Below are 452,036 nucleotides of genomic sequence, written 5' to 3' on the forward strand. Positions count from 1 at the left end.
GCAGATCGTGCGCCAGGGGTAGCCGCCGGTCGGGTTGGCGTCAGGGGGCGCCGGTGCCGCCACTGCCGGGGTGGTTGTGGTGCGTCTGCTGTCCGAGCGCGCCGGCCTCGGTGTCCGTCGAACCGTTGCTGCCGAGGTTCGTCGCTCCTCGCCGGTTGAGCACGATGACGAGCAGCGCGATGACGATGATGATGCCGACGATGAGGTACTTCACGACTGCCTCCCCTGCCGCCGGCCCCTCCGGCGTGGGGCCAACGTAACTCCTGGGCGCCTCATGCGGGAGGAGGCGCGGGATCTCACCGGGCTATGGCCGACGCGTAGGGGTCGGGTGCTGTCGCGTCCACGAGCCACTGGGTGACCGAGCGCTGGAAGGGCTCGTCGACGACCTCGAACGGCACATCGGCGATGAGCCGTCGCCAAGACTCGGCGCGGTGCAGGCACGATATGCGGTCGGCCGCGGGCAGGAGCGCCCGCAGTGACTCGACGTCGCGCACGTCGGACCACGGCTCGAGGAAGGCGTCCTCGACCGCTCGCAGGTCCGGGTGGTCGGGCTCGAGGTCGCCGCGGCTGCGCAGGATCCACAGCGGGATGCGGGCGACCGTGAGCGGGTGCGCCCAGAGTGCGTCACCGAGGTCGATGATCGCGGCGCCGTCGCTGAGGGGGAAGGCGTTGCCGAGGTGCAGGTCGTTGTGCTGGAGCGAGTGGGGAACGCCGCTGCCCTCGAGCGTGGCGGCGGCCTCCTCGACCCGACCCCGTCCGTCGCGGACCTGCTCGGCCTCCTCAGCCGTAGGGCGTCGAGGGTCGTCGGCAGGCAGGGTGAGCAGGCTCGACAGCAGCGCCTCACACCACGCGACAACCCGGTCCGGGCTGCTCGGGAACCGGCTCAGGCCCGTCGCGAGGAGCCGGTCCTCGTGGTCAGCGAGGTCGCGCTGCGCCCTGGCGTACTGCCCGGCCGTCGCCACCCAGCTCTCCAGCGGCGGCATCGTCTCGCCGTGCCACATGGGCTGACCGAGGTCGGCAGTGGCGAGCCATCCACGGTCGGGCTCGACGGCGACGATCGGCGCGACGGTGCCCGGCACGACCTCCTCGACGACCCGGACCAGCGCCGCCTCGAACGCCTGCGACGGCGCGTTCTCCTTGACCCAGACCTTGCCGCGGTCGGTCTCGACCGTGAGCACCGTCGACCAGAACCGGACACGTTCCTGGACGAGCGGTCCCGTTACCTGCCGGCCGGTCGCCTCGATCGCGGGTAGGAGCCAGCGAGCCAGCTCGGCACGCCACTCCTTGCTGCGCCACCGGGCCGGGAGGTCGGTCACCGCTGCGCCGCCACCCACACGATGGCCTCCACGTAGCCCGACACACCGTGCCCGATGACGTGGTGGTCGGTGACGTCGGTGAGGTAGGAGACGTGCCGGAACTCCTCCCGCTTCGCGATGTCGCTGATGTGCACCTCGACCTTCGGGACCGTCACCGCCGAGAGTGCGTCGCGCAGGGCGACCGAGGTGTGCGTGTAGCCGGCCGCGTTGACGACCATGCCCGCGATGCCGCGCCGCCCCTCCTGGACCCAGTCGATGAGGGTGCCCTCGGAGTTGGTCTGGCGGAAGTCGAGCGTCAGACCGGCTGCGTCGCACGCCCCTTGGCACAGCTCCTCGACGTCGTCGAGCGTGTCGCTGCCGTAGATCTCCGGCTCGCGCTCGCCGAGCAGGTTGAGGTTGGGCCCGTTGAGAACGAGCACCGTCGTCGAGCCGAGGGCGTGGGAGGACATGCGCCGAGTATGCCTTCCCACGCGCAGTGTGCCCCGCGCCCACCACCGCGCGCCGCTGTCACTCATCACTCGCTCCCCCACCTGGCGACTGATTGCGCAGGAGCGACGAAATCCGGTGCCGTGAGCACCAGAAACCGTCGCTCCTGCGCAATACGTCGGGGTCGGCCGGGGTCAGTCGAAGACTTCGGAGCGGGTGCCGGTGGGGACGAAGCCCTCTCCGAAGGTGGCGCAGAATGACGGGTCGACCGTGAGGTCGCGACCCTTGGCTGCGTCGAAGGCGCGGTCGCGACCGAGGTTCCACTCGAGGAGGTCGTCGCTGCGGTCGTCGCTCTTCTCCATGTGCCACGTGACGACGCACGCGGCCTGCTTGTCATCGAGCCCCTCGAGGATCGCCGGCGTCGCGTCGACACCGAGCCCGGCGAGGTAGTAGGTGTCGAGCTCGCCCGTCGCGGCGAACCGCTCGATGTTGCGGGTCGCGACCCAGGCGTCGGGGTTCAGAAGCCCGAAGCCGAGGAAGAAGAGCGCCCCCGAGAGCAGCGCGGCCCGCGGCACCCACGTGCCCTTGAGCCGCACGATCGCGACCATCATGAAGGCGACGATCAGCCCGAGCCAGAGCTCGAAGCCGTCGACGAAGACGCGGAGCACTGTGTAGCCGTAGGCCTCCTGGTAGAGCGACATCCGGTAGAGCGCGGAACCCACGACGGCGAGGGTGAGGGTGCACAGCGCGAGCAGCGAGACCCGCAGCGCCAGCCGGTCCGAGGCCGTCTCCTGCGCGGCCTTGCGGGTCGCGATGCCGACGACGACGAGGGTGAGGAACGTCGCGGTGGTGAGCTGGCCGAAGCCCTGGTGGACGTACTCGGCATACGAGAGACCTGTCGTGCGGCGCAGGTAGCCGTGCCCGCCCCACATCGCGGCCGCCTGCGCGACGAGGAAGAGCGCGAAGAGGGCGATGACGACACCGAGCGGCACGAGCCATTCCCACCGGTGCCGCACCGGCGCGCCGCGCGGCACGTCGAGGTCGGCGATGCGCGGCGGGTTGAGCGAGAGGTAGGCGCCGGCCAGCGCGATCCCGGCGACGAAGACGAAGACGAAGACGAAGATGCGGGCGATGATCGAGTCCCACCGCAGGTCGGGGATGAGCGACTGCGCCCACGACCCGAAGATCGCGTCACCGGAGGCGAAGAGCCCACCGAAGAGGACGAGCCCGACCGCCGCGATCGCGACGGTCCGCAGCACCGGCCACAGCAGCGGCGTCCGGCTCGTCGCGGTGAAGGTGCGACCGAGCAGCGGCAGGCCGCGCAGCCCGGCGAGCACCCACGAGATCGCGGACAGCGGGATGCTCACGAACGAGCGGGCCCGCGTCACCGTCGCCGCGAGCAGCAGGGCCGCGAGCAGCACCGACAGGACGGCGATCCACTCGGTCGCCCGGATGAACGTCATCGAGGTGAGACCGACCCCGACCGCGACGCACGCGATGCTCCACGGAGTGCGCCTGCTCTGCGACGGCCAGAGGATGAGCGCTGCCGCCGCGAACGTCACGAGACCGGCAGCCAGTCCGATCCGCCTGTCCGGCAGCAGGATCGACGCGAGCAGACCGATGAGCAGAGCGCCGATGAGCAGCGCCGGCTGAGGGCCGAGACCCGACTCGGGCCAGAACCTGCCGAAGAGCTGGTCAGTGAACGGCGGCGGCCCGGGCTTGGCCACCGTCGTGCCGCCGGCACCAGGGGCACCGGGGGCACCAACGGCGCCGGCCCCGGACGCAGTGGGTGGTGTGGGTCGCGCCGGTTGCGCCGGCGGCTGGGCGGGAGTCGTCGTCATGGTGACCTCCGAGGTCGGTCGGGCGGTCGGCAGGCTCGCCTCGCGCATCCGGGATCGGGTATGCCGGGGCAGCACCGCGCGCAGTCGCGCTCCCCTGCCGCCCGGCGGGGTGGGAAGGACGGAGACCGAGCCCCCGTGCAGCTCGCACACCCAGGCGGCGATGGCGAGGCCGAGGCCCGTGCCGCCGCCGGAGTCGTCGCCGGTGCCGTAGCGGCTAAAGACGCTCGCGGCCTTGTCGGCAGGGATGCCGGGGCCGTCGTCGACGACCTCGAGTGACCACGAGTCGTCGTCGAGCGCCGCTGCGGTGAGCCGGATCTCGCCGTACGGCGGGCTGTGCCGGGCGGCGTTGTCGAGGAGGTTCGCGACGAGCTGCGCGAGGCGGGCGGGGTCGGCGGTGACGGTGAGGTCTTCGGGGACGACACGGCATACGTGCTTCACGGAGCGGGAGCCGAGCTCCGCCTCGGCGACGGCGCCACGCAGCAACTCCCCCAGACCGACCTCCTCGAGCCGCAGCGGTGCGACGCCCGCGTCGATGCGCGAGAGGTCGAGGAGGTCGCCGACGAGGTCGCTCAGGCGTTCGGACTGGGTCAGCGCACCCCTGAGCGCTGCATCGTCCGGCTGAACGACCCCGTCGACGAGGTTCTCGAGGAGCGCGCGCTGCGCCGTGAGCGGCGTGCGGAGCTCGTGCGACACGGTCGCGATGAGCTGGCGGCGCTGGGAGTCGGCGGAGGCGAGGTCCGACGACATGGCGTTGAAGGCGCGGGCCAGCTGGCCGACCTCGTCGGTCGACGCGGTCGAGACTCGTTGCGCGTAGTCCCCCGCCGCCATCCGGCTCGCCGCCGAGGTCATCTCGCGCAGCGGCGCTGTCATGCCGCGGGCGAGCCACTGCACCACCGCCAAGGCGGCCGCGACCGTCACAGGAAGGGTGAGCCACAACGGAATTCCCGCGCGGTCGCCGATCGTCGCGAAGAGCGCGGCGAAGACGCAGCTGGCACCGACGAGAACGCCGAGCTTGACCTTGATCGAGCCGACACCCTGCAGCGGCTCGTCGGGGTTCACGTCGTCTCCAGGGCGTAACCGACGCCGTGGACGGTGCGGACGCGGGTGGCGCCGATCTTGGCGCGCAGCGACTTCACGTGGCTGTCGAGGGTGCGGGTGCCGGAAGCGTCGGACCAGCCCCAGACCTCGCTCATCAGCTGCTCGCGCGAGCGCACCGCGCCCGGGTTGGCGGCGAGCGCGGCGAGCAGGTCGAACTCGAGCGGCGTGAGGTGGACCTCGGCGCCGTCGACGGTGACCCGGCGCGCGGGCCCGTCGATGCTCACGGCGCCGAGAACGGTCGTCGGCGCGGGAACGGACGCGAGCTCGGCGGCGCGCTCGACCCGGCGCAGCAGGGCGTGGGTGCGGGCGACGACCTCGCGCATGCGGAACGGCTTGGTGACGTAGTCGTCGGCGCCGACGCCCAGCCCGACGAGGATGTCGGTCTCGTCGTCGCGGGCCGTGAGCATGAGGACGGGGACCGGGCGGATCGCCTGGATGCGGCGGCACACCTCGAGGCCGTCGAACCCGGGCAGCATGACGTCGAGGACGACGACGTCGGGGGCGTGCTCGCCGAACGCCTCGACGGCACCCGGGCCGTCGTGGGCCTGGTGCACGGCGTAGCCCTCGGCGCGCAGACGGTCGGTGACGGCCTGGTTGATCGTCGGCTCGTCCTCGACGACGAGCACCGTCGCCTTCGCCGCGCCGACGGTCCCCTCACCTGTTCCTGTCATGGCACCGACAGTAGGAGTCTTCCTGCATCGCGCGTGGGCACGACCTGTGGAGATCTCGTGAAGATGGGCGAACGGCATACGGGCTCGGACGACAGGCCTCGTATGCCGTGTATCTACGAGGGCGCGTCGCCCTCCTTCCCGTCAGCGACCGCCATGCCGCTCGTCGGGGGACGGGCAGCGGTCGCCCGACACAGGAGGGGAAACATCATGAGCTCACCAGCTCAGGCGCGCCGACGCGCCTGTCTCACGGGCGGCGCCGCACTCGCGGTCGCCGCTCTCGTCGTGCCCACGGCCGTGGCGGGGTCGTCGTCGGGGAGCCTCCCCAACGGCGCCGCGCTCGCCGTGGGAGTCACGTCGCCGGTCGACGGCGACTCGTTCCTCGTGCCGGAGGGCGCGGGCACCGTCGACGTGCCCCTGTCGGGTACCGCCAGCATCGCGACCGGCGCACCGAGCACGAGCTGGATCTATGTCGTGGACCTGTCGTTCAGCACGAGCCAGGCGTGTGACGCGAGCAGGTCGATCCTCACCTGCGAGAAGGTCGCGGTGAAGGGCCTCAACGACCTCGTTGTCACCGATGGCTCCGCGCTCGAGAGCGGCGTCGCCGCGTTCGGCGAGAACGGCGTCACCGCCGACATGCAGGCCGCGGCGGGCGACCAGCGCTTCACCTCGCCCTCCTCCGCCGAGGTGAACACCGTCGTGGACTCCCTCGTCGACGGAGGGGTCGGCCAGTTCACCGCGAAGGCCGTGGGCAACGACGGGACGAACTTCGCCGCCGGGCTCCAGGCCGCCAACACTCTCGTGCAGGCGGCTTCGGGCACGCAGGTCAACGTCGTCTTCCTCTCCGACGGCGTCTCGAACCTCGGCACGCTGGCGGCGTTCAACACCGCCCTCACGGCGGTCTCGAGTGACGCGACGATCTATCCGTTCGCCGTCGGCGGCGGCAGCTCGTGCAGCGGTGGCACCGCCGGCACGCTCGCGCAGATGGCGACTGCGAGCGGCACGACCTGCTTCGCCGTCCCCGACCCGGCCAAGCTGCCGGACGTCATCAAGAACGTCACGGCGACGACCCTCACCGGTCTCACCGTCACGCTCGACGGCAGCCCGGTGACCGCGACGACGAGCACCGCCCTGCCGACCGCCGGACCTGCGGGCATCACGTGGACGGCACCCGGCAACGACCTCGCTCCGGGCCTGCACGGGGTGTGTGCGACCGCGACCGGCACCGGCCCGGCGAGCGACCCGACGGCCACCGGTTCGGTGACGCGCTGCGAGAGCTTCTCGGTCTTCGGCTTCGCGCTCACCCCGCCGACGGCGACGAACGAGCTCGGCAATGACGACACGCACACCGTGACCGCGACGGTCACCGGACCGGCCTCCGACCTCGGCGGCCACCCGGTGGACTTCTCGGTCTCGGCCGGACCCAACGCCGGTGACGCGGGGACCTGTGCCCCCGCCTCCTGCGAGACCGACGCGTCCGGGGTCGTGACGTTCACCTACACCGTGCCGAAGGAGCCGGCCTCGCTCGGCACCGACACCATCTCGGCGACTGCCTCCATCAACGGAGGCGAGACGAGCCGCTCGGTCTCGAAGCTGTGGCGCGACACCACGCCTCCCGTCGCGCGCTGCGTCGAGTCGACCAACCCCGGCGGCCACGTGCCGGGCGCCCCGGGCAACGGCGGGCAGGGCCAGAACCAGGACGGCTACTACCGCCTCGTCGCCACCGACGACGTGTGGCCGGACGCCGACCTCGACCTCTTCGTCAAGGACTCGGGGAGCTCGACGACGTGGGGTCCGTTCGGTGTCGACACCGACATCAAGTACGTCGAGGCCAACGGCGCGACGCCGACCCAGAAGCCGGGCAGCGGCGCCGTCGAGTGGAACCTCAAGGGTCGTGGCGACGCCGAGGTCTGGGCCGTCGACGGGTCGGGCAACCGCTCCACCTCGGTGATGTGCCTCGTGCCGAACGCGCCGAAGTGACGCACTGACCCCTTGCGTCCGCAGCTGTGGTGGCCCTGGGCCCCACAGTTGCGGACGCAAGCAGGTGTGCGGGTGGTGCGTCCGGCAAGGTGACGGCCTGGCCCACCAGCGTTGCGGACGCAAGCAGGCGGTTCAGGCCGGCGAGCGGTGCCGCGTCCGGAAGACGGTCGGCGTGAGCCCGGTGCACTGCGAGAAGTGGTGGCGCAGCAGCGCGGCCGACCCGAACCCGACGTCACCCGCGATCTGCTCGATGGACAGGTCGGTCTCCTCGAGCAGCTCGCGCGCTCGCAGCACCCGCTGGTCGGTGACCCACTGGTGCGGCGTCGTGCCCGTCTCGGCGACGAAGCGCCGGGCGAACGTCCGCGACGACATCGCCGCCCGCCGGGCCAACGCAGACACGGTGTGCGCCTCGTCGAGGTGCTCGAGCATCCACTGCAGCACCGGCCCCAGGCTGTCGGCCTCGGTGACCGGCACCGGCCGGTCGATGAACTGACGCTGCCCGCCGTCGCGGTGCGGGGAGACCACCATGCGGCGGGCGATGCGGTTGGCGACCGCTCCCCCGTGCTCGCTGCGCACGAGGTGCAGGCACGCGTCGATGCCTGCGGCGGTGCCCGCACTCGTGATGACACTGCCGTCGTGGGCATAGAGGACGTCGGGGTTGACCCGCGCCAGCGGGTAGTCCGCGGCCAGCCGGTCGGTGTGCATCCAGTGCGTCGTGCACTCGCGCCCGTCGAGCACCCCCGCCGCAGCAAGCGTGAACGCACCCGAGCAGACCGAGAGGACGTGCGCGCCCCGGTCGACCGCGTCGCGCACCACCTGCTTCACCGCCTCCGACGGCGTGTATGCCGTCGGGCTGGCCGGGATCGCGACGAGGTCGACGTCCGCGGTCGCCTCCAAACCGTGGCTCGCGGTGACGGAGACACCCGCGTCGGTCGTCAACGGCGTCCCGGGGTCCTCGGCGCAGACCCGGAAGTCGAACGGCGGCACGCCGTCGTCGGTGCGGTCCATGCCGAACACCTCGGACAGCACCCCGAACTCGAAGAGCGCGACGGGATCCTGGAGCACGACGGCGACGGAACGCAGGGCCATTGCTGCAGGATGACAGGTTGGCAGCATTTTGTGCAAGGGGGGCAGTCCTGCCACTCGTGGCAGGATGTGGTCGGGCATCAAACTTGTGCCATGAGCACATTCCTTGCAGACATCGCCCCCGTCCTCCCCGCGCTCATCCTCGCCGCCCTCTTCGTCTGGGCGCTCGAGCGGAGCAACCGTCGCCAGCAGACCGCCCCCTGGTCCGACGACTTCCGCCACCACGTCGACTCCGACGCCGACGTCCGCCGCATCGTCCACGACCTCGACGCCTACGACCGCGCGGCCTGAGCTCGCCGGCAACCCGCCGGCGACCTCGCCCGCAACCTCGCCGGCAACCAGCCGCGACCATCAGCACGGCACAACCTCAGGCCAGCGAGCGGCGGGGCCCGTCCTCTCAGGGGTGGATCGGGCCCTGCCGCTCGCTCAACCGGTCGCCGGCGCCACCCCAGCGCAGCGCGACGATCTCGGCCGCGATCGACACCGCCGTCTCCTGCGGGGTCCGGCCGCCGAGGTCGAGCCCGATCGGCGACGACAGCCGCGACAGCTCGACCTCGGTGAGCCCCGCCTCGCGTAGGTGGCGCATTCGGTCCTCGTGCGTTCGCCGTGAGCCCATCGCGCCGACATAGGCCACCGCGGGCAGGCGCAGCGCCACCTCGAGCAGCGGCACGTCGAACTTCGGGTCGTGGGTGAGCACGCACAGCACCGTGCGCCCGTCGACCCGACCCGCCGCCGCCTCGTCGCGCAGGTAGGTGTGCGGCCACGACACGACGACCTCGTCCGCCGCCGGCAGCCGCGCTGGCGTCGCGAAGAGCGGGCGCGCGTCGCACACCGTGACGGCATACCCGAGGAAGGCGCCCATCTCGGCGACCGCCGCCGCGAAGTCGATGGCACCGAAGACGATCATCCGCGGCTTCGGTGCGTACGAGGCGACGAAGACTCGCAGCCCCTCGCCACGCCGCTCCCCCTGCGGCCCGTAGGTGAGCGTCTCGGTCGTGCCGTGGTCGAGCAGGCCGCGGGCGTCGTCGGTGACGGCGGCGTCGGCCCGGTCGAGACCGAGGCTGCCCGAGACCGAGTTCGGGCGCACGACGAGCCGCCGGCCGACCCACTCCCGGTCCGGGTGTGCGACGACGGTCGCGACCGCCACCGGCCGCCCGGCCGCGATGTCGTCGGCGACCTCGCCGAGCTCGGGGAACGACTCCCGGGTCACCCTCTCGACGAAGACGTCGAGCTCACCCCCGCACGTGAGCCCCACCGCGTATGCCGTGTCGTCCGAGACGCCGTAGTGCGCGAGCTGCGGTGTGGCAGAGGCCAGAACGTCCTGTCCGACGTCGTGGACGGCACCCTCGACGCAGCCACCGGAGACCGAGCCGACGACCGTGCCGTCGGGTCCGACGAGCATCGACGCCCCCGGTGGCCGCGGCGACGACGAGAAGGTGTCGACGACCGTCGCCATGGCGACCGGCTGACCCGCCTCCCACCAGGCTCGCAGCTCGCGCAGGACCTCACGCATCGGCCACCACGTCCAGCAGGTCGGCGAACGCGGCCATCGAGTGGCCCGCGACGAAGGAGTCGACGTGCGGCAGGGCGGCGACGATGCCCTGCTGCACCGGCTCGTAGGCGTCGAGGCCGCGGTGGGGGTTCGCCCAGACGACGTGGTGCGCGAGCGCGTGCAGCCGTCGCATCTGCTCGGCGAGGCCCTCGGGGGCGCCCCGCTCCCAGCCGTCGCTCACGAGGACGACGACGGCGCCGCGCGCCATCCCTCGCCGACCCCAGAGGTCGAGGAACGCCTTGAGCCCGTCGGCCAGACGCGTGCCGCCGGACCAGTCGGGGATGGTGCGCCCGGCCGCGACGAGGGCACGGTCGGGGTCGCGCTGGTGCAGGGCCGCGGTGACGTGGGTGAGGCGGGTGCCGAGGGTGAAGACCTCGACCGGTCCGGCCGAGCGGCACCAGGCGTGGGCGAGGCGGAGCAGGGAGTCGGCGTAGGCGCTCATCGACCCCGACACGTCGATCAGGACGACGACCCGGCGTGGGCGCTCGGCCCGCGTGCGCCACCGCACCGGGCCGGGCTCACCGTGGCGGCGGACCATCCCGCGCATCGTCGCGCGGGCGTCGAGGCGGCCACGCGGCGCAGCGACCCGGCGGTGCGTGCGCCGCTGCGGCGGGCGCGGCCTCAGGCCGGCGAACATCCGGGCGAGTGCGGCGCGTTCGCGGGCCGACATCGTGGCAATGTCCCTGTGCCGCAGCACTTCCGACGCGCTCGCTCGGGCACGCACGTCATCGGCTTCAGGCTCTTCCGGCTCGATGCCAGAGCCGTCGTCGTCGCGCCCATCCCGGCCGTCGCGCAGGTCGGCCATCGAGGCCGGCGGCCGCGTGGACGGCGCGCGACGCGCAGCAGCGGGGCGCTCGGCACCGAACCACACGGCATACACGAGGTCGTAGCGCTCGAGGTCGGCAGGCGAGCCGCAGAGCGTGGCCCGCCCGACGGCATACACGGCGGCGCGGTCCTCGAGGCCCACGGTGGCGACGGCGAGGAGCCAGGTGCGCTCCCGGTCGGCGGTGACGGGGACGCCGGCGGCACGCAGGGCACGTGCGAAGCCGAGGAGCACCTCCTCCGGGGCACGGGTGGCGGTCATGGCGTCACCGGGCGAGGATCCGGTCGAGCGAGGCGCGGACGCGGTCGGCGTCCTCGCGGTACTTCACGGCGACGCCGAGGGAGGCCGCGGCCGAGGCGGTGTCGAGGTCGCGCACCCCGAGCTCGTGCAGCGCCCGCGCCCAGTCGAGGGTCTCGGCGACGCCGGGCGGCTTGACGAGCTCGCTGTCGTCGCGGACCCCGTGGACTGCGCGCACGACCTGCTCCGCCAGCGCCTCGGCGACCTCGGGTGCGCGCGAGCGCACGATCGCGAGCTCCCGCTCGAGAGAGGGGTGCTCGAGCCAGTGGTAGAGACAGCGGCGCTTGAGCGCGTCGTGGACCTCGCGGGTGCGGTTGGAGGTGAGGACGACGAGCGGCGGGACTGTCGCGCGCACCGTGCCGAGCTCGGGGATGCTCACCTGCCAGGTCGAGAGGACCTCGAGGAGGAAGGCCTCGAACTCGTCGTCGGCGCGGTCGATCTCGTCGACGAGGAGCACGGCGGGGGCCTCGCGCAGGGCCCGGAGGATGGGGCGCGCGACGAGGAAGCGCTCCTCGAAGAGCCCGGCCTCGACCTCGTCGAGCGAGCCGGCGCCGTCGACGGCCTCGACGGCGCGCAGGTGGAGGATCTGGCGCGGGAAGTCCCAGTCGTAGAGCGCCTGGCTCGCGTCGATGCCCTCGTGGCACTGGAGCCTGATGAGGGGCAAGCGGGCAGCGGCGGCGAGCGCCTCGGCGAGCGCGGTCTTCCCGGTGCCGGGCTCGCCCTCGAGGAGCAGCGGGCGCGAGAGCCGGGTGGCGAGCCAGGCGATCGTCGCGAGATCGTCGTCGACGAGGTAGCCGGTGGCCTCGAGCTCGGCGCGCAGGTCGGCTGCGGTGGTGGTGCTCCCGGGGGCGAGGTCCATACCGTGCATCGTCACATGGACGGCCTCAGACGTCAGCGGGCCGGTCGATGTCGCGTCCGGTGGCGAGGTCGGCGCACTCGACGAGGCGCGGCTGCTGCGAGGCGAGGTAGTCGCGGGCGCCGTGGTCGCCGACCGCGCTCTCGCTCACCGCCTTCCAGTGCTCGCGCCCGAGGATGACCGGGTGACCCGGGACCCCCTTGTATGCCGCCCGCACGAGGACGTCGGCCAGGTCATCGCCCGCGGCCGCGAGCATCCGGGCGTGCACGTCGGCTCCCACGTCGGGTAGGTCCACGAGCATGAGCAGCACCGCATCGGCGTCCGTGGCATCGACGGCCTCGAGCCCGCGGCGCAGCGAGGCGCCCATGCCCTCGTCCCAGTCCGCGGCCTCGACGACGAGGCCGCCCGCGTGCTCCGCATGCACGGTCACGCTCGCGGCGGCCGACCCGACGACGACGTGCACGTCGACGACGCCGGCGTCGTGCAGTCGGTCGATTGCCATCTCGACAAGCGACGAGCCGGACGGCGACAGCTGCAGCAGGGCCTTGGGCCCGCCCATGCGCCGCCCCGCCCCCGCTGCCAGCACCAGGCCCGCTACCCCGCCGTCCGTCATCCGCACACTGTGCCATCGGTCCCCGGCCCGGCGCTCCCCAGCCTTCGGGCCGGACCCGCGTGAACAATGGGCACCATCCGACCGACCCCGATGGACCAGACGGAAGGCACCGATGACCACCACGACGACGGCCGCGGTGCTGCGCCGGTCGACCGACGAGCTGCCCTTCGCGGAGTCTGCGCCGCTCTCGGTCGAGGAGGTCGTGCTCGACGGACCTGGACCCGGCGAGGTCCTCATGCGGATCGCCGCTGCGGGCCTGTGCCACTCCGACCTGTCGGTGGTCAACGGCGACCGGCCGCGACCGCTGCCGATGGTGCTCGGCCACGAGGCCGCGGGCGTCGTCGAGGAGGTCGGCGCCGGGGTCACCGACGTGGCGCCGGGTGACCGGGTCGTCTGCTCCTACGTGCCGTCGTGCGGCACCTGCGCCGAGTGCGCCGCCGGCCACCCCGTCCGGTGCGCCGACGCCCAGGCCGCCAACCGCGAGGCCCGGCTCGTCACCAGGCGCCGACCGTTCCGCGACGCGTCCGGCGCCGAGCTGCACCACCACCTCGGCGTCTCGGCCTTCTCCGAGCTCACCATCGTCTCGCCGCGCTCGCTCGTGCCCGTGCCCGACGAGATGCCGCTCGAGCTCGCCGCGGTCTTCGGGTGCGCCGTCCTCACCGGGGCGGGCGCAGTGCTCAACACCGCCGCGGTGCGCCCGGGTGACTCCGTCGCCGTCGTCGGGCTCGGCGGGGTCGGCATCTCGGCCGTCATGGCCGCGGCCCTCGCTGGCGCCCACCCCGTCATCGCCGTCGACACGGTCGAGTCCAAGCTCACGTCGGCTCTCGCCGTCGGGGCCACCCACGGCGTCCTCGCGGGCGAGTCCGCCGTCGAGGAGGTCCGCGAGCTCACCGCGGGCGGGGTCACCGTGGCTGTCGAGGCGGCCGGGCACCCCGCCGCCCTGGCCACGGCCTATGCCGCCGCCGGGGTCGGCGGACGCGTCGTCGTCGCCGGGCTCCCCCACCCGCGCCACACCGTCGACGTGCCGATCGCGAGCCTCGTCGGCGAGGAGAAGTCGATCCTCGGCTCCTACATGGGCTCAGCCGTGCCGCGCCGCGACCTGCCACGCCTCTTCGACCTGTATGCCGCGGGGCTGCTGCCCGCGGACGCCCTCGTCACCTCGCGCTCGGTGCCGCTCGACGACGTCAACGCCGCGCTCGACCGGCTGCACTCGGGCACCGAGGTCCGCCAGCTCCTCGTGCCCTGACCCCCGGTCCGCCGCGGCCGACTCAGCCGTGGCCGACTCAGCCCGTGGCCGGCTCGGCTCGTGGCCGACTCAGCCGTGGCTGATGACGAAGGCGGAGAGGAAGCCCACGGTCGCGGCGAGCCCGGCATACAGGTGGGTCTTCTCGAACGCCTCGGGGATCATCGTGTCGGCGACCATCGCGAGGATCGCCCCGGCCGCGAGCGCCGTGATCGCCGCGACGGTCTCGGGTGAGGCGCCCTCGAACACGACCACGCCGAGCAGGCCCGCGAGGCCGCTGGCGAGCGCGATACCGCCCCAGACACCGAAGACGTAGCCGGCGCTGCGGTGCGACGCCTTCATCCCGGCCGCGCTCGACAGGCCCTCGGGCAGGTTGGAGAGGAAGATCGCGACGAGCACCGCGACGCCCACGCCCTCGCCGGTGAGCAGCGTCAGCCCGAGGACGATCGATTCCGGGATGCCGTCGAGCAGGGCGCCCACGGCGATGGCGGCGCCGCTGCCGGGCGTCTCGTCCTCGGACCCCTGGATCTCGTGCGAGCGCTTGCGATGCCGGGCGCCGCGCTTGGCGAGGAGGACGTTGGCGCCGACATAGACGAGCGCGCCCGCGAGGAAGCCGGCGGCGGTCGGCACGAGCCCGCCGGTGCGCTCGGCCTCGTCGACGAGGTCGAAGGACAGCGCCGAGATGAGGACGCCGGCACCGAACGCCATGATCGTCGCGACGACGCGCTGCGGCACCCGGACGAACCACGCCACCGCGGCGCCGATGACGAGCGCGCCTCCCGCGAGCAGGCCCCACAGGCCCGCCTGCGCCCACACCGGCATGCGTACCTCCGTCGTCGCGTCGCCTCACATCACCGTCAGGTCATGCATACCGGATCGGTCACGGGCACGGTCCACAAGGCGCACGACGAAGGCCCCCGACCGGCATACCGGTCAGGGGCCTTCCTCAGCACTGGTGGCGGGTGAAGGATTCGAACCTTCGTAGCTTTCGCGATGGATTTACAGTCCACTCCCATTGGCCGCTCGGGCAACCCGCCGTGCGCGTGGAAGGATAGCAAGCCAACCGTGCAACAACGAAACCGTGCCCCCGCACACCCTCGGGGCACCCGAACGAGGAGGATCCGTGGCCGACAGCTCCATGGACATCGTGAGCAACTACGACAAGCAGGAGATCGCCAACGCGGTCAACGCTGCGGCCAAGGAGGTCGCCAACCGCTACGACTTCAAGAACGTCGGCGCCAAGGTCGAGCTGTCCGGTGACTCCATCTCGATGCAGGCCAACTCCGAGGAGCGCTGCCTCGCCGTCCTCGACGTCGTCCAGACCTGGCTCGTCAAGCGCAAGGTCTCGCTCAAGCACCTCGACGTCCCCGAGGCCGGCCCGCGTCTATCGGGCAAGGAGTACAAGCTCGACGTGCCGCTCAAGCAGGGCATCTCGACCGAGAACGCCAAGAAGATCAACAAGCTCATCCGCGACGAGGGCCCCAAGGGTGTGAAGTCGCAGATCCAAGGCGACGAGCTCCGCGTCTCGAGCAAGTCGCGCGACGACCTCCAGGCGGTCCAGCGGATGCTCAACGGCGCCGACCTCGACGTCGCGCTGCAGTACACCAACTACCGCTGAGCGCCCAGGGGCGACAGCTTTTGCTCCCCCTGCGGGAACCTTGAGGGTCCGGACGGAACATTTTCGTCCGGACCCTCACCCTTTCCTCCGGACCGCACGGGTATGCCGTCCACACACGCCGGTATGCCGTCCGCCCCCGCCGGTATGCCGTCCGCCCCCGTGATATGCGCAACCTCCCGGCCTGCATGGCCGCACTTTTGTGGTTACCTGAAGGTAGCCAGAGATGTGCCCGCCGAACAACGGAGTTCAGGATGCGCCGCCCCACTGTCGCCCTCGCTGCCCTCGCCAGCGCCACCACCCTCGCCCTTGGCATCGCCGCGCCCGCGCTCGCGGCGCCCGGCGCCGTGTCCGCCACTGCGCCGCGGGTCGCCGACGGCCCCTACGTCGCGCTCGGCGACAGCTTCTCCGCCGGCGCCGGGATCCTGCCACTCAGCGCGACCGCCAACCCGCAGTGCAGCCAGGCCGCGGTCAACTACCCGCACCTCCTCGCGCAACGCACCGGCCGCGCCCTCACCGACGTGACGTGCAGCGGTGCCGACACGACCGACTTCACCCAGTCGCAGCACCCGGGCGTCGCCCCGCAGCTCGACGCCGTGACCGCGGACGCCCGCCTCGTCACCATCGGCATCGGCGGCAACGACTCGAGCGTCTTCACGAGCATCATCCAGCAGTGCGCGACGGCCGGCCTGACGACGCTCGGCCAGGGCAGCCCGTGCAAGGACACCTACGGCTCGTCCTACGCCGACACCGTCCGGACCAAGACCTACCCCGCCGTCCGCGCGGCCATCGCCGCCGCCAAGGCCCGAGCGCCCAAGGCGCGGATCGTCGTGCCGGGCTACCCGCAGATCCTGCCGCCGACGGTCGGTTGCTACGCGACGATGCCGATCGCCGCCGGCGACGTGCCCTACGTCAACGGCATCGAGCAGGTCCTCAACGCCGCTCTCAAGCAGGCCGCGGCCGACAACGGCGCGACCTTCGTCGACATGTGGACCCCGTCGGCCGGGCGCGACGCCTGCCAGCTGCCGTGGGTCCGCTGGATCGAGCCGCTGGGCGCGTCGCTCAACTACGTGCCGGTGCACCCCAACGCCGCCGGTGAGCGCGCCTACGCCGACCAGATCCAGGCCCGCGTCGGCCTCTGACCACGCCCCTTGACCGCATCGGTTCGAGCCGGAGTGACGCCTCGCGGGAGTCATCCGCCTCGCGGCTGCGCCCTCGCCATGGTGCTCTCCCGGGTCGAGAACCTATAGGTGTTCATACGCACCTATCGGTTATCGACCCGGGACGAACCCATGACCGTCGAAGGAGAGTCGCGCGGCGATAGGTGCATGCGGCGACTCGTCCCCTCGTGTGCCTGGGCTGCGCCGATGGCTCTCACTCAGAGCACGAGGCGAGGGTTCAGCTCCAGCGGGAGCGTGAGGCCAGCGCCTCCTCGAGCTTGCTCAGCTCGTCGGCCATCGACCTGCGCACGCCCCAGGGCACGTCCTCGCGCCCGAGCGCGCCCCGGACAAGCGACACGGTCTCGGGCTCGACGACGCGCGACGGGAAGGCCAGCGTCGCCACGCGGTCGAGCGCGTCGGCGCCGACCCACTCGGCGAGGCGAGGGATGTCGGTGACGTAGCGGCCGGCATACGGTCGCAGGTCGTCGACGGAGCCGCTCGACCACAGACCGGTCGCGAGGGCGTTGAGCTCGTAGTTGGAGCGCTCGCGGTTCGTCGTGATCTCCGACCACGCCCACGCCTTCTCGTCGGCGCCGGGCCGGGCAGCGCGGGCCGAGAGGCCGGCGAGGCGGCCGGAGAGCGTCGTGTCGGCGGCCTCGGCGTCGGCGAGGAGCGCGTCGTCGGCGAGCCCGAGGCGGGCCATCGTCTGCACGACGGCCCAACGGAAGTCGGTGTCGCCCTCGAGCCCCTCGGGCAGCGACCGGCCGGAGACCCACGCACCGAGCCGGTCCTCGTCGGTCGTCGTCGCCGCGAGGACGCGGGCGGCGACGAGTGCGCGGTCCGAACCCGGGTCCGCCGCGTCGAAGGCCGTGAGCGCGGCGTCGGCGATGCGGCTGCGCGCCTCGTCGGCAACGGCCTCCGGCAGGAACTGGGGCACGATCCGGTCGGTGAAGGCCATCGCGACGCGGGCCATGAGCGCGTCGTGCGGCTCGCGCGGCCACACCGACGTGAACACGTCGAGCGCCACGCGGGGGTCGACGGTCGCGCGGTAGACACCGGTGAGCACGCCGCCCCACAGCACCGTCCGAGGGGTCGCGTCCTCGACGAGCGGAAGCTCGCGCGGCAGTGCGGCCAGCGTTGACTCGTCGAGGTCGACCTGGGCCCAGGTGAGGTCGCCGGCGTTGGGAAGGAGGAGGGCGGCACCGGTGTCGACGCCGTCGACCTCGGCCTCGTCGCGGTCGAGGGTGAACGTCGTGCGGAAGACCTCGCTGCCCTCGCTGAAGCCGGCCACGTCAAGGGCGTGGGGCCGATCGGCGGGGTGCTCGTCCGGAGTCGTGCGTCGCAGCGTGCCCTCGCGGTCGAGCGCGAGGACGTCGACACCCGCGGTCTCGAGCCACGCCTTGCTCCAGGCGTCGAGCTCGACGCCCGCGGCCTGCTCCATCGCCGCGAGGAACTCGGACAGCTCGCCGTTGCCGTGGGCGTGCGAGCGGAGGTATGCCGTCACGCCGGCGTTGAAGGCCTCCTCACCGATGTGCGCCACGAGCTGGCGGAGCACCGAGGCGCCCTTGGCATAGGAGATGCCGTCGAAGTTCGCGAGGGCGCTCTGGGCGTCCGGCGCGGGTGAGCCGGCGACCGGGTGCGTCGAGGGGGCGCGCTCGGCGGCGTAGCCCCACTGCTTGCGGACGATCCCGAACTCGACCCAGCTGTCGGTGAACTCGGTCGCGCGCGACGTCGCGGTGTAGGCCATGAACTCGGCGAACGACTCGTTGAGCCAGAGGTCGTCCCACCACCGCATCGTCACGAGGTCGCCGAACCACATGTGGGCCATCTCGTGGGCGATGGTGTTGCTGCGCTGGAGCACCTGCTCGCGGGTCGCCGCGCCGCGGAAGAGCATCGGGTCGCGGAACGTCACGCAGCCGGGGTTCTCCATCGCACCCGCGTTGAACTCGGGGACGAAGACCTGGTCGTAGTCGCCGAAGGGATAGCGGACGTCGAAGGTGCGGTGGTAGTGGTCGAAGCTCTGCTTGGTCACCTCGAACATCTGCGGGGCGTGGCGCTCGAGCTCGCCCTGCAGCGACCGTCGGGCGTGGATGCCGAGCGGGATGCCGTCGTGCTCGTCGTGCACCGAGACGTAGGGACCGGCGCAGACGGTGACGAAGTAGGTCGCGAGCGGCAGGGTCTCGCTCAGCTCCCACTCCCCCGCGCCGGTCTGCGCCGCGCGACCGTTGCCGAGGACGACCCACTCCTCCGGCGCCCGAACGGTCACGGCATACGGCGCCTTGAGGTTCGGCTGGTCGAAGCAGGCGAAGACCGTGGGGGCCGCGTCGAGGAAGAGGTGGCCGTAGACGTAGTCCTCGCCGTCGGCGGGGTCGGTGCTGCGGTGCAGTCCCTGGCCGTCGCGCGAGAACGCCATCGTCGCCGTGACCTCGACGGTGTTGTCGGCGGCGAGGCCCTCGAGCGGCAGACGTCCGTCGACCACGGCGCCGGGCTCGATGCGCGTCCCGTTGAGCTCGATCGCCTCGACGCTCACGGCCCGCAGGTCGAGGAAGGTCTGCGCACCAGGAGTGCTGCAGGAGAACCGGATCCGCGTGGTCGAGCTGAAGTGCTCGGCGCCCCGGTCGAGGTCGAGGTCGACCTCCATGCGGGTCACGGTGATGAGCTGCGCCCGCTGCCGGGCTTCGTCGCGAGTCAGAGATGGCACGCCGCGATGGTGTCACACACCACACGGCCGCCGCAGGGCCGCCGTGGGTGGCTGTCGGTCGCCGCGCGGTGTCGCCCCAGGCGCCGCTCAGTCGCGCGGGAGGACGGTGAGGACGCGCTCGACGTGGTCGCGGAACTCGGTCATGAAGGTGCGCAGGAACTCCCTGCTCTCCTCGTCGGTGACCTCGCCGCTCGGGAGGTAGACCTCCGGGTCGAAGTGGATGTAGGCCTCGGGCGCCGTCATCTGCCGGGCGTTGCAGTAGCTGAGGATCGAGCGCAGCGGCTGCTGCCCGACGGCCGTGCCGATGGCGCCGACCGAGGCGCCGATGACAGCTGCCGGGATGTGGTCGAAGGAGTTCTGGCCCCATGGGCGCGAAGCCCAGTCGATGGCGTTCTTGAGGGCGCCGGGGATCGAGCGGTTGTACTCCGGGGTGATGAAGAGCAGCGCGTCGGAGTCCGCGATCGCCTGCTTGAGCGCCGTCGCCTCCGCCGGGTAGTCGTCGTCGAGGTCGCGGTTGTAGAGCGGCAGGTCCTTGATCGGGATCTCATGGAACTCGAGGTCGTCGGGCGCGACGGCGATGAGGCACTGGCTCAGCACCCGGTTGATCGACTCCTTGGACAGGCTCCCGATGAGATATCCGACCTTGTGCGCCATGACGACCTCCTGACGTGCGACGGCCCGGGTCCGGACCACGTCTTCAACCGTGTCACGGACCCGGGCCGTCGGCCGGGCTGGAGCCCGGTCAGTTCGGGCGGTAGCCGGTCGCCATGCCCTGAAGGCGGGCGATGCGGTCGGCCATCGGCGGGTGGGTCGCCATGAGCCGTGAGATGTCCTGCGCGCGGAACGGGTTGGCGATCATCATGTGGCTCGCGTTGACGAGGTCCTTGGTCGGTGCGAGAGGGGCGCGCGAGACACCGGCCTCGAGCTTGGCAAGCGCCGACGCCAGCGCGAGCGGGTCGCCGGTGAGCGTGGCACCGTCCTCGTCGGCGTCGTACTCACGGGTGCGCGAGATCGCGAGCTGGATGAACATCGCGGCGATCGGGGCAAGGAAGGCCATGGCGAGCCCGGCGATGGCGCCACCGGGGTTGTCGTTGTCGCGGTTGCCGCCGCCGAACATCGCGCTGAACGAGAGCATCTGGCCGACGGTGCTGATGACACCGGCGATGGCCGCGGCGACCGACCCGGTGAGGATGTCCCGGTTGTAGACGTGCATGAGCTCGTGCCCGAGGACGCCACGCAGCTCGCGCTCGTCGAGGAGCTGGAGGATGCCCTGCGTGCAGCAGACCGCGGCGTTCTGCGGGTTGCGACCGGTGGCGAACGCGTTGGGCGCCTCGGTCGGCGAGACGTAGAGCCGCGGCATCGGCTGCCCGGCCTTCGTCGACAGCTCGCGCACGATCCGGTACATCCCCGGCGCCTCGGCCTCGCTCACAGGGAACGCATGCATCGCCTTGATGGCGAGCTTGTCGCTGTTCCAGTAGGAGTAGAACGTCATGGCGACGCCGATGAGGGCAAAGATGAGGATGAACGCGCTGTTGTTGAAGTAGATGCTCGCGGCCCAGCCGAGGGCGAGCAGCAGTCCGAAGATCGCTCCGAAGAGCCCGGCGGTCTTCAGGCCGTTGAAGTGGTTGTGCATGTCTCCTCCAACGTTCGAGCCGTGCGGAAACGTTCCGCGACAACCGTCATGACACGAGCCCGACGAGCAGCTGCGGGAGCACGCTCGTCACGACGAGGACGGCGGCACCGGCCACGGCGACCGCGATGCTCGCCCGCCGCCGCACCGGCCGGGCCGGAGCCGCTCCGTCGGGGTCGCCGAAGAGCACCGCGAACCACCGCACGTAGACCGCGATGCCGAGCACCGCCGCCACGACGGCGACGACCGCGACCGGCCACAGCCCGGCCGAGACAGCCGGGCGCAGCGCGACGACCTTGGCAACGAGGCCGATGACGCCGGGCGGGAGTCCGGCGAGGACGAGCAGGGCGAGCGCGAGCGTCCCGCCCGCGACCGGGTCCCGACGCAGCAACCCTTGGTATGCCGTGAGCTCCCGGCCGTCCTCGACTCGCCACCCGTGGACCGCGCGGACCGCGGCGAACGCGACGAGGCTGGCGACGGCATACACGACCGCGTAGGCCGCGGCAGCCTGACGGCCGGCGACGGTGAGGGCGGTGAGCGGCAGGAGGATCCAGCCCGCCTGCGCGACGGTCGACCAGGCGAGGAGGCGCACGACCTCGGTCTGGCGCAGCGCCATGACCGTGCCGACGAGCATCGACGCGACGGTGAGCACGACGAGGGCAGCCACGACGACGTGCGGGCCGCGGGAGCGACCGACGACCGCCTCGTAGGGCGCAAGGACGACGACGAGGGCACCGACGGCGGCGAGCTTCGAGGCCGACGCGAGCAGGGCCGACACGGGCAGCGGGCCCGAGGTGAGGGTCGTCGGCGTCCACGCGTGGAAGGGCACGGCCGACAGCTTGAAGGCAAGACCGGCGATCAGGACGACGGTGGCGAGACCAGCGAGGGTGCGCTGCTCCGGCACCTCCCACGCCGCGGCAAGCGAGGAGCCGGTGAGCGTGGGGTCGCCGGTCGCGGTGACCCAGAGAGCCGTGCCCAGGACGAGCAGCCCGAAGGAGACGAGCGCGGCCGTGAGGAGGGTGAGGGCGCCGTGGGCGGCGGCCCGGCGTTCGCGCCACGCGACGAGGGCGATGACGGGCAGGGTCGCGAGCTCGAGGGTGACGAGCCACGTGCCGAGGTCCCGCGCCGCCACGACGGCCGCAGCGCCGCTCGCCGACGCGAGCAGCAGGACGACCTCGACGACACTTACTCGGCGCACGGACACGAGGGCGAGGACAGCGAGGGTCGCCAGCAGCGCGGCGACCTGGAGGGTGCTCCCGAGCGGGCTGCCGTCCCACATGCACCGTCCGTCGGGGGCGGCGGTGCAGAGGGTGAGGCGGGGCTCGGAGGTGACGAGCCCGGGCACGGCCGCGACCGCTCCGCCGAGGAGCCCGAGCGCACCGATGACGGGAGCGGCGAGACGGGTGCGAGGCGCGAGCGCGTCGACGAGGAGGACGAGCACCATCGCGGCGACGGGCAGGAGCGCGGGCAGGAGGAGTGCCCACTGGGTGTCGAGGATCACCGGCCACCTCCGACGAGGGTGGTCACGGCGTCGGCCGTCACCGAGAAGACGACCCACGGCGCGACGCCGATGACGACGACGGCGGCGCCGAGCACGGCCATGACGCCGAGCTCTACTGAGCGGGCGTCGGGCGTCTGCGCAACGGCGAACTCGAGCTCGTCGTCGGCGACCCGCTCCCCCACCCAGACGATGCGGGCGACGCGCAGCGAGTAGGCCGCGGCGAGCGCCGCCCCGACGGCCGCGATGACGACGCAGGTGCGCAGGATGCCTGTGTGCTGGGCCGGGTTCCACGCGGCGAGGAGGGCGACGAGCTCGCCCCAGAAGCCGGCGAGACCGGGCAGCCCGAGGCCGGCGGCGAGGCCGAGGATGAGGGCGAACCCGAGCCGTGGTGACGCCTCGCGCAGGGCGGGCCTGACGACGGCCAGGTCGACCGAGCCCCAGCGGTGCTTGAGACCGCCGACGATGACGAAGAGGAGCGCGGAGATGACGCCGTGGGCGATGTTGCCGATGAGCGCGGCCTGCACGCCGGTCTCCGTGCCCGAGGCGAGGCCGAGGACGACGAAGCCCATGTGCGCCACCGATGAATAGGCGATGAGCCGCTTGAGGTCGCGTTCGACGAGGCAGATGAGCCCACCCCAGAGGATGCCGACGACGCCGGCGATCGCGAGCACCGGTGCGATGCGGGCGAACCCGTCGGGGACGTTGGCCAGCGGCAGCCGGACGAGACCGTAGGTGCCGAGCTTGAGGAGGACCGCGGCGAGGAGCACCGACCCGGCGGTCGGTGCGGTCGTGTGCGCGGCCGGCAGCCAGGTGTGCAGCGGGAAGACCGGCACCTTGACGGCGAGCCCGATCGTGAGCAGCAGTGCCACGAGGGTCTGCTCGCCCGTCCCGAGAGCCGCGGCCGCGGCAGGCAGCTCGCCGAGGTCGGCGGTGCCCGCGCGGGTGACGAGCAAGAGGATGCCGACGAGCATGAGGGTCGAGCCGACGGCGGTGTAGAGGATGAACCGGGCCGAGGCGTCGGCGCGGGCCCTCGCGCTGTGCGGGTCGCCGTAGCGCGCGATGAGCACCCACATCGGCACGAGGACGACCTCGAAGGCGAGGAAGAAGAGGACCGCGTCTCGCGCGGCGAACGCGGCGAAGGCGCCGGCGACGACGAGGAGCAGGCAGCCGAGGTAGGTCGCGGCGCTGCCACGGACGCTGCCCCTCCCGTCGCTCCCGCCACCACCGGATGCGTCCAGCCACGGCCGCTCCACCCAGGCGTGCGCGACGACGAGCACGCCGATGACGGCGGTGAGGACGACGAGCGGCGCGCTCACGCCGTCGACCTCGAAGTGCCACCGCACGCCGAGGTCGGGGATCCACGCGCGGTCGACGACCGGACGCATGACGGTGGCCGTGACGGCCGCGAGACCACCGACGACAGCAGCGACGAGGGCCACGGTCCGCGCCGTCGCCGACGGCAGGGCGCGCCCGCCGGTGACGAGCCAGAGCCCGACGGCGCCCGGCACGAGGAGCATGAGGATCAGCGCCACGCGAGCACCGCCGTCCCGGCCGCGACGAGGAGCCCGAGGGCGACGAGCGCGACGCCACCGGAGGCCGCCTCGCGCCGGTGCCCGCGCTCCGAGAGCCAGCCGGCGATGCCCGCCGAGGCCGCCGCACCCCGCACGTAGCCGTCGACGACCTCGCGGTCGAGGAAGGCGACGACCCGGGCCAGTCCCAGCACCGGCTCGGCGACACCCCGCCGGTATGCCGTGTCGAACCCGAGCCCGCGGTCGGCCAGCGCGCGCTGGCGCGGGGTGCGGACGAAGGAGTCGCGCGGGTCGTCCTGGCCCCGGGCCAGCCACGTGATGCCACCGCCGATGAGGATGAGCAGCGCGGTGAGCACCATCCACCAGACCGACGTGCCGTGGATGTCGAAGAGACCCGTGAGCAGCACGAGCCCGCCGACGACCGACAGCACGGTGAGGAGGGCGAGGACCGCGAGGACGGGGGCGGACGGCATACGGGCGTCGTCGTCGAGCGACTCGCCGTCCGGCAGGGCGGCAGTGACGACGAGGTGGGCGCGGGTCGCGTAGGCCGCGGTGAGGACGACGGTGACGAGGAGCGCGGCGAGGACGATGACGCCCGGACCGCCGGCGCCGATCGCGCCCTCGTAGGCCGTCGCGATGACGTGCTCCTTGGAGAGCCCGCCGACGACGAAGGGGGCGCCGGCGAGCGCGAGCAGGCCGAAGAGCCACGCGACGCGCGCGAGCTGGTGCACCGCCGCGCTGCCGCGCAGGGCACGCGCGAGAGTCGAGCCGGCGACGACCGAGAGCCAGCCGATCGTGAGGAAGAGCAGCGACTTGAAGATCGCGTGCGACCAGAGGTGGAAGAGGGCAGGGTCGGGCCCGATGAGCGCATTCGTCGTCGCGAGCGCCGAGAGCATGATCGCCACCTGGCTCACCGTCGACCACGCGAGCAGGCGCTTGAGGTCGGACTGGCCGAGGGCGAGGACGGCGGCACCGACCATCGTCACGGCGCTCGAGAGCCCGAGCAGCCAGCGCGCCCCGTCGGCGAGGACGAGGACCTCGAAGAGCTGGGCGAGAACGACCGTGCCGGCCGCGACCATCGTTGCCGCGTGGATGAGGGCGGATGCGGGCGTCGGGCCCTCCATCGCGTCGGGCAGCCAGTCCTGGAAGGGGAACTGCGCCGACTTGCCGAGGACGCCGATGACGAGGAGCGAGAGCAGGAGCGAGCGGAGCCACGGCTCTGGCGGGGCGACGCAGGCGGCGGCGGCCTGGGTCACGGTGTCGACACAGCCGCCGCCGGTGTGCGACCAGAAGGCGACGACCGTGTCGAGACCCGTCGAGCCGGCGCCGGCGCTGAGCCCGACGACGCCGAGGACGAAACCGATGTCGGCGACGCGCGTGACGAGGAATGCCTTGTATGCCGCGCGGCGGGCGGACTCCTTGCGCGACCAGTGGCCGATGAGGAGGTAGGAGCACCAGCCCATGACCTCCCACCCGACGAGGGTGAGGACGAGGTCGCGAGCGTGGACGACGAGCATCATCGCGGCGGTGAAGAGCGAGACGGTGGCGGCGAACGCGGCGAGGCGGTCGTCCTCGGCGAGGTACCAGCGGGTGAAGACGAGGACAGCGGCGGCGACGAGGGCGACGACGGCCGCGACGGCCGCGGTCGCAGGCCCGGTTCCCAGCTGCAGCGGCATCTCGATCGAGCCGACCCGAGGCGGCGGTCGGAGGCCCAAGAAGATCGTGCCGCGCGACGGCGCGACGGTCATGCCCACGACCGCGACCACGACGCACACGAGCGCCGCGCCCGTGGCGACGAGGGTGGCGAGCGCCGGCGTGCGGCGCAGCGCGAGCGTCGCGACGGCGGCGACGGCCGGGATCCACACGAGCAGGTGGGCGACCCAGAGCGCGCTCACACCCGCTCACCCCCTGCCCTCTCCCGCGACTCATCCAGCGGCCCGTCCTGCGGCGCACCCAGGGGTTCGTCGAGGTCGATCGAGCCGCGCAGCCGGAAGGCGGTGAGGATGACGGCGAGGGCGACAACGACCTCGGCCGCGGCGATGGTGATGACGAAGAGCGGCAGGACGCTCGAGGCCTCCCACCGCGACCCCGACGTGGCACCCGACGCGACGAGGAGGACGAGCGATCCCGAGAGGATGAGCTCGACGCCGATGAGGAGCAGGACGGCGTTGCGGCGCACGAGCACCCCCATGACGCCGAGGCCGACGAGGAGTGCGGCGACGACGTAGGGACCGGCGAGGTGGATCACGCGGCCCCCTCACCGGACGAGCCGTCACGGCCGCTGCGCGAGACCGCGAGGGCGGCGACGAGGGCGGCGAGCAGCAGAACCGAGAGCGCCTCGAACGGCCACACCCACGTACCGAAGAGCTCGGTCGCGACGGCCGCGTTGGTGACCTCCCGGCGCTCGACCGCGTCCCCGGCGAGCGGCAGGAGCGCGGTGAGGAGCAGGGCCGTCGTCGCGGCGCCGGCGAGCCCCGCGAGCACCTGGCGCCACCACGGCACCGCGTGCGCCCGGTCCGGACCGATCGGGGCTCGGGTGAGCATGAGCGCGAAGAGGACGAGCACGACGATCGCGCCGACGTAGACGAGCACGAGCACGAGGGCGACGAGCTCGTGGCCGAGCACGAGCAGGCACCCCGCGACGCCGAGCAGCGCGACGACGAGCCACAGGGCGGCGTGCACCACCTGCCGCGTCGTCACCGCGAGCAGGCCGGCGACGACGGCCAGGGCTCCGCACGCGGCGAACGCGAGGTCGAGTGACGTCATGCGCCCGCGCCACCCGGACCACCCGCACCGGCCCCGCCCCGCGGTGGGCGCTGCACCCGGGCGGGCTTGTTGGCGGCGGCGACCTCGGCAGGCTCGGCGGCGCGCTCGTCGGGCGCGGGCGGCGGCGGCACCGTCTCCATCCACCCGCCGAGCCGCTCCTTGTCGTGGAGGAGGTCGCGGATGTCGGTCTCGGCGTACTCGAACTGCGGGCTCCAGAAGAGCGCGTCGAAGGGGCACACCTCGATGCAGATGCCGCAGTACATGCAGAGCGAGAAGTCGATCGAGAAGTTGTCGAGGACGTTGCGCTGGCGGTCGCGTCCGCCCTCGGTCGTCGCCGGGATCGTCTCCTTGTGCGAGTCGATGTAGATGCACCAGTCGGGGCACTCGCGCGCGCAGAGCATGCAGCTCGTGCAGTTCTCCTCGAGGAGCGCGATGACGCCGCGGCTGCGCGGTGGCAGGTCGGGCGCGACGTCGGGGTACTCGTGCGTGTGTGTCCTGCGCGTGGCGGTCTTCGCGGTCGTCGCAAGACCCTTGAGTATGCCGGGCAGCATGCCCTTGCTCGCCGCCCTGCCGCCCGTGCGGCTCGGGTCGTCGGGTCCGGTCATGAGGTCACCACCACTCCGATTCCGGTGAGCGCCAGCTGGACCAGCGCCATGGGCAGGAGGATGAGCCAGGCGAGCCGCTGCAGCTGGTCCTCGCGCATCCGGGGCCACGCGACCCGGAACCAGATGACGAGGACCGCCACGACGAAACCCTTGAGCAGCGTCCAGAGCCAGCCGAGCTGCTCGTCGAACGGTCCGCGCCACCCACCGAGCCAGAGCACGGCGAAGAGGAGCGAGAAGACGACGATGCCGGCGTACTCGGCGAGGAGGAAGAAGGCGAACCGCAGCCCGGTGTACTCGGTCCACGGACCCATGACGAGCTCGGCATCGGCGATGGGCATGTCGAAAGGTGGGCGCTGGAGCTCGGCGAGCGCGGCGACGAGGAACACGATCGCGCCGGGCAGCTGCCACAGCAGCCACCACGGGCTCCACGCCTCGACGATGCCGGTGAGGCTGAGGGTCCCCGCGGCGAGGCAGGCGGAGGCGACGGCAAGCACGAGCGGCAGCTCGTAGGACACGAGCTGGGCGGCGGAGCGCAGCGCGCCGAGGAGGGCGTACTTGTTGGCGCTCGCCCAGCCGGCCATGAGCGTGCCGAGGGCGCCGACGCTCGTCGCGGCGAGGATGAGGACCGCACTCGCCGGGACCTCGACCCCGGCGACCCCCGACTGCAGCGGGAGCGCAGCCATCGCGAGCAGGTACGGCACGAGCGCGACGAACGGCGCGACGCGAAAGATCGTCCGGTCGGCGGCACGCGGGGTGATGTCCTCCTTCTGGGCGAACTTGACCCCGTCGGCGACGAGCTGGGCCCACCCGTGGAAGCCACCGGCATACATCGGCCCCAGGCGACCCTGCATGTGCGCCATGAGCTTGTGCTCGGTCTGGCCGACGAGGAGCGGGAGCACGAGGAAGGCGGCCAGCACGGCCACCGACCTCACCACGACCTCCAGCGCGCTCATCGTGGGCAGCCTAGTTGGGACCGGCTCGCCGTGGTGGGTGCCGCCGGTCCGCGGCATTTCGCCGATCGGCAGACAGCCGGAACCGGCGGCGGGACCATGTATCCGAGGTCAAGCCGGGGCCTCCTCCTCATCGCAGGGGCACCGCTCCTGCGGTTCCGTGGCGCGGTCGGTGCGCAGCTCCGGCCGGGCCCTGTCAGAGAGGCACCACCATGCGGACTGTCTACCGTGTGCTCGCGGCCCTGGTCGCCGTCGAGGTCATGCTCCAGGCGTCGTTCATCGTCTACGGGGACGCCGGGATGGGAAAGTACATCGAGGACGGCGGCGTCATCGACAAGGCCGGGATGGAGGCGGCGTTCGAGAGCGGCGAGGCCCCGTTCTCGGAGTTCATGGGCCTCGTGCTCCACGGCATGAACGGGATGATGGTCATCCCCGCGCTCGCCCTGCTCCTCCTCATCTCCTCCTTCTTCGCCAAGGTGCCGGGAGGGTCGAAGTGGGCGGGCATCGTCCTCGGCCTCGTCGTGCTCCAGGTGACCCTCGGCCTGCTCGGCCACAGCTTCCCGATCATCGGGGCGCTGCACGGCATCAACGCGCTGCTGCTCTTCTCGTCGGCGGCGTGGACGTTCTACCGCTCGCGCCGGGTCGTCTCCGACACCCCGGCGTCATCGGACGTCCCGAGGGAACGTGTCGTCGCCTGAGACCACCACAGGTCGCGGCAGGGGGCGGCTGGTCCTGCTGGCCGCCCTCGTCGCGACCCTCGCCATCGTCCTTCCACTCGGTTGGATGTGGCAGGGCAGCCGCATGCCCGACACCTACTCGGTCATGGACATGGGGTTCCACGAACCGGGCATCGCGGCTGCCGCAGGTGCTCACGGGTCAGGACACCCGCTGCCCGGCAGCGACGCCGCTCCCGTGTCCGTCAAGGACCTCACCGAGCGTGCGACCGGTCCCGCGGACGTGAGCGTCCGCCTCGTCGCGGCAGCCGGCCGGGTGACGATCGGCACGGGGATCACCGTGCCCGGCATCACCCTCAACGGATCCTCCCCCGGCCCGGTCATCCGCGCGACGCAGGACGACGTCGTCGAGGTGACCCTCGTCAACGAGTCCGTGCCCGGCGGCACGACGCTGCACTGGCACGGGCTCGACGTGCCCAACGCGGAGGACGGCGTCGCCGGGGTGACGCAGGACGCCGTGCACGCGGGCGAGTCGCACACCTACCGGTTCGTCGCGCGGCAGGCCGGCACCTACTGGTACCACTCCCATCAGGTCTCGCACGAGCAGGTGCGCAAGGGGCTGCTCGGCGCCATCGTCGTCGCGCCCAAGGCGGCACCGGCCGCCGCTTCCGCCACCGTTGCCGGGGCAGCGACCTCGGACGTCCTCGCGCTCTCACACACCTATTCCGGCCGGCGGACGATCAACGGCCGGGTCGGCGAGCAGCACGTCGATGCCCGTCCCGGGGACCGCGTGCGGGTCCGGGTCGTCAACACCGACGCGGGCGTCGCGCCCGTCTGGGTGAGCGGGACGGCATACGTCCTCGCGGCGGTCGACGGCACCGACGTCAACGCCCCGACGCCGGTGAGCGGCCGGGCCGTCGTCGTGCCGGCGGGCGGGCGGGCCGACCTCGTCGTCGAGGTCCCGGCGTCGGGCGGGGCCCGGGTCCAGATGAGCGGGGTGTCGATGGTCCTCGGACCGCCCGGCTCCACCGCACCGGCGGCGAGCCGCCCGAAGAAGGACGTCGACCTGCTCACCTACGGCTCTCCCGCGGCGCTGTCGTTCGACCCGGGAAAGCCGGACCGGACCTTCGCCTACTCGATCGGGCGCAAGCCCGGATTCGTCAAGGGCCGTCCGGGCGTGCACTGGTCGATCAACGGCAAGCTGTGGCCCAACATCCCGATGTTCACCGTCGCCGAGGGTGATGTCGTGCGCATGGAGATCCTCAACCGCAGCAACGAGACCCACCCGATGCACCTCCACGGCCACCACGTCCTCGTCCTGTCGCGTGACGGGAAGGCCGCGACGGGCAGCCCGTGGTGGACCGACTCGCTCGAGGTGCCGGTCGGCGCCCGCTTCGAGGTGGCGTTCGTCGCCGACAACCCGGGCATCTGGATGGACCACTGCCACAACCTCCCCCACGCCCGCGAGGGTCTCGTCGCCCACCTCGCCTACGAGGGCCTGACGACCCCCTACCGCGTCGGCGGGACGACGCCCAACGAGCCCGAGTGACCGTCGTGGGCGACCAGCGGCCCGTCGCACCAAGGGTGCTGTCCACGTCGAGTACCTATAGGTGTTCATACGCACCTATGGGTACTCGACCGCGAACGGACCCATCGAAGGTCGCGGTTCAGCGGGGTCCCCAGGTTGTGTCGGGGACGCCGGGCGCCTGGACCCGCCGGCGCGACGGCGACTTGGCCGAGTCGTGGCCCTCGCCGGGCTCCTTGCCCCCGGGCCACTGCTTCGACGCGCGGGCCGCGAGGACGAAGGACTTGCGCAACGGTGTCCCCTCGAAACCCTCGGGCAGCAGCAGCGGGCGCAGCCCCTCACCCGACCCGTCGTCGAACCCGTCGAACCCGATCCCGAACATCTCGTGCGTCTCACGCTCGTGCCACGCCGCGCCGGCGTAGACGTCGGTCACCGACGCGAGCGCGCCACCCTCCGGAACCCGCGTCGTGATGCGTATGCCGTGCAGCCCCGCGAGCTGGTCACCCGTCACCGAGTCGCGGCGCTGGAGGGCAAGGGCTCGGAGCACGACGTCGTAGCCGGGCGCGGCCGTGTCGTAGGTGCGGTCGACGGCGCTGAGCCAGTCGAAGAAGGTGAACCCGGTGGCCTGTGCGGCGGAGACGGCCTCGTGCCACTCCTCCAGCGCGACGACGTGCAGCTCATCGGTGCTCACGTCGTCACCCTAGACCGATCTGAGTTGCGACTGATTGCCCGTTCGGGCGGTCCCTGATCCGGCGCTGCATCGCGCTCGGGGGCCGAACGGGCAATCGGTCGGGGTGGTGCGGTCAGCGTGCCTGGCGCTCGGACCAGACGCGGTCGGCCTTGTCGATGCTCGCCCGTGAGGACAGGTCCACACCGGCCCTGGCCGCAGCAGCCTTGACCTCGGCGGTCGAGAGGTCGGGTGCGCGGAACTCCTTCGGCGTGATCGAGGCGTCGCGGACGGCATACGTGCGCTGCTGTGCAGCGAGCCGGTCGGCACTCAGAGCCGCCTTCTGCGAGGTGGCCGCGGTGAGGCTGAACGCCGAGCCGGTGAGCGGGGTGCTCACGGTCGGGGCGTAGCCGCTCGCGTGACCCGGGCGGTTCGGGTGGTAGCTCTCGCTGACCGGGTCGGACAGGCCGTTGAGCCACTCGACGTCGTCGCAGACCGCGTGCCCGATGAAGCGTGAGGTCGGGTTGGCGAAGCTGAAGCCCTTGGCGGCAGCGGCCGACGACGTCTTGCTGTTGAGCAGGTCGGCCATCGCGTTGAGACGGGTCTCCTCCGCCGGCGAGAACCACGTGAAGGCGTTGCAGTCCTCGCCCATGAAGATGCGCGGGTAGCCGACGATGACGACCTTCGCGTTGGGCGCCTTGCTCCGGACGGAGGTGTAGAGCGTCGAGAGCCGCCCCGGGAGGACGTTGTTGACGAAGCTCTGCGCCGCGTCGATCGCGCCGTTGCAGTTGCTCGCCCAGCCGGGCATCGCACACTCCGTGAGGACGTCGGCGAACCCGGCGTCGTTGCCGCCGACCGAGAGCGTGACGTGCGTCGTCGACGACGAGAGCGCGCTCAGCTGGGTGTTGGTGACGTCGGCGACGGTCGCGCCGGAGCAGGCCCGGAAGTTGAGGGTGAGCCCCTTGGACGCCGCGAGGAGGGACGGGTAGGCGTAGGTCGAGCGCTGGCACGCCGTGCCGTCCGCGATGTAGCTGCGCGTCCCCGTCCCCGACGAGTAGGAGTCGCCGAGGGCGACGTAGGACGTGGCGGCCTGGGCCGGTGCTGCACTGACTCCGATGCTCACCGCGGCGGCACCCGCCGCGACGAGGCCCAGCGCTCGAACTGTCGTCATTGACATCTCCCATGGGTGGCGGAACTGGTGTTCGCAACCTAGGGCCGTCCAGTGAGCCACGTCACAGGACTTTGCCAAGTTCTTACTCGGGGGTAGGCAAACCTTTGCGGAGGCGGCGGATCCGGATCGGCCCCATGGCCGTGGACGGGTCGACGACCCTGCCCTGCTGGAGGACCTCGACCTCGCCGGCGTCGACGAGCCGCCGCGCGGCCCGTCGGGCATGCTCCATGAGGTCGCGCCAGGGCTCGTCACCCTCCGGCTCGTGGTCGTCGTGGCCGCCCGCCGCGGCCAGCGCCCGCGTGGCGCTCATCGCCGTCGCGGTCGGTGGCTGCGGTGCGACCGCCGGGTGGCGGCCGAGCCGTCCTGCCCAACGTCAGCGCCGGGTCCCGGCTTCGGGCCCAGGTCGGCGTCGTCGAGGACGAGCTGCGCCGCGACGAGGACGAGCCCGGCGCCGAGGAGGACGAGCCCGAACCGGTCGCGCCCCAGCCCGAGCAGGCCGGCGCCGACGACAGCGACACCACCCCCGGAGACAAGGGCACGGGCCAGCCTCGGCAGCCGGCGACGCGCCTTGGGTGCGATGAAGAGCCCCCAGAGCGACGCGACGAGGACGACGGCGAGGACACCCACGGCGGCGCCGCCGAGGCCACCGCCGATGAGGCCGGACGCCAGCAGGTAGACGCCGACCATGAAGGCGAACTCGATGACGAACGCGAGCAGCGCGAGGACGACGAGCATCAGCGGGCAGGCTCGGGGCGCTCGACCCTCCCGCGCGTCACCTCGCCGGCTGAGGCGGTGCGGTGGGCGGTGTAGCGCGGCTGCGACCGGTCGGCGCCGAGGCGGTCGGCGATGGCGCGCCCGGAGAGACGCTCACCGGCGATCTGCTCCTGGAGGCGGATGATCCCGTGGAGCAGCGCCTCCGGTCGGGGCGGACAGCCGGGGACGTAGACGTCGACGGGGATGAGCTGGTCGACGCCCTTGGTCACGGAGTAGGAGTCCCAGTAGGGGCCGCCGGAGTTGGAGCAGGCGCCGAAGGAGATGACGTACTTCGGCTCGGGCATCTGGTCGTAGAGACGGCGGATCGCGGGCGCCATCTTGTCGGTCACTGTTCCCGAGACGACCATGAGGTCCGCCTGGCGGGGCCCGGGTGCGAAGGGGATGACGCCGAGGCGGATGAAGTCGTGCCGGCCCATCGACGCGGCGATGAACTCGATGGCACAGCACGCGAGCCCGAAGTTGAAGACCCACAGCGAGTAGCGACGGCCCCAGTTGAGGACGACGCGGATCGGCTTCGGGGCGTGCTCGGCGACCGGGCCGACGCGAGGCATCGGCAGGGCGACCGGCTGGGCTGCGGTTCGGGTGGCGGGCTGCTCGGTCGTCATCGCGTCACGTCCAGCGCAGCAGTCCGCGACGGGCGGCGTGGAGCAGTCCGATGACGATGATGCCGATGAAGACCGCGATCTCGACGAGCGAGGCGAGCCCGAGGTCGGCGTCCCGCAGGACGTAGGCCCAGGGGAAGAGATAGACGGCGTCGACCGCGAACACGACGTAGAGGAAGGCGTAGGCGAGGTAGCGGACCTGGCTCTGCGCCCACCCCTCGCCGACGGGGTCGACGCCGGACTCGTAGGTCGTGAGCTTGGCGGCGGTGGCGGCCCTGGGGGCGAGCAGCGACCTCGCGCCCATCGCGGCGATGACGAGCAGCATGCCGGTGGCGAGCACCGCGGCCGCTGCGACATATCCCGTCATGGAACCAGACTAGCCACGGCGCCGGTGGTGGCCGCCTGCGCGGCCACCACCAGCCCCCGTGTCGCCGGTAAGCGACGGTCAGCGACGGTCAGCGACGGTCGCAGCGCAGGACGTCGAGGTCGACTGCCTCACCCATCGCCTTGTTGCCGGCGTCGTTCGGGTGCAGGCCGTCGCCGAAGAACTCCGCCCGCAGGCGCGAGGGGTTGGCTGGGTCGGCCGTGGCCCGGGCGAAGTCGACGACCCCGTCGAAGACACCCGACGTCCGGATGAACTCGTTGACCTCGACGCGCACCTTCTCACCCTCGGGGTCGACGTAGACCGAGCCACCGAAGGGCAGGATCGTGCCCCCGACCACGCAGCGACCGGCTGCGTGGGCACGGGAGACGAGCATCCGGTAGCCGTCGACGATCTCGGCGGCCGACGACCCGGCGCCGATGTCGTTGACACCCTCCAGCAGCAGGACGGTGTCGACGCCCGGCTTGGTAAGGACGTCACGCTCGAGGCGCGACAGGGCCGCGTCGCCGGCGCTGCCGGGCTTCGAGACACCGCTGAGCACCCTGTTGCCCGAGATGCCCTCGTTGACGACACCCATCTGACGGGTCTCCGGCAGCTCGGCGAGGCGGTCGGCCAGCACGTCCGGCCAGCGGCGGTTGGCGTCGATCGTCGTGCCGACCCCGGCGGTGATCGAGTCGCCGAGGGTCGCCACCGACTGCGTCTGGACAGGCGCGTCGAGCAGGATGCCGTCGAGCCACCACCACGTCGCCGACTGGTCGTCCAGCACGGCGCCCGACTCGTCGGCGGCGAAGTCGCCCCGGGTCGTCCCCGACCACGTCTGCTGCATCGTCCGGTTGTGGGCGGTGAGCGGGCCGCTCGTGCCGGACACGTGGATGCTCACCGCGAGCGTCTGCTGTGGCGCGACCTCTCCCCGGAGCGGGTCGCTGAGGACGACCGCGCCCGGCGGGATCGTCGCGGTCGTCGAGCCGTTGAACGTGAGGCGCGTGTTGGTGCCGGCGACGACGGCCGGACCGCCGGCGCTGGTCCCGACCCAGACGCTGTCGAGCACCAGCGGCCGGTCGCCCTTGGCGTTGGAGAGACGGACCCGCAGGTTGGTGCCGCCGATCGAGGTGTGGACGACGTTGCGAACGGTGGTGTCGGTGAGCTGGCCGCCCGCCATGTCGTCGGAGGCGCCCCACGTCGTCACCGTCCGCGTCGGCGGACCCTGGGCCGCGGCCGCCTCGCCGGAGGCGGACGCGGAGGTCATCGCCCCGGCCGCGAGCGCGACGCAGGTCGTGAGGCCGAGGGCCGCGAGCGCCGACCCCCTCACCTGCTGTCGGAGGAGCGGGGAGCGACGGGACGGGTGCTGGGTGCTGCGTGACATCGGACTGCCCTTCGGTGGAGGTGGCGGACGACGACGACCGGCACCCCCGCACCCGGCTGGAGTGCCCGCCGGCAGAGGCCCGCGGTCGCCGTCGACCTCGGTGCCGTCGATGACAGCCGCCTTCTACGTCACGGCATCAGCCGCTGCACAGGACACGGCGACGAGCGTCACGGAACGTGCCGTGGACGGCACATCAATGACCGCTCAGCACGACGAACGGCCGAACGGTCACCCGTCCCGATCGCGGATGGACACGTTCATAGCCTTGCCTTAGTCCGGTCGTAGGATGGAAGAACCACGTCGGGACACGACGCACGCGCCCCGACCGACGTCTCTCGAGTCAGGTGTTCATGTCCAGCAAGACCGTCCAGAAGCTCGATCGCGTCGTCATCCGATTCGCCGGTGACTCCGGCGACGGGATGCAGCTCACGGGGGACAGGTTCACCTCCGAGACGGCGGCGATGGGCAACGACCTGTCGACGCTGCCCAACTTCCCCGCCGAGATCCGCGCGCCCCAGGGGACGCTGCCCGGTGTCTCGAGCTTCCAGCTCCACTTCGCCGACCACGACGTGCTCACGCCGGGCGACGCCCCGGACGTCCTCGTGGCGATGAACCCGGCCGCGCTCAAGGCCAACCTCCGCGACGTGCCGCGCGGGGCGACGATCATCGTCAACACCGACGAGTTCTCCAAGCGCAACCTCGCCAAGGTCGGCTACGCCGAGAGCCCGGTCGACGACGGGACGCTCGACTCCTTCCACGTCCACGCGGTGCCGCTCACGAGCATCACCGTGGACGCGCTCGCCGCGTTCAGCGGCCTCAGCCGCAAGGAGAAGGAGCGCGCCAAGAACATGTTCGCGCTCGGCCTCCTGTCGTGGATGTACACCCGCCCCACGACCGGCACCGAAGCGTTCCTTACGAAGAAGTTCGGTGCGCACCCGGAGATCCTCGAGGCCAACCTCACGGCGCTGCGGGCGGGCTGGAACTACGGCGAGACCACCGAGGACTTCGCGTCGAGCTACGAGATCGCCCCCGCGGTCATGCCGCCCGGCACCTACCGCAACATCACCGGCAACACCGCGCTCGCGCACGGGCTCGTCGCCGCGGCCCACCGGGCCAAGCTGCCGCTCGTGCTCGGCTCCTACCCGATCACGCCGGCGTCCGACATCCTCCACGCACTCTCCTCGCTCAAGCGCCACGACGTCATGACGATCCAGGCCGAGGACGAGATCGCCGGCATCGGCATCGCGCTCGGCGCGAGCTTCGGCGGCGCCATCGGCGTGACGACGACCTCGGGCCCGGGCGTCGCCCTCAAGTCCGAGACGATCGGCCTCGCCGTGAGCCTCGAGCTGCCGCTCGTCATCGTCGACGTCCAGCGCGGTGGCCCCTCGACCGGGCTGCCGACCAAGACCGAGCAGGCCGACCTGCTCCAGGCGATGTACGGCCGCAACGGCGAGTCGCCGGTCCCGATCATCGCGCCGTCGACCCCGGCCGACTGCTTCGACGCGGCCTTCGAGGCGGTCCGGATCGCGACGGCCTACCGGACGCCGGTCTTCCTCCTCAGCGATGGCTACCTCGCCAACGGCTCCGAGCCGTGGGCCGTGCCCGAGGTGGGCGACCTGCCCGACCTGCAGGTCGAGTTCGCGAAGGCGCCCAACGGCGTCGACGACAAGGGCGAGCCGGTCTTCCACCCGTTCCTGCGCGACGAGGCGACGCTCGCGCGTCCGTGGGCGGTCCCCGGCACCCCCGGCCTCGAGCACCGCATCGGCGGCATCGAGAAGGCCGACGTCACCGGCAACATCTCCTACGACCCCGACAACCACGACAAGATGACGCGGCTGCGCGCCGCCAAGGTCGCGGGCATCGCGGGCATCCCCGACGTCGTCGTCGAGGACCCGTCCGGCTCCGCGTCGCTGCTCGTCCTCGGCTGGGGCTCGACGCAGGGCCCGATCGCCGCCGCCGTCCGCGCCGTGCGCAACGCGGGCCACGCCGTCGCGAGCGCGCACCTGCGCCACCTCAACCCGTTCCCCGCCAACCTCGGCGAGGTCCTGCGGTCCTACGACCGGGTCGTCGTCCCCGAGATGAACCTCGGCCAGCTGTCGATGCTGCTGCGCGCCGAGTTCCTCGTCGACGTCCGCCCCCACACCTCCGTGCGTGGTCTGCCGTTCTCCACGGTCGACCTCGCCGACGTCATCCTCACCCACCTCGAGGAGCTGAAGTGACCACCGTCGAGAACCCGACGACCACCACCACCCCTGCCAACGGCGCTGCAACGAGCGGCTCCTCGGCGAACGGCTCGACCACGGGAGGTGCGGTCTCGCGCCCGAGCGGGCTGGCCGGCATACCGCTGCTCGCGCCGGACGCCCCCGCGCAGACGAAGAAGGAGTTCACCTCCGACCAGGAGGTGCGCTGGTGCCCCGGCTGCGGCGACTACGCGATCCTCGCGGCCGTCCAGTCCTTCCTGCCCGAGCTCGGGCTGCGCCGTGAGAACATCACGTTCGTCTCCGGCATCGGCTGCTCGTCGCGCTTCCCCTACTACCTCGACACCTACGGCATGCACTCGATCCACGGGCGCGCGCCGGCGATCGCGACCGGGCTCGCGACCTCGCGGCCGGACCAGAACGTCTGGGTCGTCACCGGTGACGGCGACGCGCTGTCGATCGGTGGCAACCACCTCATCCACGCACTGCGCCGCAACGTCAACATGACGATCCTGCTCTTCAACAACGAGATCTACGGCCTCACCAAGGGCCAGTACTCCCCCACGTCGCGCGTCGGCCAGGTGACGAAGTCCTCGCCACTCGGGTCGGTCGACCAGCCGTTCAACCCGGTCTCGCTCGCCCTCGGGGCCGAGGCGACGTTCGTCGCGCGGACGATGGACAGCGACCGCAAGCACCTCACCTCGATCCTGCGCGCGGCGGCCGAGCACCGGGGCACCTCGCTCGTCGAGATCTACCAGAACTGCCCGATCTTCAACGACGGCGCCTTCGACCTCATCAAGGACCGCACCCAGCAGGAGGCGCGGCTCGTGCACCTCCTCGACGGCGAGCCGGTGCAGGTCGGTCCCGAGGACGACCGCAAGACCCTCGTCCGTATGCCGGGTGGTCGCCTCGAGTTCGTCGACGCCGCTGCCGCCTCGGCCGAGGACGCCGACGTCGTCGTGCACGACGCGGGCGCCGACGACCCGAGCCAGGCGTTCGCGCTGTCGCGGCTCGACTCCCCCGAGATGACGCACGTGCCGATGGGCATCTTCCGCTCGGTGTCGCGCCCGACCTACGACGACGGCGTGCGCTCCCAGATGGAGGCGGCCGTCGACACCGCCGGCGGGCCCGCGAGCGACGACGACCTCGCGGCGCTGCTCCGTGGCCGCGACACGTGGACCGTCGGGTGACCCCTGCGCTGGCACTGCTTGCGTCCGGCGAGATGGCGACCTGGACACCAGAGGTGCGGACGCAAGGGTGTGACCGGGCTGTCGGTGAGATGGCCGGCGCGTGAGCGCGCCCCTCGCGGGTGACGACGCAGAGCTGAGGCGGGGCACGGCATACGCCTTCCTCGCCTACGGGATCTGGGGGCTCTTCCCGCTCTACTTCCACGCGCTCAAGCCGTCGGGCGCGTTCGAGATCCTCGCGCACCGGATCCTGTGGACGCTCGCGTTCTGCGCTCTCGTGCTCCTTCTCCGGCGTGACTTCGGGTGGCTGCGGACGGTCGCGTCGCGACCGCGCCTGCTCGGCGGTTTGACGATCGCGGCACTGCTCATCGCGGCGAACTGGGTCATCTACGTCCTGGCGGTCATCACCGGCCGGACGTATGCCGCTGCGCTCGGCTACTTCCTCAACCCGATCGTCACCGTGGGGCTGGGGGTGCTCGTGCTGCGCGAGCGGCTGCGGCCGCTGCAGTGGGCGGCGGTGACGGTCGGTGCGGTTGCTGCCGTCTATCTCACCGTGGCCGGTGGCGAGTTCCCGTGGATCGCGGTGTCGCTGGCGCTCTCGTTCGCGTTCTACGGCCTCGTCAAGAAGAAGGTCGGCGCGACCCTCGACGCGATGCACTCGCTGACGGTCGAGACCGCGGTGCTCGCGCCGGTCGCCGTCGGGGTGCTCGTGTGGCTGTCGCTGCAGGGCTCGACGACCTTCGGGGCGGAGGGTGCGTGGCACACGGGGCTGCTCGTCGCGGCCGGTGTCGTCACGGCGATCCCGCTGCTCCTCTTCGCGGCGGCGGCCCGGCGCATCCCCCTCGTGACGATCGGGCTCATCCAGTTCCTCACGCCGATGCTCCAGCTCCTCATCGGCGTCGTGCTCCTCGACGAGGAGGTCTCCGGCGCGCTGTGGGTCGGGTTCGGGATCGTCTGGGTGGCGCTCGTGCTGCTCTCGGTCGACTCGCTGCGCCAGGTCCACAGCAACCGCCGCGCACGGGTCGCCGCCCTCGAGCCCGACCCCTGCCCCTGACCCCACTGGCCCCGACAGTCCCGACATGCCCACGCAGAGCGTGGGACCCGCCGCCTGAAGTGGGTTCCTCGCACTTCAGGTGGGAACCGTTCCGCTCCGACGTGCGACCTTCCGGGGTGAAGTCGACGCATGGGCCGTCCGGTCCGACCCATTGACAGCCCCACCCGTCCACCCCGAGAGTGCGAACCATGGACGACGCCGACAAGGTGTGGAACCGCGCCACCGAGGTCGACCTCGACGAGGACGCCCGTGAAGGAGACCGAGCGCTCCACGGCGCCCTGCTCTTCCACGGTGAGGCGATGAGCGGCGGTGTGCTCAACGGCTTCGAGGCCCTCGAGGAGGACGAGCTCGAGGCCGCGCGCGCCGGGTTCGAGTGGCTCGGGATGTCCGAGGTCGCCTCGCTGCTCGGGCGCATGGCCGACGTCATCGATGCCACCGACCTCGACGACGACGAGGCGGCCGACGCCCTCGAGTCGCGGCTCGACCGCGACTACGACGCCCTTGTCCCCGCCGACCGGACCCTCGAGGACGCGCTCCGCCGCCGTCTCACGGAGGACCCGGACGCCTTCGGCCCGGTCTGACGCGGCCCTTCCGGCGGTCCGCGGTCGTCCGCCCTCAGTCGCCGAGGATGTGGGCGAGGTGGGCGTTGGCGAAGAGCCGCTCGGGGTCGACCCGGTCGCGCACCCGCTGCACGTCGCCGAACCTCGGGTAGAGCCGCGACAGGTCCTCCGCCCCGAGGGTGTGCAGCTTGCCCCAGTGCGGTCGCCCATCGTGCTCGCGCACCATCGCCTCGAACGCCGCGAAGACTCCCCCGTCGTCCATCCGGTGGTACTGGTGCACCGCCACATAGGCGTTCTCCCGCTGGTATGCCGTCGACAGCCACACGTCGTCGGCTCCCGTCGAGCGCACCTCGACCGGGATGGGCAGGGCGACGTCGTGGCTGTCGATCCAGGCCCGCAGCTCACCGAGGACGGCGGGCAGGGAGGTGCGCGGGACGGCATACTCCGACTCGCGGAAGCGCACGTCCCGCGCGGTGCAGAAGACCCGCCACGACGTGTCTGTGTACTCCTTCGCGCCGAGGACGCGGGAGGAGACCTGGTTGAGCCGCGGGACGATCGTCGGGCGTGAGGCGGCGGCGCGGTTGAGCACCTCGTAGAGCTTGTTGCTCAGCAGGTCGTCGTCGAGGCGCTCGCGCCACCTCGGCTGCGGCCTGCCCGGGTCGTCGTCGGTGACGCGTGAGTTGCGTTTCAGGAGAACGCGATCGGTGTGTGGGAACCAGTGCACGTCGACGTGGTCGTGCTCGGCGACCATCGCCTCGTAGCGCTCCACCACCTCGCCGAGACGGCCCGGGGTCTCGAGCGCGCGGAGCCGGAAGGCGGGCACGCACTGGAGCTCGACCTCGACGACGACGCCGAACGCTCCGAGCCCGACGGTCGCGGCGCGGAAGAGCTCCGGGTCGCGCGCGTCGTCGACGGCCACGACGGACCCGTCGGCGAGGACGAGGGTGAGCCCGATGACCGCGGCGCCGATCCCCTGGTGGCGCACTCCGGTGCCGTGGGTCCCGGTCGCGACGGCACCGGCGATGCCCTGCCGGTCGATGTCGCCGAGGTTGGGCAGGGCGAGGCCGAGGGCGTCCAGCAGCGGGTTGAGGACGTGCAGCGGCGTCCCGGCGGCCACCCGCACCCTCCGTCGCTCGCGGTCGACCTCGACCACTCCGGTGAGGTGGGTGAGCCGCAGGAGCGTCCCCTCGGTCGCCACGAGCGGTGTGAACGAGTGGCCGGCGCCGACGACCCGGACGTGCTCCCCGCGGTCGGCGGCCTGCTTGACCGCGTCCACCACCTCCTCGACCGACCGGGGCTCGACGATGCGCGCCGGGGTCGCCGTGACGTTGCCGGCCCAGTTGCTCCACGTCGCGCTCATCCGAAGTTCAGTCTCTCTCCGCGATAGCTGGGCACTGTCTCGACGAGGAGTCCCCCGTCGACCAGGTGCACGTAGTCGAAGCGTTCGAGCAGCTCGCCGGCCTTGGCGCCGCGCATCCACACCCGGTCGCCGATGGCGAGTCCGTCGGCGGCCCTGCCGCGCAGCGGCGTCTGCACCTCGCCCGCCGCCTCGGTCCGGATGAGCTTGAGGGCGCGGCCCACCGGACTCGGCACCCGTGACCAGCCCGGCTCCCCGCTCGCGACATACCCTCCGCTGTATGCCGTGACGACACCCGGACCGGGCCGGCGCACCACGGGGAGGGCGTACGTCATCGCCGGTCGCGGCGCGAAGTCGTCGTAGGCGTCGAAGAGCGTGGGGCCATAGAGCCCAGAGCCGGCCGCGAGCTCGGTGAGCGTCTCGGCGGCGGCGAGGTGGTGCAGGCTCCCGGTGCCGCCGCCGTTGACGAACTCGACGTCGGTGAGCGCCCGCACTGCCTCGACGAGTGGTGCCCGACGGTCGGCGAGGTCGGCGAGCGACCGCTTCTTGAGCGTCCGCAGGTGGGGTCCGCGGTCGGGCAGCCCGGCGACCTGGGCGTCGTAGAACATGAGCCCGACGACTCGCAGGCCGGCGTCGAGCGCGGCGCGGGTGACCCCGAGGGCGTCGGCAGGTGTCCGCAGCGGGGACCGGCGCACGCCGAGGTGCAGGCGTCCGACCCGCAGCGAGCAGTCGACGTCGAGGGCGACCCGCAGCCCACTGCCGGGGCCGACGAGGTCGGCGAGGTAGCGGACCTGCTCGACGCTGTCGACCGCAAGCGTGACCTCGGCACGCAGCTGCTCGTCCTCGACGACCGTCCGGATCCACTCGACGTCGACGCTCGGGTAGGCCACGAAGACGTCGGTGAAGCCCTGCCGCACGAGCCAGACCGCCTCGGGCACGGCATACGCCATGACGCCGGCGAAGCCGGGTCGGTCGAGCACGCGTCGCAGCAGGGCGCGGCAGCGGACGGACTTGCTCGCGACCCGGATCGGCCGCCCCGCGGCGCGGCGGACGAGGTCGTCGGCGTTGGCGTCGAAGGCGGCGAGATCGACGGTGACGAGGGGCGAGGGCAGGCCGGCCGTCGCTGACTCGAGGGCGTCGAGATCGACGCGGGGCCACCCGCCGCTGTCACGACCGCTCATGCGCTCCTGCTCTCGCTCGTGCCGCGGAACGTGCGGCGGTAGGCCCGGGGTGAGACCCCCAGCGTCGCAGCAGCGTGCTTGCGCAGCGAGGCGCCGGTGCCGAAGCCGGCGCGTGTCGCGATGACGTCGACGGTGAGGTCGGTGGTCTCGAGCAGGTGCTGGGCCTGCCGCATCCGCTGCTGGGCGACCCAGGTCGCGGGCGTGAGGCCGGTCTCCTCGCGGAACCGGCGGGCGAACGTCCGCTCGCTCATCCGTGCCCGACGCGCGAGGACCGGCACCGAGAGGTCGTCGGCGAGGTGCTCGAGCGCCCACGACCGCACCGTCGAGGTCGAGGCGTCGTCGACGACGGGCACGGGCCGGTCGATGTACTGCGCCTGGCCGCCGTCGCGCCACGGCGGCACGACGCAGTAGCGCGCGACGTCGTTCGCGACCGCTGACCCGTGGTCGCGGCGGACGATGTGCAGGCAGAGGTCGACGCCGGCGGACAGTCCGGCGGAGGTGAGCACGTCGCCGTCGTCGACGAAGAGGACGTCCTCGTCGAGGTCGACCTGCGGGTGCAGCTCGCGGAAGTGGGCCGTGTGCTGCCAGTGGGTGGTCGCCCGGCGGCCGTCGAGCAGGCCGGCGGCCGCGAGGACGTAGGCGCCGGTGCAGATCGAGACCATGCGGGTGCCGGGGCGGATGTGCGCCATGGTCGCGCGCAGCTCCTCGTCGAGGCGGCCCTCGTGGCGCGGCGCGGCAACCTGCGTGCCAGGCACGATGACGGTGTCCGCGTCCGCGAGGCGAGAGGCGTCGCCCTGCGGCACCACGGCATACCCGCTGTTCGTGAGGACGGGACCGCCGTCGGGACTCACCATGACGACGTCGTAGAGCGGTATGCCGTCCGCCCCCTTCGCGCTGCCGAGTACCGCGCCCGGGATGGTCGCGTCGTAGCCGATGAGCGGCTCGAGGAGAAGGACCGCGACGAGGTGCGGCCGGGTTCGGCGGGTCGAGCTCATGGCTGGATCCTTGCACAATGTGGCGTTCCTGCCACTGGCTCGGAGAGAGGCCGGATGTGAGGATCGCTCCATGACCGACGACGTCGCCGTGGGCACCTCGGGTGCCGCCTCCGAACCGTTCGCCGGCGACCCGCCGCGCCGTCCGATCCACCGGGCGTGGATCGTCGCCGGCGTCACGCTCGCGGGTCTCGTCGCTGCTGCGGCCTTCCGCTCGTCGACGGGTGTGCTGCTCGAGCCGGTGGAGCAGGAGTTCGGCTGGTCGCGCACGACGACCTCGGGTGCGGTGAGCCTCAACCTCGTGGTCTACGGGCTCACCGCACCGTTCGCGGCGGCGCTCATGGAGCGCTTCGGGGTCCGGCGGATGGTGACCATCTCGCTCGTGGCCGTGGGGTTGGCGAGCGCGGCGACGACGCTCATGTCCTCGCCGTGGCAGCTCTGGGTGCTGTGGGGCTTCGTCATCGGCATCGGCACGGGGTCCATGGCGCTCGTCTTCGGCGCGATCGTCGCGAACCGCTGGTTCGTCTCGCACCGCGGGCTCGTCACAGGGATCTTCTCCGCGGCGAACGCCACCGGCCAGCTCGTCTTCCTGCCCGCGATCGCGTGGGCCGCGACCCAGCACGGGTGGCGCGCGGCGGCGTTCGTCGTCGCCGGGCTCGCGCTCGCCGTGGCGTTGCTCATGGGACTGCTCATGGCCGACCGCCCGGCAGACCGCGGGCTGGCGCCCTTCGGCGCGACGGTCGAGTCCGAGCGGGAGGCTGCCGAGGCGGCGCGGGTCGTCGCGGCCCGACCCGTCGTGCCGCCGGCGCGCAACGCTGTCGCCGTGCTCGTGCGGGTCAGCCGGTCGTGGACGTTCTGGGCGCTCGTGCTGACCTTCTGGGTCTGCGGCTGGTCGACGAACGGGCTCATCCAGACGCACTTCATCCCGGCCGCGCACGACCACGGCATGGGCACGCAGACCGCGGCCGGGCTGCTCGCGCTCGTCGGCATCTTCGACATCGCCGGGACCATCGCGTCCGGCTGGCTCACCGACCGTGTCGACTCGCGGGTGCTGCTCGCGATCTACTACGGCGGGCGCGGGCTCTCGCTGCTCGCCATCGACGCCGTGCTCGCACCCGGGGTCGAGCCCGGGCTGTGGATCTTCGTCGTCTTCTACGGCCTCGACTGGGTGGCCACCGTACCGCCGACGGTGGCGCTGTGCCGTCAGCACTTCGGGCTCGCCGACTCGGGGATCGTCTTCGGGTGGGTCTTCGCCTCGCACATGGTCGGCGCCGGGGTCGGTGCGTCGATCGCGGGCTGGGTGCGGGAGTCGTCGGGCAGCTACAGCTCGGCCTGGCTCTTCGCCGCCGGGCTCTGCTTCGCCAGCGTCCTCATCGCCCTGTCCATCCCCCGCCGCCGCCTGAACCTCACGATTCCCGCCTGAAGTGGGTTCCGTGCACTGGGTGTGGGAACTGTCCCCGCGCACAGTGCACGTTTGCCACCGCAGGACGTGCCTGACGGGCTCGTGACTCGCTCACGCTGCTGCCGCCGCCGCCAGGGCACGGCGTACCTTCGCGGCCACCTGCCCCGGCACCTGCAGGTCCGCCCACGTGATGCGGACAACGACGTAGCCGAGCGCACGCAGCTCGTCCTCGCGCCGCTTCTCGGCCCACAGCACCGCCGGGTCGCCCGCGGCGAACTTCACCCTGCCGTCGAACTCGACGATGACCGACGTGCCCTCGACGAGGAAGTCCACCCGCCCGACGAGCCGCCCGAAGGCGTCCCGGACCTCCACCTGCGGCAGGACCGGTATGCCGGCCAGCGCCAGTGCCAGAGCGCACCTCGACTCCCCCCGTCGCTCGGTGGATCGGACGGCGGATCCACCGGACGAGCGAGGTCATAGCCCCAGACGTCGATCCCGTGGGCCAGCACCGCCGTCACCCCGGCGAACACCGCGTCGGGATAGAGGAGCAACGCACCAGAGGCCAGGCTCCGGTGCCACGCCCGCGGTGACGTGCGCTCGACGAGGCGGGTCACGGCATACAAGGAGCGACCGGGATGGAGGAGGTCACCGTGACGGACGGCCTCGATGAGCGCCCTCCGTCCCATGCCGAGGATCGATGCCTGGGCCGTCGTCAGCACGCCGTGCTGCGAGGCCGCAAGCTCGGAGACGCCGGGGGCGAGGGAGGTCATCGCCCCAGCGACCGCGGCCGAGGGCGGTCAGGCCAGCGCCAGTCCGCTCGTCTGTGGATGGCGAGCGGACGGCATACGGGCTGTGGACGGGCCGACTCCGGGTGGCAAACGTGCACTGGGCACGGCGACAGTTGCCACTCTCAGTGCACGGAACCCACTTCAGGCGGGAAAGGTGGGACCGCTGGGGTCAGGAGGCGCGGGAGGTGGCCGACGTCGCCAGGGCGAGCAGGGCCGTCTTGGCTTCGCTGTCGGGGAGGTCGGCGAGGGCGGCCTGTGCCTGCTCCCCCACCGCCCGGGTCTCGGCCCGCGCCTGCTCGAGCGCCGGGTGCGCGCGCAGCAGCCCGAGCGCCTCGGCGAGCTCGGCGTCGCCGGAGAGGTCCGAGCGCAGCAGCTCCCGGAGCCGGGCGTCCTCGGGCGAGGTCGAGGCCAGCGCGTGGAGCACGGCGAGGGTCCGCTTGCCCTCGCGCAGGTCGGTGCCCGGCGTCTTGCCGAGCTCCTCCTCGCTCGACTCGATGTCGATGAGGTCGTCGGCGAGCTGGAAGGCCATACCGAGCCGCTCGCCGTAGACCCGCATCGTCTCGACGACGTCCTCGGAGCACCCCGAGAACATCGCGCCGTAGCGCGCCGCCGTCGCGATGAGCACGCCGGTCTTGTCCTGGAGCACCCGCAGGTACCACGCCGACGCGTCGGAGCCCTCGGGCGCCTGGCGGTCGTCGCGGATCTGCCCGGTGCACAGCCGAATGAACGTCTCGGCCTGGATGCGCACCGCCTCCGGCCCGAGGTCGGCGACGAGCGCCGACGCGTGCCCGAAGAGGAGGTCACCGACGAGGATGGCGGTGGAGTTCCCGTATGCCGTGTTGGCCGTGGGGGTGCCGCGGCGCAGATCCGCCTCGTCCATGACGTCGTCGTGGTAGAGCGAGGCGAGGTGGGTCAGCTCGACCGCGGCCGCCGCGCTGATGACCGCGTCGTTGACACCGTCACCGAGCTCGGCCGCGACGATGGTGAGCATCGGCCGGAACCGCTTGCCACCGGCGCGCAGCAGGTGCACGTTGGCCTCGGCGATGAACGGGTCCTCGTGGTCGATCCGCTCCTCGATGAGCGCCTCGACGCGGCCCAGCGCGTCGGCGACGCGCTCCTGCATCCCCGAGGACACCTCGGGCAGCGCCAGCGTCACTGGATGAACTGCGACACCCGACCGGCGAGGTCGAGGATCGGGCCCGGGACGACGCCGAGGATGACGGTGCCGAGGGCGCCCACCGTGATGGCGATCGTCGACGCGATCGAGGGCGTGAGGGCCGCGACGTCGTCACCGGTCGGCTCGGTGAAGTACATGAGCACGATGAGCCGGAAGTAGACGAACGCCGTGACGGCCGAGGCGAGCACGCCGACGACGACCATGACGATGCCGGCGAGGCCGCCGTGCGCGATGGCAGGCGCGAACGCCGCGAACTTCGCCGTGAAGCCGGACGTCAGCGGGATGCCCGCGAAGGCGAGCAGGAGCAGCGCGAAGATGCCGGCGACGACGGGGTGCTTGCGACCCAGCCCGGCCCACTGCGACAGGTGCGTCGCCTCGGATCCGCCGGAGCGGACGAGAGCGACGATGGCGAAGGCGGCGATCGTGGCCAGGCCGTAGGCGACGAGGTAGAACATCACGCCCGAGACGCCGGTGACGTCGAAGGCGAGGACACCGACGAGGATGAACCCTGCGTGCGCCACCGACGAGTAGGCCAGCAGGCGCTTGATGTCGGTCTGGGTCACCGAGAGCACGGCACCGACGACCATCGTGAGGACGGCGACCGCCGCGACGCCGAGGCGCCACTCGAGACGCGAGGCCTCGAGGCCGACGTAGGCGAGGCGCAGGATCGCACCGAACGCCGCGAGCTTGGTGGCCGCGGCCATGAAGCCGGTGACCGGGCTCGGGGCGCCCTGATAGGCGTCCGGCGTCCACGAGTGGAACGGCACGGCGCCGATCTTGAAGAGCAGCCCGACGAGGGTGAGGACGACACCGGGGAGCAGCAGCCCCTCCAGGTCGCCGTTGGCCGTCGTGATGGCGGTGGCGATCTTCGACAGGTCGGACGAGCCGGCATACCCGTAGAGGAGCGCGGCGCCGAAGAGGAAGAAGGCGGAGGAGAACGCGCCGAGGAGGAAGTACTTGAGCGACGCCTCCTGCGAGAGCAGCCGGCGGCGGCGCGCGAGTCCGGTGAGGACGTAGAGCGGCAGCGAGAGCACCTCGAGGGCGACGAACATCGTGATGAGGTCGTTGGCCGCGACGAACATGAGCATGCCGAAGACGGCGAACATCGTCAGCGGGAAGGCCTCCGACGTCGCGTAACCCGCCCGGTCGGCAGCAGCCTCGGCCGGCGAGCCCGGCGTGGCCGCACCCATCGGGGTGAAGGCGTCGGCCGAACGGCCGCCGAAGCGCTCCGACATCGTGAGGATGCCGAGGACGGCAAAGATGAGGAGCGAGCCCTGCATGAAGAGGGCCGGGCCGTCGACGACGATCGAGCCACCGACGGTGACGCCCTGGTTGTCGACCGACACGAGCAGGAGGACCACGAACGCCACGACGAGCGCGGCGAGCGTGAGACCCACCTGGATGGCGTGCCGCCGGAGCCGGGGCGCGAACGCCTCGACGAGCACGCCGACGAGGGCGGTGGCCACGACGATGAGCATCGGCGCGACGGCTGCGTAGTCGACCTTGACGGCCTCGAAGGCCGCGGGAAGCGCCGTCGGGAGCACCGCCGACAGCTCCGTCGGCACAGCCATGGGCAGAAGGGCGGCGGTCACTGGGCACTCCCGGAGGCGTTGGTCGGCGCGGGGTCGGAGACGCCGACGAGTTCGAGCGTCTTGCCGACGGCGGGGTTGACGAGGTCGAGCACGGGCTTCGGGAAGAAGCCGAGCAGCAGGAAGGACGCGATGATCGGCGCCACGACGAGCTTCTCGCGCAGCCCGAGGTCACGCGGCTCGGCGACGGCGGCGAACACCGGACGCGGGCCGGTGAAGACGCGCTGGTACATGAGCAGGATGTAGAGCGCGGCGAGGACGATGCCGATCGTGCCGATGGCCGCGGCCCACGGGTAGCGCTGGAACGTCCCGGTGAGCACGAGGAACTCGGACACGTAGGACGAGAGCCCGGGCAGGGCCAGGGACGACAGGCCCGCGACGAGGAACGTCCCCGCGAGCACCGGCGTCACGCGCTGCCAGCCGCCGTAGTCGGCGATCCGCTGCGAGCCGTGGCGGGCGACGAGGAAGCCGGCGATGAGGAACAGCCCGGCCGTCGCGAACCCGTGGTTGACCATGTAGAGCGCCGAGCCGGCACCGGCCGTCGTCGTCATGGCGAAGATGCCCATGACGATGAAGCCGAAGTGGCTGATCGAGGTGAAGGCGATGAGCCGCATCATGTCGCGCGAGCCGATGGCGAGCAGCGCGCCGTAGATCACCGAGATGACCGCGAGCGTGATGACGACCGGGGTCGCCCACTTCGAGGCCTCCGGGAAGAACCCGAGGCAGAAGCGCAGCATCCCGAAGGTGCCGACCTTGTCGAGCACGCCGACGAGGAGGACGGCCGTCGCCGGCCGGGCCTCGGACGCGGCGTCGGGCAGCCAGGTGTGGACCGGCCACATCGGCGCCTTGATCGCGAAGGCGATGAAGAAGCCGAGGAACATCCAGCGCTGCGCGGCGGTGGACCCGCCGACCGCGCCCTCGAGCGACTCGTAGAGGAAGCCCTGCTCGCCGCCCGGCCCGTAGAAGTAGAGCGCGATGACGGCGACGAGCATGATGAGCCCGCCGACGAGCGAGAAGAGGATGAACTTCACCGCGGCGTACTGGCGGCGAGGGCCGCCGAACATGCCGATGAGGAAGTACACCGGGATGAGCATCGCCTCGAAGAAGACGTAGAAGAGGAAGACGTCGCGCGCCGCGAAGACACCCACCATGAAGGTGAGCAGCACGAGCATGAGCGCGAAGTACGTCTTCTCGCGCCGACCGCTGCGGTCGTGGTCCCTGTCGCCTTCAAGATCGTTCCACGCCGCGAGCAGGCAGACCGGGGTGAGGATCGCGGCCATGACGATGAGCGAGAGCGCGATGCCGTCGACACCGAGCGCGTAGCTCACACCGAACTGCGGGATCCACGAGTGGGTCTCGGTGAGCTGGTAGCGCTCGGCCGAGCCGCCGGTGTCGAACCGGGCCCAGGCGAGCAGCGCCAGCGCGAGCGTGACGAGCGAGGTCACCAGCGCGACGGGACGGGCCAGCCGTGCGGAGCCGGAGGGCAGCAGCCACACCACCGCCGCGCCGACGAGCGGCACGACCATCATGAGGGTGAGGATGGGGAAGGACATCAGTTCATCACCCACAGGGCTCCGAGGACGGCGACGACGCCGGTGAGCATCGTCAGGGCATAGGACCGGGCGTAGCCCGTCTGGACGCGGCGCAGTCGCGAGGACGCGCCACCGATCGCGGCGGCCAGCGAGCCGGCGACCCCGTCGACACCCTTGCCGTCGGTGAAGACGAGTGCCCGGGTGAGGTGGGTGCCGGGCCGCATGAAGAGGCCCTCGTTGATGGCGTCCTGGTAGAGGTCGGCACGGGCCGCGCGGGTGACCAGCGAGCCACGCGGCGCCACCTCGGCGACGTCGTCGCGCCAGTAGAGCATCCACGCGTAGGCGGCACCGCCGGCCACGAGGAGCAGCGTGAGCGCCATGATGACCGGCACCGCGAGGACCGGGTGCTCCTCACCGTGCGCGCCGACGACCGGCTCGAGCCAGTGGGTGAACATGCCGCCCCACGAGAGGACGAGGCCGAGCAGGCCGGACCCGAGCGCGAGGACGATCATCGGCACGGTCATCGTCAGCGGCGACTCGTGCGGGTGGACGCCGCGCTCGGCGTCCTCGTGCGCGTCGACCCAGCGGCGACGGCCGTGGAAGGTCATGAAGAACAGGCGCGACATGTAGAACGCCGTGATGCCGGCGCCGATCATCGCCACGCCACCGAAGACCCACGGGCGCCAGCCCTCGCCGATGAACGCGGCCTCGATGACCTTGTCCTTGGACCAGAAGCCGGAGAACGGCGGGACGCCGAGGATCGCGAGCCAGCCGAGGCCGAAGGTCACCCAGGTGATCTTCATGAACCCGGACAGGCCACCGAACCCGCGCATGTCGACGCGGTCCTTCATGCCGTGCATGACCGAGCCGGCGCCGAGGAACATCCCGGCCTTGAAGAAGCCGTGGGTGATGAGGTGGAAGATCGCGAACGCGTAGCCGACCGGGCCGAGACCGGCGGCGAGCATCATGTAGCCGATCTGGCTCATCGTCGAGGCGGCGAGCGCCTTCTTGATGTCGTCCTTCGCGCAGCCGACGATCGCGCCGTAGAGGAGCGTGATCGCACCGACGATGGCGACGGCGAGCCGGGCGTTGGGGGCGGCGTCGAAGATCGCGTGGGAGCGCACGACGAGGTAGACGCCGGCGGTGACCATCGTCGCCGCGTGGATGAGCGCCGACACCGGCGTCGGGCCGGCCATGGCGTCGCCGAGCCAGGACTGGAGCGGGAACTGTGCCGACTTCGCGCACGCGCCGACGAGCAGCAGCAGGCCGAGGATCGTCATCGCCGTCGAGCCGGCCTCCGCCGCGCCCGCGTGGACGGTGGCGAAGTCGACCGCGCCGAACGTGAAGAACATGAACATGATCGCGATCGACATGCCGACGTCACCGACGCGGTTGACGAAGAACGCCTTGTTGGCCGCGGTCGCGTAGGCCGGGTTGTGGTTCCAAAACCCGATGAGCAGGTACGACGCGAGACCCACGCCCTCCCAGCCGACGAAGAGCAGGAGGTAGGAGTCGGCGAGCACGAGCAGCAGCATCGACGCGACGAAGAGGTTGAGGTAGGCGAAGAACTTGCGCCGGTCCGGGTCGTGCTCCATGTAGCCGATGGAGTAGACGTGGATGAGCGACCCGACGAAGGTGATGAGCAGGACGAAGGCGATCGACAGCTGGTCGACGAGCAGCCCCGTCTCGAGCTGGAACTGCCCCGCCGGGATGAAGTTCCAGCCACCGACGTGGGCAGCGCGCTCCTCGGCGCCGCGGCCGGCCATCGCGAGGAAGATCGCGAAGCCGATCACGAAGCTGCCCCACGAGAGGGCGGTCGCGAGCAGGTGGCCCCAGGCGTTCGTGGCCCTGCCTCCGAGCAGGAGGATCCCGGCGCCCGCGAGCGGGAGCAGGACGAGGAGCCACGCGTATGCCGTGAGGCCGGTGGCCGCGGCCACCTCACCTTCCGCGGCGAGCAGTGCGAATGAGTTCACGAGTGCAGCCCCTTAGAGCTTCAGGAGGTTGGCGTCGTCGACCGAGGCCGACCGGCGGGCACGGAAGATCGCCATGATGATGGCGAGGCCGACCACGACCTCGGCGGCCGCGACGACCATGACGAAGAGCGCGATGACCTGGCCGTCGAGGTTGCCGTGCAGGCGGGCGAAGGTGACGAAGGCGAGGTTTGCCGCGTTGAGCATGAGCTCGACACCCATGAAGACGACGATCGCGTTGCGCCGGGTGAGGACGGTGGCGCCGCCGATGACGAAGAGCAGCGTCGCGAGGTAGATGTAGTTGATGAGGCTCATGCCCCGTCCTCCTGGGCGGCGTCGCGGGCGGCATCACGGTCGAGGGCGGACGTGCGCCTGCCGTCGGTCGGGGCGCTGCCGGTCCACGAGGAGTCGACCTCGCCGACGATCTCGCGCTCGGCCTCGACCCAAGGGGTGGCGGAGCCGACCTGGTCGCGGGCGGTGAGGACGCGGGACACCGAGAGCTCGCTCGGCGAGCCATCGGGCAGCAGGGCAGGGGTGTCGACGGCGTTGTGCCGGGCGTAGACACCGGGGGCGGGCAGGCCGGCGAGGTTCTCGCCGGAGCGGATGCGACGCTCGGCCCAGGCGCGCTGGCTCGGGCGGGACCCGAGGCGCTCGCGGTGGGCGAGGACCATCGCGGCGAGCGCGGCGGTGATGAGCAGCGCCGACGTCGCCTCGAAGACCCAGACGTAGCGGCCGAAGATGAGCTCGGCGACACCGGACACGTTGCCGGTCTCGGCGTTGAGCGAGGTCAGCCGGTCGGCCGGGGCCTCACCGATCGTGATGCGCCCGAGCGCGCCCGCGAGGAGCACGCCGAGGCCGAGCGAGAGCACGACGGTCGCGACGCGCTGGCCCTTGAGGGTCTCGACGACGCTGTCCGAGGAGTCGACGCCGACGAGCATGACGACGAAGAGGAAGAGCATCATCACGGCGCCGGTGTAGACGAAGATCTGGATGACGCCGAGGAAGTCCGCGTCCTGGGCGAGGTAGAACACGCCGAGGCAGATCATCGTCAGCGCCATGCCGAGGGCGGCGTGAACCGCCTTGCGGGCGAAGACGAGACCGAGCGCGCCCGCGACGGCGACGGGGGCGAGGACCCAGAAGAGGATCGCTTCTCCTGTGGTGGTCATGACGTGGCCTCCTCGGGGGCCTTGGCGTGGTGCTGCTCGACCCAGTCGCGCTGCGTGGGCGTGGCGCCCGAGACCTTGCCGAGGTAGTAGTCGCGCTCCTCCATGCCGTCCACCATCGGGTGCGGCGCGGGAACCATGCCGCCCTGGAGCGGGGCGAGGAGCTGCTCCTTGGTGAAGATGAGGTCGGCGCGGTTGTTGTCGGCGATCTCGTACTCGTTGGTCATCGTCAGCGCGCGCGTCGGGCAGGCCTCGATGCACAGTCCGCAGAAGATGCAGCGCAGGTAGTTGATCTGGTAGACGCGCCCGTAGCGCTCGCCGGGCGAGAACCGCTGGCCGTTGGCGTCGTCGTTGTTGGCGCCCTCGACGAGGATCGCGTCGGCCGGGCAGGCCCACGCGCAGAGCTCGCAGCCGACGCACTTCTCCAGCCCGTCGGGGTGACGGTTGAGCTGGTGGCGGCCGTGGAAGCGCTGCGCCGTCGGGCGCTTCACCTCGGGGTACTCGGTCGTGGCGACCTTGCGGAACATCGTCGCGAAGGTCACCCCGAACCCACCCACGGGAGCGAAGAGGTCGGAGAGGAACCCGCCGCCCTTCTTGTCGTCAGCCACGAGGGGCCTCCTTGTCGAGATCGGGCGTGGCGGCGTGGGACCCGGTGGACTGCCTCACCGCGTCGGCCTCGGGAAGGGCAGGGGCGCCCACCCGTGCGGTCTCCTTGAGGCGCTGGCCCGGGAGCGGCGGCACGACGAACCCACCGGCATACGGGTCGATCTCCTCGGGAGCCGCCTCGTTGGCGGCGTTGTCCCGCGCGATCGCGCGCGAGTCCCACCACCAGCCGAGGGCGAGCGCGCCGACGGCGACGAGCCCGACGATCGCGAGCGACGCGACCGGGAAGCGGCGGCCGGCGACCTCGAGGGCCGCGTCGCCGAACCAGCCGTTCTGCGCACCGCGGAAGAAGGCGACGAGGACGACCCAGGCGAGGGTGGCGGGGATGAGGAACTTCCAGCCGAACCGCATGAACTGGTCGTAGCGGGTGCGGGGCAGCGAGCCGCGCAGCCACACGAAGACGAACATGAACATCCAGAGCTTGACGGTGAACCAGAGCAGGCCCCACCAGCCCTCGTTGAACATGCCGTCGTTGATGGCGGCGATGCCGGGAGGCGCCTGCCAGCCACCGAGGAACATCGTCGTGGCCAGGGCGGCGACGGTGAACATGTTGATGTACTCGCCGAGGAAGAACATGGCGAAGCGCATCGAGCCGTACTCGGTGTGAAAGCCACCGGTGAGCTCGCCCTCGCCCTCGGCGAGGTCGAACGGCAGTCGGTTGGTCTCGCCGACCATCGTGATGACGTAGACGAAGAAGCTGAAGAACGCCGGGATGATGTACCAGACGTTGGCCTGCGAGCCGACGATCTGCGAGGTCGACATCGAGCCGCTGTAGAGGAAGACGGCGACGAGCGAGAGACCCATCGCGATCTCGTAGGAGATCATCTGCGCCGACGAGCGCAGACCACCCATGAGCGGGTAGGGCGAGCCCGAGGACCAGCCGGCGAGGACGACGCCGTAGATGCCGATGCCGGCGATCGCGAGCACGAAGAGCACGGCGATCGAGGAGTCGGCGAGCTGGAACGGCGTGCGGTGCCCGAACATGCTCACCTCACCGGCGAGCGGGATGATCGCGAAGCCGATGAAGCACATCGTGGCCGTGATGAGCGGCGCGAGGGTGAAGACGAACCGGTCCGCCTTGGCGGGGGTGTTGTCCTCCTTGAGCATCGACTTCATGCCGTCGGCGAGGGTCTGGAGCAGGCCGAAGGGACCGTTGCGGTTGGGCCCGGGGCGCTGCTGCATGCGGCCGATGACGCGGCGCTCGAACCAGATGACGAGCAGCGTCGAGACGAGCAGGTAGACGAAGATGAGAAGCGCCTTGACGAGCGAGAGCCACCATGGCGTGTCCGAGAAGTCGGCCCGCGGGTTGTCCTTGCCCTCGGTCGCCAGCGACCCCAGAGCCTGTATGCCGGTCAGAGCGCTCTCGCTATAGGTGCCGGCCACCTGCTGGAGGCTGAGAAGCGTGCTCATCGGGAGACCACCTTGTCCATCGTGGTGACGGAGACGCGGATGCCGGGGGCGTCCGCGAGCGTGCCCCGGAGGTCGCAGCCCTCCGAGTTGGTCGGGAGCCAGACGACGTGGTCGGCCATCTCGCTCACCGCGACGGGGACGGTGACGCTGAAGTCGCCACCGGAAACGGTGACGGCGTCGCCGTCGGCCACGCCGATCGAGGCGGCGGTCGTCGCCGAGACCTTGGCAGCGGCCCTCGGCGCGGTGCCCGCGAGGAACGGCTCGCCGTCCTGGAGCAGGCCCTTGTCGAGCAGGTGGCGCCACGTTGCGAGGACGAGGTGACCGTCCTCCGCGCTCGGGACCTCGCCGGCCTCGACGCTCGGCGCCGCGGCACGAGTGCCGGAGGCCGGGCCGATGCGCTCCATCTCGGAGCGGACCTCGGCGACCGTGCGGCAGCCGAGGAACTCGCCCATCTCGTCCGCGAGCATGTCGAGCGCGCGGTGGTCGCTGACGAAGCCGGTCTCGATGGCCTGCTGGAACGGGCGGACCCGGCCCTCCCAGTCCACGAAGCTGCCGGCCTTCTCGGCGTGCGCCGCGACGGGCAGGACGACGTCGGCGAGCGCGGTGACCGCGGACTCGCGGATCTCGAGCGAGACGACGAAGGTGTTCTCGAGGGCCTGGATCGCGTCGGCCCGACCGAAGTCGAGCGGGTCGACGCCACCGACGACGAGCGCGCCGAGCCGACCGGTGGCGGCCGCCTCGAGGATCGCGCCGGCGTCGCGGCCGGGCTCGTCGGGCAGACCGACGACGTCCCAGGCCGAGGCGACCTCGGCGCGGGCGGTGGCGTCACCCACGGAGCGGCCACCGGGCAGCAGCGTCGGGAAGGCGCCGGCCTCGAGGGCACCGCGCTCCCCCGCTCGACGCGGGACCCATGCGAGGCGAGCCCCGGTGGTCTCGGCGAGGCGGGCAGCGGCGCTCAGGGCACCGGGCACGGTGGCGAGACGCTCGCCGACGAGGATGATCGCGCCCTCGCCGCGCAGCGCCTCGGCGGCGTCGCGCACGGTGTCGGGGCCCTCGCCGGGCGCACCGCTGGCCGAGCCCTTGCCGAGGGCGTCGAGGACCTCGGGCTCGGTGCCGGGCGCGGTCGGGATGAGGCGACCGGAGACCTTGGCGAGGCCGCGGGTCGCGACGGGCGAGACGGCATACACGGCGGTCTTGCTCCTGCGCGACGCCTTGCGCAGGCGCAGGAAGACGATGGGGCTCTCGTCCTCGGGCTCGAAGCCCGCGAGGACGACGGTCCTCGCCGACTCGAGGTCGGCGTAGGTCACCGCACCGCCGTCAGGGCCGGTGGCGACGACGGACGACGCGAGGAAGTCCGCCTCCTCGGCCGAGTGCGGACGGGCGCGGAAGTCGACGTCGTTGGTGCCGAGGATCGTGCGTGCGAACTTGCCGTAGGCGTAGGCGTCCTCGGAGCTGACGCGACCGCCGACGAGCACACCGGCGCCGCTGGCCGCCTTGAGCCCGGCAGCGGCGACCTCGAGGGCCTCGCGCCACGAGGCGACGCGGAGCTCGCCGTCCTCACGGACCATCGGCAGCTCGAGGCGGGCCGGGGTCGAGGCGTACTGGAAGGCCCAGCGGCCCTTGTCGCAGTTCCACTCCTCGTTGACGAGCGGCTCGTTGGCGGCCATCCGCCGCAGGACCGAGCCACGGCGGTGGTCGGTGCGCATCGAGCAGCCGCTCGCGCAGTGCTCGCAGACGCTCGGGGTCGACACGAGGTCGAACGGCCGCGCGCGGAAGCGGTAGGCGGCACCCGTGAGCGCGCCGACCGGGCAGATCTGGACGGTGTTGCCGGAGAAGTAGGACTCGAACGGCTTCTCCTCGTAGATGCCGACCTGCTGCAGCGCGCCTCGCTCGACGAGGGCGATGAACGGGTCGCCGGCCACCTGGTCGGAGAAGCGGGTGCAGCGGGCGCACAGGACGCAGCGCTCGCGGTCGAGGAGGACCTGGCTCGAGATGTTGATCGGCTTCGGGTAGGTCCGCTTGACGTCCTCGAAGCGGCTCACCGGGCGGCCGTTGCTCATCGCCTGGTTCTGGAGGGGGCACTCGCCACCCTTGTCGCAGACCGGGCAGTCGAGCGGGTGGTTGATGAGGAGCAGCTCCATGACGCCCTGCTGCGCCTTGTCGGCGACGGGCGAGCTGTGCTGCGTCTTGACCTGCATGCCCGGCGAGACGGTCATCGTGCACGACGCCTGCGGCTTCGGCATCGGGCGCAGGGTGCCGTCCGGGCCCGGTGTCGAGACCTCGACGAGGCACTGGCGGCACGCGCCCACCGGCTCGAGCAGCGGGTGGTCGCAGAAGCGCGGGATCTCGATCCCGGCCTCCTCGGCCGCCCGGATGACGAGGGTGTTCTTGGGGACGGAGACGTCGATGCCGTCGATGGTCAGCTCGACCGTCTCGACGGCGGGCGCCGTCTTCTTGTCGTCGGTCACAGTCATGCGGGGTCCCCATGGCGTGGTGTGGAGGAGCGGAGCGGAGGAACAGGACGTCGTGGGGTGCTCATGCGTTCACTCGGTCCTTGTGGAAGAGCGTGGACTCACGGGCGTCGAACGGGCAGCGGCCCTCGGTGAGGTGGGCGCGGTACTCGTCGCGGAAGTACTGGATCGAGCTCGTGATCGGGCTGGTCGCACCATCGCCGAGCGCGCAGAAGCTGCGGCCGAGGATGTTGTCGCAGATGTCGAGGAGCTTGTCGAGGTCCTCCTCGCTGCCCTGCCCGTGCTCGAGGCGGCCGAGGATCTGCTTGAGCCACCACGTGCCCTCGCGGCATGGGGTGCACTTGCCGCAGGACTCGTGCTTGTAGAAGTCGGTCCAGCGGTCGACGGCACGCACGACACAGGTCGTCTCGTCGAAGATCTGGAGCGCACGCGTGCCGAGCATGGAGCCGGCTGCGGCGACCGACTCGAAGTCGAGCGGGATGTCGAGGTGCTCGGCGGTGAAGAGCGGCGTCGACGAGCCACCGGGCGTCCAGAACTTGAGCGCCTTGTCGGGGTCGCGCATGCCGCCGGCCATGTCGAGCAGCTCGCGCAGCGTGATGCCGAGCGGGGCTTCGTACTGGCCGGGGTTCTTGACGTGGCCCGAGAGGCTGAAGATGCCGAAGCCCTGGGACTTCTCGGTGCCCATGTCGCCGAACCACTCGGCGCCGTGGAGCAGGATCGGCGGGACGCTCGCGATCGACTCGACGTTGTTGACGACGGTCGGGCGGGCATAGAGACCGGCCACGGCCGGGAACGGCGGCTTGAGGCGCGGTTGGCCGCGGCGGCCCTCGAGGCTGTCGAGGAGCGCGGTCTCCTCGCCGCAGATGTAGGCGCCGGCGCCCGCGTGGACGGTGACGTCGAGGTCGAAGCCCGAGCCGTGGATGTTCTTGCCGAGGTGTCCGGCCGCGTAGGCCTCCTCGACCGCGCGCAGCAGGCGGCGGTAGACGTGGACGACCTCACCACGCAGGTAGATGAAGGCGTGGTTGCACCCGATGGCGTAGGAGGTGATGGCGACGCCCTCGATGAGGAACTGCGGCGCGGCCATCATGAGCGGGATGTCCTTGCACGTGCCCGGCTCTGACTCGTCGGCGTTGACGACGAGGTAGCGGGGACCGCCGTCCGGCGGGGGCAGGAAGCCCCACTTCATGCCGGTGGGGAAGCCGGCACCGCCACGTCCGCGCAGGCCGGAGTCCTTCGTCATCTGGACGAGGTCGGCCGGAGCCATGCCGAGCGCCTTCTTGAGCGCCTGGTAGCCCTCGTTCTTCTCGTAGGTCTCGAGCGTCCAGCTCTGGGGGTCGTCCCAGAACTTCGTGAGGATCGGGGTCAGCGTGGTGCTCATCGGTCTCCCTCGCCCTTGATCTCCGGACCCTCGGGACCGGTGCCGTCGTCGTCCGCGGTGCCCTCGCCGTAGGACGAGGTCTCGGCGCCCTCCGGACGCACGCCACGGGTCTGTGGGGTGGCGCCCTTCGACGACGCCGCGGCCGCGCTGCCGGTGAGCGGGGCGTCGCCCTTCGGCTCGGCCTCTGCGGTCGTCGCGCCGTCGTCGAAGAGGGTCGCCGGCTCGGCCTCGGCCTGCACGGTCGAGGGCTGCGCCGGGGCGTCCTTCTGCTTGCCCTTCGTGCCCTTCTTGCCGTCGGCGGGCGCGTCGGCGGAGTCCTTCGCGGAGTCCTCGACCGGCTTGTCCGCGGGCTCGTCGGCGTCCTTCTTGGCAGGCTGGCCGCCGGGCTTCTCGTCGGCCTCGTTGGTGGGGGTATCGACGGACGAGTGGCGTCCGGCGGCCTTGCCACCGAGCTGCTCACCCGCTGCGCTGGCCTGCGTGTCGGTGTCCTCGCCGTCGCCGTCCGCCGCGCCGCCACGGTCGGCGCTCGGCGCCTCCCAGCCGTTCTCGTGCGCGACCTCGAGGCCGCGCAGCGAGGCGGGCCCGGCGCCGACACCCTGGTCGGCGAGGCCGTCGCTGAACCCGGCGAGGACGCGCGACATCTGCTTGAAGGTGCAGAGGCTGTCCGGGCCGCGGGTCGGCTTCACCGGCGTGCCGGCGCGCAGGTCGTCGACGAGCTGGTTGGCCGACTCCGGCGTCTGGTTGTCGAAGAACTCCCAGTTGGCCATGACGACCGGGGCGTAGTCGCACGCCGCGTTGCACTCGATGCGCTCGAGGGTGATCTTGCCGTCCTCGGTCGTCTCGTCGTGACCGATGCCGAGGTGGTCGGAGACCGAGTCCCAGATCTCGTCGCCGCCCATGACGGCGCAGAGCGTGTTGGTGCAGACGCCGACGGTGTAGTCACCGTTGGGGTGGCGCTTGTACTGCGTGTAGAAGGTCGCCACGCCCGACACCTCGGCGCGGGTGAGGTCGAGGACCTCGGCGCAGAAGTCGATGCCGCGACCGGTGACGTAGCCGTCGACCGACTGCACGAGGTGCAGCAGCGGCAGCAGCGCCGAGCGCTTCTGGGGATAGCGGGAGACGACCTGCTCGGCATCCGCGTGCAGCTGCGCGAGCTGCTCCGCGGCATACGGCTCCTTGGACTCCGCGGGCACCGTGAGGTGACCGGCAGCAGTCTGCAATCCGTAGTGCTCCATCAGCGGTCAACGCCTCCCATGACGGGGTCGATCGAGGCAACGGCGACGATGACGTCGGCGACCTGGCCGCCCTCGGACAGCGCGGCCACGGCCTGCAGGTTGTTGAAGCTCGGGTCCCGGAAGTGCGCCCGGAAGGGACGCGTCCCACCGTCGGAGACGACGTGGGCGCCGAGCTCGCCCTTGGGCGACTCGATCGGCACGTAGGCCTGGCCGGCGGGGACTCGGAAGCCCTCGGTGACGAGCTTGAAGTGGTGGATGAGGGACTCCATCGAGGTCCCCATGATCTCGCGGATGTGGTCGAGGCTGTTGCCCTGACCGTCGCTGCCGACGGAGAGCTGGGCCGGCCACGCGATCTTCTTGTCCTCGATCATGACCGGGCCCTGCACCTTCTTGAGGCGCTCGACGCACTGCTCGACGATCTTGAGCGACTCGTACATCTCGTCGAGGCGGATCCGGATCCGGTCGTAGGCGTCGGCCCCGGTGCGGGTGATGACCTCGAAGTCGTAGGTCTCGTAGCCGCAGTAGGGCTGGCTCTTGCGCAGGTCGTGCGGAAGCCCCGTCGAGCGCAGGATCGGTCCGGTGATGCCGAGCGCCATGCAGCCGGCGAGGTCGAGGTAGCCGACGTCCTTGGTGCGGCCCTTGAGGATCGGGTTCTCGTTGAGGAGGAGCTCGAGCTCGTGCAGCCCGTCGCGCAGCTGCGGGACGGTGTCCCGGACGAGGTCGAGGCAGCCGTGCGGCAGGTCCTGGGCCACGCCGCCGGGGCGGATGTAGGCGTTGTTCATGCGCAGGCCGGTCACGGCCTCGAAGATCCGCAGGATGCGCTCGCGCTCGCGGAAGCCGACCGTCATGACCGTCGTCGCACCCAGCTCCATGCCACCGGTGCCGAGGCACACGAGGTGGGAGTTGATGCGGGTGAGCTCCATCATCATGACGCGGATGATCGACGCGCGCTCCGGGATCCGGTCCTCGATGCCGAGGAGGCGCTCGATGCCGAGGCAGTAGGTCGCCTCCTGGAACATCGGGCTGAGGTAGTCCATGCGCGTGCAGAACGTCACGCCCTGGACCCAGGAGCGGTACTCCATGTTCTTCTCGATGCCGGTGTGGAGGTAGCCGATGCCCGCGCGGGCCTCGGTCACCGTCTCGCCGTCGAGCTCGAGGATGAGGCGGAGCACGCCGTGCGTCGACGGGTGCTGCGGACCCATGTTGACGACGATGCGCTCCTCGTGGAGGGCGGCCGCCTCGTCGACGAGGTCGCCCCAGTCGCCTCCGGAGGCGTTGAAGACGTGAAGACCGTCCTCGCGGTCGGCGTCGGTCGAGGCGTAGGGGTCACTGGCGCCGAGGTCCGGGTCGAGACCCGGGCTGGTCTCGCTCGCCGGGACGTCCTCGTAGATGGTGTCGTCGTGAGTGGTCATCAGTTGTACGACCTCCGCTCGTCGGGCGGCGGGACGGTGCCGCCCTTGTACTCCACCGGGATTCCACCCAGGGGATAGTCCTTGCGCTGGGGGTGGCCCGGCCAGTCGTCGGGCATGAGGATCCGAGTGAGGGACGGGTGGCCCTCGAAGACGATGCCGAACATGTCCCAGGTCTCGCGCTCGTGCCAGTCGGCGGCGGGCCACGTCTCGACGACCGAGGGGATGCGCGGGTCGTCGTCGGGGGCGGTCACCTCGAGGCGCACGCGCCGGTTGTGGGTGATCGAGAGCAGGTGGTAGACCGCGTGCAGCTCACGTCCGGCCTCACCCGGGAAGTGCACGCCGGAGACACCGGTGCAGATCTCGAAGCGCAGCGCCGGGTCGTCGCGCAGGGCGCGGGCCACGGTCGGCAGCGCCTCGCGGCGGATGTGCAGGGTGAGCTCGCCACGGTCGACGACCACCCGCTCGACCGCGGACCCGTATGCCGTGTCACCGGTCGAGCCGAGCGCCTGCTCGAGCGTCGTGGTGAGCTCGTCGAAGTAGGAGCCGTAGGGCTTCTCGGCCGCGCCGGGGAAGAGGATCGGCGTGCGCAGGCCGCCGTAGCCGGTCGTGTCGCTGCCGCGGGTCGGGCCGAACATGCCACGGCGCTCGCCGATCCGGACGGGCGCCGCGTCGCCGGCCGCGTTGGCCTCGGTGAGGTCGAGGTCGGTGGCGTGCAGGTCCTCGGACCCGACGACCGCCTCGGGGGCGGTCGCCTTCCGGTCGTCGGCGGGGGGCTTGGTGTCGTCGCTCATGCGAGGAGGTTCCTCCCGGGCGTCGCGGTGAGGGCGGCGTGGTCGTGGGTGGGCGGCATGAGGGAGGTCGGCACGGCGCGCAGCGCGGCCTCCTCGGCGGCCCGGGCCGCGGCGACGCGGTTGACGCCGAGCTTGGAGTTCTGGATCTGGTCGTGCAGCTCGATGATCGCGTTGAGCAGCATCTCGGGCCGGGGCGGGCAGCCGGGCAGGTAGATGTCGACCGGGATGATGTGGTCGACGCCCTGGACGATCGCGTAGTTGTTGAACATGCCGCCCGAGCTGGCGCAGACACCCATCGCGATGACCCACTTGGGGTTGGGCATCTGGTCGTAGACCTGGCGGACGACCGGCGCCATCTTGTTGGACACGCGACCGGCCACGATCATGAGGTCGGCCTGGCGCGGCGTCGCCGAGAAGCGCTCCATGCCGAATCGGGCGATGTCGTAGTCGGGCGTGCCGACGGCCATCATCTCGATGGCGCAGCACGCGAGACCGAACGTCGCCGGCCAGATCGAGGCCTTGCGCATGTAGCCGACGACGTTCTCGAGCGTCGTCAGCACGAAGCCGGCGGGCAGCTTCTCCTCGAGTCCCATCAGAGACTCCTTCCGATCGGGTCAGGCAGAGCGGTGGCGCGCGGGAGCGCGGCCGGAGCACACGGCATACGTGTCATGTCAGTCCCACTCCAGTCCGCCGCGCTTCCACACGTAGGCGTAGGCGACGAAGACGGTGAGGATGAAGAGGACCATCTCGACGAGCGCGAAGAGGCCGAGCTGGTCGAAGGCGACGGCGAACGGGTAGAGGAACACCGACTCGATGTCGAAGATGATGAAGAGCATCGCGGTGAGGAAGTACTTGATCGGCACGCGCCCGCCGCCCTCGGCGCGCGGCGAGGGCTGGATCCCGCACTCGTAGGGCTCGGACTTGGCGCGGTTGTAGCGCTTGGGCCCGACGACGAGGCTGGTCCCCACCGACAGCGCGGCGAACCCGAAGCCGAGCGCCAGGAGGAAGAGGATCGGGACGTAGGGGTTGCTCATCGCTGGTCAACTCCCCTTTCGGTGCCAGGGTCTGCGGCTCGGGTCACGCGCCCCATCGTAGAGGGCGTGACGCAGGTCTCAACTGCAGCCGGGGTGGGGGTGGTCAGGGCGCCGAGGGCGAGCTTCATGAGCGGCTGCCTCGGCAGGACGTAGGTCGTCGCGAGCCGGGTGACGAGCGGGCGGTCGAAGGCGCGGGCGGCCGTGCGTGCCAGCGTCCGGTGCCGTCCGAGGGCACCGTCGAGGACGTCGTATGCCGTGAGCTCGGCCTCGCGCGCGGCTCCCGCCGGGTGCGCGAGGGCTCGCGCGACGACGACGGCGGCCAGGCGGGCGGACGTGAGCGCGGCGGCGACCCCCTCCCCCGTGACGGGGTGGGCGACGGAGGCGGAGTCGCCGACGGCGAGCAGGCCGTCGGCGGAGCGGCGCTCGCCGCGGGAGGTGGTGGCGAGGCGCGACCCGGCGACGGGGCCGGTCATCGTGTCCTCGGTGAGCTCCCAGTTCGCAGGGAGCGCGGTGAGCCAGCGCCGCAGGACACCGGCGCAGGCGTCGGTCGTCGCAGTCGTGTCGGCGAGGGCACCGACACCGACGGTGACCCGGCCGTCGCCGCGGCCGACGATCCAGCCGTGACCGGGGAGGGCGGCGCCGTCGCCGGCGGAGAGGCGCAACCACGACTCGACGTGGTCGTCGCCGTGGCGAGGGCTGTCGAAGTCGGCGGAGACGGCGACGGGCCCGTGGGTCGTGGCGTGGCTCGTGGCTGTGGTGAGGGCGCCGCCTGAGGCGTCGACGACGACGTCGGCGCGGACGGTGGAGCCGTCGGCGGTCGTCACACCCGAGACGCGGCCGTCGGAGCCGCGGGTGAGGGCGACCACCTCGGTGGCGCGGCGCAGGCGCGCACCGGAGCGGACGGCATACGCGGCGAGGGTGGCGTCGAGGACCGAGCGCGCGACGGTGAGGCCGTGGGTCGCGCGACCCTGCGCGTCGGGCCATGCGAGGGCGAGGCGCATGCCGCCACCGACGAAGCGGACGCCGGTCGTGCGGTGCCAGCCGGCGGTGTCGGACTGGGGGAGGCCGAGGACCTCGAGCTCGCGGACGGCGGCCGGCGTGAGGGCCGCGGCGCCCGGACGGGTGTCGCTCTCGGCGCTGCGCTCGAGGAGCAGGACGTCGACGCCCGCCGCGGACAGGTGTGCCGCAGCAGCGGAGCCGGCGGTACCGGCTCCGATGACGACGACGCCTGCAGCGTCAGGGGCGAGAGTCAACGGGACACCTTGCTTGTGAAAGTCTTCACGAACAACGCCCTACTCTATGCAGCCCGTTTGCGGCCCTGCACTAAGGAGGACCTAAGTTGGCTGGTGACTCGCGTCAGGCCCGCTTGACCGCTCGGTGAAGCGCGACAATTCCCCCGCTGAGGTTGCGCCACTCGACCTCGCCCCAGCCGGCGGCGGCCACCCGCGTCGCGAGCGCGCGCTGGTCGGGCCACGCCTGGATCGACTCGGCGAGGTAGACGTAGGACTCGGGGTTCGAGCTCACCTTGCGGGCGACGCGGGGCAGCGCCTCCATGAGGTACTCGCTGTAGACCTTGCGGAAGGCGCCGTTGACGGGCTGGCTGAACTCGCACACGACGAGGCGCCCGCCGGGCTTGGCGACCCGGGCGAACTCGCGCAGCGCGGCGTCGACGTCGGCGACGTTGCGCAGCCCGAAGGACATCGTCACCGCGTCGAAGGACGCGTCGGCGAAGGGGAGCTGCATCGCGTCGGCAGCGGTGAAGCCGAGGTCGTCGCGGCGCTTCTTGCCCACGCGCAGCATGCCGAGCGAGAAGTCGGCGGGGACGACGTGCACCCCGTGGTCGGCGAAGGGCTCGCTCGACGTGCCCGTGCCCGCGGCGATGTCGAGGACCCGCTCGCCGGCCTTGGCGTCGACGGCCTTGAGGACGGCGCGGCGCCACAGGCGGTCCTGGCCGAGGGACAGGACGTCGTTGGTGACGTCGTAGCGCTCGGCGACGTCGTCGAACATCGCGGCGACGTCGCGCGGCTGCTTGTCGAGGGAGGCACGGCTCATGTCGTCATCCTCTCACCGCGCCACACGGGTTCGGTGCGGGGCCGGGAGCGCCGCGGGGCTACGCTCACCGGTGATGACGTCCCTGCCCACGCCCCACCCCGGCACCGCGCCCCTCCCGCCGCTGGTCACCCGAACGGTCCCCCTCACCCCCGCCGACGGCACCGCGCTGCTGTCGCTCCTGCCGGCGACCGACGCGCGGAACACCACCTCGTGGGTTCGCCGCGGCGAGGGCCTCGTGGGCTGGGGACGCGCGGCCTCGGTCACCGCCCACGGGGACTCGCGCTTCGCGACGCTCGAGACGTGGTGGCGATCGGTCTCGGCCTCCGCCGTGGTGCGGGACGAGGTCGACCTGCCCGGCACCGGACCGGTCGCCTTCGGCGCCGTCTCGTATGCCGCGGACTCGCCCGTGGGGGCGACTCTGGTCGTGCCCTCGGTCGTTGTCGGCCGCCGCCGGGACCAGTGGTGGGTCACGACGACGACCACGACCGACGCCCTGCCGCCGAGCGTCGAGCCGGTCGTCGCGGACGACGTCGAGGCACCGGGCGAGGTCGCCTTCGCCGACGGCTCGCTGTCTCCGACCGAGTGGGCCGGCGCCGTGGCCGAGGCGGTCTCGCGGATCCAGCGGGGCGACCTCGACAAGGTCGTCCTCGCCCGTGACCTCGACGTCCGGACCGAGTCGCCGATCGACGTGCGGTGGCTGCTGTCGCGGCTCGCCGAGAGCTATGAGTCGACGTGGGTCTTCGCCGTCGACGGGCTCGTCGGCGCAACCCCCGAGATGCTCGTGCGCCGCGAGAAGGGCCTCGTCACCTCGCGCGTCCTCGCCGGCACGATCCGCCGCACCGGCGACGACGAGCACGACCTCGCCCTCGCCGCGTCGCTCGCACGCTCGTCGAAGGACCTCGAGGAGCACGAGTACGCCGTGCGCTCGGTCGCCGATGCCCTTGCGCCGCACTGCTCCTCGATGAACGTGCCCGAGGCGCCGTTCGTGCTGCACCTCTCCAACGTCATGCACCTCGCGACCGACGTCGCCGGTGTCCTCACCGACTCGACGTCCTCTCTGTCGCTCGCCGCGTCGCTGCACCCGAGCGCTGCGGTCTGCGGTACCCCGACGCCCGTGGCCGACGCGCTCATCTCCGAGCTCGAGCACATGGACCGCGGCCGTTATGCCGGTCCGGTGGGCTGGATGGACGCCAGCGGCGACGGCGAGTGGGGCATCGCCCTGCGGTCGGGTGCGATCAATCCCGACGACCCGCGGCGGATGTCGCTCTATGCCGGGTGCGGCATCGTCGCCGGGTCCGTGCCGGAGGACGAGGTGGCCGAGTCCGACGCCAAGCTCATCCCCATGCGCGACGCCCTGACCGCTCGCTCCTGACGCGTCGTCGCACGGCGTCCGGGTGAGCCCTGCCCTGCAGCTCTCGTCAAGGTGTCGGGAAAAGGGGCCTGAACCATGGTCCGATCACCCGCACCTCCGACACCCCCCAGTGCGGTCACAGCCCCTGAGGCGTGGGCGCACGACCTTCACGTCCTCCTCCCCCGACGGACACGACCGGTGCCTCACACTGCTGAGGTGAAGAGGTTCTGGGGACGCCGTTGGGTCCGGGTGATGACTGTTCCCGTCGTCCTGGGTCTCATCGGTCTGCTCGGGCCGTGGCTCTGGGTGTCGGTGGCCTCGGGCGGCCGAGTGCACTCCGTGGCGGAGGCGCCGGCAACCCCGGTGGGCCTCGTCCTCGGCGCGGGCATCGACCCCAACGGGACGCCGTCGCCGTACCTCAAGGCCCGGCTCGACGCAGGCGCGGAGCTCTTCAGGGCGGGCAAGGTGCGCGTCCTCCTCGTCTCGGGCGACAACCGCACCCACGCATACGACGAGCCGACGGCGATGCGCGACTACCTCGTCGCGGCAGGTGTGCCGACGGAGAAGGTGGTCCTCGACTTCGCGGGGCGCGACACCTATGACTCCTGCCAGCGCGCCCACCGCATCTTCGGTGTCGACGAGATGACCGTCGTGTCGCAGGAGTACCACGTCGGGCGGGCCGTGGCGCTGTGCCGTGCGGCCGGCATGACGACCGAGGGCGTCGGCGACGTGACGGTCCGCGAGCGCTTCCCCCGCGACTGGCGGATCGGATGGGCCCGCGAGAAGGTCGCCAACATCAAGGCCGTGGCCGACGTCGTCAGCCGGCGCGACCCGGTGCTCGGCGACCCCGAGCCGGGCGTCCGCGACGCCCTCGCCGCCAGCGGGTCCTGACGTACCGACCTCGTGCGGCTCGCACGAACCGACTCTTCGCACCCCTCCGGTGTCGGAGATTGGGGGCCGAACCGGGTGTGGTCGCCGGTATCCGCGACACCACGGTGCGCTCCCGCCGCAGACGGGCTCCGAGGGGCAGCAGGTCGCTGCGCACCGCCCGCAGCAGGATCGCAGCAGATCCGCAGCGACGGGATCCATCGTCTCGCGCATGAAACTCACACGAATGACCTTCACTGCAGCAACAGCCGCCGTCCTCATGCTTGGCACGTCCACCCAGGCGAACGCGGCCACCTTGGAGCTCGACACGATGACCGGCGTCTCGTCGATGGCGAGCTGCCAGGCGTTCTCCTCGCACCCGGCAGGTGACGCCTGCTATCACGCGTACGGCGACTACTTCTACCTCCGGGACCAGAGCGGTCCCGGCAAGGTGGCGGTCCACTGGAAGCTCGGGGACGACTCGCGACGCGGCCTCATCCGGTGGGCCGCGAACGACCAGTTCGTCATCGGCGTCATGAACAAGAACCTGCCCGAGGGCAAGCAGGTGGGCATCCGCTTCGGCGTCTGCATGACGTCGAGCTGCGACACCCTCGCGGAGGTCAACTTCGAGGGCAGCACCTGGCGCTGGGCCAGCACCGGCTGAGCCCTCACGTCGGACGCACCGTCCCGCACCCGCCTCGACGGGGGTGTGGGGCGGGTGCGACGGTCCCGACGGTGGAGCAGGGTCAGGTGAAGGGCGGGCGGGAGTCGAGGGCGACGGAGCGACGACCGGCCCAGCGCCAGACGCGCGCGGCGCGGTCGCGGTCCTCGTCGGTGACGAGGTTGCCCATCCAGCGCAGCGCGAGCGTCATGAGCCAGTCCGACCGCATGCCGGCCGGGCCGAGCGCGGGCAGGATGCGCGGCACGGTGACGACACCGGCCAGGCGGCGGGCGATGGAGAACGCCTCGCCGTAGTGCTCCTGCAGGGTGGCCGGCCACGTGACGGAGAGGTCGGTGTCGAGCAGGTCGACGACGAGCCGCCCACCCTCGAGGCCGTAGTCGATGCCCTCACCGTTGAGCGGGTTGACGCAGGCCGCGGCGTCGCCGATGAGCGCCCAGTTGGGTCCGGCGATGTTGCTCACGGCACCACCCATGGGCAGCAGCGCGCTGGTGGGCATCCGGGCCTCGCCGCTGAGCTGGAAGTCGGCCCGGCGCTCCTCGACGTAGTGCGCCATGAGCGGCTTGATGGCGACCTCGGCCGGTCGCTTCGTCGTGGCGAGCGTGCCTGCGCCGACGTTCACCTGGCCGCCACCGAGCGGGAAGATCCAGCCGTAGCCGGAGAGGATCTCGCCGTCCTCGCCGCGCAGCTCGAGGTGGCTGCTGATCCAGGGGTCGTCCGACACGCCGGAGTCGACGTAGCACCGTCCGGCCACGGCATAGACGGTGTCCTTGTGCCACTCGCGGCCGAGCACCTTGCCGAGCGTCGACCGCACACCGTCGGCGACGATGAGCCGCTCGCACTCGATCTCGAAGGTCTCGCCGTCGCGCCGGAACGTCACGCCCCGCACGCGCCCGCCCTCGATGCGGGCGTCGACGGCCTTGGCCCCCTCGACGCCGAGCGCGCCGGACTTGAGAGCCGTCGTGCGCAGGTGGTCGTCGAGCTCGGTGCGCGCGACCGCCGAGCCGTAGTCCGGCAGCGTGCCACCCGGCCACTCGAGCAGGAGTGTCTGGCCGAAGCCGTGCGCGCGCAACCCCTTGTTGACGGTGTGACCGCGCACCCAGTCGCGCAGGCCGAGCCGCTCGAGCTCGCCGATGGCGCGCGGCGTCAGCCCGTCGCCGCAGGTCTTGTCACGTGGGAAGACGGCCGCGTCGGCGAGGACGACGTCGCGTCCGGCGCGCGCCGCCCAGGCCGCTGCTGCCGAGCCGGCCGGACCGGCTCCGACGACGAGGACGTCCGTGCGCTGCGGGGTGGTGGTCACGTCACCATTCTCGCAAGCGGTCCGCTCAGTCCGAAATCGCCAGGGCCTCGCGCGCGACCCGGCGCAGCCGCTCGTGCGCGGCGCGGTGCGACTCGGGGTCGACCGGCACCTCGACGACGGTGATGCCGGCAGGTGCCGCGGACAGCGCCTCGGCCGCGTCCTCGCGAGTCCGCGCCAGGACATGACGTATGCCGTGTGCCCGGCACAGTGCCCCGAAGTCGGTCCCTGTTGGCGTGCCGAAGATGCGGCCGAAGTCGTCGGCGCGCTCGGGCGCTCCGTGCTCGAGGGTGCGGAAGATCCCGCCTCCCCCGTCGTTGGTGACGAGGACCGTGAGGTTCGGGCGGGGCTCGTCGGGTCCGATGACGAGCGCGTTGGTGTCGTGGAGGAAGGTGAGGTCGCCGACCCAGGCAAAGCTCGGGGCCTCCGTGGTGAGCGCGAGCCCGATGGCGGTCGAGAGGCACCCGTCGATGCCGGCGAGCCCGCGGTTGGCGAGGACGGTGAGCGGCGCGCTGCGGGGGGCCATACCGAGGTCCAGGTCGCGCACCGGGTTCGAGGACCCGACGAAGAGCCGCGCCCCCTCGGGCAGGACCTCACCGACGAGAGCACCCACCGCGAGCCCGGTCCCCCACGAGGGCGGCTCGGCCCCAATCGCCTGCACCACAGCGGATCCCGCGTCCCGCCATGACGCCAGCCAGGCATCGTCGGCCACCGCGCCGTTGGAGTCGAGGAGGGTGGCAATCGGGTGGACCGCGTGGACGACGTGCCCGGGGTCGGGCCAGTCGGCGGTCGTGGTGCACACCTCGACCCGCACGCCGGTGGTCCGAAGGAGGGCGGCCACCGCCCGGGACAGGGTGACGCGTCCGGCGACCAGCACGCGCTCCGGACGGTGGTTCGACAGCCAGTCCGGGTCGGTGAGGAGCAGCGGACCGTGCGGCACTGTCGTCGACCGGTCGTGGTCACCGAACGGTTCCGCGATCACGGGGTATCCGTGACGACCCGCCCACTCCAGGACCTGCTGGGAGGGGATCGCGGCGCCGAGGTCACCCAGGACCACGAGGGTCCGCGGCACGTGCTCGACGCCACCCCAGGACATGGCCATCGACGGCGCCGGTGGCACGACCCACTGCCGACCTTCCGCCCGCCCCGTCAACCCCTCGGACTGATTGCCGGACAACCACCGGGACCCGGCGAATTCCGCCCCGTCCTGGTGGTCCTGGGGCAAGAAGTCGGGGGTGAGGGGGTCGCGGAAGGAGACGTTGAGGTGGACGGGTCCGGCGTGTGACGCGGCGCCCCCGCTGGCTAAGACTCCGAGAGCGGCGGCGAGGGCACGGCATACGGAGGAGCGGTGGACGGCTCCGACGGACTCGACCGACTCCGGGGCGGGGAGATCCGCGGACCACCGCACGGCCGAACCGAACATCCCCGGCTGGACGGTCGTCTGGTTGGCGCCCGTCCCCCGCAGTTCGGCGGGGCGGTCCGCGGACAGCACGACGAGGGGCACACCGGTGTGGTGGGCCTCGAGCACCGCGGGATGCAGGTTCGCGACAGCAGTGCCCGAGGTCGTGATGACGGGCACCGGTGCACCGGACCCCTTGGCGAGCCCGAGCGCGAGGAAGCCGGCGGTCCGCTCGTCCACCCGCACGTGCAGTCGGAGGCGCCCGTCGCGTTCGGCCTGCTGGACGGCATACGCCAGTGGTGCGGAGCGCGACCCGGGCGCGAGGACGACGTCACGCACCCCACCGCGGACGAGCTCGTCGACGAGGACGCGAGCGAGCGCGGTGGAGGGGTTCATCAGCTGCCCGAGGCGGGCGGGCCGACGACGAGGGCGACTCCGGTGAGTCCGGCGACGGCGACGACACCGGCGACGACGGCGAGGCCGGGATTGCGGGTCAGCCAGGCGAGGACGCGCTCAGGCACCGACGACGGCGTCTCGCCGCCCGCGCCGAACCGCCACGGGCCCTCGAGCAGGCCGGCCGCCTCGACCCGGCGGTCGAACAACACGGTGGCGAACGGCGGGACGGCGCTGACGAGGGCGAGCATCCCGACGCCGAGCTGCCAGCGCTGGTTGACCCACGTCGTCAGGGCGACGAGACCGTAGGCGATGAAGACGACCCCGTGGACCATCCCGAAGATCCGCACGCCGAGGTCGGTCGTCTCGGTGACGTACTTGAGGAACATGCCGAGAAGGAGCAGGGCCCAGGTGATCGCCTCGGCGACGGCCATCCGGCGGAACAGCAGCTTGGGGGTCACGAGTCGCGATTCTGCCACCGGCGCTCGGACCGGAACTCATGCACCACCGGCTGCGCGCCCGGCGCCGTCGCGAGCACCGGCCCCAACGAGGCCCGCCACGCACGCAGCGAGACGTCGTCGGACCGGTCGACGTCGGCGGCCGTAGACCGGTAGGCCGACAGCGCATGGGCACCCGCGGTGAGGTGCGACCTCACGGCGACCGGGGCCGACGCCTCGACGGTCGTCCAGCTCCGCCGGTCCGGTGGGGGCGAGAGGTCGAGGGCGTGCACCGGGTCGGTGCGGTGCTGGAGCGAGAGCACCTGCGTCGTGGCGGGGACCGGGAAGTCGTCGATGGGCGACCCAGCGGTGATGACGTGCGTCACCCGGTGGCGCCGCGCGAAGGCGGGGTCGGACGCCAGGGCCGCGGCGACGATGCCGCCCTGGCTGTGACCGACGAGGACGACCCTGTCGCGTGAGCTCCCGCGACCGCCCTGCGCCAGCGACAGCGCCCGCTCGGTGGCGAGCTTCGACGCACTCGTCGCCCCGAGCATGAGCGACACGTTGGCCGGCCAGTCCATCGGCACCGACCCGCCCTCGACCCATCCGCCGTGCGTCCCCGGCACCTGCACGACCCAGGTCGTCGTGCCGTCCGCCGCGTCGAGCTCGACGACGCGGACGCCGCCGCTGCTGTCGTGGTCGCCGAGGGTCTCGACGCCGGCGAGGAGGGAGTCGGTCGTCGTGGGCACCGGGACACAGTCGGGCGCCGGCACGGCCGTGACCGAGACGTCCCATCCCCTGCCCTCGTCGAGCACGCCGAAGGCACGGCCCGTCGCCCGCGACACCAGCCAGGCGATCGACATGGCCTGGTCGTGCAGGCCCGCCACGACGCCACGAGCCGTCGCCTCCGCCTGCTCGTAGGCCGACGCCGCCCGGTCAGTCGAGGCCGCGAGGCCCCGCAGCCGCTCGACGCCGTGCTGGACCGCGTCGGTGGCCGCCGCGGAGGCGAGCCGCGCCCGCACGACGAGGTGGGCGAGATCGGACGAGGCCGTCAGGAGGTCCCACGGCGGCGCGCGCCATCGCTCGGGCACCACGCGCTCGATCTCGTCCGCGCTCGCCCGAAGACGCGACGCCGCATGACGCAGGTCCTCGACCGCGACCTCGACACCGCCGGCCCCACCGGTGACAACGAGGTCGCTCACGCCGCACGCTCCGCCGCGTCGGCCACGCGGTCGAGCAGGTCGGCGACGGCCTCCTCACGGTCGGCGAGGTCGTGGAGCTCGCGCAGCCGCACGTCGACCACCCGTCGGAACTCCGCGGCCGACGGTGAGCGCCAGCTCAGCTCGGCGACCCGCACGAGCACCGCGCACTCGCGCCTTGTCGTGTCGGCCGCCAGCCGCCACCGCCCCGCCCGTCGTCTCAGCTCCCCCGCATCGATCATGCGACGAGCCAATGCCCCCGCCCACACCCTCGTCGAGCCGCATCGTCCTCACCTGTGGACGACCGCCACCCAGCCCCACGCATGTGGACGGCGAAGAGGCTCGGGAGCACCCGGCATACGCTGCTGTCATGGCGAGACACCACGACCTGATCATCATCGGCACCGGGTCGGGCAACTCCCTCGTCACTCCCGAGCTCGAGGGCCTCGACATCGCCATCGTCGAGGAGGGGACGTTCGGCGGCACCTGCCTCAACGTCGGCTGCATCCCCACCAAGATGCTCGTCCTGCCCGCCGACCGCGTCATCGAGTCGCGCGAGGCGCAGCGGCTCGGCGTGACGATCAGCCGCGACGTCGACGTCGACTGGCCGGCGATCCGCGACCGGATCTTCACCGACCGGATCGACGAGATCGCCGCGGGCGGCGAGCGCTACCGGCGAAGCCAGGACTTCGTCACGGTGTATGCCGCGACGGCGCGTTTCGTCGGCGAGCGCCGCCTCACGCTGTCGACCGGCGAGGAGATCACGGCCGACCGCGTCGTCGTCGCCGCCGGCTCGCGAGCGGACCTGCTCGAGGTCGACGGCCTCGACCGCGTCGACCCGGAGCGCGGAGTCCACACGAGCGACACGGTGATGCGGATCGACGAGCTGCCGCGACGGATGGCGATCGTCGGCGGCGGCTTCGTCGCCTGCGAGTTCGCCCACGTCTTCGGCTCGCTCGGCGTCGAGGTCACCCAGGTCCAGCGGTCGGCACACCTGCTGCGCGCCGAGGACGCCGAGATCTCACGTCGCTACACCGAGCTCGCCCGCGGTCACCACGACGTGCGGCTCGAGACGACGGTGACCGGCGCCTCCCGCGCCGACGACGGCACGTGGACCCTGCGGCTCAAGGGCCTCGACGGCGACACCGACGTCGAGGCCGACGCGGTGCTCGTCGCCATCGGCCGCACCCCCAACGGCAAGCGCCTCGACGTCGAGGCCGGAGGCATCGAGCTCGACGACCGCGGTGTCGTCGTCGTCGACGAGCAGCAGCGCACCACCGCCGACGGCGTCTGGGCCCTGGGCGACGTCGCCAATGCGTGGCAGCTCAAGCACGTCGCCAACCACGAGGCGCGGGTCGTCGCCCACAACCTCGCCGTCGACACCGGCCGCGCCCGCGGCTCGGACCCGAAGCCCATGGAGGCCGACCACCGCTTCGTCCCCCACGCAGTCTTCGGCCACCCACAGGTCGCGGCGTTCGGGCCGACCAGGGCCGAGCTCGACGAGGTCGGCACGCCCTACGTGAGCTACACCCAGTCGTTCGGTGACACGGCATACGGATGGGCGCTCGAGGACACGACCGGGATCCTCACGGTCTGCGCCGACCCCGAGACCGGGCAGCTGCTCGCCGCGCACTGCATGGGCCCGCACGCCTCGACGCTCATCCAGCCGCTCATCCAGGCGGCGTCGTTCGGGCAGGACGCGCACACCGTCGCGCGAGGCCAGTACTGGATCCACCCCGCCCTCGCCGAGGTCGTCGAGAACGCCCTGCTCGGCCTCGACCTGCCCGGCGACGACTAGGGCGTGGGGTTGCGCGCGTCGTAGCGCAGGAACCCCGGGGTCACACGCGCGAGCACGACCATTGCCGCGACACAGGCGATCCCGCCCGCGAGGGCCGTCGTGCCCTCGCCGACGTTCTCGGCCACGAACCCGCCGAGCAGCTCACCGAGCCGCGGCCCTCCCGCGACGACGACGATGAAGACGCCCTGCAGCCGGCCGCGCAGGTGGTCCGGTGTCGCGGACTGCAGGATCGTCGTGCGGAAGACGGCGCTCACCGAGTCCGACGCCCCCGCGACCGCCATGCAGCCGAGGCCCACCCACAGCGCCTGACCACGGGTGAGCACCTCGCCGGCGGCGAGCATCGCGGCACCGAGGCCGGCGATCGCCGCGCCCCAGCCCACGATCGAGACGAGGATCGCGCGTCCCTGGTGGATCACCGACCCGAGCCGGCCGGAGAAGAACATCGCGCCGATGCCACCGACCGCGGCCGCGGCGGACAGCGCGCCGACGGTCGTCGCACCCCCGCCGAAGATCACCGCGCCGGCCGCCGGGAAGAGAACGCGGGGCTGCGCGAGCACCATCGCGCAGATGTCGGACACGAACGTCATGCGGACGTTGGGTCGCGTGGCGAGGAACGAGAAGCCGTCGAGCACCGACCGTATGCCGGGTGCCCGCCGCTGCCTTGCGTCCGCAGCTGTGGGGGCCAGGCCGTCACCCTGCCGGACGCTGTCGGGCTCTGGTGGGAGAGAGGGCAACCGGGCCAGCCCCCAGAGCGCGGCCGTCGTGATGACGGCGTCGACGGTGTAGGCCGCGCGGAAGCCACCCCAGTCGACGAGCAGGCCCGCGAGCAGCGGCCCCACCGTCATCGACGCGTTCATCGCGAAGACGGACAGGGCGTTGGCGGCGGGCAGCTGGTCGCGGCGCAGGATGCGCGGGTAGATGGAGGTCCGCGCGGGCGACGACACCGCGAACGCCGCGTTCCACGCCGCCACGAGCGCATAGAGGACGAGCACCGACGTGTTGCCCATCCATGCCTGCACGGCGCAGAGCACCGACACGACGAAGGCCACCGACTGGGCGACGAGCCCGACGACGCGGCGGTCGAAGTGGTCGACGAGCGTCCCGCCGTAGAGCCCCATGACGACGAGCGGCACGAGGGCGCAGAGCCCGACGACGCCGACCGACGCCGTCGACCTCGTGAGGTCGTAGACCTGGAGCCCGATCGCGACGACAGCGAGCTGGGAGCCGACGTTCGAGAGGGTGAACCCGGCATACAGGCGGCGGTAGTCGGTGTTGCTCCTCAGCGGTTCGAGGTCGAGGAGCAGGGGCACGCGAGCGAGCCTACGTCCGGAGGCGGGCGGCCGGCATACGCCACCGCGGGGCCGTCACGGTGCGGTCAGAGCAGGTCGAAGGCGACGAGCTCCTCCTCGGTCATGAGGCGCGACCGGATGAGGAAGCGCACGCCCTCGGGCGCCTCGACCGAGAACCCCGATCCGCGACCGGGCACGACGTCGACGGTGAGATGGGTGTGCTTCCAGTACTCGTACTGCGAGCGGCTCATCCAGAACTCGACCGGTGTCACGCCCTCGGGCGCCAACGTGCCGAGCAGCACGTCGGCGTCCGAGGTCAGGAACTCCCCGACCGGAAAGCACATCGGTGACGACCCGTCGCAGCATCCACCGGACTGGTGGAACATCAGCGCACCGTGGATGCGCTCCAGTCGCGCCAGGAGCTCTGCGGCAGGGTCCGTGAGCTCGACGCGGGTCGCCACCGATGGCTTGGTCATCTCAGAAGAACCCGAGCTTGTCGGGGCTGTAGCTGACGAGCAGGTTCTTCGTCTGCTGGTAGTGGTCGAGCATCATCTTGTGGTTCTCGCGGCCGATGCCGGACTGCTTGTAGCCGCCGAACGCCGCGTGCGCCGGGTAGGCGTGGTAGCAGTTCACCCACACGCGTCCCGCCTCGATGCCGCGACCGAGCCGGTATGCCGTGTTGGTGTCGCGCGTCCACAGTCCCGCTCCGAGGCCGTAGAGGGTGTCGTTGGCGATCCGGAGCGCGTCGTCCTTGTCGGTGAACGTCGTCACCGACAGGACCGGGCCGAAGATCTCCTCCTGGAAGATGCGCATCGAGTTGTCGCCCTCGAAGACGGTCGGCTCGATGTAGTAGCCGCCCTCGAGCCCCTCGACCGTGCGCTTGTCGCCACCGGTGAGGACCTTGGCGCCCTCCTGCTTGCCGATGTCGAGGTAGCTGAGGATCTTCTCGTGTTGGTCGCTGCTCGCCTGTGCGCCGACCATGACGGCCGGGTCGAGCGGGTTGCCGACGGTGATGGCGTTGACGCGCTCGATGGCGCGCTCCATGAACCGGTCGTAGATCGACTCCTGCACCAGCGCGCGCGACGGACAGGTGCAGACCTCGCCCTGGTTGAGCGCGAACATCGTGAAGCCCTCGAGCGCCTTGTCGAAGAACGCGTCGTCCTCGGACATGACGTCGGAGAAGAAGATGTTCGGGCTCTTGCCGCCGAGCTCCAGCGTCACCGGGATGATGTTCTGCGAGGCGTACTGCATGATGAGCCGCCCGGTCGTCGTCTCGCCGGTGAAGGCGATCTTGGCGATGCCGGTGTGCGACGCGAGCGGCTTGCCCGCCTCGACGCCGAAGCCGTTGACGACGTTGAGCACGCCGTCGGGCAGGAGGTCGGCGATGATCTCGACGACGCGCAGGATCGACACCGGCGTCTGCTCGGCCGGCTTGAGGATGACGCAGTTGCCGGCGGCGAGCGCGGGGGCGAGCTTCCACGTCGCCATGAGGATCGGGAAGTTCCACGGGATGATCTGGCCGACGACGCCGAGCGGCTCGTGGAAGTGGTAGGCGATCGTGTCGTGGTCGATCTCGGAGATGCCGCCCTCCTGGGCGCGCACGGCGCCGGCGAAGTAGCGGAAGTGGTCGATCGCGAGCGGCAGGTCGGCGGCGAGGGTCTCGCGCACGGGCTTGCCGTTCTCCCAGGTCTCGAGGACGGCGAGCTCCTCGAGGTGCTCCTCGAGCCGGTCGGCGATCTTGAGCAGGATGTTGCTGCGCTCGGTCGTCGACGTGCGGGCCCACGCGTCCTTGGCATCGTGCGCTGCCTGGACCGCGGCGTCGATGTCGGCCTGCTTGCTGCGGGCGACCGTCGCGAACGCCTTGCCGTCGACCGGCGAGATGTCCTCGAACGTCTCACCGTCCTGCGCCGGGACCCACTTGCCACCGATGAAGTTGTCGAAGTGCGACGGGAGCGTCACCTTCGAGCCGTCGGCGTTCGGGGGTGCGTAGACCATGACCGGACCTCCTTGTCCACGGGTGACGCGCTACTGCGTCACCACCTGGTCCGGACGCTAGGTCGAGGGAGGTTGGTCGAAGGTTGGCCGGGTCGCGAGGGTGTGACGCCGGCGGTCGGCGCGGCGTGACGCCGGCGTTCGGCGCGGCGTGACGCCGGCGCTCGGCTCGGCGTCGGCCGGCGTCAGAGCTGCGCCGCGCGCCGCTGGGCGACGAGCTCGGCCCGCGCTGGGTGCGGGCGGTCGCCGAGCACCGCGAGCGCCCGCTCGACGACCTCGACGTCCCACGGCACCGCCCGGCCGTAGCGGACGACGACGTCGGGGCGGGGGTCGGCGAGCAGCGACTCGCGCACCGCGACCGCGAGGTACTCCCCCGTCGCGATGAGCTCCGGCGACTCGGTGCCGGGCACGAGGTCGCCGCCGTAGTGCTCGACCGCCCGATGCACGTCGCGCGACCGGACCGCCTCCATGACGGTGAGGGCGTCGCACGACACCGGCAGGTCGAGCCGGTAGGGGCGCGAGGCCAGGCGTCCACCGAGCGCGTGCCGCAGGTGGGACACCTCGGCCTTGAGGGTCGAGGGCGAGACCCGCGCGTCGCCGTAGAGCGCGGCGTGCAGCGCGTCGAGCGTGAGGCCCTCGGGGTGGAGCGCCAGGAGGGCGACGATCTCGCTCTGGCGCCGCGTGAGCAGGAGCCGCGAGCCGTCGAGGTGCGCCTCGGCCGCGCCGAGAAGCCGGAGCGCGAGCCCGGACCCGAGCCTCGGCGTCGCGGCGGCTGGTCCGCCTCGGGGGATCTCGCGCTCCAGGAGTGCGGCCAGGGCGGTCGCCGTCGCGGCACCGATCGGGTGCGTCCGGTCCCATGTCGTCGACAGGTCGAGGACCCCGATCTGCTCGCCGGTCGCGGGGTCGTGCACCGGCGCGGCCCAGCACACCCAGTTGTGGACGATGGGCGCGTAGTGCTCGGCGGAGAAGACGGTCTGCGTCCGGCCGGTCCGCTGCGCCAGGCTCAGGGCGTTGGTGCCGACGCTCTCCTCGTCCCACCGCCCGCCGGCGACGAAGTTGACCCGCTCGGCCTTGCGACGCATGACGCGCCCGCCGTAGGTCCACAGGATCCGGGTGTCGCGGTCGGTGACGGCGACGACGAGGTCGCCGTCCTCGGCGGCGCGGCGGAGCTCGGTCGAGATGTTGCCGACGGCGACGTGCAACGGGGAGTCCTCGAACTCCGCCCGCGTCTGGTCCGGGTCGGCCATCGGCGCCTCGGTGACGCCCTCGGGGACGCTGCCGGCGCTGCGGTCCCAGCTCTCGACGATCGTCTCGTCGACGTCGTCGGGCCGCGCCCGCGGTCCGACCCGGTCGGCCCAGGCCGAGCGGGCGCGCTCGAGCGCGGTGCGCCGCCCTCTCAGGCCCTTGGTCGCCATCGACCCTCCGTCCGCTGGTGGGTCTCAGGGTAGGCAGCCGCCCTGTGCCGCTGCCAGCAGTTCGTCCAGGTCGCCCGTCAGGTGGTCGGGCCGAGCGCCGAGCGGGCTGCTCGGACGGGCAACCGGCGCCCCCTCACTCCTTGGGCTCTTCAGGCCCCCCTGGGCTCCTTGGGCTGCTTGGGCGGCAGGCCGCGCACATGGTCCACGCCTCGCCCGACCCAGAGCCGCAGCCGCTCGTCCTCGGCGAGCTCGGGACCGTCGACGAGCAGCCACCCGGTCATCGCTCGACCGCGCATCTCCATCGGACGCACCGTCTCGCCGTCGGTCCACGCCTCCCCGTCGGCCGGGTCGACCCGCACCATGAGCGAACCGCCGCTCCCGGCCGCCACCGCCATGTGGCCGTCGAGCATGAACCCGAGCCCGCCGAACATCGCGCGCGTCGTCAGTCCGGGCTCCGCGTCGAGCAGCTCGTGCAGCCGCTGGGCGAGCACCTCGTCGTAGGCCATGGCTCAGGGCTCCCTGTCGGTGAGGCAGTAGGTGCGACCGCCCGGGTCGTGCATGACGGTCCAGAACTCGTGCTCCGAGACGACATCGGCACCGGCGGCGACGTGGACGGCACGGCTGCCAGCGCGATCGCGGCAGGCGAGGTCGACGTGCCCACGCGCCGTGCCGCTCGGCTCACCGATCTTCTGGAGCAGGAACCGCACCGGTATGCCGTCCGGCCGGGTCAGCGAGACGAACTCGGGCAGGCTGCCCGGCCGCTTGGGCCACCCCGTGAGCGTCTCCCAGAAGTCGACCTCCCGCGCGTAGTCGTCGGACGGGATGTCGAGGCACACCTGGTCGAGCAGGTCGGGCTCGGCGTCGCGCACCTGCGTCGTCGCCGAGCCGGCGCCCACCCACGAGGTGAGGCAGAACGGAAACCCAGCCGGCGAGCGCATGACGACGTAGTCGCTCTCGCGGTGCACCTCGGTCGCACCCAGCCGGGCCGCCTCCGCGGCCGCCTCGGGCAGTGGCTGCTCGACGTCGAGGTCGACGTGGACCCCACCGCCGTCACCGACCGCCTGGAGCTTGACCCACGCGTCCCCCCGCCGCGGCAGGAGCGTCGAGAACTCGTCCCGCGGCCCGCGACGGTCGGCAAGCCGCGACCTCGTCACCTCCGCCCAGAACTCCCAGGACCTGTCGGCATCCACCTCGGCCGTGTCGAGGAACACCCAGACCCAACGGACGTCGATCATCTCGCCTCCCAAGCCGCCGTGACCCGCTCTCGCCACCATGCTGCCCGATCCGGGGACGCCACGTGCCGGTCGAGCAGCTCGGCGTCGGCGACGACCCGGCGCACCGGCAGCGACCCGTCCTCGGGCACGAGCGAGTCGGTCGTGACGTCACCGTCGAGCAGGGCCACCGTCCCGAGCCCGCAGGCATGGTCGAGCCGCGGTAGCGCGGCCGCGAGCGCGACACCGGCCGCCATGCCCACGCTGGTGTCGAGCGCCGACGAGACGACGGCGGGCAGCCCGCACTCCTCCACGATCTCGAGCGCGCGACGCACTCCCCCGAGCGGCGCGGCCTTGATGACGATGACGTCGGCCGCGTCGAGGTCGCGCACCCGCATGGGGTCCTCCGCCTTGCGGATCGACTCGTCCGCGGCGACCGGCACGTCGATCCCGTTGCGCGCCAGCACCACTCGCAGGTCACGCAGCTCCTCGACGGTGGCGCACGGCTGCTCGGCGTACTCGATTCCGTAGGCCGTGAGCCGCCCGAGGACGTCCCTCGCCGTGTCGACGTCCCAGGCCCCGTTGGCGTCGACCCGAATCCGAGCGGAAGGTCCCATCGCCTCACGGACGGCGGCCACACGGCATACGTCGTCGTCGGAGTGCTGGCCACGTTCGGCGACCTTGACCTTGGCGGTCGTGCAGCCCGGGAAGCGTTGCAGCACACCGGCGACGGCCTCGGGGGCGACGGCGGGAACGGTGGCGTTGACGGGGACGGTCTCACGCGCCGCGTCCGGCCAGCCCGTCCACGCCGCCTCGACGGCGGCGTCGAGCCACCGGCTCGCCTCGGCAGGGCCGTACTCGAGGAACGGGCCGAACTCGCCCCATCCCGCGGGCCCTTCGACGAGCGCGACCTCCCGCTCGGTGACCCCGCGGAAGCGCACGCGCATCGGGATCGAGACGACCCGCAGGGTCGCCAGCACCTCGTCGAGCGACGGCTGGGGGTGCGCCATGTGCCGAACCTACCCGCGCGTCCCTTGCCAACGGCCACGGCGTGGGCTGCGATGGGGACATGCAGCAGACGACGATCAGCCTCGACTCCGCCCTCCTCAAGCAGGCGCGCAGCTACGCCAAGCGCGCCGGCCTCACATGGAACGAGTTCGCCGAGGGCGCCCTGCGCGCCCATCTCGAGGCTGTCGACCCCGACGGCAAGGTCGACCCGGCGACGCTCACCGAGGCCGAGCGCACGCACTTCGTCGTCGTGCCGGACGAGGTCGTCGAGGCCGAGGCCGGCGCCGACTACACCTGGCAGCGCTGACTTCGCACTGACTCCGGGACGGCGCCTGCCGGCTCCCGGTTAGGCTCCGACGCGTGAGTGCGATCGATGGCGTGAGCGAGACGTTCGACCCGGCGGCGTGGGACGAGGTCGAGGGATTCGACTTCACCGACATCACCTACCACCGGGCTCGCGGGCTGGGTGCCGTGCGCATCGCCTTCGACCGGCCCGAGGTGCTCAACGCCTTCCGGCCGCACACCGTCGACGAGCTCCACCGGGCGCTCGACCACGCCCGTCGCACCGCCGATGTCGGCGTCGTCCTCCTCACCGGCAACGGCCCGGGTCCGTCGGGCACCGGGAGCGAGGGCAAGTGGGCCTTCTGCTCCGGTGGCGACCAGCGCATCCGTGGCCGCTCGGGCTACCAGTACGCCGCCGAGGGCACCGACGACGCGACCGCGTCCGGCGTCGACGAGCGGCGGGCCAAGGCCGAGGGCGGACGGCTCCACATCCTCGAGGTGCAGCGCCTCATCCGCACGATGCCCAAGGTCGTCATCTGCCTCGTGGGCGGTTGGGCTGCCGGCGGCGGCCACTCCCTGCACGTCGTCTGCGACCTCACGATGGCCTCGCGCGAGCACGCCCGGTTCAAGCAGACCGACGCGGACGTGGGCTCCTTCGACGGTGGCTACGGCTCGGCCTACCTCGCCCGCATGGTCGGGCAGAAGTTCGCCCGCGAGATCTTCTTCCTCGGCCGGACCTACACCGCCGACGACATGCACCGCATGGGCGCGGTCAACATCGTCAGCGCCCATGACGAGCTCGAGTCCGACGCCCTCCAGGTCGCCCGCGAGATCCTGTCGAAGTCGCCGCAGGCGCAGCGGATGCTCAAGTTCTCGTTCAACCTCGTCGACGACGGGCTCATGGGCCAGCAGGTCTTCGCCGGTGAGGCGACGCGATTGGCCTACATGACCGACGAGGCCGTCGAGGGCCGCGACCAGTTCCTCGAGAAGCGCGACCCCGACTGGTCGCCCTTCCCCTGGTACTTCTGAGTCGCAGCGCACCGCCGCAGGCGCCAAGCGAGCCAGAAGTTCACAGGCGAGCCAGCCACGGCTGACTCGCCCGCCAACCTCTGCATCGCTCGGCCGCCCCCTCGACGGAGGCTGGCAGCCCGACCGGTCAGCCCGACCCGCCGATGTCGACCTCGTAGGCCTCGTAGATGAGGTCCGCGCCGCGTTGTCGGTGGCGGATCACCCGACCGACGAGCGCTGTGGCCGCCTCGCGGTGTGCCGCAACGGCTTCGGGACTCTCGAGCCCCGCCTCGCGCTCGCCGAGCAACCGCTGCACGACCTCGACGAAGTCGAGGTGCTCCTCCATCTGGAGCTTGGCGAGCGACGCGAGCCGGGGCGCCCGGGCCACTGCGTCGGCATAGAGGCCGCCCGGCTCCTCGGTGATGGCACGGTGGTCGCGCAGGTCGTGCTCGAGCTCGGTGAGGGCGGCCCGCACCCGTCGCCGCCACAGCGGCCCCAGCCCGATCGGCAGGGCCAGCGCCGCGTCGAGGGCGGCCAACGACTCCCCGAGCTCGGCCCGGTGGGCGCGGACACGGTCGAGGTATGCCGCGAACTCGGGGTCCATGCGCCCATCATCCTCACGCTGCACCCGCCTGCCTAGAGTTGTCCCATGAGGATCGAGGTGCTCGCCGTCCCACCCGGCGCGGCCGCCCTCGACCTCCTCCCCCGCCTCGCGCTCGCCCTCGAGGGCGGTCACCCCGTCGCCCCGTATGCCGTCGGCTCGCCTCCACCGGACCTCCCGCCCCATGGGGACGCGGACCTCCCGGCCGACCTCGCCGTCGTCGTCGGCACGTCCGGCTCGACCGGCGTCCCGAAGCGGGCCATGCTCACGGCCGCGAACCTCCGCAGCAGCATCGACGCCACCGCCGCGCGCCTCGGCGGCCACGGCCAGTGGCTGCTCACCGTGCCCGCCCACCACATCGCGGGGCTGCAGGTGCTGCTTCGCTCGGTCGTCGCCGGCACCACGCCCGACGTTCTCGACACCTCCCACGGCTTCACGCCGGCGTCGTGGACCACCGCCGTCGACGCGATGGCGCCGACGCAGGGACCGACCGTCGTCTCGCTCGTCCCGACGCAGCTCACCCGCCTGCTCGCCGACGACGCCGCCACCGAGCGGCTCGCGCGGTTCAGCGCCGTCCTCGTCGGCGGTGCGGCCACCCACCCCGACCTGCTCGCTCGGGCCACCGTGGCGGGAGTCACCGCCGTGACGACCTACGGCATGAGCGAGACCGCCGGCGGCTGCGTCTACGACGGGCGTCCGCTCGACGGCACCTCGGTCGAGCTCGACGCCGACGGCCGCATCTCCGTCGTCGGCCCCACGGTCGCCGCCGGCTACCTCGGCGACCCGGCGCGCACCAGCGACGCCTTCCCCAGGCCGGGGACCTTCCGCACCGACGACGTCGGGCACGTCGACGACGACGGCCGCCTCCACGTCGACGGCCGGGTCGACGACCTCGTCAACACCGGCGGCCTCAAGGTCGCTCCCCGGCTCGTCGAGGAGGCCGTGGCAAGGCTCGACGGCATCCGTGAGGCCGTCGCCGTGGGAATCCCCGACCCGGAGTGGGGCGAGGTGATGGCCGTGGCCGTCGTGACGGCCCCCGGCTCCACGGCACCCACGGTGGGCGGGCTGCGCGACCAGCTCCGCGGCATACTCGCCGACGCCGCCCTGCCCCGAGCAGTCCGGGAGGTCGATGCCATCCCCGCCCGAGGGCCCGGGAAGCCCGACCGGCAGGCCATCCGAGCGCTCTTCGCGACCGTGGGAGAATGAGGCCGTGCTCCGCTTCCTGCCCTTCCTCATCGCTCTGGCGTTGTCGATCTACTGCGTCGTCGACTGCGTCCAGACCGACGAGAGCCGGGTGCGGGGCCTGCCCAAGCTCATCTGGGTGTTCGTCATCCTGCTCTTCCCGTTCGCCGGGTCGGTCGCCTGGCTGCTCGCCGGCCGACCGAAGGCGAGCCCGCCGCCGCGCCGGCAGATGCCCCGCGGCCCGGACGACGACCCCGACTTCCTCAAAGGACTCTAGGCACCGCCGCTCATGGCCACATTCGAACAGTGGGTCGCCGGCGCGCGCCCTCGCACCCTCTTCGCTGCCATCGCACCCGTCGTCATCGGGACCGCCGCGGCGGCGCAGCACTCCGATCCCGACTACGGGATCGCGCTCCTCGCGGCCGTCGTCGCCCTCGCCCTCCAGGTCGGCGTCAACTACGCCAACGACTACTCCGACGGCATCCGCGGCACCGACGACTCGCGCGTGGGCCCGGTGCGGCTCGTCGGGCAGAAGCTCGCGCGCCCCGAGAGCGTGAAGTCGGCGGCGTTCCTCACCTTCGGGTTCGCCGCGGTCACCGGTCTCGCCCTCGTCGCGCTCTCCGAGGCGTGGCTGCTGCTGCCGCTCGGCGTTCTGTCGATCGTCGCCGGCTGGAAGTACACCGGCGGTGACAACCCCTACGGCTACATGGGTCTCGGCGAGGTCTTCGTCTTCGTCTTCTTCGGCCTCGTCGCCACGCTCGGCACGCTCTATGCCCAGGTCGGCACCCTCACCTGGTTCGGCGTCGCCGCGGCCGTCGGGGTCGGCGCCATCGCGTCGGCCATCCTCGTCATCAACAACCTGCGTGACATCCCCACCGACTCCCGCACCGGCAAGCACACGCTCGCCGTGCGGCTCGGCGACGCCGGCACCCGCCGCTTCTGGCTGGCCCTCGTCGTCGTGAGCATCCTCATGGTCGGCGTCATGGCGATCTGGGAGCCGTTCGCGCTGCTCGGCCTGCTCTCGATCGTCGCCATCTGGAAGGCCGTCACGGTCGTCATGCACGGCGCCGAGGGGCGCCGGCTCGTGCCCGTCCTCGGGTCCACGGGCAAGTACGAGCTCGTGTATGCCGTGACGGTCTTCGCCGGCATCCTCGCCTCCCGCGCCCTCGGCTGACCCCCCATCGCCCCAGGGCCTGTGTCCAGTGAGGCGCGGCCCCTAGGCCACGTCCGGCAGGACATAGCGATGCACCGCCCGGGACACCTGCGCCATGAACGCATCCGGCCGCAGGCGCAGTCCGAGCACCGGCAGCCGCAGAACCGGGGTCCCCTCGAGAACGACCTCGTTGGCCCGAAGTGCGTCGTCCATCGGGTTCAAGCCGGCCAAGTGGTGTCCGCCATCGATCTCGACGACCAGACCGTCCCACTCGACATCGAGGTAGACGCGACCGCTCCGGGAGACACGCACGCTCTGCCTCACCGGTGGTGGGAGGCGGTAGGTGCGACAAAGCCTCGCGAAGTCCAGCTCGCCGAGCGAGTGTGCTCCGTCGCACACGTCGGCGATGACCGCCCCGATGAGCGGCCGGCGAGGCGACCGCCGGACCGACGCCCACGCCGACAGGACCGCCGCCGGCCGCACGAGTCGTTGCTGCACCGGCAGGCAGATGAGAAGTGCCGCCTGTCGATCCGTCCCGGCCCATTGGGCGGCGCGGATCAGCGCGTGCTCGGGCCGCACCCGGGGCAGACCGGAACCGATGACCGGGCCGATCTCTCGTCGCTCGTGCGGCGTCACACCGTCCAGCCTGTGCACGGAGGCGCCCTTCGGGAGGGCCACGTCGATCGTCGACAGGTCGAACCCGACCATGCCCTGGGCGACGAGCGCGGACGCCCCATCGAGGACCGCGCCCCAGCCGCTCTCCCACACTGCGGTCCACAGGGCTGCCCGCGCGGAGGCCTCGACGGACAGGACTCGGACGGTGTGGCGGCCCCTGCTGGCCCAGCGCCCCGCGTCGAGCTCTGCCCTCACGTCGTGCCGTGAGACTCCCAGCCGGCGCAGGTCAGCGCGGTGGACGACGCCGTCGTGGTCGGCCGCCAACGCGGCAGCTGCCCGACGTCGACGCTCTGCGTTGGTCCTGGCCGGCATGCCGTCGAGCCTCGTGGACCAGGTCGCAGGGGCACCACCGGCAGCGGCCCGGCCTGTGGACGGTTGCGCGGGTGTCCTGACACTGTGGACGACCGGGCGCCGACTTGTGTCCAGTCGGGCGCGGGCCCTATCCCGCACCTGGCAGGAAACAGGACCGAGCCCCACCTTTCAGGCTCAGCGGAAGTCGGAGTCGCTGCCCCTGTCAGGGTGGCGGAGCTCGGCGTCCTCGACGGCCTCGTCGCTGCGAGCAGCCCTCTCGCGCTTGCGCTCCACCCGCCGGTCGACGCGTTCGGCGATGTCGGCCGACGCGCGCTGGCGGAACGGCTTGAGCACGACCGCGGAGATGATGAGCGAGGCGACCGCGGCGATGACGACCGCGAGCAGCTGCTCCTCGCGGTCACGCAGGCCGAGCAGCCAGGTGAGGGCCAGGCAGCCGACGAAGATCAGCGTGCGCAGGATGAGGTAGCGGACCATCGACATGGGTTCAGAGTCCCGAGTAGGAGTGCTGGCCGACGAAGTAGACGTTGACCACGGCGTAGTTGACGATGATGCAGACGAACCCCGCGACGGCCACCCATGTGGCCGACTGGCGGCGCCAGCCCCGGGTCACCCGGGCGTGGAGGTAGGCCGCGTAGACGACCCAGATGATGAACGTCCACACCTCCTTGGGGTCCCAGTTCCAGTAGGAGCCCCACGCCTGGCGGGCCCAGATGGCGCCGGCGATGAGCGTGAAGGTCCACAGCGGGAACGCCACGATGTGCAGGCCGTAGGTGAGCCGCTCGAGCGTGCGCCCGGCCGGCAGGGCGCGCAGCACACCGCGGTCGGCGCCGAACCGGTCCTGCGCGAGGTAGAGCAGCGCGACGACGAACCCGACGGCGAAGAGCCCGACGGAGATCGTCGCGACGGTGACGTGGATGACGAGCCAGACGCTCTTGAGCGACGGCATGAGCTCGGCCGCCTCGGTGTACCAGACGGTGTTGGCGAGCCCGAGCAGGATGAGGACCGGCGCGACGACGAAGAGCCCGAGCCACTTGAGGTCGCGGCGCATCCCCCAGGCGACGAAGACGACCATCGTGAAGAGCGCCGACGCGACGCCGAACTCGAACATGTTGCCCAGCGGCCAGCGCTGCACCGAGGCGCCACGCATGGCGGCCGAGACGAGCAGCAGGATCGTGCCGAGGATCGCGAGCGTCTGGGCGACGCCGCCGGCCTTGCGGGCGCGCAGCGGCACGCCCGACGCGTCGGCACCCGACGCTGCGGCGGACGCGCCGCCCGCCGCCGGACCCGACGCACTCACGCCACCGGCCGCCACGAGCTCCCGCTCCGGCGCCTCGACGCCCTCGACGGACTCGGCCCGCGCCTCGCGCGCGGGCAGCAGCCCGGCGAGGTACGCGGCATACGCGAGCATCGAGATCGTGAGGACCGCCATGGCGGAGTAGAGGCTGAGGTTCGCGTAGGTCGCGAGGTTCTCGTAGGTCACGGTCGTTCCTTCAGTCGGATGAGGACGTCCTCGAGCTCGTCGCTCATGCCCTCGTCGTCGTCCTTGGCCAGGCCGCCGATGCTCACCACGGTACGGCCCTCGTCATCCGCCGGCGAAACCCGCACGAACACCCGTCGCCGGCGGACCGTGAGCGACAGGATGAGCCCGAGCAGGGCCACGAGCGAGGAGACGAGCGTGAGCTCCTTGCCGGGGTCGTTGCGCACCGAGATGCCCGCGAACCGCTGCACGCCGTCGAAGGTGATCGAGCCCTGCCCGCCCGGCAGCGTGTAGGTCTGCCCGGGTGTGAGCCAGATGCGCAGGAGGTCGGTGCCCTCCTTGTTCTCCAGCTGGGTCATCTCGGCGGTGTCGAGCGAGTAGACCGACTGCGGCCGCCCGCCCGGGAAGAGCGTCCCCTCGAAGGCCGACAGCGCGAGCGCCGGCTCGAGCGCGTCGGGGAAGACCGAGCGCGGCCCCCGGTCGTCGAGCACGGCGGTCGGCAGGAAGAGCCCCGCGAACCCGAGCTGCTTGCCCTCGGGACCCGCACCGGCGACCTTGACCGCGCCGACCGACGTGTAGTTGTTGTCCTGCGCGAGGAACGGCGTCGCGTCCGAGTAGGTGACGTTGCCCTGCGCGTCCTTGACGGTGATCCTCGGCGCGTAGCCGTTGCCGAGCAGGAACGCCGTCCCGCCGCCGGTCTCGAGCGGCCCGTTGACCCGGATGACCTTCTTCTCGGCCTTCGCGCCGGGAGACTTCGTGAAGTCGACGTATGCCGTGAAGTCCCGGGGCGAGCCGAACTGACCCTTGCCCTGGACGTCGGTCTCGAACTCCGCGTCGAAGCGGGTGAGCGTCATCTGGAAGGGCTCGAAGTCGGCGGGGTCGACGAGCGGGCCGGTGCTCAGCGTGTCGTAGCGGGCGGCGACGTTGGCCATCGACTCCCCCACCGGCAGGATGATGTCGGCCTTCCAGCCGAGCAGGTGGCCCCACGCCATCCCGACGATGACGCCGATGAGGGCGAGGTGGAAGGCGAGGTTGCCGGTCTCCTTGAGGTAGCCCTTCTCCGCCGAGACCGTCGTCGCGTCGTGCGAGTGGGTGCGGAAGCGCCCCGACCGGAGCGCCCCGCGCACCTGCTCCAGCACCTCGCCGGGCGCGCCGTCGACGGTCACCGATTCGTGCGCGGCGAGGCGCTCGAGCCGCCTGGGCGCCCGCGGCGGCTGCGAGCGCATCGCCTTCCAGTGGACCTTCGAGCGCGGCAGGACGCAACCGACGAGCGAGACGAAGAGGAGCAGGTAGATCGCGGCGAACCACGGCGAGGCGTAGACCTCGAAGAACCCGAGCCGGTCGAGCCACGGCCCGGCGGTCTCGTGGCGGGCGATCCAGTCGGCGGTGCGCACCGCGTCGATCGAGCGCTGCGGGAAGATCGAGCCGGGCAGCGCGGCGACCGCGAGCAGCAGCAGGAGGAAGAGCGCGGTCCGCATCGACGTGAGCTGCCGCCACGCGAACCTCAGCAGCCCGAGCGGCCCGAGGGTGGGTTGGGTGACGTCGTCGCGGTCGGTGCGCGGGTCCGTGGGCTGGGTCGACAGGCTCATCAGAGCGCCACCTCGAAGCCGTTGATGAGCTCGGTCTGGACCCAACGCATGAGGTCCTCCCAGACGCCCGTGACGAGCAGCACGCCGATGGCGATGAGGAAGCCGCCACCGACGACCTGGACGGTGCGGTGGTGCCGGCGCACGAAGCGCGAGACCCGGTCGAACCTCTCGATGCCGGCCGCCGCGAGGACGAACGGCAGTCCCAGACCGAGCGCGTATGCCGTCGCGAGCGTCACCGCGCGTCCCTGGCTCGGGTCGGTGACCGAGGCCGACATCGCGAGCACGGCGCCGAGCGTCGGGCTCGTGCACGGCGCCCAGCCGAGGGCGAAGACCGCGCCGAGCACCGGAGCGCCGAGCAGACCCGCGCGCGGCCGCCAGCTGGGGCCGAACTGGCGCTGCGAACCCATCCCGAGGAAGACCAGCCCCATGAGGATGACGAGGACCCCGCCGACCCTCATGAGCAGCTCACGGTGCTCGGTGAGGGCGCGGCCGAGGGTGGCGACGAAGAGGAACATGAGGATGAAGACGACGGCGAAGCCGAGGACGAAGAGCAGTGCGCCGAGCACCATCCGGCCCCGCGATCGCTGCTCGAGCGCGGTGTCGCTCAGCCCCGTGACGTAGCCGAGGAAGCCCGGTACGAGGGGCAGCACGCACGGCGAGGCGAAGGACACGAGACCCGCGAGCGCGGCCACGAGGACGGCGAGGGGAAGCGCGCCGGAGGCGATCTGGTCGGTCATGGTGGAGTGGTCAGGACTCGAGGACGTCGTCGATGAGGCCCCGGAGCGTGGCGGCCGACACGGCGCCGTTGGCGCGGGCGGCGACCCGGCCCTCCTTGTCGAGCACGAGGGTCGACGGCGGGCTCGTCGGAGCCTGCCTGCCGAACGCGAGGATGAGCACCCCGGACTCGTCGGTGAGGCTCGGGTAGGTCATCTTCTGCGTCTTGACGAAGGCGGCACCGCGCTGCGGGTCCTCGCGGAAGTCGATGCCCATGAACTGCACCGGCTTGCCGGCGGCCTGGACGTCGGTCCACACCTTCTCGAGGTCGGGGATCTCCTCGATGCACGGCGGGCACCACGAGCCCCAGAGGTTGACGACGACGACCTGCTTGCCGCGCTCCCGGGTGCTCGACCACTGGCGGCCGTCGAGGGTCGTCCCCTCGAGGGTGACCGGGTCGAGGCGCTTGTCGGCCGGGATCTGCTCGATGGCGCCGTTGCCCGCGATGTAGCCCTTCTGGTCACCCTTCTTGGCCTGCTCGGCGATCGAGTTCGGATCCGACGAGCAGGCGCCGAGGGCGAGGAGGGCGGCCACGGAGGTGAGCGCGAGGGCGCGGCGGCGCCACCCGGCATACGGGGTCGTTCGAGGGGTCATGCACCTGCTCCGGAGTGGGCGAGCGGCAGCAGCGCGGCCGCCGGCTCGCTGTAGGCGAGGGACTCGAGGTCGTCCCCGCGGTAGGTGAGGGTCGTCAGCGACGCGAGCGTGCACTGCCGCCTGCGGGGGTCGTGGACGAAGCGGCGGCCCTCGATCGCGAGGCGCAGCATCCATATCGGCGCCTGGTGCGACACGATGACGGCCTCATGGCCGCGTGCCTTGTCGCGGGCGTCGTCGACAGCGGCCTGCATGCGGGTGGCGAGGTCGGCGTAGGGCTCCCCCCACGACGGGCGCATCGGGTTGACCATGAGGCGCCACATCTTCGGGTCGCGGAAGATGCCCTTGCCGCCGGCGACCGCGCGGCCCTCGAACGCGTTCTCGGCCTCGAGCGCGCGCGCGTCGAGCTCGACCTCCAGCCCGTGGGACGCCGCGATCGGTGCCGCCGTCTCGCGGGCGCGCTCGAGCGGGCTCGAGACAATGTGGGTGACGTCGTGGTCGGCGAGGTGCGCGGCGACGAGGTCGGCCATCTCGCGGCCGAGCGTCGAGAGGTGGAACTCGGGCAGGCGGCCGTAGAGGACGCGGTCGGGGTTGTGGACCTCCCCGTGCCGCACGAGGTGCACGACCGTGCGGTCGTCGTTCGGGGCGGGCGCGGTCATGACGTGGATTCTCTCAAACCAACCTGAGAGGTTCCTCAGGCCCCGGAGGCGGCGGCGCGGGCCGCGGCGGGCAGGGCCTCGACGACCTGAGAGACGGCCTCGTCGTCGTGCGCACCGCTGACGAACCACGCCTCGAACGCGCTCGGGGGCAGGTGCACTCCGGACTCGAGCATGGAGTGGAAGAACCGCCCGTATACCGTCGTGTCCTGGTCGCGCGCCTCGTCGTAGTTCGTGACCGCGCCCTCGCGGAAGAAGACCGAGAACATCGACCCGGCCCACTGGACGGTGTGGGCGACGCCCTCGGCGGAGAGGGCCGCGCTGGCCGCGTCGGCGATCGTCCGGGCCGTCGCCTCGAGGCGGGGGTAGAGGTCGTCGGTGCAGCCCGTGAGCGTGGCGAGGCCCGCGGCGGTGGCGACGGGGTTCCCGCTGAGCGTGCCCGCCTGGTACACGGGTCCGGTCGGGGCGAGGTGGGCCATGACCTCGGCGCTCCCACCGAAGGCCGCGGCCGGGAAGCCGCCACCCATGACCTTGCCGAAGGTGAAGAGGTCGGGTGCGCCACCGGCATACGGGCCCTCGAGGCCGTACCAGCCCGAGGCGCTGCAGCGGAAGCCCGTCATGACCTCGTCGGAGATGAGGAGCGCCCCGTGCTCACGGGTGACGCGTCGCAGGGCCTCGGTGAAGCCCGGCGCCGGCGGCACGACGCCCATGTTGCCGGCGGCCGCCTCGGTGATGACGGCGGCGATCTCGGAGCCGCGTGCGGCGAAGGTGGCCTCGAGGGCGGCGACGTCGTTGTAGGGCAGGACGACGGTGTCGGCCGTCATCTCCGCGGGGACCCCGGCGGAGTCGGGCAGGGCGAGGGTGGCGACACCCGAGCCGGCGGCGGCGAGCAGGGCGTCGACGTGGCCGTGGTAGCAGCCGGCGAACTTGACGATGACGGCACGGCCGGTGGCCCCGCGGGCGAGGCGGACAGCGCTCATCGTCGCCTCAGTACCCGACGACACGAGGCGCACCTGCTCGAGCGGCTCGATCCGGCGGACGATCTCCTCGGCGAGGAGCACCTCGTTCTCGCTGGGGGTGCCGAACGAGAAGCCCTTGGCGGCGGCGGTGCGCACCGCCTCGAGGACGTCGGGGTGGGCATGGCCGAGGATCATCGGGCCCCACGAGCAGAGCATGTCGACGTAGCGGCGCCCGTCGGCGTCGGTGAGCCACGGGCCCTTCGCCTCGGCGATGAAGCGCGGGGTCCCGCCGACCGCCCTGAACGCCCGCACCGGCGAGTTGACGCCGCCCGGGATGACGCGGGTCGCGCGCTCGAGCAGCGCGGCGGACGCGGGGGCTTCGATGGAGGTGGAGGTGGCAGGGGTGGGGCGGGACGTCATGTCCCCATTGTCGCGTGCGCGCCGGGTGGTCCCGAACCCACCGTCACCGAGCGCCCTCCGACGGCGACCTCGGTCAGGCGATCTCGTCCTCGGGCTGCGCACCCGGCACGAGGTGCGAGCGCACCTGCGAGAAGGCGTCGCGCAGCACGCCCAGCTGGTCGGGGGTGAGCAGGTCGACGAAGTGGGCGCGCACGGAGTCCACGTGGGTGGGAGCCGCACTCTCGATGAGCCGGCGCCCGGCGGGGGTGAGGGCGAGGGCCACGCCACGGCCGTCCTCGGGGGTGGGCTCACGCCGCACCCAGCCCCGGGCCTCGAGGCGCTTGGCGGTGTGGGTCACCCGGCTCCGGCTCTGCACGACGAGGTCGGCGAGGACGGACATGCGGGCCCGGTCGCCCTCCTGCTCGGAGAGCATCGAGAGCAGCTCGTACTCGGGGAGGCTGATGTCGAAGCAGTGCAGGTCGCGGTCGAGGGCGACCTGGAGCTCGCGGTGCGCGCGGAGGTAGGCCCGCCACGCCTGCTGCTCGTCGTGGGAGAGCCAGCGAGTGCCGGTTCCCTGCTCCCCTGCCATGCGTCGCATGCTAGCGAATCGAGACCGGGCAGCAGGCGCGACCGGCCGGGCCATATGTGACCCAGATCACACACTGGTGGCGAGAAGGTTGAAATATCTACTAATACGGTGATGTTGGAAGGACCTGAAAGGCAGCACCCCCAACATCTCCGAGGAGTTCGCATGACCACCACCGCCAACCAGCTCCAGGTCCCCACCGGCACCTGGGCCGTCGACGCCTCCCACACCGAGGTCGGCTTCGTGGCCCGCCACCTCATGGTGAGCAAGGTCCGCGGCTACTTCAAGGACGTCGAGGGCACCGTCGAGGTCGCCGAGGACATCACGCAGTCCCGCGTCGACGTCACCGCGCAGATCGCCTCCGTCGAGACCGGCAGCGCCGACCGCGACGCCCACCTCAAGAGCGAGGACTTCTTCGACGCGGAGAAGTTCCCCACCATGCGCTTCGTCTCCACCTCCTTCGACGGCTCGACCCTCACCGGTGACCTCACCATCAAGGACGTCACCAAGTCCGTCGAGTTCGACGTCGACTTCGGTGGCGTGGGCCAGGACCCGTGGGGCAACACCAAGGCCGGCTTCGAGGCCACCGCGACCGTCAACCGCAAGGACTGGGGCCTGACCTGGAACGCCGCGGTCGAGGGCGGCGGCGTGCTCGTCTCCGACAAGATCCAGATCACCATCGACGTGCAGCTCGCCAAGCAGGCCTGAGCGCACCTCGCACCGACAGCGCCCGCGCCGTCGACCTCCCGGTCGGCCGCGCGGGCGCTGTCGTGTCTGCGCCCCTGCCCCCTGCGTCCGCAACTGTGGTGGCCCGCCGTCAGCTTGCCGGACTTGCGTATGCCGTCCGCCCGCCGACCCCTTGCGTCCGCAACTCTGGTGGCCCGACCGTCACCTTGCCGGACGCAACGGAAGGACTAGAGCAGCGGGGCGACGTCGAGGGCGCTGTAGGTGAGGATGACCTGCGCGCCGGCCCGGCGGATGTGCATCAGCGACTCCATGACGGCCCGGTCACCGTCGATCCAGCCGCGCTCGGCGGCCGCCTTGATCTGGGCGTACTCCCCCGAGATCTGGTAGGCCGCGACCGGCACCGGTGACACCTCGGCCGCCATGGCGATGACGTCGAGGTGCGGCTGCGCCGGCTTGACCATGACGATGTCGGCGCCCTCGGCGAGGTCGAGCTCGAGCTCGCGCAGCGACTCCATCGCGTTGGCCGGGTCCTGCTGGTAGGTCGCCCGGTCGCCGACGAGCGAGGACTGCACCGCCTCGCGGAACGGGCCGTAGAGCGCCGAGGTGTACTTCGCGGCATACGCGAGCAGGATCGTGTCGGTGAGCCCGGCCTCGTCGAGCGCCTCGCGCACGAAGCCGACCTGGCCGTCCATCATCCCGCTGAGGCCGAGCACGTGGGCACCGGCGCGGGCCTGGGCCAGCCCCATCGCGGCGTAGCGCTCGAGCGTCGCGTCGTTGTCGACCCGGCCCTCGTCGTCGAGGACGCCGCAGTGGCCATGGTCGGTGAACTCGTCCAGGCAGAGGTCGGCCATGACGACGAGGTCCTCGCCGACGGCGTCGCGCACGGCCCGAAGGGCGACGTTGAGGATCCCGTCCTCGGCGTCCGCGCCCGACCCGGTGGCGTCCTTCTCGAGGGGCACGCCGAAGAGCATGATCCCGCCGAGCCCCGCGTCGACGCAGCGCCGCGCCTCGGTGACGAGCGACTCGACCGTGTGCTGGACGACGCCCGGCATGGCCTCGATCGGCTGCGGCTCGTCGATGCCCTCACGGACGAAGACGGGCAGCACGAGGTCGGCCGGGTGGAGCCGGCGCTCGGCGACGAGCCTGCGGACCGCCGGGGACTGGCGGAGGCGGCGCGGTCGCTGCGGCAGGGCGGGGCTCACGCGCTCACACCGCTCACTTGGCGCGACGACGTGCGGTGGGCCGCTTCTGGCTCGGGCGCACCGTTTCCTCGCCGGCCTCGGCCGCCGTGAGCGCGAGCGACCGGCCGTGGTCGGCGAGCGCGTCGACGAGCTCCTCCGCGGACGGCTCCGGCGCGAGGACGTCGACCCTCAGGCCGCACTCCTCGGCCGTCTTGGCCGTGGCCGGGCCGATGCACGCGATGACCGTCGACGGGTGCGGCTTGCCGGCGATGCCGACGAGGTTGCGCACCGTCGAGCTCGACGTGAAGACGACCGCGTCGAAGCTGCCGCTCTTGATCGCGTCGCGGATCTCGGCGGCGGGCGGAGCCGCGCGAACAGTCCTGTATGCCGTGACGTCGTCCACCTCCCAGCCCATCTCCTGGAGCCCGGCGACGAGGGTCTCGGTGGCGATGTCCGCACGCGGGAGGAAGACCCGGTTGATCGGGTCGAGCAGCTCGTCGAAGGGCGGCCACTCCTCGAGCAGACCCTTGGCCGACTGCTCGCCCTCGGGCACGAGGTCGGGGTTGATGCCCCAGTCGCGCAGCGCATCGGCGGTGACGCCTCCCACGGCGGCGATCTTGAGGCCCGCGAAGGAGCGCGCGTCGAGACCGAACTCCTCGAACTTCTCGCGGATCGCCTTGACGGCGTTGACCGAGGTGAAGCCGACCCACTCGTAGCGGCCGGTGACGAGCCCCTTGACGGCGCGCTCGATCTGTTGAGGCGTGCGCGGGGGCTCGACCGAGATCGTCGGGACGCTCGTGGCCTCGGCGCCGTAGCGCTCGAGGCGGCGCATCATCGGGCCGGCCTGGTCCTTGGTGCGCGGGACGAGGACGTTCCAGCCGAAGAGCGGCTTGGTCTCGAACCACGACAGCGTCTCGCGGAGGCCGACGTTGTCGCCGACGACGGCGAGGGCCGGGAACTGCATCGACTTCGCGGCCTTGGCGACCTCGCCGAGCGTCGTGGCGACGGTGACCTGCTGGACGGTGGTGCCGCGCTCGGTGATCGCGACGGGCGTGTCCTCGTCGCGGCCGGCGTCGCGTAGCGCCTCGAGGGTGCCGACGAGCGTGTCGGGCTGGCCGAGCACCACGACGGTGACCGAGGGGTCGGTCGCGACCGCGACGTCCTTGATCTTCTGGCCGGCGGTGATGACGTGGACTCCGCGCGAGCTCGACGTCGTCAAGGGCACGCCAGCGTAGGTCGGGACGGCGGTCACCGAGCTGACGCCGGGGACCACCTCGAAGGGCACGCCGGCCTTGACGCAGGCGGCGGCCTCCTCGGCGAGCCCGTTGAACGTCGCGGGGTCGCCGTCCATGAGCCGCACGACGAGGCCGCGCGGGTGCGCCTTGGCGGCCTTGACGACGAGCTTGGCGCGCGAGGCGTGGGTGAGCGGCTGCCCGTGCTCCCCGTGACCGGCGTCGACGACCTCGACCTCGGGCCGCGCGTGGCGCTCCACGACCTGCTCGCGGGCGACCTGGTCGATGACGACCGCGTCCGCCTCGGCGAGGTACTCGAGGGCACGCACCGTCATCAGCCCGGCGTCACCCGGTCCGGCGCCGACGAAGGCGACGCGCGCGGGAGTGCGGGCGGGAGTGGTGGGTCGGTTCGAGCGGGTGGTGCTCACTGGTCACGCTCCGGGGCGTTCGGTGTGGACGGTGGGACGGGGTGAGAGCGGGGCGAGGTCGGCGGCGCCGTCCTCGAGGAGGAGCCGGGCGAGGGCGCGGCCGAGCGCGTCGGCGTCCTCCGGGGAGCCGGCGGCCGAGCGGCGCACGTCGCCCGTGCCGTCGATGCTCGCGACCACGGCGCGCAGCGAGAGCTCGTCGCCGTCGTCGCCGAGGACGACCTCGGCGAGGGCCCCGATGGGGGCGGAGCAGCCGGCCTCGAGCTCGGCGAGGACCGCGCGCTCAGCGACGACGCAGGCGCGGGTGTCGGCATCGTCGAGGGCGGCCACCGCGTCACGGGTCGCGGCGTCGTCGGCACGGACCTCGACGGCGAGCGCGCCCTGACCGGGGGCCGGCAGCATCTGGATGGGGTCGAGCACCTCGGTGACGACGCCGTCGCGACCGATCCGGCGCAGGCCGGCGTGGGCGAGTACGACCGCGTCGAGCTCACCGCTGCTGACCTTGCTGAGGCGGGTGTCGACGTTGCCTCGCAGCTCGCGCAGCTGGAGTCCGAGGCCGAGCGCCTCGAGCTGGGCGCGACGGCGGGGGGAGCCGGTGCCGACGGTGGCCCCGGAGGGGAGCTCACCGAGGGTGAGGCCGTCGCGGGCGACGAGCGCGTCGCGCGGGTCCTCCCGCGTGGGGATGGCCGCCACGACGAGGTCGTCCTCCGGAGTGGTCGGCAGGTCCTTGAGCGAGTGCACCGCGAGGTCGACGGTGCCGTCGCGCAGCGCCTCGCGCAGAGCGGAGACGAAGACGCCGGTGCCGCCCATCGTCGCGAGAGGGGTGGTGCGGTCCCGGTCGCCCTCGGTCGTGATCTCGACGAGCTCGACCTCGTGGCCGAGGTCTCGCAGGCGGTCGGCGACCCACGAGGACTGAGTCGTCGCGAGGTGGGAGCGGCGGGTGCCGAGGCGCAGGGTCATCGTCCGACCTCCTCGTCGTCGGTGGCCGGGATGACCGGCGGCGTGGAGACGACCGACACCTCGCGCGGGTCGAGGTCGAAGAGCTCGCTCAGGGCCTTGGCATAGCTGCCGCCCTGGCCGTTCTGCGCCATCTCCTTGACCCGCACGGTTGGCGCGTGGAGCAGCTTCTCGACGATGCGGTGCACGGTGCGCTGCACCTCGGCCCGGTGGGCGTCGGCGAGGTCGGGGGTACGTCGCTCGAGCCGGGCCATCTCGTCGTCGACGACGGACTGGGCGCGCGAGCGGAGCGCGGCCACGGTCGGGGCGACGGCCTCGGAGGAGCGCTCGGTGAGGAAGGCCGCGACCTCGCCGGTGACGATGTCGCGGGCCTCCCGGACCTGCGGCACGTCGCCGGCGGAGCTCAGCGCCTCACCCAGCTCGGCGAGACCGATGCGGGTGACGCCGTCGAGGTCCGAGACGGAGAGGTCGATGTCGTGCGGGAGGGCAAGGTCGACGTAGAGCTGCGGGCGGCCGTCGCGCTCGGCGAGGGCCGCGACGACGTCGTGCGAGGTGACGACGACACCCGTCGCTCCGGTGCTCGAGATGACGATGTCGGCACCGGCGAGCGCCTCGATGCGCTCGGCCCACGGCCGGGCGCTCCCGCCGACGCGCTCGGCGACCCGCTCGGCACGGGCGAGCCCGCGGTTGACGACGGTCACGGACGCGGCGCCGGCCTGGCTCACCGTCGTCGCCGCGAGAGCACCCATGCCGCCCGCGCCGATGACGAGGACGTGCGCGCCGTCGACCGGGCCGACGGCCGTGTCGGCCATGCCGAGCCCGGCGCCGACGAGTGAGCGGCTCACGTCGTCGATGCCCGTCTCGGAGTGGACTCGCTTGCCGACCCGGAGGGCCTGCTGCAGAAGGGTGTTGAGCGCGGGGCCGACGTGGCCGCGGCGCTGCGCGCGGGTGAGCGCCTCGCGGAGCTGGCCGAGGATCTGTGCCTCGCCGACGGCCATCGAGTCGAGCCCGGCGGCCACCGAGAAGGCGTGCGCGATCCCCCGGTCCTCGTAGTGGACGTAGAGGTGCGGCTGGAGGTCGGCGAGCGGCACACCCGTCGCGGCGGCGAGCGCCTCGGACACATCGGTGAGGGCACCGTGGAAGGTCAGACCCTCGGCATAGACCTCGGTGCGGTTGCACGTCGAGACGACGACGGCCTCGACGACGTGCTCCGAGCCGACGATCGAGGCCTCGAGACGACCGCGCGCGGCGGGGTCGAGGGCGGCCGCCTCGAGGAGGCCGATGGGGGCGCCGTGGTGCGACAGCCCGAGGACGAGCAGGCTCACAGGGCGACCTCCTCGACGTCGGCGGCGCGGCCGAGGTCGAGCTCACCGGTACGGCGCTGCTCGTGGAAGGCGAGGATCTGGAGCTCGGTCGACATGTCGACCTTGCGGACCATGACGTCGTCGGGCACGTCGAGGACGCACGGCGCGAAGTTGAGGATCGAGCGCACCCCGGCCCCGACCAGACGGTCGGCGACGTCCTGCGCGGACTCGGCGGGCGTCGCGATGACCCCGATCGCGAGCTGGTCGTCGCGGACGAGCGCCTCGAGGTCGTCCATCGGGCGCACCCGGCGGTCGCCCACAGGGGTGCCGACGATGGTCTCGTCGCGGTCCAGGAGCGCGATGACGTTGAAGCCCCGCGTCGTGAACCCGCTGTATGCCGCGAGCGCGCGACCGAGGTTGCCCATCCCGACGATCGCCACCGGCCAGTCCTGGGTGAGCCCGAGCGCGGTCGAGATCTCGTAGGCGAGCCGGTCGACCTCGTAGCCGACGCCCCGCACGCCGTAGGAGCCGAGGTGGGAGAGGTCCTTGCGCAGCTTGGCCGAGCTGACGCCGGCAGCAGCCGCGAGCTCCTCGGAGCTCACCGAGGAGATGCCACGCTCGGCGAGGTTCGTGAGGGCCTGGAGGTATCCCGGGAGTCGCGCCACGGATGCATCGGGGATACCCCGGCGGGCTGCGACGTCGGCGGACACGAGGCCTTCGACTCCTCTTCTTCACAGGTGGTGGTGCCCTGTCAGCGTACGCACTTGTGAAGGGATGCACAAAGTCACGAACGGACCCCGAGACGGAGCACGGACGGGGCTCTGGTACAAGCAGGCGGTGTAACCGCTCCCGCACCCTCCTTGCATCCGCAGAGGTGGTTGCCCCAACGTCACCCTGCCGGACACAGACCAACCAGCCCCGTATGCCGTGGCTGGCGTCCGCACATGTGGTTGCCCCGCCGTCACCCTGCCGGACGCAAGGGTTTCGCGTCAGCGCGGCGGCCGGGCCAGCGCAGCGCGCAGACGCTCGGCGTCGACCCGCCAGAAGTCGTGCTGACGGCCGTCGACCAGCGTCACCGGGATCTCCTCGGCGTAGCGCGCCAGGAGCTCGGGCTCGTCGAGGACCGAGCGCTCGACGAAGGACTCCCCCAGCTCGGCCGTCACCGCGGTGATGACGGCCCGGGCGTCGTCGCACAGGTGGCAGCCGGGCTTGCCGATGAGGGTGACGCGCGGCTGCGGGTCGGGGGCGGACGGCATACGGCGGCTCAGAAGAAGACGGACCGGCGCTGCATGAGCAGCGAGTAGAGGGTCTGCTGGATCGTCTCGCGCACCTGGTCGGTGAGGTCGAAGACGAGCATCGGGTCGTCGGCCGCGCCGTCGCCATGGCTCGCCGTCTCGATCGGGGCGCCGAACTCGATGATCCACTTGCTCGGCAGCGGGATGAGCCCGAGCGGCCCGAGGAGCGGGAAGGTCGGCGTGATCGGGGCGTAGGGCACACCGAGGAGGCGCGCGACGGTCTTCATGTTGCCGATGATGGGAGCGATCTCCTCGGCGCCGACGACCGACGTCGGGATGATCGGCACCCCCGCCTTGAGCGCGGCCGAGACGAACCCGCCACGACCGAACCGCTGCAGCTTGTAGCGCTCCTTGAACGGCTTGCCGACGCCCTTGAAGCCCTCGGGGAAGACACCCACGAGCTCACCCTTGGCGAAGAGCCGGTCGACGTCGTCGCCGGTCGCGAGGGTGGACCCACCGCGCCGTGCGAAGGACCCGATGACGGGCGTCTGGAAGACGAGGTCGGCGCCGAGGGCGCGCATGACCCGGCGCTTCGGGTGCTCGTCGTGGATCGCCTGCGCCACCATGAGCGAGTCGATGGCGATGGTGCCCGAGTGGTTGCTCACGATGAGGGCGCCGCCCTCGTCGGGGATGTTCTCGAGTCCACGGACCTCGACCCGGAACCAGTTGCGGTAGATCGGGCGGAGCATCGGGAAGATGACGTGCTCGGCGAAGTGCTCGTCGTAGCCGAACTCGTCGACGGAGTAGTCGCCCTCGAGCCGGCGCCTCACGAACGCGAGCGTCGACGCGATCCGTCGCTCGATCTCCTCGGGCGAGATGCCGGCACCCTGGGCGGCCATGCGCATGGCCGCGATCGACGCGCTGAGCAGCTCCTCGATGCCGGGCACGGGCAGCGACATGTCGGTCTGTGTGGCCGTCGGGTCCGGCGACGCGGGTCGCGTGGCCTTGGGCTCCGGCACGGCGGCGACGCGCAGGTGCCGTCGTGCTGCCTCGTCGGCCGCGCGCTTGGCCCGCGGACTCTGCGGTCGTATGCCGGCCTGCCTGGTCGCCTTGGCCGACGCCTTCGCACGGACCGTGGGTTGCGGACGGTGGGCCGAGCGTTGGCCGGTCGGTGCGGCCGCCGCCGGGCTGTCCGACGGTGTCGACGAAGCCGTGGCCGCGGCGACAGCCGGCTTCGAGGCCGGCTGCTGGGCGGCGGCGGCCGGCGGGGACGCGGGCCGCGCATCCGCGGTCGCGCCTGTCTCGCCGACAGGGGCGGAGAGCAGAGGAGTCGAGCGTCGGCGGGCCCGCTCACCCGAGGCACGGGCGGCACCAGCGGCGACCGAGGACGTGCGGCGGGCGGGCGCCTTCTTCACGGCTGCGGCGACCGTCGCGGGCGTCGCCTTCTTGGCCGATGCCTTCTCGGCCGATGCCTTCTCGGCCGATGCCTTGGTCGCAGTCGCCTTCTTGGGCGTCGCCTGCTTGGGCGTCGTCTTGGTGGCGGGCGCCTTCGTGGTGGTCGCCTTCTTGGCGGTTGCCTTCTTGGCGGTCGCCTTCTTGGCGGTCGCCTTCTTGGCGGTCGCCTTCTTCGCCGTCGCCTTCGTGGTGGGCGCGGTCGCCTCCTCCTGCCCGGCCTTGGCGCCGGACGTCTTCGTGGCAGCGGCCTTCGCCGCCGTCGGCTTCGTCGCCATCAGAGCCGACCTCCCGTTGCGCGACCGAGGACCTGTTGTGCCACACCGGCGAGGCCGCCGACGGCCCCCGTCATCGCGTCGAACGACGGCACGATCGGGGTGACGGTGCGGGCGAAGTCCTCGAACGCCGCACGCGTCGAGAACGTCGGGTTGAAACCGAAGGTCGTCCGCATCACCGTCGTGTCCATGCCGCGGCCGAAGGCGAGGAACGACATCTGGTCGGGGCTGAAGTCGACGAGCCCGAACCTCTTGCCCAGGCCGCCGAGCGGGCCCGCTGCCGCCATCGGGACCATCACGAACGGGCGGCGGGCGATCGCGGCGGCCTGCACCACGGTGAGGACGCCGTCGCCGGCGAGGTTGACGACACCGGTCGTCGACCCCGTGACACCGCGCACGAGCGCCGCGATGGCGTCGTCCTCGTGGAAGAACTGGAGGCGGGCGTCGTAGCCGAACGGGATCGGGATGACCGGCAGGTTGAAGTAGTCGGTGATCGAGGTGCGGATGCGCGGGCCGACGATGTTGGCGAAGCGCAGCGTGAGGATCTCGGCGTCGGGACGGCGACGGGCGAAGCCGCGGACGTAGCCCTCGACCTCGATCGAGTCCTTGCCGAAGCCGGAGGAGGGCAACCGCTTGGCCGTCATCTCCTCGGTGAACATCGCCGGGTCGCGCGGGGTCGAGCCGTAGACCGCAGCGGTGGACTTCACGACGAGTCGCTTGACCGTCGACGCCTTCTGGCAGGCAGCGAGCAGCTGCATCGTCCCGATGACGTTGATCTCCTTCTGCGGGGTGCGCCCCCCGGCGAAGGTCGGCGTCGCGATGACGTTGGCGTGCACGACGGTGTCGACGTCGCCCTGGGCGATGACCTTGCCGATCATCGGGTTGCGAATGTCCGCCCGCACGAACTCGGCGCCACCGAGATCGCGCGGCGGGGGGATGACGTCGACACCGATGACCTTCTCGACACCGGGGTCGGCCGCGAGCCGACGGGCGAGGACACCGCCGATGTAGCGGGAGACCCCCGTCACGAGTACCACTTGGCCCACGGGTCCTGCCTCCCTCGCGATGACGTCGTCGTGCCGACCCTACTTCGTCGTCACCACGCGACGGCAGTGTTGTCCGGGAGAGCCCGATCACCCGAGCGAGGGCCTCCGACCGGGGTCATCGAGGGCGGCCCCGCGCACGAGCGGTGGGCGGGGGTCCCGCGCTCCGCGCGGCCCGGCATACCCAAGCGGGGACGCAGAACGGCCCTCGCCGGGAGGGCGAGGGCCGATCGGTCGCGTCAGCGACGCGTCACTTCTTGTTGCGACGCTGGTGGCGGGTCTTGCGAAGCAGCTTGCGGTGCTTCTTCTTCGCCATGCGCTTGCGACGCTTCTTGATCACTGAACCCATGAGCAGTCCTTGCTGGTTGAGAGATGCGAACGACGTGGACCAGCAGCTGCTGGCCGGCCTGCGCGGCCGACCGGCGCGCGTGTGTCAGGGGGCAACCCTACCGGCGCGGCGCCGAGCGCCCAAACGGGGCCGGACATGGGAAGGGCCGGACCATCCCTGGTCCGGCCCTTCCCATGGAGCTCGGCTCGTCAGGCGGTGCCCATGTAGGACTCCCGGAGGTACTTCTGCACCTCGTCCTCGGGAACCCTGAAGGACCGACCGACGCGGACAGCCGGAAGCTCACCTCCGTGGACCATGCGGTAGACGGTCATCTTCGACACACGCATGATCGAGGCGACCTCGGCGACGGTGAGAAACCGCACCTCGGCAAGACGTTCCTGGGACATGGCCACCTCAACTTCTGCACACGCGCATCGCCGGCTTCCCCACCGGCGGTCATCTACGGGCGTGCAAGAAGCAACCATAGGGGCTGGTGTGACCATTGGGGAAGCAGTTGGAGGACAATGTTTGAGAAGTCCAGCCGACACGCTGCTCGGTGGGGAGATTTCCTCCACTAGTCGAACCACGGGTCGAGCCCGTGGAGCGGGAAGACGGCTTGACGCGTCGCGAGGATCGCGGCGTCGACGGGGCGGTCCGGGTTGTGCCCCATGCCCCACGAACGCACCCAGATCGGCAGGTCCTCGGAGGGCAGGTCGCCCATCGTCGCGGGGCCGTCGCGACCGATGAGCTCACGCACGTGGTCGCGCCAGTCGTCCGGGATCTCGGTCGCTGCTGGGATGGGCGCGTGAGCCGCGATGGCCGCGAGGTGGGTCCACGACCGGGGCACGACGTCGACGAGCTCGTAGCCGCCACCACCGAGGGCGACCCAGCGCCCGTCGGCGTGGTCGTGCGCGAGCCGGTGGAGGCACTCGTGAGCCCGGCGCTGCGCGTCGACCGAGACCGAGAGGTGGGCGAGCGGGTCCTGACTGTGGGTGTCACACCCGTGCTGGGTGACGAGGACGTCGGGCCGAAAGGCCTCGACGAGGTGCGGGACGACCGACTCGACCGCCCGCAGCCATTCGGAGTCGCCGGTGCCCGGGGGCAGCGCCACGTTGACGGCGCTCCCCCGCGCGTCCGGGCCCCCGATGTCGCCGGGATAGCCGGTGCCGGGGAAGAGCGCGCGGCCGGACTCGTGCACCGAGATCGTGAGGACGCGCGGGTCGTGCCAGAAGATCCGCTCGACGCCGTCACCGTGGTGGACGTCGATGTCGACGTAGGCGACGCGCTCGGCACCGCTGTCGAGCAGGTGCTGGATGCCGACGGCTGCGTCGTTGTAGATGCAGAACCCGGCCGCGTGGGTCGCCATCGCGTGGTGGAGCCCGCCGCAGTAGTTGACGCCGTGGTCGATCTCGCCGCGCCACACGGCGTCGCAGAGGTCGACCGTGCCCTGGACGATCCGCGCGCTCGCCTCGTGCATGCCCGCGAAGGCCGGGTCGTCCTCGGTGCCCAGCCCCCGACGCGGCTCGGCCTTGCTCGGGTCGGCCGACGCGGCGCGGACCGCGGCGACGTAGCCGGGGTCGTGCACGCTGCTGAGCAGCTCGTCGCTCGCGACGCCCGGAGAGACCACCTCGACCCGGTCGAGGACCCCGAGCGAACGGGCGAGCCGGGTCGTGAGGTCGAGCCGCACGGGCGCCATCGGGTGGCTCGGGCCGAAGTTGTATGCCGTGAAGCCGTCGTCCCAGACCAGGCGCGTGCGGTGAGCCATGCCGCGCACGCTACCCCCGGGGACCCCACCGGGCGTTAGCCTCGACCCCGAAGTGACCGTCACGTGGACCCGCCTTCGCCGCGGGCCGTTGCAAGGAGGAGCACCCGTGGGAGCCAAGAACAGCGATCTCGACGTCCTCGTCGTCGGGCTCGGCCGCTTCGGGGGTGCCGCGGCCCTGGAGCTGCGCCGGCTGGGCCACCGCGTGGTCGCCATCGAGAAGGACGGCTTCCTCGCCGAGAAGTTCCTCGGCCGGCTCAGCTCGGTCATCCACGGTGACGCGAGCGACGCCGAGGTCGTCCGGGACGCCAAGGCCTCCCGCTACCGCATCGCCGTCGTCGGCGTCGGCTCCTCGATCGAGGCCTCGGTCCTGTCGTCGGCCAACCTCGTCGACGCCGGCATCCCGGACATCTGGGCCAAGGCGATGTCGCCCGAGCACGCCCGCATCCTCGACCGGATCGGCGTCCAGCACATCGTCCGACCCGAGGCCGACACCGGCCGCCGCGTCGCCCACCTCGTCGGCGGCAAGCTCCAGGACTACATCGAGTTCGACGACGGCTTCGCCATCGTCAAGATGCGCCCGCCGACCGAGGCCATCGGCTTCACGCTCGAGCAGAGCGCCATCCGCAGCAAGTACGGCGTGACGATCGTCGGCGTGAAGTCTCCCGGCGCCGACTTCACGTATGCCGTCCCCTCCACGAAGGTCTCGGCGCACGACACGCTCATCGTCAGCGGCCCCACCGAGCTCCTCGAGCGCCTCGCCTCGCGCCCCTAGCCGACGCCAAGTGCCCGCGCGACCTCACCGAGGCTCACGGCATACGAAGGGCGCGGCTCAGAAGTCCCTTGCGACCGATCCGCGGTCGCCTCCGAGGGCGAGCACCATGGCGACCTCGTCCTCGTCGTCGTCGGACTTGACCCGCATGGGGCGGCGCTCAGCCGTCGGGCGGAACCCGAACCCGCTGGCGAACGCGACCGCGCGGCCGTTGTCGCTGCCGACCCAGTAGGCGAGCTGGGTCTGGCCCTGCTCGCGTGCGAGGTTGGCGCCGGCCCGCACGAGCTCGGTGGCGACGCCGCTGCCGCGGGCCTCCGGCGAGACCCAGAGACCGAAGAGCTCGGCCGTCCTCGGGTGGTCCTCGCCGGCACGGCCGACGCTGACGATGCCGATGGGCGAGCCGTCGCGCTCGGCGATGAGGCGGGCGGAGCGCTTCATGCGCAGGCGCCAGAAGTCCTCGTCGAGGGCCTCCTCCTCGTCGGCGGTCGCGGCGAAGGCCTCGGGTGACTCCCGGAGCGCGGTCAGCCGGGTGTCGCGGTACTGCTGCCAGTCCTCTTCGCCCAGCGGGCGCACGCTGATCTCGCTCATGCCCCCACTGTTGCGGACGCGACGGACGAGGAGCAACCCGGGTCCACCCTGACCGCGTACCCGATCTCGAGAATCCCGCCGTAGAGCGGGTTCTCCCATGTCGTGCCCGTTCGGACGAACCCGTGGCGCTCGTAGAGGCGTTGTGCGGGGAGGTTCTCCTCGGCCACCTCGAGGTGGACGCGGGAGTAGCCCGACTCCCCCGCGGCGTCGAGCGCGGTGGCGACGAGGAGGTCACCGACGCCGGCACCGCGGGCGGACGCGGACACCCACATCCCGATGAGGTAGACCTCCTCGTCCGGCTGGTCCTGCGAGTGCCAGAGCGACACCGTGCCCACCGGGCGATCGTCGACGAACGCGAGCCACACACGCATGGTCCGGAGGCGAGCGAGCCAGGACGCCTCCGGGTAGGCCGCGCTCACGGCATACGTGTTGGCGAAGGCGCGCGGGGTGTCGAGGAGCGCCGCGAGGCGCACGTCCCGGTAGGTGCGCCAGTTGTCCTCGGTGACGGGGACGATCTCGACGGTCCGCGAGGACCGGTCAGCCACCGGAGAGCTCCTTGGACCGCACTGCGGCCGCCTCCATCGCGCTGATGAAGGCGGCGCGCACCTTGTGGTCGTCGAGCTCCCGCAGAGCGGCGGCGGTCGTGCCGCCGGGCGAGGTGACCTGCTCGCGCAGGACGGTCGGGTGCTGGCCGGTCTCGCGCAGCATCGTGGCGGCGCCGAACAGGGTCTGGGTGACGAGCTCGGTGGCGGTCGCACGGGGCATGCCGAGGACGACGCCCGCCTCGATCATCGCCTCGACGACGTAGAAGATGTATGCCGGTCCGCTGCCGGAGATCGCCGTCACCGCGTCGAGCTGCTTCTCGGGGACCTCGGTCACCTTGCCGGTCGCGCCGAGGAGCTCGATGGCGTGCTGCAGCTGCTCGGGCCGGCAGTGCTGACCGCCGCTCACGGCCGCCATGCCCTGGTCGACGAGCGCCGGGGTGTTGGGCATGACACGCACGACCGAGCGCCCCTCTGCCAGACGGCTCTCGAGGAACTCGGTCGTGATGCCGGCGGCGAGGCTGACGACGAGGTTGCCGTCCGCGACGTGGGGGCTGATCTCGTCGAGGAGGGCGGCCATGTCCTGCGGCTTGACGACGAGGACGAGGGTGTCGGCCTCGGTGGCGGCCTCGACGTTGGTGAGGGCGCGCACGCCGTACTTGTCGGTCAGCTCGGCGGCGCGGTCGGCACGTCGCTCGGTGATGATGAGCTCGTCGGCCGGTCGGCCCGCTCGCAGCAGCCCCGAGAGCAACGTCTCGCCCATGACACCCGCGCCGAAGATCGCAACCGTTCCCATGGCGCGAGACTATGCCGGGTCCGGAGGCGCGGCGACCAGCGGGTTTCAGCCCTTGGTGCGCTGCGTCAGCCCTTGCTCACCAGACTGCGCAGGAAGAAATCGTGCGAAGCGGACCTCCGCGCTGCGTCAGCCCTTGCTCACCAGACTGCGCAGGAAGAGGTCGTGCGAAGCGGACCTCCGCGCTGCGTCAGCCCTTGCTCACCAGACTGCGCAGGAAGAACTGCAGGTTGGCGGGGCGCTCGGCCATGCGCCGCATGAGGTAGCCGTACCACTCCTCGCCGAACGGCACGTAGACGCGCATCTGGTGGCCGCGGTCGGCGATCCGGGTCTGCTCGTCGGGGCGGATGCCGTAGAGCATCTGGAACTCGTAGGAGTCGGGCTCACGTCCGTGGCGGCTTGCGAGCGCCCGGGCGATGTCGATGAGCCGCGGGTCGTGGCTCGCCACCATGGGGTAGCCCTCGCCCTCCATGAGGATCTTGAGGCAGCGGACGTAGGAGAGATCGACGTCCTCGGCGTCCTGGTAGGCCACCGACGCGGGCTCCTTGTAGGCGCCCTTGCAGAGCCGGACCCGGCTGCCCGCGGTCGCGAGGTCGCGGCAGTCCTGCTCGGTGCGGTGCAGGTAGGACTGGAGGACGGCGCCGGTGTCGGGGAAGTCCTTGCGGAGGTCGGCGAGGATCGACAGCGTCGAGTCCGTCGTCGTGTGGTCCTCCATGTCGAGGGTGACGGTGGTGTCGGCGTCGCGGGCCGCCTCGCAGATGATGCGGGCGTTGTCGAGGGCGATCTTCTCGCCGTCCTGTGGCAGCGCCTGGCCGACCGCGCTCAGCTTGACGCTCACCTCGGCCGCCCCGAACTGCGAGAGGTCCTTGGCCTTGAGCGCGCGGAGCAGCCCGACATAGGTGTCGACGGTGTGGGAGGCCTGGCCGGCGTCGAGGGTGTCCTCGCCGAGGTAGTCGATCGTCACCTGGCGGTTCGTCGCGCGCAGCTCGGCGGTCGCCTCGACGGCGTGGGCGACGTCGGTGCCGGGGACGTAGCGCTGGACGACGTTGCGGCTCACCGGCGCCTTCTCGATCGTCGTGCGCACGAGCGTCGAGTCGGAGAGGTGCAGCAGGCCGGAGCGAAGGAGGTCGGAGGCGTCCACGGTCGTCAGGCTAACCGCTCCCCCGGTCTCCCTCGAACCCAGCCGGTATGCCGTTGGCCCGCCTCCCGCTCAGGGCGTGCGGCGTCGCAGCGTGAGACTTCCGAGCGCGAGGGCGAGCAGGATCGCGCCGACGATGACGGCGATGTCCGAGCTCACGTCGCCGACGGGGTCGGGGACCGAGGCGGTCGTGCGCATCGCGTCGACGGCATACGAGAGGGGGAGCCAGTCCGAGACCGCCGAGAGGACGGACGGCAGGTTGTCGCGCGGGACGAGGAGCCCGCAGAGGAGGAACTGCGGGAGGACGAGTGCCGGCATGAACTGCACGGCCTGGAACTCGGTGGCCGCGAAGCCGCTGACGAAGAGGCCGAGTGCCGTGCCGAGGAGGGCGTCGCAGACGGCGATGACCACGAGCAGCCAGACCGGTCCAGCCACGTCGAGCCCGCAGACCCAGACGGCGAATCCCGTTGCCACGAGGGCCTGAACGACGGCCATGAGCCCGAAGGCGAGGGCGTAGCCGAGCATGAAGTCGCCCTTGCCGAGCGGCGTCGTCAGCAGGCGCTCGAGGGTGCCGGACGTGCGCTCCCGCAGCGTGGCGACGCTCGTGACGATGAACATGACGACGAACGGGAAGACCCCGAGCAGGGCAGCGCCGATGCGGTCGAAGACCGGTGTGCCGTCGAAGATCCAGGCGAGCAGACCGAGGAGCACGCAGGGGACGACGAGCATCATCGCGATGGTCCGGTGGTCGGCGCGCAGCTGGCGCAGGATGCGGGCGGCCGTGGCGAGGGTGATGCGCGGGTTCATGCCGGTCCGCCCTTCGACGTCGCGTCCGACGGTCTTGCGTCCGACGGTCTCGCGTCCGGCGGTCCCGAGTCGGCGGCCCGGTCCACGAGCCGGAGGAAGGCCTCCTCCGCATCGGTGGCACCGGTGCGGGCGAGCAGGTCGGCGAGGGTGGAGTCGCTGAGGACCTCGCCCTCACGCAGCAGGAGGAGCCGGTCGCAGCGCGTCGCCTCGTCCATGACATGGCTCGACACCAGCAGGGTGCGGCCCTCGTCGTGCGCCAGCCGCCGGAAGAGGTCCCAGAGGTCGCGTCGCAGGACGGGGTCGAGGCCGACGGTCGGCTCGTCGAGGACGAGGACCTCGGGGTCGCCGACGAGCGCCGCGGCCAGCGAGGCGCGCGAGCGCTGCCCGCCCGACAGAATCGAGACGCTCGCGTCGGCGTGGCTCTCCAGGTCGACCGCGGCGATGGCCCGGTCGACGGCGTCGGCGCGCGCGCCGAGCACCTGGGCGAAGTAGGTGAGGTTGTGGCGCACCGAGAGGTCGGCATAGATGCTCGGCGACTGCGTGACGTAGCCGATGCGGCGCCGCAGGTCCGGGTGCCCGGCGGGGAGCCCGAGGACGGTGACCTCGCCACTCTCGACCTGCTGCACGCCGACGATCGCGCGCATGAGCGTCGACTTGCCGCCACCGCTCGGCCCGAGGAGCCCGACGACCTGGCCGGCGGGGACGGTGACGCTGAGGTCGGGAAGGACATCGCGGCCACCGCGACGCACGACGAGGTGCTCGACGACGATCGCATCCGCGCTGAGGGGTTCGGCGGCGCTTTTCCTCATATGATGAATTTAGACCCGACGCCCCATCCCCCGCAAGCCTTCGCGCCCACCCGGCGACTGGTTGCGACGTCGCAGAGTGCCGAGCGCCAGCGAGGAGCTCTGCGAAGTCGCCATCAGTCGGAGAGCGGGGGCGGGACGAGGTGGTGCTGGAGGCTGGGCCCGAGGATCGCGACGAGCTCCTCGACGGAGGCGTCCGCGACGGCGGGCACCTTGACGACATAACGGAGAAGGCCCGTGCCGATGAGCTGGGCGGCGCCGAGCGCGACCCGCACCTCGAGCGACTCCCCCGCCGGCTCGGGGGCACCGGACGCGCGCACCGTCTCGACGACCCGGTGCAGCACCTCGCGGCCGACGAACTCGCGCACCATCCGGGCGTGCTCCTCGTGCGCGGCCGCCGCGGCGAACATGGCCGCGAAGCGCTCCCGCCCCTCCGGCGAGTCCCACACGGCGAGGAAGACTCGGGCGAGCGTCGGCCCGAGCTCGCTGCGCGGGGCGGCCGCGATCCGCTCGACGAGGACAGCGGGGTTGGCGGGGAAGGCCATGACCTCGACGAAGAGCTCGGACTTGCCGTCGAAGTAGTGGTGGACGAGCTTGGGGTCGACGCCCGCCTCGCGGGCGACGGCCCGCAGCGAGGTGCCGTCGTAGCCGCGCTGCGCGAACTCGGTGCGGGCCGCCGCGACGATCGCCGAGCGCGTGTCCTCGCCACCGGGGCGACGGCCGCGCGGGCTCACGCGTTCTCCTCGGCCTCGAGCGCGTCGGCGAGGTGGAGGCGGCAGAAGACGAGGGACTCGGCCAGCGCCACCTCACGCTGCTCGCCGGTGAGGCGACGCGTCGAGATCTCGACGACGACGGACCCGTCATAGCCGTTGTGCACCAACGCATCCAGCACCTGACCGCAGGGCTGGTTGCCATGGCCGGGCACGAGGTGCTCGTCCCTCATCGACCCGGCGCCGTCGGCGAGGTGCAGGTGCTTGAGCCTGGGGCCGAGCGCCTCGACCATCGCGAGCGCGTCCGAGCCGGCGGTCGCGGTGTGCGACAGGTCGAGCGTCACATGGTCGTAGGGCTGCGGCACCGGGTCCCAGTGCGGCAGGTAGGCCTCGATCTCGCGCCCGCGCACCCGCCACGGATACATGTTCTCGACGGCGAGGGTGATGCCCGACTCGTGCTCGCGCGTGGCGATGCCGTCGGCGAAGTCGCGGGCGTAGTCCTTCTGCCAGCGGAACGGCGGGTGCAGCACGACGGTGTCGGCTCCGAGGTCGTGGGCGAGCTCGAGCGAGCGGTCGATCTTGCCCCACGGCTCGACGCCGAAGATCCGCTGGCTGATGAGCAGCGTCGGGGCGTGCACCGACACGATGCGTATGCCGTGCAGCTCGGCGAGCGCTCGCAGCGCGCCGGCCTCCTGGGTCACCGGGTCGGTCCAGACCATGACCTCGACGGCGTCGTAGCCCAGCCGGGCAGCGTGCTGGAAGGCTGCCGCGCAGTTCTCGGGATAGACCGACGCGGTGGAGAGGGCCACCGGGATGTCCGGCACCCTCACGGCATCGCCGCTCGCCATCAGTGCATTCCGTCGAGCCTGCGCAGGATGATCCCCTCGCGCAGTGCCCAGGGGCAGATCTCGAGGCGGTCGACGCCGAGCAGGTCCATCGTCGCGGACGCGACGAGGCCGCCGGCGAGCAGCTGACGGGCACGCGACGTGGAGACGCCAGGCAGTGAGGAGCGTTCTGCCGCAGGCATGCTCGCGATCCGGGGCAGGATCGCGTCGAGAGCGTCGCGCTCGAGGTGGCGGACGGCATACATGCCCTCGGCGCTCGGCGCCGCCCCCGCGATCCGGGCAAGGGAGCGCATCGTCTTGGACGTGCCGACGACCCGGTCCGGCCAGCCAGCCTTGGCGAGCGGCCGCAGCTCCCGCGCGATCGCCGCGCGGACGTGCTTGCGGGCGGCGCGGACGGCGTCCTCGCCAGGCGGGTCGCCCGGGAGGTGGTCGCGGGTCACGCGACCGGCGCCGAGCGGCAGGGAGATCGCGATGTCGGGGTCCTCGTCCACGCCCTGGGCGATCTCGAGCGATCCGCCGCCGATGTCGGCGACGAGCAGCGTGCCCGCCGACCAGCCGAACCAGCGCCGCGCGGCGAGGAAGGTGAGTCGGGCCTCGTCCTCGCCCGAGAGCACCTCGAGCACGATGCCCGTGCGGTCCTTGACGTCGGCGAGGACGTCGTCGCCGTTGGGCGCCTCGCGGATCGCGCTCGTGACGAACCCCATGAGGTCCTCGACGCCCTGGTCCTCGGCGACGGTGAGGCACTCGGCGACGAACTCCGCGAGCTGGTCGCGACCCGCGTCGTCGATCGCTCCGTCGTCGGTGACGTGCTCCGAGAGGCGCAGCTCGCGCTTGTGCGAGCTCGCGGGCAGCGGCTGGGCGCCGGTGTGGGCGTCGACGACGAGGAGGTGCACGGTGTTGGAACCCACGTCGATGACCCCGAGCCGCATGGGTCCACGGTAGTCGGCGGACGCGGCATAGGGTGAACCGGTGGCCGAGACCCCGCTGGACATCCCCCGCACCTGGGTCGAGTTCACGGACCCCGCCGACACGGGTCAGCGCTTCCGGTGCGACATCACCTGGCTCACCTCGCGGTGGACCTGCATCTTCGGTTCCGGCTGCGAGGGCATCTACGCCGACCGCCCCGACGACGGGTGCTGCACCCTGGGCGCGCACTTCTCCGACGACGACGACCTCGCCCGCGTCGCCGCCGTCGTCGAGCAGCTCGGCGAGGACGAGTGGCAGCTGCGCCCCGATCGCAAGAACCCGGCCAAGGTCGCGCACTGGACCGAGCTCGAGGACGGCGCGCGCAAGACGAAGGTCGTCGACCGCGCGTGCATCTTCCTCAACCGACCGGGCTTCCCCGCCGGCGCCGGGTGCGCCCTCCACCAGCACGCCGTCCTCACCGGCGAGGCCCCGCACACCCAGAAGCCGGACGTCTGCTGGCAGCTGCCGATCCGGCGCACCTTCCGCACGGTCGAGAACCCCGACGACACGAGCTACCTCGAGGTGTCGATCGGCGAGTACGACCGCCGCGGCTGGGGTCCGGGCGGGCACGACCTCGACTGGTACTGCTCCGGCAACCCCCAGGCACACGTCGGTGCCGAACCGGTCTACCGCAGCAACCGCGCCGAGCTCGTCGAGCTCATGGGGCAGGAGGCCTACGACGAGCTCGTCGTCCGGTGCGAGGCGCACCTCGCCGCGGTCAAGGCCGTGCGCACCCCGGCGTCGCGCCGGCTGCTGCCGCTCTTCGTGCACCCGGCGACCGTCGAGGCCGACCACCCCACCCTCCGCAAGGGCCACTGATGCGTCCCACCTCGTCCGAAGGTTCCACACCTCCGGCGCGGTGGGTCACGGTCGCCTCGGCGCCGGCCGGCGGTCAGCCGGGCCGCGTGAGCCTGCACCCGTGGAACGGTGCCCACCACGTCGGGCCGGAGGCCGCCGGCATCGAGCTGCCGAACCCGACGTGGCTCACCTGGTCGCCGGACGGTCGCCGGCTCCACGTCGCGTGCGAGATCGAGGAGGGCCTCGTCACCACCCTCGGCGTCGACACCGGTGGCGTCGGGGCACCGCTGCGAGTGCTCTCCGAGGTCTCGACCGGGGGCAGCCACCCCTGCCACCTCGCTCTCGCCGGGTCGGCGCTGTTCGCCGCGAACTACGCCGACGGGACGGTCTCGGTCGTCGCCGTGGTCGACGACGTCGCCACCGAGCTCGTCGACGTCGTGCGTCTCACCGGCAGTGGCCCGCACCCGACCCGGCAGGGCGGGAGCTTCGCCCACCAGGTCGTGCCCCTGGGCGACGACCTCGTCGCCGTCGTGAACCTCGGTGCCGACGAGATCGTGACGTATGCCGTGCGCGACGACCGCCTCGAGGCTCGCGGTCGGTGCCGCCTTCCGTCCGGGACGGGTCCGCGGCACCTCGCGCGCCATCCTGCGTCGAGGCGGGCGTGGGTCGGCGGCGAGCTCGCCGGAACGCTGGTGGCCCTCCATGAGGACGGCGGCGTCTTCACCGTCGTGGGGCGGTCCACTGCGAGCGGGAGCGACGTCGAGAACCTCGTCGCCCACATCTGGGTCGACGCCGCGGGCGAGCGGCTGCTGCTGTCGAACCGGGGTCCGGACACGCTGTCCCTGTTCGACGTCGGCGCGGAGGTGCCGGAGGTGCTCGGCGAGACGGCGACCGCCGCACACCCACGTCAGTTCCACGTGGAGGGAGAGGTGGTGCTCGTCGCAGGTCGGGACGACGACGCCGTCACGACCCACGTCCTGAGGCGCGACGCCGTCAGTGAGGCGAGGTCCGAGCTCTCCGTGCCTGCACCGATGTGTGTGGCACCGCAGCCGGTCCGGGGCTGACGACCCAAACGCGTCAGGTGTTCAGGTCGAGGGCGATGTCGAGGATCGGCGAGGAGTGGGTGAGTGCGCCGACGCTGAGGTAGTCGACCCCGGTCGCGGCGTAGTCGGCCGCGACGTCGAGGGTGAGTCCGCCGGTCGCCTCGATCTCGACGTCCTCGCCGGTCGCTCTGACGGCATCGACCGTCGTGCGGAGCAGGGCGGGGGACATGTTGTCGCACAGCAGGAACCGCGCGCCGGCGGCCACCGACTCGAGGGCCTCCTCGGTCGTCGTCACCTCGACCTGGACCGGCACCTCGGGGAAGCGCTCGCGCACGGCGGCGTAGGCCGCGCCGAGACCTCCCGCTGCGAGCTTGTGGTTGTCCTTGATCATCGCGACGTCGTGCAGGCCCATGCGCTTGTTGGTGCCGCCGCCGGCGCGCACGGCGAACTTCTCGAGCGCCCGCAGCCCCGGGGTCGTCTTGCGGGTGTCGAGGACCATGGCCCCGGACCCCTCGAGGATGTCGGCCCAGCGCCGGGTGTGCGTCGCGATGCCCGACAGACGGCTCACGATGTTGAGGAGGGTCCGCTCGGCCACGAGCGTCGCCTCCGTCGAGCCGGACAGCTCGGCCACGACGTCGCCGCGCTCGACCCGGTCGCCGTCGCTTGCCACGAGCCGCACGGCGACCGGGTCGGTCCCCAGTCGTCGGGCGACCTCGTCGAGGGTGAGGGCGATGACCTCGACACCGGCGACGACGCCGGCCTCGCGGGCGACGACGGTCGCCTCGGTCCGCTGCTCCGCCGGGATCGTCGCGGTCGTCGTCACGTCGACACCGTCGGGTCCACCGAGGTCCTCGTCGAGGGCGCCGGTGACGACGCGGCGGGCGTCGGCCTCGGGGAAGGCGAGGTCGGGACGCGAGGGCGAGCTCACGGCATACTCCGTTCGGTCACGGTGAGGGATCGGTCGGGTGCGACGACGACACTCTGGCGACGCAGCCACTGGGCGTCGTCGCCGTCGGGGAAGTCGCTGCGCACGTGTCCGCCGCGGGTCTCCTCGCGTCGGTGCGCCAGCTCGGTGAGGACCTGGCCGAGGTGCAGGAGGTTCGTCGTCTCCCACGTCCTCGGGCCGGGCGCGGCCGTGGACGGCGGCATCGCGGCGAGCCGCGCGAGCTCGGCCGCGGTCTGGGTCGTCGACTCGCCCGAGCGCACCGGGCCCGAGCCGGCGGTCATCGCCCGCTGCACGGTGAGCCGTTGCGAGCTGTCGAGCAGGGCGCCCTCCCCCACGACGCCGCCGGCGTGCGTCGGCACGGACGGCACGACGACGTCGGACAGCTCTCCGGCGGCGATGCGTGCCGGGATGTCGGAGGCGATGCGGCTCGCGAAGACGAGCCCCTCGAGGAGGCTGTTGGAAGCGAGGCGGTTGGCGCCGTGGACGCCGGTGCACGAGCACTCGCCGCAGGCATAGAGACCCGGCAGGGAGGTGCGCCCGTGCAGGTCGGTCTCGACCCCACCCGAGGCGTAGTGCTGCGCCGGGGCGACCGGGAGTAGGTCGGTCGCCGGGTCGAAGCCGAGCGAGCGGCACGACGCGACGATCGACGGGAAGCGCTCCTCGAGGAAGTCCCCGCCGAGATGTCTGGCGTCGAGGAAGACGTGGTCGGTGCCCTGCTCGCGCATCGTCTCGAGGATGGCGCGCGCGACGACGTCGCGAGGGGCGAGGTCGGCCAGCTCGTGCCGGCCCTCCATGATCCGCCGCCCTGACGCGTCGACGAGGAAGGCGCCCTCGCCCCGCACCGCCTCGGAGATGAGGGGCTGCTGGCCGGTAGAGCCCTCGCCGAGGAAGAGCACGGTCGGGTGGAACTGGATGAACTCGAGGTCGGTCATCCGCGCCCCGGCCCGCAGCGCTGCCGCCATGCCGTCGCCGGTCGCGACGGGCGGGTTCGTCGTCGATGTGTAGATCTGGCCGAGGCCGCCGGTGGCGAGCACGACAGCGCGGGCGTAGGCGGCACCGACCCCGTCGAGCTGGCCCTCGCCGATGACGTGGAGGGTGACGCCGACCACGGGTGCACCGTCGCCGGAGGTCCCGGATTCGGAGCCGGAGCCACCGGCGCCGGACCCGCCCTGGAGCAGGTCGACGACGAGCGCGTGCTCGACGACCTCGATGCCGGGGTCGTCGATGACGCGGTGGAGGGCGGCGATGAGCGCGCGGGAGATCTCGCGTCCCGTCGCGTCGCCCCCGGCGTGAGCGATCCGGTCGCGGTGGTGGCCGCCCTCACGGGTCAGCTTGATCTCGCCCTCCGCGTCGAGGTCGAACTCGGCCCCGAGCGCGACGAGCTCGCGCACCCGGCGCGGCCCCTCGGTGACGAGCGCCTCGACGGCGTCACGGTCGCAGAGCCCGACACCCGCGACGAGGGTGTCGTCGAGGTGCTCCTCGGGCGAGTCCTCGGGGTGGAGCGCCGCGGCGATCCCGCCCTGCGCCCACGCCGTCGAGCCCTCGTCGAGGACGGTCTTGGTGACGAGCAGGACGCGGTCGACCCGCTCGCGCAGCCTGAGGGCGCAGGTGAGCCCGGCGATGCCCGAGCCGACGACGATGACGTCGGCCGACGTCGTCCAGCCGGGCGCGGGCGCCGCGAGCGCCCGTGGGATCCGCACCTCGGGTGCGGTCACCCGTGCGAGCGCTTGGTCACGGCCGACGTCATGAGGCCGTAGCCCTCGGGGACGTCACCACCGTCGTCGCCGACGTCGACGATCTTGTTGTTCTTGTCGACGAAGACCACGTGCGGGTCGTGGGCGCGTGCGTCCTCGTCGGACATCGACGCGTAGGCGATGATGATGACGGTGTCGCCGGGGCTGATGAGCCGGGCGGCGGCGCCGTTGATGCAGAGGATGCCGGAGCCGCGCTCGCCCTCGATCGCGTAAGTCGTGAGCCGGTTGCCGTTGTCGACGTCGACGACGTCGACCTGCTGGCCCGGCAGGAGGTCCGCCGCGTCCATGAGGTCCATGTCGATCGTCAGCGAGCCGACGTAGTGCAGGTCGGCCTGGGTGACGGTCGCACGGTGGATCTTGCTGTGCAGCATGTAGCGGTACATGGGAGGGGGCTCCTGGTGGTTGCCGGGGCTCACGGGGCCGGGCGGGCGGGGATGCTGCCGGAGTCGGGCTGCGAGAACACGTCGAGTCTGCCACCGCCCGGCCCGACGAGGATCGGCGTGTTGTCGATGAGCCGGGTCGTGCCGACTCGGGCCGCGACGGCGAGCAGTGCCTCGCCGCGGTACCACTCCGGGACGTCCTGGAGCGTGCTCGGGTGGACGAGGACGAGGTAGTCGACGAGGGCGAGCGGCTCCTCGACGAGGACCTCGCGCGCCGCCCGCCGGATCGCCGAGGGCCCGTATGCCGCTTGGTCGGCTCCCGCGGTGAGCGCGCGGCTCAGGCAGAGCGCGACCTCGCGGTCGGAGGGCGTGAGGTAGGTGTTGCGGCTGCTCAGCGCGAGGCCGTCCTCCTCCCGCACTGTCGGCACCGACACGACCTCGACGGGGAAGTCGAGGTCGCGCACCATCCGTCGGATGAGGAGCAGCTGCTGCGCGTCCTTCTGCCCGAAGAAGGCCCGCCGGGCACCGGTGAGGTGGAGCAGCTTGCCGACGACGGTGACGACGCCGTCGAAGTGGCCGGGGCGCGACTTGCCCTCGAGGACGTCGCCGAGCGGGCCGGCGGAGATGCGGACGCCGGGGTCGCCGTCGGGGTAGACGACGTCGGGAGTCGGGGCGAAGACGACGTCGACGCCCTCGGCGGTGGCGATCCGCATGTCGTCGTCGAACGTGCGCGGGTAGCGGGAGAGGTCCTCCTTGGGCCCGAACTGCAACGGGTTGAGGAAGATCGTGAGGATGACGTGCTCGGCGGCACGGCGGGCCTCGCGGATGAGCTCGGCGTGGCCCTCGTGGAGGGCACCCATCGTCATGACGACCGCGACGTCGCTGCCCGTGAGGGCGGCGCGCGCGGCCCGCATCTCGTCGCGGGTGCTCGCGACGACCGGGGTCGCCGAGGAGGTCGCGGTGGAGGTGGCGCTGTCGGTCACGGTGTCGGCTCCTGGGGCTCCTGGTCGGCGAGGGTGTCGAGCAAGGGCTCGGCGGCCGACGGCTGGAGCCGCCCGCTCTCGAGCGCGCGCACCGCGGTGGCGCGGGCCAGGGCGACGTAGGTCGTCCTGATCTCGGGCGAGATCCGGTCGAGCTCGCGCAGGTGCGTGCCCACGGTACTCACATCGCCCCGGGCGACCGGTCCGGTGAGGGCTGCGTCACCCAGCCGCAAGGCGTTGTCGAGCGCCGCCCGCGCGAGCGGTCCGAGGACGGTGCGCGGCTGCGCGACACCTGCGGCCGCGAGGACCTCCATCGCCTGTGCGACAAGGGTGACGAGGTGGTTGGACCCGTGCGCCAGCGCAGCGTGGTAGGCCGCACGCTGGTCCTCGGCGACCCACACCGGCTCGCCGCCCATCTCGACGACGAGCGCCTCGGCCATTGGCCGCAGGGCATCCGGTCCGGTGACGCCGAAGGCGCACTCCTCGAGCCGGCCGAGGTCGAGCGCGGTCCCGGTGAAGGTCATCGCGGGGTGGATCGCGACGGGGAGGATGTGCGCGGACATCGCCGGGCGCAGGACATCGGCGCCGAAGCGGCCACTCGTGTGGACGACGATCTGGCCGGCCTGCCACGTGTCCGTGGCCGCCAGTCCCGCGACCAGCTCTGGCAGCGCGTCGTCGGGCACGGCGAGGAGAACCAGGTCGGCGCCGTCGATGACGTCGGGGATCTCCTCGAGGGGCACCCCCGGCAGGAGCCCCGCGGCGCGTTCGCGGCTCTCGGCGCTCACGGCATACGCGGCCTGGATGCGGTGTCCCGCACGGGCGAGGGCGGCACCGAGGACGGCCCCCACGCGACCGGCCCCGATGATGCCGACCGACAACCGCGCGGGGTGCTCGCCTGAACTCACGCAGCCAACCTATGCCCTCAGACCTGCGCGACGAACCTCGCGGAGCGCTCCCTCAGTCCGGCGACCCGGCGCTCGACGAACTGCTCGCGGGCGTCAGGGTCGGTCGAGCCGAGCTCGGCGAAGGTCGGCTTGCGCCGCACGTTGGCCGAACAGGCGAACTCGGTGCAGATGAGCGTGCCGACGGTGTCGCCCTTGCGCCCCTCGGCGCCGGAGCGTTTGGCGACGTAGAGGCTCACGTCCTGGGTCTCGATCGGGTCCTCGCACCACGCGCAGATGGCACTGCGACGACGGCCGCCGAGCGCAGCCGGCGGTGGCGCAGCCCGCAGGACGATGCCGCGCGGCTCGTCGTCGACGACCACGACGGCGTAGCCCAGCGGCCGCTTGCTGTCGCGCCAGCCGAGGTAGTCGAGCCGCTCCCAGTCGAGGCCCGCGAGGTCCGGCAGGCTCGCCTGACCCACCTCCCGCTTGGAGGCGTTGACGAAGCTGGCGCGGATCTCGTTCTCGGTGAGGGGTTTCACTGCATCGAGTGTGCCGTCGGAGCGCTCGGGACGCGAACGCTTTTGCTGCCGTAGGTTGCGGGGGTGAGCCCTCGACCCTGGCGTGACGCGTGGTGGGACGCGCTCTACGGGCCGGACGGGTTCTATCGCCGCGACGAGGGCCCGGCCGGTCACTTCACGACCTCGGCCCACGGCCAGCTGGGTGCCGTCCTCGCGGAGGTCGTGGGTCGCCTCGCGGACGACGCCGGCGTATGCCGTGTCGTCGACCTCGCGTGCGGGCGCGGCGAGCTGCTCGCCCACCTCCACGACGCGCGCCCGGACCTCGAGCTCGTCGGGGTCGATGTCGTCGAGCGGCCGGCCGGGCTGCCGGACGCCGTCACGTGGCTGCGCTCCCCCGGCGGCACGTCCCTTCCCGATGACCTGCACGACCTCGACGCCCTCGTCCTGGCCCACGAGTGGCTCGACGTCGTGCCGTGCACCGTGGCCGAGGTCGACGAGGACGGCGTGCTGCGCGAGGTGCTCGTCGACGACGACGGGACCGAGTCGCCCGGCGCCGAGCTCGACGCGGACGACCGCGCGTGGGCCGACGCGTGGTGGCCGGCCGTGACGCCCGGCGACCGGGTCGAGGTCGGGCTGTCCCGGGACCTCGCGTGGCGGGAGCTGTTGTCCCGCAATGCTTCCGGGCTCACCGTCGCCGTGGACTACGGCCACACCCGGGCGACCCGGCCCGCGCTCGGGACGCTCACGGCATACAGGGAGGGGCAGGTGACCGAGGCGGTTCCGGACGGGCGTCGGGATCTCACCGCGCACGTCGCCACCGACTCCCTCGGGGCCGACGAGGTGGTCACCCAGCGCGAGCTGCTGCACCGGCTGGGCATGACGGCCGCCCCGCCCGAGCACGCGATGGCCACCTCCGACCCGCTCGGCTACGTCCGCGCGCTCGGCCGCTCCTCGACGGTCGCCGCGCTAACCGACCCGCGCGGGCTCGGCGGGTTTTCGTGGGCGATGACGCGGCATACTCGGGGCCATGCCTGAGCCGACGAGCGTGCCGTCGAGCGGGCCGACGCGGACGACGACCGTGGCCGTCGGTGCCGGTGGTCTCGCGACCGCTGACATGGTGCTCAACATCGGGCCGCAGCACCCCGCGACGCACGGCGTCCTGCGCCTGCGCCTGACCCTCGACGGCGAGCGGATCGTGCGGGCCGAGCCGATCATCGGCTACATGCACCGCGGCGCCGAGAAGCTCTTCGAGGTCCGCGACTACCGCCAGATCGTCGTCCTCGCCAACCGGCACGACTGGCTCAGCGCCTTCAGCAACGAGCTCGGCGTCGTCCTCGCCGTCGAGGAGATGCTCGGCATGGAGGTGCCCGAGCGCGCCGTGTGGCTGCGGACGATGCTCGCCGAGCTCAACCGCGTGCTCAACCACCTGATGTTCCTCGGGTCCTACCCCCTCGAGCTCGGTGCGATCACTCCGGTCTTCTATGCCTTCCGCGAGCGCGAGGAGCTCCAGGCGGTCATGGAGGAGGCGTCCGGCGGGCGGATGCACTACATGTTCAACCGCGTCGGTGGCCTCAAGGAGGACGTGCCGGCGGGCTGGCTGGGTCGTGTCGACGACGCGGTCGCCGCCGTGCGCCGACGCCTGCCCGACCTCGAGTCGATGCTCGTCGGCAACGAGATCCTCACCGCCCGGACCCGCGGTGTCGGCGTGCTCGACGTCGCGACCGTCCAGCAGTACGGCGTCTCCGGACCCATCGCACGCGCCTCCGGCCTCGACGTCGACCTGCGACGCGACGCGCCCTACCTCGCCTACGCGGAGCTCTTCGGCGAGGACGGCCCGGGCCGGGTCGTCACCCGCACCGCAGGGGACTGCCTGTCGCGCCTCGAGGTGCTGCTCGAGCAGGTGCACGTGAGCCTCGACCTCGTCGAGCACTGCCTCTCGGTGCTCGGGTCGATGGCAGCCGGGCCGGTCAACCAGCGGCTGCCCAAGGTGCTCAAGGTGCCCGAGGGCGAGACCTACGTCGCCACCGAGAACCCGCTCGGGTTCAACGGCTACTACCTCGTGTCCAGGGGCGAGAAGACGCCGTGGCGGCTCAAGCTGCGGTCTGCGTCGTTCAACAACGTCCAGGTGCTCACCGAGCTGCTGCCGGGAACCCTCGTCTCCGACATGGTGGCGATCCTCGGCTCGACGTTCTTCGTCGTCGGCGACGTCGACAAGTAGCCCTGTCTGCGACTGACCGCCCGTTCGGGTGGTCCGCGTTTGGCCCAATCGGCGGACGGGAGGTGGCGGAACGGGCTACGTTCACCTCGACCTCCACCTTTCGCGAAAGTCGAGCCATGCCCTCCTCCCTCCTCCGCCGTGCCTGCCTCGGCGCCTTCGCCGCCTCCACCTCCCTCGCCCTCGTCACGCCCGCCCAGGCCGCGAGCGCCGAGATCACCTACACCTGCGGCCTCTTCGCCCTCCCGGCCGGCCTCGATGTCGCCGACCTCGGCGCCCACGGTCAGAAGCTGCTCGAGTCGGCCGAGAAGGGCGAGGTGGCCCCGGACGCGCTCGCCGCGGAGATCCCCGAGATCATCGAGGTCGAGGGGCTCAAGGTGACCGCCTCCTTCGACTCGGCGATCGCGGACGGTGCGACCACCACGCCGGGCTCCACGGTCGAGCTCGAGCCGCTGAGCGCACGGTTCACGTTCGATGCCGGCGTGACGGCGGAGCTGGGCAAGCTGGGCATCACCGAGGGCGAGGCCGGTGCCCTGCTGTTCGCGGGGGTCGACGAGACGGGTGCGGAGCGTGAGGCAGAGTTCTGGTTCGAGTCGGTGAGCGTGCCGGGTTCGGGCGCCTTCACCCTCGAGAGCGACGACGGCTTCGCCGAGCCCTTCAAGGCGAACGCTCCCGGGGAGTTCACCTACGTCGCCGGCGACTTCAGCTTCTTCCTCGCCACGGGTGACGAGGAGAACGGCACCTTCGCCGCCCTCGAGTGCGTCGCCGACGACGACCAGGACCTCACCATCGACCAGGTGACCGCCAGGGCCGAAGGGACCACGCCGCCGCCCACGCCGGAACCGGTCCGCCCCGACGTCGTCCAGACCGACGCCGCGCAGCCGGCCTCGCCGTCCATGCTGCCGCTGCTGGCGGCGGGTGCGGGGTCGGTCGTCGTGCTCGGCGCCGGCTCGCACCTGCTGCGTCGTCGTGCCGCTCGCCGCTGACCGACGCCGCACGCTCGCTGCGGTCGCGGCGGTCGTCGCCGCCACCGCACTGCTCATCTGGGGCCTGGCCTCGCGAACCGACTCGTCGGCGCGGGGCCGGGCCCCGGTCGCGTCCACCTCGCCCACCCCGACGCCGAGCGTGTCACCCACGCCCACGCCCACGCCCACCCCCAGCGCCACCGTCAGCCGTCCGCGGCCCACCCCGACGCCGACCGGGGCGCCCACACCGACGGCTGCTCCCACGTTCGGGCCGTCCACCGTGAAGCCGAAGGGCGCGCCCGAGAGAGTCGTCGTCGTGAGCACCTCGGGCACCACCCTGGTCGACGCCACGCTCGTGCCGACCAGGCTCGACGAGGGCGTGCTCGCTCCCCCCTTCGGCGTCGCCGGCTGGTACGCCGAGAAGGGCTGGGCGAAGCCGGGGTGGCCCGGCGCCTCGATCCTCGCCGGGCACATCAACCGGCGCTCCCCCAGGCTCGTCGCGGACACCTTCGGCCGCCTGACGCAGGTCCGCCCCGGCGACCGCATCACCGTCGTCTACTCCTCGGGTGAGTCCGTCACCTTCCGGGCGACGAAGTCGCGTGCCCTCAGCAAGAAGGCGGTCCCGAAGGACGACTCCATCTGGGACGCGGCCAACCCGGAGCCGGTCCTCCGCCTCATCACGTGCGACCCCGAGACACCGGTGCAGGGCGGTCACTACAAGGGCAACTGGGTCGTCTGGGCCTCGCTCGTCTGAGCCCTGCGGCTCGCAGCCAGTGGTTGCGCGTTCGGCAAGTCCGCCCGCACCCGGGAGGACGGGCCGAACGCGCAGTCAGTCGTCGTCGTCGCGAGGGTCGACGCGGCACCAGGACTGGGCCAGCAGCCCTGCTGCGGCGAGCAGCACCGCCGCACCGACGAGGACCGCGAGCCGCCACAACCTGTCCTGGTTGGCCACGAGCGAGAGGTCGCTCGCGACGACGGCGAGCTGGCCGGCATACCAGCCGGCGGCAGCCGCCCCGGTGAGGGTGGCCGCCTGCGCGAGGACGACGACGCGGGCAGCGCGGAGGGGGTAGAGGCGCTTCGTCGAGCGGCCGGCGAGGTAGGAGCGGACCGGCCAGGCGAACCCGGCGACGAACGCCGCCATCCCGAGCAGGAGCACCGCGGCCAGCCACGACGGGCGCGGGACGAGCGTCCCGCCTCCGGTGACGAGGGCCCAGAGCAGCCAGGACGCAGCACCGACGAGCAGGGTCACGAGCAGCGCGACTGCCGCCCGCACGCCGCGGTTCACCACCCGTCCTCCAACAGGTCGACGTCAGGACCGAGGGCGACGCCGGCGCTGCCGACCTCTGTGGCGAGGTCGGCGACCCGCCGCACCTGACCCTGGACCCGCAGCGCGGCCTCGGGGTCGGCGTCGGCCCACGGGACGAGGACGAAGGCGCGCTCGTGCGCCCTCGGGTGGGGAAGGGTGAGCGCCTCGGTCGAGAGCCGGACGTCGGTGTCGAAGACGGGGTCGCCGTACTGGACGATGTCGAGGTCGAGCGTGCGCGGGCCCCACCGCTCCTTGCGCACCCGGCCATGGTCGAGCTCGATGTCCTGGAGGGTTCGGAGCAGCCGCTGCGGCGAGAGTGAGGTCGTCCCGACGACGACGGCGTTGAGGTAGGCCGACTGGGCCGGCCCCCCGACGGGGGCGGTCTCGTAGACGCGCGAGGCCGCCTTGAGGTCGAGAGCGAGCCAGAGGGCCCCGACGGCGTTCTGGATGGTCTCGAGCGGCTCACCCATGTTGGACCCGATGGCGATGACGACCGGGGTCTCGCGCAGCCGCTCGACCGTGACCGCGACGTCGGTGAAGGGGTGGCCGACCGGCGCCTGCGGCTTGTGGACGGTGACGACGACCGACTCGACGAGCGGCCGGGTGAGCACCTTGGCGGCGATGCGGTCGGCGAGCGCCTCGATGAGGTCGAGCGACTCGCCCTCGATGAGCGCGACGACGTCGCCGGCCACCTCGGCGTAGTTGACGGTGTCGTCGAGGTCGTCGCTCGTGCCGGCGGGGCCGAGGTCGACCTCCATCGCGACGTCCACGACGAAGGTCTGGCCGTCGCGCTTCTCGAAGTCGAGGACCCCGTGGTAGCCCGTGGCCGAGATGCCCTTGAGGGTGATCCGGTCGCTCATGCGTCCTCCTCCGTTCCGGTGGTTCGCAGGGCGTCGGCGACGTCGAGCGCCTGGGTCGTCGAGGCGACGTCGTGCACCCGCACCGCCCATGCCCCTGAGCGCGCCGCGTGGAAGGACGTCACCGCCGTCGACAGGTCCCGCTCGATCGGCGGTCGCGGCTCCGCCCCGTCCGGCCGGCCGAGGCGCCCGAGGAAGGTCTTGCGGGAGGTGCCGACGAGAACCGGGTGGCCGAGGGCGACGACCTCGTCGAGCCGGCTCAACAGGGTCCAGTTGTGTGCGGCGGTCTTGGCGAAGCCGAAACCAGGGTCGAGGATGATGTCCTCGGCGCGGATGCCGCTCTCCTGCAACGACTCCACGCGCTCGCGCAGCTCACGGCACACGTCCTCGACGACGTCGTCGTAGACGGCGCGCGACTGCATCTCCGTGCTGTGCCCGCGCCAGTGCATGGCGATGAACGGTATGCCGGCCTGCGCCACCAGCCCTGCCATGTCACTGTCCGCGAGGCCTGCGCTCACGTCGTTGACGATCCCCGCACCCGCCTCGACCGCCGCTGCGGCGACGGAGGCGCGCATCGTGTCGATGGAGACGATGGCACCCTCGGCCGCCAGCGCGCGCACGACGGGGACGACCCGGCGCAGCTCCTCCTCGACCGGGGGCCGTTCGGCGCCCGGGCGCGTGGACTCGCCACCGACGTCGATGAGGTCCGCGCCCGCCGCGAGGAGCTCGCGCCCGTGGCCGATCGCAGCCTCGGGCTCGAACCACTCCCCACCGTCGCTGAAGGAGTCGGGCGTGACGTTGACGACCCCCATGACCAGGGGCCGGGGTCCGGCGACGAGCGGGATCACCGGGTGCCGCTCACCGCTTGCCGCCGAGGAGCAGCGACATCGCCTCGGACCGCGTCGCCGGGTCGCGCAGCTGCCCCCGCACCGCGGAGGTGATGGTCCGCGACCCCGGCTTGTGGACGCCGCGCATCGACATGCAGAGGTGCTCGGCCTCGATGACGACGATGACGCCCTGCACACCGAGGTGGTCGACGAGCGCGTCGGCGACCTGCGTCGTGATGCGCTCCTGCACCTGCGGGCGTCGGGCGAAGACGTCGACGAGCCGAGCGAGCTTGGACAGGCCGGTCACGGTGCCGTCGGGCGACGGGATGTAGCCGACGTGCGCGACGCCGTGGAAGGGCAGCAGGTGGTGCTCGCACGTCGAGTAGATCTCGATGTCGCGCACGATGATGAGCTCCTCGTGGTCGATCGAGAAGCGCGTGGACAGGACGTCGGCAGGGTCCTGCGACAGGCCGGCATACAGCTGGGTCGCGGCACGCGCGACGCGGTCGGGGGTGTCGCGCAGCCCCTCGCGGTCGGGGTCCTCCCCGATCGCAAGGAGCAGCTCGCGCACGGCCCTCCGAGCGCGGTCGTGGTCGACCTGGCGCGGGGGCAGGGTGTCGCTCTCGTCGCTCGTGTCGGGCACGGCCGACCCGCCGTCAGTGGGCGTCGGGGTCGACACGCTGGCCCTCTGGAACCTCGATCACCTGGGTGGGCGGGTGCTCCTCGGCGGCCTCGGCCGCCGGGTGCGCACCCTCGGTGGCGGCCCGGTCGATCGCCGCGGTCGTCGAGGGGTCACCCTCGTTGACGTGGGCGCCGTTGGGCTCGCCGGACGGCCCGTGGCCGTTGGCGCTGCCGTTGAGGGCGACCTGCTCGGCGGGCGTGAGGACCGGCGGCTGGTCGGAGATACCGCGGTGCTCGCTCGAGAGCCACGTCGGGCGCAGCGGGCGCTTGACGATGCCCTCGAAGACCTCGGCGATCTCCTTCTGGTTGAGCGTCTCGCGCTCCAGGAGCTCGAGGACGAGGCGGTCGAGGATGTGGCGGTTGTCGTTGATGACGTGCCATGCCTCGTCGTGGGCGGCCTCGATGAGGTTGCGCACCTCCTCGTCGACGATGCCGGCGATCCGCTCGGAGTAGTCGCGCTGGTGGCCCATGTCGCGGCCGAGGAAGACCTCACCCTGGCTCTGGCCGAGCTTGATCGCGCCGACGCGCTCGCTCATGCCGTACTCGGTGACCATCTTGCGAGCCATCGCGGTGGCCTTCTCGATGTCGTTGGCGGCACCGGTCGTCGGGTCGTGGAAGATGATCTCCTCCGCGACGCGGCCACCGAGGGCGTAGGCGAGCTGGTCGAGGATCTCGTTGCGGGTCGTCGAGTACTTGTCGTCGATCGGCATGACCATCGTGTAGCCGAGGGCCCGGCCGCGCGGGAGGATCGTCACCTTGGTGACCGGGTCGGTGTGGTTCATCGCCGCGGCGACGAGCGCGTGGCCACCCTCGTGGTAGGCCGTGATCTTGCGCTCCTTGGCCGACATGATGCGCGTCTTCTTCTGGGGCCCGGCGATGACGCGGTCGATCGCCTCGTCGAGGGTGGAGTCGTCGATGAGCGTCTTGTCGGTGCGGGCCGTGAGCAGAGCGGCCTCGTTGAGGACGTTGGCGAGGTCGGCACCGGTGAAACCGGGCGTGCGACGGGCGACCGCGAGCAGGTCGACGCCGGGGGCCATCGGCTTGCCCTGCGAGTGGACCTCGAGGATGCGGTGGCGGCCGAGCATGTCGGGAGCCTCGACCGCGATCTGGCGGTCGAAGCGGCCCGGGCGCAGCAGGGCCGGGTCGAGGATGTCGGGACGGTTGGTCGCCGCGATGAGGATGACGTTGGTCTTGACGTCGAAGCCGTCCATCTCGACGAGGAGCTGGTTGAGCGTCTGCTCGCGCTCGTCGTGGCCACCGCCGAGCCCGGCCCCACGGTGGCGGCCGACGGCGTCGATCTCGTCGACGAAGACGATGGCGGGGGCGTTGGCCTTGGCCTGCTCGAAGAGGTCGCGGACTCGCGAGGCGCCGACACCGACGAACATCTCGACGAAGTCCGAGCCCGAGATCGAGTAGAACGGCACGCCGGCCTCACCGGCGACGGCGCGGGCGAGGAGGGTCTTGCCGGTGCCGGGCGGGCCGTAGAGGAGGACGCCCTTGGGGATCTTGGCCCCGACCGCGAGGAACTTCGCCGGGTCGGAGAGGAACTCCTTGATCTCGTGGAGCTCCTGGACGGCCTCGTCGGCGCCGGCGACGTCGTCGAAGGTCACCTTGGGGGTGTCCTTCGTGGCGAGCTTGGCCTTGGACTTGCCGAACTGCATGACCCGCGAGCCGCCGCCCTGCGCCTGGCTCATCATGAACCAGAAGAGACCGACGAGCAGCAGGATCGGGAAGATGCTGATGAGCAGCGACCAGAACGGGTTCTGGGTCTCACGCTTGTCGTTGTAGCCGTCCGTGGGCGGGTTGGCCTTGACGAGCTCGACGAGGGACTCGGCGCGGGCGTCGACGAACTCGGCGCGGACCTTGTCGGCACCCGAGATGTTCGCCTTCTCGTCGCTGAACGCCGAGTCCGCCTTGAGGTCGAGGTTGAGGACGTTGTCGCTCGTGAACTCGGCCTTGTCGACCTTCTTGTCGGTGATGAGCTTCTCGGCCTTGGCCGTGTCGATCGTCGCGTAGCCGCCGTCCCCTCCCAACGAGAACATCACGACGGTGATGGCGATGACCGCCAGGACCCAGAACAACGGGGCCTTGAACACGCGCTTGGCATCCATAGATGTGAATGGGGCCGGTGGCCCCACGTCCTCCTGATCAACGAGCTCATCCGTGCACGCTCGCGCGCCACTGGCTGGGTACACACGCTACCCGTGACGGTGCGTCCGGTCCCGGGTGCGTCCGATCGAACAACGACCGGCGTATGCCGCGTGTTCCGGGCTCCCAGTCGCCGCACCGCCCGCTTCCGGAGGCAACGTTGCGGGTCCGGAGGGGAATGTTCCCTCCGGACCCTCAACCTTCCCTCATGGGGAGCAAAAGCTGGGGTCAGGAGTAGACGTGCGGGGCGAGCGTGCCGACCTGGCGCAGGCCGCGGTACTGCTCGGCGTAGTCGAGGCCGTAGCCGACGACGAACTCGTTGGGGATGTCGAACCCGACCCACTTGACGTCGACCTCGACCTTGGCGGCGTCGGGCTTGCGCAGCAGGGTGCAGATCTCGACCGAGGCGGGGTGGCGCGACTCGAGGTTGGACCGGATCCACGAGAGCGTGAGGCCGGAGTCGACGATGTCCTCGACGATGAGCACGTGCTTGCCCGAGATGTCGGTGTCGAGGTCCTTGAGGATCCGGACGACGCCCGAGCTCTTGGTGCCCGAGCCGTAGGACGAGACGGCCATCCAGTCGACCGGCGCGGTGATCGGAAGGGCGCGCATGAGGTCTGCCATGACCATGACCGCACCCTTGAGCACCCCCACGAGCAGCACGTCCTTGCCGGCGTACTCCGCAGCGATCTCCTCGGCCAGCTCGGCCAGCTTGGCCTGGATCTCGTCCTCGGTGATGAGAACCCGCTCGAGGTCTGCTCCCATGTGGGCAGCGTCCACGGTGCCTTCTCCCTCTCGTGTCGACGGTCCGTCAGGGCCAGTCAACCGGACGGGTGGGGTCGAGGGACAGCCGGGACCCCGCACACCAGCGCCCGAGCCCTCGAGCCAGCCCTCCGACGCGGTCCACGGACGGTGACGCCGCGCCGGTCTATCGTCGGCCCATGACGGCTCGAGACCTGTCCGGTGCCCGCGTGGCCGTCGTCGGCGCGAGCGGCGCGCTCGGCTCGCTCCTCGCGCGGAGGATCGTCGACGCGCTCGCCGACGGTGAGCTCGACCTCGCCGCGGAGGCGTTCGGGAAGCCTCCCCGATGACCGGCGCGGCGGCCTGGCTCCTCCTCACCAGCGGCGCGCACCTCGGCTTCCAGCTCACCGTCACGCTCGTCGTCTACCCCGCGCTCGCCGACGTCGGCCCCGACCGGTGGGCGACGGTGCACGACACCCACTCCCGCCGGATCACCCCGGTCGTGGGCATCGTCTACCTCGGGCTCCTCGCGGCCGTCGCCGCGTCGCTGCTCTCGGGACCCGGCGGCGTCGGCACGCTCGTCGCGGCCGCCGGCGCCGGGTGGTCGGGGGCGCTCACCGCCATCGGGGCGGCGCCGCTGCACGGTCGCCTCGGCCGGGGCCACGACCCCGACCTGCTCCGGCGGCTGCTCGTCGTCGACCGGCTACGACTCGTCGGTGCCCTCGTCGGCGCTGCCGGGGCGCTCGCCGCGCTCTGACGGTCAGCGCGACAGCCTGACGGCGCCGCCGGAGCGGACGGCCCTCAGGTCCCCCGGCAGGTGGAGCGGACCCTGCCCGCTCCAGTGCGTGAGGAGCCGGTCGCACGCCTCCGTATGCCGTGTGCCCACCTGCCCCGCCGGCGCACCTTCCGCGACGAGCAGCCGGCGCCAGACCCGGGTCCGGACGGCACGGGGCAGGGCGCTGAGGTCGTCCACCGGCCACGGTCCGGGTCCGAGCGACTGGACGGCGGCGTCCGCGAGGGCGTCGAGGTGGTCGGCGTCCTCGCGCAGCTGGTCGGCCGAGCGGGCGAGCGCGGCGGCGACCCCGGGCCCGAGGTCGGCCTCGAGGCCCGCCACGGCCCGTCGCGCCCGGACCCGCGTGAAGGACGGGTCCGCGTTCATCGGGTCGTCCCACCACGGCACGCCCTCGGCCTGGCACGACTCCCGGCACTGCTGCCGGGTCACGCCGAGGAGGGGACGGCGGACGCGGTCTCGCGCGGCCGGCATACCGGCCAAGGAACGCGCACCGGACCCGCGGACGAGACCGAGGAGCACCTGCTCGGCCTGGTCGTCGAGCGTGTGGCCGAGGAACACGACCTCGGCACCAGCGCGCTCGGCGACCCTGTCGAGAGCTGCGTAACGGGCATCGCGCGCCGCTGCCTCGAGACCCGATCCGTTGTCGGACACCGCTACCCGCTCGACGACGACCGGGTCGAGCCCGAGGTCGCGCAGCCACGCGGCCGCGCGCGCGGCGACCTCGTCGGACCCCGGCTGGAGACCGTGGTCGACGACGACCGCGCCCCCGGTCCAGTCGCGGTGCCGCTGCTCGTGGGCGACGGCCTCGGCGAGCGCCATCGAGTCGCCACCCCCGCTGCAGGCGACGAGGACGAGTGCGCCCGGCGAGAGGTCCGCGAGCGCGGAACGCACAGCGAGCCGGATCGCCGCCGTCGACGGGTGCGGACCGCTCACGGGTGGACCCGGCTCAGCCGTGGACGCGCGTGACCCAGGCCGCCGGGTCGGTGATCTCGAGCGGGCGCGGCAGGGTCTCGGGCGAGGTCCAGACGGCGTTGAAGCCCTCGACGCCGACGCGCTCCTGCACCCCGCGGACGAAGGCGGCGCCGTCGCGGTACTGGCGCATCTTGGCCTCGAGCCCGAGGAGCCGGCGCAGCAGCTTGTCGAGGGCGCCGGCACCCTTGCGGCGCTCGGTGAACTTCGCCCGGATCTCGGAGACGGTGGGGATGTGGGCCGGCCCCACGTCGTCCATGACGACGTCGGCGTGGCCCTCGAGGAGCGACATGACGGCGGTGAGCTCGGCGAGCTTCTCGCGCTGCTCGGGCGTCATGACGAGGTCGGTGATGCCGCTCGACCCGCTCGTGAAGGCCTCGGGCAGCTTCTCGCGCAGCGTCTTCGTCAGCTCCTGGAGCCGGTCCTGGTCCGGCGCCATCTCGGTCGCGAGCGTGCGCGCCTCGGCGACCATGTGGTCGCGCAGCCACGGCACCGCGGTGAACTGCACGCGGTGGGTCTCCTCGTGCATGCACACCCACGCCCGGAAGTCCGCGGCGTCGACGTCGAGCTCGCGCTGCACCTGGAGCAGGTTGGGTGCGACGAGCAGGAGCGAGGGCGTGCCCCCGGGCGCGAGGTCGTACTGCCCCAGCACCTTGCTCGACATGAACGCGAGCAGCGCCCCGGCCTCGGCGCCGGTGACCTTGCCGCCGATGGCGGAAGCGAGACCGCTCGGTGCCGCCTCGGGCCCCCGCCTGGTGAGGATCTGCTCGAACGCCGGGTCGAGCATCGCGCCCATCGAGTCGGCGTTCATGGCGATCCACGTCGGGCGGTCCACGACGAGCGCCTCGGGCGCGTCGTCGGGGGTGCGGAGACGGGAGGTCTCCGCGACCGGGCCGTGCGCCTTGCGGGCGGCCTCGCGGATGGCCCCCACCTCGGCGGCGGCCTCGTCGGCGGACACGCTCGGTCCGGCGTTGACGAGCGTCCGCCCGGTGGTCTTGGCGAACTCCCAGTCGACGTAGCTGTTGCTCACGCTGCCTCCTCGGCTCAGTGACATCCGCACAGGGTGAGCGCGGTGACGAAGCGATCCAACGCCGCGCGTGCGCCCAGCGTTCCCGACGAGGCTGGCACACGATCGGCCAGGACGGCGAAGACGAGCACGTGCCCGTCGGCGTCCACGGTCGTCCCGGCGAGGCTCGAGATCCCCTTGAGCGTGCCGGTCTTGGCCCTCGGTATGCCGGCCACGGCCTTGGTCTCCTTGCCCCGGTAGCGGTCGGCGAGGCTCCCGTTGAGCCCGGCGACGGGCAGGCTCGCGACCGCTCGGAGGAAGTCGCGGTCCTTGCCGGTCGTCGCGAGTGCGAGGACGTCGGCCATCGCGGTCGCGGTCGCCGTCTGGCCCGGGGACAGCCCGCTCGTGTCGAGCAGCTTGAGCCCCGCCGTGGGCACACCGGCCTCCGCGAGCGTCCGCACGACGAACTGCGGCGGGCCGAGCGGCGAACCGGGCGACGCGCCGGCGGCGACCATGGCCTGGCGGACGAGGTTCTCGGTGAGGGCGTTGTCGCTGTGCTGGAGGGCGAAGCCGAGGTGCTCGGCATAGGTCGCGGACTCCACGGCGCCGAGCTCGGTCGCACCGGCGGGGGCTGGGGTGCCGTGGCCACTGAAGGGCGCCACCGTCGTCGCGTGGCCGCGGGCCGTGAGGGCCTTCGCGAGGGCTGCGGCGACGCCGGCCTCGGGCACGGGCGGGGCGGCTTTGCCACCACCGGCGCGCTGGGAGACGAGGTCGAGCATCGAGACCGACTGGGTGAAGCCGGCGGCGATGTCCTCCTTCTTCCACGTCGCCGGGTAGCGGGGGCCGGCGGCGTAGGTCGCGTCGACCCGCAGCGTCACCGCTCCCGTGCCGCGCTCGTCGAGCGACCGCGCGACCTCGGTGGCGAGCGTCGCGACACCGGCATGGCCCTCGACCGACATGGGGTCGGACGCACCGGTGCCGAGCAACGTGTCGCCACCGGCGACGAGGACGACCTCGCTCGGGGTGGCCCCGGTGACGACCCTCGTCGTCATCCGGGCGTCGAGGTCGAGGTGCGAGGTGACCGCGAAGGCGCTGAGGATCTTGAGCGTCGAGGCGGGGGCGCGAGCGGCGGCCGGCTGGACGGCATACAGCTCCTCGCCGGTCTCGCCGTCGCGCACGCTCACGCCGACGCTCGGACCCAGCCACGGGTCGGTGACGATGGCTCCGAGCGCCTTGGCGAGCGCGGCGCCCGAGGGCGGCGGGGCAGTGGAGGAGGCGCTCGGCGAGGCCGAGATGGGCGAGGGCGCGGGGCTCGGCAGCGCGGCCCAGGCCGGCGAGGCGGTCGCGGAGCCCGTGGGGGTCGGCGGGGCAACGGTCGCACCGTCGCGGGTGAGGATGCCGGGCGCGACATCGAGGACGTCCGCGGTGGCGTAGCCGGTGACGCCGACGAGGAGGAGCGTGACCCCCGCCACAACCGCCCGTCGCATCGGACCCCTTTCGTTGGCGCCCCTGCGCTCATACGGGACACTGGTCCCCGAGCGTAGGTCATCCATACCCATCCGAAAGAAGGCCACCACCGTGGAGTTCGACGTCACCATCGAGATCCCCAAGGGTCACCGCAACAAGTACGAGGTCGACCACGAGACCGGGCGCATCCGGCTCGACCGGATGCTCTTCACGTCGATGGCGTACCCGTCGGACTACGGCTACGTCGAGGACAGCCTCGGTGAGGACAGCGACCCCCTCGACGCCCTCGTGCTGCTCGACGAGCCGACCTGGCCCGGCTGCCTCGTGCGCGCGCGCCCCATCGGCATGTTCCACATGCGCGACGAGGCCGGCGGCGACGACAAGATCCTCTGCATCCCCGCGGGCGACCCGCGCAAGGCGCACATCACCGAGCTCGAGCACATCAGCGAGTTCGACCGCCTCGAGATTCAGCACTTCTTCGAGACCTACAAGGACCTCGAGCCGGGCAAGTCCGTCGAGGGTGCGCACTGGGCGGGTCGCGAGGACGCCGAGCGCACCGTCAACGAGGCGATCGCCCGCGCCAAGGAGGCCGGCGTCTCGACCGCCCGCTGGCGCATGCCGGCCGGCCACGACGGCGACCCGCACGCGAGCACCGCCGCGCGCACCGAGGAGGAGCACGCCCACGCGGCCGCCAAGGCCAAGGAAGAGCTCGCCACCAAGGAGAAGCCCCTCAGCGACTCGAACGACTGACGCCCATCCGGAGCCGCTCAGGAGGTCGCCAGCGACGACCGCTGGCGGCCTTCGTCGTCGAAGTTCGCCGGGTCGAGCCAGGCGCCGTGCCGGGCACGGAGGGCCGGCCACTCCTCACCCGTCACCGAGAACCAGTCGGTGTCGCGGTTGCGGCCCTGCGTGACCATGTGGTTCCGGAAGCGGCCCTCGTAGGTGAAGCCGAGGCGGGCGGCGGCCCGGCGCGACGGCTCGTTGAGGCTGTCGCACTTCCACTCGAAGCGCCGGTAGCCGAGGTCCTCGAAGGCGTGCCGCATGAGCAGCGAGATCGCCTCGGTCGCGGCGCGGGTGCGCTGCAGGGCCTTGCCGTGGAGGACGCCGGCGACCTCGACCTGGCCGGTCCGCGGGTCGATGCGCGTGTAGTGGGCGATCCCGGTCGCCCGGCCGGCGCGCTCGCCCTCGAGCGGCACGAACGCGAACGCCACCGTCCCCGAATCCTCGACGCCCGACGCGAGGTGCATCCACAGTGCGGCGAGGGCGGTGGGTCGCGCGATCGGCCGGTAGGTCCAGAGGCCGCCGTCCTCCGGCCCGCACACGGCGTCGAAGAGGTCGGCGTAGTGCACCGAGTCGAGCGGGACGACCCGCACGTAGCGCCCCTCCAGCACGACAGGCCGCGGTGCGGGGCGCTGCTCCCACTCCGGCACGAGGTCGCCCACCGGCTGGCCGAACTCGTTGACGTCCACCATGCGCGCGAGCCTAGGTGAGTCGCTCGCGGAGGTCGGTCGACGGCATACCGGCCTTGCGGCGGTCCGGTATGCCGGCCGCCCGGTTCGCAGGACAACCTCCCCCCGCTCGGGCTAGGTTCGCCGGGACCGTTCGCGAGGAGGTGGGCAGGCGTGCGACGTGGAGTGCGGGCCGTGGTGCTGGCGCTGTGCTGCGCCCTGCTCGCCGCGTGTGGCACCCGCGCAGACACCGAGGGTGTGTGGGCCGAGCCGCAGCTCGCGACGCCGCCGCAGTACAGGATCGGCGACGGCGACCCCCGCGGCGCCTCGCTGGTCAGGGCCGCCCGCGAGTGGGTCGAGCTCGGAACCGTGCCGGGCGAGGGCACCGACTGGGAGTCGATGAGCCGCTGGGCGCTTCTCGACCTGCACCAGGCGATGAGCGGTCTCGACTCGGGTCGCGCTCCCGCCGCGGGCGCCGCCGACCGGTGGGACTACTTCTGGCCGCGGGACGGCGCCTTCATCGCTCTCGCGCTGGACCGGACCGGTCACTCCGCGGAGGCGCGGGCCGTCATCGACTTCATCGCGCGGCTGCCGTTCGACACCCAGCACGGGTTCGACGCGCGCTACCTGCTCAACGGCCAGCGCGTCGTCGTCGACCCACGAGGACCGCAGTCGGACGGCTGCGGGTGGGTGCTCTGGGCCATCGGGTCCATGTCGGACGCCACGCTCCCGCGGTCCGCCGACCCGCTGCGCACGAAGTGCCTCATGAACGTCCTCCGGCTCACGTCGAGCGGCTGGCTGCTGCCGCCTCCGTCGCCGGACTACTGGGAGATCCCGGTCGGCCGGACCTCGCTCGGCACCGTCGCACCCATGCTCGCCGGGCTCCGCGCCACCGCCGACCACGGGCCCGCGTCCGAGCGCTGGGTCGCCGGGCAGGCCGCGAAGCGGCTCGAGTCCCGCGTGCACGAGTCGATGGGTCCTTCGCTCGAGCGCTTCGGCGAGAGCGGCGGGCTCGACGCGGCCGTCGCGATGCTCATGCCGCCGTTCGGGCCGGACGACGAGCGCACGACGAAGCGGTGGCTCGCCTACCAGCGTGACGCCATGCGCTCCTCCGGCGGCCTCGCCCCGGGCGCGGAGTGGAAGGAGGACGGCACGTCGTGGACGCCGGAGACCGCGCTCGTCGCCTACACCGCGGCGGCGTCGGGCCGCGAGAAGACCGCCGAGCGCTGGCTCGGCTGGCTCGACGACCACCGGACGCCGTGGGGGTCGCTGCCCGAGAAGGTCAACCGGTCGGGCAGCCCCGCGGGACCCGCGCCCCTGCTGTGGACCGCAGCCCTCGTGCTGCTCACCCTCGACGAGCTCGAGTCGTCGTGAGACCTGAGGTCGCGTCCTCACGCGGCCCGGGTGCCGTCGTTGCTTGACTGACCCCATGAGCACGCGCCCCGCACCCTCCGAGCTCGTCTTCGTCGTCGGCGAGGGCGACACCGCCGCGGCCCTCGGGTCGGGCAGCCTGCCGGTCCTCGCGACCCCGCGGCTGCTCGCCTGGCTCGAGGCGGCAACGTGCGCTGCGCTCGAACCCACCGTCGGCGAGGGCCGCACGAGCGTGGGCACGCGGGTCGCCCTCGAGCACTCGGCCGCCTCCCCCGTCGGCGCCGAGGTCGTCGTCGGCGCGGACCCGGTGCACAGCGACGGCCGGCTCCACCGCTTCCGGGTGACGGGACGGCATACGGACGGGAAGGTCGTCGCGACCGGTGAGGTGACCCGGGTCGTCGTCGACGTCGACCGCTTCCTCGGCAGGCTCTGATGCCCACCCCGCGCCAGCACGTCAAGAACGCGGCGGGGTTCGCCCTCGTGTGGGCGGCGGCCGGGCTCGCGCACCGCGTGCGGTTCCGGACCATGGGCTCGGTGCCGCGCACCGGTCCGGTCATCCTCGTCGCCAACCACCTCACGATGACCGACCCCCTCGCCGTCGCTCGAGTGGCGATCGGGCACCGGCGCTTCCCGCACTTCCTCGCCATGCAGGAGGTCTTCGGCTGGCCGGGGGTGGGGATGCTCGCCCGGGCGACGGGGCAGATCCCTGTCGCGCGCGGGACGGCATCGGCGGCTGCCGCCCTCGACCTCGCGTCGGACCACCTCGACAAGGGACACCTCGTCGCGCTCTACCCGGAGGGGCGGCTCACGACCGAGCCCGACCTGATGCCGGGTCCGGCCCGCACCGGCGCGGCACGGCTCGCCCTGCGCCACCCGGACGCTCCCGTCATCCCGGTCGGGACGTGGGGGCCGCAGCAGGGCAGCGAGCACATCTGGCACCGGCACACGGCCTGCCTGTCCGTGGGTCCGGCGGTCGACCTGTCCCCGTGGCACGGACGCACCGACGAGGCGGCCGCGCGCGAGGTCACCGAAGCGCTCATGGCCGGGATCCGCGCGCAGATCGCCGTCGCCAAGGAGATGTGGCACGCGCGCTGACGGAAGTCCGCCACCTCTCGAACCATTGCCGGAATGCGACCGAATGACCCCTACAGAGATGGTCATCGCCCGTTCGGGATCGTCGTTCGTGCCCGCCCTACCGTTGACGAACAGCCGGCGATGCGACAGAGCCCTCGGAGGTGTCCACATGAGCAAGGGATGGCAATGGTGACGACGACACGGCGCTCCTGCGCTGGCCCTTCTCGCGGCTGACGCACGCAGCGAACGACACGGCCCCGCACCTTGGTCAGGTGCGGGGCCATGTGCGTGCGGCACGAGTGAAACGGGTACGTCAACGACATGCAGACCCACAGCGCTCGCGGGCACCTCTGGATGCTCACGCTCATCGGGGAGAGCCTGAGCCTCGTGCGGCTCACGCCCTCGAGACTCGGGTCGCGCGCAGCCGGTGGCTGGACCCAGCGCGTCATGCCGGTGGACACGGTCCGGCAGGTCGAGCTGTCACCGCCGAACTTGCTGCGTCGGGGCCGGCTGACGCTGCACCTCGACGAGTCCGTCCGCGAGGGCCACGACGTCGAGACCATCCACTTCGAACGAAGCCAGCAGCGGGCGGTGCGAAACCTCGTGGACGCACTGAGGGATCGGATCTCCCCGGCGCACAGGGACCGCGTCCACGAGACGCGGTGACATTTGTGCGCGGATGCGCCAATCACCGTAGGCGGGGGTCCGCGAGGCTCTACTCTGCTCAGGCTGCCGGTGGTCGGCGGCTCGAACAAGGGGAGAAACACATGTTGTTGAGGACCTCGCTCCTGACCGGCGCCGCTGCCGCTGCGCTCGTCGGGGCAAGTCTCGGTGGTGCGGCTGCGGCGCAGCCGGCCACCGTCGTCGGGGCGGCTTCGGCCGCTCCGAGCTTCGAGGGGGCACAGGGCACGTTCGTCGGCGTCTCGCCGCAGCGCCTGCTCGACACCCGCACCGGCAACGGTGCTCCCAAGGGGCTCGTCGGGGCCGGCAAGGAGGTGTCCCTCCTCGTCACCGGCCGTGGTGGCGTCCCGGGTGGAGTCTCGGCGGTGGTCCTCAACCTGGCCGCGGTGGCCCCGAGCACGAACACCTTCCTCACGGCCTACCCGTCCGGCACGACCCGTCCGGCGACGTCGAACCTCAACGTCGCCGCCCGCGGCAACCGCGCCAACATGGTCACGGTGCCCGTCGGCGCCGACGGCCGCGTGCGGATCTACAACAGCACCGGCACGGTGCACATCCTCGCGGACGTCACGGGCTACTACCACGGACAGGCGATGCCGAGCGGCGGCCCCGGCTCGACCTATGCCCCGATCGAGCCGGAGCGGATCTTCGACTCCCGTTCCGACGGTGGGGTCCTGGCCTCCGGCGACGAGGTCACCATCTGGCTGGAGTTCGGCCCGTACGCGAACGACATCGCCGCCCTGGCGACGAACGTCACCGTGCTCGGCGGCAGCCGCCCCGGCTTCCTCTCCGCCGGCGCTGCCTTCACCGACGCCCCGGCAAGCTTCTCCACGATCAACTACGGCCAGAACCAGGTCATCGCCAACATGAGCGTCGGCGCGTCCGGCCTGTCGGGCACCGAGGTCGGCTTCAGCGTCAAGAACGGTGGCCTGGGCACGGTCCACGCCATCGTCGACGTGGTCGGCTACTACGTGAAGGGCGACGACCAGGGCCTGCGCTTCCGGCCGCTCGCGCCGACCCGCATCATCGACACCCGCTCGGGCGTCGGTGGGCCGGCCAAGCCGCTCGGCGCCAACGAGGCTCGGCTCCACACCGCTCCGGAGTCGGTCGCCACGATCGACACGTGGGCCCTCGCCGCCAACACGACCATCGCCTCCCCCACGGCGGCGACCTACGTGACGGTCTACGACGCCGACACCGCGAAGCCCGCCGTGAGCAACCTCAACGCCGCCCGTGGTGAGACCGCGGCCAACTCGACGTTCGTGCCGCTGAGCATCGACACGCAGTTCCGCGTCCACAACGCCGCTGGCTCGGCGCCGGTCATCATGGACGTCTTCGGCAGCTTCGACCTCCCGGCCGAGCAGCCGCCGGCTCCGACCAGCGCCCCGCGGATCAGCGGCAGCGACCGGTCGGCGCCGACGGCCCCTGCCCCGGTCGGCCTGCGGGTGACCCGCGACTGACGTCGCCTGCATCACGCGGACGGCCCCTCACCTGCCTGCAGGCGAGGGGCCGTCCTCTCTTCGGGCGCCACCTGTCGGGACGGGGCTGGGTGCCCCGACGAAGGACGGCTACCGTCGGATCGGACCGTCATGCGCGGGTGTGGCGGCGACAGCAGGGGAGAACGTCATGCCGGACGGACCCAACGAAGCCATCGCGGAGCTCGAGCAGGCGATCACTCGGTTGGCCAAGGGGGTCCGGGCCGACGCCGGACCCGGCGCCAACCGGGACCAGGCCGAGGCGATCAACCACCTCGCGGAGGCGCGGGCCTGGCTCAAGACCACGGCCCAGCCGCACGGTGGGATCGGCAGCCACTCGTCCTGACGCCGCAGCCGACATCCTGGCCCGCCCGGTGACGTCGAGCCGGACGTGCGTCTTGCTCAGCGGGTGACGTCGTCGGTGTCGGGGGCCAGGTCGGGGCCGAGAAGAGCGACGGCAGAGCAGTGCTGGCACACCTTCGCGACGTGCGCCTCGTCGGAGGTGGTCAGCTTCGCGTCCGTGACCCACACGTGCTCGGTGCAGCTGTCGTCGCCCTCCGAGACCTTCACGCCGTGCATCCTCGCAGGTCCTGGCCGACACCGCCCGCCGAGCGCGCTGCTGTGCAGCGGTGTCCCCCGAATACGTCCTCGGTGTCGTTCCCGATGAAGCTGGAGCCGCCGGGGACCTGTCGGGCGAAGACACCGGAGTCCTCGCTCGGCAGGCGTTCAGCTCAACGCGGATGGTCGAGCCCACGTCGGGTAGACCCCGATCGCGTCTCCAGCAGCGTGGGACCCGAGCGCCCGTCCTGACCTTCGGGTCGGGAGGGGCGATGCGGCGTTTCCTCTGCACCTACCGCACCGCTTCGGGCGCCGCCTCATGTTTGACGCAGCAAGGATTGGGCAATGTCCCGGCGACGCGCAGATGCGACCGCTTGGCTGCGGTTGCCGCGGCCACTTCCCATGAAGCGTGGCCCCGACGGTCTAAAGGCAGGCTGTCGCGCGTCGAGCAGACCAGCTAACTCGCCAGACCCCAGGCCTTCGCGCCGGGGTCGTCATCCTCAAAGGATCACCATGACGAACGTCAAGAACCGCGACAACAGCACCACCCACCGCGACCACGTCACCGAGACGCGCCCGGCCCGCAAGACCACCGAGCTCATCGCCTACGTCGTCACCGTGCTGGCCGTCCTGGTCACCGCCCTCGTCGTCAACGACGACGGCGACAACACCGTCGACCCGTTCAGCGCAGAGCAGGCCATGCGGTACATCACCTTCCTGACCATCGGATACATGGTCGCGCGCGGCCTGGCCAAGTCAGGCTCCCGCGGCCTCACCCGCGACAACGACTGACGACGCTCGCCGCGACACGCCCCTCCTGACGTGCGAGTCGGGAGGGGCGTGTCGACGTTCCTACAAGCGTTGCTGGGTCTCGTCCGAACGGGCCGTGCGGCCACTACCCATGACGTCCGGCTGTCTAGGCCTCGTCGAACGGCAGGTCGGGTCCGATGACCGCGACCGCTGAGCAGCAGCGGCACACCCGCGCGACGTGAGCCTCGTCCGATGTCATCACGTTGTCGTCCTCGACCCAGTCGTGCTGGTCACAGGCGTCTGGTCCCTCCGCGACTCTCACGAACCCCATCCTTGCAGGTCAGCGGAAGTTTTATGCGGGTTTCCGATGGCGCATGGGGGTCTCCAACAGCGCAAACAACTGGTAGACCCGCAACCCTGCGGTCGGCGTTCGCGTCGCTTCGACCCGAGGCGGGCCCGTGAAGGCCAGTTCATCTCACACGCCGAGCTCGAGACACTGGCTGACGCATGCCGGGGCACCTACGGCGCCTACGCATCCAGCGCACGGTGCTCGCTTTGAGCGCTGAGGGGGCCCTCTCCGAGGACACTCCAAGACCGGCCGGGTGCGCGCCGTCCCCCTCCCCCAGCGCCACAGACGTCATCACCCAGCGCATGGAAGGCAGGACCGCCACCGACTGGATCTTCGGCGCTCCTGCCGGCGGACCGCTGAGCGAGTCGAACTGGAAGCGCTCCGTCGCTTGGGTCGCCGCGACTGAGGCGATCGGTGGCCCCGGCCTGCGCGTCCACGACCTGCGCCACACGGCCGCCTCACTGTGGACCATGGACCTCTACGGCCATCTCATCGGCCAGAACCTCTGGGACGCCGCCAGCCGGATCGGGGGCACGAAAGGGGCCCAGGGCCGCGAATCGGACATGCAGAAGGCCCCCGGGAGCGATGTCCCGAGGGCCTGACCTGCGGTGTTGCGTGGAGCCGCTTGTCGGAATCGAACCGACGACCTATTCATTACGAGTGAATCGCTCTGGCCGACTGAGCTAAAGCGGCGTGGTGCTCGACGAGGTCCAGCACGCCGCACGAGTATACGAACAACCCGAGTCATCCCGAAATCGGGCCGCGCGAGCCGCGTGGTCCGACGTCCGCCCCGGCCCGCCACGCCGTCGCCCGACGCGTCAGCACCTCAGGCCGTCGCGCGGCACGGTCCCCTTGACGTAGAACTCGTCGATCGGCTTGTCGACGCAGTCGTTGGACCGCGTGTATGCCGTGTGCCCGTCACCGTCGTAGGTGATGAGCGACGCCTTCGCGAGCTGGTCGTGGAGGCGCACGGACCACTCGTAGGGCGTCGCCGGGTCGCGGGTCGTGCCGACGACGACGATCGGCGGCGCGCCCTCGGCGGTGATCTTGGCCGGCGGCTCCGACGAGCGCTCGGTCTTCACCGGCCACGAGCCGCAGGTGAGCGAGGACCACATGAGGAACGGGCCCCACGTCGGCGCCTCCGCACGCGAGGACTCGGCCGCCTCGGCGTGCTCCTCGACAGAGTCGGACTCGGGCTTGTCGAGGCAGTTGACGGCGTAGATGACCTCCATGATGTTGCCGCTGTAGCCGCCGCCGGGGTTGCGGTCGGCATAGCTGTTGGCCAGACCCATGAGCTCCGCGCCGTCACCGCGGAGCGCGTCGCGCAGGGCCTCGACGAGCCCGTCCCACATCCCCTCGTCGTACATCGCGGCGGCGATGCCCGTGGATGCCCAGCCCTCGGTGAGCTGCGTGACGGCCGGGTCGCCGGTCTTGGGCAGGGGCTTCTCGTCGACGTCCTTGAGGAAGTCGCGGATGCCCTGCATGACCTCGTCGACCGACCCGCCGAGCGGGCACCCACCCTTGTCGATGCAGAACTGCGCCCACGCGCGGGTCGCGGTCTCGAAGCCCTTGGCCTGCCCGAGGTTGACCTCCTGCGAGGTGAGGTCGGGAGCGACGACCCCGTCGAGGACGAAGCGCCCGACGAGCTGGGGGAAGAGGCCGGCATATGTCGCGCCGAGGTAGGTGCCGTAGGACTTGCCGAGGTAGTGCAGCTTCCGCTCGCCCAGGGCCGCGCGCAGGACGTCCATGTCCTTGGCGGCGTCGACGGTCGAGACGTGGCCGAGGAGCGGCCCCGCGTTGGTGCCGCACTCGTCGGCGAAGCCCTTGGCGTTGGCGGCGAACTCCTGCTGCTCGGCGCTGTCGTCCGGCGTCGGGTCCTGGCCGAGGAAGGCGTCGAGCTCGGGGTCGGTGATGCAGTCGATCGGAGCCGAGCGGCCGACGCCGCGGGGGTCGAACCCGACGATGTCGAACCGCTGGCGCACCGCCGAGCCCACGATGAAGTCCGCGGCCTGGGCGTAGTCGACGCCCGACCCACCGGGGCCTCCGGGGTTGACGACGAGCGAGCCGATCCGCTGCGAGCCCCTCCTCGCCGGCACCTTGAGCACCGCAACCTCGATCGTGTCGCCGTCAGGCTCGGCATAGCTCTGCGGCACCTCGAGCCGCGCGCACTGCCCGCCGCCGCAGTCCTCCCACGCGAGGCGCTGCCCGTAGAACTCGTCCATGCCCTTCATGCCCGCCGGCGGCTCCTGCGGCGACCACGACGGCTGCGGCTCACCCCGGTCGAGCAGGTCGCCGATGGTCGTGCAGCCGGAGGCGAGGAGGGCGACCGCGACGAGGGCGGCGGGGAGGGACAGGCGACGCATGGCGACGACCCTACGGGTCGAACCTGACGTATGCCGGCCCACGCAGCGCGGGTGACCCGCTGCCGGCTCCGCCCTCGACGCGACGCGGTTGTCGCGGACCTTCGCGGTTGCAACCCGGACGATCGCAGGTGTCCGCGTCATCCGTGGTGTCGCCCGCTCTTGTGGCCAGTCCGGACCTCGGACTCAGCGCGGCAGGCGCAGGTCGAGGGCCATCGCCTCGAGGGCGAGAAGCGGCTGGACGTTGGCCGCGATGCGCTCGCGGGCGGTGCCGATGGCGTCCATGGCGACGAGGAGCCTCTCCGAGGACAGGACCTGCGCGACCTGCTGGACCGTCTGGCGCGAGTCCTCGTTGACGAGGGCGGTGGGTGCGCCGGTGCGCAGGACGAGCGCGTCGCGGTAGACGGAGAGCAGGTCGACGAGCGAGCGGTCGACCATGTCGCGCGAGAAGCGGGTGGCCCGCGCCTTCTGCTCCTTCTCGAGCGAGGAGAGCTGGGAGCGGATGTGCGGCGGCTGGGTGCGCGCGGTCGGGTCCGCGCCGAGCACCTCCATGAGCCGGGCCTTCTCGGCGGCGTCGCGCTCGGCCGAGGAGGCCTGCGACTCCTCGGTCGCGATCGTCGACAGGTCCGACGCCGCGTCGATGGCGTCGCCGACGGTGCGGATCTTCGTCGTCAGCGTGATGACGTCGTGCCGGCGGATGCGGGCGTTCTCGTCGCGTGCCAGCCGGCGGGCGAGGCCGACGTGGGACTGCGCTGCGCGGGCGGCATACATCGCCATCGGTGGGTCCACGCCGTCCCGGCGCACGAGAAGCTCGGCCACCGCCTCGACCGAGGGGGTCCGCAGGCGCACGTGCCGCGAGCGCGAGCGGATCGTGATGATGACGTCCTCGACGGAGGGGGCGCAGAGCATCCACACGGTGCGCGGGACCGGCTCCTCGAGGGCCTTGAGGAGGGCGTCCGCCGCACGCTCGGTGAGGCGGTCGGCGTCCTCGACGATGATGACGCGCCACCGGCCGAGCGACGGGCGGTGCTGGGCGAGGGCGACGAGGTCACGGGCCTGCTCGACCTTGATCGACAGGCCCTCGGTCGCGATGACGTCGACGTCGGCGTGGGTGCCGTCGGCGGCCGTCCGGCACTCGCGGCACTCCCCGCAGCCGCCCGACGGGCACTGGAGGGCGGCGGCGAACGCCCGCGCCGCGACCGAGCGCCCCGACCCCGGAGGGCCGGTGAGCAGCCAGGCGTGCGTCATCGCCGCCGGGTCCTCGACCGCCCGCGAGAGCGTGGCGACCGCCGGCTCCTGGCCGATGACGTCGCGCCAGACGCTCACCCGGCACCACCGTCGAGCAGTCCCGAGGACTGCAGCCTGCCCATGACGGCGGCGTGGATCTCCTCGGGCGCGAGGGTGCCGTCGACGACGAGGTAGCGCTCGGGGGCACCCTGCGCCATCGCGAGGAAGTGGTGACGGATCGCATCGTGGAAGGCGTCGGCCTCGGACTCGAGACGGTCGTGGACCTCGCCTCGCCGGCGCCGCCCCTCCTCGGTCGGGACGTCGACGATGACGGTGAGGTCGGGCAGCAGCGAGTCGACCGCCCACATCTGGAGGTCGTGCACCTCGACCGCGCCGAGGTCGCGACCGGCGCCCTGGTAGGCGACGGAGGAGTCCGTGTAGCGGTCGGTGACGACGACGGCGCCCCGGTCCATCGCCGGCCGGATGAGCTGGTCGACGTGGTGCGCCTTGTCGGCGGCGAAGAGCAGCGCCTCGGCCCGCGGCGAGACGTGGTCGCCGTGCAGGACCAGGTCGCGGATCGCGGCGCCGAGCTGGGTGCCGCCGGGCTGCCGGGTCACGACGACCTCCCGCCCGAGCGCCTCGAGAGCCCCGGCGAGCAGGCGCACCTGGGTCGACTTGCCAGCGCCGTCGCCGCCCTCGAAGGCGAGGAAGAGTCCCTGTCCGCTCACGGGCCGAGCCTAGGCGAGCGCGAGGACAGCCGGGCACGGCGGCGGGCGGCCGGCATACCGAAGGCTCCGGCATCCGGAGGAAAGCGTGAGGGTGCGGAGGGAAAGGGTCCCTCCGCACCCTCAAGGTTCCTGCACGGGGAGCAAAAGTGGACTCAGGCGTGGCGGTCGGCGTTCGCGTGGATCGCGTCGCGGACGTACTGCGCGAGCCCGGGCGCGATGTCCTCGTAGGTCTTCGTGAACCGGGGGTCGGCGAGGTACATGTCCGCGAGGTTGCGCTGGAAGTCGTGGGAGCAGTCGTAGAACCACGTGTCGATCTGGGCCCGGTGCGCCTCGGCCGCGTCCATCGCCTCGGGCGAGTCCGCGGGCAGTCCCGCCTCGAGCGCGGTGACGAAGGCCGCGTTGACGGCATCGCCCTCGGCCCTGATCCGCTCCCAGTCCGCCTTCGTGTAGCCCTTGGTCCGGCGGGCCGACTGCTTCCACGCATCGGTCTCGCCCCAGCGCTCCTGCGCCTCGGCCTGGTACTCGTCGCTGAAGCCCTCGCCGAAGATCTCCCTGAGGTCCTCGTGGGTGGCCGGCTGCTCGTTCATCTCTCTCTCCATCGCTCGGTCGATCGCGTCGACGAGCCCATGCAGCTCCTCGACCTTGTGCAGGACCGCGTCGCGCTGGCGCCGGAGGTGCTCCAGCGTCGAGCCGTCGCCCCGCAGCAGCGCGGCGACCTCGTCGAGCGGCAGGTCGAGCCGCCGGTAGGTGACGATGGTCGCGAGCCGCTCGAGGTCGTCGGCGGTGTAGAGCCGGTAGCCGGCCTGCGAGCGCTCCGACGGGCTGAGCAGGCCGATCTCGTCGTAGTGGTGCAGGGTCCGCACCGTCACGCCGAAGGTCTCGGCCACCTGGCCCACCGTGAGCTCCTCGTCCACCGCCACAGTCTCTCGTGTCGTGGTCATGGGTCCACGGTGGCGCCTCCCGTCGCGTGAGGGTCAAGCCACCTTCCGGACGAACTTCCCGTATACCGTCCGCCCCAGTGCCGACGTCGTCGTCCACGCCACCTCGCTCGGGTTGGGGACGGCACACCTGCGCGAAGCCGACCGCAAGGCCGCGGCCACTCGCCCGACCGCGAGGTCATGCGCGCGAGGCGGTCCGAGGTGTTGGGGCTGGACTCGACAGCCTGAGCAGAGGCTGTACCGTCACTCCCGTTCCCCTCGTCGGAGCAGCGACGAATCCGCTGCACGAGGAGACCAGCAAAGGACAGGTGCGCCATGAGCCCCGCAGGAACGGGCCGCAAGCTCGTCATCGTCGAGTCCCCGGCCAAGGCCAAGACCATCGCCGGCTACCTCGGCGCCGACTGGGACGTCGAGGCGTCCGTCGGCCACATCCGCGACATCCCGACCCCCTCGGAGATGCCCGCCGAGATCAAGAAGGGCCCCTTCGGCAAGTTCGGCGTCGACGTCGACAACGACTTCGAGCCGTACTACGTCGTCGACAGCGACAAGAAGAAGAAGGTCGCCGAGCTCAAGCGCCTGCTCAAGAACGCCGACGAGCTCTACCTCGCCACCGATGAGGACCGCGAGGGCGAGGCCATCGCGTGGCACCTCCTCGAGACCCTCCAGCCGCGGGTCCCGGTCAAGCGCATGGTCTTCCACGAGATCACCAAGGAGGCCATCCAGCGCGCCGCCTCCAACACCCGCGACCTCGACACCGCGCTCGTCGACGCGCAGGAGACCCGCCGCATCCTCGACCGTCTCTACGGATACGAGATCTCACCGGTCCTGTGGCGCAAGGTCAAGGCCGGGCTGTCCGCCGGCCGCGTGCAGTCGGTCGCGACCCGGATGGTCGTCGAGCGCGAGCGTGAGCGGATGGCGTTCCGCTCGGCGAACTACTGGGACGTCGAGGGCGACTTCACGCCAGACGCGGAGGCGTCGGCGTTCACCGCCCGCCTGTCCTCGGTCGACGGACGCCGCGTGGCCTCGGGTCGCGACTTCGGTGACGACGGCCGCCTCAAGGGCGACGTCGCCCACCTCGACGAGACCGCCGCGACGGGCATCGCCACCGCGGTGATGTCCGCCGACGTGTCGGTCGTCTCGGTTGCGGAGAAGCCCTACACCCGCCGCCCGAGCGCGCCGTTCACGACGTCGACGCTCCAGCAGGAGGCCTCGCGCAAGCTCCGTCTCTCGAGCAAGAACGCGATGCGCGTGGCGCAGCGGCTCTACGAGAACGGCTACATCACCTACATGCGTACCGACTCGACGGCCCTGTCGCAGTCGGCGCTCACCGCCGCCCGCCAGCAGGCGCGCGACCTCTACGGCGGCGACTACGTCCCCGACGCCCCGCGCAACTACGCCAAGAAGGTCAAGAACGCGCAGGAGGCGCACGAGGCCATCCGCCCCGCGGGCGACCGGTTCCGCACCCCCGCGCAGGTCGCGGGCGAGCTGCGCGGCGACGAGTTCGCCCTCTACGAGCTCATCTGGAAGCGCACCATCGCCTCGCAGATGGCCGACGCCCGCGGCTCGACCGCGACCGTGAGGCTCGGCGCGGACCTCGCCTCCGGCGCTCCGGCCGAGCGCGTCGAGTTCACGGCGAGCGGCACGGTCATCACGTTCCGCGGCTTCCTCGCGGCATACGAGGAGGGCCGCGACGAGCAGCGGCACGCCAGCAACGACGAGGAGCGCCGCCTCCCCCGCCTCGGCGAGGGTGCGGCCCTGAGGACCCTGCGCGCCGAGGCCGGTGGCCACGACACCTCGCCGCCCGCCCGCTACACCGAGGCCACGCTCGTCAAGGCCATGGAGGAGAAGGGCATCGGCCGCCCCTCGACCTACGCGTCGACGATCGGCACGATCCAGGACCGCGGATACGTCTCCAACCGTGGCAACGCCCTCGTGCCCTCGTGGCTCGCCTTCGCGGTGACCCGCCTCATGGAGGAGCACTTCACCCGGCTCGTCGACTACGACTTCACCGCCTCGATGGAGGAGGACCTCGACGAGATCGCCGGGGGCAACGCGCAGCGCGCGACCTGGCTCAAGCGCTTCTACTTCGGCGACGAGGCCTCCTCGAGCGAGGGTCTGCGCGACCTCGTCGCCGACCTCGGCGAGATCGATGCCCGCGGCATCTCCACCATCGAGATCGGCGACGGCATCGTCGTGCGCGTCGGCCGCTACGGCCCCTACGTCGAGGAGGTCGCGCCCGCCGGCGTCGACCTCTCCACCGGTGAGGTCTCCGACACGTATGCCGGCGACTCCGCTTCCGGGGACGGGTCCACCCCTCGTCGCGCGACGATCAACGACGACATCGCCCCCGACGAGATGACGCCCGAGAAGGCGCGCGAGCTGCTCGAGACCGCCGCCGACGACGGTCGCGTGCTCGGCCAGGACCCCGAGAACGGCCGCGACATCGTCGCGAGGGCCGGGCGCTACGGGCCCTACGTCACCGAGGTTCTGGACGAGGAGACCGCGGCGCTCAAGGGCAAGGCGAAGGTCAAGCCACGGACGGCGTCGCTCTTCAAGGACATGGACCTCGCCACGCTCGACCTCGAGACCGCGCTCCGGCTGCTCTCGCTGCCGCGCGTCGTCGGTGTCACCACCGAGACCGTCACCGGTGAGGACGGCAAGGAGACGACGAAGCAGGTCGAGATCACGGCGCAGAACGGTCGCTACGGTCCCTACCTCAAGAAGGGGACGGACTCGCGCTCGCTCGAGACCGAGCAGCAGCTCTTCGACATCACGCTCGAGCAGGCGGAGGCGATCTACGCCCAGCCCAAGCAGCGTGGCCGGGCCGCCGCGAAGCCGCCGCTCAAGGAGTTCGCGGCCGACCCGGTCTCCGGCAGGCCCGTCGTCGTCAAGGACGGCCGCTTCGGCGAGTACGTCACCGACGGCGAGACGAACGCGACCCTCCGCCGCGACGACGACCTCGAGACGCTCACCCAGGAGCGCGCCTTCGAGCTGCTCGCCGAGAAGCGCGCCAAGGGCCCGACGACCCGCAAGCGCGCCGCCAAGAAGACGACGAAGAAGTCCGCGGCCAAGAAGACGACGACCAAGAAGACGACGGCCAAGAAGACGGCGAAGAAGGCCACCAAGAAGGCCTGACGCCGCCGGGCTCCATCGCCCTGATGAAGGTCCCACGGAACGCGGCCCCTACGCCTCGCTCCGTGGGACCTTCTGCGTGCGAGGGGCGCAGCGGCGACGTGGTGTGACTGGCGGCACGGCGGCTCGGCCTTGCCTCCTACCTACTCCGCAGTAGTGTCGATCCTGAGTTCCTGACCCTCAACGAGGAGGCCCCTCCCATGACTGCTCTCGACCCCACGACCTTCGCCTCGATGGACCCGGCGGAGTTCGCGGCCACCGTCAAGAAGCTCTCCGACAAGGAGATCAACGACGTCATGGGCGGCGAGCACCGCCGGGCCATCCTCGACGCGATCTTCGAGCGCTTCCCGGTGCTCTTCAACCCCGAGAAGGCCAAGGGCGCCGATGCCCGGGTCAACTGGCGGATCACGGGTGGGCCCGGCGGCACCGACGACACCTACGCCGTCGTCGTCAAGGACGGCACGTGCACCGTCGAGAAGTCCCCGACCGAGGAGCCGAAAACCTCGATCATGCTCGGGCCGGCCGAGTTCGCGAAGCTCATCACCGGCACGGGCAACCCGACGATGATGGTGATGATGGGCAAGGTCAAGGCCCGCGGCGACCTCAGCGCGGCGATGGCCTTCCAGAACTGGTTCGACACGCCGAAGGGCTGAGCCGTGGCGATCAGCCTGCTCACCGTCGGTGCGGTGATGGCCAGGCGAGGGATGCTCACGCCCGGCCCGCCGCACCGCCAGGTCTCGCAGCTGCGCGCCCTGCACCAGTGGGGCTTCGGCCTCGCCGGGGAGCTGCGTCAAGCCGCCCACCGCAGCCCCGAGCAGGTCGCCGTCGTCGACGAGCACCGTGGCGAGGTCACCTACGCCGAGCTCCTCGCCCGCTCCGAGAAGGCCTCGGCGCTGCTGCGCGACAAGGGTTTCGGCCCCGGACAGCGCATCGGGCTGCTCGCCCGCAACCACGTCGGCGCCATCGAGGTCATGACCGGCGCCGCTGCGGTCGGCATCGACCTCGTGCTCATGAACACCGGCCTGTCCTCGGGGCAGCTGGCCCTCGTCGCCGAGCAGCAGGAGGTCGTCGCGCTGCTCCACGACGACGAGTTCGACGGTGTCGTGGACGAGCTCCCCGACGCGGTCCAGGTTCTGCGCGAGTCCGAGTGGGCGGCCGAGCTCGACCGTGTGCCCTCCCCTCCCGCCCTCACCCGTCCGAAGCGCGGCGGCCGGACGATCATCCTCACCTCGGGCACGACGGGCACCCCCAAGGGGGCCGCGCGCCGGACCCCGAGCGGGTTCGGTCCGCTCATCTCGATCATCGAGCGCATCCCGCTGCACGCGCAGGACCGCATCCTCATCAGCGCACCGATCTTCCACACGTGGGGCTACGCCGCGATGCAGCTGTCGTTCGCCCTCCGCGCGACGATCGTCCTCCAGCGCCGCTTCGACCCGCAGCGCGCCAAGGACGCCCTCGAGCAGCACCGCTGCCACGCGATGTTCGCCATCCCGGTCATGCTCCAGCGGATGATGGAGCTTCCCGCCGACCCCGACGGCCGCCGTCGCCGTCCGGACCTGCGGGTGGTCGCGACCTCGGGCTCGGCCTACCCGCACGGGTTTCCGACGCGGTTCATGGACGAGTACGGCGACGTCCTCTTCAACCTCTACGGCTCGACCGAGGCGTCGTGGGTCTGCATCGCCACCCCCAAGGACATGCGCCGCCATCCCGACACCGCCGGGACCCCACCGCTCGGGACGGTCGTGCGCATCCTCGACGCGGGCGGCCGCGAGGTCGAGGCCGGTGAGACGGGGCGGATCTTCTGCGGCAACGACCTCGTCTTCGAGGGCTACACCTCGGGCGCCACGAAGGACTTCGTCGACGGGCTCGTCTCCACCGGCGACATGGGACACGTCGAGGACGGCCTGTACTTCGTCGACGGACGCGACGACGACATGATCGTCAGCGGAGGCGAGAACGTCTACCCGGTCGAGGTCGAGTCGCTGCTCGTCGAGCACCCTGCCGTTCGGGAGGTGTCCGTCGTCGGCATCCCCGACCCCGAGTTCGGGCAGCGCCTCGCGGCGTTCATCGCGCTCGAGGACGGCGCCGAGCTCTCCGAGGACGACGTCAAGGAGCACGTCAAGGCGCACCGCGCCCGGCACTGCGTCCCGCGCGAGGTGCACTTCGTCGACGAGCTGCCCCGCAACGCGACCGGCAAGGTCCTCGCCCGCGAGCTGCGCGCCCGCATCGTCTGACGCGCGGACGGCATACGCACCGAGTGTCACGCTCCGCGTGGCCGGGATACGCGACGGCGGTTGCCCGACCCGTGGAGGCCGGCATATGCACCACGAGCGGACGCCTCCGGGAGGAGATGCTCGACGGGCCCCTGAACCCCGCCGAGCACCCTCCACCAGAGGCGTCCGCCCGTATGCCGTGCCGCTCGCAGGAGCGGCCTACTTCACCTCGCGGTGCAGAACCCGCCACGCCCCGAGGACGAGGGGCACGAGCACCCACGCGCCGAACGACGTCGACAGCTGGCCCCAGTTCTCACCGGTCATCGACCCGCTGAAGAGCGGCTCGGTCACCTGGTTGAGGTCGAGCCACTTGCTCGGCTCGGCGAGGGAGGACACGAGGCTGACCGCGATGGTCCAGATCGTCGGCAGGAGGAGCGAGGCGACGATCGCGAAGGGCGTGTTGAGGAAGACGAACCCGAACGCGAGGCCCTGGAGGACGTAGATCGCGAAGCCGAGGACGACCCCGAGGGCGACCTTCCACGTGACGTCCCACGCGCCGCTGCCGTCGCCGACCGACGAACCGATGACGTTGGCCACCGCCGCCGCGGCGAACGCCGTGACCGTGACGACGAGACCGAGGAGAAGTGCGGCGACGACCTTGGCGAGGACGACCCGGCCGCGTCGCGGCTCGAGGGTGAACGTCACGAGACCGGTGCGCTGGCTCCACTCCGCGGTGGCGGCCATGATGCCGAGGATCGGCAGGAGGACGACGAGCGGGAAGGACGTGAGGCCCAGCAGGGTGGCGTAGGTCGCCTCGTCGGCCGGACCCCAGATGAGGAACACCGCGAGCACGACGACCGAGATCGCCGACATCGTGATGAGCATCCAGCGCCCGGCCCTGGTGTCGACCATCTTGCGGAGCTCGACGTGGACGAGTCTGGGCATCGGCACTCCGGGGCGGCCGCCGGTGTCCGGCGTCGCGGTCGGCCGCACGAGGGTCGGGTCGACCTCGGGCGCACGGGTGTCGGTGGTGGTCATGCTGCGGTCCCTTCGCGTGACGTGGCTGCGGTGAGGCTGAGGAACATCTCCTCGAGGCCCTCGGACCCACCGGAGCGGAGCTCGAGGAGGACGATGCGCTCGTCCAGGGCGATCCGGCCGACGACACCCGGCTCGGCGTCGACGACGAGGCCCGAGGCCACGGCGGTGACAGGCACGTCGGCGCGCTCGAGGGCGGCGCGCAGGGCGCGGTCGTCGGTGGAGCGCACCGTCGTGCCGCCCCGGCTGAGGAGCTCGTCCTTCGTGCCCTGGGCGACGATGCGGCCGCGACCGATCATGACGAGGTCGTCGGCGATGACCTGGACCTCGTGGAGCAGGTGGCTCGAGAGGAGCACGGTGCCGCCGCCGTCGGCGAAGCCTCGGAGCAACCCGCGCATCCAGTGGATGCCCTGCGGGTCGAGGCCGTTGGCCGGCTCGTCGAGGATGAGCACCTCGGGCTGGCCCAGCAGCGCCGACGCGAGGCCGAGCCGCTGGCGCATGCCGAGGGAGTAGTTGCGGACCCGGCGCCCGGCCTCCTCGTCGGTGAGCCCGACGAGGCGCAGCGCCTCCTCGACGCGGGCCTTGCCCACGCCGATCTGGATCGCGGCGAGCCGGAGCACCTCGCGGCCGGTGCGGCCGGGGTGCTGGGCCGAGGCGTCGAGCATGACACCGACCTGTCGGCCGGGGTTGTGCAGGTCGCGGTAGGGCTTGCCGAGGACGGTCGAGCGACCGCTCGTCGCCGGCGTGAGGCCGGTCATCATCCGCATCGCCGTGGACTTGCCCGCCCCGTTGGGTCCGAGGAAGCCGACGACGCTTCCCGGGCGGACCTCGAAGGAGATGTCGTCCACGGCGGTGAACCCGCCGTAGCGCTTCGTGAGGTTCTCGACTGTGATCATGGCGTCAACCCTGCCGGGGCGCGGTGGTCCCCCACATCGGCCGCGAGTCCTCGGCACCATCCGACTTTGGTATGCCGTCCTCCCACCTCCCGCAGTCCCTGGTCGGACGCGCCGGCTCCGCTCCACTGCCTAGGCTCGGCCCATGTCCGACACCTCCCCGCAGCGGCACGGCCGGCTCGGCTCCGTCTGGCGCTACGCGCTGGCGGGGCTCATCAGCGTGGTCGCGTGGGGGGCCGTCGCGATCGGCATGATGGACGCCGGGATCAACGACGAGCCGATCATCGGCTGGCTCTTCGTCGGGGACCTGGTCCTCGGGCTGCTCTCCTTTCTCCTCGTCCGCGAACGGCACCGCTGGCCCGGGCCGGTCGCCCTGCTCACCGGCGCGTTCTCGTTCGTCTCGGCGAGCAGCGCCGGCCCGGCGACGTGGATGATCGGGTCCGCCTCGTCGCACCACCGCTGGCGGCTCGTGGCCTTCCTCGTGCCGTTCAACGTCGTCGCGGGAATCGTCCAGGAGCGGTTCTACCCCGGGGGGGACGACCTGCCGCTGTGGGCGTCGTTCCTCTTCGGTGTTCTCATCGTCGGGATCGTTGTCGCGATCGGCTACGCGATGGGCTCGCAGCGCGACCTCATGGCATCGCTGCGCGAGCGCGCCCTCACGGCCGAGCGCGAGCAGCAGGCGCGCGTCGCGCAGGCCCAGGCGGGCGAGCGGACCCGGATCGCCCGCGAGATGCACGACGTGCTCGCCCACCGCATCTCGCTCGTCGCGATGCACGCCGGTGCCCTGAGCTATCGGACGGACCTGTCGCCGGAGGAGCAGGGGACCGCGGCCCGCGCCATCGAGGAGAACGCTCACCGCGCCCTGCGCGACCTGCGGGACGTCCTCGGTGTGCTGCGCGACCCCACACACCCCGAGGGCGCGACACCCGAGCGCCCGCAGCCCGTGCTCGGCGACGTCCGCTCCCTCGTCGAGGAGGAGCGCGCCGGCGGCCTGCGGGTGGGTCTCGACGAGGCTGTCGAGGGCGACGTGCCCGACGCCCTGGGGCGGACGGCATACCGGGTCGTCCAGGAGGCACTCACCAACGCGCGCAAGCACGCTCCCGGCACCTCGGTGGCCGTCGGGGTCACCGGCTCCCCCGAGGCCGGTCTCACCGTGACCGTCCGCAACGCGGCGCTCGTCGGTGGGCCCCGGCAGCGACTGCCCGAGTCGGGGCTCGGGCTGCTCGGCCTCGACGAGCGGGTGACCCTGGCGGGCGGTCGGCTCCGGCACGGCACGGACTCCACCGGCGGCTACGTCGTCGAGGCGTGGCTACCGTGGGCCCTGTGACCGACCCCGCGCAGATCCCCCTCGCCATCGTCGACGACGACCCGATGGTCCGCGCCGCGCTGCGGATGATGCTCGGCGGCAACTCCGGGATCACCGTGGTCGCCGAGGCGACGAACGGCGAGGAGGCCCTCACCGTCGTGCCGTCGTCCGGCGCCGAGGTGGTCCTCATGGACATCCGTATGCCGGTCCGCGACGGGCTCAGCGCCACCGAGGTCCTGCTCGGCCGGGACCCGTCGCTCAAGGTCATCGTCCTCACGACCTTCGATGCCGACGACATGGTGCTCACCGCGCTGCGGCTCGGCGCGGCCGGCTTCATGCTCAAGGACACGCCGCCGGCCCGGCTCGTCGAGGCGGTGCGCACGGTCGCCGCCGGGCAGCCGATGCTCTCCCCGAGCGTCACGGCCCAGCTGATTGCCGCGGTCGCGCGGCCGGTCTCCGGCGGGGACGTCCGGGCTCGCGACGCCCGGGTCCGGCTCGACACCCTCACCGAGCGCGAGCGCGAGGTCGCCGATGCGGTGGGCCGCGGGCTGAGCAACGCCGAGATCTCGTCCGAGCTCTTCATGAGCGTCCCCACCGTCAAGACCCACGTCGGGCGCCTCTTCACCAAGCTGGGTGTCGAGAACCGCGTGCAGGTCGCGATCCTCGTCCACGACGCCGCCCAGTGAGGACCCAGCGATGACCACGACTCCGACGGTGGAGCACCTCTGCGGCGTCGTCGTGCACCCCGCCAAGCCGCGCAGCGCCGAGGCCCTCGCGGCCCTGCGGCGCGCCACCCGCCGACGTGGCTGGCCGGAGCCACTCGTCGCCGAGACCACGGTCGAGGTGCCGGGGGCGGACCAGCTCGCCGAGCTGCTCACCGCCGGTGCCGACCGGATCGTCGCGATCGGTGGCGACGGCACCGTGCGCGAGGTGGCGGGCGCCCTGTCACGCTCCGGTCCCCTGGCCGACGTCGTCCCCTTCGGCGTCGTGCCGACCGGCACGGCGAACCTCTGGTCGCGCACCGTCGGCCTCACCGACGGCTCGCTCGAGTCGGCGGTCGAGCTCGCGCTCGACGGCCCCGTCCGCGACTGCGACCTAGCGTGGGTCACCGTCACCCGCGCGGACGGGACCGCCCGCACCCACGACGTCGCCGTCGTCGCCGGGGTCGGCATGGACGCCGAGGCGTTCGCCACGACGGCCCACGACGCCAAGGAGAGGCTCGGGTGGCTCGCCTACTTCGCGGCGCTCGGGCGTCGCGCCGTCGGACGACCGGTGAGGGTGCGTCTCGGGTCGGGGTCGGGCTCCGCCGCCGGGCGCGAGGAGCAGGTGCGCACCGTCCTCGTCGGCAACTGTCGCGTGCTGCCGCTCGGCCTGCCGCTCATGCCGTCGGCCTCGATGGAGGACGGCCGGCTCGACGTGCTCGTCGTGGCTCCGCGGACCGTGCTCGGCTGGCTCGGGGTCGGTGTCGGCATCCTCGCCCGGCGCCGCGGCGGCTGGACCGGCCTGCGCACCCACCGCTCCCGGCACGTCACCGTCGACCTGACTGAGCCGACGGCGGTCCACGTCGACGGCGACCCCGTCGGCGACGCGGTGCGGCTCGAGCTCGGCGTCCGCCCGGCGGCCGTCCTCGTGCGGACCCGGGCCGGGGCACGCGACGGCGAGGACGAGGTCCGCCGCCTCCTCGCCGCCCCCGAGCCCGATCTCGCCGCCCTGGCGGACGCCATCCACCACGGTCGGCGCTGGTCGTCCGACCATGCCCGCGAGCACCTCGTCCGCGACGTCTTCCTCGGGCTGTCCGGAGCCGACCTCACCCGCTTCAAGAGCCTGCTCAACTCCGGCCCCGACCACCGGGATCTCGAGCACCTCGTCTTCGACGTCATCGACGACGAGGGCGTGCGTGCCGACATCCTCGGACACATCGCGAGCGAGGCCGAACGGGTCGACGTCCCCGACCTGCACGTGCTCAGCGACATCGACGACACGCTGCGGTGCGCGCTGCACGACGACCGCTACCCGCGCGGCACGGTCTACCCCGGCGTCATCGAGCTCTACCGCGCCCTCGACGCCGGCCGCGCCGCCGACCCCGAGTCCCCCGGCGACCTCACCTTCGTCACCGCGCGCCCGATGGACCCGGCCGGGCTCGTCGAGCAGCACACCCGACGCGGTCTGCGCGAGCTCGGCCTGCCGCCTCACTCGGTGCTGTCCGGCACGTTCGCCGGCCTGCGCAACCACGACGCGATGGCCGGCGCCAAGATCGAGAACTTCCGCCGCTTCCGCGCCCTCATGCCGGAGACCGAGGTCGTCTTCGTCGGTGACAGCGGGCAGGGCGACGTCGAGGTCGGCCGGCGGATGATCGCCACCGACCGCGACGCGGTCCGGCTCGTCCTCATCCACGACGTCGTCGACACTGCCGCGGACGAGCGGGACGCGCTGCGGTCCGAGGGGATCGTGCTCGTCGACAGTCCCGTCGGTGGCGCCCTCGAGGCGTATGCCGTCGACCTCGTCTCGGCGACCGGCCTCGCCGCCGTCGTCGAGGCGGCCGAGCGCGACCTCGACCGCATCCAGTGGGAGTCCCCCGAGCAGGAGAGGGCGACGAGAGCGATCGTCGAGCGCGACATCGCCAAGGCGCGCGAGTCCCACGCTCTGCATGGGCCGGCATACAAGCAGGGCAGTCGAGCGGTCCGGGATGGCAAAGGCGCTTGACATCGGATAGTGCCACTCTCCAATATTAGGGAGAGCCACTATCCAAGGGAGACCCCATGTCGCTGCTCGCCGACCCGCAGGCCCTCGCCGCGTCGACCGTCGTCCTCTCGGACACGTCGCGCACGACCGCAGGAGTCCTGCTCCTCGCTCTCGTCACGGTCGAGACCGGCGGGCTCTACCTCGTGAAGATCGTGCGGGGAGCCGCCCCGGCGACGGAGTTCCAGGAGAAGTTCGCCCGGGCGGGCCATGCGCATGCCGCGGTCCTGCTCCTACTGGCGCTGATCTGCCAGGTCCTCGCCGACTCGACGAACCAGACCGGCATCCTCAGCTGGCTGTCCCGCTCCGGCGTCGCGGTGTCGGCGCTGCTCATGCCCGGCGGCTTCTTCTTCTCGTCGATGGGGGCCGGGCGGACCGAGCCCAACCGGCTCATCGCCCTCGTCTTCGCCGGCGCCGCCCTGCTCGCGGCAAGCCTCATCTCCCTCGGCATCGGCCTCCTCACCGCCTGACGCCGGTCCACGCACCCGCGCCGGCCGCGGCGCAGGACTCAGGAACCTCTCAGGAACTCTCGGGTCCGCCACCTCACGTCCCGCGCGCACAATGGGGGATGGTCACCCCAGCGAGCCCGTCCCGTCGCCAGCTCCTGACCGGCGCCGCAGCCTCGGTTGTCGCGTCCACCGCCGTCCTCGCCGGCCCGGCGACCGCCGAACCCCGCCGCTCGACCCCGGCTCCCGAGACGGTCCCCCTCCCGAACGGGTTGCGACCCGAGGGCATCACCTCCGGCCCGGGCACCCGCTTCTACGTCGGCTCGCTGGCCGACGGGCGCATCGTCGCCGGCGACCTGCTCACCGCCACCTCGAGCACGCTGCTGCCGGGCGCCGCCGGACGCGCCCTGCGCGGTCTCTTCTGGGACGCACGCACCAACCTCGTCTGGGCCGCCGGCAACGTCGGCGCCGTGGGCCACGTATGGGCGGTGGACGGGAGCACCGGCGCGGTCGTCCAGGACACCGCCGTCGAGGGCGCGCAGTTCCTCAACGATCTCGTCGTCGCCGGCGACACCGTCTGGGTCACCGACTCGCGGATCGTCCCCGACCGGCTCACGAGGATCACCCTCACGACCGGCGGGGCGCCGACCGGCGCGGCTCCGACGTTCGTGCCGCTCGGCGGCGCGTGGCCGCAGGGCGACGGAGTTGCCGTGAACGCCAACGGGATTCGCATCCTGCCCGACGGCAACCTCCTCCTCAACAACTCGCGGGTCGGTGGCCTCTGGCAGGTCGACCCGGCCACCGGCGAGACCTCGGAGATCCCGGTCAGCGGTGGCCCCGGCATCACCGGCGGGGACGGGCTCGTCCTCGACGGACGCACCCTCTACAACGTGCGGGGGTCGGGACAGGCCGAGGTCTCGGTGCTCGAGCTCGTCCCGGTCGGCAGCGCCTGGGCCGCGCGGTGGCGGGGTGCCCGCACCGACGTCACGCTCGACGTGCCCTCGACCGCGACCCTCGCCGGTGGCTGGCTGTGGGCCGTCAACGCGCGGTTCGGCGTCCCCTCACCCGAGACCGCCTCCTACTGGGTGACCCGACTCCCGGCGCGCTGACAGCCGAGGGATGACCCGGCCACGGCGGCGACGTCGGGCCTAGGCTGGCGACGTGGACACGACGACTCCGGTTCTCTACCTCAGCCACGGAGCGCCACCCCTTGCCGACGACGAGCGGTGGACCGGCCAGCTCTCGACCTGGTCGACCGACCTGCCGAAGCCGTCGAGCATCCTCGTCGTGTCGGCGCACTGGGAGCAGGCGCCGGTCTCGGTGAGCTCGACGACGGCCGGCACCCCGCTGCTCTACGACTTCTGGGGCTTCCCGCAGAAGTACTACGAGGTCACCTACGACGCTCCCCCGGCCCCCGAGCTCGCACAGTCGGTAGCCCGCCACCTCGGAGGCGTCGGCGGCGGGCTCCACCAGGACCCGTCCCGCGGCCTCGACCACGGCGCCTACGTGCCGCTCGTCGAGATGTTCCCCGAGGCCGACGTCCCGGTGATCCAGCTGTCGATGCCGACGCTCGACCCGCAGGAGCTCTTCGGGATCGGCACCCGCCTCGCACCGCTGCGCGACGAGGGCACGCTCATCATCGGCTCCGGGTTCACGACCCACAACCTGCGCTGGTTCAACCCACGCGCCGGAGCCGACAGCGCGCCACCGAGCGCCTCCGCCGAGTTCGACCACTGGGCCGCCGAGGCCGTGGACGCCGGTGACGTCGACGCGATTCTCGACTTCATGGACAAGGCGCCGGCCGCGCAGGAGGCCCACCCGCGCACCGAGCACTGGGCGCCGCTCTTCGTCAGCCTCGGCGCCGCTCACGCCGGTGGCGGCATCGACGGGCAGAGCGTCATCGACGGCTTCTGGTTCGGCCTGTCGAAGCGGTCCTGGCAGTTCGCCTGACCCCGCCGCACTCGAAACGCGAGATGCCCTGTATGCCGTGAGGACGGCATACAGGGCATCTCGCGTTCGACGGTCAGTGACCGTGCTTGGGCCTTTGCTTCTTGCGCGGCGCCGGACGGGTCGCGTCGTCGACGACCGGCTCGACGTGCTCCGGGACGACGGTGGGCCGCAGTCGCGCCCACGCCATGAAGCCCGCGGCGACGACGAGCAGGGCGAGACCGGTCCACAGGTTGGCGTTGACTCCGCCGGTCTTGTCGAGCTCCGTGTCGCCGAGGAGGCCCATGAGCGTGAGGATGATGCCGTAGAGCCCGAGCAGCATCCCGATGAAGTTGCGGATGTCGAAGGCGCCGGCGGTCTTCTTGGTGTCAGCCATGTCGAGACCTCCTTAGAAGGCGAAGTTGAGGATGAGGACCATGACACCCGCGATGATCGCGAGCGGGATCGTGCGCTGGTACCAGGGGCGGGCGGCCTCGTTCGGGTCGACGAGGTCCTCCTTGGGAGTCTCCGAGTAGACGAGACCCTTGAGCTCGGAGGCGGGCTTGGGCTTCGTCACCAACGACACCGCGACGGACACGATGATGTCGACGACGAAGGCCGTCGACGCCGCGACGAAGCTCGCGCCCTGGCCGGACAGCGGGATCACGCCCAGGCTCGCCGTGCCGAACGCGTCCTCGGAGAGGAACGCCACGAGAACGGCGGACAGGGTGCCGGCGACGAGCCCGGCCCACCCGGCGGTCGGCGTCATGCGCTTCCAGAACATCCCGAGGATGAAGGTCGCGAAGAGCGGGGCGTTGAAGAACCCGAAGAGCGTCTGGAGGTAGTCCATGATGTTGGAGAACCCGCCGGCGATCGCAGCCGTGAAGATCGCGATGACGGTCGCCGCCACCGTCGCGAGCCGTCCGATCCGCAGGTAGTAGTCGTCGGAGCGGTCCTTGCGGATATAGCGCTCCCACAGGTCGTAGCTGAAGACCGTGTTGAACGCCGAGATGTTGGCCGCCATGCCTGCCATGAACGCCGCGAGGAGTCCGGCGATGGCCAGCCCGAGGAGGCCGTTGGGGAGCACGTCGCGCATGAGGAGCAGGAGGGCGTCGTTGTACTTGACCTCGCCGCTCGCACCGCCGGCCGGGGTGCCGCCGCCCTTGAGGTCGATCATCTCCTTGACGAGGACCGCGGCGACCATGCCCGGGAGGATGACGATGAAAGGGACGAACATCTTGGGGAAGGCGCCGATGATCGGCGTCTTGCGCGCCGACGAGATCGAGTTCGAGGCCATGGCTCGCTGGACCTCGACGAAGTTCGTCGTCCAGTAGCCGAAGGAGAGCACGAAGCCGAGCCCGAAGACGATGCCGATGACGGAGAGGATCGAGGAGTCGAAGCCGGTCAGCGCCTGGCCCGGCCAGGCGTTGAGCTGCTGCTCGGCCGTGGCCACCTCCGCCTCGGCCGGGGCGCTGTCTGCGGCTGCGGCGATCTTCTCCTGCAGCCCGCTCCAGCCCCCGACCCGGTTGAGCCCGATGAGCGTGAGGGGCAGCAGGGAGGCGACGATGACGAAGAACTGGAGCACCTCGTTGTAGATCGCGGCCGAGAGCCCGCCGAGGGTGATGTAGGACAGGACGATGACGGCGGCGACGATGAGTGCCACCCAGAGCGGCCAGCCGAGCAGCGCCTGGACGATCGACCCGAGCAGGAAAAGGTTGACGCCGGCGATGAGGAGCTGGGCGATGGCGAAGCTGATCGCGTTGACGAGGTGGGCCCCGGTGCCGAAGCGCCGGAACATGAACTCGGGGACCGAGCGGACCTTCGAGCCGTAGTAGAACGGCATCATGACGATGCCGAGGAAGAGCATCGCCGGGATGGCGCCGACCCAGAAGTAGTGCACCGTCGGCAGGCCGTACTGCGCACCGTTGGCCGACATGCCCATGATCTCGACGGCTCCGAGGTTGGCCGAGATGAACGCGAGGCCGGTGACCCAGGCCGGGAGCGAGCGCCCGGAGAGGAAGAAGTCGATGGAGTCCGAGACGGCTCGCCGGGCGGCGAGCCCGATCCCCATGACGAACACGAAGTAGAGCCCGACGATGAGGTAGTCGACGACGTTCGCGTCGATGAGCGGTTCGGCAGCAGCGAGGGCCACCGGTGCGAGGGTCGATGTCATCAACGGCCTCTTCCTGATCGAGTCGGCCCGAGAGCCCGAACGCCGTTCAACCTACTCCCGCACCGCACGTGAATCGGGGACGAGCTCGCCCCTGTCTTGGCTGCTCAGCGAGCCAGGTCGAGGCGCTCCGCGACCCAGCCGGCGAGGGCGCCGACGGCCTGCGCGCTCAGCCCGTGGCCGCCCGCGTCGCGGTGGCTCCGCGTCGATGCGCCCGACTCCTCGCGCAGGTAGGCCCACGTCCGGTCGAGCAGGTCGCGCGGGATGACGTGGTCGCCGTCGCCCTGGGCGATGAAGGTGTGCGCGCCCTCGAGCTGACTGGGCTCGACGGACAGCCCGGCGTCGAACGGCAGGGTGCCGTGCAGGAGTGCCACGCCGGCATACCGGGTCGGTTCGGCGAGGAGCAGGCCGCCGGCGAAGGCTGCGCCACCGCTGAAGCCGACGAGGACGACGGGGCGTCCGGCGGGCGCGACCTCCTGGAGCCAGGCGCGGAACCACGCCATGTTCTCGGCGAGCGACTCAGCGACGGGGCGGCCGATGCCGCGGTTCGCGAACCACGCATAGCCGCCGCCCTCCGCGATGGGAGCGCGGACCGCCGCGTATGCCGGCCCCTCCGGCAGGTGCCCGGCGAGCGTGACGATCTGGCGCTCGTCCGAGCCCCGGCCGTGGAGCAGGACGACGAGCGGCGCGGCCGGGTCGCTCGACCCGGCGCTCGCCACGACCGGTGGGCCGGTGCGCCCGTCGGCGGCGTCGCTCACGCGGACGCCTCGGTGACGATGCGGCCGGCGGTGCGCACACCGCTCCACTCGCGGATCGCGCCCGGGAGGTCGAGCGGCAGGACCGGTGCGAGGTCGTCGAACTCGCCCCACTTCTCGGTGGGGAGCATCCACATGATCTCGAACTCGTTGCCGTCGGGGTCCATCCCGTAGACGCTCTTGGTCGCGCCGTGGTCCGACTCGCCGGTGTAGCCACCCACCTGCCGGAGCAGGTCGCGCGCGGTCTGCAGGTCCTCGATGGCGTCAACCTGCCAGGCGAGGTGGTAGAGGCCGAGCCCGCGGGTCTTCGGCGGGACGTTGGGGCCGACACCGAAGAGACCGAGGTCGTGGTGGTTGCCCGAGCGCGGCAGGCGCAGGAACGCGGCGCCCATGCGCGGCTCGCTGGCGGCGACCTCCATGCCGAAGACGCGGGTGTAGAAGTCGACGGACCGGTCGAGGTCGGCGACGTAGAAGACGGCGTGGTTGAGGCGGACTGGGTTGATGCTCATGGCAGCGCTCCTGCGGTTATTAGTTGTTGTGACAACTATCGTAACGGAGATCTGCGCCGGGTTGTTCCGCCAGGTGGCTCAGGGGGTCGCGCGACGGTCCTGCGGCGCGTCACCACTGGGGTCGACGCGTGTGAGGATCGCCCCGAGCGCCTCGGACAGCGCGCGGACCTGGTCGCCCGACAGCGGGTCGAAGACGTGCTCGCGCACCGTGGCGAGGTGACCGGGAGCAGCCTCGGCAAGCGCAGCGAAACCCTCGTCCGTGAGCATGGCGTTGATCGCCCGCTTGTCCTCGGGCGCGACCGAGCGCTGCACGAGACCGCGGTCCTCGAGCCGCTTGACGACGTGGGAGAGCCGCGGGAGCGTCGCGTTCGTCTGGAGGCTGAGCGAGGTCATCCGCAGGGTCCGGTCCGGTGCGTCGGAGAGCATGGCGAGCACCTGGTACTCGAAGTGGGTCAGCCCGCTCTCGCGGCGGAGCTGCGTATCGAGGACACCGGGAAGGCGCTCGGCGACGGCGATGAGGCGCAGCCACGCCGTCATCTCGGCCCGGTCCAGCCAGCGCGGGTCATCCTCTCCGGTCATGCCTCGAACCCTAGTTGCGGGCGGCGGGAATTCTTTGGCCGACTCATTAGTTGTTATGACAACCAATGCAGCTCGGACGCCCCGAGACCTCCACCGGAAGGCAGCATCGACATGACCAGCATCACCATCCTCGGCAGCGGCAACATGGGCACCGCCATCGCGGGCATCGCCGGCAACGGCCACCACGACGTCCAGGTCCTCGGCAAGGCCGACGCGGCCACACCCGTGACCGGTGACGTCGTCATCCTCGCGGTCCCCTACGGCGAGGTCGCCGGCATCATCGAGGCCCGCCGTGACCAGCTCGCGGGCAAGGTCGTCGTCGACATCACCAACCCGGTCGACTTCGAGACCTTCGACTCGCTCACCGTCCCGGCCGACTCGTCCGCCGCCGCGGTCATCGCCGAGGCCCTGCCCGAGGCCAAGGTCGTCAAGGCGTTCAACACGACCTTCGGCGGGACGCTCGTCGCCAAGGAGGTCGGCCCGCTCCCCACGACCGTCCTCGTCGCCGGTGACGACGTCGACGCCAAGGCTCGCGTCGCGGGTGTCATCGAGTCCGGTGGCCTCACTGTCATCGACGCCGGCGCCCTCAAGCGGGCGCGCGAGCTCGAGGCCCTCGGCTTCCTCCAGATCACGCTCGCCGCCGGCGAGAAGGTCTCGTGGAACGGCGGCTTCGGCATCGTCCGCTGACCCCACCCCCTCGCTTTCCCCCACTGACGACGTCCGCACTTCTGGGGCCCATGACCCCCAGAAGTGCGGACGTTGTCGTATGCCGTCGGCGCACCACCTCCGCTTGCGTCCGCAACTCTGGGGCCCATCACCCTCAGAAGTGCGGACGCAAGCGTATGGAAGGTGGGCTACTCGACGGGTTCGGCGACAGCGGAACGGAACTGCGCGGCATACAGGCTCGCGAAGGCGCCGCCGGCGGCGAGCAGGTCTGCGTGCGAGCCCTGCTCGACGATGCGGCCGTCCTCCATGACGAGGATGAGGTCGGCGTCGCGGATCGTCGAGAGGCGGTGCGCGATGACGAAGCTCGTGCGGTCCTGCCGTAGCGCCGACATCGCCCGCTGGACGAGCTGTTCGGTGCGCGTATCCACCGACGAGGTCGCCTCGTCGAGGATGAGCAGCGCGGGGTCCGACAGGAACGCCCGGGCGATGGTGATGAGCTGCTTCTCGCCCGCACTGATGTTGCCCGCCTCGGCGTCGAGGACCGTGTCGTAGCCGTCGGGCAGCGAGTGGACGAACCGGTCGACGTAGGTCGCCTGGGCCGCGGCCACGACCTCCTCGTCGGTGGCGTCCGGGCGACCGTAGGCGATGTTGTCGCGGATCGTCCCACCGAAGAGCCACGTGTCCTGGAGGACCATGCCGATCTCGCCGCGCAGGTTGTGGCGGCTCAGTTCGGTGATGTCGACGCCATCGAGCGTGATGCGGCCGGAGTCGAGCTCGTAGAACCGCATGACGAGGTTGACGAGCGTCGTCTTGCCGGCGCCCGTGGGCCCGACGATGGCGACCATCTGGCCCGGTTCGACGGTGAGGTCGAGGTGCTCGATGAGCGGCCGGTCGGGGCTGTAGGAGAACGAGACGTCCTCGAACTCGACGCGCCCGTGCGGGTCGTCGAGCACGGTCGGGGTGCCGGCCTCGGCCTGTTGCTCGGGCGCGTCGAGGACCTCGAAGACCCGCTCCGCCGACGCCACGCCGGACTGCATGAGGTTGGCCATCGAGGCGACCTGGGTGAGCGGTTGGGTGAACTGGCGCGAGTACTGGATGAAGGCCTGCACGTCACCGAGGGTCATCGTGCCGCTCGCCACGCGGAGCCCGCCGACGACGGCGATGGCGACGTAGTTGAGGTTCCCGATGAACATCATCGTCGGCATGATGATGCCGCTGACGAACTGCGCACCGAAGCCCGCCGCGAAGAGGTCGTCGTTCTTGCTGCGGAAGGCTTCGCGGGCCTCCGCCTGACGACCGAAGACCTTGACGAGCTGGTGCCCGGTGAAGGTCTCCTCGACGATCGAGTTGAGCTCTCCGGTCGACTTCCACTGCTGGACGAAGTGCTTCTGCGAGCGCTTGCCGATGACGGCGGTGACGACCATCGTCACCGGGATCGTCACGAGAGCGATGAGGGCGAGCAGCGGCGAGATCCACAGCATCATCCCGACCATCGCGACGACGGTGAGCAGCGACGTGAGCAGCTGGCTCAGCGTCTGCTGGAGCGAGGTCGAGACGTTGTCGATGTCGTTGGTGACCCGGCTGAGCAGCTCGCCGCGCGGCTGGTTGTCGAAGTAGGGCAGCGGCAGCCGGTTGAGCTTGTCCTCGACGTCGCGCCGCAGGTCGAAGATCGTCCGGTTGACGGCGCCGGTGAGGATCCAGCCCATCGCCCACTGGAGCAGGCTGGCGACGACGTAGATGCCCAGCACGAGGAGCAGCACCCGGCCGACGGCGCCGAAGTCGATGCCGACACCGGGGACGAGGTAGGGCATCCCCTCGACGAGGTCGGCGAACGTGTCCTGGCCTCGCGCCCGGAGCCCGGCGACGATCTGCGGGACGGTTCCCTCCGAGGGCAGCTGCTTGCCGACGACACCGGCGAAGATGTGGTCCGTCGCACGACCGAGGATCTTCGGGCCGATCGCGTTGAGACCGACGCTGCCCAGCGCGAAGGCGAGGACGGCATACAGGGAAAGACGCTCGGGGCGCAGCAGCGCGAGCAGGCGACGGGCGGAGACGCGGAAGTTCGTCGACTTCTCGCCCGGCTGCCCGATCCGCATGTGCGGCGGGCCTCCCCGCTGGGTGGCGCCGGGTCCGCGCCGCTGCTCGGCGGCCTTCTCCTCCTCGGTGAGGATGCGATCGGTGCTCATGCTGCCGCCTCCTCTGCGCTGCGCTGGCTCTCGACGATCTCGACGTAGGTCGGGCACGACTCCAGGAGCTCGTCGTGGGTCCCGGAGCCGACGACGGCGCCGTTCTCGAGCACGATGATCGAGTCGGCGTCGAGGATCGTCGAGACCCGCTGTGCGACGACGATCACCGTCGTATGCCGTGTCACGGGTTTGAGTGCCTCGCGCAGCCTCGCGTCGGTCGAGAGGTCGAGCGCCGAGAAGCTGTCGTCGAAGAGGAAGACGTCGGGCTTGGCGACGAGGGCCCGGGCGATGGCGAGCCGCTGGCGCTGGCCACCCGAGACGTTGGTGCCGCCCTGGGCGATGGCGCTCTCGAGGCCGTCCGGCATGGCGCGCACGAAGTCCTCGGCCTGGGCGATGCGCAGCGCCTCCCACAGCTCGTCGTCGGTCGCGTCGGCGTCGCCGTAACGCAGGTTCGAGGCGACGCTGCCGGTGAAGAGGTAGGGCTTCTGGGGGACGAGGCCGATGCGGGACCACACGTCCTCGAGGGTCGCGTCGCGCACGTCGACCCCGCCGAGCAGGACGGCGCCGTCGGTGACGTCGTAGAGACGCGGGATGAGCGAGAGCAGGGTCGACTTGCCGGAGCCGGTGCTGCCGATGATCGCGGTGGTGCGTCCCGGCTCGGCGAGAAGCGAGACCCGCTGCAGCACAGGCACATCCGCGCCGGGGTAGGCGAACTCGACGTCGCGCAGCTCGACCGTCGTGCCCCCCGCGGGGACCGCCACCGGCTGGATCGGCTGGACGACCGTGGAACCGGTGTCGAGGACCTCGGTGATGCGTCCGGCCGAGACCGTGGCGCGCGGGATCATCATCGACATGAAGGTCGCCATCATCACCGACATGAGGATCTGCATGAGGTAGGACATGAACGCGGTGAGGGCGCCGACCTGCATGTTGCCGTCGTCGACCCGGTGGGCGCCGAACCAGAGCACCGCCACGGTCGACACGTTGAAGATGAACATGACGATGGGGAAGACGAGCGCCTGGAGCCGGCCCACGGCGAGGGCGGTGTCGGTGTACTGCGTGTTGGCCTCGGCGAACCTGGCGCGCTCGTGGTCCTCGCGGACGAAGGCGCGCACGACGCGGATGCCGGTGATCTGCTCGCGCAGCACGCGGTTGACCCAGTCGACGGACTCCTGCATGAGCCGGAAGTTCGGGATCATCCGCCGGATGACGAGCGAGACGCAGAGGGCGAGCAGGGGCACGGCGACCGCGACGAGCCACGAGAGCCCGACGTCCTCGCGCAGCGCCATGACGATGCCTCCGACCATCATGATCGGCGCGGAGACCATCATCGCCGCGCCCATGAAGACGACGGTCTGGACCTGGGTGACGTCGTTGGTGTTGCGCGAGATGAGCGTCGGCGCACCGAAGCGCGACACCTCCTGCGCCGAGAAGTCGCCGACCCGGGCGAAGACCCCGGCCCGCAGGTCACGCCCGACGCCGGCCGCGGTCCGGGCGCCGAGGTAGGTCGCCGCGACCGTTGCCGCGATCTGGACGAGGGAGACCCCGAGCATCCACGCGCCGGCCTCGAGGATGAAGCCGGTGTCGCCCTTGGCGACCCCGTCGTCGATGATCCTGCCGTTGAGGCTGGGGAGGTAGAGCGAGGCGATCGTCCCCGCGAGCTGGAGCAGGACGAGCACCACGAGCGGCCCGCGGAAGGGTCGCAGGTGGTCACGCAGGAGTCGGAGCAGCACTAAGCCTTCTTCTTCCGGGTGGAGGTGGGTCGTTGCCGAGCGCCCTCGAGGAGGACGTCGACCAGGTCGTCGGCGGAGGTGGCCTCGCCGCCGAGCATGGGATGGACGCTCGAGAGGGTGAGCATCCGCAGGTAGCCGATGAAGGTCGTCGGGCTCACGCGAAGCTGGTCGACGTCGTCGCCGATGAGGTCGACGAAGGCCCGGTCGAGCTCGGCCGTCGCCTCCTCACGACGGCGGTGGGCCGCGTCGTCGTGCTTCGGGGGCCGCATCGGCTGCCCCGTGGAGGCGAGGACGGTCATGAGGGCGAAGACGCCGCGCAGGTGGGCCTGCATGAGCGTGACGGCCGCGGCGAGCCGCTCGGGCAGGGGCAGCTCTCGGTCGACGTCGGCGAGCTCGACGAGCAGCGCGGTGTTGTCGAAGGCGCCGTGGACCGTCGCCTCGAGGAGGGCGTCCTTGCTCTCGAAGACGCGGAAGATCGTCCCCTCGGCGATCCCGGCGGCCTTGGCGATCTCCTTGGTGCTCACGGCGCGGCCCTTCTCGCGCAGGAGCGGCAGGGTCGCGGCGATGATCGAGGCCCGACGGTCGTCGGGGGTCATGGCCGGGGCACGGGGGGTCACGTGCTCAAGTATGAGTGAGTGAGCACTCACTCACAACTGGCTCTCCTCCGTGCTCAGGGTGGCATCCACATCGGGTGTGACGGGGCCGCCACTCACTTCAGAGTGCGGCCGGAGTGCTCTGGTCGTCCTCGTCGTCGGGGTTGGCGACGGAGGTCTCCCCGCTCGAACCGGCCTCGTCACCGGAGCCGGCGACACTCGCGTCGGTGCGCCCGCCGTCGAGCGCGTCGTTGACGTCGGGGGTGTCGGGCACGCCGTCGGCGCCGCCGAGGGCCGCGTCCGGGTTGAGGCTGCTCGACCCCGCCTCCGAGACGGTGCCGCCCTGGTCGTCAGTGGTCTCGTGCTCGCTGGGGTCGTCGTGGTGGGTCATGCCGTCCAACCTAGGCGCAGTTCGGCCACGACGTCAGGTCTGCGACCCGCCCTCTGCCTCCGGCCTCATCAGGAGGCCGTCCTTGGCCGCGTCGCGCACGAACGCCACGACCTCCCGCTCGGTCTCGCCGGCGTCGAGGTCGAGGATCCCGGCGATCGCGCCCACCGCCTGCCTCGGCGTGAGCTCACCGTCCGCGACGGAGAGGTATGCCGCGGTGACCGTCGTGAGCCGGATGACCCGTCCCAGCCCCCCGCCCTGCCGGGCGACGATCACCGACGGGTCGGAGGCGCCGGGCAGGGTGTGCCGTTCCTCCGTGACGTCGGGGGTCGCCCGCCACCCGACGTCGAGGACCTCGTCGTCGGAGTGCTCGGCGAGCCACACCCTGGACTCGAGACCGACCTGGGCGACGTCACCCATGGCCGGCGGGACAGGGCCGCGCTCGTCCATGAGGTCGACGAACGGCGCCCGGTCCGTCTCGGGTCGGTGCAGCGTGATGACGCCGAAGCCGATCGACTCGACGTCGCGAGACGCGAAGTCGTCGAGCCACGCGGCATACATCGCGTCGAAGTCCGCGGTCCCGGCGTGATGACCACTGTCGCGCGACCAGGTCTCGGCGTACTCCGCCGGGTCCTGGACCTCGCGCTGCACGACCCAGGCATCGAGTCCGGTGCCCTCGAGCCACGCACCCACGCGTTCGGTCCACGTCGAGCCGGCCGGCACCTCCCAGTTGCCCAGGAACTGTGCGACTCCCCCGGGCACGAGGTGCTCGCCGACGGAGCGGACGAGGCCGGCGACGACGGCGTCCCCGGCGGCTCCCCCGTCGCGGTACTCGAAGAGCGGCACGTCCCCCGAGCGCGGTGTGATGACGAAGGGCGGGTTGCTCACGACGAGGTCGAAGCGCTCGCCAGCGACGGGTTCGAGCATCGAGCCCGAGCGCACGTCCCACTCGCAGTCGTTGAGCGCGGCGTTGAAGCGGGCGTAGGCGAGGGCCCGTTCGGAGAGGTCGGTGACGACGATGTCGTCGGCGTGGTGGCCGAGGTGCAGGGCCTGGACCCCGCACCCGGTGCCCAGGTCGAGGGCGGTCCGCACGGGGCGGCGGATCGTCCACTGCGCCAGCGTCGTCGAGGCCCCGCCGATGCCGAGGACGTGGTCCTCGCGCACGGGCGTTCCCGTCGCGACCTCGGCGAGGTCGGAGGCGACCCACCAGTGCCGGTCGTCGGAGGCGTAGGGGCGCACGTCGCACCGGGCGACGACGCCGTCACCCTCCTCGACGACGAGCCCGAGCTCGACGGCGCCCTGGAGCCGCAGGGTCGGGAGCGCGCGCTCGACCTCGGCGACGTCGACCGGGTCGCCGAGCGTGAAGAGCCGGATGAGGGTCGCAGCCGGGGCGTCCGAGGCGCCGGCGATCCGCCGGGCGGGCAGCGACTGCTCGCGGCCGAGGGCGGCCGAGGCGAGCGGGCCGAGGATGGCTGAGGTGCCGGTGACCGTGAAGTCGGCCGTGGTGAGGTCGTCGCGGAGGCGGGCGACGAGCTGCTCGTCGACGTGCGGGACGGGTGCGGTCATCGGCTCAGCCGTCGAGGAGGCTGCCGAGCATGCCGCCGCCGCCTCCGCCGCTGGAGCCGGATGGTGGCACCCACTCGCTCGGCTGGACGATGACGAAGCCCTGGCCGTGGAAGGCGTACTGGAAGGCCTCGCCGCTGCCGCCGCGGAGCATGGAGCGCATGTTCATGCTCGAGGTGATCTGCGGTGTGAGGCCGAGCGACCAGCCGACGCAGGCCTGCACGTCGACGTAGGTCGGCTGCTGGCTGCAGTCGAGGATGACCGGCTGGCCCATCGTGTGGATGGCGACCGTGCCCTGGCCCTGCAGCGTGGTGTTGAAGAGGCCGCCGCTCATCATCCCGGCGCCCTGGACGCGCTTGATGTCCCACGCGATCTGGCTGTCGAAGGCGAGCAGGTTGCGGGCGTTGAGGCTCAGCCCGTCGCCGGTGAGCTCGATGAGGTGGACGAACCCTGCCTCGCTCGCGAAGAAGACCTCGCCGTCGCCGGACACGCGCATGAGGCTGACGTCCTCGCCGGTGACGACCTTCTTGAAGAGCTTGCCCATGCTGCCGGCCTTCTCATGGTCGAAGCGCAGGTGGCCCTGGTAGGCGACCATCGCGCCCTTGGTGGCGAGCACGTCACCGCCGAGGCGGACGCGCAGCAGCTGGGGGTTCTGGAGGGCGAAGGGCTGCTCGGACTGGAGCTCGAGGTTCGCCTGGTCGAAGAGCGGGGAACGCATGCGCCCCAGCCTAGAGCCGCCCCTCGTTCGCTCCCGCGCCACCAACGGCGCAGTCCGTGACCAACGGCGCAGTCCGTGACGACCGGCGCAGCCATGTCGACGCCGCTCGTCACGTTGTGCGCCGGTGGCGCGACCGGCGCAGTCCTCACGCCGCTCCCGGACTCCGGGGGTGACGGGCGGACATCTCGTCCGCGAACCAACTGTTCCTCGCCTGGGGCCGAATGCCCTGGCCGGCGAGAATCCGCGCCATCTGCTGGGGACGCACGGCATCGGCCCAGACCCACCGCGCCATGCGGCGTCCTCGTGCTCGGATCCGGTCCTCACGCTGCTTCTCCCGCCAGAGGACCCGCTCCGCCTCTCGGAGGTCCATGCCCGCAACCAGTCCGTACTTCTTGCGCCCGTCGAACTCGCCCATGACGCCCTCCCAACCGAAGTCGCAGTAGCCGACAAGTCCCGCGGCGTCCTCGACCCTGACCTGCAGGCGCGGCCTCGGAAGGTTGAGCCGGAACATCTGGACGCGCGACAGTGACTCACCCACCGACATCGAACGCGAGTCCGCGAGGTCGACGGCGAGCTGGGCGCGAGCTCGCCCGCGCGCTCCTGGCTCGAGCCCGGCTACCTCGTGCAGCAGGTCGCCCCACGTGCACAGCCGATGGTGCAGCGCGTGGTCGCACGCGGCCACGGAATCCTGGAGCTCCTCGGTGCGCGCCAGATCCACGAGAGTCCGGGCGACCGGGGTGACGGCGAGTCCCGTTGCGACGGTCGTGTCTCCCAATGGCAGGGCGTGGCGGCGAATGAGGCCGGGCGAGCGGACTCTCCGCCCGGGGCTCGTGACCTCGACGAAGCGCGGCCACCGAGTGACTCGAGGCAACCCCCAGATCGCGGCGGCCGAGGAGTGGGAGAACACGGACTCATCGCCTGACATGCGGAGCGCAGTGGCATGGACGAATGCCGCATGCCGCTGCTCGAGGTTGAGACCCGCCCACGTGTCAGCCGGAGCCACGACACCATGACGTACCGGCACCCAGAGCCTGCGACCGCCGCCCTCGTCGGTCTGGCAAGTGCTCCGGCCCGCCTGCGGACGTCGGAGGCAAGCCTGAGCGTGGTGGGGTCGAAGGGCTCCGGCCGCGACTCGAACATCATCAGAGCGTGGCAGGTTCACCGCGCTGCACCGGGCGCTCATCCACAGGTACCGAGCGTCCGTCGCCACCGGCGCTGAGCGTGACGACGGGCGCAGCAATCGATGCGCCGGTCGTCACGGTCTGCGCCGCTGGCGCGACCGGCGGGGAGGTGGGCACACGGCATACAACGGCGGCCGGCTCACCCTGTCGGGTGGGCCGGCCGCCGCTCAGTGCATGCCGTATGCCGGGGCGCGTCAGCGCTGGACGGGCACCTCGACCGGGTCGTCGTCGTTGCGAACGTCGCCCTCGAGCGACTCCTCGACGACCTCGCCCGGCTCGGTGGCCGCACCGGCGTCGGGCGCGGAGGCGTCGAGCTCGCGCGCACCCTCGACGTCGTCGTCCCCGCCGATGGCGAGGTCGCGACGCTTCGAGATCGCGACGGCCGTGACGACGATGACGAACGCGACGCCGGCGATGCCGTAGCGGATCGGGGCGCTGGCGTCCTCGCCCACCGACAGGAGCACGATCGCCGGGGCGATGAGCACCGCGACGAGGTTCATGACCTTGATGAGCGGGTTGATCGCCGGGCCGGCGGTGTCCTTGAACGGGTCACCGACGGTGTCGCCGATGACGGTGGCCGCGTGGGCCTCGGAGCCCTTGCCGCCGTGGTGCCCGTCCTCGACGATCTTCTTCGCGTTGTCCCAGGCGCCGCCCGAGTTCGCGAGGAAGACGGCCATGAGGCAGCCGGTGCCGATCGCGCCGGCGAGGAAGCCGGCGAGCGCGCCGATGCCCAGGCCGAAGCCGACGATGACCGGCGTGAGCGCCGCGAGCAGACCGGGAGTGGCGAGCTCGCGCAGCGAGTCCTTGGTGCAGATGTCGACGACCTTGCCGTACTCCGGCTTGGTCGTGCCCTCCATGATCCCGGGAATGTCGCGGAACTGGCGACGCACCTCGAAGACGATGGCACCGGCCGCCCGCGTCACCGCGTTGATGGCCAGCCCCGAGAAGAGGAAGACGACGGCCGCACCGAGGAGGAGGCCGACGAGGGTCGACGGGTTGGTCACGAGCGCCTGGGCGTCCTGGATGACCTTGTTGCCGGCCTCGATCTGGCCCTGGTCGAGCTTGCTCGCGTCGATGTCGCCGATCGCCGACTGCCAGGCGTCGGTGTAGGACCCGAAGAGCGCGGTCGCCGCGAGGACGGCCGTCGCGATCGCGATGCCCTTGGTGATCGCCTTGGTCGTGTTGCCGACCGCGTCGAGCTCGGTGAGGATCTGCGCAGCCTCCTCGTCGACGTCACCCGACATCTCGGCGATGCCCTGCGCGTTGTCGGAGACCGGGCCGAACGTGTCCATGGCGACGATGACGCCGACGGTCGTGAGCAGGCCACAGCCGGCGAGCGCGATGAGGAAGAGCGAGAGCGCCACCGAGCCGCCACCGAGGAGGAAGGCGAGGTAGACCGCGCCACCGATGATCGCCGCGGTGTAGACGGCCGACTCGAGACCGACCCCGATGCCCGACAGGACGACGGTCGCGGCGCCCGTGAGCGAGGTGCGGGCGACGTCCTTGGTCGGGCGCTTGTCGGTGCCGGTGAAGTAGCCGGTGAGCCAGAGGATGATCGCCGCGAGAACGATGCCGATGATGACCGCGAGGATCGCGGTGATCCGGGGGTTGCCCTCGAGGGCGCCGATCGCCTCGTCGCGCGAGCCGAGCTCGGCGAACGTCGCCGGGAGGTAGAGCCAGGCGGCGACGGCCGAGAGGACGGCGGCGATGGCGGCGGAGATGTAGAAGCCCTGGTTGATGGCGTCGAGCGCGTTCTGGGTGCCCCGCGCCTTGGTGATGAACACGCCGATGAGGGCGGTGATCGCACCGATCGCCGGCACGAGCAGCGGGAAGACGAGGCCGTAGGAGCCGAACGCCACGGAGCCGAGGATGAGAGCGGCGACGAGCATCACGGCATACGACTCGAAGAGGTCGGCGGCCATGCCGGCGCAGTCGCCGACGTTGTCACCGACGTTGTCGGCGATCGTCGCGGCGTTGCGCGGGTCGTCCTCGGGGATGCCGGCCTCGACCTTGCCGACGAGGTCGGCGCCGACGTCGGCGGCCTTGGTGAAGATGCCGCCACCGACACGCATGAACATGGCGAGGAGGGCGGCGCCGAAGCCGAAGCCCTCGAGCACCTTGGGCGCCTCCGCCTTGTAGAGGAGGACGACGACCGAGGCGCCGAGCAGGCCGAGCCCGACGGTCGCCATGCCGACGGTGCCACCGGTGCGGAAGGCGATGCGCATGCCCTCGTCGCGACCGTTCTCACCGCGCGCGGCTGCGGCGACGCGGACGTTGGCCTTGGTGGCGAGCTTCATGCCGAGGTAGCCGATCGAGGCCGAGAAGAGCGCGCCGACGACGAAGAAGCCGGAACGACCCAGCTTCACGCCCCAGTCGGGGGCGGGGAGGAGGAGCAGCAGCCCGAAGACGAGCACGACGAAGATGCTCAGCGTCTTGAACTGTCGCGTGAGGTAGGCCGCAGCCCCCTCCTCGACCGCTGCGCCGATCTCGCGCATCTTGTCGGTTCCAGTGTCCGCACGAAGGACCTGCTGCCGGAAGACGAAACCCATGGCGAGGGCGATCACGGCGATGACCGCGACCCCCACGACGAGCGTGACGTTCGATCCGGTGAGGTCCAGCGTGGAACTCGCCTCGGCAGGTGCGAGCGCGAGTGCAGCCATTCCATCCTCCTTGACGGGTGCGCGCCGTCGAGGCCCGGGACCGTATGCCCACAGGCAGGCGCGGGGTGGACCTTACCCGGTGACTCAAGTCACAAGAAGGGGCGGGACCCCGTTGTGACTGCTCTCACGCCGTGACCCTCGCCCGGACCACTCCGGACGCTCCTTCGGGACGAACCCCGAGGTCAGGCCGAGACGCCGGGCTCCGCGACCCCTTCGTCGACGACTGCGAGGGCGGCGTCGACCGAGTCGTGCAGCGGAAGGATCTGGTCGAGACCGGTGATGGCCAGGAGCCGCAGGATGCGCTCGTCCGAGCACACGATGCGCAGCGTCCCGTCGACCTTGCGCAGGGCCTTGAGCTGCCCGACGAGCACGCCGAGCCCGGTCGAGTCGATGAACCCGACGCCCTCCAGGTCGACGACGACCTTGTTCTGACCCGCGGCGATGCGTTCCTCGAGGGCAGACCGCAGCTGCGGTGCGGTGTAGACGTCGACCTCACCTGCGACCGTGACGATGACGACGTCATCGCGCTCGGTCATCGAGACACTCAGCTTCACTTCGTCCTGCTCCTTGTTCACTCCGCCAGTCGATGCCCGGGAACTCCGGTGGCCGCGCCCGAGCGCGACCCATCGATCGGGCAGCGGTGTCCGTGCACGGCATTACCGTAACCCCCATGTCGCCATCTGCCGAGCCCACTGCGATTCTCGCCGCACTCGCGGCCGGGGACCGCGGTGCTCGGTTGCGCCATGTCGAGCACCTCCCCGCCCGACCTGCTCAGATGGCCGACTGGCCCGACTGGGTGGCACCTCCTGTCCTCGCCAGCCTCACGGGAAGCGGCATCGCGCGTCCGTGGTCGCACCAGCGGGAGGCGATGGATCTCGCGCACGCCGGGTCGCACGTCGTCCTGTCGACCGGCACCGCGTCGGGCAAGAGCCTCGGCTACCTCGTTCCGGCCCTGTCCGCTGTCGTCGACGGACTCACCGCGCCCACCGGTCGGGGGGCGACCGTCCTCTACGTCGCGCCCACCAAGGCGCTGGCCGCCGACCAGCTCGCCAGGATCGAGGCGCTCGCCATCCCAGGGGTGCGCGCCGCGACCTACGACGGCGACACCCCCGTCGACGAGCGGCGCTGGATCCGCGAGCACGCCAACGTCGTGCTCACCAACCCGGACCTGCTCCACCACTCGCTCCTGCCGGGCCACCAGCACTGGTCCCCGTTCCTCCGGGCCCTGTCGCACGTCGTCGTCGACGAGTGCCACATCTACCGCGGCGTCTTCGGCTCGCACGTCGCGTCGGTGCTACGCCGCCTGCGTCGCGTGGCCGGCCGCTACCGCTCGCAGCCGACCTTCGTCCTCGCCTCCGCGACCGTGAGCTCACCTGCCGCACACGCGTCCCGCCTCATCGGTATGCCGGTCACTCCCGTCGAGGTCGACGGGTCACCTCGCGAGGCGCTCACCTTCGCCCTGTGGGAGCCGCCGACGGTCGACGAGGCGCGAAGGTCCGCCACGACCGAGGCTGCCGAGCTCCTCGCAGAGCTCGTCGACAGGGACGTGCAGACACTGGCGTTCGCGAGGAGCCGGGCCGGGGTCGAGGCCCTCGCGTGGTCGGCGCGACGCCGGCTCGGACAGGTCGGAGGGACGCCCGAGGCGACGGTCGCGGCATACAGGGGTGGCTATCTCCCCCAGGAGCGACGGGAGCTCGAGCGCGCCCTGCGCGAGGGTGACCTCCGCGGGCTCGCGGCGACCAACGCGCTCGAGCTCGGGGTCGACATCAGCGGGCTCGACGCGGTGCTCATGGCCGGGTGGCCGGGTCGCCGCGCCAGCGTCTGGCAGCAGGCCGGGCGCGCCGGGCGGTCGGGACGTGAGTCGCTGGCGATGTTCATCGCGGCCGACGACCCACTCGACACCTACCTCCTCGCCCACCCCGAGGCGATCTTCGGGGTGCCCGTCGAGTCCACGGTCATGGACCCGGCCAACCCGCACGTCCTCGCCCCGCACCTGGCTGCGGCGGCGCACGAGCTGCCGCTCACCGAGGCGGACCTGCCGATGTTCGGCACCGGCGCCCGCGGTGTCGTCGACCTGCTGGTCGAGCGGGGGATCCTGCGGCGTCGCCCGACGGGGTGGTTCTGGGCCCGGGACGACCGCCCCGGCGACCACGTCAACCTGCGCGGCACGACCGAGGTGGTCTCGATCGTCGAGCGCCGCAGCGGCCGGGTGCTCGGCACGATCGACGAGGCGTCGGCGCACTCGCAGGTCCACACGGGCGCCGTGCACGTGCACCAGGGCGACCCCTTCGTCGTGACCGAGCTCGACCTCGACTCGGCGACGGCGACCGTGGTGCGTGGCGACCCGGGCTGGAGCACGCACTCGCAGTCGCGCAGCTCGTTCGAGATCCTCGGGGCGCAGCGCACGCACCAGTGGGGCGAGGTCGAGGTCTGCTACGGCTCGGTGAGGGTGACGAGCCAGGTGACGTCGTTCCTGCGGCGGCTGCCGTCGGGCGAAGTCCTCGGCACCCATCCGCTCGACCTGCCCGAGCGCTCCCTCGTCACGCGCGGTGTCTGGTGGACGATGCCGCTCGACCTGCTCGAGGCCGCGGGAATCGAGGAGGCCCAGGTGCCCGGGGCCGCTCACGCGGCGGAGCACGCAGCCATCGGCATGCTGCCGCTCGTGGCGACCTCGGACCGGTGGGACGTCGGTGGGGTGTCGACCGACCAGCACCCGGACACGGGGCTGCCGACGATCATGGTCTACGACGGCTATCCCGGCGGTGCGGGCTTCGCGGAGCGGGCGCACTCGGCATTCGGTGAGTGGGTCGAGGCGACCAGGGACGCCATCGCGCGGTGCCGGTGCGAGAGGGGGTGCCCATCGTGCGTGCAGTCCCCCAAGTGCGGCAACGGCAACGAGCCGCTCGACAAGGAGCGTGCCGTGCGGCTGCTCGACGTCGTCCTCATGTCCCGTCCCGCCTGAGGTCGGTGGCGCCGAGGACCCATGGTGCTGAAGGGACTCTGGGCCACTCGTCCGCGCTAGCCTCGCAGACGTGATCATCCTCGGACTCATCCTCGTCCTGCTCGCCATCGCTGCCGGCATCCTCCTCTTCGAGGGGACGCGCCAGCTGACCGACGGTGTCGACATCGACGTCCTCAACGGCACCGTCAGCCTGCCGCCGCTCGCCCTGCTCATCACCGGAGCCGCGGTCATCACGATCTTCTGGCTGGGGTGGGCGCTCATGCGTGGCGGGATCCGCCGTAGCTCGCGCCGCCGCCGCGAGGCCAAGGAGCAGGCAGCCCTCGCCGAGCAGCGTCGCGTGGACGACGAGCGCCGCGTGCAGGAGGAGTTCGCCCAGCGCGAGCGCCAGCTCGCCGAGGAGCGCGACCGCCGGGAGCACGAGACCGCCGCCCTCCGTCGGGATGCCGACGCCCGGGTCGAGGAGCAGCACCTCTCGACCGAGGAGGCCCGCCGCCGCGCCGAGATCGCAGAGGCCCAGAACGCCGAGCGCTCCGGCCTCCACCGCGCTGACGTCGACCGGTCCGGTGCCGACCGGTCCGATGTCCAGCGCTCCGACGTCGAGCCGACCCGGGAGACGCCGCGCGAGCCTCGCGCCTGATCTCCCCCACGAACCCTGCGACCCCGCCCGGGACCACCCGGGTGGGGTCGTCGATGTGTGGCCTTGGGCGTCGGGAAGCCGCGGGCTCCACTCCTCGCGACTGCCGGCCCATGCGGTCCGGTGTGGCGCGGCCGGTGTCTTGCAAACGCCCGCCGCCGCTCGAACGGGCGCCGCGCGGTCAGGGCTGGGAGGACCCGGCATCGCCAGGACCGGCACGGGCGGAAGCGACAGCGGTGCGCGGTAGGCCGGGCCACGCGAGGTCGAGGTCGGTCGTCACCCGGACGAGGACGGAGTCGTCCGGCCGGAGGAGGCAGTCGACGACCCGGGCCGAGTTGCGTCGCGCCAGGTGCGCCGCGCGACCGCACGGGTCGGCGCCTCCCTCCTGAAGGGCACTGGCCGCTGCGAGGGCCGACAGGTCGGCCGCGGCCCGAGCCCGGTGGGCGGCGCTCGCCGCAGCGCCCACCTGCAGACCCGCGATACCGAGAAGCAGCACGGCAGCCACAGCCGCGACGACGAGGACAGTCCCCGAGCCGCGCTCGCCATGACGGCTCACGACGGACTCTCCGGAACCGCGTGCGCGACGCCGCGAGGGCGCGCTCGCACACCGAGATGCCGCAGGAGCGGCGGGGGGTCGGCGACGACCTCGACGCGAACCGCCTCGGGTCCGACGTCAAGGACGATGCGCGCGTCGTCCGGCGCCTGCTTCGCGACGTCACGCCGGACCGCCTCCACCGGCTCGCCACGGGCGAGCAGGCGTGCCCCCGTGCGAGCCGCGTCCACGCACCTCACGCGGTCAGTCGCCGACGCCACTGCGGCGAGGGCGAGCGTGAGGACGAGGATGAGGGCCGGCAGGGCCACGGCGAGCTCGGCCGTGACCATGCCGGCCTCACGGGGACGGGTCCGCGTCACGTCCCCGTGCCGAGCGCGGCGGTGATGACCTTGGCCAACGCGGACTTCACCGGCCCCGACTTCACCACGAGCATGAGGACGGCGGCGAAGGCGCACGCCGCAAGGGTGCCGACGGCATACTCCGCGGTCGTCATTCCGGCCTCAGCCGACTTCCTCAGGTGCGCCATGCGGCGCGAAAGACGTTGTGTCACAGCCCAGCTCCTCGTTCTGGGCGGGGCCTGTCCCCACCTCGCGACGAGTCTGTGAGGAGCTGGCACGACGGTGCCAGTGGCGCGGGGGAACCTGTGGACGCGCGGAGGACCGCGGCCCCGCTGTGGACGACGGAACCGCTCAGCGCGCCTCGGCGATGGCCACGAAGTTGGCCACGCGATGGCCGTCGGCCCGGTAGCCCTGGTCGTCGTCGCAGGTGATGAGCGCGATGCGACGGACCGAGCCGTTCCTGCCCCACACCGCCGAGTCCCGGCTGACCGAGGACTTCGTGGCGACACGGGTCGAGGTGACGGTGTAGACGACCGGCCTGCCGTCGGAGTCGTAGACCGTGACCTTGTCACCTCGGTCGATCTGCTGCAGCCGGTAGAAGACGTCCGGCCGCCCGCCGTTGGCGACGTGGCCGGCGATCACGGCGGTGCCGACCTCACCGGGCCGCACGCGCCCGTAGCCGCTCACCCAGGTGATCCGCCCGGAGGGCGGGTTGACCACGCCGTTGCGCGCCTCGATCCGACGCAGCGAGCCCTTGACCCCGATCGACGGCGCAGACAGCGACATCGGCCCCATCGCCGGAGCGCGCCTCGGCTTCGCGGCGGCCGTCGGTCTGGGAGTCGGCTTGGGCCTCGGCCTCGCCGTCACCTTCGGCTTGGGTACCGCCCGGACGGTCCGCGTGGGACTCGGCGTCGGCGTCACCGACGGTGTCGGCGTGGACGTCGTGCTGGCCGACGTCTCGGTCGCGGTCGGCGACGCGGAGCTCGGAGCTGCCCTCGGGGGCACGTCGTCGGGGCTCCCGCACGCCTGAGTCAGGCTGAAGACACCGGCTGCGACGAGCACGAGACCCATGCCAGTGCTCGAGCGGCGGGCAGGCGAGAGGCGGGCGGCGCTCCACGGCACCGCCCGCTCCCGCCTGTGATCACCCATGGCTCAGGGGCTCGTCGTCAGCTCGCGTGCCTCAGTGCTGGCCCTTGCGGCGCATCGCACCGGCAGCAAGCCCGAGACCGGCGAGAACCGCGGCGCCGCCGAGGATCGCGGGCGTCGTCGTGTCGCTGCCGGAGGCCGGGATGTCGGTCTCGACGATGGGTCCACCCGGCGGGGGCGGCGTGGGCGTCATCGTCGGGGTCGGCGTGGGCGTCGACGTCTCCTTCTCACCGGTGCACGCGATGATGTGCGAGATGTCCTTGCCGTCCTCGGTGGCGACCTCTTCACCCTCCTCGACGTCCCAGTGGAGCGTGCGCGAGTCCCCGTCGCTGCTCTGCTCGGAGCCGGCCTTGAGAACGACGAGGACGTAGTCGCCGTCCGACTCCCACACGTCGGTGTCGAGCCCTTCGTCGTGGAGCTTCTCGCAGTCGACGTTCATGTACCCCTTGTCCTCGAGGTACTCCTCCCAGTACTCCGGGGTATTGGGGTTGTCCGCGTTCGTCTCGGCCGCGGCAGCGCCGGCGAAGCCCAGGCTCATCATGGCGGCGACGCCCGTGACGGCCAGTCCCCGTCTCATCGTGGTCAGGTCCAACATGCTGCTCTCCCTCGCTCGCCGGTCCCATGACCAGCCCCACCGACCGTCGGACCACTGGCGTGTTCTGACGTGACAGAGGTCCTCGTTGACCTTGCCAACTGCCTCGTAACCGCTTGTCCCCCAACCAAAACCGCTGTGCAGCCCAGATCGCTCGAAGTAACCAAGGGCACGTGGGCCGCATGGAGCGGCCAGAACCCGTCCGGGCCACTCGGTTCCTACCGCAGGTAGCCTCACGTGCCTAGTGACGACTCCGCGAGGTGCACGACGACCGGAACCACCGTGGTGCCGACGAAGCCGGGGAGGAAGCAGGCCCCGAGCGGCAGGACGAGCAGCACCCCGGCGCGCTGGACGGCCGCCTCGACCCGTGCCGTCTCCTGACGTCGCATGCGTTCGGCCGCCGCGAGCACGACCCCGGCCGGCGCCGCCCCAGAGCGTTCCGCGGCCTGCCACGCGAACGACGCCGCCTCCCAGGCGCCGCCGACGTGGGACCACGCCGTCCGGGAGTCCTGACCCCAGCGGTGAGCGCTCGCGACGACCCGCAGGTCGTGCCCGACCGAGGGTGGGACGCGGCGGGCCACGGCCTCGAGGGCCTCGACCGGTCCCAGTCCGGAGCGCATCGCCAGGGCACAGAGGACGAGGGCATCGGCTGCCTCGTCGACGGTCGGCGCTTCGCGCCGGGCCCTCGGGTCGTCAGATGGGTCTTCCGGGAGCCCTTCCCCCGCCGGGGAGCCCTCGACATCGGGACGTGCGGGCCACACGACGAACGCGAGCACGACGAGACCGAGGGCGGCGACGAGCATCATCGGACGTGCGCCGGCCGGACCGCCCGGCGCAGGAGACGTCTCGACCACAGCCAGCCGACACCGGTGAGGACCAGCCCCGTCACGGTCGAGGCCACCGCGGCGACGCCACCGTAGACCTCGGCGACGGGCAGCCCGAGCAGGACCGCCACCGCCGGGCCGGAGAGCGGCAGGAGCGTGAGCAGCCACATCGACGCGCGCGGTCCGGCGGCCAGCACCGTCCGCCGCTCGTCGGCTGCGGTGCGTTCGCGCAGCACACCCGCAGCTGTTCGGGCCGCTGGGGCGGCCGCCACCCCGAACTCATCCGTGAGCTGCCACGACGCCGCGAGGAAGCGCAGCTCGGGGTCGTCGTCGGCACATCGCGCGAGGCACTCGCCGACGGCTGCCCCTTGGGCTTCGACCTCGACGAGCCGCTCGGCGAGCTCCCGCATCTCCGGCCGAGATGTGGCGCCGACGGCGCAGGCCAGCACGGCCGCCTGAGCCGAGGGAAGCCCTGCGTCCAGGCCGACGGCTGCGAGCTCGGCGAAGTCGGCCGCCCAGCGCTGGCGCGTTCGGCCGAGGCGTACCTGCCGACGCAGCAGTCGTCGCAGCCGGTCACCCGTCGACGCAGTCGCACCTCCCGCTGTGGCTCTGCCGTCAGGACCGGTCGCCGGTCCGGCACCGAGAGCTCGCGACACCGGGGCCCGCGACACCGAAGCCCGGGTCAGCGGGTCCCGCGCGGGCCACACGAGGAACGCGACAACGAGAAGCACACCAGCGAGGACGGTCATGTGCCCCGCTCCCGCAGCATCTCCTCCAGTCGATCCGCTCCCGGACCGCGCCTCACATCGTCCACCCACCCCTGCCCCGCTCCGATGCACCCATCGCGTGGCCCCTCCCGCACCAGCGCCTCGTCGATGACGACCTCCGAACCCGTCCAGCGGGTCACCCCGATCGCACGCACCACGCGTCCACCACCCACGCGGCCCACCTCGACGACGACGTCGACCGCACCCCGCAGCTGGGCATGCACCGCGTCGCGGTCGAGACCGGCGAGCGCCCCCAGCGCCTCGATGCGCGCCGGCGTCCGGTCGAGACCGTTGGCGTGAAGGGTGCCCGTTCCCCCGTCGTGGCCGGTGTTGAGCGCCGCGAGCAGCTCGCGCACCTCGGCGCCTCGCACCTCGCCCACGACGAGCCGGTCCGGACGCATGCGCAGCGCCTGTCGCACGAGGTCGACGAGGGTCACCGCCCCGGCACCTTCGACGTTGGCGCTCCGGCCCTGGAGCCGGACGACGTGGGGGTGCGACGGCTCGAGCTCGCGCACGTCCTCGGCGACGACGATCCTCTGGTCGGGCGCACAGTCGGCGAGCAGGGCACCCAGCACGGTCGTCTTGCCTGCACCGGTGCCACCGACCACGAGGAACGACAGGCGTGCGGCGACGATTCTCGACAGTGCCGAGGCCATCTCTCCGCCCACCGAGCCGAGCCGGCGCAGTCCTTCGACCCCGACGGGCTGCCGACGGGCCAGTCGCAGGCTGAGGTGGGTGCCGTGCTCGGCCAGGGGCGGGAGGATTGCGTGCAGCCGCACGCCACCGGGAAGGACGGCGTCGACCCAGGGCTGAGCCTCGTCGAGCCGGCGACGGGCGAGCCCGGCCAGCCGCGTCGCGAGCGCCCGGGCGTCGGACGCCATGAGCACCTGCCCCGTCCCCTCGACCCCACTGCCGCGGTCGACCCACACAGATCCGTCACCGTTGACGAGGATGTCGGTCACCTCGGCCGCGCCCACCCACTGCTCGAGCGGGCCGAAGCCCAGCACCCGCTCACGCAGCCGCTCGCCCTCGACGGCAGCACCGCGCGAGCCGAGCGCGACGACTCCGCCGGTGAGCTCGGCGATGACCCCGGCGTCCGGGGCCCTCCCATCGCGGATCGCCTCCTCGACACCCGGCCAGTGCAGCGTTCCCTCGCTCATGCCGCCTCGCGGTCGAGATCCTCGACGAGGTCGAGGGCGACGCCGTCCGCCGTGTCGCGCAGGGGGCCGGCCAGCCCGGGCCACTCGCCGCGCTCGCCGTCCCGGCGCACCCGTGCGTCGTTGCGCACGTGGGCGAGGTGAGGGACACCGAGGTGCTCGACGACCTCGGCCACCTGCGATGAGAGCCCTCGGCTGGCCCGCGTCACGACGCCCACCCGCGCACCAGCCACCGAACCCCCGTCCGAGCCGACCACATTCAGCACCGAGCCCAGGACGGCCCCCGCGTCCGCCAGCTGTCTCGCACGGAGCCCGAGAACTACGTGCACCGCCGCCGCCCGCGCCACCAGCGCCGGCGTCACGGATGCGAACGCGCGCCCGTCGAGCACGACGGGCACCTCTTCGAGCATCGAGTCGACGACGTCGAGCACGGCCGCGTCCGGAACGAGCGCCCCGTCACCACCGGCCGAGAGCAGCGCCACCTCCCCGCGGGGAAGCGCCGCGACGAGCCGCGCACCCGCCGTCCGCCCACGCAGCCGGGCGAGGTCGGGCCACCGCAGCCCCGGCACGTGCTCGGTCCCGCACGTCATGTCCAGCCCGCCACCGCGCACGTCCCCGTCGATGAGGACGCACGACCCGAGGTGCAGCGCCAGCCGGCGGGCGAGCGCCGCCGACCACGACGACGCGCCGAGCCCGCCGCTCGCCCCCAGCACCACCACGAGGGGGGTCGCCCGCGCCGGCGAGGGGGACGTGGAAGAAGAAGTCATGCGACGACGCTCCCCGCCCGAGCAGCCGACCACCACCCACGGCCACCGATCTGTGGACGCAGCGGACGGCATACGGGGGCTGTGGACAAGAGCCGCCGGGAAAGGCGACGGCCCCGGTCGGGGGGAGGACCGGGGCCGTCGGGTGGGCCAGGCTCCGGGGGGGAGAAGCCGGACCACCCTTCGCTACGACCCCGAAGGGGAGCGATGCATCCATCGTTGCCCATCGCTCGTGCCCGTGCAAGACGAACCACCAAAAGTCGACAAATCTGGTCAGCGGGTAGTCACGACGGCGGACGGCAACGATGACGCCCCTACCAGAGGGGCGTCATCCGCCGCGAGCACTCGGGGCGACCAAGCGTGCAAATTCCTCGCCGTCGTACCGGGTCGAGCCCGGACGGACCGGTCCATCAGTGGACTGCCCGCGCGTGGGTACCCGTCGTGTCTCGCGGTTGTTCTTCGACCGGGCGGTTCCCTTCGGGCCTGCCCGATGCACCCTGTCTACTCCCCCGCGGGAGCGACGACAAGACTTGACAAATCCTCAGGTGAGGCGGCCGGCGAGGACCGCATCTGCGATCCGCTCGCCCTCCGCGGCCCCGGCGACGATCGCGTCGCAGCAGTGCGTGAGCCACAGACCGACGCCTGCGGCGTCACCCCGCGCGTATGCCGTGAGCCCACCGAGGTAGGCCGGCCCACCTCCCGTGCCGTGCCCCATCTCGGGCACCGCGACGCCGGTCGGGTCGAGACCGCCGGCCTGGATGACGGCCCGCTCGACGGCCCGGGCGACGACACCGTTGCCCCGGGTGAAGGGTCGCGCCGTGACGATCTCGGCGTGGGCGAGGGCGGCGACGACCGGAACCGGCAGCGAGGGCGCGGCCGCCAGCACGGCGACGATGCCGCGCAGCCGCTCGCGCGCCTGTGCGGCCGGTGGCGCGTCGCCGATCTCGACGAACTCACGGCAGTCCTCGCCGTCGAGCCTCGGCCGGCCGAGCTCGGAGTCGGGGACCAGCCCCGCCGCCGCGGCCGTGTGGAGCCGCGCGAGGGCCTGCATCGGCGCGTTGAGGACGACCGGCCCGAGGCGCTCGGTCTCGGCGGTGGCCGCGATGACGCCGCGCATGACCTGCTCGACGGGGTCGGGGTCGTCGTGCCACGTCACCGCACCCCGCATGAGGTCGCGGACGATCTCGACCGAGAGCCGGGCACCGTCGAGCTCGCCGCTCGCACGCGCCCCGCGGACCCGCGACTCGGCCGCCGCCTCGGGGATGCGGCGGCGCAGCGCGTTGTGCCATCGGAGCTGGGTGCAGGCTTCCCGGGCGGCGTCGACCTTCTCTCCCACGCCGGGCAGTGCGGCGAGGGCCTGGACGGACTCGACGATCCGGGCAGTGCTGTCCGACAACGAAACCCGCCTCAGGCGCTCTCGGGTGCGGCCGGCATACGGACTCCGGCGAGCTGGCGCGACTGGGCCACGACGGCTCCCCGCGAGTCCCAGACGACGGCGTCCTCCTCGAAGAGCCCGCCGATGACGTTGCGCGTCGTGATCCGCATCCGGAGCCAGCCCGGCGCGGGACGGGAGCGGACGTGGCCGGAGAAGGCGATGGTCGGCGCCCACCCGAGCGCGCCGAAGGTGAACGTCACCGGCGGCATCGCGTCGAGGAAGAACGGCAACGACAGGGCATCGGGCTCGCGCCCGTCGGCGAACCGGATCCACGCCCGCATCTCACCGTCGCGCGCCGGCTGTCCGAGCGCCCATCCGACCGTCGCCGGGTCGATGCGCATGTCGAGGCGGTCGAGGAGCCGGATCTTCTCGGCGAAGCCCCCGCGCGCCGCCGGCGCGCAGACCTCGGGGTCGGGCAGCTCGGGCGGCGCCTCCTGGAGGTGGACCGGCTCGCTGTTGCGGTCGAGATCGGCGAAGGTCGCGCTGTGGCGCAGGGCCGCCGTCTCGCCCTGCCGAACCGTCACCTCGGCGGTGGAGAACGAGCGGCCGGTGCGCAGGATCTCGGTCTCGACCGTCGCCGCGCCGGGCTGCGCGGCGTGGAGGAAGGTCGTGCTGAACGCGACCGGGTCGGCGTGCGAGCCCGCGGCGTCGAGCGCGTCGGAGGCGGCCTTGGTCGCGAGCGACATGAGGAGCCCGCCGTTGACCGCCTCGCCGATGACCCAGCCGTCGGTGAGCTCGACCCGTCCGTCGGTGATGGTCAGGGCGTCGTCGAACTCGCTCATGACGGTGAGCGTATGCCGTCCGGCCCCGCACACCGTGCCCGGTGTGGCCAAGCGCTCCACGCCCTAGCCTTGCGCCATGTCGCCGACCTTCCACGTGCCCACGGCCGTCGTCGTGGCCGGCGCCATGGTGCTCCTCGGGCTGGGGTTGTGGGCAGCGGGTCGCGGTCGGCGACGTGGGTTCCTCTCCACCGTCGACCGAGTGACCTACTCGACCCTCCACACCGCCTCGCTCGCCTCGCGCCACCTCGCCGACGGCCTCACTCCCGAGTCCGCGTCGAGCGCCGGCAAGCACCTCCTCGCCATCCTCGGCGCCACCTCGGTGGCGGTGTGCGACAGCGCGGGGCTGCTCTCGTGGACCGGCCCCGGCGACCACCATGCGGACCAGGCGCACGAGCATGCCGGCGCCACCCGCACCTCGGGCGCGCCCACCGTCCTCGGACCCGACGTCATCACCTGCGCCGACCCCGACTGTCCGATCCGGACGGCCGTCACCGCACCGCTCCTCGCCGACGAGAGGGTCGTCGGGACGCTCACGGCATACGCCTCGACGGCGTCCGCAGGTCTGGCACGGGCGACCGGCGAGCTGGCCCGCTGGGTCTCGGCCGAGCTCGACGTCGCCGAGCTGGGCCGCGCCCGCACGCGAGCGATGGAGGCCGAGCTGCGGGCGCTGCGGGCCCAGATCAGCCCGCACTTCATCTACAACTCGCTCGGGGCGATCGCCTCGTTCGTGCGCACCGACCCGGAGCGGGCGCGCGAGCTGCTCCTCGAGTTCGCCGACTTCACCCGCTACGCACTGCGTCAGGGAGGCCCGTTCACGACGCTGGCGGAGGAGCTGCGCAACGTCGAGCGCTACCTCGTGCTCGAGCAGGCCAGGTTCGGCGAGCGGCTCCAGGTCTCGTTGCTCGTCGCACCCGAGGTGCTGCCGGTGCGCGTTCCCTACCTCGCCGTCCAGCCACTCGTCGAGAACGCCGTCCGCCACGGCCTCGCCACCAAGGAGGGCGTCGGGCACGTGACGATCACCGCCTCGGACCAGGGCTCCGAGGCCGAGATCTCGGTCGACGACGACGGGGTGGGCGCGTCGCCGGAGTCGGTGCAGCGCATCCTCGACGGCCAGTCGCGCGCCGACTCGGTCGGCCTCGGCAACGTCGACGCCCGGCTGCGGCAGGTCTACGGCGACGAGTTCGGGCTCGTCGTCGAGACCGCGGTCGGTGCCGGGACCAAGGTGAGCTTCCGGGTGCCGAAGTACGCACCGGGCGTCCACAGCGACTGAGCACGAGCGGGCCTCGCCAACGGGCCGGAGCAACCCGCCTCGGCACGCCCACCTGCTCGTTATCCTCTGAGCATGGCCATTGCCGGCAGCCTCCGGGCCCTCGTCGTCGACGACGAGCTCCCTGCGCTGTCCGAGGTGAGCTATCTCCTCGGCTCCGACGACCGCATCGCCGAGGTCATCACCGCCTCGAGCGGCACCGAGGCCCTCCAGGTCCTCGAGGACCATGACATCGACGTCATCTTCAGCGACATCTCGATGCCGGGCCTCGATGGCATGGCCCTCGGCCGGGTCCTCGCCCGCTTCGCCTCGCCGCCGCAGCTCGTCTTCGTCACCGCCCACGAGCAGCACGCCGTCGACGCCTTCGCCCTCGCGGCGACCGACTACGTCATGAAGCCGGTTCGCGGGGAACGCCTCGCGGAGGCCGTGCGTCGCGTCGTGGCCAAGCAGGACGAGGCCGGTATGCCGGCCGCCCCCGTTGCGGGGGACACCCACGCGACTACCGGCCCGGCCGGGCGGGGCGGCCCGGCGGGCACCTCGCCCGTGGAGAGCACGCCTGCCGAGGACGAGACCATTCCCGTCGAGCTCGGCGGGATCACCCGCTTCGTCTCGCGCTCCTCCATCCGATGGGTCGAGGCCTCCGGCGACTACGCCCGCCTCCACACCGCCCACGGCAGCCACCTCGTGCGGATTCCGCTCGCCGTCCTCGAGGAGCGCTGGGGCCGGCACGGGTTCATCCGGATCCACCGCTCCACCCTCGTCGCCCTCCCCCACGTCACCGAGGTGCGCATGGACCACGGGAGGTGCTCGGTCGCCGTCGGCGACGTCGAGCTCCAGGTGAGCAGACGGCATACCCGCGAGCTGCGTGAGGTCCTGCTGCGGCGACCCGGCAACGGGACTGCATGAGCCCGGAGCGCTCCGGCGTGCCGGCGCGGGTGCGGGTGACGAGCTCGCGGCGGTCGGCGCTGCCGGCGACCCGCGCGCGCAGCCAGGTGCTCGCGAGCGACCTCGACGAGCAGACCGGCCTGGGCGACGTCTACCTCGACGGGCTGCGGCGCGCGCAGCTGCGGCTCGGGCTCACCGTGCTGGGCCTCATGGCGCTGGCGCTCGGCGGGTTCCCGATCCTGCTCGCGCTGCTGCCGGCGACCCGGTCGATGTCGATCGGCGGGCTGCCGCTCGCGTGGGTCGTGCTCGGGGTGCTTGTCTATCCCGCGGCGTGGCTGCTCGCGCGCGGCTACGTCCGGCAGGCCGAGCGGATCGAGGCCGAGTTCGCCGACATCGTCGAGTCGGGCTCGCCCGAGCCGGGTGGGGGCAGTCGTGTCTGACACGCTCTCGGTCCTCGCGGTCGCGCTCGTCTGCGTGACGACGGTCGTCGTCGGCGGGCTGGGGCTGCGGCTGTCGCGCCGCACGTCGGACTTCTACGTCGCCGGCCGCACGGTCTCGCCGCGGCTCAACGCGAGCGCCATCTCGGGTGAGTACCTCTCTGCCGCTTCCTTTCTCGGCGTCGCCGGGCTCATCTACGACCAGGGCGTCGACCTGCTGTGGCTGCCCGTCGGCTACACCCTCGGCTACCTCGTGCTCCTCGTCATGGTTGCGGCGCCGATGCGGCGGTCGGGGGCCTACACGCTGCCGGACTTCGCCGAGGCGCGGCTCGGGTCGGTGCTCGTGCGACGGCTCGCGGCGGTGCTCGTCGTCGCGATCGGGTGGATGTACCTCGTGCCCCAGTTCCAGGGGGCCGCACTGGCGCTGGCGCTCGTCACCGGTGCGCCGCAGTGGGTCGGGTCGCTGCTCGTCGCGGTCGTCGTCGCGGTGGCCGTCGGCGCCGGCGGCATGCGCTCGATCACCTTCGTCCAGGCGATGCAGTACTGGATCAAGCTCACCTGCCTCGCCGTGCCTGCGTTCGTGCTCCTCGCGCTCTGGATGCGTTCCGGCGGAGGCGTGCCCACCGTGCGCGAGGGGTGGTGGGAGCCGTTCGCCGCACGGTCCCCTGACGACCACCCCTACTACCGCACCTTCTCGATGATGCTCGCGCTCTGCCTGGGGACGATGGGGCTGCCGCACGTGCTCGTCCGCTTCTACACCAACCCCGACGGCGTCGCGGCCCGGCGCACGACCGTCTCGGTCGTCGCGCTGCTCGGAGCGTTCTACCTCTGGCCTCCCGTGTATGCCGTCCTCGGCCGGCTGCATCTGCCGTCGCTCCCCGAGGGCGTGCGTTCCGACACGATCGTCATCCAGCTGCCGGGTCGGGTGGTCGACGGCGTCGGCGGAGACGTGCTCACGGCGATGCTCGCAGGTGGGGCGTTCGCGGCGCTTCTCTCAACCGCCTCCGGGCTGGCGATGTCGGTGACCGGCGTGCTGCACCAGGAGTTCCTGCGGCCGCGGTTGGCCCGGCTCACCGGCGGTGACGCGTTCGGGTTCGGCGGCTTTCGGCTTGCTGCGGTCGGGGCGGTCGTCGTGCCGTTCGTCGTGGCGAGGTTCGTCGAGCAGATCGGCATCGCGACGACGGTCGGGTTCGCCTTCTCCCTCGCAGCGGCGACGTTCGCCCCGCTGCTCATCCTCGGCGTGTGGTGGCGGCGGCTGTCCCGGGCCGGCGCCGTGGCGGGCCTCGTCGTCGGGTCGGTGGCGTCCACCTCGGCCGCGGTGACGACCTACCTCGGCGGGCCGACGTCTGGGTGGACCGAGGCCCTGCTCGCCAACCCGGCGGCCTGGTGCACGCCGCTCGCCTTCGCGACGGCCGTCATCGTCTCGCTGGCCACCCCGGGCTCGGTGCCGCGCGACACCGGGCGCGTCATGGTGCGGCTCCACACCCCCGAGCGGGTGCACCTGGCCCGTTCCCGCGTTCCCGACTGAGCTTGGACGGCCCAAGAGCGAATCCAGCGAGGTGGCGGGGCGACCTCCCCGGCGCACGCATCAGGGGCTGCACCACACGGCTGCGTCCGATCAGCCCACGGCAACCCGGGCCGCGACGAACGCATCGACGCACCGCCGCACGTCCTCCTCGGAGTGCGCCGCCGACAGCTGCACCCGGATCCGCGCCTTGCCGCGCGGCACCACCGGGAAGGAGAACGGGATGACATAGACGCCGTCTGCGAGCATCCGGTCCGCGATCTGCCCCGCGAGCCGGGCACCGTCCTCACCGGGGAACATCACCGGCGTGATCGGGTGCGACCCGGGCAACAGCTCGAACCCGGCCTCCTCCATGAGCGCCCGGAAGAGAACGGTGTTCTCCGACAACGCATCCCGCGCCGACGCCGACGACTCGACCAGCTCCAGCGCCTTGAGCGAGCCCGCCACGACACCGGGTGCCACCGAGTTCGAGAAGAGGTAGGGGCGCGAGCGCTGCCGCAACAGGTCGACGATCTCCTGGTGCGCGGCGACGTAGCCGCCGGACGCCCCACCGAGCGCCTTGCCGAGCGTCCCCGTGATGATGTCGACGCGGTCCATGACGCCGAACTTCTCCGGCGTCCCTCGCCCACCCTCGCCGACGAACCCGACGGCGTGCGAGTCGTCGACGAGCACCATCGCCTCGAACTCGTCGGCCAGGTCGCAGATCTCGTCGAGCGGCGCGAAGAACCCGTCCATCGAGAACACGCCGTCCGTAACGATGACCTTGCGCTTCGCCCCCGCCGCGACCGCAGCCTCGAGCTGAGCCCGCAGATCGGCCATGTCGGCGTTCCTGTAGCGGTAGCGCGCCGCCTTCGACAGCCGGATCCCGTCGATGATCGACGCGTGGTTGAGCTCGTCGCTGATGATGGCGTCGTCGGCGCCGAAGAGCACCTCGAAGACACCTCCGTTGGCGTCGAAGCACGACGAGTAGAGGATCGTCGCCTCCGTCCCGAGGAACTCCGACAGCGCGTTCTCGAGCTTCGAGTGCTGCGTCTGGGTCCCGCAGATGAACCGCACCGACGCCATCCCGAAGCCCCACTCGTCGAGGGCGGCCTTCGAGGCCGCGACGACGTCGGGGTGGTCGGCGAACCCGAGGTAGTTGTTCGCGCAGAAGTTGAGCGCCTCACCGCCGCTCGTCCCGACGTGCGAGGACTGCGGCGTCGTCAGCTCACGCTCGCTCTTCCACAGCCCCGCGTCCTTGATCTCGGTCAGCGTCGTGGCGAGCTCGTCCTTCACGGATCCGTACACGGCATACCTCTTCTTGTGCGCTTGTGGCGGGCACCCCCGAGCGTATGCCGTTCGCCCACCTCCCCGGGTCGCGCCTCGGCCGCCCTCTGGCTAGCGTCACGGGCATGCCCCGACGCCGCACGCCCATGACCCTGCTCGCTGCCGCCGCCCTGGCCCTGTCCGTCACGGCCTGCGGCTCCGAGTCGCCCGACGACACCGCGGCCAGGCCGACGGCGTCGGCGTCCTCGACCGGCCCGGACACGAGCGAGTCCGCCACCCCGGGCAACAGCGGCATCGTCCCCGACAACACGTGGGCGGGCGTCTTCAAGAAGGCCGTCCCGCCGCTCGCCGACCGCAGCGACGAGGAGGTCGTGGCCGCCGCCAAGAAGGTCTGCTCCACCTTCGAGGCGACGCCCGACAAGCCCACGGCCAAGGCGATCCTCGCGGACCTCGGCACGACCCTGAACCTGGACGCAACCCAGCAGCAGATCTTCGCGAGCGGCGCGGTCACCCACTTCTGCACCGCCCAGAGCGGCGCCTGGACACAAGCCTCCATCGGCTGACCGCGACCGGCCGTGCGCGTCCGAAAACCCGTTGCGGCCCACGCGCACGACGTGAGAGCGTCGACGCGGCCCTGCTCCCGACGATCGGACCGGACGTTGCTCCTCTGAGGCTTGCCGACCTGTCACTTCAGTGACTTCGCCAACCCCTCCCAGGAGCCACCATGCCCTCGTCCCTCAACGTCGCCGACCTCCACTTCGCCTGGCCCGACGGGTCGCCGCTCTTCGATGGCCTCGACCTCTCGCTCGGTCCGGGCCGCTTCGGTCTGGTCGGCCGCAACGGGTCGGGCAAGTCGACCCTCCTCCGGCTCCTCGCCGGTCGCCTCACCCCGCAGTCCGGGACGATCCGGTATGCCGGCTCGCTCGGCTACCTGGCGCAGGACCTCACCCTGCGCGTCGACTCCACCGTCGCCGCGGTGCTGGGCATGGACGCAACCCGGGCGGCCCTGCGCGCCGTCGAGTCCGGCGACGTCGCCGAGCGCCACTTCGAGACGATCGGTGACGACTGGGACGTCGAGGAGCGGGCCACCGCCCTCCTTGACCGCCTCGGGTTGCGCCTCGGGCTCGACCGACACGTCGGCGAGATGTCCGGCGGGGAGGTGGTGCTCCTCGGTCTCGCCGCCGAGCTGCTGCGCGAGCCGGACGTGCTCCTCCTCGACGAGCCCACCAACAACCTCGACCGCTCCGCCCGCGCCCGGCTCCGGCAGGCGGTCGACTCCTTCGCCGGGGTCCTGCTCGTCGTGAGCCACGACAGCGGGCTGCTCGAGGACGTCGACCAGATCCTTGACCTCCACCATGGCGAGATCACCTCCCACGGAGGCGGTTTCACGGCATACGTGGCGGCTGTGGCGGGTGAGCAGGAGGCAGCCGAGAGGGACGTGCGCACGGCCGAGTCTGACGTGCGGCGGCAGCGTCGTGAGCTGGCCGACGCGCACAACAGGCTGGCGCGACGCGAGCGGTCCGGCTCGCAGGTGTCGAGGTCCGCTGGCCAGCCGAGGATCGTCATGGGTGCCTGGAAGCGCAAGGCAGAGGTGGCGGCGGGCAAGCAGCGCGGGCTCCACGAGGACCGGCTCGCCGGGGCACAACAGCGGCTGGCCCGCGCAGAGGAGGCCGTGCGGGACGACGACGTCATCCAGGTCGACCTGCCGGGTACCGAGGTCCCGGGCGCACGGGTCGTCCTCACCCTCGACGAGGTCGTCCTGCGCAACGGGGCCACGGTCGACCTCGAGGTCCGCGGACCCGAGCGGGTCGCGCTCGTCGGTCCCAACGGCGTGGGCAAGAGCACCCTCCTCCACACCGTCGTGGGAGACGTCGCACCGTCTGCCGGGCTGGTCGACCTGAGGGTGCCCGCGCGACTGCTTCCGCAGCGCATCGACGTCCTCGACGACGCGCTCTCGGTGGTGGACAACCTCGCCCGGTTCGCGCCCGCGACGAGCGAGAACGAGCGACGCGCACGGCTGGCACGCTTCCTCTTCCGCGGCCGGGCAGCAGACCGAGCCGTGTCCACCCTGTCCGGCGGAGAGCGCTTCCGGGCGGCTCTCGCCGCACTGCTCCTGGCCGAGCCGTCACCTCAGCTGCTTCTGCTCGACGAGCCGACCAACAACCTCGACCTCGCGAGCGTCGACCAGCTCGTCAGCGCCCTCGCCAACCACCGGGGGGCGCTCGTCGTCGTCAGTCACGACGAGGCGTTCCTCGAACGGGTCGGCATCACCCGTCGGGTCGAGCTCACTCGAAGAGAGGCTGGGTGAGCACGCGCCACGTGTGCGGCCCCACGATGCCGTCGGCCGGCGGCACGAACATCGACTGGAAGTCGCGCACGGCCGCCTCGGTCGCCGGTCCGAAGGAGCCGTCGACCGCAAGGCCACCCGGGAGCAGGGTCTGGGCAGCCCTCACGGCCTCGCCCGTGTCGCCCGGTCGGATCGTCACGATGAGCGCGGGCCAGTCGAGCTGGCCGACGGTGGTCGAGATGAACGTCGCACGCAGCGACTGCTGGAAGGTCCGGATGGCGTTGCCGCTCGCCGGCCCGAAGCTGCCGTCGGCGGTGATCGTCGCCCCCTTCGCCCGCAGCAGGTGCTGGGCCGCGCGCACCCTCCAGTTGCTCGCCTGGGTCGCGCCCTGCTTGACGAGTGGCCACGGTCGCGGCCCGGGGCTGAACGTGCTGAGGAAGGACCACGTCTCCTCGCCCGAGGCGCCGTCCTGAGTCAGGCCCCACTGTCGCTGGACCTCGGTGACCCGCTCACGCGTGAGCGGCCCGTAGGACCCGTCGACGACGAGCGGGTCGAGGCCGGGTGAGGAGACCAGGCCGAACTGCTGGACCGCTCGGACCGCGTCTCCCGTCGAGCCCGAGCTCGTGGGGACGACCAGGCGCGTCCATGTGTTGGGTCCCACGATGCCGTCCACCGCGAGTCCCGAGGCCGTCTGGAAGGCACGGACAGCGGTCCGAGTCGCCGGACCGAACGAGCCGTCGGCCGCAACGGCGTGCCCACGGGCCCGCAGCAGGTACTGGATCCCCTTGACGGCCGCTGACACGGCTCCGGACGAGGTCGTCCTCCACGGCGTGACGTTCATGAGCCCTCCTGCGTCCTCGACCTCCGCGGCTGGAGGTCTCCGCCCTACAAGAGTCCCACCGGCACCCGCCAGATACACGACCCTGACGGGTGGCCGGGTGGACGGCTCAGGTCGGCTGTCCCCGGCGGAGGACGGCCCGACGCGCCTCGTACTCCTGCTCGTCGATCTCGCCGGCCGCGAACCGCTCGGCCAGGCGAGCCTCGCCGGCGCGGATCCCGTCGGCCGCGTGGAGGCGACGCCAGCGGCGCATCCCGGTGAAGCGCAGAGCCACGATGACGCCGACGATGACGAGCAGCCAGAGGAACGGGAAGATCGGCCACCACGGACCGGGTCCGTCCCATCGCCCGTCGTGGACGGGCAGTGCTGCTGCGGTGGTGAGGACGGTGCTCATGACGGCTCCTGGGTTCGGGGGTTGCTGACTCCACCGATCCTTCGCGCCGGGGAGCCCCGGCGAATCCCACACAGGGCGGCACCCGCGGGCCTCCCCCGGAGGTACGTCAGTCCCGGGTCCAGCCGGGCCGCACCAGCCCTGACTCGTAGGCGAGCACGACGAGCTGCGCCCGGTCGCGCGCGTGGAGCTTGACCATCGCCCGGCTCACATGGGTCTTGGCGGTCGCCGGCGACACCACGAGGCGGGCAGCGATCTCGTCGTTGCTGAGGCCCTCGCCGACGAGGCCGACGATCTCGCGCTCACGCTCCGTGAGCCGCGAGAGCTCGCGCGACGCGGGCGCGCTGGTGTCGCGGCTGCGAGAGGCGAACTCCCCGATGAGCCGCCGCGTCACGCCCGGGCTGAGCAGTGCGTCACCACCCGCAACCGCTCGCACGCCACGCAGCAGCTCGGTGGGTTCGGCGTCCTTGACGAGGAACCCGCTGGCCCCGATCCGCACCGCCTCGAAGACGTACTCATCGAGGTCGAAGGTCGTGAGGATGACGACCCGCGTCGCTGCCATCGCGTCGTCGGCGGCGATGAGGCGCGTCGCCTCCAGCCCGTCGGTCCCGGGCATCCGGATGTCCATGAGGACGACGTCCGGGGCGAGCGCCTCCACCAACGTCACCGCCTCCGCCCCGTCACCCGCCTCGCCGACGACCTCGATGTCGTCCTCGGCGTCGAGGAGTGCCCGCAGGCCGGCGCGGAGCAGCACTTGGTCGTCGGCGAGGACCACCCTGATCATGTCGAGCTGCCCTCTCGCACAGGCACGCTGGCGGTCACCCGCAGCCCACCCAGCGGCGACCTGTCGAGGTCCACGCTGCCACCCAGTGCCCTCGCTCGCTCGCGCATCCCGACGAGCCCGTCGCCCTCCGCGACCCGGTCGAGGTCCGCACCACGTCCGTCGTCCTCGACGACGACGGTGAGCGCGTCGGCGCCGTGGTCGAGCGAGACCGTCGCCCGGCGCGCGTGCGCGTGCCGGACGACGTTCGTGATCGCCTCCTGGACGATCCGGTATGCCGCGAGGTCCACCGCCGCCGGCACCTCACCCACGCTCCCGGTCCGGTCGACGGTGACCTCGAGCCCGGCCACGCGGCTGCGTTCGACGAGGTCGCCGAGCCTGGCGAGCCGCACGGCGGGGGTGCGCGGCGCCGGGGTGTGGTCGGCACGCAGGACGTCGACGAGCGAGCGGAGCTCGGCCAGCCCCTCGCTGCTCGCGTCGCGGATCGCGCGCAGCGCGGGCTCGACGCTCTCGGGCCGGCGCTCGGCGAGGTGGAGGGCGACACCGGCCTGCACGTTGATGAGCGACATGTGGTGGGCGACGACGTCGTGGAGCTCCTGTGCGATGAGCAGGCGCTCCTCGCCCTCGCGCCGTCGCCTCTCCTCGCGACGCGCGGCGATGGTCGCCACCATCCGGTCGCGCCGGCCCCGCACGACCTCGGCCACCGCAAGCGCCACGAGCAGCCAGGCGAGCAGACCAGCCGTGCCCGCCCACGACCATCCGGTCCCGGGCGCCGCCCAGCCACGCAGGGCCTGACCGGCGACGACCATCCCGGCCACGGACCAGGCGACCCACCGACCCCCGCGGGCGATGACGACGACGGTGAGCACGGCATACGCGGCGAAGACGGGGCCGTAGGGGTAGCCGAGCGCGAGCCACACCGCGACGGCGAGCCCGGACACGACCAGGCACGGCACCGCCCAACGGCGCGAGAGCGCGAGCGCCACGGGGCCGACGAGGAGCAGCGCCACCCCGAGGGCGTCGATGTCGCGGGCCGCGGGCTGTCCGCGCGAGGCTCCGAGGCTGCCGACGACCTGGAGGAGCGCCACGACGACCGGTCCGACGACCCATGCCCCCGGTGGCACCCGGCGCGGCGGACCCCATCGCTCGGCGTCGCGGTCCCACGGCATGGAGCCAGCCTAGGGACCGGTCGCGGTCGGGAGCGGCCCTCGGCGGGAGGCGGACGGCATACTCCCGACGTCGTATGCCGTCCCGTCACCTCGCGCGGGGAGCTCAGCTCCAGTCGAGGACGACCTTGCCGCACTCGCCGGAGCGCGCCACCTCGAAGCCCTTGGCCCACTCCTCCGCCGGGAAGCGGTGGGTGATGACCGACTGCACGGCCTGCCGCAGCTCCGGGCTCGTCGCGAGCATCGAGCCCATGAGGTACCAGGTCTCGAACATCTCGCGGCCATAGATCCCGCGGATGGTGATCATGTGCGTGATGACCCGGCCCCAGTCGATCGGGTAGGGGTCCTTGGGCAGGCCGAGCATCGCAACCCGGGCTCCGTGGTTGAGGTTCGCGAGCATGTCCTCGACGGCCTTGGGCGCGCCGGACATCTCGAGGCCGATGTCGAAGCCCTCGAGCATCCCGAGCTCCTTCTGGGCCCAGGCGAGGTCCTGCCCCTGCGACACGTCGACACAGAGGTCGGCGCCGGCACCGCGCGCGAGCTCGAGCCGCGAGGGAGACATGTCGGTGACCGCGATCCGGCGCGCGCCGGCGTGACGCGCGATCGCGACGGCCATGACGCCGATCGGCCCGGCGCCGGTGACGACGACGTCCTCGCCGATGACCGGCCACTGCAGCGTCGTGTGCGTCGCGTTGCCGAGCGGGTCGAAGATCGCGCCGAGGTCGGGGTCGAGGTCGGCGGGCTGCACCCAGGCGTTCATCGCCGGGATGACGACGTAGTCGGCGAAGGCGCCGTCGCGGTTGACCCCCACGCCGACGGTCTTGATGCAGAGGTGGCGACGGCCGGCGCGGCAGTTGCGGCAGTTGCCGCAGATGAGGTGGCCCTCGCCCGAGACGCGGTCCCCCACCGCGACGTGGTCGACGAGCGAGCCGACCTCGACGACCTCGCCGTAGAACTCGTGCCCGATCGTCATCGGGGCATTGACGACCGAGGCCGCCCAGTCGTCCCACTGCTCGAGGTGGAGGTCGGTCCCGCAGAGCCCGGCCCGCAGCACCCGGATCTTGACGTCGGACTCACCGCACTCCGGCTCGGGGACGTCGACGAGCTCGAGTCCGGGACCGGCACTGGTCTTCACGAGGGCGCGCACGGCGCCCATCATGCCGCCCCTTGCGCGGCTAACGTTGTTAGCCTAAAGCGGGGCTAACAACGTTAGCCCATGCCACCGAAGGCTATCCCCACACCAGGAGAGAACATGTCCGTCCGACGCATCGCCCTCGTCGCCACCGCCGTCCTCGGCGTCGCGGGGCTGGCCGCCGCCCTGCTCCACCGCGAGCACCGGGTCGAGCGGTCCGTCGACATCGCCGCCACACCCGACGAGGTGTGGGCGACGCTCACCGACTTCACGGCATACGGGCAGTGGAACCCCTTCATCCGCGAGGTGAGCGGACCGGTCGAGACCGGCGGCCGGCTGACGGTCACCATCACGCCGGCGAGGGGCAGCGTGATGACGTTCACCCCGAGCGTTCTCGCGGCCGACCCCGGGCGCGAGCTGCGCTGGCTCGGGCGGGTGCTCGTTCCAGGTCTTCTCGACGGCGAGCACGCCTTCACGCTCGAGGCACTGACCCTCCCGGACGGGACGGTCGGCACCCGCCTCACCCAGAGCGAGCGTTTCGCCGGCGTCCTCGTTCCGTTCCTCGGAGGCGCGATCGACGTGGGTGACGACTTCGCCGCGATGAACGACGCGCTCCGGGACCGCACCGAGGCCGGCGCTACCCTCGGCCGGTGACCTGCCCTCCCGAGCTGGACCCCGCGCGCCTGCTGACAGCACGCGCGCGCGAGGTGCTCGCGGCCGCCCGCGCGGTCCTCGAGCGCGAGGGCTGGCAGACCCTGACGATGCGCACGCTCGCCGATGAGCTCGGCATCGCGGCGCCCTCGCTCTACAAGCACTTCGCGAGCAAGGACGCGCTCCGCACCCAGCTCATCGCCCTGGCGCTCAAGGAGTTCGGCGAGGCGGTGCGACCCGTGACGACCGTCTCGACGCTCGTCCGTCGCTACCGCGACGTCGCCGCCGACAACCCGCAGCTCTACCGGCTCGCGACGAGCGGATGGCTCGACCGCCAGGCCCTGCCGCCGGGACTCGAGGAGTGGTCGGGCAGCCCGTTCTTCGAGGCGACCGGCGAACCGCACCGGGCACAGGCGCTCTGGGCCGCGGTCCACGGCATGGTCGTCCTCGAGCTCGACGGGCGCTTCCCGACCGGCACCGCACCCGAGGCCACGTGGCGCGAGCTCGTCACCCACTTCAGCTGAGGCCGGCGCCCTTCCCAAGGTGCTTGCCGAAGCACCGCACGTAGGGCGAGTTCGCGTAGTGCCCGAACGGCTCCACCCGCTCGTAGCCGGACGCCTCGTAGAGCGCGATCGCGTCGGGCTGCATGGTCCCCGTCTCGAGCACGAGGCGTTGCACCCCGACCTGGGCGCCCGTCGACTCGAGGTGCGCCAGGAGCCGCCGCGCGAAGCCGCGCCCGCGCACCGGCGTCGACACGAACATCCGCTTGACCTCGGCCACCCGGTCCCCGTCGAAGCGCTCGTCGAGCTCGGGCCGCCACCGCCAGCCGCCCATCGCCACCGGCTCGTCACCCAGCAGCCCGAGGGCGAACACCCCCCGCGGCGCGCTGAACTGCAGCGGGTCCACCGGCGACTCGTCCGGCCCGCCGTAGATCGCGACGTAGTGCGCCTGCACCTCCTCGACGAGCCGCTGCACCCGTTCGTCCGCGAAGGGCACTTCGACGAGCACCATGTCCCGTCCCAGCCCTGGCCCCTGCTTCTCCACCCGCACATCCAACCCCACGCCCCGGACGACCTGCACGTATGCCGTCCCACCAGGGCGTGACGCTCGCGCCCCGACCGCTCGCCGCGCCTCACCTGCCGCTGGGCGCACCCGCGCGACGTGACCTGCGCCACCGACCGAGGCCGGGCACCCGCCTGCCGAGAGGCGGGTGCGGCAGGCTCGCGCACGGCATACCGGCTCCTCGACAGTGTGAGGCGAACCCGGCACGCCCGGGACCGACACCACTGGAGGTGCACGTGAGCAACGACGCTCGCATCCGTGGCGACGAGGACCCCTACGTCGCCATGCAGACCACCGACGAGTTCCAGGCGCTGCGCAGGAAGTTCCGCGGCTTCGTCTTCCCCATGACCGCCTTCTTCCTCGTCTGGTACTTCGTCTACGTCCTGCTGTCCACCTTCGCCCCCGGCTTCATGGGGACCAAGGTCGTCGGCAACATCAACATCGGCCTCCTGTTCGGGCTCGGCCAGTTCGTCACGACGTTCGCGATCACGTTCATCTACGCCCGTTGGGCCAACCGCGAGCTCGACCCGCTGGCGGACGCCATCGGCGCGAAGCTCGACGGCGTGAAGGAGCACTGAGCCATGACCTCCCTCATCCCCGCCGCCGTGCCCGTCGAGGCGACCTCGGTCGGCTCCCCCGCCCTCAACATCGCCATCTTCGCGGGCTTCGTCCTCGTCACCCTCGTCGTCATCGTCAGGCTCGCCAGCGGCAAGAAGAGCGCCGGCGAGTTCTACACCGCGAGCGGCGGCTTCTCCGGTCGCCAGAACGGTGTCGCCATCGCAGGCGACTACCTCTCGGCCGCGTCGTTCCTCGGCATCGCCGGCGCCATCGCCCTCCAGGGCTACGACGGCTTCCTCTACTCGATCGGCTTCCTCGTCGCCTGGCTCGTCGCGCTCCTGCTCGTCGCCGAGCTCATGCGCAACACCGGCCGCCTCACGATGGCCGACGTCCTGTCCTACCGCCTCAAGCAGCGTCCGGTCCGCATCGCGACGGCCACCTCGGTGCTCGCCGTGTCCTTCTTCTACCTGCTCGCCCAGATGGCCGGCGCCGGTGGCCTCGTGTCGCTGCTCCTCGGCGTCGAGGGCGAGGGCGCGCAGAACATCGTCATCGCCGTCGTCGGCATCGTCATGATCGCCTACGTCCTCATCGGCGGCATGCGCGGCACGACCTGGGTGCAGATCATCAAGGCCGTCCTGCTCATCGCGGCCACGGCGATCATGACTGTCTGGGTCCTCGGCAAGTACGGCTTCAACCTCTCGGGCCTCTTCGACGCCGCGATCCAGAACAACAGCAAGGTCGGCGAGAAGCTCCTCGAGCCGGGCGTGAAGTACGGCGTCAACACGACGACGAAGATCGACTTCATCTCGCTGTCGCTCGCCCTCGTCCTCGGCACCGCCGGTCTCCCGCACGTGCTCCAGCGCTTCTACACGGTGCCCACGAGCAAGCAGGCGCGCAAGTCGGTCGAGTGGGCCATCTGGCTCATCGGCGGGTTCTACCTGCTCACTCTCGTCGTCGGCTACGGCGCCGGCGCCCTCGTCGGCGCGGAGGAGATCAACAAGGCGCCCGGCAAGGCCAACGCCGCCGCCCCGCTCCTCGCCTACGAGCTGGGTGGCAGCCCGTTCCTCGGCATCGTCTCCGGCATCGCCTTCGCGACGATCCTCGCGGTCGTCGCCGGTCTGACGATCACGGCGAGCGCGACCTTCGCGCACGACATCTACAAGGAGGTCATCAAGAAGGGTGAGACCACCTCCGACAACGAGGTCCGGGTCGCCCGCATCTCCGCTGTCGCGATCGGTGTCATCGCCATCCTCGGTGGCATGTTCGCCAAGAGCCAGAACATCGCGTTCCTCGTGGCGCTGGCCTTCGCGGTCGCGGCCTCGGCCAACCTGCCGACGATCCTCTACTCGCTGTTCTGGAAGCGGTTCAACACCCGCGGGGCGCTGTGGTCGATCTACGGCGGTCTCATCTCGACGATCGGGCTCATCATCTTCAGCCCGGTCGTGTCGGGCAAGGCCCCGCTCCCCGGCACCACCGTGAGCCCGTCGATGATCACGAACCCCGACATCGACTTCTCGTGGTTCCCGCTCGACAACCCGGGGCTCGTGACGATCCCGCTGGCCTTCTTCCTCGGCTGGCTCGGCACCGTGACGAGCTCGGAGTACAACGCGCAGAAGTACGCCGAGATGGAGGTCCGCTCCCTCACCGGTCACGGGGTCGCGAAGGCGCTCGACCACTGAGCCCCTCGGCCTGACCCGGGCTGCCCTCGGCAGTCCCACCTTTCCCGCCCGAAGTGCGTTCCTCGCACTTCGGGCGGGAACGTTTGTGGAGCGAGGTGCGACCTTGCCACCCGAAGTCGCCGCCCCCTGCTGCGTATGCCGTTTGCCCCCGACCCGCGGAATGCCGTTCGCTCCCGACCCGCGGTATGCCGGTCCCCGCAGTGCGCGAGACCCGGGCCTTGGGCGGCCTGTATCTGGCGGAGCACCCAACGCTCCTCTCCATGTCAACCGGGAAGGACGGCATACGCGTCTTCCCGGTAGCACCAACCCGAGGAGGACACCATGCACCGCAAGATCGTCCGCCGCAGCGCCGCCGCCCTCGCCGTGGGCCTCGCCGCCGCCACCGCACCCGCCGCCGTCGGCGCGACGAGTGCCTCTGCCGCCCCCTACTGCGGCATCACGTGGGGATCGCTCGCCAAGTCGTCGTCGGTGAGCCGCTCCCCCGCCCTCACCGCCGTCCGGGCCGGCCGTCACGCCTGCTTCGACCGGCTCGTCATCGACCACCGTGGTCCGGCGTCGGGCTACGACGTCCGCTACGTCTCTCAGGTCGTCCAGGACGGCTCGGGCTTCCCCGTGCCGCTCGCCGGTGGGGCCAAGTTCCAGATCGTCGACCGCGCAACGCGCTGGACGACCCCTCCGGCCATGCCCAACGTCACCGGGTTCACGACCTTCCGCGACGTGAAGTGGGCCGGCTTCTTCGAGGGTCAGAGCACCGTCGGTCTCGGTGTGCGCGCCCGGCTGCCGTTCCGGGTCTTCACCCTCAACGACACCGCAACCGGCACGAGCCGGCTCGTGATCGACGTCGCCCACCAGTGGTGACGCCCGGGCTCACCCGCGACACCCGGTGACTGCACCCGACTGATTGCGCAACAGCGACACCCGAGGACCTCGATCAGGTCCTCGGGTGTCGCTCCTGCGCAAGAAGTCGGACGGGCTAGGGGACGGCGGGGTCAGCCGGCCTCGACGAGACCGCGCTCGACCGCCTCGGCCCGCAGCTTCGCGGCGAGGTCGTCGTCGACCGTCTCGAAGAACTCGCCGACGACACCCTCGAGCTCGTCGAGCCCGTCGGCGCAGAAGAGCACCGGCTGGTACTGCGTGATGTCGTAGTTGAGCGTGCCCATGTCGGCGAGGTCGAGCGCGCGCAGCTCCATGTGTGCGAACTCGTCCATCTCGCCATAGCTGCTGAGGATCCCGGCGCCGTAGGCCTTGACCTCGCCGTGCTCGCGCATGACGCCGAACTCCATCGAGAACCAGAAGACGTCGGCGACGAACTTCATCGCCTCGTCGGTCTCGAGGCGCAGCGACGCCTGGCCGGCGGCCTCGGTGATCCGCGCGAATCGTGGTGACGCGAGCTGGTTCCCGTGTCCGATGACCTCGTGGATGATGTCCGGCTCCGGCGTGTAGAGCGGCTGGCTGCCGTGACGGAGGTACTGCGTCGAGTTGAACGTCCGGCTGCCCAGGTCGCCGTAGAAGTCACGCAGCGGCACGAGTCCGGGCGCGGCGATGTAGGTCCAGCCGGTGATCGGCTCGAGCCGCTCGCTCACCTCGTGCAGCTGCGGGACGTGCTCGGTCGGCAGGCGCAGGGCGTGCTTGGCGGCGAGGTACTCGCTGTGCGCGTACTTCTCGTGCTTCGGCGCCAGCTCCGCGCTGACCGTCCGCCAGATGTCGTGCTCGGCGTCGGTGTAGTCGATGACCGGGATCGGCTCGCCGCGGGTCCAGGACAGGGCCGCGCCGGCGATCTCACCGCGTCGGGCCATGTAGGCGGGGTCGTTGCGTCCGGGGTGGTTGTCGCTCAGGTGGACCTCGACGGTCCCGTCCTCGTGCCGGGTCACGGGCGAGTACAGCTGGCCTTCTTCGAACATGGCCCACCTCCTTGTGTGCGTGTTGACCACAGGGAAGCAGAATGCTGGGCAGAGCGGAACCGTTGCAGGACACGCTGGGCACAGAGTGCACGTTCGGTCCAGTGGGCCGTCGCTCATGCGATGCACTTTGCACAGTCTCACGCGAGTCGTCGTATGCCGTCCGCCCACCCCTGTGGACAGCTCCGGTCGCGGGTAAGCCCGTTTTCCATAGACTCGTTTCCAGCCAGTGACACCGACGGGTGGGGGACTCACCGTGAACACTTCTTGGCAGCGCGCTGCCGTGACGCTCGCCGTCGTCGCCCTCGGCCTCACCGCATGCGGCGACGAGGACGAGCCGACGCAGAGCGCGAGCCCGACACCGACACCGACGGCGTCCGCGTCGGCGAGCCCAAGCGCCCCGTCCCCGTCGGCGAGCGCCTCGCCGTCGGGCCCGGCGACCGCAGCGGCTGACGTTCCGGCCGCCGCGAAGGCCCGCACCGAGGCCGGCGCCATCGCCTTCCTCAAGTTCTACATTGACCTGTCGAATCGTGCCCTCCTCGACCCTCAGAACGCACCGAACCTGTTCGACTACGCCGACAAGGACTGCATCGCCTGCAAGAAGACGCAGGACTTGTTCAGCGAATACGCCAAGGGCGGTTGGACCGTGAAGAAGTCGGGCATCCGTGTTGATAATCCCGCGCTCGCGACTGACGTCACTGCTCCCAAGGTGATCGTCAACTTCACCTTCGTCGAGGCCGAGCAGCCGCTGTATCAAAAGGGCAAGAAGACCAACAGCAAGATTCCGGCCGCTTCGGCGAAGAAGGCTGCTGCTTTGAAGTGGGTGAATCAGGGATGGCAAATGTTCGACTTGGAAGATCTCTGATCGGCTTGCTGCTCGTGGCTGCGGGAGTCACCGTGTCTGCTCCGGCGATGGCCGAGCCCACAGACACCGCTCCAGGAGGAACTGCCGGGACGCATACGGGGGGTGGAACCAGGGTCACGCGGACGCTAGCGGAGGTCCGGAAGGCGAGGGCCGAGGCGGCGGCAGCCGTGGGGAAGCCGGGACCCCGGTGGGAGTACCGGACCCGGATCAACTGTGCGGCCGGCGACGATTCCGGCACGGGTTGCGCGACCGCTGCGGCCGCGTGCACCAACGGCCAGTTCCAGGCCGTCGTGCTCCGTCGGCTCGTGAGCGAGACGGGCGCGCCCGTTCCCGGCGAACAGGGGCTGTGGAGCCAGTGGGGTCTCACCTGCTTCCCGCAGGAGCTGCCGGGCAGCAACCTGCCGACGCTGGCGATGATCCGACAGGCCTTCCGCGAGATCGACTTCGCCAAGGGCGGCGTGACGATCCAGCCCGTCGGCAACGTCACCCTCGTCAACCTCCCGACCTTCTTCCAGGCCAGCTGGCCGGCGGCCGGCGTCGCGCCCGAGGAGATCGACACCAGCGCGCTGCTCGGCTACCGCCTCGAGATCCAGCCGGTGCTGCAGTCGCTCACCTATGTCTACGGCGACGGGTCGAGCAGCGAGCCCACCCAGTCGCTCGGCGGTCCGCACCCGACCGGCGACATCCGCTGGACCTACCGCAGGGCGGGCCAGGTGGACACGAGGGTCGACACGACCTACGGCGGCCGCTTCCGGCTCGAGGGCGGCTCGTGGGTCACGATCCCCGACACCGTCACGATCCAGGGCACCCCCGTCACCCTCACCGTCCGCGAGGCCAAGGCACGTCTGTACCAGTGACCCCGCACCGGACTGCCGACGACGTCGGACGGTCCCGGGCCGTGGGGTCAGGACGCCGAGGCTCGCCGCCGTCGCAGTGCTGCCGCCGCGACGACGAGGACGACCGCGAGCGCCAACGCCACCCAGATCCAGCCCGTGTAGACCTGCGGCGCGGCCTTCACCGTCTCGAGCCCGCGCTCGCGCACGTTGTCGATGAACCCGCGCCACACGACAGGCGCCGCCGACTTCGGGTCCGCGAGCTGGCCGGCGCGCAACGCACCGAATCCGGCCCAGAGACTCGTCGACACGACGACGGCCACGAGCCACGTCACGACCACGCGCACCACGGCGAGGACCGTCGGCGCGACCCTGTCCGAGCTCGCGACCCAGAACGGCAGGGCGACGGCGACGGCCAGCAGCAGGCCACGCGACCACGTCGCCGGCGAGAGGCCGGACACGAGGGCGAGGAAGGCGCCGGCGGACACGGCCCCCTTGAGGGCGCGGGCGCCCACGCCGAGCCCGATGAGCATCCCGAGGGCCGCGAGCGCGGCGAGCACGACCCGCTCCCCCGACGCGAAGACGACGTCCCCGTCGGAGAGCACCCACGCCACCGCAGTGAGCCCGGCCGCGGCACCGAACCTCGGCCACGGCCCGGCGACCAGTGCCGACACGACGGCAGCCGCCACCAGCGAGCCGAGGAAGAGCTCGCCACCGGCGACCGGCGCGACCCCACCAGCCATCTGCATGAGGGGCAGGTGCATCCATTCGGCGCGGCCGGCATACCCGGCGGGCCACCACAGCAGCAGTGCCACGACGACCGCGACCCAGGGCCACGTGCGACGCAGCACGTCCCACCGGGAGGCCTTCGGGCCACTCGCGTCCTTCGGGTTCGACGCAGCAGCGGTCCGTGTCGCGCGGCGGCTCGTCGTCTCGCTCATGCGGGCGAGGCTACTGCGCGTCAGGCTCGTGAGCCCCCGACCTGTGCCGCTCGTCGCACCGGCCCAGTGGTCAAGGGATGCGCCGCTCGTCGCACCGCCCAGCGCAGGGCACCCGCCTCCGGGCGACGTGGGAACACCCGCTGTTGATGCGGACCAGCGGACACGGTTGGGTGGGAGCAGTGCGCGTGGCAGCCAGCAGCCACGACCCGTAGCGCCACCAGTGACATCAGTGCCACCGCAGTTCAGCACTCCGCCCCCAACGACGAGGAGCCCGAAGTGACCGACGAGAACCTCTCCAGCCACCTGGCCGAGCTCGACCTCTCACCCTCCGACGAGCTGAAGTCCCAGGCCGTCGGCACCGAGGACCTCTTCACCGAGGCCGACGCCGACCGCGAGGCGTTCTGGGCCAAGCAGGCGCGCGAGCGCCTCGCCTGGAGCAAGGACTTCGACCAGACCCTCGACTGGAGCGAGGCTCCCTTCGCCAAGTGGTTCGTCGGTGGCGAGCTCAACGTCGCGTACAACTGCGTCGACCGCCATGTCGAGGCGGGCAACGGTGAGCGCGTCGCCCTGCACTTCGAGGGCGAGGGCGGCGACACCCGCACGGTCACCTACGCCCAGCTCAAGGACGACGTCTGCCGCGCGGCCAACGCCCTCACCGAGCTCGGTGTCGAGAAGGGCGACCGGGTCGCGATCTACCTGCCGATGATCCCCGAGGCCATCGCGACGATGCTCGCCTGCGCCCGGCTCGGCGCCCCGCACTCCGTGATCTTCGGCGGCTTCTCGGCGGAGGCGCTGCGCACCCGCATCAACGACGCCGAGGCCCGCGTCGTCGTCACCGCCGACGGCCAGTGGCGTCGCGGCAAGGCTGCTCCGCTCAAGCCCGCGGTCGACGAGGCCCTCGCCGGCGGCGACAACCCGGTCGAGAAGGTCCTCGTCGTCAAGCGCACCGAGTCCGACGTCGAGTGGACCGACGGCCGCGACGTCTGGTGGCACGACCTCGTCGACGGGCAGAGCGCCGAGCACACGGCCGAGCCGATGGACTCCGAGCACCCGCTCTTCATCCTCTACACGTCGGGCACCACGGGGAAGCCCAAGGGCATCTTCCACACGACGGGCGGCTACCTGACCCAGACGGCATACACGAACGCCGTGGTCCACGACGTCCACCCGGAGACCGACGTCTACTGGTGCACCGCCGACATCGGCTGGGTGACCGGCCACTCCTACATCGTCTACGGACCGCTGGCCAACGGCGCGACGCAGGTGCTCTACGAAGGCACCCCGGACACCCCGCACCAGGGCCGCTGGTGGGAGGTCGTCGAGAAGTACAAGGTGTCGATCCTCTACACCGCGCCGACCGCCATCCGCACGTTCATGAAGTGGGGCGCCGACATCCCGGGGAAGTTCGACCTGTCGAGCATCCGTGTCCTCGGCTCGGTCGGGGAGCCGATCAACCCCGAGGCCTGGCTCTGGTACCGCAAGAACATCGGTGGCGACAAGGCCCCGATCGTCGACACGTGGTGGCAGACCGAGACCGGCGCGATCATGATCAGCCCGCTCCCCGGCGTGACGACGCTCGAACCCGGCTCGGCGCAGCGCCCGATCCCCGGCATCAGCGCCGAGATCCTCGACGACGAGGGCCAGCCCTTCACCGAGCCCGACAAGGTCGGCTACCTCGTGCTCACACAGCCGTGGCCGTCGATGCTCCGCGGCATCTGGGGCGACCCGGAGCGCTACAAGGAGACCTACTGGAGCCGCTTCGGCGAGAAGTACTACTTCGCGGGCGACGGCGCGAAGTACGACGACAAGGGCAACATCTGGCTGCTCGGCCGCGTCGACGACGTCATGAACGTCTCGGGTCACCGCCTCTCGACCGCCGAGATCGAGTCGGCCCTCGTGTCGCATCCGTCGGTCGCCGAGGCCGCGGTCGTCGGCGCCACCGACGAGACCACCGGCCAGGCGGTCGTCGCCTTCGTCATCCTGCGCGGCGGCGCCGAGGACCACGGCGACGAGACGGTCCAGGAGCTGCGCAACCACGTCGCCAAGGAGATCGGCCCGATCGCCAAGCCGCGCCAGATCATGGTCGTCCCCGAGCTCCCCAAGACCCGCTCGGGCAAGATCATGCGCCGCCTGCTCAAGGACGTCGCCGAGAACCGCGAGGTCGGCGACGTCACGACCCTCGCCGACAGCTCGGTGATGAACCTCATCCAGCAGGGCCTGTCGAAGGACTCCTCCGACTGACCCACACCCAGCACTGATTGCCCCAGGACCACCGGGAAGGCGCCGAAACCCGCCTTCCGCGGTGGTCCTGGCGCAATAAGACGGACGTATGCCGGCCGCCCACCTCCGCGGTCAGGGCGCGGCAGCCCCCGCGACCTCGCGCGCCCCGACGCCGCTCAGCTCGGGAAGGGCGGCGACGAGGTCGGCGAGCTCGGGCGTCGCCTCGGCCTCGGCGACCGCCGAGGCGAGCGCCCGGTCGTGCACCGGCCGAGCCTTGCGCAGCAGGGCACGCCCCGCCGGCGTCAGTTCGGTATAGATCCCCCGCCGGTCGTCGGCGCAGAGGATGCGGGTGAGCAGCCCGCGCTGCTCGAGCCGGTTGACGAGGCGCGTCGAGGCGCTCGGCGACAGGGCCGCCGCGCGGGCCAGCTGCGACATGCGCATGTGCCAGCCGTCCTGGCGCGACAGCGAGTCGAGGACGCTGAACTCGACGACCGAGAGCTCGTGGCCGTCCTGCAGTGCCCGCTCGAGCGCGGACTCGATGAGCTGGTGCAGGGCGGCCAGCCGTCGCCAGCCCTGCGACCGGACCTGCACGGCGTCGTCGGAGATACCCATGAGCCCATCATAGCGTTTTGCAATATCCCGCGCATGCAACTAACGTTCCACCGGTAGTTGCACACGCGCTATATCTCCATCAGGAAGGATCAGCCGGTGGCCACCACCCTCGCTTCGCCCACCCGCTCCGACGCCTCGGCGCCGACCTCGTCACGACTTCCGCTCGGTCTGCTCGCCCTCGCCGTCGGCGGGTTCGGCATCGGGCTCACCGAGTTCGTCATCGCCGGGCTCCTCCCTGAGGTCGCCCGCGACTTCGCCGTCAGCGAGACCGCCGCCGGCTGGTTCATCTCCGGCTATGCCCTCAGCGTCGCCGTCGGCGGCGTGGCCCTCACGCTCGCCGCCGCCCGACTGCCCCGCAAGCAGGTCCTGCTCGGCCTCATGGTGCTCTTCATCGTCGGCAACCTTCTCTCGGCGGTGGGCACGTCCTACGCCGTGATGATGGCCGGCCGCGTCATCGCCGCGCTCTGCCACGGCGCCTTCTTCGGCATCGGCTCCGTCGTCGCGGCCGGCCTCGTCAGCAAGGAGAAGGCCGCGAGCGCCATCGCCCTCATGTTCGCCGGACTCACGACGGCCAACGTCCTCGGCGTCCCGCTCGGCACGCTGCTCGGGCAGGCCTTCGGGTGGCGCTCGACCTTCTGGGCCATCACCGTGATCGGCGTGCTCGCCCTCGTCGCGCTCGCCACCCTCGTCCCCGCCTCGGTCAACGACGCCGGGACGGCCGACGAGAGCCAGCCGGCCGGCATACGCCACGAGCTGTCCGCCTTCGCCAACCGGCAGGTGTGGTTCTCGCTGCTCGTCACGGTCCTCGGCTTCGGCGGGATGTTCGGCGCGTTCACCTACATCGCGTTCACGCTCACCGAGGTGTCCGGATTCGCCAGCAGCTCCGTGCCATGGCTGCTCATCCTCTTCGGCGTCGGCCTCTTCGTCGGCAACCTCCTCGGCGGCCGCGCGGCCAACCGGTCGGTCCCGCGCACCCTGGTCGTCGTCCTCGCCGCCCTCACCGTCGTCATGGTCGGGTTCGCCCTCACCGCCGGGTCGCAGGTCCTTACGATGGTCTCGCTCGTCCTCATGGGCGCCTTCGGGTTCGCGACCGTCCCGGGTCTCCAGCTGCGAATCATGTCGTATGCCGGCTCCGCACCGACGCTCGCCAGCGGAGCCAACATCGCCGCCTTCAACGTCGGCAACGCCCTCGGCGCGTGGCTCGGCGGTGTGACCATCGCGGCGGGACTCGGCTACGTCTCGACGATCTGGGCGGGCGCCGCCATGGCCGCCGCCGCCCTCGTCACTCTGCTCGTCGCGGAGCGGCTGCGGAGCTGAGCGCGGCCGTCAGAGCGGAGGGCCGCCGGCCGATAGACTGGACACCAGGTGAGCCGGGAAGTCTGGTCGGCAACGACGCCACCGACCCCGAAAGGGCCCCATGATCTCCCCCGCCGCACGCGACCGGCTCTTCCGCCGCCCGAGCTGGACCGAGTCCCAGACCGTCGCGAAGGCCCTCCGGACCGAGACGGTCGGCGGCGCGATCCTGCTCGTCGCTGCGCTGGCCGCTCTCCTCTGGGCGAACTCGCCCTGGCGCGAGGCGTATGCCGGCCTCCGCGACCTCCGCGTCGGCTACGAGCCATGGCACCTTGAACTGACCCTGGGCCACTGGGCGGCTGATGGTCTCCTCGCGATCTTCTTCTTCGTGGCCGGGCTCGAGCTCAAGCGCGAGTTCCTCGTCGGCGACCTGCGCACGCCGGCCAAGGCCGCGGTGCCGGTCGTCGCTGCGGCGGCGGGCGTGGTCGTGCCGGCCGTGCTCTTCACCGCGACGGTGCTGGTGGCCGGCGACACGTCCGAGGCGTTGCGCGGGTGGGCCATCCCCACCGCGACCGACATCGCCTTCGCCCTGGCCGTGCTCGCCGTCATCGGATCGCACCTGCCGTCCGGTCTGCGCTCGTTCCTGCTCACCCTTGCCGTCGTCGACGACCTCATCGCCATCACGATCATCGCGATCTTCTACACCGAGGGGCTCGAGGTCGTGCCGCTGCTGCTGGCGCTCGTGCCGTTGGCCGCCTTCGCGTTCCTCGCGCAGCGCCGCATCGTCGTGTGGTGGCTGCTCGTCCCGCTGGCGTTCGCCACGTGGACGCTCGTCCACGCCTCGGGCATCCACGCGACCGTCGCCGGGGTGCTGCTGGGCCTCGTGGTCCCGGTCAAGGCGCGGGCAGCCGTTCCGTCCATCTCGACCCTGCCGGCCGAGGCCGACGTCGCCCACCGGCTAGAGCACCGGCTGCGGCCGCTGTCGGCTGGGTTCGCCGTGCCGGTCTTCGCGTTCTTCGCATCGGGGGTGACGGTCGTCGGAGGTGGCGCAGGTGCGGCGCTGCGCGACCCGGTGGCCGTCGGCATCGTCGTCGGGCTCGTGGTCGGCAAGCTCGTCGGCGTGCTCGGCAGCACCTACCTCATGGCGAGGTTCACCAGAGCAAGGCTCGACGACGACCTCTCGTGGACCGACGTCGTCGGCCTGGCCCTGCTCACCGGAGTCGGGTTCACGGTGTCGCTGCTCGTGGGTGAACTGGCGTTCGGCGCAGGCTCCGAACGCGACGAGCACGCCAAGCTCGCGGTCATGGCCGGCTCGCTCCTCGCCGCCGTCCTCGCGTCGGCCGTCCTGCGGCGGCGCAACGCGGTCTATCGACGAATCGCCCTCGAGGACAGCGTCGACGACGACGGCGACGGTGTGCCGGACGCCTTTCAGCGCGGTTCGGGTGCGGACGGGACGGGTCGCACCCACGGGACTGGGTAAGGTCGGGGTCAGTCGCACCCCTCCCGATCTGCGAAGGTGAGCAGCATGACAACCGGAACCGGACCCGAGCGGACCATAGGCCAGCTCGTCGCGGACGCCACGCACGACGTGCAGGGCATCGTCCGCAGCGAGATCGCCCTGGCCAAGGCCGAGGTGTCCGCCGGCGCCAAGGTCATGGGCAAGGGCGCCGGCCTTCTCGGCGGCGCCGCGTTCGTCGGCCTCATCGGCCTGATCTTCCTCTTCCACACCCTGGCGCACGTGATCGGGATCTGGCTGCCCCTATGGGCCGGCTACGGCATCACGACGCTGCTCATGTTCGTCATCGCCGCCGTCCTCGGGCTGCTCGGCAAGAGGGCGCTCGAGAAGGCGAAGCCGGCACCGAGCCGCGCCATCGCCGAGGCGCAGCAGACGATCGCCACCCTCAAGTCCTGACGCGCTCACCTGTCCGACTTCTTGCGACGTGGCGAAGTCGCTCGCTCCCCTCGCGACTCTGCCACGTCGCAAGAAGTCGTGGGTAGGGGTCAGGTGCGCTTGCGCATCCAGTCCGAGAGGACGTGCTCGGGGATCGGCCGCTCGACCTTGGCGTCCCACGGCTCGCTCAGCCCGGCCAGGTCGAAGACCGCACCGAGCAGCAGTGCGGTGAACCCCCACACGAAGAAGCCACCGGCCTCGAAGCCCGGGCCGCGGTAGCCCGACGGGTGCGCCACGGTGAACCGGCGAGCCGGGTCGAGCAGCTCGGCGACCGGGACCCGCTCGACCCGCTCGACCTCGCCGGGGTCGACGACGCTCACGGGCCCCGGGGACGGCCACCAGCCGAGCACCGGCGTCACCGCGTTGCCGCTCGGGGTCAGGAAGAGCTCGGGCATCGCACCGACGACGTCGACGCTCGCCGGGACGACCCCGACCTCCTCCTCCGCCTCGCGCAGCGCGGCCTCCACCGGTCCTGCGTCGGTCGGGTCCACCCGGCCGCCGGGGAAGGACACCTGTCCCGGGTGGGCGCGCAGGTCACGCGAACGCGAGGTGAGCACGACGTCGGAGCCGCCGTCCGCGGTGGGTCCGAAGAGCATGAGCACCGCCGAGCGGCGGTCGACCTCGTCGGGCGGGGCGAAGGTCGTGAAGGCGGCCGGGCGCTCCTCGGCGATCGCCGTGAGGACCCGCGCCATCCAGTCGGGACGTGGAGCGCTCACGCAGTCTCCTCCACGCGCTCGCCGGGGAGCGGCCCCGGCGGCGGGTCGGGCAGGACGGCGCCGGGCGCCAGCTCGTACTTGAGGAGCGTGAGCGCCTTGACCGGGTCGGTCTCGCCCTCGCCGTAGGACGGGCACCACCGGGCGACGGGGCACGCCCCGCACGCCGGTCGGCGGGCGTGGCAGGTGCGCCGGCCGTGGAAGATGAGGACGTGGCTGAGCATGACCCAGTCCTTGCGCGGGAAGAGCGCGCCGATCTCGTGCTCGACCTTGACCGGGTCGGTCTCCTCGGTCCAGCCGAAGCGCCGGGCGAGCCGCCCGAAGTGGGTGTCGACGGTGATGCCGGGGACGCCGAAGGCGTTGCCGAGGACGACGTTGGCGGTCTTGCGGCCCACACCCGGCAGGGTGACGAGGTCCTTGAGCCGGGCCGGCACCTCGCCGCCGTAGCGGTCGACGAGCGCCTGGCTCAGCGTGATGACCGAGTTGGTCTTGGCGCGGAAGAAGCCGGTCGGCTTGAGCACCTCCTCCATCTCGGTGCGGTCGGCGGCGGCGAGCGCCTCTGCGGTCGGCCAGCGGGAGAAGAGGACGGGCGTCACCTTGTTGACGGTGACGTCCGTCGTCTGCGCCGAGAGCACGGTGGCGAGGAGCAGCTGGAGCGGCGTCTCGAAGTCGAGCTCGGCGTGCGCGTAGGGATAGCGGTCGACGAGCGCGCGATAGGTCCTGCGGGCCCGGCGGGTACGGGCGACGGGTGACTCTGCGGCATACGAGGAGGGGTGGGCAGGCACGCACGCCAGCCTACGGCGCGGCACCGACGGTGACCCTGCCCTCGTCACCCTCCCGGGCGAGCAGGGGCATGGCACACTGTGCCCCGTGGATCACGACATCGTGCGCAAGGCTCCGTTGTTCGCTGCTCTCGACGAGGAGACGGCGGCCAGCCTCATCGCGTCCATGACCGCGCAGCACATGGAGCGCGGCGACGTCCTCTTCCACGAGGGCGACCCGGGTGACCGGCTCTACGTCATCGGCGAGGGCAAGATCAAGCTCGGCCGCTCCTCCGCCGACGGTCGCGAGAACCTCCTCGCGATCCTCGGCCCGGGTGAGATGTTCGGCGAGCTCAGCCTCTTCGACCCGGGGCCGCGCACCGCCACGGCCACCGCGGTCGCCGAGACGCAGATCGTCGGGCTCACCCACGAGCAGCTCAAGACCTTCCTCGCCGAGCGCCCCGGCGTTGCCGCGACCCTCCTCGCCGCGCTCGCCCGTCGCCTGCGCCGCACCAACGAGTCGCTCGCCGACCTCGTCTTCACCGACGTCCCCGGTCGCGTGGCCAAGGCCCTCATCGACCTCTCCGACCGCTTCGGCCGACCGGTCGAGGGCGGTGTCATGGTGAGCCACGACCTCACCCAGGAGGAGCTCGCGCAGCTCGTCGGCGCCTCGCGCGAGACGGTCAACAAGGCGCTCGCCGACTTCGCGACCCGCGGCTGGCTCAAGCTCGAGGCACGTGCCGTCCTCGTCCAGGACATGGAGCGGCTCCAGCGCCGCGCGCGCTGACGCTCACCCCACGCCGAGGTAGTCGAGCTGGGCGCGGATGCTCATCCGCGCGGCCGGCCACACCTCCTGCGGCACGTCCGCATAGACACGCGTGAGCACGCCCTCGACGGGGTCGGCCTCCTGGGCCGCGCCGTCGACGAGGGCCTGACGCACCTGCTCGAGCCGCTCCTGCCGGTGGGTCCGGTAGAACGCGACCATCGCCTTGGCGTCCGGGACAACCGGACCGTGGCCGGGGAGGATGCGGGTCACCTCCCCGTTGCCCGTGAGTTCGGCAATGCGTTCCAACGACGAGAGGTATGCCGCGAGCTCACCGTCCGGGTGCGCCACCACCGTGGTGCCCCGCCCCAGGACGGTGTCACCGGTGAGCAGGGCGTGGTCGGCCGGAAGGGCGAAGGACACCGAGTCGCTCGTGTGGCCCGGCGTCGCGACGACACGGACCTCCAGGCCGCCGGCCCTGACGACCGAGCCGTCGGCGAGGTCGTCGTGACCGCGACCGACCGCGCGGATCCGGCTGCCGGTGAGCTCGGCGAAGCGCGGTGCCGCCTCGGCGTGGTCGTGGTGACCGTGGGTGAGGATCGTCTCGGTGACGCGGGCGCCGGCGGTGGTGACGATCTCGACGACCCGCGCGAGGTGACCCTCGTCGAGGGGGCCGGGGTCGATGACGACGGCCTCGGTGCTGCCGGGCTCGAGCAGGACCCACGTGTTCGTTCCGTCGAGCGTCATCGGGCCCGGGTTGGGCGCGAGGACGCAGTGCGCCCGCTCGGTGACCTGCCCGCCCGCCCACGCCTGCTCAGTCATGCCCCCACCCTGCCACCGAGCCGCCGCCTGGCCGTGGTCACCGCGCGCGGCAACCACCCGGAGCCACGCCGGATCTGTGCGTGCGGGTGTGCTGCGAGAGGCCCTTTGCCGCGCAGGGTGCTCGGCTGTGGAGAACTCGACGGCCGTGCAGGGCCGCTCGGCCACCATGTCAGCGTGACCGTGGGCATGACGACCGAGCGGCTCGGAGGATGGGCGACCTGGCGAGAGCTGCGCCGCAGCCACCCCCGTCGCACGATCGAGCGCGCACTACGCGACGGGACACTCGCCAAGGTCGGACACAACCGCTACACGCTCCCGGGCACGGTCGAGGCCACACGCGAGGCGATACGGCTAGGCGGCCATCTCAGCCACGTGAGCGCCGCACTGCACCACGGCTGGAAGGTCAAGGCCGTCCCCGAGGTCACGTGGGTCACGCTTCCCCGCACCCGGGGCGCGCTGCGGACGTCCACCCTTGGCGTGCACGTCCATCGCAGCGACCTGCCCGACGCCACTTCACGCGCACGAGTGACCAGCCCGCTGCGCACGGTCCTCGACTGTGCAAGAGTCCTGCCGTTCGACGAGGCCCTGACCGTCGCGGACTCCGCGCTCCGCTCGGGCAAGGTGGACCGGCACGAGCTGCGACTGGCCGGCGCTTCGGCGCGTGGACCGGGCTCGGCGCAGGTGCGGCGGGTTGCCGAACATGCCGACGGCCGGGCCGCAAATCCCCTCGAGTCTGTGCTCCGCGCCCTCGCCATCGAGGTTGGACTGTCCCTGACGCCGCAGCTCGAGGTGGCCGAGTCCGGTGTCTACGCACGGGTCGATCTGGGCAACGAGGAGCTCCAGCTCATCCTGGAGGCCGAGGGCTACGAGACGCACGGCACCCGCAAGGGGCTCAGGCGGGACTGCCGCCGCCACACCGACTTCGCCGTCCATGGCTGGACCTCGATGCGCTATGCGTACGAGCACGTGATGTTCGAGCAGGACTGGGTGAGGTGGTCGCTCGCAGCATGGCTCGCTCGACACACTGGTGCACCCACGCCCGCTCGTCCCCGGACCGTAGTTCGGCGAGCCGCCTGAGCACCACGCGCGGCAACCGGCGCTGACAGAGGAGAGCTCGGCCCCTGTCGAGCACGAGCCGATGCTCGTGGCCCGGCTATGCCGCGCATGGTGCTCGCCGGCGGTGCAGTCCAGACCGGGTCGGCGGATCAGGGGATGTCGGAGCGCATGACGAGGCGGTCGCCGAGGTCGACGAGCTCGGGCGACACGGCGGTCAGGACGGGGCGGTCGGCGAGGAACTCCTCCACCGTCGCGAACGCGTCCAGCTGCTCGAGCATGACGACCGTCGGGGGCAGCATCACGGCAGAACCCTCCGCGTATGCCGTGAGCAGACGACGTGGGAGCACCCACGCGTCGTGGTCGGTCTCGCCCGACTCGCCGAGGGCGCTCTGGCCGTGCGGCATGGGTGCCGCGAAGAACCACGTGTCGAAACGGCGCTTCTCGAAGGGCGGGGTGATCCAGTGCGCCCGGGGCACGAGGTCGGCCACCGAGAGCCGGAGGCCACACTCCTCCTCGACCTCGCGGACGGCCGCGGCGAGCAGCGGCGCGGCAGCGGAAGGAGCGACGTCCATCGCGCGAGCGGCCTCGACGACGACCTCGGGGTCGAGCTCAGCCTCCGCGTCCTCGCGGTCGACGCCGCCACCGGGGAAGACGTACATCGACGGCGCGAACGCCATCGTCGAGACCCGCCGCTGGACGAAGACGGCCGGGCCTTCGTCGGTGTCACGGACGACGAGGACGGTGGACGCGCCCCGGGGAACCAGCGGCTCCCCGGGGGACGCGAGCCAGGCGCGCGCGTTCGCGACCCACGCGTCGGAGCGCGGAGCCTCGAACTCGCGCAACGGCATACGAGGGGAAGGTCTCGTCAGTCGGCGACGTGGACGATGATCTCGACCTCGACGGGGGCGTCGAGGGGAAGGACGGCGACGCCGACGGCCGAGCGGGCATGCACGCCCTTGTCGCCGAAGGCCTTGCCGAGCAGCTCACTGGCGCCGTTGATGACGCCCGGCTGGCCGGTGAAGGCGGGGTCGGAGGCGACGAAGCCGACGACCTTGACGACGCGCTCGACCTTGTCGAGGTCACCGACGACCGACTTCACGGCCGCGATCGCGTTGAGGGCGCAGACCTGCGCGAGCTCCTTGGCGCGGTCGGGCGACACCAGGCCCTCACCCTCCGTGCCCACTTTGCCCGTGTCGGCGAGCTGGCCCGACACCATCGGGAGCTGGCCGGAGGTGAAGATGCGCGAGCCGTCCCGGACGGCCGGGACGTAGGCGGCCACCGGGGCGGCCACCTCGGGCACGGTCAGGCCCAGCTCGGCGAGGCGGTCCTCGACTGCACTCATGGTCAGGCTCCCTTCGGACGCTTGAGGTAGGCCACGAGGCCGTTGCCATCCGGGCCGGGGACGACCTGGACGAGCTCCCAGCCGTCCTCGCCCCACTGGTCGAGGATCTGCTTCGTCGCATGGATCATGAGCGGCACCGTCGCGTACTCCCACTTCTGCATGCGGCCCACCCTAGTGCGGCCCACCGTAGGCTGGCACCGTGCCCTCCTCCCACCACCCGGACCTCCCTGCGGCCCGGCTGCACGTCGTGACCGGCAAGGGTGGGGTCGGCAAGACGACGGTTGCGTCCGCCCTCGCGCTCGCCCTCGCCAGCACCGGCAAGAGGGTGCTCGTCGCCGAGGTCGAGGGCCGACAGGGCCTCTCGCAGACCTTCGACGTCCCGCCCCTCGGCTCTGAGGAGGTCCGGCTCGTCTCGCACCCGAGCGGTGGCGAGCTCTGGGGCCTGTCGGTCGACGCCAAGGCCGCGCTGCTCGAGTACCTCCAGCTCTTCTACAAGCTCGGTCGCGCCGGGTCGGCCCTCGAGAAGGTCGGGGCCATCGACTTCGCGACGACGATCGCGCCCGGGGTACGCGACGTCCTCCTCATCGGCAAGATCTACGAGGCCGCCGGCCGGCGCAAGGGTGGGCGCGGGTCCAAGGGCGGCGGTCTGCACTACGACGCCGTCGTCCTCGACGCCCCGCCCACCGGTCGCGCAGTGCGCTTCCTCAACGTCAACGCCGGTGTCGCCGACGTCGCCCGGATGGGGCCGATCAAGTCGCAGGCCGACTCGATCACGCGGATGCTGCGCGACCCCCGCACCCTCGTGCACATGGTGACGCTGCTCGAGGAGATGCCGGTGCAGGAGAGCCTCGACGGCCTGCGCGACCTCGCCGACGTCGGCCTCCACATCGGCGCCATCATCGTCAACCAGGTGCGCGAGCCCCGGCTCTCCCCCGAGAACCTCCGGGCGCTCGAGGACTCCGACGACGCGCTCGACGAGCTCCTGCGCGACGAGCTCACCGAGGCCGGGCTGCGCCCGACGAACCCCATGGTTCAGGGCCTCGCCCAGGAGGGCCGCGACCACGCGCTGCGGCTCGAGCTCCAGTCGGAGATGGCCCTCGACATCGCGGAGGCAGGTCCGCCGGTCATCGAGCTGCCCGCCCTCCCTGACGGGGTCGAGGACGGCGGCGTCGCCGTGCTCACCGACGAGCTGCTCGCGCAGGGGGTGGCGTGATGCCGTCACGCGGCAGCGCTCCCTCCCACGAGTCCCTCGACGTCGACGCCCTGCTCGCCGACGACGGCGTCGGCATCATCGTCTGCTGCGGGAGCGGCGGCGTCGGCAAGACGACGACCGCCGCGGCGCTCGGCATCCGTGCGGCCGAGGCCGGGCGCAAGGTCGTCGTCCTCACCATCGACCCCGCTCGACGGCTCGCCCAGTCGCTCGGACTCACCGAGCTCGACAACACCCCTCGCCCCGTGGCCGGCGTCGACACCTCGGCGGGTGGCTCGCTCGACGCGATGATGCTCGACATGAAGCGGACCTTCGACGAGGTCGTCGAGGCCCACGCAACCCCCGACAAGGCCGCCCAGATCCTCGAGAACCCCTTCTACCAGGCGGTGTCGAGCAGCTTCGCCGGGACGCAGGAGTACATGGCGATGGAGAAGCTCGGCCAGCTGCGCACCCAGGCCGAGCGCGACGGCACGTGGGACCTCATCGTCGTCGACACTCCTCCCTCGCGGTCTGCGCTCGACTTCCTCGACGCGCCCAAGCGGCTCGGGTCGTTCCTCGACGGGCGCTTCGTCCGCCTCCTCATGGCGCCAGCCAAGGCGGGTGGCAGGGCCTACCTCAAGGTCTTCAGTGTCGGGGTCGACCTCGCCCAGCGCACCCTGAGCCGGGTCCTCGGCGGCCAGATGCTCCAGGACGTCCAGACCTTCGTCGCCGCACTCGACACGATGTTCGGCGGGTTCCGCGAGCGGGCCGACGTCACCTACGCCCTGCTCAAGAAGGACACGACCGCCTTCGTCGTCATCGCCTCCCCCGACCGAGACGCGTTGCGCGAGGCTGCCTTCTTCGTCGACCGCCTGGGGCAGGAACGTATGCCGCTCGCGGGCGTCGTCGTCAACCGTCTCCAGTCGCTCGGGGCTGCCGCACTGTCGGCCGCACGCGCCGAGGACGCCCTCGACCAGCTCACCGAGGAGGGCAAGGAGGACTCCCTCACCGCCGCCCTGCTCTCGCTGCACGTCGACCTCGCTTCGACGGCCGCGAGGCAGCACGCGTTCGTGTCGCGCTTCGCCGCGTCGCACCCCCACGTGCCGCTGACGACGGTCCCGGCCTCGGCCACGGACGTCCACGACCTCGACGGCCTGCGCGAGATCGGTGCAGCCCTCGCGGGCTGACGACCCGCGCCCGGGCAAGCGAATGCCGGGCCGGCCACGAAGGGCGCCGACCCGGCATACGGGAAGCAGGTGGTCAGCCCTGTGCGCGGGCGATGACCGTCTTGGTGAGGACGTCGCGCCAGGAGCGGACGTCGGGGTGGCGGCGCAGCAGGGCGCGGCGCTCACGCTCGGTCATGCCGCCCCAGACGCCGAACTCGGTCTTGTTGTCGAGGGCGTCGGCGAGGCAGTCGAGTGCGACGGGGCAACCGCGGCACACGATCTTGGCGGTGCGCTGCTCCTTGCCCTGTACGAAGAGTGCGTCCGGGTCGGTGCCCACGCAGGTTCCGCGGGTGGACCAGTCGGCTGGAGCGGTCGAGGTGATGGCAGGAGCTGTGATCGTCATGCGAGTGTCCCTTGGCTGGGCCATTCCCTCCCGAATGGCGTTACCGGAAAACTAGGGAGTAGCGGGGACCTGCGCTATGACCAATTTGGGGACTAGTCATATGGTTCATAGTAACTAGTCACTTCCTAGGCAGTTTCCGCAACATGTGAGGTCATGGGCCTGCGGCGCTGCGACGGGGGGCGCACATGTTGCCGCGTTACCCTGCGGGCATGGAAGGTCGCGCCCACAACCTGCCCCACGTGCTTCGACTGCTGCTGGGGCTCGTCGTCCTGAGCACCCTCATGGGGCTGCTCATGGCCGGCATCGCCATCCCCGCGATCGGCGCCGGCGGCAGTGCCACGACGAGTGGCGTCAAGGCCTTCAACGACCTCCCGAGCGAGTTCTCGGTCTCGCCGCTCGCGCAGCAGTCCAAGATCCTCACGGCCGACAACAAGCTCATCGCCAACCCCTACGACGAGAACCGCATCATCGTCAGCCTCGACAAGATCTCGCCGTGGATGCAGAAGGCGCAGATCGCCATCGAGGACTCCCGCTTCTACGAGCACGGCGGCCTCGACGTCCGCGGCTTCACCCGCGCGATGGTGTCGAACTTCTCGAGTGGCGACGTCCAGGGCGCGTCGACCCTCACCCAGCAGTACGTCAAGATCACGCTCCAGGAGAACGCCCTGCGTCGAGACGACAAGGAGGCCGCCAAGGCCGCCGTCGCCAAGACCTACACGCGCAAGCTGCAGGAGCTCAAGTACGCCCTCGACGTCGAGCGCAACTACACCAAGGAGCAGATCCTCGCGGGCTACCTCAACCTCGTCTACTACGGCGACCAGGCCTACGGCGTCGAGGCGGCCGCGCAGAACTACTTCGGCGTGAGCTCGAGCAAGCTCACCCTCGTCCAGTCGGCACTGCTCGCGGGCATCGTCCAGCAGCCGACGAAGTACAACCCGGTCCTCAACCCCAAGAACTCGCAGGCGCGCCGCAACGCCGTCCTCGACCGCATGCAGGCGCTCGGCATGGCCAGCGCGGCCGAGGTGGCCGCCGCCAAGAAGGTCCCGGTCGCCGACATGCTCGGCAACCGCAAGCCGCCGAAGGGTGTCTGCCAGCGCTCGAGCGAGCCGTTCTTCTGCGCCTACATGATGGAGTACCTCCAGAAGTCGCCGCAGATGGCCGTCCTCGGCAAGACTCCGGCGGAGCGCCTCAAGAACATCAACCAGGGCGGACTGACGATCAAGACGACGCTCGACAGCAGGCTGCAGGCGTCGACGCTCAAGGCCCTCACCGACGCCGTCCCGGTCGGCAACAAGAGCAACCTCGGCGCCGCCTCGACCGTCATCGAGCCCGGCACCGGCAAGGTCCTCGCGATGGCGCAGGCCACCGACTTCGGTGACAGCCAGCTCAACCTCAACGTCGACCAGCGCTACGGCGGCAGCCAGTACGGCTACCAGTTCGGCTCTACGGCCAAGACCTACGCGCTCGTCGCCGCCCTCGAGTCGGGCATGCCGCTCGACGGCACCATCGACGCACCCTCCGCGTCGCCCGACGACCCGCACTTCTTCGACCCGAAGGAGATGAAGGACCGGTGCAACGCCGACAAGCCGTGGGAGGTCGAGAACGACTACCGCAGTGGCGGTGAGATGAGCCTGGCCAAGGCGACCGCCGAGTCCATCAACACCGCGTTCGGCCAGCTCGTCATCGACCTCGGAGGCTGCAAGGTCCACGAGGTCATGGGCCGCATGGGCGTCCACCAGGGCGACGGCAAGCCGATCAACACCTCGATCTCCTCGATCACCCTCGGCGCCGGCACGATGACGCCGATGACGGCGGCGTCGTCCTACGCCACCCTCGCCGCCCGCGGCAAGTTCTGCGAGCCGACCCCGATCGCCGCGATCACGACGTCGAACGGCAAGGTCATCAAGGTGCCGCCGACGACGTGCAAGCAGGTCGTGCGCGCCGACGTCGCCGACGGTGTCAACCTGCTCCTCCAGGGTCCGCTCAAGGACCGCCGCGGCACCGCCGAGGGCGTCTGGGACGTCACCAAGCGTCCCGCCGCCGGCAAGACGGGCACGACGAACAACCACAACCAGTCGTGGTTCATCGGCTACACCCCTCAGCGTGCGGCCGCCGTCTGGGTCGGGAACGTCAAGGTGGCGCGAGCCAACGGCCAGCTGCTCACGCTCAACGGCAAGTGCTTCAACACGTACGGCTGCAAGCGCAGCGTGTTCGGTGGCACCATCGCCGGACCGGTGTGGGCCGACATCATGACGGCCGCGACGAACGGCCTGCCCGTGGTGCAGTTCACGCCGCCGTCGAGCGCCATCCTCAACGGCAACTACGTGCCGATCCCCGACGTCGCCGGCGACAGCATCGGCGACGCCACCGACACGCTCGAGGCCGCGGGCTTCAAGGTCCGGGTCGGCAGCCGCGTCGACAGCACGATCCGTGAGGGACGCGTCGCGCGCACCAGCCCGGGGACCAAGGCGATGAAGGGCGGCACCGTCACGCTGCTCATCTCTCGCGGCTACTCCTCGCCGGTCCGCTCGACATCCCAGCAGTCGCGACCCGTCGTGATCGAACCCACGAGGACGACCACCGGGCCGACGCCCAAGGTGAAGCCGACGAAGCCGCCCAAGCGGCCCTGAGACGCGCCCGAGGCGGCACGAAGGGCGCCGACCGAACCCGTCCGGGTCGGTCGGCGCCCTTCGTCGTCGTGGTGCCGGGTGGAGCCGCTCGCACGGGCTCAGCCGGCTCAGCCGGCTCAGCCGGCTCAGCCGGCTCAGCCGGGTCAGCCGGCTCAGCCGGGTCAGCAGACTCAGCCGGCGAGGACCTGCTTGACGATCGCGGCCACCCGGCCGCCGTCGGCGCGCCCGGCGATCTCGCCCTGCGCGACCTTCATGACGTGACCCATCTGCGCCATCCCGCTCGCGCCGGTGGACTCGACGGCCGAGCGCACGATGCGCTCGAGCTCGGCGTCGTCGAGCTGCTTCGGCAGGTAGCCCTCGAGGACGGCCAGCTCGGCGTCCTCGGTCTCGGCGAGCTCGGCGCGACCGGCGTTGGTGTATGCCGTCGACGCCTCCTTGCGCTTCTTGGCCTCCTTGGCGATGACCTTGAGGACCTCGTCGTCACTCAGCTCCTTGGCCTCGTCACCGGCCACCTCGGCGTTGGTGATCGCGGTGAGCGTCATGCGCAGCGTCCCCGAGCGGACCTTGTCCTTGCTCCGGATCGCGTCGTGCAGGTCGCCCTGGAGCCTGCCCTTGAGAGTCGTGTCGGTCATGCCCCCAAGTCTCGCACCCGGCGTCAACCGGGATACTGGCCCGATGACCTCGACGACCGGGACCGCCCTGACGACCCTCGCCGGCGTGGCCGCCACGGGGGTCGCCTGCGTCGCCTACGCAGCCCTCGTGGAACGCAACTGGTTCACCCTGCGGGAGGCCACGGTGCCCGTCCTGCCTCCCGGTTCGGACCCGGTCAAGGTGCTCCAGGTGAGCGACCTCCACCTCACGCCGGGACAGCGTCGCAAGATCGACTGGGTGCGCGACCTCGCCTCTCTCGCACCGGACTTCGTCGTAAACTCCGGTGACAACCTCGCCCACGTCGAGGCGGTTCCCCCTCTCCTGCGGGCCATGGAGCCGCTCATGGACTACCCGGGCGCGTTCGTCCTCGGCTCCAACGACCGGTACGCCCCCGTGCGCAAGAACCCGGCCCTCTACCTCACCCGGCACCACGCCCGCCCGCCCAGGATCGTGCGCGAGGACCTCCCCGTCGACGAGCTCGTCACGGGGCTCGTGGCCGGCGGCTGGTCGGACCTCGACAACGCCCGGACGACGGTCGACATGGGTGGTCACCGCGTCGAGCTCGTGGGCGTCGACGACCCGCACATCGACAGGGACCGGTATGCCGGTGTGTCCGGTCCCGCCGCCCCAGACGTCGCGCTCACCCTCGGTCTCGTCCACGCGCCCTACCAGCGCGTCCTCGACGCGATGGCGGCCGACGGCGCCGGGCTCATCCTCGCCGGGCACACCCACGGCGGCCAGCTCGCTGTCCCGCTCTACGGCGCCCTCGTCACCAACTGCGACCTCGACCGGGGCCGCGCCAAGGGCCTGTCGCGCTGGTGGCCGGGTGCGGGCGGCACGGCACCCGCGCAACCGGACGACGCGGCATACCTGCACGTCTCGGCCGGTCTCGGAACCTCGCCCTATGCGCCGGTGCGCTTCGCGTGCCGTCCGGAGGCCACGCTCCTCACGCTCGTCGGTCGCTGATCCGACGGCGTTCCCGGAACCGATTTCGGGACGGACGGGAGCGTCAGTTATCCTCTGGTGTCGCTGCCTGCGAGGGCGGCGGAGTGTCACGGGGTGTGGCGCAGCTTGGTAGCGCGCTTCGTTCGGGACGAAGAGGTCGCAGGTTCAAATCCTGTCACCCCGACACATCTGCGAAGGGCCGCCGGTCGAGGACCGGCGGCCCTTCGCCGTCTCAGCCGATCGGCGTCGGCTGCGTCGAGGCCTCCTCGGGCAGCCCGTCGTTCCAGTAGTCGAAGGTCTGGGTCACCCAGAAGACCGCGAACGAGACGAGCAGCACGACCTCGACCCAGAGCACCCACTCGTCCGGGGTTCCGCCGCCGAGGAACTGGTCGACGACGGTGAGGACGATCGCCACGGCGAAGGTGACGGCCATGACGCCGGCGACGACGGCATACGTCATCCGGTAGGACTTCGCCTCCCGGCTCGGCTTCCGCCCCGGTATGCCGTCCCGCCGCCTCGACGCGTGCCGTGCGTTGACGAACGCCACCGCGGTGATGAGTCCGAAGAGCGGCACCGCCGCGCCGAAGTGCGCCGCGTCGAGGAACGAGTCCCGGGCCAAGCGGAACCAGAGGACGAAGGCGACGAAGACGGCGGCGGCGAGGAAGAAGCCGATCCGGGTCGCCCGCGACGACTGCCGCCGCCCGATGACGATCCAGGCGCCGAGACCGAGGCCGAGCGCTCCCAGGGCGACGAGGCCCCAGACGTTGTTGACGACGGACGGGACGAACTCGGGCGGCACCGAGCACCGGCCCTCCGGGTCGCACGGCGCCCCACCCGCGCCGCGCGGTGTCGGCACGAAGGCGACGACCGGCGCCAGCATGCCCGCGATGTTGAGGGCGGTGTCCTCGAACCCGCGCCGGCCGACGATCGCGACGAGGCTGATGCCGATGGCCACGAGGGCGCCGACGAAGACGCTGCGCGCGGGCGTGTAGTAGTAGGCGCTGATCGAGCCGAGGTGCCGGTTGACCTCGGCTCCGCCGAGCCGTTCGGCCCACACGCAGAAGAGGAGCAGGACGACGAGCCCAACGAGGCTGAGCCGGAGGTAGCGGTAGGTCCGGACCGACGCGCTGGCCCTGACCCTCGGAGGGGTGATGGCCCCGGTCTTGAGTCCGGCCCCGGCCCCGGCACCGGCTCCGGCCGGTGTGGCCGCCGCCGGACGGGGGGTGTCGGGCAGCTGGGCTGACAGGTTGCTCATGGCGCGCTCCTCTCGACGACACCAGTGTGTCGCTGGGAAGGAGGCGTGAGAAGGCCGCGAGATACGCGTCGGGGGGACGTCTGCCGGTCCGTGGTTCGTCATCGGTCGGACAGGCGGCCCGCCTGCTCCTACCCTCGAAGGATGGCCCAGCGCGCCGACCCGCCCACGAGCGTGCGCAACGCGGCCGAGGCGGTCGCCCTCCACGGCGCCCTCGGCTCGGCCTACCTCGCCGGCATGTGGGTCGGCGACCCGCTCGCGGACGCCTGCGCGGACGAGGCGACCCGCATCGGTCGTGGTCGCTTCATGCGGCTGTTGCGGCAGGCGCTCGCCGAGGGCATCGACGCGGTGCCCGACGCGCCAGAGAGCCTCGTCGCCCTCTTCGCGCAGCTCGACGACGTGCCCGAGTGGGTCGACCTGCCCGCGATCGACGCGGGGGTCCGCGACCTCGCGCGCTACAGCCGCGAGACCGGCATCGTCCTCGGCGCGGCCTCACTCCTCGTGGGCTATGCGAACCCGACCGCCTCGCGTCCGCTGGAGATGACCGGCCGCTACGTCGAGAGCGCCGGGATGCGCACCATCGAGGTCGCCACGTGGCTCCGTGCCGTCACGAGACCCGGTGGGTTGCACCGGTTCTCCCCCGGCTTCGAGCGCACCGTCCGTGTGCGGATGATCCACGCCTTCGTGCGCCGCCACCTCCGTGACGACCCGGCCTGGGACCTCGACGCCTGGGGCGAGCCGATCTCGCAGGCCCACCTCGCCTACACCGTCGACGAGTTCTGCCTCATCGTCATCCGGGCGCTGGCCCGCGTCGGGGTGCACTTCCGCCCCCATGAGATCGCCGACGGCCACTACGCGCGGTGGCGCTACATCGGATACCTGCTCGGCATCGCTCCCGAGCTGTTGCCCGCGACGCAGGCCGACCAGGAGGCCCTCGAGGAGCTGCACCTCCTGACGCGTCCGCCCGTCGAGGACTTCTGCCGGGCGCTCGTGCGCGGCATCAACGCCGAGTTCCTCGTGCCCGAGCTCGACCTCCTCCTCGGACCACTGCGACGGTGGTCGCCCACCACCGTGCACGGCCTCGAGCGGCTCTTCCTCGGCGACGACATCGCCGACGACCTGGGGGTGCCGCCCTCCAAGGTGGGGCCCGTCGTCGCCGCGCTCGGCCGACCGCTCGGTGTGCTCAACCGGGCGATGGACCACTCGCCCGCGCTCGTCGAGTGGCGGCGCCGTCGCGGTGACGCCTACGTCGACCGGCAGGACGTGCGGCTGCGCACGACCTACGGGGTGACCCACGAGATGGTCGACGACTCCCCGTCGTCGGGTGCGCCGCACCCCGCCCGTGTCCGCGTGTGACGCGCACGAGATGGCGTCCTGCTCGGGTCAGACCTGACCGACCGACTCGCGCAGCTCGGTGAACCACGGCACCGAGGCGTCGAAGGCCTTGCCGCCGGCGATCCGGGGGAACTCGACGGCCCGCAGCTCGTCGCCACGCTCCTCGTCCTCGCCGACGACGCCCGACTCGCCCCGCAGGGCGGCGTCGACGGCGTAGTCGGTGCAGCGACGGATGAGCGCGAGGTCCTCGTCGTTGGCCGCGGCCGACCTCGAGAAGTAGCCGGACTTCTGCACCATGACCTTCTCGGCGCCGAGCCGCTCGGCGAACTGCTTGCCGAACCACGCACCCGGATTGACCTTGTCGAGCTGGACGTGACCGAACGGGTCGACCGGCACCTCCTGGCCCGCGGCCTCGAGCTCAGCGACGACCTCGCTCACGCCGGCGCCTTCGGAGAGGAAGATGTTGACGCAGCCGATCTCGTCCATGACCGCCCTGAGCCGCGCACTCTCACCGGCGAGGTCGATCGGTGACTCGGGCACGAAGACGGCGTGGACGTCCCAGCGGCGGGAGTCGAGCCCGATGCCGGGCAGCCACTCCTGCTCGGCCACCCACGCGTGGTGGCGGCGGGCGGTCTCGGCGGTGAGCCAGCCGCAGTGACGGCCCATGACCTCGTGGATGATGAGCATCCGCGGGTTCGAGGAGTGCTCGGCGAGGACGTTGCGGGCGAAGAGCGCGCCCTGCTCGGCGGCCGTCCACGCACCGAGGGACTGGCGGATCGGGATGACGTCGTTGTCGATCGTCTTGGGCAGTCCGACGACCGTGAGTGGGTAGTCGTTGCTCGCGAGGTAGGCCGCGAGGTCGGCCGCGGTGGTGTTGGTGTCGTCGCCACCGATGGTGTGGAGCACGTCGACGCCGTCCGCGGTGAGCTGCTCGGCGGCGACGTGCAGCGGGTCCTGACCCTCCTGCACGAGGCCGCGCTTGACGCAGTCGGCGACGTTGGTGAGCTTGACCCGGCTGTTGCCGATCGGTGAGCCACCGAAGCGGTGGAGCAGTGCGGCACCCTCACGCACCTCGGGCGTCACCTCGACCGAGCGGCCGGTGAGGAGGCCGGCATACCCGTTCTGGTAGGCGATGATCCGCACGTCGGGAGCGATCTCGGTGTAGCGCTCGATCAGCCCGCCGACGGCGGACGAGAGACAGGGCGCGAGGCCACCGGCGGTGAGCAGGGCAACGGTCTGGACAGCCATGGCCCCAGTCTCTCAGTGTGACCGGCAGCACAGTCATTGAGTGACCGAACCGTGGACGCCCGTCAGTCGCAGGGGCGCATGACCGTCGGCGGCGGGTCCTTGCGGACCGCGGCCGGCTTCGGGAGCTCGGCGGCCGGCGTGACCTCCTCGAAGAGGTTGCCGAGCACGACGTCGATGACCATGTTGTCGCGCGGGACCTCGCGCAGGACGGCGCCCTTGATCTGCCGGGCCACCTGCGCTGCGGCGAGGTCGGCGTCGGGTCCGTGGCGGATGACGGCGACATCGTTGGGCAGGAAGGACTGGTCGGGGTCGTTGCCCTGCTTGCCGCCCTTGAACCCGCGGGCGGTGAGCTCGGCCATCGCCGCCTTGGCGAGGCCGGGCTTCCACGTCGCGTTGTAGACGTTGACCGTGTAGGAGCTCTTGGCCGGCGGCTTCGGCGGCGGGCCGGGGAGCAGGCCGGCCCAGTCGGCGCCGAGGACGAAGGAGATGGAGGTGCCCGCGCGCCCGTCGAACTCGAGCTCGGCTCCGTCGACGTTCTGGGCGGCGAGGAGGGCCTGGTCGAGCCCGTCCTTGCCGTGGTAGATCCGCACCGGCGCCTTGACATAGAGGGTGCGGGGGGCGGTCGAGGCCTCGACGACGGTGAACCCACGGCGGGTGAGGTCCTTGGCCACCTGGTGCGCGGCGCCGTTCTGGCCCGAGGTGTTGAGCACCTTGACGTGGAACGACCCCGTCGCCGGCGCGAGCACCTTGACCGGCTCGCAGGCCGGCGCGGCCGGCTCGCTCGACATGAGGCCCGTGCCGTATGCCGTGGCGATGCTCGCGGTGCCGAGCAGGAGTGCCGGGATGGTGATGAAGGCGGCGAGGTGGCGGAACTGGTAGCGACGCCAGATCTGGTCGTCGGTCAGCTCCTCCTGGGTGCGGGCGCGCTCGAGGAGCTCGCGGTGGACCGTGTCCCGCGTGAGGCCCAGCCCGCGGCGGGCGAGGTCACGGGCGGCGTGACCGGTCCGTGAGCTCAGCGACGTGGGCTCGGACGACGAACCCGACGACGACCTCCTGCTCCCGAACACGGCCACTCCTTCCCAGTCGACCCGTACGACGCCACTTCCCGACGCCGTACGCAGATTTCACCACGAGTCACAGCAGTCACATGCGTAACACGCCCACTTCGTCACCAACCCGAGACCGGAGCACCCCTTCCGCCCCGGCAGGCGCACCATGGCACGTCGAGGTGACCCCTGTCTGACCGGCAGGTCACGCCCGGGTCAAGGCTCGCGAGAATGCCTGGGGCGCAGCGCTGCTCGCCCAGACGACCGCCCGGCCCTCAGAGGGTGGCGGCGACGAGCTCGGCCGTCTGGAGCATGTTGAGCGCCGCGCCCTTGCGCAGGTTGTCGCCGCAGACGAAGAGGTCGAGCGTCCGTGGGAAGTCGATGGCCTGCCGCATGCGTCCGACGAACCGCGGGTCCGCGCCGACGATGTCGACCGGCGTCGGGAAGTCGCCGTTCTCGGGGTCGTCCATGACGACGACGGCCGGTGCCTCGACGAGCGCCTGACGGGCCTTGTCGACCTGGATCGACTTGGCGAAGGTCGCGTGCACCGACACCGAGTGCGTCGAGACCACGGGGACGCGCACGCACGTCGCCGAGACGCGCAGGTCGGGCATGCCGAGGATCTTGCGCGTCTCCTGACGGATCTTGGACTCCTCCGAGCTCCAGCCGTCGCCGACGTGCGAGCCCGCGAAGGGGAGGACGTTGAGCGCGAGGGGCCCGCCGAAGAGGCTGGGCCCGAGCTCGTGCTCGATGGTCCGGCGCACGTCGCCCGGGCTCATCCCGAGCTCGCGCTTGCCACCGACGACAGCCATCTCGTCGTGGAGGCGCGACATGCCCGCGCGCCCGAGCCCGGAGGCGGCCTGGAAGCTCGTGACGACGAGCTCGGTGAGCTCCCACTGGGCGTGGAGCACGGCGAGCACGTCGATCATCGTCATGACGGTGGCGCCGGGGTTGGCGATGATGCCGCGGGGGCGCTCGCTCACTGCCTCGGGGTTGATCTCGGGGACGACGAGCGGCACCTGCGGGTCGCGCCGGAAGGTCGGGCTGTTGTCGATGACGACGGCACCGCGCTCGACGGCCACACCGGCCCACTCGGCGGAGATCTCCGGCGGGATGTCGACGACGGCGATGTCCACGCCGTCGAAGAACTCGGGGGTCAGGGCCTCGATGGTGAGCTCTTCGCCGGCCACACGGCATACGGAACCGACGTCCTCGGCACCGGCGGCGAGGCGGACGTCGCCCCAGACGTGGCGGCGTACGGGAAGGACGTCACGGACGACGGTGCCGACGGCGCCGGTGGCCCCGACGATGGCGAGGGTGGGCGCAGGTGGTGTCACGGTGCTCCTGGCTCGGTTGCGGCGCGGCTCAGCGGCCCGTGCCGGCGTAGACGACCGCCTCGCCGTCCTCGGAGTCGAGGCCGAAGGCGGTGTGCACGGCCCGGACGGCGTCGTCGAGGAGCTCGCTGCGGGTCACCACCGAGATCCGGATCTCGGAGGTCGAGATCATCTCGATGTTGACGCCCGCGTCCGCCAGCGCGCGGAAGAAGGTCGCGGAGACACCCGGGTTGGAGCGCATGCCGGCGCCGACGAGCGAGAGCTTGCCAATCTGGTCGTCGTACTGCAGGCCGCTGAACCCGACCGCGGCCTGGATGGCGGTGAGCGCCTCCATGGCGCCCTGCCCGTCGGTCTTGGGCAGCGTGAAGGAGATGTCGGTGAGGCCCGTGTCGGTGGCCGAGACGTTCTGGACGATCATGTCGATGTTGGCCTCGGACGCGGCGACAGCCTGGAAGATCTCGGCCGCCTTGCCCTTCTGGTCCGGGACACCGACGACGGTGATCTTGGCCTCGCTGCGGTCGTGCGCGACGCCGGCGATGATCGGGGCTTCCACGGCTTCTCCTTCGGGGCCCTGCTGTCCGGGCTGGTCGGTGACGATCGTGCCCTCCTTCGGCGTGAAGGAGGACCGGACGTGGATCGGGATGTCGTAGCGGCGGGCGTACTCGACGCTGCGCAGGTGCAGCACCTTGGAGCCGCAGGCGGCGAGCTCGAGCATCTCCTCCGCGGAGATGCGGTCGATCTTGCGGGCCTTGGGCACGATGCGCGGGTCGGCGGTGAAGACGCCGTCGACGTCGGTGTAGATCTCGCACACGTCGGCCCCCAGCGCGGCCGCGAGCGCGACGGCGGTCGTGTCGGTGCCGCCGCGACCGAGGGTGGTGATCTCCTTGGTCGTCTGGCTCACGCCCTGGAAGCCGGCGACGATGACGACGTGGCCCTTGTCCAGCGCCTCGCTGATGCGGCCCGGGGTGACGTCGATGATCTTGGCCTTGCCGTGCACCTCGTCGGTGATGACACCGGCCTGGCTCCCGGTGAACGAGCGCGCGCTGATGCCGAGGTCGTGGATCGCCATCGCGACGAGCGCCATGCTGATCCGCTCGCCAGCCGTCATGAGCATGTCGAGCTCGCGCGGCGGCGGCAGTGGGCTGACGTCCTGGGCGAGGTCGAGCAGCTCGTCGGTCGAGTCACCCATCGCGGAGACGGCGACGACGACCTCGTTGCCGGCCTTGCGCGTCTCGGCGATCCGTCGGGCGACCCGCTTGATGCTCTCGGCATCGGCGAGCGAGGAGCCGCCGTACTTCTGGACGACGATGGGCACGGGTACTCCCCTGCGGTGGTCGCGGAGTCTGGTCGGCAGCGAGTCTAACGACGTGCCCGACCGGCCGGACCCACGCCCGTATGCCGGCCCGTCACCGCCCGCTGCCACCTCACCTCCGCCCGCGCGGCCTCAGCGGGCCGCGAGGAGGTCGGCGACCACGACCTGCAGCCGGTCGACCTCGGCCGGTGTGAGGTGGGCGCCGAGGTCGTCGAGGACGTCGGGCACCGAGACCTCACGGAGGTCGGCGTGCTCGGTCGGCCGGTCGGGGCGGCGCACCGAGACACCGTCGAGGCTGAGCGTCGTGACCCGCGACCCGCCGTCGTCGTCGGTGGCGTAGCGCGTGCACATGAGGGTCGACCGGAAGTGGGTGCGCGGGTGGGTGCTCGTCCAGTGGTGCCCCATCTCGACGTCGACGGGCTGCACCGGCAGCGCATCCGCCGTGTGCATGTACTCCCACTCCCCGTGCACGAGTCGGTCGAGCGCCCACGAGCCGGCGCCGACGTCGCGCACGCGGTGCCGCCAGCCGCCCCACACGACCTCTCCCCCGTCGACGAGCGGGACGGGGCCGAGCGGCGGACGGCCGATGCCGGGGTCGACGAGGAGTCGCTGACCGTCGAGGTCGACCACGAGGACGAGGTGGGTGCGCGGGGTCGTCGCGACGTCGCCCACGCGACCGAGGTGACGGGTCACGGCATACCCGAGTCGTTCGAGGACGGCACCGAAGAGGGTTGCGTGCTCGAAGCAGTAGCCGCCGCGTCCGCGGCCGACGAACTTCTCCTGCACCGACTCGAGGCCGACGCCCGGGTGGGTGCCGAGGAGGACGTCGAGGTTGTCGAAGGGGAACGTCAGCGCGTGCGCGAGCTGGAGCCGTGCGAGCGCGTCGACGCCCGGTGCCTCCACGGCGGCGCCTGTGCGCGCGAGGTAGGCGTCGAGGTCGAGGCGGTCGACGGTCCACGGGTCGCTCATGCGCCGATTCCACCACCTCAGGCGCACCCGAGATCCAGCATCGTCGCCGAAGTCCCTGCCGTATGCCGTCTCGCCCCCTACTGTGCTCGGCATGAGTTCCGATGGGGCAGGGGCCGCCGGCGGGATCGTCGTGACCGGGGTGCACCGGGCCTTCGGCGACGTCGTCGCCGTCGACGACATCTCGCTCGTGGCGCGGCCGGGCGAGGTCACCGCGCTCATCGGGCCCAACGGCGCCGGCAAGACGACCCTGCTGCTCATGCTCGCGACGCTGCTCGTGCCCGACCGCGGGTCCATCACCATCGACGGGTTCTCGCCGGTCGACGAGCCCCGTGAGGTGCGCCGCCGCATCGGCTGGATGCCCGACGGGTTCGGGACGTGGGACGCCCTCACGGTGCGCGAGGTGCTCCACACGATCGGTGCGGCGTACGACCTGCCGGCCGGGGAGGCGCGGGCGCGGACCGACGAGGTGCTCGAGCAGGTGCACCTGGCCGACCTCGCCGACCGTCGGGCCCGGGTCCTCTCGCGCGGCCAGAAGCAGCGGCTCGGCATGGCTCGTGCGCTGCTCCACCGGCCGACGACGCTCCTGCTCGACGAGCCCGCCTCCGGCCTCGACCCGCGCAGCCGCATCGAGCTGCGCGACCTCGTGCGCGGTCTCGCCGCCGCCGGCACGACCGTGCTCGTCTCGAGCCACATCCTCACCGAGCTGCAGGAGATGGCCGACCGTGCCGTCATCGTCTCGCGCGGGCGCACTGTCGAGACCCAGTCGGTGGACGGCGCGGCTCCGGTCTCGCGGACGTGGCGGATCTCGGCGCTCGACCGCGAGCGCCTCGTGGCCTTCCTGGGGGAGGCAGGGCTGTCCTGGCGCGGCGCCGGCACGGCCGTCGACGTCGAGCTCGGTGGCGACACCGACGCGGCCGAGCTCCTCGAGAGGCTCGGTGGCAGCGGGGCGCGCGTCACGGCATACGCACCGCTCCACGGTGAGATGGAAGCGGCCTACCTCGCGGCGACGGAGGACCGGCAGTGAACGCGCGGCGGTTGTGGACGGTGGCCCGGCTCGAGCTCGTGCAGCGGCGGAGGACGTCACGCTGGCCGCTCGTGCTCGGTGCGTGGTTCGTCGTCATCGCGCTCGTGACGTTCGCGTCGTGGCGGGCGGTGCGCGAGGCGGAGTTCGCCTCCGGACCCTCGCTCTATGACGTGACGACGTTCTTCGTGCTCATGCTCGGGATGCTCGTCGTGCCCTCGCTCACCGCGACCACGGTCAACGGCGACCGGGAGCACGGTGTGCTCGCCACCCTGCAGACGACGCTCGTCACGTCGTGGGAGCTCGTCCTCGGCAAGCTGCTCGCATCATGGGTCGTCTCGATGTGCTTCCTCGCGACGGCGCTGCCGTTCCTCACGTGGGCCTGGGTGGCGGGCGGGCTCTCGTTCGGGCGGATCCTGCTCTCGCTGCTCGTGCTCGTCGTCGTCCTCGCCGTCGTCGCCGCCGTCGGGCTCATGTTCTCGACCCTCACGGCCCGACCGGTCGCGTCGGCGGTGCTCACCTACCTCTCCCTGGCGGCCCTCGTCTTCGGGACGCTCATCGGCTTCCTCCTCACGGCGGTGCTCCTCACCGACACCGTGACCGTGCGGGTGAACGGCGTGCCGGAGAGCTACTGGGCGTCGTCGGTCGAGCCGCCGGTGACGTCCGGGCCGGGGCCCGATGGTGGCGTGCCCCAGCCGACGCAGGCCGACTGCGAGGAGTTCACCCGGACCGAGGAGGTCTCGCGCACCGACCGGCTCTGGCCGCTGCTCGCGGTCAACCCGTTCGTCGTCGTCGCCGACGCCGCGCCGTCACGCCTCGCGGAGACGGGGACGTTCACCGGCGGGTTCACCCCGATGCGCTGGATCAGCGACGGCGCCCGGGACGCGAAGTCCGGGCCCGGCGGCGGCGGCGTGGTGCGTGACGAGTGCTCGTGGCTGCCGGAGGCGGGCGCCGCCGTCGGGGACGGCGCGGCGAGCGATGCGGCGTTCGAGGCACGCGAGAGGGCGCAGGAGGCCGCCGACCGGGCCCGGCGCGACGCGAACCCGGTGTGGCCGTGGGGGCTCGCCTTCCTCGTGTCGCTCGGGCTGGTCTCGATCGCCGTCGCCGAGCAGCGGGTGCGCACGCCGGTGCGCCGCCTGCCGAGCGGCACCCGCATCGCCTGACCGGTCACGAGATGCCCACGCAGAGCGTGGGACCCGCCGCCGGACGTGGGTTGCTCGGACCTCGCAGGGCTTCCTTGGCGCTGCGATGTCCGAGCTCGCCGGGCGAAGAGGTCGCGGACGGCGTCCCACCTCTCGTTCGCCCGGCAGGGTCCCGGCGGGGCCCCGGAGGGGTCAGGGGTGGAGCGCGTCGAACTCCGCCTCTGAGACCGCATCGGCGTCGGCGTCGAGCCGCACGTGGGCGAGGAGGGCCTGGAGGACCCGCAGGGCGCTCGCCGCGCGCTCACCCCAGTCGGAGAGGTAGCTGAACTGCCACCACCACAGCGCCTCGAGAATCCGTCCCTCGTCGTGGTGGCGCAGGCCATGGGCGAGCGCGGAGGCGACGACGGTGAGGTCGTTGGCGATCGACCCGGTCGTCAGCTCGGGCTCGGTGACCGGGTCGACGACGTCGGCGTACTCGTCGAGACCCTCGAGGAGGTTGGTGAGGCTCTCGCGCAGCGGGTCGAGCTCGACGTCGGGGCCCGGGTCCACCTCGAAGCGGTCCTCGGGGACGATGTCCTCGATCGCACCGAGGCGCGCGCCCATGACGAGCACCTGTGAGAGGGCGAGGAGGCCGAGCGGGAGCGCGGCGGCGGGGTTCGCGCCGGAGGCGATGTCGGTGATGGTGGTGAGGTAGGTGCGGGCCTCGAAGGCCGAGTCGGCCGCGAGCGCCCGGAGGTCGGACAGCGTGTCCGCGGCCTCCTCCTCGGCGAAAGCCCCGCCGGTCTGCTCGTCAGGCATCGAGCAACCTCCGCCCCTCGAAGGCGCGGCCGAGCGTCACCTCGTCGGCGTACTCGAGGTCACCACCGACCGGCAGCCCGGACGCGAGGCGCGTGACCTTGATGTCCATGCCCTTGAGGAAGCGGGCGAGGTAGCTCGCCGTCGCCTCCCCCTCGAGGTTGGGGTCGGTGGCGATGATGATCTCGGTGACCTCGCCGCTCGCGAGCCGGGTCATGAGCTCGCGGAAGGTGAGGTCGTCGGGGCCGATGCCGTCGATGGGGCTGATCGCGCCGCCGAGCACGTGGTAGCGGCCACGGAACTCACGCGTCCGCTCGATGGCGACGACGTCCTTGGGCTCCTCGACGACGCAGATGCTCGTGGCGTCGCGACGCGGGTCGGCGCAGATCCGGCACTGCTCGGACTCGGCGATGTTGTGGCAGGTCACGCAGAAGCGGACCTTGGCCTTGACCTGGGTCAGGGCGTCGGTGAGCCGCTGGACGTCGACGGCGTCGGACTGGAGCAGGTGGAAGGCGATGCGCTGCGCGCTCTTGGGCCCCACGCCCGGAAGTCGGCCGAGTTCGTCGATGAGGTCCTGCACTGCGCCTTCGTACACACCCCGAGCCTAGGCCACGGCGCACCCGGCGGCCGCCTGCCGCACGAGGGTCACGGCATACGGAGGGAAGGTTGAGCGTGCGGACGGAACATTTCCCTCCGGACCCGCAAGGTTCCCTCATGGGGAGCACAAGCTGCGGCGGGCGGGGGGGCGGGTCAGTCGTCGGGGTTGTCGCTCGCGGGGCGCTCGTTGTAGGTGTCGGCTCGCTCCTGCCCGGTGAGGGCGGCGATGGCGTCCATGACGTCGTCGGTGAGCTGGCGACGGGCGCGGCCGGCAGGCAGGCCGGCATACGCGGACGGCTGGATCGGTGACCCGAAGGCGACGGTGACGTCGGCCAGCCTGAGGCCGCGGGCACCCACCGGCTGGACCTTGTCGGTGCCGATGAGCCCCACCGGCACGACCGGCACTCCGGCGGTGAGCGAGAGGAACGCGACCCCGGTGCGGCCGCGGTAGAGCCGGCCGTCGCGCGAGCGTGTGCCCTCGGGATAGATGCCGAAGGCCTTGCCCGCCCGCAGCACCTCGAGCGCGAGGTCCAGCGAGTCCTTGGCGTTGCTCGAGCTGTCGCGGTCGACCGGGATGGCGTCGCCGGACTCCATGAACCCGCGCACGAAGCGGCCGCGCACGCCCGTGCCGGTGAAGTACTCGGACTTGGCGAGGAACGAGACCTTGCGAGGCGCGGCCACCGGGATGGCGAACGAGTCGATGAACGACAGGTGGTTGCTCGCGAGGAGCACCCCACCGGTTCTGGGCACGTTGTCCTTGCCGAGGATCGTGGGACGCCAGATCGCGTGGGCCAGGGACATCACCGCGGTGCGGCTGACCCAGTAGTAGGTGCTCATGCGTCCTCTTCGGAGATGACCTTCCCGCCCAGGACTCGCTCCACGACGGGGACACCGACCTCGCCGAGGCCCTCGATGTCCTCGTCATCGTCGCTGATCGCGGAGTCATCGGCGACAGGCGTCTCATCGGGGTCCGGCTCCGCTGCCACGGCCTCACGCGCCCGGGCGAACGGGCTCACCGGCGCGTCGGACCCGTCCGAGGTCGCCCACGCGGGCGCGGCGCCGCTCCCGTCGGCACCGCTGCCCCAGTCGGGCTGCTTCTGGCCCGGCTGGCTCGGCACGTATGCCGTCGGCTCGCCTCCGCGGTCCGTCGCGTCCCGCGCGGCTGCACCGTTGGCCTCGGCCCGGGCCTGGGCGGACTGCTGCGGGGCGGCCGGGCGCTCGGGCTGCGACTGGGGCACGGGCTCGGGGCGGTTGGGGTCGATGGTCGGCACGCCCACCGTCCCACCGATCGCGGAGCCGTCGGCCGGCACGCCCTCGACCTTGGCGTCGATGCCGAGCACGTCGATGAGGGCCTGCTGGACGTAGGTCGCGTGCGGCCCACGTCGGAAGGTGTTGGCCAGACCCGTCGTCGCGATGCCGAGGAGCAGCCGTTCGCCGTCGTAGTCGAGGACCTGGGCGTGCTCGGAGACGAAGGTCCATGTCGTCCGGCGCAGCTCGAAGACCTTGGCGAGGATGTCGGGCCAGGACCTGCGGATGGCGGCGGTGTCGAGCCCACTCGGCGCACGCGTGGGAGCGCCGCCAGCGGGCGAGGCATCCTGCTGCGGGGACTGTGGTGAAGCGGACTGAGTGCCCCGGCCGTGGTGCTGGGGCGGGGCGGGCTCGAGGAACTCCGGCTCCTCGGGCCCGTCGTACTCCGGCGGCGGCTCGTCGTCGTGGTGTGCCGGCCGGGGCGTGACCGGCTCCGGCACGACGGGCATCACGACCGGGGCGCCGCCATGCTGCGGCTGCTGGTCCGGCACGACCGACGGCTGGACCCGGGGCGCCACCGGCGCAGCGGGTGTGGACGCGGCGGGCGCGGCCGTGTCGGGCGTCGGTGCGACCGGAGCAGGCGTGGTCGGCGCCGGCGCCACGGGAGCCTGCGAGACGGGAGACGGTGCAACGGGTGCCGGCTGGGTCGGAACGGCCGGTCGCTCGACCGGTGCCGACGGCGCCGAGGACGAGGCCCCGCTCGGGACCCCACCGACGTCGAGGCGACGTTCGAGGCGGTCGAGGCGCGCGGCATACCCGGTCTCACCGGCAGCGGCCGGCAGCAGGATGCGGGCGGCGATGAGCTCGAGCTGGAGACGCGGCGCGGTCGCGCCGGTCATCTCGGTGAGGCCGGCGTTGACGATGTCGGCGGCCCGGGAGAGGGCGCCGTTGCCGAACGCCGCCGCCTGCTGGCGCATCCGCTCGAGCTGGTCGGGTGGGAGGGCGCGCAGCACCGCCGACGCCCCGTCGGGCACGGCGGCGACGACGATGAGGTCGCGCAGCCGCTCGAGCAGGTCCTCGATGAAGCGCCGCGGGTCGAGCCCGGACTCGATGACGCGCTCGATCGCCGAGAACGCCCCGGCACCGTCACCGGCACCGAACGCGTCGATCGCCGCGTCGAGCAGCTCGCCGTCGGTGAACCCGAGCAGCGAGGCGGCCGACTCGTAGGTGAGCCCGTCGGGCCCGGAGCCCGCGATGAGCTGGTCGAGCACGGAGAGCGAGTCACGCACCGACCCGCCACCGGCACGCACGACGAACGACAGCACGCCCGGCGCGACGAAGACCTCCTCGGCGACGCAGAGCCGCTCCATGTAGTCGGAGAGCTGGCCGGGGGGCACCAGGCGGAACGGGTAGTGGTGGGTGCGCGAGCGGATCGTGCCGATGACCTTCTCGGGTTCGGTCGTCGCGAAGATGAACTTCACGTGCTCGGGCGGCTCCTCGACGATCTTGAGCAGCGCGTTGAAGCCCTGCGGCGTCACCATGTGCGCCTCGTCGATGATGTAGATCTTGTAGCGGCTCTGGGCCGGGCCGTAGGACGCGCGTTCGCGGAGGTCACGGGCGTCGTCGACACCACCGTGGCTGGCCGCGTCGATCTCGATGACGTCGACGGTGCCGGCGCCCCCGCGGGCCAGGGCGACGCACGAGTCGCACTCGCCGCACGGGGTGTCCGTGGGTCCCTGCTCGCAGTTGAGGCAGCGGGCGAGGATGCGTGCGCTCGTCGTCTTGCCGCAGCCGCGCGGACCGCTGAAGAGGTAGGCGTGGTTGACCCGCCCGGTGCGCAGAGCCTGCATGAGCGGCTCGGTCACGTGCTCCTGAGCGATGACGTCGGCGAACGTCTCGGGGCGGTAGCGGCGGTAGAGGGCGGTGCTCACGGCGACCAACCTAGTCGGCACGGAGGACAGCCGGTATGCCGCGTGGGCGAGCTCCCCTGACCTCTCACCCCAGCTTTTGCTCCCCATGAGGGAAGCTGCACCATACGGAGGGAAATGTTGCCTCCTGAGGCTCAACGTTCCCTCCGGTGGGCGGCGCGTCTGCGGCGCCAACTAGCGTGACCGGCATGGAGGTCAGGGCGCAGGACGTGTCCAAGGTGATCGGACCGGCGACGCTGCTCGCCCCGGTGTCGGTCACCGCGCCGAGCGGCTCGTGCCTCGTCCTGCGCGGCCCCAACGGCTCGGGCAAGACGACCCTGCTGCGCATCCTCATCGGGGCGATGCCCGCCTCGACCGGCACCGCCCACGTCGGCGAGCACGTCGCCGACGAGCGCGACCCCGGGGTGCGCGCGGCCGTGGCCGCCCTTGTCGGCCCGCCGGCGACCTACCGCGACCTCACCCTGCGCGACCACCTCGTCCTCCTCGACGCGACCTGGGGCGGCGACGCCGACACGTGCGACGAGCGGGTCGCCGCCTCCCTCGAGGCGGTCGGCATCGGCGCGCTCGACGGACGCTTCCCGCACGAGCTCTCGTCGGGGCAGACGCAGCTCTTCAGGGTCGCGCTCACGCTCTTCCGGCCGGCGGACGTGCTCGTCCTCGACGAGCCCGAGCAACGGCTCGACACCGCCAAGCGGGCCCTCGTCGCCGAGCTCGTCGCGGCCCGCCGGGACGCGGGCACGACCGTCGTCCTCGCCTGCCACGACCCGGTGATCACCGAGCGCGTGGCCGACGCCGTCGTCGACCTCGTCGCCGCCGAGGGCTGAGGACCGTGACGTCCGCCGCCTCCGTGGCCAGCGACCGCGAGCGCCTCGCCGACACCGTCCACGTCCTCCACGGTCCGCAGGGCAGTCCGGCGCGCAAGGAGGTCGCGTATGCCGCCTACGTCGCCTTCATCCTCGTCGGCCTCTACGGCTTCCCCGTGCTGCGGGCGCTCGTCATCGCGGGCGACCGCGGGGGCATGGCCGACGCCCTGCGCTCGCCGTGGACGGTGCTCTTCGGGCTGGTCGTTGTCGCGGTGGTCGCGGTCGTGGCGCGCGAGGCCGGACGGGTGCGCGGCCCGGTCGTCGCTCCCGTCCCGTGGGTGGACCACGTCGTCGTCTCGTCGGTCGACCGCTGGGCCGCGCTGCGCCCGTGGTTCGGCTACTCGCTCTTCGCCGTGCTCGCCGGCGGGCTCATGGCCGGCGTGCTCGTCGGCGCCTCGCTGTGGGGCGCGGGCGTGGCACCGGCGTGGGTGGCGGCGCCGGGCGTCCTGCTCGGGCTGGCGGCGGGTGGCGTCGTCGGCGCCGCGTGGCTGGTCGGCCAGTCCCGGCTCTCGCCACCCCTTCCTCCGGCTCCGCCCTCGACCTCTGGCGAGAAGGGGACGTTCTCGGGGGCTCCGGGACCCGGTTCCCGTCCGCCGTCCGCAAGGGGTCCGTGGTGGCAGCGGGAGGTGCGACGTCTCGGGATCGCCGACCTGCGGATCCAGGCGGCCCGCTCGGGCCGGATCGTCGGCGGTGTCCAAGCCGGTGACCTGAGGTCGGTGCGGCTCGAGGCCGCGCGGCCAGTGACGCGCGGCCGCGCGCTCCGGCTGCGCCACCGCGGTCCCGTCCTCACGCTCGTGGCCCGTGATGTCCTGGGCCTGCGACGAGCGCCGGCGTCGGCGGTCGTCGGCCTGCTCGTCACGGCCGCGAGTGCGTGGGCGCTCGGCGCCACGCTCGCCAGCGACGCCGTCCCGCCGCTCGTGGCCTTCGTTGCGGCGCTGTGCAGCCACCTCGGGTTCAGCGCGCTGTCGGAGGGGCTGAGGCTCGAGGCCGACACCATGGGCACCCCGGCGCTCTTCGGCTCACCGCCCGTGCGTGCCGCCGCGACGCACCTGCTCGTGCCCGGCGGTCTGCACCTCGTACTGACGACCGTCGTCGGATGTGTCGCCGCGACGCTGCTGGGCGGCTCGGCGGGCGGGGCGCTGCCCTGGCTCGTCATGGCGACGATCGTGCTCTCGGGCGGCATGCTGCTCGCGGCCTACCGCGGCCGTCCGCCGACCAGCCGCTTCAACGCCGTCCCGAGCGCACAGGGCGTGCTGCTGTGGTTCGCGATGCCGCTCATCCTCGACACCCTGCTCGTCGGCGGGATGGTCTGGGGCATCACCCACTGGCCCACCTCGGGGCTGCTCGTCATCGCGTCGTGGGTGGCGGCCGCGGTGATGGTCTATGCCGGGCTCAACCGCGTGCAGTCGGAGTCGCTCGCGCACCGCGACGTCTGAGACCACCCTCGGGCAGGCCGGCGGCATAGAGCGCGGCGACGACGAGGACCGGCTGGAAGGCGAGGCGCACCAGCCTCTTGGTGTCGGGTGTCGAGGCCGAACGCGTCGACGCCCTCGGCCCACTGCGCGACGTTCCCCGGGAAGATCGCGACGTAGAAGGCGGCGAGCGCGACACCCGTGAGCCGGCGCCGCGACGGGAGCGCGAGCAGGGCCACCCCGAGACCGACCTCGGCGACCCCCGACGCGAGCACGACGAGGTCCTCGTCGACCGGCACCCAGTGCGGCACCTGCGCGCGGAACTCCTCGCGTGCCGTCGTGAGGTGCAGGACGCCAGCGCCGGTCATGAACGCACCGAGCGCGAGGCGGGTGAGGTTCTGCGACAACGTCGCCGGCCCGCGGCGGAGAAGCGTCGCCGTGCGGGACCCCCACGGAGCGGCTCACTTCGGTATCAGAGACAGGCTCAGTGCGTCGGTCGCCCGTGCCCGGCTTGCTGTCGGGGTGCTGAGGATCCGGCGACCATCGATGTCTACCGTGCGCAGGTGTCTCTTGAGCCAACCGAACAAGCTCGTCGCGAAGTCGAGGAACGCGTCGTCCTTCGGGCTCCCGTCCTCCCTTACGGGAACGTAGTAGAAGCGCCCGACGTAGAGGCAGCCCTCGTCCAACCGTGATCGGCGCCACTCGACCACGGGATCGCGCACAGCATCGGCGAGCCATTCTTCTCGGCCGCGGACTTGCCGCGGGTGGATGTCGGACAAGCCTCGCGCCGGGGCCAGCAGTGCGAACCTCTCCGCCTCATCCGGCACAGCCGTCGGCGGCACGGCATGTAGCCACTTCCACGGCAGGACGCGAGCATCCAGGGTCGAACTCATCTCGTCGACCAGCGGGCCGACGTCGTCGGGGTGCGTGAACACGGGAATCTGACGTCCGACTGCCACGTGTTGCCTCCTTCCTGTTTCAACTCCTCACGCGTCACCGTGCGGTGGCGTCCCGACGAGCATGGGTCAGTTGTACCGATGGAACTGAATGTCGACGCCATCATCCATCGCTGACCAGATGTCCCATATGGCCTTGCTCTCTCGCATGACGGGAAGGCCGCCCTTCGTCTGGCGCCCAACCTGATGGATCGACACGAGTCCGTTCTCGTCGTATGCCGCAAGGTCGGCGTAGCGCTTGTTCTTGAAGCCGCCGGGAGTCGAGAACTCCACCTCGGCCTCCACCCGCAGGCCTTGGGACTCGAGGTCAGCCCTGACGTCGCTGACCACTCTTCGGTGCGCCGGGCTGCCCAACTTGCCCCACGGGTTGGGCGAGATGCGCGGAGCATCGCCGACCGCACATGCACAACGACTCGAGTGGCCGGCCACTGCCCCGCCACAGTTGTGGACGAGGACCTTGATCGCTGAGGCGTCGGCCTTGACGTAGTACGTGTGGTCGACGTCGACAGTGAGGTTGTAGGCCTTGAGGTCGGCCCGGTAGGCCTCGACCTTGGCAATCTCGATGGTCCTCCCGCTGTCGAGCCGCAGCTGGTCGCCCGCACGCAGCAACGAGGCGTCGACGTACTCCTGCTTTGTCGCGTCGTACACGGGGTGCCCGTCGGTGGCGTGCACCGCCCCGGCACCGCCCACGAGGGTGATCGCCACCATCGCGTGGACGCCCGCATGACGAATGAGGTTGGTGACGAGGCGTCCGCTCGTCCTCCCCGTCCTGGCATCGGTCGCCATGACCTTGTCACCGAGGCGGACGTCCTTGATCGCCTTCGTCGATCCGTCCGCCATCTTCACCCGCGTGGCGGCGGTGAAGCTGTTCTTGCCCCCACATCCACCGAAGACGCGCTTGGCGGCCGGGCCGAGCTTGGCGCCGACGCCTGCGGTCGCGGCACCGATGACCGCTGAGCTGATGACCTCGCGGGCATCGACCCCCTTGCCCTGCAGGGCCGAGTCCAGCGCCGTCCCGGCGCCGCTCGAGACCGCGCCGCCGATGACGAGGCCACCAAGCGTGCCGCCCGAGGCGACCGTGATGACTCCGGCCACCGCACCGACCACCGCGCCACGCGCCGCGCAGCCCGCGACGGACCTCCCCGGTGGGCAGCTCATGGCGCTCAGGACCGCGTTGCCCGCGGCCATGCCGGCCACGACGCAGGCACCGCTACCCGCGCCGGCCGTGATCGCCAGACATCCCGCGGTGACGGCGAGGCCCGTCAGGACACCCGCGATCGCCGCCTTGTTCTCCTGGACGAACTCCGAGACGGCACTCGCCGCCTTCGAGACGGCCTGGACGACCTGACCGGCGGCAGCCACCGCCGTGTTGTAGACCTGCTGCACGGTCTGGGCGGCGGCCTTGACGACGTCCCGGGTCACCGCCACGACGGCCGCCGGCAGGGCCAGCGCCGCCTTGGTCACGGCGATGACACCGTTCATCACGGGGGCCAGTGCGGCCTTGATCGCCGGCAGCGGGTTGTGCTTCACGGCGAAGGCCACGGCGGCCTTGGCGGCCTGCGTGATCCGCACCTTGGCCTGGTACACCCGGCGAGCCGCCTCGGCGGCCTGCTGCTTGGCCCAGGCGACGCCGTCCGACACCCTGTCCTTGACCCAGTTGTAGCCGGCCTTGACCTTGTCGACGACGTAGCTGACGGCCTGCTTGCCCTTCTCGTAGAGCCAGGCAGCCCCACGCTTGACGGCGTTCCAGGCAGCGCTCGCGGCCTTGACGACGAACGCCTTCGTGTAGTTCCACGCGGCGCGGCCGTAGTCGTAGAGCCGGCTCAGGCCGCTGGAGACCGCCGAGGTCGTGGCGTTCCACGCCGTCGACACCGCACGCGTCGCCGTGTTCCAGCCGGACGCCACGGCGTTAGTGACCTTCGAGCACCACCCGCAGCTCGGCCAGCGGCCGTCGGGGTCGTCGAGCGTCACCGGGCTGCCGGCGGCATACGTGTACTTGTTGGCGAGGATCGAGGCGCCCCCGGCGTACGACGCGCTGTCGCGCGAGACGAACGACCCCGTACCCGGCTCGTACCAGCGGGCGCCCATGTTGACCTTGCCCGAGGCGGGGTCGGTCCAGTCGCCCTGGAAGCCCACGCCGTAGGCCAACCCGGCCGTCGACGTCTTGGCACCCCAGGGGTCGTAGACCGAGCGGTCAGGAAGGGAGCCGAGGGTGGCGTCGGCCGGGCTGAAGCCACCCACGACGTCGCCGTGGAGGTCGGTGATCGCGACCCTCGTGTTCGTGCCGTCAGCCACGCTGAGCAGCTCGCCGCCACTGGCCCGACCGAAGCGCTTGGAGCCCGCCGCAACGGGATCGGCGCCGAGGCCGGCATACGACATCATCGTGCCGGCGGCGTCGTCGAGTCGCCCCACTGCGTCGTAGGTGTAGGTGCGCCCGTTGTCGCTGATCATCCGGTCGAAGGCGTCGAAGGTGAGGTCGGACCGCTGGCCCGCCTGCGTCCTCGCCTTGAGCGTGCCGCGCGCGGTGTACTCGTAGGTCGCCTGACCGTCGGACAGCAGCCGGTTGCGCTCGTCGTAGGTCGAGACCTGGTCGCCGGAGCGGGTCCGGTTGCCCGACTTGTCCCACGTGTAAAGCGTGGCCACGCCGTCCTTGTCCCAGGACGTCAGCCGACTCGCGTAGTCGTAGCCGTAGACGTTCTGCGCCGAGGCGCCGAACCCGGTCGTGTCCTTCGAGGTCACGTTGTCCTGCGCGTCGTAGCCGTAGGTGACCGACGCGACCGTCGCGCTCGAGCCGTTCTTGAGGACGTCAGTCCTCAACCGGCCCAGCGGGTCGTAAATGTAGGACCGCTTGCGCCCTTGGCCGTAGTCGACCGACATGACCTCGCCACCGGCGTAATAGCCGATCGTCTGCGTGCCGCCGGTGACCGGGTCGACGAGACTCGTGAGACGGCCCCGGTCGTAGGTGAACCGCGCCTGGCCCGAGGCGTCGTCGCGCTGGACCAGCTGGCCGTCCTCGTCGTAGGCGAAACTCGAGGCGCCACTGGGCCCCGCCGACGTCAGGACCTGGCCGGCGTCGTTGTAGGTGAAGGTGTTCGTGGCGCGCGGGTGCGACATCGACACGATCCGACCGACGGCGTCGTATCCCATGACCCGGTCGCGCGTCGCCACCTCGGCACCGTTGCCAGTCTCCTTCGTCACGCGACCTGCCACGTCGTAGGTCCGCTCGCGCACGACGTTGCCGGGCGCCGTCAGCCTCACCGGCTGACCGGCCACGTCGTAGGCCGCGGTCCAGGTCCGGTCGGCGGCCGCCGGGTGGGCGGCGGTGGCCGGCTCGATGACCGACTCGAGCTCACCCTGCGAGTTGTAGGTCATGAGCGTGCTGTTGGCCCGGCCGTCGGTGTGCCGGGTGTTGCGGCCCTCGACGTCGTAGCCGAAGGACGTCGTCATCGACTCGGTCGCCGACACCGGCTCGACCTGCTGGACCAGCTGTCCAGCGCTGTCGTAGGTGTACGTCGTCGCTCGCGTGTCGGGGTTCGTCGACGAGAGCATGTTGCCCTCGGCGTCGTAGGTGTAGCGCTGGGTGCGGACCGCGGTGCCGAGCGAGTCGAGGTCCGAGGTCGCCGTGAGCTGGCCGACGAGGTCGTAGTCCGACCGCGTCGTGCGCCCGCTGCCGTCGGTGGAGCGCACGGTGTTGCCGACGAAGTCGTAGCCCATCGTCTGCTTGACGCCGTGGGCGTCCGTCATCTGGGTCAGCTGCCCGAGCGTGTCGTAGGAGTACTGCGTCGTCGCGCCGGTCGGCGTCCTCACCGACTGGAGCCGGCCACCGGCCGAGTACGCGTACGTCGTCACGAAGTTGGCGGTCGTCGGGTAGCGCTCGACCCGGGTGGAGGTCACCTGGCGGTCGAACTGGTCGTAAGTCGCGTGGGACACCGCACCCGTGGGGTCGGTGACCCGCTCGACCTGGCCGGTGGGGGTGTAGGAGTAGGTCCACGTCGCCGTCCCCGAACTGCCGGAGGCGGGCTCGGTCCGCTTGAGCACGCGCCCGAGCCGGTCGTACTCGGACGTCGACTCGCGTCCGAGGGGGTCGGTGCTCTTCACGAGGTTGCCGGCCTGGTCGTAGGTGTAGGTCGCCTTCGGCGTCACCGCCGTGGAGCTTCCCGGAGCCGTGTATGCCGGCTGCGCGGCCTCGACGACTCGGCCCACCCGGTCGAAGACGGACGTGGTGACGCGGCCATCAGGTGACTTGGTCGACGTGACCTCGTCGAAGGTGTTGAAACCGGCGAGCGAGACAGGCGCCGTCGTCGTCGGCGCGCCACCGCCCTGCTCGACCGCACGCTGAGGCTCGGTCGTGCGGATGACGCGTCCGAGCTCGTCGTGGGCGAACGCCGTCGTGAACGCCGCGGGCGAGTTGCCCACCTCGTAGCCACGCGGCGACACGGTCGAGGTCAGCAGCCCTCGGTCGTCGTAGGCGAAGGTCGACTTGCGCACCGAGCCGTCGGAGTTCGTCAGCTCCTCGGCGGTCCGGCGTCCCACGGTGTCGTAGCGGTAGGTCGTCGTCTGGGTCTGGACGCTCGTCAGCCACGGCACGTTGGACGGCGAGCCGCTGCGGACGACTGTGAGCGGGTTGCCGCCCCGGTCGTAGGTGAGGGTCTGCCGGTGCGCCCTGCCGCTGGGGTCCTGCGTCTGCGTGAGGACTCGCCCCACAGCGTCCCGGGTGAACGTCGTGACGTCCTCGCCGTCGGCACCGACCGTCCTGGCGACGAAGCCGGCCTTGTCGTAGGTGTGCTCCTCCAACACGACGTCGCGCTCGCTGCCGTCGGGCTGGACGTAGGCCTTGAGCAGCTTCTTCTGGACGGTGTCGTCCTCGTTGTAGACGGTCTCCACCGTCCGGCCCATCGCGTCGGTGGTGAGGACGAGGCGGCCGGCCATGTCGTAGGCGTTGCTCGACATCACCGTGTGGGACCCGTTGGACTCGGCCAGACGCTCCTCGGCCGGGGCGTTGCGTGTCGTGTAGGCGTACTCCATGCGGGTGCCGCGCGGGTCGACCATCCAAGTGCGGTTGCCGAACCGGTCGTAGCCGAAGCTCGTCTCCGCGTTGGTGGGGTCGATGATGCGCGAGGCCCGCCCGGAGTCGTCGTACTCGTAGGTCGTCGTGCGCGCCTCGTCGCCACCGAGCAGGTCCTCGACGGTGACGGTGAGCGAGTTGCCGTCGGCGTCGTAGGTCGTGCGTGTGCGCCGCTGGTGCTCGGCTCCCGTGACCGCGTCCGTCGTCCTCGGCAGGGTCTCGCTCGTGATCCGCGACATCGCGTCGTAGGTGTACGTGGTCGTGAGCCCGCTCGGGTAGGCCGCCGTGATCTCCGTCTGGGTGACCTTCCGGCCGAGCGGGTCGTAGGTGTAGGCCGTGCTGAGCCCCGACGGCTCGGTGATGCGCGCGAGGTCACCGGTCGAGAGGTAGGCGAACCGCGTGACCTGGTTGCGCGGGTCGGTCGTCGTCAGCGGGAGTCCCGCGGGGACATTGCCTCCACCCCACGCGACTTCGGCCCCGGTGCTGTAGGTCGTCGACGTCACGCCTGCGTCCGCGGCGGTCTGCGACTGGAGCATGCCCTGCGCGGTGTATGCGTACCTCGTGAGGTACGTGTTGTCGGCCGGCCCGGAGGAGCGACCGTCACGCTTCTCGACCGGCTTGTCCCAGCGCGGGTCGAGCGGGTCGGTGAAGCCGGAGCCGTAGGTCGTCCAGGTCGTGCTGCAGTCGGTCCGCTGGATGTCGCGGCACGACTTCTCGGAGCTGACGTTGCCCCGGGAGTCGTAGGTGAGGTCGACCCAGGCACCGTTCTCGTTGACCACCTTCGACATGCGGCCCTGAGCGTCGTAGAAGTACGACCGCACCGCGACTCCCTCGAGCGGCACGAGGACGAAGACGGGGTCGACGTTGCCACCGATGATGACGCAGAACCTCGGGTCACCCGGGTCGGGCGTCGAGCACAACTCGCTCTGGGTCGACGACGGCGACGGCGTCACGGGCCGGTCCTCCGGGCGTACAGAGCTGCCGGTCGGCTGCCCGGAGCGGAGCAGCTGCCCGCTGAGGGCGTCGTACTCGAAGAACGAGGCACGGTTGGCCGGGTCGCTCACTGAGACGGTGCGACGCAGGTCGGTGTCGGAGCCCGTGACGGCGGGCGGCGAGATCTTCCAGGTCCCGCCCTGCTGGTCGGTGTACTCGACGACCCTGTTCGTTCCCGCGTCGTACCTCACCTCGGCGTTGGTCCGCCCCGACGGGAGGGTCACCTCGGTGACCTGGTTGACCGCCGTGCGGCCGAGGTCGAAGTGCGACTTGATCTCGGCGGCCGTGAGGGGCTTGGCGTAGACCGCTGCCTCGTCGAGCCATCCGTTGAGGTGCTTCTGACCGGTGCCGTATGCCGGCCACGTCCCTGTCGCGTAGGCCGCGCCGAGCTGGTTGAAGCCGAGGAGGTGGTGGTCGGGGGCGCCCGTGGTCGAGCCGACGACGGCGCCGTCGAGGTAGAGCGTCTGCGTCGACCCGCTCGAGGTGAGCACGGCGTGGTGCCAGACCTGGTCGTCCACACGCGCGACCGACGTGACCGGCGCGGGCGCGGCCGGGGTCCGGAACTGGCCGCGCAGCTTGCCGTCCGAGCCGACGTAGAGGACCGGCACGCCGGACGTGGACGTCGTGCCGAGCGCCTTGTCCTGGTAGCCAAGCAGGGGCGCGGCCAGACCTTGGGTCGAGGTCTTGAACCACAGCTCGACCGACAGCTCGCGGTTCTTGCGGACGACACCCTTGGGCAGGGCCACCGAGGTGTTCTGGCCGCCGAGCATGACGCTGCGGTCGGGGCTTCCGGCCATGCTGCTGCCGGCGCCGAGGGTCGCACCGACATAGGTCGCGGCGTCCTTGCCGAGGTTGACGGCCACGTCGCTGTGTGCGGTCGTGCCCTCGGTCTCACCAAGTCGCCAGTGGGACTCGGGCCTACTCGTCGACACGCCCGTCCGGTAGAGCGAACCGGGCGCGACGGCATACCGGACGCAGTTCGCGTCGGGGCCACAGACCGAGGTCAGCGAGTGGCCGGAGTAGGTGTAGGTCCACGACAGCGGCGTTCCACCCACCGGGTCCGTCGAGACCTTGGTGACGTGCCCGTTGGTCCACGTGAGGACCAGGGAGCGCTTCGAGATCGAGTTGTAGGCCTTGGTGAGGACGCCACCGGCCCAGGTGTAGGTCGTCGCCGCGCCGAGGGCGGGCTTGGCGGTGGTCAGGAGGCCGGTGCTGCCGAACGTGTAGGTCGTGCCGCTGAGGTCCTTGAGGGTGTAGCCGGTGAGCACTCCGTTGACGGTGGACGCGACGAGGGACAGCTTCTGGCCTCGCGGCGGCGCGAACGTGCCGTCTGCGTTGCGGCCGAAGCGGACCGCCGACCCGTCCTGCAGCGTGACGAGCAGGTTGCCCGTCGACTCTGCCTGCACGCGCATGTCGTAGCGCGACGACCAGCCGGCGCCGAAGGCGTTCGTGGTCCGGGCGTCGTGACTGTTGTAGGTCCGCTCGACGGTGAGGCCGTGACCCACCGTCGTCACGGGCGCATCGGTCGCCGCGGTCGAGAAGGCACCGCTCACGTGGTCGTACTGCTTCCCCTGCGACGTGGCCGCGGCGGTCGTCAGCGCCGGCTGCGGCACGTTCGCGAGGAGGGTGACGGCCGGGCCGGTCGTCACCGCGGCGTTGGAGTCCTTGACGAGCGCCGTCCACTGGTAGGTCTTGTTCCAGACGAGGCGCCCTGCGGGGACCTGGTAGGAGAAAGCGGTCTGGTAGGCCGAGGTGGTGCACCCGCTGGGGATCCCCGCATCGTCGACCTCGCAGATCTTGAACGCGTAGGTCATGCCCGCGCGAGGCGCGTCGAGGTCGGTCGCCTCGCCCCACAGGGTCGGCGTCAGGGTCGGCGACTCGTAGCCGTTGGCGGGGTAGACGCCCTTGAGCACGGGTGGGGTGTTGAACACCTGGATGACGAGGCGCGCCGGCGGCACCGACTGTGCGGTGAACGAGATGCCGCCGGTGCGCATCATCGTGAAGTCGACGATGTAGGACCCTGCGGGCATGGCCTTGATGACGGCGTCGAGCGTCACCGTGGACCCGCGCGCGACCGACCCGGACAGGTTGGCCGCGCGGTTCTGCGCCACGACCTTGTTGGTCTGGGCGCTGTATGCCGTGTAGGCGAGGTAGTAGCTCGCCGAGTCCCATGCCATGGCCGAGGTGTTGGTGACCTGGATCTTGACCTTGCCGTCGGCGTTCTGCATGACCGGCGGGTTGGGCACCGGGCTCGGGATCCGGTAGGTGGCGTTGTAGGGCGAGTGCGTGACGTACATCGTCGGCGGGTTCTGGGTCGACGTGCCCGTGAGTACCTTCCACGCCTGCGAGTCCGAGGTGGAGCCCCGCAGGGTGAGACCGCGGTTCTGCGTGGGGTCGTTGACCCAACCCTGGACGAGGTCACGTCCGGCGGCGCCGAGGTCGTAGGCGGTGGCACGCGGGGCGCACGGCGACGAGGAGGACCCGAACGGGACGTAGCCGTAGGCCATGGACTGCGACGCCAGCGGCTTGCTCGTGAACGCCGGGCCCGGGTAGCGCAGCGACGTGTCGCTCGCGGACCAGGCGCCGGTCACGGCGTGAACCGTCATCGGACGCGGGCTGCACGAGGGTGCAGAGAAGTTCACGACGGACAGTTGGGCGCCGAAGATGCGGTGGTACCTCAGTTGTGTCGAGACGTCCTTGAACGAGACGTAGGCGGCGGAGCTGTTGCCGCCCTGCGCGCCGACGTAGAGCTCGTTACCGCCGGGGACGGCACTGCCCTCGCGCACCGAGATTGCCGACGTCCCCTCCGACTGGATGACGTCGGGGTCGACGAGCACCGGGAAGCGACGTCCCTCGGCGAGCAGCCACGCGACGTCGAGCGTCACTCGCAGCAGCGACCGGGCGCCGTGGCGCCGCAGCTCGTAGCGCACACCGCTCGAGGTCTCGGCCGGGTCGGTCCCGGAGGCCGTCTCGGTCATGAACCCGGGCGGCATCGACCCGCGCACGGTGCCGGACGCGTCGACGAGCTCGACCGTCCCGCGCACCAGACGAGGCGTAACGCCCCGGGTGTCGAGCTCGAAGTCGAAGACGCGGGGGGCGGTGCGGTCGCGAAGGACGATGGTCTCCTTGACGCCACCCGGGATAGGGCGCAGCGACAGGTCCGTCGACCGCGCGACACCGGGGTAGGTCACCTCGGCGGAGCCGGTCGACGAGCCGCCACGGAGCGCCCCCTTGCGGGCTCCGGCGCCGACGAGCCTCCACGACACGGCGGCGCCGCCACCGAGATCGACGCGCGGACCGGAGGTCGCGAGGTCGGCTGGAAGGGTGCTCGTGACGGAGTCACCCGAGGACTGCCAGCCCGAAGTGCCCGGCCGCAGCTCCGGACGCACCGGCTCCCAGGTCCCGTTGGCGGCGCGGTAGTGCACTGGGGTCTGCGAGAAGGCCGTGGTCTGGGTACCGTCGGGGTTCGCGAAGACCCGCTGGTGGCGCCCACGCAGGGCGGTCACCTCCGTTGCGCGGGACGGGTCAAAAGGGACGCGGGCGGCAGCCTTGCCAGCGGTCGGCGTCCGCTTCGCGCCGGGCGACCGGTCTGGCACGTGGAGCGTGGGGTAGAGACCCCGCTGCGAGGGAGGAACCGTGGTGTTGGACCGGCCGCCGACCTCGTGGGGGCGCCCTGCCGCGCTGCCGGACTGCTGGCGCGGCAACGCCGACCCGTGGACCTCGTACGGCGCCTCGTCTGCCTGCGCCTGAGGCGTGAGGCTCACGCTCGTGGGGACCAGCAGCAGGGCCGCGAACGACGAGAAGACGAGCGTGCGAGCGCGCACGAAAGAACGAGAACCTGACACGATGAATCCCCTCAGTACCCCACCCCGAGCGATGGCCATCGGAACGTACTTTCGCTCGGAACAGAAGTGGGAATGCTCCGGGTCAGGGGTGGGTAAATTCCTGGTCAGTTCTCGGCTGCGACAACCTCACGTCGCAGCCGGAAGGCACCTTGTGTCTTTGCCCACGGTCATGAGGTTCAGGATCTGGCAAAGGTTCGGTCAAGAAGTCCGATGCCGCTGCGGGCCTGTGGTCAGATACGGACGCCGCGGCGGGAGATCTGAGCTCTTGGGGGCCCGCAGCGCCGGCCACCGCCGCTCCTCCGACCCTGGACGAGGGGTGTGCCCGGCACCTGCGGCGTGCCCTTCTCGAGGGCGGTCCGCCGACTCCCACGGACCTCGCCCCCATCCCATCCCGAAAGGTCTCCCGACCATGCGAACGTCCCTTCCCAAGCCTTGGGCGGCGGTGGTGGTCGGTGCCACCGCCCTCGGCGCCCTCGTCACCACGGCCGCCCCGTCCCAGGCCGCCGACACCTGGTCGTGCAACACGACCGGCTACATCCTCGGCAACGACGCGACGACCACCGGGACGCTCTGGCGCTACCCGGTGACGAAGGCCGGCACGACGTCGGCCGTCATCGGCACGCGGGTCTCCATCGGCACCGGCTGGTCGCCGTACTGGGTCCACGCCGGTGGCTCGGGCTACATCTGGGGCTGGAAGGCCGACGGCACCCTGTTCGCCTGGCGCTACGACGCTGCGACCAACAAGATGACGATGGCCGGGACCCAGCTCAAGGGGCCCGACGGCGTCGCCAACGTCGACTTCGGCTCGACGAGCGACACGAGCGACCGTTTGCGCGCGGTCGACGCCAACAACAACATCTTCGTCATCGACGGCAATGGCGTCATCATGCGCTACAAGTACGACTTCACCACGAAGAAGTGGCCGATCTACCGCGAGGTGGTCGACACCGGCTTCGTGACGACGACCTACGACCAGATCTGGACCTCCGACGGTGCCGCGATCTACGCGCGGACCAAGACCGGTGACCTCTATCGCTTCCGCTACGACGACACGAGCCGTCGCCTCGTCGGCAGTCGCGTCAAGGTCGGTGGGGGCTGGCAGATCTTCAAGAAGAACTTCTCGATCGGTGGCGACGTCACCTTCGCGGTGAAGCCTGACCCGGGCGCGCTGTTCCACTACCGGCACAACGAGTCCGCCGTGTCGCCCGAGCCCTCATGGCCCGTGTCGGGCGACCAGGTCGGGACCAGCGGGTGGGACGACTTCCGAACCGTCACCGGCTTCGCCGACGCGTGCCGCCGGACCAACATGGTCGTGACGAACCCGAACGTGCCCATCACGCAGAACAGTCCCGTCGTCGCCGCGAGCACCTCGACCAAGAAGGTCTACCTCTCCTACGTCGACAACATCGGCCGCTTGTGGTGGGGCTACATCCCCTCGACCGCTGACATGTCCCCCCAGTGGACTCCCATCCACGGCACGACTGCCTTTGCCGGACCGCCGGCGGTCGTCGACCGCGGCTCGCAGAAGGTGAGCGTCTACGGGCACTCCACCACCGGGACCGTGCTCGGCAAGGAGGAGACCACTGCGGGCGGCGGCGTCCCGGGTGACTTCCTCGACCACGGCGGGGCGATGCTGGGTGCACCGACGGCCGTCGACCTGTCGACGGGCGAGACGGTCCTCGCGGCGACCGACGAGCAGGGTTCGGTCTGGGTCCGCATGCAGTACGGCGCCGCCGGCTACGGCGAGTTTCGCGCGTGGGAGAAGGTCGCCGCCGGCGTCGCAGCGCCCGGCAGCCACATCACCCTGGCCGACGCCGGCAATGGCGTCGCGCGGATGTACGTCACGACGGCCGCGGGTGCCGTGTCCACCTCCACCTACTCCACGAGCCGGGCCAAGACCCCGTGGGTCGACCTGGGTCTGCCAGGTGCCGGTGCACAGGGACGGCTCAGCGTGGTGACCTACCCGGGCATGGCGCAGCGGGTGTTCGTCACCGACACCGCCGGCGGCGTCCACACCCGTCGTCAGGACACTGCGATGAACTGGGACGCCGGCTGGTCCGCGGTCGACGGCACCACCGCGGTGGCCGGTTCGGCGAGCGCCGTGATCGCCCCGAACTCCGGCCTGCTCGAGGTCGTTGCGCGCAACGCCGCCGGGCAGATCGTCTATGCGCAGGAGTCGGCGCAGGGCTCGGGCACGTTCAACGCGTTCAAGGAGGCCATCCCCGGCGACCCGACCGTCTACGTCGCGGACCCGACGCCGTTCGTCTACTCGACGGACCTGGGCCAGGTGTGGGGCATCACGTCCTACCCGCGACCTGGCGAGGTCTACATCTACCGGCTCAGCGATGCGGCCAACCGTTCCGCGGGTCCCGTGTCGCCGACCTTCAGCGTGACGAAGAGCAAGGTCCACCCCTCCAAGTGACCCGGTGGGACCGACACCGATCCTGACCCCGCACACCGACGCGGGCGAGGCATCAGGCCTCGCCCGCGTCGGCCCGTCCGCTCCCCGCGCCGGTCAGCCGGCGGTGACGACGCCGTGCTCGTAGGCGAAGACGACCGCCTGCGCCCGGTCACGCAGCCCGAGCTTGGTGAAGACGCGCGACACGTGGGTCTTGACCGTCTGCTCGGCGACGAAGAGCCGGTCGGCGATCTCGGTGTTGGAGAGACCGCGCGCGACGAGCTCGAGCACCTCGAGCTCGCGTGGAGTGAGCTCCCGCAGCCGTGCCGACTGTCGCGGCACCCCGGATCGCGTGCGCGTCACCTCGGCGATGAGCCGCTTCGTCACCGACGGCGCCAGGAGTGAGTCCCCCTGTGCCACAACGCGAACCGCACGCGCGAGCTCCTCCGCGGGCGCGTCCTTCAGCAGGAACCCACTCGCCCCGATGCGCAGCGCCTCGTAGACGTAGTCGTCGACGTCGAAGGTCGTGAGCATGAGGACATGCGGTCTGTGCGGGCTGGCCGACGCGAGGATCGTGGCGGCGGCGTCGAGGCCGTTGACCTCCGGCATACGGACGTCCATGAGAACGACGTCGGGGCGCAGACGCGCCACCTCGCGGACCGCCTCGGCGCCATCGGCGGCCTCCCCCACGACGCGGATGTCCGGCTGGGCACCGAGCAGCGCACCAAGCCCCTGCCGCACCATCGCCTGGTCGTCGACGACGACGACCGTGATGACCTCGCTCATGCCAGCCCCGCGACATGCGGCCGGCCGACGAGCGGGACGGTCGCGACGACGACGAACCCCTCACCCACCGGCTCCGCCTCGAACGTGCCGCCGACCGCGCGAACCCGTTCCGACATGCCCCGTATGCCGTTGCCACCGTTCCCGTCCACCGCTGCGGCGCCGTCGTGCTCCCCGTTGCGTCCGGCACGGTGGGGCCCATGGCCCCCAGAGTTGCGGACGCTGGCAGCGGGGGATGGGGCGGAGCTGCGCACCATGAGCCGCGCCCAGCCGGCGTCCTCCTCGAGGGTGAGCTCGACGGCGGCTCCGGGCGCGTGCCGGGCAGCGTTGGCGAGCGACTCCTGCGCGACGCGATAGAGAACGAGCGCGGTCCCCGGGGGCACCTCGGCGGGGTCGACCCGCAGACGGGACGTGAGCGGCATACCGGCCGCTCGTGACGACTCGACGAGGGCCGGCAGGCGGGAGAGGTCCGGCTGCGGCGCGGTCTCGACCGGTCCCTGCTCGTCCCGCAGCACGCCGAGGACCGAGCGCACCTCGGTGAGGGCCTGCCGCGCGGAGCCCTCGATCGCCAAGAACTCGGCGGCGACGGCGGGGTCGTCGACACCGTGGCGCAGTGGGGCACTCTGGGCCTGGACGACGATCATCGACATGTGGTGCGCCACGACGTCGTGGAGCTCGCGCGCGATCCGGCTGCGCTCCTCGACCACGGCCCGCCGCGCCCGCTCGGTCTCGACCTCGTCCTGCTGAACCGCGATCTGGCGGCGGGAGATGACGAGCCACCGCACGAGCAGGGCGACACCCATGACGAGTGCCTGGCCGAGCGCCCACGGCTTGAGACCGTCCGGCATTGCCGCGAGGAGCAGGACTCCGGTCGCCGCGACGACCACGGGCACCTCGCGCCAGCGGCCCCAGAGACCGACGGCGACGACGGTGGCGAGCAGCACGAGGAACTGGACGACCGGCCACGGCATCGGCGGCACCTCGGGACCCGCCGGGACGACGGACCACCACAGCACCGACGAGATGGCCGCGACGGCCCACCCGACGAACGGCGCCCGGCGGAGCAGCACGAGCGGCACGACCTCGCAGAGCGCGAGCACCGGAAGCAGTGAGGCGGGGACGTCGTGCCACGGCCGGATCGTCGACCACGCGATGGCGAAGACGAGCAGAGCCAGCACCCCCAGGGCGAGGTCGCTGTGACCCGCCACGGCCCGAGCGGCACGAAGCAACGGCCGGCCGAGGGGGCGCAGCCTGCGCGCCGAACCCACGGCGAACCGGCGGGACGCACGCCCGCCGGCCCTCACCACTCGTCCTCCGACCATGCGCACAACCCTAGGGAGCGGCGAGCGCCGCGTCGTCATACGACGGGGTGAACCGGGGGTCACTCCGGGGTATCACCGACCCACACCCACCACCCCGTCGTCGCACCCCCGGACGGCACCGCAGGGCGACGACCGCGAGTGCCCTGCGCTCCGAGTGTGGGCGGCATGTCCACGAGAGCCCTCGCCCTGCGCGTCGTCGTCGTCAGCGGTCTCGCCACCGCCGTCGGGCTGCTGGTCGCGCCCGCTGCCTCGTCCCTGTCCACCCCCGACCCGGCGGCCGCCCGCGGGCTCGCCGCCCTCGTCACGCAGCCGCCCCGGCTCGCGAGCGCCGCACTCCCGGCGGACTTTCCTCGCCGCTTCGGCTACGAGCCGGCCGTCACCGACGGGCTGCTCGGCGACCCGTCCGGCGACTGCTCCTCCCCCGTGCCGCTGCCGCCGGAGTTCACGGCGGCCTGCCGCCAGCACGACCTGGGATACGACCTGCTCCGGTATGCCGGCCGGTCCGGTCACGCCCTGCCTCCCGTCGCGCGCCGGGCCGTCGACGACCGGCTCCGGACCGAGCTCGCCGCGTCGTGCTCGGTGCGTCAGGACGCGGTCGGGCTGGCGACCTGTCGGGCCTGGGCGGAGATCGCCCACGGCTTCGTGCGCCTCAACTCGGTCCGCCAGGGCGACGTCGCGCCCGAGGCGGAGTCGCCGCTCACCGTGGCGCCGGCGGTCGCAGCCGGAGTCGCCCTCGCCGGCGGCGTCGGGCTCGCCACTGGACGCCGGACCGCCGGGCGCGCTCCTCGCCGCACCTCGGGTGGTGCCCGGTGAACCGCCTCCCCCGCGCGTCGACGGCACTCGCCGTGCCGGTGGCCCTCGGCGCCGCGACCTTCCCGTCACTCCTGCCCGCGCAGCCCGTCGCCGTCGGCGTGCTCCTCGTGCTCTCGCTGCTCGTCGTCCTGCCCCTCGTCCGGCGGGTGGCCGGACCCGTGCCGCGCCTCACCGGCCGCGCGCGGCAGGCGGCTGTCGCGCTGGGAGGTGCGCTCACGGCATACGTCGGGCTCCTCGCGGTGACGACGCAGGACACGATGCGCGCCCGGATCGGCATGGCGCCGCTGTCGACGACCGACGGTCTCACCGCCCTCGGGACGGCGGCCCTCCTCGTCGGTGCCGGTCTCGGGGTGCGAGCCGCGTGGCGACGGCGCACCCGGTGGTCCCGTCGCGGTGCGGCGATCGTGACCGGGCTCGCCGTCTCGACGTTCGCGCCGGCGAGCGCGCAGGCGGCGGCACCCGTGAGCGACCAGGTGCTCCTGGCACCCTCGGGCGTCGGTGCCGTCAGGGCGTATGCCGGCCTCGACGACTCGGCGGACGACGCGGCTCGCGCACGGATCGCCGTCGACCGGCTCCGGGCTGCAGGTGGCCTCGACCGCGACCACCTCGTCGTCGCGATCCCGACCGGGTCCGGCTGGGTCAACCCCGAGTTCGTCGCCGGGCTCGAACGACGCTTCGGCGCCGACGTGGCGACGGTGTCGATGCAGTACGACACGCGGCCGAGCTGGATGGCCTTCCTCCTCGACCGGGAGGGGGCGGTCGCCGGGGCCCGCGCGCTGCTCGACGAGGTGACGGCCGCGGTCGACGCCCTGCCGGAGGCAGGACGGCCGCAGCTCCACGTCGTCGGCGAGAGCCTCGGCGCGACCGCGGGACAGGCCGCGCTCCTCGCGGCGGACGCGTCGCACCTGCGCGAGACCGTGTGCTCGACCTTCTGGCTCGGGACGCCGGGCGGCGGACGCACCGGGCTGCCGCGCGAGACCGTCGCGGCGAACGTCGACGACCCCATCGTCCACGCGCGGCCGGCGCTGGTCCTCATCCCCTCGGACACCGACCGGCCGTGGCTGCCGGTGGTCTCCGGGGTGCACGCCGCAGCCGATGTCGTCGCCTCCCTCGCCGTGCCCGCCGGGGCCGGCCACCGCTACGGCGACGACCAGCCGACGCGCCTCCGGACGTGCTGAGGGCGCCACGGCCCGAGGTCACTTGACGGAACTCCGGAGTCGGGGTTACAACAGGAAACGAGCACGAAGTTGAGCGGCTCTCACTCAAGAAAGGCCACCGCCGAGGTCCGGCAGGACCTCCCGTTCATCGAAGGAGCACGACCCATGAGCACCACCGCCCACGACCCGTTCCGGACCCTCGACCGCCTCTTCGGCGAGACCCTGCGCGGGAGCGCCTCGGGCAACGCCGGCGCGGTCATGCCGATGGACCTCTACCGGTCCGGCGAGACGTTCGTCGCGCACATCGACCTGCCCGGTGTCGACCCGGAGAGCATCGACATCGACGTCGAGGACCGCACCCTCACCGTGCGCGCCCAGCGCAACGCACCCGAGGCCGACGACGCCCAGTGGCTGTCGCGCGAGCGCCCGAGCGGCACCTTCGCCCGCCAGCTCTCCCTGGGCCGCGGGCTCGCCCTCGACCGGATCGAGGCCGACTACCGCGACGGCGTCCTCAGCCTCACCATCCCCGTCGCCGAGGAGGCGAAGCCACGCCGGATCAGCGTCTCCCACGGCGGCTCGGGCGGAGGCTCGCAGCGCCGCATCGAGTCCCGCGACGGCGGGGGCGGACAGTCGCAGGCCGGCTCGGACGAGTCGCCCCAGGCGGCCTCTGCCTGAGTCCGACCGCGCCGGACGGCACGCAGTCGGCCCGGCCCCCGTGGAGGCCCGACGGCAGGAGCCGTCGGGCCTCCGACGTATCGTCGTGGCCATGCGCATCGATGTCTGGTTCGACCTCGTCTGCCCGTTCTGCCACGTGGGACGGCGCCGGCTCGAGCTCGCCGTGGAGCAGTTCCTCGCGGCCGCCGAGCCGGGTGAGCCGCGCGACGTCGAGGTCGTCTGGCACAGCTACCAGCTCGACCGCAACGCCCCTGCCGTCGTCGAGGGGTCCAACGTCGACCGCATCGCCGCGAAGTACGGCCGCTCCCGCGAGGAGATGGTGGCCCAGCACGAGTCCATGGCCGCCGACGCCGCGGAGATCGGCCTCGACTTCCAGTGGGACAAGGTGGTCGGGGGCAGCTCCTTCGACGCCCACCGCGTGCTCCACCTCGCACGCGCCCGCGGCCTCGAGGTGCCGGTGACCGAGCGCGTCATGCGTGGGTGGTACTCCGAGGGCGCCGCGCTCGGCGACACCGACACCCTCGTCCGCCTCGCCGTCGAGGGCGGGCTCGGCGAGAAGGACGTGCGCGAGGTGCTCGGCTCCGACGCCTTCGGCTACGACGTGCGCGCCGACGAGGCCACCGCCAACCAGATCGGCATCACGGCCGTCCCGACCTACGTCCTCGACCAGAAGTTCGCCGTCACCGGCGCCCAGCCCGTCGACGGACTGCTCCGCGCTCTCGAGCTCGTCTGGGAGGACCGGCACAACGCGCCCGAGGCCCGCGGCGGCTGCGGCGGGTGCGAGGGCGGCTGCGCCTGCGGCGCCTGACCCCAACTGCTTGCGATCCGGGCCCACCCCGGGAACGCGAAGACACCCCGCGTACCTGGAAGAGCTCACCTGCCCTTGCTGCATTCCTGCCCTGGGGGAGTTCAGTGAGGTACCACCACGCGGGGTGCCGGGCTCGAGTCTAACCCGCCGCCCGCGGCCGACTCCAACTCGCCCGTCAGCCGAGGTGCACGTATGCCGGGTGGCGCGGGACCGCGCCCGTCTCACCCAGGACTGTGGCCAGGTGCACGGCACCGTCGAGCGCACCACCCACGGCCGCAGTGAGCGCGAACCCGGCGGCCACCACCGCTGCCTCGAGTGCCGCCCGGACCGGCTCGGCCGCGAGCAGCCCACCGGTCGCGACGAGGACCGGCGACTCGATGCCGGCGGCCGCCGAGAGCAGCGACTCGGCGAGGGACTCGCCCGCCGTGCGGCAGATCGCCGCGGCGACGGGGTCGTCGGCCGAGGCAGCCTCGGCGACGTGCGGGCCGAAGGACGCGAGCACCGCGGGCGCGTCGGGCCGGGTCATGAGCCGCCGGGGCCAGTGCGAGGTCGCCCCGAACGCCGACTCCCCCGCGACGAGCAGCCGTTCGGACCCTCCGGGGAGCCCGTCGTGGAAACGCAGCCCGGCACGCAGCCCTTCGAGCCCGACCCAGGCCGCGGACCCGCGGTCCCCGAGGACGTGGCCCCAGCCGTCGACGAGCCGCCACACGGACGTGTCGGCGGACCCGAAGTCCGACCCGAACGCCACCGCACCCGTCCCCGCCGCGACGACGGCGCCGGGGCGCACCCCGCCGAGGGCGCCGACAAGCGAGGCGACGGCGTCGCTGACGACCGCCGTGCGCTGCGCTCGCAGCGTCGTCGACACGACCCGCACGACCTCGCGCGGGTCCGAGAGGTAGAGCAGCCCGCGCTGCGACCAGCACACGGCGGTCACGTCCTCGACGCCCTGCTCGGTCAACACGGCTGCGGCGTCGGCCGCGAGGGCCCCGACGTCGACGCCCTCGGAGCCGATCCGCACCCCGGGTGCGGTGAGGACGGGACCGGGCTCGCCGGCATACGCGCACTGCAGGCGAAGGCCCGACCCACCCACGTCCACGCCGACGACGGCGGGCGACCGGTCTTCGCTCACGGGCGCGAGCCGATCACTTCGACATGCCGGCGGTCAACCCCGCCACGATCTGCTTGGTCGCGAAGAGGAAGAGCACGATGAGCGGGATCGTTGTGATGACGAGCCCGGCGAAGAGGGCCGAGTAGTTGGTCGCGTTCTCGCCGAAGAAGTTCGTGAGGCCGACCGGCAGGGTGTAGTTCGACTCCGAGCGGAGCAGGACGAGCGGGTAGAGGAAGTCGTTCCAGATCGGCACGAACCGGAAGACCGCCACGGTCGCGAGGGCCGGCCGCACCATCGGCACCATGATCCTGGTGAACGTCTGCCACGCGCTCGCGCCGTCGAGCACCGCCGCCTCCTCGAGCTCCTCGGGCAGCTGCCGGAAGAACGTGGTGAGGACGAAGATCGAGAACGGCACGCCTGCTGCGGCATACATGAGGGCGAGGCCGAGACGGCTGTCGATGAGGCCGATGCCGTCGAAGAGGAAGAACACCGGCAGGATCGCGAGGTGGATCGGCAGCATGAGGCCCGAGAGGAAGAGCGACTCGAGCCAGCGGAAGATCCGCGCGCGGCTGCGCGCCAGCCCGTATGCCGCCATCGTCGAGACCGCGGTGGAGATCGCCACCGCGCCCGCCGTCACCGCGAGAGAGTTGGCGAAGTAGGTGCCGAAGCTGCCAACGGTCCACGCCTCCTTGTAGGCGGCGACGGTGGGTGACGTCGGCAGCCCGAGGGGGTTGGTGATGAAGTCGGCGTTGGTGCGGAAGCTGTTGAGCACCATGATGACGAGCGGCGAGAGAGCGAGGACGGCGTAGCCCCAGAGCAGGATGCTCGCGCCCGCCCCACCGACCGGGGTGCCGGCGGTCGGGCCGCGGCGGCGCCGCGGCTTCGACGTGGTCTCGGCAGGGGGTGTCGCGGGCGCGGCGTCGGCCGCGGTGAGGGTCGTCGTCATGACGCCATCCGCCTCTCGTGACGGCGCAGCACCTTCGTCGCCGCCATGGCGCCGCCGAAGATGATGAGGAAGAGGACGGTCGCGAGCGCCGAGGACGTGCCGATCGCGTCGACCGCGCCGGAGTCGAAGGCCGATCGGTAGAAGAGCAGCGAGACGAAGTCGGTCGCGCCGGCCGGGTTGCCGGTCGAGCCACCGAACGCGAACGGCAGCGCGAAGGCCTCCATCGCGAAGATGAACGTCAGGACCGACACCGTCCCGATCGCCGGAATGAGCAGCGGGAAGGTGATGCGCCGGAAGACCTGGCCGTGCGAGGCGCCGTCGACCCGGGCCGCCTCGGTGAGCTCCTCCGGGACACCGCCGAGGGCGGCGCCGTAAAGGAGGACCGGGAAGCCGACCCACTGCCACACCGAGACGAGGATGACGACCCAGAGCGCGGTCTTGGGGTCACCGAGCCACGGCAGTGCGAGCTGCTCGAGACCGATCTTCGTGAGGAGCTGGTTGACCGGCCCGAAGGTCGGCGAGAGCAGCAGCGTCCAGAGGTAGCCGATGACGATCGGGCTCACGAGGTAGGGCATCGCGTAGAGGGTCTGCAGCATCCGCCGGGTGCGGGCCCGGCGGTGCAGCAGCGTCGCCACGGTCAGGCCGATCGTGTTCTGGACGAGCATCGTGCCGAGGAAGAAGAGCACGTTGTGCAGCAGCGCCCTCGGCAGGTCGGTCTTGAACGGCGCGCGGTTGACGAGCGCGGAGAAGTTCGACAGCCCGGCGAACCCTTGGCGGCTCGTCCCCTGCCACTCGAAGAAGGCGTAGGAGAACGCCGTGATCATCGGGTAGAGGACGAACACGCCGAAGAGGATCAGTGCCGGCGCGAGGAACGCCAGTCCGGTGCGGGTCTTCACGTCAGGGAGTCCACCACGGTGCGGGCGAGCGAGACCAGCCCGGTCACGGCGTCGGCTTGAACCAGGTCTTCACCCCGGTGTCGATGTCGGCCGCGACCTGCGCTGCCGTCTTGGAGCCGAGGAGCAGCTGCTGCGCACCCTTGCCCATGAGGTCGGTGCCCGACGGGGTGCCGTAGCGGAAGTCGGTAAGCAGGAGGTACGGCGACGGGTTCTTCTCGTAGTTCTCGGCCATCTGCTTGAGCAGCGGGTCGTTGTAGGTGACGCCCGGGACCGCCGAGATCTGCTTGACCTCGTCGGCGACCATCTGGCCGAACTCCTTGGTCGACATCCACGTGACGAGCTTGAGCGCCTCCTCCTGGTGGGGAGACTTCGAGTTCACCGCGAAGTTGCCGTCGGCCCAGCCTGGGGTCGTCGTCTTGTCCTCGGGCGAGCCGGCCGGGGCCGGGACCTCGAAGACGCCGAGGTCGATGCCCGGGTTGGCCTTCTTGAGCACGGCCATGTCGAAGGATCCACCCGGGAACATCGCGGCCTTCTCGGCCGAGAAGAGGGTCTGCGCGTCGGTGACGGCGACACCCGTGACGTTCTTGGGGAAGTACTTCGTCAGCTGCTTGAAGACGTCGATCGAGGCGACGAAGTTCGGGTCGGTGAAGGACTTCTGGCCGCTGAGGACCTCCTTCTGGAAGGCCGCACCACCGAAACGGGGGGCCGCGAGGACCTCGTGGACGATCGGCAGGGTCCAGTCGTCCTTCGCGCCGACTGCGATCGGCGTGACGCCCCCGGCGAGGAGCTTGTCGCCGGCCGCGGTGAAGTCGGCCCACGTCGCGGGCGCCTCGGTGATGCCGTTCTTCTCGAAGAGACCCTTGTTGTAGAACATCTGGACCGTCTGGCGGGCGAGCGGCACCGAGTAGAGCTTGCCGTCGGCCTTGGACTTCGCCGAGTTGACGACGTTCTCGTCCCAGCCGGAGAGGTCCACCTTGCCGTCGAGGGGCACGAGCGCCCCACTGGCGATGGTCGGCTCGACCTGGCCGTAGGAGCGGACCTGCGGCACGTCGGGTCCGTCGGAGCCGGCGAGGCCGGTCGCGAGGATCTTGTTGTACTCGGTCGCCTTGAAGGGCTTGAAGTCGACGGTCACGCCCTCGTTCTTCGCCTCGTAGGCGTCGAAGATCTTGTTGTACGCGGCCTCGTCCTCGACGCGCCAGGACCACACCGTGAGGGTCGTCCTCTTGCCGTCTCCACCGCCGGAGCCCGACGTGTCGTCGTCGCTCGACGGCGCACACGCCGCGACGGCGAGCACGCCGGTGAAGGCGATGAGGGTGAGGGTGGAGCGGCGGGTCCGCTGGGTCATGACAACTCTCCTGTCGACACTGACTGGCTTGAGGTGGGGCTTGAGGTGGAGCCTGCTGTGGGGTGTGAGGTGTGGCTGGGGGCGGAGCCGGAGCCGGCGGTGGAGCTGCTGGTGACGGCCGCGAGGGCCGATGCGACGGAGTCGCCGTTGAGGGCGAGGGCGCGCACGGCCTCGACCACGGGGATGCCCCCGAGCAGCGCGAGCAGCGCGGGCTTGAGCTGGCCGTCAGCATCCTCGAGCGCGGAGCGGGCAGCGTCGTCGCTCGCGCCGGTGGCCTCCTGGAGGATCCGCAGGACGCGGCCGCGCAGCTTGGCGTTCGTGGCGACGACGTCGACCATGAGGTTGGACCAGGTCCGTCCGAGCCGGATCATCACGGCGGTCGAGAACCCGTTGAGGATGAGCTTCTGGGCGGTGCCCGCCTTGAGCCGGGTCGAGCCGGTGAGGACCTCGGGTCCGGTGTCGGCGACGAGGAGCGTGTCGGCATAGGCCGCGAGCTCCGAGCCCGGGTTCGCCGTGATGAGCGCCGTGTGCGCGCCGATCTCGCGGGCGCACATGAGCGCGCCGCGGACGTAGGGCGTGCGGCCGGAGGCGGTGAGCCCTATGACGATGTCGCCCGGGCCCACGGCACCGGCGTCGGCGCTGCCCAGGTCGAGGTCGTCCTCGACGTTCTCGACGGCCCGCAGGAGGGCCGCGGGGCCGCCGGCGTGGTGCGCGACGAAGAGTCCGTCCGGCGCGTTGAACGTCGGCAGCAGCTCGGCGGCGTCGAGGACGGCGAGGCGCCCGGAGGTGCCTGCCCCGAAGTAGTGGACGTGGCCCCCGGCCCGGATCGCGGCGACGGCGTGGTCGACGAGGTAGGCCAGCTCGGGGAGCGTCTTCGCGACCGCGTCGGCGACCGTGCGGTCCGCCTCGTTCATGAGGGTGACGATCTCGAGCGCGGACGCCGTGTCGATCCCGGACGTGCCCGGGTGGCGTTCTTCGGTGGGCGCGCTGACCCGGACGTCACTGACCATTCCCGCAGGTTAGTTTCTTACGCAGCCAGCGTCAAGAATGTGAATGACTGACTTTCCGGCCCGTCCGGACCACCTTGCGTCCGGCAACCCGACGCCCTGGTGCCCAGAGTTGCGGACGCAAGCACACGGCATACGACAACGTCCGGCAACGCGACGCCCTGGCCACCAGAGTTGCGGACGCAAGGACGCGGCATACGGGTATGCCGTTCGCTCAGGCGATGTGGTGGCTCGCGACCGCCTTGCGGCTGTCGGCCACGGCCTTGCGGGCCCGGCGGAGGTCACGCTGCGCGACGGCGATGTAGAGGCAGTCGACGACCGTGAGGGCGGCGATGCGGCTGGCGGTCGCACCCGAGCGCAGGGAGTTCTCCCGCGCAGCGGTGGTGAGGACGATGTCGGCTGACGCGGCGAGCGGCGACAGCGGGAAGTTCGTCACGGCGATCGTCCGGGCGCCGTGCTGGCGTGCGACGGCGAGGGACTCGATGGTCTCGCTCGTCGACCCGGAGTGCGAGATGCCGATGGCGACGTCCTGCTTCGTGAGGAGGGTCGCGCTCGTGAGGGCGATGTGGGGGTCGTTCCAGGCGAAGGACACGACGCCGATGCGGTGCAGCTTCTGCTGGAGGTCGGCGCCGACGGTGGCACTCGCGCCGATGCCGTAGACGTCGACGCGAGTCGCCCGCGCGACGGCATCGACGGCAGCAGTGAGCGCGTCGCGGTCGAGCTGCTGGGCGGTCTCCTCGACGGCGCTCGAGTCCACGGTCGCGACCTTGGCGATGATGTCGTCGATGGTGTCGGAGGCACTGATGTCGCTGCCCGCCATGCGTTGCTCGCGTGGCATCGCCGACTCGGCCGCGAGGGCGAGCCGCAGCTGGGGGTAGCCCTTGAGGCCGAGACGCTTGCAGAATCGCAGGACCGTCGTCTCCGACGTCTTCGCCTCCTGCGCGAGCTCGGTGATGGTGAGGTCCGAGGCGCGCCGCGCGTCCGCGAGCACCTGCGCGGCAACGCGCTCCTCCGCTGGGGTCAGCGAAGGGACGATGCCGCGCAGGCGAACGAGGAGGGGAGCGTCAGCCACGTCGAGGGGTTGGGGCGTTGTCGACATGTCTCAAAACTACGACCTCTGGGTCAGGGTCCACCCGGAAGCGGCGAATGTGGTCGTCGAGTCGTCGCTGTCGATGACGGGGCCGCCCTGCCCGACGACGCGGATCCGGCTCACCGAGACACCGCGCCCGAGGGTGTTGCCGTCGGTGGTGTAGCGCCAGCGCACGGCGGTCACACCGCCGGGAAGCTCGGCCCGCACCTGGGTCCAGCGCCGCTCGCCCGGCGTCCCGCTGACCGAGCCGTCCTCGGCGCCGTCACGAGTGTCGCCGGGGTGCCGGATGTCGAGCGGCACGAGGGACCACGTCGCGCCGTCGCTCGTCGACTCGACGCGCAGGACGTCGGTCTCCTCGGTCTCGGCGACGAGGTCGAAGCCGAGCCGGGCTCCCGACGCCGGGAGGGCGAGCGGGACCGAGAGCACCGCGTTGGTCGCGTGCTTCGCCTGCGTCTCCCAGGCGATGTGCGACCCCCGCGGGGTGATCGGCAGCGCGCGGCCGAGACCACCGGCCCACTCCTGGCGGGCGACGTTGATGCTGCCCCACGACCGCGACGGGTGGACCCGGTTGGTGAGGAGGATGGCGAACGACCGCGAGGCGAAGTCGATGACGATGGAGGTGCCGGTGTAGCCGGTGTGCCCCGCCGTCCTCGGTCCGCTGAGCGCGTCCATGTACCAGGTCTGGTTGAGCTCGAACCCGAGCCCGTGGTCGTCACCCGGGAAGTCCTCGTTGAAGTTCGAGATGAGGAGGGCGACGCTCTTGCGGTCGAGGATGCGCGAGCCCCGGTAGGCGCCGCCGTTGAGCAGCGCCTGCGCGAGGATCGCGAGGTCGTCCGCGGTCGAGAAGACACCGGCGTGCCCCGCGACGCCGGCGAGCGACCATGCGTTCTCGTCGTGGACCTCCCCGCGGACCATGCCGCGAGCGGGCACCGCCTGGTACTCGGTCGCGGCCGTGCGGTCCTTCGCGGCCGGGTTGTAGCCGGTGTCCGTCATGCCCAGCGGCCCGGTGAGCCGCGATGCGACGACCCCGTCGAGCGACTGGCCCCGCAGTCGCTCGACGAGGACGCCGAGTGTGATGAGGTTGAGGTCGCTGTAGAGGTAGACCGTGCCCACGGGGTTCGTGAGCGGCTGGTTCATCACCGCAGCGATGCGCGACGCCTTGTCGGGGTACCTGCTGTAGAGCGGCAGCCACGACGTGAACCCGCTCGTGTGCGTGAGCAGGTGCCGGATCGTCACCGAGCCCTTGCCGGCGGCCGCGAACTCCGGAAGGTAGGTCGCGACCGGGGTCTCCAGCTCGACTCGCCCCTCCTCGATGAGCTGGACCACGACGATCGAGGTGAAGAGCTTCGACACCGAGGCGAGGTCGAAGATCGTGTCGCGCCGCATGGGTACCCACTGGTCCCGCGGCAGCTCCTCGGTGGCGTTCCTGTAGCGGAGCGCGAAGCCGTCGACCTGCGTCGCCACGACGACGCCGTCGTGGGCCATGAGCCCGACGTGCCCGGGGTAGAGCGGCTTGCCGCCGGGAGCCGCGACCTGGTGGCTGCGGACCTGCGACTTGGCCACCTCGATGGGCGCGGGGTCGAGCCCGACCGAGGCCGGAGTCCCCTCACGCAGCACCGTCGAGGGCGGGGCGAAGCCGGTGAACGGCTTGTCGAAGTCGTCGGCGCTGGCCGCGAGCGGCAGCCCGAGCGGGGTCAGCAGGGCCGTCCCGGCGGCGAGGCCACCGCCGATGACGGCGCGTCGGCTCAGGCTCATCGCGCGGGACCGCCGTAGATGAGGTAGGGCTGGCGGGCGGCGTCGAACTTCGCGAGCTCGTCCTTCCACGCACCGATCACCGTCGCGACGTCGGCGCCGGCCGTGATCTGGTCGCGCAGCCGGGTCGAGCCCGTGAGCTTGTCGATCCAGTAGGGCCGCGCCGGGTCGTAGGAGTCGTAGCGCCACTGGAAGTCGGAGTAGATCGACTTGGCCGCGACGAGCATCTCGACGCCGACCCGCACAGGGTCGATCGCCGACGGGTCGGTGATGTGCACCTGGACGCCACCGCAGACCTTGCCGACGTGCTTGTTGAAGGTCGGGGTGAAGTAGGCCTCACGGAAGGCCACACCGGCGATGTCCCGACCGGAGAGCCGCTCGGCCCAGCGGTGGTCGACGTAGGGGGCGCCGACGAGCTCGAACGGACGGGTCGTGCCACGGCCCTCGGAGAGGTTCGTCCCCTCGAACATGCCGGTGCCCGGGTAGACGAGCGCGGTGTCGGGAGTCGGCATGTTGGGACTCGGCATGACCCACGGGAGGCCCGTGCCGGCATACGTCACGTCGCGGCGCCAGCCCTTGACCTGGACGACCTCGATCTCGGGAAGGCGACGGCCACCGGTGTCGGTCGGCAGGATCTCGACGTTGAGGAAGCGGGCGAGCTCACCGACGGTCATGCCGTGCGCCTGGACGATGGCCTCGGCGCCGACGCCGGACGTCCACGGCTCGGTCATCATCGGGCCGTAGGCGGTGCCGCCGATGGGGTTCGGCCGGTCGAGCACGACGAACGACGCGCCCGTCTCGACGGCGGCCTTCATCGCCGTGTACATCGTCCAGATGTAGGTGTAGAACCGAGCGCCGACGTCCTGGATGTCGAAGACGACGGTGTCGACACCGGCCGCGCGGAACATCGAGGCGAACTTCGCCGTGTTGGCGCCGTAGGCGTCGTAGACCGTCAGTCCGGTGCGCTCGTCGACGTAGGTGTCCTCGGCCTCACCGGCCTGCGCGGTCCCACGGAAGCCGTGCTCGGGTCCGAAGACGCCCTTGATGTCGACCGCGCCCGAGTCGTGCATCTCGTCGACGATGCTGCGCAGGTTGAGCAGGATGCCGGTCGGGTTCGTGATGATGCCGACCTTGCGGCCCCTGAGGACCGACCAGCCGGATGCCGCGGCGACGTCCGCACCGGGCGTCACCTTGCGTGCGGGGTCGTTCGACGTGGCGTATGCCGTCGGCGCGGCGCTCGCGGGCGAGGCACCGAGGGCGAGGGCTGCGGCTCCGGCGAGGCCGGCTCCGCCCGTGAGCAGCTGGCGGCGGTTGGGTGCAGTCATGGGTCCGTTCTCCGATTCGTCCTGCCGTGTGCCTCAGCGGACCCTCCGGGTTCGCTGAGGCACACGAGGCAGGTGGGTGGTGGGTCGGTCAGTAGGTGAGGCCGTGACCGAAGGGGTAGAGCACCGTGCTCGGCGCGCCCTTGGCCGGGATGTCGACGGGGAGCTTGCCGGTCGGTGCGACGGCGCCGGAGATGACGCGGGCGACCGCCTCGATCGCGACCGGGCTGTAGGAGTAGGTCGCGAGGTAGGTGGCGGTGCCGGGCAGGTAGGCGATGTCGTAGGGGTCGCGCGTCGCGACGACGATCACCGGGATGCCGGTGTCCTGCAGGGCCTTGACGAGCTTCTGCTGGCCGGCGCGCTTGTCCGTGACGTTGGTGTCCCAGGCCTTCATCGTGGTGACGACGACGGCGTCCTTGCCCTGCGCCGAGGCGACGGCGGAGGCGATCTGGGCGTCGGTGGGCGAGGTGCCGGTCTGGTTGACGCTCGTCGTCGCACCCGCCTTGGTGAGCCCGTCGGCGAGGATCTGGGTCGTCGTCACGCCGTAGCCCGTGACGAGCACCTTCTTGCCGCTCGTGGCCATCGGGAGGACGCCGGCGTCGTTCTTGAGCAGGGTCGTCGTGCGGTTGGTGATGGCGTCGGCGGTCGCGAGGTGCTCGCTCGTGCCGACGACGGAGCCGAGGGCGGCGACGTCGACCATGGGCTTCGCGATGACGCCGCGCTCGACCTTGAGCTCGAGCACGCGGCGGACCTTGGCGTCGAGCTCCTGCTTGCTGATCCGGCCGCTCTTGACCGCCTCGATGACGGCGCCGTAGGCCTTGTCCATCGCGGGGGTCATGAGGAGCTGGTCGACACCGGCCTCGAGGGCGCGGACCGCGACCTCGGCGTCGCCGTAGAGCTCACGCACGCCCTGCATCTCGAGCGCGTCGGTGATGATGACGCCCTCGTAGCCGAGCTCCTCACGCAGCAGGCCGGTGAGGATCGGCTTGCTCAGCGTCGCCGGGTCACCCGAGTCGTCGAGGGCCGGGAAGGAGAGGTGGGCGGTCATGATCATGTCGATGCCCTGGTCGATCGCGGCCTTGAACGGCGGGGCGTCGAGCTGCTCCCACTGCTCACGGGTGTGCGTGATGACCGGGAACGCGACGTGGCTGTCGGTGGCGGTGTCGCCGTGGCCCGGGAAGTGCTTGGCGCTCGCCGAGACCTTGCCGTCCTCCTGGTAGCCGGCGACCTGCGCGCCGACCATCTCGGCGGCGAGCTCGGGCTTGCTCGAGAACGAGCGGGTGCCGATGACCGGGTTGAGCGGGTTGACGTTGACGTCGGCGACGGGCGCGAAGTTCGTGTTGATGCCCATCGCGCGCAGCTCCTCGCCCGTGATCGCCGCGGCGGTGCGGGCGTCCTGCGCGGAGCGTCCGGCGCCGAGCGCCATCGAGCCGGGGAACTGGGTGGCGGGCGGGCCGATGCGGGTGACGACACCCTGCTCCTGGTCGACCGAGATGCCGAGCGGCACCTTGACCTTGGAGTTCTGGGAGAGGGCGGCCTGCTGCAGACCGTTCGAGAGGCCGGCGATCTGCTGCGGGTTCTTCACGCTGTCGGTCCACGCGAAGTAGATGACACCGCCGAGGTGGTACTTCTGCACCACCTCGGCGGGGGTGGCGACCCCGTAGAGGGGAAGGTTGCGGGCGTCGGGCGTGGTGGCGTCCTGTCCGTAGACCTGCTGGACGAAGAGCTGGCCGACCTTCTCCTCCAGCGTCATCCGGGCGATGGTCGAGGCGACCCAGCCCTGCGGCGCGGGCGGGACGGTGGCCTGCGCAGCGGTGACCGGGACGATGCCCGCTGCGAGGGTCGCGGCGACCGCGGTGGCGATCACGGTGCGGCGGGTGACGGGCGGACGGGACATGACATCTCCGGTTTCTCGGGCTCACGACGATGTGAACGATTCACGCACTGAGTCTTGACAGTGGAACTTAGCCACACGTCCCGACATGCGCAACAGGTACGCACCAGTCACTTCCCGGATTCCTCGACCTCCGGCCCCCGCGGTGAGCGAGCCAGATGTGATCGACCGATGCAGCCGTACGTGGCCGGCTGGCCAACATGTGGCTCGCTCGGCCGCTATACGGAGTCGGTCAGGTGATGGCGCCGCGCAGCACAGCGGCGACCAGCCCACCGACGATCGCGGCGATGACGCCGTGCCACCCCCGCAGCCGACCCGCCCCGTCCCCGACGTAGGTGCCGTCGTCGTCCCTTCGCGCCCCATCCACTGTGGGAGACGGGCGGCGCCACCAGAGCTCGGCGACGGCATACGCGACGACCCCCAGTCCCATGCTGGCGGTCCCGGTGAGGAACCAGAACGGTCGGGTGCCACGGGTCGGCGGCAGGACGACGAGCGAGAAGAGGCCGACAGCGAGAGCGAGGAGAGCTGGGTATGCCGCCCAGTCACGGTTGGGAGGGTAGGTCGCGGACGTGAACGGCCGGGCCCCCGACTCGGTCAGGGCGGTGAACGCATCCCGGTCGCCAACCGTGAAGACCGCCTGCGGCACCCACCGCGTGCGGGTGGCGCCGTCGACCGAGTAGACGATCTGCCGCGGTGGCCAGTCAAGGGGTCGGCCCTCGTTGTCGGCGGCGGGCAGGTCGGCGTCCCAGGAACGGTCCGGAGCAGAGAACCTCATCGGCTCGGACAGCACGTTGGTGGCCACCTGGTAGCCGGTCACTCGGTCCGCCTGCACATCAGCCACGAACTCGTGCGGCCGCACCTCCTGCAGGCTGGACATCCACGAAGGCACCGCCCAGGCCAGCCAGGACGCGACGACGACCGCCGCGAGGACCCGGCGCAGCAGCGGTCGCGCGAGGGCCCCCTCGGGCTCCGCCGCACGCCGCGTCTCCCCCACCCCGACCGTCATGGACTGGATGCTCCCACCCGGGCGGGCCCCGTGCGCGGCAAACGGCATGCCACGCCGACCGTCCGCGCTCACGCCCGCCGCTCCCAGCACCCTTTGCCGCGCACCGTGCCCATGCAGAAGGGCCCCGGCGCGATGCCGGGGCCCTTCACTTGCGGAGGATAGGGGATTCGAACCCCTGAGGGCGTTAACCCAACACGCTTTCCAAGCGTGCGCACTAGGCCACTATGCGAATCCTCCAACGGAGGAGGTTACCCGAGCGCCAGACGCCGACGAAATCCGCTCGTCGCAGCCCCGGCACCGCTCGTCTCGCCGCTCGTCGAACCACTGGTCGCACCCCCTCCGCGACCACGACGATGGGCGCCATGAGCACCGACGCCTACCGCACGGCATACGCGCAGTCCCTCGAGGACCCCGAGACGTTCTGGCGCGCGGCCGCCGAGGGCATCGAATGGGTCACTCCCCCGGGCATCGTCCTCGACGACATCGACGCCATGCTCTATCGCTGGTTCCCCGGCGCCACCCTCAACACCTGCTTCAACGCGCTCGACCGGCACGTGCGCGACGGCCGCGGCGACCAGCCCGCACTCATCCACGACAGTCCCGTGACCGGCACCCAAGAGACCATCACGTATGCCGGCCTGCTGGCTCGCGTGGCGACCTTCGCCGGTGCGCTGGCGAGCCTCGGGGTCGAGAAGGGCGACCGGGTCGTCGTCTACATGCCGATGGTGCCCGAGGCCGTCGTCGCGATGCTCGCGTGCGCCCGGCTCGGCGCGATCCACTCGGTCGTCTTCGGCGGGTTCGCCCCGGCCGAGCTGGCCGCCCGGATCGAGGACGCCCACCCCAAGGTCGTCGTCGCCGCGAGCTGCGGGATCGAGCCGAGCCGCGTCGTCGAGTACAAGCCGATGCTCGACGCCGCCCTCGACCGCAGCAGCCACAAGCCCGAGTCGGTCATCGTCCTCCAGCGCGAGCAGGCCAGGGCCGCCGTCGGCGAGCGCGACACCGAGTGGGAGGAGCTGGACTGGGACGAGCTCGTCGCCGACGCCGAGCCGGCCGAGTGCGTCGAGGTGGCGGCGACCGACCCGCTCTACATCCTCTACACCTCCGGCACGACCGGCCGGCCGAAGGGCATCGTCCGTGACAACGGCGGTCACGCCGTCGCGCTGCGCTGGTCGATGACGAACGTCTACGGCATCGAGCCCGGCGACGTGTGGTTCACGGCGAGCGACGTCGGCTGGGTCGTCGGCCACTCCTACATCGTCTACGCACCCCTGCTTACCGGCGCGACGACGGTCCTCTACGAGGGCAAGCCGGTCGGCACTCCCGATGCGGGCGCGTTCTGGCGAGTCATCGCCGATCACGGGGTCAAGGCCATGTTCACCGCGCCCACGGCATACCGGGCCATCAAGCGCGACGACCCGCGCGGCGAGCTGCTGCGTGAGCACGACGTCTCCACGCTCGAGACCGTCTTCCTCGCGGGCGAGCGGCTCGACCCCGACACCTACGAGTGGGCGAGCTCGACGCTCGGCGTGCCCGTCGTCGACAACTGGTGGCAGACCGAGACCGGGTGGCCGATCGCGGCGAACCCGCGTGGTCTCGAACCGATGCCCATCAAGCCGGGCTCCCCCACCGTCCCCATGCCGGGGTATGCCGTGTCGATCCTCGACGAGACCGGTGCCGAGCTGCCGGCGGGAGAGGAGGGCGCGATCGCGATCCGGCTGCCGCTGCCGCCGGGCACGCTCGCCACGCTGTGGGGTGACGACCAGCGCTACGTCGACGGCTACCTCTCCACCTACCCCGGCTTCTATGCCACCGGCGACGGCGGCTTGGTCGACGAGGACGGCTACCTGTTCGTCATGGGGCGCACCGACGACGTCCTCAACGTCGCGGGCCACCGGCTCTCGACCGGGTCCATCGAGGCGGCGCTCGCCGGGCACCCCGATGTCGCCGAGTGCGCCGTCATCGGCGTCGCCGACGAGCTCAAGGGCCAGCTCCCGCGCGGGCTCGTCGTCCTCAAGGGCGGCGTCGACGGCACGGGCGAGTCCGGCGAGCGCATCCGTCGCGAGCTCGTCCAGCGGGTGCGCGACGAGGTCGGTGCCGTCGCCGCGCTGCGCCAGGTCGACATCGTCACGGCCCTGCCCAAGACACGCTCGGGCAAGATCCTGCGCAAGACGATGCGCGAGATCGCCGACGGCCGCACGCCCACCGTGCCCGGCACCATCGAGGACGCCTCGGTCCTCGACACGCTCGCGCCCGTGCTCCGCCCCGGCGGCTGACGCCGCGAACCGACCAGACGTGGCCAAACCGACCACCCATCACTGGTCCGTTTGCGGCGACCTGCTCGGTTCGCCGACGGCGCGCGAGACGGGTCGGCGCGGGTCACTCCGGCCGACCTAGCCTTGCCGCGTGCAGGGAGTCTTCACGGGGTTCGCGACGATCGGTGTGGTCATCGCCGTCGGCGCCCTCCTCGCCCACCTGCGCATCGTCGACCTCACCGCCCAGCGGGTGCTCTCGCAGGTCGCCTTCTTCGTCGGCTCCCCCGCCCTCATGGTCATGACGCTGAGCCGGGCCGACGTGCACGACGTCCTCTCGGCCAACCTCGTCGCCACCACGGTTGCGGTCCTCGTCCCGGTGGTGATCTATGCCGTCGGCGCCCGGTTCCTCTGGCACCGACGCCTCGGCGACGCGACGATCGGAGCCCTCTCGGCGGCATACGTCAACGCGGGCAACCTGGGGATCCCGGTGGCGAGCTATGTCCTCGGCGACGCCGCGCTCGTCGCGCCGACCCTGCTCCTCCAGCTGCTCGTGCTCCAGCCGATCGCGCTGGCGCTGCTCGACGCCGACGCGCTCGGCCGCTCGCCGTCGGTGCTCCAGCTCGTCACCAGGCCCTTCCGCAACCCGCTCACCGTCGGCTCGCTCATCGGCGTCCTGCTCTCGCTCACCGGCTGGACGCTGCCGGAGTTCGTCGGCAACCCGCTCGAGCTCCTCGGCAACGTCGCGGTCCCGGCGATGCTCATCGCCTACGGCATCGCCCTGCGTCTGGGCCCCGGGCTCGGGGCCGCCGGGTCGGTGTCCGAGCTCGCGACGACCTCGCTCCTCAAGCTCGTGGTCCAGCCCCTCGTCGCGTATGCCGTGGCGCACCTCGCGCTCGGCGTCGACGGTCACGCTCTGCTCGCGGTGGTCGTCACGTCGGCCCTGCCCACGGCGCAGAACATCTTCGTGCACGCCACCCGCTACGACCGGGGGACGGTGCTCGCCCGCGACACGATCCTCATCACGACGATGGGCTCGGTCCCCGTCATCCTGCTCATCGCCGGCCTGCTCGGCTGAGGTGCGCGCGCGATCGGCGCGCGCGACCTATCCTGTGCGAATGCCGGGACCAGTGCTGGACGGGGGGACATCGGCCGACGTCGGGATCCTTCACGAGCACCTGTGGACCGGGGCGACGGTCATCACGGCCGTGCGCACCGTCGCGTCGGCCGCGGTCGCGGCGTGGGGTGCGGTCGAGGGCAGCCTCACCCTCCTCGTCGTCGCGCTCGGCATCTACTGGGTCGGCGACATCCTCGACGGCACGTGGGCCCGGCTGCGCCGCTGCGAGACCCGGATCGGTGCCGTGCTCGACATCTTCTCGGACCGGTTCAACGCCGGCGCGTTCTACGTCGGGCTCGCCTGGCTCCAGCCCGACCTCGCGCCCGCGATCTTCACCTACCTCGCCGAGTTCATGGTCGTCGACACCTTCCTGTCGCTCGCCTTCCTCGCGTGGCCGATCCGCAGCCCCAACTACTTCTACGTCGTCGACCGCACGATCTGGAGGTGGAACTGGTCGAAGCCGGCCAAGGCTGTCAACAGCGCCCTCTTCGCGGTGCTCCTCCTCGCCACCGGCTGGATGTGGGTCGGGCTCGTCATCGCCCTCTGCCTGCTCGCGCTCAAGTGCTGGTCGATGGCGCGGCTGCTCCGGATCGGCCTGCCCGTGCCCGGTCCGGTGCCCACCCATGTGGGCTGAGGTCCTCAGCGTCACCGGCCTCGCCGTCGCCTCCGCCCTCATCCCGCTCATCAACATCGAGGCGGTCGTCGCGCTCACCGTGACTCAGGGCGACGCCCCCGCCTGGGTCGTCGTCCTCGTGTCGTCGCTCGGCCAGATGGCCGGCAAGCTCGTCTGGTACTACGGCGGCCGCGAGCTCGAGCGCTTCCGCTTCGTCGCCCGCCGCATGGAGAAGCCGAGGGCCAAGGCAGCGCTGGAGCGCTGGCGCTGCCGCACCGAGGGCCGACCTTGGTATGCCGCTGGCCTCCTCCTCGTGTCGTCCGCCGTCGGCATCCCTCCGTATGCCGTCATCGCCGTCCTCGCAGGTGCCCTCCGTGTGCCGGTGGTCGTCTTCCTCCTCACCGGGCTCGTGGGCCGGGCTATCCGCTTCGCGGCCGTCATCGGCGGGGCGACGGCGGTCGTCTCCTGGTGGTGACCGGATCACCGCTCCGGTGGCGGCACCGCGGACGCGCTGCTAGGAACGAGGCATGACCCGCCGCGCCCTCCCCGCCGTCGTCCTCGGACTCTCGCTCGCCGTCACCACCACCGTCGCCACCGGTGTCGCCACGGCGGTGCCGACCAGCAGCGCTGTCGCACAAGGGCATCCAAGCGCCCCCGAAGAGTTCGTCGCGCTGCGCGACGTCGACCCGAGCATCGTCCACGAGATCCGCTACACGACGAGCCACAACTTCGTCGGCGAGCGCATCGACGACTACCGCGCTCCCCTGTGCCTGCTCACCCGTCCCGCGGCCGAGGCGCTCTCGCGGGCGCAGGACGTGCTGCGGCCGAAGGGCCTCACCCTCAAGGTCTACGACTGCTACCGGCCGCAGGGAGCCGTCGACCACTTCGTGCGCTGGGCCGAGGACCTCGACGACGAGCAGATGAAGTCGGAGTTCTATCCCCGCGTCGAGAAGTCCCGGCTCTTCGACGACGGCTACATCGCCGCCAAGTCCGGGCACAGCCGCGGCAGCACGGTCGACCTCACCATCCAGCCCATCGATGCCCGCCCCGGGCCGACGCCGCACTCGCCCCACCCCGAGGGCTCGTGCTTCGGCCCCGTCGAGGACCGCGCCCCGGACGCCTCGCTCGACATGGGCACGGCCTTCGACTGCTTCGACGTCCTCTCGCACACCGACAACCCGGCCATCACCGGGGAGGCGAGGGTCAACCGCGACCTCCTCGTCGACGTCCTCGCGGCTGAGGGCTTCACCAACCTGCCCGAGGAGTGGTGGCACTTCACCCACAAGCCGGAGCTCTTCCCGAGCACCTTCTTCGACTTCCCCGTCTCGCGGGCTTCGCTCGTCGCTCGCTGACCACCGCCGCGGCGGACGGGTGAGAATGGGTCGATGATCTCCCTCGAGCTTGCCCGGCGCGTCGTCCACGAGGCCGGGGTGCTCTGGGAGCCCGCACCCGGCGACCGCTTCGTCATCGACGCCGAGCTCCTCACCGGGGACGTCTTCTGGGTCAGCGACCTCACCGTCGAGCCGCAGACCTTCGGCGAGCAGACCGTGCTCGGCTTCAACGGCACGACCGAGTGGGCGCTCGACTCGGTCAGCCTCGACAAGGCGCTCTGGCTGCCCCGCGAGGACCAGCTCCGCGGCCTCCTCGGCGACCGCCTCGAGATGCTGCGGCGCACCGAGGAGGGCTGGGAGGTGGCGTATGCCGGGAGCGACGGCACCCGGCATACGCTCACTGACGCGGACGTCGAGTGCGCCTACGCGAGAGCGCTGCTCACGCTCTAGGCCCGCACCCGGCCGTCCCGGCCGATCGACAGGACCACGCGGTCGTCGTACTCACGGCGCTCGGTGCGCGTGACGCGGTACGTCGGGTCGACGACCGGGAAGACGTGGACGGGCGTCATCGTCATGCGTGCGCCGTCGCGGGTGCGCTCGACCTCGACATGCAGGTGGCCGTAGTGCTTGCCGCCGGAGGTGAGGACCCGCGCCCCGCGCCGGTCCTCCCAGACCTCGGGCTCGTCGCGGTCGGCGGTCCACTGGCGGTAGGGGTTGTAGTCGAGCCGCTCCGAGTCCGGTCCGGCGACGCGCCGCTCCCCGCGCAGGCCATCACCCGCGATGCCCACGTCGTAGTAGTGGACACCCACGCCGTCGCCGTCCTCGTCGACGAAGCTGCGCTCGAAGAGCTCGCTGTGGCCGCAGATGACGGCGGCGACGCCGTAGCACTCGGCGAGCACGTGGTACTGCCGCATCGGCGTCCCGCCCTGGCCCGAGGTGTCCTTGTGGTACATCGGCAGGCCGTGCTCGCCGCTGCTGAACGGCGAGTGGTGCCACTGCATGACGATGATCTGGCCGCGCGATCGGGCGTCTGCCAGCTGCGCCTCGCACCAGCGCCACTGGGTGCTGCCGGGGTTGAAGTCGGAGAGGTCGGTGCCGCCGGCCGCGGCGTACTCGGCGGCCGTGAAGTTGTTCTGGGTGTCGGTGCCCGGGCCGCGGTACTCACGTCCGACGGCTTGGTTGCCCTCGTAGTTCTCGGAGTCGTCGTCCGGCTCGCCGTTGTTGGAGTCGAGGGTGATGACGGTCAGCGGGCCGTAGTCGATGGCGTAGTAGTTGTCGCGGTGCTCGGGCGTCCCGTTGTCGGGGGCGTCGAAGTACGCGTGGTACTTGCCGCGGGAGCGCACGACGATCGAGCGGTCGGCCCTGGAGCCGTAGCCGCCGTTGACGGCGCCACCGAAGCTCTCCCAGTTGCCGAACGCCGTGAGCGCCGGCGTGCGGCCGAGCCGGTCACCCGCCGGGCCGGCGTTGCACCGGAACCACTCGTCCCAGCCCGGCTGGTAGCCGCCGCCCTGCACGAGGTCGCCCGGGAACATCATGAAGTCAGGCTTGCTCGCGTCGACGACGCGCAGGTTGGCGCGGTAGCCCTCGTCCTCGGTGAGCGGGTAGCGCAGGACGCGCGCCCCACCCAGCACGGTGGTGCCGAAGACGCCGTCCCACGTCGACCCGGCCGCGGCGTCGGGCCGCCCCAGCCCGGCGACCTCCCCGGGCGCCCACTCGCGGCGGGTGACCCGACCGCGGGGCTCGGTCTCGTGGTCGGACATCGCGATGAAGGTGACCCGGTCCCAGTCCTGCACGCTCGGCGCCGTCCGGAAGCGGCCCTGGTAGCGGTCTCGGCCCTGGACGACCTCGTAGGTGTAGTGGCTGCCCGGCCGGAGTCCGTCGAGGTCGACGACGTGCTTGACGTTGCCGTCCCGCAGCAGCCACGACCCCTGGGGCAGGCCGGGGATCTCCTCGGCCCGCTCGCTCTCGGTGTAGCCCAGGATCGCCATGGGCTGCGGCGTGCTCGTCACGCGACGGCGCCCGCCGCCCAGTCCGGGCCCGCGAACCGTGAGCGTCCCCGGCACGTCGGCGTAGCTGATCCAGCTGACCGACATCGAGGTGCTCGTCGGGTTCTGGAGATAGGGCAGCACGCGCAGGTCGCGCATCGACCGGGCCGCGGCGGGGCCGGCCTCGCTCGCCCTGCCGGCCTCGGCGGCCGAGGCCGTGGCGCATGACAGCGCGGGTGGCGCGAGCGTGGCGGCGGCGATGCCGCTCAGGACGAGTCGGCGGGACAGGGTCGGGCGGGTCTCAGACATCGTCGTCCTCGGGAATGGAGAAAAGTTCGACGCGACCGGCGGCCTGCGTCACTTTTCACCCTAGAGGAGGGCGCGCGAGCGAGCCAGAGATGAACGAGCGCACGAGCGGCGCAGGACGTGATGAGCGGCGTTGCGATGGCTGCGCCGCCGGTCAGGATCTGCGCCGGTCGCGCGAGCGAGCCAGAGATGGGCGAGCGCACCACCCATCGGTGGTGCGCTCACCAGGATCTGCCTCGCTCGCCTCAGCGCCGCCGCGTGCCGAAGATCGAGCGGGTGATCTCGCGGCCGATGACGGTGCCCGCCGAGCGCAGCGCCGAACGAAAGGCGCTCGACTTCACGACCTGCTCGACGAGGCCCGGGTCCTCCTTGGGCGTCGCGGTCTTCTTCGCGGGCGTCGGTGCCGGCGCCTTCTGCGGCGCCTCGGCGGCGGGGGTCGTCGCCTGGACACGCGCGGCGAGCTTCTCGTAGGCGGACTCGCGGTCGGCGACGGCGGCGTACTTCGACGCGAGGGGCGAAGCGGCGATCGTCGAGTCGAGCAGCGCATCGGGCGAGGGCGCCATGAGCGACTGCGGCGCGCGCATCCGGGTCCACGCGACCGGTGTCGGCGCCCCCTTCTCGGAGAGCACGGTGACCACGGCCTCACCGGTGCCGAGCGAGGTGAGCAGCTTCTCGAGGTCGTAGTCGCTGTGCGGGTAGGTCTTCACCGCCGCCTTGAGCGCCTTGGCGTCGTCGGGGGTGAACGCGCGCAGCGCGTGCTGGACGCGGTTGCCCAGTTGGCCGAGGACGTCGGACGGCACGTCCTTGGGCGACTGGGTGACGAAGAAGACGCCGACGCCCTTGGAGCGGATGAGCCGCACAGTCTGCTCGATCGCCTCCTGGAAGGCCTTGCTCGCGTCGGCGAAGAGCAGGTGCGCCTCGTCGAAGAAGAAGACGAGCTTGGGCTTGTCGACGTCGCCGACCTCGGGCAGGTCGTGGAAGAGGTCGGCGAGCATCCACATGAGGAAGGTCGAGAAGAGCGCCGGGCGGTCCTGCACCCCGGGCAGCTCGAGGCAGGTGACGAGCCCCTTGCCGTCGCTCGAGGTGCGGAGCAGGTCGTTCGTGTCGAAGTTGGGCTCGCCGAAGAAGGCGTCGGCACCCTGGTCCTCGAAGGCGATGAGCTCGCGCAGGATGACGCCAGCGGTCGCGGAGGAGAGCCCGCCGAGGGCCTTGAGCTCGGGCTTGCCCTCGTCGCTCACGAGGTGGCTGATGACGGCCCGCAGGTCCTTGAGGTCGAGGAGGGCGAGGCCGTTCTTGTCGGCGTAGTGGAAGACGAGGCCGAGGCTGGACTCCTGGGTGTCGTTGAGCCCGAGCACCTTGGCGAGCAGCGTCGGGCCGAAGTCGGTGATCGTCGCACGGATCGGCACGCCCTTGCCCTGGCCGCCGAGCGAGAGGAACTCGGTGGGGTAGGCCGTGGCCTGCCAGTCCTGGCCGACGTCCGTCGCTCGCGAGGTCAGCTTGTCGTTGGGCTGTCCGGGGCTGGCCAGACCCGACAGGTCGCCCTTGATGTCGGCGAGGAAGACCGGCACCCCTTGGCCCGAGAGCTGCTCGGCCATGAGCTGGAGTGTCTTGGTCTTGCCCGTGCCGGTGGCGCCGGCGACGAGGCCGTGCCGGTTGAGGACGCCGAGCGGGATCCGCACGGGCGCGTCGGGGTGGGCGGTGTCGTCGATGACCGTCGCGCCGAACTCGAGCGCCGGCCCGTCGAAGGCGTAGCCCGCGCGGATCGCGTCGAGGTGGGGGTTCGCCTCGGCGGGCGCGGCCCCGGCAGCGGGGTCCGGGACGGCCTCGGCGGCGGGCTCCGGGGCGGCCGGCGCAGCGGGCGCAGGGTCCGCCGGAGCGGGGGTGGTGGCGTCGGTGGCGGACTGCTCGGGCGTCGCGTTCTCGGTCACCTTCGGCACTCTAGTGGGGGCGTCGGCCGCGCACGGGTACGAGTGCGAGGGCGAGGCGGGGCCCGACGGAGGGCGAGGCGGGGTGCGACGGAGGGCGTGGCGGGGTAGAGGTGGAGGTGGGCGGACGGCATACGGACTGCTTGCGTCCCGTATGCCGTGCCGCGCCTCTCGACGTGTTGCGACTTCGCGTAGCCGCGAAGTCGCAACACGTCGCGGGAAAGGGGTCAGCGGATGCCGTAGAGGTGCTCGAGAGCGAGCTGGTCGAGGTGCTCGAAGGCCATGCCACGGGCGGCCGCCTCGTCGGGGTCGAACGCCTCGGCGCGCAGTGTGTCGATGCCCTCCCCCTCGGCCAGGGTCGGCTGCGCGAGCTCGTCGAGCCGCGAGGCCCTCAGCGCCTCCTGCACCTCGGGGTCGGCCCGGAAGGCGCGCGACTTCTCCTTGAGCACGAGGTAGTTGCGCATGCAGCCGGCGGCCGAGGCCCAGACGCCGTCCATGTCCTCGGTGCGGGGCGGCTTGAAGTCGAAGTGCCGCGGCCCGTCGTAGCCACCGGTCTCCACGGTGTCGACCGTCCAGAACGCGCCACGTGCGTTGCCCGCACCGAAGCGGAGGTCCTGGTCGTAGCGAGGACCGGTCTGGCCGTTGAGGTCGAGGTGGAAGAGCTTGCCGTGCCAGAGCGCCTGGGCGATGCCGTGCGCGTAGTTGAGCCCGGCCATCTCCTCGTGGCCGACCTCGGGGTTGAGGCCGACGAGCTCGGGGCGCTCGAGCTCGTTGATGAAGGCGAGCGCGTGCCCGATCGTCGGCAGGAGGATGTCGCCGCGCGGCTCGTTGGGCTTGGGCTCGAGCGCGAACCGGAGGTCGTAGCCCTGCTCGACGACGTAGTCCCCCAGGAGGTCGAACGCCTCCTTGTAGCGGTCGAGCGCCGCCCGCACGTCCTTGGCGGCACCGGACTCGGCGCCCTCGCGGCCGCCCCAGGCGACGAAGGTCGTGGCGCCGAGCTCGACGGCGAGGTCGATGTTGTCGGCGACCTTGCGGATGGCGTAGCGGCGGACGTCGCGGTCGTTGTTGGTGAAGCCGCCGTCGCGGAAGACGCCGTGCGAGAAGAGGTTCGTCGTCACCATCGGGACGACGAGCCCGGTCTCCTCGAGCGCCCTGCGGAAGGGCGCGAGCTGCTCGAGCCGCTGCGCCGTCGACGTGCCGAAGTCGGAGATGTCGTCGTCGTGGAAGGTGATGCCCCAGGCGCCGAGGTCGGAGAGCCGGTGCACGGCCTCCACCGGGTCGAGCGGAGGGCGCACCGCGGCACCGAAGACGTCGACGCCCTGCCAACCGACCGTCCAGAAGCCGAACGAGAACTTGTCCTCGCGGGTCGGCGTGAAGTCCGAGCTGCCCGCCCCCGCGCGGGAGTCGACGGCGCTCACTGCTCGTCCTTGCCCGAGCTGAACGCCGCGTCGAACGCCGCCTCCGGCCGGTCGAACGCGAGCCGGCGCACGAAGCCGACCGCCTCGGCAGCACCGACGAGCCGGTCCATGCCGGCGTCCTCCCACTCGACCGAGATGGGCCCGTCGTAGCCGATGGCGCCGAGCGTGCGGAAGCAGTCCTCCCACGGCACGTCGCCGTGGCCGGTCGAGACGAAGTCCCAGCCGCGCCGCGGGTCGGCCCACGGCAGGTGCGAGGAGAGCCTTCCGTTGCGGCCGTTGCCCACTCGCATCCGGACGTCCTTGCAGTCCACGTGGTAGATCCGGTCCTGGAAGTCCCAGATGAAGGCCGCCGGGTCGAGGTCCTGCCACACCATGTGCGACGGGTCCCAGTTGAGGCCGAACGCCTCGCGGTGACCGATGGCCTCGAGCGTGCGCACCGTCGACCAGTGGTCGTAGGCGATCTCGCTCGGGTGCACCTCGTGCGCGAACCGCACACCGACCTCGTCGAAGACGTCGAGGATGGGGTTCCAGCGGTCGGCGAAGTCCTGGTAGCCCGCCTCGATCGTCTCCGCGGACACCGGCGGGAACATCGCGACGTACTTCCAGATGGCCGAACCGGTGAAGCCGATGACGACGTCGACGCCGAGCTTGGCTGCGGCCCGCGCCGTATCCGCCATCCGCTCGGCGGCCCTCTGCCGCACCCCTTCCGGGTCGCCGTCGCCCCACACGGAGGCGGGCAGGATGTCCTGGTGGCGCTGGTCGATCGGGTCATCGCAGACGGCCTGGCCGACGAGGTGGTTCGAGATGGCCCAGACACCGAGCCCGTGGCGCTCGAGGATCTCCCGTCGCCCGGCGACGTAGTCGTCCTCGGCCAGCGCGCGGTCGACCTCGAAGTGGTCGCCCCAGCAGGCGATCTCGAGGCCGTCGTACCCCCACGAGGCGGCCAGACGGCATACCTCCTCGAAGGGAAGGTCGGCCCACTGTCCGGTGAAGAGGGTGATCGGTCGTGCCACGGTGTCCTCCGGTTTCGTCTCTCTCGGCCGGTTCCACGAACGTAGAATCCGGGTCACGTCCTGCTGTCGATGGTCGGGCGGAAGCCGGTCCCCGGTCGGGGTCACTGCTGCAACAGCGACGCCGACCGGGGCCGGTGACGGGGATCAGCCGCGCAGGGCTGCCAGGTTGTCGTAGCTGGACTGCGCGAAGGCGAGCGACTGACCGGGGTTGGCGGCGCCGCCGGGAGCAGTGTCCTGCTCCCACATCGGGTTGTGCGAGCCCTTCGCGCCGACCCGGCGGAAGAACGTCGCGTAGTCGATGTCGCCCTCGCCGAACGGCGTCATCGTGTAGCCGTTGGACTGGGTCGCGTCACGACGGCCGTCCTTGGCGTGGAAGAGCGGGAAGCGCTTCGTCTGGGCGGCGACGACCGCCGCCGGGTCGAAGAGCGACGTCACCGAGCTGCCGTCGGGCGCCGTGTAGGTGTGGTGCTTGTACTGCGCCACGTGCGCCCAGAAGATGTCCATCTCGAGGTAGACGTGCTCCGGGTCGGTGTTCGCGAGGAAGTGCTCGAGGCGCCGGATCCCGCTGCTGCGGGTGGGGTTGCCCGCGGCGTCGAGCGGCCCGCTGTCGAGCAGGAAGCTGTAGGCGATGTCGTGGTTGTGGGTGTAGAGCTTGAGCCCGTGGCGTGAGGCCCGCTCGCCGAAGAAGTTCCAGCGCTCGGCGGCCGCCACCCAGTCCGCCACGTAGGCCGAGCCGGTGGGGTCGCCACCGGTGCCGATGTGGCCGAGGCCGAGGACGTTGGCGATCTCGCAGGCGCTGTCGAAGGCCGCGATGGTCTCGGGCGTGATCGTCGACGGGATGCTGCCGTGGTTGCCCTCGGCCTCGAGACCGAGGTCGTCGAGCCACGAGCGGAGCAACGTCGCGCCGGCGACCGTGCCGAGGTCGGCGCCACCCTCGGCGTTCGCGTGCTGGCGGTAGCCGGCGAACTCGATCTGGCGGTAGCCGATGCGCGAGAGCTCGCCGAGCACCTCCTTGAAGCCGGAGGCGAGGTCAGTGGTGCCCGGGTCGCGCGAGACGGCGTCGCGCACGGTGTAGAGGATGATCCCGCGCTTCGAGGCGGGGACGAGCGTGCCGTTCGCGTTGCCGACAGGCGAGGCGTATGCCGTCCCGCCACCTGCCGCGGTGGCGGCACCGGCTGCGGCCATCGCGGTCGTCGCCGCGAGGAACTGCCGGCGGCCGAGACCGAGGGTCCGGGCGAGCTCGGGGATCTTGACGTCGTTGTCGTTCATGGTGCTCCTTCGTCACTGCAATGACATGGGGGAACAGCGGTGACCGGTCGTCCTCCTGTCCGTCGTGGGGGGCGTGGTGGTCGGCCACGCGGTCGATGGTCGGGTGGGCTCGCGGCTACGGCTGGGTGCCGGCCGGGAGGTCGATGGGGGTCCAGGCCGAGGCGTTGGCCGCGCTCGTCTCGACTGCGGCGAGCACCTCCTGGACGGCGAGCCCGTCGGCGAACGACGGCGTCGGGTCCACGCCGCGCGCGATGGCGTCGACGAGGTCGGCGGCCTGGTGGGTGAACCCGTGCTCGTAGCCGAGGCCGTGGCCGGCCGGCCACCAGTGCTCGACGTAGGGGTGGGTGGGCTCGGTGACGACGACCTTGGTGAAGCCGGACTCGCGGGCGTCGACCGAGGCGTCGTGGACGTGGAGGACGTTCATGTCCTCGAAGTCGAAGGCGAGGCTGCCCTTCGACCCGTTGATCTCCAACCGGATCGAGTTCTTGCGGCCGGTCGCGAAGCGGGTCGCCTCGAAGGTGCCCAGGCCGCCGCCGCTGAGGCGGGCGAGGAAGATCGCTGCGTCGTCGACGGTGACCTGCCCCCGCTCGCCGCCCTCCTGCGCGGAGGCCGACAGCCCCTTGACGCTGGCGGCGACGGGCCGCTCCTTGACGAAGGTCTCCATCGTCGCGCTCACCCCGGTGATGCGCTCGCCGGTGACGAAGTGGGTGAGGTCGATGATGTGGGCGCCGATGTCGCCGAGGGCTCCCGAGCCGGCGCGCTCCTTCTCGAGGCGCCAGGTGAGCGGGGACTCGGGGTCGACGAGCCAGTCCTGGAGGTACTGCGCGCGGACGTGGCGGATCTCGCCGACCCGGCCCTCCTGCACGAGCTGCCGGGCGAAGGCGATCGCCGGGACGCGGCGGTAGGTGAACCCGACCATCGAGCGAATGCCACGCGACTTGGCCCGCTCGGCAGCGTCGGCCATGCGTCGCGCCTCGACGACGGTGTTGGCGAGGGGCTTCTCGCAGAGGACGTGCTTGCCGGCGTCGAGCGCGGCGATGGCGATCTCGGCGTGGGTGTCACCGGGCGTGCAGATGTCGACGACCTCGACGTCGGGGCGGGCGACGAGTGCCCGCCAGTCGGTCTCGACGTGCTGCCAGTCGAAGCGGCGCGCCATGTCGGCGGCGGCCGCGCCGTCCCGGCCGGCGATGGCGACGAGCTCCGGTGAGAGCGCCGGGTCGAAGAAGCTGCGGGCGTTGCGCCAGCCCTGCGAGTGGGCCAGGCCCATGAAGGCGTAGCCGACCATGCCGATCCCGATCCGGCCGGTCCTCGTGTCGGTGGCGCCGGCTCCGTCGGAGGCGGCGTCGCGCTCGGTCGTCTCCGACGTGGTCCCGGCGGTGGTGTCCGTGGCCATGGGAACCCTTTCCGTGTGGCCCCCGCGGGCCGCCGAGGCGGACCGGGGTGGGAGGGATCGGGTCCGCGCGGCCGACGGTGCGGCCGCGCGGACCCGACGAGAGGGTGGGGTCAGGACTCGAAGCCGAGCGGGAGGTACTCCTCCACGTTGTCCTTGGTGACGACGGGGGCGTCGAGGACGATGCGGCGTGGGACGGCGACCTGGACGAGGTCGCTCATGCTCTTGTCCTGCGCGAGGAGACGGGCGAGGCGGATGCCGTCGGCGGCCTGGGTCGGCGGGTAGAGCACGGTGGCCTCCATCTTGCCCTCCTTGATCCAGCGCATGGCGTTGGCCGAACCGGCGCCGCCGATGAAGGCGAACTCGTTGCGCTTGGCGTTGTCGAAGGCGGCCATGACGCCGACACCCTGGTCGTCGTCGTGGTTCCAGACGATGTCGATCTTCGGCGCGGCCTGGAGCAGGTTGGACGCGACGCGCTCGCCCGACTCGACGGTGAACTCGGCGGCGACGCGGTTGTCGACGGTCTGGTTGCAGCCCTTGAGCGCGTCGGCGAAGCCCTTGCTGCGGTCCTGCGTGAGCGGGAGGGCGTCGATGCCGGCGATCTCGGCGATGACCGGGTTGGTCAGGCTCTTGTCCTTGACGAGCTTGCAGGCGTAGGTGCCCGCGCTCACACCCATGCCGTAGTTGTCGCCGAGGATCGTCGTGCGCGCCGCGAACGGCGTCGAGAACTCGCGGTCGACGTTGACGACGGTGATGCCGGCGTTCATCGCCTTGGTGGCGACCTCGGTGAGGGCGGCGCCATCGGTGGGGAGCAGGACGATCGCGTCGACCTTGTCGTTGATGAAGGTCTCGACCTGCGCGATCTGCTGGCTCGCGTCGTTGGTGCCCTCCGCGGCCTTGAACTCGACGTCGGAGAACTTCTTGGCCTCCGCCTGGGCGGCGCTGTTGATGGCACCGAGCCAGCCGTGGTCGGCCGCGGGGCCGGAGAAGCCGATGGTGATCTTGTCGCCCGGGTCGTCGTTGCTGCTGCCGGCGCGCTGGCTGTCGGAGGAGGAGGTGTCCTCGGTCTCGGGGGTGTTGCTCGTGCAGCCGGCGGCGACGAGGGCGACGACGCCGAGGGCCGCGGCGGCGCGGACCGGGCGGGAGATGGTGCGACGGTTCATGGGAGTTCTCTCCTGGGGCTGGTGCGAGGTGGGGAAGGGAGTGGTGGTGCCGTGCGTGGAGCCGTGGTGCATGAGGTCGCGAGGAGCGGCCCGGTGGGTGCGCTGGTGCGCCTAGGTGCTGCGTCGGCGCGCGGCGAGCCGCTGCTGGAGGAGGACGGCGGCGACGATGATCACGCCCTTCGCCACGTTCTGGGTCGAGGTGTCGACGTTGTTGAGGGTGAAGACGTTGGTGAGCGTCGTGAAGATGAGGACGCCCAGGATGGTGCCGACGATGGTGCCGCGGCCTCCGCTGAGGAGCGTCCCGCCGATGACGACGGCGGCGATGGCGTCGAGCTCGAGCAGGTTGCCGTGGGTCGAGGTGCCGGTCGTCGTGCGCGCCATGAGCATGACCGCCGCCAGACCGCAGGCGAGCCCGAGGAGGACATACAGGTATGCCGTCTGCCGCTCGACCTTGATGCCGGCCAGCCGGGCCGCCTCGGGGTTGCCACCGATGGCGAGCGTCCGGCGGCCGAAGGTCGTGCGGTTGAGCAGGACCCAGCCGAGCGCCGCGACGATCGCGAAGATGATGACGAGCACCGGGACGCCGAGGACGCTGCCCCCGAAGAAGTCGATGAACGAGCGGTCCCGCACGATCTGGGTCTTGCGCTGGGCGATGAGCTCGGCCAGGCCGCGGGCGCTCGCGAGCATGGCGAGCGTCGCGATGAAGGGTGCGACCTTGCCGTAGGCGATGAGCAACCCGTTGACGAGTCCGCACGCGCCGCCGACGAGCACGGCGGTGAGGACCATGACGATCCAGTGGATGTCCTCGGCCATCGTCTGGGTGGCGAGGGTGGTGGCCCACACCGACGACAGGGCGACGATCGCGCCGACGCTGAGGTCGATGCCGCCGCCGCAGATGACGAACGTCATGCCGACGCTGACGACGCCGACGACGGCCGCGAGGCGCAGGATCGTCAGGGCGTTGTCGATGCTGCCGAACCGCTCACCGGCGGTGGCGAGCCCGACGACGCAGAGGATGACGAGCGCGATGACGAGCCCGAGGTTCCGGGTGACCGATCCGCCGAGGAAGCTGCTCAGCGCGCTCGGGCCGGAGCCGGCGGTCGCGGCGTGGGCCGCCATCTCCTGGGTGCCGGCGGGCTCCTCGGAGGTGCGGGGGGTCTCGACGCTCATGCGGCGTCTCCTCTCATGATGATGTCGAGCACCCGGTGCTCGTCGAGCTCGGTGGCCGGCGCCTCGTGCAGGACCTGGCCGTCGCCCACGACGAGGACCCGGTCCGAGAGTCCGAGCACCTCCTCGATCTCGCTCGAGACGACGACGACGGCGACACCGTCGTCGGCGAGGCGGCGGACGAGGGCATAGATCTCGGAGCGGGCGCCGATGTCGACGCCACGGGTGGGCTCGTCGAGGAGCAGCACCTTGCAGCCGCGGAGCAGCCACCGGGCCAGGACGACCTTCTGCTGGTTGCCGCCCGACAGGGTGCGGATCTCGCGGGTGATGCCGGTCGGTCGCAGCTCGAGGCTCGTGGCCAGCTCCTGGGCCGCCCTGCCCTCGGCGCCGCGGTCGATGAGCCCGGCCCGGGCGAAGCGGGTGAGGGTCGCCATGCTGATGTTGTGGGCGACGCTGTCGCCGAGCACGAGGGCCTGGCTCTTGCGCTCCTCTGGTGCGAGCCCGACTCCGGCCGAGACCGCCGACTCGACCGAGCCGGGGCGCAGCCGGCGACCGCCGACCGTCACCGTGCCGGTGTCCGGGCGACGGGCACCGAAGACGGTCTCGACGATCTCCGAGCGACCCGCACCGACGAGCCCGGCGAGACCGAGGACCTCGCCCGGACGGACCGAGAAGCTCACGTCCTCGAACTCGCCCCGTCGCGAGATGCCCTCGACGACGAGCAGCGGCGCGGCCTCGGGCGTGGTGCCGCGCTCGGGGAAGACGTACTCGATCGAGCGGCCGGTCATGAGGCGGATGACCTCGGCCGTGGGCGTCTGCTTGGCGGGCAGCCCGGTGGCGACGGTGCGACCGTCCTTGAGCACCGTCACCCGGTCGCCGATGACGCGGATCTCCTCGAGCCGGTGCGAGATGTAGACGACGGCGACGCCCTGCGCGGTGAGCTGGCGGATGACGTCGAAGAGGCGCTCGACCTCGCCGCTGTCGAGGACGGCCGACGGCTCGTCCATGACGATGAGCCGCGCCTTGCGCGAGAGGGCGCGCGCCATGCTGACGATCTGCTGGCCGGCGGCGGAGAGGTCGCCCACCTCGGTCGTCGGGGAGATCTCGGGGTGGCCGAGGCCGCCGAGGAGCTCGCGGGTCGCGGTGCGCGCGGCCGAGCGCTGCGAGAAGCCGAACCGCGACTTCTCGTGGCCGAGGAAGACGTTCTCCGCGACGGTGAGGCCCTCGACGAGGTCGAGCTCCTGGTACATCGTCGCGATGCCCATGTCCATGGCCGCCTGCGGGTGACCCAGCGTCACCTCGGCGCCGTCCCAGCTGATCGTGCCCTCGTCCGGCGTGTGCACTCCCGCGAGGGTCTTGATGAGGGTCGACTTGCCCGCGCCGTTCTGGCCCAGCAGGCAGTGCACCTCGCCCGGGAGGACGTCGAGGTCGACGCCGTCGAGGGCGGTCACTCCGGGGAACCGCTTGACGATTCCGGCCATCACCAGAAGTGGTGAGGCGCCGTTGCCTCTGCTCATGCGGATGAACGTAGGGGGCTTTTGCGCGTGCGTCAAGCAAAAGTTTGAACATTCGGCAGCACATCTGCTTGCGTCGTGGGCGAAACCTGCGTTCTGTGCTTGACTACCCGCGTGAACGCGCCCGGCACCCTCCCTCTCACCGATGGGCCCACCGGTGCCGGCGCCCTGCTCCAGCTCATGCGCGACGGCCGCCCCCGCACGCGCGCCGAGCTCATCCAGCTCACCGGCCTGGCCCGCTCGACCGTCGGCGCCCGGGTCGACAGCCTCCTCACGGCCGGCCTGCTCAAGCCGGCCGGCGAGTCACGCTCCACCGGGGGCCGGCCACCGGTGCGCTTCGCCTTCAACCCGACCGCGGCCGTCGTCATCGGCGCCGACCTCGGCGCCACGCACGCGACGGTCGGCCTCACCGACCTCGACGGCACGGTCATCTCCGACCGCACCGTCGAGCTCGACATCGCCAGCGGCCCGGCGCCGGTCCTCGACCGCGTCGTCGACCTCGGGCGTGAGCTGCTCAAGGAGGCCAAGCGGACGCGCGCCGACCTCGCCGGCGTCGGCATCGGACTCCCCGGCCCGGTCGAGCACTCGACGGGTCGTCCCGCGTCGCCGCCGATCATGCCCGGCTGGGACGGCTACGACGTCCCCGCGCACGTCTCGGCCGGCCTTGGCGGGCCCGTGCTCGTCGACAACGACGTCAACATCATGGCGCTCGGTGAGCACGCCACGGTCCACCCGCACGTCGACCACCTCGTCTTCGTCAAGGTCGCCACCGGCATCGGCGCCGGGATCATCTCCGGCGGTCAGCTCCACCGCGGCGCCCAGGGCGCGGCCGGCGACCTCGGCCACGTCGCCGCTCCCCACGGCGACGGCGTCCTCTGCCGCTGCGGCAACGTCGGCTGCCTCGAGGCCGTCGCCAGCGGTCCCGCCATCGTCGGCCGGCTCGAGCGGGCCGGGGTCGAGGTGCAGGACACCCGCGCCCTCGTGGACCTCGTCCGCGGCGGCAACACCGAGGCGATCGCCGAGATGCGCGCCGCCGGCCGCGAGATCGGCGCGGTGCTGGCCTCGACCGTGAGCCTGCTCAACCCCCAGGTCATCGTCGTGGGAGGGCTGCTCGTGCAGTGCGCCGAGAGCCTGCTCGCGGGCATCCGCGAGGTCGTCTACGGCCGCTCGCTCCCGCTCGCCACCGAGCAGCTCCAGATCGTCGCCGCCCGCACCGGCGGGCACGCCGGGGTCATCGGTGCCGCGACGATGGTCATCCAGCACGTGCTCTCGGCCGAGGAGGTCGAGCGCCAGCTCGCCAACCTCGCCTCCTGATCGGACGGCGCACAGGAGACGGACGGCATACGGCACGCAAGACGGTCACTCGGGAGGCATCACCGAGAGGCGTTCGAGTCCGGCCCACCGCGGTTGGGTCGCCTCGAGCGTCAGGGCGACGTAGCGCGCGGTGACACCTGTCAGGTCGGCCGACCCGGCCCGGCCACGGTGGGCGACGGCGGTCGCCCCGCCGTAGGTGATGCCGTCCGCGGACGTGTGCAGCGTCGCCGTCGGGATCGAGCCGGGCGCCCAGTCCAGGACGACACGACCGACGGCCACCTCGGCGCCGAGGTCCACGACCATCCGGGCATTCCGTGGGTAGGTCCAGACGGTGTCGGCACGCCCGTCCACGGCAGCCGCGGGCGAGGACATCCCCGGCGGGAGCGGTGACGTCGGGAACGTCGTCCGTCCGACAGCCAGGTCGGCGAGCGGGTAGGGGGCTCCCCCGAGGTCGGCCACCACCCAGCCACTCGCGCCGACCCGGACCGTGCGCCAGGAGCCGCCGTCCGCCCGGCGGACACGCACCACCCCGGCTGCGCCGGTGAGTCGGACGGTGGCCGCGTCGACGACGTCGACGACCAGACCGGCGGCCGGTCGACGGCCGAGGACGTCGGTCACCTCCGCCCGTGGGGGTAGCACCGCTGCCGTGGCGGCCGGCAGCTCGACCTCGAGCAGGACGTGGTCATCGTGGAGGGTCTGCGTGCCCTCGAAGACGGTGACGCCCTCCGCGAGGGCGGGGACCTCGACCGTCGTGGACTCGGCCTCGGTGCCGAGGTTGAAGAGGCTGAGGTGACCCTCGACGAGGCTCGTGGTGACGTCCGGGGACGCCGACACGGGAACCCTCGCCTCCGCGAGCCCGGACAGCTCGGCTGATCCGACGCCGACGTGACCCTCGACCACCATGCCCGCACTGCCGGAGGCGGGGCCCGCTGACAGCACGATGCTGTTGCCGGAGACCCGGATGGGGTTCGCAGAGTCACGGACGACGAACCCGAACCGCTCCTCGACACCCAGCCACCCGCGGGTTGTCCGTGCGGTCGGGTAGCTCACCCGGTCGGTCCACGTGCTTCCGTCATCCGAGGTCTGGAGCCGGTAGGCGAGTCCCGCGGCGGCCTCCCAGTACACCGTGATGGTGTCGATCGTTTGCGGCGCACCGAGATCGACCGCGAGCCAGCTGTCGGCCCGCAGCCGGTCCTCGCGTGAGACCGCCCAACGAGTGGCCATGGACCCGTCCGTCGCCATGCTGGCGGGGCGTGCCGGGTCCTGCGACGACGACGTCGTGGTTCGTCCGCGCGCGAGATCAAGGCCGCCCGCGCTGCTGCGGGCCTCGAGGGCGATGACCGAGTACCCGTAGACCGGCGCGGGCGAGCTGCCGAGCAGGCGGACGTGACGGGCGGTCACGCCGTCGAGCTCCAGCACATCGCGGCGGGCCACGCCGGGGGGCAGCGCCTCCGACGCGTCGGCAGCGGCAACCGTGAACTCGCCCTCGGCGGTGCTGTAGTGACGGGTCCCGGTCAGTCCGCGGACCCCGGGCATCGTGAGGTTGTGCACGTCGAAGCGACCGGAGTCCGCGGCGGTGCCGGAGGTGGAGAACACCACCGACCCACTGGGCAGGGTGGTCATGCCGACCCGTCCCGTCGCCAGACTGAGGAGCGAGGCGGACCCGTCGAAGCCGTCCCGCGCCGGCGTGTAGGCACGGGCGAACCGCCCGACGACCTGGACGGTGGTGCTGGGCAGGAACATCGGCGAGCCGCCGCCGAGGTTGAAGAGCCAGTTGTCGTGCTCCGGCTGCCAGGCCAGCTTGACGAACCCGGCCTTGCTCACCGCACCGGCCCACGCACCCGGCGACTGGTGCACGAGGAGGCCCGGACCGGCGCCAAAGTCCCGTGCGCCGCTCGCGAGCTGGAACATCTCGGCGGCGGCCAGCGGCTCGACCACCTCGCGCTGGCTGCGCCACTCGTGCAGCAGGAAGCTGATGGCGACCTCGGCGCGCGCCTCGGGCTCGTACTTGGGCTCGCCGGAGAACTTGGCCAGACGGTTCGCCGGCGGGTACGCGAGATAGGGGAGCAGCCGCTCGGCGAGGTCTGCCTCGGCCCGGGCCGCGGCCCGGTCGCCGACCACCTGCGACAAGAAGGCCAGCGGGATCACGTCGCGTCCGTAGAGGTGCTCACGGTCGTCCACCAAGGGCATCAACGGCTCCCCGGCGTCACTCATCACCGACAGCAGCGACTCCCAGAGCTGGTCGCCGTTGGGCTGCGCCGTCAGCACCTCGGGCAGGGGGGCGCCGGCGGTGAGGAAGTGGATGGCGTTGCGACCGGAGGTGCGCCAGAGCTCGGACTGGTAGTGCGGCCCGAAGGACCCGTGGTTCTCGGCCAGGAACGTGTCGTAGATGTTGTGTGCGGTGTTCTCCGACACCGCAACACCGTCGATGAGCGCCGGGTTGGCCAGGTCGGCCGGCGGCAGCCCGGCCTCGTTGCGGCTCCACCGCCCAAAGGCCTCACGCCACTCGGACGCCCGCGGGTCGTCCCCCGCCCAGGCCAGCCCGGGCGCCAGCGCTTGGGCGTAGACACCCATCTCCTCGAGCTTGGTGTCGCCCCGATGGCCACCGAGCAGCGCGTTGGGGGTCCACGAGCCCGAGGCAGGGTCGTCCCCGGCCCCGAGGGCGGCGGTGTATGCCGCCTGCTCGCGACTGATCGTGTCGATCCGGGACCGCGTCCCGTCGTCGAGCTCGTCCCAGAGCAACCGTGCCGCGAGTTGGAAGTAGGTCTGGAAGGTGCTGTCCCAGAAGAGCTTCCGGCCCCACTCGGACCCACCCGTGAGGCGGTTGGTCTTCGCGTAGTTGGCGATCGTCGCGATCGTGCGCGACCTCAGGGTCGCCTCGGGGATGCCGGCGATGTCGGCGTCGTACGTCCCCCGGGTCAGCAGCACGGCGTTGCCCAGCACGACGCCGAAGCCGAAGTCGGCGGCCCGGTAGCGATCGCTGCCGTTCCACTGGGTCTCCGACCAGCGGGTGTGGTGCAGCAGCACCCGGTGGTAGGTCTGGGCGACCTCGTCCTGCTCCAGCCACGCCGATCGTCCGGCGGCGCCGCGCACGGACGCGCTCGCGCCGCTCCACGGGGTCGCAGCTGCCAGACCGCCCGCCGCGACGAGGGAGAGGAACAGGCGGCGGGAGGTGTTCGGGGTCGGCATCATCGTTGAGGCCCTGCCTTCGGAGTTCGCGTCCAAGGACGACGGTGACCGCGGCACGGGAGAGGTCGCGGGGCGTCGAGCCTCACCCCGCGCCGGCGGCCAGTCAACGGTGTGGTCCGGTCCTGTCCGGTGGCGGCGGTGCGCCGGACATCGAGCCCCCACAGGGACGCGGCACACGTTCGAGGGCGGACGGCATACCAAGCAGGTCACAGTTGCGCCCACGAGGCGGGAGGGTGCGCGCGTCCCCGGTCCTCGACCCATACAGTGGCGAGGTGATCTTCAAGGCCGTCGGCGACACGCGTCCCTACCCCGAGCACGGGTACAGCACGCGTCAGTGGTCCAACGTGCCGCCGCGCCTCGTCCGGCTCGACGACCTCGTGACCACGAAGCGGACCCTCGACCTCGGCATGCTCCTCTCGGAGGACTCGACCTTCTACGGCGACCTCTTCGCCCACGTCGTCGAGTTCGAGGGCACGCTCTACCTCGAGGACGGACTGCACCGGGCCCTGCGCGCCGCCCTGCACCAGCGACCGACCCTGCACGCACGCGTCCTCGTCATCGAGTAGCCGTCATGGCCGAACGCGAACTCACGTCCGAGCTGCGGCACCGCCACCAGCAGCGCAAGGCGGCGACGACGATCCTCGTCGTGCTGCTCATGCTCTTCTTCGCGTTCTGGTACGCCTACTCCTACTACGAGGCGTCCGGCGCGCGCGGGGAGGAGACGCCGACCTCGACGGAGACGTGCCGGCCCTTCGACCCCAAGGTCCCGACGCCGGGGACGACGACGGTCAACGTCTACAACGCGACGACGAAGAACGGTCTCGCGGCCCGCACCGCCGCCGAGCTGCGCGAGCGAGGCTTCGTCATCGGCGAGGTCCGCAACGACCCCCTCAAGCGCAAGGTCGCCGTCGTCGAGGTCCGTCACGGTGCGGCCGGCCGCTCCCGGACGCCGCTGCTGGTCCCGCTCGGCGGGAAGGGCACGACCGCGGTCGCCGACGGCCGCAAGGACGCCTCGCTGGACCTCGTCCTCGGCTCCGGTTTCACCGCGCTGGCGCCGACCCCGTCCCCCACCGGGCTCCCCATGTGTCCCTCCCCGAGCACCGTGCCGTCGAAGTCGTCGACGTGACCTCGACGCCGGGGGCCGTGGCGGCGGCCGTGCTCTCCGCCGACCTCACGGCGACGCAGGCCCTCGACGTCGTCGTGCGTGGGGCGGGCGAGCACGTGAGCCGGCACGTCGAGGTGCTCGTGGCCGAGCGCGAACCGGAGGCGCTCCACCAGGTACGGGTCGGAGTCCGTCGCGCCCGCAGCGCCATCTCGCTCCTGCGGCGCCCGCTCGGCGACGGCGAGAAGCTCGCCTGGGTGGCGACGGAGATCCGCGACCTGGCGGTGCCGCTCGGCCCGGCCCGCGACCTCGACATCACGGTGCGGGACCACGCCGACGCACTTCCCCGTCCGGTACGCGAGCAGCTCCTCGCCCGGCGCGAGGCCGCCTACGACGAGGTCGTCGCTCTCGTGGGCTCGGAGCGCTGGGGTGACCTCAGGACGCACGTCGACGGTCTGCTGCGCCACCTCCACGACGAGGTCCCCGCCGACCCTCCCGCGGTGGAGGCGGCCACCGCGGCCCTCGACCGCAGTCTCCGCAGGGTGTTGCGTCGCGGCGCAGCCCTCGCCGAGGCGAGCCCGAGCGAGCGCCACGAGGTGCGCAAGGAGGCGCGACGCCTCCGCTACGGCATCCAGGCCTTCGGCAGCCTGTATGCCGTCCCGTCCGGGACCGCGGTCACCCCCGGCTCCCCGGTCCACGAGTTCACCCAGCGGGTCGCCGACGTCCAGGACCCCCTCGGCGACCTCGGCGACGCGCAGACGAGCCGCCACCTCCTCGAGCTCGTCGGGGCGCCCCCGCCGCAGACCGACACCGAAGGCCCCCTGCGACGTGCGTCGGAGGCGGTGGAGCGGCTTCGCGCCGCGACCCCGCCCTGGCGCCCTGCCCCGTGAGAACGCTCGGCGCATCGCCGCTCCTGAGGGCAGGGCTCGTCTTCCTCGGGTCACGGGTCCTCCTCGCCGCCACCCTGCTCGTCATGGCCGCGGCCGCGAGACAGGGCGCCGTCCACCACGAGTGGGCGACCGGCACCGAGTGGCTCGACCGCTTCGCCGGCTGGGACAGCTACCACTTCGTGCGCATCGCCACCGTCGGCTACCTCCCACCGGGGCTCGACTGCTGCGACCAGGCCTTCTTCCCGGGCTACCCCCTCCTCATGGCGGCCCTCGCGCCGCTCGTCGGCGGCAGCGTCACCGCCGCCGGCCTGCTCGTGTCGGTCGTCGCCGGCGTCGTCGCCGCCGCGCTCCTGTGGCGACTCGTCGCGGACGACGCCCGTGGAGGACCCGCGGCCGGGCGCCGTGCCGTCCTCCTGCTCGCGCTCGCCCCGTGCGGCTTCTTCCTCGTCTCGGTCTACACCGAGGCGCTCTTCCTCGCACTGTCCCTTGGGGCGTGGCTGCTCGCCTCCCGCCGCCAGTGGTGGTGGGCCGGAACGCTCGCGGCCCTCGCCGCAGGTGTCCGCGTCAACGGGCTCTTCCTCGCCGCCGGGCTCGTCGTCATGTATGCCGTCCAGTGGCACCGCGACGGCCGACCGCGTCCACGCGTGGACGTCCTCGCCCTCGGGCTGCCGGCCCTGGGCGTCGGCGCCTACCTCGTCCACCTCCACTCGCTCACCGGCTCGTGGAACGCGTGGCAGGAGGCCCAGGACGAGGGCTGGAAGCGGACGACGGCCATGCCGTGGACGGGCTTGACCGCGGCCTGGCAGTCCCTCCTCGACAGCCCCGACGCCTGGCTGGCGGCGAGCCGTGCGGCCGACATCGTCGCCGTGCTCTTCGGTGTCGCGGTGTGCGTTCTCCTTGTGGCACAGCGCCGTTGGCCCGAGCTCACCTATCTCGCGCTCACCGTCGGCGTCGTCCTCTGCTCGACCCTGTGGGTCTCCGCACCCCGCTACGCCCTCACCTGGTTCCCCGCCTACGTCGCGCTCGCGACGTTGCCGGACCGGACGGCATACCGGCGTCTGTATGCCGTGCTGCTGGGACTGTCGGCCGTCCTCCTCGTCGCCGCCACCTGGGCGGTGGCGACCCGCCACTGGGTCGCCTGAAAGCGGACTGCCCCAGCGAACTCCCAGGCGTATGGGTCACAATCTGTCGCGACAACGTTCGAGTTCTCAGGAGTGTGACGTGGCCCCGTCCGGGAGTGGCAGCAAGAAGGCGCGCGCGAGCCAGCGCAACGCCTCCGACCGTGTGGCGCAGATGCGCAGGGAGCAGCAGGCGAAGGACAAGCGCCGGCTGCTCGCGATCTGGGGGGCCGCCGCGGTGACCATCGCGATCGTCGTCGGGGCCGTGGCCTTCGCCGTCGTCAACGACCGCGCCAACACCCCCAGCCTCAGCGCCGTCAAGGACTACACCTACGAGGCGGGCGCGCACGTCCAGACGCCGGTGACCTACAAGGAGAACCCGCCGGTGGGCGGCGAGCACAACCCGGTGTGGCTCAACTGCGGCGTCTACGACGCGCCGGTGCCCAACGAGAACGCCGTGCACTCGCTCGAGCACGGAGCCGTGTGGGTGACCTACAAGCCGGACCTCGCCGCGGCCGAGGTCGACAAGCTCAAGGACGTCCTGCCGGACACCTACGCGCTGCTCTCGCCCTACGAGGGGATCCCGTCGCCGGTCGTCGCCACGACCTGGGGCCACCAGATCCAGCTCGACAGCGCTGATGACCCGCGCCTCGAGGAGTTCATCAAGAAGTACCGTCAGGGCCCGAGCACGCCCGAGCCCGGCGCCCTGTGCACCAACGGCACCGACGGCACGGACCCGACGGTCTCGCCGAGCCTCGCCGGCGGCGCCCCCGCGGCGACGCCGACCCCGGGCGCGTCGCCGTCGACGAGCCCCTCGTCGATGCCGGGTGCGAGCCCCTCACCGTCGGCCTCGTGACCGAGTCCCACCCCGCAGTACCGACGGCCTCACCCCGCTCCCGGGGTGAGGTCGTCGGTCTGTCGGTGCTGCTCGCGGTCCTGTCGCTGCTCGCCGGACTCGTCCTCGGCTGGTCGCTCTTCGGGCGGGGCGGGTTCCCCCTGGACGGGTCGGCCGAGGCGGGCTTCGCCCGTGACATGCAGACCCACCACGCACAGGCGGTGCAGATGTCGCTCATCGTCGCCGAGCGCACCGAGGACCCGGCGATCCGCACCTTCGCCAACGACATCGCCACGAGCCAGCAGCAGCAGGCCGGGCAGATGTTCGCGTGGCTCCAGCTGTGGGGGCTCACCCCCACCGGCTCGCAGCCGCCGATGGCGTGGATGGGCGACGACCACCACGGTGCGACGTCGGCGTCCGGTGACAAGGTCCCGATGCCCGGCATGGCGTCGGCCGCGGACCTCGCCCGGCTGACCGCTGCACGCGGCGTCGAGGCCGACCGCATCTTCCTCACCCTCATGACGGCCCACCACAAGGGCGGTGTCGAGATGGCCGACGCCGTGCTGGCCCGCTCGGACCGACCCGAGGTCGTCACGCTCGCCGGCGCCATGAGGGCCGCACAGACGTCCGAGATCACGACGATGCAGCAGATGCTCGCCGCGCGCTCCTGACGCCGGGGTCCGCAGCTTTTGCTCCCCATGAGGGGAGGTTGAGGGTCCGGAGGGAACGTTCTCCTCCGGACCCTCCACCTTCCCTCCGCATGCCGTCCGCCCGGCTTGGCGCATGCCGTCCGCCCGGGGCGGCGTATGCCGTCCGCGCCAGCACGGCGTGTGCCGTCCGGACCCAGCCCGATTTCGCGCATGAGGTCTCGTTGCGTATCCTGCTTCGCGGTGGTGTGTCCGAGCGGCCTAAGGAGCACGCCTCGAAAGCGTGTGTGGGTGCAAGCCCACCGTGGGTTCAAATCCCACCGCCACCGCCAGACGACGTAGGACCCGGCAGCTTCACCGCCGGGTCCTACGTCGTTTTCGGATGCGCGGGAACTGGAGGGGTTCGCGGGAGGCCGAGGAACGAGGCCGGGCGCGGACGACGGCTCCCACCGCCACCGTCAGAGACGACGCAGCCCCGAGCATCCGTGCTCGGGGCCTCGTCGTTGGCGCCTGCAACGGTTCCGCCGCGCGCACCCCACCCCCTTCACCCCTTGACGCCAAGGAAATCCCGTGTGCAATATATTGCATGCCAATCCCTCAGGGCTCCGACAACAAGCCTCGACTGCTGTTGCGTGACGACGCCTACCTCGCGTTGCGCGCCGGGATCATCAACGGCACCTTCGAACCGGGCGAGAGGCTCAACGACGCCGAGCTCGGCCGCTGGCTCGGAGTGAGCAGGACGCCGGTCCGGGAAGCGCTCAGCCGTCTCGAGCGGGCCGGCCTCGTCCAGTCCAAGCCCGGCAGCTACACCCGGGTCAGCCCCCTCGACGTCCGTGAGGCCCGTGCCTCACAGGCCGTCGCGGCGGCCCTGCACGAGCTCGTCGTGCGCGAGGCGGTCCCGAACCTCTCGGAGAGTGACCTTCGGGCGATGCGCGAGGCCAACCAGCGCTTCGCCGACGCCCTCGACGCCCATGACGCCGAGGCGGCGCTCTCCGCCGACGACGACTTCCACGCCGTCACCGTCATCGCGAGCGCCAACCCCGCCGCACTCACGGTGCTGGAGCAGGTCACCCCCGTGCTCCGGCGCCTCGAGCGGATCCGCTTCTCGAGCCTCGACGGCCGGCGCTCGATCACCCTGCACGAGCAGATCATCGCGCTGTGCGCGTCGGGTGACGCCGTCGCGGCCGGTCGCGCCGCGCAGGAGAACTGGCAGACCCTGCTCCCCCTCGTCGACCTGGTCGACGAAGAGACCGACAGCCGGGCCGGCTGAACCCGCCCCACCCCCAGAACCAAGGAGACACCCATGTCCATCGCGGACTTCGAGCGCTACCCCCTGACCTTCGGCCCCAGCCCCGTGCACGCGCTCGACCGGCTCACCGCCCACCTCGGCGGCGCGCAGGTCTGGGCCAAGCGCGAGGACGTCAACTCCGGCCTCGCCTTCGGCGGCAACAAGACCCGCAAGCTCGAGTACATCGTCCCCGACGTGCTCGCCTCCGGTGCCGACACCCTGGTGTCGATCGGCGGCTACCAGTCGAACCACACCCGCCAGGTCGCCGCCGTCGGTGCGAAGCTCGGCCTCAAGGTGCGCCTCGTGCAGGAGCGCTGGGTCAACTGGGAGGACCCGGGCAACGACCGGGTCGGCAACATCCTGCTGTCGCGGATCATGGGCGCCGACGCCCGCCTTGACCCGGCCGGCTTCGACATCGGCATCCGCCAGTCGTGGCAGGAGGCCATCGACGAGATCGAGAGCCAGGGCGGCAAGCCCTACCCGATCCCGGCCGGCGCCTCGGAGCACCGGCTCGGCGGACTCGGCTTCGCCAACTGGGCCTACGAGCTCGCCGCCCAGGAGGAGCAGCTCGGGGTCTTCTTCGACACCATCGTCGTCTGCACGGTCACCGGCTCGACCCACGCCGGCATGATCGCCGGTTTCGCCGCGCTCGAGGAGGCCGGTGGACGGCCCCGCCGGGTGCTCGGCATCGACGCCTCGGCGACCCTCGAGAAGACCCGAGACCAGGTCGGCCGGATCGCGCGCCACACCGCCGACCTCATCGACCTCGGCCGCGACCTCCGGGACGACGAGATCACCGTCCTCGAGGGCTGGGCCGGCGACGAGTACGGCATCCCGGTCGACTCCACGATCGAGGCGATCCGACTCGCGGGCAGCCTCGAGGGCATGATCACCGACCCTGTGTACGAAGGGAAGTCGATGGCCGGGCTCATCGACCTCGTCACCTCTGGCGAGATCCCCAAGGACTCCACGGTCCTCTACGCCCACCTCGGCGGCCAGCCGGCGCTCAACGCGTATGCCGGCGCGTTCGAGTGAGGTGGAGCCGTGAGCATGCTCGTTGACAGCCACGGTGGCGCCGACGCCCACGGCGACGCCGAGACGCCCGCCGGCACCGCCACGACCAGTAGCGCCGAGCTCGCGACGTTGCGCGAGATCGCGGACCGGGTGCTCTGGCTGTCGGCCGCGATCGTCGACGCGGCCAATGCCGGTCGCCCCAACGACACCGGGGTCAAGGTCGGCGGCCACCAGGCGTCCAGCGCGTCCATGGTCGACCTCATGGTGGCGCTCTGGTACTCCGAGCTCAGGAGCACCGACCGGGTGTCGGTGAAGCCACACGCCTCGCCGGTGCTCCACGCCATCACCTACCTCCTCGGCAACCTCGACGTGAGCTATCTCCCCCGGTTGCGCGAGCTCGATGGCCTGCAGAGCTACCCCAGCCGCACCAAGGACCCGGACGCACCGGACTTCTCCACCGGCTCGGTGGGTCTCGGTGCGACCGCTCCGCTCTGGGCCGCCGTGGCCCACCGCTACGCGCGCTCGCACTTCCCGGACACACCCGAGGCGGGCCGCTTCATCGGCCTGCTCGGCGACGCCGAGCTCGACGAGGGCGCGATCTGGGAGGCGATCGCCGACCCGAGCGTCGCCCGGCTCGGGGAGCTGACGTGGATCGTCGACCTCAACCGCCAGTCCCTCGACCGGGTCGTGCCGGACATGCAGATCTCCCGCCTCCAGGAGATGTTCCGCGCTGCCGGGTGGCAGGTCGTCACCCTCAAGTGGGGCCGACTCATCTCGGACCTCTTCGAGCGGGAGGGCGGCGACGCCCTGCGGCGCCGGCTCGAGCTCATGCCCAACGAGGAGTACCAGCGACTGCTGCGGTCCGAGGGCGACGAGCTCGCGCGACGGGTCATCGGCGAGAGCCCCGAACCCGGGCTCGCCGAGCTCGTGGGGTCGCTGCCGGCACCCGAGCTCGCGGCAGCGGTCCGCGACCTGGGTGGGCACGACCTTGGACTCCTCGTCGACACCTACCGCGACCTCGCCGAGGACCGACCGAGCGTCGTGTTCGCCTACACGGTCAAGGGTCGTGGCCTGCCCACCGAAGGCCACCCCAACAACCACTCCGCGCTGCTCACGGCCAACCAGATGGCTGCGCTGGCCGAGGCGTGCGGCACCGACCTCGACGACCCGTGGCAGGTCTTCCCTGCCGACTCCGCCGCAGGAAGGGCGTGCCGTGAGCGCCAGCGCGCCCTGGCCCGCCCGGCCGTGCCGGACGTCGCGTCGCTGGACGTGCCGACGACCCTGGCGCGCGACTACAGGAACTCGACGTCGACGCAGGCCGCCTTCGGACGGTTCCTCACGGACCTCCACCGGGCAGAGCCCGGCATCGCCGCCCGGATCGTCACGACGAGTCCCGACGTGGCGTCGTCGACCAACATGGGTGGCTGGATCAACAAGACCGGCGTCTGGTCGGTCGAGGACCGCAAGGACTGGTTCGCCGACGACCGCGAACGGGTGCTGCGCTGGTCCGAGGCGCCCACCGGTCAGCACATCGAGCTGGGCATCGCCGAGGTCAACCTCGTCGGCCTCCTCGGCGAGCTCGGTGCGACGTGGAGCCGGTGGGGTGAGCGGCTGCTCCCGATCGCGACGATCTACGACCCGTTCGTGACCCGTGCGCTCGAGCCGTGGTCCTACGGCATCTATGCCGGGGGCCAGTCGATCCTCGTCGGCACCCCGTCGGGCGTGACCCTCGCCCCCGAGGGCGGTGCGCACCAGTCGATCACCACGCCGTCGATCGGGCTCGAGCAGCCGGGATGCATCGCGTGGGAGCCCGCCTTCGCACAGGACCTGGAGTGGTGCCTGCTCGAGGCGATGCGCCGGGTCGGGGTCCCCGGTGGCACGTCGGCCTACTTCCGGCTGAGCACCCGTCCCGTCGACCAGGACCTCGCCCAGGTCCCGCAGGACCCCGCGTCCCGCGAGCGCAGACGGCAGCACGCCGTGGCCGGTGGGTACCGGCTCACGCACCACTCGCCCGAGGACGAGCAGGTCACCCTCGTGGGGGTCGGCGCGATGATGACCGAGGTGGTCGAGGCGGCACGCCGGCTCGAGGAGCAGGGAGTCGTCGCAGGTGTGGTCTGCCTGACCAGCCCGGACCTCGTCTTCCGCTCCTTCTCCGGGCGCGGCTCCGTCGCCGCCCGCGAGCGCAGCGACATCGCCGACGTCCTCTTCCCCCGGCAGGGGCGTGCCCCGCTCGTCACGGTGCTCGACGGGCACCCGCACACCCTCGCCTTCCTCGCGGGGCTGCGCGGTGACCCGGTCCGGTGTCTCGGCGTGACCGAGTTCGGCCAGTCGAGCAGCCTCCCGGACGCCTACCGCCTGCACGGGATCGACGCGGCGTCCGTCGTCGACGCCGCCCTGTCGCTGCTGGGTCGGTGACTCGGGGCGTCGGGTGGGACATGATGCCGTCGTGACCACCCGGCCCCCGGGAGCCCTCGAACCCCTCGACTCGCTCGACTCGCTCGCCGCAGGATCGTCGCGGCCCTGCAGGTCGACGGCCGCGCGCCCTGGCACCGGATCGCCGAGGTCCTCGACGAGTCCGAGCGCACGGTCACCCGGCGTGGGACAGCCCTGCTCGAGAGCAACGTCGTGCGGGTGTCGACGCTCAGCGGCCACAACTCGGCGGTTCTCGTGCGCGCGGAGTGCGCCGTGGGGTCGGTGCGCAGCACGACGACCGCGCTGTCTCAGCGCGCCGACTGCGTCTATGCCTACGCCCTCACCGGCGCCGTGGACTGCGTCGCCGAGATCAGGGTCGGGACCTCCGGGCTGTCCGGCCTCGTGCTCGACGAACTGCCAGCGACCATCGGCCTCGTCCGCGCACACACCGACCCCGTCCTGAGGGTGCTCCAGTCCGTCCGGCAGTGGCGCCCACCGATCCTCACCCCGCACCAGGTCGCCGCACTCGAGGCGCCGCCCTTCGGTGTGCAGCAACCCTCGTCGGAGCCGCCCGAGTCCCTGTCGGCCAACGACCGGGCCATCACCCGCAGCCTGGCCGAGGACGGCCGCGCCACCGTCACGACGCTCGCCCGCCAGGCCGGGATCAGCGAGTCGACCGCCCGGCGCCGCCTTGAGTGGCTGCAGGCGAACGGCCACCTGTGGTCCCGGGCCGTCGTCGAGCCCGCACGTCTCGGCTACCCCGTCGAGGCGATGCTCTGGATCCGCCTGCTGCCCGGCCAGATGGACGCCTTCAGCGCCAAGGTCGTCGGCAACCCCTACGTCCGGGAGGCCATCGCCCTCGCCGGCGAGTTCGACCTCGCCGTGAACGTCGCGGTGCCCGACCAGGCGACGCTCTACGAGCTCGTCAGCGGCTCCTGGCGCAGCCTCGTGCAGACCGCGCAGGTGTCCGTCGTGCTCCAGGCGATGAAGCGCTCGGGCCTGCGCACACCGCTCTGACACGGCATACGCAGGCCCGGTGGTGGTGCGCTCAGCGCACCGGGACGCCCGGACCAAGAGGCAGGCCGACGGCATACCAGAGGGCGAAGGCGGCGGTCCACGCGACGAGGAGCACCAGCGCGATCGGCAGGGTGTAGGACGCCAGGGTGCCGATGCCGGCGTTCTTGCGGTACTGCTGCATGTAGCCGAGCGCGAGGACGAAGTAGGCGCTCATCGGCGTGACGGCGTTGGTGCACGAGTCGCCGATGCGGAAGACCGTCTGCGCGACCTCGGGTGACACGTCGACGTACATCATCATCGGGACGACGATCGGCGCGATGAGCGCCCACATCGCCGAGCCGCTCGTCACGAGCATGTTGATGATGCTCACCATGACGACGAGCGCGATGAGGAAGACGAGGTTCGGCGTCTCGAGGCTCTCGAGCAGGGCCGCGCCCTCGACCGCGACGACCGACCCGATGCCCGTCCACTTGAAGTAGGCGAGGAACTGCGAGATCGAGAAGAAGAGCACGACGACGGGTGCGATGAGGCGGACACCGTCGGACATGAGGTCGGGGACCTCACCGAGACCGCGCACCGACCCGGTGACGCGACCGTAGACAAGGCCGCAGGCGGCGAAGACCACGGCCACGATGACCGCGACGTTGAGCACCGGCAGCGACTGGATGAGCGAGCCGTCCTCGCCGCGCAGGGGCGACGAGCCGGGCAGGGTGGCCGCCGCGATCGCTCCGATGACGACGACGGCGATGCCGGCGGCCGCCCACAGGCCGCGGCGCTCGACGGGCGTGAGGGAGAGGTCGATGGGCTGGGTCGGACCGTCGGCGGCGTTCGGCTCCTCGTCTGCTGCGCAGTCGGGACGGCGGCTGAGGACCTTCTCGATCATCACCGTCACGACGATGGCGACGAGGACGGACGAGGCGGCGTTCCAGTAGTAGCTGGCCAGGGGTGTGACGACGTATGCCGGGTCGACGATCCGTGCGGCACTCGTCGAGATTCCGGCGAGGATCGCGTCCGACGGGGTGATGAGCGGGCTCGCGTTGTAGCCGGCCGCCACCGAGACGTATGCCGTCACGACACCGATGACGGGACTGCGCCCGACCGCCTTGAAGGCCAGCGCCGCGAGGGGGATGAGGATGACGAACGCCGCGTCGAAGGTCGCGTGGGCGACGGTGCCGGCGAAGGCGACGGCGAAGGTGACCCAGCGGGCGGGCAGCCGCACGATGGTCCCGCGGAGAAGCGCCTGCATGAGGCCGCTGCGCTCGGCCACCGCGACACCCATGAGGGCCGTGACCACGACCGGCAGGGCGGGGAAGCCGGCGAAGTTGTCGAGCGCCGAGCCCAGGGCGAAGGACAGGCCGTCCATGGAGAGCAGGTTCTCGACGGCGGTCGTCTTGTCCGTGCCGGGGAGCTGCACCGACACCCCGCGGCCTGCCATGACGGCGCTCACGACGGCGAGCACGCCGCTGAGGATCCAGAAGAGCCAGAAGGGATGGGGCAGCCGGTTGCCGAGCCGCTCGATACCCGACAGGGTGCCGAACAGACGGTTCAGCCCCGGCGACAGCTCTGCCTTGGCGGCGGGCTCGGTCACTGTTTCGGTGGTGCTCATCCGGTTCCTCCCGAGGCTCATGTGGGTGGTCGGACGCTAGCCAACCCCGTCGAGCGATGGCAGACATCCGCCGGCCGTCAGGGGGCGGATGGCGGAATCGGCCACGGGTGAGGCGAATACCGGTCGTGAGGCCCTCGGGGGCCTCGCTTGCTGGCGGCGCCCCGGCTGCCCCCGGAGATTGGGAGCCATGACGACCTCCGAGATCTCCGACCTCAGCCTCGTGGAGATGGTCCGGCTGCTGCGCTCGCGCCACCTCTCCGCCACCGAGGCCCTCCGGGCGCACCTCGACCGGATCGACGAGGTGAACCCGCTGGTCAACGCCATCTGCACGGTCGACGTCGACGGGGCGACGCGGGCCGCCGCGGCCGCCGACGCGCTCGCCGCGTCGGGCGCTCCCCTGCCGCCGCTGCACGGCGTGCCGATGACCCACAAGGACACGCACGACACGGCGGGGCTGCGGACGACACTCGGCTCACCGCTGTTCGCCCACCGCGTCCCGACGGCCGACGCGCCGATCATCGCCTCACTCAGGGCCGCCGGGGTGGTCACCACCGGCAAGTCGAACACCCCCGAGCTGGCGGCGGGTTCGCACACGTTCAATCCCCTGTTCGGCACCACCACCAACCCGTACCACCCGTCGCGCAGTGCCGGGGGGTCCAGTGGCGGGGTGGCCTCCGCGATCGCTGCAGGCATCCAGCCCGCCGGTGACGCCAGCGACATGGGCGGCTCGATCCGCACGCCGGCGTCCTTCTGCAACCTCGTGGGGCTGCGCCCCTCGGCCGGGGTGGTCCCGCTGGGTGGCGCCGACCCGTGGGCCTGGATCTCGCGCAAGGGTGCGATGGCCCGGACCGTCGCGAACCTGCGGCTCATGATGTCGGTGATCGGTGGCCCTCACCCGGCGTCGGCGCTTTCGGCCCCCGCGCCGGTCGCCGTCCCCGCCGGGGTTCACGAGGGGTCGCTCGCCGGGCTGCGGGTGGGGTTCACGCTCGACTTCGGGATCGGTGTGCCGGTGGAGGGGGGTGTCCTCGAGGTCGTCGAGGCGCAGGCCGAGCTCCTCGCCTCACTCGGCGCTGAGGTCACGGAAGCCTGTCCCGACCTCAGGGATGCCGACGAGGTCTTCCAGACGACCCGCGCCTACGACTTCGCCACGGGTTATGGCGACCTCTACCTTCACCACCACGACGAGCTCAAGCCCGCGCTGCAGTGGAACCTGCGCAAGGGCATGGAGATCACCGCCGACGAGCTCCGGTCCGCCGCAAGCGCACGAGCACGGTTGCGTCGCAGCACGAATGCGTTCTTCGACAGCTACGACCTGCTGGTCGCACCGTCCGTCCAGGTCGCACCGTTCGAGGCGTCGCTCGAGTTCCCGCCGGAGGTGTCAGGCGTGGCCATGGAGACCTACCTCGACTGGATGAGGGCGGCGACGCTCATCTCGGCCACCGGGCTGCCGGCCATGTCCGTGCCCGCCGGCTTCGACGCCGACGGCCTTCCTGTGGGCCTGCAGCTCGTGGGGCCGGACGGCTCAGACGACCTCCTTCTGGCGGTGGCCGCGGTCTACGAGGAGGCCAACCCCCAGCACCTGCGTCGGCCGTCGCTCGACGCCTTCACCGTCGGCGCGGCCGCCGGGTCCGCACCGGGCTCCGGCGTCCTCGCGAGTGCGTCACCCGTCACGCCGTGACGAGGACGCCGGCGAGGTCCCGGCGTCGGCCGCCGACGAGGGACCCCGGCAGCCGCGCTGCCGGGGTCCCTCGCTGAGGCTCGTCACTCGCCGGCGTTGCCGCGGCACAGGCCGAGGGTGCCGGGTGCGCCCTTGGGCAGCCCGTAGTACTTCCACGAGTCGGCCGCCGTCTGGACCTGCGAGTCGACCTGGCCCTCCTCGGGGTCCATGTCGTTGAGGCCACTCGCCGCACAGGCCGAGCGCGCGTGGTCGAGCGCACCGGTCGTGTTCGTGCTGTGGCCCCCGGTCGACGGCGGACCCTTGATCTCACCCGCCATGGCTGGTGCGGCGGACAGTCCTGCCAGGGCGACCACGCAGGCCGCGGTCGCGAACAGTCTCCTCATGCTCGTCTTCCTTCCTCGTCGCCGGCTGGCGCCTCCATGGCGCCACTGCTCAGCGTGGAGTGCACGCGCGTTCCGCGACATGGTGCGGGCGGGCTCGCTCCACCACACGGGCCCGGGTCAGCACGAACGGGCTGACCCGACCGGTCGGGGCGATCTGACCGAACTCCGTGCTTCCTCTGAAGCCCTCGGCCACAATGCGACGGTGGGGGACGAGCAGCTCGTGGTGACCAGGTGGCGGCGATGGGGCAAGGACCGCCTCTACGTGGAGACGTGGGACGGGACGAAGGTCGGTTTCTGGGACCTCGCCGACGACACCGGCCACGCAGAAGGTCCCGAGCTCGAGCCAAGGCTCGTCGAGGCGGTGGCCCGGTGGCGCGAGTCCCAGCCGGCCGAACCCGCGGATGCCGACGACCGTGCCGAGCAGCTCCTTCCCGAGCCGGCTCTGCACGAACCGGACCTGTCAGCAGGACACGCTCACGACGATGACGTCCCGGACGAGTCCGAGCCGCTGCCCGACGCTGACCAGCGGCCGTGGATCGACCTCGCGTCCAACAGCGCCGGGGCCGAGGCGCGCCAGCGGGCGCAGTCCGCACGGAGTGCTGCTCCAGTGAGGACCGCGCTCGCGCGGGTCCTCGGCGTCCACACCGACGAGCGCGCGTGGCGGATCGGCGCCGATGGCGAGGAGAGGGTGGCGGCAGAGCTCGCCAAGGTCCGCATGAAGGACCCGAGGTGGCGCTTCCTGCACGCCGTGCCGGTCGGCGGTCGAGGTTCCGACATCGACCATGTGGTCGTCGGCCCCGGCGGAGTCTTCACCGTCAACGCCAAGCACCATCCAGGTGCGGCCATCTGGGTGGGCGGCAACACCTTCATGGTCAACGGCTCGAGGCAGCCCTACGTCCGGAACGCCCGCCACGAGGCCGAGCGGGCCTCGCGCGTCCTCTCCGAAGCCTGCGGTTTCACCGTCCATGTCCAAGGCCTCGTCGTCACCGTCAACGCGAAAAGCGTCACCGTGAAGTCACAGCCCGACGGAGTGGCCGTCGTGCCGCGAATGCAGCTCGCGTCCTGGCTTCGCCGACACGGCGACCTCCACACCGACGAGATCGTGGAGAGGGTCTACGAGGTCGCTCGCCGGTCCACCACCTGGCAGTAGGACCTCGAGATCGTCCGTCAGGTGAGGCGCATGGTCGTGAGGCAGGTCGGGTCATCGTCGTGGGTCGAGATTCGGGACTCGGCCGTCCGGCCGTCGTGGGTGATCCGCAGGGTGCCGGTGATGTCCTTCGGCAGCCACAGACCGACGAAACCGTTGTCGAAGACCGTCTTGGTCTCGCCCACGAGCACCGAGCCGGCCCCCTCCTCCACAAGGTTCACCTGCACGTCCTCCCCGCCCATCTCGCCCTTGCACGTCGTCAGCGAGTGGTTGAAGCAGTCGTGCGTTGTGTCGACATAGGGCGCCACCGACAGGTAGAACCGGTCGTCCGGGATCGGCAGCGACACCCCCGTGTCGTCACCCGACACGACGAGCTGCCGGGGTCGCACGGACGCCATGAGATCCGTCGGCCGCGAGGACACCGCCATGCGGTCGAGCTGGTCGATGATCTCGACGGCGCTCTTCCCGCTGAACGAGTGCTTGGCGAGCAGCGCCCGGCCGGCCGCTGACGACGCATCCGACGGTGCAGCGGACTGCGCCGTGGTCGGCACTCGCTCAGCGGTGACAGCGCCGGAGGTCGAGCCGGCGCACCCCGGGAGCACGGCGACGGCGAAGGTGCTGAGGAGGACGGTGCGGATCAGTCGCATGCCGCAAGCTGCCTCAGCCCCGCCAGAGCGCGGACCGGAGGTGGGTCCCGACACGAGCGGACGGCATACGACGCTCATTGTCCGGGAAAGGGAACAGCCCGCGGGCCTTGCCGCTCCATGTGGGAGGCAGCACGTGCAGGGGACGACCTGCACGGCCCGCGGGCTGCGGTGAGCTGCTGGGATTGCGCCGGGCGGCGCGACCTCGGCAGTCGAGGTGCACGACTAGCGCGCAGTCACCTCACGCGTCCAACGGGAAATCACTTCCTGGACCACCTCCCTTCCGTGTGCCTCGAAAATAAGCCGCGCGGGGCCGAAGCGCAACGGCTTTACCAGGTGACGTCGTGACAGCCGGTGTGTGACTCCGGCTCGACCTGGAGGGTCGCGTGCTCGACACCGAAGTCGCTGCGCATGACGTGCCGTGCCGCGTCGAGGACCTCGTGGGGGTCGGTGCCCTGGTGGGTCATGAGGTGCGCGGTCGCGACGTTCATGCCGGAGGTCAGTGTCCAGACGTGCAGGTCGTGGACGTCGCGCACCCCGTCGACCGCTCCGAGCGCCGCGGCGACGTCGTCCGGACGCACCCCGACGGGGGCGTGCTGGCCGAGGACGGCGAGCACCTCACGACCGAGCATCGCGGCGCGCACGGCCACGAACGCCGCGATCGCGAGCGCGATCCCGGTGTCCCACCACGCGTCGCCCGTGGCCGCGACGAGGAGTCCCGCGGCGATGACCCCGACCGAGCCGAGCGTGTCGGCGACGACCTCGAGGTAGGCGCCCTTGACGTTCAGGGACTCGGCCGCCCCGCCGCGCAGGAGCGTGAGCGCGACGACGTTGACGACGAGCCCGAGACCACCGACGACGAGCATCGGGCCGGTCGCGACCACCGGCGTCTCGCCGATGCGTCGGACCGCCTCGACCGCGATGTATGCCGCGACGCCGAGCATGAGGAGCACGGCCAGTCCCGACGCGAAGACCTCCGCACGGAACGACCCGTACGTGCGCCGCCCGGTCGTGTCGTCGCGTCCGGCGATGCGGGTGGCGACGAGGGCCGCGCCGAGCGCGACGACGTCAGCGGCCATGTGCCCGGCGTCGGACAGCAGCGCGAGCGAACCGGAGGTGAGGCCGGCGACGAGCTCGACGACGAAGAAGGCGGCGATGAGCACGAAGGCGACCCGGAGCCGCCACCGGTGCGTCGCCCCGGCGTGCCCGTGGCCGTGCCCGCTGCCCATGCGCACACGCTAGCGCCGCAGCGGAATCCCACCCGCACGGACATGGTCCGGGGGCGCCGGCGTGTGGTCTGGTGGGGGGCATGACCCGATACGGCTTCCACGCATCGCACGAGCAGATCAGCCCCGGCCGCCTCCTCGCCGACGTCCAGCACGCCGAGCGTGCGGGCTTTTCGATGGCGATGTGCTCGGACCACTTCTCACCGTGGAGTGCGCGACAGGGACACAGCGGCTACACGTGGGCCTGGCTCGGCGCCGCCCTCGCGACCACGGACCTCACCTTCGGGTGCGTGAGCGCCCCTGGACAGCGCTACCACCCGGCCGTCGCGGCGCAGAAGATCGCGACGCTGGCGCAGATGTTCGAGGGCCGCTTCTGGGTGGCCCTCGGCAGCGGCGAGGCGAGCAACGAGCACATCACCGGCGAGGGCTGGCCGCGCAAGGAGCTGCGGGACCAGCGGCTCGATGAGTGCGTCGACGTCATCCGGCGCCTGCTCCACGGCGAGGAGGTGAACCACGACGGCCTCGTCACCGTCGACCGGGCGCGCCTGTGGGACCTGCCCGAGCGGCAGCCGAAGCTCATCGCGCCGGTCGTCTCCGTCGAGAGCGCCTCCCGCGTGGCCGCGTGGGCCGACGGGCTCATCACGATCGTCCAGCCCGAGGAGACGCTGCGGGAGGTCATCGACGCCTACCGGGGTGCTGGTGGTCGCGGCGACCTCTCGCTCCAGGTGCACCTCAGCTGGGCCGAGACCGAGCAGGCCGCCGAGGACATCGCGGTCGACCAGTGGCGCAGCAACGTCATCGGGCCGCCCGTGGCGTGGGACACCGAGACCGCTGAAGCGTTCGATGCCATCGGCGAGCAGGTCACCGCCGAGGCGGTCCGCGAGACGGTGCAGGTCTCGTCCGACCTCGGCGAGCACCGCGAGCGCCTCGAGCACCTCGCGTCGCTCGGCTTCGACGACCTCTACCTCCACCACGTCGGGCAGGAGCAGTCCGGCTTCATCGACGCCTTCGGGTCCGAGGTCCTGCCGCAACCCGGCTCGTCCAGCTCAGTCGGTTCGACCGGCTCCGCCGGCTCGACCACGTCCGCGACGGCCTGAGGAGGCGACCCATGCGCATCACCGACACGAGCGACCAGTGGTGGAAGACCGCCGTCATCTACTGCCTCGACGTCGAGACCTTCTACGACTCCGACGGCGACGGGATCGGCGACCTCCAGGGCCTCGCCCAGCGCATCGACTACCTCGCCGAGCTCGGCGTCACCTGCATCTGGCTCATGCCCTTCTACCCCAGCCCGCAGAAGGACGACGGCTATGACGTCAGCGACTTCTACGGCGTCGACCCACGCGTCGGCACGGCCGGCGACCTCGTCGAGGTCGTCCGCACGGCCCACGACCGCGGCATCCGTGTCATCGCCGACCTCCTCGTCAACCACACGTCCGACCAGCACCCGTGGTTCAAGGAGTCGCGGCGCAGCACCGACTCCCCCAAGCGTGACTGGTACGTCTGGCGCTCGGACACCCCGCCGGACACGAGCGACCAGGTCGTCTTCCCCGACAAGGAGAAGGGCATCTGGAGCAAGGACGCGAAGACCGGCGAGTGGTACCTCCACCACTTCTACGCCCACCAGCCCGACCTTAACGTCGCCAACCCGCAGGTCCGTGACGAGATCGCCCGCATCGCCGGGTTCTGGCTCGAGCTCGGCCTCGACGGCTTCCGCGTCGACGCCGTGCCGTTCTTCGTCGAGGACGTCGAGACGACGGCGAAGCAGGGCGAGAGCGCGAAGGGCGGGGCCACGAAGGACTCGAAGCCGAAGGGCGAGAAAGCCGCCGGACACAACGACGACGTCGTGCAGTCGATCAGCCCGCACCAGCACCTCAAGGACCTGCGCGCCTTCATCAACCGCCGGAACGGCGCCGCGATCATGCTCGGCGAGGTCAACCTCCCGCACGCCCAGCAACGCGAGTACTTCGGCGCCGAGGCCGGCGACGAGCTGCACATGATGTTCGACTTCATCGGGATGCAGAAGCTCTATCTGTCGATGGCGCGCGAGGACGCGCGCACGCTCGCCCAGGCGCTCACCGACCGGCCGCCGATCCACCCGAGCTGCCAGTGGGCGACGTTCGTGCGCAACCACGACGAGCTCACCCTCGACAAGCTCACCGACACGGAGCGCGAGGAGGTCTTCGCCGCCTTCGGCCCCGACCCCGACATGCAGATCTACGACCGCGGGCTCAAGCGCCGTCTGCCGCCGATGCTCGACGGCGACCCGCGCCGGGTGCGCATGGCCTACAGCCTGCTCTTCTCGCTCCCGGGCACGCCGACCCTCTTCTACGGCGAGGAGATCGGCATGGGTGAGGATCTCGCCGGCGAAGGCCGGCACGCGGTGCGCACGCCGATGCAGTGGTCCTCGAACCCCTCGGGTGGCTTCTCGAAGGCGCCTGCCCGTCGGCTCGTCCGCCGCCCGACGCCGGGTGGCTTCGGCCCCGAGCACGTCAACGTCGTGGACCAGCGCACCGACGCGCACTCGCTGTGGGCCTTCATGCGCCACCTCGTCCAGACCTACCGCTCGTGCCCCGAGCTCGGCTGGGGCGACTTCACGCTGCTGCGCCAGCACGCGCCGCAGTCTGACGCCGTGCTCGCCCACCAGTGCTCGACCGGGGAGGCCGCGGTCATCGCCGTGCACAACCTCGGCGCCGAGCCGTGCACCGTCACCCTCGATGTCTCGGAGTGGACCGAGGAGGGTGACGTCGCCCTCGCGGACCTGTTCTCCGGCGGCGAGGTCGTCACCGACGACGGCTCCCTCGAGGTCGTGCTCGAGGGCTACGGCTACCGCTGGCTGCGGGTCCACCCGGTCGGCGACCTCCGCATCCCCTGACGCCGGATCCGGACGTCCGGGAGGTCAGGGGCGCGCCGAGGCGGTCAGGCGCGCGCCGACGCGGTCCGGCGCCAGCTCCACACGGCGACGCCGACGACGAGGAACGCCCCGAGCAGCACCGAACCCGCCGTGCCGAACCACGACACGACCTGCTCGTAGGACTTGCCCGCGGCGAACCCCGCGAGCACGCTGCCGACCGCCCAGGACCCCGCGCCGAGCAGGTCCCAGGCGATGAAGCGGGGCCACGACATGCCCGAGATGCCGGCGAGCGAGGGCATGACCGAGCGCACGAACGGCGTCCACCGACCGACGAGGACCGCGAGGCCACCACGCAGCCGCAGCCGCGCCTCGGCCCTGGCCAGCCGCTGTCGTCGCGCCGGGTTGGTGACCCGCCGGTGCAGGCGCGGACCCGCGTTGCGACCCACGGCATACCCGACGTTGTCCCCGATGACCGCGGCAGCGAGGACGACGAGCAGGACGGAGGCGAGGGTCGTGCGACCGAGCGCAGCGGCCGCCCCGGCGAGGACTGCCACGGTCTCGCCGGGCAGCACCATGCCCACGAAGAGCGCGCACTCGCCGAAGACGACGAGCCCGGCGATCGTGAGGATGACCCACGGCGGCTGGTCGAGCAGACCGGCGAGGACGTCGGTCACCGGCGCTCCCCGAAGAAGTCGAGCAGCTGGCGCGACGCCGCGGCCTCGAGGACGCCGCCGACGACCTCGATGCGGTGCGTGGCCCGCCGGTCGCGCACGACGTCCCAGACGGACCCGGTGGCGCCGAGCTTGGGGTCCCAGGCGCCGAGGACGATCCGCGAGATCCGGGCGAGCATCGCCGCGCCCGCGCACATGGGGCAGGGCTCGAGCGTCACGACGAGCGTGCAGTCGTCCAACCGCCACGACCCCGTATGCCGTGACGCCTCCCGGAGTGCGACCACCTCGGCGTGCGCGGTCGGGTCGTTGTCGACCTCGCGCAGGTTGCGGCCCTCGCCGATGACGGCACCGGTCGGGTCGAGGACCACGGCACCCACGGGCACGTCACCGTCCTGCGCCGCGCGCGAGGCGAGCTCGAGGGCGCGACCCATGGCGACGGCATACTCCTCGCGCACGGGGGAGGACGACGGCCTCGGGTCGGGGGTCACGCGCTAAGTTTCACCCATGCGCGTTCACGTTGCCGACCATCCGCTCATCGCACACAAGCTCACCTACCTGCGTGACAAGCGGACGGACTCGCCGACGTTCCGGCGACTGGCCGAGGAGCTCATGACGCTCCTTGCCTACGAGGCGACCCGCGACGTGCGGGTCGAGCCGTTCGAGATCGAGACGCCCGTGGCCCCGACGACGGGCATCAAGCTCTCCAACCCCAAGCCGCTCATCGTGCCGATCCTGCGTGCGGGGCTCGGCATGCTCGAGGGCATGGTGCGCCTCCTGCCGAGCGCCGAGGTCGGCTTCCTCGGCATGCAGCGCAACGAGGAGACGCTCGAGGCGATCACCTACGCAAACCGCCTGCCCGACGACCTCTCCGGCCGTCAGGTCTATGTCCTCGACCCGATGCTCGCCACCGGCGGCTCGATGGCCGACGCGATCAGGTTCCTGCTCGAGCGCGGCGCCGACGACATCACCGCGGTCACCCTGCTCGCCGCCCCCGAGGGCATCGCCCACCTCGAGGAGGCGCTCGCCGACGCCGGGGTGCCCGTCCAGCTGGTGACCGGCTCGATCGACGAGAAGCTCAACGAGCTCGGCTACATCGTGCCGGGCCTCGGCGACGCGGGCGACCGGCTCTACGGCCTCGTCTGAGGTCGCCCCGGCGTCTGCGCCCGCTCCCGCGGCTGTGCCCGCTCCCGCGGCTGTGCCCGCTCGGCAGACATCCCCGGGCGGGCGACACGCCGTGTGCTCACATGAGTCACACCCGTCACACGCTGATCCGTCATCATGAAGTGCTGCGAGCCCGCGCGCGCCCCTGCGCCGAGCCTGAACCCGAGAGAGAGACGACGTGTCCATGCCCCCGGTCAAGAAGATCGTCACGTGGCTGCTCGTCATCTTCCTGCTCTACGCCATCTTCACCTCGCCCTCTGACGCCGCCAACATCGTCGGCAGCGCGTGGGACGTCATCGTCAACGGCGTGCGCAACATCGGGCGGTTCTTCGACTCGCTGATCGCCCGGAGCTGACCTTGGCGTCCGGGCGCCTCGACCGCGAGCTGGACCGCTACCTCGTCGAGGGCGAGAACGTCGTCACGATGGTGCGCCAGCACTGGTTCTCGCAGATCCGCCCGATCCTCATCTTCGTCGGTCTCCTCTTCCTCGCCACCTTCGTCGAGGCCGAGGCCCCGCAGACGCGCGGTGGCGCGATGCTCGCGAACTTCTTCTGGTATGCCGTCCTCGCCGGTGCCGGGTACCTCACGTGGCGCTACCTCAACTGGCGCCACGACTGGTTCGTCGCCACCGACAAGCGCTTCCTCCTCTTCTACGGGTTCATCCGCCGCAAGGTCGCGATGATGCCGCTCACCAAGGTCACCGACATGACCTTCGACCGGTCGGTCATGGGCCGGATCATCGGCTACGGCACGTTCCTCCTCGAGTCGGCCGGCCAGGACCAGGCGCTCGGCCACATCGAGTACGTCCCGGACGCCAACCGCCACTACCGCGCCATCTGCACCGTGCTCTTCGGGTCGGACGCCCCGCGCGACCCCGACGACGGCTGGGACGAGGGCGACGACGACGGCCGCGGTGACGGTCACGGCGGTGGTCGTGGCGGCGACGGACCCGGCCGCGGGCCCGAGGGCTGGGACGACGGGTGGCAGGACCACTGGGAGGACCCGCACGGCTGGCGCGACTACCTCGGGCGAGGTGGCGACGAGCGGGGGGCGGACGGCATACGCAACCCGGTCCGTGACCACGGCGCCGTGGCGCCGCCGCACGAGACCCTTTACCGAAGCTCCGATCTCCTGCACGCTTCTCGGTTGGAGGACACGGGTGAGATCCCCGTCATCAGGCCGCGCGGCCAGCGTCGGCCCGGACGAAAGGGAATGCGATGAGCGTCATGCGGACCAAGTCCATCGAGCAGACCATCCGCGAGGGTGACGAGCCCGAGTACCAGCTCAAGAAACGCCTCACCGCGCTCGACCTCACCGTCTTCGGTGTCGGGGTCGTCATCGGCGCCGGGATCTTCACCGTCGCCGGCCGTGCGGCCAACCAGCTCGCCGGGCCCGCGGTCATCATCTCGTTCATCGTCGCCGCGCTCTGCTGCGGGCTCGCGGCCCTCTGCTACGCCGAGTTCGCGTCGTCGATCCCGGTGTCGGGGTCGGCCTACACGTTCTCCTACGCCTCGCTCGGTGAGCTCGTCGCCTGGATCATCGGCTGGGACCTCCTGCTCGAGCTGCTGCTCGGAGCGTCGGTCGTCGCCCAGGGGTGGTCGGCCTACCTCGGGATCTTCCTCGACCACCTGGGCATCACGATCCCCGAGTCGGTGGCCTACGGGTCGTCGTTCGACCTGCCGGCGTTCCTCCTCGTGCTGGCGCTCACGGTGCTCGTGTCGATCGGCATCAAGGAGTCGCTGCGGGTCAACATGGCGCTCGTCGCGCTGAAGGTCTTCATCGTCCTCTTCGTGATCTTCGCGGGCATCGGCTACATCAAGTCCTCGAACTACTCGCCGTTCATCCCGCCGTCGCAGCCGACGGAGAGCGGCTCGACGATGGAGCAGCCGCTCATCGAGTACCTTTTCGGGTTCGCGCCGGCGGCGTTCGGCATCTCCGGGATCTTCGCTGCTGCCTCGCTCGTCTTCTTCGCCTACATCGGGTTCGACGTCGTGGCGACGACCGCCGAGGAGGCGAAGAACCCGGCGCGTGACCTGCCCCGCGGCATCATCGGCTCGCTCATCATCTGCACCGTGCTCTACTGCGCCACCGCCCTCGTGCTCACGGGCATGGTCAAGTACGACCAGCTCGCCGAGGCCGGGTCGCTCGCCGGAGCGTTCGAGCAGGTGGGCAAGCCGGCATACGCGACGCTCATCTCGGCCGGCGCGGTGGCTGGTCTGACGACGGTCGTCATGACGCTCCTCATCGGCGCCTCGCGCGTCGTCTTCGCGATGTCGCGCGACTGGCTGCTCCCGTCGGCGCTCGGCAAGGTCAACCGCCGCACCGGCACGCCGCTCAAGATCACGATCGGGCTCGGGCTGCTCGTCGCCCTCGTCGCCGCACTCACGCCGGTCGGCAAGCTCGAGTTCATGATCAACATCGGTACGCTCACGGCGTTCTTCCTCGTGTCGATCGCGGTGCCGGTGCTGCGTCGCCGCCGGCCGGACTTCGAGCGACCGTTCCGGGTGCCCTTCTCGCCGTGGCTGCCGTGGGTGTCGGCGGCGATCTGCTTCTACCTCATGCTCACGCTGCCGGTCGAGACGTGGCTGCGGTTCCTCATCTGGCTCGCGCTCGGGTTCCTCATCTACTTCGTCTACGGCTACAAGCGGTCGCGGCTCGCCGGCAGGGCCCGCGAGGGCGAGGTCCCCAGCATGACCAGCACCTGACCCCGCCAGCCGCAACTTTTGCTCCCCTTGCGGGAACGTTGAGGGTCCGGACGGAACATTTCCGTCCGGACCCTCAACTTCTCCTCCGTATGCCGGCCGTCCACAGGTCTCGCCTCGGACCGCGACCGTCCACAGGTCCGACGCAGGCACCTGGTGACGCTGCGGCCACCAGCGCACGCTCGCGGCATGACGTCACTCCTCGAACCGGCACTCATCGCCCTTGCAGCAGGACAGCACGGGCTCTTCACGACGCGACAGGCACTGCGAGCGGGCATGTCGCCCGCTGCCCTCGTGCACGCCGTCCGTGGCAAGGAGCTCCTCCACCCCGCAAGAGGCCTGTATGCCGTCAGCGCCCTCGTCGATCCCACCTCACCAGTGACGTGGCACCAGGCGCGCGCCTTCGGCGCAACCCTGCTCTGGGACGACGCCACGCTCAGCGGCAGCTCGGCAGTCCTGGCACGCGGAGTGCGCGTCTGGGGTGTGGACCTGACCACGGTCCACGTCCTGCGGCCGCTCGACCGCTCCGTTCGGGTCGGGTGCTTCCGCGTGCGGCAGTGGACCGGACAGCCCGTGACCTCGACCAGCCTCGGCCCGGCTGTCCCGCTGGCGACGGCGCTCGCCGCGCACGCGAGGGAGCATGGCGTCGTCCAGGGTGTCGTCAGTGCCGACCACGCCCTCCACGAGCGGCTCGTGACACCGGCCGAGCTGGAGGAGGCAGTGGAGGTGGTCCGTGGCTGGCGGCACGGGAGCCGTGCCATGGCGACCCTCGCGTTCGCCGACGGACGACGCGAGTCGGTGGGAGAGTCGAGGTGCGCCATCGCCCTGATGATGGCCGGGTTCACAGTCGAGCCGCAGGTGGAGATCCGCGACCGCACCGGGCACCTCGTCGGACGGGTCGACTTCCTCATCCCGGGGACCAACGTCATCGTCGAGTTCGACGGACGGCTCAAGTACGACACCGGCGACCCGTCGGTGCTGTGGGCAGAGAAGCGCCGTGAGGACGAGCTCCGACGCCTTGGCTACGTCGTCGTCCGGATCACGTGGGCAGACCTCGAGCGTCCTGGAGCCGTGACCGCGAAGGTGCGCTCGGCGCTCGCGGCGGCGTGACCGCGAAGCTGCGCTCGGCGCTCGCGGCGGCGTGACCACGAAGGTGCGCTCGGCGCTCGCGGCGGCGTGACGGCATACGGGAGTCGGTCGCCTGCGAAGAGGCGCGCCCATGCGGAGGGAAGGTTGAGGATCCGGACGGAAATGTTCCCTCCGGACCCTCAACGTTCCCTCATGGGGAGCAAAAGTTGGGGCGGGGTCAGAGGGCGGTGAGGATGTCGTCGACGCGCTGCTTGGCGTCGCCGAAGAGCATCTGCGAGTTCTCGCGGAAGAAGAGCGGGTTCTGCACCCCGGCATAGCCCGTCGCCATCGAGCGCTTGAAGACGACGACGTCGCGGGCGTTCCACACCTGGAGCACGGGCATGCCCGCGATGGGCGACGTCGGGTCCTCGGCGGCGGCCGGGTTGACCGTGTCGTTGGCACCGATGACGAGGACGACGTCCGTGGACGGGAAGTCGTCGTTGACCTCGTCCATCTCGAGCACGATGTCATAGGGCACCTTGGCCTCGGCGAGCAGCACGTTCATGTGGCCGGGCAGGCGACCCGCGACCGGGTGGATCCCGAACCGGACGTCCACCCCACGGTCACGCAGCCGCTTCGTGAGCTCGGCGACGGGGTACTGCGCCTGCGCCACCGCCATGCCGTAGCCCGGCGTGATGATGACCGACGACGCGTCGCGGAGCAGGTCGGCGGCACCCTCGGCCGTGATCTCGCGGTGTTCGCCATAGTCCTTGTCGTCGCCGAGCGTGACCTCCTGGCCGAACCCGCCGGCGATGACCGAGACGAACGAGCGGTTCATCGCGCGGCACATGATCCACGACAGGATCGCACCGGAGGCACCGACGAGCGCTCCCGTGACGATGAGCAGGTCGTTGCCGAGCATGAAGCCCGCCGCGGCCGCCGCCCACCCGGAGTACGAGTTGAGCATCGACACGACGACGGGCATGTCGCCGCCACCGATCGACGCGACGAGGTGCCAGCCGAACGCCAGCGCGATGACCGTCATGAGCAGCAGCGGCACGACCGAGTGCGACCGGACGAACCACAGCAGCAACAGCGCCGACACGACGAGCGCCGCGAGGTTGAGCCAGTGCCGGGCGGGCAGCATGAGCGGCGTCGAGGGGATCCGGGCGGAGAGCTTGAGGAACGCCACGACCGACCCGGTGAGCGTCACCGCACCGATGAACACCCCGAGGAAGACCTCGACGGAGTGGATCGTGTCGGACGCCTCGCCGACGGTGAGGTGGCTGTTGAAGCCGACGAGCACAGCCGCGAGGCCGACGAACGAGTGCAGCATCGCGACGAGCTCGGGCATCTGGGTCATCTCGACCTTGCGTGCCCGCCAGAGTCCGATCGCAGCGCCGATCGCCATGGCCAGCGCGATGAGCAGCAGTGTGGCGAGGGCGTGCTCGGACCGCGACAGCGTGAGCCACACCGTTGCGCCGAGGGCGATGACCATGCCGGTCACGCCATAGGCGTTGCCCTCCTTGGCGCTCTCGTGCTTGCTCAGCCCGGCGAGGGAGAGGACGAAGAAGACGGCAGAGACGATGTATGCCGCGGAGACCACGTTGGACGTCATCGTCGCCTCAGTCCTTCCGGAACATCTCGAGCATGCGGCCGGTCACTGCGAATCCTCCGAAGATGTTGATGCTGGCGACGAGGATGGCGAGGAACGCCAGGGTCTTGACGACGAGGTCGTCGGAGTCGATCTGCAGCAGCCCCCCGACGACGATGATCCCGCTGATGGCGTTGGTCTCGGCCATGAGCGGGGTGTGCAGGGCGTGCGACACGTTGGAGATGACATAGAAGCCGACGATGACCGCGAGCGCGAACACCGTGAAGTGGCCGAGGAAGACGGCTGGGGACGCCGACGCGACGAGGGCGAAGACGAGCGCCCCGACCGCCATCCAGAGGTACTTGAGGCGAGGGTCGCGCTTCTTGGGCGGCTCCGGCGAAGTGACCGCGGCAGCAGCCTTGGCGTCCGCGCGCTCAGCACCCGGCGCGGCCGACACCTGCACCGGCGGGGGCGGCCACAGGACGTCGCCGTCGCGGACGACCGTCATCCCCCGCTGCACCGGGTCCTCGAGGTCGAGCTCGAGGTGGCCGTCCTTCTCGGGCGTGAGCAGCTTGAGGAGGTTGACGAGGTTGGTGCCGAAGAGCTGCGACGCCTGGGTCGGCAACCGGGCCGGCAGGTCGGTGTAGCCCAGGATCGTCACCCCGTTGGGCGTGACGACCTTGCGGTCGGCGACCGAGCCGGCGACGTTGCCGCCGTTGGCCGCTGCCATGTCGACGACGACCGAGCCGGGCTTCATCGAGGCGACCATGGCCTCGTCGAGCAGTCGCGGCGCGGGTCGGCCCGGGATGAGGGCGGTCGTGATGACGATGTCGACGTCGGCGGCCTGTGCGGCGTAGAGCTCGGCGGCCTTCCTGTTGAAGTCCTCGCCGGTCTCCTTGGCGTAGCCGTCGGCCGACGGGCCGGTGTCCTCGACGTCGATCCGCAGGAACTCGGCGCCCATCGACTCGACCTGCTCGGCGACCTCGCTGCGGGCGTCGAAGGCGCGCACGACGGCACCCAGCGAGCCGGCGGTGCCGATCGCGGACAGCCCGGCGACGCCGGCCCCGACGACGAGCACCTTCGCCGGCGGCACCTTGCCCGCGGCCGTCACCTGCCCGGTGAAGACCGAGCCGAACTCGTGCGCCGCCTCGATGACCGCGCGGTAGCCGCCGATGTTGGCCATCGAGGACAGGACGTCGAGCGACTGCGCACGCGAGATGCGCGGCACCGCGTCCATCGCGAGCGCCGTCACGCCCCGCTCGGCGAGCGCGCTGACGAGCTCCGGACGCAGCGCGGGCGAGAGCAGGCTGACGAGCGTCTGCCCGGATCGCAGCCGGTGCACCTCGGCCTCGGACGGTGCGTTGATCTTGAGGATGACGTCGGTGTTCCACACGTCCTCGCCGACGATGTCCGCACCGGCGTCGACGTAGGCGGCGTCCTCGAACGACGAGAGGTGACCCGCGCCGGACTGGACGAACACGGCATACCCGAGGTCGACGATCTGTTCGACCGTCCGGGGAGTCGCCGCGACCCTCGTCTCACCCGCCAACGACTCCAACGGCACACCGATGCGCACGACACGACCTCCTGGTGAGGGACAGACACGTGACCGCGAACCTACCTGCCGAAGCGGTCGCGGGCGCGCCCGTGTGACTGCGACGACGCGGGATTCGCCTTCGGAGGCCGCCAACACCCCTCGTGGTCGCGGGTCGCACTACGGTCGTGGCCATGGAGAACTCGGCGCTCTGGATCGTCGGCGCGGTCGCCCTCGTGGTCGTCCTCGCCGCCTTCGTCTGGGTGCTGCGGCACCGCGACGACGCGGCCGTCCCCGAGCACCACCACTACGGCGCGCCCGAGGTCACCGGATCCGGCGACTCGTCGGATGGCGTCTCGACCTTCGGCAGCACCGACGACGCCCCCGTCGACGAGACCGTGCCGCTCAGCCGGCTCGGCGGCCCCGGATGGCGAGACGGTGGTGCCGTCCCCGCGACGCAGACGACCGACACGTATGCCGTCGGCTCACCCACGTGGGCCGAGGACCCTTCCGTGGACGTGACCGACTCCTCCGTCGAGCACCACGTCTCCGTCGAGTCGAGCGAGACCCGTGAGGCCGCCGACGAGGAGCTCGACCGCCGACGGGGCGGCCACTGGTGACAGGGTCAGCGCGCTGACGCGTGCGGACACGACGACGCCCCGCCGGCGATGGGCCGGCGGGGCGTCGTGTCGGTTCAGCCGTCGGAGGGGTTGAACCCCGCGCGGCGGGCCGACTCCTCGTCGTAGAACCAGACGTCCGGCTCGGCGGAGTCGTAACCCTGGGCGCCCGGGGCGCGGTAGGTCATGGTGTCGCGGTAGGCCTGGATCGGGTGGTCGAGCGGCTGCGCCCGGTCCTCGAAGGGTGCCGCCGAGCCGACGCCGAAGCCGCCGTCGCGGATCTCCTCCATCGACGAGATGCGCCGGCCGCCGGCGTCGCTGCCACTGCGGGCGTCGGAGGCCGAGCCGTCGGAACCGTCGGAACCGTCGTCGAGCGTGTTGATCCGGTCGGTGCCGTCCGGCCAGTGCGTCGCGTCGCCACCGTCGGAGGACCCGTCGGCGTTGGTGCCCGTCGTGGTGTCGCGGTCGGCGTCGGCGTTCGAGTCGCGGTCGGAGTCGCGGTCCGGGCCCGCGGCCGCTGCACCTGCTGCAGCGCCGGCTCCCGCCCCGGAACCCGCGGCAGCGGCCGTGCCCCAGTCCGACGAGCCGGAGCCGGTCGTGCCGCGGTCGCTCTGCTCGGCCGTGGACACGTCGTCCGCGTCCGGGGCGGCGTCGGCCCTGCCGGAGTCGGCGACGTCCGTGTCGCGGGAGGCGTCATCGCTCAGCGCAGCCTCGCTCGCAGAGCCGTCGTCGACAGGAGCGCGTTCACCCGCGTCCGACCGGTCACCCTCCGGCTGGTCCCACGTCTCCTCCGTGGTCGGCTCGTCGGAGCTCCAGCCGCGGTCGGACCCCGAGTCGGTGGTGACGTCCTCGTGGCCGAGGTCGTCTCGCGACCCGTCGTAGGACGCAGACCCGTCCGCCGCGTCGTCGTCCGCGGACGCGTCGGAGACGGACCGGTCGCGACCGGACTCGTCCGAGGTCGGTGAGACGCCCGGGGTCTGCTCGTCCGCGGGCAGGGGCTCGGTGGAGGCGTAGTCCTCGACGTCGCCGATGATCGTCATCTCGCCGTCCCCTGCGTTCTCGGCGGAGCGGGACGAGTCGGAGCCGTCCACACGCGAGTCGGCCACACGCGAGTCGTCTGCACCAGAGTCGTTCGCTGTGGAGTCGGCCGCGCGCGAGTCGCCCGCGTCGGAGGACGCACCGGCCGCACCGGCCGCACCCGCCGCTGTCGCACCCGCCGCTGTCGCACCCACCGCTGTCGCACCAGTCGTCGCGCCGCCGGCTCCAGAGTCGTCCGCCCGTCGCTCGTCGCCGGCCTCGTCACCGGACGCGTCGCGGGTCACGTCGTCGGAGCCCTGCGTCGCGGACCCCTCGTTCGCCGAGCGGTCGGCCCGCCCGGCGGCTGCTGCTCCGAAGAGCTCGTCATCGGTCATCGTCGTCTCCCTCGTCGTGCTCTCACCTGCGTCCGCCACGGTGGCGTCAGCGTCGTGGGCCCCATCGGGGCGGGCCTCGTCGGCCCTCGCCTCGCCCGAGACGGGCGTCCAGGCCCGGGTCTCGGGCTCGTTGTCGGCGTAGTCGACACCGGAGGCGAGGCGCGCGGAGGCCTCGTCGGGGTCGTTGTCGCGCGTGCCGGCATACGCGCTTCCGGCGGCCGCGGCGGCAGCGCCGGCCACAGTGGCACCGGTGCCCCAGCCGCGGTCGGAGCGCGAGTCCCCCGCGTCGTCGGAGGAAGGGGTGGAGGAACCGGAGGCGTCATCCGACCCCTCCCAGCGGCTCGCCTCGGGCACGTCGGCCGCCTCCACGTCAGAGGCTCGGACGTCGTCCCGCGAGTCGGAGGTCGGCGAGCCCCAGCGACTCGCCTCGGGCTCCTCGGTACCGGCCGACGTGGCAGCCGGGACCGGCTGGTGCGCACGCGTGTCGTCGAGGGGACGGACGTCGTCGTCGAGGTCCTCGGGCACCGGCCGCGGGTCGTCATCGGCGAGCTCGACGTCAGGGTCGATCTCGTCGGCTCGGCGCAGCTCCGCGTCACGCTCGAGGCGTCCGCGCTCGAGGTCGGCCTGGTGGCGACGGGCCTCCTCCTCGACCCGCTGCGCCTCGCGGGCGCTCTCCTCTGCCTGCCTGGCCCGCTCCTCCGCCTCTCGGCGGGCGAGTTCGGCGCGCTCGGTGGACTGCTGGGCGAAGACCTCCTGGCCGCGCAGCGCAGTGTCGCGCTCCTCGGCACCGGCGCGGATGCGGGCGGCCTCGGCGCGCTGCTCGTCGAGCTTGCGCCGCTTGCCCCTCGGCAGCAACCACCCGACGAGGAGAAGGAGGGCAACGATGACAAGTGCACCGATGAGGTACTTCACGGGATGTGCTCCTGACGCTCAGGTCGGGTGCGGCGGCACCCGCTCGTGCCCAAAACTACCGCCGGACCTGCACCGGTGGGGGAAGGGCCGTGCCTCGCGTCAGCCGCCCTCGCCGAGCCCCAGCTCCCCCACCGTGATCTCGCGCATCTCGACCTTGCGGACCTTGCCGGTGACCGTCATCGGGAAGTCGTCGACGATGCGGACATAGCGCGGGATCTTGTAGTGGGCGAGCCGCCCGGTGGCGTACTCCCGCACCGACTCCGCAGTCAGCGGCTCGGCCCCGTCGCGCATCCGGATCCACACCGCGAGCTCCTCGCCGTACTTCGGGTCGGGCACCCCGATGACCTGCGCGTCGACGATGTCGGGGTGGGTGTAGAGGAACTCCTCGATCTCGCGCGGATAGACGTTCTCGCCGCCGCGGATGACCATGTCCTTGATCCGCCCGGTGATCTGGACGAAGCCCTCGGCGTCCATGACCGCGAGGTCACCGGTGCGCATCCAGCCGTCGACGACGGCCTCGGCCGTCTTGTCGTCCTGACCCCAGTAGCCGAGCATCACCGAGTAGCCCTTCGTCCACAGCTCACCGGGCTCGCCGTGCGGCACCGTCTCGAGCGTCACCGGGTCGACGACCTTGACCTCGAGGTGCGGGCCGACCTGGCCGACGGTGCCCACCTTGCGGTCGAACTCGTCGTCGGTGCGGGTCTGGGTCGAGACCGGCGAGGTCTCGGTCATGCCGTAGCAGATCGTCATCTCGTCGATGCCGACCGCGATGACCTTCTTCATGAGCTCGGCCGGGCAGGTCGAGCCGGCCATGATGCCGGTCCGCACGGTGCTGAGGTCGTGGTCGCCGAACGTCGGCAGAGCCCACTCGGCGATGAACATCGTCGGCACGCCGTAGAGGCTCGTGCACCGCTCCTCCGACGTCGCCGCAAGCGTCAGCTCGGGGTCGAACCCGAGCGCGGGGATGACCATGCAGGCACCGTGCGACGTCGCCGCGAGGTTGCCCATGACCATCCCGAAGCAGTGGTAGAAGGGCACCGGGATGCAGATCCGGTCCTCCTCGGTGTAGCGGCACAGCTCGCCGACGAGGTAGCCGTTGTTGAGGATGTTGCGGTGGCTCAGTGTCGCGCCCTTGGGGAAGCCGGTCGTGCCCGAGGTGTACTGGATGTTGATCGGGTCGTCGGGCGACAGCCCGTCCGCCACCTCGCGCAGCCGGCCCTCGTCGACCTCGTCGGCGGTGGCCAGCAGGTCGGTCCAGGACTGCTGGCCGAGGACCCACACCTGCTCGAGGTCGGGGCAGTCGTCGCGGACCTCGCCCACCATCGCGACGTAGTCGGACGTCTTGAACGACGGCGCGACGACGAGACCGCGTATGCCGGCCTGCGTGAGCACATAGCCCAGCTCGTGCGAGCGGTAGGCCGGGTTGATGTTGACGAGGATGATGCCGACCTTCGCCGTCGCGTACTGGACGACGGTCCACTCCGCGCAGTTCGGCGCCCAGATGCCCACCCGGTCGCCGGTACGCAGGCCGGCGGCGAGGAACGCCCTGGCGAGCCGGTCGACCTCGGCGCCGAGGACGGCATACGTCCACCGGATCCCTTGGGCGCGGTCGACGAGCGCCTCGCGGTCGCCGTGCCGCGCGACGGCCGCGTCGAGGTTCGCCCCGATCGTCTCGTCGAGCAGCGGTGGCTCGGTCGGTCCGGTCGAGTGCGACAGGGTCGGGTCGGTGGTCACCATCGCGCGAGTCGCTCCTTCTCGGCCAAGGGCTCCCTGGCGTCGGTCTCGAACTCAGAACGTACCCCCGTCGCAGCCCCCTGTGGGTAGGGTCTCGGCATGGAAGCGAGCGAGGGTGACGAGATCCCCGAGGGCGCAGTCGTCGTCGGCATCGGCAACAGCGACCGGGACGCCGAGTGCCTCACCTGGGCGGGCAGCTCGGCCCAGCGCTCCGGCAGCCCGCTGCACATCCTCCACGCCCACGAGCTCGGGGCCGAGCTGTCCGCGATCGACCCGGTCGCCGGCAACGCCATCTCGCTCGGGCCGGAAGGCGACATCGGCAACGCGAGCCTGCTCGACGAGACCCTCGCGCAGGCACGGGAGCGCTGGCCCGACGTGCCGGTGACCGGCAGCCTGCCCTTCGCCCGGCCCGAGCAGGCCCTCATCGACGCCTCGCGCACCGCGCGGCTCGTCGTCGTCGGAGCTGCTCGCGCCGGAGCCCTCCAGCGTCTCGGGCTCGGCCGCCCGTCGCTCGCTGCGGCCATGCACGCCTCCTCCCCCGTCGTCATCGTCCCGCAGGGGGCCCGCGCGGAGTCCGACGGCCCCGTCGTCGTCGGCATCGACGGCTCGGCGCACAGCGCGGCCGCAGCCGAACGCGCCTTCTGGATCGCCGACCTGCGCAAGGTCCCGCTCGTCGCCATCACGGCGTGGAACGTCGAGGTCGTCGACGGCATGGTCGTCACGACGCCGGGCACCGACGCCTGGAAGCAGGTCGAGGCGAAGTACCGCGCCGTCGCCGACCGCATCGTCGAGCCGTTGCGGTCCCGGCACCCCGATGTCGACTGCACCGTCGAGGTCGTGCGCGGTGCGCCGGCCAAGGTGCTGGCGGAGCGCTCGGCCGACGCCGGCCTGCTCGTCATGGGGACGCGCGGCCGTGGCGGGTTCGCCGGCATGCTGCTCGGCTCGCAGAGCCACAAGGTCCTCGAGACGGCGGCGTCGCCGGTCATGCTCGTGCGCGCTCCGCAGCCGGACTGACCCGGGTGCGCAGGCACGACCGCTTCGACGGACACATCGCCGGCATCGGCTCGGCCTCGGGCACCCGGGTGGTCGTGGGCCACTGGCACTCGACGCCCCTCGGCTCCTTCAGCGACGCCATGGTCGAGACCGCGACCGGCCACCGTGTGCTCCTCGCACCGACCGAGGCCGCGGTCGACTACATCACCTCGACCTACGTCTTCGACGAGGTACGGCTGGAACCGTTGTCCTGCACCACTGCTCAGTCGTCCTGGGCCGTCCGTTCCCCCTCCCTCTCCCTCGACCTCACGGTCGGATCCCGTATGCCGTTGGGCTGGGTCCTGCGCATGGTGCCGCGCCGGCTCGGAGCGAGCCCGCTGTGGGCGCGGCTCGTCGACCCGGTCGCGCGCGTCGTCGTCCCGGGCGTGCGGACCGTCGGCACGGCCCTCGAGGGACGGCGCGAGTTCTATGGCGCCACCGACCTGCGACGGGTCACGGCGATGTCCGGGTCGTTCGACGGGGCGCCCCTCGGCGCGCTCGCGGACATCGACCCGCCCTGTCGCTTCGGGTTCTCCTCGACACCGCGGACGCCGTCGGTGACGACCGTCGTCACCACCGTGGTCACGCACACCTGAGAGCTGCGCGAGAGCCCACCTCCCGCTCGACATGCGGATCCGGGCCGCTGCGGATACGGTCGTCCCGGGTCGGCCAGGGGGGACGCTCATCCCGGTGGGGGGCGAGGCGATCTCGGCGACCCGACGAGGAGCATCCCGTGAAGATCCATGCCCGCAGGACCGCCGCCGCGCTCGCCGGCGCCGGTGCCGCGCTCGCCCTGACGGTGTCGATGGCGCCGCAGGCGCTCGCGAACTCGTTCAACCTCCAGATCGCAGCCGGTGGCTACGGCTACGACGACGGTGCCGACCGCTTCTGCATCGTCGCCCATCCGGGCCGGTCCATCTCGACAACACTGACGCCGGACTACGCCAGCCGGGGACCCTCGCGCTCCCTCAGCGCCAGCAACGGGCGCAGTGACTGCGCGAGCCTCGCCACGGCATACGAGGACTCGGGCTACACCGCCCGGGTCAGCGGGACGTCGAGCATCACGGAGTCGGTGCACTTCTTCAGCTGACCGCGCCTCCGGGGCCGGCGCCCGCGTCGCGCCGGTCCCGGGGCGACGCGAGCCACGCCACGACGAAACGCACACGCGGACGGCATACGGCGCCTGAGAGGATGCGGACATGCGCCGCATCGTCCAGAGCAAAAAGCTCCAGCACGTCCGCTACGACGTGAGGGGGCCGATCCTCGTCGAGGCCCAGCGGCTCGAGGCCGAGGGGCACAAGATCCTCAAGCTCAACATCGGCAACACGGCGCCGTTCGGCTTCGAGGCGCCCGAGGCGATCCTCGCGGACATCATCCACAACCTGCCGGAGGCCCAGGGCTACAGCGACTCGCGCGGGATCTACTCGGCGCGCACGGCGGTCGCGCAGTACTACCAGTCGCGTGGGCTCACCGAGACGACCGTCGAGGACGTCTTCATCGGCAACGGCGTCTCCGAGCTCATCTCGATGGTGCTCCAGGCGTTCGTCGACGACGGCAACGAGATCCTCATCCCCGCGCCCGACTACCCCCTGTGGACCGGCGCGGTGGCGCTGTCCGGCGGGACGCCGGTGCACTACCGGTGCGACGAGGAGAACGGGTGGAACCCCGACCTCGACGACATCGAGTCCAAGATCACCGAAAACACCCACGCGCTCGTCGTCATCAACCCCAACAACCCGACCGGCGCCGTCTACTCGGAGGAGATCGTCCGCGGGCTCGTCGACATCGCGCGCCGCCACCAGCTCGTCCTCATGGCCGACGAGATCTACGAGAAGATCCTCTACGCCGACGACGCGGTGACGCCGGTGCACCACCACGTCGCGAGCCACGCCGAGGACGACGTCCTCTGCCTCACCTTCAGCGGGCTGTCGAAGGCCTACCGCGTGTGCGGCTACCGCGCCGGCTGGGTCATGGTCTCGGGGCCGAAGCACCTGGCCGAGGACTTCCTCGAGGGCCTCACCCTGCTCGCCAACATGCGCATGTGCGCGAACGTGCCTGCGCAGCACGCGATCCAGACCGCGCTCGGTGGCTACCAGTCGATCAACGAGCTCATCGTCCCGGGTGGGCGCTTCTACGAGCAGATCAAGCTCGCCAACCGGCTGCTCAACGAGATCCCCGGCGTGACGTCGGTCGAGCCGCACGGCGCGCTCTACTGCTTCCCGCGGCTCGACACGGAGATGTATCCCATCGATGACGACCAGCAGTTCGTCATCGACCTGCTGCGCGCCAAGAAGATCCTCGTCACCCACGGCACCGGCTTCAACTGGTTCGAGCCCGACCACTTCCGGCTCGTCACCCTCCCCGACACCGAGGTGCTCACCGAGGCCGTCGGCCGGATCGCGGAGTACCTCGAGACGATCCGCCGCTGACGTGGGCAGCCCTGCGGGACAGCCTGATGCGACGCTCCTCCTCGGGATCGCCGTCGGTGGTGTCGTGGGTTCCCTGGGCCGGTATGCCGTGGGGCTGGCGCTGCCGCACCCGGTCGGCTCGTTCCCGTGGTCGACGCTCCTCGTCAACCTCAGCGGGGCGCTCGCGATGGGCCTGCTCGTGGCATTCCTCCTCGATCGGCCCGGGGCACACCGGCTGGCACGTCCGGTCGTGGGTGTCGGGATGCTCGGAGGTTGGACGACGTTCTCGGCGTTCGCTGTCGACGTCGTGACGCTGCTCGACGCAGGGCACGGCGGTGAGGCAGGGGCCTACGTCCTGGCATCCTTCCTCGGGGGCGTGCTGGCCGTGACGGTGGGATCCGTTGCGGGGCAACGCATCTGGAGGATGGCCGAGTGACTGCACTCTTCGTCGCCGTGGGCGCGGCCGTGGGGGCACCACTGCGCTACCTCGTGAACCACTGGCTGCGGCAGCGGTTCGGTGCGACTCCGACGGCCGGGACGCTCGCCGTCAACGTGATCGGCTCGTTGGTGCTCGGCGTGGCGGTCGGCGCCGGCGTGAACGGGTCGCCCCTGGCCCTGGTCGGGACAGGGTTCTGCGGTGCGCTCACGACGTTCTCGACGTTGGCGCTGGAGCTGCAGGACGCGTTCGCGGACGAGCGCCCGCGAGACGCCGTGGTCAACGTCGCCCTCAGCCTCGTGCTGGGCGTCGGAGCGGCGTGGCTGGGATGGACGGTGGCGTCGTGAGCCCACGGGTGCACGCCATCCACATCGCGCCGGGGCGCAAGGTGCCGACCCGGCCGGTCGAGTCGGTGAAGGCCGAGGCCGGAGCGGGGCTCGTCGGCGACCGCTACCACGGCAGCCGGCACCGGCACGTCACCGTGCAGGCGCTCGACGAGATCAAGGCGGCCGCCCGCGACCTCGGCCGGGAGATCCCGCTCGGGGCGACCCGTCGCAACCTCACGATCACCTCCGGGCCGATCCCGACGCGCCCCGGAGAGCGGATGCGCATCGGCGACGTCGAGCTCGAGGTCGTGCGGATCGCGGCGCCGTGCCGCCTTCTCGACGACTGGATCGGCGTGGGCGCGATGAAGGCGATGCACGCGCGCGGCGGCACGGTCTTCCGGCTGCTGGGGTCCGGGACGATCAGCGTCGGGGACGAGGTCCGGTTCGACTGAGAAGGGCGGGCCGGGAGGCGAGGTGTGCCCGGTTGGGGCACGCGTGCCTCAGGTGGGGTCGGGTCGCGGCACCCGCTCCGCGAGGGCGGGCGGAGCCTGGATGCAGTAGGAGTCGGTGAGGAGCTCCTCGAGCTCGGCCCAGTCGGTGTCGTCGTCGAGCAGCAGGCCGACGACGTTGCTCCCCCAGCTCGCCTTGAAGTAGGGCTCGCCCATGTGCTGGAAGGCCATGACCTCGTCGGGCTCGGCGCGGAAGGTGATGCGGAACCGCTGGTCCTCACCGCCGAAGACGTGCGCGACCGTGGCCGACCGGACCTTCCAGGCCATGCCGACCCAGGCGTCGTGCTCGCGCACCTCGGGGAAGGCCCCGACGATCGCCGAGAGCCGCTCCACCCAGTCGCGCGGCACGTCGGGGCGCGTCGAGCTGGTCACGGTCGACAGGCTAGGACGTCCCACCGACAGCGTGCGCCGCCGGACGCCGCTCGCGCTCGACCTCAGCCCTGTTGCTCCCAGGTCGCGCGGGCTCCGGCGTCCCCGGTGAGGAAGGCGTAGGCGAGCGTCGCCAGGGAGACGAGCACCACAAGGACCGGCAGGCCCGTCTCCAACCACGACGCCGCACGCTCCTTGGCGCCGCGGCCGCTCGCGAACCCGGAGGGTCCGCCGAGCAGCCCAGCGGCTGCGGCGGTCACGACGAGCAGCCCGAGGGTCACCAGCGACAGGGTCTCACCGCGCTCCTGGTGCTCGTCGATCGCCGCGAGCACCGGGTTGTCCGCCGGCAGCGACGCGTACCGGGAGTCGAAGAAGGCGTCACCGCTGATCCGGGCCAGCCACACCGTGGCCGTCGCCATGACGGCGAGGACGAGCGCAGGCCACCGCGTGAGGTAGCGCCACCGCGGGACCACTCCGAGGAGGATCGCCGCGAGGGCCGCCAACGGGGCGAAGACGACCGCGCCGTGAACGACGAGCACGTGGGCCGGGAGACCGTTGATGTCCATGGGTGCACCTGCCTGTCGGTTCGGCACGAGGACCTCCAGTCTCCCGCCTCTCCGCCCTCTCGCCCGCGATTCCGGCGAGCTCGCCTCTGACACAGGTATGCCGGCCGCTCGAGGTGAGCGGCCGGCATACCGGATCGTGCGGGTCAGGACCGCAGCGTCACTGGACGACTCCCAGGGCGTTGACGATGCCGTCGCCGTAGAAGGAGTTGAAGTCCGCCGTGCCGACGCAGGTCGCCGTGAACTCGGCCGAACGGCCCTCGGGCTCGTAGGAGCGGGTGGGCGCGTTGCAGGCGTGGTCGGTGGCCGTGCCCATGAGCAGGGCCTTCGTGGTGTCGGGCGCGAGCGAGAAGCTCCCTGCATCCGCCCCGGTGCCGTGCGCGGCGACCGCGAGCGCGGCCACACCGGCGGCGTGCGGGGACGCCATCGACGTGCCCTGGTACCAGGCGTAGTAGGAGCAGGTCGCCTTCTGGTCCGGCTGGCGGCGGTCGGTGCACTGCTTGATGACACCGTTGACGCGACCGGGCTGGGTGATGTTGCCGTTCTTGTCGACCTCGCCCGTGTTGCGCAGGGAGGACAGCGAGACCGACGACAGGATGAGGTTGCCGTTGGTGCGGTAGGTCTCGGTGCCGATGCCGTCGCGGTACCAGCCACCGGGGGCCGACACCTCGAGCTCGCCGGACGTGAGGTCGGTGGCGTAGTTCGAGTAGTCCGCCTTCTCACCCGTCGGGCCGAGCGCGGAGACGCCGATGACGTGCGGGCCCTCGACCGGGAGGTCCCAGCAGGTCTCGTTGTCGATCGTGCGCGGGTGCTCGGTGCCGCCCGGGTAGTCGGGGCTCGTGAGGTCCGTGCGCGGGTTGCTGAGGTCCTCGTGGTTGTTGCCGAGGGCGCCGACGAGCGTGACGTCCCTGGAGTGCGCGTAGTCGAGCGCCCGCGTCATGGCGGCGATGATGACGTCCTGCTCCATCGCCTCCTCGGCGCTGTCCTCGGGGGCGCCACCGGCACAGTTGTAGAGCCACGGGTCGACGTAGAACGACATGTTGACGACGTCGAGACCGGTGTCACCGGCATACGTCAGGGCGTTGACGACCGGGCCGAGGAAGAAGTAGCCGCTGTCCTGGCCGCCGCGGATGTTGACGAGGTCGACGTCCGGGGCGACACCACTGAGACCGAACCCGTTGAGTGCCGCGCCGATGGTGCCGGCGACGTGGGTGCCGTGGCCGTCGTCGTCGACGTTCGCCGGGTCGACGCACGACGCCACCTCGCACGGCCCGTCGATGTCGGGCATGTCGGTGGTGAAGTTGCGCGAGAGCGCGGAGTCGAAGTTCGCGGCGAGGTCGAGGTGGGTGCCGTCGACGCCGGTGTCGAGGATGCCGACGCGGACCTTGTCGCCCTTCTCGATGGCGTGGGCCTCGAACGCGTGGATCATCTCCATGCCCCAGAGGTGGCCGTCGAGGGGGTCGTGCCCGGCGGGCGGCGTGGGCGTGGACTTGTAGGTGCCGTTGGTCCTCGTCCGGTCGAAGACGTGCTCCTGCTCGACCGGGTCCGGACCCTTGGCGCGTGTCGGGGCCGCGCCGATCGAGCGTTCACGGGCGGCGCCCTCGACGCCCGACATCGAGCGTGCCGCGCGGAGCACGTCCCCCGAGCCCTTGACGGTGACGAGGCCGATCGCCCTGTTGACCGACGTCACGGTTCCCCCGGCCCGCTTGAGCCGGTCGGCGATGGCGCCGACGTTCGCGCCCTGGTCGGCCAGGACGACGAAGGTGCCGCTGTCTGCCGTCGTCGCCGTTGAGGCGCCGGGGACGGCGGTGGCGGTGGCGGTGCCGGCGATGGCGGCGACGAGCGCTGCCGTCCCGGCCAGCGCGGTCATGCGAGATCGTCGCATGGGTTCCTCCTCAGGGGTCGGGTGTGCCCCTTTGCACACCTCGGCGACCAACCTAGGGGCCGCGCCCCCGGCGGGGACAGGGGTAGCAGTGACCAGATTCGGCCTATGCTTCGCGGATGCCCAAGCGTGCCCGCACCGGTCCCGTGCCGGACGTCTTCGAGACGTTCGCGCACCGGGTCGACGAGGAGGAGCACGCCTCCGGACCGCTGGAGGTCGGGCAGGTCGCCCGGGGCGCCGGGGTCTCGCTGGGCCTCATGGTGCTCACCGCGGTCGCGTTCGTCCTCGGCTTCTGGACCGGCACGCAGAACGAGCCCGACCTCGCCTACGACCACCTCGTGTGGGAGGGGATCATCAAGGTCGGGTTCGCCCTGCTGTGCGGGCTGCTCGCCGCGGCCGTCGTGCTCGCCCTCGCGACGGTGGCGATCGGCGTGCCGTGGGTGCGCCGCCAGCGTGAACGGCGTCGCCGACGCGGCTGAGCCGAGCGCTGAGCCGGGCGCGGGCGCGACTTCGGGTGGGAACCTCGCCCCTCGCAGCACAACCGTTCCCACCTGAGGTGCGAGGAACCCACTCCAGGCGGGAAAGTCGTTACTTGAGCTGGCTGGAGCTCATGCCGAGGAGGCGACGGGCGACGACGAGCAGCTGGATCTGCTGCGTGCCCTCGAAGATATCGAGGATCTTGGAGTCGCGGGCCCACTTCTCGAGCAGCTCGCGCTCGGCGTAGCCCGTCGCACCCGCCAGCTCGACGCACGCCAGCGACACGTCGACGCAGGTGCGCCCGGCCTTGGCCTTGGCCATCGACGCCTCCATCGAGTTCGGCCGGCCGTTGTCTGCCATCCACGCCGCCCGCAGGGTGAGCGCGTGCGCCGCCTCGTACTCGGCCTCCATCTGGAGCAGCCGTGCCGCCGCGTGCGACTGCACGTATGCCGGCCGGTCCCAGTCGACCGTGACCCCTGCCTTCGCGAGGAGCTCGGTCGTGAGGTCGAGGCACGCGCGAGTCAGGCCGAGGGCCATCGCGGCGACGAGCGGGCGGGTGTTGTCGAAGGTCTGCATGGCACCGCCGAAGCCCCCCTCGATCCGGATCTCCGGGTCGCCGAGCAGGTCCTCGGCGGGCACGCGACAGTCGTCGAGGACGAAGGCGGCGGTGTCGGAGGCGCGGATGCCGAGCTTGTGCTCGAGCCGGACGAGCCGGAGCCCGGGGTTGTCACGCCGCACGACGAACGACTTGATGGCCTGCTTGCCGAGGCTCCGGTCGAGCGTCGCCCACACGACGACGAGCTCGGCGCGCTCACCGGCGGTGACATAGATCTTCTCGCCGTTGAGGACGTACTCGTCGCCGTCCTTCACCGCGGTCGTCCGGATCGCTCCGGAGTCCGAGCCGGTCTCGGGCTCGGTGATCGCCATCGCGGCCCACTGGCCGGCATACCGCTTCTTCTGCTCGTCGTTCGCGACGGCGGCGATGGCCGCGTTGCCGAGACCCTGGCGCGGGATCGAGAGGGTGAGCCCGACGTCGCCGCGGCAGGTCTCGAGGATCGAGAGCGCCGACGAGAGGTTGGAGCCGTTGCGCACCTTCGACCCGGCGGGGTGGCTGCGGCCCGAGCCGACGGCGGCGACCTCACCCTCGCGCTCGCCCTCGGTGTCGGTGGCGCGGGTGCTGCTCGACGCGCCGGCACCCTGGCCGGCGCCCGAGCTGCTCAGCCCGTCGATGACGGCGGAGATGAGGTCGAGCTCGCGCGGGTACTCGTGCTCGGCGAGGTCGTACTTGCGCGAGATGGGGCGGAAGACCTCCTCCGCCATGCCGCGTGCCTGCTCGACGAGCGGTCGGAACTTCCGGGGAACCTCGAGATCGATCATGGTCCAGTCCTTGGGGGTTGCGTATGCCGGTCAGACGAGCAGGGTGCCCTCGAGGACACCCGCTCCACGGAGGTCGCGGTACCACCGCTCGTTGTCGAAGTCCTTGACGAAGCCGTGGCCGCCGAGGAGCTGGACGGCGTGCGAGCCGATCCGGGCGGCGTGGGTCGCATTGAGCGCACGCACCTCGCCGACGACCTGCGCCACCTGGGCGGGTTCGGCGTCGGCGTCGAGCCGGGCAGCGGCCTTGAGCACGGCGAGCCGGAGGCCGTCGAGCTCGATGGCGATGTCCGCCACCATGAAGGCCACGGCCTGGCGCTGGCCGATCGGCTCGCCGAACGCCTTGCGCTCCTTGACGTAGTCGGTCACCTGGTCGAGCACGGCCTGCCCCGTGCCCACAGCGGCCGCGGCCCAGGCGAGCCGCCCGCGCCGCACGGCGTCGCGGTGGTCGTCGGCGGTGCCGAGCAGGTTGGCCCGCGGGACGGTGACGTCGGTGAGCACGACCCTGCCGGTGCGCGCGGCGCGGACGCCCATGGCGGGGTCGTCCTCGACGGTGACGCCGTCGGTGGCGGCCTCCACGACGACGAGCCGCGCCTCGCCCTCGACCATCGCTGAGACGATGAGGAGCTCGGCGGAGTCGGCGTTGGCGACAAGGGCCTTGGTGCCGTTGATGACGAGCGAGTCGCCCTGTGGCACAGCCGTGGTCGTGAGTGCGAAGGGGTCGAAGAGCGGCTGGGGCTCCTGCAGCGCGAGCGCCGCCGCTGCGACGGGCTCGTCCCCCGTGAAGTGCGGGAGGTAGGTCGCCTGCTGGTCGGGGTCGCCGTAGAGCGCCAGCGCGGTGGCGACGGCGGCCGTCCCCATCTGGGCGACGGCGATGCCCATGTCACCGCGCGCGAGCTGCTCGAGGACGAGGACGCCGGCGACCGCCGACCGCTCCTCGGCGATGCCGCCGAGCTCCTCGGGCACACCGACGAGCACGAGCCCCATCTCCTGCAGGGCCTCGCGGACCTCCTCGGGCACGGCGCGCTCGGCGTCGGCGCGCGAACCGGCGGGGCGGATCACCTCGTCGGCGAGCTCACGCGTCGCCTCCTGGAGCATCTGCTGGTCCTCGGTGGGGGTGAGGTCGAAGACCCCGCGCCGCGCCACGGGCGAGGGGCGCGTCGCCGCGCCCGAGCCCTTGACCTGCTTGAAGGCCCGGCCCACAGCGACCTGGGCCCGGAAGCCGGCGTGGGTGCTGCGGCCGAGGATCCGCTCGACGCGGCCGCGGACCTTGGGGTCCGCCATGACGGGCAGGCCGCCTGCCTTGGAGATGAGTCGTAGGCCGAGGCGTTGGCCACGGTCGGCGAGGGTGGGTGTCGTCGCCATGCTGACGTCCTTCCACGTGGAGTTCGGGTGCGGCTCGGCGTGCGGTCAAAGTATCCGGTACACCGAGTGCCTGATACCGAGCGTACCGCACACTTGTCAGTCGGTAACCAGAAGTGCGCACCGAACCCGAGGCGCCGCTCCCGAGCGCCCGCCCCTCAGCCGGTGGCGACCGCGCGGTGTACGGGGATCTCGGTGCCGAGCGCCCACCCGGGCACGAGCGGCAGGGCGTCGCCGCTCCAGAAGCGGCCGGGGTCGTACCAGTTCATCGGCGCATCCGGCGTGAGCAGGCCCATCTCCTCGTAGGTGAGCGCGACGACCTCGGCGCAGTAGGCAACCTCGGGCCGGATCGCCTTGAGGTCGAGGTCGCGCGCCGAGACGTGCGCGTCGCGCCCGGTGAGCCAGCGCCACGCGAGCCGACCGGTCGAGGGGAACGAGACGCCGTCGAGCCGGGCCACGCAGCGCAGCACCGCGTCCTCGTGCTCTTCGCCCACCTCGGGCGTCAGCTGCCGCAGCCACGCGCGCTGGTCGTAGGTCTCCTGCCACCGCGACACCGCCGCGCGCAGGTCGTGCAGCTGGACACCGCGGTGGTGCCCGCCGGTCCACATGTCCTGGAGCGACTTGCCCATCTCGGCGTGCCACAGGAGCGGCGGGAGGTCGTCGAGGACGACGGCCATGCCGACGTGGTTGACCGGCGCGTTCGTCGCGGTCTGGATCGCGCGGTCAGCGACCGAGCGCCCCCTAAAGATCCACACGTCGCCGGTGCGGGTGAGCTCGACGGCCTCGTCGAGCGAGAGGCCTTCGGACGTGTGCTCCGGGAGAACCATGACCGCAGCGTATGCCGGGAGCGCGAGCACCCGGCATACGCTGCGGTCATGCAGTCGAACTGGTGGAAGCTGCTCGGTCTCGCAGGCGTCGTGTCCGTCGTCGCGACGGGTGCGGTCGTCGCGCGCAACGAGCGACAGCGGCGGGCCTACACGCCCGACGAGGTCCGCGAGCGCCTCCACGAGAGGCACGCCCGCGCCCGGCACCCCCGCACCTAACTCACCAATTCCTCCCGTTCGGTACGTGACGAGACGTGCCGAACGGGAGGAATTGGTGAGTTGTGCGCGGCAGGGGGTCGGGGGTCAGACCCAGAGGCTCGTGCAGCGGATGTAGCCGCCGCCCTTGGCGAGCTCGTCGACGTGCGGGGTGATGACGTTGAGCCCGGCCCGCTCGACGTCGGCGCGCAGCAGCGGCGCGCTGTCGCTCATGACGACGGTCGTGCCGGTGGAGACGAGGTTGCAGGCGAAGGACTCCATGGCCTCGGACTCCGCGATCTCGATCGTGTCGACCGCGTCGAGGCGGGCGAGCAGCTCGCGGCTCGCGGGGGTGAACGCCTCGGGGCAGTAGGCGATGAGGCCACGTCCGTCGGCGTCGGGCTCACGCAGGACGGCGAGGGTGAGGTCGATGTCGTACCAGTAGCTGTCGGGCCAGCCGCTGACGACGTTGACGTGCGGGGTCCCGTCGGGGTTGAGCAGCGGGAGCGTCTGGAGCTGGATGCGCTCGAGGCCGAAGCGCTCCGCGGCATACGCGAGCGCGGGCTCGTCGGAACGGTATCCGGCGCCGCAGAAGACGAGGTCGCCGCAGACGAGGGCGTCACCCTGGCCGCTGAAGCGCCACGCGTGCGGCAGGTCCTCGACGGTGTAGCCGAGCTCCATGAGCTTCGTGCGTGCCCACGGCTCCTCGCTCTTGCGCGAGGGCGGCAGGGTGGCCATGAGGGCGACGCCGTCGCGGACGAGCGCCCAGTTGGCGGTGTAGACACCGTCCTGGCTCGTCGGCGGTGCGTCGACCTGGAGAATCTCGGCGCCGGCTGAGCGCAGCGCCTCGCGGATGCCGGCGTGCTCGACCTCGGCCTTCGCCGTGTCGACGGTCGCGCCGTCCTCGTAGTAGGGGTTGAGCTTGTGGTCGTTGCCGAAGAAGTGGGCGGACGACATGAGCAGCGTCGAGTTCAACACCGTCGGACTCCCGTGCGGGGTGAAGGGCGCGCCTCACGGAATCGGAGACTCGGGGGGCACGCTACCCCCAGGCGCGGCTCAGCCAGGAACGGGAGCGGCGATCTGGGCAGCCATGTGGCCGGCGCCGTAGCCGTTGTCGATGTTGACGACGGCGACGCCCGGCGCACAGCTGTTGAGCATCGTCAGCAGGGGCGCGAGACCCTCGAAGGCGGCGCCGTAGCCCACCGACGTCGGCACCGCGACGACCGGCGCAGCGACGAGCCCTGCGACGACACCGGGGAGCGCACCGTCCATGCCGGCGACGACGACGATGGCCCGCGCCGCCCGGAGCTCGTCGAGCCGGCCGAGGATGCGGTGCAGGCCGGCGATCCCGACGTCGACGACGAGGTCGGCGCGGCGCCCGAGGTGGCGTGCGACGAGCAGCGCCTCGCGCGCGACGGGCAGGTCGGAGGTGCCTGCGGCGACGACGAGGACGGTCCCGCCCGTGGGCTCAGGTGGCTCGGCCGGCCACGCGACGAGCCGGGCGGTCTCGTCGTGGGCGGCGTCGGGCAGGGACTCGAGGACGGCGGCGACGTGTTCGGGTGACGCACGGGTGAAGAGCGTGCGGGCTCCCCGCTCCCCCACGGCGGCGGCGATGACCCGGACCTGGTCGGCGGTCTTCCCCTCGCAGTAGACCGCCTCGGGGTAGCCGCGTCGCGCGGACCGGTCGAGGTCGAGCTCGGCGATGGCGCGCAGCTCCTCGCCCGGCTCCCACTGCTGGTCCGCCATGTCGTCGCCCACCTCCGTGGCCGCCTCAGCCGCGGGTGGTGGCGACGAGCGGAAGCGTGAACGCACCCGACTGGATGCCGCCGAGGTCCACGGCGACGAACCGGAAGCCGGAGGCGCGCACGACGGCCTCGACCTCCTCGCGGGTGCCGGGCTCGGTGGCCCGCGCGATGTCCTCGGGCGGCAGCTCGACCCGGGCCACGTCGCCGTGGTGGCGCACGCGGCAGTCGACGAACCCCAGCGCGCGCAGCCCCGACTCCGCGGACTCGACCTGCGCGAGCTTCTCGGGCGAGACCTCCTCGAAGTGCGGGATGCGCGAGGCGAGGCAGGGCGCGGCGGGCTTGTCGGCGCAGGGCAGCGCGAGCACCCGGGCGACCCGGCGCACGGCCGCCTTGTCGAGCCCGGCGTCGGCGAGCGGCCGCAGGACGCGGTGCTCGGTCGCGGCCCGCGACCCGGGACGGTCGGGGCGTTGCGCGTCGTCGGCGTTCTCGCCGTAGGCGACCGCGTCGAGCCGGTGCGCCTCGACGACCGCGTCGTCGATCCGGGTGAAGAGCTCGTCCTTGCAGTGGAAGCACCGGTCCGGACCGTTGAGCCGGTATGCCGGGTTGTCGCCCTCGTGGGTCCTCACCTCGACGACGGGGACGCCGATCAAGGCGGCGACGTCGTGCGCGGCCGAGCGCTCGTCGGCGGCCAGGCTCGGTGAGACGCCGAGGACGGCGACGACCCGGTCGGGCCCGAGTGCCCGGGCCGCCAGGGCGAGGAGCGTGGCGGAGTCGACACCGCCCGAGTAGGCGACCCCGACCCGTCCGAACGAGGTGAAGGCACGCAGGACCTGCTCGACCCGGGGCTCGTCGGGTCCGAACGTCGTGTCCTCCATGCCTTCACCTTCTCACCTGCTCGACGACGCGGTCCGGCGGCGTCCGGGACGGGACCGGCACGCCCCCTCCTTGCGGACGCCGACCGCCCGCGGCGAGAGTGAGCCCATGACATCGAGCACGAGCACGGTCGACGAGAGCCCCGCCGAGGCGGCGAGGAGGGCGGCCCGGATCGGAGACGAGCACGGGGTCCTCGCCACCGAGCAGGTCGAGCGCTTCATCGCCGAGCAGCTCGCCGCGACCGACCTCGACGGCAGGAGCGTGTGCATCGTCGTGCCCGACGGGACCCGGACCTGCCCGCTGCCGATGCTCATGCGCGCCGTCCACGCCGCCCTCCACGGACGGGCGACCCGGATGACGACGCTCATCGCCCTCGGCACGCACCAGCCCATGAGCGAGGAGGCGCTCGCCACGCACCTCGGCTACGAGCCGGGCGCGCTCGAGGAGACCTATCCGGGCATGACGGTGCTCAACCACGAGTGGTGGGAGGAGTCGACCTTCGCCGACCTCGGGACGATCCCGGCGTCCCGGCTGGCCGAGCTGTCCGAGGGCCGGCTCACGATGGACGTGCCCGTGCTCCTCAACCGGGCGGTCGTCGAGCACGACGTCGCGCTCGTCGTCGGCCCGGTCCTCCCCCACGAGGTCGTCGGCATCTCGGGCGGCAACAAGTACTTCTTCCCCGGCGTCGCCGGCCAGGACATCATCGACGTCTCGCACTGGATCGGCGCCCTCATCACCTCGGCCGAGATCATCGGCACGACGTCGATCACGCCGGTGCGCGCGCTCATCAACGAGGGTGCCTCACTCGTGCCCGCCGAGAAGCTCGCCCTTTGCGTCGTCGGTGAGGCGGGCAGCCTCGACCTGCACTCGATCTCCTTCGGCGACACCATCTCGTCGTGGGCCAGCGCGGCCGAGGTCTGCGCGGCGACGCACGTGCACCACCTCGACGAGCCGGTGTCCCGGGTCATCTCGGTGATCCCCGAGATGTACGAGGACATCTGGACCGGGGCCAAGGGCTTCTACAAGCTCGAGCCGGTCGTCGCCGACGGCGGCGAGGTCATCCTCTATGCCCCGCACATCACCGAGATCTCGTCGAGCCACCCCGAGATCCTCGACATCGGCTACCACTGCCGCGACTACTTCGTGAAGCAGTGGGACCGGTTCAAGCACGTCCACTGGGGCACGCTCGCCCACTCGACGCACCTGCGTGGCGCGGGCACCTACGACGCGGAGACCGGTGAGGAGCGGCTGCGCGTCAAGGTCACGCTGGCGACGCGCATCCCCGAGGAGCAGTGCCGTCGCGCCAACCTCGGCTGGGTCGACCTCGAGTCGATCGACCTCGCCGCGGCGGAGGCCGACCCCGACACGTTCGTCGTGCCCAACGCCGGCGAGGTTCTCTTCCGGCTGCGCTGACCACGTCTCGTATGCCGTGGTGCACGGTCCCTCGATGGGGACCGGGCGCCTGCCACTACCGTGCACGGATGACCACCCACCTCTGGATCGACGCCGGCGCCGGCGTCGCCGGGGACATGCTGCTCGGCGCGCTCGTCGACGCCGGAGCGCCGCTGGACGAGCTCCAGGACGTCGTCGACGCGGTGCTTCCGGGGACCGTCCGGCTGTCGGTCGCCGAGGTGACGCGGGCCGGGCTGCGCGCGGTGAAGGTCGACGTCGAGGTGCTCGTCGAGGACCAGCCGCACCGGCACTGGTCCGACATCCGTGAGCGCATTCTGGGCGCAGGCATCCCGGAATCGGTGCGGGACAGCGCTCTTCGCGTCTTCCATGCGCTCGCCGAGGCCGAGGCCGCCGTGCACGGCGTGGCCGTCGACGACGTGCACTTCCACGAGGTCGGCGCGTGGGACTCGATCGCCGACGTCGTCGGCGTCGCCGCTGCCCTCGACCTGCTCGGGGTGACATCGGTGACCGCCGGCCCGGTCGCCCTCGGCTCGGGCACCGCACGCACGAGCCACGGGCTCGTCGGAGTGCCCGCTCCCGCGACCCTCGAGCTCGCCAGGGGCTGGGACGTCGCCGCCGTCGGTGACGGGGAGCTCGCGACGCCGACCGGCCTGGCGCTCGTCCGCGGGCTGGCGCGCCGGTGCGAGCCGCTGCCGCCGATGCGCGTCACGGCATCGGGCTCCGGTGCCGGGAGCAAGGACGTGGAGGGCCGGGCCAACGTCACCCGGGTCGTCCTCGGGACGCGGGTCGGCGACGCGGACCCGTCCGACGCGCCGGCCGTTGCCGCCCCTCTCGTCAGCGTGACTCCCGAGGAGCTGTGGGTCCTCGAGGCCAACGTCGACGACCTCGACCCGCGGCTGTGGCCCGGCGTCCTCGAGGCCCTCCTCGACGCCGGCGCGGCCGACGCCTGGCTCACCCCGATCCTCATGAAGAAGGGCCGTCCGGCCCACACCCTGTCCGTGCTCTGCGCCGACGGCCTCCGCGCCGTCCTGCGCGACGTCGTCCTCGAACGCACGACCACCCTCGGCGTGCGTGAGCACCGCGTCGAACGGTTCGCCCTCGGACGCTCCTGGGAGACCGTCACCGTCCGCGGGCACGAGGTGCGGGTCAAGCTCTCGCACGCACCCGACGGCCGGGTCGTGCACGCGACCCCCGAGTTCGAGGACGTGCGAGCGGCAGCCAGGGCGGCCGGCATACCGGCTCGGGTCGTCCTCGACGAGACCAACGCCGCCGCACAGGCCCTGCGGCACCCGGCGGCGGACCGCCCTCGACAGGACTGAGGACCCGGGGCCTCAGCCCAGGCGCTCGGGGTCGAGCAGGAGGTCACGGACGATGCTCGCCAGGCGGCCGGCGTGCGCCCCGTCGACGATGCGGTGGTCGGCGGTCGCGACCAGGACGAGGACCGGTCGCACCACGACCTCGTCCCCGATGGCCACGGGCCTGGGCTGCACGGCACCGACGGCCAGGTAGACGGGAGTGCGGGCGAAGGGCAGTGGGGCGAGGAACGCCTCGTCGAGCCCCAAGGTGCCGACGTTGGACACGAAGGCCGTACCGAGGGGGAAGCCCGGCTGTCCCAGTGCCGACCGCCCCAGACCTCCCGCGAGGAGGCTCGCAAACGACAGGGCCGGACGCATGAGCCACGTCGGCATGAGCCGCACGACCCCCGAGCTCCGACGGTAGGCGAGGTCCTCGCCGTCGCGGAGCCCGGCAGCGCCCGCGTCGAGGCGGCGGGCGACCTCGAGAGGTGTGAGCCGGTCGACGTCGAGCACCTTGACCGGCGCGAGGTCGGAGCCCTGCTCGATGTCGACCGCGAACCCCACGTCGCAGGTGTCGAGCTCGACGAGGCGGCCCAGCACGACGCGGGCCCGCACCTCGGGCACCTCCCTGAGGGCCCGGCCGAGCGCCGCCCCGACGACGTGCGTGATCGTCACCCGCTCACCCGACTCGGCCCGGACGCGCTCGAGGTAGGCGAGCGAGGCCGTGGCGTCGACCTCCATCCGCGCATAGATCCGCCCGTCCCGCGACGGCCGCCAGGTCGCGACCGCGATCTTGCGCCGGATGGGGGTGCGGCGGCGGGTCACGCCCCGCTCCCCGTGCGCTGGTGCGACGACGTCGGTATGCCGGACAGCGCCACCCTGGCGATCGCCCTCGGCGCCCCCGTCACCGCGGCGAGCGGCGCGGCACGCCGCGGCAAGCGGAGGTGCGGGCGTCCCTGCTCGATCGCACCCACCACCGCGCGGGCGACGTCGTCGGGGTCGAGCAGGGTGAGCAGCCGCGCGCGCAGGACCCTGCGGAAGGAGGCAGCGCTGGGGCCGTGGCGGTTGATCCGCTCCATCATCCCGGAGGCGACGGGACCGATCTCGACCGCGAGCGTCCCCACGGGTGTTCCTCGCAGGTCGGCACGCAGGCCCGACGTCCCGTGGGTGAGCCCGGCCTTGCTCGCGCCGTAGGCAGCGAGCCCGGGGAACGTCGCCACGCCCGCCAGCGAAGAGATGTTGACGAGGTGACCCCGGCCGCGGGCGAGCATGCCGGGCAGGACCTGTCGGCACAGCTCGAGAGGCGCGGTGAGGTTGAGGTCGAGCGTCGTGCGCAGCTGGTCGGCGGAGAGCTCGGGCAGACGGGCACTCGTCTCGACACCGGCGTTGTTGACGAGGATGTCGACCGGCCCCTCGTGGGCCTCGACCTCCTCGACCAGACCACGCAGGCGCCCGGGGTCGCACAGGTCTGCGGCGAAGGCCCTTCCACCCGTCGCGTCGGCGAGGGCCCGGAGCGCGTCCGGTGTGCGCGCCACGAGGCTCACCCGCGCCCCGCGGTCGGCCAGGTGCCGGGCCAGGGCAGCACCGATCGTGCCGGTGGCCCCTGTGAGGAGCACGTGCGCGCTCGACGTCCGCATCCGCACAGTCTCACCCAGGACGTCGACGCCGCGGCCCGCAGGGCCGCGACCGAGCGGCCGGGCTCGACGGTCGGCACGGTCTCACGACGACTGCGGCACGGGCTCCCAGTGCACCGCCTTGAGGGCGACGAGCTCGTCGAGCAGGTCGGGTCCGTAGCCACGTCCCGCGCCGCTGTCGCCGCGCGGGTCCGCCGAGCCGCCGGGTGCGCCGCCGAAGACGGCGTTGACCTTGACGGTGCCGACGGGCAGCTCCTCGATGGCCTGGAGGGCGTGTCGGGTGTCGGGCGTGAGCACGGTCGCGGCGAGGCCGTAGCGGCTCACCGAGGCCTGGGCGAGCCCGTCCTCCCAGGAGCGGACCGTCGTCAGCGCGGCGACGGGCCCGAAGGTCTCCTCGGTCATGACGTCGAGGTCCTCGCGGCAGCGGTCGAGCACGGTCGGTGCCCACCACGCCCCGTCGAGCTCGAGGCGCTTGGCGCCGCACCGCACGCGAGCGCCGCGTTCGACGGCGTCCGCGACGTGGGCGGCCACGACGTCGAGCTGCGCCTCGTCGACGAGGCGGCACAGCGTCGTGGAGTCGTCGCGCGGGTCGCCCGGACGCAGCGCCTCGGCCAGGGCCACGAGCTCCCTCGTGACGGCTTCGGCGACCTCCTCGTGGAGGTAGACGCGCTCGACCGATGTGCACAGCTGGCCGGCGTTGGTGAAGGCACCGGTCGCGATCTGCTGCGCCGCCCACCGCGGGTCGACGCCGGCGTCCACGAGGAGGGCGTCCTTGCCGCCGTTCTCGGTGAGCGCCTTCGCCCCACGCGCGGCGCACACGGTGCGGATCTCGCGCCCCGCGGCGCTGCTGCCGATGTGGCAGACGACGTCGACCGTGTCGACGATCGCCCGGCCCACCTCGGCATCCCCCGCGACGCTGCTGAGCACGCCCTCGGGCAGGCACTCCTGGATGAGGTGGGCGAGGCTCAGCCCGGGCGCCATCGAGCGCTCGGAGGGCTTGTGCACCACGGTGTTGCCGGTGACGAGCGCGGCACCGAGCAGCCCGGCGGCGGCCGGGAAGGGGTCGTTCCACGGCGTCAGCACGCCGACGACGCCCCGGGGCTCGCGCCGCACCCAGTCGACCGAGCCCGCGGCGCCGGCGAGCGACCGCCCTCCGGCCAGCCCGGTGACGGCCACCTCGTCCAGCAGGGACGCCGCGACGACGGCCGACTCGCGTGACTCGCGCAGCAGGCGGCCGGTCGTTGCGCAGAGCTCCTCGCCGAGCTCGTCCGCGTGGTCGCGCACGAGGTCGGCGGCGTTCCTCAGCGCGGCGGCGCGCTCGGCCGGCGCCGTGTGACGCCAGGCCGTCGTCGCCCGGCGAGCGTGGTCGACCGCCTCGGCGACCTCGCGCTGGCTCGCACCGAGGTCGCTGGTGGTGGTCGGCCGGGAAAGTGTCGTCATGCCTGCACGGTGCCCGGTCGACGGACCCGTCAAACGTCGTCGGCGGCCCCTGGGGCCGTCGTACCACGCACCGCCGAGGGCCGACTCTCCGGGGGAGTGAGAACCGCTTCTCCGGGGTAGGAGCGCTCCATGCGTGTTCTGGGAGTCAACGCCCTCTTCCACGACCCGTCGGCGGCCCTCGTCGTCGACGGGCGCATCGTGGCGGCTGCCGAGGAGGAGCGCTTCTCGCGGCGCAAGCACGGCAAGCGACCGGTGCCGTTCTCGGCCTGGGAGCTCCCCGACCGGGCGATGGCGTGGTGCCTCGAGGAGGCTGGCCTGGCGCCCGGTGACCTCGACGCGGTGGCGTACTCGTTCGACCCGTCGCTGGCGAAGCCCGCCGAGGACATGGGACTGAACGACCCGTGGGACCACCTGCGGCTGCGCTACGCCGAGTCGGCGCCGGGCTTCCTCGCGGCCTCCTTGCCGGGGCTCGACCGCGAGAAGGTCCGCTTCGTGCCGCACCACGTCGCCCACGCGGCGTCGGCGGCCCTCGCCGGACCCTTCTCGGGCGACGGCCGACCCTGCAGCGTCCTCGTCCTCGACGGCCGCGGCGAGCAGGCGTCCCACCTCGCCGGACGCTACGAGCACGGGCGGCTCGAGACCCTGGCGGCGCAGTCGCTGCCGCACTCCCTCGGGCTCGTCTACGAGTCGCTCACGACCCACCTCGGGTTCCTGCACTCCTCCGACGAGTACAAGGTCATGGCCCTCGCGTCCTACGGCCGTCCGGTCCACCTCGAGCGCCTGCGTGAGCACATCCACGCGACCGGCGACGGTGGCTTCGTCGCCCTCGCGCCCGACTGGTCCGAGCTCGTCCCGGCCCGCGCCGGCGGCGAGACCGACTGGCCCGCGCCCTACGCCGACCTCGCCTGCTCCGTGCAGGCCGTCGTCGAGGAGGTGCTCGTCGACCTTGCCCAGTGGCTGCACTCGGTGACCGGCGACTCCACGCTCGCGATGGCGGGCGGCACGGCGCTCAACTGCGTGGCCAACAGCCGGATCTGGCGCGGGACGGCCTTCGACGACGTGTGGGTGCAGCCCGCTGCCGGCGACGCGGGCACCGCGCTGGGGGCCGCGCTCCAGGTCACCGCCGACGACGACGCGCCGGCCGACCCCATGGCGACCGCCGCGCTGGGCCGTGGCTGGTCCGACGACGAGCTCGCGGGCTGGCTCCGTGCCGCGGCCGTGCCGTTCACCACCCCCGACGACCTCGCCGCCGCGGCTGCCGACGTGCTGGCATCCGACGGGGTGCTCGCGTGGTTCGACGGGCGCAGCGAGTTCGGGCCGCGCGCCCTGGGCCACCGCTCGCTCATGGCCCACCCGGGTCGTGCGTCGAACCTCGAGCGGCTCAACGACGTCAAGGGGCGCGAGCAGTTCCGCCCGGTCGCGCCGATGGTGCTCGCCGAGCGCGCCGCCCAGATCTTCTCGGACGGCCCGATCCCCTCCCCCTACATGCTCTTCGTGCACTCCGTCGACCCCGCGTGGCGCGACCGCATCCCGGCCGTCGTCCACGTCGACGGCACGGCCCGCATCCAGACCATCGACGACGCCACGACCCCGCGGGTCGCCGCGCTGCTGCGCGCCTTCGAGTCCCGCACCGGGCTGCCGGTCGTCGTCAACACGAGCCTCAACACCGCCGGCCGTCCCATGGTCGACGACCCGCGCGACGCCCTCGAGCTCTTCGGGTCCGCACCCGTCGACGCCCTCGTGCTCGGTCCGCACTTCGTGCGGCGGAGCGACCTCTTCGCCGGCGGCTCCCGATGACCGGGACCGAGACCCTGTCGTATGCCGTCGTCGTCCCGACCGTGGGACGACCGAGCCTCGTGCGCCTGCTCGAGACCCTCGCTGCCCAGGGCGAGCCGAGGCCGGTGGAGGTCGTCGTCGTCGACGACCGCCCGGCGCCGGACGGTCCCCTCGACGTCCCGGCAGGGCTGATGCGGCAGCTCCGGGCCCGCGTCGTGCCGGGGCTCGGCCGCGGCCCGGCCGCCGCCCGCAACCTCGGCTGGCGGCTCTGCCACACCCCGTGGGTCTGCTTCGTCGACGACGACGTGCTGCTGCCGGACGGCTGGGTCGACGGCCTCGTCGCCGACCTCCTCGCGGCGCCCCAGACCAGTGCAGCCGTGCAGGGGCGGCTGCACGTCCCGCTCCCCCGGGACCGGCGCCCCACCGACTGGGAGCGCTCGACCGCAGGCCTCGAGCAGGCGCGCTGGGCGACCGCCGACATGGCCTACCGCCGTGAGGCGCTGCTCGAGGTCGACGGCTTCGACGAGCGCTTCCCCCGCGCCTACCGGGAGGACGCCGACCTCGCCCTGCGCGTGATGAGGGCGGGCTGGACGCTGACGGTCGGGCAGCGCTCGACGACCCACCCCGTGCGACCGAGCGACCGTGGCGCCAGCCTGAGGGCACAGCGCGGCAACGCCGACGACGCCCTCATGCGCCGGCTCCACGGACGGCAGTGGCGTGTTGTGGCCGAGGTCGGCCACGGGCGCCTCCCCTGGCACGTCGCCACCACGGCGGCCGCTGCCGTGGCCCTCGCCGGTGCGGCGTTCTCGCGCTCACGGAGCGGGAAGGTGGCGGCGGCAGCCGGCGCGACGGCATACGGGATCCTCACGGCCGACTTCGCCGCGCGGCGCATCGCGCCGGGACCGAGGGACGCCCGCGAGGTGGGCGAGATGCTGTGGACGAGCGCGGCCATCCCCGTCGCCGCGGTGGCCCACCGGGTCCGCGGCTGGTGGCGGCACCGGTCGGCGCAGCCGTGGCGGCCCGCACCGCGCGCGATCCTCTTCGACCGTGACGGCACGCTCGTCGAGGACGTGCCCTACAACGGCGACCCGCAACGCGTGTCGCCGGTGCCGGGTGCGGCGGAGGCCCTGGCGCGTGCCCGTCGCGCCGGGCTCCGGCTCGGCGTCGTCAGCAACCAGTCGGGCGTGGCTCGCGGCCTGCTCAGCCTGGCGGACGTCCAGGCGGTCAACACCGAGGTCGAGGCCCGGCTCGGGCCGTTCGGCACGTGGCGGGTCTGCCCGCACGGCACCACCGACGGCTGCGACTGCCGCAAGCCGGCGCCGGGGCTCGTGCTCGCCGCAGCCCGCGACCTCGGCGTCCACCCGCGTGACTGCGTCGTCGTCGGCGACATCGGGTCCGACGTGCTGGCTGCCCGGGCGGCCGGCGCCTCGGCGGTGCTCGTGCCCACTGCGGCGACGCTGCCGGAGGAGGTCCGGGACGCGCCGGTCGTCGCGACCGACCTCGTGTCGGCGGTCGAGCTGGCCCTCGGAGGCATGCATGGCTGACCTTCCCCGCACCCTCGCCGTCCGTCTCGACAGCGACGGTGACGTCCTCCTCATGGGCCCTGCACTCCGGGCACTGCGCGCCGGCAGCAGCCGGCTCGACCTGCTCGTCGCCCCGACCGGCCTCGAGGCCGCGAGGCTCCTGCCGGGCATCGACGAGGTGCTCGTCCTCGACCCGTCGTGGACCGGGCTCGACCCGGCCCCGGTGGACCCCAGAGCCGTGCTGTCCCTCGTCGAGGACCTGCGGGCGAGGCACCACGACACCGCGGTGGTCTTCACCTCCTACCACCAGAGCCCGCTGCCGATGGCGCTCGTCGCACGGCTGGCCGGCATCGCCGCCGTCGCGGCGACGTCGGACGACCACCCGGGCAGCCTGCTCGACGTGCGCCACCGCCGCCTGCCGGGCCGCGACGACGACGGCGGGCCCGACGGCGGTCACGAGGTGGCCGCGGCGCTCCGCCTGGCCGAGGCGGCCGGGTTCCCACTGCCGTCCGGTGACGACGGTCGGCTCCGGCTGCGGCCCCTGCCCGTCTCCCCGCGCGCCGACGGCGGCGGACGGGGGCGTGTCGTCGTCCACCCGGGCGCCTCCGTGCCGAGTCGCGCGATGGGTCCCGGGCTCGCCCGGGCCGCCGCGCTGGCCCTGCTCGCGGACGGCTGGGACGTCGTCGTCACGGGCGGTCCCGCCGAGCGGGAGGCCTGCATCGCGGCGACGCCTGACGGCGCCACCTGCCTGGCCGGGCACACCTCCCTCGCGGAGCTCGCGGCGGAGATCGCCGGAGCCGTGGCGGTCGTCGTCGGCAACACCGGCCCGGCGCACCTCGCCGCCGCGGTGGGCACTCCTGTCGTCAGCCTTTTCAGCCCGGTCGTGCCGCTCGAGCGGTGGAGGCCGTGGGGCGTCCCGCACGTCGTGCTCGGAGACCAGCACGCGGCGTGCCGAGGCACCCGCGCACGCGAATGCCCGGTCCCCGGGCACCCGTGCCTGTCGACGGTCTCGGCCACCGACGTGAGCGACGCCGTGAGGCGGCTGGCCGGCATACCGACGACGGCTCCGGTCCACGCGGCTTGGGCGGAGGGGGCGTCGTGAAGGTCCTCCTCTGGCACGTCCACGGCTCGTGGACCACGTCCTTCGTCTCCGGCGGCCACGACTACGTCGTCCCGGTGGTGCCTAACCGCGGGCCCGACGGGCGCGGGCGGGCGCAGACCTGGGACTGGCCGGCCTCCGTCCGCGAGGTCGGCCCGGAGGCGCTCCTCGCCGAGGGCGTCGACGTCGTCGTCCTGCAGCGACCGCACGAGGCCGAGCTGCTCCGGTCCTGGACCGGGCTGCGGGTCGGTCACGACGTCCCCGCCGTCTACCTCGAGCACAACGCGCCGACCGGCCACGCGGTGCGGAGCGAGCACCCGGTGACCACGGAGCCCGACCTGGCCGGGCTGCCGGTCGTGCACGTCACCCAGTTCAACGCGATGGCCTGGGACTGCGGCGACGCGGTGACGTCGGTCGTCGAGCACGGCGTCGCGGACGCGGGGTACCGCTGGACCGGCGAGGAGGCCGACCTGGCGATCGTCGTCAACGAGCCGGTGCGGCGCTGGCGGGTCGCCGGCACCGACATCGTCCTCGACCTCGCGCGCGACCTGCCCGTCACCGCCTACGGGATGGGCACCGACGAGCTCGGCGCCCGGGCCGAGCAGGACGGGCTCGCGGGCCTGGGCCGGAGCCGGTGCCACGACCTCGTCCAGGCGTCGCTGCACGCGCGCCTCGGCCGGCACCGCGCCTATCTGCACCCCTACCGCTGGACGAGCCTCGGCCTCTCGCTGCTCGAGGCCATGTCGCTCGGGATGCCGGTGCTCGCGCTCGCGACGACCGAGCACCACCGCGCCGTGCCCCCGGCCGCCGGTCTCGTCACCAACGACCTCGACCTGCTGCGCCGCACCGCGGCCCGCTGGCTCGACGACCCCCTCGAGGCCCGCGACCGCGGCCTTGCCGCCCGCGAGCACGTCCTCGCCCACTACGGTCTCGACCGCTTCCTCGCGGACTGGGACCAGATCCTCAAGGAGGTTGCGTCGTGAAGATCACCATGGTCTCGGAGCACGCCAGTCCGCTCGCCGTCCTCGGCGGTGTCGACGCCGGAGGACAGAACGTCCACGTCGCCGCCCTCGCCCGGGAGCTGGCCCGTCTGGGCCACGAGGTCGACGTCTACACCCGGCGGGACGACCCCGACCTCGCCGAGCGCGTCGAGCTCGGTCCGGGAGCCCACGTCGTGCACGTCCCCGTCGGCCCGGCGCGGCCGGTGCCCAAGGACGACCTCCTGCCCCTCATGGACGCGTTCGGCGACTGGATGCGCCGGGACTGGGAGCGGCACGGGCTGCCGGACGTCGTCCACGCGCACTTCTGGATGTCGGGGCTCGCGTCGCTACGCGCCACGCGCGGACTCAATGTCCCTGTCGCACAGACGTTCCACGCGCTCGGCACCGTCAAGCGCCGGCACCAGGGGCGGGCGGACACGAGCCCGCCGCACCGCATCAGCCTCGAGCAGCGGATCGGCCGTGACGTCGACCTGCTCATCGCCACCTGCCGCGACGAGGTCCGCGAGCTCGACCTCATGGGCGTCGCGGCCGCGAGGGTGCGGGTCGTCCCCTGTGGCGTCGACACCACGCAGTTCACCCCGCTCGGCCCCGCCGTCCCGAGCCGGGTCCCGGGGGGGCTGGATCTGGACGCGCTCCCGCCGGGCCCACGGCTCCTGGCGGCGGGCCGTCTCGTGCCCCGCAAGGGCTTCGACGAGGCCGTCCGCGCCCTCGCCCACCTGCCAGAGGCACAGCTCTTCGTCATCGGTGGCGGCGCCCAGGACCGTCTCGACACCGACGCCGAGGTCCGTCGCTTGCGCCTGGTCGCGCAGGAGTGCGGCGTCTTGGACCGCGTGCACCTCGTCGGCCAGGTCCCCCAGGACGAGATGCCGGCGTGGTACCGCTTCGCCGACGTCGTGCTGGCCACGCCGTGGTACGAGCCGTTCGGGATCACGCCCCTCGAGGCCGCGGCCAGCGGGCGCCCCCTCGTCGGCACCGCCGTCGGCGGGCTGCTCGACTCGGTCTGTGACGGGGTGACCGGCCGCCTCGTGCCGCCCCATGACGTCAGCGCCCTCGTCGGTGCGCTCCAGGAGGTCCTCGGCGACGATGACCTCCGCACCCGCTGGGGTGCCGCGGCGCGGGCCCGTGCTGTCGAGCGCTTCGACTGGTCGGTCGTCGCCCGGCACACCGAGGACGCCCTCGCGCAGCTGTGCCGACCCACCGTCGAGGCGACCTGCGAGACGCGGGAGTGGCTCGAGTCGCACACGGGCGAGCTGCGCGCGGGCATGGACTCCCTGCTCGGCCAGGCGGCCCTCATCCGCTCGTGGGGTGAGCGCCTCGCGACCGCCCTCGTCGGCGGCAGCCGGCTGCTCGCCGCAGGCAACGGTGGCAGCGCCGCGGAGGCGCAGCACCTCACCGCCGAGCTCGTCGGCCGCTACCGCGACGAGCGTCGACCGCTGTCTGCCATCGCGCTCACCGCCGAGACGTCGAGCCTCACCGCGATCCTCAACGACTACGGGCCCGACGAGGTCTTCGCCCGTCAGGTCGAGGCCCACGGCCGCCCCGGCGACATCCTCGTGCTCCTCTCGACGAGCGGGTCGAGCAGCAACGTCCTGCACGCCGCCAAGCGTGGACACGAGATCGGGATGAGCGTCTGGGCGATGACCGGCCCGGCGCCGAACCCGCTCGCGAGCCTCGCCGACGAGGCCCTCACCCTGTCGGCGCCCTCCACCGCCGCGGTTCAGGAGGTCCAGCTCGTCGCGGTGCACGCGCTGTGCGCCGCCCTCGACGCCTCGCTGTCCGCACGCGGGGCCATGACGGCGGCGGGAGCACCCTGACGTGGCGCAGGGGATCCGACTGACCGTCGTCGGGGACGTCGTGCTCGACCGCGACCTCCTCGGCACCGTCGAGCGCATCTGCCCCGACGCGCCCGTCCCCGTGGTCGACCTCGACCGCGAGCAGACGTCACCCGGGGGCGCCGGGCTGACGGCGGTGCTCGCCGCCGGTGACGGCGCCGACGTGACCCTCGTCTGCCCCGTCGCGGACGACGAGCCCGGCGCGCTGCTCGTGGCGCTGCTCGGCGAGGCCGGGGTCCGTGTCGTCGCGCTGGGGCAGGACGGTCCCACGCGCGAGAAGTGCCGGGTCCGGGCCGCCGGCCAGTCGCTGCTGCGTCTCGACCGCGGCGGCCCGGCAGCACCCACCGGCGCCCTGTCACCGGAGGCCCGGGACGCGATCGAGGACGCCGACGTCGTGCTCGTCTCCTGCTACGGCGCCGGGACGAGCGCCGACCCCGAGGTGCGGGCAGCGCTCGGCGCGAGGGCAGCGCACGCACCGGTGGTGTGGGACCCGCACCCGAAGGGCGGTCCGCCGGTGCCCGGCTGCGCCCTCGTCACGCCCAACCTCGACGAGGCGCGAGCCACCTGCGGTCATCCCGACGGCTCGGGTGACGAGCTCGCCGAGGAGCTGCGCGTGTCCTGGACCGTCGACGCCGTCGCCGTGACGTGCGGCGAGTCGGGGGCCTGGCTGGCGCGGGACGACGCGAACCCGTTGCTCGTGTCGGCCGAGCCCGCCTCGGGCGACCCGTGCGGGGCCGGCGACCGCTTCGCCTCGACCTGTGCACTGGCCCTCGGCCGGGGCAGCGGCGCCGAGGAGGCGGTGGAGAGCGCCGTCGCCGCGGCGGGCGAGTTCGTCGCCGCCGGCGGGGCGGCGGGATGGCGTGCGGCCAGGGCGGCCGCGACCGCGCCGGCCCCTCCTCGCACCGTCGTCGCCAGCGGCGGCTGCTTCGACGTCCTGCACGCCGGTCACGTCGAGACCCTCACCGCCGCCGCCGCCCTCGGTGACGAGCTCGTCGTGCTCCTCAACAGCGACCGCTCCGTCCGCCGCCTCAAGGGCACCGGCCGGCCGGTCAACACCGTCGAGGACCGGGCGGCGGTCCTCTCGGCCCTCGCCTGCGTCGACCGGGTCGTCGTCTTCGACGAGGACACGCCCATCGATGCCCTGAGGCACCTTCGCCCCGACGTCTGGGTCAAGGGCGGCGACTACGCCGTCGACGACCTCCCCGAGACACCGGTCGTCCGCTCGTGGGGCGGCCGCGTGCAGACCCTTCCCCAGCTCCCCGGGCGGTCGACGACCGCCACCATCACCCGGCTCACCCAAGGAGGCCACCGTGCCAGCTGAACGACCCCTCGGCACCGTCTACGTCACCGGCGGATCCAGCGGCCTCGGTGCCGCCGTCGTCGCCGCCGTCGCCAAGGCGGGCGGCCGACCGGCCGTCATCGACATCGCCCCGCCCGAGGACACGTCGATCCCGTATGCCGTCGCCGACCTCTCCGACTCGGCTGCGGCCGAGCGGGCGGTCGCCGACCTCACCGAGAGGGTGGGCCCGCCGTCGGCCGTCGTCACGGCCGCCGGCACCGACGCGTGCGGGCCGCTCGGCGAGATCCCCGTCGACGCGTGGGAGCGCGTCGTCAGGGTCAACCTCCTCGGCACGGCGGCCGTCATCAGGGCCTGCCTGCCCGCCCTGGAGGAGGCGGGCGGCACCGTCGTCACGGTGGCGTCGACCCTCGGCCTGCGAGCGGCAGGTGACGCGACGGCATACTGCGCCTCGAAGTTCGGGGTCGTGGGGTTCACGCGGGCGCTCGCCATGGAGCTCGCCGGCCGGGTCGGGGTCACCCTGCTCGTGCCCGGCGGCATGCGGACGCACTTCTTCGACGGCCGGACGGAGCAGTACAAGCCTGGGCCGGACGCGCAGCTCAACGACCCTGCGGACGTGGCCGAGGTCGTCACGTTCGCCCTGCGCCAGCCCCCCGGCTGCGAGGTGCGCGAGCTCGTCGTCGCCAGCTCGACGGAGCCGTCCTGGCCGTGAGCACCGTCCTCGTCCTGCGCGCGCTGGGGCTCGGCGACGCCCTCACCGGCGTCCCGGCCCTGCGCGGGGTCCGGCGCCGCTGGCCCGAGGCCGAGCTCGTGCTCGCCGCGCCTCCGGAGGTGGGCGGCTGGCTGCGGTCGCTCGCGGTGGTCGACCGCGTGCTGCCCACCCGTGGGCTCGAGCCGCTGGAGTGGGACGGGCCGCCACCCGACGTCGCGGTCAATCTTCACGGGCGCGGCCCTGAGAGCCACCGGCTGCTCCTCGACCTCGCTCCGGCCGAGCTCGTGGCATTCCGGTGCGACGAGGCGGGCGTGGACGACGGGCTGCCCTGGCCTGACGAGGACCACGAGGTCGACCGGTGGGTCCGGCTCGTCCGCGAGGCGGGCGGCTTCTGCTCCCCGGAGGACCTCCGGCTCGGGCCGGTCGGGCGCCGCGGGCACCACGTCGTCGTCCACCCCGGTGCGGCATCGCCGTCACGTCGGTGGCCTGCCGCCCGCTGGGCCGAGGTGGCCGGTGCGATGGCCGGGCGGGGTCGTGCCGTCGTCGTCACCGGGACGGCCCCGGAGCGCGAGCTGTGCGAGCAGGTCGCAGCAGCTCCGGGCGTCGAGAACCGTTGCGGCGAGGACGATCTCGCCGGACTGGACGAGCTCGTCGGCTCGGCGGACCTGGTGCTCTGCGGGGACACCGGCACCGCTCACCTCGCGACCGCCCGCGCCACCCCGTCCGTCCTGCTCTTCGGCCCGGTGGCACCAGCGGCGTGGGGGCCACGCATCGACCCGACGCTGCACCGCGTCCTCTGGCGCCCCGAGGCGTCCGACGGCCCCGGCGACCCCCACGGCAGCGAGCTCGACCCCCGACTGGCCGCCATCACGGTCGACGAGGTCCTTGCCGCGGCCGCCTCGCTCCTGGACGAGCCGGCCCTCAGCCCGCCTCGAGCTCGAGTCCCCTGAACCACTCGACGGTCTGCTGCAGTCCGGTCCGCCACGGCGTCCGCGGCTGCCAGCCCAGCAGCTCGGTCGCACGTGTCGTGTCGGGCCGGCGCACGCGCGGGTCGTCGACGGGGAGGTCGACGAACTTCACCTCGGAGCGCGAGCCGGTGACGGCGACGACGTCCTGGGCGATGCGCAGGACCGACATCTCCTCCGGGTTGCCGAGGTTCACCGGGCCCGGGGAGTCGCAGGCGGCGAAGGCGAGGATGCCTGCGACGAGGTCGTCGACGAAGCACACGGAGCGCGTCTGCGAACCGTCGCCGGCCACCGTGATGGGCTGCTCGAGCAGCGCCTGCCGGATGAACGTCGGGATCGCCCGGCCGTCGTAGGGCCGCATCCGCGGTCCGTAGGTGTTGAAGATCCGCACGATCCCGGCGTCGACCCCCTCATGGCTCCGGTATGCCGTGACGAGCGCCTCGCCGTAGCGCTTGCCCTCGTCGTAGACCCCTCGGGGCCCGATGGGGTTGACGTGCCCCCAGTAGCCCTCACCCTGGGGGTGGACCTGCGGGTCACCGTAGACCTCGGACGTCGAGGCGAGGACGAAGCGGGCGCCCTTCTCCTTGGCCAGTCCCAGTGCGTGCCACGTGCCGATCGCCCCCACCTTGAGGGTCTCGATCGGGATCTTGAGGTAGTCCACCGGCGACGCCGGCGACGCGAAGTGCAGCACGGTGTCGACGTGACCGGGGACGTGCACGAAGTCGGTGACGTCGCACGGGACCACCCGGAACCCCTCGCGGCCGAGCAGGTGCGCGACGTTGTCGCGCGAGCCGGTGACGAAGTTGTCGAGGCACGTGACGACCGCCCCGGCGTCGAGCAGGGCCTCGCAGAGGTGGCTGCCGAGGAAGCCCGCCCCGCCCGTGACGACGACGTGCCCTCCGTGCCAGTCGCGACCCGGGCTGCGGGGCGCGGCGTTCGACGCGGACAGGCCGGACTCGTCGGACATTCCGGACGGGTCGGGCTGGGCACCGGTGTGCGAAGACGTGGGCACGGCTGCTCCTCGGGTCGGGTCTGCCAGCCACCTACCCCGGCACCAGCGGCTCGAACCGCCTCGGGCACACGAACGGCCCCCACCTCTCGCGAGCTGGGGGCCGGTCGACGTGGTGACTCGCCCGAGGGTCAGATCTCCGTGTCGTCCCCGAGGTGGGCCTTCTCCACGTCACCCTCGCGGGCGCGGGCAGCCCGGGCGATGAGGAAGAGGACGGTGCCGACGACGACGTAGGCACCGCTGATGAGCCACGTCTGCAGGCTCTGCTGGGTGAGCAGGGCGACGCTCGCGACGAGCGCGATGACCGAGACGATCGACGGGGTGCGGAAGTACTTGTGCTCCACCGTGTCCTTCTTGAGCACGAGCACCGAGACGTTCGCCGAGATGAAGACGAGCACGAGGAGGAGCACCGTCGTGTCCGCGAGCGTGCCGACGTCACCGACGAAGCTCATGACCATCGTCATCGCGCCGATGACGAGGATCGCGACCCACGGGGTGCGACGGGTCGAGGCGACCTTGCCGAAGACGCTCGGCAGCAGGCCGCACTCGGCGAGGCCGTAGGTCGCGCGGCTCGCCATGACCATGAAGAGCAGCGCACCGTTGCCGATCGCGACGAGCGCGATGGCGCCGAAGAGCCACGACGGGAAGTTGAGCCCCGAGAACGTGATGACCTCGAGCAGGGGGCCCTCGGAGGAGGCGAGGTCGCCCGTCGGGACCACTGCAGCGGCACCGAGGGCGATGAGCAGGTAGATGACGGCGGCGGTGAGGATGGCGCCGAAGAGGGCCCGCGGGTAGGCCTTCGTCGGCTCCTTGACCTCCTCGGCCATGTTGGCCGCGGCCTCGAACCCGAGGAACGAGAAGAACGCCGTGACCGTCGCGGCGAAGGCGCCCTGGAGCGGGGTGACGCCCTCGGCGAAGGTCGTGAGCCGGCCCGTGTCGGCGTCGCCGTTCCCGAAGACGATGGCCGCCACGACGATGATGATGATGAGGCCGGTCATCTCGATGACGGTCGCGCCGACGTTGGCCATGAGCGACTCGCGCACGCCCCGAAGGTTGATCGCGATGAGGGCGGCGATGAAGACGAGCGTCACCGGGATGGCAGGCAGGTCGACGAGCGCCTTGAGGTAGTCGCCCGCAAAGGCGTTCGCCAGAGCCGCGGAGGTCGTGATCCCCGACGACAGCATGAGCCAGCCGATGAGGAACGTGACGAACGGCTTGTCGAAGGCGCGCTCGGCGTAGCGGGCGGCACCACCGGCGTGCGGGTACTTCGTGATGAGCTCGGCGTAGGTGCCGGCCGTGAGGAGGGCCAGAACGAGCGCGAAGACGAGCGGCAGCCAGATGGCGCCACCGACGTCGTTCGCCATGCTCCCGACGAGCGTGTAGATGCCCGCCCCGAGGGTGTCGCCCACGATGAAGAAGAAGAGCAGGAGCGGCGTGATGCTCCGTCTGAGCCTTGTCGCCGTCTCGCCGGACTCGGTGATCTGCGTGTCGGTTGCCATGTCGCCACACTCTGCCCTGACGCGAGGCCGGCATCGGCTTTGCGACCCGACGGGTTTGCCCGACCTCGGCCGGCCACCGTCCGGCCACCGTCCGCCCGGTCCGGGCGGCCCCGGTCCGGGCCGGTCCGGGCCGGTCAGGGCCGGTCAAGGGCCCCCGCAGCGCCGATCGGCCTCAGGGCTGGAGCGGCGGCGGGCCCGGGACGACCGTGGCATCGGCGCCGGACCGGCGCTGCGCCGTGACGAACGCCTCGAGACACCGCAGCCCGGAGACGGCGGCGGCACCTGCGACGTAGCGGCTCTCACGTCCCGCGCCGTTCTCGGCCTCGACGCTTTCGATGAGCCCGTCGACGGCGTGGCGCGCCTGCGCGACGTGCCGCTCGTCGGGCACCTCGTCGCCGACCGCCTCGAAGAGCGTGGCGAGCGCGGTCATGAGGTCCGCCGTGCGGCGGCGGAGGTCGTCGGGCAGCTCCGCGGCGCTGGGGTCGAGGACGACGATGGCCATCGACTCCACCGCGGTGCTGCACCGCTGCAGCGTCTCGCCGAGGTCGAAGAGGGCCCGGTGGATGTGGGCGGTGCGCGGTGCTCGGGGGTTGGCCCTGCGAGCGCTCCTCGCCTCGGCGATGGCGAGCCGGACCCGCTCGCGCGCCGGGCCGACGTCGGGCAACGTCGCGAGGACGTTGTCCTCCTGTCGGCCTCCGTCGTCGGCGAGGGCGTTGGCCACGGCGCGCAGCTGGCGGGCGAGCTCACGGCGCAGGGCGGTCGTCGACGTCTGCAGCTCGTGCAGCGGCAGGGGCGCGAAGGCCACGAAGTTGACGACCGTCCCGACGACGGCGCCGAGGACGATCTGCACGACGTAGGCCTCGACGTAGCCCTCGGGCCGGGCACCCCCGACCGCGAGGACGAAGAGCGCGACCACCGGCACCCAGGTCGTCTGGTCGCGCAGCCACCGCCACGCGCCGACGACCACCCCGAGTCCGACCGCGAGGCCGACGGTGATTGGGTTCGTCCACGCCGTGAGCTGCAGCCCCATCGCGAGGAGGGCTCCGAGCAGCACTCCGACCACCGCACGGGCACCCTGCACGACGGAGTCGGAGACGCTCGGATAGATGACCGAGTAGGCGCCGAGCGCTGCGTAGTAGCGGTACTCGCCGAGGTCGCCGGGCAGCAGCCCGCCGAGCCAGAACGCGAGCCCGGCCGAGGCTGCGGACTTCGCGGCGAGCGCGGTCACCGGGTGGTGCCACGCCAGCGAGAACGCGGCCCGGGCACGGGGTCTGCTCGGACGCACGTCCATCGCGCTCCTCCTGGGGTCTGGTGTTCGGACAACTCTCGATCGTGCCACCCCGTCGCCGTCCGGCCGTCGGAGGACCGCGGCCGATGGCCGTCCGGTGAGCGCCCCCGCGTCAGGCCGGGCGGCTCTTCGGTGCGTTCTCTGCGGTCTTGCCCGGGTCGCGCTCGACGACGTCCCCGAGGACCTCGTCGATCCGGGTCATGAGCTCGGGCTCGAGCCGCACGCCGGCGGCCTTGACGTTCTCGTGCACCTGCTCCGGACGTGAGGCCCCGACGAGGGCCGCGGCGACGTTGTCGTTCTGGAGCACCCAGGCGACGGCGAGCTGGGCCATCGTCAGGCCCGCCTCGTCGGCGAGCGGGCGCAGCCCCTGCACGCGGATGAGGACGTCGTCGTTCATGAACCGCTTGATCATGTCGGCGCCGCCCTTCTCGTCGGTGGCCCGCGACCCCGCCGGCGGGGCCTGGCCGGGCTCGTACTTGCCAGTGAGCACGCCCTGCGCGATCGGGCTCCAAACGATCTGGCTCACGCCGAGCTCGGCGCTGGTCGGCACGACCTCGTCCTCGATGACCCGCCACAGCATCGAGTACTGCGGCTGGCTCGACACGAGCTGGAAGCCGAGCTCCTTGCTGAGCCGCACGCCCTCGCGGATCTGGTCGGCGGTCCACTCGCTCACGCCGATGTAGAGCGCCTTGCCCTGCCGGACGATGTCGGCGAAGGCCTGCATCGTCTCCTCGAGCGGGGTCTCGGTGTCGTAGCGGTGCGCCTGGTAGAGGTCGACGTAGTCGGTCTGCAGCCGCGTGAGGGACCCGTTGATCGACTCCATGACGTGCTTGCGCGAGAGACCGCTGTCGTTCTTGCCGCCGGGGCCGGTGGGCCAGTAGACCTTCGTGAAGATCTCGAGGTCCTCGCGCCGCTCGCCCTTGAGCGCCTCGCCGAGGACGGTCTCCGCCTTGGTGTTGGCGTAGACGTCGGCGGTGTCGAAGGTGCTGATGCCGGCGTCGAGCGCCGCGCGCACGCACTCCGTCGCCGCGTCGTTCTCCACCTGCGACCCGTGCGTGAGCCAGTTGCCGTAGGTGATCTCCGAGATCTTGAGGCCGCTGTTGCCGAGGTACCTGTAGTCCATCCACCCACCGTATGCCGGTCCGTGACCTCGCAGGTCAGCGCATCCCTGCGCCCCTTTCGACCCGACTGCTGACGTAGCGTCGACCGGAGGCCCGACCCCGGGCGTGACCCCAACGGAAGGAGCACCATGTCGGACGACGAGAAGGCTGCCGAGGAGCTGGTCGAGACCCTGCGGGACGGTGAGCGAGGCTACGCCGACGCCGCCAAGAAGCTGCGCGACAGCGACCGGGCGGAGTGGGCCAGCGTGCTCGAGACCTTCGCCGGCCAGCGGGCCGAGTTCCGGCGCGAGATCGTGGCGCTCGGGCACCAGTACGGCGACGACGTCGACGAGAGCGGGACCGCCGCCGCGGCCGTGCACCGCGGCTGGATCGCGCTCAAGGACGCGCTCACCGGCGACGACGCCGGCAGCGTCCTCGGCGCTGTCGTGACCGGGGAGGACCACGCCGTGTCGGAGTACGAGAAGGCCCTCGAGAAGGACCTCAGCGCCGGCTTCCGCGACGTCGTCTCGCGCCAGCACCGCTCCGTCGTCGCCGCGCGCGACGAGGTCAAGGCGCTGCAGACCGCGGACTGAGCGGACGGCATACGGAAGGGCCCCGGGAGCACGACGCTCCCGGGGCCTTCCGTATGCCGGGCGAGCTCAGCCTCGCGAGGACGGCTCCTCGGGCAGGTTGCCGCTGTAGGTCACGTCCGCCGCAACGTCGCGCAGCTTGCGGTTGAGGGTCATGCTCGTGCGCCGCAGCATGGCGAACGCCTCGTCCTCGCGGACGCGGTGCGTTGTCATGAGGATGCCGATGGCGGTGCCGATCATCCGGCTGCTGTCGAGGGCGGTGCTGAGGTTGTCGACGTCCCCGTGGTGCAGGTCGGCCTGCTGGACGAGAGCCGCGAAGGGGATGAGCAGGGACCCGGCAGTGATGTCCTCGTCCCCGAAGGCGTCGACCCGGCTCGAGTAGAAGTTCATCCCAGCGTGGTCCTCGCCGCCGAGCGGCATCCGCAGGCAGAGCATCGAGCGGATGCCCGACGTCTCCACGCACCGCGGGCCGTAGAGCGGCCACCGCTCGTCCGAGCCCACGTCCCCGGCGACGATGACCGGCGGTCCGGTGGCGGCGTCGAGACAGGGCCCCTCGTCGAGGTCGAACTGCAGGTCGTCGAGCCGGACCGGCACCTCGTCGGTCGACGCGGCCGAGCGCGGTCGCCGCTTCGGGCGCAGCAGGGTGATGCCGACGTGCTCGGCATGGGGCACGGCGAGGAGCGCGGTCTCGACGACCGCATCGGGCGTGATCGGCCGACCGCCTGCGGTCATCGCCGCAGCGATCTGCTCGAGGTGCGTCGTCAGGTCGACCACGGGCTCATCGCCCGGCTCCTCGCGGTCCTTCGGCTGGTCCTGCATCGTCCGCCTCCTCCGCGACTGCCCGGCCTCGAGGAAAGGACGAGATCTTTCGCACACCGAACCCTATCCCCCTGTCGCGCGGGCGAGGTGAGGGTTGGGCACAGGCCGGGCCGAACACCCGCTCGCCGCTGACCGCAGTCCTGGCGGGTCGCGGCGAGGGGCCCTTCGGCGCACCTCGCCGGGACGAACGAAGCCCCGGCCGCGTTTCCGCTGCCGGGGCTTCTTCTCTGTCTCAACACAGAGTGCGCCCGAAGGGATTCGAACCCCTAACCTTCTGATCCGTAGTCAGATGCTCTATCCGTTGAGCTACGGGCGCATGTCGCACCCTGTCGGGGCAACGATCGGAAAGCATACGCGAGCACCCGCCCGTCCGAGAAATCCGTCCACCGACGCGCTCCAAGGGGCCGCCGCGTCGAGGTGCGCGGACGGCATACCCGCAGGTAGGCGTGGCTGTGAGGGACCTCATAGATGCGGAAACCTTTCCGCCGCCGTGGCTGTCCGGTCGACCTCCTACGGTGGACAAACGGGCTCCTTCGAGCGCGAGGCACGGAACTCCGCTGTGGGACAAGATGCGTCTCACGATGCGAGTACCGTGGCGCACATCCAGCAGGTCAGTCGGATCCCCTCCGAGGTGGCTCCGGCAACGACCGGGCCACCATGCCGGGCACACGCCCGGGACCGGAAGGACAACGGACGCAGATGACCGCCCCCGCCGCACCCGTTCAGGGCACCACGCACGCAGGCCTCCAGGCCTGGGTCGACGAGGTCGCCGCGATGACCACCCCCGACGAGGTCGTGTGGGTGACCGGGTCCGACGAGGAGTGGACCCGCCTCACCGACCGGCTCGTCGCCGCCGGCACCTTCGTGCGGCTCAACGAGGAGAAGAAGCCCAACAGCTTCTATGCCGCGTCCGACCCGACCGACGTCGCGCGCGTCGAGGATCGCACCTTCATCTGCTCGGTCGACGAGAAGGACTCCGGGCCGACGAACAACTGGATGGACCCGAACGAGATGAAGGACCTCATGCGCGGGCTCTACGCCGGCTGCATGAAGGGCCGCACCATGTATGTCATCCCGTTCGTCATGGGCCACCTCGAGTCCGAGAACCCGATGTTCGGCGTCGAGCTCACGGACAGCGAGTACGTCGTCGCGTCGATGCGCGTCATGGCCCGCTGCGGCACCGAGGTCCTGCAGCGCATCGAGGAGCTCGGTGACGACGCGAAGTACGTCCCGGCCCTGCACTCGCTCGGCGCCCCGCTCGAGCCCGGCCAGCAGGACGTGACGTGGCCCTGCAACCCCGAGAAGTACATCGTCCAGTTCCCCGAGGAGCGGATGATCTGGTCCTACGGCTCGGGCTACGGCGGCAACGCCCTCCTCGGCAAGAAGTGCTACTCGCTGCGGATCGCCTCGGTCATGGCGCGCGACGAGGGCTGGATGGCCGAGCACATGCTCATCCTCAAGCTCACCTCGCCGGAGCAGCAGGTCTACTACATCGCGGCCGGCTTCCCGAGCGCCTGCGGCAAGACCAACCTCGCGATGCTCGAGCCGACGATCCCGGGCTGGAAGGTCGAGACCCTCGGCGACGACATCGCCTGGATGCGCTTCGGCAAGGACGGACGCCTGTATGCCGTCAACCCCGAGTTCGGCTTCTTCGGCGTCGCGCCCGGCACCAACGAGCACACCAACCCCAACGCGATGAAGACGATCAACAAGGGCAACTCGGTCTTCACCAACGTCGCCCTCACCGACGACGGCGACATCTGGTGGGAGGGCCTCGAGAACACGCCTGAGCACGCCACGAGCTGGAAGGGCGAGGACTGGACCCCCGCCGACGGCGAGCGCGGCGTCCTCTCGAGCCACGCCAACTCGCGCTACTGCACCCCGATCAAGCAGTGCGACATCCTCGCGCCCGAGTACGACGACCCGAACGGCGTGCCGATCTCGGCGATCTTCTTCGGCGGCCGCCGCAAGACGACCGTCCCGCTCGTCACCGAGTCGCGTGACTGGACGCACGGCACCTTCATGGGTGCGACGCTCTCGTCCGAGACGACGGCCGCGGCCACCGGTGAGGTCGGCGTCGTCCGCCGCGACCCGATGGCGATGCTGCCCTTCATCGGCTACAACGCCGGCGACTACTTCCAGCACTGGATCAACATCGGCAAGGACGCGGACGCGACCAAGCTGCCGAAGATCTTCTACGTCAACTGGTTCCGCCGCGACGAGAACGGCGACTTCGTGTGGCCGGGCTTCGGCGAGAACAGCCGCGTCCTCAAGTGGGCCATCGAGCGCATCGAGGGCAAGGCCACCGCGGTCGAGACCCCGATCGGCCACGTGCCGACGCCCGAGTCGCTCGACACCGACGGTCTCGACATGGACCCCGACGAGCTGGCCAAGGCACTCACCGTCGACCCCGAGGAGTGGAAGGCCGAGATCCCGCAGATCGAGGAGTGGTTCGCCAAGTTCGGCGACAACCTCCCCACCGCGCTCCAGGTCGAGCTCGACGGGCTCAAGGCCCGTCTCGGCATGGACTGACGACTCACTGTCCCGCCGAGAGGCGCCGCTTCCCTTCGAGGGGCGGCGCCTCTCGCGTTGCGTCCGGCAACCTGACGCCCTGGCCACCACAGTTGCGGACGCAAGCCCTCGTATGCCGTGCAGTGACCTCCAGACGAACGCTCGGCGAGGGTTCGGTGTGCGAGGTCCGTTCCTGTGGCGGGACGGCATACATCGGGGTGTACTTCTCCTGTGAGCTTCCTCCGCAGCACCCGGACCACCCTCGTCGCCGGGGCCGCGGCGGTCGCGACGACCGCCGCCGTCGCGCTGCTGCCCCAGTCGGCCCCGGCCGTCGCCGGTCCACCGACGACGCAGGTGGGGACGTGGGCGACCGCGGTCGACACGACGGCGTTCGCGCTCGCCGACCAGACCGTGCGCAACATCGTCCACACGAGCGTCGGCGGCTCCGATCTGCGGATCTCGCTCTCCAACGCCTTCGGGTCGGTGCCGGTGACCTTCGACTCCGTGTGGGTCGGCCGGTCGGCCACGGGGGCCACGGTCGAGCCCGGCACGAACCGACAGCTCACGTTCGGTGACAGCACGTCGGTCACCGTCCCCGTCGGCGCCGAGGTGCTGAGCGACCCGGTGCCGGGCGACCTGCCCGCGCGGTCGACGCTCGCCGTGAGCATCCATGTCGTCGGCGAGGCCGGCACCGTGAGCGGCCACAAGCTGGCCCACCAGACGAGCTGGGTCTCGACCGCGGGCGACCACGCTGCCGACGAGGGCGCCGAGGCCTTCCCCACAGCGACGACGAGCTGGGCCTGGGTCGAGTCGGCCGTCGTCGAGGCGCCGCACCAGGTCGACACCGTCGTCACCCTCGGGGACTCGATCACCGACGGCGACAGGTCGACGACGAGCGCCAACCGCCGCTGGCCCGACGTCCTCGCCGACCGCGTCCTCGCCCGCCCGGCCCCACTCCAGCTCGGCGTCATGAACGAGGGCATCTCGGGCAACCGCGTCCTCGCCGACGGCTCCGGCGTGAGCGCGCTCGCCCGCTTCGACCGCGACGTGCTCGCCCAGCCCGGCGTCGGCACCGTCGTCGTGCTCGAGGGCGTCAACGACCTGCGCTGGGACTTCGCGGCGAAGCCGGCCGACCTCATCAACGCCTACCGCCAGCTCGCCGCCCGCGCCCACGCCCGTGGGATCTGCATCGTCGGCGGCACGATCCTCCCGTGGGAGGGCGGCAGCCGGTGGTCGGCGCAGCGCGAGTCGATCCGCACCCAGGTCAACCAGTGGATCCGCACGACCGGGGAGTTCGACGCCGTCGTCGACTTCGACGCCGCCGTCCGCGACCCGCAGCGCCCGACGCGGATGCTCCCCGCCTACGACAGCGGCGACCACCTGCACCCGGGCGACGCGGGCTACGCCGCGATGGCCGCCGCCGTCGACCTCGACGACCTGGAGTGCCGTCGCTGACCTCGTGCTCGTGGTGACGTCGTCATGCGCCGGCGGGCTGACCGCGACGTGACGAGGGATGCACCGGGACGGTGGTTACCCACCGGTTCGGCTGCGTATCGTGCTGGGCGAACCCTCTCGCGCCCCCTCGAAGGAGCCGGTCCATGCCCGAGCAGTCCCAGGCCGTCATCTACGACGCCCTCCGCACCCCGCGCGGTCGCGGCAAGTCGTCCGGAGCCCTCCACGAGGTCAAGCCGATCGACCTCGTCACCGGCCTCGTCGACGCCGTCCGCGAGCGCAACCCCGGTCTCGACACCGCGCAGATCGACGACATCGTCCTCGGCATCGTGTCGCCGGTCGGCGACCAGGGAGCGGTCCTCCCCCGCGTCGCCGCGATGTATGCCGGCCTGCCCGAGCCCGTGGCCGGCGTCCAGGTCAACCGGTTCTGCGGCTCCGGGCTCGAGGCGGTCAACCAGGCCGCGTCGCGGGTCCGCTCGGGCTTCGAGGACCTCATCCTCGCCGGCGGCGTCGAATCGATGTCGCGCGTGCCGATGGGCAGCGACGGCGGCGCCTGGGCGATGGACCCGGCGACGGCGCTCGCCACCGACTTCGTGCCTCAGGGCATCGGCGCCGATCTCATCGCCACCCTCGAGGGCTACGACCGCGCCGAGGTCGACCGCTTCGCCGCACAGTCCCACGCCCGCGCTGCCGCCGCGTGGGAGGCCGGCCACTTCGCCCGCTCGGTCGTCCCGGTCAAGGACGCCAACGGCCTCACCGTCCTCGACCGCGACGAGACGATCCGCCCGGACACGACCGTCGAGTCGCTCTCGGCGCTGCGCCCCTCGTTCGCCGCCATCGGTGACAAGGGCGGCTTCGACTTCGTCGCGACCGAGAAGTACCCCTCGGTCGACCGCATCGACCACGTCCACCACGCCGGCAACTCCTCGGGCATCGTCGACGGCGCCGCCCTCCTCCTCATCGGGACCGAGGAGGTCGGCCGCGAGATGGCCCTCACCCCACGGGCGCGCATCGTCTCCACCGCCGTCGTCGGCTCGGAGCCGACGATCATGCTCACCGGGCCGGCGCCCGCGTGCCGCAAGGCGCTCGACCGCGTCGGCATGACCGCGAAGGACATCGACCTCGTCGAGATCAACGAGGCCTTCGCCGCCGTCGCCCTCAAGCTCATGCGCGACATGGGCTGGAGCGAGGAGCAGACCAACGTCAACGGCGGCGCCATCGCCATGGGCCACCCGCTCGGCGCGACCGGCGCCATGGTGCTCGGCACCCTCGTCGACGAGCTCGAGCGCCGCGACCTCGAGCGCGGCATCGCCACCCTGTGCATCGGCGCGGGCATGGGCATCGCCACCGTCGTCGAGCGCGTCTGAGCGCGCCCCGCCTGCCTCCTTGCACTGCTGAACTCCCGGAACTCCCGACAGGAACTCCAGATCCCATGAGCGAGAACATGATCCGCTACGAGCGCGACGACGAGGGCATCGTCACCCTGACGATGGACGACCCGGACGCGGGCGCCAACACGATGAACACGGCATACAAGGCCGCGATGGGCCAGACCATCGACCGGCTCGAGGCCGAGCGCGACGAGATCACCGGCGTCGTCCTCACCTCCGGCAAGAAGACCTTCTTCGCCGGAGGCAACCTCACCGACCTGCAGAAGGTGACGCCCGAGACCGTCGGCGAGACCTTCGAGGAGGTCGAGGCGATCAAGGCCCAGCTGCGCCGCATCGAGCGCCTCGGCAGGCCGGTCGTCGCCGCCATCAACGGCGCGGCCCTCGGCGGCGGCCTCGAGATCGCGCTCGCCTGCCACCACCGGATCGCCGTCGACGACGACCGCGTCAAGCTGGGGCTGCCCGAGGTGACCCTCGGCCTCCTGCCCGGCGGCGGTGGCGTGACCCGGCTCGTGCGGATGCTCGGCATCTCCGAGGCGCTCATGGACTGGCTGCTCCAGGGCCAGCAGCGCACCCCGGCCGACGCCCACGCCAAGGGCGTCGTCGACGAGCTCGTCCCCACCCGCGAGGAGCTCGTGCCCGCGGCGAAGCAGTGGATCCGCGACCACGCCGGCGACGAGTCTGCCGCCACGCAGCCGTGGGACGTCAAGGGCTTCCGCATCCCCGGTGGCACCCCGACCACCCCGGCGTTCGCCGCCAACCTCCCGGCGTTCCCCGCCACCCTGCGCAAGCAGCTCAAGGGCAGCCCGGTCCGGTCGCCGCGGGCGATCCTCTCGGCGGCCGTCGAGGGAGCGCAGGTCGACGTCGACACCGCGAGCCGGATCGAGTCCCGGTACTTCGCCGGGCTGGCGGCGGGCCGCGAGTCGACGGCGATGATCCAGGCGTTCTTCTTCGACCTCCAGGCGATCAACAGCGGCGCCCTGCGTCCGGCGGGCGTCGAGAGGCGCGCCGTCTCGCGCGTCGGCGTCCTGGGCGCCGGCATGATGGGCGCCGGCATCGCCCACGCCTGCGCCACCTCCGGCATCGACGTCGTCCTCAAGGACGTGAGCCTCGAGGGCGGCGAGAAGGGCAAGGCGCACACCGCCGCACTGCTCGACGCCACGGTCGCCAAGGGTCGGCTGACCGCGGAGGAGCGTGACGCCGTCCTCGCCCGCATCACGCCCACCGCCGACGCCGCCGACCTCGCCGGGGTCGACGTCGTCGTCGAGGCCGTCTTCGAGGACCAGGACCTCAAGGCCAAGGTCTTCGCCGAGGTCGAGGCCGTCGTCGGACCCGACACCCTCCTCTGCTCCAACACGTCGACGCTGCCGATCACCGGGCTCCAGGCGTTCAGCAGCCGCCCGGCCGACGTCATCGGGCTGCACTTCTTCAGCCCCGTCGACAGGATGAGGCTCGTCGAGATCATCCGCGGCGAGCACACCTCCGACGAGGCGACGGCCCGTGCGGTCGACCTCGTCCAGCAGATCCGCAAGATCCCGGTCGTCGTCGGCGACGGCCGCGGGTTCTACACGAGCCGGGTCTTCGGGACCCTCATCGTCGAGAGCGCCACCGCCGTCGCCGAGGGTGTCGACCCGATGGTCGTCGAGCGGGCCGCCACGACGGCCGGCTTCCCCGCCCCCCCGCTGGCCATGCTCGACGAGGTGTCGCTGACGCTCACCCAGCACATCCGCGCCGAGGCGGAGAAGGCAGCAGCCGCCGAGGGCCGCACCGTCGAGCGGTCCGCCGGCGAGGAGCTCATCGACACCATGGTCGAGCTCGGACGCAAGGGCCGCGCCGCGGGCAGCGGGATGTACGACTACTCCGAGGGCGAGCCCAAGGTGCTCTGGCCCGGCCTGCGCGAGCGGTGGACCCGCGCCACGCAGATCCCGATGCACGACCTGCAGGACCGCTACCTCTTCCGCATGGCGCTCGAGACCGCGGCGTGCTTCGAGGAGGGCGTCCTGCGCGACACCCCGTCGGCCAACATCGGCGGCATCTTCGGCATCGGCTTCCCGCCGCACACCGGGGGGCCGGCGACGTTCATGACGAACTTCGAGGGCGGCCTCGCCGGCTTCGTGGCCCGGGCCGACGAGCTCGCCGACACCTACGGCGAGCGCTTCCGCCCGTCCACGTGGCTCCGCGAGCGCGCGGCGTCGGGAACCCTCGTGGACAGCGCGGCCTGACCATGACCACGGCCGGGCCGCTCGACGGTGTGCGCGTCGTCTCGGTCGCGATCAACCTGCCGGGGCCGGCCGCCGTCGCGCGGCTGGCCGCGCTCGGCGCGAGCGTGACGACCGTCCTGCCGCCGTCGGGCGACCCGGTCGAGGCCTACGCCCCGGCCTACTTCGCCGAGCTCCACGCCGGCCAGGACGTCGAACACCTCGACCTCAAGGCCGGCGAGGGCCGGGCACGCCTCGACGACCTGCTCGGCGAGGCCGACGTCCTCGTCACGAGCTCTCGCCCGTCGGCGCTCGCGCGGCTCGGGCTCGACCACGCGACGGTGGGCGGACGGCATACGCTGCTCTGCCAGGTCGACGTCGTCGGCCAGCCGGGAGCGGCAGCCGAGGTCCCCGGTCACGACCTCACCTACCAGGCCGGCGCCGGACTCCTGCGGGACGGACGTATGCCGTCCACGACCTTCGTGGACCTCGCCGGCGCCGAGCGGGTCGTCGCCGAGGTGTGCGCGGCACTCGTCGAACGGGCCCGCACCGACCGCGGATCCCGTCGCGAGGTCGCGCTCTCCGACGTCGCCGACGCGCTCGCGCGACCCCTCGTCCACGGGCTCACCTCGCCTGACGGGCCCATCGGCGGCGCACTGCCGGTCTACGACGTGTATGCCGCGGCGCAGGGACACGTCGCGCTCGCCGCGCTCGAGCCGCACTTCGTCGCCCGACTTGCCGGCGCGCTCGACCTCGCGCCGGATGCGCTCACGCGCGAACGGCTGGCCGGCGTCTTCGCGACGCGGTCGGCGTCCGAGTGGCAGGCGTGGGCCGACGAGCACGACGTCCCGCTCGTCGGGGTGCGCTGAGCTCGCCCCAGCCCTGAGGAACGACTCACAGGCTTCGCACAGGGGACTCATGGACTGGACCGAGCCCGCGCCGGTCTACTGGGAAGCATGAGCACGAGTCCGACCTCCGCCGCCAGGCTGCAGCGACCCGACGGCAGCCCCGTCCGCGTCCTCGTCGTCGACGACGAGTCCAACCTCACCGAGCTGCTGTCGATGGCCCTGCGCTACGAGGGGTGGGAGGTCCGCGCCGCCGGGACCGGGCTCAAGGCGGTCAAGGCCGCGCGCGAATTCCAGCCCGACGCGGTCGTGCTCGACATGATGCTCCCCGACTTCGACGGGCTCGAGGTGCTGCGCCGGATGCGCGCCGACAACGACGCCGTGCCCGTGCTCTTCCTCACCGCGAAGGACGCGGTCGAGGACCGCGTCGCCGGGCTCACCGCCGGTGGCGACGACTACGTCACCAAGCCGTTCAGCCTCGAGGAGGTCGTCGCGCGGCTGCGCGCCCTCATGCGGCGCACGACCGTCGTCGCCGAGGACTCCTCGTCGCTGCTCGTCGTCGGCGACCTCACGATGGACGAGGACAGCCACGAGGTGACCCGCGGCGGTGTCGAGATCGCTCTGACTGCAACCGAGTTCGAGCTGTTGCGCTACCTCATGCGCAACCCCAAGCGTGTGCTCTCCAAGGCCCAGATCCTCGACCGGGTCTGGAACTACGACTTCGGCGGCCAGGCCAACGTCGTCGAGCTCTACATCTCCTACCTGCGCAAGAAGATCGACGCCGGTCGCGACCCGATGATCCACACGATGCGCGGCGTGGGCTACGTCCTCAAGCCGGCACCGTGAGCACGTCCGGGACGACCCCGGCTCCGGCCGCGACGTCCGGGACGGCGCCGACGTCCCCCTCGGCGCCGCGGACCCGGTCATGGTTCGACGCCTCCGGGTGGTCGCTGACGACGAAGCTCGTCGCCGCCGTCGTCGGGCTCTTCCTCGTCATCACCGTGGCGACGTCGACCTTCACCGTCGTCGCGCTCGAGAACCACCTGCTCAACCAGATCGACCAGGACGTCACGTCGAGCCTCGTCCGCGCCGGCGGACCTCGCGGCCCGGGCGGCGGCAACGGCGGCCCGATCCCCGGTGGAGGTGGCGAGTCGCTGCTCGTCGTGCGCCGCGACGGCGAGATCGTCGTCAACCGGCTCGAGAGCGGGCGGACGGTCGGCGAGCTGACGGCCCAGCAGCTCGTGGCGCTCAGCCGTGCCGGGCTCGGCCCGACCCCACGCACCGTCGAGATCGAGGGCTTGGGCGACTACCGCGTCGCCGCGGCCCGCCAGGGCGGCGCCACCGTGGTCTCGGGGCTGCCGATGGCCGGCATCGACAAGATCGTCGACGCCATCCTCGGACTCGTCATCGGCACGACCATCGCCGGCCTCGCGCTGGTCGCCCTCGGAGGGCAGTGGCTCATCCGACGCAACCTCGCTCCCCTCCAGAGGGTCGCGCACACGGCGACCCAGGTGAGCCGGCTCGAGCTCGACTCCGGCGCCGTTGCCCTCGCCCAGCGCGTCCCCGCCGCCGACACCGACCCGCGGACCGAGGTCGGCCAGGTGGGGCTGGCGCTCAACAACATGCTCGACAACGTCGAGGGCGCCCTCAAGGCCCGGCACGAGTCCGAGACGCAGGTGCGCCAGTTCGTCGCCGACGCCTCGCACGAGCTGCGCACCCCTCTCGCCTCGATCCGCGGCTATGCCGAGCTGTCCCGCCGCGAGCGCGAGCCCGTGCCTGCGTCGGTGACGCACGCCCTCACCCGGGTCGAGTCGGAGTCGCTGCGGATGCAGGGCCTCGTCGAGGACCTGCTGCTGCTGGCCCGGCTCGACGCCGGCCGCCCCCTCGAGAGCGAGCCGGTCGACCTCTCGCTGCTCGCCATGGACGCCGTCTCGGACGCCCACGCCGCCGCACCCGACCACGTCTGGGAGCTCGACCTGCCCGACGAGCCGGTCGAGGTGCCCGGCGACCGCGCCCGCCTGCACCAGGTCGTCGCCAACCTGCTCGCCAACGCCCGCACCCACACCCCACCCGGCACCCGGGTCGTCACCTCGCTCCGCCGCGACGGCGACCACGTCCGGCTGGCGGTGCGCGACGACGGTCCCGGAGTCCCGGCGGCGTTGCAGCACAGCGTCTTCGAGCGGTTCTCACGCGGCGACGAGGCGCGCAACCGTGCCGGCGGCTCCACCGGTCTCGGGCTCTCGATCGTCGACGCCGTCTCGAAGTCACACGGAGGCCGCGTCGGCCTCGACAGCCGCCCCGGCTCGACGACCTTCACCGTCGAGCTCCCCGCCTCGCCCGACTGACGTCTGATCCCGGGCTGGTAGGCCACGTCCCGGACACCATCCATATGGAGCATCACCGGGGTCATGGTCCCGGTGATCCTCCACCCGATCCGCGCGTATGCGGACACTGACCCAGGTGCAACATCCGGCTGAGCGTCAACCGCGGCTCACCCGGCCCTCCTCGCCATCCGAAAACGCCATGTGCGAGGTGCCGTGCGCCTGCCTGGGGCCTCGCCGACCGAGGCCGGCGAGGGGGTCGCTTTGCCCGGTGCGCGGCTCGGCGGTTACCCTGTTCCGGCTGAGGAGGCGTCGCCTAGTCCGGTCTATGGCGCCGCACTGCTAATGCGGTTTGGGCTCACCGCCCATCGAGGGTTCAAATCCCTCCGCCTCCGCACACTGGAACTGCCCCGGGTCGCCCGCGACCCGGGGCTTTTTCAGGTCCGTCGGCGGAGCGGTCCCGCAGGCCGGGGCGAGGCAGCGGGGCGGCTTTGTCCGGGGGCTCACAGGTGTCGGCGCCGTGGCGTTCAATGGGCATGATGACGACCTCGCCCCCGCCGACCGCGACCCGGCGCCACACGACGCTGGCGACCGAGCTCGGCGACCTGCTCGCCGTCGCCGAAGGTGATGCCCTCGCGGGCCTCTACTTCCCGCGGCACTGGCACCCGCCGGCGGCCGACGCGATCGGTCCCGAGGCCCCGTCCACCGGCGACCCCGTCTTCGAGTCCACGCGTACCCAGCTCGCGGAGTACGTCCGCGGGGAGCGGACGTCCTTCTCGGTGCCCACGGTGACCCACGGCGACGCCTTCTCGGAGCGCGTCTGGGACCTGCTCATGGGCATCCCCTACGGCGAGACGACGACCTACGGCGCCATCGCACGCGAGCTCGGCAACCCCGGTCTGGCCCAGCGCGTCGGGCAGGCCGTTGGGCGCAACCCGGTGAGCGTCCTCATCCCGTGCCACCGGGTCGTCGGCGCCGACGGCTCGCTCACCGGCTATGCCGGCGGGCTGGAGCGCAAGGCCCGCCTGCTCGAGATCGAGGAGCCCGCGGAGGCTGCCGCGTCGCGACTCTTCTGAGCCGGGCCACAGCGGTCAGGAGCAGATGTCGTCGCTCGCCTTGCGCGCCTCGAGCATGCTCGACGACGGGGTGGACTTCACCGTCGGCGTCGGCAGCGGCTCGTCGCCCAAGCGGTTCGGGACCTCGACGACGTCCGGGGCACCCACACCGAGGGTGACGCGCACCTTCTCGCCGAGGTCGCTCTGCGACGTCGCCACGGTGGCGCCCGGGAAGGCGGCGGCGACGGTGCGTGCCGCCTCCTCGTTGTCACCGGACCACTCGACCGTCGTGCCCTTGGCGACGGCGGCGCCGTTGCTCGACGTGACGTCGGCGAAGCCCTGCACGCGCAGCGCGCCGACGGCCTGCTTGGCCAGGCCCACGACGCCCGAGGAGTTGACGACCTCGACCGAGATGTCGTCGGGCGTGACGGTGAGCGGCTCGGTCGACGTCGGGCTCGGCGTCGGGTTCGGAGCGCCGAGCTCGCGGTCGGAGCGGATCGCCTCCCACAGCTCGTCGGCCTCGGGCGCCCACTGGACCCGGTTGAGGTCCTTGGGATAGGTCTCGGTGGGCACGGTGATGAACTGGATCTTGTCGACGCCGATGCCCTTGACGCTCTCGGCGATGTCCTTCATCGGCCCGAGACCGAAGTCGGGGTCCATCTGCAGCGAGCTCGTCGCCGCGCTGAGGAAGCGCAGGAGCCGGTCGGGGCGCAGCAGCAGCTTGGTGTCGGTGGCCTTCTGCGCGACCGAGGAGAGGAACACCTGCTGGCGCTTGATCCGCTGGATGTCCGAGCCGTCGCCGACGCTCTTGCGGGTGCGGACGTAGCCGAGGGCCTGCTCACCGTCGAGGGTGTGGCGGCCCGCCTTGAGGGTGAAGTTCGCCTTGGGGTCGTCGATGTCGAAGGGGGTGCACGCCGGCACGCCGCCGAGCGCGTCGACCATGTCCTTGAACCCGGAGAAGTCGACGACTGCGAAGTGGTTGACGAAGACGTCGGTGTTGCCCTCGAGCGTGCGAATGACGCAGCCCGGCCCGCCCTTGTTGAAGTTCTGGTTCCACTGGTGGACGCGCCACTGGTCCTCGGGCGCCTCGCCGTCGCAGTCGACCGGCGACGGGACCATCGAGTCGCGGGGGATCGACACCATCGTCACGGACTTCCGGTCACCCGAGATGTGCATGAGGATGTTGGTGTCGGAGTGCTGGCCGGGCTCCCAGTCGCCGCTCCCGTAGTCCTCGTTGCCCTCGCCCTGACGCACGTCTGAGCCGATGAGCAGGATGTTGAGCGGTCCGCTCGACACGTCGCCCGAGGGGGTGGGGCGGTCCTCGCCGACCATCTTCGAGACGTCGAGCCGGTCGATGTTGCCGTTGAGCTTGGCGTAGGTGCCGACGATGCCGACGACGAGCAGCGCCGCGACGACGCCGACGACGGAGAGCCAGCGACGACGACGGCGGCGGGCCCGGTCCTTGCGGTGCCCGCGCAGCGCGGCACGGGTGCCGGAGCCCGGCCCGTGCCGTCCCTTGTCACCTCGTTCGTCGCGCTCGTCCACGTCCATGCATTCCTCGTCGTCGGTCCAGACAGAAGGCGCCCCCGGCTCCCCCTCCGGACGCGGCGCCCACCGAGTGTAGGGGCGAAGTCTGAGAGGCGCCTGACATGTCCCGCCCATCCGGGCGCAGCCGTGCGTGAAGACGGGGTGGAACGTGACGAGGCCCTCACCGCAGTGCGGTGAGGGCCTCGCTCAAAGACTGTGAGGAGTCCTCGATCAGAGGGGGCGGACCTGCTCGGCCTGCGGACCCTTCGGACCCTGGGTGACCTCGAACTCGACCTGCTGGTTCTCGTCGAGGCTGCGGTAGCCCTGGGTGTCGATGGCGGAGTAGTGAACGAACACGTCGGGTCCGCCGCCGTCCTGGGCGATGAAACCAAAGCCCTTCTCAGCGTTGAACCACTTCACGGTGCCCTGTGCCATGTGGGGTAACTCTTTCCTGTGTGTAGCACTCGGACGCAGCAGAATCGCGGCGCCCGCCGGCTGCACGTCCGGCCAAACCCCAGAGCCGGGAACCGGCTCAGACACATCAACGCCCGCCTTCTGTGGAAGCGAGACGGGCGCGTACTGCGACCTGCGAGGAACTGCTGTTGTGCAACCGCTTCCGAACCTACCAGCAAACCTCGAGCACGCGCCTGCTCAGCGGGACCGAGTCGCCAAATGTTCACGCAGCGAGAGACGCACGAGAGGTATGCCGGGAAGTGGCCTTCCCGGCATACCTCTCGAAGGGGTTGTCAGGCCTTGACGGCGAGCACCGCGCAGGTCGCGTCGAGCAGCACCTGCTGGGCCGTGCTCCCGGTGACGACCTTGCCGAGCGGTGAGCGCTTGCGGACGCCGATGACGATGAGGTCGGCGCTCACCTCCGCGGCGACCGACAGGATCTCCTCGGCCGGGGCGAGGCCCCGGGTCGACTGACGGACCTCGTGGTCGATGCCCTTCTCGCTGAGCTGGGCGTCGAGGGCGTCGAGATCCTTGGGGTCGGCGAAGCTGGGTCCGGAGTAGTCGCCCAGGACACCGGAGTTGACGACGACGAGCCGGTCGCTGCGTCGCTGCGCCTCCTCGATCGCCGCGTCGACGGCCGCCAGCCCCTGGGGGCTCGGGATGTAACCGACGACGATGGTCACGGCGCGTCCTGACTGAGCTTCGTCGCGCCGGTCATGATCGCCACACCCTCACCCATGTCGTGGGTGTCGGGGGTGATGACCCCGGCGCGACCACCGAGCCGCTGGATGTGGATGCGGTCGGCGACCTCCCACACGTGCGGCATGTTGTGCGAGATGAGGATGACCGACAGGCCCTTCTCGCGCAGCTGCTTGACCATGTCGAGGACCATCCCCGACTCCTTGACGCCGAGGGCGGCGGTCGGCTCGTCGAGGACGACGACCTTGCTGCCGAACGCCGCGGCGCGGGCCACGGCCACGGCCTGGCGCTGACCACCGGAGAGCGTCTCGACCGCCTGACCCATGTTCTGGATCGTCTGGATGCCGAGGTGCTGCACCGACTCGCCGGCGCGCCGCTCCATGCCCTTCTTGTCGAGCATCCGCAGCACCGAGCCCAGTGGACCCTTGCGGCGGTCCTCGCGGCCGAGATAGAGGTTGCTCGCGATGTCGAGCGCCGGGATGACCGCCAGCTGCTGGTAGACCGTCTCGATCCCGGCGTCGCGCGCGTCCTGGGGCTTGCGGAAGGAGACCGGCTCACCGTTGAGCTTGATCTCACCGGAGTCGGGGACGTAGGCCCCGGTGAGGCACTTGATGAGGGTGGACTTGCCGGCACCGTTGTCGCCGATGACCGCGAGCACCTCACCGGGGTACAGGTCCAGGTCCACGCCGTCCAGGCCGACGACGCGGCCGAACGTGATGACGACCTTGCGGGCCGAGAGCACCGGCTGCTGGTCGTAGATGTGCTCCTTGCCGGCTGGGACGCCGCCGTGGGCGACCTCGAGCTCACTCGTGGTGCTCATGCCTTCACCTTCCTGATCCACTGGTCGATGGCGACGGCGACGATGACGAGGACGCCGGTGGCGAGGACGCGCCACTGCTGGTCGACACCCATCTGGGAGAGCCCGAACGCGAAGGTCTGGACGATGAGGGCACCGATGAGAGTGCCCACGAGCCGACCGCGCCCGCCGAAGAGGCTCGTGCCGCCGATGACCACGGCGGTGATGCTCGCGAGGTTGGCGTCCGGAGCGGCGTTCGGGGTTGCCGCACCGGCCCGGCCGATGAGGATCCAGGCCGCGATGCCGTAGATGAGACCCGCCACCGTGTAGACGCCGAGCAGGATGCGCTTGCTCGGCACACCCGAGAGGCGGGCCGACTCGGCGTCGTCGCCCACGGCGTACACGTATCGACCCCACGCCGTCTGGGACAGGACGAAGCCGATGACGGCGTACAGCAGGATGACGACGACGATGCCCCACGTCAGCCGGAACTGCCCGATGCCGAAGCCTTCACCGAGGAAGTTGAGGGTGTCGGGGAGCCGGTCGGCCTGGATGCTCGAGCCGCCGGAGTAGAGCAGGGCGATGGCCGTGAAGATGCTCAGCGTGCCGAGCGTGACGATGAACGGCGGCAGGTTGATCCGTGTGACGAGCATCCCGTTGAGCAGGCCGGCACCGGTCGCGAGGGCGACCCCGATGAGCAGCGCGAGAACGCCCGGCATCCCGTCGTCCCGGGCCAGCGTGGCCATGACCATCATCGACAGCACCATGATCGCGCCGACCGAGAGGTCGATGCCGGCGGTGAGGATGACGAGCGTCTGACCCACGGCGAGGGCCGCGACGACAGCGGTCTGCTGCAGCAGGATCCCCATCGAGTTCGCCGTGAGGAAGGTCGGGGTCGCGATGAAGAAGACGAGGAAGGCGACGAGCAGGAGGAAGAGCGGGCTCAGCCACGGCTTGCCGTGGAGCTGGTGCTGCAGCCTCTGCACCGGGGACTGCTGCCGCCGAGCGAACTCGGCGGCAGCAGACGAGACGTCGGCACTCATGGTCAGTTGCCCCAGCAGATCTTCGAGCCTTCGTCCGAGGTGATGCTCTCGACCCCGTCGACCGGCTTGTCGGTGACGAGTGCGACACCGGTGTCGAAGAAGTCCAGGCCCTCTGTGGTCTTGGGCTTCTCGCCACCGCGGGCGATCTTGGCGATGGCCTCCATTCCGAGGGTGGCCATCTTGAGGGGGTACTGCTGGGCGGTCGCACCGATGACGCCGGACTTCACCGACGCGACGCCGGCGCAGCCACCGTCGACCGAGACGATCGTCGCCGTCTTGCCTGCCGCCTTGAGGGCAGCGTTGGCGCCGACCGCCGTCGGCTCGTTGATCGTGTAGACGACGTTGATGTTGGGGTTCTTCGCGAGGCACTTCTCCATGGCCGAGCGGCCACCGGCCTCCTCGCCGTTGCCGGCCTCGTTGCAGACGATGGTGTAGTCGCCGCCACCGGCCGCGGTGTACTTGCCCGTCGGGGCCTCGTCGCCGTTCTTCTTGCCGTCCTTGACGTCGATGCCCATCCCCTCGAGGAAGCCCTGGTCGCGGTTGTAGTCGACCGAGACGATCTTGTCGCTGAAGAGGTCGATGAGGGCGATCGTCGCCGGCTTGCCTGCGACCTGGCCCGCGGCCCACTGGCCGATGAGCTTGCCGGCCTGGCGGTTGTCGGTGGCGAAGGTGATGTCGACGGTGTCGGCCGGGTCGGGCGGGGTGTCGAGGGCGATGACGAAGAGCCCGGCGTCGCGGGCCTTCTTGATGGCGGCGTTGACGCCGGTGCTCATCGGGGTGATGAGGATGCCCTTGTCGCCACGGGCGATGGCGTCCTCGATCGCCGTGATCTGGCCCTGGTCGTCACCCTCCTGCTTGCCGGAGGCGATGGTGAGCTTGACGTTGTTCTTGGCCGCGTCCGCCTTGCCGCCGTTCTGCATGGCGACGAAGAAGGGGTTCGTCGAGTCCTTGGTGATGAGGGCGACACCAACGGACGCCTCACCGCCAGTGCCGCTGTCGGAGTCGCTGGACCGGTTGCAGGCCGAGAGCCCGAGGGCCGTCGAGGCCGCCACGGCGAGGACGAGGGCGCGTGAGGCGCGGGTGGTGGTGCGCATGGATGTCTCTCCTTTGAGTGTCCGATGACAACGTTGTCAAAGCCATTTATAGGGCCTGCTTGCGCTCAGGTCAAGGGATGGCGTACAACTCGTGACGTGACGGTGACATCGTTGTCCTACCGACGGGGCGGGCGGCCGACCCATGACTGAGCGGGTCGGGCGCGCGACGATGCGCGACGTCGCGGCCCTCGCGGGCGTGAGCATCAAGACGGTGTCGCGGGTCGTCAACGACGAGCCGGGGGTCGCCCAGCAGGTCCGCATGCGCGTCCAGGACGCGGTCGGGCGACTCGACTACCGCCACCACCTCGCTGCGAGCAACCTCCGTCGCGGCGGCGGCCGCAGCGGGCTTATCGGCGCCCTGCTCCAGGACGTCGGCAACAGCTTCTCCGCCGCCCTCCTCCGATCGCTCGAGGACGCGGCTCGCGCGCGCGGCACGGCGATCCTCTCGGCCAGCCTCGACGAGGAGCCCGAGCGCGAGCGCACGCTCGTCCACGACCTCGTCACGCGTCGCGTCGACGGCCTCGTCCTCATGCCCTCGACGGACCGGCAGGACTACCTCTCCTCGGAGGTGCGGGCTGGCATGCCCGTCGTCTTCGTCGACCGTGAGCCGCGAGGCATCGCCGCGGACTCGGTGACCGTCGAGAACGTCGAGGGTGCCCTCATGGGCACCGAACACCTTCTCGCACAGGGGCATCGGCGCATCGCCTGCCTCACCGACCTGCCCGACATCCCGACCGCCCAGCAGCGCCTCCAAGGCTTCGTCGACGCCCACCGCGCGCGCGGGGTGCACCCCGACGAGCGCCTCACGGTCACGGGGCTGCGAGGCCCGGCCGCGGGTGAGGCGGCGGTGTCGCGCCTCATCGACCTCGACCGCCCGCCGACGGCGATCTTCGCGGGTCGCAACGACCTCGCGCAGGGTGCGGTGCGCGCCCTGCGCCGTCGCGGGCTCAGCGAGTCGGTGGCGATCGTAGGCTTCGACGACTTCCCGCTCGCCGACCTGCTCACGCCACCGCTCACGGTCATCCGCCAGGACGTCGTGCGGATCGGGCGCCTCACCGCCGACCTGCTCGTCGCCCGGCTCGACGGTGACGAGCGGCCACCGCAGCGGATCGTCGTCGAGCCGACGCTCGTCGTCCGCGGCTCCGGCGAGATCCCGCCCTCCGACTGACTGCTCCGACTGATTGCGCAGGAGCGACAGCAACCCCAGGTTTTCGGGCACTTTCGCGTCGCTCCTGCGCAATCAGTCGGCAGTGAGGGTGGCGGGTCAGGGGCGCAGGGGTGTCACCTTGACGTCGACGGCCTTGGCCGTGCCGCCGACGGAGTAGGCCGCGACACCCGTCGCCGAGGCCGGCGGGTAGATGAGGTCGGTGATCGACCGGCGTCCGCCCTCGGCGAGCACCTCGACCGAGCTCCGGTCGAGGTATGCCGTGAACGTCACCTCGCCGCCGGTCACCGTCACCGGCGCCTCCTCGATGCTGGCGAAGAGCGCGTTGAACCCGACGTCCCCGCTCGACGTCCGGTCGACGACGAGCGTGCCGTCCCGGCGCACGCCGACCCGGGTGCCGACCGAGCCGTCGGCGCTGCGCCGCAGCACGACGCCCGCCTCGCTCGCCGCGCCGAGCGCCACCCGGACCTCGACCCGGGCCACCGTGGCGTCGAGCCCCGTGGCCCTCTCGCCGGCCGCGACCGGCCGCACCTTGGCCTGCTGCTTGTCACGGTTGACCAGCGACGCCTCGACCCCGGCGACCGGCGCCTGGCGCAGCTGAGGACCCTCGGGGGACGACACCAGCGAGAGGGTCCGCGGCATGGTCATCTGCCCACGCCACGGGCTCGTCGGCACGTCTTGGGCGTACTGCCAGTTGTTCATCCAGCCGATGGTCGTGCGCTGCGAGTCGGGCAGCCCGTTGAAGGTGACGCCGGCGTAGTTGTCGCGCCCGTAGTCGACCCAGTCCGCGCGGTCGGTCCCGTTCTTCGCCGGAGCCGACGCGAGCATGAACTGGTCGGCGAGGATGTGCCCCCACCCACCCGAGCTGTGGTCGACGACGCGGATCTGCGCCGAGCGGCCCTGCAGGTCGGCGAGGTCCCACGAGGCCCAGTCGAGCGCCTCGCTGTCCGAGCCGGTGCTCGAGCGGACGACCTCGCCGTCGACGACGAGGTTGACCGTCGTCTGGGTGTCGCGCGGGCCGGCGGCCGTGTCGGAGAACCGGATGTCGTCGACCATGAGGTGCCCCCAGTCGCCGCTGCTGTTCTCGTCGCGGACGACGATCCGAGCGGTCTGCCCGACGACGGAGCGCGCGTCGATGTGGCGCCAGTCCATGTCGCCTGAGCTGTTGCCCGTGACCGAACCGACGACCTGGCCACCCGACACGAGCTCGACGACGGTCGGACCACTCGTGCCGAGCGGGTGGTTGCCGCCGGCGATGAGGAGGTTGACCCAGTCCCGGGTCACCGTGAACTGCGGCGACACGAACGTGCCGGTCGCCGGGTCGCAGCGGTCGGGCACGACGCAGGTGTCGAGGACCTTGTCGCCCTGGTGGTAGGGCAGGCCGGAGCTCGTCGCGCCGTAGCCGACGAACTCCCCGGTGGCGCTCCAGCCGGCCGGCAGGTGCGTCGCCGGGTCGAGGGTCTCGAAGTCGGTGAAGACCTCGCCACCCGGGTCGCCCTGCGTCGAACCGGGAACGGCCGGGTGGCGCCCGCCACCCATGAGGAAGTTGAGGTAGCGCCGGTCGATGGTGAACGCCGGCGAGGTCAGCTCGCCCTGGGCGGCGTCGAAGTTGATGAAGCTGTTGGCGAGCCGCTCGCCGACGTAGCCCGTGACGGTCTGCTGCCCGGGCAGCGTCCCGGCCGCGGGCTGGGAGCCGAAGGCGGTCCCGGTCGCGGTCCACCCGGCATACCCCTCCTCGAAGCCCTGGAGGAGCGTGCCGGACGGCGGCTCGTAGCTCGCCGGGCCGTCAGCGGTGAAGGTCGTCCCGTCGAAGTCGCCGACGAAGTACTGCGTGCCCGAGCCGCCCGCGATGCCGCCGGGGTTGAGGCTGACCAGCATGACCCACTTGACGTTGGCCGGGTCGCCGTCGACCGCGAGCGGGAAGAGGTCCGGGCACTCCCACACGCCGCCCGTGGCGTTGCGCGGGCCGAACTCCGAGAGCCGGGTCCACGCCTTGAGGTCGGCCGAACGCCAGATGAGGACCTTGTGCTCGTTGGCGATGACGGCGACCATCCGCCACTCCTTGGCCGGTGCGTACCAGAAGACCTTGGGGTCGCGGAACTCGCGCGAGCCGATGTCGATGACGGGGTTGCCTGCGTACTTCGTCCACGTCCGGCCGTCATCGGTCGAGTAGGCCAGCGACTGTGCCTGGATGCCGTCGCGCCCGCTCGCCTGCGTGTAGGCGCTCGTGTACATCGCGACGAGCGGCGGGTTCTCGGCGGTGCCGAGGCCGGAGCTGTTCGTCGTGTCGACGACGACGGAGCCGGAGAAGACGCCCTCGTTCGCGTCGAACGGGATGGCGACCGGCTGCTCCTCCCAGTGCACGAGGTCGCGGCTCGTCGCGTGGCCCCAGGACATGTTGCCCCAGCGGTCGCCGAGCGGGTTGTACTGGAAGAAGAGATGGTAGACGCCCTTGTGGAAGACGAGTCCGTTGGGGTCGTTCATCCAGTTCTTGGCCGGGCTGAAGTGGTAGGCGGGGCGGTGTTGCGGGGTGTCGGCCGTCGCCGGCGCGACCCCGAGGGCAGCGAGCACGGTGACGGCGAGCAGGACGGCGCCGCAACGGCGGTGCGGACGTGGACGGATGGACAGTGGCATGGAGGTCTCCCCGTGATGACAACGTTGTCAACTGCGATCCAAGGGGAGACCCTGGGGTACGTCAACAGGAGGGCGTGGGGCAGTCGCATCGTGAGACGCCGGGGTCGCGCAGGCGGCACGGCGGCACGCACCAGGCGCCCGTTCCGTGCCGAAGGGGCGGCGGGTGTGGGATTTGAACCCACGAGAGGTCTCCCTCTGGTCGCTTTCAAGGCGACTGCACTCGGCCACTATGCGAACCCGCCACGGTCGCCACCGCGGCGGCGACCGGAGGACAGCGTATGCCGGGAGCGCCCCTGACGCTGAACCCGCATCACCGCGCCCGGCAGGTAGGGTCGGAGGCCAACGGAAGGGACACCGACACCGATGCCCAGAATGAGTTTCCTCGTCGGCCTCGCGGCCGGCTACGTCCTCGGCGCCCGCGCCGGGAAGCAGCGCTACGAGCAGATCAAGACCGTCTCCGGCAAGGTCTGGCAGAGCCAGCCGGTCCAGAAGCAGGTCGCCGCCGCCAAGGAGAGCGCCCGCACCAAGGCCGCTCCCGTCGTCGCCGACTTCGTCGCGGACGCCGCCAAGGCGACGAGCGAGAAGCTGAGGGCCTCCCGCACCGTCCCGTCGCAGGTGGGCGACGGTCGTGACCGCACGACCGGGGCCGACCCGTGGGTGGCGTCGTCCGCCGCGCGCGATGAGGACCCCTGGGGCAGCGCCACCCGACGCTGACCCGACATTCATCCGCCGCCCGTGTGCCCGATGGCACGCGGCTCCCTCGGGCTGACCGGCTCGCGTCCTGCCGATCAGACCACGCGCATGTGGCGCACGACCGACTGCTTCGGCCGTGCCGAAGCGGCGCACGACCGGCGGTGCGTACCGCGCACTCCTCCGGCGCCGAGCAGGACGACGGACGGTACGGAACCGGGGAGGGCGAGGTCGGCGAGCAGGACGGCCGTGCCGGCGACCCCGTGGGCCAGTCCCACGTCACCGGCTGCACCGGGGTGGCCGCTGGGCCAGAACGCAGGGTCGGCGGGCGCCCTGGCGACGTACTTCCCCGCCGCCTCCAGAGCCTGGTCGCGCAGGTCCGGGCAACCGAGGATGTCGGCGGCCAGTGCCAGGGCTCCTGCAGGTGCGCCGAGGCCGCTCCCCAGCGTCCACCCTCCGGCCACGGCCCGGGGTCCGCCGTCGACGAGCGACCCGGTGGCGCCGTCCACCGCACGTCGGCACCGGCGCACCGCCGCGTCGGCCTCCTGTCGCGTCACGTCGACCGACCAGGGCACCTCCAGCCCACCGGTGGCGAGCTCGAGAAGTCGCAGTCGCACCGCCGCATCTCCGGCGGGCCCGTCGCACCAGGGCCCGGGTTGCCGTGCCCGGCCGGACCGCGCGTGGTGGCCGCCCTTGTCGGCGACGCCCTTGGTGTCGGGCTCGGCGCCGGCGTGGGCGTCGGCGTCGGCGTCCGCGGAGCCCGACGACTGCGAGAGGCCGCCCCCAGAGCTGGCCTCCCGGTCGAGCGCCTCCGCCGCGAGGTCCAGTGCCGACGGTGCGAGAGCGGGCCAGACCGCTGCAGCCTCGGCGAGCGCCCACGCGATGCCGAGAGGCCCTCTGCTCACTCCGCTCGCTGACCGCTCCGGCCCCGCGGCGCCGACCGGCCAGCTGCGCCCTCGTGGCTCGACACGCGAACGCCGCCACAGCTCGGCGACGACGGCAGCGGCATGGTCCTCGGCGCGCCGGACCAGCGCCATCGACAACAGGACGCCCGCGAGCCCGTCCGCCAGGTCGCTCGCCTCGGGCCGGTCCAGGGTCGGGCGACGTCCCCGGCCGAGCAGGTCCACGCCCGCCTCACCGCTGAACAGCCCGCCCGGCCTCTGCCCCTCGGCCGGCCGGGAACGCAGCAGCGCACCCGCCCCCGAGGCCGCGAGCTCCGCGGCATCGGGACGGTTCAGGGCGGCGCCAAGGTGGGTCAGCGCCCACACCACCCCGGCGTCGCCGTTCTGGAAGGACCTCGGCGCGGAGACCGTCCGCAGCCCGCGACCGCGCGAAGGGTCCTGCTCCGGGCTCCACGTCGGCGCATCGTCCGCTCCGATGACTGCGGTGCGCACCAGGAGGTCGACGCACCGGTGGGCAGCGTCGAGGACCTGCGCAGGTCGCGTCGTGAGGTTGGTGCCACCCATGTCGTCCCGCTCGCTCTCGTCCAGGGCGACACGCATCGCCACACTCGGGCCAGTTCGTCGCCGTCCCATCACCCGGATGGGTCGCGCGGGGGTCGCACTGCCCCGACGATCCAGGTCCGCCGTCGCCCCTCCCGGGCGGCGGACCTGGCTCGTGGGTGGCATCGCTTCCTCGACGACGAGGTCAGGGCCGCCCCTGCGCGGCCCCGACACCCCTGAGGAGCCGCTGCGGGACCGCCAGATACACCACCGCACGAACTTTGTCGGGATCGCTTTTGCACAGATTCGTGTGCCGATCGCGTATCTGGACGGCTTTGCCGAACTCCTTCTCAGGTGACCGGCCAATCCCTACGCTGAACTGACGGCACCAGCCGCCGCGAGTCAGCAGATGAGCTCACGGAAGGCACAGATGAACCACGACGAGCGCCCCGACAAGGCCATGCGGCGCATCCCCACCACCGTCGTCCCGGGCACGGCCGTGCGTCGCCTGGGCGCTCGCTTCCTCGACCCGACCACCGCGGTCCGGGTCGACGGACGCGCGCCGGACCCGACGGCATACGTCGCGGACGTCCTTCTCGTGAGCGGACTCGAGGGCTTCTCCGTCGACGAGCGTCTCAGCGTCCTCGCCGAGACCGCGAAGGAACGCGGGTATGCCGTGGAGCCGCTTCCGGACGACGGTCTCCTCGGCCTGGCGCGGCGCAACGAGCTGCTGCAGCAACTCGACGCGGTGGGGCAGACGGCCGTCCGGCTCGTGCCGGCCCGTCGCGACGCAGCCCCGGCGGACGCGTGGGAGATCCTCCAGTCGACCCGCACCCGTGGAGTCCGTGGCATCGGCCTCGCGCACGTCATGACGGCGGCCGGGTGGGGCGACGGGATCGGCTGGGGTGACGGCATCGGTTGGGGCGACGGGATCGGCTGGGGTGACGGGATCGGCTGGGGCGACGGCATCGGCTGGGGCGACGGCATCGGGCGTGGCTCCGGCGGACGCATCCCCGTCGTCTGGTCGGCTCCGGTGGTGCCGGCGCGGACCGAGGACGGGCCGGTCGTCGCGGTGCTCGACACGGGCCTGGGCAAGCACCCGTGGTTCGACACCGGCGTCGAGCGGCACCCGGACGGGTCCGGGGGCTCGCTCGGCGTGACCTTCCCCGCCGGCCACGACCCCGAGGACGCCGGCGTGACGACCGACCCGGTCAACGGCCGCCTCGACCGGCTCGCCGGGCACGGGACCTTCATCGCGGGGGTCATCCGCCAGCACTGCCCGGACGCGCGCATCCTGTCGGTCCCGGTGATGTGGGGCGACGGCGTCGCCGACGAGACCGACGTCGTGCGCGCCCTCACCGGTCTCTACCTCCGCCAGCTCCTCGCCCTCAAGGACGGCGACCTCTCGCAGGCGGTGCACGTCGTCACGCTCTCGCTCGGCTACCGGCACGAGACGCCTGGGGCGTTCGACGACGAGGAGGCGCTCTTCCGGGTGCTGCGCGGCCTGGCCTCGGTCGGGGTGACCGTCGTCGCGGCCGCGGGCAACGACTCCAGCGACGTCGAGTTCTTCCCGGCGGCCTATGCCTCGCAGGTCACGACCGGTGCGCCGATGGTGAGCGTGGGCGCCCTCAACCCCGACCGCCGCACGGTCTCGGTCTACTCCAACACCGGTGGCTGGGTGCAGGCCTACTCCGCCGCGACGTCCGTGGTGAGCACGATGCCGGTGACCTTCAACGCCTCCCGTCGCGGCGAGGTCCTCAAGCAGGCGAACCCCGGCCTGCTCCCGTCCGTGCCCACCCGTGGAGCGGTCGACACCGACGACTACAGCGGCGGGTTCGGGCTGTGGAGCGGGACGTCGTTCGCCGCACCGGCCCTCGCCGGTGACATCGCCTCCGGCCTGGCCGGACACAGCGCCAAGGGGGCCGACGAGCTCGGGTCACGCGCCCGCGAGGTCGTGGCCCAGGTGCTCGCCTCCGCGGCCAAGGCGCTCGAGGAGACGCCGTGAGCACCGGCCGGGACGAGAAGCCGGGCCTGGAGGACGAGCCGGGCCCGGGCGGCTCGCTGGGTTCGGCGGGTTCGACGGGTTCGGCGCCGAGCCTCGCGGTCGCCGCGGCGCGCGCCTTCACCCTGCATCGCGAGGGCGACTCCAGCGCGATGGACCGGCTCGTCGACGACGTCACCCCGCTGCTGTGGCACACCGCGCGGTCGCAGGGCGCCGACCCGGCGCTCGCCGAGGACGTCGTGCAGACGGCGTGGCTCAAGCTCGTCGAGCACACCCACGACATCGCCGACCCGCAGGCCGTCCTCCAGTGGCTCCTCATGACGACGAAGCGCGAGGCGTGGAGCGCCGTGCGCCGCGGGCGGCGGACCATCCCGCGGGAGCCGTGGGAGGAGACGCCGACACTCGACCCGACCGCGCCGGCCACCGTGCCCGACCCGGCCGTGGCGACCGAGGAGTCCGAGCTCGCGGGCGCCATCTGGCGGCACATCGAGCGGCTCCCGGAGCGCTGCCAGCAGCTGCTGCGGCTCGTCGCCTTCGTCGACCGCCCGGACTACACGGCCGTGAGCGCCGCGCTCGGGATGCCCGTGGGCAGCATCGGGCCGACCCGCGGACGGTGCCTCGCCAAGCTGAGGCTCGCCCTGACATCGGACCCGGCCTGGGAGGTGACGGCATGAACACCCCGCACCCCGACGAGGAGACCCTGGCGGCCGAGCCGCTGGACGCCGACGACGAGCGCGCCCTTGCCCTCGTCCGCACGCACCTCGCCACGGTCGACCCGGTGCCCGGTGGTCTCACCGAGCGCGTGAAGTTCGCGATGACGGTGGCCAGCCTCGAGGCGGAGGTCGCGCACATCATCAACGAGGGCGCCCTGGCCGGCACCGTGCGCACGACGGAGTACAACCGGGCGACGACGGTGACCTTCGAGAGCGACGGGCTGAGCATCATGGTGACGCTCGAGGACACCCACCGCGGCACAACGACCGTGCGCGGCTGGGTCACCGCACCGGGCGCCGAGGTCGAGCTGCGCGAGCGCGCCCGGTCCGCGACGACGACCGCCGACGACGAGGGGCGCTTCGTCTTCGAGGGCGTCGAGCGCGGCACCGTCCACCTCGTCATCCGACGGCACGACGAGCCGGGCGCGCGCCCGGTCATCACGCCCGGGATCGAGATCTGACGGGCGGCCGACGACGACGCTCGACAGCATCCGAGACCTCCACCACCGGGGGCAGGCCGAGAACTCGGCGGGACACTACCGACGAGCCGATGCCGCGCTGTCCCGCGCCCTGGCGGCGCTCGACGCCGTCACCCCCGCGACCACGGGCGAGGCGCGCGACCTCGCCCGGCTGCGAGCCCGGGTCCTCATCACCCGGGCCGTGTCGCGGCTCGGCATCGACGGCCCCGAGGCGGCGCTCGCGCTGCTGGACTCGGTGCGCGACCTGGCCCGCAGCCATGACGCCCCCCTCCTCGAGGTCCAGGCGCACCTGCAGGCCGGCGCGATCCACGTCATGTGCTCGAACTGGATCGAGTCCCTCGACGAGCTCGCCCACGTCGAGCCGCACCTCGACGAGCTCGTGCCTCGCGAGCGCTGCTCCGCCCTGCTCAACCGCGGGCTGGCGTCGGTCTCCCTCGGCGACCTCGACCGCGGTCGGGCCGACCTCGACCGAGCCCTCGACCTCGCCGTCGAGCACGGCTTCGTGGCGCAGGAGTACAAGGCGCGGCATAACCTCGGCTGCGTGGCCTGGCTCGCCGGTGACATCCCCGGAGCGCTGGCCCTCATGCGCGAGGCTGCGGACATGCCGCTCGACATCACGAGCGCGCGCGGGCTGCTCGACCTCGGCAAGGTGCTCCTCGACGCCGGGCTCATCGACGAAGCGGAGGACGTCCTCGCCCGCGGGCTCGAGGCTGCGCGGCGGGACCGGCAGCCGCTCGAGCGCGGCGACGTCCAGCTCGACCTCGCCCGCTCGGCCCTGCTGCGCGGCGACGTGGCGCAGGCCCGGGTCCGGGCCGGGCACGCCGTGCGGACCTTCCGGGCGTTGCACGCCGACGGCCGCACCGAGGAGGTCGAGCTCTTCGGGGCCGCCGTCGACCTCGGTGTCGGCCGCAGCCTCACGCGCGCGTCCCGGGTCGCGGCGAAGTGGGCCACGACCACACCGGTGACACCGCCCGAGCGCCTCGCCACCCGCATCCGCGCCGAGGTCGCCCTGGCCCACCACGACCGGGAGACCGCGAGGACCGAGCTCGAGCGACTCCGCAGCGACTCGCCGCAGCCTCTCGGCGCCCGCCTCCACGAGCACCTCCTCGCGTCACGGCTCGCCGCCGCCGACGGTGACACCAGCGGGGCGACGCGGATCCTCGAGGACGCGGCCGAGCAGCTCGCCCTCGACCAGGGCGGGGTGCACAGCATGGAGATCAGGGCGGGACTGGCCTTCCATGCGGCCCGCATCCGTGACGCAGACGTCGAGGCCGCGACCGACTCGGGATCGCTGCCCGCGCTCTTCGAGAGCGTCGAGCGGTGGCGGGCCGCCTCGCACCGCGCCCCTCCCCTGCGCCCGCCCGAGGACGAGGAGACCGCAGCCCTCGTCGCTCGACTGCGCCGGCTGCGGCGGAGCGCGGACGACACTCCCCTGTCGAGCGCTCAGCGCGAGGTCGTCCTGCTCCAGGGCGAGATCACCGAACGGCTGCGCGCTGCCCGCGGTCAACGTGACGCGACGGACGTGCGCGCGGCCGGCTTCGACACGACGGCACGCGCCGTGGCCGAACGCGACGCCACGCTCGTCACCTTCCACGAGGTTCGCGGGACCGTGGTCCGGCTCGTCGTCCACCGCGCCGGCGCAGCCAGCCAGAGCGTCCTCGGCCCAGTCCGCGACCTCGCGTCCACGACCGCCCGGCTCACGTCGGACATGCGGGCGGCGGCGGTGGCGCGGCCGTCGATGGCGGCCTTCCTGGCGCGGGCCCGAGTGTCGTCGCTGCGCGAGGTCGACGCCCTTCTCCTGCGCGGGGTCGACCTCGCCGGCACGGTCGTCGTCATCCCGACGGTGGGACTGGCCTCGCTGCCGTGGCGGGCGCTCCCGTCCCTGCGCGAGCACCCCGTCGTCGCGGCTCCCTCGGCCACCGCGTGGGTCCGCCGACCCGTGGGCGCCGGTCGCACGCCCATCGTCGCCGCCCTGTCCGGCCCCGGACTGCCTCGGGCGCACGAGGAGGTGCGCGCGGTCGCGGAGGCGTGGGGACGGCATACGGGCGGTGGCGACGCCGAGAACGACGCCGATCACGCCCACCGCGAGGGCGGCAGGGAGCGAGCGGTCGTCGGCGCCGAGGGGGCAGCGGTGACCGCGGACGTGCGCTCGGCGCTCGCGTCGGCGAGCGTCGTGCACCTCGCGGCGCACGGGCACCACGTCGACCAGAGCCCGCTCTTCTCGTCGCTGGACCTCGCCGACGGACCCGTCTTCGCGCACGAGCTGCGGGCGCCCCTCGCGGCCGAGCTCGTCGTCCTGTCGGCGTGCGACGTGGGGCGCAGCCGTGGACGACCCGGCGACGAGCCGCTCGGGCTCGCGGCGGCGCTGCTCGGGCTCGGGGTGCAGTGCGTCGTCGCGGCGACCAACCCGGTGCAGGACGACGTCGCGGCGGCCGCGATGGTCGACCTGCACGGCCGGCTCGTGGACGGCGTCGACGTGGCGAGCGCGCTGCGGCTCACCGCTGTCGAGGTGCCGGGCGCAGAGGCGTTCTGCGCCTACGGCAGCACCTGGTCCCGCGCATAACTCGCCAATTCCTCCCGTTCGGCACACGGTGGTGCGTGCCGAACGGGAGGAATTGGCGAGTTGGGCACAGCGTCAGATGAAGAGCGCCGGCTCGCGGAAGAGCGCCTCGTAGGGGTCCTCGCCGGCGTGGTCCGGGTAGCGGATCCGCGCCGGGACCCCGGTCGCGATGGCGCCCGAGGGCACGTCCTTGACGACGACGGAGTTGGCGCCGATCTGCACGTCGTCGCCGACCTCGACCGGCCCGAGGATCCGCGCCCCCGCGCCGATCGTCACGCGGCTGCCGACGGTCGGGTGCCGCTTGACCTTCGCGAGCGAGCGGCCGCCGAGGGTGACGCCGTGATAGAGCATGACGTCGTCGCCGACCTCGGCCGTCTCGCCGATGACCACGCCCATCCCGTGGTCGATGAAGAACCTGCGGCCGATCGTCGCGCCGGGGTGGATCTCGACGCCGGTGACCGCACGGGTCGCCGTGGAGAGGACGCGGGCCGCTGGCTTGAGGTGCTCGCGCTGCCACAGCTTGTGCGCGACCCGGTAGGCCCAGATCGCGTGCAGGCCAGGCGAGTTGAGCACGAGGTCGGTGCGGGACACCGCCGCCGGGTCGCGCGCGATCGCCGCGTCGACGTCCGCCCGGACGCTCGCCCGGGCCCGCGAGAGGCGGGACCGCAGGCGGGCGAACGGCATACCGGAAGGGGGTGGGGTGAGCATCGCGTCAGTCGACGAGGCCCTCGAAGAGGACGGTCGAGAGGTAGCGCTCCCCGAAGCTCGGGATGACGACGACGATCGTCTTGCCGGCGTTCTCGGGACGGGTCGCGACCTCGTTGGCGGCGGCGAGGGCGGCGCCGGAGGAGATGCCGACGAGGAGGCCCTCGTCGGTGGCGGCCTTGCGCGCCCACTCGACGGCGGTGCCGGCGTTGACGTCGATGACCTCGTCGTAGATCTCGGTGTCGAGGATCTCGGGGACGAAGTTCGCGCCGATGCCCTGGATCTTGTGCGGACCCGGCTGGCCGCCGTTGAGGATCGCGGACTCCTCGGGCTCGACGGCGATGATCTTGACGTCGGGCTTGCGCTCCTTGAGGACCTGGCCGACGCCCGTGATCGTGCCGCCGGTGCCGATGCCCGCGACGACGATGTCGACCTTGCCGTCGGTGTCCTTCCAGATCTCCTCGGCCGTCGTCCTCCGGTGGATCTCCGGGTTGGCCTCGTTGGCGAACTGCCGTGCGAGGACAGCACCCTCGCGCTCGGCGACGATCTCGTCGGCCTTGGCGACCGCGCCCTTCATGCCGGTCGACGGGTCGGTGAGGACGAGCTCGGCGCCGTAGGCGCGCAGGAGCGCGCGGCGCTCCTTCGACATCGACTCGGGCATCGCGAGGACGACCTTGTAGCCGCGGGCCGCGCCGACCATCGCGAGCGCGATGCCGGTGTTGCCGGACGTCGCCTCGACGATCGTGCCACCCTCCTTGAGCGCACCCGCGGCCTCGGCCGCGTCGATGATCGCGACGCCGATGCGGTCCTTGACCGAGCTGGCCGGGTTGTAGAACTCGAGCTTCGCGGCGACGGTCGTGCCCTCGGGCGCCTCGATGATGCGGTTGATCCGCACGAGCGGGGTGTTGCCGACGGCCTGCGTGACGTCATCGAGGATGGGCATTGAGGGTCTCCGTTGCTTCGGGTCGACCGGCGCGGTGGCCGGGTGCGGACGTGGGGGTTGTCGTACCAAGTATCTCAGAAACGCCAGGACTGCTTATGTCCATTCCAACACCACGTTATCCCTGAAGGTTCCGCAGTGCGGGACACATCTCGTATGCCGGGTGCTCACCCCGCGTGACCCACCCTCCCTTGGGAGGGTGCGCGCCTCGCGCCACCGACCTAGCGTCGGGAGGGACGCCCGGGCGGAGGACCGACCGGGACGACCGACCGGGCGGAACGACCGGGGCGACCCACGGGCGGCCCCGAGCAGAGGAGCAGGCATGCGCATCGGCTACACCCTCATGACCGAGCAGAGCGGCCCGAAGGACCTCGTGCGGTGGGCGGTGGGCGCCGAGGAGGCCGGCTTCGACTTCGAGGTCATGAGCGACCACTACTTCCCGTGGCTGTCGGCGCAGGGGCACGCGCCCTACGCGTGGTCGGTCCTCGGGGCCGTGGCGCACGCGACCGAGCGCGTCGACCTCATGACCTACGTGACGTGCCCGACGATCCGCTACCACCCGGCGGTCGTCGCCCAGAAGGCCGCGACCGTGCAGCTCCTCGCCGACGGCCGGTTCACGCTCGGGCTGGGCAGCGGCGAGAACCTCAACGAGCACGTCGTCGGTGAGGGCTGGCCCGCCGTCGCGACCCGGCAGGACCTCCTCGAGGAGGCGATCGAGGTCATCCGAGCGCTGCACACCGGCGAGCTCGTCGACCACCACGGCGAGTACTTCACGGTGGAGTCCGCTCGGATCTGGGACCTGCCCGACGGCGGGGTGCCGATCGGCGTCGCGGTGAGCGGTGAGGAGTCGATCGCCCGGTTCTCGCCGCTGGCCGACCACATGATCACGACGGAGCCGGACAAGCAGCTCCTCGACGGGTGGAACGCGACCGAGGGTGCGCCGCGCATCGGGGACGGAGGCGCCCGCGCGATCGGGCAGATCCCCATCTGCTGGGACCCGGACGAGAAGGCCGCCGTCGAGCGGGCCCACGACCAGTTCCGGTGGTTCGCCGGCGGGTGGGCGGTCAACGCCGACCTCCCGACGACGGCCGGGTTCGCCGGCGCCACGCAGTTCGTGCGGCCCGAGGACGTCGCCGAGTCGATCCCGTGCGGCCCTGACCTGGACGCCATCGCCGAGGCGGTCGCCGAGTTCGACAAGGCCGGGTTCACCGACCTCGCGCTCGTCCAGATCGGCGGGGACTCCCAGGAACAGTTCCTCGCCGAGGCGGCCGGTCCCCTGCTCGAGCGACTGCGCCGCTGAGGCCATGCCGCCCGAGGTGGGGATCGGCAGGGTGGTGGTCCCCCAGCTCGAGCGGTTGCGGTCGGCCTCCACCGCCACGCCCGGCACACGCGTGGACGGACGGCCGCACCGTGGCGGGCGAACGGCATACGGACAGCTCGGGTGAGACCTGACACAGCGGTGCGAGGGCCGTCACTGAGCGGTGAGCAAGCGCTTAGCCCTCGTTAGACTCGCCGACATGTCCGCGCTCCAGATCGTCGCCGCCGCCATCTGCTTCCCGCTGATGCTCGTCGGCTGGGCCCTGCTCTTCCGCCAGATCGGGCGCTTCGTCGCGCTCTACCGTGTGGGACAGGCGGATCCGCGCCGGACGGACGCGCCGATGTCGCGCACGTGGACGCTTGCCAAGGAGTTCCTCGGGCACACCCGCATGTCGCGGCTGCCGGTCGTCGCAGTGGCGCACTGGTTCACGGCGCTCTCCTTCATGTTGCTCTTCGGGACCCTCGTCAACGCCTTCGGGCAGCTGATCCGGCCCGCGTGGCAGCTGCCGGTCATCGGGCACTTCCCGCCCTACGAGTGGCTCACCGAGGTCTTCGCGTGGACCGGGCTCGTCGGGATCGTCGTCCTCATCGTCATCCGCCAGCTCAAGCACCCGCGCTCGGCGGCCGGTGTCGACGGGCGGCGGTCGCGCTTCTTCGGGTCGACCTGGTGGCAGGCCTACTACGTCGAGGCGACGATCCTCGGCGTCACCCTCTGCATTCTCACCCTGCGGGTCCTCGAGGCCGCCCTGACGATGGTCCAGCACCCCGAGGAGTCGATCGGGCTGCACTTCCCGCTCACCGGGTGGCTGTCGGGCCTCTTCTCCGGGCTGTCCGTCGGCGGCCTCGAGACGTGGATCGTCCTCGTCGCGACGGTCAAGATCCTCATCTCGTTCGCGTGGATGATCACCATCTCCCTCACGCCGACGATGGGTGTCGCATGGCACCGCTTCCTCGCCTTCCCCAACATCTGGTTCAAGCGCGAGGCCTCCGGCCGCACCGCGCTCGGCAACCTCAAGCCGATGACGATGGGCGACGGCCGGCCGTTCTCGATGGAGGCCATGGAGGCGCTCGAGGAGTCCGAGGACGAGGCGGCGGAACCGGTCCTCGGTGTCGGCAAGGTCGAGGACTTCACCTGGAAGGGCCTGCTCGACTTCTCGACCTGCACCGAGTGCGGCCGCTGCCAGTCGCAGTGCCCCGCGTGGAACACGGACAAGCCGCTCTCGCCCAAGATGCTCATGATGACGCTGCGCGACCACGCCGACGCGAAGTCGCCGTGGCTCACCGCCTCCGAGGAGGCGCGCGCGTCGCTCCCCGCGACCACGACGGCCCTCGCGGAGGTCCCGCTCATCGGACAGACCGGCTACGACCTCGACAGCCCGCTCACGGCATACAACGCCCTCGGGTTCGGTCCCGACGGTGAGCCGACCGCGGTCATCGACGAGGACGTCCTGTGGTCGTGCACGACCTGTGGCGCGTGCGTCGAACAGTGCCCCGTCGACATCGAGCACGTCGACCACATCGTCGACATGCGGCGCTACCAGACGCTCATCGAGTCGGCGTTCCCGTCCGAGCTCGGCGGGCTCTTCAAGAACCTCGAGTCCAAGGGCAACCCGTGGGGCATGGGTGCGCGCGCCCGCCTCGACTGGGCCAAGGACCTGCCGTTCGAGGTCAAGATCCTCGGCAAGGACGTCGAGTCGGCGTCCGAGGTCGACTGGTTCTTCTGGGTCGGCTGCGCCGGCGCCTACGAGGACCGCGCCAAGAAGACGACGCGTGCGGTCGCCGAGCTGCTCGACACCGCAGGCGTCTCGTTCGCGGTGCTCGGTGACGGCGAGACCTGCACGGGCGACTCCGCCCGTCGCGCCGGCAACGAGATCCTCTTCTCGATGCTCGCCGAGCAGAACATCGAGACGCTCAACGACGCCGGCGCGAAGAAGATCGTCGTCACCTGCGCCCACTGCTTCAACACGATCAAGAACGAGTACCCCGACCTCGGTGGCCGCTTCGAGGTCGTCCACCACACGCAGCTGCTCAACCGCCTCGTGCGCGACAAGAAGCTCGTGCCCGTGGCCCGCCCGGCCGATGCTCCGGGGATGTCGTCCGCCAAGAACGCCGCGTCGACCGCGCCTTCTGTCACGTACCACGACCCCTGCTACCTCGGTCGTCACAACAACGTCTACGCCCCGCCGCGCGAGCTCATCGGTGCGCTGCCGGGCGTCGAGCTGCGCGAGATGGAGCGCTCGAAGGAGAAGTCGTTCTGCTGCGGCGCCGGCGGTGCCCGCATGTGGATGGAGGAGAAGCTCGGCGGTCGCATCAACATGAACCGCACCGAGGAGGCCCTGGCGACGGGCGCGGAGCGCATCGCCATCGGCTGCCCGTTCTGCCGCGTCATGATCTCGGACGGGTTGACCGCGAAGCAGTCCGAGGGTGTCGGCGAGGACGTCGAGGTCGTCGACGTCGCGCAGATGCTGCTGGCTGCGGTACGTCGCGGTTCGGACGACGGCGCCGTTGAGGGGTCGGTGGACGAGTCGGCTGCCGCTGCCGTCGCCTCCGAGTCGCAGTCGTATGCCGGTCAGTCCGGTTCCGCTGCCACCTCCAGTGCCGCTGTGACTGGGGGCGCTGTGGCTGGGGGTGCTGCTGGCTCCGCCACGACCACTGAGGGCGAGGCTCCTGTGGCTGGGACGTCCTCGACCGAGGTTTCCGGCGGTGCTGCCGAAGCGGACCCGTGGGAGGAGCCTGCGGCGCCTGCCGCCAAGACCGCGCAGCCGGAGGCGCCCAAGGCCGAGGTGCCCGCCGCCGCCGAGGCGGACCCGTGGGACGAGCCGGCGGCCCCCGCCAAGACCGCGCAGCCGGAGGCGCCAAAGGCCGAGGTGCCCGCCGCCGCCGAGGCGGACCCGTGGGACGAGCCCGCCGCACCCGCCGCCAAAACCGAGGCGCCCGCGGCCGAGGCACCTGCCGCAGCAGACGAGGCAGACCCCTGGGATGAGCCCGCCGCCACCACCGCGACGACCACGAAGACCGAGGCACCCGCGGTGGCTGCTCCGGCCGAGGACGTCGACCCGTGGGACGAGCCGTCCGTACCGGCCTCCAAGGTGGAGACGCCGGCGACCGAGGCGAAGGCATCGGCATCCGAGGGCGCACCCTCCCCCGAGAAGATGGAGACCGCAGCGGCGGCCTCGACAGACGACGTGGACCCTTGGGACGAGCCCGGCACCGCCCCAGCCAAGTCCGAGGAGTCGAAGGACGAGGCAGCGTCTTCCGCAGCGGCACCCGCAGCCAGCGACGACGTCGACCCGTGGGACGAGCCCGCCACTCCAGCCGCTCAGTCAGCGACGGCATCCGTCGCCGTGCCCGACGCTGCTACGGAGGCCGGCACCGAGACACCTGCCGCACCCGCATCCACCGACGATGTCGACCGTTGGGACGAGCCGGCCAACCCTGCAAGCAAGACCGACGACTCCGAGAACGATGCGGACGCCGAAGCCGAGTCGACCGACAAGCAGCCGAAGCCCGAGCCGGGGAAGACCGAACCGGCGGCAGCCGAGGACGAGACGACCGCCGCAGCGGCCGCCGCTACCGACGATGTGGGCCCCTGGGACGAGCCCGCGACTTCGGCGCCCGTGGCCGAGGTTCCGCAGTCCGACGCCGCACCCTGGACCGAGACGTCCCCGTCGGCGAGCGACGAAACATCGGAGCATCCGGTCGCCGAGTCGCGCGAGTCGCCCGACTCAGCCGTACCCGCAGGCGAGGATGTCGCCAACCGTGACGAGCTGCTGGCATCCCCCGACCCGTGGGACGACGCCAGCGACCTGTCCGAGCGGGCCGGTGTCACGAGTGACGCCGCCACCGAGGTCTCCAACGCCGACGCCGACCCGCTCACCGCGGCGACGTCGTCCGACGAGGCCGAGGCTGCCGAGGACACGGAGCCCGAGCAGGCGGACGAGGGGAGCACCGACGAGAGGTCCGAGACCGAGTCGGCTCCGTCCGAGACCGAGCCAGCCTCGTCCGAGACCGAGTCGGCTCCGTCCGAGACCGAGCCAGCCTCGTCCGAGGCCGACAAGGCGGCGAACGAGGACGCCGCCCCGGCGAGCGGCGAGGACTCGGAGAGCGACAGCCGCACGCCGGAGGCCTCGGCCCCGCCGGCCAACGCCGACGATCTGCTCAACGCCCCCGACCCCTGGGACTGACGGCGCTCTCCGATCGAGCCCCCATCGGCAACCTGCCGGTGGGGGCTCGATGTATGTCGATCCATTTTTGAGCGTGACTTTCCCACCTGAAGCGCAACGCCCGCGACGTGTGTGACGAGCGTGGCTGGAACCATGCAGACCTGCGAATAACCCTGCGCTGCAGTCGTATTCTGCGGTCGGCGACTGTCGGTGGGCGCTTCTAGGTTGGGGTCATGACGGAGGGGACCACACCAGCAGCGAGCCTGGGGTACGCCGAGTGCGTGCGCCGGTTCGAGGCCGCGCGCGAGGCAGCCGCCGCGCTGTCGTCGGTGCTGTGGCAGGCGTCGGGCGCCGACCTCGCCGCCGGGCTGGAGGCCCTCGGAGAGCTGTCCGCCGCGTGCGAGGGCGCCGAGGCCGCCGTCACCGTCGAGGCGATCGACCGCGGCGAACCCGGCTGCTCCTCACCGCCGCAGACGCCGCGCGAGTGGGTGGTCGCGCACCACCGCCGGTATGCCGTCGCCGGCGCCTCCCGCCTGGTCGAGATCGCGCAGGCCTGCCGCCAGCCCTCGAACCACATCCTGCGCGAGGCCGTGGTCACTGGCCGTGTCAGCGTCGGCGCCGCGCAGGTCGCCCTCAAGGAGATGCGCCTGCTCGCACCTCATCTCAACCCGGACGCGGTCGACACCGTCTGGGACGCGCTCATGACATTGGGCGAGCGGCACGACGCCCGCACCATCCGTCAGCTGCGCGAACGGCTGCTGGCCGCCCACGGCCTCGACGACGCGTTCGACGACACCGAGGACAAGGCCCGCGCCGGCGCCGCCCTCTCACCCGGACGACAGATCGCCCCCGGCCTGTACGAGTACCTCCTGCGCGTCACCCGCGAAGGCCGCGCCATGCTCGAGGCCGCGATCGGTCCCGGGTCAGCGCCCGTGCCCGGACCCGACGGCGAACCCGACGAACGACCGGTGGCGCAACGCCGAGCCGAAGCGCTGGTGTCCGTGGTCGGTCGTGCCCTCACCGCCGGAGACCGCACCTGGTCCTCCACCAAGGCGCAGGTGTTCGTCGGCATCGCCCTCGCAGACCTCCAGACCCGTCACAAGGCAACCGGCCGCGGGTCAGCGCACGCCGACGCAAGGCTCGGCGTCCCCGGCGCCGGGACACTGCTCGGGGCGCTCACCAGCGGCGACCTCGTCACTCCCGACACCGTCCGACGGTGGGCCTGCGACGCCACGATCATCCCCACCGTCCTGAACACGTGCGGCGAGGTCGTCGACCTCGGCCGCGCCACACGCCTGTTCACCCCCGCCCAGGTCAAACGGCTCTGGCTGCGCGACCGACACTGCACCTACCCCGGCTGCGACGCCCCCGCCGCCTGGACCGACGCCCACCACCTCACCCACTGGGCCGACGGCGGACCGTCCGACCTGACCAACGCAGCCCTGCTCTGCCAACGCCACCACACCATCGTGCACAGCAGACGTCTCCACGGCCGCGTCACCACCAACGAGCACGGACGCCAGCACGTCACCTGGGACCTCACCCGAGGCTCCTACGACGCCGCCCTCACCGGCCTCGACACCGGACCCGGCCAACGAGTCTCCGGCGACGACACCACCTGGCATCGACCATGACCAAGCCCCGCCCCCGACGCGAACCGCGCCGGGCGATGGACGCCGCTCCGCTTCAGAAGGTCTTCAGGACCACTCCTCGCCGCCCCAAAAGGCATCGTCAGCGCGCCCGGAGCCGCCGGCCAGAGCCGCAGGTCACATCCCGTGACACGAGACGATGCCCCGCTCGACCAAGGTCGGGCGGGGCATCGTCGTCAGCAGGAGAAGGCCTTAGCCCAGGTTGTTGTCCTTGAGGAACTGGGCCGCCACGTCCTTGGCGTCCTTCTTGTCGATGACCGTCTGCTTGAGCAGCTCGGCGATGACCTCGGTGGTCAGCGCCTTGGAGACCGCATTGAGGGCCGGAGCCATCTGCTCGGCCTGGTCCTTGGCGACGAGCGGGACGATGTTCTGCGAGCCGAAGAGCTTGTCGGTGTCCTCGAGCGAGACGAAGCCGTTCTCCGCGATCGACGGGTCGGTGGTGAAGATGTTCGCCGCGTCGACCTGGCCGTTCTTGAGCGCCTGGACGAGACCCTGACCGGTGAGCGGGCGGAACGACTTGAACGTCACCCCGTAGGTCGACTGGAGACCGGGGATGCCCTGCGGACGCTTCTGGAACTCCGGCGGGGCGCCGAGCGACATCTCACTCGCGGAGGTCTTGAGGTCAGCGATGGTCTTGAGCTTCTTGGAGTCGGCGGTCTCCTTGGTGACGACGATCGAGTCGTTGTCCTCGGCGGCCGACTTCTCGAGCATCGCGAAGTCGGCGGGCAGGAGGCCCTCGACGGTGCTGTAGACCTTCTCGGGGTCGGTCTCCTTGAAGTTCTTGTCGTAGAAGAAGCCGAGGGCGCCGGTGTACTCGGGGATGGCCTGGATCGACCCGTCCTCGAGCGCCTTGAGGTAGATCTCGCGGGAGCCGATGCGCGGCTTCGTCGTCGCGTCGACGCCCTTGGCCTTGAGCGCACCCGCATAGATCTCGGCGAGCAGCTCGGACTCGGGGAAGTCGGCGGAGCCGACGACGACGCTGCCACCACCGCCGCCCGACGAGCCGGAGGCCGTCGGCGACTCGGAGGCGAGCGGGTCACCGCCGCCACCACAGGCCGAGAGACCGAGGATCGCGGAGGTGGTGAGAGCGAGTACGGCAGTCATGCGCTTCATGGGATGTCCTTCGGTTGCGATCGGTCTGACGGCGGTGCTGGGGACGGAGCGACGTGCTGGTCGACAGAGAGCATCTGCGACGGGGCGCAGGTGCAGCGGCCACGAGAGCGTCGAGCACGCGACATCGCCGCGAGCGGTCACGTCGCATCGGAGTCAACTTCACCATCGCCCGCCGACATTCCGGGTCGCGCGGGTGATCTCGTGTCCGAGCCGGTCAAGCTGGCCGAGCTGGCCGAGCTGGCCGAGCTGGCCGAGCTCGTCGAGCTCGTCGAGCTCGTCGACGTGGTCGACGATGTCGACGCGGTCACCGGCTCGGACCGTCCACGACGGGCGCGACCGGTGCGCCCACCCGTGAGCCCGGGAGAGATGACGAGCCTCTGCACGAGCGCGAGCACCCCGTCGACGAGCAGCGCGAGCACCGAGACGACGACCGCGCCGCCCGCGGTCGAGACGTAGTCTCCGGTCTTGATCCCGTCGACGAGGTAGCGACCCAGCCCACCCAGACCGATGTATGCCGCGACCGTCGCCGTCGCGATGACCTGGAGGAAGGCCGAGCGCAGGCCCGAGAGGATGAGGGGCATCGCATTCGGGATCTCGACCTGACGGACGACCTCCATCCCCCGCATCCCCATGCCGCGCGCGGCGTCACGGGTGGCGGGGTCGACCGCCTCGACGCCGGCATACACGCCGGAGAGGATCGGCGGGATCACGAGGATCACGAGGACGACCACGCTCGGGATGAGGAAGGCGAGGTCTCCCGAGATCTTGGGCCCCAGCCACAGCGCCACCGCGAAGAGCAGACCGAGCGTCGGCACGGCGCGCAGCGAGTTCGCCAGCGACACGATCCAGCGGGCCCGGCCGGTGTGACCGACCCACAGCCCCAAGGGCACTGCGATGACCGCGGCGATGCCGACGGCCAGGAGCGAATACCAGAGGTGCTCGACGATGCGTGCACCGAGCCCGCCCTCCCCCGACCACGTCGCCGAGGACGTCAGCCACTCGAGGATGCTCGCGATCACGCCCGGCCTCCCTGCGCCCGGACCCATGGCGTGAGCAGCCGCTGGCCGAGGAGGATGAGCCCGTCGAAGAGCAGCGCAAGCACGACGCACGCGACGATGCCCGCAACGATCTCCGCGGTGATGAAGCGGTCGTAGCCGTCGGTGAGGAGGTTGCCGAGCTGCGAGACGCCGATGAGCGAGGCCACCGACACGATGCTGACGTTCGACACGGCCGCGACCCGCAGCCCAGCCGCGATGACCGGGACCGCCAGCGGCAGCTCCACCCCGAAGAACCGGCGGAACCCGCGGTAGCCCATCGCTCGCGCCGCCTGCAGCGTCGCCTCCGGCACCGACCCCAGCCCGTCGGCGACCGTGCGCACGAGCAGCGCGACCGTGTAGATCGTCATCGCCACGACGACGTTGGCCCGGTCGAGGACGCGCGTCCCGAGGATGAGCGGCATGAGCACGAAGAGCGCCAGCGACGGGATCGTGTACAGCAGACCCGACGCGGAGATGAGCACCGGATAGACGCGGGACCACCGCCGCGCCGCCCACCCGAGCGGCAGCGCGATGAGCAGTCCGAGCAGGAGCGGCAGCCCGGCGAGCCAGACGTGGCTGCGAGCGAGCGCGAAGATGTCGCCCCAGTGGTCGTTGACCCACTCCATCTCAGGCGCCCTCCTCCGCGAAGGCGTCGGCGCGGTCCTCGTCGGGTCGATCCGTCGCCTCGATGAGCGAGAGGACCTCGTGGGCGCGCACCGTGCCGACGAGCTCGCCCTCGTCGTCGACGACGACACCGCGGCGCGACGGTGACGACAGCGCGGCGTCGAGCGCCCCGCGCAGGGACCCCGACGCCCGCGCCACGGTCCCACCCCGGTGGAGGTGCTCGCTCGTGACATCGCCCGAGATTCGGGCGGGCTCGACCCAACCCAAAGGTCGGTGTGAGTCGTCGACGACGAGCACCCAGTCACCGCTCACGCCGGCCGTCGACTCACCGAGGAGCAGCGTGCGCTCCGACGTGAGCGGCAGCTTCGGCGCCGGCTGGAACTGCAGCGACCGGTAGCCCCGGTCCCGTCCCACGAAGTCCGCCACGAAGTCGTCGACCGGGTGCGCGAGGAGGTATGCCGGGTCCGAGATCTGCGCGAGCTTGCCTCCCACACGAAGCACCGCCACCTGGTCACCGAGCTTGATCGCCTCGTCGATGTCGTGGGTGACGAAGACGATCGTCTTGCCGAGCTCGGACTGGAGGTCGAGGAAGACGTCCTGGAGCTGGTCGCGCACCACGGGGTCCACGGCGCTGAAGGGCTCGTCCATGAGCATCACGGGCGGGTCGGCCGCGAGCGCCCGGGCGACCCCCACACGCTGCTGCTGGCCACCCGAGAGCTGTGAGGGATAGCGGTCGGCCAGCTCGGGCGCCAACCCGACCCGCGAGAGCAGCTCGCGCGAGCGTTCGAGCGTCTTCTTCTTGTCCCAGCCGAGCAGGCGGGGCACGGTGCCGACGTTGTCGACGACGGTGCGGTGCGGGAAGAGCCCGGCGTGCTGGATGACGTAGCCGATGCCGCGACGGAGCTGGGCCTCGTTCATCCGTCCGGTGTCCTGGCCGTCGAGCGTGATGAGCCCGCTCGTCGGCTCGATCATCCGGTTGATCATGCGCAGAGACGTCGTCTTGCCACAGCCGGACGGGCCGACGAGGACGGTGATCTTGCCCTTCGGGGCGGTGAGGCTGAGGTCGTCGACGGCGACCGTCCCGTCCGGGTACTTCTTCGTCACGCCGTCGAACCGGATCATGCTGTGCCCCTCGCCGAGCGGATGGTTCCCCCAAAACTAACCGGGGTACACGGCATACACGCTGTTCCGAGGGCTGCGAATCGCGGGGAGAAAACCCCCTGCAGCCACGCCGGATCGGCGGAAACCAAGCGAACCCGCCTAGCATGACGCCGACCGCCACAACGACGAGGGACGAGGTGTGACGTGACGACGACGACCGGGGACCCGGTGCTCGCCGAGCACGAACCCGACCAACCACCGCAGCAGGCGTCGAGCACCGCCGCGGGCAGCGAGGCCAAGCGGGAGCGCTGGGTGGCTCTGGGCTACCTGTTGCCGGCCCTCGTGATCTTCGGGCTCTTCATCTTCTGGCCCCTCGTGAAGTCGATCCTGCTCTCGGTGCAGGGAACGGACATCCTCGGCAACCCCAGCGGGTTCGTCGGGTTCGTCAACTACACGCGGCTCTTCGGCGACCCCGACTTCCTCCAGGTGCTCTGGGTGACGTTCGCGTTCACGGTGCTCACGGTCATCCCGAGCATCGCCATCGCGCTGCTCATCGCGCTCCTGCTGCAGTCGCGCATCCGCGGGGTCCGCTTCTTCCGCACCGCCTTCGCGCTGCCGTTCGCGTTCTCGGTGGCGACGGCGTCGGTGATCTTCGGCGTCCTCTTCAACCCGGCGAGCGGTGTCCTCAACGGCATCCTCAACACCTTCGGCGTCGACAAGGTCCAGTGGCTCACCAACCCCGACCTCGCGCTCTGGTCGGTCTCGGGCGCGACGGTGTGGATGCAGATCGGCTACAACCTGCTCGTCCTCTCCGCCGGCCTCGGCGCCCTCCCTGAGGACGTCCTCGAGGCGGCCCGGCTCGACGGCGCCTCCGGCCTGCGGCTCCAGCGCAGCATCGTCATGCCGCTGCTCACGCCGCAGCTGTTCTTCCTCGTCGTCGTCGGCACGATCCACTCGCTGCAGAGCTTCGGGCAGATCAAGATCCTCACCGTCGGTGGCCCCGAGGACCGCACGACGACCCTCGTCTACTCGATCTACGAGCAGGCCTTCGCCAACAACAACAGCAACTACGGCTACGCCTCCGCCCAGGCGATGGTGCTGCTCGTCATCGTGCTCATCATCACCGCGCTGCAGTTCGGCGTCCTCGAGAGGAAGGTGTTCTACCGGTGACCTCCACCGCGCAGAAGGCCGCCAAGCGCCCTGCCCGCACCCGATCGAGCTCCAAGCCGTCGAACATCGGCACCTACCTCATCCTCGGGGTGCTCTTCCTCGTCGTGCTCTTCCCCGTCTACTACGGCCTCGTCGGGTCGTTCATGGGCGAGCGCGACACCAACAGCTTCCCGCCGGCACTGTGGCCCAAGAACGGCCTCCACCCCGAGAACTACTCCAACGCGCTCGACATCATCCCGCTGGGCAACCAGTACCTCACGAGCGTCCTGCAGACCCTCGGCATCACCCTCGGCCAGATGGTGACGAGCGCCCTCGCGGCCTACGCGTTCGTCTTCCTCAACCTGCGCTGGCGGGCGTTCTGGTTCGGGGTGTTCCTGTCGACGATGATGATCCCGTTCGAGTCGATCATCATCCCGAACTACCTGCTCATCTCGCAGTGGGGACTCAAGGACACGATCGCCGGGCTCACCCTCCCCTTCCTCGCGACCGGGTTCGGGACGTTCCTGCTGCGGCAGTCGTTCCTCTCGTTCCCGATGGAGCTGCGCGATGCGGCGCGGGTCGACGGCGCGGGGCACTTCCGCTTCCTCTTCTCGATCCTGCTGCCGCTGTCTCGTCCCAGCCTCGCCGCCCTCGGCATCTGGTCGGCGCTCTCGGCCTGGAACATGTACTTCTGGCCGCTCCTCGCCACCGAGGACCCCAAGCACCAGACGATCCAGATCGGCATCAGCCAGCTCCAGAGCTCGGACTCCGACTCCCCCGGCATGGTGCTCGCCGGCGTCATGCTCGCGCTCTTCCCCACCCTTCTGCTCGTCATCTTCGGGCAGCGCTTCATCGTCCGCGGGCTCACCGCCGGCGCCGTCAAGTGAGCAGTGCTCAAAGAACAAAGGAGTTCGACGTGAAACCCACGACTTCCAGCCCCACGAGGCGCAGTCGACTTCGGTATGCCGTCCCGGCGGCCGTGGCGTCCGCGTCACTGTTCCTCGCCGCCTGCGGCGGCGGCTCCGGGTCCGACGGCGGCGGTGACGGCGACGGGGGCAGCGGAGGAGCTCCCGCAGCCGACGTCCTCGACAAGGCCGACGGCGTGACGACGGTGGCCTTCTGGCACGCCATGGACGGCACCAACGCCGAGGCCCTCACCAAGCTCGTCTCCGACTTCAACGCGCAGAACACCGGCAAGATCGAGGTCAAGGCGACCTACGCGGGCAAGTACGACGACGCCATCACCAAGTACAAGGCGGCGATCCAGAGCAAGTCGACGCCCGACGTCATCCAGATCTACGACATCGGCACCCGCTTCATGATCGACGCCAAGCAGACGATCCCGATGCAGGCGTTCATCGACCGCGACAAGCTCGACGTCAGCGACCTGCAGCCCAACATCACCGGCTACTACAGCATCGACGACAAGCTCAACTCGATGCCGTTCAACACCTCGATGCCGGTCCTCTACTACAACAAGTCGCTCTTCAAGAAGGCCGGCCTCGACCCCGAGAAGCCGCCGCAGGACCTCACCGCGATCCGCACCGCCGCCGAGAAGCTCGCGAAGAAGAGTGGCGGCCCGGCCGACTACGGCTTCGGCGCGGCGATCTACGGCTGGCTCCTCGAGCAGTTCATCGCCACCGACGGCAAGGAGTACTGCGACCAGGGCAACGGCCGTGACGGCAAGGCGACCAAGGTCCAGTTCGACTCGCCCGAGTCGGTCGAGGTCGTCACGTGGTGGCAGACCATGGTCAAGGACGGCCTCGCCGCCAACACCGGCCGTGACACCAAGGCGGCGCAGGCGGCCTTCAAGTCCGGCCAGCTCGCCATCACCCTCGAGTCGACCGGTCAGCTCGGTGGCTTCAGCAAGGCCGCCAAGGAGGGCGGCTGGGAGCTCGGCGCCGCCAACTACCCGCACATCAAGGCGGGCACCGAGGGCGGTCCGATCATCGGTGGCGCCTCACTGTGGATCAACGGCGAGAACCACGAGGACGCCAACAAGGAGGCGGCGTGGCGCTTCGTGAAGTTCCTCGCCGACAAGAAGAGCCAGGCCCAGTGGCACATCGGCACCGGCTACTTCCCGATCAGCAAGGGTGCGCTCGAGGAGCCGACCGACGTCGAGTACCGCAAGGCCAACCCGCTCTTCGACGTCGCGGTCAAGCAGCTCGAGAACACCAAGCTGAGCAAGGCCACCCAGGGCTGCCTCCTCGGCGTCATGCCGCAGGCGCGCAAGGCCTCCGAGGACGGTCTTGAGGCCGCGCTCAACGGCACCGACCCGCAGCAGGCGATGACCAAGGCGGCCGAGTCGCTCAAGACCCAGATCGACCAGTACAACAGCTCGGTCGAGTAGGAGCGAGCCGCAGAACACGAGGGCCACCCCGGCCGCGACCGCGATCGGGGTGGCCCTTCGTCGTGCCCGTCGCGGTACCGGGCGGTAGCCGGTGAGAATGGCGCGTGTGACCGAACTCCTCGCCCGGGACGAGACCCGCGGCCGCCTCACCCTCACGGCCGTGACCCTCGGGTCGGGCATCGCGATCCTCGACGGCTCGGTCGTCAACGTGGCCCTGCGCACCATCGGCACCGAGCTCGACGCCTCGCTCGAGCAGCTCCAGTGGGTCATCAACGGCTACATGCTCGCCCTCGCCTCGCTCGTCCTCGTCGGGGGCGCGCTCGGCGACCGGCTCGGCCGGCGGCGCGTCTACCTCGTCGGGATGGTGTGGTTCCTCGTCGCGAGCGCACTCTGCGCCGTCGCGCAGACGCCCGGCCAGCTCGTCGCCACCCGGGTCCTCCAGGGCATCGGCGGCGCCCTGCTCACCCCCGGCGGGCTCGCGATCATCCAGTCGGCCTTCCGGCGCGAGGACCGCGCCGCGGCGATCGGCACGTGGGCGGGCCTGTCCGGCATCGCCGCCGCCATCGGCCCGTTCGTCGGTGGCTGGCTCGTCGACAACGGCGGCTGGCGCTGGATCTTCGGCATCAACGTGCCGCTGTGCCTCGGCGTCATCGCCCTCACCCTCTATGCGACGCCGGAGTCCCGCGACACCGAGGCGACGGGCCGCGGGTTCGACGTCCTCGGGGCGGCGCTCACGGTGCTCGCGCTCGGTGGCCTCACCTACGCGCTCACCGCGTCGGCGACGATGAGCCGGCCGCTGCTCGTCGCCGTGTCCGTCCTCGCCGTCGTCGCGGCAGTGGCGTTCGTCGTCGTGGAGTCGCGCGCACACACACCGCTCGTCCAGCTGTCGCTCTTCGGCGACCGGGTCTTCTCCGCGGCCAACGCGATGACCTTCGTTGTCTACGGCGCGCTCGGCGTCGTCTTCTTCATCCTCGTCCTCCAGCTCCAGGTCTCCGCCGGCTGGTCCGCGCTGTCGGCCGGGCTCACCGGCCTGCCCGTGACGATTGCACTCATGCTGCTGTCGTCGCGGGCCTCGCAGCTCTCCGAGCGGATCGGGCCGCGGATCCCGATGTCCGTCGGGCCGGTCGTCTGCGCGGTCGGCGCGCTCCTGCTGCTGCCGGCCGGGCGCGGCGCGACGTGGTGGACCGTCCTCCCCGGGCTCGTCGTCTTCGCACTCGGGCTCGCACTCCTCGTCTCCCCCCTCACCTCGACCGTCCTCGCCGCCGCCCCCGACCGGTATGCCGGTGTCGCCAGTGGCGTCAACAACGCCGTCGCCCGCGCCGGCTCGCTCCTCGCCGTGGCTGCCCTGCCGGCGCTCGTCGGGCTCTCCGGCGACGACTACCAGCAGCCGTCGGCGATGACGTCGGGCTTCCGGGCCGCGATGGTCGTGTGCGCCGTGCTGCTCACCACCGGCGGCATCGTCAGCTGGTTCGGGCTCGCCGGCACCACTCCCCAGCACACCCCCGATCCCGACCCTGACCCCGTGCGTGCCTAACTCGCCAATTCCTCCCGTTCGGCACATCCCCGTGCGCGCCCAACTCGCCAATTCCTCCCGTTCGGCACGCCCGCCCCCTGAACGGATGATGTAGGAATCTTCCGCTGGTGCATTACCGACTGTAGGGTTTCTCCGGTCCGCCCCCTGCGACGCACCCGAAGGCACAGGAGATCGACGATGATCCGCATCGCCCGCCCGTCCGCACCCGGAAGCCTCGCGGCCCTCGCAGCCGCCTCCCTCGTCCTCGTGGCGGCGTGCTCCAGCGGCGCCACGAACGGCACCGGCTCCGGCGCCGAGGCCAATGCCGAGCCGGGCAAGCCCGGGGGCACCGCCGTCTTCGCGATGACGAGCGACCCCGACACCCTCATGCCCTGGAAGGCCACGCAGTTCCAGGCCGTCAACGTCCTCGGCACGGTCTACGGCACCCTCACCGAGTACGACAGGAACCTCGGCACGGTCCCTGGCCTCGCCGAGAAGTGGGAGCCGTCCGCGGACGGCAAGACCCTCACCCTCACGCTCCGCAAGGGCGTGAAGTTCACCGACGGCAGCGAGTTCGACTCGGCCGACGTGAAGTTCTCGCTCGACGCGATCCGCGACGAGAAGACCGCCGCCGTCGCGCGCAGCGCCCTCGCCAACATCACCGAGGTCACGGCCACCGACCCCTCGACTGTCACCCTCGCGCTCTCCGCCCCTGACGCCGCCCTCCCCGCCGGCCTCGCCAGCGTCAACGTCGCGATGCTGCCGTCCGAGACCGCCGACGCGGCCGCGATGAGCGCGCTCGAGACCAAGCCCAACGGCACCGGGCCGTTCACGTTCGAGAGCCGCACGCCGTCCCAGTCGGTCAAGCTCAAGCGCAACGACGCCTACTGGGGCGAGAAGGCCCTGCTCGACGGGATCGAGTTCCGGGTCGTGCCCGACGAGAACGCCATCGTCACCGCGCTCAAGTCCGGCAACGTCCACCTGGCGGCGATCAACGACCCGCTCGTCGCCCGGACCGCCGAGGGCGGCGACCTGACCGTCACCAAGACGCCGCAGCTGGGCTACCACGCGCTCCAGCTCAAGTCGACGAGCACGACCCAGCCCGCCCTCGCGGACCTCGACGTCCGGCTCGCCATCCAGTGCGCGGTCGACCGGCAGCAGGTCCTCGACACCGCGGCATACGGGGAGGGCGAGGTGACCGGCCCGATCACGGCACCGGAGTACAAGTCGGACCCGACCAAGCGCCCGTGCCCCAAGCGCGACGTCGCCAGGGCCAAGGAGCTGCTCGCCAAGGCCGGCAAGCCCGCGCTCACCCTCAGGACGATCGTCAGCCAGGGCGAGTACGCGACCTCGGTCAACGAGGCCCAGAACCTCAAGAGCCAGCTCGCCGAGGCCGGGATCACCCTTGACCTCGAGGTGCTCGACATCTCCGCCTTCGTCGACCGCTGGGTCGCGGGTGACTTCGAGGCCGCCGTCGCGCTCAACGGCGGTCGCCCGGACCCCGACACGATGTACGGCCGCTACTTCACGAGCAAGGGCAACCTCCAGGCCGTCGCCGGCTACTCCTCGCCCGAGCTCGATGCGCTCTTCGCCGAGGGCAAGGCGACGCAGGACGAGGCCAAGCGCAAGGAGGTCTACGCCAAGGTCTCGCAGCACCTCGAGGACAACGCGGCGTGGGTCTGGCTCTTCACCGGCAACTCCTACACCGTCGCGTCGTCGAAGGTCGGCGGCTTCGTGCCCATGAGCAACGGCAGCCTGCAGTCGCTCCGCACGACGACCATCCAGTGACCTCGACGGCAGTGACGGCACACACCCTGGGGAGGTTCGGCTGGCGCGTCCTCGCGATCGCGTCGACGCTGCTCGGGGTGGCGCTGCTCGTCTTCGTCATGCTCCGCGCGATCCCGGGCGACCAGATCACGGCGTCGCTCGGGACGGAGGCGGCCGCGCTCACCCCCGTGCAGCAGGCCGCGCTGCGCGAGTACTACGGCATCGACCAGCCGCTCGTCACCCAGTTCGTCTCGTGGCTGGGCGAGCTGCTCTCGGGCAACCTCGGCTGGTCGGTGCGCTCCCGCACGAGCGTGGCGTCGCTGACCGCGGCCGCGCTGCCGGTGACGCTCGAGCTCGCGGCGCTGTCGATCCTCGTCGCGCTGCTGCTCGGCATCCCGGTCGGCATGCTCGCCGCCGGGGCACCGAACACGTGGCGCGACGGCGCGGGTCAGGCCCTCGCGCTCCTCGGGCTGTCCGTGCCGGCCTTCCTCCTCGCGAGCTTCCTCCTCACCTATGCCGCCTCCGGACTCGGCTTCAACCCCAACGGACAGCCGTATGCCGTCCCGTGGCAGTCGGTCTCGTCGCTCGGCCTCAACCTGCAGCAGATGCTCCTGCCCGCGCTCACCCTGGGGTTCGGGATCGCGGCGCCCATCGCCCGCACGACCCGGACCGCAGTGCTGTCCGTGCGCGACGAGGACTTCGTCCGCACTGCGCGCGCCAAGGGCGTCGGTGAGCGGAGGCTGCGTCGCCGCCACGTCCTGCGCAACGCGCTGCTGCCGGTGACGACGATGACCGGCCTCCAGCTCGGCTACCTCCTCGGTGGCGCCGTCGTCATCGAGCAGATCTTCTCGCTGCCCGGCATCGGGCGGCAGGTGCTGCTCGGCATCCAGCAGAAGGACTACGCCGTCGTGCAGAGCACCGTCCTCGTCATCGCGCTCGCCTTCGTGCTCGTGAACCTCGCCACCGACCTGGCCTACCGGGTCGTCGACCCCCGGGTGCGCGCGTCGTGAGCGCCGAGGCGACCGGAGCGGCCGGAGAGCTGTCCGTCGACGTCACATCGGCCCCCACCCGGCCGTGGCACCGCCTGCGACGCTCGGTCCCGGGCGTGCTCGGGCTCGTCGTCATGGGCGTGCTCCTCGTCGTGGCCGTGCTCGCCTGGCTCGGCGTCCTCCCCCACGACCCCATCGCGCAGGACGCGCCGAACCGGCTCCAGCGGCCCTCGGGTGCCCACTGGTTCGGCACGGACCAGTTCGGGCGCGACGTCTTCTCGCGCGTTGCCGCGGGTCTGGCGAACTCGGTGCTCATCGCGACCGTGGCCGTCGCACTCTCCGCCGTCGTCGGCACCCTCGCCGGAGTCGTCGCGGGCTACCTGCGGGGCGCCGTCGACGCCGTCACCGGCGGCGTGGCCAACGTCCTCTTCGCGTTCCCGCCGCTGTTGCTCGCGCTCACCCTCGTGTCGGTGCTCGACCGGACGTGGTTCACCGTCGCACTCGCGATCGCCGTCGTCTATGTGCCGATCTTCTTCCGGGTCGCGCGCGGGCCGGTGCTCTCGCTGCGCGAGCAGGACTTCGTCCGGGCCGCCGTGAGCACGGGCCAGAACCCGTGGGCGACGATGGCGCTGCACGTGCTGCCCAACATCAGCGGGCTCGTCATCGTCCAGACGGCGCTGTCTCTCTCGTGGGCAGTGCTCACCGAGGCGTCGCTGTCGTTCCTCGGCCTCGGCACTCCGCCTCCGGCACCCTCGCTCGGCTCGATGATCTTCGAGTCGCGCAACATCGTGTCGATCGCGAACTGGACGATGATCGCGCCCGGCATCGTCGTCGTGCTCCTTGTCGCCGGGCTCAACCTCCTCGGCGACGGACTGCGCGACGCCTTCGACGTCAAGGGACGGGACTGACGCATGACGACACCCACGACCACCATGCGCTGGCTGGGCCTCATCTCGGGCACCTCGCTCGACGCGGTCGACGCCGTCGTCGTCGAGCTCGGGCTACGCGACGACGTGCTCGAGGCCCGCGTCGTCGGTGGGCGCTCGACGCCCTACCCGCCCGAGCTCCGCGCCCGGCTCGTCGCGGCACTGCCACCCGGCCCGTGCACCGCGCACGAGCTCACCCAGCTCGACACCCTCGTGGGGCGGCACTTCGCGACGGTGGCGGCGGAGGTGGCCGACGAGGTCGGCGGCGTCGACGCGGTCTCGAGCCACGGCCAGACCGTCTACCACTGGGTCGAGGGCGGTCACGCCCTCGGGACGATGCAGATCGGCCAGCCGGCGTGGATCGCCGAGCGTCTCGGCGTGCCCGTCGTCAGCGACCTGCGCGCGCGGGACGTTGCGGCACAGGGCCACGGCGCCCCCCTCGTGCCCCTCCTCGACGTGCTGGCGCTCGCCGGTGCCGCACGAGAGGCGGACGGGGGCGCGCGTCCCGAGGTCGTCGCCGCGCTCAACCTCGGGGGCATCTCCAACATGACCCGCGTCGAGCGCGACGCGGACGGCCAGGTGCGCATCACGGCATACGACATCGGTCCGGCCAACGGGCTCGTCGACGCGGTCGTCACGGCTCGCGGTCTCACGCCGGTGGGCTACGACGTCGGCGGCGAGATCGCCGCGAGCGGCAAGGTCGACGAGGACCTGCTCGCCGACCTCATGTCGGACCCCTACTACGACCTGCCCGCGCCGAAGTCGACGGGCAAGGAGTACTTCCACCTCGACCACGTGCGAGCAGCACTGGGCGACAACCAGATCGGCGACGCCGACCTCGTCGCGACGCTCACCCGGCTCACCGGCGAGGTCGTCGGTCGCGAGCTCCTGCGCGCTCGGGTCACACGCGTCCTCGCCTCGGGCGGTGGCTGCGACAACCCCGTCCTCATGGCTGCGCTCGCCGACGCCGCGATGGGCGTGCGCATCGACACGACCGAGGACCTCGGGATCCCGACCGACCTCAAGGAGGCGTTCGCCTTCGCGCTCATGGGGTGGGCGACGTGGCATGGGCTGCCCGGCAACGTCCCCGCCGCCACCGGCGCCTCCGGGCCGAGGGTGCTCGGTTCGCTGACGCCCGGCGTCGAGCCGCTCCGCCTGCCCGAGCCGCTGACCGACCTGCCGCGAGCGCTGGTGGTCGTGCGGTGACCCTCATCCGCGCCGCCACCGCCGGGGACCTGGCGGCGGTCCAGGACGTCTTCTGGCAGTGCTGGACCCGCTCGTATGCCGTCTTCGCACCCACGTCGGCCCTCTCCGGGTTGTCGCGGGCCGACGCCGACGCCCTCTGGGCCGACGCGCTCGGTCGCGACGAGATCCTCGTCGCGACCGACGACGACGGCCGGGTCGTCGGGGTCGTGCGGTTCACCGCCTCGGACGACCGGCTCGCCGTGCACTCGCTCTACGTCGCGCCCCAGGCGCAGGGTTCGGGCGTCGGTGGTCGCCTGCTCGACGCCGCGGACGCAGCAGCGGGCCGAGTGGCCGGGGCCGACCTCTGGGTCCTCTCGGACAACGCACGCGCGCGGGGCTTCTACGCCTCGCGCGGCTGGCTCCCGGACGGTGGCACGCGCACCGACGACCGCATCCGTATGCCGGAGGCCCACCTCACCCGGACCGACCCCGGAGGGGCCGCCCGGGTGCTGGTGGGCCGCGGTGTCTGCGTCGACGCCGGCGAGAACCCGCCCGCCGGCGCGGTCGTCGGCGTCTGGTCGCACGAGGGCGCGGACGTGTGGGCCGCCGGTGTCCGCGACACCTCGGGTGCGCCGATGACGGCGGACACCGTGCACGACCTCGCCTCGGTGACGAAGCTCGTCACGACGTGCGCGGTGATGGCGCTCGTCTCCGCGAGGCGGCTGGACCTCGATGCGCCGGTGTCACAGCACCTCGCATGGTCGGGGGCGGACCCCACGCTGCGCGACCTGTTGCGCCACCGCGCCGGGCTGCTGCCGTGGCAGCCGCTGCACCACGTGGCGCGCTCGCGGGACGAGGTGCTCGCGCTGCTGCCCGGGCTGCCGCGGGGTGGTGGCGTCGACGAGGCGTTCGCGTACTCGGACCTGTCGTTCATCGCCCTCGGCGCGGTCGTCGAGGAGGTGACCGGACTAGGCCTCGACGAGGCCGTCCGGTCGCTCGTCACCGAGCCGCTCGGCCTCGGCCTGCACTTCCGACCTACAGGAGGGCCGGGTAGTGCAGTGGGCGAGGACGCCGGGGGCGGAGCCGCCTGGGGTGGAGCCGGCGGGAGGGAGGCTGCCAAGGGCGGAGAGTCGGCGGCCGGAGGCCGCGCGGGGGTGGCCGCGTCGGCGCTCGACGAGGGCTGGGAGGAGCGGATGATCGCGACCGGAGAGCCCTATCCCGTGCACCTCCGACCAGACCCCGCGATCCCGCCGGTCGTGAGGCGCGCTCCCGTCCACGGGAGCGTGCACGACGCCAACGCCTTCCACGCGATGGGTGGGGTGTCCGGCCACGCCGGACTCTTCGGGTCCGTCCCCGACCTGTTGGGCCTCGGTCGCGTGCTCGTCGACACGAGCCACGGGCTGTGGAGCGACGCCGTCGTCGAGCAGTTCACGACAGCCGGGCCTGACCCGCTGCAGGGACTGGGCTTCCGCCTCCGGCCACTGGGCGCCGACGGTGAGCAGCGCCTCGCCTGGCACCCCGGGTTCACGGGTATGGCGCTGGGCGTCCGGCTCGGCGGCGAGCCCAAGGTCCTCGCGATGGCGACGAACCGGCACCTGCACGACGGCACGCCCGTCCCGACCGACCGGCTCTGGGAGCGCGTGCTCCAGGCCGAGCTGCCACTCGAGGAGGCGCCCCGATGAGCGACCCGCACCGCACCGCCGCAGGCTCCATCACGACCTCCGCCGGCGGGGGCTCAGCAGACCAGCCGGCGCTGAGCATCAGCGACCTGCACATCGGCTTCCGGTCCCGGCGCGGGCTCAGCCCGGCGGTCCGGGGCGTCTCGTTCGACATCGCGCGCGGCGAGACGCTGGCGCTCGTCGGTGAGTCCGGGTCGGGCAAGTCGACGACGGCCGCCGCGGTCAACCGGCTCCTGCCCGACACGGCCGAGATCAGCAGCGGGCACATCGTCGTCGGCGGGCGGGACGTGGCAGCCCTCGCCCCGCGCGAGCTCCAGGCCCTGCGGGGTGCGGGCATCGGCCTCGTGCCGCAGGACCCGATGACCAACCTCAACCCGGTCATGCGGGTCGGGGACCAGGTCGCCGAGGCGTTCGAGGTCCACGACCTCGCGACGGGCGAGGGCGCCCGCGACCGTGCCGTCGAGCTGCTCACCGCCGTGGGCATCGACGACGCGCGAGAGCGGGCCCGGCAGTACCCCCACGAGTTCTCCGGCGGCATGCGCCAACGCGTCCTCATCGCGATGGGGCTGGCCTGCAGGCCCGCCCTGCTCATCGCCGACGAGCCGACGTCGGCCCTCGACGTCACCGTGCAGCGGCGGGTCCTCGACCTTCTCGACGGGCTCACCGACGAGCTGGGCACCGCGGTCCTGCTCATCACCCACGACCTCACCCTCGCGGCCGAGCGCGCCGACCGGGTGGCGGTCATGCAAGCCGGTGAGATCGTCGAGATCGGCAGCGCCCAGGACGTCATGCACGCCCCGCAGCACGACTACACCAAGCGCCTGCTCGCGGCCATCCCCGGCACCACGGCCACGCCTCGCGGACCCGTCGCCACCCTGCGCGGACCGGGATCCACCGCCGCGACAACGCCGGCACCCGGGGGTCCGGCCCTCGTCGAGGTCCGCGACCTCGTCAAGGTCTACGGAGGCGGGCGCGGGTCCCACGCGCTGCGTGGGCCGGCATACACGGCGGTCGACGGGGTGAGCCTGACGATCCCCGCGGGCCGGACGGTCTCGGTCGTCGGCGAGTCCGGATCCGGCAAGTCGACGGTCGCCAACATGCTGCTCGGGCTCGTCGAGCCGACCTCGGGCACGGTGCTGGTCGACGGCCAGGAGCGCGCCGGCGGACGCCGGGCGCTCAAGGCCGTCCGTCGTCGCGTCCAGCCGGTCTTCCAGAACCCCTACGCCTCGCTCGACCCGCGGTTCACGGTCGGGCGCAGCATCTCCGAGCCGATGGCGGTGCACGGCATCGGCGACAGGGCGAGCCGTCGGCAGCGCGTGGCCGAGCTGCTCGAGCAGGTCGCCCTGCCCGCCGACGCCGCCGACCGGCACCCGCACCAGCTCTCGGGCGGTCAGCGACAGCGGGTGGCGATCGCGCGTGCCCTGTCGCTCGAGCCGGATCTCGTCGTCCTCGACGAGGCGGTGTCCGCACTCGACGTACTCGTCCAGCAACAGATCCTCGAGCTGCTCGCCCGGCTGCAGTCCCAGCTCGGGCTGGCCTACCTCTTCATCAGCCACGACCTCGCCGTCGTGAGGATGATCTCCGACGAGGTGCACGTCATGCAGCGCGGTCGGATCGTCGAGTCCGGTTCTCCTGAGGCGCTCTTCGGCGATCCGCGCGAGGACTACACCCGGGAGCTGCTGTCGGCGATCCCGAAGGGTGCCTAGCCCGGACGCGAGCCGTCGAGGAGCGACTCCGTCACGAACTCGGCGACCTCGCGGTGCCACGTCGCCGCGTGCCGCAGCATCGAGTGGCCCTCCCCCTCCACGGGCCGCCACGTGACGTCGGCCCCCTTCGCGCGCAGCTCCTCGCCGAGCCGGATCGTGCGCGCGGGGTCGGTCGTCCGGTCGTCGACACCGTGCATGAGCAGCACGCGCAGCCCCGGTCGACCGGGTCGGGGGTCCCCGGCCTCGACCCACGGGGCAAGCCCGACGAGGGTCGTCACATCGGGCTCGCCGGCGAGCGAGGTCGCGACCCGGCCACCCATGGAGTGGCCGATGAGCGCGACGGGCAGGCCGGCATACCTCTCGCGGATGCGCTCGAGCGCCCAGCGGGCGTCGGTGAGCGGGGTCTGCTCGACGCCGTTCCAGCCGAAGTAGCGGTTCTTGAGGCGGATGACGGCGAGCCGGTCGCCCGCCCGGCGCTCGATCGCCCTGGCGAAGGGCCACATGCGCAGCACCGGACCGTCCCACCACGGCATCGGGCCGAAGCCCTTCTCGCCACCGCCGTGGAGGACGAGCGCGACGCCCTCGGGTGATGGCGGCATCGTGCCGCGCAGGTCGTGGGCGACGAGCCGGTCGAGGGGGTCCTTCACGGGCGCTCGCCCACGCCGACCTGGGCGACGAGCCACGCGGCATACGCGGCACTGGCCTCGACGATCGGCACGGCGATGATCTCGGGCGTCTCGTAGGGGTGGACCTCGCCGACCCGGTCGAGGATCGCGTCGAAGCGGGAGGCGTGGGTCTTGGCGAGGACGAGGTGCTCCTCAGCCGTCGTCACCTCGCCGTCCCACCGGAACGTCGACGTCATGGCGGGCAGGACCTGCGCGCAGGCGGCGAGGCGCTCCTCGACGAGGAGACGGGCGATGCGCGAGGCGTCGTCGGCCGGGGCCGCGATGCGGACCTCGAGCAGGCTGCTGCCGCCGGACACGTCAGACCTGCGTGCGGTGGAAGTTCTTGAAGCTGCGGCTGGCGGTGGGTCCGCGCTGGCCCTGGTAGTGCGAGCCGTACTTCGAGGAGCCGTAGGGGTTCTCGACCGAGCTCGAGAGGCGGAAGAAGCAGAGCTGGCCGACCTTCATGCCGGGCCAGAGCTTGATGGGCAGCGTGGCGACGTTGCTCAGCTCGAGGGTGACGTGGCCGGAGAAGCCCGGGTCGACGAAGCCCGCCGTCGCGTGGGTGAGCAGGCCGAGACGGCCGAGGCTCGACTTGCCCTCGACGCGGGCCGCGACGTCGTCGGGGAGCGTGACGGTCTCGTAGATCGAGCCGAGGACGAACTCGCCCGGGTGGAGCACGAACGCCTCGTCCGGGTCGACCTCGACGAGGCGGGTGAGGTCGGGCTGGTCCTCGGACGGGTCGATGTAGGGGTACTTGTGGTTGTCGAAGAGCCGGAAGTAGCGGTCGAGGCGCACGTCGATGCTGCTCGGCTGGATCATCTCCGGGTCCCACGGGTCGAGGACGACCCGTCCGTTGTCGATCTCGGTCCTGATGTCACGGTCGCTCAGCAGCACGACGCCACAGTAGTCGGCGGGGACGCCGCGCGTCCGGTGGGCAGCCGCGCTGCCCACCGGACGTCAGGTCGCTCCGAGTCAGTGCGCCTGCGTGGGGTCCGCGCCGACGTGCGCGTCCGCCGGGATGATCCGGGTCGCCACCGCGGTCACGAGCGAGAGTGCCGCGACGACCACGAGGACGACGACGTATGCCGGCCCCAAGAGGTCCGTGGGCACCGATCCGCTCTGCCGGCCGGCCACCTCGAAGAAGAGCGTGCCGAGCGCGGCCGCGCCGACCGCGTTGGAGAGCTGCCCCGTGGTGTTGAACTGGCCCGAGGCCGCGCCCGCGTGGCGCCCCTCGACGTGCATGAGCCCGAGCGGGGCCGTCGACGAGACGACGAAGCCGAACCCCGCGCCGATGACGACGATGCCAGGGACGAAGACCCAGAAGCTCGTCGTCGAGGTCGCGCCGACGACCGCGACGGCGGTGAGGCCCGCGCCGAGCGCCATGACGACCGCGCCGAGGCTGAGGACGGCCCGACCGATCTTCGGCATGAGCACGGCCGCGCCCAGGCCGGCGGTGACGGTGCAGACGACGGCGAACGGGATGCCGACGAGCCCGGCCTTAAGGACGCTCCAACCGAGCCCGAGCTGGAAGTAGAGCGTGTTGGCGAGGAAGTAGCCGGCGCTGGCGACGAAGAGGAGGGCGCCGACGACGGTCCCGCCGGTGAAGGCCAGTCCGGCATAGAGCTCGGTCGCGATCATCGGGTCGTCACCACGACGGCCCTGCTTGTGCTGGGAGCGCACGAGCGCGGCGAGGACGACAACGCCGGTCGCCATGACGGCATACGTCCAGGTCGGCCAGCCGAGCTCGTGACCCATGACGAGCGGGTAGAGCACGGCGAGCAGGCCGGCGGACAGGATCGCGGCGCTGCGCAGGTCGATGCGCGGGGCGCGGGCGGCGCGCGACTCCGGGACGAAGCGGAGCGCGGCGAGGAGGGCGAGGACGCCGATCGGGACGTTGACGAGGAAGACCCAGCGCCAGCCGGCCGCCTCGGTGAGGACCGCGCCGAGGATCGGGCCGAGGACGGCGGAGATGCCGGCGAGGCCGGAGAAGATGCCCATGGCGGTGCCGCGCTCGTGCGGGGCGTACATCACCTGGATGCTCGTGAGGACCTGCGGCACCATCGCCGCCGCCGCGACGCCCTGGAGGACGCGGAAGGCGACGAGCGCCTCGATGCCCGAAGCGAAGCCGCACGCGGCCGAGGCGACCGTGAACCCGACGAGCCCGACGAGGAAGAGCCGGCGACGACCGAACCGGTCACCGAGCCTGGCGCCGGTGATGAGCGAGACGCCGAACGCGAGCGGGTAGGCCGCGACGACCCACTGGAGCATCCCCGAGCTCGCGCCGAGGGCCGACTCGATCGTCGGGAGGGCGACGTTGACGATCGTGATGTCGATGAGCTCCATCATCGAGGCGAGGAGCAGGCTGACGAGGGCGAGGGTGCGCGCACGGCCGCTGATCGGGGTGTCGAATCCTGCGGTCTGGGTGTCGGCGGCGGGCGCGTCGGTGACGGGCGCGTCGGTGACGGGCGAGGTGGCTGCTTCCGGAGCTGTTGCTGTGGTCATGGGAATGACGCTATTGAGCATTCCGGCCACTTTCTGTCCGCTGTGTCTGGGACTCTCGATCCATGGCCAACACGAGCTCTCGCACCCTCCGGCTGCTGTCGCTGCTCCAGACCCACCGGTTCTGGCCGGGTGGCGAGCTCGCGTCCCGGCTCGAGGTCTCGGAGCGCACCCTGCGCCGCGACATCGACCGGTTGCGCGAGCTCGGCTACCCGGTCTCCTCGTCCCGCGGGGTCGAGGGCGGCTACCAGCTCGGGGCAGGTGGGTCGATGCCGCCGCTCGTCGTCGACGAGAACGAGGCGATCGCGATGGTCGTCGCGCTGGGGCAGACGGCATCGGCGCAGTCGGGTGCCCTGGCCGACTCGACGCTGTCCGCCCTGTCCAAGGTGGTGCAGGTGCTGCCCGCCCGGTTGCGTCGCCGGGCCGAGGCCCTGCGTTCGGTGACCGTCGACGCGCCGTTCGCCGAGGCGCCCGAGGTCGAGGCGTCGGTGCTCGGCGCGATCGCCCAGGCGATCCGGGACTCGGAGCGGATCCGGTTCTCCTACACCGCTCGTGGCGGCGCTGCTGCCGGTGAGGAGGCACGACGTCACGTCGAGCCGCACCAGCTCGTCACCGTGGGGAGGCGGTGGTACCTGCTGGCCTACGACCTCGAGCGGGCCGACTGGCGCTCGTTCCGGCTCGACCGGCTGAGCGAGCCGCAGGGGACGAAGTCGCTCTTCCGCCGGCGAGAGATCCCCGGTGGCGACGCGGCGGCATACGTGCGGGCGGGGTTGCAGGGACGCACCGAGGCGCACCGCCTGGTCACGGTCGTGTCCGCACCGGCGAGCGAGATCGAGCAGCGGATCGGCCGGTGGACGACGGTGACCGACCTCGGCGACGGACGCTGCCGGGTCGAGGCCGAGGCGCGGGAGCTCGGGTTCCTGCTGCTCGGGATGGGGCTCGCCGGCGCTCCGTTCGCGGTCGAGGAAGCCGACGCGGAGGTGCGCGAGGCGATGGCGTCATGGGCGTCGAGGTTCGCGGCGGCGACTGCCGACGGTGGCCGCGAACCGGCCGGGACGGTGGGCTAAACTCTCGTCCGCGCCCTCGAACGGGGGCGCTTGCCGGTGTAGCTCAATGGTAGAGCGCCAGCTTCCCAAGCTGGACACGCGGGTTCGATTCCCGTCACCGGCTCCACCACGGCTCGAATGGGTTCCGCTCGACGCACGCCGGCTGGGGAGGTGTACAGGGCTACCCCCGGCCGGGGTGGCCCGAGCGGGCCTCGTCCATGACCAGGCGCGCGGTGGCACCGAGGGGCTCACCGAGTGCGCGAGCGAGCGCCACGAGGGCGTCATAGGCGTCCGCCATGTCGAGGGAACGTATCTCGGCCAGGGCCCCCTTGGCCTGCTCGACCACCGCCCGGTCCCGCAGCGCCTCCCTCAGCCCTTCGACGACGTGGTCGGGACCGAGGGCACGGGCAGCGAGGACCAGCGTGAGCGCGTCGCCCAGTGCGCGACAGTCGAGGAGGTCGTCACCGAAACCCTCCGGCTCGTTCCTGAAGACATTGAGGGCGCCGAAGGTGCCTCCGTGCCACAGGAGTGGGACGGCGGCCACTGCAGAGAAGCCGGCCCGCAGGATGGTCGGACCGGTCACGGGCCAGCGGTCCACCAGCAGGTCACGCCCGCAGGCCTCGTCCAGCCGTCCGCTGCGGATCGCGTCCAGGCACGGGCCCTCGTCCACCTGGGCCTGGTACCCCTCGAGCTCCTCGGCCCGGTGCGACGTGGCGGCGAGCACCTCGAGGTGCCCGTCGACCTCGACGAGCACCGCGGCCGCGTCGGCAGGAAGCGCCTCGAGGATCCCGGCGAGCAACGAGGCGAGCGCGCCGGTCACGTCGAGGTCGGCCGCCACCATGTCGGCGTTGGCCCTCGCCAGCACGTGGGACACGCTCATGCGGCTCATGATGTCTCGATCTCCTGGTCGGGGGAGGCGGCGAAGCGCAGCCTCCGTGTGACGACGGCCTGCGCACTGGCGCCGACGCTCTGGTCGTTGGAGTAGGCATGGGCGCGGATCAGGGCGAGGGCATCGGCCTCGGGGACGTGGAGCTGGGCGACCACCATGCCGGTCGCCTGATGCACCTCTGCGCGCTCCGACCACGGACCGTTGTCGATGAACGACTGCGTCGGCACGTCGGCCAACAGCGCGGCCGTGACCGCGCGCGAGACGATGCCGGCCACCTCGAGGTCGATGCTGCGCCCGAGACCGCGCTGGTAGAGCGTGAGGACGCCCACCACCTCACCCGTCGGCCCGAGGGGCAGCGCGTGGACGACGAGCGGAGCCAGGTCGGGGACCGAGTCGAAGCGGAGCAGTGGCCAGGAGCCGAGGCGGTCGTCGGCGTCGACGAGCTCGAGGTGCCGGTAGGCACCCGTGGTGAACGCGTCGGGCCCCGGCCCCTGACCGGTGACGTCCTGGGCCTCCTCCAGGATGAGCGCCGTGTCGTCCGTGGCGCACAGCGTCACGCGCTCGGGCTGGGTGTAGGCCATGGTGATGGCGGCGCCGTCGCAGTCGAGGACGCGCGCGGCCGAGCGACCGAGTCGCAGGGGGAGGGCGACGCCACGGTCGGCCCCCTCGACGAGACCGCGAGCGAGGGAGGTGAGGATGTCGTCGACGTCCACCGCCGGTCACCTCCTCGAGTCGGGACCGGATGGGTCACGTTGCACCCGCAACGTTACGCGGGTGCACCCCGGTTCGACGTGCGGCTCCCCGACGAGCTCGGGCCGCGGACCACCCTCACCAGGGTCGGAGAGACGGGTCGTGCACCGCGGCATCCGCCAGAACCTCGAGCGAGGCGTAGGGCCCGTGCCTCACCACGCGGACAGCGAGGTCGGCCACCGTGACGTTCGAGTGCTGGCTGGTCCGCCGCAGGAGGTCCCACGCACGGTCGAGGTCGACGTCCTCCGTCGCCATGATGATCCCCAGCGCCGCCCCGATGCGCCGGCTGGTTCGCAGGGCGCTCTCGAGCTGGTCCGCGCGACGGCGCTCGTCCAGCCCCCTCACGGACGCGGCCGCCACGGCACCGAGCAGGGCAACCACCGGCTCGTGCTCCGGCAGGAAGGCCGACCGGCTCCGGGCATACCCCGTGAGGACGACGCTCACCCCGTCACCCAGCTGCACGACGTGGGTGAGCAGGCTGTTCAGTTCCAGCTCTTGGCAGGCACGACGGCCGAACTCAGGCCACGGACAGTCGCCGTCGAGTGCATCGACCCGGACGGTGCCCGTCGCCGAGCCGACCCCCGAGGCGGGGCCTTGACCCGTCTCCTGTTGCAGACGGTCCGCGGACCTGGACGTGTCGTCCGTCGTGGCGAGGGTGGTCACCGCGCCGCCCCGGACGACGGGAGAGGGAGGCATGGTCGGCGTCGACCGCGCGACGGACCACCGCGCAGAGCACGTCGGCATCCGCCTCGTCCCCGGTCACGCGCTGGAGGGACCCGGTCACCGCGCTGAGGCCCTCGACGATGCGGCGCCCGGTCTCGCTCTCACCGTCGCCCATGGCACACCTCCTCTCGCGGTGGCAAGGAGGCCGAACGCAGACCTGCGGCAGCTCCCACCATTCAACCCGCGGAGCAGCGGTCGCACAACCATCACATGGGCCCGCTGCCGTCGTCATCAGCCGCGGCGCGGCCACACCACCGGTGCATGACCCTCGTCGGTTCGGTGTCGGCCGCGAGAAGCCGGCGACCCCCTCAGGTGACGGTGATGAAGCCCGGGCTGTCGGGCAGCTGCGACGGCGTGAGCGTGATCTGGCCGTTGCCCTCGTGCTGCGAGCCGGGCGACACGTAGGACACCCAGTGGGTGAGGTCCTCGACCGCGACCTGCAGGTGGTACTCGTCCGGCGGCGTGCCCTGGACGACGTCGACGGTGAACCGCCACACCCCGTCGCGGCTGGTCCCCGACACGAGCCGCCCCTCGGACACCGGCAGCTCGACGTACGAGTCGGACGTCTGCGCACCGACGAACACGCTCACCCTGCTGACGCCCTCGACGTCCTTCGCGGCCACGTCGATCGTCACCGTCGAGGGACCGGCCATACCGTCGACGGTGTGCGGGTTGATCCGCACCGTCGCCACCGACGGGGCGTGCGAGTCGCCGACGCCGACGACGCCGAAGCGACCGCCCTTGCCCGGGAGCAGCTCACCCATCACCGGCGGGTTGGCCTCCTGCCAGGCGTGCATGTCCGGACCGTCCCAGTAGGTCGTGCCCCAGCGCGACGAGGCGTCCTCGACCCACGCCGAGAGGTTCCACGTGCCGCTCACCGAGCCCTTGGGGATGGTGACGTCGGTCCGCCACCAGCCGTCGCGGATGGTGCCGCTCACGAGCTCGAGGTTGGAGCAGGCACCCGCCTGTCGGAACCCGTCCGCATAGAGGTGCGAAGGGCAGATGTAGGTGCTCCAGGGCGCGGCGCCGGCCACGTCGTCGAGGATGCGCACGGCGGCCCCGAAGGTCCTCTCGCTCGTCCGCACGTCCACCGTCGTCGCACCGACCCAGGAGTCGACGACCTTCGGGGCGCTGCGGTCGGGGTTGCGCGACACGACCTTGAGCGCGTCCCGGAAGTCCGCGCTGGAGTGGCGACCGACGCGGTCCTTCATGAAGGCGTTCACCATCATCGACCCCGACTCGATGTAGCGCGGCACGTTGAGCGTGCCCGTCCACCACCCGTCGCGGATCGTCCCCGACTCGAGGCTCGCCATGCCTCCGTTGGCGTAGCCGGTGCCGTCCTCGTACTGCGCGCCCACCTGCACGGTGAGCACACCCGTGTCGTCGGTGACCCGGACCCGGTAGGTCACGAGCGCGTAGTCGTTCGTGACGTCGACGGTGCTCGGTGAGAGCGAGAGGTCGCGCGCCCCCGCCTTCTCGACGTCGGTCTTGCACGAGTAGCGGACATCATCCGTCGCGACCTCGCACCAGTTCGTCCCGCCACCGCCGGAGAGCAGGTCGCGGTCCGAGCCACCGACGAGGTCGTCGTTGCCGTCGTTGCCATAGATCGTGTCCGTGCCCGACCCGCCACTCACGGTGTCGCCGTCCGCGCCACCGACGATCGTGTCGGCCCCCGTCCCACCCACGAGCTTGTCGGCACCGGTGCCGCCATCGACCCAGTCGTTGCCGTCACCGAGGTCGACGAAGTCGTGGCCAGCGCCCGAGAGGACGACGTCGGCACCGCTCGCCGTGACGATGATGTCGTTGCCGACGCCACCCTCGATGCGGTCGTTGTCCTCCTGCCCGCTGAGGGTGTCGTAGCCGTCCTGCCCGTAGATCGTGTCGGCGCCCCGCCCGCCGTAGACCTTGTCGGTCCCGACACCGGCGTCGATGACGTCGTTGCCCGACCAGCCGTAGATGACGTCGTTGCCACCCAGCCCGCAGATGACGTCGTTGTATGCCGTGCCGTGGATCGTGTCGTTCCAGGGCGTGCCCACCTTGGTGCACTTCACGCCACTGCTCGTGTAGGTCGCGGCCTGGGCTGCCGGGGCGAGCGCCACCGCTCCCACGGAGAGGGTGCCGAGGCACGTCAGGGCGGCGATGAGGGTGGTGCGCACAGCGGCCTACTTCCACGCGTGGTCGATGGAGGCCAGCCACGTCGCCGATCCCCCCGCAGGCGGATCATAGGGCCGCGACGACCCACCCATCACCCACTTGGCGAGAACCCGCCACCCTCTCGCTGCTCCACCCAGAGGTGACATGGCCGACCGACCGGAAAAAGGTACAGGTGCCGAACGCGCCGCTCGGACTCCCGAGGTCGGTCCCCCCTCACCCTTGACCGACCTGCCGGGCCAGTGCACCTAGTCAGGCGAAGCATCGAACGACACATCGATTGGGTGATTGCCGCCAACGGCTCCGCGGCATAGACCGATCCCAGAACCAACAAGCGAGTCCGCGAACGAGCACCACTTCGCGAAGGCCGCCCCGAACGAGCACCGACGTCAACGACTCGACGGCCCGGCGGAGGGCAGCGCACCTGCGGATCACTCGAACGTCGCGTGGCCGGCCTCGGCACCGCGACCGTCAGTCAGTGTTGAACGCAAGGCGGTAGACCAATGAAACTCATCAGCGCACCCCTGACATCGACCATCGCGTCGATCGTGCTCGTCCTCGGAGCCGGCTCGGCGTCGGCGACCGGCACCGGTCCTGCGTTCAGCCACTCGCCCACCCACGGGCCCGTCAACACCACCATCACCCTCACCAACGGTGGATGCAGCGACGAACAGCTTGCCGGCGATGCCATCGCGTTGTTCCGGGCGTCGGACAACGCGTTGGTCTCTGCCCGGGTGCAGCTCGGCAACGACCCCGCCAACCGTCGTCCGTGGTCCACGACCCTCTCGGTCACCCCGACCCTGCTCACACCGGCCAACGTGGAGCAGCCGACCACACCGGGCGCCTATGTCATCGCCCTGTTCTGCAACATCGGTTCGTCCTTCCGGTTCCCCGGGCATCCCGACCCCGCAACAACACCGGCGACGGCCGATCTGACCAAGCCCTTCACCGTCGACACGACCGCGTCGACACCGGGCGCCTACCAGGCCCTTTCGCCCACCCGGCTCCTCGACACGCGCTCCGGCATCGGCGCAGCCAAGACAGCCGTCCCAGCCGGCGGCACACTCCACCTCCAGGTCACCGGCCGCGGCGGCATCCCGACCTCCGGTGTCTCGGCCGTCGTACTCAACGTCACCGCGACCGCCCCCACCGCTCCCGGCTACGTCACCGCGTACGCCGACGGCACCACCCGACCCACGGCCTCCAACCTCAACTTCACCAAGGGACAGACCGTGCCCAACCTCGTCCTGGCCCCCGTGGGCGCCAACGGCAAGGTGGCCCTGTTCAACGGATCCAGCGGAACCGTCCAGCTCATCGCCGACTCCTCCGGATACTTCGTGGCAGGCACACCGACACCCCCCGGCTCCTTCGGCGTCCTGGCCCCCACCCGGCTCCTCGACACGCGCTCCGGCATCGGCGCAGCCAAGACAGCCGTCCCAGCCGGCGGCACACTCCACCTCCAGGTCACCGGCCGCGGCGGCATCCCGACCTCCGGTGTCTCGGCCGTCGTACTCAACGTCACCGCGACCGCCCCCACCGCTCCCGGCTACGTCACCGCGTACGCCGACGGCACCACCCGACCCACGGCCTCCAACCTCAACTTCACCAAGGGACAGACCGTGCCCAACCTCGTCCTGGCCCCCGTGGGCGCCAACGGCAAGGTGGCCCTGTTCAACGGATCCAGCGGAACCGTCCAGCTCATCGCCGACTCCTCCGGATACTTCAGGTCGCCCTGAAGTCGAGAGGTCAGGCGCCCTCGGCGCGCTGGGGCGGGTAGGGCGTGAACATTCCGTCGGGAAGGCCGGCGACGACCGGTCCGACGGCGGACTCGGCACCCTCGACGAGCTCCTCGGGCACGGTCCCGGCCGGCAGCCGCAGCGCTTCGGCGAACGCCGAGGCATCCTTGGGCCGCTTCTCCGGAAGCTTGGCCAGACCGGAGAGAACGGTGGTGCGCAGCGGCTCCGGCACCGACTCGGGCAGCTCGGGCGCCGGCTGCCCCACGTGCGCGAGCGCCGTGACGATCATCGACTCGCCGGCGAACGGCCGGCTGCCCGTGAGCATCTCGAACCCGACGACCGCGAGGGCATAGATGTCACTGGCCGGCGTGGCGGGACGACCCTGGACCTGCTCGGGCGAGAGGTAGTGCGCGGTGCCGAGCATCTCGCCGGTCTGGGTCAGGGCGGAGCCCGCCATCGCCTTGGAGATGCCGAAGTCGGTCAGCCGTGCGTAGCCTTCGTCGTCGACGAGGATGTTCGCCGGCTTGACGTCGCGGTGGACGACACCGGCGTCGTGGGCGGCCTGCAGCGCGGAGGCCGACTGCTGGAGGATGTCACTCACGTCGTCGGCGGGGAGGGGGCCCCGCTCGCGGATGACGGTCGACAGCGGCTGTCCCTCGATGAGCTCCATGACGAGGAACGCCGAGTGGTCACCCTCGCCGAAGTCGTGGACGGTGACGATGTTGGGGTGCTGGAGGGCGGCGGAGTTGACCGCCTCGACCCGGAACCGCTCGATGAAGGTCTCGTCGCTGCCGGCGTCGGGTCGCAGGACCTTGACGGCGACGGTTCGCTGCAGCCGCTCGTCGAGGGCGCGCCAGATCTGGCCCATCCCGCCCTCGGCGATGACCTCCTCGAGGCGGTAGCGGTCGGAGAGCAGCAGGCCGGGCGCGTAGTTCACGAGCGGGGACCGCGGACGCCGACGGCGAGGGAGGCGCCGGGCGTCGAGAGGCAGGGGCGAGCGGGGTTCACAGAAGTCCTGGCAGGCTGGGCGCCCTCCACAACGGAGGGACGTATGCCCACCATTGTCGCAGGTCGCGGCCCTGTCGAGGACAACACGAACCCACGGCTTCGCGGATCGGGTACCCGGGCGACCACACCACGGCGCTGGGCGGACGGCATACGAGCACGAAAGCGGCGTATGCCGTGCGGCAGGGTGTCGTCCGCCCGCGACCGTGCGCGGCGCGGAGGATCACACCGGGAGGACGTCCGGCTCGACGGACGCCCGCGCCTCGTCGAGCAGGATCCGCTCGGCCCGGTCATAGACCTCCTGGGCGTGCCGGGCGGAGTCGCCGATGGCGGTCATGCCCACCCGACCGGCCTCGGTGACCGAGCTGATCATGTGGAAGACGACACCCGTCTCCGTCGTCGGGTCGAAGTGCAGCCCGGTGCGGGCGACGACGTCGAAGAGGTCGCCCACGCGCAGACCGCAGAGGCTCGGGTCCTCGAGGTGGTCCGTGGCGACGAGGTGCTTGGGGGCGCCCGTCGGCGTCGTGAAGAGACCGGTGTCGCCGTGGTAGCGCCCGTTCGTGAGGAACTGGAGGGTGAGGAAGGGGTGCGTCGTCCCGCCCTTGCGCAGGTTGACCTCGATGGCGTGGGCCGTCCATGAGCCGCCGGTGCGCACGACGACGAAGTCGACGGCGAAGCGCCCGAGGACGCCGAGCTCGGCCAGCCGGCGCCCGATGGCCCCCGCCTCCCGCGTGATGAGGGCCGCGTAGCCGGGGTCGGCCGGGAAGGTGCACCCGAGGTAGGACTGTCCGGTGGGGCCCCCGAGGACCTGGTCGTGCGACGAGAGGATCTCGAGCTCGCCCAGCGGCGTGACCCGCAGCTGCACGCTCGGGCTGAGCACCTCGTCGCCGACGATCCGCTCCTCGACGATCCCGCCCTTCTGCTCGAACTTCGCGAAGAAGGTCTCGTGCGTCACCGACTTTCCCTCGAGCTCCATGACCCGCACGCGGTCGGCGAGGACGGAGCGCTCGTCGTGCGACCCGGGCGCGGGCAGCCCGTCGAGGTCGACGACGGCGTTGCCCGCACCCGAGACGCCCTCGTTGAGCTTGACCATCGCCACGGAGGCGTCGGGCCGACGCGAGCGCAAACGGGCGAGCGAGTCGACGATGTCGTCGAACGAGCCGAGGTCCTCGAAGCCGACGGGATAGGAGACGCCGGACTCGTCGAAGAGCCTCCGGCAGCCCGACTTGGTCCCGAGGACGAGGTGGCGGGGGTCGGCGCCGTACATCGGGATCCCGAGCTCGAGCGCGAGGTCCCGCTCGAGCGACGTCGTCGTGTAGGGCACGAGGTGGGACCGCAGCGGGTTCGCGATGAGGGCACGGAGGTCGGAGAGCAGTCGCGGGCGTTCGAGGAGCTTCTCGGACAGCGGCCGCGGCGTGAGGTCGCCCACCGACACCATGGTGAGCCGCGCGAGGGCGTGGCTCGGGATGACGCCGGGCAGGAGTGCGAGGTAGTACTCGACGATCGCCGGGTCCACCGGACCCGACGTCACGTAGACCATCCGGAGCCGCGGCTGGCGCAGCAGCAGGAGCAGAAAGAGGTAGCGCTCCTCCATCGCCTGGTTGACCGCACCCGGCTTGGGGTTGGCTCGGTCGAGCGACACCGAGGGGACGACGACGACGGACTCGTCGGGCTCGTTGAGCCGCATCGAGCGCCACACGTCCGGCAGCCGCGCCTGGAGCCGGTCGAAGGCCGCGTTGCGCTGTTCCTCGTCGAGGTCGGCCAGCCGCTGGCCGGGACCCTGCTGCTCACCACTCATGACGGGCTCCTTGCCGAGTCGAGGCCGAGGACCTCGAAGGTCTCGACCGGTTTGCTGATGCCGCGCAGCTCGATGGGTCCAAGGGACCGCGTGACGACGTCCTCCCCCGCCCTGGCCGCCACCTTCTGGCTGATGAGGATCTGGCCGGCCTGCGCCACCGCCGAGAGCCGGGCGCTCATGTTGGTCACGGTGCCGATCGCGGCGTAGTCGTAGCGCCCCTCGAACCCGACGCGCCCCAGCGTCGCGTAGCCCTGGGCGATGCCGACGCCGAGGCCGAGGTCGTGCCCGTGCCGCCGCCACCCCTCGGCGAGGTGGCCGACCCGGCTCCGCATCGCGACCGCCATCCGCACCGCCCGGTCCGGCGCGTCCGGGCACGGGATCGGGTCGTTGAAGAAGACGAGCAGCCCGTCCCCGGCGAAGTGCTCGAGCGTGCCCTCGAAGCGGAAGACGAGCTCGCCGAGTGCTTCGTGGTAGTCCGCGAGGACGGCCATGACCTCCTCGGGCTCCGACGTCTCGGCGAACGACGTGAACCCGCGCAGGTCGCAGAAGGTCGCGGTGATCTCGGCGCGGTGGCTCGCGAGGAACCCCTCGTCGCCGCTCTCCATGACGAGCCCCGCGACCTGGGGCGAGAGGAACCGGCGCAGCCGCCCGACCCGCTCGAGCTCCTCGACCTGCGCCGACACCTTGCTCTCGAGCTCACGGTTCCAGGCGGTGAGCTCCACGGCCTGGCGCACGATCGTGTCGTGGTAGCGCTTGACCCGGACGAGCGAGCGCACCCTCGCCAGGAGCTCGGACTGGTCGAACGGCTTTGTCACGAAGTCGTCCGCCCCTGCCTCGATGGCGCGCAGCTTCTGCTCGCTTCCCGACGCGGTCACCATGACGACCGGCACGTATGCCGTCCGCTCGTCCCCGCGGACCCGCCGGCAGACCTCGTAGCCGTCCACCCCGGGCATGAGGACGTCGAGCAGGACGAGGTCCGGGACGCGGTCCGACAACCACTCCAGCGCCTCCTCGCCGGAGCCGCAGAGGCGGACCGCGTAGCCGCGCGGTGAGAGGACCGCCTCGAGGAGCCTGCGGTTGGCCTCGAGGTCGTCGACGACGAGGACGACGGGGGCACCCTCGCCAGCGCCCTCGGTCCCCTCGGGGTAGGGATCCACACCGGGCATGCGGTGGCGACCCTCGGGCTGGGCGCTCACGTCGCACCGCCGCGGAGGTGGCGTCGGACCTGCTCGGGGAGGTGCCGGACGCTGATCGGCTTCTCGAGGTAGCCGTCGAACCCGGCCTCGCGGGCGCGTTCCCGGTCCTGCTTCATCGCGAAGGCGGTGAGGGCCACGACCGGGATGTCGGCGGTGCGCCGGTCGTCGCGGAGCCGGGCGAGGGCGGCGTGGCCGTCGATGCCCGGCAGCTGGAGGTCCATGAGGACGAGGTCCGGTGGGGTCTCCTGTGCATGCGCGACCGCCTCCTCGCCCGTGACCGCGGTGTGGACGACGAAACCTGCGTGCTCCAGGACGTCGCGGGCGAGCTTGAGGTTCTTGTCGTTGTCCTCGACGAGCAGGACGAGACGGCCCCCGCCGACCGAGGTGCTCATGGCGGCTCACCACCCGTCGCCGGCAGGTCCGTCGCCTCGTGGCCGGTGTCCTCGTGCGGCAGAGCGATCTCGCCGAGCCGGTCGGCGAGGAGGCCGAGGTCGACCGCGTTCTTGGACGTCACGAACTCGATCCGCCCCTCGAGGGTCTCGCGGTCACGCCGCGTCAACGTCTTGGACGTGAGCACGACGATCGGGACCGCCGCCGTCACGGGGTCGCTGCGGATGCGGTCGATGACCTGGAACCCGTCCATCTCGGGCATGAGGAGGTCGACGAGCACGACCGACGGACGCGACTCGCGGATGAGGTCGAAGACCTCCGCCGGCCGGGTGCAGCTCTCGAGGGTCCACCCGGCGGGGTCGAGCGCCAGCCGGGCGAGCTCGTAGGCATGAGGGTCGTCGTCGACGATGAGCGCCGTCCTGCGGCTCGTGCCACCCCGGGCGGGGACGACGCGCCGGAGAGCGGCGAGCAGGTCGTCACGGGCCACGGGTTTGACGAGGTACTCGGAGGCACCGAGGGCCATGCCGCGGATCCGGTCCGGCAGCACGGAGACGACGACGACCGGGGTCGACGCGAGGCGGGGGTCGCTCTTGATCTCGGTGAGGACGTCCCAGCCGTCCATGCCCGGCAGGTGGATGTCGAGGACGACGACGTCGGGCTCGGTGTCCCGCACCGTCTGGAGACCCGACACCCCCTCCCGCACCACCGTCGTGCGCATCCCGGCCGTGCCGAGGTGGACCGAGAGGAGCTCGGCCGAGCTCGGGTCGTCCTCGATGATCACCGCGACCGGCCGCGAGTCCGGTCCGGCCCTGTCGTCGACATCGCGCGACTCGACCGCTCCGGTGACCGCGCCCTGCGCCCGGCCCTCGGCGCCGTCGGTCGGCGCCTCCCCTGCCGCGGGCGCGTGCTCGGCGGGCACGGTGAAGCCGAAGGTGCTCCCCCGACCCGGCTCGCTGCGGAGCCAGACGTGACCGCCGTGCAGCTCGACGATGCGCCGGGTGAGGGTGAGCCCGAGCCCGGTCCCCTCCACCTTGCGCGCGGCGCGTGTCCCCTGCTGGAACGAGTCGAAGATCCGGTGCTGGTCGGCCTGCTCGATGCCGATGCCCGTGTCGGAGACCGTGACCTCGAGCTCGTCGCGACGCCGTGTCGCGGTGACGACGACGGTGCCGCCGTCGGGCGTGAACTTCACGGCGTTGCTCAGCAGGTTGAGCAGGACCTGCTTGATGCGCAGCTCGTCGGCGTGGAGGAGCAACGACGCCGCCTGGATCTCCGTCCGCAGCGTGATGCGGTGGTCGAGCGCCCGCTCGCGGACCATCGACTGCGCGTAGGCGACGGCCTCGACGATGTCGAAGTCGGTCCGCTCGAGCACCATCTGCCCGGCCTCCACCTTGCTGAGGTCGAGGACGTCGTTGAGCAGGTCGAGGAGATGGCGGCCCGACGTGAGGATGTCGCGCAGGTACTCCTCCTGCTTCTCGTTGAGGTCACCGAACATCCGCTCGAGCAGCACCTCCGAGAAGCCGATGACGGCGTTGAGCGGGGTGCGCAGCTCGTGCGACATGCTCGCGAGGAACTCCGACTTGTGCTGGCTGGCCTCGGCGAGCTCGGCGCTCTGGACCTCGAGCTGACGGTGGATGCGGGCGTTGGTGAGGGCGATCGCCGACTGGCTGGCGAACGCCTCGAGCAGCTCACACGTCTCCTCGCTGAAGGCACCCGGGATCTTGCGGCGCACGACGAGGGCGCCCACGATCGTGTTCGACCGCACGAGGGGGACGGCGACCACGGACCGCCAGCCCGCGGCATACAGGATCGACAGGTGCGGGTCGAGGTCGTCGATCGTCGAGAGGTCCGCGACCTGGATGGGCGACCGTTCGCGGCAGGCGCGGCCGATGAGGGTCTCGTCGATGTGGATCCTGCTGGCGCGCAGCGCCTCCAGCACCTCGGGGCTCGTCCCGGTCGCGGTGCGCACGCTGAAGAGACCCGACTCCGCGTCGAGGTCGACGAGCGAGCCGCCGCTCGTGCCCGAGAGCTGGACGGCGACGTTGACGATGGTCGCGAGGACCTCGTCCGCGTCGAGGCTCGAGCTCACCGCGTCGCCCACCTCAGAGAGGGCCTCGAGCTGCTCGACCCGTCGGGCGAGCTCGGTCGAGCGGGCCTCGAGGGCGTGCACCAGCTCGACGTTGCGCACGGCGAGCGCCCCCTGCGCGGCGAAGGTCGTGAGGAGGGAGCAGATCCGCTCGTCGAAGGGCGAGACCTTCGTGCGCCAGGCCGAGAGCACGCCGACGACCTCCCCGTCGACGATCATCGGAGCCCCCAGGATCGTCCGGTAGCCCTCGATCTGCTGGAAGTCGGGCCGGTCGTACTCCGGGTCCGCCAGGACGTCCTCGATCTGCTGAGTCGTGTGGTCGAGGCTGACCCGGCCGATGAGCGAGTCGCGGTCCCGCTGGACCGGATCGACCTCCGACAGGTCGACGAACTCCGCGCTCACCCCCACGGCACGGGTGAGGCGGTAGGCGCCGTCGCGCAGGAGGTGGATCTGCGCAGCGTCGGCGTGGCAGAGCACTCGCGCCCGCTCGACGATGGCCCCGAACACGTCCTGTGGCGCGTCCGACGACGCGGCCAGGATCGCCAGGATCTCGCTCGTCGCGGCGAGCTGCCGGCGGGTCTCGCGGTGGTCATCGGCCGCGGCGTCGCTCGACGGCTCCGCGGTCGCTCTCCCCCCATCGCGAGTCTGGTCCACTGGCGTCTCCGTTCCACCCCGGCCGTGGCGTCGGGGCTTCCCTTCGAGTGTGCTCCCCACCCCGCCGGGGCTTCCACGGAATTGCGCAGAACCACCCGTCCCGGCTGGTCAGCCACGCCTCGTGACGCGCGGGGCCGGCCGCGACGCGAGCGGCGAGGACCGGCCCCGGCACCGCAGGGGCGGCGTCGGGGCCGGACCGGCCGGTGGGTCAGCGGCAGAAGACCTCGACCCGGTAGGTGGTGTCGTCGCCCGGCTGCCAGGCGGCGACCGCCACGGACACGCGGTACCTGCCGTTGCCGTTGCGGTAGGTCTCGCCGCGGGGACCCACGACACGGTCGATCGTGCAGCCGGCCTGGCTCGCCACGTCGATGGTGTGGGTGCCCTCCTCTGCGGCCTCGACGTGGGCCTCGTTGTAGGCGAGGATCGCCGGGTTCCACTCGGAGAACTTGACGTTCGACGCGCCGACGGTGTCGGTCCACCCGGCAGCCATGCCGAGGATGGCCACGTCGTTCTTCCAGAAGCGGGTGTCGAGCTCGACGATCGCGTCGTGCTTGACCTTGAAGTTGTCGGTCTTGGAGTAGCGCGGGACGAAGCAGCCGAACTTGGCGAAGCGGCCGCAGTCGAGCCTGCTCGTCGGGGTCACCCAGGCCTTGTAGACGCCGCCGGGGTTCGGGGTGTCGGCGTAGGGGAAGAGCTGGACCGTCATCCCCCCGTCCTCACCGGGGCCACCGGTGGCGTGGGCGCACGCTCCGCTCGGTGCCACCGACCTGATGACGCCGGAGGCGTCGACACTGAACTGCCGGCAGGCCAGCGGGTCGCTGCTCAGCAGCTGCGTGGGCTTCGGGCCGGTCACCTGGAACGTGTAGGTCCCTGCGGGAAGGCCGGCGGCCGAGTCCGGCGCGTTGATCCCGGGCCCGCCGTTGAGGTAGACGTCGGGCTTCGACGCGTAGTGGTTGAGGTTGACCGGGACGCCCGTGACGTCGGTCGTGAAAATGGCACCCGAGAGCTGGGAGCCGGTCGGTGCGGCCGTGGAGGCGGTCGGACCGAGCATGAGGGCGAGAGGCACTGTCAGCGCGAGCGCGACGGATTTGCGACCCATGGCGTGAGTCCTTTCAGCGGCGACTCAAGGGGACGGCCGCGCCGTGCGTGGATCGCACGAAGGGGCTCCGGCTCGCACCCTCGGCTGCATCTGGCCGCCTCCGCCGAATGTTCCTCTCGCCGGCACTGGCCGGAAAGGACCCACCGGGGCGAGGCCCACCTGCGCACATTCACCCCGCGGGCCGTGGTGACGATGGGCCGGAGAGGACCACCCAGGGCCGGCGCCGAGGGCCGGACGGGTGACCGGTCACACGGTCAGCCCCCGGGGACCATCCAGCGCAGGATCTGCACGAGACCGACGACCGCGCACACGACGACGAACGCCGCGATGACCCAGGCGATGATCTGCGCCGCGTCGATGCCACCGGAGCCGGACGACTCGCCCGAGGCCGTCAGCGCCACGGCACCCGCCGACGCGGACGCCGCGTCCGAGGCGTCGCGCGCCTCCAGCGCCTTGGCACGCAGCGCCTCGACCTTCTTCGAGCGCGGCTCCTGGCGGACCGAGCGCGGCAGCGAGCGCCACATGGCCGCGAAGTCGTCACCGTGCGACGCGCGCCAGGCCTCGACCGCCGCGTCCACCTCGGGTCCCTTGACGCCGGCCCCGAACCACGCGGCGCCCGCGGCGGGCAGGTCGCCCATCCCGTGGTGCACCTCGCCGAGCAGGCGCAGCGCCTCGACGTCGCGCTCCTCGCGCACGTGGGCGGCCAGCAGGTCGCGCGCCACCCAGAGCTCGCGGCGCTCGATCGCCGCGGTCGCCTCGGTCACCGCGGAGCTGCTCGCCGGAGCCGTGCCGGTCCCCTTCGAGTCAGAGGTCGCGCCCTCGTCCTGCTTCGGGCGTGCGGAGTCGCTGGATGCGTCGGGCATGAGAGCCAGCGAACCACACGAGCGCAGCCGAGGTGAGGACCGGCACACACGGCATACGCGGCACATGGACCGTATGCCGGACGCCACCGTGACGTGACCCAGCCCACTAAGCGTGCGCTTAGTCACAAACCGGCGTCCCACCTTGCCGCTCCCTACTCGCCGGTAGCACCATGGGTGCATGGGCCACTACAAGAGCAACCTGCGCGACATCGAGTTCAACCTCTTCGAGGTGTTCGGTCGCGGTGACGTCCTGGGGCAGGGCCCCTACGCCGACGTCGACGCCGACACCGCGCGCGAGATGCTCAAGGAGATGGCGCGCCTCTCCGAGAACGAGATCGCCGAGTCCTTCCAGGATGCCGACCGCAACCCGCCCGTCTACGACCCGCAGACGCAGGTCGTGGCGATGCCGGACTCCTTCAAGAAGTCGTATGCCGCCTACCGCGAGAGCGGCTTCTGGAACGTCGACGTCCCCGGCGAGCTCGACGGCACCGTCGCCCCGCCGAGCCTGCGCTGGGCGATGAACGAGCTCGTCCTCGGCGCCAACCCCGCGCTCGCGATGTTCAACGCCTCCTACTCCTTCGCCAAGCTGCTCTACCTGCTCGGCACCGACGACCAGAAGAAGCTCGCTCGCTGGATCATCGAGAAGGACTGGCACTGCACGATGGTGCTCACCGAGCCCGACGCGGGCTCGGACGTCGGCGCCGGCCGCACGAAGGCCACGCAGAACGAGGACGGCACCTGGGACATCACCGGGGTCAAGCGCTTCATCACGAGCGCCGAGTCCGACATGGTCGACAACGTCGTCCACTTCGTCCTCGCCCGCCCCGAGGGCGCCGGTCCCGGCACCAAGGGCCTGTCGCTCTTCATCCTCACGAAGTACGCCGTCGACCTCGAGACCGGCGAGCTCGGCGAGCGCAACGGCGTCTACGTCACCAACGTCGAGAAGAAGATGGGCCTCAAGGTCTCGACGACCTGCGAGCTCACCTTCGGCGGCGAGAAGCCCGCCACCGGGACGCTGTTCGGCGACGTCCACGACGGCATCGCCCAGATGTTCCGCGTCATCGAGAACGCCCGCATGCTCGTCGGCACCAAGGCCATCGCAACCCTGTCGACCGGCTACCTCAACGCCCTCGAGTACGCCAAGGAGCGCGTCCAGGGCGCCGACCTCACCCAGCAGACCGACAAGTCCGCCCCGCGCGTGACGATCACCCACCACCCCGACGTGCGCCGCAGCCTCATGCTGCAGAAGGCCTACGCCGAGGGCCTGCGCGCCCTCGTGCTCTTCACCGCGAGCCAGCAGGACGTCGTCGACACCGAGCAGCTCCGCACCGGCGCCGAGGCCGTCGACCACGACTCCGCCGCCGGCCTCGCCAACCGCGTCAACGACCTGCTCCTCCCGATCGTCAAGGGCCTGGGGTCCGAGCGCGCCTGGGTGCTCCTCGGCACCGAGTCGCTCCAGACGTTCGGCGGCTCCGGCTTCCTCCAGGACTACCCCGTGGAGCAGTACGTCCGCGACGCCAAGATCGACACCCTCTACGAGGGCACCACCGCGATCCAGGGCCTCGACTTCTTCTTCCGCAAGATCATCAAGGACAAGGCCCAGGCCCTGACCACGATCGCCATGCAGATCCAGGAGTTCGCCAAGGACCTCGGCGGCCACGACGGCCGCATCGACCGCGAGCGCGAGCTCCTCGGCGAGGCCCTCGAGAACGTCCAGGGCATCCTCGGCTACATGGTCGGCGAGCTCATGAAGTCCGACCCGCGCCAGGGCGGCGACGTCACCAACCTCTACAAGGTCGGCCAGAACACCACCCGCCTCCTCCTCGGCGCCGGCGACCTCGTCGTCGGCTGGCTGCTCCTGCGCCAGGCCGACGTCGCGCTCACGGCCCTCGAGGGCGAGGGGGCGCAGACGTCCCTTTCGGAGAAGGACACAGACTTCTACACCGGCAAGGTCGCCGCCGCCCAGTTCTTCGCCCGCCAGGTCCTGCCGCGCCTCGCCGCAGAGCGCTCGATGGCCGAGGCGACCGACAACGAGCTCATGGACGTGCCCGAGTCGGCCTTCTGAGCAAAGGCGACTGATTGCCCGTTGGGACCGCTGCGAGCGCAGCGAGCCCGTGGTGCAACGGGCAGTCAGTCGCGAGAAGAGACCCCGGTATGCCGGCCGCCCACCTTGCGCGGCCGGCATACCGGCCTTTTGGGGCAGGCTCGTTGAAGGATGGGTGTCGAAACCGGCCCGGTCCGACCGTCATGTCGGTGGGACGGGCAACGGGGTCCGTCGACGACGAAGGAGCACGACATGGCGCAGTACCTCATCTACTTCAACCAGCAGTGGGTCGGTGACCACCCCCAGGAGTGGTTCCTCTCGCGGGTCGAGCCGTCGATGGCGGTCGTCGAGGAGATGAAGGCGGCGGGGGTCTACGTCTTCGCCGGCGGGCTCGAGGAGGGCGCGCCGGTCTACGCCGCCGACGCGACGAGCGGGACGGTGACGGTGACCGACGGGCCGTTCGCCGAGACGACCGAGCAGCTCGGCGGCTTCTGCGTGGTCGAGGTCCCCGACGACGAGACGGCGAAGATGTGGGCGGGCCGGGTGGCCGTGGGCTGCGGCTGGCCGCAGGAGGTCCGCAGGTTCGGGGCCGTGCCCGAGCTGTGACGACGCGGCACGACCCGGTGACGGGCCGGCCGGTGACGGGCCGGCCTTGGGCGTGAAGCCCTGAGCCGGCGAGGCGGGGTCAACGCCAGACCGGGGCGACCTCTCGCTGGTAGCCGCGGCCGATGACCTTGGCGAGGACGAAGCGGACCGGCGCCGGGACCGTGCGGGCCAGCGAGTCCTGGGCTGCAGGGTCGCCGCCGTCCTGGATCCACGCGAAGAGCTCGCCGGCCATCGCCGGGCTGCCCTTGCGCAGCTGCCGCTCGACCGCCTTCCACTCCGGCGTCTCGAGGCGCTCGTTGATGATCGGCATGACGTCGGACTCCTCGTGCGCGAGGTGGCCGTTGGTCACCCGGGCCGTCTCGGCGACGGTGTCCGCGGCGGCCGCGGCGAGCTCGGAGGTCGGCTCCGCGACGAGGCCGTCGAGCGCCGTCGAGACGGAACGCAGGCCGTCTGCCATGGCCCGGTGCTCGCCCTCCATGTCGTCGAGGAGCGCGGGGTCGGCGAGGGCGAGGCCGCGGACGTAGGGCCAGACGTAGGCGTCCTCGGTCTCGTGGTGGTGGTGCAGCTGCCGGTCGACGGTGGCCCAGGCCCGGCGGAGCTGGCGGGCCCGGCTCGCGTCGCCGTCGGGGAACGAGCGCAGCGCGGACTCGAACCGGTCGAGGTCGCGTCGCACCGCCGCGTGGATGATCTCGTTCATGCTCATCTCGGCCATCGTCCGAACGTAGCGGCCACCCGGCGGGGGGAGTACCCCTCGTGTGGATGACGCGCTCTGGCACGGACGGGCGAGGCGCCTGCTCTCCCCTCCACGAGCAGGCGCCTCGGTCGTCGCCCGGCCCGAGGGCCGGACTGCGGCTCCCCCGAACCGCTCTGGTGCCCAGACTTCCAGCGCCGCCGGACCGTGTCGATGGGGAGCACTCCCCCGGACGCACGAGACCCCGGCGACCGTGGTCGCCGGGGTCTCGTCGGTGCGTCGTGCGGTCGCGTCAGAGGCGCGAGTCCGGGTCGACGCGGGTCTCCTCGACGCGCGAGCCCGACGCCGGGTCGACCTGCGAGGAGCGGGTGGTCGTGTAGCCCGCGGGACGGGTGCGTCCGCGCATCGCGAACGAGAGAAGGATGGCGAGGACGCCGGCGGCGATGAGGATCCAGCCGAGCATGCCGTCATCCATGCCGGGGATGTCCACCTGAAGGACGAACGCGAGGATCGCGCCGATGACGATGAGGACGATTCCGAGTCCGATGTACATGGTCACTCCTTGTGGCCGTGTCCGGGCGCAGGGTGCCCGGATCGGGACTGAACTCTACCGCTGACCTGCGGCAACGGCCGGGAGGACGGCACCCGGATTGAGGAGCCCGTCGGGGTCGAGGGCGGCCTTGATCCGGACGTTGAGCTCCATGACGTCGGGGCCGAGCATCGCGGGCAGCGCCTCGCGCTTGAGCCGGCCCACGCCGTGCTCGCCGGTGATCGTCCCGCCGAGCGCGATCGCCGCCGCGAGGATGTCCTCGAACGCCGCCCGCGCGCGGGCCGTCGACTCCTCGTCGGCGGCGTCGTACATGACGATCGGGTGGGTGTTGCCGTCGCCCGCGTGGGCGACGCAGACGACGTCGACGCCGCGCTGGACACCGATCTGCTCCACCCGGGCCACGAGGTCGGGCAGCTGCGGCACGGGCACACCGACATCCTCGAGCAGCAACGAGCCGGCCGCCTCGGCGGCGGGGAACGCCAGTCGCCGGGCCCGGACGAAGGACTCGCCCTCGGCGGGGTCGTGCGTCGCGAAGACGTCGATGGCTCCGGCCTCGACGCAGGCCTTCTCGATGACCGCCATCTCCTGCTCGCGGGCACCCTCGGGGGCGTCGGACTGGACGAGGAGCAGCGCCCGGTCGCGGTCGAGGCCCATGGGTGCGTGGTCCTCGACCTGGTTGACCGTCGGCCGGTCCATGAGCTCGACCATCGAAGCCCGCACGACCCGGCCCATGGCGACAACGGCGTCGGCGGCGGCGCGGACGGTGTCGAACGTCGCGACGAGGGTCGAGGGGGCGAGCTGCGCGGGCACGAGCCGCAGCGTGACCCGGGTGACGATGCCGAGCGTGCCCTCGCTGCCGACGAAGAGCTTGAGGAGGGAGAGGCCGGCGACGTCCTTGATCCGCTTGCCGCCCAAGGTGATGAGCCGCCCGTCGGCGAGGACGACGTCGAGCCCGAGGACGTAGTCGGTCGTCACTCCGTACTTGACGCAGCAGAGCCCGCCCGCGTTGGTCGCGACGTTGCCGCCGATCGAGCAGATCTCGAACGAGCTCGGGTCCGGCGGGTACCAGAGGCCGTGCTCGGCGGCGGCCTTCTTGACCGCAGCGTTGAACGCGCCGGGCTCGACCACCGCGCACCGTGCTGCCGGGTCGATCTCGATGGCGGTCATCCGCTCGAGGCTGACGACGAGCCCGCCCTCCACGGCCGACGCTCCCCCGCTGAGACCCGACCCCGCCCCACGCGGAACGACGGGTATGCCGTGGCTCGCCGCCCAGCGCACGGCCACCTGGACGTGCTCGGCGGTCTCGGCACGCACGGCCGCACACGGCATACCGGCTTCGGGGTCCTTGGCCCAGTCGAAGCGGTACTTCTCGAGCGCTTCGGGTCGGGTGGCGACCACCCCCTCGGGCAGGGAGGAGGCGAGCTCTGCGACGGCGGCGCTGCGATCGGTCACCCGGCCATCCTAGGAACGGGGAGACTGGAACTGCCCGTCGGAGCTGCGCGAGGAGGTGTCGGGTGCTGCGCCACGTCGTCGCCGTTCGCGTCCTGCTGGGGGCCGGCGCCGACCGCTCGCTCGCCGACCGCGACGGCGTCCCCGCCCTCGAGCACGCCCGCGAGCGCGGCCAGACCGAGGTCGCGGCGATCCTCGAGGGCTGAGGCGGGTTCGCTGCCGGCGTATCCCGACAGGTCCGGGGTGTCCGACGCGCACGGCAGGATGGGCGCATGGCCACGATCGTCTTCCTCCACGCCCACCCCGACGACGAGGCGTCCGGCACCTCCGGCACGATGACCCGGCTGTCGCGGGAGGGCCACCGCGTGGTCGTCGTCTACGGCACCGGCGGTGAGCTCGGCACCTCGCCCGAGGACCTCGCGGAGGGCACGACCCTCGCCGACCTCCGCCGCGGCGAGGCCGAGGCGTCGGCCAGGGTCACCGGCGTGGAGCGGATCGTCTGGCTCGGCTACCAGGACTCCGGCATGCACGGCTGGGAGCAGAACGGCCACGACGGCTCGTTCCACGGCGCGGACCTCGACGAGGCCGCGGGGCGCCTCGTCGAGGTGCTCGACGAGGAGGACGCCGACGTGCTCGTCGGCTACGACTGGCACGGCGGCTACGGCCACCCCGACCACGTCAAGGTCCACCACGTCGCCCACCGCGCCGCAGACCTTGCGGCTCAGCGGCCGCGGCTGCTCGAGTCGACGATGAACCGCGACGAGATGCGCAAGGGCTACCAGCGGGCCGTCGAGGCGGGGCAGGCCGACCAGAGCTGGGACCCCGACGAGCCGATCGACGGCGGCGAGCCCCTCGGCACGCCCGAGGCGCAGATCTCGTGGCGGGTCGACGTCACGCGAGACATCGAGGCGAAGCGCGCGGCCCTGGCCTGCCACGCGAGCCAGACGAGCGACGTCGGCATGATGCTCCAGATGCCCGAGGACGTCTTCCGCGAGTGGTTCGGCACCGAGTTCTACATCGAGCCCGGACGAGCACCCGGCATGGTCGAGGGCTGGCCGTTCGAGGACCTCGACGCCGGCTGACCGGAGGCGCCTCAGAGACGGCGGTCGGCAAGCACCGGGAAGCCCTCGCGAGTGCTGGCGACGAGGCCGGGTTCGACGTCGACGACGAGCACCTCCTCGTCGCTGCCGGCCTCGGCCAGCACCTCGCCGGTCGGCGCCACGACCTGGCTGTGGCCGCCCATCTCGGTGCGGGCATGGGTGCCGGCCGTGTTGCACTGCACGACGAACGCCTGGTCCTCGACGGCGCGTGCCCGGCCCAGCAGGGTCCAGTGCGCCACCCGGGCGGCCGGCCACGCAGCGGGGACGAGGAAGAGCTGTGCACCCGCGTCGACCTGCCTGCGGTAGAGCTCGGGGAAGCGCAGGTCGTAGCAGGTCGAGAGCCCGACGGTGACGGGTTCATCGTCACGCGTCGGCACCCGGGCCGTGACGACCTCGGTGCCAGCCTCGAGCAGCTTGGGCTCACCCGACCCGAACCCGAACCGGTGGATCTTGCGGTATGCCGTCCGCTCCCCGTCCGCGGTGACGAGCACC

At 71.8% G+C, this 452,036-nt stretch carries 419 protein-coding genes, 9 tRNA genes, 1 other RNA gene and 3 pseudogenes (2 of these 432 running past the window's edge); 172 read left to right on the forward strand and 260 right to left on the reverse strand.

All coding sequences use genetic code 11. The features are described 5' to 3' along the window. Positions 1 to 22, forward strand: the end of a protein-coding gene (locus tag ACOJV7_RS04055) for a VOC family protein (protein WP_420188863.1). The gene continues 350 nt to the left of window position 1, outside the view; only the last 22 of its 372 coding nucleotides appear in the window; its start codon lies off the left edge, out of view; it ends in the stop codon at positions 20 to 22. An 18-nt stretch (positions 23 to 40) separates the two neighbouring features. On the opposite strand, the gene ACOJV7_RS04060 is transcribed toward ACOJV7_RS04055, so the two are convergent. From ACOJV7_RS04060 to ACOJV7_RS04080, 5 genes are all read right to left on the reverse strand, one after another. After that, a complete protein-coding gene (locus ACOJV7_RS04060) occupies positions 41 to 214 on the reverse strand; it encodes a hypothetical protein (RefSeq protein ID WP_420188864.1) in 174 nt (57 codons plus the stop codon). Between the two features lie 82 nt (positions 215 to 296). Further along, a complete protein-coding gene (locus ACOJV7_RS04065; RefSeq protein WP_420188865.1) occupies positions 297 to 1,316 on the reverse strand; it encodes an aminoglycoside phosphotransferase/kinase family protein in 1,020 nt (339 codons plus the stop codon). Further along, complete coding sequence (gene aroQ, locus ACOJV7_RS04070) at positions 1,313 to 1,765, reverse strand: type II 3-dehydroquinate dehydratase (RefSeq protein WP_420188866.1); 453 nt, start codon at positions 1,763 to 1,765, stop codon at positions 1,313 to 1,315. Before aroQ ends, ACOJV7_RS04065 begins: the two co-directional genes overlap by 4 nt. Before the next feature lie 171 nt (positions 1,766 to 1,936). Beyond that, entirely contained in the window at positions 1,937 to 4,642 is a 2,706-nt protein-coding gene (locus ACOJV7_RS04075) for a DUF4153 domain-containing protein (RefSeq protein ID WP_420188867.1), read from the reverse strand. Beyond that, positions 4,639 to 5,352, reverse strand: coding sequence for a response regulator transcription factor (locus ACOJV7_RS04080; protein WP_420188868.1), 714 nt, complete (start codon positions 5,350 to 5,352; stop codon positions 4,639 to 4,641). Before ACOJV7_RS04080 ends, ACOJV7_RS04075 begins: the two co-directional genes overlap by 4 nt. Before the next feature lie 207 nt (positions 5,353 to 5,559). On the opposite strand from ACOJV7_RS04080, the gene ACOJV7_RS04085 reads away from it, so the two are divergent. Then, entirely contained in the window at positions 5,560 to 7,329 is a 1,770-nt protein-coding gene (locus tag ACOJV7_RS04085; protein WP_420188869.1) for a hypothetical protein, read from the forward strand. A 132-nt stretch (positions 7,330 to 7,461) separates the two neighbouring features. Here ACOJV7_RS04085 and ACOJV7_RS04090 read toward each other — a convergent pair whose 3' ends face one another. Then, complete coding sequence (locus tag ACOJV7_RS04090; RefSeq protein ID WP_420188870.1) at positions 7,462 to 8,418, reverse strand: helix-turn-helix domain-containing protein; 957 nt, start codon at positions 8,416 to 8,418, stop codon at positions 7,462 to 7,464. A gap of 90 nt (positions 8,419 to 8,508) precedes the next feature. On the opposite strand from ACOJV7_RS04090, the gene ACOJV7_RS04095 reads away from it, so the two are divergent. Then, positions 8,509 to 8,706, forward strand: coding sequence for a hypothetical protein (locus ACOJV7_RS04095; protein WP_420188871.1), 198 nt, complete (start codon positions 8,509 to 8,511; stop codon positions 8,704 to 8,706). A gap of 106 nt (positions 8,707 to 8,812) precedes the next feature. On the opposite strand, the gene ACOJV7_RS04100 is transcribed toward ACOJV7_RS04095, so the two are convergent. From ACOJV7_RS04100 to ACOJV7_RS04115, 4 genes are read right to left on the reverse strand one after another with little or no spacing between them, the layout of a single operon-like run. Further along, the gene (locus tag ACOJV7_RS04100; RefSeq protein WP_420188872.1) at positions 8,813 to 9,928 is read right to left on the reverse strand and encodes an XdhC family protein; all 1,116 of its coding nucleotides are present in this window, start codon (positions 9,926 to 9,928) and stop codon (positions 8,813 to 8,815) included. After that, positions 9,921 to 11,051, reverse strand: coding sequence for a vWA domain-containing protein (locus ACOJV7_RS04105; protein ID WP_420188873.1), 1,131 nt, complete (start codon positions 11,049 to 11,051; stop codon positions 9,921 to 9,923). The genes ACOJV7_RS04100 and ACOJV7_RS04105 overlap by 8 nt, the downstream gene beginning before the upstream one ends. Before the next feature lie 4 nt (positions 11,052 to 11,055). After that, positions 11,056 to 11,946, reverse strand: coding sequence for an AAA family ATPase (locus tag ACOJV7_RS04110; protein WP_420188874.1), 891 nt, complete (start codon positions 11,944 to 11,946; stop codon positions 11,056 to 11,058). Positions 11,947 to 11,971: 25 nt separating this feature from the next. Continuing rightward, positions 11,972 to 12,556 (reverse strand): nucleotidyltransferase family protein, encoded by a 585-nt coding sequence (locus tag ACOJV7_RS04115; RefSeq protein WP_420188875.1) that lies wholly within the window; start codon positions 12,554 to 12,556, stop codon positions 11,972 to 11,974. A 112-nt stretch (positions 12,557 to 12,668) separates the two neighbouring features. On the opposite strand from ACOJV7_RS04115, the gene ACOJV7_RS04120 reads away from it, so the two are divergent. Next, positions 12,669 to 13,802, forward strand: a complete 1,134-nt coding sequence (locus ACOJV7_RS04120) for an alcohol dehydrogenase catalytic domain-containing protein (protein ID WP_420188876.1) — start codon at positions 12,669 to 12,671, stop codon at positions 13,800 to 13,802. 69 nt (positions 13,803 to 13,871) lie between these two features. On the opposite strand, the gene ACOJV7_RS04125 is transcribed toward ACOJV7_RS04120, so the two are convergent. Both ACOJV7_RS04125 and ACOJV7_RS04130 read right to left on the reverse strand, forming a co-directional pair. Next, on the reverse strand, positions 13,872 to 14,621 hold the full coding sequence (locus tag ACOJV7_RS04125) for a ZIP family metal transporter (protein WP_420188877.1): 750 nt from the start codon (positions 14,619 to 14,621) through the stop codon (positions 13,872 to 13,874). Between the two features lie 131 nt (positions 14,622 to 14,752). After that, positions 14,753 to 14,836 (reverse strand) — tRNA-Tyr (locus tag ACOJV7_RS04130). A gap of 86 nt (positions 14,837 to 14,922) precedes the next feature. Between ACOJV7_RS04130 and ACOJV7_RS04135 the strand changes: the two genes are divergently transcribed. Both ACOJV7_RS04135 and ACOJV7_RS04140 read left to right on the forward strand, forming a co-directional pair. Beyond that, positions 14,923 to 15,417: a YajQ family cyclic di-GMP-binding protein gene (locus tag ACOJV7_RS04135; protein WP_420188878.1), complete on the forward strand. Its 495-nt coding sequence runs from the start codon at positions 14,923 to 14,925 to the stop codon at positions 15,415 to 15,417. A gap of 251 nt (positions 15,418 to 15,668) precedes the next feature. After that, complete coding sequence (locus ACOJV7_RS04140; RefSeq protein ID WP_420188879.1) at positions 15,669 to 16,556, forward strand: SGNH/GDSL hydrolase family protein; 888 nt, start codon at positions 15,669 to 15,671, stop codon at positions 16,554 to 16,556. A gap of 256 nt (positions 16,557 to 16,812) precedes the next feature. On the opposite strand, the gene pepN is transcribed toward ACOJV7_RS04140, so the two are convergent. The 10 genes from pepN to ACOJV7_RS04190 all read right to left on the reverse strand — a co-directional run bounded on the left by pepN (position 16,813) and on the right by ACOJV7_RS04190 (position 28,259). Then, on the reverse strand, positions 16,813 to 19,275 hold the full coding sequence (gene pepN / locus ACOJV7_RS04145) for an aminopeptidase N (protein WP_420188880.1): 2,463 nt from the start codon (positions 19,273 to 19,275) through the stop codon (positions 16,813 to 16,815). A gap of 87 nt (positions 19,276 to 19,362) precedes the next feature. Beyond that, complete coding sequence (locus tag ACOJV7_RS04150; RefSeq protein ID WP_420190371.1) at positions 19,363 to 19,929, reverse strand: NADPH-dependent FMN reductase; 567 nt, start codon at positions 19,927 to 19,929, stop codon at positions 19,363 to 19,365. Between the two features lie 88 nt (positions 19,930 to 20,017). Continuing rightward, entirely contained in the window at positions 20,018 to 20,908 is an 891-nt protein-coding gene (htpX, locus tag ACOJV7_RS04155; protein WP_420188881.1) for a zinc metalloprotease HtpX, read from the reverse strand. Positions 20,909 to 20,954: 46 nt separating this feature from the next. Continuing rightward, the gene (locus tag ACOJV7_RS04160; protein ID WP_420188882.1) at positions 20,955 to 22,406 is read right to left on the reverse strand and encodes a proton-conducting transporter transmembrane domain-containing protein; all 1,452 of its coding nucleotides are present in this window, start codon (positions 22,404 to 22,406) and stop codon (positions 20,955 to 20,957) included. Further along, entirely contained in the window at positions 22,403 to 23,938 is a 1,536-nt protein-coding gene (locus tag ACOJV7_RS04165) for a complex I subunit 4 family protein (RefSeq protein ID WP_420188883.1), read from the reverse strand. The genes ACOJV7_RS04160 and ACOJV7_RS04165 overlap by 4 nt, the downstream gene beginning before the upstream one ends. Continuing rightward, positions 23,929 to 25,830, reverse strand: coding sequence for an NADH-quinone oxidoreductase subunit 5 family protein (locus ACOJV7_RS04170; RefSeq protein WP_420188884.1), 1,902 nt, complete (start codon positions 25,828 to 25,830; stop codon positions 23,929 to 23,931). The genes ACOJV7_RS04165 and ACOJV7_RS04170 overlap by 10 nt, the downstream gene beginning before the upstream one ends. Then, the gene (gene nuoK, locus ACOJV7_RS04175) at positions 25,827 to 26,183 is read right to left on the reverse strand and encodes an NADH-quinone oxidoreductase subunit NuoK (protein ID WP_420188885.1); all 357 of its coding nucleotides are present in this window, start codon (positions 26,181 to 26,183) and stop codon (positions 25,827 to 25,829) included. Before nuoK (ACOJV7_RS04175) ends, ACOJV7_RS04170 begins: the two co-directional genes overlap by 4 nt. Further along, positions 26,180 to 26,701 carry an NADH-quinone oxidoreductase subunit J family protein gene (locus ACOJV7_RS04180; protein WP_420188886.1) on the reverse strand — a complete coding sequence of 174 codons (522 nt, stop codon included), beginning with the start codon at positions 26,699 to 26,701 and terminating at the stop codon, positions 26,180 to 26,182. The genes nuoK (ACOJV7_RS04175) and ACOJV7_RS04180 overlap by 4 nt, the downstream gene beginning before the upstream one ends. Then, positions 26,698 to 27,306: a 4Fe-4S binding protein gene (locus ACOJV7_RS04185; RefSeq protein WP_420188887.1), complete on the reverse strand. Its 609-nt coding sequence runs from the start codon at positions 27,304 to 27,306 to the stop codon at positions 26,698 to 26,700. Before ACOJV7_RS04185 ends, ACOJV7_RS04180 begins: the two co-directional genes overlap by 4 nt. Next, a complete protein-coding gene (locus ACOJV7_RS04190) occupies positions 27,303 to 28,259 on the reverse strand; it encodes a complex I subunit 1/NuoH family protein (RefSeq protein ID WP_420188888.1) in 957 nt (318 codons plus the stop codon). The genes ACOJV7_RS04185 and ACOJV7_RS04190 overlap by 4 nt, the downstream gene beginning before the upstream one ends. Positions 28,260 to 28,468: 209 nt before the next feature. On the opposite strand from ACOJV7_RS04190, the gene ACOJV7_RS04195 reads away from it, so the two are divergent. Together ACOJV7_RS04195 and ACOJV7_RS04200 are read left to right on the forward strand one after the other, a co-directional pair. Then, positions 28,469 to 28,954 carry a COX15/CtaA family protein gene (locus tag ACOJV7_RS04195; RefSeq protein ID WP_420188889.1) on the forward strand — a complete coding sequence of 162 codons (486 nt, stop codon included), beginning with the start codon at positions 28,469 to 28,471 and terminating at the stop codon, positions 28,952 to 28,954. Between the two features lie 103 nt (positions 28,955 to 29,057). Next, a complete protein-coding gene (locus ACOJV7_RS04200; RefSeq protein ID WP_420188890.1) occupies positions 29,058 to 30,479 on the forward strand; it encodes a multicopper oxidase family protein in 1,422 nt (473 codons plus the stop codon). A gap of 118 nt (positions 30,480 to 30,597) precedes the next feature. Here the strand turns inward: ACOJV7_RS04200 and ACOJV7_RS04205 are convergent, their stop codons facing one another. The 7 genes from ACOJV7_RS04205 to ACOJV7_RS04235 form a co-directional block, all read right to left on the reverse strand. Next, positions 30,598 to 31,146: an NADH-quinone oxidoreductase subunit C gene (locus tag ACOJV7_RS04205; protein WP_420188891.1), complete on the reverse strand. Its 549-nt coding sequence runs from the start codon at positions 31,144 to 31,146 to the stop codon at positions 30,598 to 30,600. Between the two features lie 112 nt (positions 31,147 to 31,258). Next, positions 31,259 to 32,293 carry an SGNH/GDSL hydrolase family protein gene (locus ACOJV7_RS04210; protein ID WP_420188892.1) on the reverse strand — a complete coding sequence of 345 codons (1,035 nt, stop codon included), beginning with the start codon at positions 32,291 to 32,293 and terminating at the stop codon, positions 31,259 to 31,261. Between the two features lie 82 nt (positions 32,294 to 32,375). Further along, complete coding sequence (locus tag ACOJV7_RS04215; protein ID WP_420188893.1) at positions 32,376 to 32,603, reverse strand: DUF3253 domain-containing protein; 228 nt, start codon at positions 32,601 to 32,603, stop codon at positions 32,376 to 32,378. After that, positions 32,600 to 33,028 carry a DUF2568 domain-containing protein gene (locus tag ACOJV7_RS04220; protein ID WP_420188894.1) on the reverse strand — a complete coding sequence of 143 codons (429 nt, stop codon included), beginning with the start codon at positions 33,026 to 33,028 and terminating at the stop codon, positions 32,600 to 32,602. Before ACOJV7_RS04220 ends, ACOJV7_RS04215 begins: the two co-directional genes overlap by 4 nt. Next, positions 33,028 to 33,672 carry an NADH-quinone oxidoreductase subunit B gene (locus ACOJV7_RS04225; RefSeq protein ID WP_420188895.1) on the reverse strand — a complete coding sequence of 215 codons (645 nt, stop codon included), beginning with the start codon at positions 33,670 to 33,672 and terminating at the stop codon, positions 33,028 to 33,030. The genes ACOJV7_RS04220 and ACOJV7_RS04225 overlap by 1 nt, the downstream gene beginning before the upstream one ends. Positions 33,673 to 33,676: 4 nt before the next feature. Continuing rightward, positions 33,677 to 34,036 (reverse strand): NADH-quinone oxidoreductase subunit A, encoded by a 360-nt coding sequence (locus tag ACOJV7_RS04230; protein WP_420188896.1) that lies wholly within the window; start codon positions 34,034 to 34,036, stop codon positions 33,677 to 33,679. Positions 34,037 to 34,124: 88 nt separating this feature from the next. After that, positions 34,125 to 35,414 carry an SGNH/GDSL hydrolase family protein gene (locus ACOJV7_RS04235; protein WP_420188897.1) on the reverse strand — a complete coding sequence of 430 codons (1,290 nt, stop codon included), beginning with the start codon at positions 35,412 to 35,414 and terminating at the stop codon, positions 34,125 to 34,127. Positions 35,415 to 35,764: 350 nt separating this feature from the next. Between ACOJV7_RS04235 and ACOJV7_RS04240 the strand changes: the two genes are divergently transcribed. From ACOJV7_RS04240 to ACOJV7_RS04255, 4 genes are all read left to right on the forward strand, one after another. Beyond that, positions 35,765 to 37,633 carry a 2-oxoacid:acceptor oxidoreductase subunit alpha gene (locus tag ACOJV7_RS04240; RefSeq protein WP_420188898.1) on the forward strand — a complete coding sequence of 623 codons (1,869 nt, stop codon included), beginning with the start codon at positions 35,765 to 35,767 and terminating at the stop codon, positions 37,631 to 37,633. Positions 37,634 to 37,743: 110 nt separating this feature from the next. Beyond that, complete coding sequence (locus ACOJV7_RS04245; RefSeq protein WP_420190372.1) at positions 37,744 to 38,802, forward strand: 2-oxoacid:ferredoxin oxidoreductase subunit beta; 1,059 nt, start codon at positions 37,744 to 37,746, stop codon at positions 38,800 to 38,802. A 100-nt stretch (positions 38,803 to 38,902) separates the two neighbouring features. Next, positions 38,903 to 39,853 (forward strand): EamA family transporter RarD, encoded by a 951-nt coding sequence (rarD, locus tag ACOJV7_RS04250; RefSeq protein ID WP_420188899.1) that lies wholly within the window; start codon positions 38,903 to 38,905, stop codon positions 39,851 to 39,853. A gap of 188 nt (positions 39,854 to 40,041) precedes the next feature. Beyond that, on the forward strand, positions 40,042 to 40,434 hold the full coding sequence (locus ACOJV7_RS04255; RefSeq protein ID WP_420188900.1) for a DMP19 family protein: 393 nt from the start codon (positions 40,042 to 40,044) through the stop codon (positions 40,432 to 40,434). A 34-nt stretch (positions 40,435 to 40,468) separates the two neighbouring features. On the opposite strand, the gene ACOJV7_RS04260 is transcribed toward ACOJV7_RS04255, so the two are convergent. Genes ACOJV7_RS04260 through ACOJV7_RS04270 form a run of 3 tightly spaced genes read right to left on the reverse strand, consistent with a single transcriptional unit; the run spans position 40,469 to position 43,946 of the window. Next, on the reverse strand, positions 40,469 to 41,773 hold the full coding sequence (locus ACOJV7_RS04260; protein WP_420188901.1) for a D-arabinono-1,4-lactone oxidase: 1,305 nt from the start codon (positions 41,771 to 41,773) through the stop codon (positions 40,469 to 40,471). Further along, positions 41,770 to 42,951, reverse strand: a complete 1,182-nt coding sequence (locus ACOJV7_RS04265) for an amino acid deaminase/aldolase (protein ID WP_420188902.1) — start codon at positions 42,949 to 42,951, stop codon at positions 41,770 to 41,772. The genes ACOJV7_RS04260 and ACOJV7_RS04265 overlap by 4 nt, the downstream gene beginning before the upstream one ends. Next, positions 42,948 to 43,946 (reverse strand): GlxA family transcriptional regulator, encoded by a 999-nt coding sequence (locus ACOJV7_RS04270; RefSeq protein ID WP_420188903.1) that lies wholly within the window; start codon positions 43,944 to 43,946, stop codon positions 42,948 to 42,950. Before ACOJV7_RS04270 ends, ACOJV7_RS04265 begins: the two co-directional genes overlap by 4 nt. 70 nt (positions 43,947 to 44,016) lie before the next feature. On the opposite strand from ACOJV7_RS04270, the gene ACOJV7_RS04275 reads away from it, so the two are divergent. After that, positions 44,017 to 45,366: an MFS transporter gene (locus tag ACOJV7_RS04275; protein WP_420188904.1), complete on the forward strand. Its 1,350-nt coding sequence runs from the start codon at positions 44,017 to 44,019 to the stop codon at positions 45,364 to 45,366. A gap of 90 nt (positions 45,367 to 45,456) precedes the next feature. Here ACOJV7_RS04275 and ACOJV7_RS04280 read toward each other — a convergent pair whose 3' ends face one another. The 19 genes and pseudogenes from ACOJV7_RS04280 to ACOJV7_RS04370 form a co-directional block, all read right to left on the reverse strand. After that, positions 45,457 to 45,717, reverse strand: a complete 261-nt coding sequence (locus ACOJV7_RS04280; RefSeq protein ID WP_420190408.1) for a hypothetical protein — start codon at positions 45,715 to 45,717, stop codon at positions 45,457 to 45,459. Then, the gene (locus ACOJV7_RS04285) at positions 45,624 to 46,115 is read right to left on the reverse strand and encodes a type IV toxin-antitoxin system AbiEi family antitoxin domain-containing protein (RefSeq protein WP_420188905.1); all 492 of its coding nucleotides are present in this window, start codon (positions 46,113 to 46,115) and stop codon (positions 45,624 to 45,626) included. Before ACOJV7_RS04285 ends, ACOJV7_RS04280 begins: the two co-directional genes overlap by 94 nt. 187 nt (positions 46,116 to 46,302) lie before the next feature. Beyond that, a complete protein-coding gene (locus ACOJV7_RS04290) occupies positions 46,303 to 47,289 on the reverse strand; it encodes a polyprenyl synthetase family protein (protein ID WP_420188906.1) in 987 nt (328 codons plus the stop codon). After that, complete coding sequence (nuoN, locus tag ACOJV7_RS04295) at positions 47,286 to 48,881, reverse strand: NADH-quinone oxidoreductase subunit NuoN (protein WP_420188907.1); 1,596 nt, start codon at positions 48,879 to 48,881, stop codon at positions 47,286 to 47,288. The genes ACOJV7_RS04290 and nuoN overlap by 4 nt, the downstream gene beginning before the upstream one ends. Before the next feature lie 17 nt (positions 48,882 to 48,898). Continuing rightward, positions 48,899 to 50,452, reverse strand: coding sequence for an NADH-quinone oxidoreductase subunit M (locus ACOJV7_RS04300; protein WP_420188908.1), 1,554 nt, complete (start codon positions 50,450 to 50,452; stop codon positions 48,899 to 48,901). Then, positions 50,452 to 52,404, reverse strand: coding sequence for an NADH-quinone oxidoreductase subunit L (gene nuoL, locus ACOJV7_RS04305; RefSeq protein WP_420188909.1), 1,953 nt, complete (start codon positions 52,402 to 52,404; stop codon positions 50,452 to 50,454). Before nuoL ends, ACOJV7_RS04300 begins: the two co-directional genes overlap by 1 nt. Before the next feature lie 12 nt (positions 52,405 to 52,416). Next, positions 52,417 to 52,716: an NADH-quinone oxidoreductase subunit NuoK gene (nuoK, locus tag ACOJV7_RS04310; protein WP_147064549.1), complete on the reverse strand. Its 300-nt coding sequence runs from the start codon at positions 52,714 to 52,716 to the stop codon at positions 52,417 to 52,419. Beyond that, positions 52,713 to 53,567 (reverse strand): NADH-quinone oxidoreductase subunit J, encoded by an 855-nt coding sequence (locus ACOJV7_RS04315; RefSeq protein ID WP_420188910.1) that lies wholly within the window; start codon positions 53,565 to 53,567, stop codon positions 52,713 to 52,715. The genes nuoK (ACOJV7_RS04310) and ACOJV7_RS04315 overlap by 4 nt, the downstream gene beginning before the upstream one ends. Then, positions 53,564 to 54,172 carry an NADH-quinone oxidoreductase subunit NuoI gene (gene nuoI, locus ACOJV7_RS04320; RefSeq protein WP_420188911.1) on the reverse strand — a complete coding sequence of 203 codons (609 nt, stop codon included), beginning with the start codon at positions 54,170 to 54,172 and terminating at the stop codon, positions 53,564 to 53,566. The genes ACOJV7_RS04315 and nuoI overlap by 4 nt, the downstream gene beginning before the upstream one ends. Further along, positions 54,165 to 55,637 (reverse strand): NADH-quinone oxidoreductase subunit NuoH, encoded by a 1,473-nt coding sequence (gene nuoH, locus ACOJV7_RS04325; protein WP_420188912.1) that lies wholly within the window; start codon positions 55,635 to 55,637, stop codon positions 54,165 to 54,167. Before nuoH ends, nuoI begins: the two co-directional genes overlap by 8 nt. Next, positions 55,634 to 58,111: an NADH-quinone oxidoreductase subunit G gene (locus ACOJV7_RS04330; protein ID WP_420188913.1), complete on the reverse strand. Its 2,478-nt coding sequence runs from the start codon at positions 58,109 to 58,111 to the stop codon at positions 55,634 to 55,636. The genes nuoH and ACOJV7_RS04330 overlap by 4 nt, the downstream gene beginning before the upstream one ends. 61 nt (positions 58,112 to 58,172) lie before the next feature. Continuing rightward, positions 58,173 to 59,486: an NADH-quinone oxidoreductase subunit NuoF gene (gene nuoF / locus ACOJV7_RS04335; protein WP_420188914.1), complete on the reverse strand. Its 1,314-nt coding sequence runs from the start codon at positions 59,484 to 59,486 to the stop codon at positions 58,173 to 58,175. A 350-nt stretch (positions 59,487 to 59,836) separates the two neighbouring features. Beyond that, positions 59,837 to 60,721: pseudogene (gene nuoE, locus ACOJV7_RS04340) on the reverse strand (NADH-quinone oxidoreductase subunit NuoE); the annotation flags it as partial. Next, positions 60,721 to 62,133: an NADH-quinone oxidoreductase subunit D gene (locus ACOJV7_RS04345; protein ID WP_420188915.1), complete on the reverse strand. Its 1,413-nt coding sequence runs from the start codon at positions 62,131 to 62,133 to the stop codon at positions 60,721 to 60,723. The pseudogene nuoE and the gene ACOJV7_RS04345, both read right to left, overlap by 1 nt. After that, positions 62,133 to 62,924: an NADH-quinone oxidoreductase subunit C gene (locus tag ACOJV7_RS04350; protein WP_420188916.1), complete on the reverse strand. Its 792-nt coding sequence runs from the start codon at positions 62,922 to 62,924 to the stop codon at positions 62,133 to 62,135. The genes ACOJV7_RS04345 and ACOJV7_RS04350 overlap by 1 nt, the downstream gene beginning before the upstream one ends. Then, positions 62,921 to 63,517, reverse strand: a complete 597-nt coding sequence (locus ACOJV7_RS04355) for a NuoB/complex I 20 kDa subunit family protein (protein WP_420188917.1) — start codon at positions 63,515 to 63,517, stop codon at positions 62,921 to 62,923. The genes ACOJV7_RS04350 and ACOJV7_RS04355 overlap by 4 nt, the downstream gene beginning before the upstream one ends. A 78-nt stretch (positions 63,518 to 63,595) precedes the next feature. Then, on the reverse strand, positions 63,596 to 63,958 hold the full coding sequence (locus ACOJV7_RS04360; protein ID WP_035948126.1) for an NADH-quinone oxidoreductase subunit A: 363 nt from the start codon (positions 63,956 to 63,958) through the stop codon (positions 63,596 to 63,598). Further along, positions 63,955 to 65,211, reverse strand: coding sequence for an FAD-dependent monooxygenase (locus ACOJV7_RS04365; protein WP_420188918.1), 1,257 nt, complete (start codon positions 65,209 to 65,211; stop codon positions 63,955 to 63,957). Before ACOJV7_RS04365 ends, ACOJV7_RS04360 begins: the two co-directional genes overlap by 4 nt. Positions 65,212 to 65,314: 103 nt before the next feature. Next, positions 65,315 to 66,010 carry a demethylmenaquinone methyltransferase gene (locus ACOJV7_RS04370; RefSeq protein ID WP_420188919.1) on the reverse strand — a complete coding sequence of 232 codons (696 nt, stop codon included), beginning with the start codon at positions 66,008 to 66,010 and terminating at the stop codon, positions 65,315 to 65,317. A gap of 73 nt (positions 66,011 to 66,083) precedes the next feature. Here ACOJV7_RS04370 and ACOJV7_RS04375 point away from each other — a divergent pair, with 73 nt between their 5' ends. The 3 genes from ACOJV7_RS04375 (at position 66,084) to ACOJV7_RS04385 (ending at position 68,892) form a co-directional block, all read left to right on the forward strand. Continuing rightward, a complete protein-coding gene (locus ACOJV7_RS04375; protein ID WP_420188920.1) occupies positions 66,084 to 67,382 on the forward strand; it encodes an isochorismate synthase in 1,299 nt (432 codons plus the stop codon). Positions 67,383 to 67,613: 231 nt separating this feature from the next. Then, positions 67,614 to 68,252 carry a SanA/YdcF family protein gene (locus ACOJV7_RS04380; protein WP_420188921.1) on the forward strand — a complete coding sequence of 213 codons (639 nt, stop codon included), beginning with the start codon at positions 67,614 to 67,616 and terminating at the stop codon, positions 68,250 to 68,252. Positions 68,253 to 68,460: 208 nt separating this feature from the next. Next, positions 68,461 to 68,892 carry a hypothetical protein gene (locus tag ACOJV7_RS04385; protein ID WP_420188922.1) on the forward strand — a complete coding sequence of 144 codons (432 nt, stop codon included), beginning with the start codon at positions 68,461 to 68,463 and terminating at the stop codon, positions 68,890 to 68,892. 82 nt (positions 68,893 to 68,974) lie between these two features. On the opposite strand, the gene ACOJV7_RS04390 is transcribed toward ACOJV7_RS04385, so the two are convergent. From ACOJV7_RS04390 to ACOJV7_RS04410, 5 genes are read right to left on the reverse strand one after another with little or no spacing between them, the layout of a single operon-like run. Further along, entirely contained in the window at positions 68,975 to 70,207 is a 1,233-nt protein-coding gene (locus tag ACOJV7_RS04390; protein ID WP_420188923.1) for a geranylgeranyl reductase family protein, read from the reverse strand. 25 nt (positions 70,208 to 70,232) lie between these two features. Beyond that, positions 70,233 to 71,999, reverse strand: coding sequence for a 2-succinyl-5-enolpyruvyl-6-hydroxy-3-cyclohexene-1-carboxylic-acid synthase (gene menD, locus ACOJV7_RS04395; RefSeq protein ID WP_420188924.1), 1,767 nt, complete (start codon positions 71,997 to 71,999; stop codon positions 70,233 to 70,235). Then, on the reverse strand, positions 71,999 to 72,457 hold the full coding sequence (locus tag ACOJV7_RS04400; protein ID WP_420188925.1) for a DUF3817 domain-containing protein: 459 nt from the start codon (positions 72,455 to 72,457) through the stop codon (positions 71,999 to 72,001). The genes menD and ACOJV7_RS04400 overlap by 1 nt, the downstream gene beginning before the upstream one ends. Beyond that, positions 72,454 to 73,635, reverse strand: coding sequence for a PGAP1-like alpha/beta domain-containing protein (locus ACOJV7_RS04405; RefSeq protein WP_420188926.1), 1,182 nt, complete (start codon positions 73,633 to 73,635; stop codon positions 72,454 to 72,456). The genes ACOJV7_RS04400 and ACOJV7_RS04405 overlap by 4 nt, the downstream gene beginning before the upstream one ends. Further along, the gene (locus tag ACOJV7_RS04410) at positions 73,632 to 73,874 is read right to left on the reverse strand and encodes a hypothetical protein (protein ID WP_420188927.1); all 243 of its coding nucleotides are present in this window, start codon (positions 73,872 to 73,874) and stop codon (positions 73,632 to 73,634) included. Before ACOJV7_RS04410 ends, ACOJV7_RS04405 begins: the two co-directional genes overlap by 4 nt. Before the next feature lie 128 nt (positions 73,875 to 74,002). On the opposite strand from ACOJV7_RS04410, the gene ACOJV7_RS04415 reads away from it, so the two are divergent. Next, positions 74,003 to 75,430, forward strand: coding sequence for a mycothione reductase (locus tag ACOJV7_RS04415; protein WP_420188928.1), 1,428 nt, complete (start codon positions 74,003 to 74,005; stop codon positions 75,428 to 75,430). On the opposite strand, the gene ACOJV7_RS04420 is transcribed toward ACOJV7_RS04415, so the two are convergent. The 7 genes from ACOJV7_RS04420 to ACOJV7_RS04450 form a co-directional block, all read right to left on the reverse strand. After that, positions 75,427 to 76,740 (reverse strand): MFS transporter, encoded by a 1,314-nt coding sequence (locus ACOJV7_RS04420; protein ID WP_420188929.1) that lies wholly within the window; start codon positions 76,738 to 76,740, stop codon positions 75,427 to 75,429. The two genes, ACOJV7_RS04415 and ACOJV7_RS04420, sit on opposite strands and share 4 nt — an antisense overlap. Before the next feature lie 65 nt (positions 76,741 to 76,805). After that, complete coding sequence (locus ACOJV7_RS04425; RefSeq protein WP_420188930.1) at positions 76,806 to 77,195, reverse strand: DUF779 domain-containing protein; 390 nt, start codon at positions 77,193 to 77,195, stop codon at positions 76,806 to 76,808. Position 77,196: 1 nt separating this feature from the next. Then, positions 77,197 to 78,714: an acetaldehyde dehydrogenase ExaC gene (gene exaC, locus ACOJV7_RS04430; RefSeq protein ID WP_420188931.1), complete on the reverse strand. Its 1,518-nt coding sequence runs from the start codon at positions 78,712 to 78,714 to the stop codon at positions 77,197 to 77,199. Between the two features lie 182 nt (positions 78,715 to 78,896). Beyond that, a complete protein-coding gene (locus tag ACOJV7_RS04435) occupies positions 78,897 to 80,126 on the reverse strand; it encodes a transcriptional regulator (RefSeq protein ID WP_420188932.1) in 1,230 nt (409 codons plus the stop codon). Positions 80,127 to 80,275: 149 nt separating this feature from the next. Beyond that, positions 80,276 to 80,632, reverse strand: coding sequence for a TfoX/Sxy family protein (locus tag ACOJV7_RS04440; protein WP_420188933.1), 357 nt, complete (start codon positions 80,630 to 80,632; stop codon positions 80,276 to 80,278). A 3-nt stretch (positions 80,633 to 80,635) separates the two neighbouring features. After that, complete coding sequence (locus ACOJV7_RS04445; RefSeq protein ID WP_420188934.1) at positions 80,636 to 81,361, reverse strand: VOC family protein; 726 nt, start codon at positions 81,359 to 81,361, stop codon at positions 80,636 to 80,638. Then, complete coding sequence (locus tag ACOJV7_RS04450) at positions 81,358 to 82,347, reverse strand: o-succinylbenzoate synthase (RefSeq protein WP_420188935.1); 990 nt, start codon at positions 82,345 to 82,347, stop codon at positions 81,358 to 81,360. The genes ACOJV7_RS04445 and ACOJV7_RS04450 overlap by 4 nt, the downstream gene beginning before the upstream one ends. Before the next feature lie 59 nt (positions 82,348 to 82,406). On the opposite strand from ACOJV7_RS04450, the gene ACOJV7_RS04455 reads away from it, so the two are divergent. Further along, complete coding sequence (locus tag ACOJV7_RS04455) at positions 82,407 to 82,652, forward strand: hypothetical protein (RefSeq protein ID WP_420188936.1); 246 nt, start codon at positions 82,407 to 82,409, stop codon at positions 82,650 to 82,652. Between the two features lie 53 nt (positions 82,653 to 82,705). Then, positions 82,706 to 83,656 (forward strand): 1,4-dihydroxy-2-naphthoyl-CoA synthase, encoded by a 951-nt coding sequence (locus ACOJV7_RS04460; protein ID WP_420188937.1) that lies wholly within the window; start codon positions 82,706 to 82,708, stop codon positions 83,654 to 83,656. A gap of 127 nt (positions 83,657 to 83,783) precedes the next feature. Here the strand turns inward: ACOJV7_RS04460 and ACOJV7_RS04465 are convergent, their stop codons facing one another. Next, a complete protein-coding gene (locus tag ACOJV7_RS04465; protein WP_420188938.1) occupies positions 83,784 to 84,239 on the reverse strand; it encodes a hypothetical protein in 456 nt (151 codons plus the stop codon). A gap of 45 nt (positions 84,240 to 84,284) precedes the next feature. Here ACOJV7_RS04465 and menE point away from each other — a divergent pair, with 45 nt between their 5' ends. The 3 genes from menE to ACOJV7_RS04480 are packed head-to-tail and all read left to right on the forward strand — an operon-like array spanning position 84,285 to position 86,592. Then, entirely contained in the window at positions 84,285 to 85,442 is a 1,158-nt protein-coding gene (menE, locus tag ACOJV7_RS04470; protein WP_420188939.1) for an o-succinylbenzoate--CoA ligase, read from the forward strand. Between the two features lie 4 nt (positions 85,443 to 85,446). Further along, complete coding sequence (locus ACOJV7_RS04475; RefSeq protein ID WP_420188940.1) at positions 85,447 to 85,695, forward strand: PLDc N-terminal domain-containing protein; 249 nt, start codon at positions 85,447 to 85,449, stop codon at positions 85,693 to 85,695. A gap of 12 nt (positions 85,696 to 85,707) precedes the next feature. Further along, positions 85,708 to 86,592 (forward strand): 1,4-dihydroxy-2-naphthoate polyprenyltransferase, encoded by an 885-nt coding sequence (locus ACOJV7_RS04480; protein ID WP_420188941.1) that lies wholly within the window; start codon positions 85,708 to 85,710, stop codon positions 86,590 to 86,592. Positions 86,593 to 86,634: 42 nt separating this feature from the next. Here the strand turns inward: ACOJV7_RS04480 and ACOJV7_RS04485 are convergent, their stop codons facing one another. The 9 genes from ACOJV7_RS04485 to ACOJV7_RS04525 all read right to left on the reverse strand — a co-directional run bounded on the left by ACOJV7_RS04485 (position 86,635) and on the right by ACOJV7_RS04525 (position 94,592). Continuing rightward, positions 86,635 to 87,558 carry a PDDEXK family nuclease gene (locus ACOJV7_RS04485; protein WP_420188942.1) on the reverse strand — a complete coding sequence of 308 codons (924 nt, stop codon included), beginning with the start codon at positions 87,556 to 87,558 and terminating at the stop codon, positions 86,635 to 86,637. Positions 87,559 to 87,732: 174 nt separating this feature from the next. Then, complete coding sequence (locus ACOJV7_RS04490; protein WP_420188943.1) at positions 87,733 to 88,038, reverse strand: DUF4229 domain-containing protein; 306 nt, start codon at positions 88,036 to 88,038, stop codon at positions 87,733 to 87,735. A 4-nt stretch (positions 88,039 to 88,042) separates the two neighbouring features. After that, complete coding sequence (ccsB, locus tag ACOJV7_RS04495; protein ID WP_420188944.1) at positions 88,043 to 89,038, reverse strand: c-type cytochrome biogenesis protein CcsB; 996 nt, start codon at positions 89,036 to 89,038, stop codon at positions 88,043 to 88,045. Beyond that, positions 89,035 to 90,624, reverse strand: coding sequence for a cytochrome c biogenesis protein ResB (gene resB / locus ACOJV7_RS04500; RefSeq protein WP_420188945.1), 1,590 nt, complete (start codon positions 90,622 to 90,624; stop codon positions 89,035 to 89,037). The genes ccsB and resB overlap by 4 nt, the downstream gene beginning before the upstream one ends. After that, entirely contained in the window at positions 90,624 to 91,361 is a 738-nt protein-coding gene (locus ACOJV7_RS04505; RefSeq protein WP_420188946.1) for a cytochrome c biogenesis CcdA family protein, read from the reverse strand. The genes resB and ACOJV7_RS04505 overlap by 1 nt, the downstream gene beginning before the upstream one ends. A 10-nt stretch (positions 91,362 to 91,371) precedes the next feature. Further along, the gene (locus ACOJV7_RS04510) at positions 91,372 to 91,992 is read right to left on the reverse strand and encodes a TlpA family protein disulfide reductase (protein ID WP_420188947.1); all 621 of its coding nucleotides are present in this window, start codon (positions 91,990 to 91,992) and stop codon (positions 91,372 to 91,374) included. After that, positions 91,989 to 92,648 (reverse strand): histidine phosphatase family protein, encoded by a 660-nt coding sequence (locus tag ACOJV7_RS04515; protein WP_420188948.1) that lies wholly within the window; start codon positions 92,646 to 92,648, stop codon positions 91,989 to 91,991. The genes ACOJV7_RS04510 and ACOJV7_RS04515 overlap by 4 nt, the downstream gene beginning before the upstream one ends. 35 nt (positions 92,649 to 92,683) lie before the next feature. After that, positions 92,684 to 94,024: a glutamate-1-semialdehyde 2,1-aminomutase gene (gene hemL / locus ACOJV7_RS04520; protein WP_420188949.1), complete on the reverse strand. Its 1,341-nt coding sequence runs from the start codon at positions 94,022 to 94,024 to the stop codon at positions 92,684 to 92,686. Positions 94,025 to 94,097: 73 nt separating this feature from the next. Then, on the reverse strand, positions 94,098 to 94,592 hold the full coding sequence (locus ACOJV7_RS04525; protein WP_420188950.1) for a MarR family winged helix-turn-helix transcriptional regulator: 495 nt from the start codon (positions 94,590 to 94,592) through the stop codon (positions 94,098 to 94,100). A gap of 162 nt (positions 94,593 to 94,754) precedes the next feature. On the opposite strand from ACOJV7_RS04525, the gene ACOJV7_RS04530 reads away from it, so the two are divergent. Continuing rightward, entirely contained in the window at positions 94,755 to 95,297 is a 543-nt protein-coding gene (locus ACOJV7_RS04530; RefSeq protein ID WP_420188951.1) for a YceI family protein, read from the forward strand. 206 nt (positions 95,298 to 95,503) lie between these two features. Here the strand turns inward: ACOJV7_RS04530 and hemB are convergent, their stop codons facing one another. The 11 genes from hemB to ACOJV7_RS04585 form a co-directional block, all read right to left on the reverse strand. Beyond that, positions 95,504 to 96,478, reverse strand: a complete 975-nt coding sequence (gene hemB, locus ACOJV7_RS04535) for a porphobilinogen synthase (protein ID WP_420188952.1) — start codon at positions 96,476 to 96,478, stop codon at positions 95,504 to 95,506. 13 nt (positions 96,479 to 96,491) lie between these two features. Beyond that, entirely contained in the window at positions 96,492 to 98,117 is a 1,626-nt protein-coding gene (locus ACOJV7_RS04540) for a bifunctional uroporphyrinogen-III C-methyltransferase/uroporphyrinogen-III synthase (protein ID WP_420188953.1), read from the reverse strand. A 3-nt stretch (positions 98,118 to 98,120) separates the two neighbouring features. After that, positions 98,121 to 99,074, reverse strand: coding sequence for a hydroxymethylbilane synthase (gene hemC, locus ACOJV7_RS04545; protein ID WP_420188954.1), 954 nt, complete (start codon positions 99,072 to 99,074; stop codon positions 98,121 to 98,123). Then, positions 99,071 to 100,396 (reverse strand): glutamyl-tRNA reductase, encoded by a 1,326-nt coding sequence (locus ACOJV7_RS04550; RefSeq protein ID WP_420188955.1) that lies wholly within the window; start codon positions 100,394 to 100,396, stop codon positions 99,071 to 99,073. The genes hemC and ACOJV7_RS04550 overlap by 4 nt, the downstream gene beginning before the upstream one ends. Further along, positions 100,393 to 101,085 carry a redox-sensing transcriptional repressor Rex gene (locus ACOJV7_RS04555; RefSeq protein WP_420188956.1) on the reverse strand — a complete coding sequence of 231 codons (693 nt, stop codon included), beginning with the start codon at positions 101,083 to 101,085 and terminating at the stop codon, positions 100,393 to 100,395. Before ACOJV7_RS04555 ends, ACOJV7_RS04550 begins: the two co-directional genes overlap by 4 nt. Positions 101,086 to 101,364: 279 nt before the next feature. Next, positions 101,365 to 101,631: a glutaredoxin family protein gene (locus ACOJV7_RS04560; protein ID WP_420188957.1), complete on the reverse strand. Its 267-nt coding sequence runs from the start codon at positions 101,629 to 101,631 to the stop codon at positions 101,365 to 101,367. 8 nt (positions 101,632 to 101,639) lie between these two features. Then, positions 101,640 to 103,340 carry a lysophospholipid acyltransferase family protein gene (locus tag ACOJV7_RS04565; protein WP_420188958.1) on the reverse strand — a complete coding sequence of 567 codons (1,701 nt, stop codon included), beginning with the start codon at positions 103,338 to 103,340 and terminating at the stop codon, positions 101,640 to 101,642. Then, positions 103,340 to 104,365, reverse strand: a complete 1,026-nt coding sequence (locus ACOJV7_RS04570; RefSeq protein WP_420188959.1) for an NAD-dependent epimerase/dehydratase family protein — start codon at positions 104,363 to 104,365, stop codon at positions 103,340 to 103,342. Before ACOJV7_RS04570 ends, ACOJV7_RS04565 begins: the two co-directional genes overlap by 1 nt. A 265-nt stretch (positions 104,366 to 104,630) precedes the next feature. After that, positions 104,631 to 104,729 carry a 30S ribosomal protein bS22 gene (locus ACOJV7_RS04575; protein ID WP_003792170.1) on the reverse strand — a complete coding sequence of 33 codons (99 nt, stop codon included), beginning with the start codon at positions 104,727 to 104,729 and terminating at the stop codon, positions 104,631 to 104,633. A gap of 188 nt (positions 104,730 to 104,917) precedes the next feature. Beyond that, the gene (locus tag ACOJV7_RS04580) at positions 104,918 to 105,115 is read right to left on the reverse strand and encodes a helix-turn-helix domain-containing protein (protein ID WP_035913729.1); all 198 of its coding nucleotides are present in this window, start codon (positions 105,113 to 105,115) and stop codon (positions 104,918 to 104,920) included. Positions 105,116 to 105,282: 167 nt separating this feature from the next. Continuing rightward, positions 105,283 to 106,473, reverse strand: a complete 1,191-nt coding sequence (locus ACOJV7_RS04585) for an acetoin utilization protein AcuC (RefSeq protein WP_420188960.1) — start codon at positions 106,471 to 106,473, stop codon at positions 105,283 to 105,285. Between the two features lie 106 nt (positions 106,474 to 106,579). On the opposite strand from ACOJV7_RS04585, the gene ACOJV7_RS04590 reads away from it, so the two are divergent. Then, a complete protein-coding gene (locus tag ACOJV7_RS04590) occupies positions 106,580 to 107,245 on the forward strand; it encodes a potassium channel family protein (RefSeq protein ID WP_035949182.1) in 666 nt (221 codons plus the stop codon). Between the two features lie 57 nt (positions 107,246 to 107,302). On the opposite strand, the gene ACOJV7_RS04595 is transcribed toward ACOJV7_RS04590, so the two are convergent. The 9 genes from ACOJV7_RS04595 to ACOJV7_RS04635 form a co-directional block, all read right to left on the reverse strand. Beyond that, a complete protein-coding gene (locus ACOJV7_RS04595) occupies positions 107,303 to 107,830 on the reverse strand; it encodes a GNAT family N-acetyltransferase (RefSeq protein ID WP_420188961.1) in 528 nt (175 codons plus the stop codon). Further along, complete coding sequence (locus ACOJV7_RS04600) at positions 107,827 to 108,375, reverse strand: GNAT family N-acetyltransferase (protein ID WP_420188962.1); 549 nt, start codon at positions 108,373 to 108,375, stop codon at positions 107,827 to 107,829. Before ACOJV7_RS04600 ends, ACOJV7_RS04595 begins: the two co-directional genes overlap by 4 nt. Then, positions 108,368 to 109,168, reverse strand: a complete 801-nt coding sequence (proC, locus tag ACOJV7_RS04605; protein WP_420188963.1) for a pyrroline-5-carboxylate reductase — start codon at positions 109,166 to 109,168, stop codon at positions 108,368 to 108,370. Before proC ends, ACOJV7_RS04600 begins: the two co-directional genes overlap by 8 nt. A gap of 187 nt (positions 109,169 to 109,355) precedes the next feature. Continuing rightward, positions 109,356 to 110,306, reverse strand: a complete 951-nt coding sequence (locus tag ACOJV7_RS04610; protein ID WP_420188964.1) for a proline dehydrogenase family protein — start codon at positions 110,304 to 110,306, stop codon at positions 109,356 to 109,358. Positions 110,307 to 110,375: 69 nt separating this feature from the next. After that, positions 110,376 to 111,110 carry an ABC transporter permease gene (locus ACOJV7_RS04615; protein WP_420188965.1) on the reverse strand — a complete coding sequence of 245 codons (735 nt, stop codon included), beginning with the start codon at positions 111,108 to 111,110 and terminating at the stop codon, positions 110,376 to 110,378. Then, positions 111,107 to 111,919, reverse strand: a complete 813-nt coding sequence (locus ACOJV7_RS04620; RefSeq protein WP_420188966.1) for an ABC transporter ATP-binding protein — start codon at positions 111,917 to 111,919, stop codon at positions 111,107 to 111,109. The genes ACOJV7_RS04615 and ACOJV7_RS04620 overlap by 4 nt, the downstream gene beginning before the upstream one ends. Before the next feature lie 113 nt (positions 111,920 to 112,032). Beyond that, positions 112,033 to 112,650, reverse strand: a complete 618-nt coding sequence (locus ACOJV7_RS04625) for a TetR/AcrR family transcriptional regulator (protein WP_420188967.1) — start codon at positions 112,648 to 112,650, stop codon at positions 112,033 to 112,035. Further along, complete coding sequence (locus ACOJV7_RS04630) at positions 112,647 to 113,474, reverse strand: sugar phosphate isomerase/epimerase family protein (protein ID WP_420188968.1); 828 nt, start codon at positions 113,472 to 113,474, stop codon at positions 112,647 to 112,649. Before ACOJV7_RS04630 ends, ACOJV7_RS04625 begins: the two co-directional genes overlap by 4 nt. Further along, on the reverse strand, positions 113,474 to 114,400 hold the full coding sequence (locus ACOJV7_RS04635) for a Ppx/GppA family phosphatase (RefSeq protein ID WP_420188969.1): 927 nt from the start codon (positions 114,398 to 114,400) through the stop codon (positions 113,474 to 113,476). The genes ACOJV7_RS04630 and ACOJV7_RS04635 overlap by 1 nt, the downstream gene beginning before the upstream one ends. Before the next feature lie 40 nt (positions 114,401 to 114,440). On the opposite strand from ACOJV7_RS04635, the gene ACOJV7_RS04640 reads away from it, so the two are divergent. After that, positions 114,441 to 115,256, forward strand: coding sequence for a DUF3109 family protein (locus ACOJV7_RS04640; RefSeq protein ID WP_420188970.1), 816 nt, complete (start codon positions 114,441 to 114,443; stop codon positions 115,254 to 115,256). Positions 115,257 to 115,342: 86 nt separating this feature from the next. Continuing rightward, positions 115,343 to 116,299 (forward strand): lactonase family protein, encoded by a 957-nt coding sequence (locus tag ACOJV7_RS04645; protein WP_420188971.1) that lies wholly within the window; start codon positions 115,343 to 115,345, stop codon positions 116,297 to 116,299. 13 nt (positions 116,300 to 116,312) lie between these two features. Here ACOJV7_RS04645 and nadC read toward each other — a convergent pair whose 3' ends face one another. Genes nadC through ACOJV7_RS04675 form a run of 6 tightly spaced genes read right to left on the reverse strand, consistent with a single transcriptional unit; the run spans position 116,313 to position 121,761 of the window. Continuing rightward, positions 116,313 to 117,206, reverse strand: coding sequence for a carboxylating nicotinate-nucleotide diphosphorylase (gene nadC, locus ACOJV7_RS04650; RefSeq protein WP_420188972.1), 894 nt, complete (start codon positions 117,204 to 117,206; stop codon positions 116,313 to 116,315). Next, a complete protein-coding gene (locus ACOJV7_RS04655) occupies positions 117,203 to 118,939 on the reverse strand; it encodes an L-aspartate oxidase (RefSeq protein WP_420188973.1) in 1,737 nt (578 codons plus the stop codon). Before ACOJV7_RS04655 ends, nadC begins: the two co-directional genes overlap by 4 nt. After that, complete coding sequence (gene panD, locus ACOJV7_RS04660) at positions 118,936 to 119,361, reverse strand: aspartate 1-decarboxylase (RefSeq protein WP_420188974.1); 426 nt, start codon at positions 119,359 to 119,361, stop codon at positions 118,936 to 118,938. Before panD ends, ACOJV7_RS04655 begins: the two co-directional genes overlap by 4 nt. A gap of 29 nt (positions 119,362 to 119,390) precedes the next feature. Then, on the reverse strand, positions 119,391 to 120,341 hold the full coding sequence (gene panC / locus ACOJV7_RS04665; RefSeq protein WP_420188975.1) for a pantoate--beta-alanine ligase: 951 nt from the start codon (positions 120,339 to 120,341) through the stop codon (positions 119,391 to 119,393). Further along, entirely contained in the window at positions 120,338 to 121,243 is a 906-nt protein-coding gene (locus tag ACOJV7_RS04670) for a Rossmann-like and DUF2520 domain-containing protein (protein WP_420188976.1), read from the reverse strand. Before ACOJV7_RS04670 ends, panC begins: the two co-directional genes overlap by 4 nt. 17 nt (positions 121,244 to 121,260) lie before the next feature. Continuing rightward, on the reverse strand, positions 121,261 to 121,761 hold the full coding sequence (locus ACOJV7_RS04675) for an FBP domain-containing protein (RefSeq protein ID WP_420188977.1): 501 nt from the start codon (positions 121,759 to 121,761) through the stop codon (positions 121,261 to 121,263). Between the two features lie 63 nt (positions 121,762 to 121,824). Here ACOJV7_RS04675 and ACOJV7_RS04680 point away from each other — a divergent pair, with 63 nt between their 5' ends. From ACOJV7_RS04680 to ACOJV7_RS04695, 4 genes are all read left to right on the forward strand, one after another. Next, positions 121,825 to 122,775: an SAM-dependent methyltransferase gene (locus tag ACOJV7_RS04680; protein WP_420188978.1), complete on the forward strand. Its 951-nt coding sequence runs from the start codon at positions 121,825 to 121,827 to the stop codon at positions 122,773 to 122,775. Further along, positions 122,768 to 123,958, forward strand: a complete 1,191-nt coding sequence (locus ACOJV7_RS04685; RefSeq protein ID WP_420188979.1) for an NADH-quinone oxidoreductase subunit D — start codon at positions 122,768 to 122,770, stop codon at positions 123,956 to 123,958. The genes ACOJV7_RS04680 and ACOJV7_RS04685 overlap by 8 nt, the downstream gene beginning before the upstream one ends. Before the next feature lie 116 nt (positions 123,959 to 124,074). Further along, a complete protein-coding gene (locus ACOJV7_RS04690; RefSeq protein WP_420188980.1) occupies positions 124,075 to 124,941 on the forward strand; it encodes a hypothetical protein in 867 nt (288 codons plus the stop codon). Then, on the forward strand, positions 124,925 to 125,674 hold the full coding sequence (locus ACOJV7_RS04695; protein ID WP_420188981.1) for a class F sortase: 750 nt from the start codon (positions 124,925 to 124,927) through the stop codon (positions 125,672 to 125,674). The genes ACOJV7_RS04690 and ACOJV7_RS04695 overlap by 17 nt, the downstream gene beginning before the upstream one ends. 75 nt (positions 125,675 to 125,749) lie before the next feature. On the opposite strand, the gene ACOJV7_RS04700 is transcribed toward ACOJV7_RS04695, so the two are convergent. The 6 genes from ACOJV7_RS04700 to hpt form a co-directional block, all read right to left on the reverse strand. Then, positions 125,750 to 126,205, reverse strand: coding sequence for a DUF3180 family protein (locus ACOJV7_RS04700; protein ID WP_420188982.1), 456 nt, complete (start codon positions 126,203 to 126,205; stop codon positions 125,750 to 125,752). Further along, positions 126,202 to 127,086, reverse strand: a complete 885-nt coding sequence (gene folK, locus ACOJV7_RS04705; protein ID WP_420188983.1) for a 2-amino-4-hydroxy-6-hydroxymethyldihydropteridine diphosphokinase — start codon at positions 127,084 to 127,086, stop codon at positions 126,202 to 126,204. The genes ACOJV7_RS04700 and folK overlap by 4 nt, the downstream gene beginning before the upstream one ends. After that, positions 127,083 to 127,931 (reverse strand): dihydropteroate synthase, encoded by an 849-nt coding sequence (gene folP / locus ACOJV7_RS04710; protein ID WP_420188984.1) that lies wholly within the window; start codon positions 127,929 to 127,931, stop codon positions 127,083 to 127,085. Before folP ends, folK begins: the two co-directional genes overlap by 4 nt. Positions 127,932 to 127,941: 10 nt before the next feature. Next, positions 127,942 to 128,589, reverse strand: a complete 648-nt coding sequence (folE, locus tag ACOJV7_RS04715) for a GTP cyclohydrolase I FolE (RefSeq protein WP_420188985.1) — start codon at positions 128,587 to 128,589, stop codon at positions 127,942 to 127,944. Beyond that, on the reverse strand, positions 128,567 to 130,702 hold the full coding sequence (gene ftsH / locus ACOJV7_RS04720) for an ATP-dependent zinc metalloprotease FtsH (protein WP_420188986.1): 2,136 nt from the start codon (positions 130,700 to 130,702) through the stop codon (positions 128,567 to 128,569). The genes folE and ftsH overlap by 23 nt, the downstream gene beginning before the upstream one ends. Before the next feature lie 265 nt (positions 130,703 to 130,967). Beyond that, on the reverse strand, positions 130,968 to 131,519 hold the full coding sequence (hpt, locus tag ACOJV7_RS04725) for a hypoxanthine phosphoribosyltransferase (RefSeq protein ID WP_474542186.1): 552 nt from the start codon (positions 131,517 to 131,519) through the stop codon (positions 130,968 to 130,970). Positions 131,520 to 131,680: 161 nt separating this feature from the next. Here hpt and ACOJV7_RS04730 point away from each other — a divergent pair, with 161 nt between their 5' ends. Together ACOJV7_RS04730 and ACOJV7_RS04735 are read left to right on the forward strand one after the other, a co-directional pair. Continuing rightward, entirely contained in the window at positions 131,681 to 131,830 is a 150-nt protein-coding gene (locus tag ACOJV7_RS04730) for a hypothetical protein (RefSeq protein ID WP_420188988.1), read from the forward strand. Continuing rightward, the gene (locus ACOJV7_RS04735; protein ID WP_420188989.1) at positions 131,827 to 132,237 is read left to right on the forward strand and encodes a hypothetical protein; all 411 of its coding nucleotides are present in this window, start codon (positions 131,827 to 131,829) and stop codon (positions 132,235 to 132,237) included. The genes ACOJV7_RS04730 and ACOJV7_RS04735 overlap by 4 nt, the downstream gene beginning before the upstream one ends. Before the next feature lie 3 nt (positions 132,238 to 132,240). Here the strand turns inward: ACOJV7_RS04735 and tilS are convergent, their stop codons facing one another. The 3 genes from tilS to ACOJV7_RS04750 are packed head-to-tail and all read right to left on the reverse strand — an operon-like array spanning position 132,241 to position 135,735. Then, a complete protein-coding gene (tilS, locus tag ACOJV7_RS04740; protein WP_420188990.1) occupies positions 132,241 to 133,206 on the reverse strand; it encodes a tRNA lysidine(34) synthetase TilS in 966 nt (321 codons plus the stop codon). Positions 133,207 to 133,219: 13 nt separating this feature from the next. Continuing rightward, on the reverse strand, positions 133,220 to 134,272 hold the full coding sequence (locus ACOJV7_RS04745) for a zinc-dependent metalloprotease (protein ID WP_420188991.1): 1,053 nt from the start codon (positions 134,270 to 134,272) through the stop codon (positions 133,220 to 133,222). Between the two features lie 14 nt (positions 134,273 to 134,286). Beyond that, positions 134,287 to 135,735 (reverse strand): D-alanyl-D-alanine carboxypeptidase/D-alanyl-D-alanine-endopeptidase, encoded by a 1,449-nt coding sequence (locus ACOJV7_RS04750; protein WP_420188992.1) that lies wholly within the window; start codon positions 135,733 to 135,735, stop codon positions 134,287 to 134,289. A 91-nt stretch (positions 135,736 to 135,826) separates the two neighbouring features. Here ACOJV7_RS04750 and ACOJV7_RS04755 point away from each other — a divergent pair, with 91 nt between their 5' ends. Beyond that, positions 135,827 to 136,465, forward strand: coding sequence for an inorganic diphosphatase (locus ACOJV7_RS04755; RefSeq protein WP_420188993.1), 639 nt, complete (start codon positions 135,827 to 135,829; stop codon positions 136,463 to 136,465). Between the two features lie 17 nt (positions 136,466 to 136,482). On the opposite strand, the gene ACOJV7_RS04760 is transcribed toward ACOJV7_RS04755, so the two are convergent. Continuing rightward, on the reverse strand, positions 136,483 to 137,187 hold the full coding sequence (locus ACOJV7_RS04760; protein WP_420188994.1) for a GNAT family N-acetyltransferase: 705 nt from the start codon (positions 137,185 to 137,187) through the stop codon (positions 136,483 to 136,485). Positions 137,188 to 137,337: 150 nt separating this feature from the next. Here ACOJV7_RS04760 and ACOJV7_RS04765 point away from each other — a divergent pair, with 150 nt between their 5' ends. The 6 genes from ACOJV7_RS04765 (at position 137,338) to ACOJV7_RS04790 (ending at position 142,110) form a co-directional block, all read left to right on the forward strand. After that, the gene (locus ACOJV7_RS04765; RefSeq protein ID WP_420188995.1) at positions 137,338 to 138,537 is read left to right on the forward strand and encodes a glycoside hydrolase family 15 protein; all 1,200 of its coding nucleotides are present in this window, start codon (positions 137,338 to 137,340) and stop codon (positions 138,535 to 138,537) included. 55 nt (positions 138,538 to 138,592) lie between these two features. Then, complete coding sequence (locus ACOJV7_RS04770) at positions 138,593 to 138,967, forward strand: thioesterase family protein (protein WP_420188996.1); 375 nt, start codon at positions 138,593 to 138,595, stop codon at positions 138,965 to 138,967. Beyond that, positions 138,967 to 139,629, forward strand: coding sequence for a lysophospholipid acyltransferase family protein (locus tag ACOJV7_RS04775; protein WP_420188997.1), 663 nt, complete (start codon positions 138,967 to 138,969; stop codon positions 139,627 to 139,629). Before ACOJV7_RS04770 ends, ACOJV7_RS04775 begins: the two co-directional genes overlap by 1 nt. A gap of 300 nt (positions 139,630 to 139,929) precedes the next feature. Continuing rightward, positions 139,930 to 140,274 (forward strand): hypothetical protein, encoded by a 345-nt coding sequence (locus ACOJV7_RS04780; RefSeq protein WP_420188998.1) that lies wholly within the window; start codon positions 139,930 to 139,932, stop codon positions 140,272 to 140,274. 101 nt (positions 140,275 to 140,375) lie between these two features. Further along, positions 140,376 to 141,749, forward strand: a complete 1,374-nt coding sequence (locus ACOJV7_RS04785; protein ID WP_420188999.1) for a hypothetical protein — start codon at positions 140,376 to 140,378, stop codon at positions 141,747 to 141,749. 166 nt (positions 141,750 to 141,915) lie between these two features. Next, a complete protein-coding gene (locus ACOJV7_RS04790; protein WP_420189000.1) occupies positions 141,916 to 142,110 on the forward strand; it encodes a hypothetical protein in 195 nt (64 codons plus the stop codon). Positions 142,111 to 142,166: 56 nt separating this feature from the next. On the opposite strand, the gene ACOJV7_RS04795 is transcribed toward ACOJV7_RS04790, so the two are convergent. Further along, positions 142,167 to 142,334, reverse strand: a complete 168-nt coding sequence (locus tag ACOJV7_RS04795; RefSeq protein ID WP_420189001.1) for a hypothetical protein — start codon at positions 142,332 to 142,334, stop codon at positions 142,167 to 142,169. A 501-nt stretch (positions 142,335 to 142,835) separates the two neighbouring features. On the opposite strand from ACOJV7_RS04795, the gene ACOJV7_RS04800 reads away from it, so the two are divergent. Next, entirely contained in the window at positions 142,836 to 143,114 is a 279-nt protein-coding gene (locus tag ACOJV7_RS04800) for a hypothetical protein (protein WP_420189002.1), read from the forward strand. A 124-nt stretch (positions 143,115 to 143,238) separates the two neighbouring features. Here the strand turns inward: ACOJV7_RS04800 and ACOJV7_RS04805 are convergent, their stop codons facing one another. Then, positions 143,239 to 143,394 (reverse strand): hypothetical protein, encoded by a 156-nt coding sequence (locus tag ACOJV7_RS04805; RefSeq protein ID WP_420189003.1) that lies wholly within the window; start codon positions 143,392 to 143,394, stop codon positions 143,239 to 143,241. A gap of 329 nt (positions 143,395 to 143,723) precedes the next feature. Between ACOJV7_RS04805 and ACOJV7_RS04810 the strand changes: the two genes are divergently transcribed. Next, positions 143,724 to 144,023, forward strand: coding sequence for a hypothetical protein (locus tag ACOJV7_RS04810; RefSeq protein ID WP_420189004.1), 300 nt, complete (start codon positions 143,724 to 143,726; stop codon positions 144,021 to 144,023). Between the two features lie 14 nt (positions 144,024 to 144,037). Here ACOJV7_RS04810 and ACOJV7_RS04815 read toward each other — a convergent pair. The 5 genes from ACOJV7_RS04815 to ACOJV7_RS04835 all read right to left on the reverse strand — a co-directional run bounded on the left by ACOJV7_RS04815 (position 144,038) and on the right by ACOJV7_RS04835 (position 148,677). Further along, a tRNA-Thr gene (locus ACOJV7_RS04815) sits at positions 144,038 to 144,114 on the reverse strand. Between the two features lie 125 nt (positions 144,115 to 144,239). Then, positions 144,240 to 145,784 carry an alpha/beta hydrolase gene (locus ACOJV7_RS04820; protein WP_420189005.1) on the reverse strand — a complete coding sequence of 515 codons (1,545 nt, stop codon included), beginning with the start codon at positions 145,782 to 145,784 and terminating at the stop codon, positions 144,240 to 144,242. Positions 145,785 to 145,967: 183 nt separating this feature from the next. Then, the gene (locus ACOJV7_RS04825; RefSeq protein WP_420189006.1) at positions 145,968 to 147,107 is read right to left on the reverse strand and encodes a DNA polymerase III subunit delta'; all 1,140 of its coding nucleotides are present in this window, start codon (positions 147,105 to 147,107) and stop codon (positions 145,968 to 145,970) included. Beyond that, positions 147,104 to 147,736: a dTMP kinase gene (tmk, locus tag ACOJV7_RS04830; RefSeq protein WP_420189007.1), complete on the reverse strand. Its 633-nt coding sequence runs from the start codon at positions 147,734 to 147,736 to the stop codon at positions 147,104 to 147,106. The genes ACOJV7_RS04825 and tmk overlap by 4 nt, the downstream gene beginning before the upstream one ends. Before the next feature lie 152 nt (positions 147,737 to 147,888). Further along, entirely contained in the window at positions 147,889 to 148,677 is a 789-nt protein-coding gene (locus ACOJV7_RS04835) for a MerR family transcriptional regulator (RefSeq protein WP_420189008.1), read from the reverse strand. Between the two features lie 312 nt (positions 148,678 to 148,989). Between ACOJV7_RS04835 and topA the strand changes: the two genes are divergently transcribed. The 3 genes from topA to ACOJV7_RS04850 all read left to right on the forward strand — a co-directional run bounded on the left by topA (position 148,990) and on the right by ACOJV7_RS04850 (position 154,040). Continuing rightward, positions 148,990 to 151,809 carry a type I DNA topoisomerase gene (gene topA, locus ACOJV7_RS04840; RefSeq protein WP_420189009.1) on the forward strand — a complete coding sequence of 940 codons (2,820 nt, stop codon included), beginning with the start codon at positions 148,990 to 148,992 and terminating at the stop codon, positions 151,807 to 151,809. A 197-nt stretch (positions 151,810 to 152,006) separates the two neighbouring features. Beyond that, positions 152,007 to 152,459: an SCP2 sterol-binding domain-containing protein gene (locus tag ACOJV7_RS04845; protein WP_420189010.1), complete on the forward strand. Its 453-nt coding sequence runs from the start codon at positions 152,007 to 152,009 to the stop codon at positions 152,457 to 152,459. A 3-nt stretch (positions 152,460 to 152,462) separates the two neighbouring features. Then, positions 152,463 to 154,040: an AMP-binding protein gene (locus tag ACOJV7_RS04850; RefSeq protein WP_420189011.1), complete on the forward strand. Its 1,578-nt coding sequence runs from the start codon at positions 152,463 to 152,465 to the stop codon at positions 154,038 to 154,040. A 198-nt stretch (positions 154,041 to 154,238) separates the two neighbouring features. Here the strand turns inward: ACOJV7_RS04850 and ACOJV7_RS04855 are convergent, their stop codons facing one another. Both ACOJV7_RS04855 and ACOJV7_RS04860 read right to left on the reverse strand, forming a co-directional pair. After that, entirely contained in the window at positions 154,239 to 155,057 is an 819-nt protein-coding gene (locus tag ACOJV7_RS04855; RefSeq protein WP_420189012.1) for an ABC transporter permease, read from the reverse strand. Further along, positions 155,054 to 155,950 (reverse strand): ABC transporter ATP-binding protein, encoded by an 897-nt coding sequence (locus ACOJV7_RS04860; RefSeq protein WP_420189013.1) that lies wholly within the window; start codon positions 155,948 to 155,950, stop codon positions 155,054 to 155,056. Before ACOJV7_RS04860 ends, ACOJV7_RS04855 begins: the two co-directional genes overlap by 4 nt. Before the next feature lie 142 nt (positions 155,951 to 156,092). Between ACOJV7_RS04860 and ACOJV7_RS04865 the strand changes: the two genes are divergently transcribed. The 6 genes from ACOJV7_RS04865 to ACOJV7_RS04890 all read left to right on the forward strand — a co-directional run bounded on the left by ACOJV7_RS04865 (position 156,093) and on the right by ACOJV7_RS04890 (position 162,388). Continuing rightward, positions 156,093 to 157,274, forward strand: coding sequence for a sensor histidine kinase (locus ACOJV7_RS04865; RefSeq protein WP_420189014.1), 1,182 nt, complete (start codon positions 156,093 to 156,095; stop codon positions 157,272 to 157,274). Beyond that, positions 157,271 to 157,939: a response regulator transcription factor gene (locus ACOJV7_RS04870; RefSeq protein WP_420189015.1), complete on the forward strand. Its 669-nt coding sequence runs from the start codon at positions 157,271 to 157,273 to the stop codon at positions 157,937 to 157,939. Before ACOJV7_RS04865 ends, ACOJV7_RS04870 begins: the two co-directional genes overlap by 4 nt. 10 nt (positions 157,940 to 157,949) lie before the next feature. Further along, complete coding sequence (locus ACOJV7_RS04875; RefSeq protein WP_420189016.1) at positions 157,950 to 159,956, forward strand: diacylglycerol kinase family protein; 2,007 nt, start codon at positions 157,950 to 157,952, stop codon at positions 159,954 to 159,956. A gap of 56 nt (positions 159,957 to 160,012) precedes the next feature. Beyond that, positions 160,013 to 160,462: a hypothetical protein gene (locus ACOJV7_RS04880; protein WP_420189017.1), complete on the forward strand. Its 450-nt coding sequence runs from the start codon at positions 160,013 to 160,015 to the stop codon at positions 160,460 to 160,462. Positions 160,463 to 160,560: 98 nt separating this feature from the next. Then, complete coding sequence (locus ACOJV7_RS04885; protein ID WP_420189018.1) at positions 160,561 to 161,547, forward strand: NHL repeat-containing protein; 987 nt, start codon at positions 160,561 to 160,563, stop codon at positions 161,545 to 161,547. Between the two features lie 52 nt (positions 161,548 to 161,599). Beyond that, a complete protein-coding gene (locus ACOJV7_RS04890; protein ID WP_420189019.1) occupies positions 161,600 to 162,388 on the forward strand; it encodes a dioxygenase family protein in 789 nt (262 codons plus the stop codon). 73 nt (positions 162,389 to 162,461) lie between these two features. Here the strand turns inward: ACOJV7_RS04890 and ACOJV7_RS04895 are convergent, their stop codons facing one another. From ACOJV7_RS04895 to ACOJV7_RS04915, 5 genes are all read right to left on the reverse strand, one after another. Next, positions 162,462 to 162,761, reverse strand: coding sequence for a hypothetical protein (locus tag ACOJV7_RS04895; RefSeq protein ID WP_420189020.1), 300 nt, complete (start codon positions 162,759 to 162,761; stop codon positions 162,462 to 162,464). Between the two features lie 12 nt (positions 162,762 to 162,773). Beyond that, the gene (locus tag ACOJV7_RS04900; protein ID WP_420189021.1) at positions 162,774 to 164,537 is read right to left on the reverse strand and encodes a sodium:solute symporter family protein; all 1,764 of its coding nucleotides are present in this window, start codon (positions 164,535 to 164,537) and stop codon (positions 162,774 to 162,776) included. Positions 164,538 to 164,641: 104 nt separating this feature from the next. Continuing rightward, positions 164,642 to 165,292 (reverse strand): alpha/beta hydrolase, encoded by a 651-nt coding sequence (locus ACOJV7_RS04905; RefSeq protein WP_420189022.1) that lies wholly within the window; start codon positions 165,290 to 165,292, stop codon positions 164,642 to 164,644. Further along, a complete protein-coding gene (locus ACOJV7_RS04910) occupies positions 165,289 to 165,798 on the reverse strand; it encodes a VOC family protein (RefSeq protein ID WP_420189023.1) in 510 nt (169 codons plus the stop codon). Before ACOJV7_RS04910 ends, ACOJV7_RS04905 begins: the two co-directional genes overlap by 4 nt. 78 nt (positions 165,799 to 165,876) lie before the next feature. Then, a complete protein-coding gene (locus ACOJV7_RS04915) occupies positions 165,877 to 166,377 on the reverse strand; it encodes a MarR family winged helix-turn-helix transcriptional regulator (protein WP_420189024.1) in 501 nt (166 codons plus the stop codon). A gap of 111 nt (positions 166,378 to 166,488) precedes the next feature. Here ACOJV7_RS04915 and ACOJV7_RS04920 point away from each other — a divergent pair, with 111 nt between their 5' ends. After that, positions 166,489 to 167,064 (forward strand): NADPH-dependent F420 reductase, encoded by a 576-nt coding sequence (locus ACOJV7_RS04920; protein ID WP_420189025.1) that lies wholly within the window; start codon positions 166,489 to 166,491, stop codon positions 167,062 to 167,064. Between the two features lie 167 nt (positions 167,065 to 167,231). Here the strand turns inward: ACOJV7_RS04920 and ACOJV7_RS04925 are convergent, their stop codons facing one another. The 9 genes from ACOJV7_RS04925 to ACOJV7_RS04965 form a co-directional block, all read right to left on the reverse strand. Then, positions 167,232 to 169,229 carry an ABC transporter ATP-binding protein gene (locus ACOJV7_RS04925; RefSeq protein WP_420189026.1) on the reverse strand — a complete coding sequence of 666 codons (1,998 nt, stop codon included), beginning with the start codon at positions 169,227 to 169,229 and terminating at the stop codon, positions 167,232 to 167,234. Further along, complete coding sequence (locus ACOJV7_RS04930) at positions 169,226 to 170,962, reverse strand: ABC transporter ATP-binding protein (RefSeq protein ID WP_420189027.1); 1,737 nt, start codon at positions 170,960 to 170,962, stop codon at positions 169,226 to 169,228. Before ACOJV7_RS04930 ends, ACOJV7_RS04925 begins: the two co-directional genes overlap by 4 nt. Further along, positions 170,962 to 171,579 (reverse strand): TetR/AcrR family transcriptional regulator, encoded by a 618-nt coding sequence (locus ACOJV7_RS04935; RefSeq protein WP_420189028.1) that lies wholly within the window; start codon positions 171,577 to 171,579, stop codon positions 170,962 to 170,964. Before ACOJV7_RS04935 ends, ACOJV7_RS04930 begins: the two co-directional genes overlap by 1 nt. A 97-nt stretch (positions 171,580 to 171,676) precedes the next feature. Next, entirely contained in the window at positions 171,677 to 171,946 is a 270-nt protein-coding gene (locus tag ACOJV7_RS04940) for a hypothetical protein (RefSeq protein WP_420189029.1), read from the reverse strand. Positions 171,947 to 171,979: 33 nt separating this feature from the next. Then, entirely contained in the window at positions 171,980 to 173,509 is a 1,530-nt protein-coding gene (locus ACOJV7_RS04945) for a DUF7059 domain-containing protein (protein ID WP_420189030.1), read from the reverse strand. A gap of 4 nt (positions 173,510 to 173,513) precedes the next feature. Continuing rightward, the gene (locus tag ACOJV7_RS04950) at positions 173,514 to 174,224 is read right to left on the reverse strand and encodes an AIM24 family protein (protein ID WP_420189031.1); all 711 of its coding nucleotides are present in this window, start codon (positions 174,222 to 174,224) and stop codon (positions 173,514 to 173,516) included. Between the two features lie 145 nt (positions 174,225 to 174,369). Then, entirely contained in the window at positions 174,370 to 174,999 is a 630-nt protein-coding gene (locus ACOJV7_RS04955; protein WP_420189032.1) for a hypothetical protein, read from the reverse strand. Between the two features lie 600 nt (positions 175,000 to 175,599). Next, the gene (locus ACOJV7_RS04960) at positions 175,600 to 178,065 is read right to left on the reverse strand and encodes a sodium-translocating pyrophosphatase (protein ID WP_420189033.1); all 2,466 of its coding nucleotides are present in this window, start codon (positions 178,063 to 178,065) and stop codon (positions 175,600 to 175,602) included. A gap of 182 nt (positions 178,066 to 178,247) precedes the next feature. Continuing rightward, positions 178,248 to 178,640 (reverse strand): STAS domain-containing protein, encoded by a 393-nt coding sequence (locus ACOJV7_RS04965; RefSeq protein ID WP_420189034.1) that lies wholly within the window; start codon positions 178,638 to 178,640, stop codon positions 178,248 to 178,250. A gap of 95 nt (positions 178,641 to 178,735) precedes the next feature. Between ACOJV7_RS04965 and ACOJV7_RS04970 the strand changes: the two genes are divergently transcribed. Both ACOJV7_RS04970 and ACOJV7_RS04975 read left to right on the forward strand, forming a co-directional pair. Then, positions 178,736 to 181,027 (forward strand): DEAD/DEAH box helicase, encoded by a 2,292-nt coding sequence (locus tag ACOJV7_RS04970; RefSeq protein WP_420189035.1) that lies wholly within the window; start codon positions 178,736 to 178,738, stop codon positions 181,025 to 181,027. Positions 181,028 to 181,097: 70 nt separating this feature from the next. Continuing rightward, positions 181,098 to 181,664 (forward strand): hypothetical protein, encoded by a 567-nt coding sequence (locus ACOJV7_RS04975; RefSeq protein ID WP_420189036.1) that lies wholly within the window; start codon positions 181,098 to 181,100, stop codon positions 181,662 to 181,664. A gap of 178 nt (positions 181,665 to 181,842) precedes the next feature. Here ACOJV7_RS04975 and ACOJV7_RS04980 read toward each other — a convergent pair whose 3' ends face one another. From ACOJV7_RS04980 to ACOJV7_RS04995, 4 genes are all read right to left on the reverse strand, one after another. Continuing rightward, entirely contained in the window at positions 181,843 to 182,217 is a 375-nt protein-coding gene (locus ACOJV7_RS04980; protein WP_420189037.1) for an Rv3654c family TadE-like protein, read from the reverse strand. After that, a complete protein-coding gene (locus ACOJV7_RS04985) occupies positions 182,214 to 182,573 on the reverse strand; it encodes a TadE family type IV pilus minor pilin (protein WP_420189038.1) in 360 nt (119 codons plus the stop codon). The genes ACOJV7_RS04980 and ACOJV7_RS04985 overlap by 4 nt, the downstream gene beginning before the upstream one ends. After that, entirely contained in the window at positions 182,570 to 182,740 is a 171-nt protein-coding gene (locus ACOJV7_RS04990) for a DUF4244 domain-containing protein (protein ID WP_420190373.1), read from the reverse strand. Before ACOJV7_RS04990 ends, ACOJV7_RS04985 begins: the two co-directional genes overlap by 4 nt. 163 nt (positions 182,741 to 182,903) lie before the next feature. Next, positions 182,904 to 183,338, reverse strand: coding sequence for a class F sortase (locus ACOJV7_RS04995; RefSeq protein ID WP_420189039.1), 435 nt, complete (start codon positions 183,336 to 183,338; stop codon positions 182,904 to 182,906). Between ACOJV7_RS04995 and ACOJV7_RS05000 the strand changes: the two genes are divergently transcribed. After that, positions 183,307 to 183,582: a hypothetical protein gene (locus ACOJV7_RS05000; protein ID WP_420189040.1), complete on the forward strand. Its 276-nt coding sequence runs from the start codon at positions 183,307 to 183,309 to the stop codon at positions 183,580 to 183,582. The two genes, ACOJV7_RS04995 and ACOJV7_RS05000, sit on opposite strands and share 32 nt — an antisense overlap. A gap of 150 nt (positions 183,583 to 183,732) precedes the next feature. Here ACOJV7_RS05000 and ACOJV7_RS05005 read toward each other — a convergent pair whose 3' ends face one another. From ACOJV7_RS05005 to ACOJV7_RS05035, 7 genes are all read right to left on the reverse strand, one after another. Next, positions 183,733 to 184,293, reverse strand: coding sequence for a hypothetical protein (locus ACOJV7_RS05005; RefSeq protein WP_420189041.1), 561 nt, complete (start codon positions 184,291 to 184,293; stop codon positions 183,733 to 183,735). A 230-nt stretch (positions 184,294 to 184,523) separates the two neighbouring features. Next, positions 184,524 to 185,096, reverse strand: a complete 573-nt coding sequence (locus ACOJV7_RS05010; RefSeq protein WP_420189042.1) for a type II secretion system F family protein — start codon at positions 185,094 to 185,096, stop codon at positions 184,524 to 184,526. Beyond that, positions 185,093 to 185,863, reverse strand: a complete 771-nt coding sequence (locus tag ACOJV7_RS05015) for a type II secretion system F family protein (protein WP_420189043.1) — start codon at positions 185,861 to 185,863, stop codon at positions 185,093 to 185,095. The genes ACOJV7_RS05010 and ACOJV7_RS05015 overlap by 4 nt, the downstream gene beginning before the upstream one ends. Further along, positions 185,860 to 187,041, reverse strand: coding sequence for a TadA family conjugal transfer-associated ATPase (locus ACOJV7_RS05020; protein ID WP_420189044.1), 1,182 nt, complete (start codon positions 187,039 to 187,041; stop codon positions 185,860 to 185,862). The genes ACOJV7_RS05015 and ACOJV7_RS05020 overlap by 4 nt, the downstream gene beginning before the upstream one ends. After that, complete coding sequence (locus tag ACOJV7_RS05025) at positions 187,038 to 187,805, reverse strand: CpaE-like family protein (protein ID WP_420189045.1); 768 nt, start codon at positions 187,803 to 187,805, stop codon at positions 187,038 to 187,040. Before ACOJV7_RS05025 ends, ACOJV7_RS05020 begins: the two co-directional genes overlap by 4 nt. Positions 187,806 to 188,343: 538 nt before the next feature. Next, the gene (locus ACOJV7_RS05030; protein WP_420189046.1) at positions 188,344 to 189,198 is read right to left on the reverse strand and encodes a Fic family protein; all 855 of its coding nucleotides are present in this window, start codon (positions 189,196 to 189,198) and stop codon (positions 188,344 to 188,346) included. An 11-nt stretch (positions 189,199 to 189,209) separates the two neighbouring features. Next, complete coding sequence (locus ACOJV7_RS05035) at positions 189,210 to 190,019, reverse strand: thioesterase family protein (protein WP_420189047.1); 810 nt, start codon at positions 190,017 to 190,019, stop codon at positions 189,210 to 189,212. 76 nt (positions 190,020 to 190,095) lie between these two features. Here ACOJV7_RS05035 and ACOJV7_RS05040 point away from each other — a divergent pair, with 76 nt between their 5' ends. The 4 genes from ACOJV7_RS05040 (at position 190,096) to ACOJV7_RS05055 (ending at position 194,136) form a co-directional block, all read left to right on the forward strand. Continuing rightward, positions 190,096 to 191,289, forward strand: coding sequence for a sensor histidine kinase (locus ACOJV7_RS05040; RefSeq protein WP_420189048.1), 1,194 nt, complete (start codon positions 190,096 to 190,098; stop codon positions 191,287 to 191,289). 72 nt (positions 191,290 to 191,361) lie between these two features. Continuing rightward, positions 191,362 to 192,192 carry a LytR/AlgR family response regulator transcription factor gene (locus tag ACOJV7_RS05045; protein WP_420189049.1) on the forward strand — a complete coding sequence of 277 codons (831 nt, stop codon included), beginning with the start codon at positions 191,362 to 191,364 and terminating at the stop codon, positions 192,190 to 192,192. Then, positions 192,189 to 192,611: a DUF485 domain-containing protein gene (locus ACOJV7_RS05050; protein ID WP_420189050.1), complete on the forward strand. Its 423-nt coding sequence runs from the start codon at positions 192,189 to 192,191 to the stop codon at positions 192,609 to 192,611. Before ACOJV7_RS05045 ends, ACOJV7_RS05050 begins: the two co-directional genes overlap by 4 nt. Continuing rightward, positions 192,604 to 194,136 (forward strand): sodium/solute symporter, encoded by a 1,533-nt coding sequence (locus tag ACOJV7_RS05055; RefSeq protein WP_420189051.1) that lies wholly within the window; start codon positions 192,604 to 192,606, stop codon positions 194,134 to 194,136. Before ACOJV7_RS05050 ends, ACOJV7_RS05055 begins: the two co-directional genes overlap by 8 nt. A gap of 90 nt (positions 194,137 to 194,226) precedes the next feature. Here ACOJV7_RS05055 and ACOJV7_RS05060 read toward each other — a convergent pair whose 3' ends face one another. Continuing rightward, positions 194,227 to 195,420, reverse strand: a complete 1,194-nt coding sequence (locus tag ACOJV7_RS05060; protein ID WP_420189052.1) for a glycine C-acetyltransferase — start codon at positions 195,418 to 195,420, stop codon at positions 194,227 to 194,229. A 104-nt stretch (positions 195,421 to 195,524) separates the two neighbouring features. On the opposite strand from ACOJV7_RS05060, the gene ACOJV7_RS05065 reads away from it, so the two are divergent. After that, the gene (locus ACOJV7_RS05065; protein WP_420189053.1) at positions 195,525 to 195,962 is read left to right on the forward strand and encodes a DUF732 domain-containing protein; all 438 of its coding nucleotides are present in this window, start codon (positions 195,525 to 195,527) and stop codon (positions 195,960 to 195,962) included. A gap of 161 nt (positions 195,963 to 196,123) precedes the next feature. Next, positions 196,124 to 197,707, forward strand: a complete 1,584-nt coding sequence (locus ACOJV7_RS05070; RefSeq protein WP_420189054.1) for an ABC-F family ATP-binding cassette domain-containing protein — start codon at positions 196,124 to 196,126, stop codon at positions 197,705 to 197,707. Here the strand turns inward: ACOJV7_RS05070 and ACOJV7_RS05075 are convergent. From ACOJV7_RS05075 to tdh, 5 genes are all read right to left on the reverse strand, one after another. Continuing rightward, on the reverse strand, positions 197,685 to 198,527 hold the full coding sequence (locus ACOJV7_RS05075; RefSeq protein ID WP_420189055.1) for a peptidoglycan-binding domain-containing protein: 843 nt from the start codon (positions 198,525 to 198,527) through the stop codon (positions 197,685 to 197,687). The genes ACOJV7_RS05070 and ACOJV7_RS05075 overlap by 23 nt on opposite strands. Before the next feature lie 106 nt (positions 198,528 to 198,633). Continuing rightward, the gene (locus ACOJV7_RS05080; protein WP_420189056.1) at positions 198,634 to 198,918 is read right to left on the reverse strand and encodes an SHOCT domain-containing protein; all 285 of its coding nucleotides are present in this window, start codon (positions 198,916 to 198,918) and stop codon (positions 198,634 to 198,636) included. Between the two features lie 106 nt (positions 198,919 to 199,024). After that, positions 199,025 to 199,699, reverse strand: coding sequence for a response regulator (locus ACOJV7_RS05085; protein ID WP_420189057.1), 675 nt, complete (start codon positions 199,697 to 199,699; stop codon positions 199,025 to 199,027). Continuing rightward, entirely contained in the window at positions 199,696 to 200,865 is a 1,170-nt protein-coding gene (locus ACOJV7_RS05090; protein ID WP_420189058.1) for a sensor histidine kinase, read from the reverse strand. Before ACOJV7_RS05090 ends, ACOJV7_RS05085 begins: the two co-directional genes overlap by 4 nt. Before the next feature lie 103 nt (positions 200,866 to 200,968). Further along, entirely contained in the window at positions 200,969 to 202,009 is a 1,041-nt protein-coding gene (gene tdh / locus ACOJV7_RS05095) for an L-threonine 3-dehydrogenase (RefSeq protein ID WP_420189059.1), read from the reverse strand. A 105-nt stretch (positions 202,010 to 202,114) separates the two neighbouring features. On the opposite strand from tdh, the gene ACOJV7_RS05100 reads away from it, so the two are divergent. After that, positions 202,115 to 202,648, forward strand: coding sequence for an SRPBCC family protein (locus ACOJV7_RS05100; RefSeq protein ID WP_420189060.1), 534 nt, complete (start codon positions 202,115 to 202,117; stop codon positions 202,646 to 202,648). Next, positions 202,645 to 203,169: a TetR/AcrR family transcriptional regulator gene (locus tag ACOJV7_RS05105; protein WP_420189061.1), complete on the forward strand. Its 525-nt coding sequence runs from the start codon at positions 202,645 to 202,647 to the stop codon at positions 203,167 to 203,169. The genes ACOJV7_RS05100 and ACOJV7_RS05105 overlap by 4 nt, the downstream gene beginning before the upstream one ends. Here the strand turns inward: ACOJV7_RS05105 and ACOJV7_RS05110 are convergent. After that, the gene (locus tag ACOJV7_RS05110; protein ID WP_420189062.1) at positions 203,162 to 203,656 is read right to left on the reverse strand and encodes a GNAT family N-acetyltransferase; all 495 of its coding nucleotides are present in this window, start codon (positions 203,654 to 203,656) and stop codon (positions 203,162 to 203,164) included. The genes ACOJV7_RS05105 and ACOJV7_RS05110 overlap by 8 nt on opposite strands. A gap of 287 nt (positions 203,657 to 203,943) precedes the next feature. On the opposite strand from ACOJV7_RS05110, the gene ACOJV7_RS05115 reads away from it, so the two are divergent. From ACOJV7_RS05115 to ACOJV7_RS05125, 3 genes are all read left to right on the forward strand, one after another. Then, positions 203,944 to 204,285, forward strand: a complete 342-nt coding sequence (locus ACOJV7_RS05115) for a DUF485 domain-containing protein (protein ID WP_420189063.1) — start codon at positions 203,944 to 203,946, stop codon at positions 204,283 to 204,285. A 3-nt stretch (positions 204,286 to 204,288) separates the two neighbouring features. Beyond that, positions 204,289 to 205,944, forward strand: a complete 1,656-nt coding sequence (locus ACOJV7_RS05120; protein WP_420189064.1) for a solute symporter family protein — start codon at positions 204,289 to 204,291, stop codon at positions 205,942 to 205,944. A 321-nt stretch (positions 205,945 to 206,265) separates the two neighbouring features. Beyond that, positions 206,266 to 206,802, forward strand: coding sequence for an AMIN-like domain-containing (lipo)protein (locus tag ACOJV7_RS05125; RefSeq protein WP_420189065.1), 537 nt, complete (start codon positions 206,266 to 206,268; stop codon positions 206,800 to 206,802). A gap of 131 nt (positions 206,803 to 206,933) precedes the next feature. On the opposite strand, the gene ACOJV7_RS05130 is transcribed toward ACOJV7_RS05125, so the two are convergent. Next, entirely contained in the window at positions 206,934 to 207,845 is a 912-nt protein-coding gene (locus tag ACOJV7_RS05130; protein ID WP_420189066.1) for a phenylalanine 4-monooxygenase, read from the reverse strand. 280 nt (positions 207,846 to 208,125) lie between these two features. Here ACOJV7_RS05130 and ACOJV7_RS05135 point away from each other — a divergent pair, with 280 nt between their 5' ends. Both ACOJV7_RS05135 and ACOJV7_RS05140 read left to right on the forward strand, forming a co-directional pair. Continuing rightward, the gene (locus ACOJV7_RS05135; protein ID WP_420189067.1) at positions 208,126 to 208,707 is read left to right on the forward strand and encodes a DUF6318 family protein; all 582 of its coding nucleotides are present in this window, start codon (positions 208,126 to 208,128) and stop codon (positions 208,705 to 208,707) included. A gap of 167 nt (positions 208,708 to 208,874) precedes the next feature. Further along, complete coding sequence (locus tag ACOJV7_RS05140) at positions 208,875 to 209,564, forward strand: hypothetical protein (protein ID WP_420189068.1); 690 nt, start codon at positions 208,875 to 208,877, stop codon at positions 209,562 to 209,564. A gap of 47 nt (positions 209,565 to 209,611) precedes the next feature. Here the strand turns inward: ACOJV7_RS05140 and ACOJV7_RS05145 are convergent, their stop codons facing one another. Beyond that, positions 209,612 to 210,481 (reverse strand): hypothetical protein, encoded by an 870-nt coding sequence (locus tag ACOJV7_RS05145; RefSeq protein ID WP_420189069.1) that lies wholly within the window; start codon positions 210,479 to 210,481, stop codon positions 209,612 to 209,614. A gap of 276 nt (positions 210,482 to 210,757) precedes the next feature. Here ACOJV7_RS05145 and acs point away from each other — a divergent pair, with 276 nt between their 5' ends. Then, positions 210,758 to 212,722, forward strand: a complete 1,965-nt coding sequence (gene acs / locus ACOJV7_RS05150; RefSeq protein WP_420189070.1) for an acetate--CoA ligase — start codon at positions 210,758 to 210,760, stop codon at positions 212,720 to 212,722. 111 nt (positions 212,723 to 212,833) lie between these two features. Here acs and ACOJV7_RS05155 read toward each other — a convergent pair whose 3' ends face one another. After that, a complete protein-coding gene (locus tag ACOJV7_RS05155; RefSeq protein ID WP_420189071.1) occupies positions 212,834 to 213,313 on the reverse strand; it encodes a MarR family winged helix-turn-helix transcriptional regulator in 480 nt (159 codons plus the stop codon). 96 nt (positions 213,314 to 213,409) lie between these two features. Between ACOJV7_RS05155 and ACOJV7_RS05160 the strand changes: the two genes are divergently transcribed. The 3 genes from ACOJV7_RS05160 to ACOJV7_RS05170 all read left to right on the forward strand — a co-directional run bounded on the left by ACOJV7_RS05160 (position 213,410) and on the right by ACOJV7_RS05170 (position 216,518). Then, positions 213,410 to 214,630: an MFS transporter gene (locus tag ACOJV7_RS05160; protein ID WP_420189072.1), complete on the forward strand. Its 1,221-nt coding sequence runs from the start codon at positions 213,410 to 213,412 to the stop codon at positions 214,628 to 214,630. A 100-nt stretch (positions 214,631 to 214,730) separates the two neighbouring features. Continuing rightward, on the forward strand, positions 214,731 to 216,086 hold the full coding sequence (gene nhaA, locus ACOJV7_RS05165) for a Na+/H+ antiporter NhaA (protein ID WP_420189073.1): 1,356 nt from the start codon (positions 214,731 to 214,733) through the stop codon (positions 216,084 to 216,086). 45 nt (positions 216,087 to 216,131) lie between these two features. Beyond that, the gene (locus ACOJV7_RS05170) at positions 216,132 to 216,518 is read left to right on the forward strand and encodes a phage holin family protein (protein ID WP_420189074.1); all 387 of its coding nucleotides are present in this window, start codon (positions 216,132 to 216,134) and stop codon (positions 216,516 to 216,518) included. Between the two features lie 89 nt (positions 216,519 to 216,607). Here ACOJV7_RS05170 and ACOJV7_RS05175 read toward each other — a convergent pair whose 3' ends face one another. Next, positions 216,608 to 217,273 carry an NUDIX hydrolase gene (locus ACOJV7_RS05175; protein ID WP_420189075.1) on the reverse strand — a complete coding sequence of 222 codons (666 nt, stop codon included), beginning with the start codon at positions 217,271 to 217,273 and terminating at the stop codon, positions 216,608 to 216,610. Continuing rightward, positions 217,270 to 218,055, reverse strand: a complete 786-nt coding sequence (nth, locus tag ACOJV7_RS05180) for an endonuclease III (protein ID WP_420189076.1) — start codon at positions 218,053 to 218,055, stop codon at positions 217,270 to 217,272. Before nth ends, ACOJV7_RS05175 begins: the two co-directional genes overlap by 4 nt. 85 nt (positions 218,056 to 218,140) lie before the next feature. On the opposite strand from nth, the gene ACOJV7_RS05185 reads away from it, so the two are divergent. Next, on the forward strand, positions 218,141 to 218,818 hold the full coding sequence (locus ACOJV7_RS05185; protein WP_035949040.1) for a Crp/Fnr family transcriptional regulator: 678 nt from the start codon (positions 218,141 to 218,143) through the stop codon (positions 218,816 to 218,818). A 3-nt stretch (positions 218,819 to 218,821) separates the two neighbouring features. Here ACOJV7_RS05185 and ACOJV7_RS05190 read toward each other — a convergent pair whose 3' ends face one another. Further along, entirely contained in the window at positions 218,822 to 219,616 is a 795-nt protein-coding gene (locus tag ACOJV7_RS05190) for an MBL fold metallo-hydrolase (RefSeq protein WP_420189077.1), read from the reverse strand. Between the two features lie 174 nt (positions 219,617 to 219,790). Between ACOJV7_RS05190 and ACOJV7_RS05195 the strand changes: the two genes are divergently transcribed. Beyond that, on the forward strand, positions 219,791 to 220,693 hold the full coding sequence (locus tag ACOJV7_RS05195) for a hypothetical protein (RefSeq protein WP_420189078.1): 903 nt from the start codon (positions 219,791 to 219,793) through the stop codon (positions 220,691 to 220,693). A 128-nt stretch (positions 220,694 to 220,821) separates the two neighbouring features. Here ACOJV7_RS05195 and ACOJV7_RS05200 read toward each other — a convergent pair whose 3' ends face one another. The 3 genes from ACOJV7_RS05200 to ACOJV7_RS05210 are packed head-to-tail and all read right to left on the reverse strand — an operon-like array spanning position 220,822 to position 222,175. Then, positions 220,822 to 221,520: an NUDIX hydrolase gene (locus ACOJV7_RS05200; protein ID WP_420189079.1), complete on the reverse strand. Its 699-nt coding sequence runs from the start codon at positions 221,518 to 221,520 to the stop codon at positions 220,822 to 220,824. Between the two features lie 17 nt (positions 221,521 to 221,537). Beyond that, positions 221,538 to 222,014 (reverse strand): RidA family protein, encoded by a 477-nt coding sequence (locus tag ACOJV7_RS05205; RefSeq protein ID WP_420189080.1) that lies wholly within the window; start codon positions 222,012 to 222,014, stop codon positions 221,538 to 221,540. Positions 222,015 to 222,016: 2 nt separating this feature from the next. Then, positions 222,017 to 222,175, reverse strand: a complete 159-nt coding sequence (locus ACOJV7_RS05210) for a Sp36 family protein (protein ID WP_146132895.1) — start codon at positions 222,173 to 222,175, stop codon at positions 222,017 to 222,019. Positions 222,176 to 222,213: 38 nt separating this feature from the next. Between ACOJV7_RS05210 and bagA the strand changes: the two genes are divergently transcribed. Further along, a complete protein-coding gene (bagA, locus tag ACOJV7_RS05215; protein WP_420189081.1) occupies positions 222,214 to 223,227 on the forward strand; it encodes an ATPase BagA in 1,014 nt (337 codons plus the stop codon). After that, positions 223,227 to 224,390, forward strand: a complete 1,164-nt coding sequence (gene bagB, locus ACOJV7_RS05220; RefSeq protein WP_420190374.1) for an ArsA family ATPase — start codon at positions 223,227 to 223,229, stop codon at positions 224,388 to 224,390. Before bagA ends, bagB begins: the two co-directional genes overlap by 1 nt. A gap of 73 nt (positions 224,391 to 224,463) precedes the next feature. Here the strand turns inward: bagB and ACOJV7_RS05225 are convergent, their stop codons facing one another. Continuing rightward, positions 224,464 to 224,772, reverse strand: a complete 309-nt coding sequence (locus ACOJV7_RS05225; RefSeq protein ID WP_420189082.1) for a WhiB family transcriptional regulator — start codon at positions 224,770 to 224,772, stop codon at positions 224,464 to 224,466. Positions 224,773 to 224,981: 209 nt separating this feature from the next. On the opposite strand from ACOJV7_RS05225, the gene ACOJV7_RS05230 reads away from it, so the two are divergent. Then, complete coding sequence (locus tag ACOJV7_RS05230; RefSeq protein WP_420189083.1) at positions 224,982 to 227,402, forward strand: transglycosylase domain-containing protein; 2,421 nt, start codon at positions 224,982 to 224,984, stop codon at positions 227,400 to 227,402. A gap of 170 nt (positions 227,403 to 227,572) precedes the next feature. On the opposite strand, the gene ACOJV7_RS05235 is transcribed toward ACOJV7_RS05230, so the two are convergent. After that, positions 227,573 to 228,034, reverse strand: a complete 462-nt coding sequence (locus tag ACOJV7_RS05235) for a GatB/YqeY domain-containing protein (RefSeq protein ID WP_420189084.1) — start codon at positions 228,032 to 228,034, stop codon at positions 227,573 to 227,575. Between the two features lie 43 nt (positions 228,035 to 228,077). Here ACOJV7_RS05235 and ACOJV7_RS05240 point away from each other — a divergent pair, with 43 nt between their 5' ends. Next, positions 228,078 to 229,019: a metallophosphoesterase gene (locus ACOJV7_RS05240; RefSeq protein WP_420189085.1), complete on the forward strand. Its 942-nt coding sequence runs from the start codon at positions 228,078 to 228,080 to the stop codon at positions 229,017 to 229,019. Positions 229,020 to 229,108: 89 nt separating this feature from the next. After that, positions 229,109 to 229,182: transfer RNA gene (locus ACOJV7_RS05245), tRNA-Pro, on the forward strand. 48 nt (positions 229,183 to 229,230) lie between these two features. On the opposite strand, the gene ACOJV7_RS05250 is transcribed toward ACOJV7_RS05245, so the two are convergent. Then, positions 229,231 to 230,253 carry a hypothetical protein gene (locus ACOJV7_RS05250; RefSeq protein ID WP_420189086.1) on the reverse strand — a complete coding sequence of 341 codons (1,023 nt, stop codon included), beginning with the start codon at positions 230,251 to 230,253 and terminating at the stop codon, positions 229,231 to 229,233. A 141-nt stretch (positions 230,254 to 230,394) separates the two neighbouring features. On the opposite strand from ACOJV7_RS05250, the gene ACOJV7_RS05255 reads away from it, so the two are divergent. Continuing rightward, entirely contained in the window at positions 230,395 to 231,606 is a 1,212-nt protein-coding gene (locus tag ACOJV7_RS05255; RefSeq protein WP_420189087.1) for an oxygenase MpaB family protein, read from the forward strand. Between the two features lie 27 nt (positions 231,607 to 231,633). Here ACOJV7_RS05255 and ACOJV7_RS05260 read toward each other — a convergent pair whose 3' ends face one another. The 5 genes from ACOJV7_RS05260 to ACOJV7_RS05280 all read right to left on the reverse strand — a co-directional run bounded on the left by ACOJV7_RS05260 (position 231,634) and on the right by ACOJV7_RS05280 (position 237,494). Continuing rightward, positions 231,634 to 232,833, reverse strand: a complete 1,200-nt coding sequence (locus ACOJV7_RS05260) for a pyrophosphate--fructose-6-phosphate 1-phosphotransferase (protein ID WP_420189088.1) — start codon at positions 232,831 to 232,833, stop codon at positions 231,634 to 231,636. A 62-nt stretch (positions 232,834 to 232,895) separates the two neighbouring features. After that, the gene (locus tag ACOJV7_RS05265) at positions 232,896 to 233,900 is read right to left on the reverse strand and encodes a LytR C-terminal domain-containing protein (protein ID WP_420189089.1); all 1,005 of its coding nucleotides are present in this window, start codon (positions 233,898 to 233,900) and stop codon (positions 232,896 to 232,898) included. 254 nt (positions 233,901 to 234,154) lie between these two features. Beyond that, entirely contained in the window at positions 234,155 to 235,216 is a 1,062-nt protein-coding gene (locus tag ACOJV7_RS05270; RefSeq protein WP_420189090.1) for an aspartate-semialdehyde dehydrogenase, read from the reverse strand. Between the two features lie 28 nt (positions 235,217 to 235,244). Next, the gene (locus ACOJV7_RS05275) at positions 235,245 to 236,528 is read right to left on the reverse strand and encodes an aspartate kinase (protein ID WP_420189091.1); all 1,284 of its coding nucleotides are present in this window, start codon (positions 236,526 to 236,528) and stop codon (positions 235,245 to 235,247) included. Positions 236,529 to 236,657: 129 nt separating this feature from the next. Next, positions 236,658 to 237,494, reverse strand: a complete 837-nt coding sequence (locus ACOJV7_RS05280) for an arylamine N-acetyltransferase family protein (RefSeq protein WP_420189092.1) — start codon at positions 237,492 to 237,494, stop codon at positions 236,658 to 236,660. A 91-nt stretch (positions 237,495 to 237,585) separates the two neighbouring features. Between ACOJV7_RS05280 and ACOJV7_RS05285 the strand changes: the two genes are divergently transcribed. After that, on the forward strand, positions 237,586 to 238,518 hold the full coding sequence (locus ACOJV7_RS05285) for an ABC transporter ATP-binding protein (RefSeq protein WP_420189093.1): 933 nt from the start codon (positions 237,586 to 237,588) through the stop codon (positions 238,516 to 238,518). Next, positions 238,515 to 239,678 (forward strand): ABC transporter permease, encoded by a 1,164-nt coding sequence (locus ACOJV7_RS05290; RefSeq protein WP_420189094.1) that lies wholly within the window; start codon positions 238,515 to 238,517, stop codon positions 239,676 to 239,678. Before ACOJV7_RS05285 ends, ACOJV7_RS05290 begins: the two co-directional genes overlap by 4 nt. Positions 239,679 to 239,849: 171 nt before the next feature. Here ACOJV7_RS05290 and ACOJV7_RS05295 read toward each other — a convergent pair whose 3' ends face one another. The 4 genes from ACOJV7_RS05295 to ACOJV7_RS05310 form a co-directional block, all read right to left on the reverse strand. Next, positions 239,850 to 240,455, reverse strand: coding sequence for a DUF5063 domain-containing protein (locus ACOJV7_RS05295; protein WP_420189095.1), 606 nt, complete (start codon positions 240,453 to 240,455; stop codon positions 239,850 to 239,852). Then, the gene (gene recR, locus ACOJV7_RS05300; RefSeq protein ID WP_035949011.1) at positions 240,448 to 241,047 is read right to left on the reverse strand and encodes a recombination mediator RecR; all 600 of its coding nucleotides are present in this window, start codon (positions 241,045 to 241,047) and stop codon (positions 240,448 to 240,450) included. Before recR ends, ACOJV7_RS05295 begins: the two co-directional genes overlap by 8 nt. Positions 241,048 to 241,202: 155 nt before the next feature. Continuing rightward, positions 241,203 to 241,886 (reverse strand): lysophospholipid acyltransferase family protein, encoded by a 684-nt coding sequence (locus tag ACOJV7_RS05305; RefSeq protein WP_420189096.1) that lies wholly within the window; start codon positions 241,884 to 241,886, stop codon positions 241,203 to 241,205. After that, on the reverse strand, positions 241,883 to 244,228 hold the full coding sequence (locus tag ACOJV7_RS05310; RefSeq protein ID WP_420189097.1) for a DNA polymerase III subunit gamma and tau: 2,346 nt from the start codon (positions 244,226 to 244,228) through the stop codon (positions 241,883 to 241,885). Before ACOJV7_RS05310 ends, ACOJV7_RS05305 begins: the two co-directional genes overlap by 4 nt. Before the next feature lie 185 nt (positions 244,229 to 244,413). On the opposite strand from ACOJV7_RS05310, the gene ACOJV7_RS05315 reads away from it, so the two are divergent. Both ACOJV7_RS05315 and ACOJV7_RS05320 read left to right on the forward strand, forming a co-directional pair. Then, positions 244,414 to 245,049 (forward strand): ABC transporter ATP-binding protein, encoded by a 636-nt coding sequence (locus ACOJV7_RS05315; protein WP_420189098.1) that lies wholly within the window; start codon positions 244,414 to 244,416, stop codon positions 245,047 to 245,049. A gap of 5 nt (positions 245,050 to 245,054) precedes the next feature. Then, positions 245,055 to 246,524, forward strand: a complete 1,470-nt coding sequence (locus tag ACOJV7_RS05320; protein WP_420189099.1) for a hypothetical protein — start codon at positions 245,055 to 245,057, stop codon at positions 246,522 to 246,524. Here the strand turns inward: ACOJV7_RS05320 and ACOJV7_RS05325 are convergent. The 3 genes and pseudogenes from ACOJV7_RS05325 to ACOJV7_RS05335 all read right to left on the reverse strand — a co-directional run bounded on the left by ACOJV7_RS05325 (position 246,481) and on the right by ACOJV7_RS05335 (position 257,338). Next, a pseudogene (locus ACOJV7_RS05325) lies at positions 246,481 to 246,868 on the reverse strand (DoxX family protein). The gene ACOJV7_RS05320 and the pseudogene ACOJV7_RS05325 sit on opposite strands and share 44 nt — an antisense overlap. 93 nt (positions 246,869 to 246,961) lie before the next feature. Beyond that, positions 246,962 to 247,459: a hypothetical protein gene (locus ACOJV7_RS05330; RefSeq protein ID WP_420189100.1), complete on the reverse strand. Its 498-nt coding sequence runs from the start codon at positions 247,457 to 247,459 to the stop codon at positions 246,962 to 246,964. A 66-nt stretch (positions 247,460 to 247,525) separates the two neighbouring features. Beyond that, the gene (locus ACOJV7_RS05335; RefSeq protein ID WP_420189101.1) at positions 247,526 to 257,338 is read right to left on the reverse strand and encodes a LamG-like jellyroll fold domain-containing protein; all 9,813 of its coding nucleotides are present in this window, start codon (positions 257,336 to 257,338) and stop codon (positions 247,526 to 247,528) included. A 430-nt stretch (positions 257,339 to 257,768) separates the two neighbouring features. On the opposite strand from ACOJV7_RS05335, the gene ACOJV7_RS05340 reads away from it, so the two are divergent. Beyond that, positions 257,769 to 259,781, forward strand: a complete 2,013-nt coding sequence (locus ACOJV7_RS05340) for a hypothetical protein (protein WP_420189102.1) — start codon at positions 257,769 to 257,771, stop codon at positions 259,779 to 259,781. A 93-nt stretch (positions 259,782 to 259,874) separates the two neighbouring features. Here the strand turns inward: ACOJV7_RS05340 and ACOJV7_RS05345 are convergent, their stop codons facing one another. Then, a complete protein-coding gene (locus ACOJV7_RS05345) occupies positions 259,875 to 260,543 on the reverse strand; it encodes a response regulator (protein ID WP_420189103.1) in 669 nt (222 codons plus the stop codon). After that, positions 260,540 to 261,862 carry a sensor histidine kinase gene (locus ACOJV7_RS05350; protein ID WP_420189104.1) on the reverse strand — a complete coding sequence of 441 codons (1,323 nt, stop codon included), beginning with the start codon at positions 261,860 to 261,862 and terminating at the stop codon, positions 260,540 to 260,542. The genes ACOJV7_RS05345 and ACOJV7_RS05350 overlap by 4 nt, the downstream gene beginning before the upstream one ends. A 165-nt stretch (positions 261,863 to 262,027) precedes the next feature. On the opposite strand from ACOJV7_RS05350, the gene ACOJV7_RS05355 reads away from it, so the two are divergent. The 4 genes from ACOJV7_RS05355 (at position 262,028) to ACOJV7_RS05370 (ending at position 265,315) form a co-directional block, all read left to right on the forward strand. Beyond that, on the forward strand, positions 262,028 to 262,675 hold the full coding sequence (locus ACOJV7_RS05355; protein ID WP_420189105.1) for a hypothetical protein: 648 nt from the start codon (positions 262,028 to 262,030) through the stop codon (positions 262,673 to 262,675). Beyond that, positions 262,672 to 263,853 (forward strand): alpha/beta-hydrolase family protein, encoded by a 1,182-nt coding sequence (locus tag ACOJV7_RS05360; RefSeq protein WP_420189106.1) that lies wholly within the window; start codon positions 262,672 to 262,674, stop codon positions 263,851 to 263,853. Before ACOJV7_RS05355 ends, ACOJV7_RS05360 begins: the two co-directional genes overlap by 4 nt. A gap of 144 nt (positions 263,854 to 263,997) precedes the next feature. Beyond that, positions 263,998 to 264,507, forward strand: a complete 510-nt coding sequence (locus ACOJV7_RS05365; RefSeq protein ID WP_420189107.1) for an Hsp20/alpha crystallin family protein — start codon at positions 263,998 to 264,000, stop codon at positions 264,505 to 264,507. Between the two features lie 91 nt (positions 264,508 to 264,598). Then, entirely contained in the window at positions 264,599 to 265,315 is a 717-nt protein-coding gene (locus ACOJV7_RS05370) for a DsbA family oxidoreductase (protein WP_420189108.1), read from the forward strand. A gap of 35 nt (positions 265,316 to 265,350) precedes the next feature. Here ACOJV7_RS05370 and ffs read toward each other — a convergent pair. From ffs to ACOJV7_RS05430, 12 genes are all read right to left on the reverse strand, one after another. Beyond that, positions 265,351 to 265,447: signal recognition particle sRNA small type (gene ffs, locus ACOJV7_RS05375), an RNA gene on the reverse strand. A gap of 43 nt (positions 265,448 to 265,490) precedes the next feature. After that, a complete protein-coding gene (locus ACOJV7_RS05380; protein ID WP_420189109.1) occupies positions 265,491 to 266,444 on the reverse strand; it encodes a BadF/BadG/BcrA/BcrD ATPase family protein in 954 nt (317 codons plus the stop codon). A gap of 13 nt (positions 266,445 to 266,457) precedes the next feature. Then, entirely contained in the window at positions 266,458 to 267,369 is a 912-nt protein-coding gene (locus ACOJV7_RS05385; protein WP_420189110.1) for a carbohydrate ABC transporter permease, read from the reverse strand. Beyond that, positions 267,366 to 268,265, reverse strand: coding sequence for a carbohydrate ABC transporter permease (locus ACOJV7_RS05390; protein ID WP_420189111.1), 900 nt, complete (start codon positions 268,263 to 268,265; stop codon positions 267,366 to 267,368). The genes ACOJV7_RS05385 and ACOJV7_RS05390 overlap by 4 nt, the downstream gene beginning before the upstream one ends. 43 nt (positions 268,266 to 268,308) lie before the next feature. Further along, the gene (locus ACOJV7_RS05395) at positions 268,309 to 269,610 is read right to left on the reverse strand and encodes an ABC transporter substrate-binding protein (protein WP_420189112.1); all 1,302 of its coding nucleotides are present in this window, start codon (positions 269,608 to 269,610) and stop codon (positions 268,309 to 268,311) included. Beyond that, complete coding sequence (locus tag ACOJV7_RS05400; protein ID WP_420189113.1) at positions 269,607 to 270,620, reverse strand: N-acetylmuramic acid 6-phosphate etherase; 1,014 nt, start codon at positions 270,618 to 270,620, stop codon at positions 269,607 to 269,609. The genes ACOJV7_RS05395 and ACOJV7_RS05400 overlap by 4 nt, the downstream gene beginning before the upstream one ends. Before the next feature lie 211 nt (positions 270,621 to 270,831). Beyond that, a complete protein-coding gene (locus tag ACOJV7_RS05405; RefSeq protein ID WP_420189114.1) occupies positions 270,832 to 271,689 on the reverse strand; it encodes a MurR/RpiR family transcriptional regulator in 858 nt (285 codons plus the stop codon). 36 nt (positions 271,690 to 271,725) lie between these two features. Beyond that, entirely contained in the window at positions 271,726 to 273,462 is a 1,737-nt protein-coding gene (locus ACOJV7_RS05410; RefSeq protein ID WP_420189115.1) for a serine hydrolase domain-containing protein, read from the reverse strand. Continuing rightward, positions 273,459 to 274,784 (reverse strand): exo-beta-N-acetylmuramidase NamZ family protein, encoded by a 1,326-nt coding sequence (locus ACOJV7_RS05415; RefSeq protein WP_420189116.1) that lies wholly within the window; start codon positions 274,782 to 274,784, stop codon positions 273,459 to 273,461. The genes ACOJV7_RS05410 and ACOJV7_RS05415 overlap by 4 nt, the downstream gene beginning before the upstream one ends. Before the next feature lie 88 nt (positions 274,785 to 274,872). Then, a complete protein-coding gene (locus tag ACOJV7_RS05420; RefSeq protein WP_420189117.1) occupies positions 274,873 to 276,678 on the reverse strand; it encodes a glycoside hydrolase family 3 protein in 1,806 nt (601 codons plus the stop codon). Positions 276,679 to 276,907: 229 nt separating this feature from the next. Further along, positions 276,908 to 277,681: a hypothetical protein gene (locus ACOJV7_RS05425; RefSeq protein WP_420189118.1), complete on the reverse strand. Its 774-nt coding sequence runs from the start codon at positions 277,679 to 277,681 to the stop codon at positions 276,908 to 276,910. Between the two features lie 152 nt (positions 277,682 to 277,833). Further along, positions 277,834 to 277,918, reverse strand: a tRNA-Ser gene (locus tag ACOJV7_RS05430). A gap of 125 nt (positions 277,919 to 278,043) precedes the next feature. Between ACOJV7_RS05430 and ACOJV7_RS05435 the strand changes: the two genes are divergently transcribed. The 6 genes from ACOJV7_RS05435 (at position 278,044) to ACOJV7_RS05460 (ending at position 283,441) form a co-directional block, all read left to right on the forward strand. Beyond that, positions 278,044 to 279,954, forward strand: coding sequence for a propionyl-CoA synthetase (locus tag ACOJV7_RS05435; protein WP_420189119.1), 1,911 nt, complete (start codon positions 278,044 to 278,046; stop codon positions 279,952 to 279,954). 130 nt (positions 279,955 to 280,084) lie between these two features. Then, entirely contained in the window at positions 280,085 to 281,008 is a 924-nt protein-coding gene (locus ACOJV7_RS05440) for an AEC family transporter (protein WP_420189120.1), read from the forward strand. 40 nt (positions 281,009 to 281,048) lie between these two features. Next, positions 281,049 to 281,681, forward strand: a complete 633-nt coding sequence (locus tag ACOJV7_RS05445) for a CDP-alcohol phosphatidyltransferase family protein (RefSeq protein WP_420189121.1) — start codon at positions 281,049 to 281,051, stop codon at positions 281,679 to 281,681. Next, positions 281,671 to 282,135, forward strand: coding sequence for a VTT domain-containing protein (locus ACOJV7_RS05450; protein ID WP_420189122.1), 465 nt, complete (start codon positions 281,671 to 281,673; stop codon positions 282,133 to 282,135). Before ACOJV7_RS05445 ends, ACOJV7_RS05450 begins: the two co-directional genes overlap by 11 nt. A 52-nt stretch (positions 282,136 to 282,187) precedes the next feature. Next, on the forward strand, positions 282,188 to 283,012 hold the full coding sequence (locus tag ACOJV7_RS05455; RefSeq protein ID WP_420189123.1) for a M15 family metallopeptidase: 825 nt from the start codon (positions 282,188 to 282,190) through the stop codon (positions 283,010 to 283,012). A 33-nt stretch (positions 283,013 to 283,045) separates the two neighbouring features. After that, the gene (locus tag ACOJV7_RS05460; protein ID WP_420189124.1) at positions 283,046 to 283,441 is read left to right on the forward strand and encodes a hypothetical protein; all 396 of its coding nucleotides are present in this window, start codon (positions 283,046 to 283,048) and stop codon (positions 283,439 to 283,441) included. On the opposite strand, the gene ACOJV7_RS05465 is transcribed toward ACOJV7_RS05460, so the two are convergent. From ACOJV7_RS05465 to ACOJV7_RS05505, 9 genes are all read right to left on the reverse strand, one after another. Beyond that, on the reverse strand, positions 283,438 to 285,285 hold the full coding sequence (locus ACOJV7_RS05465) for a metallophosphoesterase family protein (RefSeq protein WP_420189125.1): 1,848 nt from the start codon (positions 285,283 to 285,285) through the stop codon (positions 283,438 to 283,440). The genes ACOJV7_RS05460 and ACOJV7_RS05465 overlap by 4 nt on opposite strands. A gap of 242 nt (positions 285,286 to 285,527) precedes the next feature. Further along, the gene (locus ACOJV7_RS05470; protein ID WP_420189126.1) at positions 285,528 to 287,210 is read right to left on the reverse strand and encodes a helicase HerA-like domain-containing protein; all 1,683 of its coding nucleotides are present in this window, start codon (positions 287,208 to 287,210) and stop codon (positions 285,528 to 285,530) included. A 224-nt stretch (positions 287,211 to 287,434) separates the two neighbouring features. Then, positions 287,435 to 288,625, reverse strand: coding sequence for a xylose isomerase (gene xylA / locus ACOJV7_RS05475; RefSeq protein WP_420189127.1), 1,191 nt, complete (start codon positions 288,623 to 288,625; stop codon positions 287,435 to 287,437). After that, positions 288,622 to 289,638: a sugar phosphate isomerase/epimerase family protein gene (locus tag ACOJV7_RS05480; protein ID WP_420189128.1), complete on the reverse strand. Its 1,017-nt coding sequence runs from the start codon at positions 289,636 to 289,638 to the stop codon at positions 288,622 to 288,624. Before ACOJV7_RS05480 ends, xylA begins: the two co-directional genes overlap by 4 nt. A gap of 144 nt (positions 289,639 to 289,782) precedes the next feature. Continuing rightward, complete coding sequence (locus ACOJV7_RS05485; RefSeq protein WP_420189129.1) at positions 289,783 to 290,907, reverse strand: sugar phosphate isomerase/epimerase family protein; 1,125 nt, start codon at positions 290,905 to 290,907, stop codon at positions 289,783 to 289,785. A 115-nt stretch (positions 290,908 to 291,022) separates the two neighbouring features. Continuing rightward, complete coding sequence (locus ACOJV7_RS05490; RefSeq protein ID WP_420190375.1) at positions 291,023 to 292,192, reverse strand: Gfo/Idh/MocA family protein; 1,170 nt, start codon at positions 292,190 to 292,192, stop codon at positions 291,023 to 291,025. 218 nt (positions 292,193 to 292,410) lie between these two features. Further along, on the reverse strand, positions 292,411 to 293,460 hold the full coding sequence (locus tag ACOJV7_RS05495; RefSeq protein ID WP_420189130.1) for a substrate-binding domain-containing protein: 1,050 nt from the start codon (positions 293,458 to 293,460) through the stop codon (positions 292,411 to 292,413). 111 nt (positions 293,461 to 293,571) lie between these two features. Continuing rightward, a complete protein-coding gene (locus tag ACOJV7_RS05500) occupies positions 293,572 to 294,630 on the reverse strand; it encodes an ABC transporter permease (RefSeq protein WP_420189131.1) in 1,059 nt (352 codons plus the stop codon). Next, a complete protein-coding gene (locus ACOJV7_RS05505; protein ID WP_420189132.1) occupies positions 294,627 to 296,144 on the reverse strand; it encodes a sugar ABC transporter ATP-binding protein in 1,518 nt (505 codons plus the stop codon). Before ACOJV7_RS05505 ends, ACOJV7_RS05500 begins: the two co-directional genes overlap by 4 nt. Before the next feature lie 177 nt (positions 296,145 to 296,321). Between ACOJV7_RS05505 and ACOJV7_RS05510 the strand changes: the two genes are divergently transcribed. After that, positions 296,322 to 297,455, forward strand: coding sequence for an ROK family transcriptional regulator (locus ACOJV7_RS05510; RefSeq protein WP_420190376.1), 1,134 nt, complete (start codon positions 296,322 to 296,324; stop codon positions 297,453 to 297,455). Positions 297,456 to 297,500: 45 nt separating this feature from the next. Here ACOJV7_RS05510 and ACOJV7_RS05515 read toward each other — a convergent pair whose 3' ends face one another. Beyond that, positions 297,501 to 300,647: a discoidin domain-containing protein gene (locus ACOJV7_RS05515; RefSeq protein ID WP_420189133.1), complete on the reverse strand. Its 3,147-nt coding sequence runs from the start codon at positions 300,645 to 300,647 to the stop codon at positions 297,501 to 297,503. Between the two features lie 269 nt (positions 300,648 to 300,916). On the opposite strand from ACOJV7_RS05515, the gene ACOJV7_RS05520 reads away from it, so the two are divergent. The 12 genes and pseudogenes from ACOJV7_RS05520 (at position 300,917) to ACOJV7_RS05575 (ending at position 310,967) form a co-directional block, all read left to right on the forward strand. Continuing rightward, positions 300,917 to 301,210 carry a type II toxin-antitoxin system VapB family antitoxin gene (locus tag ACOJV7_RS05520; RefSeq protein WP_009776380.1) on the forward strand — a complete coding sequence of 98 codons (294 nt, stop codon included), beginning with the start codon at positions 300,917 to 300,919 and terminating at the stop codon, positions 301,208 to 301,210. Positions 301,211 to 301,215: 5 nt separating this feature from the next. Continuing rightward, the gene (locus ACOJV7_RS05525; RefSeq protein ID WP_420189134.1) at positions 301,216 to 301,770 is read left to right on the forward strand and encodes a LytR C-terminal domain-containing protein; all 555 of its coding nucleotides are present in this window, start codon (positions 301,216 to 301,218) and stop codon (positions 301,768 to 301,770) included. Beyond that, a complete protein-coding gene (locus tag ACOJV7_RS05530; RefSeq protein ID WP_420189135.1) occupies positions 301,767 to 302,636 on the forward strand; it encodes a CHAD domain-containing protein in 870 nt (289 codons plus the stop codon). Before ACOJV7_RS05525 ends, ACOJV7_RS05530 begins: the two co-directional genes overlap by 4 nt. Continuing rightward, entirely contained in the window at positions 302,633 to 303,778 is a 1,146-nt protein-coding gene (locus tag ACOJV7_RS05535; protein ID WP_420189136.1) for a mannosyltransferase family protein, read from the forward strand. Before ACOJV7_RS05530 ends, ACOJV7_RS05535 begins: the two co-directional genes overlap by 4 nt. Positions 303,779 to 303,857: 79 nt before the next feature. Continuing rightward, positions 303,858 to 304,610, forward strand: a complete 753-nt coding sequence (locus ACOJV7_RS05540; protein WP_420189137.1) for a DUF3105 domain-containing protein — start codon at positions 303,858 to 303,860, stop codon at positions 304,608 to 304,610. Beyond that, the gene (locus tag ACOJV7_RS05545; RefSeq protein WP_420189138.1) at positions 304,607 to 305,260 is read left to right on the forward strand and encodes a DUF305 domain-containing protein; all 654 of its coding nucleotides are present in this window, start codon (positions 304,607 to 304,609) and stop codon (positions 305,258 to 305,260) included. Before ACOJV7_RS05540 ends, ACOJV7_RS05545 begins: the two co-directional genes overlap by 4 nt. A gap of 218 nt (positions 305,261 to 305,478) precedes the next feature. After that, positions 305,479 to 305,568: transfer RNA gene (locus ACOJV7_RS05550), tRNA-Ser, on the forward strand. A 254-nt stretch (positions 305,569 to 305,822) separates the two neighbouring features. Then, a complete protein-coding gene (locus ACOJV7_RS05555) occupies positions 305,823 to 306,506 on the forward strand; it encodes a GntR family transcriptional regulator (protein ID WP_420189139.1) in 684 nt (227 codons plus the stop codon). Between the two features lie 33 nt (positions 306,507 to 306,539). Further along, complete coding sequence (locus ACOJV7_RS05560) at positions 306,540 to 307,559, forward strand: 1-aminocyclopropane-1-carboxylate deaminase (RefSeq protein ID WP_420189140.1); 1,020 nt, start codon at positions 306,540 to 306,542, stop codon at positions 307,557 to 307,559. A 15-nt stretch (positions 307,560 to 307,574) separates the two neighbouring features. Then, positions 307,575 to 309,953: a transketolase-like TK C-terminal-containing protein gene (locus ACOJV7_RS05565; RefSeq protein ID WP_420190377.1), complete on the forward strand. Its 2,379-nt coding sequence runs from the start codon at positions 307,575 to 307,577 to the stop codon at positions 309,951 to 309,953. Between the two features lie 93 nt (positions 309,954 to 310,046). Then, a pseudogene (locus ACOJV7_RS05570) lies at positions 310,047 to 310,124 on the forward strand (hypothetical protein); the annotation flags it as partial. 45 nt (positions 310,125 to 310,169) lie between these two features. Then, the gene (locus ACOJV7_RS05575; RefSeq protein WP_420189141.1) at positions 310,170 to 310,967 is read left to right on the forward strand and encodes an Lrp/AsnC family transcriptional regulator; all 798 of its coding nucleotides are present in this window, start codon (positions 310,170 to 310,172) and stop codon (positions 310,965 to 310,967) included. A gap of 31 nt (positions 310,968 to 310,998) precedes the next feature. Here the strand turns inward: ACOJV7_RS05575 and ACOJV7_RS05580 are convergent, their stop codons facing one another. Further along, entirely contained in the window at positions 310,999 to 312,573 is a 1,575-nt protein-coding gene (locus ACOJV7_RS05580; RefSeq protein WP_420189142.1) for an AbgT family transporter, read from the reverse strand. A 187-nt stretch (positions 312,574 to 312,760) separates the two neighbouring features. Between ACOJV7_RS05580 and ACOJV7_RS05585 the strand changes: the two genes are divergently transcribed. Continuing rightward, complete coding sequence (locus ACOJV7_RS05585; protein ID WP_420189143.1) at positions 312,761 to 314,251, forward strand: amidase; 1,491 nt, start codon at positions 312,761 to 312,763, stop codon at positions 314,249 to 314,251. Between the two features lie 83 nt (positions 314,252 to 314,334). On the opposite strand, the gene ACOJV7_RS05590 is transcribed toward ACOJV7_RS05585, so the two are convergent. Then, positions 314,335 to 314,634, reverse strand: a complete 300-nt coding sequence (locus tag ACOJV7_RS05590; RefSeq protein ID WP_420189144.1) for a hypothetical protein — start codon at positions 314,632 to 314,634, stop codon at positions 314,335 to 314,337. A gap of 202 nt (positions 314,635 to 314,836) precedes the next feature. On the opposite strand from ACOJV7_RS05590, the gene ACOJV7_RS05595 reads away from it, so the two are divergent. Then, positions 314,837 to 315,784, forward strand: a complete 948-nt coding sequence (locus ACOJV7_RS05595) for a nuclease-related domain-containing protein (RefSeq protein ID WP_420189145.1) — start codon at positions 314,837 to 314,839, stop codon at positions 315,782 to 315,784. Between the two features lie 17 nt (positions 315,785 to 315,801). Here ACOJV7_RS05595 and ACOJV7_RS05600 read toward each other — a convergent pair whose 3' ends face one another. Together ACOJV7_RS05600 and ACOJV7_RS05605 are read right to left on the reverse strand one after the other, a co-directional pair. Beyond that, a complete protein-coding gene (locus tag ACOJV7_RS05600) occupies positions 315,802 to 316,428 on the reverse strand; it encodes a CueP family metal-binding protein (RefSeq protein ID WP_420189146.1) in 627 nt (208 codons plus the stop codon). A 326-nt stretch (positions 316,429 to 316,754) separates the two neighbouring features. After that, complete coding sequence (locus tag ACOJV7_RS05605; RefSeq protein WP_420189147.1) at positions 316,755 to 317,654, reverse strand: cation diffusion facilitator family transporter; 900 nt, start codon at positions 317,652 to 317,654, stop codon at positions 316,755 to 316,757. Between the two features lie 80 nt (positions 317,655 to 317,734). Between ACOJV7_RS05605 and ACOJV7_RS05610 the strand changes: the two genes are divergently transcribed. Then, on the forward strand, positions 317,735 to 318,748 hold the full coding sequence (locus tag ACOJV7_RS05610) for a TIGR03885 family FMN-dependent LLM class oxidoreductase (RefSeq protein ID WP_420189148.1): 1,014 nt from the start codon (positions 317,735 to 317,737) through the stop codon (positions 318,746 to 318,748). A gap of 11 nt (positions 318,749 to 318,759) precedes the next feature. Next, entirely contained in the window at positions 318,760 to 320,526 is a 1,767-nt protein-coding gene (locus ACOJV7_RS05615) for an alpha-amylase family protein (RefSeq protein WP_420189149.1), read from the forward strand. Positions 320,527 to 320,570: 44 nt separating this feature from the next. Here ACOJV7_RS05615 and ACOJV7_RS05620 read toward each other — a convergent pair whose 3' ends face one another. Continuing rightward, positions 320,571 to 321,179: a DedA family protein gene (locus ACOJV7_RS05620; protein ID WP_420189150.1), complete on the reverse strand. Its 609-nt coding sequence runs from the start codon at positions 321,177 to 321,179 to the stop codon at positions 320,571 to 320,573. Beyond that, the gene (locus ACOJV7_RS05625; RefSeq protein WP_420190378.1) at positions 321,176 to 321,607 is read right to left on the reverse strand and encodes a nucleoside deaminase; all 432 of its coding nucleotides are present in this window, start codon (positions 321,605 to 321,607) and stop codon (positions 321,176 to 321,178) included. The genes ACOJV7_RS05620 and ACOJV7_RS05625 overlap by 4 nt, the downstream gene beginning before the upstream one ends. 73 nt (positions 321,608 to 321,680) lie before the next feature. On the opposite strand from ACOJV7_RS05625, the gene upp reads away from it, so the two are divergent. The 5 genes from upp (at position 321,681) to ACOJV7_RS05650 (ending at position 326,149) form a co-directional block, all read left to right on the forward strand. Then, complete coding sequence (upp, locus tag ACOJV7_RS05630; protein WP_420189151.1) at positions 321,681 to 322,319, forward strand: uracil phosphoribosyltransferase; 639 nt, start codon at positions 321,681 to 321,683, stop codon at positions 322,317 to 322,319. Between the two features lie 196 nt (positions 322,320 to 322,515). After that, positions 322,516 to 322,692: a hypothetical protein gene (locus ACOJV7_RS05635; RefSeq protein ID WP_420190409.1), complete on the forward strand. Its 177-nt coding sequence runs from the start codon at positions 322,516 to 322,518 to the stop codon at positions 322,690 to 322,692. A 2-nt stretch (positions 322,693 to 322,694) separates the two neighbouring features. Then, the gene (locus tag ACOJV7_RS05640) at positions 322,695 to 323,558 is read left to right on the forward strand and encodes a PH domain-containing protein (RefSeq protein WP_420189152.1); all 864 of its coding nucleotides are present in this window, start codon (positions 322,695 to 322,697) and stop codon (positions 323,556 to 323,558) included. Beyond that, positions 323,555 to 325,042, forward strand: coding sequence for an APC family permease (locus ACOJV7_RS05645; protein WP_420189153.1), 1,488 nt, complete (start codon positions 323,555 to 323,557; stop codon positions 325,040 to 325,042). The genes ACOJV7_RS05640 and ACOJV7_RS05645 overlap by 4 nt, the downstream gene beginning before the upstream one ends. A 186-nt stretch (positions 325,043 to 325,228) precedes the next feature. Then, positions 325,229 to 326,149, forward strand: a complete 921-nt coding sequence (locus tag ACOJV7_RS05650) for a type IV toxin-antitoxin system AbiEi family antitoxin domain-containing protein (protein ID WP_420189154.1) — start codon at positions 325,229 to 325,231, stop codon at positions 326,147 to 326,149. Positions 326,150 to 326,345: 196 nt separating this feature from the next. On the opposite strand, the gene pntB is transcribed toward ACOJV7_RS05650, so the two are convergent. Then, positions 326,346 to 327,725 carry a Re/Si-specific NAD(P)(+) transhydrogenase subunit beta gene (gene pntB, locus ACOJV7_RS05655; RefSeq protein WP_420189155.1) on the reverse strand — a complete coding sequence of 460 codons (1,380 nt, stop codon included), beginning with the start codon at positions 327,723 to 327,725 and terminating at the stop codon, positions 326,346 to 326,348. 7 nt (positions 327,726 to 327,732) lie between these two features. Next, positions 327,733 to 329,277: a Re/Si-specific NAD(P)(+) transhydrogenase subunit alpha gene (locus ACOJV7_RS05660; protein WP_420189156.1), complete on the reverse strand. Its 1,545-nt coding sequence runs from the start codon at positions 329,275 to 329,277 to the stop codon at positions 327,733 to 327,735. A 152-nt stretch (positions 329,278 to 329,429) separates the two neighbouring features. Here ACOJV7_RS05660 and ACOJV7_RS05665 point away from each other — a divergent pair, with 152 nt between their 5' ends. Next, a complete protein-coding gene (locus tag ACOJV7_RS05665) occupies positions 329,430 to 329,855 on the forward strand; it encodes a hypothetical protein (protein ID WP_420189157.1) in 426 nt (141 codons plus the stop codon). A 74-nt stretch (positions 329,856 to 329,929) separates the two neighbouring features. On the opposite strand, the gene ACOJV7_RS05670 is transcribed toward ACOJV7_RS05665, so the two are convergent. Both ACOJV7_RS05670 and ACOJV7_RS05675 read right to left on the reverse strand, forming a co-directional pair. After that, positions 329,930 to 332,176 carry a sunset domain-containing protein gene (locus tag ACOJV7_RS05670; protein WP_420189158.1) on the reverse strand — a complete coding sequence of 749 codons (2,247 nt, stop codon included), beginning with the start codon at positions 332,174 to 332,176 and terminating at the stop codon, positions 329,930 to 329,932. A 99-nt stretch (positions 332,177 to 332,275) separates the two neighbouring features. Beyond that, positions 332,276 to 333,913, reverse strand: coding sequence for an AMP-binding protein (locus ACOJV7_RS05675; RefSeq protein WP_420189159.1), 1,638 nt, complete (start codon positions 333,911 to 333,913; stop codon positions 332,276 to 332,278). Between the two features lie 96 nt (positions 333,914 to 334,009). Between ACOJV7_RS05675 and ACOJV7_RS05680 the strand changes: the two genes are divergently transcribed. The 7 genes from ACOJV7_RS05680 (at position 334,010) to ACOJV7_RS05710 (ending at position 338,564) form a co-directional block, all read left to right on the forward strand. Continuing rightward, a complete protein-coding gene (locus tag ACOJV7_RS05680) occupies positions 334,010 to 334,924 on the forward strand; it encodes a universal stress protein (RefSeq protein ID WP_420189160.1) in 915 nt (304 codons plus the stop codon). Between the two features lie 5 nt (positions 334,925 to 334,929). Further along, positions 334,930 to 335,538 (forward strand): hypothetical protein, encoded by a 609-nt coding sequence (locus tag ACOJV7_RS05685; RefSeq protein ID WP_420189161.1) that lies wholly within the window; start codon positions 334,930 to 334,932, stop codon positions 335,536 to 335,538. A gap of 137 nt (positions 335,539 to 335,675) precedes the next feature. Next, complete coding sequence (locus ACOJV7_RS05690; RefSeq protein WP_420189162.1) at positions 335,676 to 336,032, forward strand: hypothetical protein; 357 nt, start codon at positions 335,676 to 335,678, stop codon at positions 336,030 to 336,032. Between the two features lie 109 nt (positions 336,033 to 336,141). Next, positions 336,142 to 337,371, forward strand: a complete 1,230-nt coding sequence (locus tag ACOJV7_RS05695) for a pyridoxal phosphate-dependent aminotransferase (protein ID WP_420189163.1) — start codon at positions 336,142 to 336,144, stop codon at positions 337,369 to 337,371. A gap of 1 nt (position 337,372) precedes the next feature. Further along, entirely contained in the window at positions 337,373 to 337,786 is a 414-nt protein-coding gene (locus ACOJV7_RS05700; RefSeq protein WP_420189164.1) for a fluoride efflux transporter FluC, read from the forward strand. Beyond that, the gene (locus tag ACOJV7_RS05705) at positions 337,783 to 338,133 is read left to right on the forward strand and encodes a fluoride efflux transporter FluC (protein WP_420189165.1); all 351 of its coding nucleotides are present in this window, start codon (positions 337,783 to 337,785) and stop codon (positions 338,131 to 338,133) included. Before ACOJV7_RS05700 ends, ACOJV7_RS05705 begins: the two co-directional genes overlap by 4 nt. Continuing rightward, positions 338,130 to 338,564 carry an MOSC domain-containing protein gene (locus ACOJV7_RS05710; RefSeq protein WP_420189166.1) on the forward strand — a complete coding sequence of 145 codons (435 nt, stop codon included), beginning with the start codon at positions 338,130 to 338,132 and terminating at the stop codon, positions 338,562 to 338,564. The genes ACOJV7_RS05705 and ACOJV7_RS05710 overlap by 4 nt, the downstream gene beginning before the upstream one ends. A 48-nt stretch (positions 338,565 to 338,612) precedes the next feature. On the opposite strand, the gene ACOJV7_RS05715 is transcribed toward ACOJV7_RS05710, so the two are convergent. The 3 genes from ACOJV7_RS05715 to ACOJV7_RS05725 all read right to left on the reverse strand — a co-directional run bounded on the left by ACOJV7_RS05715 (position 338,613) and on the right by ACOJV7_RS05725 (position 341,438). Then, positions 338,613 to 338,993 (reverse strand): MmcQ/YjbR family DNA-binding protein, encoded by a 381-nt coding sequence (locus tag ACOJV7_RS05715; protein ID WP_420189167.1) that lies wholly within the window; start codon positions 338,991 to 338,993, stop codon positions 338,613 to 338,615. A 62-nt stretch (positions 338,994 to 339,055) separates the two neighbouring features. Then, positions 339,056 to 339,556 carry a hypothetical protein gene (locus ACOJV7_RS05720; RefSeq protein WP_420189168.1) on the reverse strand — a complete coding sequence of 167 codons (501 nt, stop codon included), beginning with the start codon at positions 339,554 to 339,556 and terminating at the stop codon, positions 339,056 to 339,058. A gap of 157 nt (positions 339,557 to 339,713) precedes the next feature. Then, complete coding sequence (locus ACOJV7_RS05725) at positions 339,714 to 341,438, reverse strand: S8 family serine peptidase (RefSeq protein ID WP_420189169.1); 1,725 nt, start codon at positions 341,436 to 341,438, stop codon at positions 339,714 to 339,716. Between the two features lie 116 nt (positions 341,439 to 341,554). On the opposite strand from ACOJV7_RS05725, the gene ACOJV7_RS05730 reads away from it, so the two are divergent. After that, positions 341,555 to 341,914, forward strand: a complete 360-nt coding sequence (locus ACOJV7_RS05730) for a hypothetical protein (RefSeq protein WP_420189170.1) — start codon at positions 341,555 to 341,557, stop codon at positions 341,912 to 341,914. A 109-nt stretch (positions 341,915 to 342,023) separates the two neighbouring features. Here the strand turns inward: ACOJV7_RS05730 and ACOJV7_RS05735 are convergent, their stop codons facing one another. The 3 genes from ACOJV7_RS05735 to ACOJV7_RS05745 all read right to left on the reverse strand — a co-directional run bounded on the left by ACOJV7_RS05735 (position 342,024) and on the right by ACOJV7_RS05745 (position 345,475). After that, entirely contained in the window at positions 342,024 to 343,289 is a 1,266-nt protein-coding gene (locus ACOJV7_RS05735; protein WP_420189171.1) for an acyl-CoA dehydrogenase family protein, read from the reverse strand. A 30-nt stretch (positions 343,290 to 343,319) separates the two neighbouring features. Continuing rightward, positions 343,320 to 344,651, reverse strand: coding sequence for an acyl-CoA dehydrogenase family protein (locus ACOJV7_RS05740; RefSeq protein ID WP_420189172.1), 1,332 nt, complete (start codon positions 344,649 to 344,651; stop codon positions 343,320 to 343,322). Between the two features lie 155 nt (positions 344,652 to 344,806). Next, positions 344,807 to 345,475 carry a hypothetical protein gene (locus ACOJV7_RS05745; protein WP_420189173.1) on the reverse strand — a complete coding sequence of 223 codons (669 nt, stop codon included), beginning with the start codon at positions 345,473 to 345,475 and terminating at the stop codon, positions 344,807 to 344,809. Between the two features lie 48 nt (positions 345,476 to 345,523). Between ACOJV7_RS05745 and ACOJV7_RS05750 the strand changes: the two genes are divergently transcribed. Beyond that, positions 345,524 to 345,691: a hypothetical protein gene (locus tag ACOJV7_RS05750; RefSeq protein ID WP_420189174.1), complete on the forward strand. Its 168-nt coding sequence runs from the start codon at positions 345,524 to 345,526 to the stop codon at positions 345,689 to 345,691. An 84-nt stretch (positions 345,692 to 345,775) separates the two neighbouring features. Here ACOJV7_RS05750 and ACOJV7_RS05755 read toward each other — a convergent pair whose 3' ends face one another. The 3 genes from ACOJV7_RS05755 to larE all read right to left on the reverse strand — a co-directional run bounded on the left by ACOJV7_RS05755 (position 345,776) and on the right by larE (position 348,287). Next, the gene (locus ACOJV7_RS05755; protein WP_420189175.1) at positions 345,776 to 346,645 is read right to left on the reverse strand and encodes a dimethylarginine dimethylaminohydrolase family protein; all 870 of its coding nucleotides are present in this window, start codon (positions 346,643 to 346,645) and stop codon (positions 345,776 to 345,778) included. 78 nt (positions 346,646 to 346,723) lie between these two features. Further along, positions 346,724 to 347,413, reverse strand: coding sequence for a nickel pincer cofactor biosynthesis protein LarB (gene larB / locus ACOJV7_RS05760; RefSeq protein WP_420189176.1), 690 nt, complete (start codon positions 347,411 to 347,413; stop codon positions 346,724 to 346,726). A 25-nt stretch (positions 347,414 to 347,438) separates the two neighbouring features. Then, positions 347,439 to 348,287: an ATP-dependent sacrificial sulfur transferase LarE gene (gene larE, locus ACOJV7_RS05765; protein WP_420189177.1), complete on the reverse strand. Its 849-nt coding sequence runs from the start codon at positions 348,285 to 348,287 to the stop codon at positions 347,439 to 347,441. 106 nt (positions 348,288 to 348,393) lie between these two features. On the opposite strand from larE, the gene ACOJV7_RS05770 reads away from it, so the two are divergent. Further along, positions 348,394 to 349,698 (forward strand): lactate racemase domain-containing protein, encoded by a 1,305-nt coding sequence (locus tag ACOJV7_RS05770; RefSeq protein ID WP_420189178.1) that lies wholly within the window; start codon positions 348,394 to 348,396, stop codon positions 349,696 to 349,698. Positions 349,699 to 349,766: 68 nt separating this feature from the next. Further along, entirely contained in the window at positions 349,767 to 351,017 is a 1,251-nt protein-coding gene (larC, locus tag ACOJV7_RS05775; protein WP_420189179.1) for a nickel pincer cofactor biosynthesis protein LarC, read from the forward strand. 12 nt (positions 351,018 to 351,029) lie between these two features. Here larC and ACOJV7_RS05780 read toward each other — a convergent pair whose 3' ends face one another. The 3 genes from ACOJV7_RS05780 to ACOJV7_RS05790 all read right to left on the reverse strand — a co-directional run bounded on the left by ACOJV7_RS05780 (position 351,030) and on the right by ACOJV7_RS05790 (position 354,067). Continuing rightward, complete coding sequence (locus ACOJV7_RS05780) at positions 351,030 to 351,818, reverse strand: 2-oxo acid dehydrogenase subunit E2 (protein WP_420189180.1); 789 nt, start codon at positions 351,816 to 351,818, stop codon at positions 351,030 to 351,032. After that, positions 351,815 to 352,630: an SDR family NAD(P)-dependent oxidoreductase gene (locus ACOJV7_RS05785; RefSeq protein ID WP_420189181.1), complete on the reverse strand. Its 816-nt coding sequence runs from the start codon at positions 352,628 to 352,630 to the stop codon at positions 351,815 to 351,817. The genes ACOJV7_RS05780 and ACOJV7_RS05785 overlap by 4 nt, the downstream gene beginning before the upstream one ends. Positions 352,631 to 352,711: 81 nt before the next feature. Further along, entirely contained in the window at positions 352,712 to 354,067 is a 1,356-nt protein-coding gene (locus tag ACOJV7_RS05790) for an aldehyde dehydrogenase family protein (protein WP_420189182.1), read from the reverse strand. Positions 354,068 to 354,196: 129 nt separating this feature from the next. On the opposite strand from ACOJV7_RS05790, the gene ACOJV7_RS05795 reads away from it, so the two are divergent. Genes ACOJV7_RS05795 through ACOJV7_RS05830 form a run of 8 tightly spaced genes read left to right on the forward strand, consistent with a single transcriptional unit; the run spans position 354,197 to position 364,257 of the window. After that, entirely contained in the window at positions 354,197 to 355,864 is a 1,668-nt protein-coding gene (locus ACOJV7_RS05795; protein WP_420189183.1) for a carbamoyltransferase family protein, read from the forward strand. Beyond that, entirely contained in the window at positions 355,861 to 357,387 is a 1,527-nt protein-coding gene (locus ACOJV7_RS05800) for an HAD-IIIA family hydrolase (RefSeq protein ID WP_420189184.1), read from the forward strand. The genes ACOJV7_RS05795 and ACOJV7_RS05800 overlap by 4 nt, the downstream gene beginning before the upstream one ends. Continuing rightward, positions 357,380 to 358,468, forward strand: a complete 1,089-nt coding sequence (locus ACOJV7_RS05805) for a glycosyltransferase family 9 protein (RefSeq protein WP_420189185.1) — start codon at positions 357,380 to 357,382, stop codon at positions 358,466 to 358,468. The genes ACOJV7_RS05800 and ACOJV7_RS05805 overlap by 8 nt, the downstream gene beginning before the upstream one ends. Next, positions 358,465 to 359,448: a glycosyltransferase gene (locus tag ACOJV7_RS05810; protein WP_420189186.1), complete on the forward strand. Its 984-nt coding sequence runs from the start codon at positions 358,465 to 358,467 to the stop codon at positions 359,446 to 359,448. The genes ACOJV7_RS05805 and ACOJV7_RS05810 overlap by 4 nt, the downstream gene beginning before the upstream one ends. Then, entirely contained in the window at positions 359,445 to 361,280 is a 1,836-nt protein-coding gene (locus ACOJV7_RS05815) for a glycosyltransferase (protein ID WP_420189187.1), read from the forward strand. Before ACOJV7_RS05810 ends, ACOJV7_RS05815 begins: the two co-directional genes overlap by 4 nt. 1 nt (position 361,281) lies before the next feature. Next, complete coding sequence (locus ACOJV7_RS05820; RefSeq protein ID WP_420189188.1) at positions 361,282 to 362,619, forward strand: PfkB family carbohydrate kinase; 1,338 nt, start codon at positions 361,282 to 361,284, stop codon at positions 362,617 to 362,619. Beyond that, complete coding sequence (locus ACOJV7_RS05825) at positions 362,609 to 363,307, forward strand: SDR family oxidoreductase (protein ID WP_420189189.1); 699 nt, start codon at positions 362,609 to 362,611, stop codon at positions 363,305 to 363,307. The genes ACOJV7_RS05820 and ACOJV7_RS05825 overlap by 11 nt, the downstream gene beginning before the upstream one ends. Next, complete coding sequence (locus tag ACOJV7_RS05830) at positions 363,304 to 364,257, forward strand: glycosyltransferase family 9 protein (RefSeq protein ID WP_420189190.1); 954 nt, start codon at positions 363,304 to 363,306, stop codon at positions 364,255 to 364,257. Before ACOJV7_RS05825 ends, ACOJV7_RS05830 begins: the two co-directional genes overlap by 4 nt. Here the strand turns inward: ACOJV7_RS05830 and ACOJV7_RS05835 are convergent. The 4 genes from ACOJV7_RS05835 to ACOJV7_RS05850 form a co-directional block, all read right to left on the reverse strand. Continuing rightward, positions 364,229 to 365,284, reverse strand: coding sequence for a UDP-glucuronic acid decarboxylase family protein (locus ACOJV7_RS05835; RefSeq protein WP_420189191.1), 1,056 nt, complete (start codon positions 365,282 to 365,284; stop codon positions 364,229 to 364,231). The genes ACOJV7_RS05830 and ACOJV7_RS05835 overlap by 29 nt on opposite strands. A 128-nt stretch (positions 365,285 to 365,412) precedes the next feature. Continuing rightward, positions 365,413 to 366,780 carry an APC family permease gene (locus ACOJV7_RS05840; RefSeq protein ID WP_420189192.1) on the reverse strand — a complete coding sequence of 456 codons (1,368 nt, stop codon included), beginning with the start codon at positions 366,778 to 366,780 and terminating at the stop codon, positions 365,413 to 365,415. Between the two features lie 172 nt (positions 366,781 to 366,952). Further along, positions 366,953 to 368,065, reverse strand: a complete 1,113-nt coding sequence (locus ACOJV7_RS05845; protein ID WP_420189193.1) for an aromatic acid exporter family protein — start codon at positions 368,063 to 368,065, stop codon at positions 366,953 to 366,955. A gap of 115 nt (positions 368,066 to 368,180) precedes the next feature. Beyond that, complete coding sequence (locus ACOJV7_RS05850; protein WP_420189194.1) at positions 368,181 to 369,191, reverse strand: aldo/keto reductase family protein; 1,011 nt, start codon at positions 369,189 to 369,191, stop codon at positions 368,181 to 368,183. Positions 369,192 to 369,317: 126 nt separating this feature from the next. Here ACOJV7_RS05850 and ACOJV7_RS05855 point away from each other — a divergent pair, with 126 nt between their 5' ends. Continuing rightward, the gene (locus tag ACOJV7_RS05855) at positions 369,318 to 369,761 is read left to right on the forward strand and encodes a PA2169 family four-helix-bundle protein (protein WP_420189195.1); all 444 of its coding nucleotides are present in this window, start codon (positions 369,318 to 369,320) and stop codon (positions 369,759 to 369,761) included. A gap of 66 nt (positions 369,762 to 369,827) precedes the next feature. On the opposite strand, the gene ACOJV7_RS05860 is transcribed toward ACOJV7_RS05855, so the two are convergent. Together ACOJV7_RS05860 and ACOJV7_RS05865 are read right to left on the reverse strand one after the other, a co-directional pair. Further along, positions 369,828 to 370,577, reverse strand: a complete 750-nt coding sequence (locus ACOJV7_RS05860; RefSeq protein ID WP_420189196.1) for a GAF and ANTAR domain-containing protein — start codon at positions 370,575 to 370,577, stop codon at positions 369,828 to 369,830. Between the two features lie 243 nt (positions 370,578 to 370,820). Continuing rightward, positions 370,821 to 370,893 (reverse strand) — tRNA-Arg (locus tag ACOJV7_RS05865). 383 nt (positions 370,894 to 371,276) lie between these two features. On the opposite strand from ACOJV7_RS05865, the gene ACOJV7_RS05870 reads away from it, so the two are divergent. The 9 genes from ACOJV7_RS05870 (at position 371,277) to ACOJV7_RS05910 (ending at position 382,368) form a co-directional block, all read left to right on the forward strand. After that, positions 371,277 to 373,109: a phosphoenolpyruvate carboxykinase (GTP) gene (locus ACOJV7_RS05870; RefSeq protein ID WP_420189197.1), complete on the forward strand. Its 1,833-nt coding sequence runs from the start codon at positions 371,277 to 371,279 to the stop codon at positions 373,107 to 373,109. 210 nt (positions 373,110 to 373,319) lie between these two features. Beyond that, positions 373,320 to 374,543 (forward strand): SGNH/GDSL hydrolase family protein, encoded by a 1,224-nt coding sequence (locus ACOJV7_RS05875; RefSeq protein WP_420189198.1) that lies wholly within the window; start codon positions 373,320 to 373,322, stop codon positions 374,541 to 374,543. Positions 374,544 to 374,686: 143 nt separating this feature from the next. Beyond that, on the forward strand, positions 374,687 to 375,907 hold the full coding sequence (locus ACOJV7_RS05880) for an acetyl-CoA C-acetyltransferase (RefSeq protein ID WP_420189199.1): 1,221 nt from the start codon (positions 374,687 to 374,689) through the stop codon (positions 375,905 to 375,907). Positions 375,908 to 375,972: 65 nt separating this feature from the next. Beyond that, complete coding sequence (locus tag ACOJV7_RS05885) at positions 375,973 to 378,150, forward strand: 3-hydroxyacyl-CoA dehydrogenase NAD-binding domain-containing protein (protein ID WP_420189200.1); 2,178 nt, start codon at positions 375,973 to 375,975, stop codon at positions 378,148 to 378,150. 2 nt (positions 378,151 to 378,152) lie between these two features. Beyond that, entirely contained in the window at positions 378,153 to 378,995 is an 843-nt protein-coding gene (locus tag ACOJV7_RS05890) for a CoA transferase (RefSeq protein WP_420189201.1), read from the forward strand. A gap of 87 nt (positions 378,996 to 379,082) precedes the next feature. Continuing rightward, positions 379,083 to 379,817, forward strand: coding sequence for a response regulator transcription factor (locus tag ACOJV7_RS05895; protein WP_420189202.1), 735 nt, complete (start codon positions 379,083 to 379,085; stop codon positions 379,815 to 379,817). After that, positions 379,814 to 381,316 (forward strand): sensor histidine kinase, encoded by a 1,503-nt coding sequence (locus ACOJV7_RS05900; RefSeq protein WP_420189203.1) that lies wholly within the window; start codon positions 379,814 to 379,816, stop codon positions 381,314 to 381,316. The genes ACOJV7_RS05895 and ACOJV7_RS05900 overlap by 4 nt, the downstream gene beginning before the upstream one ends. 281 nt (positions 381,317 to 381,597) lie before the next feature. Next, positions 381,598 to 381,687 (forward strand) — tRNA-Ser (locus ACOJV7_RS05905). A gap of 144 nt (positions 381,688 to 381,831) precedes the next feature. Further along, complete coding sequence (locus ACOJV7_RS05910) at positions 381,832 to 382,368, forward strand: methylated-DNA--[protein]-cysteine S-methyltransferase (protein WP_420189204.1); 537 nt, start codon at positions 381,832 to 381,834, stop codon at positions 382,366 to 382,368. Positions 382,369 to 382,383: 15 nt separating this feature from the next. Here the strand turns inward: ACOJV7_RS05910 and ACOJV7_RS05915 are convergent, their stop codons facing one another. The 6 genes from ACOJV7_RS05915 to ACOJV7_RS05940 form a co-directional block, all read right to left on the reverse strand. Beyond that, positions 382,384 to 383,898, reverse strand: coding sequence for an LCP family protein (locus tag ACOJV7_RS05915; RefSeq protein ID WP_420189205.1), 1,515 nt, complete (start codon positions 383,896 to 383,898; stop codon positions 382,384 to 382,386). A 207-nt stretch (positions 383,899 to 384,105) separates the two neighbouring features. After that, positions 384,106 to 384,309 carry a cold-shock protein gene (locus ACOJV7_RS05920; protein WP_009776543.1) on the reverse strand — a complete coding sequence of 68 codons (204 nt, stop codon included), beginning with the start codon at positions 384,307 to 384,309 and terminating at the stop codon, positions 384,106 to 384,108. Between the two features lie 311 nt (positions 384,310 to 384,620). Further along, positions 384,621 to 385,010 (reverse strand): universal stress protein, encoded by a 390-nt coding sequence (locus tag ACOJV7_RS05925; RefSeq protein ID WP_420189206.1) that lies wholly within the window; start codon positions 385,008 to 385,010, stop codon positions 384,621 to 384,623. Continuing rightward, complete coding sequence (locus ACOJV7_RS05930) at positions 385,007 to 385,846, reverse strand: ATP-binding cassette domain-containing protein (RefSeq protein WP_420189207.1); 840 nt, start codon at positions 385,844 to 385,846, stop codon at positions 385,007 to 385,009. The genes ACOJV7_RS05925 and ACOJV7_RS05930 overlap by 4 nt, the downstream gene beginning before the upstream one ends. Then, positions 385,843 to 386,865 (reverse strand): ABC transporter permease, encoded by a 1,023-nt coding sequence (locus tag ACOJV7_RS05935; RefSeq protein WP_420189208.1) that lies wholly within the window; start codon positions 386,863 to 386,865, stop codon positions 385,843 to 385,845. Before ACOJV7_RS05935 ends, ACOJV7_RS05930 begins: the two co-directional genes overlap by 4 nt. A 2-nt stretch (positions 386,866 to 386,867) precedes the next feature. Continuing rightward, on the reverse strand, positions 386,868 to 387,959 hold the full coding sequence (locus ACOJV7_RS05940) for a substrate-binding domain-containing protein (protein ID WP_420189209.1): 1,092 nt from the start codon (positions 387,957 to 387,959) through the stop codon (positions 386,868 to 386,870). A 142-nt stretch (positions 387,960 to 388,101) separates the two neighbouring features. Between ACOJV7_RS05940 and ACOJV7_RS05945 the strand changes: the two genes are divergently transcribed. Continuing rightward, positions 388,102 to 389,127, forward strand: coding sequence for a LacI family DNA-binding transcriptional regulator (locus ACOJV7_RS05945; RefSeq protein ID WP_420189210.1), 1,026 nt, complete (start codon positions 388,102 to 388,104; stop codon positions 389,125 to 389,127). A 96-nt stretch (positions 389,128 to 389,223) separates the two neighbouring features. On the opposite strand, the gene ACOJV7_RS05950 is transcribed toward ACOJV7_RS05945, so the two are convergent. Both ACOJV7_RS05950 and ACOJV7_RS05955 read right to left on the reverse strand, forming a co-directional pair. Further along, complete coding sequence (locus ACOJV7_RS05950; protein WP_420189211.1) at positions 389,224 to 391,758, reverse strand: glycoside hydrolase family 32 protein; 2,535 nt, start codon at positions 391,756 to 391,758, stop codon at positions 389,224 to 389,226. Positions 391,759 to 391,915: 157 nt separating this feature from the next. Beyond that, positions 391,916 to 392,000: transfer RNA gene (locus ACOJV7_RS05955), tRNA-Ser, on the reverse strand. Between the two features lie 130 nt (positions 392,001 to 392,130). On the opposite strand from ACOJV7_RS05955, the gene ACOJV7_RS05960 reads away from it, so the two are divergent. Continuing rightward, entirely contained in the window at positions 392,131 to 392,472 is a 342-nt protein-coding gene (locus ACOJV7_RS05960; RefSeq protein ID WP_420189212.1) for a protoporphyrinogen oxidase, read from the forward strand. Between the two features lie 74 nt (positions 392,473 to 392,546). Here the strand turns inward: ACOJV7_RS05960 and ACOJV7_RS05965 are convergent, their stop codons facing one another. Beyond that, positions 392,547 to 393,950: a glycoside hydrolase family protein gene (locus tag ACOJV7_RS05965; protein ID WP_420189213.1), complete on the reverse strand. Its 1,404-nt coding sequence runs from the start codon at positions 393,948 to 393,950 to the stop codon at positions 392,547 to 392,549. A gap of 349 nt (positions 393,951 to 394,299) precedes the next feature. Between ACOJV7_RS05965 and ACOJV7_RS05970 the strand changes: the two genes are divergently transcribed. From ACOJV7_RS05970 to ACOJV7_RS05985, 4 genes are all read left to right on the forward strand, one after another. Further along, positions 394,300 to 395,895, forward strand: coding sequence for a S8/S53 family peptidase (locus ACOJV7_RS05970; RefSeq protein ID WP_420189214.1), 1,596 nt, complete (start codon positions 394,300 to 394,302; stop codon positions 395,893 to 395,895). Continuing rightward, a complete protein-coding gene (locus ACOJV7_RS05975) occupies positions 395,892 to 396,566 on the forward strand; it encodes an RNA polymerase sigma factor (protein WP_420189215.1) in 675 nt (224 codons plus the stop codon). The genes ACOJV7_RS05970 and ACOJV7_RS05975 overlap by 4 nt, the downstream gene beginning before the upstream one ends. Continuing rightward, positions 396,563 to 397,066, forward strand: a complete 504-nt coding sequence (locus tag ACOJV7_RS05980; RefSeq protein ID WP_420189216.1) for a carboxypeptidase regulatory-like domain-containing protein — start codon at positions 396,563 to 396,565, stop codon at positions 397,064 to 397,066. Before ACOJV7_RS05975 ends, ACOJV7_RS05980 begins: the two co-directional genes overlap by 4 nt. A gap of 199 nt (positions 397,067 to 397,265) precedes the next feature. After that, positions 397,266 to 399,647 (forward strand): CHAT domain-containing protein, encoded by a 2,382-nt coding sequence (locus ACOJV7_RS05985; protein ID WP_420189217.1) that lies wholly within the window; start codon positions 397,266 to 397,268, stop codon positions 399,645 to 399,647. A 72-nt stretch (positions 399,648 to 399,719) separates the two neighbouring features. Here the strand turns inward: ACOJV7_RS05985 and cysE are convergent, their stop codons facing one another. Next, the gene (gene cysE / locus ACOJV7_RS05990) at positions 399,720 to 400,352 is read right to left on the reverse strand and encodes a serine O-acetyltransferase (protein WP_420189218.1); all 633 of its coding nucleotides are present in this window, start codon (positions 400,350 to 400,352) and stop codon (positions 399,720 to 399,722) included. Positions 400,353 to 400,356: 4 nt separating this feature from the next. Beyond that, positions 400,357 to 401,292: a cysteine synthase A gene (cysK, locus tag ACOJV7_RS05995; protein WP_420189219.1), complete on the reverse strand. Its 936-nt coding sequence runs from the start codon at positions 401,290 to 401,292 to the stop codon at positions 400,357 to 400,359. Positions 401,293 to 401,611: 319 nt separating this feature from the next. Here cysK and ACOJV7_RS06000 point away from each other — a divergent pair, with 319 nt between their 5' ends. From ACOJV7_RS06000 to ACOJV7_RS06010, 3 genes are all read left to right on the forward strand, one after another. Then, positions 401,612 to 402,589 (forward strand): LLM class F420-dependent oxidoreductase, encoded by a 978-nt coding sequence (locus ACOJV7_RS06000; protein WP_420189220.1) that lies wholly within the window; start codon positions 401,612 to 401,614, stop codon positions 402,587 to 402,589. Positions 402,590 to 402,806: 217 nt separating this feature from the next. After that, a complete protein-coding gene (locus ACOJV7_RS06005) occupies positions 402,807 to 406,790 on the forward strand; it encodes a heterodisulfide reductase-related iron-sulfur binding cluster (RefSeq protein WP_420189221.1) in 3,984 nt (1,327 codons plus the stop codon). 212 nt (positions 406,791 to 407,002) lie between these two features. Next, complete coding sequence (locus ACOJV7_RS06010; RefSeq protein WP_420189222.1) at positions 407,003 to 408,403, forward strand: HNH endonuclease signature motif containing protein; 1,401 nt, start codon at positions 407,003 to 407,005, stop codon at positions 408,401 to 408,403. 207 nt (positions 408,404 to 408,610) lie between these two features. Here ACOJV7_RS06010 and ACOJV7_RS06015 read toward each other — a convergent pair whose 3' ends face one another. The 4 genes from ACOJV7_RS06015 to ACOJV7_RS06030 form a co-directional block, all read right to left on the reverse strand. Next, on the reverse strand, positions 408,611 to 409,522 hold the full coding sequence (locus ACOJV7_RS06015; protein WP_420189223.1) for an ABC transporter substrate-binding protein: 912 nt from the start codon (positions 409,520 to 409,522) through the stop codon (positions 408,611 to 408,613). Positions 409,523 to 409,668: 146 nt separating this feature from the next. After that, positions 409,669 to 410,550 carry an ABC transporter permease gene (locus tag ACOJV7_RS06020; RefSeq protein WP_420189224.1) on the reverse strand — a complete coding sequence of 294 codons (882 nt, stop codon included), beginning with the start codon at positions 410,548 to 410,550 and terminating at the stop codon, positions 409,669 to 409,671. After that, on the reverse strand, positions 410,547 to 411,194 hold the full coding sequence (locus tag ACOJV7_RS06025) for an ABC transporter permease (RefSeq protein ID WP_420189225.1): 648 nt from the start codon (positions 411,192 to 411,194) through the stop codon (positions 410,547 to 410,549). The genes ACOJV7_RS06020 and ACOJV7_RS06025 overlap by 4 nt, the downstream gene beginning before the upstream one ends. A gap of 1 nt (position 411,195) precedes the next feature. After that, positions 411,196 to 412,314 carry an ABC transporter ATP-binding protein gene (locus ACOJV7_RS06030; RefSeq protein ID WP_420189226.1) on the reverse strand — a complete coding sequence of 373 codons (1,119 nt, stop codon included), beginning with the start codon at positions 412,312 to 412,314 and terminating at the stop codon, positions 411,196 to 411,198. A gap of 183 nt (positions 412,315 to 412,497) precedes the next feature. Here ACOJV7_RS06030 and ACOJV7_RS06035 point away from each other — a divergent pair, with 183 nt between their 5' ends. The 10 genes from ACOJV7_RS06035 to ACOJV7_RS06080 all read left to right on the forward strand — a co-directional run bounded on the left by ACOJV7_RS06035 (position 412,498) and on the right by ACOJV7_RS06080 (position 425,557). After that, the gene (locus tag ACOJV7_RS06035; protein WP_420189227.1) at positions 412,498 to 413,463 is read left to right on the forward strand and encodes a carbohydrate ABC transporter permease; all 966 of its coding nucleotides are present in this window, start codon (positions 412,498 to 412,500) and stop codon (positions 413,461 to 413,463) included. Continuing rightward, positions 413,460 to 414,329, forward strand: coding sequence for a carbohydrate ABC transporter permease (locus tag ACOJV7_RS06040; protein ID WP_420189228.1), 870 nt, complete (start codon positions 413,460 to 413,462; stop codon positions 414,327 to 414,329). The genes ACOJV7_RS06035 and ACOJV7_RS06040 overlap by 4 nt, the downstream gene beginning before the upstream one ends. Before the next feature lie 29 nt (positions 414,330 to 414,358). Continuing rightward, complete coding sequence (locus ACOJV7_RS06045) at positions 414,359 to 415,792, forward strand: ABC transporter substrate-binding protein (protein ID WP_420189229.1); 1,434 nt, start codon at positions 414,359 to 414,361, stop codon at positions 415,790 to 415,792. A gap of 97 nt (positions 415,793 to 415,889) precedes the next feature. Further along, positions 415,890 to 417,326, forward strand: a complete 1,437-nt coding sequence (locus tag ACOJV7_RS06050) for an MFS transporter (RefSeq protein ID WP_420189230.1) — start codon at positions 415,890 to 415,892, stop codon at positions 417,324 to 417,326. Between the two features lie 177 nt (positions 417,327 to 417,503). Next, entirely contained in the window at positions 417,504 to 419,093 is a 1,590-nt protein-coding gene (locus tag ACOJV7_RS06055; protein ID WP_420189231.1) for an ABC transporter substrate-binding protein, read from the forward strand. Further along, positions 419,090 to 420,082, forward strand: coding sequence for an ABC transporter permease (locus ACOJV7_RS06060; protein ID WP_420189232.1), 993 nt, complete (start codon positions 419,090 to 419,092; stop codon positions 420,080 to 420,082). The genes ACOJV7_RS06055 and ACOJV7_RS06060 overlap by 4 nt, the downstream gene beginning before the upstream one ends. Then, positions 420,079 to 420,969, forward strand: coding sequence for an ABC transporter permease (locus ACOJV7_RS06065; RefSeq protein ID WP_420189233.1), 891 nt, complete (start codon positions 420,079 to 420,081; stop codon positions 420,967 to 420,969). The genes ACOJV7_RS06060 and ACOJV7_RS06065 overlap by 4 nt, the downstream gene beginning before the upstream one ends. Positions 420,970 to 420,972: 3 nt before the next feature. Further along, the gene (locus ACOJV7_RS06070; protein ID WP_420189234.1) at positions 420,973 to 422,193 is read left to right on the forward strand and encodes an anhydro-N-acetylmuramic acid kinase; all 1,221 of its coding nucleotides are present in this window, start codon (positions 420,973 to 420,975) and stop codon (positions 422,191 to 422,193) included. Then, positions 422,190 to 423,854: a GNAT family N-acetyltransferase gene (locus ACOJV7_RS06075; RefSeq protein ID WP_420189235.1), complete on the forward strand. Its 1,665-nt coding sequence runs from the start codon at positions 422,190 to 422,192 to the stop codon at positions 423,852 to 423,854. Before ACOJV7_RS06070 ends, ACOJV7_RS06075 begins: the two co-directional genes overlap by 4 nt. Continuing rightward, complete coding sequence (locus ACOJV7_RS06080) at positions 423,851 to 425,557, forward strand: ABC transporter ATP-binding protein (RefSeq protein WP_420189236.1); 1,707 nt, start codon at positions 423,851 to 423,853, stop codon at positions 425,555 to 425,557. Before ACOJV7_RS06075 ends, ACOJV7_RS06080 begins: the two co-directional genes overlap by 4 nt. Here the strand turns inward: ACOJV7_RS06080 and ACOJV7_RS06085 are convergent. From ACOJV7_RS06085 to ACOJV7_RS06100, 4 genes are all read right to left on the reverse strand, one after another. Beyond that, on the reverse strand, positions 425,554 to 426,204 hold the full coding sequence (locus ACOJV7_RS06085; protein ID WP_420189237.1) for an alpha/beta hydrolase: 651 nt from the start codon (positions 426,202 to 426,204) through the stop codon (positions 425,554 to 425,556). The genes ACOJV7_RS06080 and ACOJV7_RS06085 overlap by 4 nt on opposite strands. After that, positions 426,201 to 426,539 (reverse strand): divalent-cation tolerance protein CutA, encoded by a 339-nt coding sequence (gene cutA, locus ACOJV7_RS06090; RefSeq protein WP_420189238.1) that lies wholly within the window; start codon positions 426,537 to 426,539, stop codon positions 426,201 to 426,203. The genes ACOJV7_RS06085 and cutA overlap by 4 nt, the downstream gene beginning before the upstream one ends. 1 nt (position 426,540) lies before the next feature. Beyond that, on the reverse strand, positions 426,541 to 427,116 hold the full coding sequence (gene dcd / locus ACOJV7_RS06095) for a dCTP deaminase (RefSeq protein WP_420189239.1): 576 nt from the start codon (positions 427,114 to 427,116) through the stop codon (positions 426,541 to 426,543). A 78-nt stretch (positions 427,117 to 427,194) separates the two neighbouring features. Continuing rightward, entirely contained in the window at positions 427,195 to 428,724 is a 1,530-nt protein-coding gene (locus ACOJV7_RS06100) for an MFS transporter (protein WP_420189240.1), read from the reverse strand. Positions 428,725 to 428,786: 62 nt separating this feature from the next. On the opposite strand from ACOJV7_RS06100, the gene ACOJV7_RS06105 reads away from it, so the two are divergent. After that, the gene (locus ACOJV7_RS06105; RefSeq protein WP_420189241.1) at positions 428,787 to 429,788 is read left to right on the forward strand and encodes a helix-turn-helix transcriptional regulator; all 1,002 of its coding nucleotides are present in this window, start codon (positions 428,787 to 428,789) and stop codon (positions 429,786 to 429,788) included. Between the two features lie 32 nt (positions 429,789 to 429,820). Then, a tRNA-Gly gene (locus ACOJV7_RS06110) sits at positions 429,821 to 429,894 on the forward strand. Between the two features lie 54 nt (positions 429,895 to 429,948). Here the strand turns inward: ACOJV7_RS06110 and ACOJV7_RS06115 are convergent. From ACOJV7_RS06115 to ACOJV7_RS06130, 4 genes are all read right to left on the reverse strand, one after another. Continuing rightward, a complete protein-coding gene (locus ACOJV7_RS06115; protein WP_420189242.1) occupies positions 429,949 to 430,647 on the reverse strand; it encodes a GAF and ANTAR domain-containing protein in 699 nt (232 codons plus the stop codon). Positions 430,648 to 430,652: 5 nt separating this feature from the next. Continuing rightward, positions 430,653 to 431,369, reverse strand: a complete 717-nt coding sequence (locus ACOJV7_RS06120; protein ID WP_420189243.1) for an ANTAR domain-containing protein — start codon at positions 431,367 to 431,369, stop codon at positions 430,653 to 430,655. Between the two features lie 115 nt (positions 431,370 to 431,484). After that, the gene (locus ACOJV7_RS06125) at positions 431,485 to 432,102 is read right to left on the reverse strand and encodes an ANTAR domain-containing protein (protein ID WP_420189244.1); all 618 of its coding nucleotides are present in this window, start codon (positions 432,100 to 432,102) and stop codon (positions 431,485 to 431,487) included. A 335-nt stretch (positions 432,103 to 432,437) separates the two neighbouring features. Further along, a complete protein-coding gene (locus ACOJV7_RS06130) occupies positions 432,438 to 434,285 on the reverse strand; it encodes a calcium-binding protein (protein WP_420189245.1) in 1,848 nt (615 codons plus the stop codon). Positions 434,286 to 434,783: 498 nt separating this feature from the next. On the opposite strand from ACOJV7_RS06130, the gene ACOJV7_RS06135 reads away from it, so the two are divergent. Continuing rightward, positions 434,784 to 436,016 (forward strand): hypothetical protein, encoded by a 1,233-nt coding sequence (locus tag ACOJV7_RS06135; RefSeq protein ID WP_420189246.1) that lies wholly within the window; start codon positions 434,784 to 434,786, stop codon positions 436,014 to 436,016. Between the two features lie 10 nt (positions 436,017 to 436,026). Here the strand turns inward: ACOJV7_RS06135 and ACOJV7_RS06140 are convergent, their stop codons facing one another. From ACOJV7_RS06140 to ACOJV7_RS06170, 7 genes are all read right to left on the reverse strand, one after another. Beyond that, the gene (locus ACOJV7_RS06140; protein ID WP_420189247.1) at positions 436,027 to 436,953 is read right to left on the reverse strand and encodes a serine/threonine-protein kinase; all 927 of its coding nucleotides are present in this window, start codon (positions 436,951 to 436,953) and stop codon (positions 436,027 to 436,029) included. A 291-nt stretch (positions 436,954 to 437,244) separates the two neighbouring features. Then, positions 437,245 to 438,819, reverse strand: coding sequence for a peptide ligase PGM1-related protein (locus ACOJV7_RS06145; protein WP_420189248.1), 1,575 nt, complete (start codon positions 438,817 to 438,819; stop codon positions 437,245 to 437,247). After that, entirely contained in the window at positions 438,816 to 440,015 is a 1,200-nt protein-coding gene (locus tag ACOJV7_RS06150) for a response regulator (RefSeq protein WP_420189249.1), read from the reverse strand. Before ACOJV7_RS06150 ends, ACOJV7_RS06145 begins: the two co-directional genes overlap by 4 nt. Continuing rightward, on the reverse strand, positions 440,012 to 440,407 hold the full coding sequence (locus ACOJV7_RS06155; protein ID WP_420189250.1) for a response regulator: 396 nt from the start codon (positions 440,405 to 440,407) through the stop codon (positions 440,012 to 440,014). Before ACOJV7_RS06155 ends, ACOJV7_RS06150 begins: the two co-directional genes overlap by 4 nt. Next, positions 440,404 to 443,142 carry a response regulator gene (locus ACOJV7_RS06160; RefSeq protein ID WP_420189251.1) on the reverse strand — a complete coding sequence of 913 codons (2,739 nt, stop codon included), beginning with the start codon at positions 443,140 to 443,142 and terminating at the stop codon, positions 440,404 to 440,406. Before ACOJV7_RS06160 ends, ACOJV7_RS06155 begins: the two co-directional genes overlap by 4 nt. Before the next feature lie 208 nt (positions 443,143 to 443,350). Continuing rightward, positions 443,351 to 444,241, reverse strand: a complete 891-nt coding sequence (locus tag ACOJV7_RS06165; protein ID WP_420189252.1) for a hypothetical protein — start codon at positions 444,239 to 444,241, stop codon at positions 443,351 to 443,353. Positions 444,242 to 444,495: 254 nt separating this feature from the next. Next, positions 444,496 to 445,104, reverse strand: coding sequence for a hypothetical protein (locus ACOJV7_RS06170; protein ID WP_420189253.1), 609 nt, complete (start codon positions 445,102 to 445,104; stop codon positions 444,496 to 444,498). Between the two features lie 178 nt (positions 445,105 to 445,282). On the opposite strand from ACOJV7_RS06170, the gene ACOJV7_RS06175 reads away from it, so the two are divergent. Further along, the gene (locus tag ACOJV7_RS06175) at positions 445,283 to 447,169 is read left to right on the forward strand and encodes an acyl-CoA dehydrogenase (protein ID WP_420189254.1); all 1,887 of its coding nucleotides are present in this window, start codon (positions 445,283 to 445,285) and stop codon (positions 447,167 to 447,169) included. A 231-nt stretch (positions 447,170 to 447,400) separates the two neighbouring features. Further along, positions 447,401 to 447,754, forward strand: coding sequence for a YciI family protein (locus ACOJV7_RS06180; RefSeq protein ID WP_420189255.1), 354 nt, complete (start codon positions 447,401 to 447,403; stop codon positions 447,752 to 447,754). Between the two features lie 79 nt (positions 447,755 to 447,833). On the opposite strand, the gene ACOJV7_RS06185 is transcribed toward ACOJV7_RS06180, so the two are convergent. The 3 genes from ACOJV7_RS06185 to ACOJV7_RS06195 all read right to left on the reverse strand — a co-directional run bounded on the left by ACOJV7_RS06185 (position 447,834) and on the right by ACOJV7_RS06195 (position 450,447). After that, complete coding sequence (locus ACOJV7_RS06185) at positions 447,834 to 448,466, reverse strand: hemerythrin domain-containing protein (protein ID WP_420189256.1); 633 nt, start codon at positions 448,464 to 448,466, stop codon at positions 447,834 to 447,836. A gap of 271 nt (positions 448,467 to 448,737) precedes the next feature. Continuing rightward, positions 448,738 to 448,998: a DUF6458 family protein gene (locus tag ACOJV7_RS06190; protein ID WP_420189257.1), complete on the reverse strand. Its 261-nt coding sequence runs from the start codon at positions 448,996 to 448,998 to the stop codon at positions 448,738 to 448,740. 54 nt (positions 448,999 to 449,052) lie between these two features. Then, the gene (locus ACOJV7_RS06195; protein WP_420189258.1) at positions 449,053 to 450,447 is read right to left on the reverse strand and encodes an FAD-binding oxidoreductase; all 1,395 of its coding nucleotides are present in this window, start codon (positions 450,445 to 450,447) and stop codon (positions 449,053 to 449,055) included. Positions 450,448 to 450,509: 62 nt separating this feature from the next. On the opposite strand from ACOJV7_RS06195, the gene ACOJV7_RS06200 reads away from it, so the two are divergent. Together ACOJV7_RS06200 and ACOJV7_RS06205 are read left to right on the forward strand one after the other, a co-directional pair. Further along, on the forward strand, positions 450,510 to 450,650 hold the full coding sequence (locus tag ACOJV7_RS06200; RefSeq protein WP_420189259.1) for a hypothetical protein: 141 nt from the start codon (positions 450,510 to 450,512) through the stop codon (positions 450,648 to 450,650). A gap of 66 nt (positions 450,651 to 450,716) precedes the next feature. After that, complete coding sequence (locus tag ACOJV7_RS06205; RefSeq protein WP_420189260.1) at positions 450,717 to 451,526, forward strand: PIG-L deacetylase family protein; 810 nt, start codon at positions 450,717 to 450,719, stop codon at positions 451,524 to 451,526. Between the two features lie 11 nt (positions 451,527 to 451,537). On the opposite strand, the gene ACOJV7_RS06210 is transcribed toward ACOJV7_RS06205, so the two are convergent. After that, positions 451,538 to 452,036: the 3' portion of a carbon-nitrogen family hydrolase gene (locus ACOJV7_RS06210; protein WP_420190379.1), read on the reverse strand. Its footprint extends 416 nt past the window's final position; 499 of the gene's 915 nt are visible here — the last part of the coding sequence; its start codon lies off the right edge, out of view — the gene reads right to left on this strand; its stop codon occupies positions 451,538 to 451,540.

The organism is Knoellia tibetensis, assembly GCF_048606415.1.
GTDB lineage: Bacteria > Actinomycetota > Actinomycetes > Actinomycetales > Dermatophilaceae > Knoellia > Knoellia tibetensis.

Excerpts from the sequence above, each read along its gene's own strand:
- ACOJV7_RS05305 (WP_420189096.1), bottom strand. The coding sequence starts at position 241,886 with ATGAGCACCTACTACTGGGTCAGCCGCACCGCGGTGATGTCCCTGGCC.
- ACOJV7_RS04385 (WP_420188922.1), top strand. The coding sequence starts at position 68,461 with ATGAAACTCACACGAATGACCTTCACTGCAGCAACAGCCGCCGTCCTC.
- ACOJV7_RS04855 (WP_420189012.1), bottom strand. The coding sequence starts at position 155,057 with ATGACCACCACCGACACCCGTGCGCCCGAGGTCGACCCGACCCTCGTG.
- ACOJV7_RS05080 (WP_420189056.1), bottom strand. The coding sequence starts at position 198,918 with ATGAGCACCGTCCTCACCACCGCAGCAGCACTGCCCGTCCACGACGGG.
- topA (WP_420189009.1), top strand. The coding sequence starts at position 148,990 with ATGAGCCCCGCAGGAACGGGCCGCAAGCTCGTCATCGTCGAGTCCCCG.
- ACOJV7_RS04120 (WP_420188876.1), top strand. The coding sequence starts at position 12,669 with ATGACCACCACGACGACGGCCGCGGTGCTGCGCCGGTCGACCGACGAG.
- ACOJV7_RS04990 (WP_420190373.1), bottom strand. The coding sequence starts at position 182,740 with ATGGCGCACCTGAGGAAGTCGGCTGAGGCCGGAATGACGACCGCGGAG.
- ACOJV7_RS05125 (WP_420189065.1), top strand. The coding sequence starts at position 206,266 with ATGCACCGCAAGATCGTCCGCCGCAGCGCCGCCGCCCTCGCCGTGGGC.
- ACOJV7_RS06005 (WP_420189221.1), top strand. The coding sequence starts at position 402,807 with ATGTCCGCGCTCCAGATCGTCGCCGCCGCCATCTGCTTCCCGCTGATG.
- ACOJV7_RS06180 (WP_420189255.1), top strand. The coding sequence starts at position 447,401 with ATGGCGCAGTACCTCATCTACTTCAACCAGCAGTGGGTCGGTGACCAC.
- ACOJV7_RS06055 (WP_420189231.1), top strand. The coding sequence starts at position 417,504 with ATGATCCGCATCGCCCGCCCGTCCGCACCCGGAAGCCTCGCGGCCCTC.
- ACOJV7_RS05560 (WP_420189140.1), top strand. The coding sequence starts at position 306,540 with ATGTCCATCGCGGACTTCGAGCGCTACCCCCTGACCTTCGGCCCCAGC.
- ACOJV7_RS04380 (WP_420188921.1), top strand. The coding sequence starts at position 67,614 with ATGACTGTTCCCGTCGTCCTGGGTCTCATCGGTCTGCTCGGGCCGTGG.
- ACOJV7_RS05490 (WP_420190375.1), bottom strand. The coding sequence starts at position 292,192 with ATGGTCGGCTACGCCTTCATGGGCCTGGCCCACTCGCAGGGCTGGCGC.
- ACOJV7_RS04760 (WP_420188994.1), bottom strand. The coding sequence starts at position 137,187 with ATGGTGGACGTCAACGAGTTCGGCCAGCCGGTGGGCGACCTCGTGCCG.
- ACOJV7_RS06105 (WP_420189241.1), top strand. The coding sequence starts at position 428,787 with ATGGCCAACACGAGCTCTCGCACCCTCCGGCTGCTGTCGCTGCTCCAG.
- ACOJV7_RS04565 (WP_420188958.1), bottom strand. The coding sequence starts at position 103,340 with ATGGCGACGAAGCCGACGGCGGCGAAGGCCGCTGCCACGAAGACGTCC.
- ACOJV7_RS05035 (WP_420189047.1), bottom strand. The coding sequence starts at position 190,019 with ATGAGCGAGTTCGACGACGCCCTGACCATCACCGACGGACGGGTCGAG.
- ACOJV7_RS04235 (WP_420188897.1), bottom strand. The coding sequence starts at position 35,414 with ATGTCACGCAGCACCCAGCACCCGTCCCGTCGCTCCCCGCTCCTCCGA.
- ACOJV7_RS04690 (WP_420188980.1), top strand. The coding sequence starts at position 124,075 with ATGCCCTCCTCCCTCCTCCGCCGTGCCTGCCTCGGCGCCTTCGCCGCC.
- ACOJV7_RS05260 (WP_420189088.1), bottom strand. The coding sequence starts at position 232,833 with ATGGCTGTCCAGACCGTTGCCCTGCTCACCGCCGGTGGCCTCGCGCCC.
- ACOJV7_RS05485 (WP_420189129.1), bottom strand. The coding sequence starts at position 290,907 with ATGAACGACAACGACGTCAAGATCCCCGAGCTCGCCCGGACCCTCGGT.
- ACOJV7_RS05970 (WP_420189214.1), top strand. The coding sequence starts at position 394,300 with ATGAGCTCACGGAAGGCACAGATGAACCACGACGAGCGCCCCGACAAG.
- ACOJV7_RS05505 (WP_420189132.1), bottom strand. The coding sequence starts at position 296,144 with ATGAGCAGAGGCAACGGCGCCTCACCACTTCTGGTGATGGCCGGAATC.
- ACOJV7_RS04300 (WP_420188908.1), bottom strand. The coding sequence starts at position 50,452 with ATGTCCTTCCCCATCCTCACCCTCATGATGGTCGTGCCGCTCGTCGGC.
- ACOJV7_RS04915 (WP_420189024.1), bottom strand. The coding sequence starts at position 166,377 with ATGACCGGAGAGGATGACCCGCGCTGGCTGGACCGGGCCGAGATGACG.
- ACOJV7_RS04885 (WP_420189018.1), top strand. The coding sequence starts at position 160,561 with ATGGTCACCCCAGCGAGCCCGTCCCGTCGCCAGCTCCTGACCGGCGCC.
- ACOJV7_RS05680 (WP_420189160.1), top strand. The coding sequence starts at position 334,010 with ATGGAAGCGAGCGAGGGTGACGAGATCCCCGAGGGCGCAGTCGTCGTC.
- ACOJV7_RS04180 (WP_420188886.1), bottom strand. The coding sequence starts at position 26,701 with ATGACGTCACTCGACCTCGCGTTCGCCGCGTGCGGAGCCCTGGCCGTC.
- ACOJV7_RS05565 (WP_420190377.1), top strand. The coding sequence starts at position 307,575 with ATGCTCGTTGACAGCCACGGTGGCGCCGACGCCCACGGCGACGCCGAG.
- ACOJV7_RS05415 (WP_420189116.1), bottom strand. The coding sequence starts at position 274,784 with ATGACTGCACCCAACCGCCGCCAGCTGCTCACGGGCGGAGCCGGCCTC.
- nuoN (WP_420188907.1), bottom strand. The coding sequence starts at position 48,881 with ATGGCTGTGCCGACGGAGCTGTCGGCGGTGCTCCCGACGGCGCTTCCC.
- ACOJV7_RS04945 (WP_420189030.1), bottom strand. The coding sequence starts at position 173,509 with ATGACCGCACCCGTCCCGCACGTCGACGAGCAGCTCGTCGCCCGCCTC.
- ACOJV7_RS06175 (WP_420189254.1), top strand. The coding sequence starts at position 445,283 with ATGGGCCACTACAAGAGCAACCTGCGCGACATCGAGTTCAACCTCTTC.
- ACOJV7_RS05885 (WP_420189200.1), top strand. The coding sequence starts at position 375,973 with ATGAGCGAGAACATGATCCGCTACGAGCGCGACGACGAGGGCATCGTC.
- ACOJV7_RS04330 (WP_420188913.1), bottom strand. The coding sequence starts at position 58,111 with ATGACTGTGACCGACGACAAGAAGACGGCGCCCGCCGTCGAGACGGTC.
- ACOJV7_RS05515 (WP_420189133.1), bottom strand. The coding sequence starts at position 300,647 with ATGATGCCGACCCCGAACACCTCCCGCCGCCTGTTCCTCTCCCTCGTC.
- ACOJV7_RS05455 (WP_420189123.1), top strand. The coding sequence starts at position 282,188 with ATGACCCGCCGCGCCCTCCCCGCCGTCGTCCTCGGACTCTCGCTCGCC.
- ACOJV7_RS05605 (WP_420189147.1), bottom strand. The coding sequence starts at position 317,654 with ATGGGCAGCGGGCACGGCCACGGGCACGCCGGGGCGACGCACCGGTGG.
- ACOJV7_RS04860 (WP_420189013.1), bottom strand. The coding sequence starts at position 155,950 with ATGATCACAGTCGAGAACCTCACGAAGCGCTACGGCGGGTTCACCGCC.
- upp (WP_420189151.1), top strand. The coding sequence starts at position 321,681 with ATGCGCGTTCACGTTGCCGACCATCCGCTCATCGCACACAAGCTCACC.
- ACOJV7_RS05120 (WP_420189064.1), top strand. The coding sequence starts at position 204,289 with ATGACCTCCCTCATCCCCGCCGCCGTGCCCGTCGAGGCGACCTCGGTC.
- ACOJV7_RS05495 (WP_420189130.1), bottom strand. The coding sequence starts at position 293,460 with ATGAACCGTCGCACCATCTCCCGCCCGGTCCGCGCCGCCGCGGCCCTC.
- ACOJV7_RS04560 (WP_420188957.1), bottom strand. The coding sequence starts at position 101,631 with ATGCCGTCCGCCCCCGACCCGCAGCCGCGCGTCACCCTCATCGGCAAG.
- ACOJV7_RS05065 (WP_420189053.1), top strand. The coding sequence starts at position 195,525 with ATGCCCCGACGCCGCACGCCCATGACCCTGCTCGCTGCCGCCGCCCTG.
- ACOJV7_RS04270 (WP_420188903.1), bottom strand. The coding sequence starts at position 43,946 with ATGAGCTCGACCCGCCGAACCCGGCCGCACCTCGTCGCGGTCCTTCTC.
- ACOJV7_RS04225 (WP_420188895.1), bottom strand. The coding sequence starts at position 33,672 with ATGACGACCGAGCAGCCCGCCACCCGAACCGCAGCCCAGCCGGTCGCC.
- ACOJV7_RS05890 (WP_420189201.1), top strand. The coding sequence starts at position 378,153 with ATGACCACGGCCGGGCCGCTCGACGGTGTGCGCGTCGTCTCGGTCGCG.
- ACOJV7_RS04190 (WP_420188888.1), bottom strand. The coding sequence starts at position 28,259 with ATGAGCGCGCTGGAGGTCGTGGTGAGGTCGGTGGCCGTGCTGGCCGCC.
- ACOJV7_RS05665 (WP_420189157.1), top strand. The coding sequence starts at position 329,430 with ATGGAGAACTCGGCGCTCTGGATCGTCGGCGCGGTCGCCCTCGTGGTC.
- ACOJV7_RS05895 (WP_420189202.1), top strand. The coding sequence starts at position 379,083 with ATGAGCACGAGTCCGACCTCCGCCGCCAGGCTGCAGCGACCCGACGGC.
- ACOJV7_RS04435 (WP_420188932.1), bottom strand. The coding sequence starts at position 80,126 with ATGGCGACCAAGGGCCTGAGAGGGCGGCGCACCGCGCTCGAGCGCGCC.
- menE (WP_420188939.1), top strand. The coding sequence starts at position 84,285 with ATGAGGATCGAGGTGCTCGCCGTCCCACCCGGCGCGGCCGCCCTCGAC.
- ACOJV7_RS04735 (WP_420188989.1), top strand. The coding sequence starts at position 131,827 with ATGACCGGCGCGGCGGCCTGGCTCCTCCTCACCAGCGGCGCGCACCTC.
- ACOJV7_RS04210 (WP_420188892.1), bottom strand. The coding sequence starts at position 32,293 with ATGACGACAGTTCGAGCGCTGGGCCTCGTCGCGGCGGGTGCCGCCGCG.
- ACOJV7_RS05795 (WP_420189183.1), top strand. The coding sequence starts at position 354,197 with ATGCGTGTTCTGGGAGTCAACGCCCTCTTCCACGACCCGTCGGCGGCC.
- ACOJV7_RS05465 (WP_420189125.1), bottom strand. The coding sequence starts at position 285,285 with ATGTCTGAGACCCGCCCGACCCTGTCCCGCCGACTCGTCCTGAGCGGC.
- ACOJV7_RS04485 (WP_420188942.1), bottom strand. The coding sequence starts at position 87,558 with ATGCCGGCCAGGACCAACGCAGAGCGTCGACGTCGGGCAGCTGCCGCG.
- ACOJV7_RS04215 (WP_420188893.1), bottom strand. The coding sequence starts at position 32,603 with ATGAGCGCCACGCGGGCGCTGGCCGCGGCGGGCGGCCACGACGACCAC.
- ACOJV7_RS04140 (WP_420188879.1), top strand. The coding sequence starts at position 15,669 with ATGCGCCGCCCCACTGTCGCCCTCGCTGCCCTCGCCAGCGCCACCACC.
- ACOJV7_RS05850 (WP_420189194.1), bottom strand. The coding sequence starts at position 369,191 with ATGGACTACAGGTACCTCGGCAACAGCGGCCTCAAGATCTCGGAGATC.
- ACOJV7_RS05425 (WP_420189118.1), bottom strand. The coding sequence starts at position 277,681 with ATGACGGTCGGGGTGGGGGAGACGCGGCGTGCGGCGGAGCCCGAGGGG.
- ACOJV7_RS05745 (WP_420189173.1), bottom strand. The coding sequence starts at position 345,475 with ATGGTTCTCCCGGAGCACACGTCCGAAGGCCTCTCGCTCGACGAGGCC.
- ACOJV7_RS05155 (WP_420189071.1), bottom strand. The coding sequence starts at position 213,313 with ATGGGTATCTCCGACGACGCCGTGCAGGTCCGGTCGCAGGGCTGGCGA.
- ACOJV7_RS04995 (WP_420189039.1), bottom strand. The coding sequence starts at position 183,338 with ATGTCGCTGTCTGCGCCGTCGATCGGGGTCAAGGGCTCGCTGCGTCGG.
- ACOJV7_RS05930 (WP_420189207.1), bottom strand. The coding sequence starts at position 385,846 with ATGAGCACCACGAGTGAGCTCGAGGTCGCCCACGGCGGCGTCCCAGCC.
- ACOJV7_RS04900 (WP_420189021.1), bottom strand. The coding sequence starts at position 164,537 with ATGACATCGACCCTCGCACCGGTGGCCCTCGCTGCTGCCGAACCGCTC.
- bagB (WP_420190374.1), top strand. The coding sequence starts at position 223,227 with ATGCCGTCACGCGGCAGCGCTCCCTCCCACGAGTCCCTCGACGTCGAC.
- ACOJV7_RS05525 (WP_420189134.1), top strand. The coding sequence starts at position 301,216 with ATGGCCGAACGCGAACTCACGTCCGAGCTGCGGCACCGCCACCAGCAG.
- ACOJV7_RS04105 (WP_420188873.1), bottom strand. The coding sequence starts at position 11,051 with ATGACCGCCACCCGTGCCCCGGAGGAGGTGCTCCTCGGCTTCGCACGT.
- ACOJV7_RS04195 (WP_420188889.1), top strand. The coding sequence starts at position 28,469 with ATGCGGACTGTCTACCGTGTGCTCGCGGCCCTGGTCGCCGTCGAGGTC.
- ACOJV7_RS05625 (WP_420190378.1), bottom strand. The coding sequence starts at position 321,607 with ATGGGTCGCGCCCTCGAGCTCGCCTCGCGCGCGGCGCAGGACGGTGAC.
- ACOJV7_RS04455 (WP_420188936.1), top strand. The coding sequence starts at position 82,407 with ATGCAGCAGACGACGATCAGCCTCGACTCCGCCCTCCTCAAGCAGGCG.
- ACOJV7_RS04445 (WP_420188934.1), bottom strand. The coding sequence starts at position 81,361 with ATGATCGACGTCCGTTGGGTCTGGGTGTTCCTCGACACGGCCGAGGTG.
- ACOJV7_RS04415 (WP_420188928.1), top strand. The coding sequence starts at position 74,003 with ATGGCGAGACACCACGACCTGATCATCATCGGCACCGGGTCGGGCAAC.
- ACOJV7_RS04345 (WP_420188915.1), bottom strand. The coding sequence starts at position 62,133 with ATGACCACTCACGACGACACCATCTACGAGGACGTCCCGGCGAGCGAG.
- ACOJV7_RS04530 (WP_420188951.1), top strand. The coding sequence starts at position 94,755 with ATGACCACCACCGCCAACCAGCTCCAGGTCCCCACCGGCACCTGGGCC.
- ACOJV7_RS05855 (WP_420189195.1), top strand. The coding sequence starts at position 369,318 with ATGTCGGACGACGAGAAGGCTGCCGAGGAGCTGGTCGAGACCCTGCGG.
- ACOJV7_RS05510 (WP_420190376.1), top strand. The coding sequence starts at position 296,322 with ATGCGCGACGGCCGCCCCCGCACGCGCGCCGAGCTCATCCAGCTCACC.
- ACOJV7_RS05020 (WP_420189044.1), bottom strand. The coding sequence starts at position 187,041 with ATGAGCGAGGGAACGCTGCACTGGCCGGGTGTCGAGGAGGCGATCCGC.
- ACOJV7_RS05580 (WP_420189142.1), bottom strand. The coding sequence starts at position 312,573 with ATGAGCACCACCGAAACAGTGACCGAGCCCGCCGCCAAGGCAGAGCTG.
- ACOJV7_RS05585 (WP_420189143.1), top strand. The coding sequence starts at position 312,761 with ATGACGACCTCCGAGATCTCCGACCTCAGCCTCGTGGAGATGGTCCGG.
- ACOJV7_RS04440 (WP_420188933.1), bottom strand. The coding sequence starts at position 80,632 with ATGGCCTACGACGAGGTGCTCGCCCAGCGGCTGCACGAGCTGCTCGAC.
- ACOJV7_RS05980 (WP_420189216.1), top strand. The coding sequence starts at position 396,563 with ATGAACACCCCGCACCCCGACGAGGAGACCCTGGCGGCCGAGCCGCTG.
- ACOJV7_RS05025 (WP_420189045.1), bottom strand. The coding sequence starts at position 187,805 with ATGACTTCTTCTTCCACGTCCCCCTCGCCGGCGCGGGCGACCCCCCTC.
- ACOJV7_RS05250 (WP_420189086.1), bottom strand. The coding sequence starts at position 230,253 with ATGAGCAACCTGTCAGCCCAGCTGCCCGACACCCCCCGTCCGGCGGCG.
- ACOJV7_RS04265 (WP_420188902.1), bottom strand. The coding sequence starts at position 42,951 with ATGAGCGGTCGTGACAGCGGCGGGTGGCCCCGCGTCGATCTCGACGCC.
- ACOJV7_RS06135 (WP_420189246.1), top strand. The coding sequence starts at position 434,784 with ATGAAACTCATCAGCGCACCCCTGACATCGACCATCGCGTCGATCGTG.
- ACOJV7_RS05740 (WP_420189172.1), bottom strand. The coding sequence starts at position 344,651 with ATGGCGACGACACCCACCCTCGCCGACCGTGGCCAACGCCTCGGCCTA.
- ACOJV7_RS05015 (WP_420189043.1), bottom strand. The coding sequence starts at position 185,863 with ATGACCGTCCTCGCTGGTGTGCTTCTCGTTGTCGCGTTCCTCGTGTGG.
- ACOJV7_RS04575 (WP_003792170.1), bottom strand. The coding sequence starts at position 104,729 with ATGGGTTCAGTGATCAAGAAGCGTCGCAAGCGCATGGCGAAGAAGAAG.
- ACOJV7_RS04100 (WP_420188872.1), bottom strand. The coding sequence starts at position 9,928 with ATGCGTGAGGTCCTGCGCGAGCTGCGAGCCTGGTGGGAGGCGGGTCAG.
- ACOJV7_RS04920 (WP_420189025.1), top strand. The coding sequence starts at position 166,489 with ATGACCAGCATCACCATCCTCGGCAGCGGCAACATGGGCACCGCCATC.
- ACOJV7_RS05225 (WP_420189082.1), bottom strand. The coding sequence starts at position 224,772 with ATGACGATCACAGCTCCTGCCATCACCTCGACCGCTCCAGCCGACTGG.
- ACOJV7_RS05370 (WP_420189108.1), top strand. The coding sequence starts at position 264,599 with ATGCGCATCGATGTCTGGTTCGACCTCGTCTGCCCGTTCTGCCACGTG.
- ACOJV7_RS05790 (WP_420189182.1), bottom strand. The coding sequence starts at position 354,067 with ATGACGACACTTTCCCGGCCGACCACCACCAGCGACCTCGGTGCGAGC.
- ACOJV7_RS05315 (WP_420189098.1), top strand. The coding sequence starts at position 244,414 with ATGGAGGTCAGGGCGCAGGACGTGTCCAAGGTGATCGGACCGGCGACG.
- ACOJV7_RS04110 (WP_420188874.1), bottom strand. The coding sequence starts at position 11,946 with ATGGACCTCGCCCCCGGGAGCACCACCACCGCAGCCGACCTGCGCGCC.
- ACOJV7_RS04285 (WP_420188905.1), bottom strand. The coding sequence starts at position 46,115 with ATGACCTCCCTCGCCCCCGGCGTCTCCGAGCTTGCGGCCTCGCAGCAC.
- ACOJV7_RS05280 (WP_420189092.1), bottom strand. The coding sequence starts at position 237,494 with ATGAGCGACCCGTGGACCGTCGACCGCCTCGACCTCGACGCCTACCTC.
- ACOJV7_RS04085 (WP_420188869.1), top strand. The coding sequence starts at position 5,560 with ATGAGCTCACCAGCTCAGGCGCGCCGACGCGCCTGTCTCACGGGCGGC.
- ACOJV7_RS04810 (WP_420189004.1), top strand. The coding sequence starts at position 143,724 with ATGGAAGGCAGGACCGCCACCGACTGGATCTTCGGCGCTCCTGCCGGC.
- ACOJV7_RS05940 (WP_420189209.1), bottom strand. The coding sequence starts at position 387,959 with ATGCGCACCACCACCCGCGCCTCACGCGCCCTCGTCCTCGCCGTGGCG.
- hemL (WP_420188949.1), bottom strand. The coding sequence starts at position 94,024 with ATGACGTCCCGCCCCACCCCTGCCACCTCCACCTCCATCGAAGCCCCC.
- ACOJV7_RS05400 (WP_420189113.1), bottom strand. The coding sequence starts at position 270,620 with ATGGTCAGTGACGTCCGGGTCAGCGCGCCCACCGAAGAACGCCACCCG.
- ACOJV7_RS05615 (WP_420189149.1), top strand. The coding sequence starts at position 318,760 with ATGCGCATCACCGACACGAGCGACCAGTGGTGGAAGACCGCCGTCATC.
- ACOJV7_RS04260 (WP_420188901.1), bottom strand. The coding sequence starts at position 41,773 with ATGAGCGCGACGTGGAGCAACTGGGCCGGCAACGTCACGGCGACCCCG.
- ACOJV7_RS05650 (WP_420189154.1), top strand. The coding sequence starts at position 325,229 with ATGACGTCACTCCTCGAACCGGCACTCATCGCCCTTGCAGCAGGACAG.
- ACOJV7_RS06190 (WP_420189257.1), bottom strand. The coding sequence starts at position 448,998 with ATGTACATCGGACTCGGAATCGTCCTCATCGTCATCGGCGCGATCCTC.
- ACOJV7_RS06030 (WP_420189226.1), bottom strand. The coding sequence starts at position 412,314 with ATGATCCGGTTCGACGGCGTGACGAAGAAGTACCCGGACGGGACGGTC.
- ACOJV7_RS04940 (WP_420189029.1), bottom strand. The coding sequence starts at position 171,946 with ATGACCCACCACGACGACCCCAGCGAGCACGAGACCACTGACGACCAG.
- ACOJV7_RS05230 (WP_420189083.1), top strand. The coding sequence starts at position 224,982 with ATGGAAGGTCGCGCCCACAACCTGCCCCACGTGCTTCGACTGCTGCTG.
- ACOJV7_RS05910 (WP_420189204.1), top strand. The coding sequence starts at position 381,832 with ATGACGACCTCGCCCCCGCCGACCGCGACCCGGCGCCACACGACGCTG.
- ACOJV7_RS05695 (WP_420189163.1), top strand. The coding sequence starts at position 336,142 with ATGCGCCGCATCGTCCAGAGCAAAAAGCTCCAGCACGTCCGCTACGAC.
- ACOJV7_RS05730 (WP_420189170.1), top strand. The coding sequence starts at position 341,555 with ATGCCCAAGCGTGCCCGCACCGGTCCCGTGCCGGACGTCTTCGAGACG.
- ACOJV7_RS05075 (WP_420189055.1), bottom strand. The coding sequence starts at position 198,527 with ATGAACGTCACGCCGTGGAGGACGACCTCGTCCGGAGCCGTGTCAGCG.
- ACOJV7_RS06155 (WP_420189250.1), bottom strand. The coding sequence starts at position 440,407 with ATGAGCACCTCGGTCGGCGGGGGCCGTCTCGTCCTGCTCGTCGAGGAC.
- ACOJV7_RS04465 (WP_420188938.1), bottom strand. The coding sequence starts at position 84,239 with ATGGACCCCGAGTTCGCGGCATACCTCGACCGTGTCCGCGCCCACCGG.
- ACOJV7_RS05870 (WP_420189197.1), top strand. The coding sequence starts at position 371,277 with ATGACCGCCCCCGCCGCACCCGTTCAGGGCACCACGCACGCAGGCCTC.
- ACOJV7_RS05090 (WP_420189058.1), bottom strand. The coding sequence starts at position 200,865 with ATGCCGTGGGACCGCGACGCCGAGCGATGGGGTCCGCCGCGCCGGGTG.
- ACOJV7_RS05915 (WP_420189205.1), bottom strand. The coding sequence starts at position 383,898 with ATGGACGTGGACGAGCGCGACGAACGAGGTGACAAGGGACGGCACGGG.
- aroQ (WP_420188866.1), bottom strand. The coding sequence starts at position 1,765 with ATGTCCTCCCACGCCCTCGGCTCGACGACGGTGCTCGTTCTCAACGGG.
- ACOJV7_RS05235 (WP_420189084.1), bottom strand. The coding sequence starts at position 228,034 with ATGACCGACACGACTCTCAAGGGCAGGCTCCAGGGCGACCTGCACGAC.
- ACOJV7_RS05880 (WP_420189199.1), top strand. The coding sequence starts at position 374,687 with ATGCCCGAGCAGTCCCAGGCCGTCATCTACGACGCCCTCCGCACCCCG.
- ACOJV7_RS05935 (WP_420189208.1), bottom strand. The coding sequence starts at position 386,865 with ATGAGTGCCGACGTCTCGTCTGCTGCCGCCGAGTTCGCTCGGCGGCAG.
- ACOJV7_RS05785 (WP_420189181.1), bottom strand. The coding sequence starts at position 352,630 with ATGCGGACGTCGAGCGCGCACGTGCTCCTCACAGGGGCCACCGGCACG.
- ACOJV7_RS05735 (WP_420189171.1), bottom strand. The coding sequence starts at position 343,289 with ATGATCGATCTCGAGGTTCCCCGGAAGTTCCGACCGCTCGTCGAGCAG.
- ACOJV7_RS06165 (WP_420189252.1), bottom strand. The coding sequence starts at position 444,241 with ATGGGTCGCAAATCCGTCGCGCTCGCGCTGACAGTGCCTCTCGCCCTC.
- ACOJV7_RS04960 (WP_420189033.1), bottom strand. The coding sequence starts at position 178,065 with ATGGCTGCACTCGCGCTCGCACCTGCCGAGGCGAGTTCCACGCTGGAC.
- ACOJV7_RS05110 (WP_420189062.1), bottom strand. The coding sequence starts at position 203,656 with ATGGTGCTCGTCGAAGTGCCCTTCGCGGACGAACGGGTGCAGCGGCTC.
- ACOJV7_RS05355 (WP_420189105.1), top strand. The coding sequence starts at position 262,028 with ATGTCCACGAGAGCCCTCGCCCTGCGCGTCGTCGTCGTCAGCGGTCTC.
- ACOJV7_RS05010 (WP_420189042.1), bottom strand. The coding sequence starts at position 185,096 with ATGATGCTCGTCGCCGCCCTCGGTCTCGTCGTGCTCGCGTTCGTCGTG.
- ACOJV7_RS04685 (WP_420188979.1), top strand. The coding sequence starts at position 122,768 with ATGCCTGAGCCGACGAGCGTGCCGTCGAGCGGGCCGACGCGGACGACG.
- ACOJV7_RS05210 (WP_146132895.1), bottom strand. The coding sequence starts at position 222,175 with ATGCAGAAGTGGGAGTACGCGACGGTGCCGCTCATGATCCATGCGACG.
- ACOJV7_RS04865 (WP_420189014.1), top strand. The coding sequence starts at position 156,093 with ATGTCCGACACCTCCCCGCAGCGGCACGGCCGGCTCGGCTCCGTCTGG.
- ACOJV7_RS05800 (WP_420189184.1), top strand. The coding sequence starts at position 355,861 with ATGACCGGGACCGAGACCCTGTCGTATGCCGTCGTCGTCCCGACCGTG.
- ACOJV7_RS05450 (WP_420189122.1), top strand. The coding sequence starts at position 281,671 with ATGTGGGCTGAGGTCCTCAGCGTCACCGGCCTCGCCGTCGCCTCCGCC.
- ACOJV7_RS05085 (WP_420189057.1), bottom strand. The coding sequence starts at position 199,699 with ATGATCAGGGTGGTCCTCGCCGACGACCAAGTGCTGCTCCGCGCCGGC.
- ACOJV7_RS06015 (WP_420189223.1), bottom strand. The coding sequence starts at position 409,522 with ATGACTGCCGTACTCGCTCTCACCACCTCCGCGATCCTCGGTCTCTCG.
- ACOJV7_RS05860 (WP_420189196.1), bottom strand. The coding sequence starts at position 370,577 with ATGCAGGACCAGCCGAAGGACCGCGAGGAGCCGGGCGATGAGCCCGTG.
- ACOJV7_RS04785 (WP_420188999.1), top strand. The coding sequence starts at position 140,376 with ATGTTGTTGAGGACCTCGCTCCTGACCGGCGCCGCTGCCGCTGCGCTC.
- cysE (WP_420189218.1), bottom strand. The coding sequence starts at position 400,352 with ATGCTCACCCCACCCCCTTCCGGTATGCCGTTCGCCCGCCTGCGGTCC.
- nuoH (WP_420188912.1), bottom strand. The coding sequence starts at position 55,637 with ATGAGCACGCTTCTCAGCCTCCAGCAGGTGGCCGGCACCTATAGCGAG.
- menD (WP_420188924.1), bottom strand. The coding sequence starts at position 71,999 with ATGAACCCCTCCACCGCGCTCGCTCGCGTCCTCGTCGACGAGCTCGTC.
- ACOJV7_RS05005 (WP_420189041.1), bottom strand. The coding sequence starts at position 184,293 with ATGTTGGACCTGACCACGATGAGACGGGGACTGGCCGTCACGGGCGTC.
- ACOJV7_RS06205 (WP_420189260.1), top strand. The coding sequence starts at position 450,717 with ATGGCCACGATCGTCTTCCTCCACGCCCACCCCGACGACGAGGCGTCC.
- ACOJV7_RS05500 (WP_420189131.1), bottom strand. The coding sequence starts at position 294,630 with ATGAGCGTCGAGACCCCCCGCACCTCCGAGGAGCCCGCCGGCACCCAG.
- ACOJV7_RS04525 (WP_420188950.1), bottom strand. The coding sequence starts at position 94,592 with ATGGCAGGGGAGCAGGGAACCGGCACTCGCTGGCTCTCCCACGACGAG.
- ACOJV7_RS05460 (WP_420189124.1), top strand. The coding sequence starts at position 283,046 with ATGATCTCCCTCGAGCTTGCCCGGCGCGTCGTCCACGAGGCCGGGGTG.
- ACOJV7_RS04200 (WP_420188890.1), top strand. The coding sequence starts at position 29,058 with ATGCCCGACACCTACTCGGTCATGGACATGGGGTTCCACGAACCGGGC.
- ACOJV7_RS05920 (WP_009776543.1), bottom strand. The coding sequence starts at position 384,309 with ATGGCACAGGGCACCGTGAAGTGGTTCAACGCTGAGAAGGGCTTTGGT.
- ACOJV7_RS04510 (WP_420188947.1), bottom strand. The coding sequence starts at position 91,992 with ATGACCCCTCGAACGACCCCGTATGCCGGGTGGCGCCGCCGCGCCCTC.
- ACOJV7_RS04775 (WP_420188997.1), top strand. The coding sequence starts at position 138,967 with ATGCCCACCCCGCGCCAGCACGTCAAGAACGCGGCGGGGTTCGCCCTC.
- ACOJV7_RS04355 (WP_420188917.1), bottom strand. The coding sequence starts at position 63,517 with ATGGGACTCGAGGAGAAGCTGCCCGCCGGCTTCGTGCTGACGACGCTC.
- folK (WP_420188983.1), bottom strand. The coding sequence starts at position 127,086 with ATGAGCGACCGGATCACCCTCAAGGGCATCTCGGCCACGGGCTACCAC.
- larB (WP_420189176.1), bottom strand. The coding sequence starts at position 347,413 with ATGGCGGACCAGCAGTGGGAGCCGGGCGAGGAGCTGCGCGCCATCGCC.
- ACOJV7_RS05725 (WP_420189169.1), bottom strand. The coding sequence starts at position 341,438 with ATGCGACGATCTCGCATGACCGCGCTGGCCGGGACGGCAGCGCTCGTC.
- ACOJV7_RS06125 (WP_420189244.1), bottom strand. The coding sequence starts at position 432,102 with ATGCCTCCCTCTCCCGTCGTCCGGGGCGGCGCGGTGACCACCCTCGCC.
- ACOJV7_RS06070 (WP_420189234.1), top strand. The coding sequence starts at position 420,973 with ATGACGACACCCACGACCACCATGCGCTGGCTGGGCCTCATCTCGGGC.
- ACOJV7_RS04115 (WP_420188875.1), bottom strand. The coding sequence starts at position 12,556 with ATGACGGACGGCGGGGTAGCGGGCCTGGTGCTGGCAGCGGGGGCGGGG.
- ACOJV7_RS04615 (WP_420188965.1), bottom strand. The coding sequence starts at position 111,110 with ATGAACCCGCGCATCACCCTCGCCACGGCCGCCCGCATCCTGCGCCAG.
- ACOJV7_RS06080 (WP_420189236.1), top strand. The coding sequence starts at position 423,851 with ATGAGCGACCCGCACCGCACCGCCGCAGGCTCCATCACGACCTCCGCC.
- ACOJV7_RS05285 (WP_420189093.1), top strand. The coding sequence starts at position 237,586 with ATGAGTTCCGATGGGGCAGGGGCCGCCGGCGGGATCGTCGTGACCGGG.
- ACOJV7_RS05750 (WP_420189174.1), top strand. The coding sequence starts at position 345,524 with ATGCAGTCGAACTGGTGGAAGCTGCTCGGTCTCGCAGGCGTCGTGTCC.
- ACOJV7_RS04220 (WP_420188894.1), bottom strand. The coding sequence starts at position 33,028 with ATGCTCGTCGTCCTCGCGCTGCTCGCGTTCGTCATCGAGTTCGCCTTC.
- ACOJV7_RS04090 (WP_420188870.1), bottom strand. The coding sequence starts at position 8,418 with ATGGCCCTGCGTTCCGTCGCCGTCGTGCTCCAGGATCCCGTCGCGCTC.
- ACOJV7_RS06115 (WP_420189242.1), bottom strand. The coding sequence starts at position 430,647 with ATGAGCGTGTCCCACGTGCTGGCGAGGGCCAACGCCGACATGGTGGCG.
- ACOJV7_RS04410 (WP_420188927.1), bottom strand. The coding sequence starts at position 73,874 with ATGATCGATGCGGGGGAGCTGAGACGACGGGCGGGGCGGTGGCGGCTG.
- ACOJV7_RS04910 (WP_420189023.1), bottom strand. The coding sequence starts at position 165,798 with ATGAGCATCAACCCAGTCCGCCTCAACCACGCCGTCTTCTACGTCGCC.
- ACOJV7_RS05240 (WP_420189085.1), top strand. The coding sequence starts at position 228,078 with ATGACCTCGACGACCGGGACCGCCCTGACGACCCTCGCCGGCGTGGCC.
- ACOJV7_RS04370 (WP_420188919.1), bottom strand. The coding sequence starts at position 66,010 with ATGAGCCGTGCCTCCCTCGACAAGCAGCCGCGCGACGTCGCCGCGATG.
- ACOJV7_RS05720 (WP_420189168.1), bottom strand. The coding sequence starts at position 339,556 with ATGGACATCAACGGTCTCCCGGCCCACGTGCTCGTCGTTCACGGCGCG.
- ACOJV7_RS04080 (WP_420188868.1), bottom strand. The coding sequence starts at position 5,352 with ATGACAGGAACAGGTGAGGGGACCGTCGGCGCGGCGAAGGCGACGGTG.
- ACOJV7_RS05950 (WP_420189211.1), bottom strand. The coding sequence starts at position 391,758 with ATGCCACTGTCCATCCGTCCACGTCCGCACCGCCGTTGCGGCGCCGTC.
- ACOJV7_RS04315 (WP_420188910.1), bottom strand. The coding sequence starts at position 53,567 with ATGACCACCACAGGAGAAGCGATCCTCTTCTGGGTCCTCGCCCCCGTC.
- ACOJV7_RS06050 (WP_420189230.1), top strand. The coding sequence starts at position 415,890 with ATGGCGCGTGTGACCGAACTCCTCGCCCGGGACGAGACCCGCGGCCGC.
- htpX (WP_420188881.1), bottom strand. The coding sequence starts at position 20,908 with ATGCACAACCACTTCAACGGCCTGAAGACCGCCGGGCTCTTCGGAGCG.
- ACOJV7_RS05555 (WP_420189139.1), top strand. The coding sequence starts at position 305,823 with ATGCCAATCCCTCAGGGCTCCGACAACAAGCCTCGACTGCTGTTGCGT.
- ACOJV7_RS06010 (WP_420189222.1), top strand. The coding sequence starts at position 407,003 with ATGACGGAGGGGACCACACCAGCAGCGAGCCTGGGGTACGCCGAGTGC.
- ACOJV7_RS06100 (WP_420189240.1), bottom strand. The coding sequence starts at position 428,724 with ATGACCACAGCAACAGCTCCGGAAGCAGCCACCTCGCCCGTCACCGAC.
- pntB (WP_420189155.1), bottom strand. The coding sequence starts at position 327,725 with ATGACGTCCAACGTGGTCTCCGCGGCATACATCGTCTCTGCCGTCTTC.
- ACOJV7_RS06170 (WP_420189253.1), bottom strand. The coding sequence starts at position 445,104 with ATGCCCGACGCATCCAGCGACTCCGCACGCCCGAAGCAGGACGAGGGC.
- ACOJV7_RS04240 (WP_420188898.1), top strand. The coding sequence starts at position 35,765 with ATGTCCAGCAAGACCGTCCAGAAGCTCGATCGCGTCGTCATCCGATTC.
- ACOJV7_RS04875 (WP_420189016.1), top strand. The coding sequence starts at position 157,950 with ATGACCACGACTCCGACGGTGGAGCACCTCTGCGGCGTCGTCGTGCAC.
- ACOJV7_RS04845 (WP_420189010.1), top strand. The coding sequence starts at position 152,007 with ATGACTGCTCTCGACCCCACGACCTTCGCCTCGATGGACCCGGCGGAG.
- ACOJV7_RS05410 (WP_420189115.1), bottom strand. The coding sequence starts at position 273,462 with ATGAGCCTGAGCCGACGCGCCGTCATCGGCGGTGGCCTCGCCGCCGGG.
- ACOJV7_RS05145 (WP_420189069.1), bottom strand. The coding sequence starts at position 210,481 with ATGAGCGAGACGACGAGCCGCCGCGCGACACGGACCGCTGCTGCGTCG.
- larE (WP_420189177.1), bottom strand. The coding sequence starts at position 348,287 with ATGGAGGACACGACGTTCGGACCCGACGAGCCCCGGGTCGAGCAGGTC.
- ACOJV7_RS05050 (WP_420189050.1), top strand. The coding sequence starts at position 192,189 with ATGAGCCCGGAGCGCTCCGGCGTGCCGGCGCGGGTGCGGGTGACGAGC.
- ACOJV7_RS05645 (WP_420189153.1), top strand. The coding sequence starts at position 323,555 with ATGAGCGTCATGCGGACCAAGTCCATCGAGCAGACCATCCGCGAGGGT.
- ACOJV7_RS05200 (WP_420189079.1), bottom strand. The coding sequence starts at position 221,520 with ATGCCGTTGCGCGAGTTCGAGGCTCCGCGCTCCGACGCGTGGGTCGCG.
- ACOJV7_RS05965 (WP_420189213.1), bottom strand. The coding sequence starts at position 393,950 with ATGCGTGTCGCCCTGGACGAGAGCGAGCGGGACGACATGGGTGGCACC.
- ACOJV7_RS04750 (WP_420188992.1), bottom strand. The coding sequence starts at position 135,735 with ATGCGACGGGCGGTTGTGGCGGGGGTCACGCTCCTCCTCGTCGGCGTC.
- ACOJV7_RS04125 (WP_420188877.1), bottom strand. The coding sequence starts at position 14,621 with ATGCCGGTGTGGGCGCAGGCGGGCCTGTGGGGCCTGCTCGCGGGAGGC.
- ACOJV7_RS04835 (WP_420189008.1), bottom strand. The coding sequence starts at position 148,677 with ATGACCACGACACGAGAGACTGTGGCGGTGGACGAGGAGCTCACGGTG.
- ACOJV7_RS04790 (WP_420189000.1), top strand. The coding sequence starts at position 141,916 with ATGCCGGACGGACCCAACGAAGCCATCGCGGAGCTCGAGCAGGCGATC.
- proC (WP_420188963.1), bottom strand. The coding sequence starts at position 109,168 with ATGGGAACGGTTGCGATCTTCGGCGCGGGTGTCATGGGCGAGACGTTG.
- ACOJV7_RS04360 (WP_035948126.1), bottom strand. The coding sequence starts at position 63,958 with ATGAGCAACCCCTACGTCCCGATCCTCTTCCTCCTGGCGCTCGGCTTC.
- cysK (WP_420189219.1), bottom strand. The coding sequence starts at position 401,292 with ATGCCCATCCTCGATGACGTCACGCAGGCCGTCGGCAACACCCCGCTC.
- ACOJV7_RS05805 (WP_420189185.1), top strand. The coding sequence starts at position 357,380 with ATGGCTGACCTTCCCCGCACCCTCGCCGTCCGTCTCGACAGCGACGGT.
- ACOJV7_RS04630 (WP_420188968.1), bottom strand. The coding sequence starts at position 113,474 with ATGGCGAGCGGCGATGCCGTGAGGGTGCCGGACATCCCGGTGGCCCTC.
- ACOJV7_RS06185 (WP_420189256.1), bottom strand. The coding sequence starts at position 448,466 with ATGGCCGAGATGAGCATGAACGAGATCATCCACGCGGCGGTGCGACGC.
- ACOJV7_RS04730 (WP_420188988.1), top strand. The coding sequence starts at position 131,681 with ATGACGGCTCGAGACCTGTCCGGTGCCCGCGTGGCCGTCGTCGGCGCG.
- ACOJV7_RS05590 (WP_420189144.1), bottom strand. The coding sequence starts at position 314,634 with ATGAGGAGACTGTTCGCGACCGCGGCCTGCGTGGTCGCCCTGGCAGGA.
- ACOJV7_RS04620 (WP_420188966.1), bottom strand. The coding sequence starts at position 111,919 with ATGAGGAAAAGCGCCGCCGAACCCCTCAGCGCGGATGCGATCGTCGTC.
- resB (WP_420188945.1), bottom strand. The coding sequence starts at position 90,624 with ATGAGCCTGTCGACCCAGCCCACGGACCCGCGCACCGACCGCGACGAC.
- ACOJV7_RS04255 (WP_420188900.1), top strand. The coding sequence starts at position 40,042 with ATGGACGACGCCGACAAGGTGTGGAACCGCGCCACCGAGGTCGACCTC.
- ACOJV7_RS04595 (WP_420188961.1), bottom strand. The coding sequence starts at position 107,830 with ATGAGCGAGATCAGCGTGCGCCCGCTGGGCGAAGAGGACTGGCAGCAG.
- ACOJV7_RS04585 (WP_420188960.1), bottom strand. The coding sequence starts at position 106,473 with ATGGCTCACCGCACGCGCCTGGTCTGGGACGACGGCTTCACGGCATAC.
- ACOJV7_RS05945 (WP_420189210.1), top strand. The coding sequence starts at position 388,102 with ATGACTGAGCGGGTCGGGCGCGCGACGATGCGCGACGTCGCGGCCCTC.
- ACOJV7_RS04780 (WP_420188998.1), top strand. The coding sequence starts at position 139,930 with ATGCAGACCCACAGCGCTCGCGGGCACCTCTGGATGCTCACGCTCATC.
- ACOJV7_RS04450 (WP_420188935.1), bottom strand. The coding sequence starts at position 82,347 with ATGGCGCACCCCCAGCCGTCGCTCGACGAGGTGCTGGCGACCCTGCGG.
- ACOJV7_RS04580 (WP_035913729.1), bottom strand. The coding sequence starts at position 105,115 with ATGTCCCAGGAACGTCTTGCCGAGGTGCGGTTTCTCACCGTCGCCGAG.
- ACOJV7_RS05295 (WP_420189095.1), bottom strand. The coding sequence starts at position 240,455 with ATGCCTGACGAGCAGACCGGCGGGGCTTTCGCCGAGGAGGAGGCCGCG.
- ACOJV7_RS04895 (WP_420189020.1), bottom strand. The coding sequence starts at position 162,761 with ATGGCTGACACCAAGAAGACCGCCGGCGCCTTCGACATCCGCAACTTC.
- ACOJV7_RS04635 (WP_420188969.1), bottom strand. The coding sequence starts at position 114,400 with ATGCGGCTCGGGGTCATCGACGTGGGTTCCAACACCGTGCACCTCCTC.
- ACOJV7_RS05445 (WP_420189121.1), top strand. The coding sequence starts at position 281,049 with ATGCCGGGACCAGTGCTGGACGGGGGGACATCGGCCGACGTCGGGATC.
- ACOJV7_RS05675 (WP_420189159.1), bottom strand. The coding sequence starts at position 333,913 with ATGGTGACCACCGACCCGACCCTGTCGCACTCGACCGGACCGACCGAG.
- ACOJV7_RS04480 (WP_420188941.1), top strand. The coding sequence starts at position 85,708 with ATGGCCACATTCGAACAGTGGGTCGCCGGCGCGCGCCCTCGCACCCTC.
- ftsH (WP_420188986.1), bottom strand. The coding sequence starts at position 130,702 with ATGGATGCCAAGCGCGTGTTCAAGGCCCCGTTGTTCTGGGTCCTGGCG.
- ACOJV7_RS04800 (WP_420189002.1), top strand. The coding sequence starts at position 142,836 with ATGACGAACGTCAAGAACCGCGACAACAGCACCACCCACCGCGACCAC.
- ACOJV7_RS04185 (WP_420188887.1), bottom strand. The coding sequence starts at position 27,306 with ATGACCGGACCCGACGACCCGAGCCGCACGGGCGGCAGGGCGGCGAGC.
- ACOJV7_RS04375 (WP_420188920.1), top strand. The coding sequence starts at position 66,084 with ATGACGTCCCTGCCCACGCCCCACCCCGGCACCGCGCCCCTCCCGCCG.
- ACOJV7_RS05395 (WP_420189112.1), bottom strand. The coding sequence starts at position 269,610 with ATGACCCAGCGGACCCGCCGCTCCACCCTCACCCTCATCGCCTTCACC.
- ACOJV7_RS04425 (WP_420188930.1), bottom strand. The coding sequence starts at position 77,195 with ATGACCAAGCCATCGGTGGCGACCCGCGTCGAGCTCACGGACCCTGCC.
- ACOJV7_RS05840 (WP_420189192.1), bottom strand. The coding sequence starts at position 366,780 with ATGGCAACCGACACGCAGATCACCGAGTCCGGCGAGACGGCGACAAGG.
- ACOJV7_RS05040 (WP_420189048.1), top strand. The coding sequence starts at position 190,096 with ATGTCGCCGACCTTCCACGTGCCCACGGCCGTCGTCGTGGCCGGCGCC.
- ACOJV7_RS04950 (WP_420189031.1), bottom strand. The coding sequence starts at position 174,224 with ATGCGTTCCCCGCTCTTCGACCAGGCGAACCTCGAGCTCCAGTCCGAG.
- ACOJV7_RS05770 (WP_420189178.1), top strand. The coding sequence starts at position 348,394 with ATGACATCGAGCACGAGCACGGTCGACGAGAGCCCCGCCGAGGCGGCG.
- ACOJV7_RS05205 (WP_420189080.1), bottom strand. The coding sequence starts at position 222,014 with ATGAGTGCAGTCGAGGACCGCCTCGCCGAGCTGGGCCTGACCGTGCCC.
- hemC (WP_420188954.1), bottom strand. The coding sequence starts at position 99,074 with ATGACCCTGCGCCTCGGCACCCGCCGCTCCCACCTCGCGACGACTCAG.
- ACOJV7_RS05600 (WP_420189146.1), bottom strand. The coding sequence starts at position 316,428 with ATGCGACTGATCCGCACCGTCCTCCTCAGCACCTTCGCCGTCGCCGTG.
- ACOJV7_RS05345 (WP_420189103.1), bottom strand. The coding sequence starts at position 260,543 with ATGAGCGAGGTCATCACGGTCGTCGTCGTCGACGACCAGGCGATGGTG.
- exaC (WP_420188931.1), bottom strand. The coding sequence starts at position 78,714 with ATGGTCTACGCACCCCCGAACGCCGACGGCTCGAAGGTGACGCTCCCG.
- ACOJV7_RS04230 (WP_420188896.1), bottom strand. The coding sequence starts at position 34,036 with ATGACGGGATATGTCGCAGCGGCCGCGGTGCTCGCCACCGGCATGCTG.
- ACOJV7_RS04770 (WP_420188996.1), top strand. The coding sequence starts at position 138,593 with ATGAGCACGCGCCCCGCACCCTCCGAGCTCGTCTTCGTCGTCGGCGAG.
- ACOJV7_RS06145 (WP_420189248.1), bottom strand. The coding sequence starts at position 438,819 with ATGAGTGGTGAGCAGCAGGGTCCCGGCCAGCGGCTGGCCGACCTCGAC.
- ACOJV7_RS05420 (WP_420189117.1), bottom strand. The coding sequence starts at position 276,678 with ATGTCCCGTCCGCCCGTCACCCGCCGCACCGTGATCGCCACCGCGGTC.
- ACOJV7_RS05340 (WP_420189102.1), top strand. The coding sequence starts at position 257,769 with ATGCGAACGTCCCTTCCCAAGCCTTGGGCGGCGGTGGTGGTCGGTGCC.
- ACOJV7_RS05190 (WP_420189077.1), bottom strand. The coding sequence starts at position 219,616 with ATGACTGAGCAGGCGTGGGCGGGCGGGCAGGTCACCGAGCGGGCGCAC.
- nuoK (WP_147064549.1), bottom strand. The coding sequence starts at position 52,716 with ATGAGCCTCATCAACTACATCTACCTCGCGACGCTGCTCTTCGTCATC.
- ACOJV7_RS05070 (WP_420189054.1), top strand. The coding sequence starts at position 196,124 with ATGCCCTCGTCCCTCAACGTCGCCGACCTCCACTTCGCCTGGCCCGAC.
- ACOJV7_RS05350 (WP_420189104.1), bottom strand. The coding sequence starts at position 261,862 with ATGGTCGGAGGACGAGTGGTGAGGGCCGGCGGGCGTGCGTCCCGCCGG.
- ACOJV7_RS04970 (WP_420189035.1), top strand. The coding sequence starts at position 178,736 with ATGTCGCCATCTGCCGAGCCCACTGCGATTCTCGCCGCACTCGCGGCC.
- ACOJV7_RS04505 (WP_420188946.1), bottom strand. The coding sequence starts at position 91,361 with ATGACCGACCAGATCGCCTCCGGCGCGCTTCCCCTCGCCGTCCTCGTG.
- ACOJV7_RS05365 (WP_420189107.1), top strand. The coding sequence starts at position 263,998 with ATGAGCACCACCGCCCACGACCCGTTCCGGACCCTCGACCGCCTCTTC.
- ACOJV7_RS06000 (WP_420189220.1), top strand. The coding sequence starts at position 401,612 with ATGCGCATCGGCTACACCCTCATGACCGAGCAGAGCGGCCCGAAGGAC.
- nhaA (WP_420189073.1), top strand. The coding sequence starts at position 214,731 with ATGATCTCCCCCGCCGCACGCGACCGGCTCTTCCGCCGCCCGAGCTGG.
- larC (WP_420189179.1), top strand. The coding sequence starts at position 349,767 with ATGACCACCCACCTCTGGATCGACGCCGGCGCCGGCGTCGCCGGGGAC.
- ACOJV7_RS05435 (WP_420189119.1), top strand. The coding sequence starts at position 278,044 with ATGAGCACCGACGCCTACCGCACGGCATACGCGCAGTCCCTCGAGGAC.
- ACOJV7_RS05045 (WP_420189049.1), top strand. The coding sequence starts at position 191,362 with ATGGCCATTGCCGGCAGCCTCCGGGCCCTCGTCGTCGACGACGAGCTC.
- panD (WP_420188974.1), bottom strand. The coding sequence starts at position 119,361 with ATGTACCGCTACATGCTGCACAGCAAGATCCACCGTGCGACCGTCACC.
- ACOJV7_RS04095 (WP_420188871.1), top strand. The coding sequence starts at position 8,509 with ATGAGCACATTCCTTGCAGACATCGCCCCCGTCCTCCCCGCGCTCATC.
- ACOJV7_RS04350 (WP_420188916.1), bottom strand. The coding sequence starts at position 62,924 with ATGAGCGACGACACCAAGCCCCCCGCCGACGACCGGAAGGCGACCGCC.
- ACOJV7_RS04880 (WP_420189017.1), top strand. The coding sequence starts at position 160,013 with ATGTCGCTGCTCGCCGACCCGCAGGCCCTCGCCGCGTCGACCGTCGTC.
- ACOJV7_RS05255 (WP_420189087.1), top strand. The coding sequence starts at position 230,395 with ATGGCCCAGCGCGCCGACCCGCCCACGAGCGTGCGCAACGCGGCCGAG.
- ACOJV7_RS04150 (WP_420190371.1), bottom strand. The coding sequence starts at position 19,929 with ATGGCGCACAAGGTCGGATATCTCATCGGGAGCCTGTCCAAGGAGTCG.
- ACOJV7_RS05960 (WP_420189212.1), top strand. The coding sequence starts at position 392,131 with ATGAGTTTCCTCGTCGGCCTCGCGGCCGGCTACGTCCTCGGCGCCCGC.
- ACOJV7_RS05610 (WP_420189148.1), top strand. The coding sequence starts at position 317,735 with ATGACCCGATACGGCTTCCACGCATCGCACGAGCAGATCAGCCCCGGC.
- ACOJV7_RS05130 (WP_420189066.1), bottom strand. The coding sequence starts at position 207,845 with ATGTTCGAAGAAGGCCAGCTGTACTCGCCCGTGACCCGGCACGAGGAC.
- nuoF (WP_420188914.1), bottom strand. The coding sequence starts at position 59,486 with ATGAGCACCACGCTGACCCCGATCCTCACGAAGTTCTGGGACGACCCC.
- ACOJV7_RS05100 (WP_420189060.1), top strand. The coding sequence starts at position 202,115 with ATGTCCGTCCGACGCATCGCCCTCGTCGCCACCGCCGTCCTCGGCGTC.
- ACOJV7_RS05170 (WP_420189074.1), top strand. The coding sequence starts at position 216,132 with ATGACAACCGGAACCGGACCCGAGCGGACCATAGGCCAGCTCGTCGCG.
- ACOJV7_RS04820 (WP_420189005.1), bottom strand. The coding sequence starts at position 145,784 with ATGCGTCGCCTGTCCCTCCCCGCCGCCCTCGTCGCGGTCGCCCTCCTC.
- ACOJV7_RS04925 (WP_420189026.1), bottom strand. The coding sequence starts at position 169,229 with ATGAGCACCGATCGCATCCTCACCGAGGAGGAGAAGGCCGCCGAGCAG.
- ACOJV7_RS05385 (WP_420189110.1), bottom strand. The coding sequence starts at position 267,369 with ATGACGACGACCCTCACCGCGGCCGACGCCGCGCCCGCGACACCCCCT.
- ACOJV7_RS06025 (WP_420189225.1), bottom strand. The coding sequence starts at position 411,194 with ATGGAGTGGGTCAACGACCACTGGGGCGACATCTTCGCGCTCGCTCGC.
- ACOJV7_RS04515 (WP_420188948.1), bottom strand. The coding sequence starts at position 92,648 with ATGACCGCGCCCGCCCCGAACGACGACCGCACGGTCGTGCACCTCGTG.
- ACOJV7_RS04490 (WP_420188943.1), bottom strand. The coding sequence starts at position 88,038 with ATGTCGATGGTCCGCTACCTCATCCTGCGCACGCTGATCTTCGTCGGC.
- ACOJV7_RS04275 (WP_420188904.1), top strand. The coding sequence starts at position 44,017 with ATGACCGACGACGTCGCCGTGGGCACCTCGGGTGCCGCCTCCGAACCG.